This is a genomic window from Streptomyces sp. NPDC088147 (assembly GCF_044741565.1).
Lineage (GTDB): Bacteria > Actinomycetota > Actinomycetes > Streptomycetales > Streptomycetaceae > Streptomyces.
The window spans coordinates 1-460,277 of the sequence record NZ_JBIUSY010000006.1 but is presented as its reverse complement, the minus strand read 5'-3'; the positions used below and the strand labels follow the sequence as shown (position 1 = coordinate 460,277).

Here is a 460,277-nt window from a genome sequence, read left to right as displayed (position 1 = left end):
GACCGCCGCCGCGCCCGCGACCGCCGCCGCGCCCGCGACCGCCGCCGCGCCCGCGACCGCCGCCGCGCCCGCGACCGCCGCCGCGCCCGCGACCGCCGCCGCGCCCGCGACCGCGACGGACCGCACGCTCTCCAACGGACTGGTCGAGGTCACGATCGCCGCCGACGGCACCCTCGACATGACCGGGACCGACGGCACCGTGCTGCGCGGCGTCGGCCGCCTCGTCGACGGCGGCGATCGCGGCGACAGTTACAACTACGCCCCGCCGGCCCAGGACGTGCTCGTGTCCGAGCCCACCGAGGTCACCGTCGAACTCCTCGAGGACGGCCCGCTGCGGGCGAGGACCCGTGTCACGCGCGTGTACGAGTGGCCCGTCGCGCTCTCCTCCGACGAGCGCGACCTGCGCGACAGCCGGACCGTGCCGACCCCGGTGGAGACACTCGTGGAGGTGCGGGTGGGCGAGCCGTTCGTACGGGTCTCCACATCGTTCCTGAACCAGTCGGCCGACCACCGGCTGCGCTTCCACGTGCCCCTGCCCGAGCCGGTGACCGTGTCCGCGTCCGCCGGGCAGTTCGCCGTCACCGAGCGGGGACTCACCGCCGAGGGCGGCTGGGGCGAATACCCGATCCCGACCTTCCCCGCGAGTTCGTTCGTGTCGGCAGGCGCCGCCACCGTACTCGTCGACCACGCGACCGAGTACGAACTCGTCGGCGACGGCTCCGCCATCGCCCTGACACTGCTGCGTGCCATCGGCTCCATCAGCGTCAACATCCATCCACTGCGCGACGAGCCCGCGGCGAGCGAGATCCCCGCACCCGGCGCGCAGGATCTCGGCATGCGCGTCGAGAACCGCTTCGCCGTCGTCCCCTCGTCGACCGGCTGGCAGGGCGCGAACGCGGTCGCTCTCGCCGAGGACTTCCGCAACGACGTGCTGGTCGCCCGCGGGACCGCGCCCGCAGGCGGCCAGTTGCCGCCCGACGCGGCCGGGCTGCGCGTGGACGGTGCGGACATCCTCGTATCGAGCATCCGCCGCGTCGAGGGCGACGAGCGCGGTCCCGGCACCGAGGTGCGGCTGGCCGCGATGAGCGATACGGGCTCGACCGCCCGGGTGACCGGCGCGTTCACCGAAGCCACCACGGTCGACCTGCTCGGCAGACCGCTCTCCGCGACACCGGTCACGGACGGACTGGAACTCGCCCTCGGCCCCTGGGAGATCCGGACGGTCGTGGTGCGGTAGACAACCGCTCGCGGCCGGACGCGCAGATCCTTTTCGTCATCAAGAGAGAGTTGTGACCTCGTGCACTCCCAGCTTTCCGCGTATGTGTCGGACACCGCACCAGGGCGTGGCGCACTCCGCGCGGCGCGCTCGTGGCTGCACTCCGACGCCCCTTCCCGTTCGCTGAACGGGCACTGGCGTTTCCGTCTGTCGCGAACGGCGGCGGTGGCGGAGGATTTCGCGTCCGAAGGCTTCGACGACAGCCGCTGGGGCGACATCCCGGTTCCCTCCCACTGGGTGCTCCAGGGCGACGGGGCCCACGGCCGGCCGATCTACACGAACGTGCAGTTCCCGTTCCCGATCGACCCGCCGCATGTCCCCGACGAGAACCCCACCGGCGACTACCGCCGCCACTTCGAGATGCCCGCCGACTGGTCGGAGGCCGAGCGCGTCGTGCTGCGGTTCGACGGTGTCGAGTCCCTCTTCAAGGTCTGGGTGAACGGCGACGAGATCGGCAGCGCCGCCGGCAGCCGGCTCGCCCACGAATTCGATGTGACCTCGTCGGTGCGTCCGGGCGGCAACGTCGTCGCCGTACGCGTGCACCAGTGGTCGGCGGGCAGCTATCTCGAAGACCAGGACCAGTGGTGGCTGCCGGGGATCTTCCGTGAGGTCACCCTGATCGCACGGCCTGCCGGAGGCATCGAGGACGTCTGGCTGCGCACCGGGTTCGAGACGGGGCGCGGACGGATCGAGACGGAGGTCACCGCCGACGCGGCGGCGTACCCGGTCACCCTGCGCCTCCCCGAACTCGGCGTCGAACAGGTCTGGTCGACGCCGGACGACGTGGCCCCGCTCGACATCGAGGGCGTGGAGCCCTGGACGGCCGAGCGGCCACGCCTGTACGACGCCACCGTGTCGACGGCCGCGGAGAGCATCGCCCTGCGGGTGGGTTTCCGCACCGTCGAGATCGTCGGAGACCAGTTCCTGGTCAACGGCCGCCGTGTCGTGTTCCACGGCATGAACCGCCACGAGACCCACCCCGAGCGCGGACGCGTCTTCGACGAGGACCACGCCCGCGAGGACCTGGCCCGTATGAAGCGGTTCAACGTGAACGCGATCCGCACCAGCCATTACCCGCCGCATCCACGGCTGCTCGACCTCGCCGACGAACTCGGGTTCTGGGTCGTCCTCGAATGCGATCTGGAGACACACGGCTTCGACCGCCTCGACTGGGCCGGCAACCCGAGCGACGACCCGGCGTGGCGTGACGCCTGTCTCGACCGCGTCGAGCGCACCGTCGAACGGGACAAGAACCATCCCAGCGTCGTGATCTGGTCGCTCGGCAACGAAGCGGGGACCGGCGGCAACCTCGCCGCGATGTCGGCGTGGGTCCATGCCCGTGACGCCGGACGGCCCGTGCACTACGAAGGCGACCACGCCGGCGAGTACACCGACATCTACTCCCGTATGTACGCGTCGGTGTCCGAGACCGAGCAGATCGGCACCGACGGCTCACGCGCGCCGCTGCTGAACTGCACGCCCGCGCAGGGCGCCCGGCAGCGCTCCAAGCCGTTCCTGCTCTGCGAGTACGCCCACGCGATGGGCAACGGGCCGGGAGCGCTCGACCAGTACGAGGCGCTCGTGCACGAACACCCGCGGCTGCACGGCGGGTTCGTCTGGGAATGGCGCGATCACGGCATCCTGACGACGACCCCGGACGGCACGCCCTATTACGCGTACGGCGGCGACTTCGGAGAGGCCGTGCACGACGGCAACTTCGTGATGGACGGCATGCTGCTGAGCGACGACGTCCCGACCCCGAGCCTCCACGAGTACAAGGCGGTCGTACAGCCGGTCCGCTTCACCTTCGACGGCGACGCGCTCGCGCTGACCAGTCTGCGGCACTCGGCCGACACGTCCGACCTGCGCTTCCGCTGGCGCGTCGAGCACGACGGAACGCCCGTGGACGAGGGGGACCTGGAGGTCCCCGTCATCGCGGCGGGCGAGTCGGCGCGTGTGCCGCTGCCCCGGATCCCGGTGTCGCGGGACGCGGAGACGTGGCTCACCATCGACGCCGTCCTGGCGGAGGGGACCGCCTGGGCGCCCGCCGGGCATGTGATCGCGACCGCGCAGCTGGACCGTTCGACGCGCCGTCCCGCGCCGGTTGTCCGGCCCGAGACCGACTGGCGCCGGAGCGAGGGCACGTTGACGCTCGGCATCGCCGAGTTCACCGAGGGGTCCCTCGTACGTCTCGCCGGCCGCGCCGTGACCGGCCCGCGGCTGGAGCTGTTCCGGGCCCCCACCGACAACGACGAAGGCGCGTCGGACGACGTCGGGGAGAGCGACGGCAGCGTCGCCGGGGTGTCCAACGCCGAACTGTGGCGGCGCGACGGTCTCGACCGGCTGATCACGCGGCGCGTGTCCGTGGAGCGCACCGCGACGGCCCTGCGCACCATCACCAGGGTCTCGGCGGCGAACTCCGCCTCGTCCGTGACCGTGGAATCGGTCTGGTCGCTCGTGGGCGGTGCACTCGAACTGCGTGTGGAGATCGAGCCGTCGAGCGGTTGGCGGACGGTGTGGCCGCGGATCGGGATACGGTTCGATCTGCCCGACGGCACGGCTCCCGTGGACGGCGCCGAGTGGTTCGGCCTCGGCCCGTTCGAGTCCTATCCCGACAGTCTCCGCGCGGCGCGCACCGGTCGGTTCTCCTCGACCGTCCGCGATCTGTCCGTGGACTACGCGCGCCCCCAGGAGACGGGGCACCGCTCGCGGCTGCGAGAGCTGGCGCTGACGAGCGCCGGTACCGAAGTGCTGCGCGTCACGACCCTTCCGGACACGCGCGGGCGGCGCCCCGGCTTCACGCTCAGCCGCCACACCCCCCAGCAGATCGCACGAGCCGCACACCCCTACGAACTTCCGGAGTCGACGACGAGTCACCTGATCATCGACGCGGCCCAGCACGGCCTCGGCTCACGGGCCTGTGGACCGGATGTATGGCCTGAATTCGCGCTTCGCCCCGAATCCCGCACCGTCAGGCTCCGCATCACGGCGGGGTGATTCCGGGAGGGCACCGGCCACATGCTCGATAGGATTCCGTCCGTGTCCCGACCACGCGGGTTACGGGACAACGAGCGCCAGTGCAAGCGGATTTCCGGCCGGTCACGCCGACGCGACAGCGGCCGGAACAGTGGCCGGAACGGTGACCGGAACACCAAGTGAGTGGAGAGCCAGTCATGCGTGGAGGCAGCGTCGCCGTGGTCGGCGGCAGCATAGCGGGGTGTGCCACGGCGTTGGCCGCGTCGCGCGGCGGAGCGGAGAAGATCACCGTCTTCGAGCGAGCCGACGCCCAACTCCGTGACAGGGGAGTGGGGATCGCCCTTCACAACGACCGCTACGACGAGTTGCGGCACGCCGGTTATGTGGCCCCCGAGATGCCGTGGGCGCCACTGACCCGGCGGGTGTGGAGCATGCGCGACGGCGAGGCGGACCACGGCCGGGCCGTCGGCGAGCAGCCGTTCCCCTTCCGCGCCTACAACTGGGGCTCGCTGTGGAGCGAGTTGCGCCGCCGGGTGCCCGAGGAGGTCACCTACCGGTCCGGCGCGATGGTCACCGGCGTCGAGCCGGACGCCGACGGCGTGACACTGCGGCTCGCGGACGGACACCAGGAGCACTTCGATGTCGTGATCGGGGCCGACGGGTACCGGTCCGCCGTCCGCGAGGCCATGTTCCCCGGCGCCGGCGCGACGTACGCCGGTTACATCGGCTGGCGCGGTACGTCGTCGGACGTCGCCGACCTCCCCTCGGACGGCCAGGACGCGCACAACGTCGTCTTCCCCGGCGGTCACTGCATGATCTATCGCATCCCGGACGGCGACGGCGGGCACCGGCTCAACTGGGTGCTCTACACGAGGCCCCCGCGGACCGACGGCCTCCACCCCGACCTGCTGACCCCGACCTCGCTGCCGCCGGGCCGTCTGCACTCGGAGCTCATCGCGCACCTGCGCGCCCTGGTGGCCGACAACTTCCCGCCGTACTGGGCGCTCAGGGTGCTCCGTACGCCCCCCGAGACCACCTTCATCCAGCCCATCTACGACCTGGAGGTGCCGCGCTACACCTCGGGACGGATGGTGCTCGTCGGCGACGCCGCCAGCGTCGCCCGGCCGCACATCGGCGGCGGCAGTGTGAAGGCGCTCCAGGACGCCACCGCCCTGGAGGCCGCCTGGACGGCCGGGAGCAGCTGGCAGGAGGTCCTGGAGAAGTACGACGCCGATCGCCGCGCCGTCGGGGCGGCCATGGTCGCCCTCGCCCGCAGGATGGGCAGCGCGCAGGTCGAGAACACACCGGACTGGTCCGCCATGGGCCAGCCGGAGTTCGACGTGTGGTGGCAGGACCAGAACAGGGGCTCCGACCGGCGCAGCGGCTTCGGCGGCCACAGCATGAAGGCCGAGTAGGCCCGGAGGACCCGGAGGACCCGGGGCGCGACGAGGGCGGTGACCGTGTCCCGGTCACCGCCCTCGCGCCCGTCGGCGCCCGTGTGTCAGACGGCCGTCGGCGCGAGTTCGAGTGCGGCGTACAGCGCGGTGGCATCGGCACGAGCGTCCGCGCCGTCCAGCCGCAATGTCGTCCGTCCCGAGGTGAGGACCGTGAGCGTACGGGCGCACTCGGCCGCCTGGGCCGGGCTGGGGGAGACCAGCACGACGGCGATGCCCTCGTCCGCCAGCGTGGTCACCAACTCGTGGACCTGCTGGACGAGTACGGGCGCGAGGCCCTCGGTCGGCTCGTCGAGCAGCAGCACCTTCGGGGAGCCGAGCAGCGCGCGGGCCAGTGCCAGCATCTGCTGTTCGCCGCCGGACAGATCCGTCCCCCGGTTGCCCCGGCGCTCGCCCAGCCGGGGCAGCAGTTCCAGGACGCGCGCGGGGGTCCACACGCTGGGGCGCGTGGTGTCGCCGCGGCGCGGCGGACGGTACGACAGCCGCAGGTGTTCGGCGACGGTGAGCCCGGCGAACACGCGGCGGCCCTGCGGTACGAGACCGATCCCGGCGCGGGCGATCCGGTGTGCGGGCTGCCCCGTCACGTCCCGGCCGTCGAGCCGTACGACACCGGCACTGGGGCGCATCAGCCCGGCGACGGTGTGGACCAGCGTGGTCTTGCCGGCGCCGTTGTGGCCGACGATGGCGTGGACCGTGCCGGCGGGCACCGACAGGTCGAGTTCGTGCAGGACGGTGCCGCCGTGGTAGCCCGCGGTCAGGCCGGTGAGTTCGAGCATCGGGGGTCGGTCACCCTCTCGCGTCGGCGGACGGGCCGGTGTCGGACGGATCGGTGGCGGCCGGCCCGGCGGTGGACGCGCCGACGGTCGACGGGCTGGTGGACGCGCCGGCGGTGGGCCGTGCGGCGTCGGCCGTGGACCCGTCCGCCGTCGTGCCGGTGGTGTGGTACGCGTCGCGGACCTCGGGGTGCGCGAGCGCCTCCTGGGTCGGGCCGGTGACGATCACCCGTCCGGCGGCCAGGACCGTTACCGTCGTGGCGAGTTGGGCGACGACCTCGACATGGTGCTCGACCAGGATGATCGCGACGCTCTCCGGCAGACCCCCGAGGACGCCGAGCAGCCGGCCGATGTCACCGTCGGTCAGCCCGGCCGCCGGTTCGTCCAGGAGCAGCAGGCGCGGGTCACCCGCCAGCGCGGCGGCGAGGTCGAGCATGCGCCGCTGTCCGTGGGAGAGCGTGGAGGCGGGCCGATGGGCGAGGTCCGCGAGGCCGACGGCCTCCAGATGACGGCCGGCGGACTCGGTGTGCAGCCGGTGGCGGGACGGGCTGCGCCAGGCGCCGCGGCGCTTCGGGTGGTGCGGCCAGCCGGCCAGTACGACATTGTCGAGCACCGTCAACTCGGATATCACCGACGGCTGTTGGAAGCTGCGGGCGATGCCGAGCCGGCTCCGCTTGGCGGTGGCCGTACGGGTGATGTCCGTGCCGCCCAGGACGATGGTGCCCTGGTCCGGCCGGTCGGTACCCGCGATCAGGTTGAGCAGGGTGGTCTTGCCGGCGCCGTTGGGACCGATGACGGCGTGCCGGGCGCCCGCGGGGAGCCGCAGACTGACGTCGTCGACGGCGGTGAGACTGCCGTACCTGCGGGTGAGGCGCGTGAGGTCCAGCACCGGGGATGCCGACGCGGCGGTCGGTGGGGGCGTCATGGGGAGACCTTCCCGGCGGGGGTCGGGGTGTGCGCGGGTGCGGAGGAGGCCGGCGGCCGGCCGTCGGGCCGGGACCCGTCGGGCGACGGCCCGCTCCGGCCGGGTCCGCCGCGCAGGCCGGCCAGACCGCGGGGCAGCAGATACACGGCCGCGACGAACAGCACGCCGAGCAGCAGCGGCCCGTGGCCGGGCCACGAACTGGCGACCCAGTCCCGCGTGATGACGATGAGCCCGGCGCCCATCAGAGCGCCGATCACGGACGTCGTACCGCCGATGACGGCCGCGAGCAGCGCGAACGCGGCGATCTCGAAGCCGACGTCGGCGGGGGAGAGGTACTGCTGGACGGTGACCATCAGCGAGCCGCCGACACCGGCCAGCGCGCCGGCGCAGACGTACGCCACCAGCAGGTAGCGCTCCACCGGGTGTCCCGAGGCGCGCATCCGCGCCTCGGCGCCCCGGGTGCCGGTCAGCAGCTTTCCGGCGGGGGAGCGCAGGACGAGCAGGGTGACGGTGACGGCGATGACGGCGACGACGAGCGCGTAGGTGTAGACCTCGCTCTCCTCGGTCATCCCCTCCCCGCCCCACAGGGCCTGTGTGGACGGGAAGCCGACGAGACCGTCGGCGCCGCCGGTGACGGACTTGAACTGGTTGATGACCGCGCCGGTCAGCTCACCGATGGCGAGCGTGATCATCAGCACGGTGGTGCCACGGGCCCGGATCACGGCGGGCCCCGTCACCGCGGAGAAGACCGCGGCCGCGAGCGCCGAGAGGACGATCTGCACCGGGCCCATGGTCCACCCGGCCTGGGCGAGGTTCGCGGTGGCGTACGCGCCGACGGCGAACGGCGCGGTCTGCCCGAGGGTGGGCAGTCCCGCGTAGCCGGTGAGGATGGTGACACTGACCGCGAGCAGTCCCAGGGCCAGGGCCGAACCGGCCAGCGAGATGCTGTACGAGTCGAGCATCCACGGCAACGCGACCAGCACCACGAGCGTCACGAGCAGCGGGGCGGCCCGCCGCCACGCGGCCCCGCGCGGAAGCCACCCGGTCTCCGGGAACCCGCCCCCGCCCCTGCCGGACGGCGCCGCCGCCGCGCCGCGAGGCCGCCGGCGCAACCGAGCGGCGAGCTGACGCCGCAGCCGGGCCACCGGATCCGAGGACGGACCCTCCGGGCCGTGTGACGCCGCCGGTTCCGCGAAGCGGGAGCGGAGCACCAGCACCGCCGCCATCGCGGCGAAGAGGAGGTACGGCGCCAGGTCCGGCGCCACCGAGACGCCCAGCGTCTGGACCTCGCCCACGGCGATCGCCGCGAAGAACGTCGCCCACAGCGAGCGCAGCCCGCCGAGCACGACCACCACGAGGGACAGCATCAGTACGTTCTCGGACGTGCCGGGCCCGGGACCGATGATCGGCGCCCCGAGCACGCCCGCCGCGCCGGCCAGCGCACCCGCCGCCGCGAGGACGCCGGTGTGCACCGCCCGGGGGTTGTGGCCGGTGGCCGCGAGCATCTGCGGGTCGTCGGCCGCGGCCCGTACCGCCGCGCCCACGCGGGTCCTGGTCAGCACCCATGTGCCGAACGCGGCGAGCAGCACGGCCATCACGATGAAGCAGAGCCGGTACGCGGGGTACCGGTGGCCCAGCAGCGTGACCGAGGAGTCGAGCGCCTCGGGCACGCGTACCGGAAGCTCGTCCGCCCCGAAGAACTGGATGAGCAGATCACCGCCGACCAGGGCGAGCCCGAACGTCAGCAGTGCTTGCGCGAGATGCCCACGCCGGGCGAGCGGGACCGTCGCGGCGGACAGTCCCGCGCCCGCGACGCACGCCGCCGCGGTTCCGGCGGCCAGCCCGAGGACGAGGCCGCCCCAGGTTCCGTCGCTCAACTCCGCGCCCGTGTAGGCGCCGATGGCGTACAGCGTGCCGTGCGACAGGTTCAGCACGCCCGCGGTGCCGAAGGCGAGACTCAGGCCGGCGGCGACGACGAACAGCAGCAGCCCGTAGGCCACGCCGTCCACCGCCGGCATGAGGTGGGCATCGAGGAGTTCCACGTCAGCCGCCGAGCGTCGCCAGGTCCTGGACCATGACGTTGGCCAGCTGGTTGCCGTCCGGCCGCACCTGACGCAGGTACCAGTTCTGCACCGGCGAGTGCGCCTTGTCGCCGAACTCCCAGGCGCCGCGCGGGCTGTCGATCTGCCCCAGGTCCGCGATGGCCTTGTTGATGGTCTGCGGCGTCACGTCACCGTCCTTCGCGGCGTCGGCGATCGCCTGGTCCAGCACGGCGGCCGCGTCGTACGACGCCATCGCGTACGTGGTGGGCTGCGTGTCGTGCTTGGCGGTCCAGTCGGCGGCGAACTTGCGGTTGGCCGCGTTGTCGAGGTCGGGCGCGTAGTTCAGGACCGAGTAGATGTCCTTCGCCGCGTCGCCCTGCGCCTGGAGCACACTGCCCTCGGTGACGAAGGCCGTGTACAGCGGCAGGTCGGCTATGTCGGACTGCGCGTACTGCTTGGCGAAGTCGATCGCGGCCTTGCCGGCGTAGAAGCAGTACACCGCCTTGGCGTCCGTCTTGGCGATCTCGGCGAAGTACGGCATGAAGTTGGTGGTCTTCGGGAACGGCGTCCAGGCGGTCTTGCCGTCGGGGTTGGCGAGCTTGCCCCCCTGGCGCTTGAACTCCTCGGTGAACCCGCGCAGTTCGTCGTAGCCGCCCTGGTAGTCGGGGCCGATCGCGTAGACCGGTCCGTCGACCTTCTCCTTGACGTACGGGGCGATGGCCTTGCCCGGCTCGTCGGACAGGAAGCTCGTCGTCCACACGTATTCGAGGTCCTTGACGGGCGGCCGGCCGTTCGAGCCCAGGAAGGGGATCTTGGCCTGGTCGACCAGCGGCAGGACCGCGTTGACCGAGCCTCCGCCGACGAAGCCGGTCAGCGCGTCGACCTTGTCCTTCTTGACCAGCTTGGTGGCCGCGGGAACGGCGGTCGGCGGACCGTCGCCCTCGTCCGCGACGATGAGCTCGACCTCGCGTCCGCCCAGCTTGTTGCCGTGGGTTTCCAGGTACAGCTCGAAACCGGCCCGCAGGTCGGTGCCGACCGGCTTGTAGGTGCCGGACAGTGAAGCCACCAGGCCGACCTTCACGGTGTCGTCGCCGGCTCCGGTGTCGCCGCTGCACCCGGTGACGGCCGCCAGACCGAGGGCGAGGGCGGCGGCGCCGACCGGCCGCAGTCTGCGGCGGCGCGAAAGGGACAGGTCGAAGAACATAGGAACTCTCATCGGTAGGAACGGGCGGAGCGGGTGGTCCGGTCGTACGGGAACGGCCGGGTGATCAGCGCGCGTGCTCGGTGCTCGGCTCGCGGACCTGGGGAGACAGCGAGTCGCCGACCTGGTTGATCAGTTCGGACATCATGTAGCTGACCTCACCGATGTCCGCGTCCCTGGTGGTGGTCACCAGCAGCGAGGCGCCGCTGGAGACGGCCATCGAGAACATGTAGCCGCCCTCCATCGCCGTCAGGCTGTGCTCGACGGGATCGGTGTTCGTCAACTGGGCCGCTGCGGACAGCAGATTGACGACGCCGGAGGCGATGGCGGCCAGCCGGTCGGCGTCGTCACGATCCACACCGGTGTACGCCAGCGCGAGTCCGTCCACAGACACGGCTATCGCCTGCGTGACTTCCGGAATACGTCCGGCGAAGTCGCTCAGGATCCAGCTCAGGTCGGCGGGTGAGGTCATTTCTCGCTCCGTTCGGTGTCGTCGTCGGTGGTGGAACGCCGGCGCTGGTTGGTGCTCCGGTTGATGCCCTGGGCGTAGGCCGCCAGGACGTCGGAGACTTGCCGGGAGTCCCGGCGGCGGGGCGAGGGCCTGGGTGTGGCGCCGGAGCGCTGTTCGGAGCCGTCCCGTTTGCCCAGGGTGGCCCGCTGAGGGGGCGCGTTGCGCTGTCGCACGGGCAGTCCCGAGGAGCTCACTCCGGCGATGCGTGAAACCGGCTCGTCGCGTACGGGCGGCCGGGCGGGTGCGGCGCCGCGCTCGCGCTCCGGCTCGCGCGTTCCGGCGTCGGGACCGCCACCGTGGAACCCGTTGGTTCCGTTGCTCTCGCCGGGCGGTGCGACCCGGTGGCCCGTGTCCGGGGGCGCACTCCGCGTCCCGGCGGGCCGGCTGGGCTGCGCCGCCGGACGAGGAGCCTTGTGGCGTACAGCGTTGTCACGGCTGCCGTGGTCACGGTTCGCGCCGAGCGTGCCCTGCGGCGGCGGTGCGGCCTTCCGAGGGGCCGGGGCCAGCACGCTCGCGGGCAGGGCGACCTCGGCGATGGTGCCGGGACCGGACGAGTCGCACAGTTCGACCGTGATGCCGTGGCGCGCGGCGAGCCGCGCCACCACGTGCAGACCCATGGAGCGTATGTCCCCGATGCCCGACCGCGGCTCGCGCAGCGCGGCGTTGCAGACGGCGCGGCGTTCCGCGGTGATGCCCACGCCCTCGTCGACGATCTGCACGACGGCCCGGTCCCACAGCCGCCATACGGCGACCCCGACCTGCTTGTCGGGCGGCGAGAACCGGGTCGCGTTGTCGAGGAGTTCCGCCAGGATGTGCGCCACGTCGTGCACGGCGCGGGCGGCGATGCCGATCTCCGACTCGACGACGCCGAGCGACACGCGGTCGAAGCGCTCGATCTGCTGGGCCGCGGCCATGATGACGGTGGAGCAGTCGACGTCCTGCGAGCGCACCCGGGCCTGCCCGAACCCCCCGAGCACCAGCAGGCTGTTGGTGTTGCGCTCCATGCGGATGGCGAGGTGGTCGAGAGCGAAGAGGGTCTTCATTCGCGCCGGATCGGCCTCGTCGCGCTGCACCGCGTCCAGCTCGGACACCATGACGGTGGTCAACTGCGCGCCCCTGCGGGCGACTCCGACCAGGGTGTCCGCGAACTGCTCATGGATGTGGGCCTGTTGGGCGGCCAGCCGTACGGCTTCGTGGTGGACGGCGTTGAACGCCTCACCGACCTCGCCGATCTCGTCCTCGCCCGTGGTCGTGACCGGGTTGCCGGTCGCGCGCGCGACCTGCTCGGGGGTCGCGCCGCTCAGCGCGCCGGGCTGGGACAGTTCGCTCATCACGGCGGGCAGCCCGGTGTGGGCGACCTCGTGCGCGGCGTTGCGCAGATCACGCAGCCGGCGGATCATCACGCGACCCAGGCGGATGGCGACGATGACGGCGCCGACCAGGGTCAGCAGCACCAGGGCGACTTCGGCCCCGGATATCCAGAAGAGCGTGGTGCGCGCGTCGGAGACCGAAGAGAGGACGGACGCGTCGATCCGCGTCTCCACCGAACGCAGCAGCGTCAGACGGTCCTGGGAAGCCTTCTGCCACTCCTTCGGGGTGACGTCGATGTCCTTGCTCGTTCCCGTGCGCCCGATCTCGTCCTCGAGCCGTCGGGCCTCCAGCGCCTTCGCGCCGGAGAGGGTGCGCTCCAGCCAGGTCCGCCACTGGTCGGGGCCGAGGTCGAACAGGACGTTGATCGACTCGGTGTAGCCGAGCCGGCCGGCGTCGAACGTCCGCTGCGAGGCGGTCGTGAAGCCGCCCGCGGCCTGCGCCCTCAACACCGTGACCTGCTGCTGGGCCGTGTGCTCGGCCGCCTCGGAGAGAGCGGCGGCGGCGCGGATCCGGTCCGCGATGTCGGCGTCGACGCCGTCGGCCTGCGCGATGCCCTCGCGGTAGCCGTTGAGGTCGGCGATCACGATCCTGTAGCCGAAGGCGAGCGCGGAGATGGTGATGTCGCCGGAGCGCACCTGGGCGCGCAGCGAGGGCATCTCGTCGATGAAGCGCTCGATACGGTCCAGCGCGGCCTGTGCGCTGCCGGGCACCTCGGACAACTGCGCGATCCGGGCGCGGAATTCGGCGACACGTGTGTCGGTCGCCTGGGAACTCTCCCGGAACGCCTCCGTATCTCCCTGTTTGGAGACCAGTGCGGTGGCTGCCGCCCGCTCGCGCTGCAACTGATGGGTCAACTCTCCTGCGGTGGAGGCAACATCGACCATCTCGGTCAGCCGGTGGGCCTGGAGCGCCTGGTTGGTCGCGGGGGCGAGGGCCAGACCGGAGAAGGCGACGGCCACGGTGAGAGGCGCGGTGACGAGCAGGGCGAGGCGACGATTGATTTTCACTGCGCGGCTCCATCGCCGGAACCGGTACTGAGTATCGGTGACACGCTGATACCTGTTAACGGGTTGTGGCGGGGTGTCGGTGGGGGACGCTGCTAGGTCGGTGGGGCAGTGGCGCTCGTTGCGGATGGGGCGGAGGAGGCCCCAGTTGCGCGGCCCGATCTTAAGCCGTCAAGAACGCCAACGGGCGCGTGCCTCAGGGAAAATCGCGCGCGCTCGGCGGCCTGGGAACGATCCAACCGAATCGCGCGGGCCCGATGAGCGGCCCTTCACGAGGTCAATCGGAATGGCCGGATCGGCTCGGCGAATTCGCGCTTGACCTGCGTACCGGCCCTTCCCGTCCAGGTGGCCGACCGTTGGCGGAATGTCCATGGGGCGGGTTCGGTGAACCTTTCTGACGGCTTGTCATATGCCGGATCTTCGTTGTGGAATGGTTAGATCTGATGATCGATTAGGCCGGTGGCCGCCGCGGAGACGCCGCGCCGCCGCCCTCCTCGCGCAGGGCTGAGGGGGACGGCGGCGCGGGTGCGGGCCCGGTGCGGGGTTCAGCGGGGGCAGTGACCGGCGCGGGCCTCGGCGGCGGTCTTCAGGTCGTTCAGCCATGCTTCGAGGCCATCGGCGAGGATCTTGGTCGCGGTGGGCACGTCCGCCTCCACCTGGTCCCCGGTGTGGGTCTCCTCGGTGCGCACGAGGACGCCGCCCTTGACCTTGGTGAAGTTCCATACGTGGACGCCGTCGATGCGCAGTCCCTCGCCGATCGCGGGACCGGTCCAGCGGATGCAGGAGTCGCGCTTGAGCTGCTCGACGGTCGAGGTGATCTCCAGGCTGGTGGCGGGAGTCGCGGGGTTGGGAGGGATCGGGGTCGTCCAGCGGAACGCCGACCCCTTCCGGAACGGGCCGTGGCCGAGGCGTTCCACGGTCTCGACGTGGGGCTGCCAGGACGGCCAGCTCTCGACGTCGGTCTGGAGCTTCCAGATGGTGCTCAGCGGCGCGTGGATCACCGTCTCGGTCTTGGCGCGGACGAGGGCTGTGGGGTCGACGCCCTGTCCGCGGCAGGTGAGGGACGTGGCGGGTTGAGGGGTGGCGGCGGCGGGCGCGGCGGCGGTGCCGAGGACACCGGCGACGACGACCGGGACGGTGAACAGGGCGGCGCGGACGCCGGTGCTGTGGATGCGGGACATGGTGATCTCCTTGGCGGTTGCCGGGTGGGCGTGGCGTGTCGAGTGGGCGGGAGGGGTGGCGATCCCGGCGGTGATGTCACCGTCCGGGCGAGGTCACCGCCCTTCGTTAGAAGCTCCTGTGTTCGTTAGAAGTTATAACTCATCGCGAACCGGCAGGTCAACAGGTTGCGTGATAGCCTCTAACGAAATCGTGAACTTGTAGCCATAAGGCTGGGGAAGGTGGCGGACCATGGCGGAACCGGACACGGAGACCCCCCGCGAGCGCTATCGCACCCAGGTGCGCGCGGAGGTCAAGGAGCGTGCCTGGGAGCAGATCGCGACGGCGGGAGCGTCCGCGCTCTCCCTCAACGCGATCGCCAAGCGGATGGGCATGAGCGGACCCGCGCTCTACCGCTACTTCGCCGGCCGCGACGAGCTGATCACCGAACTCATCCGGGACGCGTACCGAAGCCTCGCCGACGCCCTCCGTGCGGCCTCCGCCGACGGTGCCGATCCGGCCGGACTGGCGCACGTTCTGCGTGGCTGGGCCCTGGAGGACCCTCAGCGGTACCTCCTCATCTACGGCACCCCCGTCCCCGGTTACCACGCGCCCGAGGACATCACCGGCATCTCCCACGAGATCATGACCACCCTGCTCGACGCGTGCACGGCGCTCGCCCCGGACGTCCCCGCGACACCGTTCAGCACGCACCTCGAAGATCACCGGGCCTGGGCCGGCGATCACCCGGCCCCGCCCGCGGTCCTCCAGCTCGCCCTCACGTTCTGGACCCGGCTGCACGGCGTCCTGTCCCTGGAACTCGCCGGCCATTTCAGCGGAATGGGCTTCGACCCCGCCCTGTTCTTCGCGGCCGAACTGGAGGCCCTGCCGGCACACCGGGCGTGAGCCGTACGACAGGCAGGGCGGGCTTCCCCGGCCGAGGGAAACCCGCCCTGTCCTGCGCCGATCCTTATGCCGATCTCTGTGCCGATCTCGGTGCCGGCGTCCGGTTTCTCAGGCCGGATTGAGGCGGTACGTCTGCCCGGCCGCCGTCTGGACCGTGATCACACCCCCGGCAGTGGTGTACGGCACCGCGTTGCCGGCCGCGTCGGTCACCGTGAACGCCGCCGACCACGGGTTCCTCACCCGCAGCGTGCCGCCCGCCTCGCTCCGGACGTCCACGTACTGGACCGTGCCCGCCGCCTTCGCGCTGGAGACCACGAACGCGCCCTTCTGGCGCAGCTGGTAGAAGCTCGCGTCCTTGGCCGCGGGCCAGACGGGGAAGAGCGAGATGACGGACGCGTCGCTCTGCACCAGCATGCTGTTGATCGCCTCGGTCGCGCCCGACTTCTCGATGCCGTGGTGCGGGTCGGTGATCCGCAGGTTCGGCGCCGTACGCGTCGAGATCACCGACGTGAATGCTCCGATGAGCTGATCCGCCGGATAGCCCACCCGCGCGGCCTGGTTGAAGATCTTCGGGAAGCTGTTCTCCTGACCCCACGAGTTCATCGCGGTCACGGTGTCGCGCGCGACCTGGAGCCGGCCGGCGTCGGAGTTCACGCCCAACTGGTCGGCGGGCTGAATGAATTCGAGGTTGATGGTGTTGTCACCCGGCCGGATCAGCCGGGTATCCGTGCCCTGCATGCCGCTCGCCAGCGAGTAGACCGTCCTGCCGTTCAGCGTGGTCGTCGGCTGGGCGGGCAGGTTGCCGAGGATGTTCTCCCAGACCGCCCGGCGGTCGGCGTCGACGTTCAGCTTCCGGCTGCCGGAAACGGCGGCGGCGAGCACCTGCTTGAGCATGCCGAGGTCGGGCGAGGAGTTCTTGCCCCAGGTGCCCTCGTGCGGACCGCCCCAGAGCGAGTACGCGCCGGCCGCGTCCCGCTCCACCCAGTGCTCGAAGAACCGCGCGACCTGGCTCAGGAACGGATACCCCTTGGTGCGCAGGAAGTCCTCGTCCTGTGTGTACTCGTAGTACGCCACGAACTGCGTCGCGGAGAACAGGGAGTTGGAGACCTGCTGGTGGTACTGGTCGTCCGTGGTCGAGCCGCTCGCCGAACCGAACGGGCTGATCCCCACCGGGAACAGGACACCCGACGGCACACCCCCGCTCGGGAAGCGCGAGGCGACGTACTCCTGATGCACCCGCCGCAGATCCTGCCTGGCCCGGCGCTGCGCCTCCGGCACATAGGAGAGGATCGCCTCGTGGAACGGCAGCGCGAGATCGGGGCGGTTGCTGGAGTAGACCCCGTAGAACGGCGCCTGCGCGTTGTAGTTGAGGTGGAGGTCACCGTCCCACATCGGGTCGTCCGTGGTGGTCCAGATCCCGAAGATGCCGGGAGCGGTCCTGCCCGCGCGGCTGGAGGCGCCGATGAAGTACTGGGCGGGGTAGTAGTACCTCTCCAGCGCGGCGTCGTTCAGGCTGACGGCCGACCGCATCCAGAAGTTCTTCCACCAGGCGACCCGCTGGGAGTCGAGCGTTCCGATGGAACCGGCGTTCTCCGCCCGCACCCGCGCCACCGCGTCGTCGTGCGGAGCCGCCGGGTTCCGGCCGCCACCGGTGACCGCCGTCACCAGCGTCACGGTGCCGCCCGCCGGAACGGTGAAGACCGTCTTCGCCGTCGGGCCGGACGAGGTGGGCGGCTGGACGGCGGTGGCTCCGAGCACCGTGGAGGCCAGGGCCGCGCGGGACACCCAGTTCGGCCCCGACGGTGTGGCGCGCTCGGCCCACATCACCTGGCCGTCGACGCCGGACGCGTTGCCGTACTGGGGGTTCGGGCTGCCCATGGCACCGGCGAACGTCGACGCCTGGAGCCGCACCGGCCGGGAGCCGGTCGAGGTGACCGACGTGACCAGGACGTTCTTCTCGGCCGCCAGCCATGTCCTCATCGACAGCGGGGTGTCGCCCATCGACACGGACGTGGTGACCGACCCGTCGACGATGTGCTGTTCCTCGCGGAACGGCTGGGCGGGCGGGGGCGTACCGCCCGCGCTCGCGTACAGCGAGATCTGCCCGATACGGGCGCGCGGGTTGTTCGTCGAGTCGGGAGTGGTGTTCTGCGTCGGCTCGGTGATGTGCAGCCGGACATAGCGCGTCCGTACGGCGGTGACGGTCCGGTCGATGACATCGGCCGTGTTGTTCGTGACCGTGTCGACGGTGTTCCACGTGGTGCCGTCCGCGCTGGTCTGGAACGTCATGTTCTTCGTGTTGAACGCCTCGTTCCCGGGGCGCGCCGCGTTGTCGTTGCGCACCACGAAGCGCGCGATCGTCTTGACGGAGCCCAGGTCGAGAGCGATCCACTGCGGCTTGCCGATCGCCGAGACCCAGCCTTCGTAGCCGCTGCCCCACTGACCGTTGACCGCGCGGGACGCGGTGAAGGAGTCGGTCGTGCTGCCGGCGGTCGCCGTGGCGCCGAGCGCGAGGTCGGGGTTGTCCTGGGCGGTGGTGCTCTGGAGGGTGACACCGCCGATGGGCGCGCTCCTCGTCGTCGGGTTCCCCGCCCAGAAGTCGCCCTTGGAGACGTAGAACGACTTCACGCCCGTGCTGCCGCCGGAGGTCACCCCCACGTCGCCGTTCCCGAGGAGGGCGGTGTCCGGCATCGTGCGGGATACCGAGCCGGTGTAACTCTGGTTCGTCCAGGTGCCCTTGATGCCCTCCAGCTTCGGCCGCAGGATGTTCCACTGCTCGGCCGGGGACGGTGCGCCCGCCGCCGCCCGGACGGGCGCGGCGCCCGCGGGTCCGGCGACCGCGCTGCCGGGGACGGCGAGGGAGATCGCCAGGGCGAGCGCTGGCAGCCCCGAGTGGAGGCCCGTGCGGCGCCGTATACGGCCCGTACCGCGGAAGCGTGACCGCGTCGTTCTCTCGTGCCCCATCGTTACTCTCCTTTGAGTGGGGGGTGGTGCGAGAGCTGAGGTCGTACAGGTGTGAGTGGCGCCTCTCCCCGGGACGACGACCCTCATAGGTCGACGTCGAACGTGGCCTTCCCGGAGCGGCGTCCGTTGACCTGGATCTCCAGGGCGTGTTCGCCGGGGTAGTGCCGACGTGTCGTGATCGGGCGGAAGGAGTGCCGGCGCTCCAGCGCGAGCCGTTCTCCGGCGGCCAGGGTCCGCGTGGTCAGTTTGAACACGCGAGGCGACGTGGTGCCGTTGGCCTTGACGTAGTGGATGACGTAGTCGACGGCCAGCCGGACCGGCTCCGGCCCCCCGTTGGTGAGGTCGACACCGAAGGCCAGTGCGTCGTCCTGGGTGACCCTCGCGCTCAGCAGTCTGGGCCCGGTGACGATCAAGTCCTCGGGAGGCGGGGCGAATCCGAGCAGATCGAGCGCTGCCGTATCGGCCTGTTTGACGAGGGTACGCATGGCGTGCCGGACCACCGCGGGCGTGGTGGCGGCAGCGGCGCGCTCCGACCAGCCGCGCGCCGTGGAGACCGCGAGGGCCGGGTCGAGCCGTGAGATGTCGTTGAGGTGGTTGGCCACGGATCTGCGGACCACCTCGTCGGCGTCGGTGTGGAGCGCGTCGAGGATCGGCACGGTCACGGAGGGCCGGCGGCGCAGTTCCGGTACCTGCTTCGCCCAGGGCAGCCGCGGTCGGGTGCCCTCGCTCGCCAGCCGCCGTACCGAGGGGTCGGCGGAGGCGGTCCAGGTGCCGACGGTCCGCAACGCCCTTCCGAGGTCCGCGTTGAGGAAGGTCCGCAGGGCGAATTCACTGGTCAGCCGGGGTGTCAGGGCGGCGAGAAGGGCGAGGCCGTCCTCGAAGTCGGCGGAGCGGGCCGAGTCCGTGGCCAGCACCGCCACGGCTTCGGAGACCGGCCAGATCATCCAGCCGGAGAACCCCGGATCGGCCAGGGCGGCACGGAAGACGTCCGCGGCGGCCCGGTACGTACCGGGGAGGTCCTGGACCAGCGCGTCACGTACGGCGCCGACCCGTTGGCTCAGGCCGAGCGGCCCGACGGCCTCGGCGCTCGCGTGTACGGCGGACCAGCTCGTGGACCCGTACGTGCCCGGCGCGGTGGTCGCGCCGAGCACGCGTGCCAGCTGTCTGACGGTGGCCGCGCTGATCAACTCGTCGGCGGTGGGCATGTCGTTACGTCCTTCGTGTGTCGGTCCGGATCGGTCGGGACCGGTTCGTACCGGTCCGGATCCAGGGTCGTCCTCGCACGTCAGACGTTACGACGGCACTAGGACAGTTCCGGTCCTGGTGCTGGTCCTGGTGCTGTCCCCGGTCATGTTCCTGGGCCTGGACCTGGGCCTGGACCCGGGCCTGGTCCTGCTCCTGGGCCCCGGAGGCGGCACACTCACGTCGCGCCGATCGCCGCCGTGAGCATCGGGAGCGCACGGGTGAGGGCGCGTTCCCAGTAGGGCCAGGTGTGGGTGCCGGGCCCGTAACGGTCGGCCGTGACATTCAGGCCGTGGGACCGCGCGCGGGCTATGTAGTCCCCGGCCATCACGTCGAGGGTCGCCTCCAGACTGTCGGGCGTACGGTCCGGGGGGTCGAACGGGCCGGGGAGCCCGTTGCCGCTGCTGACGTAGACGGGAAAGCCGCGGGGCAGCCGGGAGATCAGCTCGTAGGCGTTGTGTGCGCGCCAGAGGCCCGCCTGGGCCGTGGGATCGCCCCAGAGATCGAGCGGATCGAGACCCTGCCCCTTGACGATGTTCTGGATGCCGGTCGTGTACCGCGCCGTGTTGACGAGACCGCTGAAGGACGCGGCCGCGCGGAACAGCGTCGGATGCTGTCCGGCGTAGTACAGCGCGCCGTGGCCGCCCATGGACAGCCCGGCCACGGCGCGTCGGTCACCGGCCCGCACCTGCTGCTCCAGGATCAGGCGCACCTCGCTGAGGTGGAAGGTCTCCCAGGCCGGGGTCCCGTACCGGCCCTGGTTCCACCAGTTCGCGTAGAAGCCCGCGGGTCCGCCCTCCGGGATCACGACCAGGGCGGGGGTCCGGGCCGTGAGGGCGTCGGCGTTGCCCCAGCCGGCCGAGCCGGGGCTTCCGCAGCAGCCGTGCAGCAGATACAGCACGGGCCACCGGCGGGTGGGCGCGCTGTCGAAGCCGGGCGGCAGCAGCACGGTCACATTGCCGGTGCGGCCGAGTGCGGGGGATTCGATCCGCAGGTTCAGCGTGCGCGCGTTGATCCGCTCGGCCGCCAGGAGGCGCGGCCCGCGACGGGAGGAGGGCGCGGCGGAGGGCGGTGTGGCGGAGGACGCGGATGCCACGGAGCCCGACGTGACGGCGCCCACGCCGGCAACGGCCAGCGCGGCGACGGCACGCCGTCGGGTGAGGGGGAGCGAGGGGGGTATGTCGCGTGCGGGGCGGGGTGGTTGGGACATGATGTCTTCTCCGTCTCTCATCTCATTCCGGGACGTGCGGAGCAGTGAGCAGGTGGAGCGGTGGGCATGTTCCGGTGTGGTCAGGGGATCGCGCGCAGCACCACCGTGAAGTCCATGGGGGCCGCCGTCAACCGATGGGCCGGCAGTGTGTCGGGTCCGCAGGAGGCGGATCCCAGTCCGTGCTGGGCGAGGTCGAGATGGACGTGGACACGGTCGCGGGCGACGAGTTCGTGCGGGTGCCGGGCGGCGTCGAGGTCCTCGGTGGTCCAGCGGCGCGCCGTGAACCCGAGATGCGGCCGGCCCTCGAAGCGGATGCCGCCGGCCGATCCGTCCGGCGGCGTCAGCTCGGCCCAACGCACCTCGCTGCGATGGCCGTTCTCCTGCGGAAACGTGTACGGGAACTGGAGCGCGTCGACGGTGTGCTCCCAGCGCCCGACCCGTACCGCCGCACGGGAGTCGGGGTACGACTCGCCGGGCCCCAGCCCGAACCAGCGGACCAGGCTCCAGCCGGCCGGTACCGCCAGACGCACGCCGAAGCGCGGCAGCGGCATGTCCGCGGGCCACGGGCCGTCGGGCGCCGCTGTCAGGCGCAGCCGCAGACCACCGGGCACCGCGCTCCAGTGGTAGGTGGCGGCCAGCCCGAACTGCTCGGAGGCGGGCGCGAGCCGGCCGCGGACGGTGAGAGCCGTATCGTCGGCCTGCACCTGGTCGGTGCGATGGCGCATACGGTCCAGGCCGCGCTGACGCCAGGTACGGGCGGCCTCGGAGCCGCGCAGTTCCGCGCCGGGCTCACGGTCGTTGTCGGTCATGGCCCGCCAGATGTCGAGCACGGGCCCGTCCAGCTCCGTACCGCCCAGCGAGCGGAGCCGTCCGGTGTGGACGTCGAAGGTTCCCTCGCCGAAGGCGACTTGACCGGTCGGGTGCCGGTCCGTGGAGAGCCGCTCCGCCGCCGGTGGCCGTCGCGAGTGCCGGGCCGCGGCCTCCGGCTCCTGGGGCGGCGCGCCCTCGGCCACGCGCGCCTGGCCGAAGGCGACCTCGTGCCCGGCGGGGGCCCAGCGGTTCGCCGCCGCGAGGACGGCCCGTACCGTGAGCCACGTCTCGCGGCCCGTGGGAGCGATGGCGGGCAGGGCACAGGTCGCCTCGCCTCCGGCCGGGATCACCGGGACGTCCAGCGGTCCGGAGTCCACCACGCCGTGGTCGGTGACCACGTCGTACAGGAAGCGCAGTGCGGAGGTGTCCGCGAAGCGCAGCGTGCTGCGTACGGTGACCGTGACCGTGCCGGACCGCGGGACGATCGTCAGGCGCAACGGCTGGATGACCGCCTTGAGTTCCAGCAGGCCGGGCGTCGGGGTGCGGTCGGGGAGCAGCAGTCCGTCGGCGATGTAGTTGCCGTCGTGGATCTCCTCGCCGAAATCGCCGCCGTAGCCGAAGAACTCCTGGCCGCTGAGGGGATCACGGGTCCGCAGGGACTGGTCGTTCCACTCCCACACCAGCCCGCCCATCAGCCGCTCGTGGGTCTCGAACAGCCGCTGGTAGTCGGCGAGTCCACCGGGTCCGTTGCCCATGGCGTGGGCGTATTCGCACATCAGATAGGGCTTCTCGGGGTGCTCACCGCCGGTGCCGATGTGCTCCACACCGGCGTGTTCACGATAGGTCTGGCTGTAGATGTCGCTGCACTCGACATCGCCGGAGTAGTGGACCGGGCGGGACGCGTCCCGCCCGGAGATCCAGGCGCGCATCGCGTGCAGATTACGTCCCTTGCCCGCTTCGTTGCCCAGGGACCAGATCACCACGCTGGGACGGTTCTTGTCGCGCTCCACCATGCGCCGGGCACGGTCCAGACAGGCCGCCTCCCACGCCGGGTCGTCGCTGGGATTGCCGCGCCAGCCGGCCTCCAGGATGAAGCCGTGGGTCTCCAGGTCGCATTCGTCGATGACGTACAGGCCGTACTCGTCGCACAGGTCCAGGAAGTACGGATGCGGCGGATAGTGACTGGTGCGTACCGCGTTGATGTGGTGACGCTTCATCAGGACGACGTCGTCGAGCATGTCCCGCGCGGTCAGCGCGCGGCCCCGGTCGGGGTGGAACTCATGGCGGTTGACGCCGTGGAGCTTCACCGGCCTGCCGTTCACGGTGAACACATGACCGTCGATACGGACCGTGCGAAATCCGATGCGCAGCGGGACCACGGTCCCCGCCGCGGTGAGTGATCCCTCGTACAGGCGCGGCAGTTCGGCGCTCCACGGCTCGACCCGGGGGACGGTGACGCGCTCGCCCGCCGGGACGTCCACACCGAGCTCGGGTACACGCACACGCGCGTCCACGGCGTCGGCGTCGACCTCCACGCACAGGACGCCCTCGCCCGTCGCGGACGTGTAGCCGGCGTGCACCCGGTAGTCGGTGACCGCCCCGGCGGGCCGCGTGTGCAGCGACACCTCGCGGAAGACGCCCGACAGCCACCAGGTGTCCTGGTCCTCCAGATAGGAGCCCGCCGACCACTGGTGGACCTGGACGGCGAGTACGTTCTCCGTGCCCGGCCGCAGCAGATGGCCCACGGCGAACTCGGACGGCAGCCGGCTGCCACCGGCCGAACCCACCTCGGTACCGTTCAGCCACACCGTGAAGAACGAGTCGACCCCTTCGAAGCGCAGCACCGACCGGTCCGGGTCGGGCCAGGGCTCGGGCGGACGGAAGCCGTAGCGGTAGCAGCCGGTCGGATTCTCCTGGGGGACATAGGGGGGATCGACGGGGAACGGGTAGCGGATATTGGTGTAGACGGGCGCGCCGTAGCCGTGCAGCTGCCAGTGGGAGGGGACCGGCAGCAGGTCCCAGGCCGTGTCGTCGAACGTCTCGGACCAGAACGCGTCCGGCACGTGCGCCGGATCCGGGGCCAGGTGGAAGCGCCAGTCGCCGTTCAGGCTCAGGTGCGGGGCGGAGCTGGGGAACGCGGCACGGGCCGGCAGCGGGCCCGGCGGTGGGGCCGGGTCGAGGTGCCGGGGCAGTGCGGGGGACATGACGGGCGCCTCCTCGGACGATCGGGCCGGGATGTGATCGTGTCGGTACAGGCATGAACGGGTGGGTGCGCAGGCGGGGCGGGCGCGCGGTCGCCCCGCCTGCGCACCGCCCCCGCGTCAGCTCTTCAGCCGTACCGTCAGGATCTGGAACGGACGCAGCGAAAGGCTGACGTCATGACCGTCCGCCGTGACCGTCAGCTCGGACTCGGCCTGTTCCAACAGGTCCGCGAGATGGGCCGCCCGCAGCCCGCGAGCGCTGGTGAGCGTGGTGGTCGCGGCGCCGCCACGGGATTCGTAGAGCCGTACGACGACATCGCCGGAGCGGTCGTCGGCGAGCTTGACCGCCTCCACGACCACGGCCGGGTCGGAGACCGTGACCAGGGGTGCGGCCGTGGCCGTACCCGGGCGTCGGCGCAGCGGCAGATGCAGCGCGTAGCCCCCTGCGATGGCGGCGCCGATATCGGCGCCCGCCTCCAGCGCGTAGGTGAAGGAGTGCCGGCCGCGGTCGGCCTGCGGGTCCGGGCTGTGCGGCGCGCGCAGCAGACTGAGCCGCAGTGTGGTGGTGGTGCCGCCGTCCTCCCGGGTGTGACGGCGTACGTCATGCCCGTACGTCGAGTCGTTGAGGACGGCCGCGCCGAAACCGTACTCACCGACATGCACCCATCGGTGGTTCCACACCTCGAAGCGGGCCGCGTCCCAGCTGGTGTTCTCGTGCGTGGGCCGCCGCACATGCCCGAACTGGATCTCCGCGCTCTCGTGCTCGGCGTGCACATCCAGCGGCCAGGCCGCCTTCAGCACGGCGTCGCGCTCCTGCCAGTCGATATCGGTGTGCACCACCAACCGTCGGCTTCCGGCGGCCAGTTGGAGGTCCTGGGTGATCCGCGAGCCGCCGAAGGACCGTTCCACGCGGACACTCGCGAGCAGCGGGCCCCGCTCGGTCAGCGTGACCGAGTCGGCCTCGACGAGATCGCGCACCGTGTTGCGGTAGTGGTGGTCGATGTTCCAGGCGCTCCAGACGTTGGGGTCGTCGTGGTGCAGCTGGAGCAGGTTGCCCGGCTGGTCCGGGGCGAGCGTCTCGCGCGCGGCGGCCAGGTCCCGTACGGACCGGACGAGCCCGGCGCCGTCGATCCGTACGCGAAGCAGGCCGTTGTCGAGGACGAATCCCGCACCGTCAGCCGCGCCCGCGCCGTCACTCCCATCGTCTGTCGTGCCCGCGTCGTCTCCCGTACCCGCGCCGTCTCCCGTACCCGCGTCGTCGCTCCCGTCGACCGCCTCGGCCGTCACGGGCGCGAGTGCCTCGTCGGCCAGGGTGCCCGCGCCCAGGGCGGGCGCGGTGACGGCGACGGCGTACCGCCCGTCGCTCAACGGCTGCGCGTCGCGCGGTGCGCGCACGCCGGCCGGCAGGACGAGCACCTCGTGCCGCGCGTGCGGGCCCGCGTTGAACACACTGTGCGGCTCGTCGGCGTTCCCGTCGTCCCCGGCCGCTGTCAGCGCCGACAACGCGCCGTCGATGATCCGCTCAAGTCCCTCGTGGATCAGGCCGTATGTCTCCTCCGCCTGCCGGTGCACCCACGCGATGGACGACCCGGGCAGGATGTCGTGGAACTGGTGCAGCAGCACCTGCTGCCACAACTCCTCCAACTCCTCGTAGGGATAGGGTGCCCCCGCGTGCACGGCGGCCGTCGCGGCCCACAGTTCGGCCTCGCGCAGCAGCTGTTCGGAGCGCCGGTTGCCCCGCTTGGTGCGGGCCTGGCTGGTGTACGTACCGCGGTGTGTCTCCAGATACAGCTCGCCGCGCCAGACCGGCCGTCGCGGATACTCCGTGCGGGCCGTCTCGAAGAAGTCCGTCGGGCGGGTGATCTCCACCTTCGGCGAGCCCTCCAGATCCCGCAGCCGGCGGGCCTTCTCCAGCATGCCGCGGGTCGGACCGCCGCCGCCGTCGCCGAAACCGAACGGCGCGAGCGACCGGCTGGCCGCCCCCTTCTCGGCGAAATTTCGCTCGGCATGGGAGAGTTCACGCCCCGTCAGCTCCGCGTTGTACGTGTCGACGGGCGGGAAGTGGGTGAGGATACGGGTCCCGTCGATGCCTTCCCAGTCGAAGGTGTGATGCGGCAGCCGGTTGGTCGCGTTCCACGACAGCTTCTGCGTCAGGAACCAGCGCGCCCCGGCGAGGCGGGCCAGCTGCGGATACGCGGCGGTGTAGCCGAAGGAGTCCGGCAGCCACACCCCGTCCTGCTCGATTCCGAACTCCGCCGCGAAGAACCTGCGCCCGTACACGAGTTGACGTGCCAGCGCCTCCCCGCCGGGGAGATTGCCGTCGGCCTCCACCCACATGCCGCCGACCGGTACGAAGGTGCCGTCGCCCACCGCCTTCCTGATCCGCTCGAAGATCTCGGGGCGCTGTTCCCTCATCCACGCGTACTGCTGCGCGGAGGAGCAGGCGAAGACCAGCTCCGGGTACTCCTCGGCCAGGGTGGTGATGTTGGTGAAGGTACGGGCGCACTTGCGGACGGTCTCGCGCAGCGGCCACAGCCAGGCGGAGTCGATATGGGCGTGGCCGACGGCGCTGATGGTGTGCGCGGAGGCGTGCGCGGGCCGGGCCAGCACCTCGGAGAGCGCGGCGCGTCCGGCGGCGGCCGTGGCGGCGACGTCCCAGGGGTCGACGGCGTCGACGGCGCGGTCCAGGGCGCGCAGGATCTCGTGACGGCGCGACGAGTCGGCCGGCAGCTCGCGCATCAGCTCGTCCAGCACCTCGATGTCGTGCAGGAGATGCCACACGTCCTCCTCGCGGACGGCGATCCCGGCGGCGAGCAGCCGGTAGAGCGTGTCGGTGCCCGCGGTCTCCTTCGAGCCGTAGTGGGTGCCGATGCCGCGGCTGCCGCTGATCGGCGGGTTGGCGGCCAGCTCGATCAGCAGATCCACCGGCTCCTCGCCGTTCGCCGAACCGGTGAGCAGCACCGACCTGTTGTAGGGGTGCAGACCCTGGACCGGAGTGCCGGACGCGTCGTGCACGAAGCCCTCCGCCTGTCCGCCCGGTCCCTTCGTCAGATCGAAATCCAGGTCGAAGACGGCCTCCACCCGGCGGCCCGCCCAGGCGGCGGGGATACGGGCACGGGCGCGCAGCCAGGTGGTCGCCCACGGGCCGCCCCACCCCTCGCCCACGCTGAAGGGCTCGTACTCGGCGGTCAGGGCCTCGGCGACGGGAACGGGCTCGCCCGGCACCCGCCAGGCGGACAGCTCCAGGGGGAGCGACGGGCCGTAGAGGGCGGGCGCCAGACGCTCCGCCGCGAACTTGGCGATCCGGTCCTCGGTGGATACGCGGTCGTCATGCATGGGACGAGGGTTCCTTCTCGGTGGACGGCGGTGCGGGAACGGGTGCGGAGGCGGGAGGAGCGGGGAGGCGAACGGTGTCGAGCTGTCCATCGGGCCACAGGACGTCCACCACGATGGCGTGCGCGTCCGTCGTGTCGGTGGCGTCGGTGGCGTCGGTGGCGTCGGTGGCGTCGGTGGCTTCAGCGGCGTGGGCGGCGTCCGTGCTCCGGGGGCGGAGGCGGACCCGCGGTATCCGCTCCTCGGACAGAGCCGAGCCCCCGAGGTGGACGGCCGCGGCGTACGGCCGTGCGAAGACCACATCGCCTGAGGTGGAGAGTGTGGGTGTCGCGGATGTGGTCGTGAGGGCGTTGGTATCGGTTCCGTGGTGCACGTCGGTCTCGTCGAAGCCGGACGGGGATTCGAGGACCGACCCGGTCCCGGACTTGGACCCGGACCCGGAGCCGGACTCGGCGTTCTCGTCGAGGACGGGCAGCGGGACCAGACCGCTGCGCGGGTACACATCGCCCGTGCCCACGGCCCATCCCCCCAGCCGCAGCCGCCATGGACCGGGGTCGCCCCCGGGCGCCGGGTCCACCCGCACCAGCCGGACTTCCACCGTGCCGCGCAGGACGGACGCCACGGTGATCCACGGCCCCGGGCGGTACGCCGTGTCCGGGCCGCCGAAGCAGTCCCAGCGCTCGTCCTCCGGCCAGTGCGCGCGGCTCCGTGACACCGCGACGCGGCCCTCGACCGTGACGCGCTCCAGGGGCCGCCGGTGGCTGGCCCGTCCGTCCGCGCCGAGCAGCACGACCGACGAATCCACCGGCCCGCCGCGCGGATCCGACGGCGTCTCGGGCGCGGCATGCGTCGAGAAGGCGATCCGCGCGTACAGCGGGTCGTCGGAGTGCGGCCGGGCCGGATCGGCGTGGTCGCTGCCGTGGTTGACGACACGCACGACACCGTCGGCGCGGGTTCCGGACACCAGCCAGCCGGGTGCGCGCAGGGCGAGGGCGAAGTCGCCGGACTCGACGGGCAGCGGACTCTCGTCGGCGCTCCACACCGGATGGCCGTCCGGCAGCAGCAGGCCCGCGAACCCCTTGCTGGCCCAGTACGGAGACGCGGGTCCCGAGTACACCTGAAGGACGGGCCGGAACGGCCGGTGCCAGCCCAGTGTGAGCAGCCCCCGCTCGTCGACGGCGCCGTGACGGGTGAAGTGGTCCAGCATCCGGCCCGCCAGCCGGCGTGTCTGGCCGGGCGGCAGCGGCGTCGCGTCGAAGAGCGCGCCGGTCCACACCGGCGCCAGCGCCGCGAAGCGGTACGTCAGCGAGCGGCCCTGGATCAGCGGCGAGCCGTTGCCGCCCACCAGGTGCCGGGCATCGTCCAGGAAGCGGCGCAGCCGGGTCCGGTAGCGGTCGAGGAGTCCGTCCGGCGCCCCGTCCCCGAGGATGCGGCAGAACCAGAGCGGATAGAAGTGCATGGCCCAGCCGTTGTAATGGTCGTAGTTGCGGTGTGCGCCGCCGGAGAGCCCGTCGGAGTACCAGCCGTCGCCCGTGTACCAGTCCTCGGTGAGTTCGATGGTCCGCGTCAGATCGCCGGCCCGCCAGGCGCCGCCCGTGGTGCGGGCGAAGGCCTCGGTGATGGCCTGGAACCAGATCCAGTTGTTCCCCGGCATCGTGTTCCCGACCATGTGGCCCAGCCAGTCGTGCAGTTGATGCCGCGTACGGTCCGGCAGGCGGTCCCAGATCCATGGCCTGGTCTCGTGCAGGGCGATGGCGATCGAGGCCGCCTCCACCTTGGCCTGGTTGGACTCGGCGAAGGTGGGCCAGCGCTCCTCGCTCGCCGGGTCGACGCCCGCCACGATCCCGGCCGCGTACCACTCGGCGAGCCCGTCCGGATCGTGGCCGCGCGCGCCGGCCAGCCGGAACGCGGCCAGCAGGAAGGTACGGGCGAAGCCCTCCAGACCGTCGCTCCAGGGGCCGTTGACACTGGCCGTACCGGGCAGTCCGATCAGCGCGTGGCGTTCCGAGGCGTACGGGCGGACCGCCAGCAGGAGCCGGTCGGCGAGTCGCTCCCAGTCCGCCCTGGTGAGCGGGGTCGCAGGGGGTGTGGAGTGCGGCATCAGTGGAGACTCTCCCAGTACTTCTCGTATTCGGCCCGCATCCGGTCGCCGCCCTCGCGGCGCCAGGTCCGCAGTGTGTCGTCCCACGACGACAGCGGATCCCGGCCCTGCATGATGCCCTTGAGGGCGTCGTCGATCCGCTTCTGGAGGCCGCCGCTCGAGGTCACGTCCGTCTCGGAGTACAGACCCTCGGCCGCGTTCTTCACCAGGACGTCCACGGCACGCTTCTGGAACGCGTGCTGCTGCGGGACGACCTCCGGACGCTCGGGGAAGTACAGCGACTGCGGGGCGTCCGTGACGAAGATCGTCGGTACGGATGTCTCGACGGTCCCGGTCGGGGTGAGCAGCGGGTCGGAGCCCTTGAGCGTGTGGTTGACGCCCTCGACTCCGTACTTGCGCAGCTTGTACGCGTCGGTTCCGAAGGGCGCGGCCAACGCGTTGCAGAGGCGCAGCAGTTGGCGTATGCGTGCGCGTGGCGCCTTCTTGAAGACGAGCGTGGCGAAGCTGGAGTCGCCGGCCCAGTGGGTGCCGGGCCCGCCGTCGAAGCCGGGCGCGAGCATCCCGTCGATCGCGAAGCCCTCCGTGTTCTGCGCGTACTGCCGGTAGAAGTCGTTCCAGCCGGCGTTGCCGTCGTAGTGCAGCGCGATCTGGCCGCTGCCGAACCAGTCCTTGAACTTGCCGAGGACGGTGTAGGCGTCGGGGTGCAGCAACTGGTCACGGGTCAGCCGGCGTACGGCGTCCAGGGCCTGCTTGATCTCCTCGGTCTCCAGCCAGGAGGTGAAGCGCCCCCGCTCCTCGCGCCATTTGTTGGGGCCGCCCAGCATCTCCATCATGAAGTAGAGCGTGGTCATCGGGTCGCCCAGCGCGTAGCGGCTGTGACGTGGCTCGGACAGATCCGCGCACAGCCGCCTGAACTCGTCGAAGCTGCCCGGGTTCGGATCGAGTGACTTCTCCTTGACCCGGTCGGCCCGGTAGTACATGACGGAGCCGGTGTTGGCGCGTGGCATGGGCAGCCCGTAGATGCCGCCGTTGTAGACCGTCCAGCGCCACGACTGGGAGGGGATGTTGGCGAGGTACGGATACTCACGGATCGCCGGGCCGGACAGATGCTCGGTCAGGTCCTGGAAGAGGGCGTTGAACATGGCGGGACGCTGGGTCGCGGAGGGCAGCACCGCCATCGCGTCGGGCAGGTCACCGCCCGCGATGACCACGGAGAACTTGTTGGGATAGTCCACGACCGGGACGATCTCCATCGAGAGCTCGGTGCCCAGACTGTCGTTGAGGGCCCGCCAGTAGGTGTTGCGGTCGGGCGGAGGCGGCACGGGATTGAAGATCAGTGTCATGACCGAGACGTCCGGGCCCTTGGCCGGCGGGCCGTCCGGGAAGGCGCGGGCGGGACGCTCCGGGTAGTGCAAGTAGCCGTTGAGCGCGCCCTCGGTGGTACCGGCCAGGGGCGCGGCGACGCCCCGGTACGGGAGGTACTCGGGCAGCCGGACCCGCGCGTTGTCGGCGAGCGGGAGCGGTGGCCCGCCGTCGCCGCATCCGGCGAGGGCCAGCCCGGCGGCGGCGCCGAGCGAGCCGCGCAGCAGATGTCTGCGCGTGAGATACGAGCCCATGTCAGGCCTCTCCTCTGTTGACATCAAGGGCCGAGTACGACAGCGGCCCGCCGGGTCAGCCCTTGACGGCGCCGATCATCACGCCCTTCGTCAGATGGCGCTGAAGGAAGGGATAGACGATCACGATGGGGACGATGGACAGCACGAGGATCGCCGCCTGGAGCGCCTGCGAGGGCGGCAGCGCCGAGCCCGCGGCCGATGCCTGGCCGGCGCCGATCGCCGAGTTGTTGACGACATAGGTTCTGAGGACCAGTTGCATGGGCCATTTCGCCGACTCGTTCATATAGAGCATCGCGTTGAAGAACGCGTTCCAGTACGACACCGCGTAGAACAGCCCCACCACGGCGATCGCGGCACGCGACAGGGGCACCACGACGCGGCGCAGGATCTGGGCCGCGTTGGCGCCGTCGATCCGGGCGGCATCGGTGAGTTCGCCGGGGATGCTCATGAAGAACGACCGCAGCACGATCACATTGAACGCGCTGACCATGGTGGGCAGGATCAGTGACCAGTAGCTGTTGATCAGATGCAACTGCTTGATCAGCAGATAGCTGGGGATCACACCCGGCGCGAACAGCATCGAGAACAGGAGGGTCATCAGCACCGGCTTGTGGCCGAAGGAGCCCGGCCGGCTCAGCCCGTAGGCGAGGGTGACGCTGGACAGCAGGCTCAGCGCCGTACCGACCGCCGTGACACCGACGCTCACCAGCAGGGCCCGTGACACCAGGCCGCCCTGGAGGATGGCGCGGTAGGCGTCGACGGTGGGATGGTCGGGCCACAGCACGAACCCGCCCGCCTCATTGACCTGCTGGGTGCCGGCGAGCGAGGTCGCGACGATGGAGAAGAACGGGACGGCGACCAGCAGACAACAGATCAGCAGCAGCAGCGATTTGACGGCACGCCAGGGTGGCGAGGCGGGGGTCTGACCGGGGATCGCGCTGTCGGTACGTCCGCGGCGCGGGGCCTTCGGAGCGGTGGTGGCGGCGGCCCGGCCGGTGGCCGTGGTCCGGTCGGTGGTGGCGGTCTGTGCGGCGTTCATTTGCGGTAGATCCCTTCCTCGCCGAAGAAGTGGGCGAGCCGGTTCGCGCCGAGTACGAGGACCACCCCGACCATGCCCTTGACCAGGCCCACAGCGGCCGACACGCCCCACTGGCCCGCCAGCAGACCGTTGTTGTAGACGTAGGTGTCGAGGACCTCGCTGGATTCGAGCCCCACCCCTGTCTGCTGGAGGATGATCTGCTCGAAGCCGACGCTGAGCGCGTCACCGAGCCGGAGGATGAGCAGCAGGACCACGAGCCCGCGCAGCGCGGGCAGGGTGACGTGCCAGGTCTGGCGCCAGCGGCCCGCGCCGTCGACCGCCGCCGCCTCGTAGAGGTTGTTGTCGACGCGGGAGAGCGCCGCGAGGAACAGGATCGTGCCCCAGCCGGTGTCCTTCCAGATCACCTGGGACGTGAGCAGCGTCTTGAACAGCTCGGGGTCGCCGATGATGTTCCAGGTGCCCATTTCCTGGGCGCGCAGGAAGACATTGAGCAGCCCGCCGTTGCCGAGCATCTGCTGGAACACGGCGACGACGACCACCCACGACAGGAAGTGCGGCAGATACAGGATGTTCTGCACGGCCTTCTTGACCCGCTCGCTCACCAGGCTGTTCAGCGCCAGCGCGAGCAGGATGGGCGCGGGGAAGACGAACACCACCTGGATCAGCAGCAGTTGCACGGTGTTGTTCAGTGCGTGGAGGAACGCGGCGTCGCCGTTGACCAGGACGCGGAAGTTGTCCAGCCCCGTCCAGGTGCTGTGCCAGATCCCGATGAACGGCTGGTAGTCCTGGAACGCGATCACATTGCCGAGCAGCGGCACATAGTGGAACAGCAGGACCACGAGGATGCCGGGCACCGTGAACCAGAACAGCGACCGGTCGCGACGTGCGGACCGTGTGGACATGGACTGCCCTTCGCAGGGGTGGGTTGAGCGACGTGCCGACCATGACAATCCATTGGTTTGTCTTACGTCAATGCTTCGTGCGCGTAAAAATCTGCCGCGCCGGGCCACGGTGATCGTTCTTACGGTGCAGCTCAACCAGCAGGAAGCGGTTTCTTTTTGGCCCTCTGGCTGCGGCTTCTCGGCGCACGGGGTGCCCCGGGACGCTCTCCATGGGCTCCAGAAATTGGCAACTTAGTACTTTTGCAGTTGTGGCGGCGGGTGTTTGGATGTCTGCCATGCGTGACATGGACGAGACCAGCAAGCCGGTGCTCAGCGACCGGGACCGCGAGGCCCTGCGGGTCTGGGCGCGCGGCGGTCCCGAGCGGTCCGTCCGCGCCCGTATCGTGCTGGACGCCGAGGCGGGTCTCAGCGTCTCCGGCAGCGCGCGGTCCCTCGGCATCTCCCGCCCCACGGTGACCACATGGCGCAAGCGGTACGCCGCCCAGGGGCTGGCGGGTCTGGAGCACCGCCCGCGCAGCGGCCGTCCGCCCCAGGTCGACGAGGCCGATGTCGTCGCCGCGACACTCGCGGGACCCCCCGCCCCGGCCCGTACCTGGTCGGCCCGCGCACTCGCGGACCGCCTCGGCGTCTCGCACACCACACTGACCGGGGTATGGCGCCGGTGGCAGGTGGGTCCTGGCGAAGGCAGCCTGCCGACCGTGCCCGCCGATCCCGCCCTGCCCTGCGCACGGGCCGAACTGCTCGGTGTGTGGGCGAGAGCCGACAGGGCGGTCCTGGTCATCGGCGAGGCCCCCGCGTCCGAGGGACAGCGCGGCCGGGCCACCGACGCCGACGAGCGACGCGCGCGCCACGCCGCCCTCGCCGCGCAACTCGACCGCGTACGGGACACCGAACCGCCCCGGGCCGGGCCGCCGTCCACGACCGGTGCCCACGCCCACACGGTTTCCCCGGGCGGCGTCCCCCTGCCCCGTGACCCGGGCCCCGGCGCCCTGATCGCCACCGCCGCCGCCCGTCACCCCCGCCGCACGCTGCACATCATCGCCTGGGGCGACGAAGCGGCGGACCGCGCGACCCCGGACGGGCACCCGGACCACGACGCTCCGCCCGAGGCCATCTGGCACCGGGCCGACTCCACCATGAGCTGGTCCGCCACCGCCTGTACGGTCGCGCTCGCCGAACTCGCCCAGTTCCCCGGCCGGTTCAGACCGGTCCTGCACGCGCTGACCGAGGCCGCGCGGGCGTACGCGGACGCGCCGGGCGACGCCGCCTTCAGCTGGCAGCGGTCGGAGACCCGCGCGGGGCGGACCCCGCCACGCCCCGTCCCCCGCGCCTTCAACCAGCTCGCGCTCGGCTCGTACAACGAGAAGCTGGTGATCGAGAGCATCCGCGAGGCCGGGGCGCTCAGCCGGGTCGAGATCGCCGAGCAGACCGGACTCACGCCCCAGGCGGTGTCCCGTATCACCCGCAATCTGCTGACCGCCGGGCTGCTCGCCGAGGACGGACGGCAGTCCGCGGGCGCCGGCAAACCGAGGGTGCCGCTCCGGCTGCGCCCCGACGCCGCGTCCGCCATCGGGGTCCATCTCGACCCCGAGATGATCAGCGTGGTGGCCGTCGACCTGTGCGGCGGCATCCTCGACCGCCGGCAGATGCACCTGTTCGAACGGCGCGACCCCGGCTGGTGCCTGGAGCACATGACGCGGCTGGCCCTGGAGTCCGCGGCGGTGGCCCGTCAGGCGTCGGAGGCCCTGCTCGGGGTCGGGGTCGCCGTGCCGGGCCCGGTCGACGCGCGCGCCGGGATCGTCCTCGACCCGCCGCTCTTCGACGGCTGGGAACAGGTGGAGCTCAAGGCGGAGCTGATCGAGCGGCTGGGCACGGCGGTGATCGTGGAGAAGGACGCCACCGCCGCGGCGATCGGCGAACGCTGGCTGGGCGCGGCCGACCGCGCCGGGGACTTCGTCTACCTCTACCTCGGCGCCGGCGCGGGCAGCGGTGCCTTCCTCAACGGCGACGTGTACCGCGGCACGACGGGCAACGCGGGCGAGATGGGCGAACTCTGCGCCATCAGAACCGGGTTGCTCACCGACGAGGGCGGCCCCCGCATGGTCGCGGAATGCGCCCCGATCTCGGCGGTCGTCGACCAGGCCAGGGAAGCGGGCCTGGTGGTGCCGCAGGGCGACGGCGCGTACGACTGGGTCTGCGAAGCGGCGGCGCGCGGTGACGACCGGGCCGTCACGGTGCTGGAGAACGTGGCCAGGACGGTCGCCCTGGGAGCGGTCGGCATCATCGACCTCCTCGACGTGGAGCTGCTCGTCGTGGGCGGACCGGCCGTCCTGCCGTCCGTCGCCGACCTCTATCTCGGCCAGATCTCCGCCGCCGTGAACCGCTTCCCGGTCGCGCGGCGCGTACGCGATGTGCATGTCGCCCAGTCACGCCCGAACCAGGCAGCGGAGGTCGGCGCCGCGTCCAGTGTGTTCCACTCCGCCTTCACCCCCCGTCTGAGCCCGCGCGGCCGTTCGGCGCGCGGAGCGTCACCTCACGCCTGAGCCGGGGGAGCGCGTCACCTCGCGCCGGGGTCGGAGTCATTGACGTATGGCAATCCAATGGATTTACATGGACGACTCCCCCCAACCCAAGGGTGCCTCATGCACAGACGCCGAAATCTCGTCCTGAGACTGACCCTCGTCCTCTCCCTCCTGACAGCGGGCCTGTGGTGGTCGGCGACCGCCCTGACCCCCACGGCGCACGCCGCCGCGAACCCGACCGTGAAGAACCGGGTGTACGCCGGCTACCAGGGCTGGTTCAACGCGCCCGGTGACGGCTCGCCGCTCAACGCGTGGCGGCACTGGGCCGGTTCACAGCCCTCGCCGGGCAATCAGTCCTTCGAGCTCTATCCCGACATGAGCGCGTACCCGGCCTCGGCCCGCCACACCACGGGGTACGCGCCGCTCGGCAATGGACAGAGCCCCACACTCTTCTCGTCCTATCCGACCGCCGTCGTCGACCAGCACTTCAGCTGGATGCGGCAGTACGGCATCGACGGCGCCGCTCTCCAGCGTTTCGGCAGCGACATCGCCGCTCCCGCCGCGCCGGGAGCGGTGAACCGCAACTCCATCGCCGCCAAGGCCCGTGACGCCGCGGAGAAGTACGGCCGGGGCTTCTACGTCGAGTACGACGTCAGCGGACTGACCGACGCCAACGTCGAGCAGGTCCTCACGCGCGACTGGACCGACGTCATCACCGGTTCGCTCCGCCTCACCGACTCCCCGGCCTACGCCAAGGAGGGCGGCAGGCCCGTCGTCGAGCTGTGGGGCTTCGGCTTCCTCAACCGGCCGGGCACCGCCGCACAGGCCGAGCGCATCGTGAACTGGTTCAAGGACCAGGGCCTGTACGTCATCGGCGGCGTGCCGCGCGGCTGGCGCACCGACGCGGACGCCAAGCCCGGATTCGGCCCGGTCTACCGGGCGTTCGACATGCTCTCGCCCTGGATGGTCGGCAGCACGGCCGACACCACTCCCCAGCTGACGGCCGACCGCGACGCGCTCAACGCGACCGGCCAGGACTACCAGCCCGTCATCTATCCCGGCTTCGCCTGGTCCAACTGGAAGGACGGCCCCCGCAACCAGATCCCGCGCAGGAACGGCGACTACCTCTGGCAGCAGGCCGCCAACGTCCGCAAGGCCGGGGTCCCGCAGGCGTTCATCGCCATGTTCGACGAGTACGACGAGGGCACCGCGATCGCGCCCGCCGCCGAGGACTCCTCGATGATCCCGGCCAACCAGTACTTCCAGACGACCAGTTCCGACGGGATGTACGTGTCGTCGGACTTCTACCTGCGGCTCGCCGGGAAGGCGACCCGCATGATCACGGGCCAGGACCCGCTGGTCACGCAGGTACCGATCCCGCTGACGACCGGCCCCACCTTCTTCCGTACCAGTGTGGAGAAGGACACGGACGCCACACCGACCTGGACCAACACCCCGGTGCCCGGCGGTACGTCGAACGTGACCGGCCCCGGCGGCAGCGGCTCACCCGTCCTCGGCGTGGTGACCGGTGAGGACCACCGGCTCGGGCAGTCGGCGCTCCGGATCCAGGGCAGCACCGCCACGACCGCGCACGCCTACGCGTACTTCCAGGCGTTCGACGTCGACATCCCGGTGACCGCGGCGACGAAGCTGTCGTACGAGTTCCTGCCGAAGGACGCGGGCGGACGGAACGTCGCGGTGGACTTCCTGATGACCGACGGCTCCACACTGCGCGACAGCGCCGCGAACACGACGGGCGGCACCGATATGCATCCGGCGGCGCCGAAGGGTAGCGTCGGCGCCTGGACGAAGATCCAGAGCAATGTCGGTCCCGCGCTGGCGGGCAGGACGATCGACAAGATCCTGGTGGGCTTCGACCGCCAGGGGACGTCCGGCGGCTTCCACGCGTACATCGACGACCTCACGGTCTTCAACGGCTGAGCGGCCTGAGCGGCTGAGCGGTTGAGTGGCCTGAACGGCTGAACGCATACGGGTGCCCCGCGCGCGGATCGCACGCGGGGCACCCGGACCGTTCGGATCAGCCGGCGTCGGCCGACGTCAGACGACGTCAGACGACGACGTTGCCGTCGTGCAGCTTGCGGATGTCGTTCGCGTCGTAACCGAGGTCCGCGAGAACCTCGTCCGTGTGCTCGCCGAGCAGCGGCGCACCCTTGATGTCGGGCTTGAAGCCGGAGAACTTGACCGGGCTGCCGACGGTCAGGTACGTGCCGCGCTCCTTCTGCTCGACCTCGACGATCGTGCCGCTCTTGCGCATGTCGGGGTCCTCGGCCAGCTCCTTCATGCTGAGCACGGGGGCGCAGGGCACCTCCCACTCGCGCAGGATGTCGACCGCCTCGTACTTGGTCTTGTCGGCCAGCCACTTCTCGATCTCGCCGAAGATCTCCATGATGCGCGGCTGGCGGGCACGGGCGCTCGTATAGTCCGGGTCCTCGACCCACTCGGGGTGGCCGATGGCCTCGGCGGTGCGCTTCCAGTTCTGCTCCTGGATCGTGAAGTAGATGTAGGCGTTGGGGTCGGTCTCCCAGCCCTTGCACTTCAGGATCCAGCCCGGCTGACCGCCGCCGCCGGCGTTGCCGCCACGCGGCACCGCGTCGCCGAACTCGCTGTGCGGGTACTGGGGGTACTCCTCCAGGTAGCCGACCTTCTCCAGGCGCTGCTGGTCACGGAGCTTGACCCGGGTCAGGTTGAGTACGGCGTCCTGCATGGACACCGAGACCTTCTGCCCCAGACCGGTCGCATTGCGCTGGATGATCGCGGTCAGCAGGCCGATCATCAGGTGCATACCGGTGTTGCTGTCACCGAGGGCCGAACCGCTGATGGTCGGCGGGCCGTCCCAGAACCCCGTGGTGGACGCGGCGCCACCGGCCGCCTGCGCGACGTTCTCGTAGACCTTCAGGTCGTTCCACGACGAGTCGTCGTTGAAGCCCTTGACCGAGCCGAAGATCAGACGCGGGTTCAGCTCGTGGATGTGCTCCCAGCTGAGACCCATACGGTCCATCGCGCCCGGCGCGAAGTTCTCGACCAGGATGTCCGACTCGCGGATCAGCTTCTCCATGACCTCCTTGCCCTCGGGGGTCTTGGTGTTGATGGCCAGCGAGCGCTTGTTGCTGTTCAGCATGGTGAAGTACAGGGCGTCGAGGTCGGGGATGTCCCGCAGCTGATTGCGGGTCACGTCGCCGCCCTGGGGGCGCTCGACCTTGATGACGTCGGCGCCGAACCAGGCGAGCATCTGGGTACACGCGGGACCGGCCTGGACCCCGGTGAAGTCGATCACCTTGATTCCGGCGAGCGGCTTGTCACTCATGGTGGCTTCCTTCTCGTGAATGATCTCGGTACGGAGGGTGTGGTGTGCGGGGGAGTGCGGTGAGCCGGTCGCTCACTTCTTCGCCGGCGTGATGTTGCCGACGGTGATGCCCTTCGGGTTGAGATGCGCGATGTGACCGCTCTCGGTGCCGGCCGACGGGTCGATCGCGCAGTCGATGAGCGCCGGGCCGCCCGAGGCCAGCGCCTCGGTGAGGGCCGCGGTGACCTCGGCGGGCGTGGTCGCGCGGTAGCCCTTGCCGCCGAACGCCTCGATCATCTTGTCGTGGCGCGCCTGGAGCATCAGGGTCGTCGGCGACGGGTCGTTCTCCAGCGGGTTGACGTCGTCGCCGCGGTAGACGCCGCCGTTGTTCATGATGACGGTGACGACCGGCAGCTTGTAGCGGCAGATCGTCTCCAGCTCCATGCCGCTGAACCCGAAGGCGCTGTCGCCCTCCACGGCCACCACCGGCTGACCGCTCTCGACGGCGGCGGCGATCGCGTACCCCATGCCGATGCCCATGACGCCCCACGTCCCGCTGTCGAGACGGTGGCGCGGCACATGCATGTCGATCACATTGCGGGCGATGTCCAGCGCGTTGGCGCCCTCGTTGACGAGGTAGGCCTCCGGGTTCTGGTGCAGGACGTCACGTACGGCCTTCAGCGCGCCCATGAACTGCATCGGGTGCGGGTCGGCCTTGAGCCGCTCCGCCATCTTGGCGACGTTCGTCGCCGACCGCGCCCCCAGCTCCTCGCGCCAGGCGGCGGGGGCCGTGATCTGGCCGGGCTTCGTCCGCTCGGCGAGCGCGTCGAGCACCGACTCGATGTCTCCGACGAGCGGGGCGGAGATGGGCTGGTTGCTGTCCAGCTCCTTGGGCTCGATGTCCACCTGGATGAACTTCGCGTCGGGGTTCCACTGCGGAGCCTCGCCGTGGTTGAGCAGCCAGTTCAGCCGCGCGCCGAGAAGCACGACGACATCGGCCTTCTTCAGCGCCAGCGAACGGGCGGTGGCGGCGGACTGCGGGTGGTTGTCGGGCAGCAGGCCCTTCGCCATCGACATCGGTACGTACGGAATGCCGGTGGACTCGATGAAGTCCCGGATCTTCTCGTCCGCCTGCGCGTACGCGGCGCCCTTGCCCAGCACCACCAGGGGCCGCTGCGCACCCGCCAGGATCTCGACCGCGCGGTCCACCGCCTCGGGCGCGGGCAGCTGGCGCGGCGCCGGGTCGACGAGACGGCTCAGCGTCTTCGCGCCCTTCTCCTTGTCCATGATGGAGCCGAGCACCGCGGCCGGGATGTCGAGGTACACGCCGCCGGGGCGGCCGGAGATGGCGGTGCGCAGCGCGCGGGCGATACCGCGGCCGATGTCCTCCACCCGGCTCACGCGGTACGCGGCCTTGACGAACGGCTGCGCGGCGGCGAGCTGGTCCATCTCCTCGTAGTCGCCCTGCTTCAGGTCCACGAGGTGGCGCTCGCTCGAACCCGAGATCTGCACCATCGGGAAACAGTTCGTGGTGGCGTTCGCGAGGGCGACCAGCCCGTTGAGGAAGCCCGGCGCGGACACGGTCAGCGCCACGCCCGGCCGCTTCGTGAGGTACCCGGCCGCCGCCGCCGCGTGGCCGGCGTTGCTCTCGTGACGGAAGCCGATGTAGCGGATGCCCTGCGCTTGCGCGAGGCGGGCCAGATCGGTGATCGGGATGCCGACCAAACCGTAGATGGTGTCCACGTCGTTCAGCTTGAGCGCGTCGACGACCAGGTGATACCCGTCGGTGAGCTCGGCCTGAGCGTCGGCGGTCGCCGCGTTCTCCTGTGCGGAAGGGGCGGTCATGGTCCGAGGTCCTCCTTGGGCAGTCATGCCTGATCGGCTTCTCGTCCCACCTTCGGCAGCACGCATCCACACGTCCAAGACCTATCGGCGACCAGCCGATAAACAGCATTTATCGATCAAGGATCGTCGCAGGTCAGACCCGTGCCGACAGCCCCCTCGAACGCCTTGATAGATCCTCGCTATCGGCTGTTCACCAGCGGGTATTGGACGCCCGCCGCCCGCCCGCGCAAGCTCGCAGACGACAGCTTCATCGGACCTGGTGCGAGGAGGTGTGCACATGGCCGTTCCGACCGAGGCATCGGTGCGCGACGCGGGCCCGTACCGGCCGCCGGCGCTCACCGGCCTCACCGATCTCCTCGACCGGCACGCGCGCGACCGCCCCCGCTCCCGGGCGCTCGTCGTCAGCGGGGACCGCGTACCGCTGTCCTACGGCGGTCTCGCCGCCCTGGCCGGCGACATCGCCGTCCGGCTCGGCCGCGCGGGGCTGCGCCGCGGTGACGTGGTCGGCCTCGTCTCCGCCAACACCGCCGAGTTCGTCGTCGCGCTGCTCGGCGCCGCACGGGCCGGACTGGTGGTCGCCCCGGTCGACCCCGCACTGCCCCCGGCACAACTGACCGACGGTTTCGACGCGCTGGGGGCGCGGGCGGTCCTCCTCGGACCGGTCGCCGCGGACACCGGGCCCGCCGCCGTGACCGGGGTCCCCGTCTGGCCCCTGCGCGTGGACATCTCCCACGCCGGGACGGCGACCGCCACACTCGACACCGGCGCGGGCGCGATGCCGCCCGCGCGGGGCGCGGCACCCGAACTCTCCGACCGCGACGCCCTCGTGCTGTTCACCGCGGGCACCACCGGGCAGCCCAAGATGGTCCCGCTGACCCACGCCAACGTGACCGCGTCCGTACGGGACATCTGTGCCACCTACGGGCTGGGCCCCGGCGACGCGACGGTCGCCGTGATGCCCTTCTTCCACGGCCACGGGCTCTTCGCCGCGCTCCTCGCCACCCTCGCCAGCGGCGGCTGCGTCCTGCTGCCCGAACGGGGACGCTTCACGGCGCACACGTTCTGGGACGACGTACGGGCCGTGTCCGCCAGCTGGTTCACCGCGGTGCCGGCCATCCACGAGATCCTCCTCGACCGGTCGGCGGCCGAGTACCCGGGCCCGCGGGCCGCGCCCCTGAAGTTCGTACGCAGTTGCAGCGCGCCCCTGAACACGGCCACGCAGCGGGCGCTGGAGCGTACGTTCGGCGCGCCGCTGCTGTCCGCGTACGGCATGACCGAGTCCACCCACCAGGCGACCAGCGAGCCGCTGCCGGAACAGGGATACCTGAAGCAGGGCTCCGTCGGCCCGTCGACCGGAGTGCGGCTCCGCGTCGTCGACCCGCAGGGACGGACGTGTCCGTCCGGCACCCAGGGCGAGGTGTGGGTGCACGGCCCCACCGTCGCCCGCGGCTATCTCGGCGACCCGGCCGAGACGGCGCGCGGCTTCACCGACGGGTGGTTCCGCACCGGTGACCTGGGCAGCCTGGACGAGGACGGCTATCTGTTCCTCACCGGGCACCTCAAGAACCTCATCAACCGCGGCGGCGAGAAGATCTCCTCCGAGCACGTCGAGGACGTCCTCGCCGGCTGCCCCGGTGTCGCCGAGGCGGCCGTCTTCCCGATCCCCGACGCGCACTACGGGCAGCGGGTCGGCGCCGCCGTGGTCGTACGCGAGGGCGAGAACCTCGGGTCCGAGCAGATCCTGAGGTACTGCCGCAACCGGCTGTCCGCCGTGGAGGTACCGGACCGGCTCGATGTCGTGGCCGCGCTCCCGCACACCGCCAAGGGCGGGCTCGACCGGCGGGCGGTGGCGGGCCGGTACGCGCACTGACGGCGCGGGGCCCGGCTCCCGGATCTGCCGGACACGGCCCGGCCCGCGTCCCGTCGGACGTGATGCCCGTCCCGTCGGAGGTGATGCCCGTCCTGTCGGAGGTGGTGCTCGGGCTATCGGACGTGGTGCTCGGGCTCGGTCGGCAGCGGCTGGTCGAAGAACGCGTCCAGCGACAGGCCCGTCGCCGCGTTCACGAACGCCCGCGCGGCGATCGAACCGGGCGTCGCCGCGTGGATCGCGACCGAGACCTGCGCCCTGGCGTCCGGCGCGACCAGACGCACGGCCCGTGTCCTGCCGATCACCGGCATCGCGCGCAGCCAGGTGTGCGGCACGATGCTCGCCCACTCACCGACGCCCACATGCGCGTACAGCGAGGCGACCGAGTCCGTCTCCACCTGCGGGGTCACCACGACCCCGCTCTCCGCGAACACACTGTCGATGAGCTGACGGATCCTCATGTCGGGTGTCAGCAGCGCGAGCGGCAGCTGCGCCGCCTCCGCCCAGGTCATGGTGTGGGTCTGGGGCATCAGCTGATCCCCCGACGCGAGCAGTACGTACCGCTCCTGGTACAGCGGCACGACCTGAAGGCTCTCCCCGTCCTCCGGGGCGAAGTGCGAGATCGCGGCGTCCAGTTCGAATTCGCGCAGCTGGCGGAGCAGTGTCTTCGCCGACAGCCGGGAGCGTACCTGCACCTTCGCCAGCGGGTGCGCCCCGCAGAAGGCGGCCACGGGCAGTGACAGGGTCGTCGACGCCGTGGGTTCCGTACCCAGCCGCAGCGTGCCGGTGATACCCGACTGTACGGCGGCCACCTCGGCCTTGAACGCGTCCTGCTCGGCGAGGATCCGCTTGGCCCACACGACGAGCCGTTCGCCTTCCGGGGTGAGGCCCTCGTAGTTGTGCCCCCGGTTGATCAGCGTGACGTTCAGTTCCCGCTCCAGCTTGGCGATCGCCGCCGAGAGCGCCGGCTGTGACACGTAGCAGGACTCCGCGGCCCGCGCGAAGTGCCTCTCCCTGGCCACGGCGACGAAATACTCCAGCTGCCGGAACAGCATCGGCGACTCCTCCCTGACCGTGGATCCCTGCCCGCGGATCATGACGGCACCGGGCCGCGACTTCTCCGGCTCCGGCGACGCCTTCACTCATCCTACTTATCAACGGTTCAATGACCGGCCCGGAATCCCTCTCCGCATGCCGGGAGAACCGCCCGTGGCGGCGTACGAGGATCGTCGGCGGGCCCAGGCCCAGGCCCAGGCCCAGGCCCAGGCCCCGGCACCGGCACTGACCCCGGCCCCGGCATCACATCCGTACATGGCGCTCGATGTCCTCCCGGAACGCGGTGAGCGCCTGATCGGTGAGTGTGGGCCGGGTCTCGGCGACGGCCGCCAGGTAGTCGTCCGTACTGGCCGGCTCGCCCCGGCGGTCGACGACCTCCCGTTCGAACGCGGCGTGGGCGCCCTTGCGGGCGGCGAACTCGATGTCGGCGGGGGTGAACATCTCGCTGGCCGTGACCAGCCGGCCGAGATCCACCTTCTCGGTGGCGGGGCCGAGATAGCGCCGCCAGATCGCCTCGCGGGCGACCGGATCGGGCGGACCGACGGGGATGACGTAGTCGAACCGGCCGGGGCGCAGAAACGCCGGATCGAGGGACCGGACGGAGTTGGTGGCGCAGATCAGCAACCGGTCGTCGTGGTCACGGAAGCCGGGGATCAGCTTCAGCAGCTCGTTGGTGACCCCGTGCCCGGGATCGACGGCCAGACCGGAGCGGGCGGCGGCGATCTCCTCGACCTCGTCGATGAACAGCAGTACGGTCTCCAGCTCGGCCAGATCGGCGAAGGCGTCCCGCAGCGAGGTGGCCAGGCCCCCCACACCGGCCGCCGCGAGCCGGGAGGGGAACAGCTCCACGAACGGCCAGTCCAGCCGGGAGGCGACGGCCTTGGCGAAGGTGGTCTTGCCGGTGCCCGGCGGTCCGAAGAGGATCACCGCCTTCGGTGGCGTCACCCCGTACCGGTCGGCCAGCGCGGGTTCGGTCAGGGGCAGCACGATCCGCCGCTCGATGGTCTCCTTCTCCCGCTCCATTCCCGCGAGGGCGTCCCAGAGGCCCTGCGGCAGTACCCTCCCGCCGAGTTCGGTGAGCAGACCCGCGTCACCGGCGCCGAGATGCTCGACCTTCTCGTAGAGGACGAGTCCCTCGCGCGTCCGGTAGCCGGAGTTCCGCAGCGCGGTGTCTCCGGTGGCGCCCGGGGCGAGGAGCGCGCCGATCCGGCGTACCCCGTGGACGCGCAGGCGCCGCTCCAGCTCGGCGATGAGGGCGCTGCCGATCCCGCGCTGACGCCACGCCGCGGCGAGAGCCACCAGTGTGATCCAGGCCCGCTCGCCCTGGGTCCGGGCCACCGCCATCCCCACCAGATCGTCGCCGACCACGGCGACCACGGCGGGCTCGCCGGTCCGGGCCGCGGCCATGACCTCGGAGACGGGGAAGACGGGCGGCGCATCGTCATGCCGGTCCTGGTCCCAGATCTGGATCGCGGCGTCCAGATCATCGTCGTGGAAGTCCCGCAGTCGCCACGTCGGCATCGTCCGCCACCTCGCCGGCGGGTCGCCGCACACCTCGGCGGCTCCCCAGGTCACGTGCTGCCGGGCGGCAGCCACGGTCCCGCCCCTCCACATTCTCCGCGCCGGCCGGACGCCCGTCGAACGGGAGGCCGCGGCCCGGAGCCTGTCCGCCGGCCCGTCCCGGTGCGGCGGCAAGGATCACCAGGGTGACCGCGCACGCGAACCAGTGGGCCCCGTGGAATCCACCGATTCCGGCGCCAGCGCCGGCCGCGGCGCCACTGCCGACGGCCGCCAGGATCAGGGCGACGCGGGCGACGCCCAGGACCAGCGGGATGCGTACGGAGGGCGCGACGAACCGGGCGGTTCCACATAACGACCCGTCAAGGTCTCCGGCAACCGAATCGATCAGAAAAATGTACCGTTTGGTTCATGTATTGGGGTGACGCGGTACGCTGCCGAGGTGAACGGAGCCGAGACCTCGAACGCGAGCAGACGTGAGGCGCCGCGCGGGCGCATCGACAAGCGGCAGGCGATCCTCGAAGCCGCGTTCAGGACGTTCGCCCGTGAGGGGTACGGACAGTCCTGCGTACGGGAGATCGCGGCCGAGGCGGGCGTGGCCAAGCCCACCATCTACAACCACCTCGGGGACAAGGAGACGCTGTTCCGCGAGGCGATGCTGGCGGCCGTCGGCCGTACGAGCGGCGCGGGGCCGGCGGCGCTCGAACAGCTCCGGGAGCCCGACGGCGATGTGCGCGCCATGCTGGAGGAAGCCGGCCACCGCATCCTGAAGAACCACTGCGACCCGGAGTCCCAGGCGCTGCGCCGGCTCCTCAACGCCGAAGCGGCCAGGTTTCCCGACCTGTTGGAGACCATCCAGCGCGAGGGCCCGCAGCGCCTCCACGACGCGCTCGCCGACCGCCTGGCACGCTTCGCGCTCTCCGGGCGCCTGCGCACCAGCGATCCCGACCTGGCCGCCGAGCAGTTCCTCGCGCTGCTCACGGGCCCGATGGAGCTGCGCACCCGGCTGGGCACGCGCGAGGTGTCCGACGCCGAACTGCGCACCGTGGGACGGGCCGCGGTCGACACGTTCCTGCGCGCCCACGCTCCCCGGGCCGATGACGGCTTCGATCCGCTCACCCGGCAACTCGACGGCCCGGCGGCCCGGTTCGGCGGCTCCGCGGGCCAGGACTGACGGCCTTTCCGGCCCGGGGCCCGTGTCGGCTCCACCGCCTGCTTGGGCCCACCGCCCGCACGGGCTCTACCGCGCGTGCGGACGGACGCGGGCCGCCCTCAGTGCCGAGCGGGCGATGGCGTCCGCCTCACGGAACATCGCCGCGTCGGCGCGCGCCCGTGCGCCGATCGCCGTGTTCCAGTGGACCCCCTCGACCGGGATGCCGAACGCGAACAGCCGAGGATGCGGTCGCCCCGCCGCGTCGCGCACGCGGAGATCGGACGGCGAGGCGACATCGAGGGCCCCCGTCGCGACGCCCTCGTTGCCGGAGCCGGAGCCGGAGCCGGAGCCGGAGCCGGAGCCGGAGCCCGAGCCGGAGGCCGAGCCCGCCCTGTGCGGGCGGGCCAGTCCCGAGGCGACGAGTCCGCGCAGCAGCGGGTCGGCGCTCAGGGCCAGATCGGCGCCCGGGAGCCAGGCGTCCAGCAGCGCCCGCGCCGTCGCCGGGGGGCCGTCCGTGGTCGGGGACGTGGCGACGAAGGCGCCCGCCGCCGCGTCCACGGCGACGGCCGGGCGCGCGCCCACGAACTCGACCACCCCCGCCTCGTACAGCGCCGCCAGCTCCGCGATCCTGCTCGCGGGCGGACCACTGGCGATATGCGCGCCGAAGGACCGGAACCACGACAGCTCGCGGTGCGACGGCCCGTTCAGCACGCCCGCGGCGACCACCCGCCGTACCTGCCCCTTCACCGCCGCGATCGCCGCGGCGGCGGCCTTGAGCGGGGTGTGCTCCGGTGCGCGGGCCGCGTCCAGGTCCTCGTACAGCCGCTCCGCCAGCCACGCTCCGAACACCGCGCGGTCACGGAACCGCCGCCCGTCCAACGGCCTGTCCAGGGCGAACGGATCGAAGCGGTCGGCGGGGTCGTACAACTGCTCCGCGACCGGGTCGGCCTCCGCGCCGTATCCGTCGCCTGCCGCCGCGTACCGGTCGAGGAGGACGGCGGCGGGCAACCGCGCGGCCCCGGGACGTACATCGAGAAGCGTCCGGTACCAGGCCGCTCCCGCCTCCTTCACGATCAGCGGCCACACCTCCGCCAGGAAGCCGACCGTGCCCGGCTCCCGCGCGGTCAGCCGCCCGGTCGCCGCCGCGTCGAAGAACCGGAGGCGGTGGCCCGTGGGCATCCGGCCCGGCACCTGACGGCGCGCCAGATACGGCACGCCGCGCCCCGAACCGGCGAGCAGGCGCGGCTCACGGCCGGACGGCAGATAGCGGAGCCGGCCGGCCGGGCCGGCCTGTTCGAAGCGCCCGCCCCGCCCGGAGGTCAGCACCGTCAGCTGGTCGAAGAAGTTGAGCGCCAGGCCCCGTACGAGCACGGGCTCCCCGGGCGGCAGCAGGTCGAGCCGGGCTTCGGCGGGGTGGCCCGGGGGCAGATGCGCCAGCCCGTGCCGGCGCGCGGCGGCGGCGAGTTCGAGCGCGCCGGGGGCCGGCCGCTGATCGGTGTGGCCGGTGGCGAGCAGCACCGTGTCGACGACCAGCTCGGTCCCGTCGCCGAGCCGCAGCCGCAGCCGGCCCTCCGGTGCCTCGTCGAGACCGACGGCCCGCGTGGGATGGACGACGATCCGCATGTTCGGCGAGGCGGTCCGGACGATCCGCTCGTGGGACCAGGCCAGATAACGGCCCATCAGCGCGCGCCGCGGATGCTCCCAGGGCCGGAGGCCGGACGCGGCGCCGGGCGCGTGGTCGCGCGCCCACTCCACCAGGGTCGGACCGGTCGTGGCCGGTCCCTCCATCCGTACGGTGTCGTCCGGGAACGCGGTCGCGTGCCCGGCGACGGTATTCATCAGCAGCTCTTCCGGCTGCCCTGGATCCCAGACCCGCCCGGCGCCCGGGGTGTGCGGCTCCACGACATGCACCTCGGCCGGGGTGTCCGCCCAGGGCCCCGACGGGCCGAGATTCGCCGTGAGACGTTCCAGTACGGCGGTACCGCGCGGCCCCGCCCCGACGACCGCGACACGGACCGGGCCGACGAGCGAGCCCATGAGCGGGTCGGTGACCGGGCGCGCTGTCACGCGCCCGTGCCCCAGATCTCCGTCAGGACGCGGTGCATATTGCCGCCGAGGACCTTCCCGATGTCCTCGGCGGTGTAGCCGCGGCCGACGAGCAGCTCGGTGATCCGGGGCAGATCGGCGGGGGTGCCGAGGCCCTCGGGATGGATTCGGTCGAGATCGAGGTCCTCGCCGACGATCGGGATCTCCGGGTAGAGCCGGCGGACCCGCGCCATGCCCTCGCGCGAGTACTTGCGCTCGTCGCCGACGTCCGTGCCGACGATGACATGGTCGATGCCCGCCAGCTCGACCAGACAGTCGATGTTGTCGGCGAACACCTCGGCGCCGGGACGCCGGGTCAGACCGTCGGGGCTGAGGAACCCGGACTTGGCCGCCAGCCCGAACACCCCGCCGCGCGCGGCCAGTTCACGGACCACGACATCGCTCTTGTTGCGCGGACTGGCCACGAAGCGGGTCAGTCCCGCGTGGGTCACGAGGACGGGCCGCTCGGAGATCTCGATGGTCTCCAGCGTGGAGCGCTCGCCGGTGTGCGACAGATCGAGCGCCACGCCCAGCCGGTTGGACTCCCTGACCAGGGAGCGGCCGAAGCGGCTCAGTCCGCCGTTGGCGCTCTCGCCGGAGCCGTCGCCCGCGTAGTTGCGGTTCTGGTAGGTCAAGCCCATGAAGCGCAGGCCCAGTTGGTACAGCGCCTCCAGCCGCCACAGGTCCTCGCCCACCGGCTTGCTGTCCTCGAATCCGGCGAACCACGCGACGGCGCCCGCCGCCTTGGCGCGGGCCACATCGTCCAGGCCGAAGCCCTGGAACACCCGCCCGCCGGTCTCCGCCAGCCGCCGCTGCCAGCCGATGATCCCCGCCGCCGCGTCGTCGTACCCCTGGGAGATGGAGACCGCGTGGTTGATCGCGGTGACCCCGGAGGCGGCGAGCTTGCCGAGGTAGGTCTCGTCCGCCCAGGAGAGCGGGGTGCAGTCGAGCGCGTTGAAGACGACGCTGTCCCGGTGCAGTGCGGTGGGATCGAGGGGCTGCGCCTGGGTCACGGACACGGTGGACCTCCTTGGAAGGGGCCGGAGTCGGGGGACGGAGGGGGATCGGGCTATGAGGGAGTGGAGTCGCGGGAGAGGTGCCGGGGGAGGCGGGGTCGGGGGACGCGGCCGTCAGCCGGAGCGCAGCGTGCGCCGCAGACCGAGGCCGCGCTCCACGACCACGACCACGACGACGGAGAGCAGCACGAGCAGGACGGAGAGCGAGGCCACGGACGGATCGCTGCGGTACTCGACGTACTGGAGGACGGCCACCGGCAGCGGCACCGTCCGCTGCCCCGAGACGAACAACGAGATGACCGTCTCGTCGAAGGACAGCAGGAAGGCGATGATGCCGCCCGAGAGAAGACCGGGCCTGATGGCCGGCAGGGTGATCCGCCAGAACGTCATCGGCCCGCTCGCGCCGAGCGTACGGGCCGCCTCCTCGGCCCGCGGATCCGCGGACACCAGGGACGCGGAGACCGTCCGTACGACATACGGCACGGTCACCCCGAGATGGGCCAGGATCAGACCCGTGTACGTGTCGGTGAGCGGGATCGGCGCCAGGATCAGCAGCAGGGCGAGCCCGAGCACGATGTGCGGGACCAGCAGCGGCGAGAGGAAGGCCGCCTCGATGGCGGCGCGGCCCCGGAACCGCAGCCGGGTGAGCGCGAGCGCGGCCGGTACGCCCGTGACCATCGCCAGCAGCGCGGTCGCCGCGGCCGTGAGCCCGCTGACCCGGAACCCCTCGCGGAACGCCTCGTTGGCGAAGACCTGCCGGTAGGCGTCGAGCCCGAACCCCTCGGGCGGGAACCGCAGATAGGACGAGGTGTCGAAGGATTCCACGAGCACGATGAGGATCGGCGCGAGGAGGAACAGATAGAGGACGGTGAGGACCACGGCCCACACGGTCGAGGTCAGCCGGCGCGCGTTCATGAACCTGCCTCCCGCGGCCCGGTGAAGCGGGCTTCGAGGGCCCGCTGGGCCCGGAGATAGAGCGTGATGACCACACCGAACACGGCGAGCAGCAGGACCGAGAGGACCGCCGCCACCGGCCAGTCCAGGGCCGTGATGGCCTCGTCGTAGATCTCGGTGGCCAGGACGAAGACCCGGCCGCCGCCGATGAGCCGGGGCGTCACATAGCCGCTCAGGCTGAGGACGAACACCAGCAGCGCGGCGGTGAGCACGCCCGGCAGGGTGAGCGGCAGCACGATCCGGCGGAACACCGTACGGCGGGGCGCGCCCAGCGACGCGGCGGCGTGTTCGAGCGCCGGGTCGAGCCGGCCGAATCCGCTGATCATCGCGAGGATGGCGAACGGCATGTAGATCTCGGTCGAGGCGATGACCACGCCGGTGAGGTTGTTGGCCAGGGGCAGCGGGCCGTCGATCAGCCCGGCGCCCGTCAGCGTCTTGTTGATGACGCCCTGGCTGCCGAGGATCGCCATCCAGCCGAAGGTGCGCGCGACGGAGGAGATCAGCAGCGGGGTGACGGCGAGCGCGATGAGCAGGCCGCGCCACCGGCTGGTGGTGCGCGCCAGGAAGAGCGCCACCGGGTAGGAGACGAGGAGGGTGAAGACCGTGACGAGGACGCCGAGTTCGACCGTCCGGCCGATGACGTTCCAGTAGTGGCCGCTGCCGAGCACATGCCCGAAAGTGGCGAGGGAGAAGGTCTGCCGGATCGCGCCGCCTTCCCCCGACTCGTTCAGCGACATGCGCAGGACCCACACGAGCGGCAGCGCGTATGTCAGCAGCAGAGCCAGCAGGCCCGGCGCGAGCAGGGCGAGCGCCAGCCGGCCGGGGCCGCGTCCGCGCGGTGGCACGTTGACGGCGGGCGGGGCGTTCGCGGGCCGTGCGGTCCGAGTGCCGTCCGGGGCTTCCACGGCCTGCGCGGCTTCCGGGGCTTCCGCGGGGTCCACCGTCATGACCGGCTCTCCCGGGCGATCCCGGCGGCTCCGGCGGCTCCGGTGATGCCGGCGGGCTCGGCGGCCCCCGTGGGTTCGCCTTCCCCGACGGCGGCCACCAGCCGCGGGGCCTCCGGGTCCCAGGACAGCTCCACCTCGGCACCGGGGCCGAACGACCGCTGTGCGCCGGTGGGCCGTTCGACGTCCAGTACGGGCCCGGTGTCGCCGACGCGCACCCGGTAGGCGACGGTCTCGCCCGCGTACCCCGCCGACAGGACGGTGCCCCGGGCCCCGCCGGTGCCGGGCGCGACGGCGGTGAGGGCGATGCGGTGCGGGCGCAGCATGACCGTGGCCGTACGGCCCTTCGCCACACGGGCGCCCGCCGCGGAGACCGTTCCGAGGCCCGGCAGTTCGACGGAGGTCCGCTCGCCGTCCGGATCGCCCGCCGTACCGTCGAGCAGATTGGCCCGGCCCACGAACTCCGCGACGAACGGACGCGCGGGCCGCTCGTAGATGTCCTCAGGGGTGCCCACCTGCTCGATGCGGCCGTGGTTCATGACGGCGACGCGATCGGCCATGGAGAGGGCCTCCTGCTGGTCATGGGTGACGAAGACCGTGGTGACACCGGTCTCGCGCTGGATCCGGCAGATCTCGTCACGCATCGCGGAGCGCAGCCGCGCGTCCAGATTCGACAGCGGCTCGTCGAGGAGGAGCACGGCCGGTTCCACCACCAGCGCGCGGGCCAGCGCGACGCGCTGCTGCTGACCACCGGAGAGCTGGCCGATCCGGCGTCCGGCGAGATGACCGAGCCGTACGAGGCCCAGCGCGTCGTCCACCCGGCGCTTCAGCTCCGCCTTGGGGATCTTGCGCATCTCCAGCCCGAAGGCGATGTTGCGGGCCACGTCCAGATGCGGGAAGAGTGCGTACGACTGGAAGACCACGCCCATGTCACGGCGGTGCACCGGCGCGTCCGTGATGTCCCGGCCGTCGACCCGTACGGTCCCCGAGGTGGGCGGGACCAGACCGGCGATCATGCGCAGCGTGGTCGACTTCCCGCAGCCCGAGGGGCCGAGGACGGCGAGCATCGAGCCGCGCTCGACGGCGAGATCGATGCCGCGCACGGCGGCGCCGTCCTTGCCCGGATAGGTCTTGGCCAGCCCGTCGAGCACGAGATGCCCGGCGGCGCCCACGACGGGCGCGGGAGGCGGTGTGTCACCCACCGATGACCTCCCGCTTGATGCGGTCGACCCAGTCGGTGTAGCGCGGGGTGAGCCAGTTCCAGTCGACGGGGATCTGGTTCCTCTGCTGCTCGGCGGAGGCCTGGGTGCGTTCCTTGGTCGCGGCGGCGAGCCGGACGTCCTTGTTGACGGGAGCGTAGAACGCCTCGTCGTCGAACGCCTTCTGTGCCTCCGCGCCGATCGCGTAGTCGATGAACTTCTGCGCGGCGGCGGTGTGCGCGGAGTTGTTGACCAGGTTGATGGTGTTGACCTGGGTGACCGTGCCCTCCTTGGGGAGGACCGGCTGCACGACCCCGTCCGACGAGTCCTTGTAGTACTGGCCGCGGGCGTTCCAGCCGACCGCGACATCCGCGTCACCGGACTGGATCGCGGTGTAGACGTCGGGCGACGGCTGCCAGGTCTGGACGGCCGGGGACAGCGTCCTGAGCTTGTCGATCGCCGGGCCGATGTCCTGCTTGTAGTCGGCGCGGAGGATCTTCTCCAGGGCGATGATCAGGGCGACGCCCCGGGTGTCCGCGACGGGCATCGCCAGCTTGCCCTTGTACGCGGCGTTCCAGAGGTCGTTCCAGCTGGTGGGCGCCTTCTCGACGTTCTTGGAGTTGTAGAGGATCGAGAGGCTGTCGAAGGTGACGGCGGGGCCGTGGCCGTCCTTGCTCTTCGCGCTGTCGACGAGACGGCCGAGGTTCGGCACCTTCGACGCGTCGAGCGGTGCGAACAGCTTCTCCTTGTTGGCCGTCGGTGCCACGGAGCTGTCCATCAGCGCGACGTCGGCGACCGGTCGCGAGGTGCTCGCGCGCAGCTTGGCCAGTACCTCGGAGGAGTTCTGAACGGGCACGTACGTGACGGTGATGTCCGGGTTGGCCTTCTCGAACGGCTGGATGACCGTCTTGGTGAAGGCGTCCTGGAAGGTGCCGTAGAACCCCATGAACGTGACGGTCTGCTTGCCCCCGGAGCCGCCGGAGGAACCGGACGGCGAGGTGGCGGAGGAGGTGCAGGCCGTCGTCAGCAGCGCGGTGCCGGTCAGTACGGCGGCGGTCACGAGGGCGGGGCGCAGGGACAGACGCGGGGAGGGGCGCGAGGACGGGCGCGGGGACGGGCGCTGGGAAGGCATGGCGGTCTCCGGTCGGAGGACGAGGGCGAGGAGGGGATCGGGTGGGAGTTCAGCGCGGGGCGACGTCGGATCGGGGACCACGGGGACGGTTACGCGTCGCCTGTCCGTGGGTTCCGGTCCGGCGTCCTGCTACAGGACTCCCGTGCGTCGTCGCGCGGGACATCGGCGTCCGGGCGTCGCAGGGGCTCGGCGTCGCCGAGGACCAGCATCAGACGGTTGGCCCAGCCGAAGAGGGCCACGGCGTGTACCAGATCGGTGAGTTCGGCCTCGGTCAGACCGGCCGCCCGCAGCGCCGCCACCTCGGCGGGGCCGCCGCGGGGCGGCGTGCTGGTCTGGGCCTCGGCGAAGCGGGCGAGGGCCCGGCCGCGCGCGTCGTCGGCGAGCGCGTCGCCCCCCTCGCGCAGCACCCGCAGGGCGGTCGCTTCGTCGCGCGACAACAGCGCGTACTTCCGGCCGTGCACGGAGGCGCAGTAGACGCAGCCGTTGGCCCGGGAGACCAGCAGGGTCGCCAACTCGCGCTCGGCGCGCGGCAGACCGCCGCGGCCGTACATCACGGCGTTGTAGACATGCGTCCGGTGGTCCAGCGCGGCCGGGTCGTGCAGCAGGGTGCGGTAGTACGGCGACGCGGCCGACAGGGTGGCGTGCGCGTCCAGGACGGCCCGCTGTCCGGCGGTGAGCGCGTCGGCGTCCACGGCGGGGATCCGCGGGCGCCAGCTCAGCTCGTCCAGCGTGAAGCGCGCCGCCGAGGGCGGCCGGGGCCCGGCGGGGGACGGGGCCGGGGAGTGCTCGACGGACTCGGCCGCCGGTTCGCCGTCCAGCAGGGCGAGTCCGGAGGCGACGCGCGCCTCGTACGCGACGAAGGCGCAGATCTGGGCGAGGGCGACGACGGCGGGCGCGTCCAGCCCCCGCGCGGTCAGCGCACGCAGGAGGCCGGGTCCGGCCGCGCCGGGCGCGAGGGTGACACGGTCGGTGAAATCGCGCACCGCCCCGGTCAGCGCCGGGTCGGGGGCGACGGCGCCGCGCGGCGTCATGGCCAGGTACCGGGCGGCGAGACCTGGCTGCCCCGTCAGCTCGGCGGCGCGGACCGCGGCGGTGATCCGCGGTCCGTGGGCGAGGGTTCCGGGAACGGGCGGCGTGAGCAGGACGCGGCGGGCGGCGGCCGTGTGCTCGCCCACCCCGGCGCGTCGGCGCGTGTCGTCGCTCATGGTGTCCGTCCTCCTCCCTCGGCGGTGTATCGGCCCTGGGTGTCCACGTGCATGTCCACCATGTGGTCCGGCCGGCTGGATGTGGCCGCCGGGCCGGAGCTGAAAGTTAGCTCCGGTACGGCCCCCGCGCAAAGCCCTTCAAGGCCCACAACGGAGCTGTTCAGAGGGGGCGCGGGGGTTCCTGGGACCCCTGGTGGGGCGGGCACCTGATGCAACAGGCGGCGAGCCCGCGTGGCAGACTGCGCGGGAAAGTGGATTGTTGGCCTCACCTGATGCAACAAGTGTGCGGTGAGTCATCCGGAAGATCCGTTTCGTGATCCCCCGGATCGTCCGGTCCCGGAAAAAACTTCTCACGGATTGAGACTCTGTCCAGAAAGTGAGACGCGGATGGCGGTCGCTGCCTACCGGGCGATGGCGGATGACCTACGGCGCCGGATCGAGGCGGGTGAGTTCGCGCCGGGCGATCCGCTCCCCTCGCGCGCCGAGCTGGCACGCGACTACGGCGTCGGCTCGAACGTCGCGGCCTCGGCGGTCCGCGTCCTGGTCGCGGACGGACTGGCCAAGGGGCGCGCGGGGCGCGGTGTGTTCGTACGGGAGCGCCCCTCGTCCCGGACGATGGCCCGGTCATGGACGCAGGAGCGGCTCCAGGGCAGGCTCGCGGTCACGGGCGGCGGACGCGGCCTCACGGACGACGACGGCCGCTCGGTCCGCGGAACGCCGCGTTCCACCACGGGCGAGGCGCCGGAGGAGATCGCCCGCCGGCTCGGCGTTCCCGCCGCGGAACCGGTGATCCGCAGCGAGTACCTGATCACCCGAGACGGCAGACCGGCGATGTTCTGTGTCAGCTGGGAGCCGCTCGGCATCACCGGCGGCACCCCCGTCTCGCTCCCCGGGGCCGGCCCCATGGCGGGCAGCAGCGTGGTGGCCCGGATGTCGTACATCGGCCTGCGGATCACCCGTTCGACCGAGACCGTCACCGCGCGCACCGCCACCCGCGCGGAGGCGGACGTACTCGATCTGGCCCCCGGCGCGCCCGTCGCCGCCATCGAGCGCACGTACTACGCGGCGGAACGCCCCTTGGAGACCGCGGATCTCGTCGTGCCGGGCGAACGGTTCCGGCTCGCCTACGAGATCCCCGCCGAGCCCGCCGAAGGCTGAGGAGACCGGCCCGGGGCCCCGGCCGCTGGCCGGTGACGATGTGCGCTGCCCGGCCCCGTACCCCGTATCCCGCCCGGCGCCCCGCTCTGAGCCGGGCCCTCCGGGGACAGCGCTCGGTGTCCTGAGGGGCCACATGGGGTAAATATCAGCCAAAGGGGCTTATCCGGGCGAAGTCGTAATCTTGTTTCACGGTCCGCGGAGGACTCCGGTCGTCCGAGTACCTGACGGGCAGCGCCCGGCGGGGAGAGAGGACATATGGATGACACGCGTGGCGTGGTCTCCGGGGAGGCGGGGGACGCGTCCCCCGGGGGCGGGGGATGGGCCACGGCTGCCGTCGACGCGGAAGGTGTGATCGCGCGGTGGAGCCGCGCCGCCGAGGCGCTGCTCGGTTTCCGGGCCGCCGACACCGTGGGACACGCGGCCGGGGCGCTGCTCTCGGCCGATCCGCCCGACTCCGCGCGCCGGGCGCTGGCCGACGGGGAGCCGTGGAGCGGCACGGTGACGGCGCGCCACCGGGACGGCGGCCGACGCGACGTGCAGCTGCTCGCGTTCCCGCTGCGAACCGGCGAGGGGGACACCCGCTGGCTGCTGGCCGCGGCCGCGGCATCACCGGGCCCCGGTCACGAAGAGGCCCTGATGCGGCAGGCGTTCACCGACTCCGGGGTGCCGATCGCGATCTACGGCACGGACCTGCGGCTGCTGCACGCCAACGAGGCACTGTGCCGGGTCATCGGCCGCACGGAGGACGACATGCGGGCCCGGGGGACCGGATTCCTGCCCGAGAGCCATACCAACGCCGAAGTCCTGCGGGCGCTGCGGACGGTACTGAGCACGGGCGAGGCGGTGGACGCGCGGACGTTCCACCGGGCGTCGATCGAGAAACGTGACCGCGCCTGGGCGCTCTCCCTCGCCCCGCTCAAGGACGAGGCCGGGCGGGTGACCGCCATCGTGCTCACCGGATTCGAGATCAGCGAGGAGTACTGGGCCCGTGAGGGCCTCGCCCTGCTGAACGAGGCCGGCATGCGGATCGGCACCACACTGGATGTGACGCGTACCGCCGAGGAGCTGGCCGGTACGCCCGTGCCCCGCTTCGCGGACTTCATCAGCGTCGATCTGCTCGACTCGGTGCTGCGCGGAGACGAGCCCACCGCCGGCCCCGTCTCCGGCGTGGTCCCGATGCGCAGGGTCGCGCACGAGTCCGCCCACGCGCGGGAGGCCCCGGAGGCCGCCCTCGGCGTCGGAGAGGCGGCGAGCTATCCGGAGACCTCGCCGCCCGCCCGCTGCCTGGCCACGGGCCGGGCGGTGCTCACCGGCCCGTGGGACCCCGACTACCGCGCCTGGATGGCCGATCGCGCGCGGGTCGGGCTCCCCGACCTCGGTGTCCACTCGCTCGTCGCGGCGCCGCTGGTCGCCCGTGGGAGCACCCTGGGCGTGGCCCTCTTCTCCCGCCGGCTGCACGCGACGACCTTCGCCGAGGACGATCTGACCCTCGCCGAGCAGCTGGTGAGCCGCGCCGCCGTCTGTATCGACAACGCCCGTCGCTACACCCGCGAACGCGGCACCGCCGAGACCCTTCAGCGCAGCCTGCTGCCGCGCGGGCTGTCCCCGCAGTCGGCCGTCGAGGTCGCCACCCGCTATCTGCCCGCCGACTCCCAGTACGGCGTGGGCGGCGACTGGTTCGACGTCATCCCGCTCTCCGGCTCCCGGGTGGCACTGGTCGTCGGCGATGTCGTCGGACACGGCATCCACGCCTCCGCCACCATGGGACGGCTGCGTACGGCGGTCCGTACCCTCGCGGACATCGACCTGCCCCCGGACGAACTGCTCACCCATCTCGACGACGTGGTGGGACGGCTCGCCTCGGAGAGCACCGACCCGGTCAGTGACGCGGACATCGGCGCCAGCTGTCTGTACGCGGTGTACGACCCGGTCTCCCGCCGCCTCTGCGCCGCCAGGGCCGGCCATCCGCCGCCCGCCCTCGCCACCCCCGACGGCATGGTCAGCCTGCTCGAACTGCCCGGCGGGCCGCCCCTGGGCCTGGGCGATCTGCCCTTCGAATCGGCCGAGTTCGAGGTCCCGGAGGGCAGCACGCTCGTCCTGTACACCGACGGTCTGATCGAGGACCGCGCACATGACATCACCTCCAGCGTCAACGGGCTGTGCGAGATCCTGACCCATCCGTCGCCCTCGCTGGAGACCACCTGCGACACCGTGCTCCGTACGCTGCTCTCGCCGAGCCCGGTGGACGATGTGGCCCTGCTCGTCGCCCGCACCCACGCCCTCGACGCCAGCCAGGTGGTCACCTGGAACCTGCCCGCCGAACCCGCGCTGGTCGCCGACGCCCGCGACCACGCGATCGGCCAACTGGCCGCCTGGGGGCTGGAAGAGCTGACCTTCACCACCGAACTGGTGGTCAGCGAGCTGTTCACCAACGCCATCCTGCACGGCGCGGGCCCGGTCCAGCTGCGGCTGATCCGTGACCGCGCGCTCACCTGCGAGGTCTCCGACACCAGCACCACGGCGCCGCATCTGCGCCGGGCCCGCGTCTACGACGAGGGCGGGCGCGGCCTGCTGCTGGTCGCCCAGCTCACCGACCGCTGGGGCACCCGCCAGATTCCGAGCGGCAAGGCCATCTGGGCGGAGCTGGCCCTTCCCGCGGCGTGACCGGGGGCGGAGCCGGGGCGCGCCCGGCCGGGACCCGGCACGGTCCGTCCCGCTCCCGGACGTAACGGACGCGTACGCGTACGGCGTGTACCGGTCCGCCTCTCGGGGACGTAGCGATCCGCCCGTCGGGGACGTACCGCCCGTCCGCGTACGAGGGACGTCGTCTCGCTCGTGCCGGGTCCCGGCCCGCCGCTCTCAGCCTTCCAGGGCCGCAGAGACGACGCTCCTGGCCTCCTCCTGCACCCGGGCGAGATGGCCGGGCCCCTGGAAGGACTCGGCGTAGATCTTGTAGACGTCCTCGGTGCCCGAAGGGCGCGCGGCGAACCAGGCGTTCTCCGTGGTCACCTTGATGCCCCCGATGGGCGCGCCATTGCCGGGCGCCTCCGTGAGCACCGACGTGACCCGCTCCCCGGCGAGGGTGTCGGCCGTGACCTGCTCGGGCGAGAGCCGGGCCAGGACCGCCTTCTCCGCCGGGGTGGCCGGTGCGTCGATACGGGCGTAGGCGGGCTCGCCGAAGCGGCCCGTGAGTGTCGCGTAGTGCTCGGAGGGCGTTTTGCCGGTGACCGCGAGGATCTCGGAGGCCAGGAGGGCCAGGATGATGCCGTCCTTGTCGGTGGTCCACACCGCGCCGTCGCGGCGCAGGAAGGACGCCCCGGCCGACTCCTCGCCGCCGAAGCCCAGCGAGCCGCCGATCAGCCCGTCCACGAACCACTTGAAACCGACGGGCACTTCGACCAGCTGACGGCCGAGGTCGGCGGCGACCCGGTCGATCATCCCGGACGAGACCAGCGTCTTGCCGATGCCCGCCCCCGCGGGCCACCGCTCACGGTGCGCGTACAGATAGGCGATGGCGGCGGCGAGATAGTGATTGGGGTTCATCAGCCCGGCGTCCGGGGTGACGATGCCGTGCCGGTCGGAGTCGGCGTCATTGCCGGTGGCGATCTGGTACTCGTCGCGCCGGTCGATCAGCGAGGCCATGGCGTACGGCGACGAGCAGTCCATCCGGATCTTGCCGTCCCAGTCCAGCGTCATGAACCGCCAGGTGGGGTCGGTCAGCGGATTGACCACCGTCAGATCGAGCCGGTGCTCCTCGGCGATCCGGCCCCAGTACGCCACCGACGCGCCGCCCAGCGGGTCCGCGCCGATGCGTACGCCCGCGGCGCGCACCGCGTCCAGATCGAGCACGGCCGGCAGATCCGCCACGTACGTGCCGAGGAAGTCGTAGCGCCCGGTGGCCGGCGCGGCCAGCGCGCGGACGTAGGGCACTCGCCGTACGTCCTTCATACCGCCCGCGATGATCTCGTTGGCCCGGTCCTGGATCCAGTTGGTCGCGTCGGAGCCGGCCGGGCCGCCGTTGGGCGGGTTGTACTTGAACCCGCCGTCGGCGGGCGGGTTGTGGGACGGCGTGACGACCACACCGTCCGCCAGGCCGGAGGAACGGCCGCGGTTGTGGGCGAGGATGGCGTGCGACACGGCGGGCGTGGGGGTGTAGCCGTCGGCGCTGTCGATCAGCACGGTCACGTCGTTCGCGGCGAACACCTCGACGGCGGTCACCCGGGCGGGCTCGGAGAGCGCGTGGGTGTCGGCGCCGAGGAAGAGCGGCCCGTCGGTGCCCTGCCGGGTCCGGTACTCACAGATCGCCTGGCTGGTCGCCGCGATGTGGTCCTCGTTGAACGCGGTCGCCAGCGACGACCCGCGGTGCCCCGAGGTCCCGAACGCCACGCGCTGGCCCGGTTCCCGGGGGTCGGGACGCAGCGCGTAGTACGCGGTGACCAGCCGGGCGACATCGATCAGATCCTCCGGCCGCGCCTGCTGTCCCGCTCGTTCGTGTGCCATCTGCGCACTCCTCCATCTGGGTGGTGACGGTCGCTTGTAGGTTCATCTTCCCGGGTCGCCGCCACGCCAGACGGACGCCCCGCCGCACGCCCGCCCGGTGCGGCCGGGACGACCCGTGTTCCCGGGCGCCACAGGGCTGTTCGATACGATGGCGAACGGCGGCCGCCGCACGTTCCCCGGATCCTCTCCGGCGTCGTACCCACACCGTCGAAGGGGTCGAGGATGGCTACCATCAGGGACGTCGCCCGGCGGGCCGGGGTCGCCCCGAGCACCGTCTCGTATGTCTTCAACGGCTCCCGCAGCATTTCCGAGGAGACGCGCCGGCGGGTGCGGGAGGCCGTGGACGCCCTCGGCTACCACCCCCGGGCCAGCGCGCGGACGCTGCGCAGCAGCCGTACGCAGGTGCTGGCCCTGGCGCTGCCCCGCGCGGCCGGGCTCCAGGACTCCGTGGACGGCCGGTTCGCGATCGACGTCAGCGACGCCGCCAACGCACTCGGCTATGACCTCCTGTTGAGCACGTCCCAGGACAAGGCCGGAGGGCTGCGCAGGGTGGCGCTCAGCGGTCTCGCCGATGCCGCGGTGCTGATGGCCGTCGACATGGAGGACGCGCGGATCGACGTCGTACGGGAACTGGCCTTCCCGGCGGCGCTCATCGGGCGGCCCGCCGACGAGGACGCCCTCCCGTGGACCGATCTGGACTGGGAGGAGGCGGCGGCCCTCGCGGTGGGTGAGCTGGCCGCGGCGGGGCACCGCGAGATGGTGTATCTGGCGCCGGGTGAATCAGAGGTCAGGGCCCGGCGCAGTTACGCGTTGCGCGGGATCGCGGGCGCCCGCCGGGGCGCGCGTACCACCGGCGCCGCCGTCACGGTCGTCCACTCGCTCGACGACCCGGGCAGACTGGCCCATCGGCTCGGCGCGCTGCTCGGGGACCGCGCGGACCGGGGAGCGGGAAAGCGGCCGACCGCGCTGATCGTGCAGCATCCCTCCGCGCACCACCACATCCTGACGTCCATGAACGCGGCCGGTCTCCGGGTGCCCGAGGACCTCACCGTCGTGGTGATCGGCACCCTGCCCGGTGATCCGTCGAGCCACCGGCTGCCCCGGATCGAGCTGCCCGTCGAGACGCTCGCCACCGAGGTCACCCGGCTCGCCGTGGCCGCCGCGGCGGCGCTGCGCGAGGCCACCGGGCGGGGCGCGGAGGCCAGTACGCGACTGCTCGCCGAGTCCGTGGGCCATCTGCTGATACGCCCGGTCCTGCTGCCGGGCCCGGATCCCCTCGGCTCGCCCACGCGCTAGGGGACGCGCGTGGGCGGCGCGGCTACCAGTCCAATGCGACCGGCACGAAGGGAGCGTCCTCCGGTGCCGCCTTGCGGGCCTCCAGGGCGGTCCTGGCGGGCGCGCCCACCGGGACGCGCAGCGGAGGATCGGGCCGCTCGATCGTGTCGGCGACCGCGGCGGCCACTTCCTCGGGGGTGATGGTCTCGAAGACGGACGTGCCGCGCAGAGGGCCGAACTGTTCGAACAGCGGGGTGTAGGGGTCGTTCTCCGCGAAGAAGGACCTGGCGCGCTCGGCTCCGCCGGACGAGACCGAGCCCGGCTGGAGGATGCTCACCTTGACGCCGAAGTGGCCCGCCTCGACGGCCAGCGTCTCGGCGAACGCCTCCAGCGCCCATTTACTGGCGGCGTAGGGGCCGATGATCGGCACGACGAGCCGGCCCTGGACGCTGGAGACGAAAACCAGTCGGCCCGCGCCTCGTTCGCGCATGGCGGGCAGCACGCCCTGCACCATCCGCAGGGGTCCGAAGGTGTTGAGCTGGAAGAGGGCTTCCACCTCGGAGACGGGCACGTTCTCCAGGGGCGCGCGGATCGTCGCGCCGGCGTTGCTGACGAGCACGTCGATCTCTCCGGAGTCACGGAGGGCCTCGTCGACACTCTTCTGATCGGTGACGTCGAGGCGCAGACGCCGGTCGACGGGGAGATCGTCGAGGTCTTCCGGACGGCGGGCGGTGGCGACGACCCTGTGGCCGCGGGCGGCGAGTTCGATCGCGATGGCCCGGCCGATTCCCCTGGAGGCGCCGGTGATGAGAACGGACGTCATGTCGGTCTCCTGTTCTGGGCGGTGCGGCGGAAGCGGCGGCACACAACGCTGGCCGATCGCCCGGCTCCCGCGGAGTACGGGGTGGTGAGAGCCGCTGTCGCGGACACGCTCGCCACGTCAGTTCGATTTTCGAATCCACCGACGAGCGTTACAGTACCAGAGTGAGTCAGAAATTCGAATCGACGAAGCCGGTGGCGCCGCGGGAGTGTCCCATCGCCGACGCGCTCGAGGTCGTGGGGGAGCGCTGGAGTCTCCTCGTCGTCCGGGAGCTGGCCTTCGGCGTCCACAGGTTCAAGGAGATCCAGGCCAATACCGGCGCCCCCCGGGAGACCCTCGCGCTGCGGCTGCGCAAACTCGAGGAGGTGGGGATCATCGAACGCCGCAGGTACTGCGACCGCCCGCCGCGGGACGAGTACCTGCTCACCGGCGTCGGCCGGGACCTCTTCCCCGTCCTCACCGAGCTGCGCGTGTGGGGAGAGCGCCACGCCGCCCCCGCCCGCGCGTCCGCCCGCAAGGGACCGGTCGGCTGAACGGCGCCGGAGCCGCGCCCGGACCCCGGTGAATCACGGCAGGCAGGGCCACCGGCAGCGCTGCTGACGGGTCGTCACCTCACCGGCGCCGCGCCCGGCGGCGCCCTTGTCGCCTTTTCGGCGAGCGCCTAGCATCGCGACATCGCACCATCGAATCGATTCGACCGTACGACGCGACGCACCGCCGCCACGCACCTCGCCCTCGCCGTACCTCCCGCCGCCCGGACCCAAGAGCGCCCGGCCCCAAGAGCAAGAGCAGGAGCAGGATCACTGATGAAGTTCACCGACGGTCACTGGCAGCTGCGCGCCGGTGTCACCGCCCACTACGCGGTCTCCGTGGCCGACGCCGTGGTCGCCGACGACCGGTTCACGCTCTACGCGCCCGTCACCCGGGTCACGCACCGCGGCGATACGCTCAACGGCCCCCTGCTGACCGTCGAGTGCTGGTCCCCCGCGGAGGGCGTGATCGGTGTCCGCTGCACCCACCACGGCGGAGGGGGCCGAAGGCACCCGGAGTTCGCGCTCGCGTCCGGGCAGGACGGCCCGCCGGCCAAGGTGGTCAGAAAAGGCCCGGCGATCGAACTCGTCTCCGGTGAACTCTCCCTGCGGACCGACACCGCCGCGCCCTGGCAGCTGGACTTCACCGCCGGCGGGGAGATCCTGACCTCCGTCGGCCGACGCGGTACCGGCTTCGCGACCGACGCCGAGGACCGGCACTTCATGCTCGCGCAGCTGTCGCTCGGCGTCGGCGAGGGCGTGTACGGGCTCGGTGAGCGGTTCACCCCGTTCACCAGGAACGGCCAGACCGTCGACATGTGGCAGGCGGACGGCGGCACCAGCAGCGAGCAGGCGTACAAGAACGTTCCGTTCCATCTCAGCGACCGCGGCTACGGCGTCTTCGTCAACCACCCCGGCCGGGTGTCGTACGAGCTGGGCTCGGAGGCCGTCGGACAGGTCCAGTTCAGCGTCGAGGACCATACCCTTGAGTTCTTCGTCGTCCACGGCCAAGGCCCCCGGGACGTCCTCGACCGCTACACCGCGCTCACCGGCCGTCCCGCGCTGCCCCCGGCCTGGTCGTTCGGCCTGTGGCTGTCCACCTCCTTCACCACCTCGTACGACGAGGCGACGGTGCACCGCTTCGTCCGGGGGATGGCCGACTCAGGGATCCCGCTCGGCGTCTTCCACTTCGACTGCTTCTGGATGCGCGCGTACCAGTGGAGCGACTTCGTCTGGGACCCGGAGGTCTTCCCCGACCCCGAGGGGATGCTCGCCCGCCTCAAGGAGCGCGGACTGCGCGTCTGCGTCTGGATCAATCCCTATATCGCCCAGAAGTCCCCGCTGTTCGCGGAGGGGATGGCCGGGGACCATCTGCTGAAGAGGCCCGACGGCTCCGTCTGGCAGTGGGACAACTGGCAGCCCGGCATGGCACTGGTCGATTTCACGAGTCCGGCCGCCCGCGACTGGTACGCGGGGAAGCTGCGGCTCCTGCTCGACCAGGGAGTGGACTGCTTCAAGACCGACTTCGGCGAACGCGTCCCCACCGACGTGGTGTGGTCCGATGGCGCGGACCCGGAGCGTATGCACAACTACTACACGCAGCTGTACAACGAGACCGTGTTCGGGCTGCTGCGCGAAGAGCGCGGCGAGGGCGAGGCCGTCGTCTTCGCGCGCTCCGCGACCACGGGCGGACAGCGGCTGCCGGTGCACTGGGGCGGTGACTGCGAGTCGACCTTCGAGGCGATGGCCGAGTCGCTGCGCGGCGGACTGTCGCTGGGCCTGTCCGGCTTCGGCTTCTGGAGCCATGACATCGGCGGGTTCGAGGGCACGCCGACGCCCGCGCTCTTCACGCGCTGGGTGCAGTTCGGACTGCTGTCCTCGCACAGCCGGCTGCACGGCAGCAAGTCGTACCGGGTGCCGTGGGACTACGGCGAGGAGGCCGTCGCCGTCACCCGCGCCTTCACCCGGCTCAAGCACCGGCTGATGCCCTACCTGTACCGCGCCGCGGTCCAGGCCAGGGACACCGGTACGCCGGTGATGCGCGCCATGCTGCTGGAGTTCCCCGACGACCCCGCCTGCCGCGCGCTGGACCGGCAGTACATGCTCGGCGACGATCTGCTCGTGGCGCCGGTCTTCACGGAGGACGGCACGGTCGAGTACTACGTACCGGCGGGCACGTGGACCCATGTCCTCACCGGCGCGCGGGTGACGGGTCCCGGCTGGCGGCGCGAGACGCATGGCTTCGACACCCTGCCGCTGCTGGCGAGGCCCGGCGCGGTGATCCCGTTCGGCGCGGTGGACGAGGGGCCGGAGTACGCGTGGGCGGACGGCGTGACGCTCTGCGTATACGCCCCGGACCGTGCGGAGGGCACGGGGCCGGGGCCGGCCCGCGGACCGGATCGTGCGGAGGGACCGGATCCGGTGGGCGGTACGCCGGAGACCGTCACCGCCATCCCCACCCAGGACGGCTCCGGCGACGCGGCGGTCTTCACCGTCCGGTGGTCCGGCGGGGAGGTCGTCGTCGAGACGGGGAGCGAGCTGCCGTGGAACATACTGCTCGTGGGAGCCGCCGTCACCGGCGACGCGGTCCCCGACCCGCTCGGCGCGCGCCATCACTGCCCGGCGGGTACGCGTCGGCTGGCGGTCCCGTACCGGCACGGATGAGCGTCCGGGCGGACCGCACCCCTGGAAGCGGGCGCGGCCGACATGACGCGGGGCGGTGCCACCGGCCCTGAGCCGGCGACACCGCCCCCGACACGCCCCGCCCGGTACGTTCAGCGGGGCCTGTCCGTGTCTGCGTCAGCAACTGAGATTGCCGCCCGTTTCCACTCCGAGGATCTGAGTGAAGCTCGTGTAATTGTTGATCCGGCTCTGCACCTGGCCGGGGTTTCCGCCATTGCATTCGATGCTGCCGTTGATGCTGCGAATGGTCTCGCCGAATCCGGCGCCATTCACCATCGCGTTGTGCGGCGTCATGGTTCCGGGACCGCTCTGGGTGTTCCAGTACCAGAGACCGGTCTTCCACGCCACGGCCGAGTCGTTCTGCACGAGATCCGGGTTGTTCAGCAGATCGATGCCGAGCGCGTCACCCGCGCTCTTGTAATTGAAGTTCCAGCTGAGCTGAATCGGTCCGCGCCCGTAGTACTTGTCGTTTCCGGCCGGACAGCCATAGGGCTGCGACGCGTCACAATAGTGCGGATAATTCGCGGTGTTCTGCTCCACGATATGGACCAGGCCACCGGTTTCGTGGCTGACATTCGCCAGGAACGCCGCGGCTTCCTGCTTCCGTACGGTGTCGCTTCCCGTACCGGCGAAGCCCGGATAGGCGCTCAGCGCGGCGGTCAGACCGCTGTACGTGTAGAACGGATTCCGGTTCGGGAACATCTGGTTGAACTGGCCCTCGCTGACGACGAAATCGGCCGCCGCCCGCTGGTTCTGGGCCGGCTGCGCCACGGAGGAGGGCGCGAGGGAGAGCAGGGAGAACGCGGCGGCCGCGGCCGTCGCGGTGAGCAGCCCGATGAGGCGCTGACGCATGAGTGACTCACTCTCTGATGCGGCCGCCGAACGCGTGGCGGCCCCTGCGTATGTGGTGGGGGGTGGTGGGGGCGGCGGTCATGGGCGAGCCCCGAGGGCGGTCACGGGCGAGCCCCGAGTGGGGTGTCAAGGGCTCGCCCGGGGCAGGGGGAGCTTCGCTCAGCCGCCGACGTTCACATCGATGCAGGCGTAGAAGGCGTTCGTCGTGTCGGCGACGTTCCACACCGCCAGTACCTTCTGCTTCCCGGACAGGCCGCCGAAGTTCACCTGATGGGTCACGGTCGCGCCGGGCTGCGCGCCGTTGTCGTTGAACTCGGCTATCTTCTGGCCGCTCGCGAAGTACTGCCAGGTGCTGGTGGAATGACGAGCGGTCAGCTTCCACTGGAACGACGTGCTGCTGCCGACGGGAGTGACGGTCCAGCCCTTGGAGTCGTCGTCGAGATCGGAGAAACGCGAGTTTCCACCGCTGCAACTGGTGAGCCCCTTGGGCCCTTCCACGCTCTGCGGCTCATATGTGATGTCGCCGCAGCTGACGGTTCCCGCGGCGCACTGCGCCTGCCGGCTCGGCGGAGTGGAGATATATCCGTGGGCGCTCGCGGAACTCGCGGGAAGGCTCACGGCGAGAACGGGGGCGACGACGGCTCCGAGTACGGCGGCCAGCTTCCTTTTCGTGTGCATGGGGTCTCCTTCACTTCAGGTCTTCCCGCGCGATCACCGGTTCCGTGGGGGGATCCGGGAACAGCGGGTCGGCCTCTCGAGTGTGGGGCCAAGAGGCGCGAAGGGCGGCGGTGGATTCCGTTCGCGGACACGGTGCGATGGGCGTTGCATCCGGAAAGGTCTCGACCACTTGGACTAGACCATACAGGTCGACGTGCCCCCGTCAAGAGGGTTGCGAGAAAGCCCAGTTGAGGCGGCCGGGAGGCAGGGCGCGCCGGGCAAAAGCCAAGAACGGCGATATTTCTGACGAAACGTATAAAATGCCTGCATTTGCCAGGTTTCGCCGATGTTCACGCCCGCTGGGGGGACGCATGACTTCGCAGAGCGGTACGGAAGTGAAAGACCCCGGGAGTCGGATCAGGGCGGGTCGGCTACGGCGGCTGGGGGAGTGGTGCGCCCGGCACTTCATCACCGTCATCGTGGTCTGGCTCATCGCGCTCGGCGGACTGCAAGGACTCAACGGCGCGTTCGGCGGCACCTACTCGGACAACTTCTCGCTGCCCGGTACGCAGTCGGACGACGGCGCGCGGGTGCTCGGCCGGCATGTGCCGGGGGCGGGCGGCATCGGCGCCCAGGTGGTGCTGTACGACGCGCGCCGCCCGCTGACCGGCGTACGGAGCCGGATCGACCAGGCGGTCGGCTCGCTCAGGACGCTGCCGCACGTGCTGTCCGTCACGAGCCCGCTGCCCTCGGCGCCCAACGCGCCGCCCACCGGGGCACTGACCCCCGACGGCAGGACCGGCTACATCGGCGTCCAGTTCGACGCCAACCCCACCTCGTTCGGGGGCTCCTATCTCCGTGGGGTCGACGCGGCGGTCGAGCCGCTCCGCGCCGCCGGTGTGCAGGTCGAGTACGGAGGGCTGCTCGGTGAACTGGCCCGGCCCGTCCCCGCCGATCTGACCAGCGAGGCCATCGGGTTCGCCGTGGCGGTGATCGTCCTGCTGATCGGTTTCGGCAGCGTCATCGGCGCCGGGATTCCGCTGGTCACCGCGCTGGTCGGGGTCATCGTCGGGGTGAGCTGCCTGGGTCTGATCGCCACGGCCACCACCTTCGCGAGCGTCTCGCCGACCCTGGCCACCATGATCGGTCTGGGCGTCGGGATCGACTACGCGCTGTTTCTGATCACCCGTCACCGGCAGCGGCTCATGGACGGGGCCGACCCGGTGGCGGCCGCCGGCCTGGCGGTCTCCACCAGCGGCCGTGCCGTCATCGTCTCGGGCTGCACCGTCATCGTCGCCCTCGCCGGGCTGTATGTGTCGCAGGTCAGCTTCATCGGGAAGCTCGGCGTCGCCGCGGCCGTCACCGTCGTCACGGCCGTCGCCGGTGCCATCACGCTGGTGCCCGCCCTCCTCGGGCTCGCCGGGCGCCGGATCGACCGCTACTGGGTCCGACGGCCGGTCGCGGAAGGCGAACCGGCGCCGGCCCCGAACGGTGTGAAGCGCGGGGAGCGGACGAAGCGCGAAGGGCGGACGACGCGCGCAGGACGGACGACACGCGCGGATCGCACGGAGCCGGCCGACGGGGAGGCGCACGACGGCTGGCACCGGTACGCGCGGCGGGTGGAGCGCCGCCCCTGGTGGTTTCTGTTCGCCGGACTCGTGGCGGTGGGCGTGCTCGCGATCCCGCTGTTCTCCATCCGCCTCGGACACATCGACGACGGCGCCGACCCCACCAGCTTCACCGACCGCCGCGCCTACGACCTGATCGCGGCCGGCTTCGGACCGGGCGCCAACGGGCCGTTCATCCTCGTCGTCGACCAGAGCGCGGTGCCGGCGGCGGAGCGCCCCGCGCTGGCGTCCCGGCTCGGGAGGGCGCTCACCGATGTCCCGGACGCGGCCAGTATCTCCCCTCTGCGGCCCACCGCCGACGGTCAGTTGCTGACCGGTACGGTCATCCCCAGCGGCTCGCCGCAGTCGGCCGGGACCACCACGCTCTTCCATCACCTCAAGGGCGACGTCCTGCCGGGAGCCGTGTCGGGCACCGGCGCCACGACGTATGTGACGGGCACGACCGCGGCCATGGAGGACTTCCTCGATCTCATCACCGCCCGGCTCCCGCTCATCATCGGCGTCGTCGTCGCGCTGGCGTTCCTCATCATCCTGATCGTGTTCCGCGGCCTGCTGGTGGCTCTCAAGGCCGCCGTGCTCAATCTCCTGTCGATCGCCGCGTCGTACGGAGTGGTCGTCGCCGTCTTCCAATGGGGCTGGGGCGGGCCCTCGTTGGGCGTCTCGGGGACGGTGCCGATCGAGAGCTATGTGCCGATGATGATGTTCGCCATCGTCTTCGGGCTGAGCATGGACTACGAGGTGTTCCTGCTCGCGCGGGTCCAGGAGTCATGGCTGCGTACCCACGAGAGCAGGGGGAGCGTGGCGCTCGGTCTGGAGATCACGGCGCGGGTGATCAGCTGCGCCGCGCTCATCATGGTCAGCGTCTTCGCCGCGTTCATCCTGAGCGACAACATCGTGGTGAAGATGCTGGGGCTCGGCCTGGCGGTGAGCGTCCTCATCGACGCCACGATCGTCCGTCTGCTGCTCGTGCCCGCGGTGATGACACTGCTCGGCAGGAGTGCCTGGTGGCTGCCCCGGTGGCTGGACCGGATCCTGCCCCGGCTGGACAGGGAGGGCGAGGAGGCCACGCCGTACCGCCGGAGCGTGTCCGGCGGACGTCCGGGCGCCGGGGTCCAGGGCCCGCCGCAATGACCCGGCCGGACTCATTGACGTGAGCGCGTCACGGTCGTACGTTCCGGGAACGCTCTCTTCCGTCCGTCCTCACCCGCGTCGCCCGACCACGGAGTGGCCCATGTGGACAACGTTGTCAGCCCGGATGTGCCACCGGCTGCGCCGACTGATGGCACCGACCGTCACCGCGCTGGTGATGAGCACGCTCGCGGCGGTGACACCCCACGCCGCCGCGGCCACGCCTGCGGCCGTCGCGGTCCCGCGCGCCGCCCCCGCGGTCCCGCCGGCCGCTCCCGCCGCCGTCATCTGCAACGCGTTCTGCGACGCCCGCGACCCCGCGCTCGCGCCGCAGGTCCGTTCCCCCGTCACCACCACGCTCTTCTCGCGGGCCATCGCCCTGCACTTCGACGACCAGGACGCGATGGGCTGGGCCTCGATCGACAACGGCGGCCAGGGCGACGAGGTCTGGCTCGACCGGTCCTTCGACGGCGGGCGCACCTGGAGCTCCGGCAGCCGCCTCGGTGCCACCGCCGTGCCCGCCGGACAGCGTGGCCGGCGCACCCTGATGTACAACGTCGACGACTGGAACAACCGTGGCGTCGGCGCCCTGCGCGCCTGCGGCAAGGCCGGCGACCGCACGGAGATCGCGTGCACGCCGTGGGCGCGTACGACCTGGAACGCCTACGACCGGCGTACGGCAGCGGCCACCGCGCAGATGCAGTTCTACAACAACGGAACCGGTCTGTTCGACACCACCGGCTGGTGGAACTCCGCCAACGCGCTCACCGCGGTCGTCGACAACATCCAGGTCACCGGCATGCCCAGCTACCGGTACGCCATCGCCAACACCTACGAACGTCAGCTGGGCGCGGCGGACGGTCAGTTCCGCAACGACTACATCGACGACACCGGATGGTGGGGACTGGCCTGGGTCGCCGCGTACGACCTGACCGGCGACAGCCGCTATCTGAACACCGCACGCGCGGACGCCGACCATATGGCCGCGTACTGGGACGGCACCTGCGGAGGCGGTGTGTGGTGGAGTACGGCCAGGACCTACAAGAACGCCATCGCCAACTCCCTCTACATCCAGCTCAACGCGGCGCTCCACAACCGGATCCCGGGCGATACGGCCTATCTGGGCCGGGCCCGCGCGGGCTGGTCCTGGTTCCAGGGGACCGGGATGATCAACGGCTCGCGGCTGGTGAACGACGGGATCGATCTGGGCACCTGCCGCAACAACAACGGCACCGCCTGGTCGTACAACCAGGGTGTGCTGCTGGGCGCGCTCACCGAGCTGCACCGCGCCACCCAGGACGGCCAACTCCTCACCACCGCACGGCAGCTGGCCGACGCGGCGACGACCGCCCCGTCCCTGCACACCGCGGACGGCATCCTGCGCGATCCCTGTGAGGGCGGGGACTGCGGGGCGGACGGTCCCTCCTTCAAGGGCGCTCATGTACGCGGGCTCGGCAAGCTCAACGCCGCGCTCGCCGACCATCCCTACACGGGGTATCTGCGGAAGCAGGCCGACACCGCGTACGCCCGGGACCGCACTCCGCTCGACCAGTACGGGCTGCGGTGGAGCGGTCCGCTCGACAAGGTGGACGGCGCCCGCCAGCACAGCGCGCTCGACCTGCTCAACGCCGCTCCCTGAAGCGCGGCGGACGCGGACCCGCGGCGGCCGGTGGCCGGCCGCTGCGGATGCGGGATCGCCCGGCAGCGGTGATGGTGGACGTGACCACCGTTCCGAGCGAGGAGCCGAACATGTCGATGCTCGACAAGCTGAAGAGCCTCTTGAAGGGCCATGAGGACCAGGCGCACCAAGGGGTGGAGAAGGCGGGCGACGCGTTCGACCGGAAGACGGGCGACAAGTACAGGGACCAGGTCGACATCGCCCAGAAGAAGATCGACGAGCAGCTGGGCACGCAGCCCCCGAGGGACGACAGGCCGCCGCACGGCTGACGGGCAGGCCGCCGACGGGCCGCCGACCTGGGCCGACGGGCGCGCATGACCGAGACATGGGCCGCCGGGCGCGTACCACCTCACCGACCGACGGTCCCGTGCACCGTCGGTCGGCTCAGTGGTGTGATGCCCCGGCCCCGCTCCCGGAGGTCTTCTTCCCCGGGCCCTCCGGCTCAGCCGCGCTGGTTCTTCCGCTCCAGCGCGGCCCGTACCATCGCCGCCGCGAAGAGGGCCGGATCGGTGTCACCGGTCAGCCGCGCCAGTGCCTTGGGTTCGTCCGGCAGTCCGCGCCTGTGCGCTCCCTGGAGCGCCTTGGCGTCCAGGTACGGGGCGATCTCGGGCCAGACCCCCTGGACCTCGCGCAGGAAGATGTCCACCCCGACGGGGCCGAGGCCGGGAACCTGCCGGAGCAGCGAGCGCAGGGTGGCGATGTCGCCGCCCGCGGCCTCGCGGAGCCGGCGCAGATCCCCTCCGTATTCGTCGAGCAGCATCCCGGCGCCCACGCCGAGCTGTGTCGCGGTGCGTTCGTCGTAGCGGCGGTAGCCCCCCTCGCCCAGCGCGTCCACACGCCGCTGCCAGGTGGCGTCCGCCATCCGGCGCGCGTCGCGCAGCCCGGCGTGCGAGAGCGCGCGGGAGGCCGCGACGGCGGTTCCACTGCGGATCCGCGCGCTCAGCAGACAGGAGAGCACCAGCAATTGGTAGAGCGGCTGCGGGGTGTTCCGCAGATGGATACCCGCCTCATCGGCGTAGGTCCGGCCATGGGTGTCGAGCAGGTCCCGCACGGCCTCACGGGTGCTGGCTGTCGGCACGACGCACCTCCTCCGTCCGGCGGACGCCGGGGCGGGGGAGATCCGTGCCCGCGGCGTCATTCAGTGGCCGTTTCCATTGTGGCGCGGTCAGGTATCGGACGCATGCGTGCGCGCGTCGAACCGGAAGCGCTTTCCGTCCGTGCCATGAATGACATGGGCACGACTTCCGCTACGAGAGGGATCACCCGCAATGAACAGACCGCAGTTACCCCGACGCGTCCGGCGCTCGGTCGCCGTTGCCGTTCTCGCTCTCTGTTCGGTCCTCGCGGTCCCGACCGCGTCCTCCGCCCTTCCCGCCGCCACCGTCTCCGCCGCCGCACCGGCGGCCGTCTCCGCCGCCACCACCCCCGTCGTCACCTGGGCGGCGAGCGCGGACCGGCTCGACGCCGCCGTGCCCGCGCGCACCCACCGGGTCGTCGTCCACACCAGCGCGGGCGGCAGCGCGCTGCGGATCCGGCTGTCGAACGCCTTCGGCGAGCAGCCGGTGACCTTCGGGCGCGCCTATGCGGGCGTACGGGCCTCCGGCGCGGCCGTGGTGCCCGGCAGCAACCGCGCGCTGTCCTTCCGCGGCGCCGCCTCGGTCACGGTCCCGCCCGGCGGGTCCGTATACAGCGATCCGCTGCCCGGCACGGTGCGGCCGCAGTCCGATCTGGCCATCAGCGTGTACGTGCGGAACGCGGCCGGAACCGCCACCGGCCACCGGATGGGGCTCCAGACCTCCTACATCGCCCCCAGCGGTGATCACGCGGCCGAGGACGCCGCCACGGCCTTCACCCAGCAGACCGGCTTCCGCTACTACCTCGACGCGGTCGTGGTCGACGCCCCGAGCGGTACCGGGGCCGTCGTCGCGCTCGGCGACTCGATCACGGACGGCGCCATCTCCACCTCCGACGCCAACCGCCGCTGGCCCGACTTCCTCGCGGGCCGGCTCCAGAGCGATCGCCGCACCTCCCTCAAGGGCGTGGCCAACGAGGGGATCTCGGGCAACAAGGTCCTCTCCGACGGCGCGGGCGAGAGCGCGCTGAAGCGACTCGACCGGGACGTACTGTCGCAGAGCGGTCTGCGCACGGTCATCCTGCTCGAAGGCGTCAATGACATCAAGGCGACCCCGGCGCCCACGGCCGCCCAAGTCATCGCCGGATACCGGGAGATCGTCGCCCGGACCCATGCCGCCGGTGCCTGTGTGGTGGGCGCGACCGTCATGCCGTACCAGGGCTGGGGCGAGTGGAGCGCGGGCGGCGAAGCGGTCCGCCAGGAGGTCAACACCTTCATCCGGCAGAGCGGTGTGTTCGACGGGGTCGCGGACTTCGACGCCGCGGTCAAGGACCCGGCGGCCCCGTCGAAGATCCTGCCCGCGTACGACAGCGGGGACCATCTGCACCCGAACGACGCGGGGATGAAGGTCATGAGCGACGCCGTCGACGTGCGCGCGCTGCGCTGCGGCCGATAGGTCCCGGCGGTCGCGGTACGAGGGGCGGAGGCATATGCGGAGGCAGGTAACGGCCTCTGCCCCCGGGCCGGTACGGGCACGGAGGTGTGGCGGCGTGGGGGTGTGACGGCACGGCACGGAGGTATGACGGCATGGCGGTGTGACGGCATGGCGGTGTGACGGCCGGTCGGGGCGGTTCAGCCGAGCAGCCGCAGCGCGGTGGCCGATCTGCCGAGCCGGACCGTCTGCCCCCACGTCAGCTCCAGGGAGTCACTCTCCATACCGTCGCCGAAGGCCACCAGCCGGTCGGACTCGACGGTGAGCCTGAGCCGTTCCGCGCGGTCGAGCACCCCTTCCACCAGCGCGGTACCGGTGGTGGGAGAGGGCCACGCCTCCCTGACGTACCAGAGCAGTCGGGGATCGGCGGGGCCCGGAACCGGCAGCGCGCTGCCGCGTTCCCGGCGCACGGACCGCAGCCAGCCGGTGGCGCCCGTGCCGGTGCCCACCAGCACCCCGGACGACGCCTGGGCCTCGCCCGGGGCGCTCTCGTCGTCCGGTCCCAGACGGTAGCGCGCGGTCTGGTGGTCGGGCCGGCCGAGATAGATCTCGTTGAGCGCGAGCAGCCGTTGGGTGTCGTCGGCGACCGCCTCCACCATCGTCAGCTCGTCGACGGTGCCCCCGCCGGCCTCCGCCGCGCGCAGCAGCCCCGGGGCATCGGCCGCGCGGTGGCGCACCAGCACCCCGAGGCCCCGGCCGGGGTCGGGGTCGATCCCCACCACCGGCTGGCCCGACAGATACTTGGCCGCGTTGGCGACCAGCCCGTCCTGGCCCACCACGACCACCACGTCCTCGGGAGCGAAGAGGAACCGGTCCAGGTCCGCGCGCTCCACCCGCGCCTGCCGCCATCGCAGCGGCACCGCGCCCGCCACCTCGGCCAGCGCCCGCCGCGCCCGGTGGTGCCGGTCCGCCACCTCGCCGACGGACCGGCCGCGCGAGGAGAGGACGAAGGCTGCCTGGCCATGGGTGCCGTGCCGGGTGAGCAACTCCTCGTACTCGCTGGTGCGGTACACGAGCACGGCGCGCGGCGCCAGACTCATTCCCGCTCCTCGCCCGGCCGGCCCAGCCTGGCCAGCAGTCCGGTGAGCACGTCGGGGGAGAGGGTGACGCTCTCGATGTGCGGCAGATTCTCGGCGAGCCGGGTGGCGGCCAGTGCGTGCAGCGTGGCGGCGTCCGTCTCCGCGTGCACCCTGAGCCAGGCGGACTGGGCCCGCGCCCGCGCCTCACCGGTCTCCCGTGCCGCCTCCGCCTCGGCCTTCGCGAGCCGTACGGTACGCAGCGCCTCGGCCTCCGCGCGTACGGCGTCGGCCGCCGCGCTCTCCTCGGCCTCGCGGCGGGCGTTGGTGCCGTGCTGCTCGACCAACCGCTCTTCCCTGCGGGCCAGTTCGATCCGGCTGGCGAGTTCGTTCTCGGCGATGGTCCGCTCACGCTCCACGGCCACGGCCCGGCGCTCGTAGGTGGCCCGGTCCGCCTCCTGCTGGATCTGCTCGCGCGCCGGGGTGCGCAGCGCGCGTTCCACCTCGGGCTCGGGCCGGATCGCGACGACCCGTACCGCCACTACCTCGATACCGGTCGCGGGCAGCCGGGGCTCCGCCGCGAGCCCCTCGGAGATCCGCTCCCGTACGGCCGTGACGCCGTCCGCCAGCGCCGCCGACAGCGGTGTGCGGGCCAGCACATCGAGGGCGTGCTGCTGCGCGGTCTCGGTCAGCAGGGTGGCGAGCTGCTCCAGCGGAGCGCCGCGCCAGGCACCGGTGTCCGGGTCGATGGAGAAGTCCAGCCGGGCGGCGGCGGTGGCCGGTTCACTGATCCGGTACGTCACGGTGGACTGCACGGTGACGTCCTGGAAGTCGGCGGTCCGCGCGTGAAAGGCCATGGCCAACTCGCGGTCGTCCACCGGCACTTCGGAGAGCGCGGCGGTCAACGCCCGGAACCAGAAGCTCAGTCCGGGACCGTCGTGGACGAGCCGGCCGCGCCGGTGGTGGCGTACATGGGCGGTCGGGGCGGAGCGCAGATGATGCCGGCCGAGGCGCCGGGTGATGTCGGCCATGGAAGGGCCCCCCTTTTTCGTCAGCAAGACGATATCGAGACACCTTCTTATCGTCAAGATGACGAGAGAAAGGGGACAGGCCCCGTCCCCCCATACGGCCCATCAACGCCGCCCCCTGGCTCGCCGCGCCGCAGAGAGTGGAGTCGTACCGTCGCGAACCGCCCGCACCCACCCCCATGGAGCCCGCCATGACCTGCCACAGCCGAAGCGATCTCGGTCTGCTCGCCCTGCGACTGGGCACCGGCGCGGTGCTCGTCGCGCACGGCACCCAGAAACTGTTCGGCTGGTTCGGCGGAGACGGGATCGGCGGGACGGCCCAGGCGTTCGAGGCGATGGGCTTCCGGCCGGGCAGACCCTGCGCGATCGCCTCCGGGCTCGCCGAGGCCGGAGGCGGCGCGCTGCTGGCACTCGGCCTGGCCGCCCCGGCGGCCGGGGCCGCGGTGGCGGGCGGCATGGCGGGAGCCACCTCGGTACACGCCCCCAACGGATTCTTCGCCCAGTCGGGCGGCTTCGAATACCCGGCCGTCCTCGGCTGGACCGCGGCCTCCATCGGTCTCATGGGCGCGGGCCGCTACTCCCTCGACCGCGTCACCTGCCACGCTCTCGACCGGCCCTGGATGATCCCGGTCGCCTTCGCGACCAGCGCGGCGGCGGCGATCGTGGTCATCAAAAGGCGCGCCGAGGCCCTGGCGGCCGACCAGCGGGGCAACGCCGCGGACGCCGCTTCGGCAGAGGGCTGACGCGGAAGAGGCGGAGCGCGCCGGGCGCCTGGCCGTGGAACACCACGCCGTGCCTCCGGGTCGTCCTTCATCAGCTTCTTCGCACCGCGGGACATCGTGGCACCGGCCCGCGGCGCGAGATTCACCGGCGCCCGGCACGTATCGGCGGCCACGCTCGACCAGCGGTACTTCGCGGGCGGGACGGACGGCCTGCCGACGACGAACGGGGAGGAGCTGCTGGTGGCGACCGTCTGAGCGTAGGCTGGTGGGGCTTCATGAGGTGGGGCGGACGAGGGGTGCGCGCGGCGCCTCGACACTCGGTTGATGGAGCCCAGTTGGGGGACGTGGGCGCGCGCCCGCACCGAGGACCGCGCATCGGTACGGACCACCGCGCCGACGCCCGTCCCGTCGTCCTCCCCCTCGGTCCGACCAGGGAGGCTGAATCACGCCATGGCAGATCTCAACATCCGCGACAACCGGCCGCAGGGCCGCTTCGAGGCGTACGAGGACGGCGAGGCGGTCGGTGTCATCGCCTACTTCCCGCTGGCCGCCACGCCCGCCGCGCTGGTCGCGGTGCACACCGTCGTGGAGGAGGGGCACGAGGGCAAGGGCATCGCGGGGACGCTGGTGCGGGAGTTCTACGCGATGGCGGCCCGCGAGGGCGTACCCGTCGTACCCCTGTGCTCGTACGCGGCCAGATGGGCGCAGCGCCATCCCGACGAGGCGCCCGAAGCCCCGGCCGGGACGGTCAGTGCCGCGCGGGAGCAGCTGGCGGCCTCGCCGCGGCGCTGGTGAGCGCGCGCGGCACGGGGCCGGGCCGTCTAGCATCGCGATCATGCTGGCGCTGCTGCACACTTCACCGGTTCACATTCCGGTCTTCGACGCCCTGCGGGACGCCGACCACCCAGGACTCGTCCTGCGTCATCTCGTGGACGAGTCCCTGCTGAGCCGGGCCAGGGCCGAGGGTCCGGACGCCGTCGCCGCCGATGTCGCGTCGGCGCTCGCCGTCGCCGTCGCCGCGGGCGCGACCGCCGCGCTGTGCACCTGCTCGACCATCGGCGAGGTCGCCGAGCGGGCCGCCCCGGCCGTCGGCGTCCCCGTCCTGCGGGTCGACCGGCCGATGGCCGTGGCCGCCGCGGCGGCCGACCGGGTCGTGGTGGTCGCCGCGCTCGACAGCACCCTGGGAGCGACGGCGGCGCTGATCCGGGAGGAGGCGGGGGAGCGGCGCATCGAGGTGCGTACGGTCCTGGTCGAGGGGGCGTGGGAGCGCTTCGAGGCCGGTGACCGCGACGGCTATCTGAACGCGGTGGCCGCCGCCGTCGACGCCGTCACCGAAGCGGATGTGATCGTGCTCGCCCAGGCGTCGATGGCCGACGCGGCCGAGCGCGCCGCGAGTGACATCCCGGTGTTCTCCAGCCCGCGTCCTGGGCTCAACGCCGCCGCTGCCGCCGCCGTTGCCATCTGACCCCGGCTCGGGCAACGGGGATCGGACGGGCCGGGGTACGCGTGGATCCGGCGAGCGTGGGCACGCGCTCCGGGAGACATTGGGAACGCACGACTCCCGCACTTGGAGGTCCGGCATGACCAGCCCCTTCCCCGATCCCGTACCGCCGGCGCCCACCCCGCCGCCGGGCCCGCCGGGGCCGGTACCGGGGCCCGGCCCGGCACCGGAGCCCGTCCCCTCGCCGCCGAGCCCCACGCCCATCCCCGAACCCGACCCCGTACCGCACCCGCCGGGCCCCGACCCCGTACCGGAGCCGGAGCCCTCACCCGGGCCGCCACTGGGTTCCCGGGACCGTCACGCCTGGGACAAGGCCTAGGCCGAGACCTCGGAGCGGTCGCCGCCCCAGAGCGTGTGGAACGAGCCCTCGCGGTCCGTGCGCCGGTAGGTGTGCGCGCCGAAGAAGTCGCGCTGCCCCTGCGTGAGCGCGGCGGGCAGCCGCTCGGCGCGCAGCGCGTCGTAGTACGCGAGCGCCGCCGCGAACCCCGGCGTCGGCACACCCTGGTGCACGGCCGCGGCGACCACCGCGCGCCAGTCGTCCTGCGCCGCGCCGATCTCCGCCGCGAACTGCTTGTCCGACAGCAGGCTCGGCAGGTCCGGCTGCGTGTCGAACGCCGCGCGGATCCGGTCGAGGAACGCGGCGCGGATGATGCAGCCCGCCCGCCAGATCGCCGCGACCGAACCGAGATCGATGTCCCAGCCGTACTCCTCGCTGCCCGCCTGGATCTGGTGGAAGCCCTGGGTGTACGACACGATCTTCGACGCGTACAGCGCCTGCTCGACCTGGTCGGCGAAGCGCGCCGCCTCGGCCTCGCCGAGCGGAGCGGCCGTCGGGCCGGACAGCGTGCGGGACGCCTCGCGCAGCGCGGCGTGTCCGGACAGTGAGCGGGCGAAGACCGCCTCGGCGATGCCGGAGACCGGAACGCCCAGGTCGAGGGCGATCTGCACCGTCCAGCGGCCGGTGCCCTTCTGCTCCGCCTGGTCGGTCACGATGTCCACGAACGGCTTGCCGGTCGCCTCGTCCGTGTGGGCGAGCACCTCCGCCGTGATCTCGATCAGATACGAGTCGAGGCGGCCGGTGTTCCACGACCGGAAGGTCTCCGCGATCTTCGCGGGGGAGTAGCCCGCCACGGACCGCAGCAGGTGGTACGCCTCGGCGATCAGCTGCATATCGGCGTACTCGATGCCGTTGTGCACCATCTTCACGAAGTGGCCCGCGCCGTCGGGGCCGATATGGGCCACGCACGGCGCGCCGTCGGGGGCCTTCGCCGCGATCCGCTCCAGCAGCGGGCCGAGCGACTGGTACGACTCGGCGGATCCGCCCGGCATGATGCTCGGCCCGTGCAGCGCACCCTCCTCGCCGCCCGAGATGCCCACCCCCACGAAGTGGATGCCGCGCTCGCGCAGTTCCCGCTCCCGGCGCCGGGTGTCCGCGAAGTGGGCGTTGCCGCCGTCGATGATGACGTCGCCCTCCTCCAGCAGCGGGGCGAACTCCTCGATCACGGCGTCCGTCGGTTCGCCGGCCTTCACCATGATGACCAGGCGCCTCGGCCGCTCCAGCGCCGCGACGAAGTCCGCCGCGGACTCGGCGGCGACGAAGGTGCCCTCGTCACCGAACTCGTCCACCAGGGCCCGTGTCTTCGACGCGGTGCGGTTGTGCACGGCGACGGTGAAGCCGTTGCGGGCGAAGTTACGGGCGAGGTTGCGGCCCATCACCGCGAGCCCCGTGACGCCGATCTGGGCAGTACCACTCATGCGTGCGCTCCTGGATATCCGTCGGATGTGCCGTGCCGCGCCAGTACGTCCCGCCGGGGAGGGATACGCACCGCCGCAGACGGTCGTTCACCAATCGTCAAGCCGCCCGGGTGCTTCCGCATTCCGGGCTTGTCGCATCGTGCCGTGTCCGGTGCGTGAGCGGCAACAAGGCCCGCTCCCGGGATCGTTCGCGGAGTATTGACACCCTCTCAGCGGCGGCGTAACACTGACACGGCCTTGGAGAGCGCTCTCCCGCAGTGATTCCAAGCGGCATGGAGGTCCGCATGGCCGACAGACTCCGCACCACCGCCCTGATGTCCGCGTTACTCGTCGCCACCGCACTGGCTCTGGTGGCCTTCGGGTTGTCCGCGATTCCGGACACCGCCAACGCCACCACCCCGCGCGCGGCCGACCGGCCGGCCGCGGCGGCACAGGCGGCGCCGGCCGCCCACGCCGGGCACAAGATGGCTCCCGCCGCCCCCGTACCGTCGGGCGATGACCCCGACGGGGACGGGTACATACCGGCGAACCCGCCCGTGACCGGCGTGGAGCCGTCCACCGAGATCCCCCCGCACCGCTACTTCCACGAGTTCCAGGCGAACTGCTCGGTCACGCACACCAGGCCGGATGACCCGATCGTGTACCCCGGTCAGCCCGGCAAGTCGCACGACCACACGTTCATGGGCAACACCACGACCGACGCGAACAGCACCACGGCCTCGCTGAGCGGCGGCGGCACGGCGTGCAAGGCGCCGGGCGACAAGTCCGCGTACTGGATGCCGACCCTGTTCAAGGGGGACACGGCGGTCCGGCCGGTCGGTCCGCAGACCATCTACTACAAGTCGGGCGTCACCGACTACCGCACGGTGCGGCCGTTCCCCAAGGGGCTGCGCTTCGTCGTCGGCAGCCCCATGCAGTCGGCCGACGAGTTCCGCAACCACCCGGGCTGGGTGGAGGGCTGGGAGTGCGGTGAGCAGTACAACAACACCGAGATCCCGGCGTCCTGCCCGACCGCCCAGGACGTTCAGCTCAACCTCCGCTTCCAGGCGCCGAGTTGCTGGGACGGAAAGTATCTGGACACCCCGAACCACCAGAGCCATATGGCCTATCCGGTCGCGCAGGGCGCCAACCAGGACGTCTGCCCGGCCTCGCATCCGGTGGCTCTGCCGATGGTCGAGTTCAAGATGGCCTGGCCCGTCAACGGCGATATGTCGCAGGTCAGACTGGCCAGTGGTACGGGGCACTCGTTCCACTACGACTTCTTCAACGCGTGGGACGACGCGACGCTGAACGCGCTGGTCCAGCACTGCGTCGTGGGCGGACTCCAGTGTGACGCCCGCGGCTACGACCAGACCCATCCCGAGGCGGGCGCCGCGCTCGACGCGGACTACGAACTGCCCTGACCGGTCGCGCTCTCCCCGGTGGGTGCCGCACGCCCATCGGGGAGAGCGCTCTCCCGTGCCCGTTCCCACGGCCCGCATCCGCACCCGCCCCCCCACATCCGAGGAGACACCACCCCATGCACCCACCCGCCGTACACGCTGTACACCGGCCGGCCGGCCGGGCCCGCCGGTTCGCCCCGCTCGCCGTCGCCGCGCTCTTCGCCGCCTGCGCGGTGGCCCTCCCGGCCCCCGCCGCACACGCCGCCGGCAGCGTCGTCAAGGTCACCGGATCGCAGGGCTCCTGGCAGCTGACCGTCGACGGAGCGCCCTACCAGGTCAAGGGCCTGACCTGGGGTCCCGCGGTGGCCGACGCCGCGCGGTACATGCCCGACGTGAAGTCGATGGGCGTCAACACCGTACGCACCTGGGGCACCGACGCCACCAGCAAACCGCTGCTCGACGCGGCGGCGGCCAACGGGGTCAAGGTCATCGCCGGCTTCTGGCTCCAGCCCGGCGGCGGCCCCGGCAGCGGTGGCTGTGTCGACTACCTGACGGACACCACCTACAAGAACAACATGCTCGCGGAGTTCCCCAGGTGGGTGGAGACCTACAAGGACCACCCCGGCGTCCTGATGTGGAACGTGGGCAACGAGTCCGTCCTCGGCCTCCAGAACTGCTACAGCGGCACCGCGCTGGAGCAGCAGCGCGACGCGTACACCACCTTCGTCAACGAGATCGCGAAGAAGATCCACGCGGTCGACCCCAACCACCCCGTGACCTCGACGGACGCCTGGACCGGGGCCTGGCCGTACTACCAGCGCAACGCGCCCGACCTCGATCTGTACGCGGTGAACTCCTACGGCGACGTCTGCAATATCCGCAAGACCTGGGAGGACGGCGGTTACACCAAGCCCTATATCGTCACCGAGGGCGGCCCCGCCGGTGAGTGGGAGGTGCCCGACGACGCCAACGGCGTGCCCGACGAGCCCGCCGACACCGCCAAGGCGAGCGGCTACACCAAGGCGTGGGGCTGTATCACCGGTCATCAGGGCGTGGCGCTCGGTGCGACACTCTTCCACTACGGCACCGAGTACGACTTCGGCGGCGTCTGGTTCAACCTGCTCCCCGCGGGCCAGAAGCGGCTCTCGTACTACGCGGTGAAGCGGGCCTACGGGGGCAACACCTCCGCCGACAACACGCCGCCGGTGATCTCCTCGATGGCGGTCGACGGCGCCGCCTCGGTCCCGGCCGGGCGGGAGTTCACCGTACGGACGTCGGTCGCGGACCCGGACGGCGATCCGCTCACCTACCAGGTGCTGCTGGGCAGCAAGTACCTCGACAACTCGGGCCAGTTGACGGACGCCCGGTTCACCGACGCGGGCAACGGCACCTTCAAGGTCACCGCGCCCGGCCGGCTCGGGGTCTGGAAGGTCTATGTCAAGGCGTCCGACGGCAAGGGCAATGTCGGTATCGAGACGAAGTCCTTCAAGGTGGTGCCGCCGCCGGTCGGCGGGACCAATCTCGCCCAGGGCAGGCCGGCCACGGCGTCCTCGTCCCAGCCGAGCGGCACCGGCTGCCCCTGCCCCGCGGGCAACGCCGTCGACGGCTCGTTCGACACCCGCTGGGCCAGCGACTGGAGCGACCCGCAGTGGGTCCAGGTCGACCTGGGGCGCAAGACGGAGTTCCGGCACGTCCAGCTGGCCTGGGAAGCCGCGTACGCCAAGGGCTACACCCTCCAGACCTCCGACAACGGCCAGGACTGGGCCACGCTGAGGACCGTCGCCGACGGCGACGGCGGGATCGATGATCACGAGGTCGCCGGGAACGCCCGCTATGTGCGGGTCAACTCGACCGTACGGGGCACTCCTTGGGGCTACTCGCTCTACGAGTTCGGGGTGTTCGGCTGACGGCGCCGACTCGCGGAAGATCGCGGCGGGCCACGGGACTCCCGTGGCCCGCCGCGAAATGTTTAGCGGGCGATTTTGCGTATACGGGCGCCGCTCGCACGTGAATCATCGACCGCGTCGGGCAGCGAACGGGCACAAGCGGAGCCTCATTCGGGCAGTGATCCGCGCAACACCGACCCCGCAACCCGTGATGACCAGCGCAAAGCTTCTTGACGAAACGGGCATGAACGGACACAGTCGGTGCAGCGAAGAAGCTGGTCGCAGCGGGTCCCTTGCTTGTACAAACGACCCATGAGCCCGAACGGGTGCTGAGCCGCAGCAAAGCAGGGAAGTGTGTCACCGTGGACACCGACGAACGACGAAGAGAAATTCTTGAGATCGCCCGGCGTGACGGGTCAGTGGAAGTCAGCGCACTGGCCACGAAGCTCCGGGTCGCGAAGGAGACCGTCCGGCGTGATCTGCACGCCCTGGAGGGTCATGGACTGGTACGGCGTACCCACGGCGGGGCCTACCCGGTGGAGAGCGCCGGCTTCGAAACGACTCTCGCGGTACGGACCACCCGGCTCGTACCCCAGAAGTCACGGATCGCGGCGGCCGCCGCGGATCTCCTGGGAGACGCGGAAACGGTCTTCGTCGACGAGGGTTTCACCCCTCAGCTCGTCGCCGAGGCGCTGCCGCGGGACCGGCAGCTGACCGTCGTCACCGCCTCCCTCGCCGTGGCGACCGCGCTCGCCGAGGCCGAGAAGATCGCCGTACTGCTGCTCGGCGGGCGGGTGCGCGGCTCCACCATGGCCACGGTCGATCACTGGACCACCAGAATGCTCTCCGACTTCGTCATCGACCTGGCGTACGTCGGAGCGAACGGCATCTCCCGCGAGTACGGCCTCACCACCCCCGATCCGGCCGTCAGCGAGGTGAAGGCCCAGGCGATGCGCAGCGCCCGCCGCCGGGTCTTCGCGGGGATCCACACCAAATTCGGCGCCGTCAGCTTCTGCCGCTTCGCGGAGGTCGGCGACTTCGAGTCGATCGTGACGGACGCGGGTCTGCCGTCGGCCGAGGCACAGCGTTACTCGCTGCTGGGCCCGCAGGTCATCCGCGTCTGAATCAGCAGGCATCACCCCTTCTTCATCTTGCCCTCTTCCATCGGTCCGTTCCCCGGTCCGGAGGCGGGGCAGAGCCGTCCCGAAACCCCTCTCGTAACGATGATCAGGAGAAATCTCATGCCCCTCCAGCAACGACGACGCGACTTCCGCGTGCGTGTGGGTGCGAGCGCGGCCCTGGTGGCCCTTCTCGCGGGGTGCAGCGGCGCGGGCGGCGCCTCTTCGTCCGGCGGGGGTGACACCCTCAACGTGCTCATGGTGAACAACCCGCAGATGGTCGAGTTGCAGAAGCTGACCGCGGACAACTTCACCAAGGACACCGGGATCAAGGTCAACTTCACGGTGCTCCCGGAGAACGACGTCCGCGACAAGATCACCCAGGACTTCTCCAACCAGGCCGGCCAGTACGACGTCGCCACCATCAGCAACTTCGAGGTGCCCTTCTTCGCGAAGAACGGCTGGCTGCACTCGCTCGACGAGTACACCGCCAAGGACAAGGCATTCGACCAGGGCGACATCCTCAAGCCCCTCCAGGAGTCCCTCACCGCGGAGGACGGCAAGCTCTACGGCCAGCCCTTCTACGGCGAGTCGTCCTTCCTGATGTACCGCAAGGACGTCTTCGAGGCGAAGAAACTGACGATGCCGGCGAAGCCCACCTGGCAGCAGGTCGCCGACCTCGCCGCCAAGGCGGACGGCGCGGAGCCGGGCATGAAGGGCATCTGTCTGCGCGGGCTGCCCGGCTGGGGCGAGGTCATCGCCCCGCTCACCACCGTCGTCAACACCATGGGCGGCACCTGGTTCACCAAGGACTGGGAGGCGCAGCTCACCTCCCCGGAGTTCACCAAGGCCACCCAGTTCTATGTCGACCTGGTACGCAAGCACGGTGAGGCGGGCGCGCCCCAGGCCGGCTACGCCGAGTGCCTGAACAACATGACGCAGGGCAAGTCGGCCATGTGGTACGACGCCACCGCCGGCGCCGGCTCGCTGGAGGCCAAGGGATCCCCGGTCAAGGGCAAGATCGGCTACGTACCCGCGCCGGTCGACAAGACGGACAGCTCCGGCTGGCTGTACACCTGGGCCTGGGGCATGCAGAAGGCGTCCGCCAAGACCGAGAACGCGTGGAAGTTCATCTCCTGGGCGTCCAGCAAGGAGTACGAGAACCTCGTCGGCGAGAAGATCGGCTGGTCCAACGTGCCCGCCGGCAAGCGCGCCTCCACGTATGCCAACCCGGACTACCTGAAGGACGCGGCGGCCTTCGCCGATGTCACCAAGCAGGCCATCGCCAACGCCAACCCGCGTGACCCGGGCACCCAGCCGCGGCCGACGGTCGGCATCCAGTTCGTCGACATCCCCGAGTTCACGGACCTCGGCACCAAGGTCTCGCAGGAGATCAGCGCGGCCATCGCCGGCAAGAAGTCGGTCGCCGAGGCGCTCAAGAACTCGCAGGCGCTCGCCGAGAAGGTAGGCAAGGACCAGAAGTGAGTACCTCCGTCAGCACCCCCCCACTCTCCCCGGCCGGTGCCAAGCGCCCCTCGGCGCCCGGGCGCGCCGGCCGGGGGGCCTCGGGCCGGGCCCGCGCCTGGGCCACCCGTGCCCCGTTGCTGCCCGCCCTGATCTTCCTGATCGCGGTCACCCAGCTGCCGTTCGTGGCGACGCTGGTGATCTCACTCTTCGACTGGAACTCGCTCGCCCCCGACGACCGCAGTTTCGCCGGGCTCTCCAACTACGGCTCCGTCTTCACGGACGCGAGCCTGCGCGAGTCGGTCTTCACCACCGTGCTGCTCACCGCGACCGTGGTGATCGTCAGCGTGGTCCTCGGACTGCTGCTGGCCCTGCTGCTCGACCGTAAGTTCATCGGGCGCGGCTTCGTCCGTACGCTGCTCATCACGCCGTTCCTGCTGGTGCCCGTATCGGCCGCGCTGCTGTGGAAGCACGTGCTCTACAACCCCGAGTACGGCCTGCTGAACGGCGGTTGGGCGTGGTTCACCGGACTCTTCGGAGTCTCCGGCCCCGCCCAGCCCGACTGGATCTCCGACATGCCGCTGCTGGCGGTCGAGGCATCCCTGATCTGGCAGTGGACGCCGTTCATGATGCTCATCCTGCTCGCCGGGCTGCAGAGCAGGCCCGCCGAGATCATGGAGGCCGCGAAGCTGGACGGCGCGACGGGCTGGCAGATGTTCCGCTTCCTGACGGTGCCGCATCTGCGCCGCTATCTGGAACTGGGCGTCCTGCTCGGGTCGATCTACATCGTGCAGAACTTCGACGCGGTGTTCACGCTCACCTCGGGCGGGCTCGGCACCGCGAACCTCCCGTACACCATCTACCAGACCTTCTACCAGGCTCACGAGTACGGACTGGCCTCGGCCGCCGGAGTCGTCGTCGTGATCGGCACCATCGTGATCGCGACCTTCGCCCTGCGCGTCGTCTCGTCCCTCTTCAGTGAGGAGGCGAACCGGGCATGAGCACACTCTCCGTACCGAACGCCGGCGCGGCATCACGCCCCCACGTCGACAAGTACGCCCCCGCCGCCCGGCGGGCCAGGCGGCGCTCCGCCGGACTCGGGCTGCTGGCCTGGATCGTCGGCATCGCCTTCTGTCTGCCGGCGCTGTGGATGCTGCTGACCTCCTTCCACTCGGAGGCGGACGCGGCGACCAACCCGCCGTCCATCGGCGCGCCGCTCACACTCGACAGCTACCGGGTGTTCTTCGGCGAGGGAGGCGGCGCCAGCCCCTGGCCGCCGCTGATCAACTCCCTGACGGCGTCGCTGTTCTCCACGCTGTTCGTGCTGGTGCTCGCGCTTCCGGCGGCGTACGCGCTCTCCATCAAGCGGGTGGAGAAGTGGACGGACGTGATGTTCTTCTTCCTCTCCACGAAGATGCTGCCCGTCGTGGCCGGACTGCTGCCGGTCTATCTCTTCGCCAAGAACGTCGGGATGCTGGACAACATCTGGCTGCTCGTCATCCTCTACACCTCGATGAATCTGCCGATCGCGGTGTGGATGATGCAGTCCTTCCTCGCGGATGTGCCGGTCTCCATCATCGAGGCCGCGCAGGTGGACGGCGCCCGGCTGCCCACGGTGCTGATGCGGGTGGTGGCACCGGTGGCCGCGCCCGGTATCGCGGCGACCTCGCTGATCTGCTTCATCTTCAGCTGGAACGAGCTGCTCTTCGCCAGAGTGCTCACCGGTGTGACGGCTCAGACCGCACCCGTATTCCTGACGGGCTTCGTCACCAGCCAGGGGCTCTTCCTCGCCCAGCTGTGCGCCGCGTCCGTCGTTGTGTCCCTGCCGGTTCTCGCCGCAGGTTTCGCCGCCCAGGACAAGTTGGTCCAGGGCCTTTCTCTTGGAGCTGTTAAGTAATGAGGGCAGCGATCGTCGAAGCCGTCGGCAAGGTCTCCGTCACGACGGTTCCCGACCCCACCCCCGGCCCCCGGGATGTGGTTGTCGCCGTCGCCGCGTGCGGGATCTGCGGTACCGATCTGCACATTCTCCAGGGTGAGTTCGCGCCCACCCTGCCCATCGTGCCCGGCCATGAGTTCGCCGGGGAGATCGTGGAGATCGGTGCCGAGGTCACCGAACTGTCCGTGGGTGACAAGGTCGCTGTCGACCCGTCGCTGTACTGCAACGAATGCCGGTACTGCCGCTCCGGCCGGGGCAATCTGTGCGACCGGTGGAACGCGATCGGCGTCAGCAAGCCCGGTGGCGCGGCCGAGTTCGCCGTCGCGCCGGTGGCCAACTGCGTCAAGCTGCCCGACCACATCGATGTGAAGGACGCGGCGCTGATCGAGCCGCTGTCCTGCGCGGTCCGCGGTTACGACGTGCTCCGCTCCACCCTCGGCGCGGATGTGCTGATCTACGGTTCGGGCACCATGGGCCTGATGATGCTGGAGCTGGCCAAGCGCACCGGCGCCGCCGGGGTCGATGTCCTGGACATCAACCCGGAGCGGCTGGCGACCGCCGGCAAGCTCGGCTGCTCGCGCACCGCTGCCTCGGCGGACGAGTTCGACCGGCCGGGCGGCTGGGATGTCGTGATCGACGCCACCGGCAGCGCGGGCGCCATCCAGGACGGCCTCGGCCGGGTCGCCAAGGGCGGTACGTTCCTCCAGTTCGGCGTCGCCGACTACGCGACGACCGCGGTCATCGAGCCGTACCGCATCTACAACAAGGAGATCACGATCACCGGCTCCATGGCGGTGCTGCACAGCTACGAGCGGGCCGCCGCGCTCTTCGCCACCGGTGTTCTCGACCCCGCGGTCTTCATCAGCGACCGGCTGCCGCTGGAGCAGTACCCGCAGGCGATCGACCGGTTCAAGGCGGGCCAGGGCCGCAAGATCGTGGTCCAGCCGTGAGCGAGGGGCTCGAGGTCGGCTCCGGCGCCGTTCTGGTCATGGGCGAGGCGCTGATCGACCTCGTACCGGTGCCGGACGAGCCGGAGCTCAACCGGGCCCAGCCCGGCGGCGCGCCCGCCAATGTCGCCGCGGGGCTGGCCAGGCTCGCCACGCCCAGCTGGTTCGCCGGCGCGCTCGGCGGCGACGGCTTCGCCCGGATGATCGAGCGGCGGCTGGTCTCGGCCGGTACGGAACTGGGCCTGTGCGCGCGCTCGGAGCTGCCCACGACGCTCGCGGTCGCCGACCCGGGCCCGGACGGCACGAGCTACCACTTCCATCTCCAGGACACCGCGACCTTCCGGCTGCCGGACCACTCCGCGGTGGTGGACCGGTTCGCCGCGGTGTACGTGGGCGGGGTCGCGGCGGTCGTCGAACCGGCGGCCGGGGCGGTCGCGGCCACCGCGCGCGCGGGCGCCGCACGGTCCCTGCTGGTGGTCGACCCCAATGTGCGCGAGGACCGGACCATCGACCCGGAGCTGAGCGTGCGCAGGCTGCGTGAGCTGTGCGCGCTGGCACATGTCGTCAAGGCGAGCGACGAGGATCTCGCGCGCCTGTGGCCGGACACCGCCCCCGACGAGACCTGCCGGCGGCTGGCGGGGGAGGGCCGGCTCGTGATCCTCACCCGCGGCGCCAAGGGCAGCACGGCCTACGCGGGCTCCGCGGAACCGGTCTCCGTGCCCGCGGTGCCCGTCGAGGTGGTCAACACCATCGGCGCGGGCGACGCCTTCATGGCGGGCGTCCTCACCTGGCTGACCGCCAACGGCGTGCGCCGCGGCGACGGAGTGGCCGGGCTGCCGCGCGAACGCGTGGAGGAGATGCTCGTCCTCGCCTCCCGAGTGGCGGCCTCGGTGGTCGCCCAGACCGGTACGGAACCGTCGCTGCCCGACGGTCCCGGCTGACCTCTCCGGGTACGTCCGTGACGGCCGGAGCCGCCACCCCGTGGGTAAGGGGTGGCGGCTCCGGCCGTTGCCGTGGAACGTTCCGCGTCAGGCGGCCTTACGGCCCCGGGCGTTCGCCGCGCGGATGATGTCCGCGTAGCGGTGGCCGCTGCCCTTGATGGTGCGCCGCTGCGTCTCGTAGTCCACATGGACCAGACCGAACCGCTTGTCGTAGCCGTACGCCCACTCGAAGTTGTCCATCAGCGACCAGGCGAAGTACCCGGCGAGCGGGGCGCCCTTCGCCACCGCCCGCGCACAGGCGGCCAGATGCTCGTCCAGATACCGGGCCCGCTCGGGGTCGTCGACCGTGCCGTCCGCCGCGACGGTGTCGGGGAACGCCGCGCCGTTCTCGGTGACATAGAGACGCCGCGCGCCGTACTCCTCGGTGAGCCGCAGCAGGAGTTGCTCCAGACCGTCGGCGTGCACCTCCCAGCCCATGTGGGTGTGGCGCGCGTCCGGTACGTCGACCTGCCGGGCGAAGGGGGCGGCCCCGGTCGGGTCGTCCCGCACGATCTGGCGGAAGTAGTAGTTCAGCCCCAGCCAGTCCAGCGGCGCCGCGATGGTCTCCAGATCGCCGGCGCGCGCGGGCAGCTCCACGCCGTACAGATCCAGCATGTCCTGCGGATAGCCGCGGCCGTGGATCGGGTCGAGCCACCAGCGGTTGGTGTGGCCGTCGGCCCGTACCGCCGCCGCGCGGTCGGCCTCGCTGTCGCTGGCCGGCTCGATCGGGCTGAGGTTGTTGACGATGCCGACCCGGGCGTCCGAGGAGGCCGCGCGGAGCGCCTGCACCGCCAGACCGTGTCCGAGGTGGAGATGGAACGAGGTGCGCACGGCCGCGGTGAGATCGGTGATCCCCGGCGCCATCGTGCCTTCGAGATGCCCGATCCACGACGAGCACAGCGGCTCGTTGAGGGTCGCCCAGTCCTTGACCCGGTCGCCCAGGCGCTCGGCGACGACGGACGCGTACCGCGCGAAGTGCTCGGCGGTGTCCCGTACCGGCCAGCCGCCCCTGTCCTGGAGCGCCTGCGGCAGATCCCAGTGGTAGAGCGTGGCGAACGGCGTGATCCCGGCGTCCAGCAGGCCGTCCACCAGCCGGTCGTAGAAGTCCAGGCCGGCCTTGTTCACCGGTCCGTCGCCGCCGGGGACGATCCGCGGCCAGGCGAGCGAGAAGCGGTACGCGTCCACGCCGAGCCGCTTCATCAGCCCGATGTCCTCGGGGACCCGGTGGTAGTGGTCACAGGCCACATCGCCGTTGTCGTTGTTGTCGATCGTGCCAGGGGTGTGCGAGAACGTGTCCCAGATGGAGGGGGCACGGCCGTCCTCGGCCACGGCTCCCTCGATCTGGTACGCGGCGGTGGCGACGCCCCAGGTGAAATCGTGGGGAAGGGCGTTGAGGTCGTTCACGGACTGCCTTTCTGGAGGGGTCACTTCACGGCGCCCGCGGTCAGGCCGGCGACGAGGTAGCGCTGGAGGAGAAGGAACCCGACGACCACCGGCACGCTGACGACCAGTGAGGCGGCCATGATCTGGTTCCAGTAGACGTCGTTCTGGGTGGCGTAGCCCTGGAGACCGACGGCGAGGGTCCTGGTCGTGTCGTTGGTCATGACGGAGGCGAAGAGGACTTCGCCCCACGCCGTCATGAACGCGTAGACGGCGACGGCGACGATCCCGGGGACCGCGGCGGGCACCACCACACGGAACAGGGCGCGGATCGGTCCGCAGCCGTCCACCATGGCGGCCTCGTCCAGTTCCCTCGGGATGGAGTCGAAGTAGCCGATCAGCATCCAGATGGAGAACGGCAGCGAGAACGTCAGATAGGTGAGGATCAGACCGCCGCGCGAGCCGTAGAGCTCGACACCCGTGCTGTTCCCGATGTTCACGAAGATCAGGAACAGCGGGAGCAGGAAGAGGATGCCGGGGAACATCTGGGTGGAGAGCACCGTGACGGTGAAGACACGCTTGCCGCGGAAGCGGTAGCGGCTCACCGCGTACGCGGCGAACACCGCGATCACCACGGACAGCACGGTCGCCGAACCCGCCACGATCAGCGAGTTCACGAAGTACTTGGCGAGCGGGACGGTCTTCCAGATGTCGAAGTACGGGCGGATCGTGAGATTCGTCGGGAACCACTGGAACTTGCCGGCGACGTCCTGGAGCGGCTTGAGCGAGCTGCTGACCATCACATAGACGGGCAGCAGCGCGAAGGCCGCCAGCACCGTCAGCACGACGCGGCGCGTCCAGATGAACGACCGCGGCGGTGCGATGGGAGACCTGGGCTGAGACCTAGGCATCCGAGCCCCTCCTTCCCCGGGAGGTGACGAACAGATAGACCGCCGTGACCAGCAGCAGGAAGAGCAGCAGCAGGACGGACATCGCGGATCCGGAACCGAAGTTCCAGGTGACGAACGACGACTGGTAGATGTGGATCGAGATCAGATCCGCCGCTTCCGGCGCCGACTTGCCGAAGAGCACATACGGCGTGTTGAAGTCGTTGAACGTCCACAGGAACAGCACGAGCACCAGCACCTGGTTGACCGGGCGCAGCGACGGCAGCGTGATCTTGCGGATCTGCTGCCAGATGCCCGCTCCGTCGATGGAGGCGGCCTCGTAGAGATCACGCGGGATGTTCTGGAGGGCGGCCATCAGCATCAGGAACGCGAAGGGCCAGGACTTCCAGAGCGAGACGACGACCAGCGCGATGAAGCTGTTGTTGCCGATCAGCCAGAACGACGGTTTGTCGGTGAGGCCGAGCTGGTCGTACAGGATGTGATTGATGACGCCGTTGTCGTGCTGGAACATGAACGCCCAGGTGATCACCGCCGCGTACACGGGCAGGGCGTACGGGACGAGGAAGATCGTCCGCAGAATGCTCCGGCCCCGGAAGTTCTCCTGGAGCATGATCGCCGCCGTCACACCGAACAGCCAGGACAGCCCGACCGAGAGCACGGTGAAGGCGCAGGTCACCAGGAAGGAGTGGAGCAGCGCCTGACCGATCGGGGCGTCGAAGTCGATCGCGATCTTGTAGTTGTCGAGACCGGCGAAGGGGGAGTTGCCCCAGTTCCGGATGAAGAACTGGGTGAGCTGCCGGAAGCTCACCCAGATCCCGATCACCATCGGGATGATGTGGACGAGCAGTTCGAGCACGACGGCGGGCAGCAGCAGGAGGTAGGGCAGACCACCCTGACGGATCCGGTCGGGGATGCGCGGAAAACGTCGTCCGCGCGCACCCCCGCTGTCCGTCTTCTCCGTATTGCCCGCCTTGTGCCCACTGCTGGGTGTCACGGTGGCGGTCATGGGGAGAGCCTCACTGCGTCATCTGCTGCTGGGCCTTGGTCAGGGCCGCCTTGACGGATTCGGTGGTCACCGGCTTGCCCGCCGCGGCATCGGCGAAGAGCCCCTTGACGGCCGTACCGACGGTCGTCTCGAACTGCGACTCGTTCGCGACCTGCGGGAGCGGCGCGGCGCTGGTGGCCAGCGTGTCGCGCAGGACCTTCACGTCCGAGGCGGAGAACGCCGGGTCCTGCTGCGCGGCCTTGACGGGCGGGACCGAGCCGTAGGTCTTGTTCAGCAGCGTCTGCTCGGCGTCGCTCGTCATGAACTTCACGAACTTCTTGGCGCCGTCGATGTTCTTGGTGTTGTTGAACACCGCGATGTTGATGCCGGCGACCATGGAGTTGAGGTTCTGGCCGGTGCCGGGGGTGCCGGACGCGACCGGTACCGGTGCCACGCCCCAGTCCTCGGGCTTCATGCCCTGGGAGGCGAAGGTCGACGCCGCCGCCTGCCACAGGACCATGGCCGTCTTGCCCTTGGCGAAGTCCTGGAGGGACTGGTTCTGGGCGTACTCCGCGTTGCCCGGAGCGATGATCTTGTCCTTGGCCATGAAGTCGACGTACTGCTTCACGGCGGCGACGGCGCCATCGGAGGTGAAGGTGGCTTTGCCCGACTTGTCGAAGAAGTCCGCCCCGTGCTGCTTACCGAGGGCGAAGACCTGGTGGATGTTGTTCGAGAGGTTGGAGCCCTCGGCGCCGAGCGCCCACTTGCCGTCCTTGGAGATCTTCTTGCCGTCGGCGACCAACTGGTCCCAGGTGGCCGGCGGCTGTGAGATCCCGGCGTCGGCGAACATCTTCTTGTTGTAGTAGAGCGCGTACGCCAGCGAGTACAGCGGCACGGCGGAGGGGTCCTGGCCCTCCGCGCCGGCCGAGGCGACCGCCGAGTCGACGAACCGGTCCCGGCCGCCGATCGCGTCGAAGTTCTTCTGGTCCCACGGCAGCAGCGCGCCGGTGGCCTGGAGCGAGGCCGACCAGGTGTTGCCGATGTTCAGCACGTCGGGGCCCTGTCCCGAGGTGGTGGCGGCGAGGATCCGGTTGAGCAGGTCGGCCCAGGGGACCACTTCCAGCTTGACCTTGATCCCGGTTTCCTTCTCGAACTTCTTCAGTTCGGGGGTGAGTATCTTCTTGTCCGCCTCGATGCTGGGCCCCTGGTTGGACGCCCAGTAGGTGAGGGTCTTCGGTGATTCGTTGCTGCCGCCGTCGGACGAGGAGCCTCCGCCGCAACCGGCGACGGCGGTGAGGGTACTGGCGAGGGCGATGGCTGCTGCGGCTCTGACTTTGCGCATGAGAGGTGGCCCCTTTCCGGGGATGGCTGCGTTCGAGAGTCGAACGGCCTCCATGACTTAATTTATGACGTGATTTAAGAGGTGAGCGAAGGTCGCGTCAAGGTCTGTGACCGGGGTATGTTGCGTCAAGGGAAGGAGCACCATGGCAGAACGCAACAGACGGACGGTGCGTGACCTGCGCCGGGGGAACCGTGCCCGGGTTGTGCAACGGTTGTATTTCGACGGTCCGCTGAGCCGCCAGGAGCTCGGACCCGCCACCGGTCTGAGTTCAGGTTCCATCAGCAACGTCGTTGCGGAACTGGCCGCCGAGGGCCTCCTGGAAGAAGCCGGCGTGGTCGATTCCGACGGCGGCCGTCCCCGTACCCTGCTGCGGGTCGCCCCCGGCGGCGGCCTGCTCATCGGCATCGACCTGGGGGAGACCAGGGTCCGCGTCGAGCTGTTCGATCTGTCGCTCACCGAACTGGCCCGCACCGACCGGCTGCTGGGCCCCGCCCGGCACGGCTACGACGTCGAACGCATCGTGAACCACGTCCGTATCGGCGTCGCCGACGTGCTGCGCGACGCCGGGGCCGACCCCGAGCGGCTCCTCGGCATCGGCATCGGGGTCCCCGGCATCATCGAGCGCGGCGGCCCGGCCGGAGCCACGGTCCACGGCCCCACCATCGGCTGGCACGCGGTGCCCTTCGAGAAGCTGCTCCGTGCCGTCCTCGAAGTCCCGTCCGAAGTGCCGCTGTTCATCGACAACGGCGCCAAGACCCTCGGCCAGGCCGAGATGTGGTTCGGCGGCGGCCGGGGAGCGGGCACCGCCGCCATCGCGCTCATCGGCTCCGGCATCGGCGCGAGCGTCATCCACGGCGGCGCCCTCATCGAGGAGAGCGGCCGGGGCAGCGCCCTCGAATGGGGCCACACCACCGTACGGATGCGCGGCCGTCGCTGCCGCTGCGGCTCCATCGGCTGTCTGGAGGCGTACGCCGGGGCGGAGGCGCTGCGCGAACGCTGGGACGAGGCGGGCGGTTCGCTCCCCGAGGACGCGGACGACGAGACCGCGCTCGCCGCCCTGCTGGTCGCGGCCTTCCCCGGGCCCGGAGGCCCCCCGCCCGACCCGCTGGCCGTCTCGCTCCTGGACGACACCGCCGAATGCCTGGGCGCGGCCGTCGGCGATCTGATCAATCTGTTCCTGCCCGAGCGGATCCTGCTCGGCGGCTGGGCCGGGCTGCTCATCGGGCCGCGGCTGCTGCCCGCGATCCGGCGCCACGCGGAGCAGTACGCACTCGGCCACGCGGCGGCGCGTACCACGATCGAACTGGGCGAACTGGGTCCGGACGCGGTCACGGTCGGCGCGGCCACGCTGCCGCTGGCCGCGTTCCTCGCACGGGGCGGGAGCCGCCCGAGCGTTCCCGGTCAGGCGGGGCCGGCGGAGCCGGGCGGCGTGGTGACCCCACAGCGCTGGCGACGCGCCTCGGCGCCCGCTTCCTCGGCGCCCGCTTCCTCCGGGCCTGCTACCTCCGGGCCTGCTACCTCAGGGCCCGCTTCCTCCGCGTCCGCTTCCCCTCCGCCCGCTTCCTCCGCGTCCACATCGTCCGCCACCTCGGGTGAGCGCTCCTGACGGGTGCGGCCTGAGCCGAACCGGATCCTGAGGGGGGCGCGTACGCGGAACGTCAGGCCGATCCGCGTACCACCAGCGACGGTTCGAAGATCACCGACGTCACCGCACGGTCCGGCCCGGCGAGCCGGTCGAGCAGCAGCCGGGCCATCTCCGCCGTCATCTCCTCCACCGGCTGCCGGACCGTGGTCAGCGGCGGCCGGCACGCGACGGCCGCGCTGCTGTCGTCGAACCCGATCACCGCCACGTCCTCGGGCACCCGTCTGCCGTGCTCCCGCAGTACATGGCAGGCACCCACCGCCATCAGGTCGTTCGCCGCGAACACACCGTCCAGATCAGGGTGTTCGGCCAGCAGCCGGGTCATGGCCGCCTCCCCGCTCTCCTGGGTGAACCGGCCCTCGGCCAGGGGGACGTACGGCCGTCCCGCGCGCGCCATCGTGTCGCGGAAACCCGCCAGCCTGTCCTGTCCGGCGGGCACGTCCAGCGGACCGGTGATCGTGGCGATCCGGCGGCAGCCGCGCGCCAGCAGATGTTCGGCGGCCAGCCGCGCGCCGTCCTGGTGGGCGAGATCGACATAGCTGATGCGGGTCGGCCGGGAGGGGCGCGCGTACAGAACGGCGGGCAGCCCGGCGTCCGTGATCAGGCCGGGCAGCGGATCGTCGGCATGGGTCGACACGACGAGGGCGCCGTCGGCGCTGCCCTGACGGAGATACGAGACGACCTCGTCGCGGGCGCGCGAGGTCTCGGCGAACATCAGGACCGGATACATCCCGCGCGGCCGGAGGTAGTTGACGATCCCCGTCACCACCCGGCCGAAGAACGGGTCGGCGAAGACCTCGGCGGTGAAGGAGGATCCGGCCCCGCCACCGGGCTCGTCGGCGTGCCGCGTGCCGCCTCCGGCGCCCGCCGGTCCGGCGCGGTAGGGGCCGGTGGCCTCGGCCTCCGGAGACGGATCGTCCCCCGCGCCCGAGACCACCAGGGCGATCGCGTCCGTACGACGGGTGACCAGGGAGCGGGCCGCGCGGTTGGGGGTGTAGCCGGTCGCGGCCACCGCCTGCCGTACCGACTCCTGTATCACCGGGTCGACATTGCGGACCCCGTTGACGACCCGTGAGACCGTGGCGCGGGAGACGCCGGCCGCTCGCGCCACATCCTCCAGCGTGGGTGAACCGGCCGGTCTCGGGTCTTCCGTCATGCCCCCCTTTATAGCATCAGCGGAGAGCGCTCTCCGTGGCCGTCCCCGTCGATCGTCCCGGTGGCGCGGACGCCGTGATCACCGCGCTGAGCGGCAGGTCTCCGGCCGACCGGCCACCGTGCAGCAGCAGTTCGCCCGGTACGGTCTCCCAGCGGTGACGCTCCGCCGACCAGCGCTCCGTCGCCCTGCCCTCCACCCGTACCGCCGCGACGACGTCCTCCCCCGGGTCCGCGACGACCGTCGCGTATCCGGCGAGCCGCCGCACCGCCGGGTCCCCGGCGGACGAGGGCCCCGTCAGATAGAGCTGGACCACCTCGCGGCCCCGCCTGCGGCCCGTGTTGCGCAGCCGTACCCGTACGTCGAAGGGCCGGCCCGCGATCACCTCGTCCGGTGCCTCCATCGCCCCGTACGTCCACTCGGTGTAGCCCAGGCCGTGGCCGAACCAGTGGGCGGGGGAGGCGCCGGAGCGCAGCCAGGCGCGGTACCCGATGTACGGGCCCTCGGTGTAGGGGAGCCGGCCCCGTTCCGGACGGGTGCGCAGTACGGGCACGTCCTCCTCGGCCGCCGCCCAGGTGGTGGGCAGCCGGCCGCCCGGCTCGGCGCGGCCGAACAGTACGTCGGCCAGTCCGTCCCCGGCCTCCTGCCCGGGGAACCAGGCCAGCAGCAGCGCGGGTACCTCCGCGCGCCAGGGGAGGGCGACGGGGCCGCCCGCGTTGAGGATCACGACCGTACGGGGATTGGCGCGGACGACGGCCCGTACCAACGCGTCCTGGCCGTCGGGCAGTACGAGCGTGTCGCGGTCGCGGCCCTCCGACTCGCTCTCCTCGGTGGTGCCCACGACGACCACGGCGGCGTCCACGTCCCGGGCCGCGGCGACGGCCGCGGCGAGCGCCCTCGCGGTGTCGCCCGGCGGCGGGGCGGCTGCCAGGATCGTCGCCACACCGGTGCCGGGGGCGAGCCCGCGTCTGGCGACCACCTCCACCTCCTCCCCGGCGGCCAGCGCGGTACGTACGGACCGGTACGGCGGGGCGACATGGACCCGGGTCGGATCGTCCGAGTCGAGCGGGAAGGTGCCGGACAGCACGGTCCGGCCCGCGACGGAGAGGGACAGCGGTCCCCAGCCACCGACCGCGAGCGTCCACTCGCCTTCCTGGCCGGGCCGGATCAGGGCCCGGATCTCCACGGTCTCCGTGCCCGCGACCCTGGCCGGTTCCACGATCCGTCCCGACAGCCGGTGCTCCGCGTGGAGTTCGACGCCGTCCGCGTCCAACAGCCGTACCAGCACGCCCGGTTCACCACTGACCGGATCGCGGGTGGACGGACCGTCGGCCCGCAGCGGGTCCAGTGGCCGGGGCAGCGCGCCCGGGGGAAGGCCGGGGGCGTACGTCACCCCGGCGGTCGGGCCCAGGGCCGCCCGGATGCCGTCGAGCGGCGAGACCAGCGAGGCGGGGAACACCTCCGCGCTGCCGCCGCCCTGGATCCGCACCGCCGCGGCATGTGCCCCGATGACCGCGACGGAGCGCAGCCGCGCGGGGTCCAGGGGCAGCAACTCCCCTTCGTTGCGCAGCAGGACGGCGCCGGCGGCGACCGCCCGGCGCAGCAGCGCGCGCGACGGGGCCTCCGGCGCGGCGGACGGCAGTGCCGGAGGCCGCCGTACCCGGGGCGGATCGCCCAGGGCGCCCACCCGGTCGGCCAGCCGCAGCAGTCGCCGTACCTTGTCGTCGATCCGTTCCACGGGGACGAGCCCCCGCTCCACGGCGGCGCGCAGCCCGTCGGCCCAGGGGCCGTCGGGGCCCGGCATCGCCAGGTCCTGGGCGGCGCGGGCCGTGTCGAGCAGGGAGCGCACCGCGCCCCAGTCGGAGACGACGGGACCGTCGAAGCCCCACTCGCTCTTGAGTGGCCGCTCCAGCAGCGGGGCCGCCGCCATCGTGACGCCATTGACCTGGTTGTACGCGGACATCACCGCCCAGACGCCGGCCCGCACCGCGGCCTCGAAGGGGGCGAGATAGACCTCGCGCAGCGTCTGTTCGTCCACACGCACATCCACGGTGAGCCGGTCGGTCTCCGCGTCGTTGGCGACGAAGTGCTTGGCGGTGGTCGCGACTCCACCGGACTGGACGCCGCCGATCAGCGCGGCGCCGGTGCGCCCCGTCAGCAGCGGGTCCTCGGAGAAGCACTCGAAGTGCCGCCCGCCCAGCGGTGACCGGTGCAGATTGAGGGTGGGCGCGAGCAGGACGTCCACGCCCTTGCGCCGGGCCTCGGCGGCGAGCAGCCCGCCCAGCTCCGCGACCAGTTCGTCGTCCCAGGCGGCGGCGAGCGCGGTGGGCGAGGGCAGGACGAGTGAGGTGTCCCGTTCGTCCCAGGCTTCGCCCCGCACCCCCGCCGGCCCGTCGGAGAAGGTGAGCGCCCGCAGCCCGATGGCCGGTTCCGCGTGCGTACGCCAGGTGCTCGCGCCCGTCAGCAGACGCACCTTCTGGCCGAGATCCAGCTTCTCCAGCAGATGGCCGATCTCCTCGTCGGTCACGCCCGCCCTGTCCATGCCGGTCCTGTCCGTCCCGGCCTTGTCGCCGTCGGCCCCGCCCGTGCCCGCCCCGCCCATGCCTGCCCCCTCCGTACGTCGGGAGAGCGCTCTCCTGCTCCCCTTGCACAGATTCCCCGGACTCCGGCGGCCCTGTCAACGGCCGCCAATATGCGGCTCCTTGAGACGCGGCCGGGTCCCGGGTGGCACGCTGGGTGCTCAGGGGTGGCCGGGGAGTAATTGAGGTCTTGTCATGGTCCGTGCCCAGCCTCTAAGTTGACCGCTTGTGACGTGTCCTACAGCCAGTGGGGGAGCCCAGCCATGGCCGCAACCGGTCGGCACCGCCGATACCAGCCGAGCCGTATCAACCGCGCGTCCCTGACTGTCACGGCCGGTGGCGCGGGGATGGCGCTGCCGTTCATCGCCGTGGGCACGGCACACGCGGCCTCGGTCGATGTCTGGGAGAAGGTCGCGGCCTGCGAGTCGACCGGAAACTGGCAGGTCAACACCGATAACGGCTACTACGGCGGGCTCCAGTTCACCCAGTCGACCTGGGAGGCGTACGGCGGCGGGAGCTACGCCCCGCGCGCCGACCTCGCGACCAAGGACCAGCAGATCGCCGTCGCGGAGAAGGTGCTCAAGGGGCAGGGCCCCGGGGCCTGGCCCGCCTGCTCCGTCCGCGCCGGACTGACCCGGGGCGGCGACGCGCCGGACATCACCGCCGACCAGGCCCGTGACACCTCGAACGCGCCCCGCACGGCGACCGAGAAGACCAGCCCGATCCGCGCGAAGAGCGCGCCCGTCGCGCGCGAGAAGGCGTCGCCCACCTCCGTGCCGACGCAGCGCGAGGGCTACACCGTCGCCCGTGGCGACTCGCTCTCCGAGATCGCCGTCGACGAGTCGGTCAAGGGCGGCTGGCAGCGGCTGTACGAGGAGAACCGCCGGCTCATCGGCAGCGACCCCGATCTGATCTTCCCGGGCCAGAAGCTCGTCCTGCACGTCCAGGCGCCGCCGAAGGGCAGCGCCCCCGCACAGCCCCAGGCGAAGCCCGCCCCGGCCGAGAAGCCGAAGCAGTCGGCGAAGCCCGTCGACCGGCCCGAGCCCGCCGCCCCGGCGAAGCGGGAGGCGCGGAAGTCCGAGCAGGCCGAGAAGCCCGAGCGGGTCGAGAAGCGGAAGCAGGCGGAGAAGCCGAAGGAGACGGAGAAGCGCGAGGAGGCCAAGACGCCCGTCCGCGCCGAGAAGCCCAGGACGAGCGACGGCAGCGCCCCGGTCTCCGCCTCCACCGGCACCCAGTACCGCCAGTCCGGCTCCTGGGCCAGCGGCTATCACACGGGAGTGGACTTCCCGGTCCCCACCGGCACCTCGGTGAAGGCCGTCGCCGCCGGCCGTGTGGTCTCGGCGGGCTGGGAGGGGTCGTACGGCTATCAGGTCGTCATCCGGCACGGAGACGGCAAGTACAGCCAGTACGCGCATCTTTCCGCGCTCAATGTGCGCGAGGGCCAGCAGGTCGGCAGCGGTCAGCGGATCGCGCGGTCAGGATCCACCGGCAACAGCACCGGACCGCATCTCCACTTCGAGATGCGTACGGGGCCGGGGTACGGATCCGACATCGACCCCCTCGCCTACCTGCGGGCGCTCGGCGTCAGGATCTGACGGGGCGTCGGAGTCGTCCGGCGGCCGGTCCCATGACGCCGGCCGGGCCGCCGACGCGCCCTCGCCGTACCGCCCCGCGTGCTGCCGTGCCTCCCCGTGCCGCTGTGCCTCCCGCGTCTGAACGGCGAGACGCTCCGTGGTGAGCAGGATCAGCCCGCCCGCCGCGACCACACCGGAGCCCAGCGCCAGGACCGTACCGAGCACGCCGTACCTGAACTGCTCCCCGAACAGGGTGAGTCCCACGGCCGCGGCCACCACCGGATTGACGACGGTCACCGTGGCCAGCGGCGCGGCCAGTCCGGCACCCCGGTAGGCGGCCTGCGAGAGCAGCAGTCCGCAGGCCGCGAGGACCGCGATCACCACCAGGCTCGGCGCCTGCACGGTCGGCGCCTCCGAGGTCCAGTCCACGGCGACGGTCTTGGTGAAGACCGACGCGATACCGAACGCGCCACCGGCCGCGCCCGCCAGCAGCATGCTCCGTACGACCGGGCGCCCCACCGACTGCGCGACCAGGAAGAGCAGGCCCATGGCGCCGAAGGCCGCCGCCGCCAGCACCAGCCGTTCCCCGCCGTCCAGCGACCGGGAGTCGGCGCCGTCCGTCAGCGCCAGCAGTCCGGCCAGCCCCACGGACGCCATGATCGCGCCCCGCCAGGCGGTGTGCCCGGCCCTGCGGCCGGCGAAGAGCGCCGCCATGGGCAGCGCGAAGACGATGGTGAGCGCGCCGAGCGGCTGGACCAGACTGAGCGGTCCGTACGCCAGCGCGACCACGTGCAGCACCGCGCCCAGGCCGTTCAGCGCCACGGCGGCCCACCAGACCCCGTGGTGCAGGGGGGCGTACGGCCGGTCGGGGGTGTCCGTCGCGACGCGTTCCTGGAGAATCGCCCCGGCGGCGTAGGCGACCGCCGAGACCAGCGACAACAGCACGGACAGCGCGAGTGCACTCATGCGCCCACGATCTCTTGCCGGCGTGATTTCGGCGTCGTCCTGGAGAGGTCATTTCGGCGTACTGCTCTCGTAGTACACAGTGGGGCGGGATGTAGTCCTACGGAGGGGATGGCGGGATATGGACCGGGCGGACGGTACGGACCTGATAGGGCCGGCGGCCCTGGCGCGGGTCGCCGCCGTGGGCGGATTCTTCGCCCTGCGCACGGGAACACCCGCCGCCGGCCAGGTGCCGCTGGCCCGGGTGTACGCGGGCGACACCGCCCCGCTCACCGCCCGCGTCGACAAGGTGGCCGCCCGGCTGCGCGCCCCCGAGCGCAGGATCGGCGCCTCCGTGGCGCAGCTCGGCCTCGCCGCCCGGCTCTGGTCGATCGCGCTCGGCTGCGCCGTACTCGCGGACGCGGTCCCCGATCTGGACCCGCGCCGGCTTCACTGGGACCCGGAGGCGACCTCACCCGACGACCTCCTGCTGACCGGTCCGCGCACGCTGCCCGGCACCGCCGGGACCGTGCGCGAGGTGGTGCAGTACGGCCATCTCGTCCCGCTCGCCGAGGCGCTGCGGCGCGATGGCCGGATCTCGCCCCGGCTGCTGTGGGGAAACGCGGGCTCCGCGCTGGCCGGAGCCGTACGGGAGCTGACCGTCTGGGGCGAGGGAAACGGCAGACCGGAGGTGGCGGAACGGGCCGGGGCACTGGCCGCGGAGCTGTTCGCGCACCCGGACCTGCGCGCCACGGGCGGTCCGGTGGCCGGATCGTTCCGCCGCCGCAGCTGCTGTCTCTATTACCGGTGCCCGTCGGGCGGGCTGTGCGGGGACTGCGTCTTCGACCGGCCACCGCGGCGGTCTTCCGCGCCGACGGTTTCCGGGTGACCATGACAGGGCTGCGATCGCCGGGCGAGGACGGGGGGATGGCGTGAGACTGGGGCTGCTCACCCGTGAGTATCCGCCGGATGTCTACGGCGGTGCCGGTGTCCATGTGGAGTTCCTGGCACGGGAGTTGCGCTCCCTGACCGATCTGGAGGTGCACTGCTGGGGCGGCGACGGCACGGAACCCGCGGCCGGGGTGGTGCGCCACCGGGCCGCCGCGGGGCTCGACGGAGCCAATGACGCGCTGCGCACCTTCTCGGTGGACCTGGCGATGGCCGCCGCCCTGGAGGGCCGCGAACTGGTCCACTCCCACACCTGGTACGCCAATCTCGCCGGCCATGTGGCCAAGCTGCTGTACGGCATCCCGCATGTGATGACCGCGCACTCCCTGGAGCCGCTGCGCCCCTGGAAGGCTGAGCAGCTCGGCGGCGGTTACGCCCTCTCCAGCTGGGCCGAGCGCACGGCCGTCGAGGGCGCGGACGCCGTGATCGCCGTGTCCCGGGGCATGCGCGACGACATCCTCGCCTGCTATCCCTCGCTCGACCCGGACAGGGTGCGGGTCGTCCACAACGGCATCGACACCCGTCTCTACCGCCCGGACCGGGGGACCGGCGTACTGGACCGGATCGGCATCGACCCCGACCGCCCGTACGTGCTCTTCGTCGGCCGTATCACCCGCCAGAAGGGCGTGCCGCATCTGCTGCGCGCCGCCCGCGCCCTGGACCCCGGCGCCCAGCTGGTGCTGTGCGCGGGCGCGCCGGACACCCCCGAGATCGGCGCGGAGTTCCGTGAGCTGGTCGAGGAGCTGGGGCGGACGCGCGACGGTGTGCACTGGATCCCGGAGATGCTGCCGCGCCCCGAGGTGATCCAACTCCTCACCCACGCGGCGGTGTTCGCCTGCCCCTCGGTGTACGAGCCGCTCGGCATCGTCAATCTGGAGGCGATGGCGTGCGGGACGGCCGTGGTCGCCTCGGCGGTCGGCGGAATCCCCGAGGTCGTGGACGACGGGGGCACGGGCCTGCTCGTGCCGTACGACGAACGCCACCCGGAGGCCTTCGAGTCGGGGCTCACCGAAGCGCTCAACCGCGTGCTCGACGATCCGGAGTCGGCGGCCCGGATGGGAGCCGCGGGGCGGCGGCGCGCGGTGCGGGAGTTCGGCTGGGACCAGGTGGCCCGCCGTACGTACGCGGTGTACGAGGAACTGCTCACGTCGCGATAACCACGACCATGTGGGGAACAGGCACAGATACGGATACCCAGCAGGTCCGGACAAAGGGAGCGGCCATGCGCGGTGGACCTTCGGTGCTCGGGATCGTACTGGCGGGCGGGGAGGGCAAGCGCCTGCTGCCGCTCACCGCCGACCGGGCCAAGCCCGCGGTGACCTTCGGCGGTACGTACCGCCTTGTCGACTTCGTCCTCTCGAATCTCGTGAACGCCGACATCCTGCGCATCTGTGTGCTCACGCAGTACAAGTCGCACTCGCTGGACCGCCATGTCAGCACCACCTGGCGGATGTCCAGCCTCCTCGGCAACTATGTGACCCCGGTCCCCGCCCAGCAGCGGCTCGGACCGCGCTGGTATCTGGGCAGCGCCGACGCGATCCTCCAGTCCCTCAACCTCGTCCACGACGAACAGCCGGACTACATAGCGGTGTTCGGCGCCGATCACGTGTACCGGATGGACCCGCGGCAGATGCTCGGGCAGCACATCGAGAACGGTGCCGGTGTCACCGTCGCGGGCATCAGGGTGCCGCGCGCCGAGGCCGCGTCCTTCGGTGTCATCACGCCCGCGGCGGACGGCACGCAGGTGCGGGGCTTCCTGGAGAAGCCGGCCGACCCGCCCGGCCTGCCGGGCGACCCGGAGCGCGTGTTCGCCTCGATGGGCAACTACCTCTTCACCACGAAGGTCCTGGTCGACGCCCTGCACCGGGACGCCGAGGACGAGAACTCCGTACACGACATGGGTGGTTCGATCCTGCCGATGCTCACCGAGCGGGGCATGGCCCAGGTCTATGACTTCCAGGACAACCACGTACCGGGCGAGTCACCGCGCGAGCACGGCTACTGGCGGGACGTGGGCACGCTCGACTCGTACTACGACGCCCACATGGACCTGATCTCGCACCATCCCGCCTTCGACCTCGACAACCGCCGCTGGCCCATCTACACCCACTCCGGCCAGCTCCCGCCCGCGCGCTTCCTGTCGGGCGGTATCGCGAGCGAGTCGATCGTCGGCCCCGGCTGCGTCATCCGGGGCCAGGTCACCCGTTCCGTGCTCTCCCCGGGCGTGGTGGTGGCGGAGGGCGCGGTGGTGCAGGGCTCCGTGCTGCACCACAACGTACGGGTGGGGCGTGGGGCGGTGGTGCGCGGCGCGATCCTCGACAAGAACGTGGACGTACCACCGGGCGCGACGATCGGCGTCAACCCGGACCGCGACCGGGAGCTGTACACGGTCTCCGGGAACGGGATCATCGCGCTGGGCAAGGGACAGGTGGTGGCCTGACGCGCACCGGCCACCGCACCGGCCACCGGCCACCGCACCGGCCACCGCCCCGGCGGGCGGTGGCCGGACGCGCGCCCGCTCACACCGGTGGCGTCACAGCATCCGGCGCCTGCGGCCCAGCCAGGTCTGCGCGATCACCACCACCGCCAGGAACGCCCCGCTGACCACCTGCTGGTACGCGGAGTCGAGCGAGCCGATCTGGTTGATCACGTTCTGGATGACCTTCAGCAGCAGTACGCCGACGAGCGAACCGCTGATGAAGCCGAAGCCGCCGGTCAGCAGCGTGCCGCCGATGACGACGGCGGAGATGGCCTCCAGCTCCATCCCCGCACCGAGAATGGTCACGCCCGACACCAGCCAGGCCGCGTTGAGCGCGCCGGCCAGGCCCGCGCAGAGACCGGAGAGGGTGTAGACGGCGATCTTCGTACGGGCCACCGGCGCGCCCATCAGCGCCGCCGCGTCCTCGTTGCCGCCCACCGCGTACACATACTGTCCGAAGCGGCTGCGGCGCAGCGCGATCGCGCCCAGGACGAAGAGCGCCGCGGTGATCCATACCGGCAGGCCGATCCCGAGCAGTGTGTCCTGGCCGAGGCGGGCGAAGAAGGAGCGCTCGTCCACCAGATAGGTCTTCGAGCCCTCGTCGGTGACCGACAGCAGGACGCCGCGCGCCAGCAGCATCGCCGCCAGCGTCACGATGAACGGCGCCAGCCGGGCCCGTGCGATCAGCAACCCGTTGACCAGGCCGATCAGTCCGCACACCGCGAGCGGCAGGAGCAGCGCGACCGCCGTGCCGTACTGCGAGCCCCACGCGGCGAGCACCCCGCCCAGCGCGAACAGCGAGCCCACCGAGAGATCGATCCCGCCGGTGATGATGACGAAGGTCATGCCGAGGGCGACCACGGCGAGGAAGGCCGAGGAGACCGCCATGTTCTCCAGGTTGTCGCCCGTCAGGAAGGTGTCGAAGCCGATCGAGGCGGCGACGGCCACCAGGACGAGGGTGACGAGCGCGCCGTGCTGCTGGGCGAGCGCGCTGAGCCGTTCGGCCCGGCTCGCGCCGAGCGGTTCCTCCTCCAGGGGCGGGAGGCCCCGCTCCCTGGGTCCGGTCCCGGTCCGCACAGTGGTCACCGCTTCCCCCGTTCCCGTGCCGCGTAGACCGCGAGCACGATCACCACGGCCTGGGCGATCTGCGTCCAGGACGGCGGCAGATCGTGCTTGATGAGCGTGGCGGTCAGCAACTGGATGAGCACGGCGCCCGCCACCGTGCCGCCGATCCTGATCCGGCCGCCGCTCAACGGCGTACCACCCACCACCACCGCGGTGATCGCGGACAGCTCCATCAGGGTCCCCAGCGACGTCGGGTCACTCGCCTGGAGGCGGGCCGTGGCCAGCACCCCCGCGATCGCGGCGAGCACACCCGAGCAGATGTAGACGACGATCAGCACCCTGCGCACCGGGAGCCCGGCGAGCTTCGCCGCGGGCCGGCTGTCGCCGATCGCGAGCAGCTGCCGGCCGAAGGTCGTGCGCCGTACGGTGAAGGCGACGGCGAGCGCCAGTACGGCCGCGATCAGCACCACGTAAGGGATGCCGAGCAGATCCCCGGAGCCCAGCGAGGCCATCGTCGGATCCCGTACGTCCTTGAGCTGCGGGAGCAGCACCAGCGCGACGCCGCGCCCCGCGACCATCAGCGCCAGGGTCGCCACGATCGGCTGCACCCCGATGAACGCGATCAGTGAGCCGTTGGCGAGTCCGACGGCGGCCCCGCCGATGACCGCCACGATCAGCGCGATCCACGGCCCGTACCCCAGATAGAGGGAGAGCAGGGACGTCGACAGCGCCATCACCGAGCCGACGGAGAGATCCACCCCCTCGCTGCCGATGGCCAGTGCCATGCCGAGCGCCACGATGAGGACGGGCGCGACCTGCACGGCCTGGGTACGGAAGTTCTCCGCGGACAGGAAGTGCGGGGTGAAGAACGCGTTGGCCAGCAGCAGGACAGCCACGCCCGCGTAGACGCCGTACTCCTGAAGGAGCGTCAGCAGCCGTGCGCGGTCGAGCGGTACGCGTCCGGGCGCCGCCAGGTCAGTCATCGCGGGCTCCCCCCTGCGAGGCGATGGCGTGCAGCAGCCGGTCCTCCGTGACGTCGGTCCCGGTCAGCTCCGCGACCACGGCGCCGTCCTTGAGGACCACGACCCGGTCGGACCCCTCGATCAGCTCCTCCATGTCGGACGAGATCAGCAGCACCCCGAGCCCCTCGTCCGCGAGTTCGTCGATCAGCCGCTGCACCTCGGCCTTGGCCCCGACGTCGATGCCCCGGGTCGGCTCGTCCAGCAGCAGCACCTTGGGCCGCATCGCGAGCCAGCGGGCGAGGAGCACCTTCTGCTGATTGCCCCCGGACAGCTCACCGACCTTCTGGTGCGGCCCCGACGCCTTGATCCGCAGCCGCTTCATGAAGGTGTCCACCACTCGGTCGATCCGTGCGTCGTCGACCAGGCCGAAGCGGGAGAGTCCCGGCAGCGCGGCCAGGGCGATGTTCTCCCGTACGGAGAGTCCGGGGACGATCCCCTCGGCCTTGCGGTCCTCGGGCAGCAGGCTGATGCCCGCCCTGATCGCGGCGGGCGTGGAGCCGGTACGCACCGGCTGCCCCGCCACCAGCACCCGGCCCGAGTCGGGCGGCAGCGCCCCGGCGATGGCCTTCGCGGTCTCGCTGCGGCCCGAACCGAGCAGCCCGCCGAGCCCCACCACCTCGCCGGGGCGCACCCGCACCGACACCCCGTCCAGCTGATGACGTACCGTCAGGTCCATTGCTTCGAGCACGGGTTCGGCGCCGGTGTCATGCCCGCCGGTGAATTGGGTGAGCCCCTCGTCGCGCACCTCGCCGATCTCGCGTCCCAGCATCAGCGACACCAGCCTCAGCCGGTCGAGATCCGCGAGCGGACCCGTGTGGACCCGCTTGCCGTCCCGCAGGACGGTGACCGTGTCGCAGACCTCGTACAGCTCGTCCAGCCGGTGGCTCACGTACACCACCGCGATGCCGCGCTCCTTGAGCATCCTGATCACATCGAACAGGGTGCGGACCTCGCGCGGTTCGAGCGAGGAGGTGGGCTCGTCCATGATGACCACCCGCGCGTCGACCGAGACGGCCCGCGCCAGCGCCACCATCTGCTGGGCGCCGACGCCGAGCGTGCGCAGGGGCCGCCGTACGTCGACGCGCAGCCCGAGCGCCCGCAGCGCCGCGTCCGCCTCCCGGTGCATCCGGCCGAAGTCGATCAGCCCGAGCCCGCCGCGGGGCTCGCGCCCCAGGAAGAGATTGCGGGCCACACTCATCAGCGGGACGAGATTGACCTCCTGGTAGATGGTGGAGATCCTGGCGTGCTGTGCCTCCAGCGGGGTGGCGAACCGGACCGGCTCGCCCCGGAAGAGGATCTCGCCCTCGTCCGGCCGGTACACCCCGGTGAGCAGCTTGATGAGGGTGGACTTGCCGGCGCCGTTCTCACCGATCAGCGCGTGGACCTCGCCGGGGCCGACGGCGAAGTCCACGCCGTCCAGGGCCCGCGCGCCGGGGAAGGTCTTCGACAGTCCGGTCACCGACAGCACGTCAGTAGGCCTTGCCCAGATCGGAGGTGGCGTTCTCCTCGGTGTACGCGCTGTCCTGGATGACGATGTCCTGGGCGACCTCCTCGCCCTTGGTGAACGCGTCGAGGGTCTGGAAGGCCAGCGGCCCGAAGCGCGGGTTGGACTCGATGACGCCGGAGATCCAGCCGTCCACGATGCCCTGCACGGCATTACGGGTGCCGTCGACCGTCACGATCTTGACGGCGCCCGCCTTCTTGCCCGCGCTCTTCAGGGCGTTGACGGCGCCGAGGCCCATCTCGTCGTTCTCGGCGTAGATCCCGGTGATGTCGGGGTTCGACTGGATGAGCTGCTCGGTGACCTGCTGGCCCTTCTCCCGCGCGAACTCGCCCGTCTGCTCGAACACCACCTCCAGGCCGGGGGCCTTGGCCGCGATCTGGTCCTTGAACCCGCTCGTGCGCTCGGTGGTGACATTGTTTCCGGCCGCCCCGAGCAGGATCGCGACCTTGCCCTTGCCGCCGGTCGCCTCGATCATCCGGTCCGCGGCGCGCTTGCCCTGCTCGACGAAGTCCGAGCCGATGAAACTCACATAGTCCTTGCAGGGGGTCGCGTTGATCTTCCGGTCGATGGTGACGATCGGGATCTTCTTGGCGGCCGCAGAACGCAGCACGGGGCCCCAGCCGTCGGAGTTCAGCGGGGCGATCACCAGCAGGTCCGCGCCCTTGGCGATGAGGTCCTGGACATCGCTGATCTGCTTGGAGAACTGCGTCTGCGCGTTGGCGGTCAGCAGCTTGATGCCCCGCTTCTCCGCCTCGGCCTTGATGGAGGCGGTCTCCGCGATCCGGAAGGGGTTGGCCTCCTTCTCGGACTGGGAGAAGCCGACGGTCGCGCCGGCGAGATCCGTCTTCTCGCCGCCGAACCGCTCGATGGTGCAGGTCGGGGAGTCTCCGGCGCCGGGCGAGGCGACCAGCTGGCCCGAGTCCGCCCCGGCGGAGGCGCCCTTGTCGCCGGAGGCGTCGTCCTCGGACTTCGCGCAGCCGGTGAGCGCGAGCGTGGCGGCCAGGCTCGCGGCCAGAACGGTCGTGGTGGTGGTACGGCGGACGACGGACGGCTTCATGGCGGAACCCCATCTCGGCGCGGCCCCGGCGCGCAGGGCGCTCACGGGAGGTCAACTCGTACAGAGGTGCTGGGCGTTGAGATCGTTCGGAAGGGTTTTTACATCGTTGTACGGAGCCTGTAAACCCTTCGCGCGATAACGGCGGAGAACACCCGGAGCGCCGCGGTCACCCTCCGCCGACCGTGCTCTCCCGCTCCACCAGCCGGAAATCGGCCCGGAGTTCACGCGCGCGCGTGCTCCCGGGGGGCCTGGTCCCGGCCGCCGCCCCCGGGTCGTCCGCGGCGCCGGCCGTCTCCCGCAGCCGCTCCACCAGCGACTGCACGGCGAGCCGGGCGATGGTCTGCTTGTCCGGCGAGATCGTGGTCAGCGTCACCGTGCCGTAGCGGCCCTCGGTGATGTCGTCGAAGCCCACCACCGCGACATCCCCGGGAACCCGCAGCCCGCGTTCCGACAGCACCCGCATCGCGCCGATGGCGATCAGGTCGTTGTACGCGAAGACCGCGTCCGGCAGCACCCCGGAGTCCAGCAGCCGGGCCATCGCCGCCGCGCCGTCCGCGTGGTCCCAGCCCCCGGTCGGGGCGATCATCGAGTCCGGCGCGGGCAGCCCCGCCTCGGTCAACTCCGCCCGCCAGCCGCGCAGTCGGAGGTGCGAGGGCTCGTTGACCCGGTCGGTCCGCGCGCCCAGGAAGGCGATCCTCGACCGGCCCACGGCGAGCAGATGCCGTATCGCCGTCCTGGCCGCCGCGACATTGTCGATCGCGATGTGGTCGTACGGCAGGCCGTACTCCCGCTCGCCGAGCAGCACGAGCGGCGCGTCGTGGTCACGGGCGAGCAGATCCTCCCGTTCCAGCTCGATGGGGCTCAGGATCAGCCCGTCGATCACCTGCGCCCGGAACCCCTGGCTGACCAGGATCTCCTGTTCCCGGCGGCCTCCGGTGTGGTCGAGCAGCACGGTGTACTCGTGCTCGGCGGCCACGTCGATGACCGCGCCCGCCAGTTCGGCGAAGTACGGGTTGCCCAGTTCGGGCACCGCCAGCGCGAGGATTCCCGTACGGCCCTTCCGCAGATGACGAGCCGTCAGATTCGGCCGGTAGCCCAGCTCGTCTATCGCCCGCTGCACCCTGGCCCGCATCGCCGGGGTGACATGACGGTAGTTGTTGACCACATTCGAGACGGTCTTGATGGAGACGCCCGCTCGTTCCGCGACGTCCTTGAGGCTGACGGACACCCGCACTTCCCCTCCGGGGCGGCGCCCGCGGGCCCGCCCCCTGCCCTGTTCGTACATCGATGGATATGGCGTCGGCCCGCGCTCTGTCCTGACCCTGGACAGCGGGCGGAACGGCATGCTGTCATGCCAACTGCCGTTCCTTCCAACGTTGTACAGACTGTCGCAACGAGCCGCCACCCCAGTGTCCCTCCCGGCGGTGTCCGCCCCGTCACGACGTCCGGCACACGCCCGACGCCGCTTCCCGACGGACGGACACCACCGGTCGCGGCGCTGGCCACAAGGAGGACATGTGCGCATCCGAAGAAAACTGGCTCTCCTGCTCGCCTCCGTCCTGGGCTTCGCGGGACTCACCGCGGTCCCCGCCGCCTCGGCCGCCGACGACCCGGCCGAGGCCCATGGGCTCAAGGGCGAGTACTACACCCAGTCCGCCCCCGGAGCCTTCGACTTCCACGAGCTCAAGGCCACCGGGTTCGATCCGTCCATCGACTTCGGCAATCTGGAACCGCGGCTGACGGCCGCCACCGGTCAGGCCGATGACGTCACCGTGCGCTGGACCGGGAAGATCGTTCCGGCCACCACCGGCGCGCACACCTTCTCGATGATCGGCGACAACGGATTCCGGCTCTGGGTCGACGGCCGGCTCGCCATCGACCACTGGGTCGACGACTGGGAGAAGGAGCAGACCTCCCCGTCCGTCGAGCTCACCGCGGACCGGGCCTACGACATCAAGGTGGAGTACTTCGAGCACTACGGAGGTTCCAACCTCCACCTGAAGTGGACCGAGCCCGGTGGCAGCAAGCGGCCGGTGCCCCAGTCCGCGTTCCGGCTGCCCGACGGCTTCGCCTACGACGGCGCCACCGCCGCCACCGTCCTGCCGGACGGCCGTACCCTGCGGCTCGACTTCGTCCAGAAGCTCGCCGCCCCGCCCGCCGGACTCGCCTCCCATCTCAGCGCGGTCATCGGCGGCGCGGCCTGGCCGCTGGGGAGCGTGAAGAGCGACCCCGAGGACGCCAGGCGGCTGCTGGTCACCCTGAAGGAACCGGTCGTCGGCAAGGGCGGCTCCGCCGATCTGCGCTACGACGGCGCGGGCGGTCTCGCCGCCCAGCAGGGCAAGCCGGTCGCGGCCTTCTGGAGCAGCGGGCCCAACACCTCGGAGTACCAGCTCTCCACCCCCTGGGCCAAGGACGTACGCCCCGGGAACGCGCTTCCCGAGTACCCCCGGCCGCAGCTGACCCGCGACGCCTGGCAGAACCTCAACGGACAGTGGCAGTTCGCCGCGGCCGAGAAGGGCGAGCGCCCGCCGGTCGGCACCACACTGCGCGAGCGGATCCTCGTCCCGTACCCCGTGGAGTCTCAGCTCTCCGGGATCGAACGGCATGAGGACCGGATGTGGTACCGCCGCACCTTCACCGTGCCGCCGAACTGGCGGATAGGCCAGGACAAGCGGCTGAACCTCAACTTCGACGCCGTCGACTGGCAGGCCGAGGTGTACGTCAACGGCACCAAGGTGACCGAGCACAAGGGCGGTTACGACCGGTTCAGCGCCGATGTCACCGACGCGCTCAAGCCCGGCCGCACCCAGGAGCTGATCGTCGGCGTCTACGACCCGACCGACGCCGCCGACGGCGAGAACCCGCCCATGGGCAAGCAGCGCCTGGACCCGAGCGGTATCTGGTACACCCCCTCCTCCGGTATCTGGCAGACCGTCTGGATGGAGCCGGTCGCCGCCGACCATGTCGGCTCGCTCGGGCTCACGCCCGACGTCGCGGGGGAGAAGCTCGCCGTCGAGGTGCGCGGGATCCGGGACGGTGTGCCGGTCACGGCCACCGCGTACGACGGAAAGCGCAAGGTCGGCACGGTCACCGGCCGCACCGGAAGCACACTGAGCGTGCCGGTCCGCGACCCGCGTCTGTGGTCGCCGGACGATCCCCATCTCTACCGGCTGGAGGTGACGGCCGGAAAGGACAAGGTCGGCAGCTACTTCGGGATGCGCTCCCTCACGGTCGAGAAGGTCGACGGAGTGCCGCGCACGGTGCTCAACGGCACGCCGACCTTCCTGATGGCCACGCTCGACCAGGGCTTCTGGCCCGACGGGCTGCACACCGCGCCGACCGACGAGGCGCTCGCGTACGACCTCAGGATGCACAAGAAGCTCGGCTTCAACTCCGTGCGCAAACACATCAAGGTCGAGCCGGACCGGTGGTTCTACTGGGCGGACCGGCTCGGACTGCTGGTCTGGCAGGACATGCCGGCGATGAACACGATCACGCCGGACGCCGCGTCCCGCACCCAGTACGAGCACGAGATGAAGAAGATGATCGACCAGCACAGCAGCAGCCCCTCGGTGGTCATGTGGGTCACCTTCAACGAGGGCTGGGGCCAGTACGACCAGGCGCGGATCGCCGACCAGGCCAAGGCGTGGGACCCGAGCCGGCTGGTCAACAACATGAGCGGGCTCAACTGCTGCGGCGCGGTCGACGGCGGCAACGGCGACATCGCCGACGCCCACGGCTATCCGAGCCCGCAACTGCCCGCGCCCGACGGGAAACGGGCGCTGGTCAGCGGGGAGTACGGCGGACTGGGGCTCGCGGTGCCCGGCCACGCCTGGCCGGTGCAGCACACCTATGTGGGCGTCGACCAGGCCGCGTACACCGACGAGTACCTGGCCCAGCTCGGCAATGTCCGCAAGCTCGCCTGCCAGGGGAGCAACGGCGCGGTCTACACCCAGATCAGCGATGTGGAGGGAGAGCTGAACGGACTGCTCACCTACGACCGCAAGGTGATGAAGCCCGATGTCGAACGGCTCAAGGCGGCGCACGAAGCGCTGATCCGTGACGCCTCCGACCCGGCGTCGATGGAGTGCGCCACCCCGTGATCCATGGAGTGCGCACTTCCTGATCCACGGAGTGCGCCACTCCTGATCCGCGGAGTGCGGACGTCCTGATCCGCCCCTGACCCCGGTCCGCCCGCGTGCCGGGCGGGCCGGGGTTCGCCGACGCCGGGCGGCGTGCACGTCCGGCTCCCATGAACACCGTGTGACCTCGGGAATAGGCTGGCCGGTGATCCACCTTGAATCTGCTGTCGCCGCGTCCGATGTGGGCGGAGGCGGCGACGGAAGCCACCGGCCAGAGCGAGGAGCCCTCATGCCCAAGGCCACGTCCACGGCGTACGTCTTCACCAGGCACGGCGGTCCGGAGGTGGAGACCTTCGTCGACCGGCCGACACCGAGCCCCGGCCCCGGCCAGCTGCTGGTGGCCGTACGCGCGGCGGGCGTGAACCCCGTCGACTGGAAGCTGCGCTCCGGCTACCGCAGGCCCGGCTCGCCGCCCGCCTCGCTCCCCGAGACGCTGGGCAGTGAGGTCTCCGGTGTGGTCGAGGAGGTCGGCGAGGGCGTCGAGGGCTTCGCCGTCGGTGACGCGGTCTTCGGCTCCACCCTCACCGGCGGATACGCGGAGTACACCCTGCTGCCGGTCGGGATCACCGCGCACAAGCCGGACGCGCTGTCGTTCGCGGACGCCGCCGCGCTGCCGGTCGCGGCGGCGACCGCGTACGACGCCGTACGCCAGGCCGATCTGCCGTCCGGCGCCACTCTGCTGATCACCGGCGCCGGCGGGGGTGTGGGCGTGGCCGCCGTCCAGCTCGCACGCGGCTCCGGGCTGCGTGTCATCGGCACCGCGAGCGCGGGCAAGAAGGAGTTCGTCGAGTCCCTGGGCGCCGTGCACGTGCCACCGGGACCTGACCTCGCCGCGCGCGTACGGGCCGTCGCGCCCGAGGGCGTGGACGCCGTTCTCGACCTCGTCGGCGGCGACGACCTCAAGGCCGTGGCCGAGCTGCTCGTGGACCGTACGAAACTGTTCAGCGTGGCGGACAAGGCCACGGTTCCCCGGCTGGGCGGCGCGGTGGTCGTACGGCAGCGGACCGCCGCGGTCCTCGACGAGGTCGCGAAGCTCGTGGTGAGCGGCGCCCTGCGGCCGTTCGTGACCCGGACCTTCCCGCTGGAGCGGGCGGACGAGGCGCTGCGCGCGGTCGAGGCCGGGCACGTCCAGGGAAAGATCGTGATCGAGGTCGGCGCATGACCGGAACGCCCGGGGCCATATCCCACCCGCCCGCGCCCCGTCCGCCGGAGCCGTCCCCGGCCGTGCCGGGCCATCCGCTGGACCATCCCGCGCTGGCCTCGCTGACCGGGCCGCACGCGCACTTCGCCGAGCGGCGCGGCCGGCTGCTGCGCTATCCGCCCGATGTCTCGCCCTGGCTGGCGCTGCCCGACGCTCCCGACGCCGCGGACTGGGCCGACGCCGCCGCGCTCGCGGGCCCCGGCGGATCGCTGGCACTCGTGGGCTACCGGGTCCCGCCGCCCGACGACTGGGAGATCACCTTCAGCGCCGACGGAGTACAGCTCGCCGGTACGGACATGAGGACCGCCCCGGACGAGGAAGCCGTACGTCTCGGCCCCGCCGATGTGCCGGAGATCCTCGACCTGGTCGAGCGCACCCAGCCGGGCCCGTTCCTGGCGCGCACCATCGAGATGGGCACGTATCTCGGCATCCGCCGCGAAGGGGTGCTGGTGGCGATGGCCGGGGAGCGGCTGCACCCGCCGGGCTGGACGGAGATCAGCGCCGTCTGCACCGACCCCGCGTTCCGGGGCCAGGGTCTGGCGGCCCGCCTCGTCCTCGCGGTCGCCCACTCCGTCCGCGCCCGCGGGGAGCAGCCGTTCCTGCACGCGGCGTCGTCCAACACGAACGCCATCCGGCTGTACGAGACGCTCGGCTTCCGGCTGCGCCGGACGACGAGGTTCCTCGGGGTCCGGGTCCCGGCCGGTGAGTCCCGGAGTGCCGAGGCCGGGGGCGGGACCGGCTAAGATAGTGGGATTTTGTTGGCCCCCGGCGCGTCGGTATGCTCCTGACCTGCGGGGATGGCCGCAAACAGCCAGGAAAGCCCCATCAGGGACTCCGGCGCGCGAGTGACCCCGTGCCCGGCGTACGAGTGATCGAGGAACGGCAACAGCGATGACGGTGACAGAGGACAGCCCGGCGTACGGCGACAGCCGGCCGTATGCCGAGAGCCCGGTGTACGCCGAGAGCCAGGAGTACGGCCCCGGCATCGACCCCGAGCGCATGGCCGTCTGCCTGGCCGTGCTCGACGAACTCGACAAGCTGGATGTCGACCACCCCGACGCGATCGCGGTCCGGCGGGCCACCGCCGGCATCTACCGGACCGTCAAGCAGCGCCGCCGCCAGGAGCGCAGGGCGGCCAAGACCGCCCACGACAAGGCCGTCACCGAAGCCACCGCCACCGGCTCCGCCGAGCGGATCGACGACGAGACCCAGGGTCTGCTGCCCTCCTCCTCGGTCAGCGGCGAGATCGCGGGCGTACTCCAGCGCCCCCGCTCCTGCTACATCTGCAAGACCCGCTACACCGAGGTCGACGCCTTCTACCACCAGCTCTGCCAGCCGTGCGCCGCCGAGAACCGGGCCCGCCGCGACGCCCGTACGGACCTCACGGGACGGCGCGCGCTGCTCACCGGCGGCCGGGCGAAGATCGGTATGTACATCGCGCTGCGGCTGCTGCGCGACGGCGCCCACACCACCATCACCACCCGCTTCCCCGGCGACGCGGTCCGCCGCTTCAAGGCGATGCCGGACAGCGACGAGTGGATCCACCGCCTCAAGATCGTCGGCATCGATCTGCGGGACCCCGCGCAGGTCGTCGCCCTCGCCGACTCCGTCGCCGCCGAAGGCCCGCTGGACATCCTGATCAACAACGCCGCGCAGACGGTACGCCGCTCCCCGCAGGCGTACAGCGAGCTGCTGGCCGCCGAGTCCGCGCCGCTGCCCGCGGGCGAACTCCCCGCCTCCCAGGTCATCGGGGCGTTCGGCAGCGGTGCCCAGGCCGTACTGCCCGCCGCCGGCGCCGAGGCGCTGAGCGCCTCCGATGTCACCGGACTCGCGCTCGTCGGCGGCTCCGCCACGCTCGCCAGGATCGAGGCGGGCACGGCGATCGACGCCGGGGGCCTGGTGCCCGATCTGCACGACACCAACAGCTGGGTCCAGACGGTCTCCGAGGTCGACGCGGTCGAGCTGCTCGAAGTCCAGTTGTGCAATTCCACCGCGCCCTTCATCCTGATCAGCAGGCTGCGTCCGGCGATGGCCGCGGCCGAGGCGGCCCGTGCCTACGTGGTGAACGTCTCCGCGATGGAGGGAGTCTTCAGCCGTGGTTACAAGGGCGCGGGGCATCCGCACACCAACATGGCCAAGGCCGCGCTGAACATGCTGACCCGTACCAGCGCCCAGGAGATGTTCGAGAGCGACGGCATCCTGATGACCGCCGTCGACACGGGATGGATCACCGACGAGCGCCCGCATCCGGACAAGATGCGGCTGGCCGACGAGGGCTTCCACGCCCCGCTCGACCTGATCGACGGCGCGGCCCGGGTGTACGACCCGATCGTGCGGGGCGAGAGCGGCGAGGATCTGTACGGCTGCTTCCTCAAGGACTACGCCCCCGCCAACTGGTGACGGGGTACCGGTGACCGGCGGACTCATGGTCCGTCAGGCCGCCACTCGGCCGGTCGGCCGGGTCACCACTCGGCCCAGCGGCCGTGGGCCGAGTGGCCGGAATTTCACTCGAATGCGAGCCCTATCGAGCGGGTTGACGCTCAGATGGTTACGCTGGAGCGAACGGACGGCCAATCAGGGGATACACCATCCCCCAGGCTGTGCTGGGACAGGCCCACTACCAAGGCCGCGGTCCCGTCCGACAACGGCGCCACCGCGACGGAAACGTGTCCTGTCCCAGAGTTACGCGACACAGAGGAGTGCGCGGTGACACCAGATCTCACGACGAAGCACGAGCAGCGTCCGGCGGAATATGTCGAGCGGATCCGCCGGCCCGACAAGCTCGGAAACCTCGAAGTATGGGCCAGGTCGGCTCCGATCAGGCTGGCCGGCTACGAGGACGACCTCGCGGAGCCGCACATCCTCCCCGGGATCGACTGACGCGCCGGACCGACCGACGGATCGCTCCATGTCCCGTACCCCCGCATCGGCCGGGGTGCGGGACCACGCATATGCGGTGCCGTCCACCGGCGGCGTAGTGCGCGAGGACCGGGCACGGCGGCGCCGCGCCCAGACCGCGGTGATCGCTCTCCTGTCCGGACGACCGCCCGCGCGCCGGCCATCACGACCCGGCTGACCAGCATGAACGTCCCCCATCCCGCTCGGGACCCGCACACCTTCACGCGTCGCCACGCGCGTATGCCGCCGCCTGAACGTGTCCGGCCCCCGGGCGTGCCGTCGCCGTTCCCGCTTGCGGGGTACGGAGGGATCCGGCAGACATAGGGGGACATCCATGGAGGAAGAGTCGGGAGATTCTGGTGCGCTCACCCCACCGTCGTCGGTATGTCACGCTCGCCGTGCTGTCCGCGGGGATTCTGATCACGGCCGGCTGTGGCGGGGACGAGGGTGGCGGGGATGTGGCGAGCGCCGAGGAGTTGCTGCTCCAGCCGGCCGCCGCTCCGGGCCCCGATCCCTTCACCCGGTCCACCGTGAGCCCCGATGCCGTGGCCGGCCCGGCGGTCCGCCCCCCGTCGCCTGACGCCCGGGGCGGGGCGGGCGGCACCGTACGGACGCCGCGCGCCCTGCCGGGCTCCACGCCGGGGCTCTACGGCGGCACCTCCACCGCGAGCTGCGAGGTGGATCGGCAGATCCGACTCCTCACCGAGAACCGGAAGAAGGCCCGCGCCTTCGCCGAGGGAGTGGGCGTCACCCAGGACTCCGTCCCCCACTTCGTGCACGGACTGACGCCCGTCGTGCTGCGGCCCGACATCCGGGTGACGAGCCACGGCTACCGCGAGGGCTCCGCCACCGCCTTCCAGTCCGTCCTCCAGGCGGGCACCGCCGTCATGGTGGACAACCGGGGCGTGCCCAGGGTGCGCTGCGCCGACGGCAGCCCACTGAGCCCGCCGGTCGCGGCCAGCGGCTCCGTCCGGTACCGGGGCGAGAAGTGGAAGGGCTATCAGCCCGAGCGGGTCGTCGTCATCAACCGCACCCCCGAGGCCATCACCAGCCTGATCATCGTCGACCTGGCCGCCAACTCCTGGATGGAACGGCAGATCGGTACCGAGGGCCGGCGGGACAAGCCGCCCCAGGTGCCGCCGCAGTACGGTCCGGAGGCGGACATCACGGACCCGGACGCGGTGAAGCCGCCCCGGCCGGGCATGCCCGAGGCGCCCGCCGGTGTGGGATCGGGGTCCGGTGACGTCCCGCGGGGCAATGCCACGGACCGGGGCCGTGCCGTGCCGGACCAGCCGCGGGACGCACCGCTCGTACCGGACGACGGCGTGGTCCCGCCCGACGGCCCGGTGGAGCCGGAGCAGGGCGGCGGAGATCACGCGTTGTCCGACGAGGAGATCCTGACCGGCCCGGACGACCCCGTACAGGTCCCCGGGGACGAGTTGTCCGGCTCGTCGCAGGACGGCCCGCTGTCGGGCGACGAGCTGGCCGGCCCGGTGACGTTCGCCGGCTGACCGAGGGTCCGAGGCTGACGGGACCGCTCGAAGAATCCGACAAATGATGACAGAGTGTCTCCATGGTTGAACGGGAAGCGGGCCCCCTGTCGCTCTCCGACGACTGGCCCGCCCGTCCGCACATCAGTCTGTCCCTGAACCGGATGGGGACCTTCGACTGGCACCTCGACAGCGGGCTCCTGCATCTCGACGACCCCGCCCTCGCGGTCCTCGATCTGCGGCCCGGCGAGTACGACGGCCGGCCGAGCGGCCTGGAGACACGGTTGTCGCAGAGCGAGAGCAGCCGGCTGACGGACGTGGTGGAGCGGGCGCTGCGGGACGGCAGCGCCACCTACGGCGCGTACCTCCGTATCCGGCGACGGGACGGAACCCCGCGCTGGACGCACACCCAGGGCGCCATCCGCCGTGACCCGGCGGGCCGGCCCTACCGCGTCATCGGCATCGTCCGCGACGCCTCCCAGGAACTGGCGGACTCCGCCGCACGGCTCGAACTGAGCGCGGTGCGCCGGGTGCGCACCAGCGTCGTCGAGGGCACGGCCGCCGCGCTCGCCCACGCCAGGACCGTCCAGGACGTCATCGACGTACTGAAGGACTCCCACGGCCTGGCACACCTCGGAGCCAGCAGCCTGGTCATGGGGCTGATGGAGGCGGGACGCATCCATCTGGTCGCCGAGGGCCCCGAGGGCTCCTACGTACCGGGGACACGGATCACCCGCGCCGACGAGCAGTACCCGATGAGCGAGGTCGTACGCACGCTCGTCCCGCGCTTCATCGAGTCCGCCGAGGAGTTCGCGGAGCGCTACCCCGTGCTGTGGCCGGAGATCCGCGGGCTGGGCATCAACGCCGCCGCCTATCTGCCGCTGATCGCCCAGGCGCGGCCCATCGGCGCCCTCGGACTGCTCTACCGGGAGAAGAGCGGCTTCACCGCCGAGGACCGCAATCTGCTGGTCGCGCTCGGCAGCAGCATCGCCCAGAGCCTCCAGCGCGCCGTCCTCTTCGAGCAGGAACACGATCTCGCCGAGGGGCTCCAGCAGGCGATGCTGCCCCGCCGGATCCCCGCGGTGCCGGGCGCCGAGATCGCGGTCCGCTACCGCTCGGCCCGGCTCGGCCGGGACATCGGCGGCGACTGGTACGACGTGATCCCGCTGCCCGGCGGCCGGGTCGGGGCGGTCATCGGCGACGTACAGGGCCATGACACCCACGCGGCCGCCGTGATGGGGCAGCTGCGCATCGTGCTGCGCGCGTACGCGGCCGAGGGGCACGCGCCGGCCACCGTGATGGCGCGGGCCTCCGTCTTCCTCCACGAGCTGGACACGGACCGCTTCGCCACCTGCACCTACGCGGAGGCCGACCTCGCCACCGGAGTGATCCAGCTGGTCCGGGCCGGCCATGTCGATCCGCTGATCAGGGAAACCGACGGCAGCTGCCGCAGACTGCCGGTGCCCGGCGGGATGCCGCTCGGCCTCTCCGCGGCCTTCGGCCGGCTCGACTACCCGGTGGAGACGATCGAACTGGACCCCGGCCAGGCCCTGTTGCTCTACACCGACGGGCTGGTGGAGCAGCCGGGCGCCGATCTGGACGACGGGCTTCAGCTGCTGGCCGCGCTGGTACGGGACGGTCCGCGCGATCTCCAGCTGCTGGCCGACCGGCTCTGTGAGGTGGTGGACGCGCGGGGCGGCGAGGACGATGTCGCCGTGCTGCTGCTGCGCCGCCTGGGCACGCGCGCCCCGCGCTCGGGCGGCCGGCTCCAGCAGCAGGTCGCGCAGCGGGACCCGGAGGGGCTGAGCACCGCACGGCACATGATCCGCGCGGCGGTGGCCGCCTGGGGGGCCAGGGAGCGCTCCGACGAGATCGAACTGGCCGCCGACGAGCTGATCACCAACGCGCTGCTGCACACCGACGGCGGGGCCGTGGTGACCGTACGGGTGGTGTCCGGGGCGGAGCGACGGATGAGGGTCGAGGTCGAGGACGGTTCCAGCGCCCTCCCGCACCGCCGGGACGCCGGGGCCTCGGGGGTCTCGGGACGCGGGCTCCAGCTCGTGGAAGGGCTGGCGGACGAGTGGGGCGTGGAGTCGCGCGGCAGTGGCAAGTGCGTGTGGTGCGACTTCATCGTCCCGGACCGACCGTCACATTGAGCGGTTTTCGTCGTTAATTGTAGGTGACTTGATCGTACTTGACCGTAACTGGACAAAGGCGATGGACTGAGTCCGTCGCCGTACCTCGCCTTCTAGGACCTGGGGTTCCCTTGACCACCGAGCTGCTGGCACCTCTCGATCTGGCCTTCTGGCATCTCGAATCCGCGGACCATCCCATGCATCTCGGCGCGCTCGCGGTCTTCACCGCGGCACCCGGCACGGCCGGCGGAGCGGGCGTGCGGGAACTGCTCGCCGCGCGCGCCGCTGCCATTCCCCGGCTCAGGATGCGGGTACGGGACGTCTGGCTGCCGGTCGGCGGCGCGGCCTGGGCGGTGCACAAGGAATTCGACGTACGCCGGCATGTGCGCCGACTGCCGCTGCCGGAGGGGGAGTTCGCGACGGAGGCGGCGCGGCTGGCCGGGGAGCTGATGGAACGTCCGCTGGAACGCGGCATTCCGCCGTGGGAGATGTACGTCCTGACGCCGGAAGACGGCAGTGGTGGTGGCGGGGCGCTGGTGGCGGCGGACGGTGGCCGTCCCTTCGCCGTCCTGGTGAAGCTGCACCACGCGCTGGCCGACGGCATGCGCGCCGTCGCCATCGGCGCCGGCATCTTCGACCAGATCGCCGACGCGCGGGCGGCCGGGGACCGCCGGACGCGCCCGGTGCCGCCCCGGTCCTGGCTTCCCGGCCCCTGGCAGGTCGCCGGGCTGGCCAGAGGCCGGATCGAGGAGCTGGGCCGGGCGGTCGGCATCGGCGCCTCGGTCGTACGGGCCAGCCGGCTCGACCCGCGCGGTATGCCCGCGCTCACCGCCGGATCCAGCGGGACACGGCGGCTGGCCACCGCCCTGCTCGATCTGGAGGACGTCCAGCGGATCCGCAGGGCCGCGGGCGGCACGGCCAACGACGTCCTCCTCGCGACCGTGACCGGCGCGCTGCGGCGCTGGATGCTCGAACGGGGCGAACCGCTGCCCGCCACCGCGCCGCGCGCGCTCGTACCGGTCACCCGGCGCAGGCCGGGCGGTCCCTCCGGGTCGGGCAACCGGCTCTCCGCCTATCTCCTCGGCCTGCCGGTGGCGGAGGCCGACCCGCGGGCCAGGCTGGCCGCCGTACGCCTGGGCATGGACCGCAACAAGACCGGCGGCCCCTCGCGCGGGGCCGGCGCGGTAGCCGTCCTCGCGGACCAACTGCCGCCCCTCGCCCACCGGCTGGGGGCGCCCCTCGCCGGCAGCGCGGCCAGAATGCTCTTCGACATCCTGGTGACGAGCGTCCCGCTGCCGCGCTCCACACTCTCGCTGGGCGGCTGCCCGCTGCGCGAGGTGTATCCGATGGCGCCGCTCGCCCGCGGACAGTCCCTGGCGGTGGCGCTCTCCACCTACGGCGGGAAGGTGCATGTGGGGCTGGTCGCCGACGGCAAGGCCGTGCCGGACCTCGACCGGCTGGCGCGCGGGATGACCGAGGAACTGCGGGAACTGCTGCGGGTCACCGGGCCGGGCGGCCGGATCCGCTCCGCCGGCCCCGCCCGAGCGGCCCGCACGTAGCTCCGCACAGCTCCCCGCAGCCCGGCAGCGGTCCCGCGAAGCCCCGAGAGATCGGACAGCTGGGTACGAACTCCTCGGAGATTGCTGCCTCATGGGTGTTGACGCGTCCAGTCATCCGATGAATATTTCATCGTGATCGGCATCCCGGTCGCTCTCGGCATCGGCCGGTGCGGCCGGCAGGCGCTACATCGGGAGGCGGCAGCGGTATGCGGCACACCACGCTCGGACACGGAACGGTCGGGGTGACCGGACTGTCCTTCGGCGCGGCCGGGATCGGCAATCTCTACACCCCCGTCGAACCCGAGCAGGCCGCCGCGGCGGTGGACGCCGCCTGGGACGCGGGCATCCGCTACTTCGACACCGCGCCGCACTACGGCCTGGGGCTCTCCGAGCGGCGGCTCGGCGAGGCGCTGCGCGACCGGCCGCGCGCCGCGTACACCCTCTCCACCAAAGTGGGCCGGCTGCTCGACCCCGTGTCCGGCGCCGGACCCCTCGGCGACGATCTCGCCCACGGCTTCGCCGTACCCGCCACGCACCGCCGCGTCTGGGACTTCAGCGGGGACGGCGTACGCCGCTCCATCGAGGACAGCCTCCGGCGGCTCGGCGTGGACCGGATCGACATCGTCTATCTGCACGATCCCGACGACCACGCGGAGGAAGCCTTCCGGCAGGCGTATCCGGCGCTGGAGCGGCTGCGCGACGAAGGGGTCGTCGGGGCGATCGGCGCCGGGATGAACCAGACGGCGATGCTCACCCGCTTCCTCCGCGACACCGACGCCGATGTCGTGCTGTGCGCCGGCCGCTTCACCCTGCTCGACCAGTCGGCGCTCACGGCGCTGCTGCCCGAGGCCCTCGCGCGCGGCAGGAGCGTGGTCGCCGGCGGGGTCTTCAACTCCGGCCTGCTCGCCGACCCGCGCCCCGGCGCGACATACGACTACACCGCGGCCCCGCCCGAACTGCTCGACCGGGCCCTGCGGATGGACGCCGTCGCCCGGCGGTACGGAGTGCCCCTGCGGGCCGCGGCCCTGCACTACCCGTCGCGCCATCCGGCCGTCGCCAGCGTGCTCGTCGGCGCCCGTTCCGCGGCGGAGGTACGCGACGCGGCCGGCCTGGCCGCCCGTACCGTCCCCGACGACCTGTGGGCCGAACTGCGCGCGGAAGGGCTGCTGACCGAAGGGCCACGGCCCGGGGGACCACTGACCGAGGACGGAGTGCTGTCATGAGGGTCGCCCTGCACACCAAGGTCCGCGCCGACCGGGTCGGGGAGTACGAGGCGGCGCACCGCGAGGTGCCCGCCGAGCTCACCGCCGCGATCCGCGCCGCGGGCGCCACCTCCTGGACGATCTGGCGCAGCGGTACCGATCTCTTCCATCTGCTGGAGTGCGAGGACTACCCCCGTCTGCTCGCCGAGCTGGACCAGCTTCCGGTCAATGTCGCCTGGCAGGCCAGGATGGCCGAGCTGCTGGACGTCGTGCACGACTACTCCGCGGCCGGCGCCGGAGCCGGTCTGCCCGTCGTCTGGGAGCTGCCATGACACCGCCGGGCGTCATCGACGCGCACCACCACCTCTGGGATCTGTCCGTACGCGACCAGGACTGGATCACCGGCCCCGCCATGGCCCCCATCCGCCGGAACTTCACCCTCGCGGACCTGGCCGCCGAGACCCGGGCCGCCGGGGTGTCCGCGACCGTGCTCGTCCAGACCATCGGGGTCCCCGAGGAGACCCCCGAGTTCCTCGCCGCCGCCGACGGCAGCGATCTCGTCGCGGGCGTCGTCGGCTGGACCGATCTCACCGCGCCCGGGGTCGCCGACACGCTCGCCGCACTGCGCGAGCTGCCCGGCGGCGACCGGCTCGTGGGGATACGCCATCAGGTGCAGGGGGAGCCCGACCCGGAGTGGCTGCTGCGCCCGGACGTACGACGCGGTCTGGCCGCCGTCGCCGCCGCGGGACTCGTGTACGACCTGGTCATCCTGGAGCACCAGCTGCCCGCCGCCGCGAAGGCCGCCGATCTGCTGCCCGGTCTCACGTTCGTCCTCGACCACCTCGGCAAGCCGCCGATCGCCGCGGGCGCGACAGAGCCGTGGGCGGGCCTGGTCAGGGAGCTGGCCGCGCGGCCGAACACCGTCTGCAAGCTCTCCGGGATGGTAACCGAGGCCGCCTGGGACTCCTGGACGGCCGAGGGACTGCGCCCGTACGCCGACACCGTCCTCGACGCCTTCGGGCCCGAACGGCTGATGTTCGGCTCCGACTGGCCGGTGTGCCGGCTGGCCGCCACGTACGGAGAGGTTCTCGACGCGGCGCGCACCCTGACCGACGGGCTCGGCGAGGACGAGCGCGACGCGGTCTTCCGGGACACCGCGCGGCGCGTCTACGCCCTCTGAACCGGATCGATGCCGTCCTCGGCCGGCTCGGGGAAGGCATGGCGCACCGGGCCGGGGAAGGGCTCCATGCCCAGCAGCGCGGTGACCGAGTGGGTGGCCAGGGTGTGCCAGACACGCGCGCGGCGCAGCATCGCGTGATCACCGCCCGGCAGCAGTACGGCACACGCCTCGGCGCCCGCCGCACGCGCGCGGGCGGCCAGGTCGAGGCTGCCGCGCGGATCCGTGACCCGGTCACGGTCGCCGTGCAGCAGCACCGTCCTGGTGCCCGCCAGCTGCGCCACCGGCTCGTCGGGCGGACACCAGGGCGCGAGCCCCACCACCCCGCTGACCAGGTCGTGCCCGGCGGCGGCCAGGGCGGCACGGCCGCCCATCGAGTGCCCCACGAGCACGACGGGCACGGGGCCGACCAGAGGCTCCAGCTCATCGAGCGCCCGGCGGGTGTCGCGCGCCGCGTCGGCCCGGCTGCCGTTCCAGCCCCGGCAGCGGTAGCGCACCCGGCCCACCACGACGTCGTACCCGTCGGTGGCCCGGAGCACCGCGCGGGTGAACGGCCACATCCGGGCGCCGGGCAGACTCAGCCGGGCGGGCGGCGCCACGCCCTCCTCGCGCCCGCCGTGCAGCACCAGGACGACGGCGCGGGGCCGCGCGGCGGTTCTGTCGAGAACGAGGGCGGGCTGGACGCCGGCTCGGCGATCGCGTACGGACACGGGGGCCTTCCTTCCGACGGCGGGAGCCCGGGGGCTGCCCGGGGCACCTCTGGCGGGGCTCTTCCATGAACGATCCGGCGGACGGATTAGGTCCTGTCCGGTCGTGGAACCCACAACCGGCCCACCGGGCGTTCACCCAGCCCCTGCGGCACCCTGGACGCATGCCGGAAGTACCCGAAGTCGAAGCGCTGCGAGAGTTTCTCGACGGCCGGCTGGTGGGCAGGGAGATCGTCCGTGTCCTGCCACTGGCCATCAGCGTGCTCAAAACATACGATCCGCCTCTCTCCGCACTGGAGGGCGCCACGGTCACCGCGATCGCCCGCCACGGCAAGTATCTCGACATCGTCGCGCGTGATGCCGGGGACGGCGAACTGCATCTCGCCATCCATCTCGCCCGCGCGGGCTGGCTCCGTTGGAAGGACTCCTTCCCGGCCGCGCCCCCTCGGCCGGGCAAGGGACCGCTCGCGCTGCGCGCCGTTCTCGGCGGGGGAGACGGGTTCGATCTCACCGAGGCCGGCACCACCAAGCGCCTCGCCGTGCATCTCGTACGCGATCCCGCGGATGTCCCCGGGATCGCGCGCCTCGGCCCCGATCCGCTCGACGACTCCTTCGACCGGGCCGCCTTCGCCCGGCTCCTCGCCGGTGAGAACCGGCAGATCAAGGGCGCGCTGCGCGACCAGCGCCTGATCGCGGGCATCGGCAACGCCTACAGCGACGAGATCCTGCACGTGGCGAGGATGTCGCCGTTCAAGCCGGTGAAGAACCTCTCCGAGGCCGAGATCACGACCCTCTACGAGGCGCTGCGCGACACGCTGCGCGAGGCCGTCGCACGCTCGCGCGGGGTGGCGGCAGGGCGGCTCAAGGCGGAGAAGAAGAGCGGGCTGCGGGTACACGGCCGTACCGGTGAATCCTGTCCCGTCTGCGGCGACACGATCCGCCAGGTCTCCTTCAGCGACTCCTCGCTCCAGTACTGCCCGACCTGCCAGACGGGCGGAAAACCGCTCGCCGACCGCAGGATGTCCCGCCTGCTCAAGTGAGAGAGCGGCCCGCCGCCCGCCGCGCGCTCACCGGCCGGCCCGTCACCGCCCGCCGATGGTCATCACACGGCGGCCGTCCGACGCACGGACCTCGAAGTGGTCGATCTCGCCGGGCCGCAGCGCCGCACCGCCCCGCGTCACCAGCGGCATGGAGCCGCCGGCCCGCGCCGCCCACGACGTCACGGTCTCCCTCGACCCGTCCCGGCCCACCGCGATCAGGGCGCAGGAGCCGGAGTCACCGGACCGGACCAGCTCAAGGCCGATATCCGCCCCCCACGCCTTCTCCGCCGCCGTCACCACCGCCGCCGTGCCCGTCGACCGGTCCGACGCGGTCCACCGGGCGGTCACCGGTGTGCCAGGGTCCGCCCGGGGGACCACGGCGAGGACGGCGAGCGGACCGCCCACCGCGAGCACCACCGCCGCGGCCACCAGCGCGAGCCGCCGTCCGCGGTCCCGGCGCCGCCGCGCGGCGGTACGGCCGAGCAGCCCGGCCAGCAGCTCCGGCCCCGCGGCGGTGTACGGCGCCGTCCCGGCGGGGGTGCGCCGCGCGTACGCGTCCAACTGCTCCTTCACGGAGCCGAATTCGGCCAGCAGCTCCGAACAGCGCGGACAGTCCGTCAGATGGTCCTCGAACCGGAAGGCGTCCGCGGCGTCGAGCACGCCCAGTGAGTAAGCGCCGGCATCACGATGGAGGTCCAAGGTCCGCATGCTGTCTGTTACGCAGCGGAACGCGGAATGACTCAAGCCGGGGGAGTCCTTGTGCGCGGGGCACCGCCTACACTCCGGCGTCATGCTGCGTGTACTGGCTGTGGACGACGAAGAACCGGCGCTCGAGGAGCTGCTGTACCTGCTCAGGGCCGACCCGCGGATCCGTGGCGCGGAGGGCGCCACCAGCGCGACGGAGGCGCTGCGGCGGATCGGCGCGGCGCTCGACGCGGGCCCCGACGACCCCGCCGCCATCGATGTGGTCTTCCTCGACATCCATATGGCCGGGCTGACCGGGCTCGATGTCGCCCGGCTGCTGGCCGGCTTCGCCGAGCCGCCGCTGATCGTCTTCGTCACCGCCCATGAGGGCTTCGCCGTCCAGGCCTTCGATCTGAAGGCCGTCGACTACGTCCTGAAGCCGGTCCGCAGGGAGCGGCTCGCCGAGGCGGTACGCCGGGTCGCCGAACTGGTGGGGGAGCGCGGGCCGGTCTCCGCCCCCGCCGCCGATCAGATAGCCGTCGAACTGGGCGGAGTGATGCGCTTCGTCGCCGTCGACGACATCGCCTACGCGGAGGCGCAGGGCGACTACGCGCGGCTGCACACCGACACCGGCAGCCATCTGGTCCGTATCCCCCTCACCACGCTGGAGGAGCGCTGGCGGGCCCGCGGCTTCGTACGGATCCACCGCCGCCATCTCGTGGCCCTGGCCCGGATCGACGAGCTACGGCTCGACGCGGGCGCGATGAGTGTCCGCGTCGGCGACGCCGAGCTCGCCGTCAGCAGGCGTCACGCCCGCGCCCTGCGCGATCTACTGATGCGACAGGGTGGCCGCTGACCAGGGGCTTCCCCCGGGATCGCCGCGCTGCGTACACTCCGGGCCCGAGCACCGCTCCGGGCCTGGTCCGGACATACATATGGACATGGCCGGGCGGGCGGAGAGCCGGAGAGAACGAGAGCGAAAGGGGGACGGACATGACGGCGGAGCCCGCGTCCCGGCATCCGGCGCCCCGGCGCGAGGTGGTCACGGGTGAGCCGCGTCGTGTACGCCCCCTGCCGCGCTACCGCGCCCAGGCCGAGATCGAGGAGCAGACCGCGCTCGGCGACGCCTATGTCCGCTCCCTGATGCGCAGTCAACTACGGGCGGGGATCACCGCGTTCGCGCTGCTCGCGCTGGTCGCGGGCACGCTGCCGCTCGCCTTCGCCACCCTGCGCGACGCGACGGCGGTCTGGGTGGTGCTCGGCTTCGCCGCGTATCCGCTGCTCACCCTGCTCGCCTGGTGGTATGTACGGCGCGCGGAGCGCAACGAACGCGACTTCGCCCGGCTCGTGAAGGGCCGGCCCGTTCCGTGAGCCAGAGTTATACGGTGACCGCGGTCACCGTGGTCGTGCTCGCGACCGTCCTCGTCGGCGGCTTCGGGCTGCGGATATCCCGTACGACCTCCGATTTCTACGTGGCCTCCCGGACGGTACGGCCCGCGCTGAACGCCGCCGCGATCAGCGGCGAGTACCTCTCCGCCGCCTCCTTCCTCGGCGTCGCGGGCCTGGTGCTGCTGCACGGCCCCGACATGCTCTGGTACCCGGTCGGCTATACCGCCGGCTATCTCGTCCTGCTGCTCTTCGTCGCCGCCCCGCTGCGGCGCTCCGGCGCGTACACCCTCCCCGACTTCGCCGAGGGCCGGCTCGAATCGCGTGCGGTGCGCCGACTGGTGAGTGTGTTCGTGGTCGGTGCGGGCTGGCTCTATCTCGTACCCCAACTCCAAGGCGCGGGGCTGACGCTGAAGATCCTCACCGGCGCGCCCGACTGGTTCGGCGGGGTGCTGGTCGCCCTCGTCGTGGTGGTGGCGGTCGCGGCGGGCGGGATGCGCAGCATCACCTTCGTCCAGGCGTTCCAGTACTGGCTCAAGCTCACCGCGCTGCTCGTGCCCGCGCTCTTCCTGCTGCTGGCCTGGCAGGGCGACGGACGCCCGCGCGTCGACCTCGATCTCACGGCGGCCGTCACCGGCCGCGCGGACCATCCGCTGTACGCGACCTACGGCCTGATCGTGGCGACCTTCCTCGGCACGATGGGGCTGCCCCATGTCGTCGTCCGCTTCTACACCAGCCCCAACGGCCGGGCCGCCCGCCGCACCACCGTGATCGTCCTGGCGCTGGTCGGCGCGTTCTATCTGCTGCCGCCCGTCTACGGCGCGCTGGGCCGGCTCTATGTCCCCGAACTCCCCTACGGTACGGACGCCGACGCCGCCGTACTGCTGCTGCCGGAGCGGGCGATCGGCGGGCTCGGCGGTGATCTGCTCGGCGCGCTGGTGGCGGGCGGCGCCTTCGCCGCGTTCCTCTCCACCGCCTCGGGGCTGACCATGGCCGTCGCGGGGGTCCTCACCCAGGATGTCCTTCCCTCGCGGGGCGTACGTCACTTCCGGCTGGCCACCCCGCTCGCCATGGCCGTACCGCTGGGCGGGTCGCTGCTGGTCAGCGGGATGCCGGTGGCCGACTCGGTGGGCATGGCCTTCGCGGTCTCCGCGTCGTCGTTCTGTCCGCTGCTGGTGCTGGGCATCTGGTGGCGGCGGCTCACTCCGCCCGGCGCGATCGCGGGACTGCTGCTCGGCGGCGGTCTGGCGTTCGCCGCCACGGTGATCACGGTGAGCGGCGCCGTACGGTCGGGCTGGCCGCACGCGCTGCTCGCCTGGCCCGCCGTCTGGTCGGTGCCCGTCGGCTTCCTCGCGATGATCCTGGTGTCGCTGGCCACGCGCGGCCGGATACCGCCCGGCACCAACGCGGCGATGACGCGGTTCCATCTGCCGGAGGCTCTGATGTCCCGCGGCCACACGGCGAGCGCGAGCGCGAGTGCGAGCCCCGGCGCGACGAGTGGCGGAACGGTCACGGGAGATGTCACCGGAACCGGCGGCGCCCGATGAGCGGATACGCACTCGCCGTACTGATCGTGCTCGGTCCGCTGCTCCTCGCGGGCGGCTTTGTCCTCGGCCGGCGTACCGCGCGCCCCGAGCGGACCAGTGATGTCGGCACCCCCGTGGAGCGCGCCACCTTCGAGACGCTGCACACCGCCTCGCTCGCCGCGCCCCCGCTACGGGCCGGTCTCACCGAGGAGAGCGCCCGCAAGGCCGCCCGCCGGCTGCGCTCCCTGCTCGGCACCGACGCGCTCTGCCTCACCGACCGGGAGCGGGTGCTCGCCTGGGACGGGTCGGGCGAGCACCACGACCAGCAGGTCATGGCGCAGGTCGAGGGGCTCCTCGCCAGTGGCCGCGGTACCGCCTTCGCCAGTGGCTGCGGCGATCTCGACTGCCCGCTGCGCTGGGGCGTGGCCGTACCGCTGACCGTCGACCACCGGGTCCTCGGCACCCTGGTCGCCTATGCGCCGCGCGAGTCCGCGGTCCTGGCCAGGGCGGCCGGTGAGGTGGCCCGCTGGGTCTCCGTACAGCTGGAACTGGCCGAGCTGGACCGCTCCCGCACCCGGCTGATCGAGGCCGAGATCAAGGCGCTGCGGGCCCAGATCTCCCCGCACTTCATCTTCAACTCCCTCGCCGCCATCGCCTCGTTCGTCCGTACGGACCCCGAGCGGGCCAGGGAACTCCTGCTGGAATTCGCCGACTTCACCCGCTACTCGTTCCGCAGGCACGGCGACTTCACCACGCTCGCCGACGAGCTGCACTCCATCGACCAGTATCTGGCGCTCGTCCGGGCCCGGTTCGGTGACCGGCTCTCGGTCACGCTCCAGGTCGCCCCGGAGGTCCTGCCGGTGGCGATGCCGTTCCTCTGCCTTCAGCCGCTCGTCGAGAACGCCGTCAAACACGGCCTCGAAGGGGCCGTCACCACGAGCCGGATCACCATCAGCGCGCTGGACGCGGGCGCCGAGGCCGAGGTGGTGATCGAGGACGACGGGGTCGGTATGGAACCGGACCGGCTGCGCCGGATCCTGCGCGGCGAGGGCGGCGCGTCCACCGGGATCGGACTGCTCAATGTGGACGAGCGGCTGCGCCAGGTCTACGGGGACGAGTACGGCCTGGTCATCGAGACGGGCGTGGGTGCGGGTACGAAGATCACGGTACGGATCCCCAAGTACCGCGCGGGCGTGCACGGCACCTGAGCGCCGCGCCCCCGTGCGCGGCCGGAACAGCCGCTGGTCGGACAGCCGCCGGTCGAAGCAGCCGCCGATCGGAACAGCGGCCGGTCAGAACAGATGGATCGCCAGATGGCCGAGCGGCAGTCCGAGCTGCCAGGCCGGGGTCCAGACCTGGGGACCCTCCGCCTCGCCGATCGGGAACGGATCGTCGTACGACGGGCCCACGGCATCGAGATCAGGCGCCAGCAGCTCCGTCTCCTCCAGCCACCGCCAGGCCGCGCCCGCCAGCTCCAGATCCGGATCCCGGGTCTCCCGGCCGGTCTCGAACGCGGCCGCCTCCAGCCGGTCGATCCGCCCGCAGACCCATTCGCGCCAGCACGTCCCGTACGCCGTGAGGGAGCGCCACTCCTCCATTCTGGCGACCACGCGCGGGCCGCCCACCGAGCTGTCGGAGAGGAAGATGGTCAGGGCCAGCGCGTCCCGCCCCGCCCGGTATTCGAGCGTCGTCGGCGGCATCAGATCACCGGTGCGCAACAGTTCGTCGGCGATGTACTCCGCGTACATCCACGCCATGGGCACCAGGAGGCCCCCACCACCCGCCCCTTCGGTACATTCCGGACGCATCGCTTTTCCGCCTTCCTTTCTTCCCCCGAAGCCAGCTTCACGGAGCATTGAACCGGCGGTGGCCGCCCCGCGTGGCCAGAAAGGCAGGATCGGTCGGCGGACGGGAGAGGATTGTGACGGGTGTGGCCGAGGGGGACGCGTCCGACGGTGGAGCGGACGATTCCGGCCCGCATGTGCGGTCGCTCCTGGGTGCCTACGTGCTCGAAGCGCTCGCACCCGAGGAGGACCGGCGGGTCGCGGACCATCTGGCGGAGTGCGGCCCGTGCGGCGCGGCCTATCTGGAAGTGGCCGACGCGCCGTCGTCACTGGCGCTGCTGGACGAGGACGATCTGCGGTAGCCGGGCGCGCTGTGACCGGGCGTGCGGAACCCTGGCGCGCTGTAGCCGGGCAGTGAACGGGCCAGCGCGCGCAGCGCGTAGTACGAACGGGACTTGACCGTGCCGGGCGGAATCCCGAGCACCCCCGCCGCCTCGTTCACGCTCAGCCCGCGGAAGTAGATCTGGGTCAGCACCTCGCGGTGCTCGCGGCTCAGCGTGCGTACCGCTTTGCGTACGTCGAGCACCGCGACCGTGGATTCGGTGCGGTCCTCGGGATCGGGCGTGGCGGCGAGGATCACGTCGCTGACCTCCGTGGGCCGCGCCAGCCGGGATCTGCGGGCGTCGATGGCCAGCCTGCGGCCGACGGTGAACAGCCAGGGCCGCATGGACTCGAAGGGCCCGTCGAACGCCTCGGGATGCTGCCAGGCGCGGACCAGTGTCTCCTGGAGCAGATCCTCGGCGCGCTGCCGGTCGCCGTAGGTCAGGCCCAGCAGAAAGTTCAGCAGGGCCGGTCCGTGTTCGCGCTGAAGCTCCGTCAGTGCCCGCTCGTCGGTCCTCTCCTCGGCCATGGCTGTGGTCATCGTGAACGCCCTTCCCGCCGGGGTCGCCGTCGTACGCGGCTCCGTTGCCGCCTGGCGTATCCGAACGCATGGCGACGCCGAGGGACAGACAGCGCACCAAGGTCTGCGACGAGCGGTCGCTCACTGCGGCGAGTGGTGCGGTGAACGGTCGGGCGGTGGCGTTTGGCCCCTTTCGCGTGCTCTATCGGCTTGGTCACTTGACATCCATTTATATGAATATATGGATTCGTTGGGACGGTATCCCCCGGAAAATGGAGCCTGCCCGATGACGAAGCGCATGCGACAGGGAGCGGTGGCCGCTGCGGCGCTGCTCATCGGAACCGCGGCGGCCTGTACCGGTCCCGAGCGGCCCGACGCCCCGGTCCCGCACGGCCCGCCGCGGCCCGGCTCCGCGGCATCCGCCGCGGCGGGCGGTTCCGCGGCACCTTCCGCCGCGGGCGGCTCCGCGTCGCAGCGGCGCGGCTTCACGCTCGTCGCCTCCGGGGACGTGCTGCCGCACGACTCCGTCATCGACCGGGCGAGCGCCGACGCGGACGGCGAGGGCTATGACTTCGGGCCGATGCTCGACAGCGTGAAGCCGGTGGTCTCCGGCGCCGATGTGGCGATCTGCCACATGGAGACCGTGTTCGGCGAGAAGGACGGCTCGTACAGCGGCTATCCGGCCTTCGTCTCCCCGCCGGAGATCCCCGCCGGTCTGCGGGCCACCGGCTACGACTCCTGCTCCACCGCCTCGAACCACAGCCTGGACGACGGGGCCGACGGGGTGCAGCGGACCCTCGACGCCTTCGACAAGGCGGGCGTACGGCACGCCGGTACGGCCCGCTCGGCGGCGGAGGCCGCGCGCCCCGCCCTGCTGACGGCGGGCGGCGCCAAGGTGGCGCAGCTGGCGTACACCTTCGGCACCAACGACTACGACCTTCCCGACGGGCGGCCCTGGGCCGTCGGCCTCATCGACGAGCGGAAGATCATCGCGGATGCCCGCGCCGCGCGTAAGGCGGGCGCCGATGTCGTTGTGATCAGCCTGCACTGGGGCACCGAGTGGCAGACGGACCCCGACGAGCAGCAGCTGAGCCTGGGCAGGAAACTCACCGCGTCGCGCACCGGCGGGCGCCCCGACATCGATCTGATCCTCGGCACCCACGCGCATGTCCCGCAGCCGTACGAGAAGGTGAACGGCACCTGGGTCATCTACGGAATGGGCGACCAGATCGCCGGGACGATGACCAACGACGACGGCGAGCTGGACGCACGGGGCAACCACGGCTCGATCGGCAGGTTCACCTTCGCGCCGCCCGCGACGCCGGGGGAGCGCTGGCCGGTGCGGAAGGCCGAGTTCATCCCGCAGATGTGGGACCTCGACACCGGCCGCGTGGTCAATCTGCCGGCGGCGGTACGGGGCGATTCCGAGCGGGACGACTACCGCGAGATCCAGTCGGAGATCAGCGAGGCGGTCCTGAGCCGGGGCGCGGCGAAGGACGGCCTCACCGTGGGCCGCTGAGAGGGACGGCGGAAGGGCGGCGCCGGGAGGGAGGACGGGCGGACAGAACCCGTACGGCGCGGACAGAGCCCGTACGGCGCGGACCGGACGGGACCTTCGTGACCTGCCCTACGGGACGACCGTCACCGGCCAGCGGCCCGCCTTGACCAGCCGTACCGCCACCGAGCCGATGATCCGGTGCCCCGCCGACTCCGAGGCCCCCACCACCACGGCATCCGCCTTCAGCTCGTCGGCCGCCGTGACGAGTCCGCTGTACGGGTCCCCGTGGAAGGTGTGGAACTCCCACCGGACGTCCCAGACGTCCTTGACCCGTTCCACGGCCACCCGGATCTCCTCCACCAGACCCTCGGCGATCTCCCCGGTCGTCTCCGCGACCGGGGCGCCGAGGACGGCGCCGGCCGGCATGACGGGCTGTACGTAGACGATGGCGAGCAGGGCGTTCTGGCGCCGTGCGAGGCCGCCGGCGTACGCGGCGGCGCGGAACGAGGACTGCGAACCGTCCACGCCGACGACGATCACCTTCGGGCCGTCGGTACCACGTTCGAATTGAGTGGGCTGCTGAGTCACGGCACGCAGAGTATCCGCTTCCGGCGAACGGACCGGCGGCGGTCTCCCCGGAGCGCTGACCACGGTCCGGCCAGGAGCAGGTCGGCACGTGCCGTGAGCCCGCGTCGGAGAGCCGGGCGCCCGGCCGGGGAGCGGACCGGCCCCGGGCCGCCCGCTCCCCGGTGTGTCCGGGCCCTCCGGCCATTCGTGAGACACTGCCCCTGGCGTCGGCCCACCGGTGCCGTGTTCCCTTCATGGCTCACCCCATCGGGTACTTTCCCCCGGATAACCGGTGTTGGTGAGCGGCACGGAGCATCCACCGTGCGAGCCATTGGTCATGAAAAAGGATCAGATGATTCCGGGGCGCCGTGCGGTCCTGCGGATCGCCGCCTGCCTCGGCGCCGCGCTCACCACCCGGCTGCTGACAGCGGGACAGGCCCAGACACCCGGCAGCCCCACCCCGCCGCCCCCGGCGGGTGGAGCACAGGCGGCGAACAGGGCGAGTGCCCCGCTCAAACCCTCCGCGTACCGGCTCCAGCCCATGACGGAGGGCGCACAGCCCGGCTACCGCAGACCCCTGCCGCCGGTACGCAAGGCGCCCATCCTGGAGATGCCGGAACTGGGCCACTCGATGGTCCTCACCTTTGACGACGGGCCCCACCCCGACTACACCCCCGGCATCCTGCGCACCCTGCGCGACTACGACGTACGCGCGATGTTCTTCGTCTGCGGCGAGATGGCCGACGCCAACCCCGACCTGCTGCGGGAGGCCGACGACGACGGCCACATCATCTGCAACCACACCTGGTCGCATCCGCTGATGACCGGGCTCAGACCGTCGCAGATCCGCGACGAGATGGGGCGCACGAGCCAGGTGGTCGAGGACATCCTGGGCACCCCGCCCCTCTGGTACCGCGCGCCCTACGGTGCCTGGAACCGGTACGCCTTCGAGATCGGGTCCGAGATGGGTATGGAGCCGCTCGCCTGGACCGTTGACTCCCTCGACTGGGAGACCCCCGGCACCGACAGCATCGTCCGCAGAGTGCTGAACGGCGCCGGGCCGGGGGTCGTCGTCCTCAACCATGACGCGGGCGGCGACCGTTCGCAGAGCGTGGCGGCGCTGCGCCGCTATCTGCCCCAGTTGCTGGACGCCGGGTACCGCATCGCCGTGCCCCACAGATGAGACTTCCCGGCCGCCCCCGGCTGGTCAGCGGGTTCTGACCAGCCGGGCGAAGACGACGACATTGCCGTCGTATCCGTTCGCCTTCGAGAAGCCGCCCCCGCAGGTGATCACCCGCAGTTCGGCATGGCCGGAGTCGCCGTAGACCCGGGCCGCGGGGAAGTCGTTCTTCGAGTACACCTCCACCCCGTAGATCTCGAACACCGCCGTCCTGCCGTCGAAGCGCTCCACCTCGACGTGCTCGCCCTTCTCCAGTGAGCCGAGACCGAAGAAGACCGCGGGCCCCGATCGGTTGTCGACATGGCCGACGACCACGGCGGTGCCCCGCTGGCCGGGCGCGATGCCGTTCTGGTACCAGCCCGCCAGATTCGGATCGCGGGGCGGCGGGGCGGCGATCCAGCCGTCCGGGTCGAGGCCCACGTCCACGACCGGCGCGTCGACCCGGAGAGCCGGGATCCGTACCCGGGACATCGGCGCGTACGGCAGCGGCCTCACGTCCGGTTCCGAGTCGCTGGTGGAGGCGGCCGCCGCCGGGTCGGGCACGCTGTCCAGCGCGGCGGCCGCCGCGGGCTGCGGCGGTCCCAGCGGTACGTCCACCCCGTTGCGCATCATCGCGATGCCGGTGAGCATGACGAGAGCCAGAACACCCCAGGGCGAGCGCTTCCTCGACTCCGGGGCGTTGTGGTTCATGCGCATAGTTCTCCCTTCGTGGACGCCTGCAGGCACGGTAAGTGCGTCGCAACCCGGAGGCGATCACTGGAGGGCGAACGGGTGGCGCGAGCCGTGACGGCTGACCCATCCGAGCAACCGGAACGTAAAATCTCTGACGGTCTGTGACCTGCGGATCCATCGGACGGGCGTCCTCCTGACGGCGTGTCGGCTCACCGAGGTGGACCAGCGCCGAAATGCGGTACCGCGGGAGCCCGGTGAGGGTTCGTCATGGAGGGCGTACTCGTCGAATCTCCCGGAGCACCGCTTTGGGGCGCCTTCCGCTGGAGGTTCAACGATGCGTGCATCACGCGCTCTGGCGGTGACCGCCACCGCCTGCGCGGCCGTGGCGCTCTCCGCTCCGCTGGCCGTCGCCACCAACGGTCCGACCAATGTCACGATCAATCCGTTCGAGGTCCACCAGGGCAGCACGATCGAGATCAGCGCCCGGGGCTGCGGCCACGGAGGCACCGTCACGTCCAACGCCTTCCGGCGGGCCGAGCTGTCCGTGAACGCGTCGGGGCACTCCACGGCGAGGGCCCGGATCCATGACGACGCCACCCCCGGCAACTACAACCTGGCCGTCAGGTGCAGTGACAACGACCGGGTCGCGACCCACCAGTTCCGGGTGCTGGAGGGGCGGGGCGCGCTGGGCGGGCTCGGCGGATCCATCGGCCCCAGTTCCACCGAGATGGCCCTCGGCGGCGGGCTCGTCGCCACGGCGGCCGTCGGCGGTTCGCTGTTCCTCGCGCGCCGTCGCGGGCCGGCCGGTGTGGGGATCTGACCGGGCGCCCTTCTCCCGGCAGCCTCCACCGGGGGTCCGCGGGGCCCCGAACGCCCGTCGCCCCGAGTCCTGACCGAGGACTCGGGGCGGGGGCCTTTTCATGTGACTTCACCGGGATGTCGTGTGACGCCGTGTGACGTCGCGCGACGGGGACGCCCGGTGGCGCCCGGGTGTCCGGGCGCCGCCGGTGATCAGTGCTTACGGCCCTCCGCGCGTCGGCGTACGGCGTAGATCGTGCCGGTGGCCGCCGCGACCACCAGCGCCGTACCGGCGACGAGTTCTGTGGTGTTGATCCCGCCGACACTGCCGCCGAGACCTCCTCGGACGCCTCCCGGTACGACGGTGGCAGCCGCTGTACGGGTGACCGTCGGAGCCGGTGTCGGGTTCCGCGTGGCGCCCGAGATCCGGAGGCTGGTCGTCCCCGACTGGCCGTTGCAGGTGAAGGTCACCTGATACGTGGCACCGGCTTTGGCGTCCCAGTCGACCGTGGCGGTGGCCGACCGGCCCGAGGCGATGTTCACCGTGTCGAAGACCCCGGAGGAGGCGGTGGCGGTCGTACCGCAGTTGGTGACGGAGAGGGTCACCCTGCCCCCCGCCGCGACCGTGGAGGGCGTGACGGTGAATCCGAACGGCGCGTTTCCGCCGTCGACGGCGGCCGTCGCGGTGGGGGCGGTCAGTACGAGTGCGGACACTGCCAGCAGAGCGGCGGACGCGGCACGTATCGCGCGCATGGTGAATCCTCCGGGTCCCCGAGGAGCAGCTGCGGAACCGTTTCCACATAAGGCAGGGAATGCACCTCGATGCCGGAAACGCTAGGAGCGCGTTATCACAGCCGCGATCGCTGACGGGCGAATGGGGCACGGGTGTCCCCCGGGCGGCGGACACCCGTACCCCCTCGGGACCGGTCTTCCCTCAGGACCCGATCTGCGGAAACAGATCGAGGAAGGGCGCCGCGGTCGCGCTGATCCCGCGGCCGTAGGGGGCGTCGAAGTCCCAGATGAGGAAGAGCAGGAACGAGATCAGTACGCTGAACAGCCCTGCCAGCAGCAACTCGCGGAACGTACGGCGGATCTGGAGGACGAAGATCAGCCCCACCGTGACCACGGCGCCGATGATGAGGCCGAACCAGACGACCCCCGGCATGGTGGCGCCCGCGTTCTGCCCCCGCGCGCCCCTGGCGTCGTCGGCGGCGGCCACCTGGTCGACCAGCGGCTGGTAGGCCTGTCCCTCCAGATCGGTCCTGGGCGCGTACTGCGTGACGTCCGTGCGGATCCGGTCGAAGAGCCGGGTGCCCTTCGCGCTCAGAGCCTCGTGCTCGGACATGTGCGGCCACTCGTCGCGGACGACGTAGGTGACATAGGCGTCGACATCGGCGCGGATCCGGTCCCGTACCTCGGCGGGGTAGACCTGGACCCGCTGCCGGACCTCGTGCAGCGCCTGGGCCTCCTGGCGTACGGACTCCTGTGCCGCGCTGCGGCCCTCCCAGACACCGGCGATCGCGAGACCCAGCACGATCGCGTAGATCACGCCGATCATCATCGTCATGTAGTCCATGACATCGGGGGTCTCGGAGGGGTCGTCGTCCTCACGGACGCGGCGGTTGTTGATGACGACGATGGTCAGGACGACCGCGCAGGCGGCGGCCATCGCGATGCTCAGAACGAGCCATTCCGACATGAGATCTCCGTGGTTCAGCGGGAGCGGGGACGCAGGACGGCTACGGCGAGCACGGCCGGGGCCGTGATCAGGAGCATCAGCAGAACGGGGGAGGGGCCCCTCCTCGGCTGGTCACGGGTCGCCTTCCGGTAGGCGGGCACTGCCACCGAGGACGGCGTGGGTGCCGCCGACGGGGTGGGCGAGGGCCGCGGGGGGCGCGGGGCCGGTGGCTCCGGCGCGGGCGGCGGCGGTGCGGGCGGCGGCGGTGCGGGCCGGGGCTGCCGGACGGCAGGCGCGGGCGCCGGTACGACGCTGGGGACCGGTGGGGGCGGGGGCGGTGACGGCCGGGGCGGCGGCGCCGGGGGTGTGGGCGGCGCCGGAGGGGTGGGCTTCGGCGGTTTCGGTGGTTTCGACGGCTTGGGCGGCTTGGGTGGCTTGGAGGGTTTCGGTGGCTTGGTGGGCTTGGGCGGCTTGGTGGGCCAGGGTGGTGGCTCGGGCGGCGGGGGAGGCGTCGGGGTGGGAGTCGGCCGGCAGTGGCCGCCACCGGCCACGGCGACGGCTCCTGACGGGCTGCCGGGACCACCCGTCCCGAGGGACGCGTAGGCGCAGCTGCCGGCCACAGCGGGCAGCGGGACCGCCGACAGGGATATGAGTACGGCGGCCGCGAGCAGCCGTCCGACGAGTGATCCATACACGGGCAGGAGTTTGTTCCGCCTCCGGCCGCGGCACGCGGAAAGCCGCTCGAATTCCCTCGAATAGGGGGATGTGGCGGCTTTGGTCTTGCGCCGCGGAAGTTTTTTCCTGCCGCGTTGAACGCGAGGCCGCCCCCGCTCCGTACTTAGGACCATGAGCAGCGCAACCAGGCGCCTCAACTGGCCTACAGATAACGGGAGTTGACATGAACACCTGGCGGAACGCCTCGCTCGCGGTGACCGCGGTGGCCGTACTGGCCCTGACGACGGCGTGCGGTCAGGAGCAGGGGACCACCACCAACGGCCAGTCCGTCGGCGCCGCCAAGCCGGCCGACGCCGGATACGGGGCGGACACCGGATACGGATCCGATACGGGTGCGGCGGGCGCGGCGGCGGCCAAGCCGGCCGGCCAACTCGCCGTGTGGGACAGCAAGAAGCTCGGCAAGGTCCTCACCGACAGTGAGGGGTTCACGCTCTACCGCTTCGACAAGGACACGGCGAGCCCGCCCAAGTCGAACTGCGAGGGCGACTGCGTCAAGGCCTGGCCGGTGGTGGCCGCGGGTGACGCCAAGGCCGCGGCGGGCACCGACGCCACGCTGCTCGGCGAGATCACCCGCGCCGACGGCACCAAGCAACTCACCGTCGACGGCTGGCCGATGTACCGGTACGCCAAGGACACCAGCCCCGGCGACGCCAACGGCCAGGGTGTGGGCGGCACCTGGTTCGCCTCGGCCCCCGACGGCAAGAAGGCCGCGGTGGCCGGCGCGGGCTCCGGCTCCGGCGCGGACGTCACCCCCGCCGAGCTTCCCGGGCTTTCGGTCCGCAAGGACCCCAAACTCGGTGACATTGTGGTGGATTCGAAGGGAATGACGGTCTATCGGTTCACGAAGGACTCCGCCTGGCCGATGAAGTCGGCCTGCACCGGGGCCTGTCTGGAGAAGTGGCCGGTCGTCGCCCCCGTCGACAAGAATGACACCGAGGGGATCATCAAGAAGGGCTTCGTGACCTTCGACAGGCCCGACGGAATCAAGCAGCAGAGCATCGACTGCTGGCCGATCTACACCTTCGCCGGTGACACAAAGCCGGGCGATACCAATGGTCAGGGCGTTGGCGGCACCTGGTTCGCGGTTTCCCCGGATTCCAAGCTGGTCGGAGCGCCCAAGTAGTCCCCACGCCGCGCGTCTCCGGCCGGTCGGTCCGCCGTCGCACCGCTCCGTGCGACGGCGGACCGAACGCACGTGCCAGCGGCGTGTGACCAAGAACGGATCGCTAATTTCCGTTTGGGCTCGCTCTCTTGGCGGGCGATCAGTAGCCTCGGCTCGAACAACCGGCCGTGTACCTTGGCCGCATCCCGTGGCGACTTGTTGGAGACATCGATGGAGCGTCCCGCCTGGGCACCGCAGGGCATCGACATATCGATGCCGAGCGTTTCCCGCATTTACGACTACTATTTGGGCGGTTCGCACAATTTCGAGGTGGACAGGGAAGCGGCCCGCAAGGCAATGGGGTTCATGCCGGGACTTCCCACGATCATGAAGACGAACCGCGCGTTCATGCGTCGCGCGGTCAAATTCGCACGGGATGAGGGCGTTACACAGTTCCTCGACATCGGATCCGGCATTCCGACCTACGGAAATGTTCATGAGGTCGCCCAGGCCGGCAACCCCGACGCCAGAGTGCTCTATGTCGATCACGACCCGGTCGCCGTCGCCCACAGCCAGGCCGTTCTCGACGGCAACGACAACGCTGCCATCGTGAGCGCCGATCTCCGCGAACCCGGGAAGATCCTCGACAGCCCGGAGGCACGCGGGCTGCTGGACCTGGACCGGCCCGTGGCGCTGCTGCTCGTCTTCGTCCTGCACTTCCTGGAGGACGAGGACGACCCGTACGGCGCGGTGGCCGAGCTGCGCGACGCGCTCGCGCCCGGCAGCCTGCTCGTCCTCACGCACGCCTCGTACGACGGCGTACCGCTCCCGCAGGAGCAGACGGGCGCCGCGGTCGCCGTCTACAAGGACATCCGCAACCCGCTGATCATGCGTACGCGCGAGCAGACCGCCCGGTTCTTCGACGGCTTCGAGATGGTCGCGCCCGGTCTGGTGTCCATGCCGCACTGGCGGCCCGACAGCCCCGCCGACCAGGAGGACCCGTACGCCTTCTCGGGCTTCGGCGGAGTGGGACGCAAGGCGTGATGGTGCCCTCGCAGTCATCGGCCGCCGAGAGTGAACCGGACGGCCTGGAAGACAGACTCCGGCGCTTCGCGACGATCTGGAGCCGGGCGATCTTCCCGGCGACGGCCACGTCCCTGACGCGCCCCGAGTTCGAAACGCATCTGCTGCCGCTGGCCCGGGAGTTGCAGGAGGCGCTGCACGCGCACCCCTTCGACACCGCGCCCGCCACCCGCGTCGGCACCGCCCTCGTGGCGGCGCACTGCACGGACCCCGAGGCCCTCGGCCGTACGCTCGGCGTCATCGACTCCTACCTGGTGCTGTACTGCGGTACGGAGGAGCTGACCGCGGAGGACAACCGCGCCCGCTGCGCCCGCCTCCAGCACTCCCTCGCCGCCGGCTTCGCCCAGGCACTGCGCGAGCGCACCCTGAGCGAGCAGGAGGCCATCGCCCGCTCGGCGCTCGCCGCCCGCAACGACGCCCAGGACGCGCTGCACGCCACGCAGGCCCGGTTCCACGCGGTGTTCGAGGGCGCGGCCATCGGTATCGGCATCGCCGATCTCGAAGGCAATGTGCTGGAGGTCAATGACACCCTCACCCAGATGTTCGGCGGACTCGAACACCATGTCCGCAGCCGCAATGTGAGCGAGTGGGTCCATCCCGAGGACTCGGCCCATGTCTGGCGCCTCTACGACGAGTTGGTGCGCGGCGAGCGCGAGCACTTCCGGACCGAGAAGCCGTTCTACCGCAACGACGGCACGGTGCTCTGGACCAATCTGACCCTCTCGCTGCTCCGGGACGCCGAGGGCGCCCCGCAGTATCAGCTGGCGCTGATGGAGGACACCACCGAGCGGCGGCTGCTCAACCTGCGGCTGCGGTACGAGGCCACGCACGACGCGCTGACCGGACTGCCCAACCGGACGCTGTTCTTCGAGCGTCTGGAGAAGACGCTCTCGGCGGGCGGCGGCGGTCGCTTCGGCCTCTGCTATCTCGACCTCGACGGCTTCAAGGCGATCAACGACAGCCTGGGCCACTCGTCGGGGGACCGGCTGCTGGTCGAGGTCGCGGACCGGCTCCAGAGCTGCGCCACCGCGCCGGGCGAGATGGTGGCCAGGCTGGGCGGCGACGAGTTCGTGGCGCTGACCACCGGCCCCGACACCCAGCGGGGCGTGGCCGACCTCGCCTCCCGGATCCTTCACGTACTGGCCGCTCCGATCCGGCTCGAAGGACGGGAGTTCACGGTCCGGGGCAGCATCGGCATCGTGGAGGGGCCCTCCGCCGGGCGGAGCCCCGCGGAGGTGCTGCGCAGCGCGGACATCACCATGTACCGGGCCAAGGCCGCGGGCGGCAACCGGTACGAGGTGGCCGATCCGGAGGCCGACGCCCGCGCCATCACCCGGCACGGACTGACCACGGCGCTGCCGGCGGCCCTGGAGCGCGGCGAGTTCTTCATCGAGTACCAGCCGCTCGTGCACCTGGACGACGGATCGGTGCACGGCGCGGAGGCGCTGGTGCGCTGGTCCCATCCGCAGCACGGCGTCCTGGGCCCCGACCGGTTCATCCCGCTCGCCGAGCACACCGGACTGATCGTGCCGCTCGGCCGCTGGGTGCTGGAACAGTCCGTACGGCAGGCCATGTTCTGGCAGAGCCAGCTGCCCGAGGGCGCGGTCGGCGGACCGCTGCGGATCAATGTGAACCTGTCGCCGACCCAGCTGCACCACCCCGGGCTCGTCGCCGACACGGTGGAGGTGCTCGAGCGGATCGGTCTCCCGCCGGGCGCGCTCTGCCTGGAGGTCACCGAGTCGGCGCTGATCGGCGCGGACGAGGATCTGCTCAAGCCGCTGCGCCAGCTCGCCGAGATGGGTGTGGACATCGCGCTCGACGACTTCGGCACCGGGTACTCGAACCTGGCGAATCTGCGCAGGCTGCCGGTGAGCGTCCTCAAACTGGACCGTTCCTTCACCCAGGGCATGCAACAGCATCCGGCGGACCCGGTCGATCTGAAGATCGTCGAGGGCATCGTCGCGCTCGCGCACAGCCTGGAACTGGCCGTGACGGTGGAAGGGGTGGAGACCGGAGCGCAGGCGGAGCATCTGCGGCGGCTCGGCTGCGACACCGCCCAGGGCTGGTACTACGCCAGACCGGGGCCGCCCGAGCAACTGCACGCGCTGGCGCTCGCGGACGCGGTCTAGCCTCCGTCCGACGCGCGCCGGCCCGTCGCCCCGCGCCTGCCCCTGCCCGTGGTCCTGGATCCTTCCGGGGCCGCGGGCTGGGTGGCCAGCAGTACCTTCTGCAGTTCCCTGGCGGCGCGCGGCGGGGCGACGTCGCTGCGGTGGGCGAGCGCGATCGTACGGCGCAGCCCCGGCCTGGCCAGGGCGGTGACCCTCAGATCGCGTGCCCGTGCCGCGACCATGCTCGGGACGACCGCCACGCCCAGACCGGCCCGTACGAAACCGAGGACGGCGTCCATCTCACCGCCCTCCACGGTGAACGACGGCTCGAACCCCTCGGCCCGGCACGCGGCCACCGTCAGGTCGCGCAGGTCGTAGCCGTGCCGGAACATCACCAGCGGCTGGCCCTCCAGATCGGCGATCCTGGCCGGCTGCCGCGGGGCCGGGGCGGCGGCCGAGGAGACCACGACCAGGTCCTCGTGGAGCAGCTCGACCGTGGTCAGCGCGGGCGACGCGGCCGGCAGCGGCATCACCACGAGGGCCAGATCCAGCGCCCCGCGTGCCAGCTCCCGTACGAGATCGTGTGAGCCGCTCTCCTCGATCAGCAGCTCGATACCCGGGTGCAGATCGTGGAAGGCGCGCAGGACGTCGGGCAGCAGTCCGGTGCACAGGCTCGGCGGCGCCCCCAGCCTGACCCGTCCGCGCCGCAGCTGGACCAGCTCCTGTACCTCGACGCGCGCGGTCTCGGTGTCGGCGAGGATGCGCCGGGCGAGCGGCAGGAGCGCCTCGCCCGCGTCCGTGAGGGTGACATTCCCGCGGGCGCGGCTGAACAGCTCGGCCCCCAGCTCCTTCTCCAGCGCCCTGATCTGCTGGGAGAGGGAAGGCTGCGAGACATGGACCCGTTCCGCGGCGCGGGTGAAGTGCCGGGTCTCCGCGACGGCCACGAAGTAGAGAAGCTGCTGGAACTGCATGGAGCCAGGGTAGACCCGCGATAGGAACAGCCTATGGAGATCAGCCGCACCATGTCTTGGACCTCTCGGCATCGCGCGGCCTAGCGTGATGTCCATGGCGCTGGCAACGCGGGGGACGGACCAACGGCCGTCCATGACCCGCACCCTCTGGGGATCGACGATCGGAAAAAAGACGGTCATGGCCGTGAGCGGCCTGATCATGCTCGGCTATCTGGTCGCGCACATGCTGGGCAATCTCAAGATCTTCTTCGGACCGCCGGAGTTCAACGGCTACGCGCACTGGCTGCGGACCATTGGCGAACCGATTCTGCACTACGAGTGGGCGCTCTGGATCGTCCGAGTCGTGCTCGTCGTCGCCGTCGTCCTGCACGCCGTCTGCGCCTACCAGCTCAGCCGCCGCGATCTGGCCGCCCGCCCCAATAAGTACGTCCACAAGCGGGCCCGCGCCGGGTACGCCACCCGCACCATGCGCTGGGGCGGGATCATCCTCGCCCTGTTCATCGTCTGGCACATCCTCGATCTGACCACCGGCACGGTGCACTCCGGCGGCTTCCAGGCCGGCCATCCGTACCAGAACGTCGTGGACACCTTCTCCACCTGGTACGGGAACGTCATCTACCTCGTCGCGATGCTCGCCCTCGGGCTCCATATCCAGCACGGCTTCTGGAGCGCCGCGCAGACCCTCGGAGCGGGCAACGCCACCCGCGAACGCGTCCTCAAGGGCACGGCCAATCTGCTGGCGGTGGCGCTGACCGCGGGATTCATCGCCGTACCCGTCGCCGTCATGACCGGAGTGGTGAGCTGACATGAACGAACCCACCGACTACGCCGAATACACCGTGGGCGAGCCGATCGCCGACACCAAGGCGCCGGACGGGCCCGTCGCCGAGCGCTGGAACCGGCGCCGCTTCGAAGCCAAGCTGGTCAACCCCGCCAACCGGCGCAAGCACACCGTGATCGTCGTCGGTACGGGCCTCGCCGGCGGCGCCGCGGGCGCCACGCTCGCCGAACAGGGCTACCACGTCGTCCAGTTCTGCTACCAGGACTCGCCGCGCCGCGCCCACTCCATCGCCGCGCAGGGCGGCATCAACGCCGCCAAGAACTACCGCAACGATGGCGACTCCGTCCAACGGCTCTTCTACGACACCGTCAAGGGCGGCGACTTCCGGGCCCGCGAGTCCAATGTCCACCGGCTCGCCGAGGTCTCGGTCGAGATCATCGACCAGTGTGTCGCCCAGGGCGTGCCGTTCGCCCGCGAGTACGGCGGACTCCTCGACACCCGCTCCTTCGGCGGCGTCCAGGTCTCCCGTACCTTCTACGCCCGCGGCCAGACGGGCCAGCAACTGCTGCTCGGCGCCTACCAGGCGCTGTCCCGGCAGATCGCGGCGGGCGCGGTCGAGATGCATCCGCGCACCGAGATGCTCGATCTGCTCGTCGTCGACGGACGGGCCCGGGGCATCGTCGCCCGCGATCTGATCACCGGCGCGGTCTCCACCCACTTCGCGGACGCCGTCGTCCTCGCCTCCGGCGGCTACGGCAATGTCTTCTATCTCTCCACCAACGCCAAGAACAGCAACGCCACCGCCATCTGGCGGGCGCACCGGCGCGGCGCCTACTTCGCCAACCCGTGCTTCACCCAGATCCACCCCACCTGCATCCCGCGCTCCGGCGACCACCAGTCCAAGCTCACGCTGATGAGCGAGTCGCTGCGCAACGACGGCCGCATCTGGGTGCCCAAGGCGCGCGGCGACCAGCGGCCCCCGGCCGAGATCCCCGAGGACGAGCGCGACTACTACCTGGAGCGGATCTACCCCTCCTTCGGCAATCTCGTCCCGCGCGACATCGCCTCACGGGCCGCGAAGAACGTCTGCGACCAGGGCCGCGGGGTCGGACCCGGCGGACAGGGCGTCTATCTCGACTTCGCCGACGCCATCGCCCGGCTCGGCCGCAAGGCCGTCGAGGAGAAGTACGGCAACCTCTTCGAGATGTACGAGCGGATCACCGCCGAGAATCCGTACGAGGTGCCCATGCGGATCTACCCGGCGATCCACTACACGATGGGCGGTCTCTGGGTCGACTACGACCTCCAGACCACCGTGCCGGGGCTGTTCGCGATCGGCGAGGCCAACTTCTCCGACCATGGCGCCAACCGGCTCGGCGCGTCCGCGCTGATGCAGGGTCTGGCCGACGGCTACTTCGTCCTGCCGTCCACCATCAACGACTATCTCGCCCGCAATCCGCACCACGACGAGATCGACGAGTCCCACCCCGAGGTCGCCGAGGCGGTCGCCGACACCGAGGACCGGCTGCGGCTGCTGCTCGCCGTCGACGGTGACCGTACGCCCGACTCGTTCCACAAGGAGATCGGCGAACTCCTCTGGGAGCACTGCGGAATGGCCCGCACCGACGACGGCCTGCGCAAGGTGCTCGACCGGATCCCGCAGATCCGTGAGGAGTTCTGGCGCCGGATCAAGGTGCCGGGCACCGGCGAGCAGCTCAACCAGTCGCTGGAGAAGGCCAATCGCATCGTCGACTATCTGGAACTGGCCGAGCTGATGTGCCTCGACGCGCTGCACCGCGCCGAGTCCTGCGGCGGCCACTTCCGCGAGGAGTCGCAGACCGAGGGCGGTGAGGCCGCCCGCCGCGACGAGGAGTTCTCGTACGCCGCGGCCTGGGAGTTCGGCGGCACCGGCACCGCGCCCGTCCTGCACAAGGAAGACCTCGTCTTCGAGTACGTCCACCCCACCCAGCGGAGCTACGCATGAGGCTCACCCTGCGCGTCTGGCGACAGCCGGACGCCGACGCCCCCGGCGCCATGGTCACCTATGGCATCGACGGCATCTCCGAGGACATGTCGTTCCTGGAGATGCTCGACACCCTCAACGAGGAGCTGATCCTCAAGGGCGACGAGCCGGTCGCCTTCGACCACGACTGCCGCGAGGGCATCTGCGGCGCGTGCGGTGTGGTCATCAACGGCGACGCCCACGGTCCCGAGCGCACCACCACCTGCCAGCTCCATATGCGGCACTTCGACGACGGCGACACCATCGATGTCGAGCCCTGGCGGGCCGGGGCCTTCCCCGTGGTCAAGGACCTGGTGGTGGACCGGTCCGCGTTCGACCGGATCATCGGCGCGGGCGGCTACATCACCGCCCCCACCGGCGCCGCGCCCGAGGCACACGCCACACCGGTGCCCAAGCCCGACGCCGACTTCGCCTTCGAACACGCCGAGTGCATCGGCTGCGGCGCCTGCGTCGCGGCCTGCCCCAACGGTTCGGCGATGCTCTTCACCTCCGCCAAGATCAACCACCTCAATGTGCTGCCGCAGGGCGCACCGGAGCGTGAGACCCGGGTCCTCGACATGGTCGCGACCATGGACGAGGAGGGCTTCGGTGGCTGCACCCTCGCCGGTGAGTGCGCCACCGCCTGCCCGAAGGGGATCCCGCTGCCGTCCATCGCGGCGATGAACAAGGAGTGGCTGCGGGCGACCCGTAAGGTCTCACGCTCCTGAGCCGCCGCTACCGGGTGGCCGTCGGCACCCCCTCGTCCTCGTCGGCCGTCCGGCGCCGCATCCCCCGGGCGACCCCGGCGGTGGCGAGGGCGAGGGCCACCAGCAGTGCGCTGACCCACAGCGGTGCGCGGAAGCCGAGCCCGGCGCCGATCGCGACGCCGCCGGCCCACGGCCCGACCGCACCGCCCACGTTGAACGCGGCCGTGGCGAGCCCGCCGGCCAGGGTCGGCGCCCCGGCCGCCGCGTAGAGCACCCGCGAGATCAGCGTGGCGCCGACGGCGAACGAGAGGGTCCCCTGGACGAACACGAACGCGCCCGCCGCCACCGGGTTCCCGGCCGTCAGCGCGAACACGGCCCAGCCGACGAGCAGCGCCACGCCCCCGGCCACCAGCAGCGGGACGGGCCGTACGTCGGCGAACCGGCCGCTGATGGTGACCCCGGCGAACGAGCCCAGACCGAAGAGCGCCAGCAGGGCGGGCACCCACCCCGAACCGAGCCCGGCCACCTCGGTGAGGAGCGGCGCGAGATAGGTGAACGTACAGAACGTCGCCCCGTTCACCAGCGCGCCCAGCAGCAGCGTCACCAGCAACCGGGGCTCGCGCAGTGCGCGCAGCTCCTGGCGCGCGCTCGTTCCCGCGGCGCCGGCGCCACCGCTCGGCACCGCTCGCAGGATCGCCACGACGGCCGGTACCGAGACGATCGCGACCGCCCAGAACGCCGCGCGCCAGCCCCACAGTTGACCGAGCAGCGCGCCGCCGGGTACGCCCGCGACGCAGGCGATGGTGACACCGCCGAGCAGCGCGGAGGTGGCACGTCCCTTGGCGTTCGGCTCGACCATGCCGGTCGCGGTCACCAGCGCCACCGCGAGGAACCCGGCGTTGGCCAGGGCCCCGACGATCCGGGTGACCAGCAGTACCCCGTAACTGGTGGTGACCGCGCCGACCACGTGGACGGCGAGGAACGTGAGCAGGAAGACCAGCAGCGCGTGGCGGCGCGACCAGCGCAGAGCGAGCATCGCCATCAGCGGCGCGCCGATGACCATGCCGACGGCGAACGCGGAGGTGAGCGATCCCGCCGCCGGGATGGACACCCCCAGATCGTGTGCGATGTCCGGCCCGAGGCCGGACAGCATGAACTCGGACGTCCCCATGGCGAAGACCGCCAGTCCGAGCAGATAGAGAGCGAATGGCATAACAGAACTCCGCAACCACACCGTGGATCGTGTGACCGAATGAACCGGCAAGGAGTCGGCGCGGGCGCCGACAGGGCAGCGGTGGGCCGCGGGGGTATCCGTACGGACGCCGTTCACCGACGGTCCGGGCAGGAGATACGCGGCGACCACCGCGCGAAGGGCCCCGGCGTCAGGGAAGTGACACCCGGCCGAGGCCGAACACAGTCCGTACTACGGCGATCCGATGGCGACGGGCCGCGGCCGACGGCACCAACGGCCCCATGGGCCGCGGAGCTTGTCGACGCGACAACGCGAGCAGGCCACCGGACGACCGGTGGCTAGAGTCTTGACGCCTCGGGACTGGACATGGCGGCAGGCTAGCGGGACCGGGCCCGCGATGTCGAACGCGCGGTAGCCCCTAGGCTGGTGGACGTGACGCGCGCGACGGGGAGCGGGATGACGGGGAACGGCAGGCCGCTGGCCGTATTCGACCTGGACGGAACGCTGGCGGAGACCGGCCACCGTCAGCACTTCCTGGAGCGGCGGCCCCGCGACTGGACGGGATTCTTCGGCGCGGCCGGACAGGACACGCCACTGGCCGAGGGCGTACGGCTGGTCGCGGAGGCCACCGAGGAGTGCGAGGTCATGTACCTCACCGGCCGTCCGGAGCGCTGCCGCGCGGACACCCTGGCCTGGCTGCGCGAGCACGGCCTGCCCGAGGGGCGGATCTGGATGCGCCGGAACGACGACCGGCGGCCCGCGCGTACGACCAAACTGGAGATCCTGCGCGGGCTGGCCGGCGGCCGGGAGGTGCGGATGCTGGTGGACGACGACGAACTGGTCTGTGACGCGGCCGAACGGGCCGGCTTCCGGGTCGTACGGGCCCGCTGGGCGAGCACGTCACCGGCGATGAAGGACGCGCAGGAGCGCGGCCGTACCTGACCTCGGCCGGTCAGTGGGTGTCGTCGAGGCGGAAGCCGACCTTCAGTCCGACCTGGTAGTGCTCGATGTCGCCGTCGACGATATGGCCCCGCACCTCCGTCATCTCGAACCAGTCCAGACCGCGCAGCGTCTGGGAGGCACGGGCGACGCCATTGCGGATGGCGTCGTCGATGCCCTCGTGCGAGGTGCCGACGATCTCGGTGACCCGGTAGGTGTGGTGGGACATGGCGTCGCTCTCCTGTTCACGTGTCACGGGTATCGCGGTGTCACTCCACCGTGCCCCACCGTGCGGCGCTCCGCGAGACATCCGGAGCCGGATGGCGCTGAAGGAGCACGTCCGAAGGCGCGTCGTCCGTCCGGAGGGCGGGCCCGGGAGACGGGCGTCAGGGGCGCGCGTCCCCTTCCGTCCGCGTTCCGTTCGCTTCCGGGACTTGACCGGCCGTTTGGTCCATACCAAAATCCCACACACCCGTGCGAACCCGGTTCGCTCCCCCCACGTCGGGCCCTCTCTTCCTGCTCCGTGCACTCACGCCAGAAGGTTGACCTACGTGAAGAACCGCCCTCTCGCCTGTTCCGTGGCCCTTGTGTCCTCCGTCGCCCTTGGCGGCTGCGGAATGCTGCCCGGCGGGGACGACTCCGTGACGGTCACCGTCTGGCTGATGAAGGACAGCGTCTCGGACGATTTCCTCGAGCGGTTCGTGAACGACTACGAGAAGGAACATCCGTCCGTCCGCCTCGACATCAAGATCCAGGAGTGGACCGGGATCGGCGAGAAGGTGCTGACCGCGCTGGACGGCGAGGACACGCCGGATGTGATCGAGGTCGGCAACACCCAGGTCGCCCAGTACGCGGAGAGCGGCAATCTGCGCGATCTCACCCTGGAGTCGGTACGTGATCTGGGCAGCGAGGACTGGCTGCCCGGTCTCGCGCAGCCGGGCAGCATCAACGGCGCGCAGTTCGGCATCCCCTGGTACGCGGCCAACCGCGTCGTGATCTACAACAAGGATCTGTTCGCGCTCGCCGGCATAGAGAACCCGCCCAAGACCAGGGAACAGTGGCTGGACGACACCGCCGAGCTGAACCGCGGCGGGAACCAGGGCATCTACCTCGCCGGGCAGGACTGGTACACCCTGGCCGGGTTCATCTGGGACGAGGGCGGCGAGCTGGCCGTCGAGTCCGGCGGCGAGTGGCAGGGGACGATCCATACGCCTGCCGCGCTGAGAGGCATGGACTTCTACAAGGACCTCCAGTCGCTGGGCAACGGACCGAAGAACTCCGACGAGGCCAAGCCCCCGCAGGCGGAGGTCTTCGCCGAGGGCGATGTCGCGCAGATCATCTCCACCCCCAGCTCGGCGCGGATCATCGAGGAGAAGAACCCCGAACTGAAGGGCAGACTCGGCTTCTTCCCCATTCCGGGCAAGAGCGCCGACAAGCCGGGGGCCGTCTTCACCGGCGGCTCCGATCTGATCGTGCCGAAGAACTCCAGCCACCACTCCGCCGCCGTCGAGGTGGTCAAGGCCCTGGCGGGCGAGACCTGGCAGACCGAGCTCGCCCGGACGATGAGCTACGTGCCGAACAAGACGACCCTCGCCGAGGTCATCCGCGGTGACGCGAGCACGGCCGCGATGGCCGAGGGCGCCGCGCGGGGGCGGGCCACCCCGAACTCCCCGCAGTGGGCGAGCGTCGAGGCCGACAACCCGATCAAGCCGTATATGACGGCCGTCCTCGAGGGCAAGGACCCGGAGGAGTCGGCGAAGGCGGCCTCCGACCAGATCAGCGCGGAACTGCTCTCCGGCTGAGGGCACGGGCCGAGGCCGCGGGGGAGGGAGGTCCTGGTCGGGGCCGCGGGCCGAGGTCCCGGGGTGGACGGCGCGGGCCGAGGGCCCCCGCCGGGGTCACGGGCGCGGCCGCGGGCCCGGGGCGAATCGCGCGGTTCCCGGACTCCCGGCCATTCAGCCGTCTCACATCCGCGCTCCGCCGTGTGGTCATGTCAAATCCAGTCGGCCACGGAAGAAACAAGGTGCCGGGCCCGTCGCGCGAGCGGCGGACCCCGGCGGCCTGCCTTCCCTACCGGCACAGGAGTCCGCATGTCCGCCATCGCCCCCGCTCCCTTCGTCCCCGCCGCCCCCGCCGCCCCCGCCGCCGTCCCCGTCCCCGTCCCCGCCACGGTGACCGGGCCCGGACCCGCCGAGCCGCGCTACGTCGTGTCCCTCGCCCGCGACGAGGAGGACGTCCGGGCCGCCCAGCGGCTGCGGCACCTGGTCTTCGCCGGCGAGATGGGCGCCCGGCTCGACGGCCCGGAACCGGGACTGGACGTCGACGCCTTCGACGCGTACTGCGACCATCTGCTGGTGCGCGAGGAGAGCACCGGCGAGGTCGTCGGCACGTACCGGCTGCTGCCGCCCGAGCGGGCCAGGGCAGCCGGACGGATCTACTCCGACAGCGAGTTCGACCTCACCCGGCTCGCCCCGATCCGGCACGATCTGGTCGAGGTCGGCCGCTCGTGCGTCCACCCCCTGCACCGCACCGGCGGTGTCATCGCCCTGATCTGGGCCGGGCTCGCCCGCTACATGACCGACAGCGGCTACAACTGGCTGGCGGGCTGCTGCTCGGTCCCGCTCGCGGACGGCGGCGCGCTCGCCGCCTCGACGTGGAGCACCGTGAAGGAGAAGCACTTGGCGCCCGAGGAGTACTGGGTCACCCCGCACCGCCTCTGGACCCCGGACGCGTCCGCCGCCGCTGCCCGGCCCTCCGAGCTGCCGCCGCTGCTCCGCGGCTATCTGCGGCTCGGCGCCTGGGTGTGCGGCGCGCCCGCGCACGACCCGGAGTTCGGCGTCGCCGACCTGTACGTGCTGCTGTCGATGCGCCGCACCAACCCGCGCTACCTGCGGCACTTCCTCTCGCTCGCCCCCGGCGCATGAGCGCCTGGCTGCCCACCGCGCCCTGCACCCCCCGCGACTGCTCCACCCACCAGGGCCCGGCCGCCGGGGCACTGACCGGGGCCGTACGGCTGCTCGCGGGGATCGGTCTCGTCCTGGCCGGCGCGCTGACGGCTCCCTTCCTCAGGGTCCTGGGCGGGGACGTACGGGACCTGCTCACCCGGCACTGGGCGCGCACGGTGCTGCGGCTCTTCGGCCTGCGCGTCCGTGTCGTGGGGGAGCCCGCGCCCCGGCGCGGGGCCGGGGTGCTGGTCGTCGCCAACCATGTGTCCTGGCTGGACATACCGCTCCTCGCCACGGTCTTCCCGGGGCGGATGCTCGCCAAGAGCGAGATACGGCGCTGGCCGCTGCTGGGCGCGATGGCCGCGCTGGGCGGCACCCTGTTCGTCGAGCGGGAGCGGCTGCGGGCGCTGCCCGGGACCGTACGGACCCTGTCCACCGCGCTCGCCGCCGGCTCGCGGGTGATCGTCTTCCCCGAGGCCTGCACCTGGTGCGGGCGCGACCAGGGGCGGTTCACCACCGCCGTCTTCCAGGCGGCGCTGGACGCGGACGCCGCTGTCCGTCCGGTACGTATCACCTACCGCGCGCCGGACGGGAAGCCGTCCGGCGCCCCGGCGTTCGTCGGGGACGACACCATCACCGCCTCGCTGTGGCGGGTCGTGACGGCCGGCGGGCTCACGGCGGAGATCACGGTCCTGCCGCTGATCCCCGCCGGGCGCCACACCGACCGCCGCGAGCTGGCCGCGGACGCCCGGTCAGGGATCGCCCACACGGTCACGGACGCCGCCGCCCGGACCACCGTCACGCACGGCGTCATTCACACAGCGGTCGCCAGCGACAGCGCGAACCGGCCCTCCTCGTCCGTCCACCAGTGCGCCAGCTCCAGTCCCGCCTCGGCCAGTTCGGCGCGTACCCGTTCCTGACGGAACTTCGCCGACACCTCCGTACGCACCTCCTCGCCGGCCGCGAAGTGCACCACCAGATCAAGCTCCGGGACCTTCGCCGTGAGGTCCCGGCGCGCCCGCAGCCGCATCTCGATCCACTCGTGCTCGGCGTCCCAGAGCGCCACATGGCCGAAGTCACGCGGATCGAAGTCCGCGCCCAGCTCCCGGTTGATGACCAGGAGGACGTTCTTGTTGAAGGCGGCCGTCACCCCGGCCGCGTCGTCGTAGGCCCTGACCAGTACGGACTCGTCCTTCACCAGGTCCGTACCGAGCAGCAGCGCGTCACCGGGCGCGAGCAGCCCCCGGACCGATGCCAGGAACGACGCGCGCTCCGCCGGCAGCAGATTGCCGATCGTGCCGCCGAGGAACGCGACCAGCCGGGGCCCCGGGGTGCCGGGCAGCGCCAGCCCCCGGGTGAAGTCGGCGATGAGCGCGTGCACATGGAGTCCGGGGTGCTCGGCGAGCAGGGACTCGGCGGCCCCGGTCAGCGCGCTCTCGCTGACATCCACCGGCACATAGCTGTGCAGACCGGTGAGCGCGTCCAGCAGATGACGGGTCTTCTCGGAGGATCCGGACCCCAGCTCCACGAGGGTCCGCGCCCCGGTCGCCGCCGCGATCTCCGGCGCCCGCGCGAGCAGGATCTCCCGCTCGGCGCGGGTCGGATAGTACTCGGGCAGCCTGGTGATCTCCTCGAACAGTTCACTGCCCCGGGAGTCGTAGAACCACTTGGGAGGCAGCACTTTGGGGGTACGGGTCAGCCCCTGGAGCACATCGGCGCGCAGGGCGGCGTCCGTGGCGTCCTCGGGCAGGGTGCGGGTCAGCAGGAACGGGCTCACTCGGGTGGCTCCTTGAGAGGGGACAACTGCACGTCGTCGCGGGTCGCCACGAGCAGGGTGCGGTCGGGGACCTCGCGCCAGCGCGCGTCGTCGTCGTACGGCTCGGAGGCCACCACGGTCCAGTGGCCCCCGGGATCGGTCAGATACCAGAGGGTGTCCCCCCACGCGGTCGCGGCGATCCGCTCGCCGTCGGTGACCAGCAGATTGAGCCGGGAGGCCGGCGCGGCGGCGGCGATGTCGAGGACGGTGTCGCCCAGCGCCTGACCCAGCTCGTCACCGGCCCGCAGCCGGTGCAGGAGCAGCGCCCACACCAGCGCGGAATCGTTGCGGGCCGCCAGGGTGAGCAGCTCCTCGGCGGGGAGGGACGCGGCCGGGCCCGCGAGACTGCCCGGCCAGCCGCCGACCGAGCCGTTGTGGCTGAACAGCCACGGCCCGTCGGAGAACGGCGCGGCGGCGGCCTCCCCGTCGGCGCCCGGCTCGGTCGCGTCACGTACCGCGGCGAGCAGGGCGCCGGTACGGATCACCCGCGCCAGATCGGTGAATCCCAGGTCCCCCCAGATGGGCCGCGCACGGCGGTAGCGGGCGGGCAGCGGATCGCCGTCCGCGTACCAGCCCACCCCGAAACCATCGGCGTTGACCGTGCCGTTGCGCTGCCGACGCGGCGCCCAGGACTGCCGGAACAGCGCGTGCGGCGGCGCGATCAGCACCTCGCCGAGCGCCACCGGCGGCCCCAGCCGGGCGAGATGGCGGCACATCAGACATCCCTGGCGGTGCGGAAACCGGAGAAGATCTGGCGGCGGACCGGCAGATCCCAGTTGCGGAACGTACCGCGGCACGCCACCGCGTCCACCGCGAACGACCCGCCCCGCAGCACCTTGTGGGCGCTGCCGAAGAAGACCTCCGAGTACTCGCGGTACGGGAACGCGGCGAACCCCGGATAGGGAAGGAAGTCGCTCGACGTCCACTCCCACACGTCCCCGATCAACTGCCGTACACCGAGCGGCGAGGCGCCCCGCGGATAGCTGCCCGCCGGGGCGGGCCGCAGATGGCGCTGGCCGAGATTGGCACGCTCCGGGGTGGCCTCGTCGTCACCCCACGGATACCGCAGCGACCGGCCGGAGACGGGATCGTGGCGGGCGGCCTTCTCCCACTCCTCCTCGCTCGGCAGCCGCCGCCCCGCCCAGCGGGCGTACGCGTCGGCCTCGTACCAGCTCACATGGAGCACCGGCTCGTCCGCGGGGACCGGCTCCTCCACACCGAACGCGCGGCGCAGCCACTGCCCGCCCTCGCGCCGCCAGAACAGCGGAGCCCCGATGTCGTGCGTACGGATCTGCTCCCAGCCGGCCGGCGCCCACCAGCGCTCGTCCGTGTAGCCGCCGTCGTCGATGAAGTGCCGGTAGTCACCGTTGGTCACCGGCACCGTGTCGATGAAGAACGCCGGGACGAGCCGCTGATGGGCCGGGCGCTCATTGTCGAGCGCCCAGGGCTCGGTGGACGTGCCCATCGTGAAGGGCCCGGCCGGTACGAGCACTTCGGCGGGCAGTCCGGTGGTGTCCCCGGCGGGCGGCGGGGGCGCGGTCAGCGCGGCGGGGCCCCGGCGCAGCTGGTGGGTGATGAGCATCGTCTCGTCGTGCTGCTGCTCGTGCTGGGCGATCATCCCGAAGGCGAACCCCGCGTCCAGCAGCGGACCGCCGTGCAGCGGGGTGCGCTCGATGATGTCCAGCACCCTGCCGCGTACGTCCGAGGCGTAGGCGCGCGCCTCGGCGGGAGGCAGCAGCGGCAGCGTCGGCCGTGCGGACCGGGGATGCTCGAAGGCGTCGTAGACGGAGTCGATCTCCGGGCGGATGGCGTCGCGCCCCGCGACCGTCCGCAGCAGCCACTGCTCCTCCTGGTTGCCGATGTGCGCCAGATCCCAGACCAGCGGGGACATCAGCGGCGAGTGCTGCGCCGTCAGCTCGTGGTCGTCGACACAGGAGGTCAGCAGAGAGGTACGGTCCCTGGCGGTGGTCAGGGCCTCGACGGCGCGCCGCCGCAGCCGTTCCGCCGTCGTCCCGACGGCTTCCGCGCTGTCCGCGCCTTCCATGGTTTCCGCGGAGTCGGTCATGTCCTGAGGTCCTTCCCGTTCACAGAGGCGCGCAGATCATCGGCGGGACATCGGCCGCGCATGACATAGCGGTCGTTGAAGGCCGCGACCGCGTCCTGTACGGCCCTCGTCGCGCCGATGCGCGGGAGTGCTTCCCGGGCGATGGCGAAGCAGGCGATCGCCGCGGCGTGCAGCTCCGGATCGCTCAGCGCGTGGCGCGCCGCGTTGGCCCACAGGAGATTGCGCGGTGCGGGCAGCGAACCGGCGGTCTCCGCCAGTGGTTTGACGGTGCGGTAGACGGTCTCCGACGCCTCGGGATCGTCGAACAGCGCGGTGGTGACGGCGAGCGGCACCATCCAGCCGTCCTCGCCCGGCTGGGCGTCGATCATCCGCAACTCCAGATGACCACGCGGCCGGACGGGCGGAAACAGTGTCGTGAGGTGGTAGTCGAGATCCGCGCGGACCGGCGGACGCGGCAGCCCGGACCTTATCCACTCCCGGAAGGTCAGCCCGTCGGGCACCGGCCAGGGCCCCTTCTCCGCCCGGATGCACATCACCGGTGTGTCCAGGGCGTGTGCCGCCCAGGCGGCACGGGGTTCGTACCGCGCCGAGGGCGCGGCGGTACGGGCCGGGTCCAGCTGTGCCCACATCGCCTGCCGGGTGGAGCGCCAGCCGGTCGGTCTGCGTTCGCTCATGGGCGAGTTCGCGAAGGCGGCGACCAGCACCGCGCCCAGCAGATGGGCGAGTTGCCAGCGCCGGCCGTATCCGAGCGGGCCGGGTTCCTCGTGGCCCGCGTCCAGACACACCTGGATGGAGGCCGTGGTCCGCATCATGGCGCGCCCGGCCGGACCGATCCGGTCGAGGTAGGTCTCCATCGCGTCATAGCGCGGCTCCCGCAGCATGCGGTGCGGGGAGTGCCAGGGGTCCTGTCCGAGACCCGCGAGCGCGAGTCCCGCCGTACGCAGGGCCGGACGTACGGTGTCCAGGTCCGCGGCGGTGGTGGTGATGCACTCCATCAGCGACGCGGCGGGCGGGGAGCTGAGCTCCAGCTGACCGCCGGGTTCGAAGGTGAGTGCCGAGGCGAGGCGCAGATCCCTCAGCCCCTCGTACGCCTCTCCGAGGCGGTGGGCCGGGACCGCTCTCTCGGGGGAGCGCAGGTCGTGCACGAGCCATTCCAGTTCCACACCCACGGTGCGGGGCGGGCCCGTCTTGAAGCAGATACCGCGTAGTAGATCCTCGGCGTCGTCTTCGCCGAGTGGTGTTCCCTCATCGGGGAAATCGTCGGATGGCATGGCCGGATCCTCCTGTCGAAGACCGTGACCGGACTCCGCTCCCGGGTTGGGGGCGAAGTGCTTCGTCCAACCTAAAGCCACTCTCGCCGCTTCGCACAAGAGTGCCCCTACAGTCATCGTTTCGTCAGAAATCCGGGTGCCCCGAACATGGTCGTCCACGCAGGATTTCCGCGTGAGCGCACGGCTGCGGGGGATCGCGAAAGAAACAGCCGAGATCGTCCGAACGGGCGGCCACCGTACGGAGAACGGCTGTCCGGGCCGCTCGGCCGGGCGGGCCGCGCGCCGGTCGTCGCGCGTCGCGGTACTCGGCCGGACGGCGGACGGGGCCACGCCGGGGCGTTCCGGTGGGTGCTCGCGTACAGCCTCCGAGGCGTTCGGGGGCGTCCGCGGGCGCGGTGGCGCGGTGGTGGCGCGGTGGTGGCGCGCCTCAGCGCCAGCCGTACAGCTCCCTGAGGCGGTTGACGACCAGGTTGAACCGTCCCCGGTCCAGCGCGCAGGCCTCGCGCCGCATGCCCTTCTCGTGGACGCGCAGTACCCGGTCCACGTTCACCCAGGACTCGCGGCCCGCGCGGTCCCATGGCCCGACCCCGATCGGCACCCACTCGCGGTCCTCGTTGTGACGCTTGCTGGAGAGCTGGACGGCGAGCAGCGTGCCGGCCGCCTCGCGGGCGACCACCAGCACCGGGCGGTCCTTGCCGCGCCCGTCGTTCTCCTCGAAGGGCACCCAGGTCCAGACGATCTCGCCGGGGTCGGGATCACCGTCGTGCTCCGGGGCGTACGAGGTGTGGACCCGCCCCACGTCCCGGGGCTCGGCCTCCGTCGTGGCGGCCGGGCCGCCACGGCCGGGGGAATCGAGGTCGCTGCTGTCACTGGTGCGGTCGCCGCTGCCGGCGCCGGGGAAGGGCGTCATCCGGACGACGTTAGATCGTCCGCGGGCCGCACCGTGGGGCGGGTCCCCTTCGGCCGGGGGCGTGGGGGGCGGGACCTCGCCCGGATCGGCGGATCAGGTTCGTATCGCGCCCAGTCGTATCGCGCCCGGTCGTGTCGAGCCCGGACGTGTCGCACCGGTCGTATCGCGCCTGGTCATATCCAGCCGTCCAGGGACGCCATGAACCCGTCGAAGTCGTCGCGGTGGATGGTGTGCCCGGCGCCCGCCACCGTACGGACATGGAAGCCGCGACGCTCCAACTCCGCCGCGTGCGCAGGGGAGATCATGACGCTCGGATCCGCGAGCTGAACGAGCGAGGGGACGACGGGCGCGGCCGGCAGCAGATCGGCGCCGAACGCCGGGGCGAGACCGAACGCGGTGTTCTCGTCCCAGACCGCGAGGGTCTCCAGCTCCACCTCGACGTCCTCGGTCTCCCACCGGGGGTTCAGCGCCGTGATCTCCTCCCGGGACAGGGTCCTGGCGCGGGCGAGCGCCCTCGGGCCGTCCAACTCCCCCTCGGTGCGCGGCAGACACCAGGCCGGGTCGGAGTAGACGGCACGCCCCGGCGCCAGCCGCTCCACGGCGAGGGAGAGGGCGAGTCCGCCGAGGGAGTGTCCGATCGCCACCTCGGCCCCGGCCGGCAGCGTCTCCACGAGGTCGTCGGCGAACCGCTCCATGCCGTAGTCGTCGCCGTGGCCGGCGCGGCCGGTGGCGCCGTGGCCGCGCAGATCGACGGCGATCACGCGCAGACCCCGGGCCGCGAGGGCGGGGCCCACACGGCGCCAGGTGCGGTGGTCGGCCATGATGCCGTGGATCAGGAGCGCGACACGGTCGCCCTCGCCCCAGGTATGGGTGTGGAGTCGCACAGTGCATGCCTTCCGGGATCTCGGTCGGACGGTTCCGCTCTCGGGCGAGGTGGCGAGGTGGCGTGGTGGCGAGGTGGCGTGGTGGTGTGTTGCCGTGGTGGCGCGGCGAAGACGGCGTGCCGTCCTGCTGGTTCGGCCGTCCGCCGGACCTCCGCGGACCGGTCTGGAAAGATACCGGCTGCCATGACCCAGTCAACCGAGCAGCCCGCTGACCGTCCCGTTCCGACCAGCGCCGATGTCGCCCGGCTGGCCGGAGTCTCCCGGGCCACCGTCTCGTACGTACTGAACAACACCTCGGCCGTGCGGATCAGCGATCCCACCCGGCGCAAGGTGCGCGAGGCCGCCGAGCGGCTGGGCTACGTGCCGCACGCCGCCGCCCGCTCCCTGCGCGCCGGGCACACCAGGATGGTTCTGCTGCCCACCGCGCACATCCCCGTCGGACCGCTCTACAGCCATTTCTTCAACGAACTCCAGTGGGCGCTGCGCCGGCTCGACTACACCGTGGTGCAGTACGGCAGTGTCGGCCTGGACGGCGACGGGGCGGCCCGCGCCTGGGCGGAGCTGCGGCCCGTCGCGGTCGTGTCGCTCGGCGAGATCGTCCTCACCCCGCACGGGGTGGAGGTGCTCAAACGGTCCGGCGCGAAGGCCGTCATCACCGTGGGACCCGGGCAGGTCGAGGGCGCGCACGCGCTGGTCATGGACCAGAGCGGGATCGGTGGCCGGGCGGTGGCGCATCTGATCGCACGGGGCTGTCGCCGGATCGGGGTGGTGATGCCCGAGGAACCCGGTCTGGGGATGTTCTCAGGACCCCGGCTCGCGGGCGCCCGCGCCGCTGCCGAGGCCGGAGCCCACGCCGACGCCGACGCGGGCGTAGGCGCAGGCGTACGGATCGTCCCGCTGCCGCTCGCGTACGCGGAGGACTCGGCCGCCGCCCTCGCCGCTCGCTGGCGGACGCTGGGCCTCGACGCGGTCTTCGCGTTCAGCGACGAGTACGCGATGCTCCTGATGCGCGCGCTCCAGGACGAAGGAATCTCCGTCCCGGCGGAGACGGCCGTGATCGGCTCCGATGATCTGCTGCTCGGCAGGCTGCTGCGGCCCCGGCTCTCGACGGTGCGGATCGACATGGTGACGGGGCAGTGGCTGGCCGACCTCGTCGACCGGGCGGTCCGCGATCCGGGCGGCGATCCGGAGCGGTACGACCTGATGGACTCGCGGGTCGTCCACCGCGAGTCCAGCTGACCCCTGCGGCGGCGCCGGGGGCGGGCAGGGCCCGGTATGGCGGCGCCCGGTACGGCGGGGCGTGCGCGGCACAGGTCCGCGACATGCGTGGCCGTGGCGGGGTGGCTAGCGTCGGAGGTATGACTACCGTTCCGGCGCGCTTCGAGATCCTGCTGGTCGCCGAGCACACCGAGGGCGACGGGCCGCCCAGCTCGGCGAACGCCCTGCGCTCGGCCCTCGTCGAGGCGACCGGCGAAACGGGGGCCTCCGGCTATCCGCGCTACGCGGGCAACGGCATGGAGGCCGATATCGACCCCGAGACCCGCACGGTGGAGGCGCTGCTGATCGACGGCTACGAAGTGGACTACGGGCTGTCGGTCCGCGTGGTCGACGCTCCGGACGGCTGAGGCCCCGGGCCCATCGCGCGACATCTGAGGGCCGGGCCCGGAACGGTGTGGCCGTTGACAGCGGTCGTCTCCGGACAGAGACTCTGTCGGTGCCGGTGTGAACGATGGTTCACCAGGCAGGCGAACACCCTGAGGGGAGAGGGGAGACGTGGGGAGCAGCCGCCCACGCGTCCTCACCGCCGGCACCGCGTCACGCCGTGGGAGAGAAGCCGGAGATCCGATGACCATTCGCGACGTCTATGTCGTCGACGCCGTCCGTACCCCGATCGGCAAGTTCGGGGGTGCCCTGGCCTCCGTACGCCCCGACGATCTCGCCGCCCATGTGCTGAAGGCGCTGGTGGACCGCTCTCCGGAGCTCGACCCGGCCAGGATCGACGACGTCGTGTTCGGGGACGCCAACGGCGCGGGCGAGGACAACCGTGACGTGGCGCGCATGGCCGTGCTGCTCGCCGGACTGCCGGTGTCCGTCCCGGGGGTGACGGTCAACCGGCTCTGTGGCTCCGGCCTCGAGGCGGTCATCCAGGCCGCCCGCGCGATCGCCCTCGGTGACGCGTCCGTCGCCGTGGCCGGCGGGGTCGAGTCGATGTCCCGCGCGCCCTGGGTCCTCCAGAAGCCGGAGCGGGCCTTTCCCGCCGGTCATCAGCAGCTCTACTCGACCACCCTGGGCTGGCGCATGACCAACCCGGCGATGCCTCCGGAGTGGACGGTTCCGCTGGGCGAGGGCGCCGAACTGATCGCGGACAAGCACGCGATCACCCGGGAGCGGCAGGACGCGTTCGCCCTCGCCAGCCACCGCAAGGCGGCCGACGCGTGGGCCGCGGGCCTGTACGACGGAGAGGTCGTCCCGTACGGCGGGGTGGACCTGGTCCGCGACGAATGCGTCCGCGACAGCACCTCCATGGAGGCGCTCGCCAAGCTGAAGCCGTCCTTCCGTACGGACGGGACCGGGACCGTGACGGCCGGCAACGCCTCACCCCTCAACGACGGCGCCGCCGCGCTGCTCCTCGTCGACGAGACGGGGCTGCGCGAGACGGGCCGCGAACCGCTCGCCCGTATCCGGGCCTCCGCGGTCACCGGAGTCGAACCACAGCTCTTCGGCCTCGGTCCGGTCGAGGCGGTCCAGCGGGCCCTGGCCAAGGCCGGCCGTACGTTCGCCGATCTCACCACGTTCGAACTCAACGAGGCCTTCGCCGCCCAGTCGCTGGGCTGCCTCGCCGAATGGCCCGGACTCGACCCGGCCGTCGTCAACCCGCGGGGCGGCGCCCTCGCGATCGGTCATCCGCTCGGTGCCTCCGGCGCCCGGCTGGCCGGATCCGTCGCCCACCAGCTCGCCGCGGCGGGCTCGGGCACGGGTCTCGCCGCGCTGTGCATCGGCGTGGGACAGGGCCTGGCGCTGGTTCTGGAACGCTGACAGCGGGCAACGGGCAACGGGCAACGGGCAACGGGACGACCGCGGCGACGGGGGCCGGTCACCGCGCGGCGGCCTCGGCCACCGCGCGGCCCCGGTCACTGCGCCGCTTCGCCATTCTTGGCCTGCGCCTCGGCCTCGGCCACCGACTTCCGGACCTCGTCCATGTCCAGCGCGCGTGCCTGTCCGATCACGTCCTCCAGGGCGGTCTCGGGCAGCGCGCCCGGCTGGGCGAAGACCGCGACATTGTCCCGGACGATCATCAGCGTCGGAATCGAACGAATCTCGAACGCGGCGGCCAGCTCCTGCTGCGCCTCCGTGTCGACCTTGGCGAAGACCAGGTCTTCGTGACGCTCCGAGGCCTTCTCGTAGACCGGGGCGAACTGGCGGCAGGGACCGCACCAGGAAGCCCAGAAGTCGATCAGGATGAAGTCGTTCTCCGACACCGTCCGGTCGAAGTTCTCCTTGGTGAGTTCCACAGTGGCCATTGCCTGATACCTCTTCCTGACTCTCCGGGTTACGGCGCCTGCGACAACGGTGTGCGTCGTCGCCGTATTCCTCGCCCCTGCCCGAAGATCGTGTGGCCATGCGACCGGACGCGCACCAGACTGACCCCTATGACGCATGCCACGGAAACCCTTGAATACGACGTTGTGGTGCTGGGCGCCGGACCGGTTGGTGAGAACGTCGCCGACCGGACCAGGGCGGCCGGGCTGAGCACGGCGGTCGTCGAGAGCGAACTCGTCGGAGGCGAGTGCTCGTACTGGGCCTGTATGCCCAGCAAGGCCCTGCTCCGGCCGGCGATCACGCGCGCCGAGGCCCGGCGCGTCCCAGGGGTGAGCCAGGCCGTCCAGGGGCCGCTGGACGCCAAGGCCGTGCTCGCCCACCGCGACGAGTTCACCGCGCACTGGAAGGACGACGGCCAGGTCGCGTGGCTCGACGGGACCGGTGCCGATCTTTACCGCGGGCACGGCCGGCTGGACGGCAGGAAGAGGGTCGCCGTCACGGGTCCCGACGGCGACATCAAGGTGCTGGTCGCGCGGCACGCCGTCGCCGTGTGCACGGGCAGCCGGGCCGTACTGCCCGGCCTCCCGGGACTCGCCGACGTCAAGCCGTGGACCAGCCGCGAGGCGACCAGCTCCTCGCGGGTCCCGGGACGGCTCGTGATCGTCGGCGGGGGAGTGGTGGGCGTGGAGATGGCCACCGCCTGGCGGGCGCTGGGCTCCGACGTCACACTGCTGGTCCGGGGTGACCGCCTGCTGCCCAGGATGGAGTCCTTCGCCGGTGAGCTGGTCGCCGAGTCGCTGACGGAGGCGGGCGCCACGGTCCGTACGGGCGTCTCGGTGAGCGCGGTCGAGCGCGACGGCGGGACGGGAACCGTGACCGTGACGCTGGGCGGCGGTGAGCGGATCGAGTGCGACGAGGTGCTCTTCGCCACCGGCCGCGCGCCGCGCACGGACGACGCCGGTCTCGCGTCGGTCGGTCTGGAACCGGGCTCCTGGCTGACCGTCGACGACACCTGCCGGGTCGAGGGAAGCGACTGGCTCTACGCGGTCGGAGACGTCAACCACCGTGCCCTGCTCACCCATCAGGGCAAGTACCAGGCCCGGATCGCGGGAGCCGTCATCGTGGCGAGGGCCCAGGGCGTACCGACCCTGGACGCGGGCCCCTGGGGCAGCCACGCCGCCACCGCCGACCACGCCGCCGTCCCCCAGGTCGTCTTCACGGAGCCGGAGATCGGCGCCGTGGGCCTCACCCTCGCCGAGGCCGAAGCGGCGGGCCACCGCGTTCGCGCGGTCGACTACGACATGGCCGGGGTCGCGGGCGCGTCCCTCTACGCCGACGGCTACCGCGGCCGGGCCCGGATGATCGTCGACCTGGACAGCGAGATTCTCCGGGGCGTCACCCTCGCCGGCCCGGCCGTCGGCGAACTGCTCCACTCCGCCACGATCGCGGTCGTCGGCGAGGTCCCGATCGACCGCCTGTGGCACGCGGTTCCGTCCTACCCGACGATCAGCGAGGTGTGGCTGCGCCTGCTGGAGACGTACCGCGGGTAGGGCCGCGGGTAGGCCCCTCTTCGACGGCCCGAGGCCGGCGCCGAGCACACACGCCGCCGTCGGGGGCACGCCATCGCCCCCGACGGCGGCGGCGTGCCCCGACGGCGTACCGCTCTTGACGGCCCCCGACGGTGCGCTTCCAGCCCGGCGGAGAACACAGGTTAGGGAGATCACTAATGAAGTTGATCTAACGTGCGGCTGAAACCCCCACGAACGAAGTGAGCTGAACAGCCGTGCGCAAGGAAGCAGTCCAGGACACGCCGCCACCCCCGCCGGAACACCCGGTCGCCGCCTCCTCGCCGGACGCGGGAGACGCCGGGTACAGCAAGGACCTCACGTCCCGGCACATCAACATGATCGCCATCGGCGGCGCGATCGGCACCGGGCTGTTCCTCGGCGCCGGCGGCCGGCTCGCCTCCGCGGGGCCCGCCCTCGCGCTGGCCTACGCCGTCTGCGGCCTCTTCGCCTTCTTCGTCGTACGCGCCCTCGGCGAACTGGTCCTGCACCGGCCGTCGTCGGGCTCCTTCGTCTCCTACGCCCGTGAGTTCCTGGGCGAGAAGGGCGCCTACACCGCCGGCTGGATGTATGTCGTGAACTGGTCGACCACCGGTATCGCCGACATCACGGCCGTCGCGCTCTACGCCCACTACTGGAGCCTCTTCACCGAGGTGCCGCAGTGGACGCTGGCCCTGGTCGCGCTCGCCGTGGTGCTCAGTGTGAATCTGATCTCGGTGAAGATCTTCGGCGAGATGGAGTTCTGGTTCGCCATCATCAAGGTCGCCGCGCTCGTCGTCTTCATGGCGATCGGTATCTTCCTGCTGGTCACCCAGCAGCCGGTGGACGGGCAGACGCCCGGCCTCCATGTCATCGCCGACAACGGCGGCTTCTTCCCGTCCGGTCTGCTGCCGGTGGTCGTGGTCCTTCAGGGCGTTGTCTTCGCCTACGCGGCCGTCGAGCTGATCGGTGTCACCGCGGGCGAGACGGCCGAGCCGCACAAGGTCGTGCCGCGCGCGGTGAACTCCATCATGTGGCGGGTCCTGGTCTTCTACGTCGGCTCGGTCGTGCTGCTGGCCCTGCTGATCCCGTACGACGGCTACTCGGCCTCGGAGAGCCCCTTCGTCACCGTGCTGTCCAAGATCGGTGTGCCGGCGGCGGGCGATGTGATGAACCTGGTGGTCCTCACCGCCGCGATGTCCAGCCTCAACTCCGGTCTCTACTCGACCGGTCGCATCCTGCGGTCCATGGCGATGGCGGGCTCGGCGCCGAGGTGGACCGGGCTCATGAACCGGCATCAGGTGCCGTACGGCGGGATCATGCTCACCGCCGCCGTCTGTGTGCTCGGCGTCGGTCTGAACTATGTCGTGCCGGGCGAGGCGTTCGAGATCGTCCTCAACATCGCCGCGCTCGGTGTGCTCACCACCTGGGCCATCATCATGCTCTGTCACCTGGTCTTCGTCCGGCGGGCCAGGGAAGGGCTGCTGGCGCGCCCGTCCTACCAGTTGCCGGGGTCGCCGTTCGTCGAGCTGGTCACCCTCGCCTTCCTGGCCGGGGTCGTCGTGCTGATGTGGGCCGACGGCGGAGTCGGCCGCCGTACGGTGCTGCTCATTCCGGTGATCGCGGCGGCGCTGGTCGTGGGCTGGTTCGCGGTGCGGGGGCGGGTACGTGACACGGCGGCGGCGTCCGCGGCGAACGGGGACACGGCGCCCGCCGGGAACGCCGGGGACTCCCGCTAGAGGCATGCCCCTCGCGGTCCGGGCGCGTTCCGTCCTCCCACCCGTCATGGGCTTCGATCAGTCCATCATGGCCCTCGATTCATCCGATGGATACCGTCGGGGCAAGAAAATCCGGTCCTGAAAGGAGCGTTGACAGGTTCTTGTCATGCTCCAATCATCGGATCTCATGACGGAACTTCCCAGACGCCATGTACTCGGAATGACGGCAGGGGCGGCAATCGGCGCCGCTCTGGTCCAGCCGGCCACGGCCGACGCGAGTCCGCGCACCACACTGCCGGGGACGGAAACGGGGACCGGGACGGGGACGGAAACGGAAGGGGGAGACGGCGACTGGGGCACGGTCCCGGCCGCACTCCCCGTACCCCTGGAGCCGTGGTTCGACAACGACGGCATCGACACCGCCGACGCCCGCGGCGGGAACTTCGACGGCTCCGGCTACACCTTCCCCGGCGAGGAACTGCCCACGGGGGAGGTGGAGATCGACGGACTGACCTATCTCTTCCCGGCCGCCACGGCGGGGGCGAAGAACAACATCGTCGCGCTCGGGCAGCGCGTCGAACTGCCCCCGGGCCGGTACCTGTCGGCCCACTTCCTGACAGCGAGCAGCTACGGCGAGACCTCCGGGGAGGCCACCGTCCACTACGCGGACGGCACCACCTCGACCGCCGCCCTCGGCGGCCCCGACTGGTACGCGGGCAAGGGCGCCCTCGTCGCCCCGTACCGCTACGGCCCCACCGGCGCCGAGGATCCGCACCAGGTCGTGATCGCCGCCTCCGCGGTCGCCCTCGACCCGGGCAGGGAGGCGGTGGCCCTCACCCTGCCGGTCACCCGCCCCGCCGAGGCGAACTCCTCCTCGCTGCACGTCTTCGCGCTCTCCCTCCAACCGGCCGCGGAGGGGCGGGCGTTGGCGCTCCGCGGCGCGCGCTCGACGACCTCCGCACTGCACCACGGCGCCCAGAGCGTCGAGGCCACGGTCGTCAACGCGGGCACGGTAGGCATCCTCGCCGCCGACGGGCTCACCCTCTCCGTGGAGGTCCCGGGGGCCCGTACGGTCGCACCCGCCCGTGTCACCCGGCTCGCTCCCGGCGAGGAGACCCGCGTACGGATCGGCATCCGGCCCGGCCCCGGCACTCCGCCGGGCACCGGCGGGGACGGCCGTATCGTCGCCCGCGGCCGGGGCCAGCAGGCCGCCGAGGCGCGCCGCTCCCTCACCCTCGGAGTGCCCGACTTCCGGCCCACCGACGACTCCCTGAACACCCATCAGGCGCCGTACTGGTTCCAGGACGCGAAGTTCGGCATCTTCATCCACTGGGGGGTCTACTCCGTGCCCGCGTGGGCGCCGGTCGGGGTGCAGTACGCCGAGTGGTACTGGTCCCAGATGCAGGACCCGGACAACCCGGCATACGCGTACCACCGCCGGACCTACGGCGAGTCGTTCGCCTACGACGACTTCATCCCGCTCTTCCGCGCCGAGCGGTTCGATCCGCGCTCCTGGGTGGAGCTGTTCCGGGACGCGGGCGCCCAGTACCACGTCCTGACCTCCAAGCACCATGAGGGATTCGCCCTCTGGGACACCAAGGTCTCCGACCGCAACTCCGTGAAGATGGGCCCGAAGCGCGATCTGATCAGGGAACTCTTCGACGCGTCCCGCCGCTACACACCGGAGCTGCACCGCGGTCTGTACTTCTCGATGCCGGAGTGGTTCAACCCCGACCACCCCTGGGAGGGGCACGCGCCGCGCAATCCGTACACCCTGGAACCCGTCCCGTACACCGGTCACTTCGCGGGCCAGGACTACATCAAGGACCTCCAGGCCCCGCAGATGCTGGAGCTGATCGAGGAGTACGACCCCGAGATCCTCTGGTGCGACATCGGCGGCGAGAACGACAGCCATCGCGTCCTGGCGGAGTACTTCAACCACGCCAAGAACCGGGCACGCCCCATCGAGGTGACCGTCAACAACCGCTCGGGCATCGGCCCGCACGACTTCACCACGCCCGAGTACACCACGTACGACTCGGTCGTCACCGCGAAGTGGGAGGCCAGCCGGGGGCTGGACCCGCGCTCCTACGGCTACAACCGGGCCACCCCCGACGACAAGTACATGACGACCGAGGAAGTCATCCACTCCCTGGTCGACATCGTCTCCAAGAACGGCAACTTCCTGCTCGACATCGGCCCGCGCGCCGACGGCACCATCCCGGAGATCATGGAGCGCAGGCTCCGGGAGACCGGGGAGTGGCTGAAGGTCAACGGCGAGGCGATCTACGGCAGTACGTACTGGGCGAGGATGCCGCAGCTCGGTGAGGACCTGCGCTTCACGGTCCGGCCGGAGAAGGCGTTCTACATCCACTCGCTCACCCGGCCGGGCAGCACCCTCACGGTCGGGGCTCCGGTGCCCGTCAGGCCCGGGGACCGGGTGACCCTGCTCGGCCACGACCGGGCGCTCAGCTGGCGTACGACCGGCGGCTCGCTGGTCATCGACGTACCGTCGGCGGCACGCGGGTCCGGGCAGCACGTATGGGTGTTCAAGGTCGACTGGCGTTCCTGAGGTCCCGAGGGGGCTGGGGGCGGGAGCCGGCTCCCGCCCCCTCAGGCCGCGCTCAGCAGATCCCGTCCCCCGGCTTGGGGTTGCTCAGCGCGAACAGCGGACGCAGCTTCAGGCCGGCCCAGGTGCCCAGGATCGCGACGGCCCCCCAGATCCAGCCGTGCAGACTGCCCGACGCGATGCCCGCCAGATAGGCGCCGATATTGCAGCCGCCCGCCAGCCGGGCGCCGATCCCCATCAGCACACCGCCCAGCACCGCGGCGACGGCGGTCCGCCACGGCACGCCGCGATGGAGCGTCCAGGTGCCGCCGAGCGCCGCCGCCACCGCCGCGCCGATCATGATGCCGATGTCGGTCAGGCTGTTCTTGTCGGCGAGCACCGGGCCCGCCAGCATCCCGGCGTTGTTGGGCTGCTGCCAGAACGTCCAGGTCTCCGGGTGCCCGCCGAGGGCGCGTACCAGCTCCGCACCCCACAGGCTGAACGCGCTGGTGACGCCCCAGGCGCCGCCGGAGACCAGCAGGACGCCGGCGCCGAGCACGGACAGCACCAGGGCGCCCGCGGCCAGCGGCCAGGAGCCGCGCAGCACACGCGCGGCGGCGCCGCGCGCGGACGGTACGGGGCCGGTCGGCGGCGGGTTGCGGCGGGCCTGGACACGCCGCGAGACGAGCACGATGAGCGCGAGCGCGGCCATGGTCACGGCCCAGGAGCCGAACCAGCCGACGTGGTCGGCCAGGACGACGGGCTCGAACGCGGGCAGATCCTTCCAGAGGCCGAACTGCCAGGCGGCGAGGGTCGAACCGGCGATGAAACCGCCGAGGGTGAGCACGATCGACGACTGCCCGGACCCGACCGCGAACAGGGTCCCGGAGGCGCAGGCGCCGCCGAGCTGCATGCCCACGGCGAACAGGAACGAACCGGCCAGCAGCCCCACGCCCAGGGTTCCGGCCGACGGCGCGGGCACCGAACCGAAGAGGCCGGTGCCGGTGCCGATCAGCAGCGCGAACAGGGTCGCCGTGGTCCCGAGCAGCAGGGTGTGGGCGCGCAGGCCGGTGCCGTTGCCGACGGCGACGAGCTGCCGCCACGCGGAGGTGAAGCCGAAGCGCGAGTGGAAGAGCGCCACGCCGAGACCGAGGCCGAGCAGCAGGAGCACACCGGGCCGGGCCCCGTGGGCGGACCACACATAGCCGGTCAGCGCCACGGCGATCAGCACGGACACGACGAGCGGCACCCGGCGCACGGGCGGGGCCGGGGGAGCGTCGGGACGGGGTACGGAGGTGGGGGAGGGGGCGAGCAGGGCGGCGGACTTCGTCGCCTCCACGGGCGGTGCGGTCATTGCGGGATCTCCGGGGACGGGCTGGGATACGGGAGGGGCCGACGTGACACGGGTGGCTGCCGGGACCGTGGCGGAAAACGTCCGCGAGGAGGGCTCAGCGGCTACGGGCGCGTCGGCCGGGGGCTCGGCGCCGACGGGACTCGGCGGCGACAGGTTCAGCGGCGACGACGACGGGTTCAGCGACGACAGCGGGGGCGAGGACAGGCCGGGCGGCGACAGAGGCCGTCGTCGACACACCACGCCGAGTTCGCGAAGAGCGCGAGACAGAGGAGGCGAGCGGGTGCGGACATGGGTACGAGCATAAGGGCCGGTTTCCGCCTTGTGGACCGGCGTCTCGCCATGCGGTCGGCGCGGGCTCGTCGGGATGCCGCGGGCCGGTGAGGCCCGTCGGGCCGCCCTCAGACCTCGGCGGAGGTCCGCGCCGGAGTGGGCCAGCGCGTGTGGAAGGCGTCGATACGGTAGTCGTGGCCGTGCCACCACCCGGCGTGGGTGGCCACCGCGTCCCGTACGTGCGGATGTCCGGCGGGGAGTTCGCGGTGCACATGACCGAGGTGGCCGGGGTCCCGGCGCGGCCAGAGGGCCACCGCCGCGACGGCGGCGGCCAGCGAGACCCCGGCCAGCACCCCGGCCGCCGTGGGCAGGCCCGCCCCCACGGCCAGCGATCCCGCCAGGGGATACGTGAGCAGCCAGCAGCAGTGGGACAGCGAGAAGCGCGCGGCGAAGGCGGCCGGGAGATCGGCGGGAGCGGCGGAGCGGCGCAGCAGGCGCCCGCTCGGGGTGAGCACCGCGGATGAGGCGATCCCCAGCAGCGTCCACGCGGCGAGCAGCGCCGGCCACGCCCACCGGCCGGGCGTGACGGCCGTGCCCAGCGAGACGGCGGCCAGCACGCCCGGCAGCACGAACGCCGCGGGCAGCATCACCGTACGGTCGCCGGTCCTGTCGAGCAGCCGGGGCAGCAGAAGAGCGGCGGCCATGGACCCGCCGCCGAAGGCGCCCAGCGCCAGCGAGACATCCCCGGCGGTGCGGCCGAGACCGCCGCGTACCAGCACCACCGTATGGACGGTGACCATGGCGCCGCCCGCCGCGACCGCCAGATCGAGGCACAGCAGCGCCCGCAGCCTCGGGGTGGCGAAGAACAGCCGGGCGCCGAAGGACACCTTCGCGCGACCGCCCCCGGTACGTTCCACCGGTGCCGGCCGGGGCAGCAGTACGGAGACCACCAGCGCGGCCGAGGCGAGAAAACCCAGCGCGGTGCCCGCGAACAGCCAGTTGTAGGAGATCACGGTCAGCAGCGCGGCGGCCAGCGCGGGACTGAACAGACTCTCCAGGTCATACGCCAGCCGCGAGAGCGACAGGGCCCGGGTGTAGTCGCGCTCCCCGGGCAGCAGCCGTGGAATGGTCGCCTGGAACGCCGGGGTGAAGGCCGCCGAGGCGCACTGCAACAGAAAGATCAGGACATAGATCTGCCACACGTGGGAGACGAAGGGCAGCGAGAGCGCGACACCGGCGCGGACCAGATCCGTCGACACCAGCAGCGCACGGCGCGGAATCCGGTCGGTGAAGGCGCCGATGACCGGTGCGACGCCCACGTACGCGACCATCTTGATGGCCAGGGCCGTCCCCAGGACGGCCGACGCGTCCGCCCCCGCCAGGTCGTAGGCCAGCAGGCTCAGCGCGACCGTCGCGAGCCCGGTTCCCACGAGCGCGACGACCTGGGCCGCGAAGAGATGCCGATAGGTGCGGTTGTGCAGCACACTGAGCATACGACTGTCCTTGACCGGCGGTCGGGTGCGTCCTCCCAATCTAATGCACGTGTGCGCATCCATGCACGTGTTGGGGTGGGCGGAACGCCGCGAGGGGCAGGCCGCAGCACGCCGTGGGGGACAGGCCGGGCAGTCTCAGTCGTGCCAAGGTTCGCCGGTGACCTGGTGGTTGGCGTGGCTGATCGCCTCCACCACCAGCCGGCGGAGATGGCCGTCCGTGAGCGCGTAGACGACATGACGGCCGTCCTTGCGCGACCGCACCAGTTCCGCCAGCCGCAGCTTGGCCAGATGCTGACTCACCGCGGGCCGCGCCGCTCCGCACGCGGCGGCCAGCGCCGTCACATCGGACTCACCGCGGGTCAGCAGCCACACCAGATGCAGCCGGGTGGGGTCGGCGAGCAGCGAGAAGACGGACGCCGCCGCGGCCAGTTCGGAGGCGCCGGGCGTTTGCTGATGCGCATCGCTCGCTGTTGAGGATCCATGGCGTCCGGGCATGGGCCCATCGTAGGCGCGGCTCGTGGAACACCCCCGCCCGCGTCGCGACGGCGCCCGGCCCGGAAACCTCTCCGTCATCCGGTGAACGCCGGTGGGAAACACCGACTGCCTACTGTCCCCGCGTGGGCAGGTCCCCCGCGGGGGAAGCCGCTCCCGCCCCACCCCGGCCCCCAGGAGGCGTGGCATGAGCACCGAACCACGGCTGATAGCCCCCGACAGCCATCCGGAGCCCCATCGGGCCGGGACGGCCGCGGCGACCGCGACGGACACCACGGGAACCGACGACCGGGCGGTCAGCGAGACCCTGGAGGACTACACCCTCCGGTTCGCGCCGCGCAGTTACCGCCGCTGGACGCCCATGGTCGTGGCGACCACCGCGCTCGGCGGCATCGCCTACCTCGCCGACTTCTCCATCGGCGCCGGTATCGGGCTCACCCACGGCACCGGGAACGCGCTGGCCGCGATCGGCCTCGCGGCGGCCGTCATCTTCATCACCGGATTCCCGCTCGCGTACTACGGAGCGCGGTACAACATCGATCTGGACCTCATCACCCGGGGCTCCGGCTTCGGTTACTACGGGTCCGTGCTGACCAGTGTCATCTTCGCCAGCTTCACCTTCATCTTCTTCGCCCTCGAAGGCTCGATCATGGCGCAGGGGCTGAAACTGGGCTTCGGACTGCCGCTGTGGCTGGGCTATCTCGTCTCCACCCTCATGGTGATCCCGCTGGTCATCTACGGGATGAAGGCGCTCAGCAAACTCCAGGTCTGGACGACTCCCGTCTGGCTGCTGCTGATGGTCGGTCCGCTGGTCTATCTGGTCGCCAACGACCCGGACACGGTGAACCGTTTCCTCGCGTACGCGGGAACCGACGGCGACGGCGGCGTCAACACCGCTTCCGTACTGCTGGGCGCGGGCGTGTGCCTGTCGCTCATCGCCCAGATCGGCGAGCAGATCGACTACTTGCGCTTCATGCCGCCCAAGACCGAGGCGAACAAGCGCGGTTGGTGGACGGCCGTGGTGATGGCCGGCCCCGGCTGGGTGGTGCTCGGCGCGCTCAAGCAGGCCATGGGGGTCTTCCTGGCCGTCTACATCCTCTCCGAGGTGGGGCCGGCGGCGGCCACCGAACCCATTCAGCAGTTCCGCGGCGCCTTCGACGCGATGATGCCGTCCTGGCTGGTCGTACCGCTGGCCGTGGTGCTGGTCGTGATCAGCCAGATCAAGATCAATGTCACCAACGCCTACTCCGGCTCGCTGGCATGGACGAACTCCGTCACCCGCGTCACCAAGCACTACCCGGGCCGCATGATCTTCGTCCTGGTCAATCTGGCGTTCGCGCTGATCCTGATGGAGGCCGACATGTTCAGCTTCCTCAACAGCATCCTGGGGTTCTACTCCAACTGCGCGATCGCCTGGGTCGTGACCGTCGCCACGGACATCATGATCAACAAATATCTGCTCAAACTCTCCCCGCACGCGCCCGAGTTCCGCCGTGGCATGCTCTACGCGGTCAACCCGGTGGGCGTGGTGGCCTTCATGGCCGCGTCCGGACTCTCGATCGCCATGTACTTCCACGCGCTGGGCGACACGCTCCAGCCGTACTCACCCGTCGCCGCCGCCGTGATCGCGTTCGTCGTCACCCCGCTCATGGCCGTCGCCACCAAGGGCCGTTACTACCTCCGGCGCACCGACGACGGGATCGGCGAGCCGCTGCTCGACGCCGAGGGAAACCCCAGCGCGACGACGTACGCCTGCCATGTGTGCCGGCAGGAGTTCGAACGGCCCGACCTGGCCGCCTGCCTCACCCACGACGCGGTGGTCTGCTCGCTCTGCCTGAGCACGGACAGGACGGGCGACCATCTGCTGCCCGCGACGCCCACGGTGCCCGCCGCTCCGTGATACCAGGTGGGCCGCCGCCCCGCCGGACCACCAGGCGTCTCACGCCCGGCACAGCAACTCCTCGATCAGAGCGCCCACCTGCGCGGTCTCGATCAGGAAGCCGTCGTGTCCGTACGGCGACTCGATGGTTCTGAGCCGGTCGGCCCCGGGGATCGCGGCGGCCAGCTCCGCCTGCTGGGCCGGCGGATAGAGCCGGTCGGAGTCGACCCCGGCGACCAGGGCCGGCATCCGGACGCGGCGCAGGGCCGCCGCGACGCCACCGCGGCCCCGGCCCACGTCATGGCCGTTCATCGCCTCGGTGAGCGTCACATAACTTCCGGCGTCGAACCGGCGCACCAGCTTCGCGGCGTGATGGTCGAGATACGACTCGACCTGGTACCGGCCGCCCCGCCAGGGATGGCCGCCCGGCTGCGGTCCCCGGCCGAACCGGGCGCCGAGCTCCGGCTCGCTGCGATAGGTCACATGCGCGATACGGCGGGCTATCCCCAGCCCCCGGTACGGACCGCCACCGGCCGGCGCGTCGTGGTAACGGCCCTCCTGCCACGCCGGGTCCGAGCGGATCGCCGCGATCTGGACGGAGCCCCAGGCGATCTGCTCCGCGGAGGCGGCGGCGGGACACGCGAGCACCAGCAGCGAGCCCGTGCGCTCCGGGCGGCCCACGGCCCATTCGAGCGCCCGCATACCGCCCATGGACCCGCCGATGACGGCGGCCCAGCGCGCGATCCCCAACGCGTCGGCGAGGGCCGCCTCGGCGGCCACCTGGTCACGCTGCGTCAGATACGGGAACTCCGGCCCCCAGCGGCCCCCGCCCGGCCGCGCCGACGAGGGGCCCGTACTGCCCTGGCAGCCGCCGAGCACGTTCGGGGCGACCACGAACCACCGGCCCGTGTCGAGCGCCAGGCCGGGGCCGACCAGGGCATCCCACCACCCCCCAGTGGGATGCCCCGGCCCGGCCGGTCCCGCGACATGGCTGTCCCCCGTCAGCGCGTGCAGGACCAGCACCGCGTTCGAGCCGTCGGCGGCGAGCCGCCCCCAGGTCTCGTACGCGAGCCGGACCCCGGGCAGCGCTCCGCCCGCCTCCAGCGGGAGCGGACCGTCGAGCGTCACCCAGGAGCGGCGGCCGGCCGGATCCCCTTCCTGCCAGCCACCGGTGGCCGGCGGGAGGGGGAGCGTGGCCGGTTCGGCGGAGGTGTTCAGGACGCCGCCTTCGCGGCGCGGAACCCCGCCTCCAGATCGGCCTTGAGATCGGCCACGTTCTCCAGCCCCACCGAGAGCCGCACCAGCCCCGGAGCGGTGCCCGTCGCCGCGAGCTCCTTCTCGCCGAGCTGGCTGTGGGTGGTCGACGCCGGATGGATGATGAGGCTGCGTACATCACCGATATTGGCGAGATGGCTGAAGAGTTCGACCCCGTCCACGAACCTCTTGCCCGCCTCGACCCCGTCGCGCAGTTCGAACGCGAGGACCGCGCCCGCGCCGTGCGGGAGGTAGCGCCGCCCGGCCTCGTACCAGCGGTTGGACGCCAGCCCCGGGTAGTGGACGGCGGCGACCTCGTCGCGCTGTTCCAGCCACTCGGCGAGGGCCAGCGCGTTGGACGTGTGCCGCTCGACGCGCAGGCTGAGCGTCTCCACGCCCTGGAGCAGCAGGAACGCGGAGTGAGGGGAGAGCGCGGGGCCGATGTCACGCAGCAGCTGGACCCGCAGCTTCACCGCGAAGGCGCCGGCGCCCAGATCCGGCCAGTAGCGCAGCCCGTGGTAACTGTCGTCCGGGGTGTGGAAATCCGCGAACCGCTCGGCGTGCGCGCCGAAGTCGAAGGTGCCCCCGTCGACCACCACCCCGCCGATGGTGGTGCCGTGCCCGCCGAGGAACTTCGTCGCCGAGTGCACCACGATGTCCGCGCCGTGCTCGATCGGACGGAGCAGATACGGCGTCGGGACGGTGTTGTCGACGATCAGCGGCAGTCCGGCGTCGTGCGCCGCGTCCGCCACCGCCCGTACGTCCAGGACATTGCCGCGCGGATTGCCCAGCGTCTCCGCGAACAGCGCCTTGGTGTTGGGGCGTACGGCGGCCCGCCAGGCGTCGATGTCGTCCGGGTCGTCGACGAAGGACACCTCGATGCCGAACCGGGGGAGCGTGTGCCGGAAGAGGTTGTACGTCCCGCCGTACAGCGAGGTGCTGGAGACGATGTGGTCCCCGGCGCGGGCCAGCGTCAGGATCGCCAGCGTCTCGGCGGCCTGCCCCGACGCGAGCGCGACGGCGGCCACCCCGCCCTCCAGAGCGGCGATCCGCTGCTCCAGGACGTCCTGCGTGGGGTTGTGGATCCGGGTGTAGATATTGCCGGGTTCGGCGAGGGAGAACAGATCGGCCGCGTGCTGGGTGTCCTTGAAGACGAACGACGTCGTCTGGTAGATCGGCACCGCACGGGCGCCGGTCGTCGGATCGGGCTCGGCCCCCGCGTGGATCTGCTTGGTCTCGAAGGACCACGAGGGCCCGGCGTCCTGCCGGGAGGTGTCCTCGGGAGTGTGTCCCCCGGTGATGGAGTCGACGGGCTGGCTCATATCTGGCCTCGCACGGGTTCTTGTGACAGCGGGATCGCTTGACTGGCGGGATCGCTTGATTACGGACCGTAGAGCCGCCGCGTCATGGCAGGAAGCGCGCCGCGCGCATGGCCATGAACCCGCAATGTCGCGGCAACACACGGCACACGCGATCTGATGATCCGTCGGCGGGGCGCGGTACGGCGGCGCGGCGCGGCGCGGTGTGCCGGGCGGCGGACGGCGGACGGTGGATCCCTCAGGTCCGGCGGGCACGACGGCCCGCGCGGCGACGGCCGCGGTGCGCCCACGGGTGGGTGATCAGCAGAAAGGCGGTCGCGACCACGGCGATCGCCTCGGCGACGACCGTGAGTTTCTTGTCGCCGTACCAGATGGGCTCGTACATGTTCGGGATCGGGCCCAGCTGGCCGACATCGACATAGCGGTAGACCAGCAGCAGCGCCAGGCCGCCGACCGCCACACACCACGCGAAGAGATCCCCGGGCAGCCGCTGCCAGACCAGCACGAACAGCGCCGCGAGCGACGCCAGTGCGGCCTCGACGCGGAAGAGGTCGCCCTGGCTGATGGTCGCGGTGACCACGTCGTACTGGTCGGCCAGATAGGCGTGGAGATAGGCGTCCCACGCGAGACCGGCGGCGGCCAGCAATCGGGCCGCTCCGCGCAGCGGACGGAGTCTCCGGCCGGAACCCGAGCGGACGCCGGTGGGCGCTGAGGACATCACTTCTCCCGGGGTTTAGTAGCCGCCGCCGGTGTTCTGCTGCGGAGTGGTGTTCTTCTTGCCTGATGTGCCGAGGACGTACCAGGTGCCGTGGGACCAGTAATCGCCCTGGCCGTTGGTGTCACCGGGCTTGTGGTCGCCCGTGAACCGGTACAGGGGGTGGCCGTTGTAGGTGACCTGCTTCGCCCCGTTGTCGCGCGTGGTGGTGGAGAGCAGGTTCCCCTTCACCCCGCCGGTCCCCGCCTCGGGCTTTCCGGTGACGATCAGGGGCGGCCAGATCTTCACACAGTCACCCGTACAGGTGGACTTGTTCCGCTTGTCCGCCTCGAAGAGATAGAGGGTCCGCCCCTCACCGTCGACCAGGATCTTTCCGAGGGACGTGGACCTCGCGGACACCCTGCCGGCCGCCGTGGCCGAGGGGGACGGGCTCGCGATGGCGGACGCGGAGGCCGCGAGATCCTCGGGCGCCCCTGTCGTCCTCGCCGCTGTACCGGCACCACCGGCGCCGCCCGAACATCCGGCGACCACCGTCGCGCACAGCAGGGCCAAGGCCATCGCGGTGGCACGCCCGGTGTTGGTCCCCATGAGGCTCCTCGGATCCGGCCGCTCCTCGGGCGGCGGACCGCCCGCCCGATCACGGCGGTACCACCCACTACACGCCACGCCCCGCTACGGGGCCACCGGACAGAGCCGTCCGCATGTACGGGGCGGGGCACGGTGGAGAGGCGCGCGGCGTGCCGCGTGTGAGGCGTGGCGTGAGGTACGTCGGGAGGTGCGTGGCGACGACCGCGCCGCCGGCCGGACGAACACCTCCGGCACGAAGATGCCCCGGATGGCCGTGCCCAGCGGGCCGGGTCCGCTGTTCACCACACGGGAGTCCGACGGCGCGCCGCTCTGATCCGGACCCCGGGGACCGATCCCCATCCGCGTCCGAAAGGGGCTTGACGCCGTGAACGCAGCAACCATGAGCCCGAGGGGCCGTCCCGCCCCCTCACCACGTGGCCGGCCGAGCAGGCGGGACCAGTACCGCCGGGCCGGCCGCTGGCTCGCCCTGACCGCCGCCGCCCTGGTGCTGGGCACGGCAGCGGCGGGTGGCTGGTTCTACACCGCGCTGAGCGGAAACATCCGCGGCGCGGGCGTGGACGACGCCCTCGGCGACAACCGCCCCCGGGCCAGCCGGGGCGAGAACGTCCTGATCATCGGCTCCGACAGCCGCGAGGGACAGGGCGGCGCCTTCGGCAAGAACCTGACCACCATGCAGTCGGACACCCTGCTGCTGCTGCATATCGGCGGCAGCGGCGAGTGGGCCACCGTGGTGTCGTTCCCCCGTGACTCGTGGGTACGGATCCCCGCGTGCGGCCAGGGCGACGGCGCCGTCTCCACGCCCCATCATTTCAAGATCAACCAGGCGTTCGCCATCGGCGGTTCCACGGGCGACACCGCCAAGGCCGCCGCCTGCGCGATCAAGACCGTCGAACAGAACACCCGTGTCCGTGTCGACCACTTCATGATCGTGGACTTCCGCGGGTTCACCGGCATGGTCGACGCCCTGGGCGGCGTCGAGATCTGCCCACCGGTGCCCATCCACGACACGAAGGCCCATCTCGACCTCCGCGCGGGCTGCCAGACGGTGAAGAACGGCGAGGCCCTCGGCTACGTACGCGCCCGCTACAGCCTCGGCGACGGAACGGACATCGGACGGATCGGCCGCCAGCAGGAGTTCATGCGCGCCCTCGCCACCAAGGCCAGGGCCCAGCTGTACCAGCCGCGGGCGCTCTACGGATTCCTCGACTCGGCCACCGAATCGCTGACCACCGACCCCGAACTGGCCGGTCTCAAACCCCTGTACGACCTGGCGTCCGGCATCAAGCGCATGCCCACGGAACGGATCACGTTCCTGACCGTCCCCCACTATCCCCGGGCCAGAGACGTCCCCGGCGACACCGCCAACGTCGTCTGGAACCCGCCCGCCGCCCAGCAGTTGTTCAACGCCCTCATCCACGACCGGGAGATGACCAGGGACCGCCTGCTGAAAGCGGCGGAGCAACTGCCCCCGGCGGCCGGCACCGTTCAGGTCACCGTCCTCAACGGCACCGACGTCCCCGGCAAGGCCCGCGAGACCGCCGAACAGCTGCGCGCCCTCGGCTTCCGGATCAGCGCGACCGGCAACGCCCCCGCCCCGGCCGGGCGGAGCACGCTCATCTACCCCGAGGGCTTCGCCGAACAGGCCCGGTCCCTGGCCGCGAGACTCCCCGGCCTCGACCCCGTCCCCTCGGCGGGGGCCGGGCACGGCACGCTGACCCTCACCATCGGCCCCGATCTGCCCGATGTCAGGGGGTGACCCGCGGCTCCGCCGCGCTCGTCAGACGGGCCGCGCCAGTGACAGCAGCGCGTGGTACGCGCCCTGGATGAACGCCTGGTCGGCGGCCGGACTCACGTTCGTCAGCGCGACCAGTGCGGTCCGGTGGCGCGGGCTGAACCCGGCGAAGGAGCTGAATCCGCGGGTGCCGCCGGAGTGGTGGTAGACCTCGCCGTCCGGACGGACGCGGATGTTCCAGACCAGCGCCAGCCGCTTACCGCCGTCGCGCAGGGCGAGCCGGGGGCGGACCACGTCCACCAGCGCGGTACGCAACGTGTCCGGCACCGGCACCGACGGCGCGGCACTCGACGGGACGTCCGGCGCGGCGTCCAGGACGACATCGAGGAGCCTCAGCAGATCACGCGCGCTGGACCGGAGCGCGCCGGCGCCCGCGAGCCCGGGGATCAGCCACGGCGGCCTGGCGCGTCCGTGCCAGTAGCCGGTGGCCTGCGGAAGGTCCGGCCCGCAACTGGTGCGAGTCAGCCCGAGCGGGCCGAGCACCCGGGCCGCGAGGAGGTCCCCGTACCCCGGTCCGCCACCGGGCGCGGCGCGGGTGAGGAGATGACCGAGCAGCCCCACACCGAAGTTGGAGTACCGCACGCGCTCGCCGGGGCGGGCGTGCGGACGTGTCCTCGCCAGGGCGCGCAACAGATCGGCGGTGAAGAGATGGGCGTACGGATTGGAGAACCAGTCCGCCGCCGCGCCGCCGAGGAACCCCGGGGGCAGCCGGGGCAGCCCCGAGGTGTGGGTGGCCAGATGAAGCAGCGTGATGGGTCCGCCGCGCGGCCGGGGGAGGGCTTCCGGCGGCAGGAACCGGGCCAGCGGATCGCCGTACGCCACCTCGCCCCGGGCCACTTGCTCGGCGAGCAGCAGCGCCGTGAAGCACTTCGTGAGGGAACCGATCTCGAACCGGGTGTCCGCCGTGACGGGGATCCCGCCGTGGTGCGAGGTGCTGCCGTACGTCACGATGGCCCGCCGGTCGCCGTGGCGCAGCGCGACCGCGACCGCGCCGGTGCGCGGCGCCGCCGCCCTGATGGCGTCGGCGGGACGACGCGCCCAGTCGGGCGGGAGCGGCCCGCCATCGGCGTTCGCCATGTACATCGCGGTCCCGCCCGCCCCGGCGCCCTCGCCGGTCCCCGTCGTCCCCGCGTCCTCTTTCGTCCCCGTCGGTCGCGTCGTTCCGGTCGCCTCCTCGGCCCCCGCCGCGCCCGGCGTCACGACCGGGCGCCGAGGGCACGGGAGACGGTGAGGGTTCCGGCGACCACCGCGACGACGGTGGTGTGGTGGTGCGCGGCGAAGCGTTCGGCGGGATCCTCGCTGACGGAATGGCCGTCACGGGGCATCAGCCCGTCCGCGTGCTGGATCACGGCCAGCCGTTCCCACGCGGCCGGATCGCGGTACGGCTCGGGGAGACAGTCGCCGACGATCAGCAGCTCGGCGACCAGGTCCCATTCTCCGATCTCGGCCCAGATGTCGATCCAGGCGGGCAGCCAGCGAGTGAGGTACTGGGCGACCTCGCCCGGCAGCCCCGAGGGCAGCCGGCCCCAGTCGGTGAGATGGAAGACGGTGTGCGTCATGCAGTAGGCGGTCATCCAGTCGATGAACCAGGGCTCCGGGCACGCGCCCAGCCAGGTGGCGCGGGACAGCGTGGCCCAGTCGGTGGCGAGGCCGCCCCGGTCGAATCCGCCGATCCGCGCCGCGTTGGCGACGGCGAGGCGGCGGTTCGGCAGCATCTCCGCCGCCCGCGCCGAACGCAGCGAGGTGGTGTGCGTCAGCAGCCGGTCCAGTGCTTCGTGGCGGTAGCCGCAGCGGGCGAAGTGGGCGTATGTCTCCAACGGGTCGGTCATCATCGGATAGCGCAGCAGCCGCTCATGGAGCATGACACCGCCCCCGAGCTGCTTCCAGCTGAAGTCCAGCAGTTCGCGGGCGAGCCGTAGTTCGGCGGAGCCGGCCACGCCCTCGCGCAGGACGAGCGAGGCGGCGAGCGCGGTCTCGCCCAGCGGCTTGTACACGCTGTCGGGCTCGGCGAGTTCGGCGGTGGTGTCGGGCGGCAGGGCGCCGTGCTCCCGCTGGGTATGGAGCCAGGTCAGCGCCTGGGAGGCGATCCGGTGGGCGGCTTCTGTGACGGGCATGGCCATCGGGTCTCGGTCCGATCGGTGTGAGTGCGGGATCCGGGTGGCTTGTGCGGAGGATCAGAGGGGCCGGAAGGTGAGGAGGGGCCGGAAGGTGAGGAGGGGCCGGAAGATGAGGAGGGGCACGGGGCCGGGTCCTGGTCACATGGCGATCAGCCGACGGGAGATCGCCGTGTCCAGCGCCAGTCGCTCCCCGCAGGCCAGCGAGCCGATGTGCTCCACCAGCGGAGCCGCGTCGAGCGGCAGTCTCAGACCGTCCGAGCGCAGCCAGGCGAGCCAGCGCGCGATCCGGGCGGCGGTGGGGTAGTCCCGGCGCAGTACGGCACGGGTCGCCCCGCGCGCGAGAGCCAGCGGTGATCTGCGGGCGGCGTCATGCACCGGACCGTCCAGCCCCGGCAGCGCCAGTGTGGACAACTGCCCCATTCTGACGGACCATTCGGCCCAGCCCGCCGCGTCGTCGGCCGGTGCGGAGTCCGCCGGGTGCGCCGGCCGCGGCGCCGTCAGCCGCACGCCGTCACCGCCCGTGAGCACGGTCAGCAGAGTGACGGTGCCCCAGTCGCGCCAGGCCATCAGCCAGGGGCCCTCCGGCCCGGCGGGCGGCGGGAGCGGCGCGTCCCGCGCGGGCGGCAGCGCGGCGAACGCCAGGGCGATGGCCTGCGCGTCCTCGTGGTGGAGGGGTGCACCCGCCAGCACGACCGGCGCGAAGGTATCGGCGCCGAGGATCCGGATGGCGGCCAGCGCGGCCCCGGGGTCCTGGGCGCTCTCGACATGGGCGGCGACCATGGCCGTGCCCTCGGTGCCCCGCAGGGCACCGAGGGCACGTCGTGCCAGGCCGGCCGCTGATTCCTGATAGGCGGTCCGCGACCGGTCGGGGTTCACAGGCCCTTCGGCTCCTTCGGCTCCTTCGGCGAAAGGAGAGCCAGCAGGAGCAGCACGCCCCCCGCTTCCGGCGCATAGACAGGCGCGTCGCTGAAGGGTGCCTCGGGTTCTGCCATCGCCAGGGTCAACGCGTGGTGGTCCAGAGTGATTTCTCTCGGCCGGACGGTCTGAGAAAGCATCGATGGGCTCCTCATGTAGATGCCTAATGCCCTGTCTGGGCAATGCACCGCCCACGCTAAGTGACAGGTTACAAACCGGCCAATTGGGATGATGAGTGGTCATTCCGCACCCATGGCTCAGACATGGAACGGAACGGTGGTCACCACGATCTTCGGGAGCGACCGGAGCGCGCGCCGCAGCCGTCCCGCCAGCGGGCTGTGGAGCAGACGGTGCCACCAGTGCCGTTCGACGATCTCCGGCAGGATCACCGTGATGGTCAGATCGGGGCGTTGGTGGTGCAGGGATTCGAGATAGCTGATGAGCGGCGCCACCGTAGCCCGATAGGGGGAGAGGACGATCCGCAGCGGAAGATGGTCGCCCCACAGCTGCCAGGCCTCGCGGAACCGCTCGGCGTCCTCGTCGCTGGGGCTGACATGCAGCACCAGCAGGGGCTGCTGGAGGGAGGCGGCGTACGCCAGCGCGCGCATGCTCGCCTGATGCAGCGCGTCGACCGGGACGACCGAGAGATGACGGATCTCCTCCGGTGTCTCCTCGGTCTCCGGGTACTTCGTCCTGGCCGACGGGGCCCCGGCACCGGGCGGCGGCTCCGCGCACGGCTGCGGTGTGATCGTACGGCTGGGGACCTCGATCGTCTGGGGATGCAGCCGCAGCGCCTCCGCGACCTGGTCGTAGTGACGCCGGATCCGCGTCGTCACCAGCAGGAACAGGGCGACGGTGAGAATCGCGAGCCAGGCTCCCTCGGTGAACTTGGTGATCCCGGCGGTGATGAAGACCACCGCCGAGAGCAGCGCGCCGGTGGCGTTGAAACAGAGGCTCTTGCGCCAGTGCCGGTCGCGCCCGCGCCACCAGTGCATCACCATCCCGCTCTGCGACAGCGTGAAGGCGAGGAACACCCCGACGGCGTACAGCGGAATCAGCGAGGCCGTCTTCCCCTCGAACGCGACGTAGACGCAGACCGCGGCCACGGAGAGCAGAATGATCCCGTTGCTGAAGGCCAGCCGGTCGCCGAGACGCAGAAAGATCCGTGGTGCGTGGTTGTCGCGCGCCAGCAGGTACAGCACCCGGGGGAAGTCGTTGTACGCCGTGTTCGCCGCCAGCAGGAGCACCAGCGCGGTCGCCGCCTGTGTGACGACGTACATGGGGCCGGAACCGAAGCTGCGATGGGCCAGTTGGGACAGCACCGTCTCCTGCGACTCGGGGATCACACCCTCCAGATAGACCATCGCCATCGTGCCGGCGAACAGCGCGATGAGCAGCCCGATCATCCAGGACAGCGTCGTGCGCGCGTTGCGCCAGGAGACCGGTTTGAAGGCGGGCACCGCGTTCGAGATCGCCTCGATACCGGTCATCGCCGTCGACCCCGAGGCGAAGGCGCGCATCACCAGCAGCAGACCGACGCCCTCGACCGCGTGCAGCGGCGGGGTCGGTACGGGTTCGAAGTCCCGGCCGGCCGCGTCGTACACACCGACGGCGACCAGCGCGGCGATGGCGATGATGAAGGCGTAGGTGGGCGCGGCGAACAGCGCCCCGGCCTGCCGGACACCTCGTAGATTCCCCGCCAGCAGCACGGCGATGACCAGCACACCGATCAGCACGGCGTCATCCGCCAGCCCGGGGACCGCGGAGGTGACCGCCGCCATCCCCGAGGAGACCGAGACGGCGACGGTCAGCACGTAGTCCGTCATCAGACCGGCCGCCGCCACCAGCCCCGGCACCCGCCCCAGGTTGTCCGTGGCGACGATGTACGACCCGCCTCCCTGCGGATACGCCCGGATCGTCTGACGGTACGACAGCCCGACGGCCAGCATCAGGAAGATGATCGCGAGGGCCACCGGCACCGAGTACGCGAGCCCCGCGGTACCCCCGAGCACCAGGACGGCCAGCAGCGCCTCGGGGCCGTACGCCACCGACGACAGCGCGTCGGCGGAGAGCACCGGCAGCGCGATCAGCTTGCGCATACGCTCCCGCGCGATGGCCGTGCTCTTCAGCGGCGCCCCCAGCGTCACCCGCCGGACGAAGGCGCCGAACCGGCCGAGAGGCGTGACGATCTCGCTGTCCGTGGCCTCGGACGGCGGCGCGCTGAGCACCGGCACCTGCACGAAACGGCCGAAGCGGGCCGGGACGATCTGCGCGGGCTCCGGGTAGCTGCCGGTATCGGGGTCCACGGGCAGCGCACGACGCCAGGCGTCGGGGGTGGCGGACACCCGCTCCCACTCCCGCCCGACCAGCCGCAGCATCGTGGACTGCTCGGCGTCCAGCTCCGGCACGGAGAGCGGCGCGGGGGAGGTGCCGCCCGGGTCCTTGCCCCGGCCGTCCGGGCCTTCGTGTCCCTGGGTATCCGTCACACCCGCGAGTCTCTTCGGCGGACCGTGCCACCGGCCCCACCCGCGCCGGACGACACACGGCCGGGGACGGCGACAACCCGTTCGGACGTACGGCCCGGCGCGGCCACGGCGTGCTTCGGACGTGCTTGGGACGTGCTTCGGGCCTGCCGAGCGGGCCGGGGCATCCCCGCCGGCCGCCCCGGTGGGGATGCCCCGGCCCCGGTGGGTCCCGCACCGTGCTGTCTCCCGTCAGCGGATCCGGGACCGGTATGAGGGGGCCGTCCGGCTACGGAGCGGTCTTCGGCAGTCCCACGGGGTTGAGTTCGGAGGAGGACACGGCCTCGTTCGCCAGCCCCCACCGCTCCAGCACCTTCTGGTACGTACCGTTCTCGATGACGGTGTCGATCGCCTGCTGGAACGCCTTCACCAGACCGTTGTCCTTCTTGGTGGTGGCCGCGATCTTGCCCTGGACCTCGTCCCCGGCGCCCGAGAACGTTCCGATGATCTCGGTCTCGCCGGTGGAGGCGGAGTGGTACGCGGCCACCGGGTTGGGGCCGAGGTACGCGTCGAGACGGCCGGAGCCGAGCGCCAGATAGTAGTCGCTGGAGTTCTGGTAGATCTTGATCTCGGTGGGCTTCAGGCCCTTCTCCACATTGGCCTTGCTCCAGTCGACCAGCAGCTTCTCCTGGTTGGTGCCCGAGGCGACCCCGATCGTCCTGCCCGCCACGTCCGCCGGGCCCTTCACCCGCCAGTCGCTGCCCTTCTTGGACTCGAAGGCGATGTTGTCCAGACGGTAGGTCGCGAAGTCGTACTTCTCCTTGCGCTCCTCGGTGACCGTGATGTTGCTGAGGCCGAGGTCGTACTTGCCGCTGTCGAGACCGACGAAGATGTTCGCCCAGTCGACGGTGTTGTAGTGCGGCTTCAGGCCGAGGACGTTCGCGATCAGCGAGGCGAGGTCCGGCTCCACCCCGATCACGGTCTTGTCGTCGGTGGCGTAGAAGTCGAGCGGAGGCACGGAACCGGCCGAGTTGACGACCTCAAGGGTGCCGCGCTCACGGATCTCCGCCGGGACGAGCGCCGCTATGGAATCCACCGTGGGCGTGGTGATCCGCTTCTGGTCGGGGCCCAGATTGATCTGGACCCCCTTCTGGTCGCCGGCCTCGGGCACCGCCTTGTCGGTGCTGCCGTCGGCGGAGTTGCCACAGGCGGCGAGCGAGAACGTGGTGGCGAGGCCGAGCAGGGCGGCGGTGATACGGAGGGGACGGCGACGGGGCGGCACGGAGGACTCCTCGGCAGGGTGGCGGAACGCAACGACGGACGGATGACGGTGTGGACGCACGGATGACGGTGTGGACGGACGGAGAGAGGGACGAGCGGACGGACGTCACAGGACCTTGGACAGGAACGCCTTCGTACGCGCGTGCCGCGGGCGGTCGAGCACATCCGCCGGCGGACCCTGCTCGACGATCACTCCGTCGTCCATGAAGACGACGGTGTCGGCGACTTCGCGGGCGAAGCCGATCTCATGGGTGACGACGATCATGGTGGTGCCGGTACGGGCCAGGTCCTTGATGACATCGAGGACCTCACCCACCAGCTCGGGGTCGAGCGCGGAGGTCGGCTCGTCGAAGAGCAGCACCTTCGGTTCCAGCGCCAGGGCGCGGGCGATGGCCACGCGCTGCTGCTGGCCGCCGGAGAGCTGACGCGGATAGGCGTCGGCCTTGTCCGCGAGGCCCACCCGCTCCAGCAGCCGTCCGGCCTGCTCCACGGCGGCTTTGCGGGGCCTGCGCAGCGCCGAGATCGGCGCCTCGACGATGTTCTCGACCACCGTGAGATGCGGGAACAGATTGAAGTTCTGGAAGACGAACCCGATGTGCAGCCGCTGCTTCAGCACCTCCCGTTCCTTGAGTTCGTGCAGCTTGGAGCCCGCACGGCGGTAGCCGATCAGCTCGCCGTCGATACTGATGTATCCCCGGTTGAGCTTTTCGAGATGGTTGATGCTGCGCAGCAGCGTCGACTTTCCCGAGCCCGACGGGCCCAGTACGACGGTGACCTCGCCGGCGCGGACCTGGAGGTCGACCCCGCGCAGCACTTCGAGCGCGCCGAAGCTCTTGTGGACGCCGCGCACCTCGACCATCAGACCGCCGTCGGCGGACGGACCGGCGGGTGTGGCCGTGACGGCGGTGCCGGTGACCGATTCCGAGTCGGTGCTCATTTCTGGATACCTCCGGTGGCGGCAGCGGCCCGGATCCTGCGGGTGAAGGACCGGGCCCGCTGGAGCGGTGTGGGCGGGGGCGTACGCTCGGCGCCGCGCGCGAAGTGCCGCTCCACGTAGTACTGGGCGATGGTCAGCAGGGTGGTCAGCAGGATGTACCAGGCGGTCGCGACCATCAGCAGCGGTACGACCCGCCCGTTGCGGCCGTAGATCACCTGCACCTGGTAGAACAGCTCCCCGATCGCCATCACCGAGACGATCGAGGTCCCCTTGAAGAGGGAGATCACCTCGTTGGCGGCGTTGGGCAGGATGCCGCGCATCGCCTGGGGCAGCAGGACGCGGCGCAGCTGCCGCAGCCGGGGGATGCCCAGGGCCGCCGCCGCCTCCAGCTGCCCGGCGTCGACCGAGATGATGCCGCCGCGGACGATCTCCGCGGCGTAGGCGGCCTGGTGCAGGGCGAGCCCGATGACAGCGGCGGACAGCGCGCTCACCAGGTTGAGCGTGTCGAAACTCCACAGGACGGGACCGAAGGGGATACCGATCCCCAACTCCTTGTAGAGATAGGCGAGATTGAACCAGAACAGCAGCTGCACGATGAGCGGGATCGAACGGAAGGCCCAGATGTACGTCCACGCCACCGTCTGGAGGATGACGCTCCGGCTCAGCCGCATGAAGGCGAGGACGACGCCCAGCGCGAAGCCGAGCGCCGTGCCGTACACGGTGAGCTGGAGCGTCACCCAGACGGCGTTCAGCACGGTGTCGGCGGACAGGTACAGGAAGAAGGTGTCCCAGTCCCAGCCCGGGTTGGTGATCAGACCGTGGGTGAACTGGGCGACCACGACAAGCGCGGCCGCGCCCGCCACCCAGCGCCAGTAGTGGCGCGCGGGCACGACCTTCAGCCCGGCGAGATCATCCCGCTCCGGGACCGCTCTCCGCGGTGGTACGGCGTGTCCGGGCGGTGGCGCGGCCTGCGCGGCGCCGGTTGCGGTGTCCATCAGTGGCTCCTGCCGGCTACTTCTTCTCGGGCGGACTGATCTGCGACTCCTCGATCGCGGAGTCCTCCGTTCCCCACTTGTCGAGGATCCGGCGGTAGGTGCCGTCGTCGATCAGCTGGTCGACGGCCCCCTGGAACGCCTTGAGCAGCGGGGAGCCCTTGGCGAAGGCGAAGCCGACATCGAGCCGGTGGAACTCGCCGAGGAACCTCACCCCGGCCGCCGGCTGGGCCGCCTGGTAGCGCAGGCCGTTGATCGTCGACATGACCACATCGACCCGGCTCTGCTGGAGGCTGGTGAGCAACGCCCCGTTCTCGGAGTACACACTGACCTTGTACGGCTTCCTGCCCGCGTCCGCGCAGACGCCCTTCCGGGAGTTGAGGGTGGCCTCGAAGGTGGTGCCCGCCCCCACCCCGACGGTCTTGCCGCACAGTTGGTCGAGCCGGGTCACCTCGTCGAGGCTCTTGTCGTCCGCGCGGACGGCGAATCCCTGACCGTCGTTGATGTAGGTGACGAAGTCGATCGTCTTGCGGCGTACGTCGGTGACCCCGAAGTTGCCGGTGCCGACGTCGTACTTGCCACTGCCGAGCGCGGGCAGGATCGCCTCGAAACTCGCCTCCTCGCGGGTCAGCCGCAACCCGAGGACCGTGCCGACCGCGTCGGCGATGTCGATGTCCAGTCCGGCCGGGCGGCTGGTCGAGGCGTCGGGGTAGTAGGCGCTGGGCGGCGCTCCCACGGACGAGGCGATCCGTACGGTCCCCCGCTTCCTGACGTCCTCGGGGAGCAGGGCCGCCAGTGACGCGTTCTTCTTCAGCGAGGCGGTGACATCGTCGGCGGGCGCCGGTGAGGCGGCGCCGGCCGCCCCCTTGCCGGAGGCCACGTCCGATCCGCAGCCCGCGAGCACCGGCAGCAGCAGGGCGGCCACCAGCGCGGCGGCCATCTGGTGACGCACGGGCCGCGCACGGCCCGGAATCAGGATGCGCACGGGGTCACACCTCTCTTTCGGAGGAATCGGGGGAGCCGGCGGGCTCGCCGGTGAGGTACTTCTCGAAGGGGAGCGGACCGATGGTCTCCGGATCCGCCCCGGTGTCGAACAGCGGTGTGTAACCGGCCGCCAGATACAGCTCCCTGGCCTCCGGCTGGCGCGGCCCCGTGGTGAGGTGGACGCGGCGGTAGCCCCGTGTGCGGGCGACACGCTCCAGCTCCGCGACGACCCGCTTCGCCAGCCCGCGCCGCCGGTGCGCGGAGTGTGTCCAGATCCGCTTCAGCTCGGCCGTGGTGGCGTCGTAGCGGCGGAACGCCCCGCCGGAGATGGGCTCGCCGTGCTCCAGCAACAGCAGCAGGACGCCGTGCGGCGGGGCGAACTCCTCGGCGGGATAACGGGCCAGCTCGCTGTGCGCGTCCTTGCCGTAGCGGGTGGAGTACTCGTGTCCCAGCTCGCGCAGCATCGGCTGTGTGAGCGGATCGGATACGGAGGTCGACACCCACGTCAGACCGCCGGGTTCGGCGACGGAGGTCATCAGCCGGCCTCGACCAGGGTCTCCGGGCCACGGGCCGCGCCTGCCGCGTCGCGCCTGGCGACCTCTTCGCGGACGAGCGGGATGACATGGCGGCCGAAGTCGATGGCATCGCCGAGCAGGTCGTAACCGCGTGCGGAGAGGATGTCGACACCGAGGTCGTAGTAGTCGAGCAGCGCCCGCGCGACCGTCTCCGGCGTACCGACCAGGGCGTTGGAGTTGCCCGCGCCCCCGGTGGCCGCGGCCGTGGGCGTCCACAGCGCCCGGTCGTGGCGCTCACCGGACCGCGCGATCGAGATCAGCCGCTGCGAGCCGGTGTTCTCCGGATCGCCCCGCCGGTGATGGCGCACCACGGCAGGCTCGCCCTTCTCCCTGCGGGCCTTGATCGCGTCCACCGTACGGTGCGCCTTCTCCCAGGCGAGCGCCTCCGTCGGGGCGATGATCGGCCGGAACGCCACCTGGAAACGGGGCGGGGTGGTACGGCCCGCCGCGCGCGCGGCGGCCTTCACCGCCTCGATCTGCTCGGCGGTCTTCGCCAGCGGCTCGCCCCAGAGCGCGTAGATGTCCGCCTCGGCGCCACCGGCCGCGTACGCGGCGGGCGAGGAGCCGCCGAACGAGACATCGGGCCGGGGCCGCTGGACGGGGAAGACATCGCTGACGAAGTCGTGGAACCGGTAGTGCTCGCCCTCGTGGTCGAAGGGCTCGTGCGAGGTCCAGATCCGCTTGACGATCTCGATGTACTCACGGGTGCGGGAGTAGCGCTCGTCCTTGGTGAGTGTGTCCCCCTCGCGCCCCTGCTCGTGATCGTTGCCACCGGTGATGAAATGCACCGTCAGCCGGCCGTCGCTGATCCGGTCGAGCGTGGCGAATGTCTTGGCGGCGAAGGTGGGATACGAGACATTCGGCCGGTGCGCGAGCAGGATCTGCAACGTGTCCAGCCGGGAGGCGATGTACGCGGCGGCCGGAGCGGGATCGGGCGAGCCGGAACCGTACGCGAACAGCACCCGGTCCCAGCCGTGGTCCTCATGGGCGCGGGCCAGCTTGAGTGTGTATTCCTTGTCAAATGCTGCGCCGGACCGGGGACTTGTCTCCGATCCGCTGTTGGTGGCGGCTATGCCGAGGAACTCCACAGGCATGACGGACCTTTCGTGCGGGAGATGGGCGTGCGCCGGCGGGACGGCATGCCGAGGAAGACCCCGGGGACCGTGGACGCGGCGGACGCGGGGGACCACCGGCCGTACGGGCAGCCGGGCGGGACGGTGCGAGGGCGCGATGACGGGAGGGAAACGAAGGCGCGATGACGGGAGAGACATGGAGCGCTTCAGGGAGAGCACGGCAGCGAACGCCCGGTGAAATACGGGAAATCGGCCCACGACGGGGTCACCGAAGGGACGGGGTCACCGAGGGAGGGAGGGGCCGGTCAGGCGGCCCGCTGCCGGGTCAGGCGCAACAAGAAGCGGACCACACTCGACCGAAGTCTATGTGGCCGCGGATGACCAACGGCAGCTGCTTCTGCATGGAGCCAATTGAGCACGGGACGTTCACCGAAGTCAACAGCCTCTCGCACTGTGGGCGGCGTCCGCGGTCCTGCCCCCTTGACAGCCGTCCGGCGTGCGCCCGTACGATCGAGGGGTGTGCGGCTCCGGCTTCCTGCGTGAACACCGGTCCGCACCGGCCGTGTTGAGGGACGCGGTACGCGTGATGACACCTGCCGCCCGGTCCACGCCGCCGACCGTCTCTCCCGCCGGAGCACCCTCATGTCCGTATCGCCCTCGCTCGACGGGCCGCGCGCCTCCGCCGCGGCCTCCCGGAAGACCCGCCCCACCGACCCCGCGGACACCGTCCCGCCGGGGACCCCGGGCGCCTCCCCGCTCTCCCCGCCAGGACCCGACGAGATCTCCCGCATCGTTCCCCGCCGCCATCCCGGCCGGTGGCTGTCGGCGGCGGTGGCGCTGCTCGGCCTCGCGATGGTCGTCAACTCGGTCGTCCGCAACGAGAGATTCCAGTGGAGTGTGGTGAGCCAGTACTTCACCACCCCCGCGGTACTCGACGGCCTGCTGCTCACCCTCTGGCTGACCGCCGCCGTGATGGTGCTGGGCTTCCTCATCGGTACGGTCCTCGCCGTCATGCGGCTCTCCGTCAACCCCGTACTGCGAACCATCAGTTGGGGGTACGTGTGGATCTTCCGTTCGACTCCGATGCTGGTGCAGCTGCTGTTCTGGTTCAACATCGGAGCGCTCTATCCGACCCTGGGGATCGGGATCCCCTTCGGCCCCGAATTCCTCACCTTCAAGACGGTGAACCTCTTCGGCGCGGGTCTCACGGCGCTGATCGGCCTCACCCTGCACGAGGCGGCCTACGCGGCGGAAGTGGTACGCGGCGGCATCCTCTCCGTCGACGCCGGCCAGACGGAGGCGGCCGCGGCGCTCGGTCTGAGCCGCCGGCGGGTGCTGCGCCGGGTCGTCGTGCCGCAGGCGATGCGCTCGATCGTCCCCACGGCGGGCAACATGCTCATCGGCACGCTCAAGGGGACCAGCATCGTCAGCGTCCTCGCCGTGCAGGACCTGTTGTTCTCGGTGCAGCTGATCTACAACCGTACGTACCAGATCATCCCGCTGCTGATGGTGGCGACCATCTGGTACATCGCCGTCACGACCGTGCTGTCCGTGGGCCAGTTCTATGTCGAGCGCCACTACGCCCGTGGCGCGGCCCGCGAGCTGCCCCCCACGCCTCTCCAGCGCCTGCGCCGGCAGACGGCGGCCCTGGGGGCACGGCTCCGTACCGCGAGCGCCTCCGACGCGAAACCGCTATGAGACCGGGGGAACGACGGGCCGCCGGGCCGCCGGGTCCTGGATCGTCCTCGCCGTGCCTCCGTGCTCCCGATGGACGAGAATCTATGGGACACGGTATGAGGAAGGGCGTGAGCCGTATGCGAGTGGCATTTCTGGTAGCCCCCGAAGGCGTGGAACAGGTCGAGCTGACCGAGCCCTGGAAAGCAGTGAAGGACGCGGGCGGCGAACCCGCGCTGATCTCCACGGAACCGGGACAGGTTCAAGGGTTCAACCATCTCGACCGGGCCGACACCTTCCCCGTCGACCGTACGGTGTCCGCGAGCACCGCCGGTGACTATGACGCGCTGGTACTGCCCGGCGGCGTCGCCAACCCCGACGCGCTGCGGCTGGACGCCGGAGCCGTGGCGTTCGTGAAGGACTTCTTCGAGGCGGGCAAACCCGTCGCGGCGATCTGCCACGCCCCGTGGACGCTGATCGAGGCCGATGTGGTGCGCGGCAGGACACTGACCTCCTGGCCCAGTCTGCGCACCGACCTGCGCAACGCGGGCGCCACCTGGGTCGACGAGCAGGTCAACGTCTGTACCGCGGCACCCGGCACACTGATCACCAGCCGGAAGCCCGAGGATCTCAACGCCTTCTGCTCGGCGTTCCTCAAGGAATTCGACAGCTGAGCGGACAGCCGGGGTCCGGACGGCGGCTCCGGCCGGTCAGGCGCGGACGGCGAGTGTGAAGGAGTGCCCGGCCGGATCCGAGTAGACGCGCACATCGCGCGGGCCACCGTTGTGTTTGGTGTCCAGGGGCCTCGCCCCGAGGCTGATCGCCTCGCGCTCCGCCTCGTCCATCTCGTCCTGCGACACCAGGATCCGCAGATGCGCCTGCTGCGAGCTCTCCGGCCGCGGCCAGCTCGCGGGCGCGTGGCCGTGATCCCTCCGGATCGCCAGCCGCACACCGTGGTGGCCGACGATCTCCACGAAGTCCGGATCGGCGCCGAGACGGGTCTCCGCGCCGAGGAACTCCGAGTAGAACAGGGCCAGCTCCGCGGGTTCGGCACAGTCGAGGACGAGAACGCTGCTCTTGGTGACGGTCATGTGTGTGCGTCTACCCGCTCTTCCCGGCGGCACGCGGCGTACCGGCGGCGGTGCGGGCGCGTCCTGTTGACCGCTTCGGCTCGCACACTCCGGGTACCAGGGGGAGTCTGGAGACGGATCGGTTCGGAGCGGCGACGGAGAGGAAAGATCCACGTGAACAGTGCGGACCAGCCCGCGGCGGACGTTGTGGTGGCGCTCACCGGTGACGAGAAGGAAGACGCGCGCGTGGTGTTCGGCGCGCTCCGTACAGCCTTCGCCTGCGACCGCGCGGCGGACGATGTCCCGCAGGCGGCGGCCAGTGGCCGCCCCACCGTATGGATCGCGACGTTCAATGTGTCCGAGGTACGCGCGGAACCCCGCCCGGCGAGGCTGAGGGCGCCGGTGGCGGTCACCCTCCAGGGCGGCTACACGGCGGTGGACAGTCTCCGGAAGAGCCTGGCCTCCGCCTTCACCGTCCGTATGGTCGGTACGGCCTCCGGCGATCAGGAGGAGGAAGTCCAGCTACGCCTGGAGAACCGCGAGAACCGCTGAGCGCTGTCGGGCCCCACAGAGCCCTGACCGGGGCCCGCCGAGCGTGCTGTCCGGGTCCTGCTCCGCTGTCTCCGCGCTGTCCGGGCTGTCCGGGTCCCGTTCCGGGGCGGGCGTCCCGTGTCGTCCCGGCGGGGCTCACCGCCATCGTCCCGCGAGGCTCACTCCCACTCGTCCGGCTCGGCGACGAGATGTACCGCCGCCTCCTCCGCCGAAGCCGCGGCACCGTCGATCCCGACATCGCGGGCGATCATGTCCTTCTCGGCATCCTCGTGAGCGCCCTCGTCCGGAGCCACCAGCCGGCCGGAGCGCCCGTCGCCCACCTCGTCGTCCAGCCGCTCACCCTCGCCGTACGGCAGGTCCCCGATACCGTCGCCGACGATGGCGCCCTGGTCGGGAATCTCCTCCGCGAGCCGCTGGTCGAGCGTTTCCCCCGCCCGCTGCTCGGCGGCCGTCGTACCGACGTGTTCGACACCGAGCGGGCGTTCCGGAGGCGACCAGCCCTCGTCGAAGGGGTCCGAGCCCCGGTCGAGGAGGGTGTCCTCGTCGTCGAGGATGCCCTCGTCCTCGCCGATGTCGGCGCCGTCGGGCTGGTAGACCTCGTCGCCCATCGCCTCGCCGTAGTCGCCGCTCACGTGACTCTCCTCGCCTCCGTGCGCCCTGCCGTCGTGGACGAGAGCTTTCATGACGCCTCTGCCGTCCCTCGCCTTCCGATGCCTTTCGTCGTGACGTCCTGCAGGCGCTCGGCTCATCCGCTCCGTCCACCTTCCCACCAATCACTGCCGTGTCAAACGGCAGGTGAGGCCCCCTGCGACAGGGTGCGCCGGGGGGCCTGCGCGCGATCCCCGTGTTTGTCACCGCTGTCGTCGGGCACGTGACCAAACGACCCGTACGACCCGAAATGCAACCCTCCGGAGTCGAACGTGAGCCGAGAACGCATAGTCATCGTCGGTGCCGGATTCGCCGGCTACCAGGCGGCCCGTACCCTCTCCCACCGGGTCAGGGGGGCTGCCGAGATCGTGCTGCTGAACCCCACCGACTACTTCCTCTACCTCCCGCTGCTGCCCCAGGTGGCCGCGGGCATTCTGGAGCCACGACGGGTGACGGTCTCCATTCCGGGCACCCTGCCACGGGTACGGCTCGTGCTCGGCGAGGCCGACCACATCGACCTGGAGGCGCGGCGTATCGGTTACACGGGACCTGAGGGCGACCGGGGCGAACTGGGCTACGACCGGCTCGTCCTCGCCGTGGGCAGCGTCAACAAGCTGCTGCCGGTCCCGGGGGTGGCGGAGTACGCGCACGGCTTCCGTGGGCTGCCCGAGGCGCTCTATCTGCGCGACCACGTCACCCGCCAGATAGAACTGGCCGCCGTCACCGGCGACCGGGCGGAGAGCACCGCGCGCGCCACCTTCGTCGTGGTCGGCGCCGGCTACACCGGCACCGAAGTGGCCGCCCAGGGCAAGCTGTTCACCGACGCGCTGGTCCGTAAACAGCCCGCGTGGCGCGGAACGGGCAAGCCCCGCTGGCTGCTCCTCGACATCGCCCCGCGCGTCCTGCCGGAGCTGGACCACAGGCTGTCGGACACCGCGGAGAGGGTGCTGCGCGAACGCGGTGTGGACGTACGGGCCGGTACCTCCGTCAAGGAGGCGCGACCGACCGGGATCACGCTGGACAACGGCGAGTTCATCGAGACCCACACGCTGGTCTGGTGTGTGGGGGTACGGCCCGACCCGCTGGTCACCGATCTCGGACTGCCCGTCGAGCACGGCCGGGTACTGGTGGACCCGGAGCTCAGTGTGCCCGGCCATCCCGAGGTGTTCGCCTGCGGTGACGCCGCCGCCGTACCGGATCTCACCAGGCCGGGCCGGTTCACCCCGATGACGGCTCAGCACGCGGGCAGGCAGGGCAAGGTGGCGGGCCGCAATGTGGCCGCCTCCCTGGGGTACGGGGAGCGGCAGACCTACAAACACAACGACTTGGGATTCGTCGTGGACCTCGGCGGAGTCAAAGCCGCGGCCAACCCGCTCGGAGTGCCGCTGTCGGGACCGCTCGCGGGGGCCGTCACACGCGGCTACCACCTGGCGGCCATGCCGGGGAACCGGGTGCGGGTCGCCGCCGACTGGATGCTCGACGCGGTGCTGCCGCGCCAGTCCGTCCAGCTCGGACTGGTCCGCTCGTGGACGGTGCCGCTCGAATCGTCCTCGCCCGAACTGGCGCGGGTTCCCGGCGCACCCGGTAAGGAGTGACATGAACAGCCAACGCACGAACAGCCGACACCCGGAGGGCGGGCACGCGAAGGGCACGCGCTCGAAGGGCCGGCATCACCAGCTGAACAGCGAACAACTCACCGAGCTGGGACAGCAGTTGCGGGTGGACTCGGTACGGGTCGCCGACGCGGCCGGATCGGGCCATCCCACCTCCTCGATGTCCGCCGCCGATCTCATGGCGGATCTGCTCGCCAACCACCTGCACTACGACTTCGACCGGCCGGACCATCCGGGCAACGACCGGCTGATCTTCTCCAAGGGACATGCCTCGCCGCTGCTGTACTCCATGTACCTGGCGGCAGGCGCGGTGGACGAGAAGGAGTTCCTCACCTATCGCACTCTCGGCAGCAGGCTCGAAGGCCATCCCACCCCGCGACTGCCCTGGGTCGATGTCGCCACCGGATCGCTGGGGCAGGGACTGCCCGTCGGCGTCGGCATGGCGCTCGCCGGCCAGCGGCTCGGCCACACTCCGTACCACGTCTGGGTGTTGTCCGGCGACAGCGAGATGGCCGAGGGCTCCGTATGGGAGGCGATCGAGCACGCCGGGGACCAGCATCTCGACTCGCTGACCCTCATCATCGACGTCAACCGCCTCGGCCAGCGCGGACCCACCCGCCACCAGCGGGATCTGGACGCGTACGGCCGCAGGCTGCGCGCCTTCGACTGGCACACCATCGAGATCGACGGCCATGACCTCGATGCCGTAGACGCCGCCTTCGACGAGGCCCGGTCGACCTTCCGCAAGCCGACCGCGATCATCGCGGGCACCCGGAAGGGCCGTGGCGTCGCCTCCGTCGAGGACCGCGAGGGCATGCACGGCAAGCCGCTGCCCGACGCGGAGAGCGCCATCGAGGAGCTGGGCGGCCGGCGCTCCATCCGGGTGTCGGTGGCGAAGCCCGCCGAGCCCGAGAGCCACCCCCGCGGCGCCGGACGGCGCGCCGCCATCGCGCTGCCGCGATACGACGTCGGCGACTCGGTCGCCACCCGTGACGCCTACGGCAGGGCGCTCGCGGCCCTCGGCACGGCCCGGGAGGACGTCGTCGTCGTGGACGGCGAGGTCAGCGACTCCACCCGCTCGGAATTCTTCGCCAAGGAGCACCCCGAGCGGTTCTTCGAGTGCTACATCGCCGAACAACAGATGATCGCCGCCGCCGTCGGCATGCAGGCACTGGGCCATGTCCCGTACGCGTCGACCTTCGCGGCCTTCCTGACCCGCGCGCACGACTTCCTGCGGATGGCGGCCGTCAGCCGGGCCTCGATCAATGTCGTGGGCTCGCACGCGGGTGTCTCGATCGGCCAGGACGGCCCGTCCCAGATGGGCCTGGAGGACCTGGCGATGTTCCGTGCCATACACGGCAGTACGGTGCTCCACCCCTGCGACGCCAACCAGGCGGCGCGGCTCGTGGCGGCGATGCATGAACTGCCCGGCGTCTGCTACCTGCGTACGCTCCGGGGCGCGACACCGGTCATCTACGGCCCCGACGAGCGGTTCCCTGTCGGCGGCAGCAAGGTGCTGCGCCGCTCCGACGCGGACCGCGTGACACTGATCGGCACCGGAATCACGGTCCATGAGTGTCTCAAGGCGGCGGATCTGCTGGCCGGGGAGGGCTTCCCCGTACGGGTCGTCGACCTGTACTCGGTCAAGCCCGTCGACGAGCACACGCTCCAGACGGCGGCCGACGAGACCGACTGCCTGATCACGGTCGAGGACCACCACCCGGAGGGCGGTATCGGAGACGCGGTGGCCGCGGTGTTCTCGGACGGGCGTCCCGCGCCGAAGCGGCTCGTACGGCTCGCGGTGGGGAACATGCCGGGCTCGGCGACCCCGGCGGAGCAGCTCGGGGCGGCCGGCATCGACGCGGACTCGATCGCGGCGGGGCTGCGGCTGCTGGCGGAACAGACCCTCCGCTGACAGCGGGAGGTCACACACGGCGAAGACCCACGAAGGAACCGGACCACGAAGGAACCGGACCACGGAAGAACCGGACCACGGAAGAACCGGACGTACAGCGAAGAAAGGGAAGACGGCATGAACACCCATCCCGGCCCGCGGCCCGTCCCGGCCGCGACACACCGGCCGACCGAGCGCGAAGGACGGATACGCACCTGCGTTCCGGCGCGGGTCACCCCGCGCGAGCGCCGGGCCAGAGCCGGCCACGAGCGACAGGAGACGGCCGATCAGGAGTGGAACGTAGTGCGTGGAGAGGACTGAATGACTGTGCGGCTGACGACAGCCCGACTGAACAACGGCCCGGACGTGGAAGCGGGCCAGAACGCGGACACCTGGGAGTGGCTGCGGCACGCGGCCTGCACCGGCGTCGACCCGGAACTGTTCTTCCCGGTGGGGGAGACGGGACCGGCCGCCGAGCAGGCTGAGCGCGCCAAGCAGGTGTGCCACAGCTGCCCGGTGGAGAGCCAGTGCCTCGAATGGGCGCTGGCCACCGGCCGCACCTCAGGTGTCTGGGGCGGAACGGACGAGGAGGAGCGCCGGCGGCTGCGGCGCCGCGTCGAGCGGCGCAGGGCCCCGGACGGCCCCCCGGCGCGCCCGCGCGGGTCCGCGGCGCCCGGCCGGCCCCGGCGCCCCTGAGGCGTGCCCACGTGAGCACGTCCATGTGAGCGTGCCCGCGTGATCCCGGCCCACGGCACGAGCGTCCCGTGTTGCGGGGCCGGGCGGACCACGGGAGGGTCGGACTGCCGAATCGAGGCGAACCGAGGAGGAATCGCCCCATGCCCATCGCGACGGTGAATCCCGCCAGCGGAGAGACGCTCAAGACCTTCGACGCGTTGGGAGCCGAGGAGATCGAGAGCAGGATCGCTTCCGCCTCCCATGCCTTCCGGCGGTACCGGCTCACCGGATTCGACGAACGCGCGCGGCTGCTGAACCGGGCCGCCGATCTGCTGGAGCAGGACGCGCCGGAGATCGCCCGGACGATGACCACCGAGATGGGCAAGCCGGTCGTGGCGGCCCGCGCGGAGGCGCTGAAGTGCGCGAAGGCGATGCGCTGGTACGCGGAGCGCGCCGAGGGACTGCTCGCGGACGAGCACCCCTCGGCCGCCGACGTACGGGACGCGGGCGCGGCACGGGCGAGTGTCCACTACCGGCCGCTGGGCGTGGTCCTCGCGGTGATGCCGTGGAACTTCCCCCTCTGGCAGGTCGTACGGTTCGCCGCGCCCGCCCTGATGGCCGGCAACGTGGGGCTGCTCAAGCACGCCTCGAACGTCCCGCAGACCGCCCTGTACCTGGAAGACCTGTTCGCCAGGGCCGGATTCCCGGCCGGCTGCTTCCAGACGCTGCTGGTGGGCTCCAGCGCGATCGAGAACATCCTGCGCGACCCCCGGGTGGCCGCCGTGACGCTCACCGGCAGCGAGCCGGCCGGCCGGTCCGTCGCGGCGATCGCGTCCGACGAGGTCAAGAAGTCGGTCCTGGAGCTGGGCGGCAGCGATCCGTACGTCGTCATGCCCTCGGCGGACATCGAACGGGCGGCGCGTACGGCGGTCACGGCCCGCGTGCAGAACAACGGCCAGTCGTGTATCGCCGCCAAACGCTTCATCGTGCACGAGGACGTCTACGACGGCTTCGCCGAGCGGTTCACGGCCGGCATGCGCGATCTGACGGTCGGCGACCCGATGGACGAGACCACCGACGTGGGGCCGCTCTCCAGCGAGCGGGGCCGCGCCGATCTGGAGCGGCTGGTCGACGACGCGCTGAGCCGGGGCGCGATCGCGCTGTGCGGCGGACAGCGCCCCAAGGAGCACGAACGGGGCTGGTATTACGCGCCCACGGTGCTCGCCGGCATCACCGCCGCCATGCGGATCCACCGCGAGGAGACCTTCGGTCCGGTCGCCACGCTCTACCGGGTCTCCGGGCTGGACGAGGCGGTGGCGCTCGCCAACGACACGCCCTTCGGGCTGAGTTCCAACGTCTGGACGCGTGACGAGGAGGACGTGCGCCGCTTCGTCCGGGACCTGGAGGCGGGCGGGGTCTTCTTCAACGGGATGACGGCCTCGCATCCCGCCCTCCCGTTCGGCGGTGTGAAGCGGTCCGGTTACGGGCGTGAGCTGTCGGCGCACGGCATCAGGGAGTTCTGCGACATCACCACGGTGTGGCACGGCGCGGAGCCCGACGACGGCTCCTGACGCGGGCCGCGCGACCAGCAGGGAGACGAGGCGGGTATGCGCAAGGCGACCACGACCACCGCGGGGGCGTCGGCCGGGCTCACCGAGGCAGAGCTCGCCGCTCTCGACGCCCACTGGCGTGCCGCCAACTATCTGGCCGTCGGCCAGATCTATCTGATGGCCAACCCACTGCTCCAGGAGCCGCTGGCGCCGGAGCACATCAAACCCCGCCTGCTCGGCCACTGGGGGACCTCACCCGGCCTGAACCTGGTGTACACCCATCTGAACCGGGTGATCAAGGCCCGGGATCTCGACGCGCTGTGCGTCTGGGGGCCGGGACACGGCGGCCCCGCCGTACTCGCCAACTCCTGGCTCGACGGCACGTACTCCGAGACCTATCCGGATGTCGGCCGGGACCGGGAGGGGATGGAGCGGCTCTTCCGCCAGTTCTCCTTCCCCGGCGGGGTCCCCAGCCATGTCGCCCCCGAGACACCGGGCTCGATCCACGAGGGCGGTGAGCTGGGCTACTCCCTCGCGCACGCCTACGGAGCCGCGCTGGACAACCCCGAGCTGCTGGTCGCCTGTGTGATCGGTGACGGAGAGGCGGAGACGGGGCCGCTGGCCGCGTCCTGGCACGCGAACAAGTTCCTCGACCCGGTGCACGACGGCGCGGTGCTGCCGATCCTGCATCTCAACGGGTACAAGATCGCCAACCCGACCGTGCTCGCCCGGGTGCCGGAGAGCGAACTCGACTCCCTGCTGCGCGGCTACGGCCATGAGCCCCTCCATGTCACGGGCGACGATCCCCTGACCGTCCACCGCGCCATGGCCGCGACGATGGACCGCGCCCTGGACCGCATCGCCCAGATCCAGCGGGACGCCCGCGAGGGCCGGACCACCGACCGGCCGGACTGGCCGGTGATCGTGCTGCGTACGCCCAAGGGCTGGACCGGCCCCCGAGAGGTCGACGGACTGCCCGTCGAGGGGACCTGGCGCGCGCATCAGGTCCCGCTGAGCGGCGTACGGGACAACCCCGACCATCTGCGCATGCTCCAGGCGTGGCTCCGCTCCTACCGTCCCGAGGAACTGTTCGACGCGACGGGCACGCCCCAGCCCCCCGTACTCGACTGCGTACCGGCGGGAACGCGCAGGCTGGGCGCCAATCCGCACGCCAACGGCGGCCTGCTGCTGCGGGATCTGCCGGTCCCGCGGCTGGAGCGGCACGCGGTCCACGTGGACAGGCCCGGCACGACCCTGCACGAACCCACCCGGGTGCTCGGCTCGTTGCTGGAATCCGTCATGGAAGCCACCTCGGGACGGCGCGACTTCCGCGTCTTCGGCGCCGACGAGACGGCGTCCAACCGGCTGGACGCGCTCTACGAGGCCACGGCCAAGGCCTGGCAGGCCGCGACGCTCGACACGGACGAACATCTCGCGCCCGACGGCCGGGTGATGGAAGTGCTCTCCGAGCATCTGTGCCAGGGATGGCTGGAGGGCTATCTCCTCACCGGCCGGCACGGTCTCTTCTCCAGCTACGAGGCGTTCGCCCATATCGTCGACTCCATGGTCAACCAGCACATCAAGTGGCTGAGAACCTCGCGGCGGCTGCACTGGCGCCGCCCCATCGCCTCCCTCAACTACCTGCTGACATCACACGTCTGGCGCCAGGACCACAACGGCTTCTCCCACCAGGACCCCGGCTTCGTCGACCACATCCTGAACAAGAGCCCCGAGGTCGTCCGGGTCTATCTGCCGCCGGACGCCAACACCCTGCTCTCCGTGGCCGACCATGTGCTGCGCAGCCGTGACTACGTCAATGTGATCGTCGCCGGGAAGCAGCCGAGCTTCGACTGGCTGACGCTCGACGAGGCCCGCGCCCACTGCGCCCGGGGCGCGGGGGTCTGGCAGTGGGCCGGTACGGAGAGCGCCTCCAAGACCAGCCACCGCGAGCCGGACGCCGTCCTGGCCTGCGCGGGGGACGTCCCCACCCAGGAGACGCTGGCCGCCGCCGACCTGCTGCGACGGTATCTGCCCGAACTGGTCGTGCGTGTGATCAACGTCGTCGACATGGCGCGGCTGCTGACCCATGACGAACACCCGCACGGGATGACCGACTCCGAGTACGACGCCCTGTTCACCGTCGACAAGCCGGTGATCTTCGCGTACCACGGCTATCCCTGGCTGATCCACCGGCTCACCTACCGCCGCCGGGGGCACGAGAACCTCCATGTCCGCGGCTACAAGGAGGAGGGGACGACCACGACCCCGTTCGACATGGTCGTCCGCAACGACCTCGACCGGTACCGGCTGGTCATGGACGTGATCGACCGGGTGCCGGGTCTGGGGGTACGGGCGGTCGCCGTACGTCAGGCGATGGCGGACGTACGCACCCGCCACCACACCTGGATCCGCGAGCACGGCACGGACCTGCCCGAGGTCGCGGACTGGACCTGGACGGGCTAGAACACGCCCGTCCAGGTCCCGCGGCTCACGGCCTCGCCGCGCGTACGGGGCTCACGGCGTGAACTCGCCGTTCAGCGCCGCGGCCATGCGCAGCTGCGGCGCGGCCTCCTCGGCCCTGCCCTGCCGCTCCAGCGTGCGGCCCAGCATCAGCCGGGCGTAGTGCTCCACCGGGTCGCGCTCCAGGACGGCGCGCAGCTCGGCCTCGGCCTTCGCCAGCCGCGCCGAGTGGTAGTAGGCGCGGGCCAGCAGCAGCCGCGGGGCGACCTGCTCCGGGACCTCGTCCACCAGCCCGGTGAGAATGCGGGCGGCCGTGCCGTACTCCTTGGCGTCGAAGAACAGCTGCGCGCGGTCCCAGCGCTCTGCGGCCGTTCCGTACTCGTAGTACGTGGTCTCCACGTGCCCCTCCTTCATCGTCTTCGTACCCCCTGAACACCGTAAGATGGTTGAACATTCCACTATCGATTTCGTGTGGGTACTGCCCGTCCGGGCACCACGGGAATAGGTTGTCCGCCATGAGCAATCTTGATCGTCAGGCATCCGTCGCCGTCTGCGGCGGTCGCGGCTTCGTCGTCGCCGAACCGGTTCGTGAGTTGCTGAGCCCGCGCCGGGTCCAGCTGGGGGAGTCCACCGAGGTCCGCAGGCTGCTGCCCAACCTGGGCCGCCGCATGGTGGGCGCCTGGGCCTTCGTCGATCATTACGGGCCCGACGACATCGCCGACGAGCCTGGCATGCAGGTACCGCCCCACCCGCACATGGGCCTCCAGACCGTCAGCTGGCTGCACGACGGCGAGGTGCTGCACCGCGACAGTCTGGGCAGCCTTGAGACGGTACGCCCGCGCGAACTGGGCCTGATGACCTCCGGCCGGGCGATCTCCCACTCCGAGGAGAGCCCGCGCTCGCACGCGCGCTTCCTGCACGGTGCCCAGCTCTGGGTGGCGCTCCCGGACGCCCACCGGGAGGTCAGCCCGCACTTCCAGCACCACACCGACCTGCCGGTCGTCACCGCCCCCGGCCTGAGCGCCACCGTCATCCTCGGCGCCCTGGACGGCGCCGTCTCGCCCGGCACCACCTACAGCCCGCTCGTCGGCGCCGACCTGTCCCTCGCCCACGGCGCGGAGACCCGGCTACCGCTCGACCCGGACTTCGAATACGCCGTACTGGCCATGTCGGGCGAGGCCGAGGTCGACGGCGTACCCGTACTGCCCGGCTCCATGCTCTACCTCGGCTGCGGCCGCACGGAACTCCCCCTGCGCGCCGAATCCGACGCAGGTCTGATGCTCCTCGGCGGCGAGCCCTTCGAGGAGGAGATCGTCATGTGGTGGAACTTCATCGGGCGTTCGCACGAGGAGATCGAGGAGGCGCGGCGAGCCTGGATGGAGAGCACCCGCTTCGGTGAGGTGACGGGCTACGCCGGCGACCGGCTGCCCGCCCCCGAACTCCCCCCGGTGGCCCTGAAACCGCGCGGCCGGGTGCGCTGATCAGGGGTCATCGAGCTCGCTGCCGCCCCGTGGTGTGACGTCGCGGATCATGCAGGCGTACCGGACGGGGCGGGAAGCCGTGGGCGGGTACGCGACCGCTCCCAGTAGTCACTTGAGGCTCATCGGTTTCCTCGTTGGCGCAACCAACATCGATGCCCCACCGTCTGAGTCCATGACGGACGGCTGTCGATCACCCGGGAGGGCACGTGGCGAAGAAGGACGGGACCGTGGGCGCGGCGAAGGAAGAGGACCGCGAGAAGTGGATGGCGCGATTCCAGGTGCGACTGGCCATGCAGCCGGGCGTGGACCGGGCCGTGGTGCTCCAGGCGGTGAAGGATGTCACGGCGCACTGCGCGGAGACGGGAGAGCACCCGCGGGCTGCTTTCGGCTCCCCGGACGCCTATGCCGTGCAGGCCGCCGAGCGGCTGGTGCCGGCCGACCGGGCGGCGCGCGAGAAGCGGCGCGACGGAGCGGTGGACGCCGTCGGCTCCGTGCTGAAGAGGGTCAGGGACGTCACGGGTATGTGACCGGTTGAAGCGACCTCCGTCATGGCCCGGCGCATGGGTTCTGACGCGGCTTTCCGCTGTCTTCCATCCGTCGGGGCCATGGGCGGGCTCAGGCGAAACGACTCCTTGACTGCTCAAGCATGATGATATGCTTGAGCAGTCAAGGAGGTGGCAATGAGTGATGCGCTGGATGTGTCGCTGCGTCTCGTACGGGCCCAGGTGTCCCTGGTGAAGCGGTTCGACGCGAGCCTGTCGGGGCTGCACGGCGTGAGCCTGGCCGACTTCACGATGCTGCTGCGCCTGGGGGAGGCGCCCGGCGGCCGGATGCGCCGGGTGGACCTGGCCGAGAAGCTGGGGCTGACCGCCTCCGGGGTGACCCGGGGACTGGCTCCGCTGGAGCGGATCGGGCTGGTCATGCGCGAGACGGATGCGCGCGACGGACGTGTGGCCTATGCCGCACTGACCGACACCGGACGCGAACGCCTGACGGACATGCTCGTCACCGCCGAGCAGATCGCCGCCGAGATCTTCGCCGCCCCGCTGTGGAGCAAGGAGGACGTCGGCCATTTGTCCGTCCTGCTGACCCGCCTCGGTGGCACCGGGCTCCCCGGCCACGGAACCCCGCTCCCGTAACTCCGTTGGAGCTCACCCATGAAAACCGCCCCCGCCATCCCCCAACGACCCGTCACCCCGGCCGGCACCGCGACAGCCATCCGCACGGAGGGCCTGCGCAAGGTCTATCCGCGAGGGCGGGACGGCCTCGTCGCCCTCGAAAGCCTTGATCTCACGGTCGGCCAGGGCGAGTTCTTCGGCCTGCTCGGCCCCAACGGTGCGGGCAAGTCCACCACGATCGGCATGCTCACCACCCTGGTCACGCCCACCGCCGGAAGCGCGTGGGTCGCGGGTCACGAGGTCGGCGCCGACCCGGTGGGCGTGAAATCCCGCATCGGCGTCGTCTCCCAGGCCAACACCCTGGACCGCGCGCTCACCGTGCTGGACAACCTCACCTTCCGCGGACGCTACTTCGGGATGTCCGCACCGGCTGCCCGTCGTAGGGCGCTGGAACTCCTGGATCAGTTCGCTCTCGCCGACAAGGCCGGTGCGAAGACGCATCAGCTCTCCGGGGGCCAGGCCCGCCGGGTCATGATCGGCCGGGCCCTGATGCACCTGCCCGAGGTGCTCTTCCTGGACGAGCCGACCGCCGGCGTCGACCCCCAGGCGCGCGAGGACCTCTGGCGGATCATCGGGAGTCTCCACGAGGGCGGCCAGACCGTGGTGCTGACCACGCACCACCTCGACGAGGCCGAGGCCCTGTGCCGGCGCCTCGCCGTCATCGACCACGGGCGTCTCCTCGTCTGCGACACCCCCGAGGCGATCAAGGCGACCAGCGGCGCGCGGACCGTCATCACGGTCCGCTTCGACGCCGATGCCGGCCCTGTCGCAGACGCGGTACGCCGGATACCCGGCCGCCCGCACGACATCGACGTCGACGGGCCGAGCCTACGGGTGCGCACCACGCGCCCCGACGGCCTACTGGGGCACCTGTTGCGCGAAGGAGGCGCCGCGGGTCTGACGGTCCGCGATGCCGCCACCACACCCCCCAGCCTCCAGACGGCCTTCCTCACCCTGACCGGACGTGACTACCAGCCATGACCACCTCGGCCCTCACCGCGACCGTCCCCCGCCCGCGGTCGTCCCGCCGGACGGCCTGGCGCGCCTACCGGGCGCTGACCGCTCGCGACCTGCACGTCCTCGGCCGTAACCTTCCGGTCCTGCTCCTCCAGGTGGGTCTTCAGCCGCTGCTCTTCGCCTTCGCCTTCGCGTATGTGATGCCCAGCATCGGCAGTGGACTCGGCGGAGCGACGTCGTTCTCCACGATCCTGCTGCCCGGTCTGATAGCCAGCACCCTGACGTTGCAGAGCATCATGTCCGTCACCGGGCCGCTGGCCGCCGAACTCGGTCCCGGCCGCGAGATCACCGACCGCGCTCTGGCCCCGCTGCCCGTCTGGGCTCTGGGCCTCCAGAAGATCACCTCATCGGCGATCTTCGGTCTGGTCTCGTCCCTCGTGGTCGTCCCGATCGTGTGGCTCGTGCACGCCCCGGGCGCGGCCCCCCAGGCCCAGGTCGGCAACTGGCCTCTGCTCGTCGTCACCCTGGTCCTCAGCGCGCTGCTCGCGTCCACGCTCGGGCTGCTGCTCGGTACGGCGATCGACGCATCCGCCTTCGGGGCGTTGCTGGGCCTGCTCCTGGCCGCGGCCACGATGCTGGGCTGCGTCTACTACCCGTGGACCGCGCTGGACTCGATCGGCTGGGTCCAGGTCCTCACACTCGTCAACCCGCTCGTCTACATGAGCGAGGGCCTGCGTGCGAACCTGACGCCCACCACCGGTCACATGCCGACCTGGGCCTATCTCACCGCCCTCATCCTCGGTACGGCTGCCCTCGGCTACCTCGCCCTGCGCCGCTTCACCCGGCGGGTCCGGACCTGAGGGCACTCTGCCGCAGTGCGTACCAGTTCGGTCGCCGGTTCGATCGCCATGCCCGCCCCGCCGTCCAGGCCGCTTGCCTGCTTACCGATGGGCGAGGGTGCGCTGCCGTCGCCGCGCGCCGTGGGTCAGTGGATCACCGGGCGGATCAGACCGGGTCCGGCTCGTGAAGGGCGATCGCCGCGGAGGGACAGACGCCTGCGGCCATCCGTGCGGCCGCACGGTGGGCGGCATGCGGCTCGGCACGCAGCAGGAGCACAAGGCCGTCGTCCGGATCCTGGCCGAAGACGTCGGGGGCGGTCATGGCGCACATGCCGGCGCCGATGCAGCGCTCACGGTCGACGCTCAGGTACGGCGCGCTCATTTCTTGTCCCACGTGACCGGGAGGCGCTTCACTCCGAAGATGTCCGCGGTCTCCGGGCGCAGACCGACCTCCGCGGCCGGCACGGCCAGGCGCAGGGTGGGGAAGCGGTCGACCAGCGCACGGAACGCGACCCGCATCTCGACGCGGGCCAGCTGCTGCCCCAGGCACTGGTGGATGCCGTGGCTGAAGGCCAGGTGTCCGGCGGCCTGCCTGCGGAGGTCGAGCGTCTGGGGGTCGGTGAAGCGATGGGGGTCGCGGTTGGCGGCGTTGTACGAGAGGACGACCGTCGTGCCGGCCTTGACGATCTGGCCGCCCAGCTCGACGTCCTCCAGCGCCGTCCTGTGGAACGTCTTGGCGACGCTCAGATACCGCAGCAGTTCCTCCACGGCCCCGTCGGTGAGTGCGGGATCGCCGCGCAGTGCCGCGAGTTGCTCCGGGTTCTGGAGCAGCGCGAAGGTACCGAGGGACAGCATGTTCGCGGTGGTGTCGAATCCGGCCGCCAGGAGGATGAGGCTGATGCCTTTCAGCTCCTCGTCGGTCAGATCGCTGTCGGTGAGTTCACTGAGAATGTCGTCGGTGGGCTTGGCCCGCTTCGCGGCCACCAGTTGTGCGAGGTACTCCTGGGTCGCGGTGTAGGCCGCGATCAGCTCCTCGTCGCTGACCTCCCCGCCCATGAACGCGTCGATCTGCTCCTGGAAGGAAGCCCGGTCCTCGTACGGCACACCCAGGATCTCGCAGATCACGATGGTGGGGATGGGCTTGGCGAACGCGGTCACCAGGTCCGTCGGCGGCCCGGCCTCCTCCATGGCGTCCAGGCAGCCCGCGGTGATCTGCTCGATCCGCTCGGTGAGCATCCGCATCCGCCGCACGGTGAACTTGCCCACCAGCGGCTTCCGGTAGCGGCCGTGCTCCGGCTCGTCCATGAGGAGGAACTCGCCGGGCGGCGCCGGAGGAAGCTCGAAGTCGACGACGTTCATGAGCTCCTTGCGCGAGCTGAACCGGGGGTCGGCCAGGACGGACCGCACCATCTCGTATCCGGTGATCACCCAGCCCGGTTTTCCGCCGGGGTGGGTGTAGCTGCTGATGGGCCCGTGCCGAAGGGCATCGAGCAGCTCGGCCGGCGGGTCGAAGGGGCAGCCGCTCCCACGCTCCCCCGGAAGAGCCGTGACGGTGTGTACGGACTCGCTCATGACGACTCTTCCCCGTTTCGCGATATGACGTGTTTAGCAGGGCTCGAACGCTACGTCGCCTTCACGGTGCCGTCAATTATGTGAATCCATAACACCAGCTGAGAAGCGGTAAATTGGCGCAATGATTGCAGCCGAATGCAACGGCGCGTTGCAATGATTGGAAGCGAAGGCAATACTGGCGGCATGCCAGGAGGACGGTTGACCCAGCAGGAACGCCAGCGCATCGCGGCCGGACTCGCCGACGGCCTCTCCTACGCCGAGATCGCCCGCCGGCTGGAACGTCCGACCTCGACGATCAGCCGGGAGGTGGCGCGCAACGGCGGCCCCGGCGGCTACCGGCCCCAGCTGGCGCACAAGGCGACGGCTCAGCGGGCGCGGCGTGGCACACCGGCACACTCCCACGCGGACCGACTGCCGGGCGGCACCGCGGAGGACGAGATCATCGAACTGGCGGTCAGGTCGGGGATGCCGAGGATGATGGCACGTGTGCACGTCGACCTGTTGCTGTCCGAGGACGGAAGGCGCACCGCGGCCGAGCTCGTCCGCAGGCTGAAGGTCAGCCCCGCCTCCGTCTCCGTGGCCGTGAACTCCCTGGTCCAGTACGGATATGTGCGGCGTGAGCGCGATCCGCGGCGGCGGCGCGACATCTATGTCGTCGACGACGAAGCCTGGTACCACTCGGTCGCGATCAGCGCGCGGCAGACACTTGAGTCGGCGCGGGCGGCGATGGCGGCAGCCGAGACGCTCGGACCCGACTCGTCGGTGGGTCAGCGGCTTCTCAGGGCGGGTACGTTCCTGGAACGGGTCGTCGAGGATATGAAGGAATCGGCCGACCGCTGGCGCACCCTCCTGAGGTGAAGGGTCCCTGACCCCCTCGCCACCCCACCTGCCCCCTCGCCACCCCACCTGCCGCCTGTCCGCGCGCCTGGCGGCGGCACTCGGTCCGCTCGGGGGAGACGCTGAACGCCGGGCAGGTCTATGTCACGTTCACCGTTCCGGGGCGGCCGGGTGCGTCATGGCGTGTGCGATGGCGGCCAGGGCTGCCTCGGCCGGTGACGCCGGCTCGACGGTGTAGGCGATGAGTGTCTGATCAGGGGCCTCGGGCAGGCGCAGCGCCCGGAAGGCGAGGGTGAACTCTCCGGCGGCGGGGTGGTGCAGCCGGTAGGTACCGGTGTCCTTGTCGCGGACCGGGTGGACTTCCTGCCAGAGTCTGCGGAAGTCGGGATGCTTGGAAAGGTCCGCGATCAGTGTGGCGAGCAGTGGGTCGTCAGGGTGGCGTGCCGCGTCCAGGCGGAGGAACGCGACGATGTCGTACGCCTTGGCAGCCCAGTCCCGGTAGGTCGTGAGGCTGTGCGGATGCTGGAACACCAGCCGGGGCATGTTGCGCCGGTGGGGCGGCGAGTGCCGGAAGAAGACCTCTTCCGCGATCGCATTGCAGGCGAGTACGTCGCCCCGGCGCCCGACGACGTACGCGGGAGAATCGGCGAGGGAGTCGAGCAACTGTCGCAGGCCGGGCCGCAGTTCCATGGAGCCGGTCGGGTCGGCGAAGTACGCGTCCGGCGTGTGACGGCGGCCGGGCCGGGCCAGCAGGTGAAGATAGCGGCGTTCGACGTCTGTCAGGCACAACGTGCGGGCCACCGAGTCCAGTACGGCATCGGAGACTCCGTTTTTGCGCCCCTGCTCGAACCGCAGGTAGTAGTCCACGCTGACACCCGCGAGGTGGGCGACCTCTTCGCGTCTCAGCCCGGGAACGCGGCGCCGGCCCGTGCCGTATGAGCGCAGTCCTACCTGTTCGGGGCTGATCCTGGCCCGTCGAGAGCGTAGAAACGCGGTCAGTTCCGTACGTCGGTCCATGGGCGTCAGTCTGCATGAGGCCAGGTGTGCCGCACAGAGTTCCGTCAGCCACTCTGTGGCGCTAACGCTTCTCGGCTGGTGTGTCAAGGGTCTTGTCCGAACCCTGCACGGGGTGGCAGCCGACGGGCGACAGTGGTGACCGTTCCGCCACCGCCCGCTTCTCCTGTCGCTCCGTCCCGTCCCCTCACGTCCGTATGCCAACAGGGCTCCAGGCCAATCAGGTTGTCCAGGCGGCGGAACACGCCTGCCAGTCGCCATGATGGCCGTCGCCCTGATCGCCGCCTCTGTCCCGGCCACCGCCGGGTCGGCCGCGGCGGCGCCCGCCCGTGTCCGCTGCCGGCACGGAAGCGGCCCCCGTATCGGGGCAAGGCGTCGTCCGGCGGGGAATCGCTTGACCTCGTGTCAGTCCATGCAAGATCACCGCAATGAGGAGAAACACGTGAAACGAATCATTCCTCTCGCTGCCGTGGCTGGTGTCACCATCATGCTGGTGAGCGCGATACCCGCGAGCGCGAGGAACGATGTCATCGGACCCGCCAGCGTACGCAAGAGCACGTGGGTCCACTACACAACACAACGAACGGTGAGCGAGTCCGGAACGAACATCTATGTGCGGAAATCGAATGGCCCCGAGCTGGACGTCACGTGGCGCAGGTGCGCGGGAGGACAGACAGGCACGCCGGTAAGACTGCCGAACACCGACCCGACCAGCGCCATACGCATCGGACGTGACTTCTTGGCGGGAACCGTGTTCTGTCTCTCCGCCTACAGCCGTGGGAACAACGAAACGGACACGTGGGAGGGCATCATCTACTGGGATGTCCGTCAGGCCCCGTGAAACACGGGCGGGTCATGGCCGCGGTGGGCCTCGGTCTCATGACCGTCGCGGCGTGCGGCCGGAGCCCGGCCTCCTCACCGGTCTCGCCGATCACACTGAACCAGGCAGGCTACGCCACGGAACTGAGGCAGTCCTTCGGCCAGTACCACTGGCCCCCCGACTACCGACCGGATACCGACCGCCTGATCGAGGCGACCCAGCCGCTCGCGGACGAGCGTCTGTCCGCCGGCGTCACCAAGACCGTGCTCGACATCGTGAACAGCTGTGCCTGGTACCTGTCGTGGGACGCCGCGACAGCGCGCGGAGACCGCGAGGCAAGCGAAGGTGCTCTGAGGGTCATGGCCGGGAAACTGACGAGGTATCCACCGGCCGAGGACCTGAGAGGCAAGGAATTCGTCACGCGCGCCGCTGAACGCGCCAAGGCGGGCGACCCCGAAATGGCTCGACAGTATGTCCGAGCCAACTGCCAAACGGTCAGGTGGAGGGGGGAATGATGGGAGAGCGCCTGCCGAGTCGGGCCCGCAGGGGGGACGGGCCCGCCTCGGCAGGCGCTCCGATCACTGTCGCATGCCCGCCGGATCCCCTGGTTCTTCTCTACGAGGGGCGAGTCGTGGGTGGGTTGAGGACATACTCGTCCGGTGCGCTGCGGGCCAGCGCGGTCACGATGTCGACGTTGGACCGTACGTCGTCCCAGCGGCGTTGGAAGGCGCAGTAGGCGATGGCGTCGAGGCCGATATGGATGAGGCAGGCGTGGAGGCGCTCGCGCATGCCGGGTTCGCATGCCCGCGCTCTCCACAACACGGCCTCGCCGCCTGGGGCACAACACGGCCATGCCGCCTGGGACAACTTTCGGTCACGCACGGCATTGGCGACGCCGCGGCGTGGTTCGCGTGATGACCTGGGCACGTCATCGAGGTGCGGAGGACCCCGAAGCACCCCTCGATCGTCAACACACCACAACAGGACGAATGGGTGCGCCCGCACGCGGTGTGACCGGTCGTGAGTCTGGCCAGAAACGACTTGCCCGGCTGGGTGTTACGTATAACCTGGCTTCGCTGGCCATGTCGTCGGCTGACGCATGGCTCAGCCGGAACGTCCAACTCTTCCGACTACCCCAAGGGGAAATCGTGAACGACATCACCGCCTTCATCAACGAAGACGCGCGCCTCGACGAGGTCCCGATCGAGCGGGCCGAGGGCACCGTACTGGTGGACCAAGGTGTCACCGTGCTGGCGACTCCGTCGGCGAACTGGTGCGTTACGTTCGCCATCGGGGAATGAACCGCGGGGCCAACGCTCTCGACTCCGCGCAGGCGGACGAGGTGGCCGAGCTCATCACTCACGTGATGAGTCCATCGCCCTGACGGAGACCGAGATCCCCACCGACACGAGCCGGGGTTCACACCGGCCGTGCTCGCGACGCCGGCCGCATCGCTCAGCGGTGTGGCGGTGTCCTGTGCCGTGGTCGGCGGCCCCGACGACGGCCAGGGACTGATTCACGGGGCATGGCGCCGTGTCCCCGCCTGACGCACGGAACTCTGCCGGGCCGGAGACCGCCTTCCGGCCCGGCGGAGCGGGCAGCCCGGTCATGGAACGAAGACCCGTTCATCGGTAGAAAGTCAGGAGGCCCGCGTGAAAGTGCTCACCAGAATCGTGTCCACGCTGACCGGACCGATCCCTGTGACCCGATCACAGGCCATCGGAGTCTCGGAGCGCCTGTCCGCCGTCACCTCGCTGACCTCCTCTCTGGAATACCTGACCCAGCGAAAGCAGACCAGGCGGGGCGGACTCCAGCACTGGCCCACGATGGCCCGTGACGGGCGTGGAACCCCCTTGACCCGCAAGTTCCTCGACGCCATCAGCGGGGAGAAGGCCACCGCTGCGGTGCATATGGCCCGGGTCGCGGTCAGCGCGGGGTTGCTGCTGCCAGGTCAGGCGCGTTGGCGGGGAGCGGGCAACATCTTCCTCGGTGTCACCACCGCCGCGCTCCACGCGCGGCACCGGTACGGCTCCGACGGCTCCGACCAGGTAGCGGTACTGGTGCAGACGGCCACCGGTATGGCACGTCTCTCCACGCGTCCGCAGACCCAGGACGCCTTACTCTGGTACGTGGCACTACAGGCCAACACCTCGTACGTCATATCCGGTTGGATGAAACTGCTGAGCAGCTCATGGAGGGACGCCACCGCGCTCAGCGGCATCATGCGAACGGCGACGTACGGCCATGAGCCCGCCTTCAAACTGGCGAAGAAATACCCGAAGGCCGCGGCACGCCTCACACACGGTGTGCTCGCGCTTGAGTGCCTCTTCCCGGTGGCCTACCTGGCCGGCGGGAAACTCGCGCGGCCCCTGATCGCCGGCGCGGGCGCGTTCCATGTCGCGAACGGCCTGGTCATGGGGCTGGGCCGGTTCGTCACCGCGTTCATCTCCATGCACCCGATGGTCGCCTATACCTCAACCCCGAGGACGCATCCGTCGGTGGCGGGCCGCGACGACCGCGCCCTGTACGCCGGCGCGACGCTGCTGGCCGGAGCCGTGTCCCTCGCCGGTGTGATCGCGGTCCAGCGACGCATGCGCACGCTGGAAGGCAGTTCACACTCCGCGTACCTGACGACACGCCATCACAACGAACTCCAGTACGAGCGAAGCGAGGGCGACGACCCCGCCCTCCCGGTCCTCGTCTTTGTCAACGGCATGGTCTCCACATCAGAGCACTTCACCTGGATCACGGAGAAGATCGCCCGGGAGAGCGGGTACGGCGTGGTCACCTACGCCCGTGCCGGATACGCGGGCAGCACGTACCGGAGCACCTCTCCCTACGATCTGGCGGAATCGGTCGACGACCTGGTGGACCTCACCCGCGGTGTTGTCCCGGAAGATCGCACGATCGTGCTCGTCGGTCACTCGCTCGGCGGTGAACTGGCCCGCCGGGCCGCCGCGGACCTGGGAGACCGGCTGCGGGGCATCGTCTATCTCGACTCCTCCCACCCCGACGAGTTGAACCGGTCGAACCAGCAGAGCACGTCCGCCGAGGGCCTCGTCCTCGTGATGAACACGATGGTGCGGTCCCTCAACGCCGGACTCGGCATTCTCCTGTCACGGCCGGCCTGGGTGCAGGCGCTGCCCGCCAACTGCCGTACCCGTGTGTTCGCCCAGTACACCGACGCACGGATGTGGGAGGCCGGCCGCCGTGAGTGGGAAGCCGTCGAGCGGGAGTTCCGGGACTTCGACGGCACACTGCCCCTCATCGATGCCCATGCCCTGGTGGTCTCCGCACAGCAGACCGTCGACCGGGACCCGGAGCAGTTGTTGATGCACAACGAACTGGCCGAGACGCACCGGGGAGAGGGACGTCACGTGACGAGCTTCGTGCTGGAGGGCGCCGACCATGACTCGCTGCTGACCGGCGCCCGGTTCGCCACCGAGGTGGGCCGCCGGATCATCGCCTTCCTCGACGAGATCCGGGCAGCTGACGCACCACAGGTGCGCGTCGTGGAAGAGGCAGCGCAGTGAACCAGATGATGAAGAGCGCCTTCACCGGCCACGGCGCGGGCGCGCGGATCGCGGGCGCGGCCATGCTGATCGGCACGCTCGCCGCGCAGCACCCGAACCCGATGTTCAACCGGCTTCAGCGCAAGGACACCTTCGCGCTGCTGCCGAACTGGCGATTCTTCGCCCCGGAACCGGCGGTGCACGACTACCACTTCTTCTACCGCACACTGAACACCGCCGGCGAGACATCGCCCTGGAAGGCGGTCGATCTGATAGCCGGGCGGCGGCTCCACCAGATCTTCTGGTTCCCCAGCCGACGAACAGAGAAAGCGGTGTTCGACATCAGCAGTGAGATGCTGCAGATGCTCGACAAGGGCTTCTCCGAGGTGATCCGCACACCTGCCTACCGGGTGATCACCGCGTACATGCGGGAGCGGGTACACACTGAATCCGCGGGTGGTGTCCGAGGGTTTCAGTTCGCTCTGGCACGTGCCACCGGTCACGACACCTCCACCACCCCTGAGATGCTCTTCGTCTCGCCGTACACACTGATGGACCCGGCGCCCACCCCGGCCCCCGCCCGCCCCCGCCTCCGGGGTGGATCACTCCGGGTCCGATGACCTGGGGGTGCGGGCCGGCGTGGCCGAAGCCGTGGGAAGTCGATGGGAGAAGGGCGACCACACCCACGGTGGATCGGTCATCGTAAGGGTGTCCGGGGGAGCGCCGACGTGGTCATTCCGCCGTCGGTCTGGGTGACATCGAGTGCGCCTGCCTCCAGCAGGCGGTCGATGGTGTCGGGCAGCCCGGCGCGCTGTGCCAGCCCTTGGACGACCACCAGGTCGGTGCCGTGCAGGCCGGCCCCGATCCGCCAGGAACGCTCGGGCATGGAGCGGGCTACCCGTTCCAGACAGTGCGCGGGCACGCGTACGGTCAGCAGCGCGTTGGTGGACCTCGTGTGAGCGGCGTCCAGCAGCCGGGCCATCCCCTGGATCCTTCGTTGCCGGCCGGCGTCACACCACGCCTGCGGACTGGCGATGAACCACGGGGTGCAGGTGCGGATCGTCTCGATGATCCGCAGGCCGTTGTGGTCGAGTGTGGAACCCGTCTCGACGACATCCACGATGGCATCGGCCAGTTCGGGGATCTTCGCCTCGGTGGCGCCGTACGAATGGACCACATCCGCGTGGATTCCCGCGTCCTGGAGGAACCGGCGGGCGATCGTGGGGTATTCGGTGGCAACGCGTGTGCCCTGGCCGAGATCCCGCACGGTCCGCGCCGCGTGCTGGGCCGGAACCGCCAGCACCACCCGCCAGGGCGAGTCCGTGGTCTTGGAGTAGCTGAAGGACACCACGCTCTCGACCTTGGCCTCGGTTTCCTCGACCCAGTCGGCACCGGTCAGTCCGGCATCGAACGACCCGTCCGCGACGACCAGGGGGATTTCCCGTGGCTTGAAGAAGGCGACCCGTATCGGGCCGTTGTAGGCGATGGTGCCCCGGTAGGTACGTTCGGAGGGCCTGGTCACTTCCAGGCCGGCCGCGGCGAACAGGCCCAGGGTCCGCCGCTCGAGCGAAGACCCCTTGGGCAGTGCGAGGGAGAGCATGCGGTCCTCCTAGACGTGCAGCAGCCGGTCGATTCCGGTGACAGGGGGTTTGGGCAGCGATGCCGGCCTGATCTCGATCTCACCCACCAGCAGGTCCTTGGGAAAATCGTCGATGATCGAGGCGATGCCCTTGGCGACTGCCTGAGTTGTCATCTTGTGGGGATCCGTGTCGCCCTCCAGGTTGGCGATCGCGCCCGGCGAGATCAGGCATGCCCGCACACCGTTGTTCCGTTCCTCCAACAGCAGCGTCTCCACGAAGGCCGCCAGAGCGGCCTTCGTGGCACTGTAGGTGGCACCGCCTTCGAAATACCGTGTGCCGGCGTGGCTTCCCATGAAGACGATCAGCCCGTTGCCGGATCGCAGGGCCGGTAGCACCGCCTGGGTCAGATGGAGGTTCGCGCTGAGATTCACCGCCAGAGACCTGTCCCAGTCCACCTGGCGGATGTCGGCGATCGGTTCCAGGAGGCGGTCTACCGCGTTGGAGACGCACACGTCGAGCCGGTCCGTCGCCGCGAGTACCCGGGCGACGCGGTCCCTGATCTGCTCGGGGTCCGCGAGGTCGCACCGCTGTTCATGGAGCCAGTCCTCGCCGGTCGGCGTACGGTTGAGGGAGAAGAGGCGGTAGCCCCGTTCATGCAGCTCCCGGGCGAGGCTTCGGCCGGTGCCGCGGTTCGTCCCGGTGAGCAATGCGACCGGGCGGTCAGTCGAGCCCATCGAACAGCCTCCGCCATTGCGACGTGATCGTTGCCTGGGACGCCCCGCTGCGGAAGAGGTCCTTGTCCAACGGGGATCCGTCGGGGTGGCGCAGCCGCATGCAGTCCTGCGACACCTCGGATATCAGCACGGGCTCACGGTCGTCCGTGAATCCGAAGATCAGGCAGAAGTCCCACAGCTCGACGGGGTGCAGCCAGTCGCCGAGGACGGTGTTCACCGCCAGCGCCTGGCGGCGCAGTTCCTCGACCGGCAGGTCCAGCGCGCGCAGGTAGTCCTCACCGATCGGCTGGTCCTCGGGGTCGACCCGGTAGTCGAATTTCACCACCGGCCTGGGCAGCGGCTGGTTCTCCTGGAACAGCCCCGGATACTTCACCAGCGTGGAGCCGACCGCGCGGTTCTTGACGATGACCTCGAACGGCGGCGCGGGGTGGTACTCGGCCACGTAACAGGTGGCGGAGACGCGGCGGGAGAACGCGGTACGGATCCCCGCACCCGCCAGTTTCGCGGCGGCCCGCTCGTAGAAGTCGAGCCGTAACGGGCCCGTGTCCACGACCAGTTCGTCCCGGGCGTACGTGAAGCTTCGCAGCGAGGGGATGATCTCGACGAGGCACAGACCGTTCGGCAGCAGCCACAGTTTCTTGCTGCGCCCCTCGGTGTCCGCGGGCCTTCCCTCCTTCCAGGAGAGAAGGTCCCCCTCGGGGGAGTCGCTCACACCGTTGTCTGTCTCCACAGGTTGTTTCACTACAACTCCTCTGTGCAGTACGTACGTTGATGACGGGCTGGGACAACGACCACGGTCGCGGGGAATCATGTGCCGCGTGTGCCGGTCACGGTGTGTTCACGGGACGCTCCCCGCCGGCCAGGGCCACATACGCCTGCGCGACCTGGGCGTCGATCTCGGGCGGGACCGGTACGACACACTGGTCGGCGGAGACACGGCCGGCCGCGATGGCTTCCAGGCAGCGGGCCTGCAGGGTGAATCCGAGGTCCATGGACTCCACCGAATTCCCCAGGGGACGCGGCCCGTTCAGATTCACCATGTGGCCCTCGGTGAGGATGTTGACGCGGGCGCCGCCGCTCAGAGTCAGGGTCTGCAATCCTTCGGTCGGCTCGGTGCAGCTCAGGACGGTGGGGTGGGCAAGGAGTCCCGGTACGTCGATCTCCCACGGGAGGTGACCCGCGTTGACGAGGATCACACCGTCGGACAGCAGGGGGAGGTCCTCCGCGGTGAGAATGCCGGGGTTTCCCGTGGACGTCACGATGATGTCCGCCGATGCGAGTGCCTCCTGCCGGCCGGGGACCGCGTAGCCGTCGAACATGGCCTCCAGGCGACGGACGGGGTCGCTCTCCCACACAGCGACACGGGCATGCGCGTGGGCGAAGTTCTTGGCGATACCGCGCCCGCAGGCGCCATAGCCGACGACGGTGACACGCCGTCCGTTGGTGGCCCGGTTGGTGATGCGCAGAAACGACTCCAGCACGCTCTGGCCGACCGCATGGGTGTTCTCCGCGAACTGCTTGATCGGACTGTCGTTGATCACCAGCACCGGGCGCTTGATCCGGGCACGTACCGGCATCAGCCGCGCCCGCCCCGATGTGGTCTCCTCCGTCCCTCCCAGCAATCCCTCGTAGGGCGCGTCGAGGTAGCGCAGGAACAGGCCGCCGCCGTTGTCCAGAAGCAGATGCGGCCGGGTCGCGAGGACCTGGCGCAGACACGCGTCCTCGGTGTGCGGGTCGCGAGTGCGGTCACCGATGACCGTGACCCCCTGCTCCCTCAGGAAGGTCAGCGTGGCGCCCTGTGTGGTCCTGAGGTTTCCCGTCGCGACGACGTCCGCGCCGCCCCGTGCCAGCACCAGGAGCAGGGTCGCCGTCTTGGGTTCGAGATGGATCGCGGCGCCGATCCGCAAACCCGCGAAGGGCCGCTCCCGCTCGAAATCGACCGCTGTTGAGGCCAACAGGCGACAGCTGCTGGTTACCCATTCCATGGTTGGCATCCGGACCATCCCCCTGTCATCGTCAACCTGCTTCCAAGAACATCGCCGGCGTGGCCGTGGCATCGGGCATCGGGGCAGGTCATGCCGTGGACACCGCCGACGCCGTGGCGCTCGCACGCTGTTCCGCATCCAGCCGTGACTGCCCGGCCAGGAGGATGAGGACGCTGACCGCGAGCCCCAGCACGCCACACGCCGCCGCCCATCTCGGACCGCCGTGCTCCAGGACCAGCCCGACGACGGCGGACCCCAGCGCCGAGCCCGAGGTCATCAGCGTGACGAGCCAGGCGAACGCCTCGGTGACGGTGCCCGCCGGGGCGAGCTCTCCGACCAGGACGAAGGAGACGGTCAGTACGGGTGCGAGGAACAGCCCGGTCAGCAGCATCAGGCAGGACATCAACGGAGGAGTGGGCAGCAGGCACAACAGCGCGTAGCCCAGCCCCAGGCCGATGACCAGCAGCAGGGTCCGCCGTGCGGGCGGGACCCGCCAGTGGCGTACGGCGCCGTACGCCAGTCCCCCGACCAGGGCACCGAGGGCGTTCAGGGCCAGGAGCGTCGGGGCGCCCCCGGGCAGCCGGTGTTCCTCGGCGTAGGCCACGACGATGACATTGAGCGTGCCGATGGCAACGCCCACACCGGTGAGGCTGACCAGCAGGACGACAAGACCGCGGCTGCGCAGCGGACCGAGCCAGTCGGCCTGGCGGGCAGGGGCCTGCCAGGCCCGGGTGGGCGCCGCCGTGGCGACGACGAGGACCCCCGCGAGCCCCAGCAGCGCGGCGGCCCACAGGGCTTCCACGGGTGAGGCGGCGGCGACGCAGCCGGCCACGATCAACGGCCCGCCCACGAAGATCAGTTGCTGGGAGGCGGAGTCCAGAGCGTAGGCCGACTCCAGTCTCTTCGCGTCGACGACCGCCGGCCACAGCGACCGCAGGCAGGGCTCCAGCGGCGGGGTCGCCGCTCCCGCCAAGGCCGCTCCGGCCACGACGGCGGCCTGCCGGTCGGGGGCCGCCGCGATCACCAGGAACCCGCAGCCCGCCAGCACGGCCGTCGACAGCAGCACCAAGGGCTGGCCGACATGGTCCACCAGACGGCCGAGCAGGGGCCCTCCCACGGCCGCGGCGATGGCGAACGCCCCGATGGCAACCCCGATGAACGCGTAGGGTGCGCCCGCGTTGCGCAGCGCCAGGGGGATGGCGACGGCGGCCATCGCGCTCGGCAGCCGCCCGACGAGCGTGCCCACCAGCAGCCGGGTCGCGTACGGACTCCGCAGGAGGCTCACATAACTCATGAGGCGCCCTCGCCGCTGACGGAGACCGGGGCCTCCTCGGTCAGGTGCAATTGCAGCGCGGCGGGTCCGCCCTCGCACAGCTGCACCTCGATGTCGCCGACGGCGGTGAGACGACGGTGGACGGGGGCATCGACGATGCTGATCCACACGACGTCGGCCTCCGCGTCCAGCAGCCACTCCCGTCCCACCACGGTGGTCCAGGGCCGTGAGCGCTGTGCGTGAGGCACGTAGTGGGTGAGCGCCTCCGGAGCGTCCAGCAGGTCCACCTCCACAGGCTGTCCCTGTTCGTCGAAGGCCAGCCCGACGCGCCCCCGGAAGCCGATGCGCGTCACAGCGCCGTCGGGCGACGGCTGTGGTGCCACGGCCAGGAAGCGGGTGAGCGGATCCCAGTGGACGCGGGTACCACCGGGGCGGGACACGGTGTCCTCGTTTCCCCACTGCGAACGGAACTCGGCGGCGAACCGGTGCAGTTGGAAGGCACGCTCGGCGGCCAGGCGCCGGGCCGGCTCCGTCAGCATGTCCTTCTCGAGGTGGACCAGCTTCTCGTACAGATGGGCCAGGACCGACGACGTCTCGCCTTCCGCGTACAGCTCTTTCAGCCGGGCGCCGGGATCCCACATCGACTCCCCGAGCAGCCCGCCGAACGCGAAGGCGCGTCCGATGCCGACGGCGCCCATCGCGTCGAGATTGTCCGCGTCGTGCACCGCGGCGGCGATCACGTCCTCGCCGTCGAGGTCGTCACCGCCGAAGCGGTAACGCCCGGTCAGCTCGACGGCGCGCAGGATCGTCCCGTGCAGCTCCTGCGGGACCTCGCACCGTTCCAGCACGTCCAGTACGGCGGTACGGGCCTCCTCGGGGCGGATGGGCCGCCGCCCCTGCCTGGCCTCCTCCACCCGGTGGTAGTCGTGGACGTACGCGGCGACCTGGGCGGACAGCGGATCGGCGGACAGACGCGCCGCGATGTCCCCGGCCAGGGCCGCGACCCGGTCGAGGTGATTGATGTCGTGCGCCGGGTCGGCGGCGGCGAAGTCGGCACGGACATGTGCGCGGACCCGGTCGAGAAGTGTCACCACTGTCGCCCGTACTCCTCGCGCCACTGCTGGGCCAGTTCCTGCTGCGTCCGGGGGTCGAGGCGATGCAGTCCCGGGCTCCACGCGCGGCGGGCCAGCTCGCGCGTGCACAGGTACAGCTCGGTGTAGACCAGGTCCAGTACGGAGCCGAGGATGCTCTGTTCCAGGAAGTTCACCGGCTTGCCCTGATTGAGCAGATACACCGTGCGGTCGGCGACCTGCAACTCCATCACCTCGTCGGTTTCGACGAGCGTGTCGGCTCTGCGGCACAGCCCCTCGACGTCGAACTCGACCTGCTTGGAGCTGCCGCTGGCCAGCACTACGCCGTCACGCAGCAGGGGCAGATCCTCGGTGGTGAGTGCGCGGTGCCCCGAGACACCGACGATCACCTCAGCCCAGCCCAGCAGGTCCTCCCGTGCCCCCACCCGGAAGCCGTGCACCACCGCGGCCGACATCCGCACCTCGTCCGGGTCGTAGACCGCGACGTGCGCCCCGGTCCGCCGCAGGTGTTCGGCCAGGGCCGTACCGATGCCGCCATAGCCGAGCACCAGCACCCGCCGCTCGCTGAGCAGCCGGTAGAAGCGCAGTCGTAACAGACGCTCGACGCTGTAGGCCACCGAGCGGCCCACCTGGACGTCCTCCAGCGCTTTGAGCGGGCTGTCCGCGATGGTGAACACGGGCAGTGGTAACGGCATGTTCCGCTCGTACCGCCATTGTCCCTGTTTGGTGTCCTCCACCACGCCCCGCACGCTCGGGTGCTGGGCGAGCTCGCCGACCGCGTCGGCGCAGTATCCGCCCACCTCCTGTACGACCACGGGGAGTTCGCTCTCGCGGGCCGCGCGCACGGCGTCGCGCACAGCCAACGTTCCGACGTCCCCGATCGATTCGGGCACGGTGACCGGAAGGTCATCGAGCCGGGAGAGTGCTTCGGGCTGCACGCTGTAGGGGACGGGCACCACCCCGACCAGGTCCATACACCGGTCGAACAGCCGCACGAAGGGGACAGCGGTGTCGAGGAGGTGTGTGACGAGTACGAGGCGAGCGGGCGGCATGGGCCAGCGGGCCTGGGCACTCTGCAGCACCGGCAGGTCTCCGGCGCGAGCAGCATGGCCGGCGCCCGAATGGGCGACGGGGGCTGCCGGACTGAGGGTGTTCGTCACTGAATGCTCCTGTCGGTGGAAGGCGGCGGGTGGGGCGATGGCCGTGATGTACGCGGTTCGCGGTCCTGGCTCCGCGGGGCAGCCAAGGCGGGGAAGGGAACGGCGGTGATGGCGTCGAGAGGGTCAACTCCTCACAGCGGAGAGGTGCGTCGGATTCAGCTGTCGCGCGCGACCACCGGCCCTCGGTGCGGCTTCTGGTCGCCCACGACCCGCTGGTGGGCGAGTGAGTCGAAATGACGTGTTACGAGGAGTCAGGTTATACGTAACACGCCGCTGGGCAAGCCGTTTCGAGCCAACCTTGCCATCGTTCACACTGTGCCGGAGGTTCATCCGTTCGCCTCCCGTGGGACATGTGGCGGGATCGCCGGTGCTCCGTGGTCCTCCCTGGTTGGACGGCCCTCCATGGGCGCGCCGACATCAGCCGATCGCCCGCACCACACCGGTATGAAGAGCCCCTTGAGGGCGCTCCGCACCCGTTGCCTGAAGGTACGCAGACGGCCTGGGGGCTTCGGATCGGGCGGTAGCATCTACTCGCGGCGTGGCCGCACGTCACCGACTGCGGCCCGCCCTGCGGCACATGAGCAGTGACCTCCCCCTGGAAAGGTGTCCATGGCCTCCGGTTCCCGTCGCGAGGGCGTGCCCGACCGAGACCGCCCGGATTCCGAGGCGGTCACACCGTCCGAGCGAGGGAGCGCATCGACGCCCCGACGGCCCACCTCTCGCGACGTGGCGCGGCTCGCGGGGGTCTCCCAGGCCAGCGTGTCCCTGGTGTTCTCGGGGAAGGGCAGTAAGCGTGTGTCCAAGGCCACGGAGAAACGGGTGCGGGACGCCGGCGAGCGGCTCGGCTACCGGCCTCAGGCGGCGGCCCGTCAACTCCGCCTGGGGCGTACGGGGTTGGTGCTCCTGGCCGTGCCCAACATCCGGGGCCCCCTGTTCGCGCAGGTGCTGGCCAGCGCCCATGACGCGGCCGAGGCCCATGGCCTGACGGTTGTGGCGAGTTCCAGTTGGAACAGCAAGACCATGGCGCGGGTCCTCTCCGCGAACCAGTTCGACGGTTTGATGATCTGTTCGCCGAACGACCGGCAGATCGGCGAACTGCCGCCCCTGGTGCCCACCGTCCTCATCGACTCCGACCCGGCGCTGTCCGCGCGGAACCGACTGGTCGTCGATCTCGATGTGGCGGGCGGCATGCGCAGGGCCGTCGGGCACCTGGTGGACCTGGGGCACCGCTCGATCGGCCACCTGCGCTACCGGCGGACCTCGTACAGCTTCCGGTCCCGGCAGGCCGCGTTCGAGGCCGCCGCCCGGGACCTGCGGGTCACCGAGTTCTCCATACCTCTCACGGAGGCGCTCGACCCCACACTGGACACGGCACGCAAGCTGCTGAGCGATGGCACACCGCCCCGTGCGGTGGTGTGTGACGACGATGTCGCCGCGGCCGGTGTCTATCATGCCGCCGCCACGCTCGGTATGCGGGTGCCCGATGACATCTCCGTCGTGGGCATCGACAACACGGACGTCGCGGGGATGCTGCTCCCCGGCTTGACGACGGTCGATCTGCACGGCGAGGAGCTGGGCAGGCTGGGGGTCGACGCGATGGCGGCGATGCTGCGCGGGGAAACGGTGGAGCCCTTGAAGCAGGTGCCGACGGACCTGGTGATACGGCAGTCCACCCGCCCCGCCGGATGACGACCGCGTGACGCCATCTCGTCGGAGGTGAAGCGGGGAATCCGCCAGGCGGAGTCCTCCGGGCGGGGCCACGGCTCTTCACAAGCGCGCAAGCGTGCAACGTGTGCACGCCTCCGCTCCGCCCGCGGGGTGTTCTCGGCGATGTGCTGCGAGTAGTACTGGAGTGTGCAAGCGCCCGGCCGCTTCGTGCGCGGTCCCTCTGAACGGCCAGGGCGTGTGAGTGCTTCCGCTGTGCCGGCTGCCCTGGTGAGGGCTCCCGGCCCGGCGCCGGGGTTCGCGGCCCCGTCGCGGCTGTCGGCGGCACGAGACGGATGAACGGACACCCACCCACGTGGAGGACGTAGTTGACGGTTCCCGTATGAGCCCGGTGCCGTCGCCCTAGCGGTTTCAGGCCAACATCATCCCCGGCATGCCGTACCCGCGCTGGGTGAGCGGCATGCCCCCGGGACATGGGCGAGCCCACGGCCGGCCGCCGCTCCCATTCCGGCGGAGAATCGGGGAATTCACGTCCGGGGCATTATGTGCCGGGGCCGGACAATGTGCTCCGCTCTTGCCATGGGTCGATGTCGATATCGACCCCATTGAGCAGACCGGCGATCATCGAGTAATAGCCGACCAGTACGATCAATTCTGTGATCTGGCGTTCCGGATAGCGGCTGAGCGCTGCCCTGAAAACGTCCGGTGCGATAGTCCGGGAGAGGAGAAGATTGTGGGCGACGTCGAGAGCTGCGGTCTCCGTGTCGTCGAAATGTTCACTGCCGCGGTGGCTCCGGACGGAGATCGCGTCGAGTTGTTCCGGGGTGACTCCGGAATCCCGTGCGATCGGCGTGTGCTGGATGGCTATGTAGGAGCACTCCGCATCGGCGGCGACAGCCATGATGACTATTTCGCGAGTGCTCGGCGGCAGGTCCGATGTGGTGAGGAGCGCCATCCCGAGATCTGCGGCCGGTGCGACCAGGTCGGGGGCGTGAGAAAGCATCTTGAAGACGTTCAGCGGAATCGGGAGCCGGCTGATGATGTCCGGCAGTTCTTCCGGGTAGGGGATACGTGGCATGTTCTCGTCCGCCCATTCTGTACGGTCGAAGGAATCGCGTTGCCGCTCGCCCCGTCGGGCTTCGTCGCACGACCGCGGGGCGGCGCTCGGGGCGGCCGTGGCCGCTCCCGCCCGTGCCTTCCGGCGGGGCCGCCGTCAGGTCACGATGAACCCCCGGTAGCCGTCGGCGGCGACGGCATCACACGTCTCGCGGTAGCTCTTGACGCCGCCCAGGTAGGGCATGAAGGTCCTGGGCTTCCCCGCGATGTTGGCTCCCGTCCACCACGACGCGGCCCGGGGCAGCAGCGTCGCCGCGCTGAGCGCGTCCACATGGGCCGTCCAGGCGTCCTCCGCCTCGTGAGCCGCCTCGAACGACGTGGCCCCGCGCAGGGACAGCCACTGGAGGGTGTCGGCGATCCAGTCGACGTGCTGTTCGATGGAGACGATCATGTTGCTGAGCACCGAGGGGCTGCCGGGGCCGGTGATCAGGAACAGGTTCGGGAACCCCGCGGTGGCCAGCCCCAGGTAGGTGCGGGGGCCGTCGGCCCAGGCGGCTTTGAGCGTCCGGCCCTCCCGTCCGCGGATGTCGACGGCCAGCAGGGCCCCGGTCATGGCGTCGAAGCCGGTCGCGAAGACGATGCTGTCCACCGGGTGTTCGTCCGCGCCGGTGACGACGGCCTGCGGCGTGACGCGGGTCAGCGGGCTGGAGCGCAGATCCACCAGCGTGACGTGGGAGCGGTTGAAGGTCTCGTAGTAACCGCTGTCCAGGCACAGGCGTTTGGCGCCGAAGGGGTAGTGCCGTGGAACGAGTCGTTCCGCGACAGCCGGGTCGTTGACCGTCTCGCGGATGCGGGCTCGGACGAAATCGCCGGCCGTCTCGTTCGCCTCGCTGTCGGTGATGAGGTCGCTGTACGTGTCGGCGAAGCTGAAGAGGCTGCCCGCCTCCCACGCGTGACGGTAGCGCGCCTCGCGCTCCGCGGGGCGGGCCGCCAGGGCGGAGCCCAGGGCGGCGTGCGGGGCCTGGGGGACGCCGGACACGGACTGCCGGGCCAGTTCGCGCACGTGCGGGTAGTTCCTCTTGGTCCTGGTCCACTCGGCCGGGTCCAGCGGCCGGTTGCGGGCGGGCAGGGAGAAGTTCGGGGTGCGCTGGAACACCGTGAGCTGTGCGGCCTGCCCGGCGATCAGCGGAATCGCCTGGACGGCGGAGGATCCCGTGCCGATGACGGCGACCCGGCGGCCGCTGAGGTCGACGTCCTCGTGCGGCCAGCGCGCCGTCCGGTAGACGGAGCCGCCGAAGTCGTCGAGTCCCTCGATGGCGGGCAGTCGGCTGTGGGAGAGGCATCCGGTGGCCATGACGCAGTAGGAGGCCGTCAGCGCGGCTCCTTCCCGCGTGCGGATCCGCCAGCGACCCCCGGCCTCGTCGAAGTGAGCCGCCGACACCCGGGTGCCGAGGCGGATGTCCCGGCGCAGGTCGAAGCGGTCGGCCACATGATCCAGGTAGCGCAGGATCTCCGGCTGGCCCGCGTAGCGCTCGGTCCACTCCCACTCCTGCTCCAGCTCAGGGCTGAAGGAGTAGGAGTAGAACATGCTTTCCACGTCGCAGCGGGCGCCTGGATAGCGGTTCCAGTACCAGGTGCCCCCGACTCCGTCGGCCGCTTCCAGTACGAGGGTGCGCAGTCCCAGTCCGCGCAGCCGGTGCAGCGCGTAGAGGCCGGCCGGGCCCGCGCCCACCACGATGACGTCGTACGGACCGGCGTCGTCCGCGGATCCCGGGCGGTGGAGCGGATCGTCACCGGACATCGCTGTGCCCTCCTTCGGTGGTGGCGGTTGCGGTGGGGCTGTGAAGGCGGGAGCGGGGCGGCGTCCCCGCCGTGCGGATGGTCCGCTGCGAGAGGCGGACGTGGATGCGCTCGACGATGTGGTCCAGGGCGCGGTCACTGCCGGGCAGCAGGCCGGTCATGGTGAAGAAGCCGTGCATCTGGCCTTCGAAGCGGCGCAGCCCCACCGGGACCCCGGCCTCGCGCAGCCGCTCGGCGTACGCCTCGCCCTCGTCGCGCAGGACGTCGTACTCGGCGGTGATGATCTCGGCCGGTGCCAGGCAGGAGAGGTCCGCGGCGCGCAGGGGAGAGGCCGTCGGCGCCGTCCGTGACGCGGTGTCGGGCAGGTACGAGTCCCAGAAGCGGATCATGAGGTCCCGGCTGAGCAGGAGCTGGTTCTCCGGGGCGCGGTAGCTCCGGGTCTCCAGATCGCAGTCGGTGGCCGGGTAGACCAGGATCTGGAGCGCGAGAGGCGGGGCGCCGTCGTCGCGGGCCCGTTGCGCGGCCACCGCGGCGAGGTTCCCGCCGGCGCTGTCCCCGGCGACGATGACGGGCACGTCGCGTCCCGCGATCTCCGCGCGGTGGGCGGCGGCCCACCGCAGAGCCGCGCAGGCGTCGTCGACCGCGGCGGGATGAGGGTGCTCGGGCGCGAGGCGGTAGTCGACCAGCACGACGGCGCAGCCGCTTCGCCGGGCCAGAGCGCGCCCCAGCGGTTCGACATCCGCCGGCTCGCCCAGGACCCAGCCGCCACCGTGGTAATAGACGATGACGGCCGGTGGATTTCCGTGCGGAATCAGGATCCGCAGCCGGAAACGGGACCCTGTCGGGCCTGTTTCCACGTCTTCCGTTCGCGCCATCTCGGGACCGGCGGGCTGCCCTGTTCGGGCACGCATGAGGGCGATCTCACGACGGGCCTCATCAGGGGTGCATTCGGATAAGGGGATTCCTCCGGTCCGGGCCATCTTCGCCAGGAGATCCGATGTCGCTCGGTCGAGTGCCATGAGCCACCTCGTTGCGGTTCGGTATGCGCTCACTTCGGTATGGAACTTAGGGATGGTTTCCGTGATCTGTCAATGCGATGCCGTTCCGTTCCGGGCGTATAAATACCGAAGAGGATTCCCGGCGATGTACCCGTTAAATGCGCCCCTATGTTATTTCCGTCCGCCTCTTTTCAAGAACTCCGGGCCTCGGATAGGAAGAGGACAAGGGCGTTGGCCCGGTGTGCTGGATCCAGTGTGACACCCACTGGTCGTTTTTATCTGCGCTTTTATGATTCGATACGCCGTTCGACGAGGAGAGAGAATGTCTGATTCAGTTGCTTTTCATGGCTCCGTTGGTTCGGATCACCCGGCGGCGGCTCCCGTGGCCGTGGTCGGTGCGAGCTGCCGACTTCCCGGTGGCGTGGATTCGCTCGATTCCCTGTGGGGGCTGCTGCTCGAAGGCAAGGACACGGTCGGTGAGGTTCCGCCGGACCGGTGGGGGCCCGAAGCTGTGGCGGGAGTGAGCCCAGAGGTTGCTGAACGGATGCGGTGGGGCTGTTTCCTCGAACGCGGGTTGGCTGATTTCGCACCATCATTTTTCGGGATCAGCCCGGACGAAGCACCCTGGGTCGCCCCGGAGTACCGGCTCTTCCTCGAAGTGGTGTGGGAGGCCTGTGAGAACGCCGGGCTCCCCGTGGACAAGCTGCGTGGAACGAGGACGGGTCTGTTCACCGGCGTGTACGGCGTCGACTATGTGCTGCGCGCCCTGCGCCCGGTCGACGAGATCAACACGTACTACGGCCTGACGGGTGCGCACGGCACCATGACCGGCCGGACCGCCTTCCTGCTGGACCTGCGCGGTCCCGCCATGGCGGTGGACACGGCGTGCTCCTCCGGCCTGGTGGCCCTGCACCTGGCCTGTCAGAGCCTGCGCGCCCAAGAGTGTGATCTGGCGCTGGCCGGCGGGGCACAGGTGCTCAGCGCCCCCGAGACCATGATGACCCAGGTGGGCTGGGGCATGCTCTCGCCGACCGGGCACTGCCACTCCTTCGACGCGGACGCGGACGGCTTCGTCCGCGGTGAGGGAAGCGGGGTCGTCGTCCTGAAACGGCTGGCCGACGCCCAGGCCGACGGGGACCGGATCCTCGCGGTGCTGCCCGGGTCGGCGGTCAACCAGAACGGCCGCGGGACCCGCCTGACGACGCCCTCGCAACGGGCTCAGGAAGAGGTGTTCCACCAGGCCCTGCGCCAGGCCGGCGTGGACGCGGCCGATGTGGGGATGGTGGAGGGGCACGGACCGGGGACACCGGCGGGCGATCCGGTGGAGTTCGCCTCCACGGCCGCCGTCTACGGCCAGGGCCGGGGACGCTGCGCGCTGGGCTCGGTCAAGACGAACATCGGCCACCTGGAGCCGATGTCCGGAATCGCGGCCCTGCTCAAGACGATCGTGAGCCTCCGGCACGGGACGGTGCCCGCCTCGCTGCACTTCAACGAGTGGAACCCGCAGATCGAGGCCGAGGGAACGCGGCTGTTCGTACCTACACGGGCGACGGAGTGGCCGGTCGAGGGGACCCCTCGGCTGGCCGCTGTCTCGTCGTACGGGCTGGGCGGCACCAATGCCCATGTCATCGTCGAGCAGCCGCCAGTCGCCATCCGGCCGGTCCCGGAGCCCGCCGGCGTGGTGTCCGGACAACAGCCGGACACCACGCCGGACTCCTCGACGAACACCGCCGCGCACAGCGATTCCTGGCCCTATGTGATGCCGCTGTCCGCCGGAACCTCCGGGGCGCTGCGGACCGCCGCCGCACGTCTCGCGTCCTGGCTGGAGGAGGACGACGGCCGGACCCCCCTGTCCGACGTGGCCCACACGCTCGCGGTGCGCCGCTCCCACGCCCCGGCCCGGCTGGCGGCGGTGGCCGCCTCCCGCACCGAGCTGGCCGCGGCCCTGACCGCCTACTCCGCCGACGGAACGGCGCCCGGTGCGCGGACAGGGCTGGCCGGACGGGAAGCAGGGCCGGGAGCGGTATGGGTGTTTTCCGGCCAGGGCTCGCAATGGGCCCGCATGGGCCGCGGGCTGTGGGGACACGACGAGGCGTTCACCCGGACGATCAAGGACCTGGAACCGCTGATCCTGAAGGAGTCCGGGTTCTTGGTCTCCGAGGTGCTGGCCGCGCCGGAGGTCGTCACCGGCATCGCGCGGGTGCAACCGGCCCTCTACGCGATGCAGGTCGGGCTCGCCGCGATGTGGCGCGGCCGCGGACTGGAACCCGCCGCGGTCATCGGCCACTCCCTGGGCGAGGTCGCGGCCGCCGTGGTCGCCGGGGTGCTCACCGCCGAGGACGGCGCGCGCGTGGTGTGCCGCCGCTCCCGGCTCATGGCCCGCATCGCCGGACGGGGCGCGATGGCCTCGGTGCAACTGGGCCCCGACGCGGCGGAGGCGGAGCTGGAGGAGGTCGCCCCGGGAGTGAACGTGGCGGTCAGCGCCTCACCGTCCACCACCGTCGTCGCCGGCGACCCCGAGCAGATCGAGGAACTGCTGAAACGCTGGGACGCGGCGGACATCGGTGCCGCCCGGGTGGCCGTGGACGTGGCCGCGCACTCCCCGCAGATCGACGAGATCCTCGGCGACGTCCGTACCGCCCTGTCCTGCCTGACGCCCGGGTCCGCCGCGATCCCCTTCTACAGCACGGTCCACCCGTCTCCCCGCACCGAGGTGACCGGGGACGCCGCGTACTGGGCGGCCAATCTGCGGCAGCCGGTGCGGTTCGCCGACGCGGTGGCGGCAGCGGCGGCCGACGGATTCCGGATCTTCGTCGAAGTCGCGCCGCATCCGCTGCTCACCACCGCCCTGCAACAGAACCTGGACGCGGCGGGGGTGGACAGCGCCCTCGTCCTGCCCACCCTGCTGCGCGAGCAGGACGAACGGCACACCGTCGCACGGCACTTGGCCGAGGCGTACTGCGCGGGCTGCCCGGTCGACTGGAGCCGCTCCTACGGGAACGGGACCCTGGCCGACGTACCGGCCACCGTGTGGGAGCACGACCACTACCTGCTGGAGCGGCCCGTCGTGCACAGCCCCGGCGTCGGAGAACGAGGCGGGCACCCGCTGCTGGGGCTCCGTGTGCACGGACTCGATCCCGGAGACGACAGGCACTGGTGGCAGCCGCGCCCCACCGAGGCGGCACTGCCCTGGCTCGCCGATCACCGCGTCGAGGACGTGCCGGTCCTGCCCGGTGCGGGGTTCTGCGAGATGGCGTACGCCGCCGCCCGCGACGTATGGGAAGCCGGACCCGCCGATGTGCGCGTCGACGACGTGCAACTGCTGCGACTGCTGCCGGTGGCGGAGGAGAGCGAACTCATCGCCACGGCCACCCCGACCGAGACCGGCGCGATCCGCTGGGAGCTGGTCGGCCTGGACCCGGAGGGCAATCGCACGCCGTACGCCACCGCGCTCCTCCACCACGAGCCCGACAGGGCGGCCCCGGGCCCCCAGGATCTGACCGCGCTGACCGCCGCGCATCCTCGGGCCGCCGACGTCGCCGCGTTCTACGCCGGCCTGCGCGAGCGGCACCGTATCGAGCACGGCGACGCCTTCGCCGGACTCACGGAGCTGAACCTTGCGCCCGAGGGCGACGAGCCGAGCGCCCTGGCCCGTATCGGACTGAACGACTCGGCGTTCACCAGGGCGGGCGGACTGAACTGGCACCCCGCTCTGCTGGACACCTGTCTCCAGACGCTCGCCGCGCTCTGGGCGGACACCGCGGACCTGGGCGACGCACTCTCACTGCCGACCCGCGTCGGTTCGGTGCGCGTGCACGAGGACACCTCCGGGGGCAGCCACTGCCTGGCCCGCATCGACACGGCGGACGCCGAACGGTGCGTGGGGCGCCTGTGGCTGCTGGACGAGGACGGCCGGGTCCTGGCCGAGGCGACCGGCGTCGTCTTCAGCAGGGTCGGCGACATGAGCGCCGACCAGCAGTTCAACGACCGTCTGCTGCGCGTGCACTGGCAGCCGCACCCCCTGCCCGCCCAGCCGTCCGAGAACACCGCGCGAGGCCGGTGGCTGCTGCTCGCCGAGGACGGGACGGACCCCTTCACGGAACAAGTGGCCGATCTCCTGCGGATCGCCGGAAACGACTGCGCCGTCGCCGCCGTCCCGGCCGGCGCCGAGAGCGTCGACGCCACGACCACCGGGCACATGGCCGCTCCGGACCTCGCGGGAGTGGTCGTCCTGCCCGGCCACGAGAACGGCGCCGTACCGGAGGCGGCCGACCTCGGCCGCGCCCATGACCGCGTACGGCGACTGGCCCTGCTGGTCATGGAACTCGCCCGGCACACCGGATCCACTCGCCCCCGGCTGTGGGCCGTCACCCGGAGCGCCCAGGAGGTCCTGCCCGGCGACCGGACGCACTTGGCGCAGAGCGGTGTTCAGGGCCTGATGCGGGTGCTGTCGTATGAGCACAGCGAACTCTGCCCCACCGTCATCGACCTCGACGACGACACCGGTGCCGTCGATCTCACGGCCGATCTGCTGACCGGCGACCGGGGCGACGACGAGATCTCCTGGCGCGCCGGAACCCGCTACCGGGCCCGTCTCGGCCTCGCCCCGATGCGGGATCACGAGCGCCGCACCCTCACATGCAGCGCCCCCACCGACGGATACGCACTCCGCCTGCGCCACCCCGGCGACCTCGACTCCTTTGAACTGGTGCACCAGCCGCGCCGCACACCCGGCCCAGGGGAAGTGGAGGTCCGGATCGCCGCCAGCGGCCTGAACTTCCTCGACGTGCTGGTCGCCATGGGCCTCTACCCCACCGAGTACGGCATCGGCATCGACTGCGCGGGCACCGTCACCGCCCTCGGCGAGGGCGTGGACGAGGCGTGGCTGGGCCGCCGGGTGGCGAGCATGGTCGGGGGCGGTGGCGGCCTCTCCTCCTATGCCACGACCAGGGCCGACTGGCTGCTGCCGGTCCCCGACGCGATGAGTCCGGAAGCGGCGGCCGGGCTGCCCGCCGCCTATGTCACCGTCTGGTACTCGCTGTGCCACCTGGCGGACCTCCGCCCCGGCCAGACCGTGCTGATCCACTCCGCGACCGGCGGAGTGGGCCTCGCCGCCGTCCGCATCGCCCAGGCGCGCGGTGCCACGATCCTGGCGACCGCGGGCACCGGGACCAAGCGGAAGTACCTGCGTGAACTCGGCATCACCACGGTCATGGACTCCCGTTCGCTCGACTTCGCCCAGCAGGTCCGCGAGGCCACCGGGGGGCGCGGGGTCGATGTGGTCCTCAACTCCCTGACGGGCCAGGCCCTGAAAACCGGTCTGGATCTGGTCGCACCCGAAGGCCACTTCATCGAGATCGGCAAGCGGGACATCTACGCGGACACCCGCGTCGGCCTGTATCCGTTCCGGCGCAACATCTCCTTCCACAGCGTGGACTTCGCGCTGCTCGCCGACACCCACCCCACCCTGATCGCCCGTCTGCTGGAGGAGATCTCCCTGGCACTCGCCGCGGGCGAGATCGGCGCCGCGCCGCACACCGACTACCCCGTGGAGCGGGCCACCGAGGCCTTCCGCGTCATGGCCAACGCCGAGCACATCGGCCGCCTCACGCTCACCTGGCCGGACCACGGCACGGTCTCCACCGTGCAACTGCCCGAGGACGTGCCCGTCGTACGCGACGACGGCAGCTATGTGATCACCGGCGGTCTCGGCGGACTCGGTCTGCTCATCGCCCGCTGGCTCGCCGACCTCGGCGCCGCCTCCATCGTCCTGTGCAGCCGCTCGGCGCCCTCCGAGCACGCCGAGCGGATCCTGGCGGAGCTGCGCGAGAGCGGCACCCGGATCGCCACGGTGAGCGGCGACATCGCCGACCCCGGCGTCGCGGAGCGCCTGGTGGCCGAGGCCACCGCAGAGGGACACCCCCTGCGGGGCGTGATGCACGCGGCGGCCGTCGTCGAGGACGTCACCGTCGCGGAGTTCGACCCCCGGATCCTCGACCGGGTCTGGCGCCCGAAGGTGACCGGGGCCTGGCGGCTGCACGAGGCCACCCGCGACCACGACGTGGACTGGTGGACGGGATTCTCGTCCATCGCGTCCCTGTACGGATCACCCGGCCAGGGCTCGTACGCCGCCGCCAACGCCGCACTCGACGAATTCTGCGCCTGGCGGCGCGCCCAGGGACTCAAGGCCACCAGTGTCAACTGGGGGCTGTGGGCCCAGTTCGGCAGGGGCGCCGCCCTCGAACAGCGCGGCTACTCCATGATCGATCCGGCCGAAGGAATCCGTGCCCTGGAGTCGATCCTGCGGCACGCCAGGCCCCGCACCGGCTACGCACCCCGGGACATCTCCCGCTGGCTCCAGAACTACCTCAGCTCGATGGAGACCACGTTCTTCGCCGACATGGCGGACCGTCACCAGGCCGCGAGCACCCCGGATGAACGGGAGACCCTGGACGGGCTGCACCGAGCCGACGACCGGCCCGGCCGGCTGCGGCTGCTGGAGCGGCACATCGCCGACAACGTCGCCGTCATCCTGCGCATCCAGGCCGAGAACATCAGCTCCGGCGACAACCTCGCCGCCCTCGGCCTCGACTCCCTGATGGCCCTGGAACTGCGGACGCGGCTGGAACACAGCCTCACCATCGACATTCCCCGCACGGTCATCTGGACCTCGCCCACCATGGCGGCCCTGGCCGCTCAGATCGAGGCGTACCCCGAAGCGCCCTGGGCCGGCCCGACCCAGCCCGCGGAGTCGTCATGACCGACCACCACGACTACCGGCTTGTCGGCGGTCCGCCGGAACTCGTCCGCGACCCCGTCCCCCCGGTCCGTCAGGACCCGACACGGATGACCCTCCCGTGGCGCAACGGCTACGAACACTACGAACTCGACGAAACGACCGCCCGTGCCTCGGCCCGGCCCGTCTACCGGTGGATCTACCGCACCACGATCGCCGAGTAGGACGCACACCCGACCGTTCACCGGAAGACGGAAGAGAGAGGGGAGAGACCATGCCCGACACGTCCCACGGATTCATCAGGCTCCCCGGCGGGCGTTTCCACTACCAGCACTGGACCGGCCCGCACGGCGACCGGCCCCCGGCACTCCTGCTCCACGGGGGCACCGCCAGCACCGAGACCTGGCGGCACATCGCGCCCGTGCTCGCCGGGACCCGGCCGGTCTACGCCGTCGACCTGCGCGGACACGGTCTGAGCGCCCAATCGCCGGACGACAGCTACCACCTGTGGCTGGTGGCGGACGACATCACCGACTTCATCACCGTCATGGGCCTTGAACGGCCCCTGCTCATCGGCCACTCCTGGGGCGCCGCCGTCGCTCTCGTCCAGGCCGCCGCCTGCCGTACTCGGCGGCCCGCACCGGATCTGTCCGCGCTCGTCCTCGAAGAAATCCCGCCGACGATGGCCTCACCCGTCCTGACCGAGTTCGCCGAGGCCGCGGCGGAGCTGGCCGGCAGCCCGGCGGACCTGATCCAGGCCGTCATCCGCGCCGCCGGTACACAGCACACCGACGCGTACGTCCACACCGTGGCCCACGGACTGCACCACACCACCCCCGCCGCCGTCCGCGGTGTCTTCGCCGACGGCGCGCGCCAGGGCGATCTGCTCCCTCTCCTCGCGGCCGTCTCCGTCCCCGTGCTCCTGCTGCGCTCCGACCCGGCCGTCCGCAGCGGGATCGACACCGCCGCCTGGCGACAGGCCCGCCACCACCTCCCGCCGGACGGACGGATGACACAGATCGCCGGCGCCGACCACGACATCCACCGCACCCACCCCGGGGAATTCCTCGCCGCCGTGGAGGAGTTCACCCGCGCCCGAGACCGTACGTGAGATCGAGAGGGATCTCTTCGTAGACGCAACACAACAATGAATGGAGGATGCACATGGATTCGACCGAGACAGTAGAAGGCCGGACGGACTTCATCGACCGGGGGGTGGAAACCACCAAGACCCGTGACGTGGAATCCTACGGAAAGCTCCTCATGGACGACCTTCACTACGAGGACGTCACATGCGGCGCGGAGTATCAGGGAAAGGACGCCTTCCTCGACTACTACAGGACCTGGCTGCGCGCGTTCCCGGACTTCGAAATGAAGACCCTTCCCTCCGCCATCACCACCGAGATGGCGGCAGTGCCCTGGGTCATCACCGCGACGTACGGGGATCCTCTGCCCGGACTTCCCCGGGAGATACCGAGGGGAAGCCACGTCACCCTCAAGGGAATCTCCACGGTGGTGTTCGGAAAGGGTGACTCCATCAGCGCGATCAAGGAGTACTACGCCGTCGCCGAGGTAGTACCCCCGGCGGTGTAGGGGGGATCGGGAGCGGTCGGCCCCGGCGACGGGGCTGGAGCTCCGGAGGATCACGATCCGTCGGCTGCCGCCCATGGCAGAGGTCTGCCATGGGCGGCGGCGCGCCCGCTCCTCTGAACACGGCCGCGAAGAGGAGCGATTCCGAGAAACCTTCCCAGGTGCGATACCGGAGAAATCGAATGAATCATCCTCCGCACCCGGTGCATACGGGCAACCGTCATGTGCCGGACAGCGAGAACGTACTGTCACCGGATTTCTGGAGGCGTCTCCCTGACGATCGCGACGACGTCTTCGCCGAGTTGCGGGCCGAATCCGATCCGGCTTTCTTCTCCTACTCCTCCGTGCCCGGCTGGCCCGCGCAGAGCGGGTTCTGGGCGATTACCCGATACGCGGACATAGAGGAAGTCTGCCGCAACCCCCGCGCTTTCAGTTCCGAACCGACCGTCTACCGCCTGGAGGAAGCGGCGCCGCCCGGGGACGAGGGGTCCATGCTCAACCTCGACGACCCTCGCCACACCCGCTTGCGGCGGATCGTCGCCCGCGCCTTCACCCCACGCATGCTGCGAACGGTCGAACAGGACATCCGGGCCATCGCCCGAAGGGTCACGGCCGAGCTGGCCGAGCGGGGAGCATGCGACTTCGCCGCCCACGTCGCCGCCACGATGCCGCCGGAGGTCATCTGCTCCATGATGGGCATTCCGGCGTCGGGCCGGGCGAACGCCGTCGAGGTCGCCGAACTGGGCATGGCGCTGACGGACCCCAACTGCCCCGTCTCGCTCGAAGAGTTCATGCCCAAGCTGGTGGAATGCCTTCAGCTTGTCGAAGAGCTGGTCCGCCACCGGCGCGAGCACCCCGCCGACGACCTCATCACCGCCCTCGGACTGGCCAACAGCGACGGGGAGTACCTGACGCACGAAGAGATCGGATCCTTCTTCATGACGCTGGTGTCCGCCGGCGTAGAAACGGTTCGCGAATCCCTCTCCAACGCCCTGGTACTGCTGACCGAGCACCCGGACCAGAGGGAGTTGTTGCTCGGCGACTTCGCGCAGTGGCTCGCGCCCGCCGCCGAAGAGGTCGTCCGCCATTGCAGCCCGGTGGCCTGGATCCGCCGCAACGTCCAACAGGAGTACACCCTCGGCTCCCACACCTTCCGCCCCGGGGACCGGCTCATCCTCTACTACGCCTCAGGGAACAAGGACGAGACGGTGTTCGAGAACCCCCGCCGGTTCGACATCACCCGTGCCTCCCATCCGCACCTCGGGTACGGCGGTCCTGGCCCCCACTACTGTCTCGGCGCGCAACTGGCGCGCCGCGAGATCACCACCATGCTCCACGAGCTGTACAGCAGGCTCCCCGGGCTTCACGCGACGGCACCACCGCTGCGCCGTCAGGTCGGGATCATCAGCAGCGTCAGCAGCCTGCGGTGCGCACTCGACTGAGCACGACGACCCCCGGCTACCGCATCGCCGACGGCCCACCTGTCTGACGGGGCTCTGATGGTCGAGGGTCACGCCGGCCCATATCACTCGGGCCCCCGTCACCGGCCTGGGTGCTCGCCCGGTCCGTGTCCCGCCCAGGGCCCTTCTTCTCCGACGGTGGCTCGGCGGATGGCCCGGCCGTGGTGTCGGGTCGGGGCGTGACGGGGGCGGGCGGCGTCGCCGGGGTCCGTGAGGGCGGTGGGAGCGAGGGGCCGCGCATCGGCGGTGGGGCGAGGGGGACCGTCGGGGACGCGGGTGACTCCGATGCGGCCAGGCGGAGCGGAAGGACGACGAGGACGGCGACCACGCACACCATGCCGGCCCTGGCCGCGGTGCGCACCAGCCGACGGCGGACCGCGGCGCGCCGGATCGCCTCGTACTGGCCGACGGGCGGGCCGAGGGTGTCGGAGTAGGAGGACCGGAGGATCACCGCGAGGGGGTCGTCGGGCTCGAACTCCGGGCCGTCGTCACAGCGTGTGGTCATGGCTTCTCCTCAGATGGGCGCGGAGCAGTTCTCGGGCCGCGTGCAGGTCGGCCTTGACGGTTCCTTCCTTGCGCCCGGTCAGTACGGCCACCTCCCGTATCGGCATGTCGGCGTAATAGTGCAGCAGGATCGCGACACGCAGTCGTTCCGGCAGTGACCGCACGAGCAGGCGTACCGATGGGTCCTCCTGTTCGGGGTGGGGACGGACGGCGGCTTCGGTGGTGGCGCGGTGCATCGCTTTCCGCTCGCGCTCCAGTTTGCGCCAGTGGTCCCGGACGAGGTTGGCCGCGGTGACGTAGAGGAAGCCGCGGGGCTCCTCCACGGACGTCCAGCGGGCCCAGAGCCTGGTGAACGCCTCGGAGGCGATCTCGTGGGCCGTCTCGTCGTCGTCGACGAGACGGCGGACCCAGCCCGCGAGGCGCGGGTAGAGGGTGCCGAACAGCTCGGCCGCTGCTTTCTCGCGGGACCGTTTCAACGCTCTCCATGGTCGTGGACACATTCGTGAGGAAGGATCCCGGGCCGTTGGCATACGGTTCCAACGGCCCAGGATCCGGGTGGCGAGTCAGGGACTCGCCGGGCTCGGTTCGGCGAAGACGATCACGTTGTCGAGGTACTCGCCACCGTCACGGGGGCCGCCGCATGTGATGAGCCGCAGCTCCGGACGGTCCACGTCCCCGTAGACGTCGTCCGTCGGGAAGTCCGCCTTGGCGACCGTCCGTACGGCGCTGACGGCGAACCACGCCTCCGTGCCGTTCTTCAGACGCGCCACGATCCGGTCACCCCGGCGCAGCCGCGCCAGGTGACGGAAGACCCCGTCCCCATAGGCGCCGACCGTGACATGACCGAGGATCACCGACGGGCCGACCTGCCCCGGCGTGGGCGAATGCCGGTACCAGCCCGCCCGGTCGTGTGCCGTGATGGGGGGCACCTGCACACTGCCGTCCGGCGCCAGCCCCAGCCCCATGACCGGGGTGTCGACCCCGATGGCCGGGATCCGCAACGCGACCGGGACCGAACGCCCGAGGGCCCGCCCCGCCGTTGCGGGGGAGCCGGAGGAACGTGAAGGCGGTGGCGCGCCGCTGGGGCGGGCCGTTGTGCCCTGGCTCGCCCCGGGGCCGCCGCAGCTCACGAGCAGCGAGGCCGTCGCCGCGGTGACGAACGCGCGCCTGGAGGGCGAGATCATGCCCCGGTCGTCCTCCGGCGGCGCAGGACGAAGACCGCCGCGCCGCCCGCGACGAGCACCGCGGCGGCGGACCCGCCGATCAGCCCGGTGTCGGATCCGGACGGCGTCGATACGACCGCCACACCCGTGTCGGGCGCTCCGCTCGGTACGACGGACACCTGGTCCCGGGCCGGAGTCTTGGCCGGTCCGGCGTCCTGGGCCGGAGCCTCGGACGGCTCCGCGGTCGGGGCCGCGGTGGCCGGGCGGGGCGTCTGAGGGGACGGCGTCCCGTCGGCGAACGCGGGCACGGTGCCCGCCAGTACGGCGGTGCACGCCAGTGCCGTGGCGCTCAGGATGGTGCGGCGCATAACTCGCTCTCCTTCATTGGTCCGCCCGCCCGGTGGCTCGGCGGACTGAGTAACGGATCGAGCGGAGAGACGAGGCAGCGGCGCGACGGGTTGTAAAGAAACGGCAAAGTCATCGCGGGTGGTGGTGCGGGCACGGCGCAGCGACCGCGGTTGGCCACTGTCCGCTCCGTGGACGTTCCTCACTTCCGTCGACCGCGCAGTGCGCGAGTGATCTCGGCGACGGAGCGGAGAATGGCGGCCCGGTGCCGGGGCGGGACGCCACGCAGGGCCTGACGGATGATCACCGCCACCGTCGTCGCGGTCACGGTGCCGGTCAGGATCACCGTGACCGCCCGCATGGCCAGCAGGTCGAGCAGGAGGCGGGAAGTGGTCATCATTGACTCCCATGGATCTGTCGCGGGGACGGGGCTGTCCCATGACGCCTGTCCAGGGGGCTGTCCATCGACTTCTCCACCGCAGATTGGACGGGCGATGTCCCGGGCGGCAGGCGGGACTTTCGTAACACGCCCTAGGCTGGCAGCCTCTCGACGCGTTCGTGGTGGACGTGTTGGACGGCTGGCAAAGGGAACAGGCCGGTAGCGCCATGACACAGGACGGCAGCGCGGCGGCGCTGGAGGACGCGTTCTTCGACGACCTCAAGCGTGTGGAACAGCTTCGCCGACGGTTACCGACGGGGGTGCGCCCCACCCTGCGCGACCTTGCCTCGCGGGTGCTCCGTTCGCACAACACCATCGACAACTGGCTGAGCGGCAAGGCGTTCCCGGCGGACGTGGGCGTCCTGGCCGACGTGATCGCCGTCATCGGGCAGGCAGCCGCACGCGGTGGCCTCGTTGTGGACGGTGACGCGGTGCTGCTCGATCCGGACCGGTGGCGGGAGCGGCATGGCGCGATCAACCGGGCCCGCGTACGGGAAGCCGAGCAGGCGCGGCGAGGCCAGCAGGCGATCGCCGACCTCGCCGACGCCGAGACCCGCGCGCGCCGCGATGCTCTGACCGACCGGCCCCAGCGCCTGGGCTGTTGGACGCCGGCCCGGTTGCGCGTCCATCCGTCCATCTCCGGCATCGGCTCGCATGACTCCGGATTCGTTCTGCCCACCTACGTCGAACGGCCCCACGACCAGCGACTGCGCGACGTACTGCGCACCGCGGTCGCGGGCGAGGAGGCGGTGCTGGTGGTGGTGCGCGGGGGCTCGTGCACGGGCAAGACCCGCGCCGCGTACGAAGCCGTCCGGCATGTCGGCGGCCTGGCCGACTGGGATCTTGTGTTTCCCCGTACCGCGGAAAGCGCGCTGGAGGTGATGGCCGCCCGCGCGCTCAAGCCGTGCACGGTCCTGTGGCTCGACGACGCCCACCAACTTCTGGCCGGACGCGAGGGCGACGCCGTCGCCGCCGGGCTGCTCTCACGGCTGGCCAGGCCCGGCCCCGCGATCGTCGTGGCCACCCTATGGGACGTCGCCTTCACCAGCCTGACCGCGCCCCCGCCCGAACGCGCCTTCGGCGGCGCGGACCCGCACCGGCATGTCCGTGCGCTCCTGACGGGTGCCACCGCCGTCGTACGCGTCCCACCTGCCTTCGGAGCGGAGGACCTGCGGGCGCTGGACACCGTCGGCGGCGACCCCGCGCTGACGGCCGCCAGTCACGCGTCACGCGACGGGAAGATCACCCAGACCCTCGCCGCCGGCCTGCACCTCGTGGACCGCTACGAATCCGCCCACGAACCCCCCGCCTGCTACACACGTGCCCTGGTCACCGCCGCCATGGACGCGTACCGACTGGGCTGGGACGCAGCCCTGCCCGACGGCTTTCTGCACGACGCGGCACCCGGCTACCTCACCGACGAGCAGCGCACCGCGGCCGGCCCCCACTGGTTCACCTCCGCTCTCGCCGACGCCCGCGCCCGGGTCCAGCGGGTCGCCGCGGCCCTGGAACCCGTCCCCCGACACGGCGGTATGGGCGCGCAGCGGGACGTTTCGCGTCTGTCCGACTATCTCGACGCCTACGGCCGCACCACCCGCGAACATGCCACCCCACCAGAGTCGTTCTGGGCCGCCGCGGCCGACCACGCCACGGACGCGGGCCATCGTGCCCATCTGAGCAGGGCAGCCGAAGCGACGGGTCTCACCCGGAACGCCGAGCACTTGGCCCGGCTGGCCGCGGACGCCGGCGACTCCGGCGCCTACGCCACGCTGGCCGAGATGCGGGAGCGTGCGGGGGATCTCCAGGGTGCCGAGCGCATGGCCCGGCTGGCCGCCGACGCCGGGGATCCGCGCTGCTGCGCCGCGCTGGCCTGGATGCGGGAGCGGGCCGGTGACCGGCAGGGTGCCGAGCGCCTGGCCCGGCTGGCCGCCGGCGCGGGACATCCGGACGCCCTCCGTAGCTTGACCGAGACGCGGCAGCGTGCGGGAGACCTCCAGGGTGCCGAGCGTCTGGCCCGGCTGGCCAATGCCTCCGGCGACCGGGGGGCCCTGCGCAGACTGGGCAAGGAACGGGAGCGGGCAGAGGACCACGAGGGCGCCGAGCGCCTTTACGGACTGGCCGCCGACGCGGGCGACTGGCGCGCCTACAACGCCCTGGCCAGGATGCGAGAGCGGGCAGGGGACCGTGAGGGCGCGGAGGAGACGGCCCGGATGGCCGCCGAAGCGGGGAGCGCCCGCTGCTACGCCGCGCTGGCCTGGATGCGGGAACGGGCCGGTGCCCAGGAGGATGCCGAGCGCCTGGCCCGGCTGGCCGCCGACGCCGGGGACCGCCGAGCACTCCGCGAGCTGGCCGAGCTGCGCGAACGGACCGGGAATCGCCGGCGTGCCGGGGGCCCGGGTTTGAGTGCGAGCCGCGAACCAGGGCCCCACGATGAGGTCGGCTCGGGCTGATGCGGTCGGCTCGGGCTGACAAGCCCGATGGCTACCGTCTCGGCTCGTACCGCATCGCCACCACCCCCGAGCCGAGCTCCACCCGGCTCGCGAGCTTCAAGTCGACATGCTTCGACAGCCCCGCGAACAACGTCGGCCCGTGGCCCGCGAGCCTGGGGTGCACCACGAACTCGTACTCATCGATCAATCCCCGTTCCGCCAACGCCAACGGGAGCTTCACACCTCCCACGAACAGTCCCTTGCCGGGCTCCCGCTTGAGCCGCTGAACGGCCGTGGCCAGATCCCCGCGCACGAGTTCCGCGTTCCAGTCGACCCGCTCCAGGGTGCTCGACACCACATATTTCCGTGCCGCGTTGATCGTCTGGGCGAAGGGTTCCATCCAATCGGGTCTCGCTCCCGGCGGCGCCGGTGGCCGCCACGCTTCCTCCATCATTTCGTAGGTCGTCCGGCCGAAGAGAAGTGCGTCGGCCTGGTCGAGGTTCCTGGCGTGGTGACGATGCATGGCTTCGTCCGGGGCGATGACACGGTGATCGCAGCATCCGTCCACAGTGACGTTGATGGAGTACCGGAGGGGTCGCATTGCGAGAGAGTACCGCCGACGGGACGGACCGGTGCTGTGTCGCCGAAGCGGTGATCGGGGGCCTGCTCGCGGGGGACGAACGTGATCGGGGGGCCTACTCGCGGGGGACGAAGCGGTCGGCCAGGAGCGTGAGACGGTCGGGGGCTCGGTCGGCCGACAGGCGTCCGGCGCGGGTGAGGGTGACCAGTCCGTGCAGCGCGGACCAGAACGTCTCGACGAACAACCCCGGTTCGTCGGGATGCGCGTGGTCGACGAGAGGGTCCAGCAGGGCCTGGAACGCTTCACGCAGTGGAGCGGGAGTGGCCTCGTCGGCGAAGGGGAGGCCGTTGTCGAGGCTGAACATCGCGTCGTAGAGGGCGTGGTTGCGCTCGGCGAAGTCGGTGTAGGCGCGGGCCAGCGCGACCACTGCCGCCCGGCCGGCAGGCTCCTCCGGCACCGCGGCACGCAGCGCGGTCGTCAGCTCGGCGAACCCCTCCAGCGCGACCGCTCCCACGATCTCGTTCTTGCCCCGGAAGTGGCTGTAGAGCACGGGTTGGCTGTACTCGATCCGCTCGGCGATCCGGCGCGTGGTGACAGCGTCCCAGCCGTGGGTCTCGGCCAGTTCGCGGGCCGTGGAGACGATCAGCCTGTGGCGGTTGGCCCGCTCGCGTTCCTTGCGTTCATGTACCGACATGACTCGATCCTAGCACCGCTAGACAATCGAGCGATGACATGGCTAGCATCGCATCAGAATCTAGCGGCGCTAGAAAAAAACCCTGGGAGGGGACATGCAGGAGGTACTGGCCGTCGTCACGGTCGTCGTGGTCGGGGTGATGGTGGGCGTGGAGTTCGCGGTGGCGGTATTCGTCAACCCGATCCTCGACCGCCTTCCGGACGACGGCGGACTGGGAGCCCGGAGCGACGGGGCGCGCGTCCTCGGCCGGGTCATGCCGTTCTGGTACATCGGCTCGGTCGTCCTGGGCGCGCTGTGGTCCACGCTGGCGTGGGGCGCCGCGGGCGTGTCGTTCGTCGCCGCGGGCACGGTGCTGCTCGTGGTGAGCGTGGTGATGTCGATCCTGCTGCTCGTGCCGATCAACTCGCGTGTCGCGACTTGGTCGCACGAGGGCGTGCCCGCGGACTGGAAGCAGCAGATGGGGCGGTGGGACCGGTTCCACTATGTCCGCGTGGGCGTCATCGTGCTCGCCTTCGCGCTGTTCGCCGTCGCCCTCGTCCACTGACGAACGGGCGGCCACCGCCGCCTCGTTCACCCGCCCGCCATGAGGTGACCGGCGACCGGACCGCGGTTGGGGTCGCCTGGCTGGAGGTGGGCGGTGAACGGGAGCGGTTCCGCGAGCGCATCGGGGCGGAGGCCTTGGACCGGCCGCCGCGGTGTTTCGTGCCCGGCGAACCCGGACCGCGGTCGCGGTGAGCGTCAGGCGTTCTTCGCGGCTCGGTCGGACTCGCTGCGAAGAACGCAGAACTCGTTGCCTTCCGGGTCGGCGAGGACCGCCCAGCCGGAGCCATCAGGATTCCGGAGATCGTTGACAACCGTGGCACCGAGGCCCATCAGCCGTTCCACCTCCTGGTCGCGCGAGGTCTCGGGGCGCAGACACAGATGGATCCGATTCTTGATCGTCTTGGGTTCGGGCACCTGGTTGAAGTGCAGCACCGGACCCCCCGTCAGCGGTACCTGAGTCTCCCGTTCGCCCGGTTTGTTCTCCGGGTGCGGCGGACGGCCGGTCACTCCGCTCCAGAACCGGGCCAGCTCATAGGCATCCACACAGTCAATCGCCACGTTCTGCAATATCGAAACCATGTGCGCGAGCCTCCCGCACTTCCACTCCGGCCGCCACCGAGTTGTGCTCGGCCTCCGCGTGGTCGCCGCCGTTCCCCGAGGCCACATCCCGGGTTGACTTTTGGTCGTTGACCAATTTCACTGGGATGCGGAACTTGGTCAACGACCAAAAAGGCGGTGATGAAAGATGACCGGAGTCAAGGCGCTGATCTCCGGCGCCGGGATCGCGGTCCCGGTGCTCGCGTACCGGCTGGCGCGGTGCGGGGCACAGGTCACGGTCGTCGAGTCGGCGTCGGCCCGCCGCACCGGCCGCGGTCGGCTGCGGCCCACATGACCTGTTGAAGAACACCATCCACGTCGTGGGGCACCGCCCGAACTGGTCGGGCCGATCTTCGCGGCCCGCCTGCGGGCCTTCGGCGGCGACCCCGTACGGCGAGCACGCTCATCGGCGTCCAGGCGCTCGGTCGGCCCGAATGGCTCATCGAGGTCGACGGCCTGGCCGTCATCCCCGTGCACTCCCCGCTCACCCGGCGCGGCCGGGGAGCATCAACCGGCACCGAGGAACACAGGAGCACGACATGACCACGAAGACATGGTTCATCACCGGCGCGTCCACGGGGTTCGGCAGGCAGTGGACCCAGGCGGCGCTGGAACGGGGCGACCGCGTCGCCGCGACGAGCCGGACCCCCGACGCGTTCGACGACCTGCTCAAGACCCATGGCGACAACCTGCTGCCGATCCAGCTGGACGTCACCGACCGCGCGGCCGTCGTTGCCGCGGTGCGTCGGGCCGCCGACCGCTTCGGCCGACTCGACGTCGTGGTCAACAACGCCGGCTACGGCCTGTTCGGCATGGTCGAGGAGATCGGCGAGGAACAGGCACGCGCGCAGATCGAGGTGAATCTGCTCGGCCCGCTGTGGGTCACGCAGGCCGCGCTGCCGCACCTGCGCGCCCAGGGCGGCGGGCACATCATCCAGGTCTCCTCGATCGCGGGCGTCTTCTCGCTGCCGGGCCTCGGCGTGTACCACGCCTCGAAGTTCGGCCTGGAGGGCTTCACCGCGAGCCTCGCCAAGGAGGTCGAGGACTTCGGCATCAAGGTCACCCTGGTCGAGCCCGCCGGATACGCCACCGACTGGGCGGGACCGTCCGCCATCCACGCCGAACGCCTGGCCGCCTACGACGGCTTCCGCGCCGGCATGCGGCGGCCGGCCGGAGTGCGCGGCGAGCCGACCGCCACCCGCGCGGCGATCCTCGCGGTCGTCGACGCCGAGGAGCCGCCCCTGCGGATCTTCTTCGGCAAGGGACCGCTCGATGTGATCCGGGCGGAATACGCGTCCCGCATCGAGGAGTGGGAGCGCTGGGACGCCGTGTCCCAGGCGGCGTTCGGCGCCTGAACAGGGTGATGAACGGGGCCCTGAGCAGCCCACTTGTACCATGACCCGGAAATCGCCGGTGGGTGACGGAGAACGGACGGAACGGGACACGAGGATGCGCTGGACGCTGGACGACGTGATCGAGGCGGCGTTCACCACGCTCGAGGCGGAAGGTCTCGAGAAACTGACGCTGCGTGGGGTCGCCCGGACCCTCGGCTCCCACCTCAACTCGGTGAGCTCGTACGTGAAGACGAAGCAGACACTCATCGATACGATGGCCGACCATATCGTCGGCTCCGTCGACGTCACCCACCTGCCGGACGAACCGGCCGAACGGGTCCGCACGGTCGCCACCCGCTACCGGGACGCCCTGCTCGCCCACCGCGACGGCGGCCGCCTGGTCGCGGGCACATTCACCGGCACGGGCAAGACCCTGCGCGTCGCCGAAACCATCGTCGGCGCCCTGCTGGACGCCGGATACCACGAGGCGGACGCGGCCCGTCTGTGCTGGTCGATCGTCTACTTCACGCTCGGTCTGACCCAGGAGCAGCAGACCCCGTCCGGCACTCCGCGCGGCTCGTTCCACGAACTCGTGGCCACCGGCAGCTACCCCGCCCTCGCCCGGATCGGCGAGCACCTCATGGCCTCGGACTCCTTCGACGACCGTTTCCGCTACGGACTTTCGCGGCTGCTGCCTCCAAGTACCTGAACGCGCGAGCATCGAACGTGACGGCGGATCGCCGCGCCGCCCGTTCCGAACGACCCTAGAGCGTGTCGCGAAAGGAGCGCGTCCCGCCCGCCCGCAGACCAGGCGGTACTTTACGGACACGCCCTAGGCTCCCGCCATGAGCACGAACCCGCGTATCGCCTGGCGGCAGTCCACCCTCCAGATCACCCGCATCCACCCGCCCTGCCCCGCCCCCTACGACCAGCACACCATCCGCCACGCCCCGGCCCATGACCCGGTCCGCGCCCGCGCCGTCGTCGCCGAACTCCCCACCGTCTCCACCATCGTGGAAGAACTCGAGCCCATGCTCCGCCGCGACATGGACCACCCCCGGCACATGGCCGACCTCGACTACGTCGCCGTCGGATGCTGGGGCACCGTCGTCCAGATCAGCGACCCGGCCTTCGGCGAGGACGGCATCCTCTCCACTCATCTCGACGCCGCGTTCGACGCCCAGGCCCAAGCCCATCCCGAGGCCAGGATCACCGCCGTGTGCGAGATGTACTCGGCTGAGACCTACGCCAAGTACCTCGCCCGAATCCCCGGACAGTCCCGCCTCTCCGCTGATGGCTGGGACGACCAGGACGTCACCGGCAACCCCGCACAACTCCTGCGCGCTGTCGGCGTCAACTCCGGCGATTCCGGAGCCGGGTACCTCGGCACCGACGAGGGGGAGCCCTGGATCGGCGTCGAGTATCTCGACCTCCTCGCGTGTGGGCTGCATTCCCTCTACGCCGAGGAGAACCTCATGGTGTCCGTCTTCAAGGTCACCCGCACCGAGGACGTCCAAGCCGCCATCGACGACGTCTGGCTCCAGAACTGAGGCCGGCGGACGGCCCATCCCGAGCGGTGGCGAAGAGAGACGCGCGCCCCTCGCGCAGATCCTTGCGTGCGTCGGGCCTCCGCCACCCCGCCGCTTCTTCCGCCGCCGGGTCCCCAAGGGCCCGCGGGGTACCGCTTCGGTCGTATCCTCTGTGCGATGGGACGGGGGATACGGCGCTTCGCCGTGTGGGGGCCTGTGACGGCGGTCGCGCCGGCGGGCGGTGGTGTGTGGGGACACTGGCTGGTGGGCCACCGGAGCTTCCGGTCCGGCCCGCATGATCATCCTGTCTACGACGCGGAGCACAACGCGGTCTACCGTCCCGATCTCGGCGCCTGGTTCGATCTCGACACGGCCACCTTGCACTCCTACGCGCCCGACTCACCGCTGTCGGCCTACTTGCTGCCGTTCGTCGGCGCGGTCTCCTGCGCGTTCTTCGTTCTGTCGACGCTCTGGGCCATCACGCATCGGCGGATGCTGGGACAGGTCTGGCTCGGCTACGTCCGGCGGCCGGCCACGATGCTGCCCCGGTACCTCCTGCTCAGTGGTATCTGGATTTCCGCCCTGGCGGTTGTGGCGGTCATGCGGTGGGGCCGGCTGAAGGCGATTCTGACGGAGGACACGCCGACCGGGGTGTTCTTCGGGGCGGTCGTTGCCCAGCTGTTGCTCCCGTTCTTCCTGGTCTACCTCCCGTGGCAGGGGGACAGGCTGCTGGGGCTGGTCGGAATCTATTTCCCCGACGGGCCCGTCCGCTCCCGCCGCGGCCGTGGCGCCGCCACCAAGCAGGACGCGCTGCGCGGGAGGGCCGACCGGGCCGAGCGGTTCCGCCTGTCCACGTCCCGTGATTTCTCCGCCCTGGCCTGGTCGCTGAAGGCCGATGCGCTGATCGGCCTGATGGCCGAGCGCGGCAACGACACGGACATCCTGGAGGAGGTGCTGCGGGACGGTCCGGCGGCGCTGGGCGCTCCACGCCACTTCGCCGAACGGTTCTTCGCCGTGATGGACCGGCCGGGGCTCAAGAACGTGGTGGCGCGGGCGTTCATGCTCCGCTACGAGTGGACCGGAACGGTGATCAGCCTCGAACGGGCCATCGACATCCTCACGCCCATGGCGGCTCGGCCCCGTCCCTGGTTCTGGCTCACCAGCGCCCGGTGGCGGGACATCTGCCTGAATCTGGCCCGTGCGCTGACGTACCGCTACGAGCTGCGCGGGGACGCCGCGGACCTGGAGGAGGCGCTGACTCTCGTACACAGAGTGGGCCGCCGCTTTCCGTCCAGGGTGCCCGGTCGCCTCCTGGAGCTGCGGTTCCTGCGCTACCTGGAGACGAAGGACCCGGCGGCGCTGACCGCCGCCGTCGAGGCGGGCCTGCGCGCCGCCCCCGACCCGCGACTGGTCCGGGCGCTGGTGGAGAGGTTCCGGCTCGGCGGCGACCGGGACGACCTCGACCGGGCGCGAACGCTGGCCGAGCGGCTCATGGCGGAGAACGGTCCCGGCGCCCCCGCGCACGCCCTCTGCCTGACCGCCCACGCCCAGGTCCTCGCCGCGTCGGGCGAGACGGACGCGGCGGCGGAACGCCTGCGAGCGGCGGCCTCCGGGTCGTCCTCTCCCTTGCAGGTGCGGCTGGCCGCGGCCACCGACCTCGGTGACCTCGGCGCCGGGGGCCCGTTGTCCGCCGAGGGCTACGGGCTCGCCGTCGAACTCCTGCCCCAGCTGGCCTGGATCGGACTGCGCCGTGACGACCAGCGGTGGCTGCTCAGCCGCTGGCAGGGGGTGCCCACGTCCGCCGCGGCGGCGGCGATCGCCGCGGGACAGGTGAAGACGGCGATCGAGATCCTCGACCACGGGCGCGCCGTGATGTGGGGTCAGCTCGCCCGCCTCCGGGACGGTGCCGAGATCGCGCGCGCCGCCGATCCCGTGTCGGCACGCCGCCTCGACGAGATCCGCGCCGAACTCGACATGCCCGAGACAGCCGAGTGGCGGTTCGACGAGGCGGGCGCCGATGTGGAACGCCGCGTCCGGCTGGGGAAGGAGTGGGACGAGCTGTCGGCGCGCCTTGCCCTGACCCGGCGGCACACCTACGAGGAGCTTTCCCGGGCGGCCGTCGACGGGCCCGTGGTGGTCGTCAACACGAGTCCGCTGCGGTGCGACGCGGTGGTCCTGCTCCCGGACGACGAGCCGGTCCTGGTGCCCCTCGACGGACTGGACCACGCCGAACTCGTCGCCTGGGCACGGCAGTCGGCGGACCCCGACGGCCGGCATCAGGCGATGCTCCACGTCATCGCCCCACGGCTGTGGGACGACCTCGCCGTTCCCGTACTGCGCGCCGTGGCACCGCACCTCGGCGAGACGCGACGGATCTGGTGGTGTCCGACCGGGCCGCTGGCCGCCCTGCCCCTCCACGCGGCGGGGCACCACTCCCGGCCCGGCGGCCCCGCCCTGCTGGACGAGGTGGTCTCCTCCTACACCCCCACCGTCAGCGCCCTGCTGCGGTCGGCCGCACGGGTGGTGACTCCGCGCGGGGGCCTCGCCGTCGCGGCGCGCCGGACCCCCGGCAGGTCGGATCTGCCCGCCGTCGACGAGGAGACCGAGGAGTTCCTCCGGTGCTTCCCGGGCGCGGCGGTGCTGCGCGCGGCGCGCGTCGACGACGTTCTCGCACGGCTGCGCGACGCCCACTGGGTGCATGTCGCCTGCCATGCCGACGCCTCCGGACTCGCCGTCACCGACGGCGTCGTCTCCCTGGAACAACTCGCCGATCTGCGCCTGGCCGGCGCCGAGTTCTGCTACCTGTCGGCCTGTAGCACCGCCGCGCCCGACCCGCGTGCCTACGACGAAGCGGTCCACATGGCCGCTCTTCTCCATCTGCAGTCGTTCGTCCATGTGGTCGGCACCCTGTGGGAGATCGACAGCGACAGGGCCCTCCACGCGGCCCAGGAGGTGTACCGGACGCTGACCGAAGGGGGCGCCCCCGACGGCGCGCGGTCCGCCTGGGCCGTCCACGCCGCGGCGCGGTCGCTGCGCCGCCTGGCCCCGGACGACGTGGACGTCTGGTCGTCGCTGCTGCACATCGGACCGTAGAACCGCACACCGGACGGTACAACCGCACACCGGACGGTAGAACCGCACATCGGACCCCAAGGAGTGGATCAGTGCCCCTTCCCCCATGGCGCCTGCCCTGGCGGCGTCAGCCGCGACGCGCGGCCCCCGGATCCGGCGACCCGCGAGCGACCGCCGGGGCCGAGGCCGTCCCCGGTGCTGTCCCTGGCGTCGTCCCCGGGGCCGTCACCGACGAGCAAGCCGGTCTGGAGTGGCTGTGCGCCAACCTGCCCGAGCTCAGGAGCAAGGCCGACAGATTCGGGTGGCGGACCGAGCTCGAACGGGAGCTGACCGAGGTCCGTGCGGGCAAGGCGGCCACCGAGGCGTTGCGCGAGCTACGGCTCCGCCGCGACGGAACCCGTGGTTCCGGGCTTCCTGCCGACGGCACCTGGCAGGAACGGCCGTTCGTCGAACGGTTCCTGTGCCCGCACGGCCGCTGCCCCGCCCGGGGGCGGAACGCCGACGCCACCGAACCCCGCTGCCACCTCGAGAACGCCCCGATGGCGGCCGAGGACGGCGGCTGATGGACGGCATCCTCTCCGACCTCGCCAAACGCGTCGCCGATCGATGGTTCGCGTTCCTCGTCCTGCCCGGCGTGCCCTTCACCGCGATCCTGATCGTCGCCTGGGCGATGGGCCCGGCCGGCGCGGGCCACGCGCTCGATCTCGACTCCCTGGTACGGCGCCTGGACACGCTCGGCACCACCGCCCGGACCGCCAGAGGCGCCGTCATCGGCTGCCTGCTGGTCGCCGGAGTCACTGTCGTGGCCTTGCTGGTGAGAGAACTGAGCCTGGTCGTGAACCGGCTCTGGCTCGGCACGTCGGCCGTCCTGTGCCGGATCATGCGCCCCGGCGTGCGGCGCCGCCGCCGGCTCGCCCTTGACGAGGCCCGGCGCGGCGCTTACGCGATCCCCGAACGCTATCTGCCCCACCGCGCCACCTGGATCGGCGACCGCTTCGCCCTCGTCGACGAACGAATCGCCGCACAGTACGGCGTCTCCCTCTCCCGGGCGTGGCCGCGCCTCTGGCAGCTGCGCGACGACCGGATCACCAAGGTCGTCTCCGCCGCCTGGGACGACTACGCCGCCGCCACCGTGCGCGTCGCCTGGGCCGTGCCCTACCTGGCCGTCTCGTTCTACTGGTGGCCGGCCTGTCCGGTGGCCCTCGCCCTGGCGCTCCTGGGCTGGGCCCAGGGACGCCGCGCCGCGGACGACTTCTGCCTCAGCTGTGAAGCGGCGGTCGACGTGCAGATCCGCCGCCTGGCGCACGTTGTGGGCGTGCCCCTGCCTCGTCGGCGCGTGACCGCGACCGAGGGCCGGCGGATCGACGGCATCCTCGCCAAGGGCGCCTTCCTGCCCCGGCCGGACGAGAACCCGCCGCCGGGCGTGTGACGACGCCGCTCGCGTTCACTTGTGCCGGGCCGTGACCGCCAGGGCGGCTACGGTCAACAGAGACAGCAGCGCCCAGGCCTGTGAGGAGCCCGAGCGCATGAACGGACTCCGCGCGCAACTCCGCGCGGAAGAACGAACTCCGCGCGGAAGTCGGCATCGAGCCGTACGACGAGTACGTTGCCAAGTTCGCGATGGCCTGACGCCCCGTCTGGAACGGGCCTCACGCTCGCGCACCGGGGGTCGGGGACAGGGCTCTGGTGCCGGTCACGTGCGTAGTTGTTGCCACCACCAGGCGATCGAGGGACAGGGCAGCGGTTCGGTGCTGGAGTCGCTGGGGTGGTCGGTGAGTGTCAGGGGGATGGGGGCGGGATTCGACGGGGGGAGCTGGGTGCGGGGTGTCACAGCGGTGTAGCGGGCAGAGTGCGAGCCCCAGTCGAGGTTGGAGCGGATCGCGTAGGCCAGGTCCGCCACGTAGGCCCTTCCGGGGGCGCTCAGCTTGGGCTGTTCCTGCTCGCGCAGCCTCAGGAAAAGCGTCATCAGGCGGTCTCGCAGGGCCACCGCCTGGTGGACGGCCTGCTCGGGCGGGCAGTCGTTCAGCCGGGCGAGCAGCATCACGATGTTGAGTTTGGTTTTGTCGATGAACAGTTCGCGGTTGTAGGAGAGCAGATCATTGTCGAGGGCCATCAACAGGAAGGACGATTCCTGCAGTGCGCGCATGGCGGGGGAGTGGAACTCGGCGCCGGGGATCTCCTCCCCGATGGTGATCTCCGACCAGGACAGGCTGGCGGCGCCGCCGGCGTTCAGCATCCGCAGGTGCAGGAACTCGTCCAGGCCGGCGAGTGCGGGACTGGACATCCCCCACAGGATGGCGTGGAACCACTTGCGGTGGGCCTCGCCGAACCGGTACAGCTGCGTCGGGGTGGCGACGGCCTGTACCGAGGACATGAGTGACTGCAGCGCGGCGATGGGGCCGGTCTGATCCGCGGCCGGTTCGATGGCCGGGGACTCCATGACGCGGAGCAGGTGGCTGGTGAGGCCGATCGCCGAAGCGAGCTTGGTGGGAGTGACGGCGGTTTCCATGCGCACGTCGTCGACGTAGAAGATCCAGTGCAGCCATCGAGCGGTGAGCGCGACGCGGTCGGTGATGCCTTCGGGATAGATCCGGCACATTGCCTCCGCGTAGTGTCGCGCGATGACCCAGGTCCGGTCGATGTCGCTGGTGTAGAGGCGGAAGCGGTCGAGCCAGACCTGGGAATCACGGTCGATGCTGTCGAGATCGGGGTGAACGGCCGCGTCGATGGGGCAGTACAGCGGCGGCAGTTGAAGCAGTTGTGCGGTTGTCGTGTCCGGGGTCGCGTGCATGGCATGCTCCGTCGTGGTGTGGAGTGATGGGGGCGGCGTTCCCGCGCGGGCCCGTGTGACGCGGCCGAGTTGTCAGGACGTACGGGTGGCCACGGAGGCGGCGAGACGGCCCGGTGCTGCGGTGGCGGCGGGCCGCAGGGCGCTGCCGTCCCGTGCTCGTCGGGTGGCGTGGAGCCGGTCGGTGAGTATCTGTTCGACGGCGGCTGCCGCCCCGGCGGGAGGGGACACGACAGTGGTCACATGACACCAGCCTCACCTGCGGCACTGATTCCTCGGTCTGCCGGACGAGCCCCGGCATATTCGGTACGTCCCTTGGCAGGATCGCCTCAGCCCCGCCTCCCCGGGTAGAGAGCACGACGCCGCACTTGACGTGTGCATGTGCCAGATGTGTACGCCCCGGGCGTGCGGCTCCCGCCGTGCACGCCCGCCGTGATTCCTCCGTCCGCCCGGAACTGGTCGGGTTGTCACACACGGCCCCGAGTGGACGCCGGGCGTGGGCGGTTGGGCGGTGCGCGGCCGAGAACATATCGACGGGCGCGTGTACGGAGCGTTTTCCGGCGGGCGGTCGTGTGGGGCGTTGCGTGTGCTTCCGCACGCCCTGTGGGCGGGGTTGTCGCCGGGCTCGGAATGGGCACTCAGAAAGCTGACGAACACCTGTCACCTGCGCCGTCGTTCACGGCGGACCCGAGCAGAAGGAGCAGCCTGTCATGAGCGAGACCTGGCCGCGTCGCGGCATCGTCAAATTCGTCGGCGCCGTCATGGATGGTGCCAGGGAAAGCGCCTACGGGCTTCTCGACTGCGCGGCGCGCGTGGACGGCAAGGCCCGGGAGGCGGTCCTCGTCCTCCTGGACGAGGGCGAGGGCACCGCCGACACCCGCGAAGACGTCCGGAGCGCGGAGGCCCGGGAGGAGGAACTCAAGCGGTTGTGGGCGGAGTTGGCCGCGCTACAGGAGAAGCTCGGCCGCCTGGTCGAGGCCACTCCGTCCGGGCAGGAGCCGGTGGGAGGCCGGTCCCCGGTGACGGCACGTGGGTGACCGTGCGGGCCGGTACGGGTACGGGTACGGGTACGGACGGTGCGTCCCCCAACCTCCCGACAGGCATGGGCGCGGAGCGCCACCTCGTCCGAACGGAAGGCGGGCAGCTGTTCGACACGTTCATGTGTCGCCCGGTCACTGTGGAGGAGCTGGCCGACGATGTGCGGCACGGTCGTCGTTTCCGGGTCAGGGAAGGCGAGAGCGGCGGTGAATGCACCTACCAGGTTCTCGCTCAGGTGCTTCTCACCGCGCTTGCCCCGGCCGCGCCCGTGGCGGCTCGGGCGGTCGGCCGGTCGTCGGGCATGGCGGGGCCGCTGTCCGAGGCGGCCGGCGACGGCTCGCCTCCCGGCCGGAACGGGTAGGCGGAGACCAGGTACGGGCGTCCCGGGCACTGCCGGGGGCCGGCGACGACGGCCCGCTTATGACGAGCGGAAGCACCCCGGTGCCGATCGTGCCTGACTGCCTTTGGAGGACGTGTGTCCGCTCGCGCCCGGTACGTGGCCGGTGTGCTGGGCCGTCTGCTCGTGGAAGAGACGCGCCGGTCCAGGCGCGGCGGCGGTGCGGATACCGGGGAGGAGGGGCAGGAGCGGGCGCGGACGGTGTGTGAGGCTCTGCAATCGCTCGGGCCGTTCTACATCAAGGTCGGGCAGATGCTCTCCACCCGCCCCGACTTCGTGCCCCCGGCGATGATCGAAGAGTTCGAGAAGCTCCACGACCAGGTCACCCCGGTGCCGTTCCACGTGTTCGAGCCCGTCCTGGTGGAAGCGTTCGGGGCCCGCTGGCCACGCCTTTTCCGCGAGATCGACACCAGTACGCCGCTCGGGGCGGCGTCACTGGCCCAGGTCTACCGCGCCGTTCTGGCCGACGGCACACCGGCCGCGGTCAAGATCCAGCGCCCCGGCGTGGAGACGGTCATGACCCAGGACATGGCCGTCCTGCGGCGGGCGGCCCGCGTGTTCGCCCGAGCCGCACCCCGGTTCACCACGGTGATCGACCTGCCGGCCATGCTCGGGGTGCTCTTCGACGCCATGGAGGGCGAGAGCGACTTCCGCAAGGAGGCCGCCAACATGGGCATGGCCCGCCGCCTGACCGCGGAGCACAAGCACCTGACCGTTCCCCTCGTCCTGCTCGAGCCGACAAGGCGGGTCCTGGTGCAGTCCCTCGCACCCGGCACATCGATCCGCGACGCCGACCCCGAGACGTTCACGGCCGACGAGCGCGCCGGTATCGGGCGGGACCTGATGGCGTTCATGTTCCGGGGGTTCTTCCTCGACCGCTACTTCCACGCCGACCCCCACCCGGGAAACGTCTTCGTCGCCCCCGGCCACCCGGCCCATCTGATCGACTGGGGCATGGCCGGCCGTGTCGAGGCCAACGTCAGCAGAAGCCTCGTCCTGGCCCTGCTCAACGTGGCCGCCAACGACGGCACCGGGCTGGCGAAGACCTGGACCGAGATGGGACACCCCACCCCCTGGGCCGACCTGCCGGGCTTCCGCACCGACATGGCCGCCCTCGTCCCGAAGGTCACCTCCGCGTCACTGGAGGAACTCAACTTCGGCGTCACCCTCACCGCCGTCCTCACCCACGCCACCCGCCGGGGCATCCAGTCCAGCCCCGTGATCGCCCTCCTCGGAAAATCCTTCGCCAACCTCGAAGGATCCATCCGCCACCTGTGCCCCGAACTGTCCATCACGGACGTATTCGGAGAGAACCTGCGCAGCATCATGTTCGGCCTCGCCCAGGAAACCCTCTCCGAACAGCAAGCCGCCCGTACGGCACTCGAACTCATGATCGCCGCCCCCGGAAGCCTCCAGCAGGCACGCGAAATCCTGCGCAACCTCGCGAACCACGACTCCGCCCCGACCTCCACGGCAAACGGATCCGCGTTCGGCCGCGGCCGGCCCTCCACTCACGCGCACCACACCCGCGCAGCACTCATCTTGGCCGCCGCCATCATCTGGAGCAGCCGAAGAAGGTAATCCCGAACAGTCCCGGACACCCCGCAACACGCCCTGAACACGGCTTCTCGGTACTTCGCGCCGACGCTTGTGCCTTCAGAGTGTCGGGCGGGTGCACTGCTCACCCTGCGCGCCGGCCGTCACGGATTCACGGGGAAATCGGTAAATGCTTTGTGGATCCGATTCATCACTGATCGCCTTTCTTCCACGTCAAGGTGTTCAATCCCGTTTCCTGCGCAGTTCTTCACGCATTACTCGGGCGGCGATTCCTCACCCAGCCCTTCCATGGCTTTCGTACCCGGCCAGGGCGTCCCCTGTCGTCGCACGCCATTTCGCCCACAACCGTCTGAAGCGGAAGCAGAAGCAGAAGCAGTGGCGTGGCCTTCGACGACAGAACCTAGGCGTCCCGCACCCACGGCCCCAGCTTCTCCGGGTTGCGGACCGCCCAGATCCGGGTGACGCGGCCATCGGCGACATCGAACGCGGCCACGGTCATGACGGCGCCGGCGTGCTGGGCCACCAGACCCGGCACACCGTTGACCGACCGTTCCAGGAGTTCGAGCCCCGGAGCCCTGTCGGCGATGGCGACCATGTACTGGGCGATGCGCGTACCGCCCTCGATCGGGTGCAGGACCGTACCGACCAGGCCCCCGCCGTCGGCGGTCATCACGGCGGCCGGGTCGAGGAGCTCGACGAGGGCCGCGATGTCCCTGGTCTCCCACGCCTCTTTGACCTGTCGCACCACGTCGGCCTGCCCGATCGCTGTCACCGGAGCCCGCGCGACGCGCACCCGCCGCCGGGCGGAGGCCGCGAGCTGCTTGCAGGCCGCGGGGGTCCGGCCGAGGATGCCGGCGATCTCGGCGAAGGGGTAGCGGAAGACGTCGTGCAGGACGAACGCGACCCGCTCGGCGGGTGTCATCGACTCCAGGACGACGAGGAAGGCCATGGTCACCGATTCGTCCAGGATCAGCTGGTCGGCGGGGTCGGTGCCAGGTCCGTGGTTCCACTCGGTGTGGTCGGGCAGCGGATCGGGCAACCACGCGCCGACATAGCGTTCACGCCGGGCCCGCGCCGAGCCGAGCACGTCCAGACAGACGCGGCCGGTCACCGTCGTCAGCCAGGCGCCGGGGGACACGATCTCGTCCCGCCGGCTTCGTGGCAGCGCGTACCAGCGCGCGTAGGCCTCCTGTACGGCGTCCTCGGACTCGGCCAGCGAACCGAGCAACCGGTAGGCGACATTGATCAGTTGACGCCGCTCACCGGCCGGCGCATCGGTGCTCGTCCCAGCCGTCCCCATGCTCCCGACCGCCTCCTCGCCTTACCTTTCGCGGGCCCGCGTCGTCGGGCTGTTGAAACCCTACCGATCTACTGCCTCCGGGCGGAAAGGGGACCGTGACATGGCAACCCAGGCAACGGCACAGCGCCGCTTGTCGTTTCTGCAGATCGCGATCACCCTGCAGACCCTGACCATCTTCCTTCAGGCGGTCTCCGCCGGACTGCTGCTGACCTCGTCCTACGGAGAGACGCTGCACAGCGTCGGAGCCCGTGTGATGTACGGGGCGTCCATGCTGTACGTGCTCGCGGCGGTGCTGGCGTGGAAGCCGGGTGGCGGCTCGCCCCGGCCCGTCTGGCACGCCTCCGGCTTCCTTGTCCTCGCCTCGGTCCAGGTCGTGCTCGGCATCGCGCACGTACCGTCGGTTCATCTTCCCCTGGGCGTCCTGATGTTCGGACTGAGCGTGCTGGCGCTGGCACGGCGCTGAAGTCCGTGTGTGCCGGGGCCCGCGATCGCCCGCGCCGGGGCGACCAGGAGAGCGGTCAGGCCGACACTCCCTTCGGTACCTTCCGCCCCGATGCCCCGATGCCCCGATGCCCCGATGCCCCGATGCCCCGATGACGCGATGAGCTGTGCCGGCCATGTGTCCCGGGTCCGGCCAGGTCGGGCCGGGGGGCGGGGCATACCCACACGTAGTGGCCGCCACGAGTCCGGACCCCGGCGTCCACGACCGAGGCCAAATGCCCAGGATTCTTGAGCGGTTGCGGGGGTCTCCGGGGCTTCCCCACCGGCGGAAGCGATGCGGCGCTTTCACTTCCGGTCATTCACACTTGGACAAACGGCCAGTGCGTGGTTTCCCTCTATTGACGTGACCTCACAGGGATGGTTTTACTCCCTGGCACGCCGTCAAGGACGGGTGGCCTACGCGTCACAGAGCTCCACGATGAGACGCGATCGTGTTCCTCCTCGCATCGCCCGGGGCCTGCGCCCTGCCTTTTTCGCATCCTGACGGGGTGACCTGTCGCTCCACCATCATTCCGGTCGAACCACTGTCCCGCTGGAACGCTCCCATGGAAAGGAGGGGGCATTTCGGATCGGCCGGGGACACGCCTCATGAATTCCCTCTTGAAGGAGTTTCCGTTGAGACGACTGTTTCGCTACGCGCTCGGCGCGGCCCTGCTCGCACTGCTCGTCCCTCTCGGTGCGATGGCCAGCCCGGTCAGCGCCAGCTCGCCGGTCACCCAGTCCACCTCCATCGTCTTCGATCCCGGCCCCAAGAACCGGTGCTTCGGAGTCGTGGGGGAATTCCCGGACCTGCCCGCCGGGCCACCGAGCACGTACTACGACACCTCCGGCTGTCGCGCCGTGGACAATGAACTGCGAGCCGACGATGGCTGTTCCGATCGCTTTCCCTACACAGACGCGAACAACAGGAAAGCCTGCCCCGCCTGGGACTTCGTGACGCTGAACTGGAAGAGTGACCAGCGCACGAAGTACCCCGGCTACGACGCTCAGGTTTCGGGGAATTCCGGATCCCCGCTGAAGCTGGGGATGGAGAACAACGCGCGGCAGGTCGGCGATTGCCTCCTCCGTGAGGTGGCATTCTCCTACCACTATCCGTCGAGTTCGCTGCGCCGCCCGGCCCCGGGCCAGCACTACAACTTCGCGGACGGACGGCTGAAGGTCACCTACGACGCCTACGCCAAGCAGAGCGGCACCTTCGCCTGCGGGGAGAAGCGCGCCATCCTCACGACCGACCTCATCTACAAGGACGGCGACAGGAAGAACGTCATTTCCGTTGTCCACTTCAACCCCGGAAAATTCATCGAGCCGAACGCGGACGGCGTCTTCTGGAACAACGGCTGCCAGGACAACTCATGCCGCGTCACGGTGCAGGGGCAGGAGATCGCGGCCGGAACCACCAGCCAGGTCTCGGTCGACTTCACCGCACTCGCCCAGAAGTACCGTTCGTACCTGGGCGGCACTGCCGTTCCGGCGGAATCCGAGGTGATAGCTGTCCAGATAGTCAACAGCACCATGGGAGCCGATCTGCGGACCGAGGTGTCCAACGCCTCGGTCACGCTCGAACCTGCTGCGTGACGATCCCGCGACGGATCTGACAGGTCCGCCGCGGCCAGGCCCTCACCCCGGCCCGACACGGGGTGGGGGCCTCCGGAGGCTCTTCCTTTCCGTCCAGCCTGATGTCCAGGAGCCGCGCTCGCGGCCCGTCGCCCTACGGGGCGTGCGAGGGCCTCGTGGTCCCCGGAGGAACACTGGTGTCCCTGATGACCAACTCCATCGGGATGAGGAGTGGTTCGCTGTCGGGCTCCGAGGTCATGAACAGCTCCAGCCGCTCGGCGGCCTGCCTGCCGAGCTGGTCCCGGGGGCCCGACACCGTGGTGAGGAGGCGGCCCGAGGACGGCATGCGGTCGAGCGACAGGTTGTCGCATCCGATGACGGACATGTCGTCGGGCACCCTGACGCCCCGCTCCTCGAATCCGGCCATGGCGCCGAGAGCCACGAGGTCGTTGTACGCGACGATCGCCGTGATGCCTGTGTCCGGCAGCGGGGCGATCGCCTCGTACCCATGGCGGGTGGTGGAGCCGCAGGGGACGACGGTGATGTCGAGGCCGAAGGCGGCGGCCGCGGCGAAGGCCCGTACGCGCTCCGCGTTGGCCCAGGAGGCCTCGGGGCCGCTGAGGTACGCCACGCGGCGGTGCCCGAGCTGGGCGAGGTGCCCGCAGACCAGTGTCATGCCGCCGTAGAAGTCGACCGAGACCGAGGGCGTGCTGAGGCCGGGCACCATCCGGTTGACCATGACCATCGGAGTGCCCTGGAGGGTCAGGTCCACCAGCGAGGCACGGTCCATCCGGGTCGAACACAGCAGCACCCCGTCGCAGCACCGCATCAAGTCCTGCGCGTACTCGTATTCGCTCGCCGCGTTCTCGTCGGACTCCATGATCATGACGCGGCGTCCGTGGGTACGGGCCACACTGGAGACCGCCTTGAGGATGTCGGGGAAGTACGGGTTCGCCAGATCCGGGACCAGGACCCCGATCGCGCCCGCCTCGCCGCGGGCCAGTCCCTGGGCGGCCGCGTTGGGCCGGTAGCCGAGGTCCGCGACGGCGTCGTGCACCCTCTGCACCAGCGAAGGGTCCACCTTGGCAGTGCCGTTGAGCACCCGGGACACCGTGGAGGTCGAGACGCCGGCCGCCGCGCCCACTTCACGGATGGTCACCCGGGACCGCCCTGTCTCGCTGCCTGATCTGCCGATCCGCGACCTGCTCAACGAGCGCCTCCGAAAGTCCGGGAGAAAACAACAACCTCAGGCGGAAATCATCTGGGTAGGCCACCGGCCGGTTGCCGCGGAGGCCGTGGGCGTACCTCTGACAGGGTAAAACGATTCACTGCGCCTCGTTTTCCCTCCGCGCGTCCGCGATGAGGTCCCGCAGGTGGTTCACGTCACGCTGAAGCACGCGCTCCAGCGATCCGAACGGGTAGTGGACGTGGAGCGAGAGCGGGCCCCGGTAGCCGCGCCGGAGCAGGAGCGGGAGGATCTCCGGCCAGTTGACGACGCCGCCGTCGGCGAGTGGCTGCCAGTCACACTCCCAGCCCCGCGTACCCCGCTGCCACACCGCGTTCTTGACGCCGACGCAGCCGATACGTTCGACGCCCAGCATGTCGAGGCCGAGCCGCATGTCCTCGCTTCCCTCCTTGGCCTGGTTGCCGGGATCGGCGTAGACGAGGACGTCGCCGTGTCCTTCAAGGAGCCGCAGAGCGTGTGCCGCTGAGATGTGCAGGGTGCCGTGGTGCAGTTGGAGCGCGGGCCGCACACCATGAGCGGCGGCGAGGTCCACGAGGCCGGCCAGCCGCCGGCGGGCGTCGTCCAGGTGCGTCGTGTAGTCCCCGTGCCCGGGGTAGCGGTAGAAACCGATACGCACCAGAGGGACCCCCGCTTCGGCGCAGCTCGCGATGATCCGCTCCGCCTCCGGCCCGGCGGCCGTGAGATCGGTGGTGACGATGTCGAGCCCGAGCCCCGCGCGCTCCAGGGTGCGTGCCGCGGCGACGATGTCCTCCGGGGTGCTGGGCGTTACCGCCTGCCCCGCACGGACGAGAAGGTCGGTGCCGTCCACGCCCAGGGAGGCGAGCCGGTCGGCGACCCGGTCGACACTGGTGGATCCGAACGGTTTTGTCAGGACGATCAAGCGCACAACGGCGGCCCTCCGGTCTCGGTTCTGGTGTGTGAAAGCGTTTCCTCAGAACCTACCAGCCATGTCCTTCGCGTACGCGACCTGGCACAAAGAGCAGGTCAGAGGTGATGTGGAGGAGCCTCTTCCAGGGTGGATAAAATTGATCTTGTGAAAACGCTTGCTCGGATCTTCTGCCGCCCCTAGCCTCATCCGCACCTCGGGCCCTGGGTTTCAGTGGGGGCCGATCGGTCGGCAGAGGTCAGTGGTGCCCTCGCCGTAACGCCAGCAGGAGGACTCTGATGCTCAAGAGACGACGTTCGAGGACAGTCGCCGCGCTGATGACGGTGATGGCGGTGGGCCTGTCCGGCTGCGGGACAAGTGGGGACGGCGCCGCGGAGGACACCCTCACCATCTGGGACTTCTCCGTGGAGCAGACCGGCTTCCACGACAAGGTCGTCGCCCAGTACGCCAAGGAGCATCCCGGAACCAAGGTCGAGTGGCGGTCGATCTCGCAGGACGAATACCAGCAGACGCTCCCCCTGGCCTTCCAGAGTCACCAGGGGCCGGACATCTTCTACTGGAGTTCCGGCGGCCCGTCGAACATGGCCCAGTTGCTCGACCAGAAATGGATCCGGCCGCTGACTTCGGACGGCAAGGTCTCCAAGGACTTCACCAGCCGCTGGCCGGAGGGCTCGTTCGTCGAGGGGATCAACACCTACCAGGGCAAGACCTACGGTTTCCCCTTCTCCGAGAACCTCTACTGGGGTCCCGGATACATGTTCCTGAACAACAAGGTCTTCGAGGACGCCGGGCTCGACACGGCGAATCCGCCCAGGACCTGGTCGGAACTGAAGGACTCCTGCGCCCGGATCGAGGCCAAGACCGACGCCTACTGCATCGCGTCCCCCAGCAAGGAACAGGAACTCCAACGCATCTGGTTCGCGCTCGCGTCGGGAGCGTCGACCGACCTGTTCTTCAATTTCCACGAGGGCAAGTTCTCGCTGGACGACCCGCAGGCCCTGAAGACGTTCTCGTACATCCAGGAGCTTCAGAAGGCCGGTTACCTGGCCCCCGGGCTGAACGACAAGAACTTCTCCCGGCAGCAGTTCGCCGTCGGGCAGGCCGGGATCTACCTGGACGGCACCTGGGTACCCAGTGTCTGGAACAGCCAGGGGTTCACGGGCGACAAGTACACCGTCGCGGCCCATCCCGTACCCGACGGCGGGGCGACCGGTGCCCTGGCCCGCCAGCACGACGGCAACAAGTACTGGGTGAGCTCACAGACGAAGAAGGCGGAAGCCGCCTCGGAATTCCTGCAGTGGATGACCGAGCCCGACGGCTACTTCGCGAAGGAGTACCTCAAGACCGGCTTCGGAACGCTCGCGTTCGCCGATTCGGCCAAGCAGGTCACCGACCCCGCCGTGAAGCAGATCATGAAGATCGCGGATCAGCCGGGCTACCGCGTGAACGTGCCCGTTCCTGTCCAGAAGTGCCCCGACCTCGTCAAGTCGACGGCCTATCTGGACGCCATCTCCAAGCGGCCCAACTGGGAGTACGAGGCGATGGTCGAGGCACTCACAAGCGGAAAGCCGCTGGCCCCGGAGGCGAAGAAACTGGTCGCGGAGCGTCAGAAGACCCTGGAGGACGGGCTCAAGAAGGAAGCGGCGTCGGGCCTGAAGGTTTCGATCGACTGCTACACCTTCCCCGACTGGAAGTACACCGAGGACTACTCGCCGAAGCAGTAGTGGCCGCGAGTTCAACCCCGACCGGTCCACCCCGCACCGCCCGTACTTCCCCGCAAGACGAGGACCTTTCATGACAGCCGTTCAGATTCCCCCGCCGGCCGCACCCCCTTCAGCAGAGCCCGCTCCGCGGAAGGACGCGTCGAGGGAACCGCCGCCCAGCCACGAGGCACCACGCGAGCGGGCCAAAGGATGGGACCGCCTGTGGGTGGCCCTCTTCATGGCCCCCTTTCTTCTCCTGTACATCGGGTTCACGATGTGGCCGCTCGTCGCGACGGTCTACTACTCGTTCTTCGACTGGTCGGGCAGCGGGCCGATAGACAACTTCGTCGGCACCGACAACTACGGGTCCATCCTCGGCGACAGCCTCTTCTGGCTCGCCGTGGCCAACACCCTGATCTTCGCCGTGCTGACCACGGCGATCAAACTTCCGCTCTCTCTCGTCGTCGCCGTTCTCTTCACACGGAAATGGCTACGGGGCAAGAGGGTCTTCCGTACCGTGTTCTTCGCGCCGCTGATCATCCCGGTGGCCATGGCGGGTCTCGTCTTCACGTACCTGCTCAATCCGTCGAACGGCGCACTCAACGCGATTCTGCATGACCTGGGGATCACGGACGAGTCGGTCGACTTCTTCGCCTCGCGGTGGAGTTCCCTGCTGGCGCTGGTACTCATCTCGGTGTGGCAGGTGTTCGGCCAGTACGTCATCTACTGGATGGCCGCCATCCAGAACGTCCCCGATGAGCTGTACGAGGCGGCCGAAATCGACGGCGCGAGTGAATGGAAGAAACTCACCCGCATCACGCTGCCGATCATCAAGCCGGTGGCGGTCATCATCCTGCTGCTCGGCCTGGTCAACGCCATGCATGTGTTCGGGCTGGTCGTCACCCTCACCGGCGGCGGTCCCGGCACCAGCAGCTATGTCGTCTCGTACTTCATCTACGAAGAGGCGTTCGGAAGTCTGCCCTTCTCCTACGGATACGCTTCGGCCGCGGCGCTGCTCTTCTCGGTCATCGCCTTCATCATTGTCATGAGCCAGGGCTTTTTCGTGCGCCGGGCGCAGAAGCTCCGGAAGGAGTACGGCGTCTGATGAGCACAACACGAGAGCGTTTCCGAATGCGCCGGGCCACCCGGGCCAATCTCATCACGCTGCCCCTGCTCGTGGTGGTCTCCCTCATCTGGATCTACCCCTTCCTCTGGACCGTCTCGGGGGCGTTCAAGACCCAGACGGGACTATTCACCGGGGGTGCGGGACTCATCCCCGACCAGTTGAACTTCGAGAACTTCCGACGTGCCTGGGTGAACGCCGGATTCTCGCGATTCTTCTTCAACACCGTGCTGTACACGGTGATATCCACCGCCATCGAACTGGTGAAATCGGCGCTGTGCGGTTACATCCTCGCGCGCTACGATTTCCCCGGCCGTAAACTGCTCCACCGGACCATCGTCGCGACCCTGTTCATCCCGGTCGCCTCGATCATCATTCCCCAGTTCGTACTGGTCGACCAGCTGGGTCTGCTCAATACGCGGGCCGGTGTCATTCTCGCGATGTCGGGAGCCGCGGGCGCACTGTACGTACTCCTCTTCATCGGGTTCTTCTCCAGCGTGCCGCCCGCCCTCTTCGACGCGGCCAAGCTCGACGGCGCGGGCTTCCTGCGCACCTTCCGCCTCGTCCTCCCGCTCGCGAAACCGGTGATAGCGGTGGTGGTCATCTTCCAGTTCGTCAGCAACTGGAACGAGTTCAACATCCCCCTGGTCTTCACCCTGGGCCAGCCGGAGTTGCAGAACCTCGCCGTCGGAATGCTCTCGTTCAAGGGCGAACACGCCGTGGACTGGACCGGGTTCGCCGCCGGGATGACGATCTCGTTCGTCCCCATGCTCCTCGTCTTCCTCTTCTTCCAGAGCTACTTCGTGCGTGGCCTGGCCGGCGCGACCAAGGAGTGACACGCGTGATTGAAGCGACTCTTCCCGCCGACCGGTCCACGGGTCCGGCCCGGGGCCGCGACGGGACGTTCGCCTACACCTGGGACATCGTCGGCGATCCGGCGGCGGCGGACCGGATCGCCGGCCTGGGGCTGGGCACGGTGACCCTCCAGGCCGGCTACCACGCGGTACGGGCGATATCACCCCGGCACCCGCGCCACAGAATCGTGCACGCGGCACACGCCGCCGCGTACTTCCCGCTCACCCCCGAGATCTGGAAGGGGCAGACACTCACACCGCTGCCCCCCACCTGGGGAGTGGACGTGCCGGACCGTTTCGGCGCCGCCGCGGCTGCCCTGAACGCCGCCGGTCTCCGTATCGAGGCATGGCTGGTCCTCACACACTCGTCGGTCCTCGGCGCCCGCGCCCCCCACCTCACGGTCCGCAACGCCTTCGGCGAGCACTACTCGTACGCTCTCTGTCCGGCCCACCCGGAAGTGCGTGCCTACGCCCTCAACCTCGTCCGGGAGGTCTGCGGCCGCTACGACGTGCCCAGCCTGATGCTGGAGGCCTGCGGCTGGCTCGGATTCGAGCATGGCAGCCATCACGAGAAGACCCACGGCGTGGACCTCTCGCCCGGCTGCCGCGATCTGCTCTCCATCTGCCTGTGCACGGCCTGCTCCGCGGCGCTCGCCGGCGACGGCGTGGATCCGGACGCCCTGGCGCACGACATCCGCACCGCCGTCGACGACGAACTGGCACACGGCCGCCCGGCCCCCGCCACACTCACCGAGACCCTCGGCGAGGACCACGCACAGGGGTTGTTCCGTCACAGACACGCCGTCATAGCCGAACTGACCAGCGCCGTCGCCTCCGTGGCACCGGACCGTGAACTGCTGCTGATGGCGGACGACAACCCTCAGGCGACCGGCCCCGACAGCGGAGTGGACGTCACCGCGTTCGGCGGCCCCGCCGATGCCTTCGTACTGAAGTGCTGGGGCGACGAGGACAGCGCGGTCGCCGCAGTCGCACAGGCCGTACGGCGCACGGCCGTTCCGGTAATCGCCAACGTCTCCGTACTCGAAGACCCGCCGGACACGATCGCGCGGCGCGTCGCCCGGCTCGGCGCAGCGGGCGCCCAGCAGATCCGCTATTACCACGCGGGACTGGCCTCGGCCTCCCGGCTCGCCGCACTGCGCACCTCCGTACAAGGGGAACAGCGATGACACTCACCGGCATCTACGCCATGAACCCGGCCCTCTTCGAGGATGTCTACGGTCCCGAGGAACGCGCCGCCATCGAACAGCATGTCCATATCCGGCATCCGCTGTGCCCCGGCGACGCCCTCACCCCGGAGCACCTCGCCGAGGTGGATGTCCTGATCACCGGCTGGGGCGCCCCCCGGCTGAACGCCGCACTGCTCGCGGCCGCGCCCACACTCGGCCTCGTGCTGTACGGCGCCGGTTCCACACGCGGCCTGGTCACCCCCGACTCCTGGGCCCACGGTGTCAGGGTCACCTCCGCGGGACCGGTCATCGCCGAGACCGTGGCCGAGTTCACGCTCGCGCAGATCCTGTACGCGCTCAAACATGGATGGCGCTACGCGCTCGGCTCCCTGCGCAACCGGGCACCGGTACCCAGGCAGCCCGAACTCGGCACCGGCGGCTCGGCCGTCGGCCTGGTCTCGCTCGGCGCCGCGGGCCGCGCGACGGCGCGTCTGCTCTCCCGCCACGACGTACACGTCCAGGCGTACGACCCCTACGCGAGCCCGGACATGGCCGCTGAACTCGGGGTCCGGCTGGTCCCACTGGACGAACTCTTCGCCACCAGCGACGTGGTGAGCCTGCACACCCCCTTGCTCCCGGACACCGAGGGCATGATCGGCACCCGGTTCCTCGCATCCATGAAATCCGACGCCACCCTGATCAACACCGCCCGGGGCGGACTGATCGACGAGCCCGCACTCATCGAGGTGGCCCGCCGGCGGCCGGACCTGTTCTTCGCACTCGACGTCACCGATCCGGAACCCCCTCCGGCCGGTTCCCCCCTCTTCTCCTTGGACAACCTCGTGATCACACCCCATCTCGCCGGAAACCTCGGACCGGAGCGGCGCCGACTCGGCCGCGCCATGGCCGATGAACTGGAGCGTTATGTGACCGGACGCCCGCTTCGCCACGAAGTGACGGCCGACGGAACGCGGTACGCGGCATGACCGGGGACCGTCACCTGCTGGTGATGCTGCCGCCCCACGACCAGCGCACGGCCTCATGGCCGGCCCGGCTGGAGAGTGCCGTCCCCGCGATCAGGGTCGTACGGCCCGAGACGCGGGAGGAGACGATCGAGGCGCTGGGCCGGGCCGACGCGGCGTACGGCACGCTCCCGGCGGAACTCCTGCCGCACGCGGGCCGGCTGCGCTGGCTGCAATCCCCCCAGGCAGGACCGCCGCCCGGCTTCTACTATCCGGAACTCGTCCGGCACCCCGTCCGCGTCACCAACATGCGTGACACCTATACCGACCATGTCGCGGCGCACACCATGGCGCTCGTCCTCGCCCTGGCCAGGGGCCTGCCGCGCTATATGCGAGACCAACTCGCGCCGCTGTGGGCCCCCGACTGGTCGCCGGACTCGGTGATCCCCCTCTCGGAGATCCGCGCCCTGATCGTCGGAACGGGAGCGGTGGGCGCCGAGGTCGGACGGCTGCTCGCCGCGTTCGGTACCGAGGTCGACGGCATCGACGCCCGGCAGACCGTGGCCCCGCCCGGGTTCACCCGTCTCCACCGGCCGGAGCGGCTGGAGGCCTGCCTTCCCGAAGCCGACCTCGTCATCGTCACCCTTCCGCACACACCGCACACGGAAGGGCTGGTCAACGCCGAGCGGCTGGCGATGATGAAGCCGACCGCCTGTCTGGTCAACGTCGGCCGCGGCCAGACGGTCCGGCTCGACGCACTGACCGAGGCGCTCGACAAGGGGCGGCTCCGGGCCGCCGCCCTGGACGTCTTCGAAACCGAACCGCTCCCGGCGGACCATCCTCTCTGGCGCCGCCCCGACGTCCTGATCACCCCTCATGTCGCCGGTGCCGGCCCGCACGCCGACGAGCGCCGCCTCGCCGTCCTCGTCGACAACGCGAAGCGATTCACCGAGGGAAAACCGCTGGTCAATGAGGTCGAAAAGGCGAATTGGTACTGAGGAGACCCGGACCATGACGCACCACACCCATGGATCGCCCACCATCGAACGCGTCGAGACCTTCACCGTCGCCCTGCCCACCCTGCGCGACTTCGCCGTCGCCGGCGGTCCCGTCACCCGCGGCGGCCGGCCCGCCATCCGCGTCCTGGTCAAGGTGACGGCCTCGGACGGCAGTGCGGGCTGGGGCGAGGCCACACCGATCCCCTCGTGGACGTACGAGACCACCGAGTCGATCGTCTCCACCATCGACCACTATCTGGCGCCCGCGGCGACCGGACGGGCACTCTGGGATCTCGACGGACTCGTCAGGACCTTCGACCGGACCATCAGCCGGGGCTTCTCGATCGGGATGCCCCTGGCCCGTTCCGCCGTCGACGTCGCCTGCCACGACGCCCTCGCCCGGTCACGGGGCCTGTCCCTGGGCGAACTGTGGGGCCGCCGCCGCAGCGACACCGTCGAACTCGCCTGGATAGTGACGGGCACCGACGCGGCGGCGGCACGGGACTCCGTCGCCGAAGGCCGGGCGAACGGCTACCGCCACTTCAAGGTCAAGACAGGTGTCGCCGCCGGGGCCGATGACCTCGCCGTCGTCACCGCCGTCCGCGAGGCCGCCCCGGACGGCATCCTCTGGGTGGACGCGAACCAGTCCTGCACCGCGGACTCCGCGCTGCGCATGGCACGGGCACTGGAACCCCTCGGCGTCACCGCGTTCGAACAGCCGCTCCCCGCCAACGACATCGACGGTCTGCGCAGACTGCGCGACCTGAGCCCGGTGCCGGTGGCGGTCGACGAAAGCCTGCGGCACCCCAGCGATCTGGCCACCTTCGTACGCCTCGGTGCCGTCGGAACCGCCGTCGCCAAGGTCCAGCGCTGCGGCGGCCTCACCCTGGCCCTGCGCCAGTGCCAGCTCGCGGAGGACTGCGGAGTGGAGATCATGGGATCGGGCCTGACCGAGTCCGACATCGGACTCGCGGCCTCACTCCACCTCTTCGCCGCGTTCGGCGTCACCACCCCCGTCGACCTCAACGGCCGGCAGTTCCTCACGAGCCCCTATGCCACCGACCCGGTCATCCGCATCACCGCGGGAACCGCCGAGGTACCCGCGGGACCGGGCCTCGGTATCGGCGTCAACGAGGAGGTGATACGCGAACTTTCCGCCTGAAGCACGTAATCCCCAACATGAGGAGCCGTTCATGTACCAGTTCACGTCCCCCACATCGCGTCGCAGGCTGTACTTCGGTCTCGCGTCCCTCGCCGCCTGCGCCACGCTGGTCGCCGGCAGTCCCGCGGCCTTCGGCCTGCCGGCCCAGTCGCCGACGGCGACCCCGGCCGCCTGCCCCGCGCCGTCCTCGGTGCTCGGGCTCACCAGCAACTGGAAGATCCAGCTGCCGGTGGACGACCCCAACGCCTCGGGTACCCAGCCCCTGGAGATCAAGCAGCCCGCGCTCGCCTCGTACGCCATCAACCCGTGGTTCACCCCGACCTCGGACTGCAAGGGCGTCACGTTCCGCGCGGCGGTCAACGGGGCGACCACGACCAACACGTCCTACCCCCGCTCGGAACTGCGGGAGATGACGAACAACGGTGCGTCCCTGGCCAGTTGGTCCTCGTCCTCCGGCACGCACACGCTCATCATCGACCAGGCCATCAACCGTCTGCCGGCGACGAAGAGCCATGTCGTCGCGGGACAGATACACGACGGCAACGACCGCTCGGTCTTCCGGCTGGAAGGAACCAGCCTGTACGTCACCAAGGACAACGACACCCACTACAAGCTGGTGACGAGCAACTACAAGCTCGGCACGAAGTTCGAGGCGAAGTTCGTCGTGAGCGGCGGCAAGATCAAGGCGTACTACAACGGGGTCCTCCAGACCACCATCACCTCGGCCTTCACCACCGGGTACTTCAAGGCAGGGGTCTACACCCAGGCGAACTGCGGCAACTCCTCGCCGTGCAGCAGTGACAACTACGGCGAGACCACGATCTACAACGTCAGCGTCAAGCACAGCTAGGGCGTGTCGCTGACATAGCGCGGTCCGCCCACAGGGCGGGGCCCGCGCCCGCGGTGGCGACAGGCCGCCGCGGGCGCGGGCGATCGTACGGAGCGAAGGCGCCGGTCAGGAGCCGACGTAGGCCGCGAGGTGCTCGCCGGTGAGGGTGGAGCGGGCGGCGACGAGATCGGTGGGTGTGCCCTCGAAGACGATCCGGCCCCCGTTGTGCCCCGCACCGGGGCCGAGATCGATGATCCAGTCGGCGTGGGCCATGACCGCCTGGTGGTGTTCCACGACGATGACCGACTTGCCGGAGTCGACGAGCCGGTCGAGCAGACCGAGCAGCTGCTCGACGTCCGCGAGATGGAGACCGGCGGTCGGCTCGTCGAGGACGTAGACACCGCCCTTCTCGGCCATGTGGGTGGCCAGCTTGAGCCGCTGCCGCTCCCCGCCGGACAGCGTGGTGAGCGGCTGGCCGAGGCTGAGATAGCCGAGCCCGACGGCGGCCAGCCGGCCGAGTATGGCGTGCGCGGCCGGTATACGCGCCTCGCCGGCGCCGAAGAACTCCTCGGCCTCGGACACCGACATCGCGAGCACCTCGCTGATGTCACGGCCGCCGAGGTGGTACTCCAGCACCGAGGCCTGGAACCGCTTCCCCTCGCACTCCTCGCAGGGGGTGGCGACTCCGGCCATCATCGCCAGGTCGGTGTAGATGACACCCGCGCCGTTGCACTGGGGGCAGGCGCCCTCGGAGTTGGCGCTGAACAGCGCGGGCTTCACCCCGTTGGTCTTCGCGAACGCCTTACGGATCGGGTCGAGCAGTCCGGTGTACGTCGCCGGGTTGCTCCGCCGCGAGCCGCGGATCGGACCCTGGCCGACTGACACCACACCCGCGTCGGCCGCCCCCGACCGTCGCGGCAGCGATCCGTGCACGAGCGAACTCTTGCCGGAGCCGGCGACGCCGGTGACGACGACGAGCACCCCGAGCGGGATGTCGACATCGACGTCGCGCAGGTTGTGCGTCGTCGCGCCGCGGATCTCCAGCGTGCCGGTGGGCTTGCGCACCGACTCCTTGAGGGAGGCCCGGTCGTCGAAATGGCGGCCGGTGATGGTGCCGCCGGTCCGCAGCCCCTCGACGGTGCCCTCGAAGCAGACCGTGCCGCCCGCGGCGCCGGCGCCGGGGCCGAGATCGATGACATGGTCGGCGATCGCGATCGTCTCCGGCTTGTGCTCCACCACGAGCACGGTGTTGCCCTTGTCCCGCAGTCGCAGCAGCAGGTCGTTCATCCGCTGGATGTCATGGGGGTGCAGGCCGGTGGTGGGCTCGTCGAAGACATAGGTGGTGTCGGTGAGCGAGGAGCCGAGGTGGCGGATCATCTTGACGCGCTGCGCCTCGCCGCCCGACAGCGTGCCCGAGGGACGGTCGAGCGACAGATAGCCGAGCCCGATCTCCACGAACGAGTCGAGGGTCTGCCGCAGCGTGCCGAGCAGCGGTGCCACCGAGGGCTCGTCGAGACCGCGCACCCATGCGGCCAGGTCGCTGATCTGCATCGCGCACGCGTCGGCGATGCTGATCCCGCCGACCCGCGACGACCGGGCCGCCTCGCTGAGCCGGGTGCCGTCGCACTCGGGGCAGGCGGTGAAGGTGACCGCGCGGTCCACGAACGCCCGGATGTGCGGTTGCAGCGCGTCCTTGTCCTTGGAGAGGAACGACTTCTGGATCTTGGGGATGAGCCCCTCGAAGGTGAGGTTCACCCCCTCGACCTTCACCTTGGTCGGCTCCCGGTAGAGGAAGTCCCGCATCTCCTTCTTCGTGAACTCGCGGATCGGCTTGTGCGGGTCGAGGAGGCCCGACTCGGCATAGACCCGCACCGTGAAGAAGCTGTCGGACTTCCAGCCCGGGATGGTGAACGCGCCCTCGGCGAGCGACTTCGAGTCGTCGTAGAGCTGGGTGAGATCGATGTCGGAGACCGCGCCGCGGCCCTCGCAGCGCGTGCACATGCCGCCGGTACGGCTGAAGGTCTGTGTCACGGTCTTGCGGGCGCCGCGTTCGACCGTGATCGCACCGCTCGCCCGTACCGAGGCGACGTTGAAGGAGAACGCGTTGGGCGAGCCGATGTGCGGCTGCCCGAGTCGGCTGAAGAGGATGCGCAGCATCGCGTTCGCGTCGGTGGCGGTGCCGACCGTGGAGCGGGCGTCGGCGGCCATCCGCTGCTGGTCGACGATGATCGCGGTCGTCAGCCCGTCCAGGACGTCGACCTCGGGCCGCGCCAGCGTCGGCATGAAGCCCTGCACGAACGCGCTGTACGTCTCGTTGATCAGCCGCTGCGACTCCGCGGCGATCGTGCCGAACACCAGGGAGCTCTTGCCCGAGCCGGAGACGCCGGTGAGCACCGTCAGCCGGCGCTTCGGGATCTCGACGCTGACGTCCTTGAGGTTGTTGACGCGCGCGCCGTGCACGCGGATCACATCGTGGCTGTCGGCGACATGCGGCGCGGGCGACCCCGTGTCCGTCCTCGTGGCCATGCTCATCGTCTCTCCATCTGTCGGGCGGGGTCGCCTTCGCGGTCTCCGTCGGCGTCGCCGCTTCGGCTCCTGGCACAGCTCGGCCCCGGGAACGTGGGCGATACGGAACCGTTGGTACGTGGCCGACGCGGCCGGGGCGATGCCGGGTGTGCGCGTCGAGCGGTCACCCCGCTCCCGCGGCAGCGCGTCGATCTTCAGGGACGTCGGCTTCGCCCGCGGCTTTCGGAAGCGCCTCGCCGTCCCGGTCGAGCGGCCACGGTACCAGGGGCGGTGGACCGTCCTCCGTGGCTCCGGCCACCCGGACGACCTGTCGTGCGCGGGCTCCTTGTGTTCATGACGGTCACACTAGGTGTGGCTCGGTGCCGGTGCTTCTCGATTCCTGACCGGTCTGGTCACCTGCTTCGCCACGCAGGACGGCATCCCCGCCGTCGCGCTCGCCGCCCGGTGCCGGTAGACGCTGGGCGGCATGCCGACGAGTTCGGTGAAGCGTGTGCTGAAGGTGCCCAGCGACGCGCAGCCGACCGCGAAGCACACCTCGGTGACACTGAGGTCGCCACGACGCAGCAGCGCCATCGCCCGCTCGATGCGACGTGTCATGAGGTAGCCGTACGGCGACTCGCCGTAGGCGGCCTTGAACTCGCGGCTGAGGTGCCCGGCCGACATGTGCTCGCCGCGCGCGAGCGCCTCGACGTCCAGTGGCTGCGCGTACTCCCGGTCGATCCGGTCGCGGACGCGACGCAGCCGCGCGAGGTCGCGCAGGCGCTGCTCCGGGGTGGGTCTGCTGGTCACATGCGCGATGGTACGTCGTGGGTGTGACAGTCTCCCGAAGTGTTCCACTGACGTCACCGGCCCCCCGGCCGGCCACGCCGACCGGTTCGTCTGGTCGTCGGACCCCGCAGGCGGCGGGACATGATGGGGTGCATGCGCGAGCTGACCTATTCCGATGTGGGCATGACGGCGAAGAACGGACCGGCACCCCCGGGCTTCCACCTGCTGCGGCTCCGTATGTCACTGGGGTTCGGCACGTACGACCGTGCCGCCGAAGCGCTCTTCGGGTGGGGGATGCACCGGGCCACTCCCTTCATCCGTGTTCCGGACGACACTCCGCACGCCGCGCCCGGCGTACGGGTGCTGGTGCGGGCAGGACCGCTCAGGGCGCCGTGCCAGGTCGTATGGACCGTCGACGAGAGGCATCGGACCGGGTTTGCCTACGGGACGCTCGCCGGACACCCCGAGTGCGGTGAAGAAGCGTTCGTCCTGGAACGCCTGCCGGACAACTCCACCGACTTCGTCATCGTCGCGCTCAGCCGGCCCTCGGCCTGGTATACGAAGGCGCTGGGCCCCGGCGGACGCTTGCTTCAGCATGCCGTGGCGCGCCAGTACGCCCAAAGCCTGCGGCGGCTGGCCCGGACGACGTGAGACAGGCTCTGGGGCACGGGGTGCGCCGAGAGCCCGAGGCGTCGCGTCACCAGGCGCGGCCGTCATGCCGGGAGTGGCTGCTCGGTCCAGATGATCTTGCCGGAGGCGGTGTAGCGCGTCCCCTGGTGCTGGGTGAGCCGGCTGACGATCGACAGTCCGCGGCCGCCCTCGTCGGTCGTTTTCGGCTGACGCCTGTGCGGGCCCGAGCCGCTGGTGTCGGAGACCTCGCAGATCAGTGTGCGGTCGTCCCTGATCAGGCGGAGACCTATCGGGCCGTCGGAGTAGCGGATGGCGTTCGTGACGAGTTCGCTGATCACCAGGGTCGTGCTGTCCGTGAGGTCGTCGAGTGCCCAGGCCGCCAGCTGCCGGCCGGCCCAGTCGCGGGCGGTCGCGACGGCGGCGGGATCCGGTGGCAGGGTCCGGGTGGCGACGTCCTTGGCCTCCAGCGCCCGTGTGCGGGTCAGCAGGAGGGTCGGTTCACGGTCCGGTGGCAGGTCACGCAGCATGTGGTCGCGGAGTCGTGAGACGTCGGGTCCGGATGCGGCCAGCGCCTCGTGGAACCGTTCCATGGTCGGGTCGGCGCTGGTGTGGGGTGTGGGGGAGAAGCCGCCGTTCAGGAGCAGGGTGCTTCCCGGGGGTGCCTCGAACTCGGTGTTCTCGAACGGCAGATCGCCGACGCCCAAGGGGGAATGGGGGGCGAGGCGGGGGGCGCTGACGTCGCCGTTCGGATGGGCGATCATCAGCGTCGGGCCGCCCGCACGGGCCGAGACACAGCGCTCCGTGGCGGGGTCGTAGATCACGTAGAGGCAACTGGTCCCGGTCTGTTCCGCCTCGCGGGGCCCCCGGCACGGGACCGGGCGCTGACGTTCCAGGCGGATCACCGTGTCGTCCAGACGCGTGAGCAGTTCGTCGGGCCGCAGGTCGAGCGCCGAGAGCGTGGTGATCACCGCGCGCAGCCGGGTCATGCCGATCGCGGCGTCAACCCCCTTCCCCTCCGCTGTCCCCACCACCAGGGCCACCCGAGCGCTCGACAGCGGGAGGACGTCGAACCACTGCCCGGTGGCGGCCTCCGCCGGGACATGGCCGTGCGCCGCTTCGAGCGCGCTGAGGGGCGGCAGCCGCTCGGGCAGCTGCGAACGCCGCAGAAGCCGTGCGAGAGCCTCCTCCTCGATCTGGCGGCGGACGGTGTCCAGGCACCGGGCCGCGCGGTCCGCGAGCGCGGCGGCTTCCCTGAAGTCGTTCTCGTCGAACGGGCTCGATTCGTCGCGCCGGTACAGAACGAACAGACCGAGGACCACGTCCCGGATGGTCAGCGGCAGCACGATGAGGGAGTGTGCCCGTGCCTCACGGAGGACACGGGCGCGCCGGGGGTCGCGGACGAGCCACCGGCTGTCGTGGTTCAGATGGCGGATCAGGCGGGGGCGCAGATCGGAAAGGCTCTGTCCGTACGGCGTCGCGGGCCTGACCAGGCTCACTTCACCGACCTCGTACGCGCCGCGGGCCGCTTCTCCCCGCGTGCTCACGAAAGCCGCGCGGCGCAGCCTCTTGCTTCCGTCCACCGGTCCGGGCGGTGGCACGTCGCCGCGCAGCAGGACTTCGAGGACGTCGACGGAGGAGGCGTCGGCCAGCTTCGGAACCGCGGCGCCGGCGAGTTCCCCGGCGACCTGGAAGAGCCTTCGGCTGTGCGGTGGGTCGGTGTGAGACGTCATGGTGTTCATCCTGTGCGGGAGACGCTGGTCTGCTCTCCTTCCGAGCCTGCTGCCCAGGGGCCTCCGCGGCGTCGGCACTGATCCGCAGGCGGCCCTTCGCGTTGCACACCGCCGGATGCGGGCTGTCCCGCCCGGCCCGCGGGATCGCCGCGACACTGTTGCGGGTTCCCCGCCGCCCTGGCCGTCGCGCTCTCGTGGACGAGGTTCGGGACTTACGGTGGTGCTATGGACGGTAGTGCTACGGAGGCCGACCGCCTCATCAGAGGGGAACCCGCGTCACATCTGACCGTGGTGCTCGCCGATGACCATCTGGTCGTACGCGCGGGCATGCGGCTGCTGCTGTCCCAGGACCCCGCCTTCGACATCGTCGCGGAGAGCTCCACTCTTCCCGACACCTTTCTGGCCGTGGAGCGCCACCACCCGTCGGTGCTGGTCCTGGACCTGACGCTGGCGGGACAGTCCAGCCTGCGCGCGATCCCGGAGCTGCTGGCGGCGTCGCCCCGTACCCGGATCCTCGTCCTCACGATGCAGGAAGACCCCGCGTTCGCCCGCGAGGCGTTGCGGATCGGCGCGGTCGGCTACCTGCTGAAGGAGGCGGCAGCGGAGGAACTCCTCGGAGCCGCTCGCCAGGTCGCCGCGGGGGCCACCTACGTTCAGCCCTCGCTGGGCGCCCGCCTTGCCGTCACCGCCCCCGGCACGACGGGGCCGGGGGCGGGGCCGGACGACTCTCTGACGGCGCGCGAGGTGGAGGTGCTGTCCCTGCTCGCCCTGGGCCACACCAATCAGGAGATCGCGGAACAGACGCATGTATCCGTTCGGACGGTGGAAACCCACCGGGCCAGGATCCGGGAGAAGCTCGGGGCCGAGACCAAGGCGGACCTGGTCACGGCGGCACGAGAGCGCGGGCTGCTGGCATGACCCACCTGTCGCGAGCACGTGCCGGCGCCGCCGCGGAGACGGCGGGCACGCTCCTGCTCGTGGCCACACTGGCTCTGGAGATCGTGCACCACTCCCTGCACGCCGAAGCCGTGCTCTGCTTCGCCGCCGGCGCCCTCTTTCTGGCAGCCGCCGCGCTGAGTCCCGAAGCCCGGCGGTCGTGGCTGGCGATCATCAGCGGGATCTCGCTCGTGATCGCCGTGGCGCTGCTCGTCCGTATCGTCGAGGCGCCGCTGCTCAACGGTCTGCACCTCGTGCCCCTCACACTGATCGCCTGTGCCGTCGCGATCGGACACCGTTCCGCTCTGCGCAGCGGCACCCTCCAACGGGAGTGGACCCGGGCCCGTCGTGACGGAGAGGAACGCGAACGACGGCACTGGGCCCGCGAGCTGCACGACGACACGCTCCAGGAACTGGGCGCCGTCCAGATCGTGCTGGCCGGGGCGACCGCCAGCAGCCGCCCGGACGTCATGAAGGACGCCATCGATCAGGCGCGGCGCCTGATCGGCAACCAGATCACCTCGCTCCGGCGTCTGATCGCGGAGCTGCGCCCGGCGGCGCTCGATCAGCTCGGACTGCGCCCGGCCCTGGAGGCCCTGTGCCGGAGCACCTCGGAGAACTTCGGTATCGACGCCGAACTGCGCGTGGGCGCGGACGGGGACCGGTTCGGCGCGGAGCTGCCGCCCGAGGCACAGGTCCATGTCTACCGGATCGTGCAGCAGGCGGTGAACAACGCGGTGAAGCATGCCCGGCCGACCCGGATCCTCGTCGAACTCGACAGCGACGACCACGGCCTCTTCACGAAGGTCACGGACGACGGCCGCGGGATGACGCCCGAGCCCGCCCCGGCGGCCCTGCGCACCCCGCCTCACGCGACCGCTTCCGGAGGCATGGGCATCGCGGCCATGCGGGAGCGCGCCCACCTGCTCGACGCGCACCTCACGGTGGACTCGGCGCCCCGGGAAGGCACGCGCGTCACCCTGCGGATGCCGCGCCGTGTCGGAGACGGCAGACGGCGCCGTCCGTTCAGGGACGGCAGACGGCACCGGCCGTAGACGACGGTCGTGGACGACGCGGCCCCGTGCGGCGCGCCGGGCGTGCTCCCCGGCGAACGGGAAGCGCCGGGCCGCCCCGGAGGCCCGCGACCGGTCCGGCGCACCGCGCCCGACGGGCGGCCACCGCGCTGAGGCAAGATGGGACCATGAGCATCGTCAAGATCAATGTCCTGCAGGTTCCGGTGGAACAGCGTGAGGTGCTGGAGAAGCGCTTCGCGTCCCGCGCGGGGTCGGTGGAGAACTCCGACGGATTCGAGTGGTTCGAGTTGCTGCGCCCGGTCGAGGGCACCGACCAGTACCTCGTCTACACGCGCTGGCGCAGCGAGGCCGACTTCCAGGCTTGGATGGAGGGCCCGATGAAGGCGGCCCACCAGCGTGGCGGCGCGGACGGCGCCCCTCAGCAGAAGCCGGCCGCTTCCGGCTCCACCCTGTGGTCCTTCGAGGTGGTCCAGCAAGCCGCCCCCAAGGCGGCCGACGGTCAGTGACCCGCCCGCGTCACCCGTCAGCGGGCACGTGGGACGTAGTAGGGGCGGTTGTGCGCCGCGACCGGGGGTGACTGGCAGGTCCACGCCCCGGCGGCCGGGGCGTCCCCGATGAGCGTGGCCAGGTCGGCGCCGACGGGTGAGGACGCGTCGTGGACGGTGAGCCTCACCCGGTCGGCCTCGCCGGTCAAGTCCCGGTATTCGTAGGGCTGGTAGACGTTCATGGGACCGGCGAGCGGCCGGCCGTCCGGGTCGGTGCCGTAGCCCGTGATCGGGGTGTTGTTGACGGGGGTACGCGGGAGCCCGGTCAGGTCGGCCGAGAAGGAGAACAGGGTCGGCTCCAGCCGGTCGATGCCCGCGCCGGAGGGTGCGTGCGTCGCCTGCTTGCACGCCACGGTCCAGATGTCACCCGCGGGGCCGTTCAGGGAGGGCATGGTCGCCTCGAACCACGCCGGATACTTCGGTTCCCCGAAGAGTGTCGTTCCGGCCTCGATGGCCAGCGGGTTGTCGCACAGCACATGCAGCCGGGCGATACCGAGCAGCTTGGTCTGGTCGAAGCCGTGCGCGAACTGCTCGTACGACAGCCGGGCCAGGCGCCCGGCGCTCGCGGTGGGGTGGGCGATGACGCTGTACTCGATCTCCTGGATGATGGCTCCGCCGTTCGGGTACTGGGCGAAGTACAGCTGGTAGTTGAGCGTCACGCAGGCCCGGCCGTCGAACTCGGCGGCGCTCAGATCGGGATGGTGCCCGGCCAGCGCCTTGCGCACCGGCTCGGGATCGACCAGGTAGTCGAGGCCGACGTTGTGCAGGGCTCCGTAATGGAACGGCAGTTGGTACGGGGCGGCGACGGGCGGCAGGGTGAGGTCGTCGGTCACGGGGCGTGGGTCTCCTCGGGGGTGGCCGGGCCCGGGACGTGTCCGGGGGCCGGCGGGCGGATCGTGGCGCGCTGTTCCGACAGGTCGCGGTCGATCTGTTCGGCGCTGCGCAGAGTGATCGCGGCCATGGTGAGCGTCGGGTTGGAGGTGCCGAGGGAGGGCATCGAGCCGCAGCCCACCGCGTACAGGTTGGGGTGGTCCCAGCAGCGCTGCCACGAGTCGACGACGGAGTCGGCGGGGTGGTCACCCATGATGTGCGTGCCCGCGCCGTGGCCCGCGCCGCGGTAGGCGTAGGGCCGGCCGTCGTACTCGAACCACCCGGGCTGGGATGGCCCCGGCTCGTACCGGCTGTGGTCCCGTGCCCCCAGCAACGCGAAGATCTGGTCGGACACGGACTTGGCCGCGACGATGCCCCGCTTCACATGGTCGGACAGGTCATAGGTCAGGACCGGGCGAGGGTTGCCCAGCAGGTCGCGATGGACGGCGTCGAGCGAGACGCGGTTGGCGGGATCGGCGCTCTGCTCCATCTCGAACTGCAGGACGAACTGCCGCCCGATCCGGTCCCCGGCCGCCTGCCGCAGCGCCGGGCCGAACAGCCCCCCGCCCTCGCCGGGCTCCTTCTGGTCCGTGGGGCGCAGCAGCGCGGCGACCTCGTGGCCGGGCGGGCCGACCGCCCAGTTCCAGCCCCAGTTGCCGATCTCGATACGGAAAGGGGCGCGCGCCGCGCGCGCCGGGCCGAAACGGAATCCCTCCAGTCCGGAGGTCGATCCGGGCCCCCGGTAGGGGCCGACCGGCCGGGGCATGAGGCCCCAGGTGAGCAGGACGGGGTGGTCCATCAGATTCCGGCCCACCTGGTCGCTGGAGTTGGCCAGGCCGGAGGCGAGCAGGAGCCGGGCGTTCTCGATCGCGTGGGCGGCCAGGACGACCGTGTGCGCGTGGACCGTCCGCCGGCTCACGGAAGCGGGGCGGGCGGGATCGTCGTAGCGCTGGTACTCGACGCCCGTGATCCGGCCGGAGGCGTCGGCCAGCAGTCGTCCGACGACCGCGCGGGTGCGCAGGGTGACGCTCGGGCCCCAGCGTTCCTGGGTGCGCCGCGGGGTGTATTTCGCCCCGGTGGGGCAGATGGGGATGCAACTGGCGCTGCCCTCGCACACGGGACCGTGCTCCTCGGTGGCCGCGCTGTTGCGCGCCTGGGGCGTCCCGACGACCCGCAGTGCGGTGGGACGCGGATGCGAGGGATCCACGATCTCGTGCCCGTCGAGCCTTTCGGCCAGCAGCCGGTCCAGATAGCTCGCGGGAAGCGGCCGGTGCGGGAAGGTGTAGCCGTCCGCGAGCGGCAGACCGACGTGGTCCCGCTGCTCCGCCGGATCGGCGGCGACCCCCAGCTCGCGTTCCGCGGCGCGGTAGTACGGCTCCAGCTCCGCATACCCGATCGGCCAGTTACGGCCGTATCCGAAGTCGGCGGTACGGAAGTCCTCGGGATGCATGCGCGGGGCCAGCCCCGTCCAGGCCGTGCCCGTACCGCCGTTGACCCGCAGATAGCCGCTCGCGTAGGGCAACGGGCCGTTCTGGACGAGGTGTCCGCCGGCCCGGTAGCCACCGCCGGGGCGGCCCGCGAGGTCCAGTACGTCGGGTGACGGCACCAGGGCGTTGTCCGCGATCGCCGCGCTGGGGACCTTCACCGGCGCGGCCCGGAACCGTTCCACATCCGCCGCCCGTCCGCCATCGGGTGCGGTGTCACCATCGCCCACACCCGATTCCAGGACCAGGACACGCCGGCCGCGGTCCCCCAGCCGCCGCGCCACCAGCGACCCCGCGATACCGGCTCCGACCACGATCACATCGAAACGCTCCCCGGCGGTCAACGCTCCCCGCCTTCCGCCACACCGGCGGGACGCTCGGCCCAGGTGCCGTAGCCCGGTCGCCCGGTGCCGGGGGCGTGGCCACCGAAGCTGCTCCACACCAGCCCGCGGGCATAGGCGTGCGCCGGGAGCGGGGAGGGTGCGGTCCGGCCGGCGTCGTCCCGCTCTCCCGGCCACGCCCCCAGATACCAGAGGTGACACACGGCTCGGGCCAGCTCGCCCAGCTCCTCGTCCTTGTCCGCCACCGTCCCCGGGTCCGTCCCGGATCGCGTGTCGGCCTCCGTGTCGACCAGCGCGTCCACCAGCCGTGCGTAGAGCGCCGGTTCGACCCGCTGGGCCACGAACGTCCGGTAGATCTCGGTCATTCCGGTCGCCGCCAGCTCGGCGGCGTCGAACCCCGTCAGCACGGCCGAGAGCGTGACGAACCGCTCGGTCTGCGTCATGGACACAAGTCCCCCCTCGTCGAGCCGCTCTCACCGGAGACCGGGCACATCAGCCGGGATCCCTACCTCGATGGGAACCCGTTCATGCCTCGGAAACTCGCCGAGTGTGAGCACGGCCGAACGTAAAGTGACCGAAAGGGGGTGTGTGGCGCCGGGGACCAAGGGGTCTGTGGCGCCCTGGAGTTACGACCGACGGCCGGGTTTGCCGCGCCTACCACCCTTGGAGCCGCCCTGGGCACCGCCCTTGGGGCCGCCGGAACCGCTCCGCGGATTCTTGCCGGCCGGCTTGCGGGGGGAGTTCCCGGCCGACGTGCCGGACGACTGACCGGCCACCTGCTTCCGCCGCGCCGCGCCCCCCGTGTCGGCGCGTTCGCGCTTCGGCTGCGGCGGGGTCGGCCGGCCCCGTGAGCTGTTGACGGTCCGCCCGCGGACGATACCGATGAAGTCCTCCACCAGATCGGTGGTTTCGTCCTCCGGCCAGGACAGGGCGACACGCGACTCGGGGGCGTCCAGGACCGGCCGGTACGTGAGGTCCCTGCGGTGATGCAGACGGGCGAGCGACTGCGGGACGACGAGCAGTCCGACCCCTGCCGCCACCAGTTCGACGGCGTCCGCCGTCGTGTCGGGGCGCGCGTTCGCGGGCCGTCCCGGCAGGGTCTCCCAGTCGAGGGTGTCGTCCAGCGGACGCAGCACGATCTCGTCGGCCAGATCCTCGGCGGACACCTCGTCGACCGCCGCCACCAGGTGGTCCTTCGGGACCACGACCACCGTCGTCTCGGTGTAGAGGGGAATCGCGCTGAGATCCGTCCGGTCCACCGGCAGCCGTACGAAACCGGCGTCGGCCCCGCCGGCCCGCAAGAGACCGGGCGCCTCGGCGGCGGACACCGCGACGAGGGCCAGCGGGATGCCGGGCAGCCGCTCGTTCCAGATCCGCACCCACTTGGTGGGCGTCACGCCCGGGACGTACGCGAGCCGGAACGAAGGGGGTACTTCCGAGCCTGTCACGCCACCAGGCTACCGGCCGTGGTCGGAGGGATCGCACACGCTCGCTACTCTTGACACCATGACGTCGCACCAGACCACCCAGACAATGAAGCCCGCGACCGCGGCGAAGAAGCTGGGTGTGTATCTCGAAGCCACCCCCGCCGAGTTCCAGGAGGGTGTCGTCTCGCGCACCGAGCTGAACGCGCTCCAGGCCGACCCGCCCGAGTGGCTGCTGGAGCTGCGACGCAACGGCCCGCACCCCCGGCCGGTGGTGGCGGCGAAGCTGGGCGTCTCCATCTCGGGTCTCGCGCGCGGCGGCATCACGGAAGCCCTCACCACGGAACAGATCGAGGCGTTGAAGGGCGACAGCCCGGGGTGGCTGCGGCAGGAGCGCGCCACCCAGGCCGAGGTGCGCAAGGAAGCCGTGCGCATCAAGGAGAAGAACGCGGAGCGACGCGAGGAGCCCCGCCGTCCCCGTTCCTGACCCCCGCCGCCGACGCCACGTCGTCGCGGTCGTCGAGTTCGACCACCGTGCCGGTCACCCGGGCCCGTTCCGCCGCCCACACCACGCGGTGGCTGGCGAGGCTCTCGGCGGCGTCGGAGAGCAGCAGTGACGCGTCGCCGGCGGCGACGGCGGTGAGGAACGCGTCGGTCAGCGCCTCGTCCCCGCCACCGTGGCCGTCCTCCGGCGTAGGCCCCGGGCTCCCCGCCGTCGCACGTGTGGAGGTGTCGATCGTCTCCTCGGAGCCATCACGGAAATCGACCAGCCGCAGTGTGTTTCCGTCGCCGTCGATGAAGCCGTGGGTGCCCAGCAGCCGGGTGCGGCGCTGTTCCATGGGGGTGAAGGCACTCATGGTGAACGAACAGGTGGCGCCGGAGTCGAACTCCATGCCGACCACCTGGTGGTCGACCACGTCGTTGTCGCACGCGTACACACAGCGGCCGTACGGCCCGGTGCGCAGCGCGTCCAGTACGCCCGTCTCGGTGTGGTCGTCGGTGACCGCCGACAGCGGCCAGAACTCCTGGTCCGGATCGCCCAGACAGCCCAGGTAGAGCCGCTTGGCCGAGTACGGGCAGTCCTTCTCCAGCGGGCAGTCCAGGCAGCGGCCGGCCGCGCCGGCCGGGGCGCCCTCGGGCCGGAAGTGTGTCAGGCCGCCGAAGGAGCTGACCTTCCGGGGCGTACGTCCGAAGAGGTGGACCAGCCAGTCGATGTCGTGGCAGGACTTGGTGAGCAGCATCGGGGCGGAGGTGTCCTGACGGCGCCAGTTGCCCCGTACGAACGAGTGGGCGTGGTGCCACCAGCCGACGGGCTCCAGGTGCTGGACGCTGACCAGGCCGCCGATGCGGCCACTGTCCAGCAGTCGCTTGAGGAGCCGGGTGTACGGCGTGTAGCGCAGCACATGGCAGACGGCCAGCAGGATGTCGTTGCGCCGTGCCGCGTCCGCGATCGCCGCGGCCTCGTCCTCACCGGTCGCCATCGGCTTCTCCAGGAGAATGTGGTAGCCGAGATCGGCCAGGGCCACCGCCGGTTCGGTGTGCAGCCGGTCCTGGGTCGCGATGACACAGGCGTCGGCGAGCTTGCCCGCCGCCACGACATCGCTCCAGTCCGCGTACACCCGCTCCGGCGGGACCCCGAACTCCTCCGCCGCCCGCGCACGGCGCCGCGGGTCCGGCTCGGCCACCGCGACCACCCGTCCCGCTCCCGTGGCCAGGGCGCGCCGGGCATAGGTCATTCCGCGGAGTCCCGCTCCGACGAGGACCACCGTCACCTGGGACATGGGGCCTCCTTCCTGGAATCGCCGAGTCCGTCCCGTTCCTGTCCGATCAGCCGCAGCAGGCGGGCGACCTCGTCCGCCACAGCCTCCCGCGCGGGACGCAGATAGGCACGGGGATCGACGGTCGTCGGCCGCGCGGACAGCCGGTCGCGCACCGACGCGGTGAAGAGGGTGTTGAGATGCGTGGCGATATTGATCTTGCGCATGCCCGCCCGTACCGCGGCGGCGAGGTGGCTGTCGTCCACCCCCGACGAACCGTGCAGCACCAGCGGGACGGGCACCGCCGTGCGCAGGTCGCGGATGAGGTCCAGATCGAGCCGCGCGGTACGCCGGGTCATCTGGTGGGACGACCCGACCGCGACGGCGAGCGCGTCGACACCGGTGTCGAGGACGAACCGGGCCGCCTCGCCGGGGTCGGTGCGCACCCCGGGGGTGTGGGCACCGTCCTTGCCCCCGATCGCGCCGAGTTCCGCCTCGACCCACACCCCGGACGTATGGCACCGGTCGCTCATCTCGCGGGTGCGGGCGACGTTCTCCTCCCAGGGCAGATGAGCGCCGTCGTACATCACGGAGGTGAAGCCGCGCCGTACCGCCTCCTCGATCAGCTCGGGCCGGGTGGCGTGGTCCAGGTGCAGCGCGACGGGTACGGATACGGCGGCGATGGCCTCGTGCGCGGCGGCGGTGAGTGGCCCGAGGGCGCCCCGGTACGCGACGGCGTTCTCACTGATCTGGACGATGACGGCCTGGTTCGCCTGCTCGGCGCCCGCGAGGACGGCTTCGAGCTGTTCGAGGAGGACGACATTGAACGCGCCGACGCCGTGCGTCGCTGCGCCGAGGATGTCGCCGGTGGGGACGAGTGGCATGTTCCGCTTCCTGTGAGGACAGGTGGGTGAGGGACAGACAGGTGGGTGAGGGACAGAGGTGAGGGACAGGCGGGAGGGCGAGAGGCGCATGGGAGTGCTGCCCGCCCGCCTCGCCGGTGTCAGCCGGCCGGCTCCAGGACGACCGAGCGCGTCAGATGCGCCGGCTGGTCGGGGTCACGGCCGGCCGCCGTGGCCAGCTCGACCGCCAGACGCTGTACGACGACGAGTTCGGCCAGTGGGTCGAGCCGGGGGTGACGCAGATGGGCGCCCGTGGCACGGATCTGCTCGGCGAGCGGCCCGGGGAGTGATGAGAGCCCCCAGACCGCGCGGCCCGGCGCGGCCACGGCGATGGGGCCGTGGCGGTACTCCATGACGGAGTACGACTCGGTCCACCAGGCCGCGGCTTCGCGCACCTTGAGCGCCGCCTCCGCGGCGATCCCGACGCTCCAGCCCGCGCCGAGGAAGGAGATCTGCCCGGCCCCGAGCAGCTCGGCATCGATCTCGGTGGTGAGGGCCGTTTCTCCATCGGCGAGCGCCCGGACGGTGCTGTGGCCCAGGTGGGCACGGAGCAGCATGAGCTGTGTGGTGGGAAAGCGGGTCTGGACGACGGACCGCTCGTCCGCGTAGTCGAGGCAGATCACGTGATGGGCGGCGGCCGCCGCGGGGGAGTCGCCGACGGCGGTGACGACGGTCGTGCGGACGCTGGGCGCGAACCGGTCGAGCGCGGCGAGGACCTCGGTGGTCGTACCGGAACGGGTCAGGGCGAGCACCCGGTCGTAGGCGCGGTGCGGCTTCACCTCCGAGGCCGGGTACGCGTCCGTGAGCCCGAGTCCGGCCTCCTCCCGGAGATGCGCGTACGCCTGCGCCATGAACAGCGAGGTGCCGCAGCCGATGACCGCCACGCGCTCGCCCGGTGCGGGCAGGGCCGCGGCGTGGTCGGGAAGTTCCTTGAGGACGCGCTCCCAGCAGGCCGGCTGGGAAGCGATCTCTTGGCGGGTGTGGTGCTGGGACATGGTTCTCCGACGAGGTGTGAGAGTGCGGTGCGCGGGTGGGCGCGGGGGAGGGGGGAGCGAGGTGCGCTCAGTGGCCGAGCGTGCTGCGCAGCGACGGCTGGAGCAGATCCGCGTGCGCGCGCACCATGTCGTCGCACAGGTCCCAGATGCGTTCGACGGGCAGGGCGGCCGCGGTGGCCGGGTCGGCCATGGCCGCCTGCCGGATGGAGCGGGGGTCGTCCTCCAGGGCGGCCCGGACGACCAGTTCGTTCATGCTCAGATAGCCCCGGTTGAGCGCGGCGCACTGGGCGGGCAGCGAGCCGACACGGGTGGGCTGCACGCCCAGGGCGTCCACCAGGCACGGGACTTCGACGGTACCGGTCGACGGAAGATTGTCGATCAGCCCATGGTTCGGGACGTTGCCGTAGACCGTGCGGGGCGTGCCGGTGGTGATGCTGTGGATGATCTGCGGGGCGTACTCCATGGTGCCCTCGACGGTCAGCGGGGCCCCACTGGCCAGCGCGTCACGGGTCCGCTCGTACTCGGCGATGTTCTCGTCGACGATGCCGAGGTAGGCGCCCACGGGCAGGCGCAGCCGCTCGATCTCGCTGTCGTGGTGCAGATACCAGGGGACGTATTCGGAGGAGTGCTCGCTGGTCTCGGTCGGGTAGTAGCCGAGGCGCCGGTACATGTCGACGCGCACCCGGCGCCGTAGCTCGGGGTTCTCCGCGACGAGGGCGTCGAGCCGCGGGTAGAGGTCGTTCCCCTGGTGTTCGAGACGCAGCACCCACGCCTGGTGGTTGACTCCGGCGGCCCGGTAGGTGACCTCCTCGTGCGGGACGCCCAGGAGGTCCGAGAGGTCGCGGATGGTCCAGTAGACCGAGTGGCACAGACCGACGACGCGGGTCAGCCCGGTGGCGCGGGTGAGGTACTGGACGTTCATCGCCATGGGGTTGGTGTAGTTGAGCAGCCAGGCGTCGGGGCAGACCTCGGCGATGTCCTCGCCGAGCGACTTGAGCAGCGGGAAGGTGCGCAGCGCGCGGAAGATCCCGCCCACGCCGAGGGTGTCCGCGATGGTCTGGCGCACCCCGTACGCGGCGGGAATCCCGAAGTCGGTACGGGTCGACTCGCGCATACCGACCTGGACGATGTTGATGACGAAGTCGGCGCCTTCCAGGGCCGCGCGCCGCTCGGCGTGGGCGGTGATCCGTGGCGAGGCGCCGCTCGGCCCCGTCAGCCGGTCCGCGATGTGGCGGGCGGCTCCGTGGGCCGTGGCGAGCCGTTCGGCGTCGATGTCGTGCAGGGCGATATGGGCGCCCTTGAGCTCGGGGAACGCGAAGAGGTCCGCCAGGAGGCCCTGGGTGAAAACGACGCTTCCCGCGCCGATGAACGCGATCTTCGGGGTGGTGAGGGTCATCAGAGGTTCTTTCCGTCGCGGGCGAGGGCCGTTCCGGCCTCGTCCCAGGTGGGCTGGGCGGCGGTACCGCCGTGTGCCCGGGTGGACAGAGCGCCGCAGGCGGCGGCGAACGCGAGTGCCTCGGCGATGGGCAGGCCGCGCAGGAACGCGGCGATGAAGCCGGCGTCGAAGCTGTCCCCCGCGCCCACGGTGTCCAGCGGGCGGGCGGGGATTCCGGAGGTGCGTAGCAGGGTGCGGCCGTCGTGTACGAGGGCGCCGTCGGCCCCGTTCTTGACCACCACGCGTGGCCCGCGCGCCGCGAGTGCGCCGGCCGCGGCCTCCAGGGAGCCGGCAGCGGCGGGCGAGCCGGTCGCGTCCGGAGCGCCGCCGGCAGCGAGCGCCAGCGCCTCCTGCGCGTTGGGCAGCAGGAAGTCGGTGACCGCGAGCGTCGCGTCGATACGGCCGGGCGCCCACGTGCCGGAGGGGTCGTCATTGGTGTCGAGCGATGTGGTGACGCCGTGCGCCCGTGCCGTGGCCAGCAGTCCGGGCAGCGCTTCGGCGAGTTTCGGCAGCAGGAAGTAGGAGGCGGCGTGCACATGCCGGCTGCTGGTGAGCAGCGCCTCGGGGATGTCGTCGGGCCCGGTGGCGGAGAGGGTGCCGGGGGAGGTGAGGATCGTACGGTCGCCGTCCTCGCGTGTCACGACCACCGTGAGCGGCGTCGGCAGGACGGGATCGACGCGCAGCGCGTCGGTGTTCACGCCCCGGGCGTCCAGCGCCGTACGGATGAAACGCCCCGCGTCGTCGTTCCCGACGCGCCCGGCGAAGGCGACCTCCAGCCCGAGCCGGGCGGCTCCGCACGCCATGATCGCGGCGGAGCCGCCGAGCGTGAGCAGGCCGGTGTCGACGAGCTGTTCGCGCTGTCCGAAGGCGAGCGGCGCGTCGAGCGGTCCCAGAACGATGTCGGGGTTGGCGTCCCCGATGACTAGCAGGTCGAAGGTGTGCGGCATGCGGCTTCCCGTGATCGCGGTCCTGGCTACGCAGGTGTGGTGTGGTGTGGTGTGAGTGGTGGTGTGCGGTTTGTTGTGGTCTGTGGAGTGTTCGTGGGGCGGCACTCAGCCCTTGAGACCGCTGGACGTGATGGACTGGATGAAGGATCTCTGCGCGAAGAGGAAGGCGAGCAGCACCGGCAGCACGGTGATCACATTGCCGGCCATGACCGCGGACCACTGGGTGTGATGCTGCCCCTGGAAGGTCGTCAGGCCGAGCTGGAGCGTGTACTGGGTGTCGTGGTTGATGGCGATCAACGGCCAGGTCAGGTCGTTCCAGGTGGTCAGGAAGGTCAGGACCGCCACGGTGCTCAGGGCCGGTCGTGACAGGGGCAGCACGATACGGAACAGCACCCGTAGCCGTGAACAGCCGTCGATCCAGGCCGCCTCCTCCAGTTCCCTGGGCAGGGAAAGGAAGAACTGGCGCAGGAGGAACACGGCGAACGGTGTGACCAGCGACGGGACGATCAACGCGCCCAGGGTGTCGATGAGTCCGAGACGCTTCATGACCAGGAACGTGGGGATCATCGTCAGCTGGAACGGGATCGCCATCGTGGCCAGCATCAGGCCCAGCAGGACACGGGAGCCGGCGAACCGCATCCGGGCGAACGCGTAGCCGCCGAGGGATCCGAGCAGCAGGTTGGACGCCACCGCGACCACCGACACGATCAGCGAGTTGGCGAACCAGCGCGGGAACATCGCGTTGCCCAGCACATACCGGTAGCCGCCCAGGTCGATCCCCGAAGGCCACAGGGCCGGCGGGAAACGATTGATCTCCGCGTTGCTCATCACGGAGCTGAGCAGCAGCCAGATCAACGGGATCGCGAAGATCAGCGTGAGAGGAGCGAGCAGCAGATGCCAGGGGCTGAACGGCAGCCACCGACGGCCTCGCGGAGGTCCGGCGGCCGGCCGGCCGGAAACGGGAGACGAGGCGGAAAGGGAAGGAGAGGGGGCGGAGGGGGAGGCGGAAGCGGATGTGGCCGTCATCGTGCGGCTCCTTCGAGGCGGTGGTTCTCGCGTCGGCTCCGTACGGCCCGGATCACCCGCGGGACGGCGGCGACCAGGAGCAGCGCGAGCGCCAGCGCGTAGGCGGCCGCCGCGCCATAACCGGCGGTGAAGTTCTTGAACGCCTGCTCCCAGATGAAGTAGACGATCACGGTGGTGGAGCCGAGCGGTCCGCCCTTGGTCGTCACGTACACCAGGTCGAAGACCTGAAGCGCGTTGATGGTCTGCCACAGCAGGAGGAACACGATGACCGGTGTGAGCGCGGGAAGGATGACATGCCGCAGCAGGTGCCCTCGTCCGGCGCCGTCCAGCCGCGCCGCCTCGATGAGGGACGGCGACACGTCCTGCAACGCGGCGAGAGTGACCACCACGCAGAAGCCGGTGCCGCTCCACAGCGAGATCGCCACCAGAATGAGCAGGGACTGTCCGGGGTCGGAGAGGAAGCCCTGGGAGGAGATGCCGAGCTTGTGCAGCACGGAGTTGGCCGCGCCGAACTCCGGATCGAGGATGAAGGAGAACAACACCCCCTGCGCCGTCGCCGAGATGACGAACGGCACGAACATCAGGGTGCGGTACACACCCACCAGCCGGATCCGCTGATTCAGTACGAGGGCGAGCAGCAGCCCCAGACCGATGCTCAGCGGCACATACAGCACCGTGTACAGCAGTGTGTTGCGCACCGCCTGGCTGAAGTGCGGGTCCTGCACCAGCGCGTGGTAGTTGCCGAGGCCGACCCAGCGGCTGGGGGTGACCAGGTCGTCGGCCTGGAAGGACAGCAGCAGCGACCAGGCCACGGGGATGACGCTCAGACCGAGAATGATCAGGACCGAGGGAGAGACGAACGCCCAGGCGGTCGCGGTCTCGCCGCGCAGCCACCGCCGTGCAGCGCCGGGGCGTGGCCGCTTCCCCGAGGCGCCCGGCGCCGCGTCGCGGGCGCCGTTGCCGTTGCCGTTGGCCGCATGGTCGCCGGCTGTGTTGTCCTGGTGTTCGTTGTGCTCGTGGCCGTGGTCCGGAAGCGTGAGCGGAGTGGGCAGGCGCGGCATCGTATTCCTCTCAACGCGGGATGAGCAGAGCGGCGTTGGCCTCGTCCGCGCACGCGCGCAGGGCCTTGACGGGGGTACTCCTGCCGAGGAGTACGGCGGCGATGGCCTGTCCGAGCGCCTGTGAGATCTGCGGATAGGCCGGGTGTACGGGACGTACGCGCGCCGTGTCCAGCGCGCGGGTGAACACCGGCAGCCCGTCGGTCCTGGCCTCCTGCGCCTGCCAGGCGGGCAGGGCCTCGGTACTCCGGCTCAGCGGCAGGCTGCCGGCCATGACGTCCCAGCGCACATCCTGCGCGGGCTGTGCCAGCCAGGTGACGAAGGTACGCGCCGCCCGTACGCGCGCCGGACCGTTGTCGAACACGGTCCAGGTGTCGGGGCCCGATATGGTCATCGGCTTGCCGCTGTAGCTGGGCAGTGGCACCACGTGATAGTCGATCTTCGCCTGTTCGATGTCGGGCAGCTGCCACGGTCCCGTGACGGCCATGCCCATCCGGCCGGAGAGAAAGACCTGGTACATCTGCTCGCTGCCCGGCTTGGGGTCGACGTAGACGCTCTTGTCCTTCGCGAGCGCCGCCACCGTCTCCAGGGCCTGTACGCCGACGTCCGCGAACCCGATCCGCTGCCCGTCCTCGCTGACGACCTCGCCTCCCAGGTCCCACACCATCGGCCACAGCCGCCAGACCGTGTCCTCGTCGCCCACGCCGGGCCAGCCGGTGCCGAACGTGCCACGCCCCGCGTCGGTCAGCTTCTTGGCCGTCGCGACGAACTCCGCCCAGGTCCAGCCCGGTTCGGGAAGGGGCAGGCCGGCGTCGCGGAAGAGCTTCTTGTTGCAGACCACGGCGAGCGAGTCGATCAGCGCGGGGGCCGCCCGTACCCGTCCGTTGAGGGTGACGGCCTCGCGGGCGGGGGCCCAGAAGTCTTTCCAGGGGAGCGGGCCGGAACGGACCGTGTCGGTCAGATCCACCACGGACGGGCTGCGCGCGACACTGGCCAGGTCGGAGCCGAAGACATAGGCGACGTCGGGGAAGGAGCCCGACGCGAGCGCCGCCGTGATCTTCTGCAGCATCGCGTCGGCCAGCACACCCCCACCGGAATCGACGCGGATACCGGGGTGGGTGCGGTTGAACTCCGCGACCAGTTTCTCGATCGCCTCACGGCCGGTGTCCGTCTGCCCGTGCCACAGTTCGACCGTGACCCGTCCGTCGGCTCCTACGCCGTCGCTCGTGTCCGTACCGCATCCGGGCAGGGCCGCGGTGGCGGCGGCGCCGAGCGCCAGACCGGTGCCCCGCCGCAGGACCGTGCGGCGCGAGAGCCCGGCGGGAGCGCCGGGAAGGCGGTGTGCTGCGGCCATATGAGCCCCCAGGGGAAACGCGGCACGGGACGTCACGCGGAGAGCGTCCCGGCACGGTGGGTGGTGTGCGGTGAGGTGGTGTGTGGTGTGTGACGAGGGTGGTGTGTGACGAGGGTGGTGTGTGGTGCGAACAGTGTGCGCCGCGTGGGGGGCGGGGAGCGGCGGCTTGGTGCACCCCACCTGAGACCGGGATGCACCAAGCCGGTCAGGACCGCTCGGCGGGCTGATCGGAGGGGCGGGTTCAGCAGGTCTTTCGGACGTACGCGCTGTTGCCGGGGGTGGTGACGTCGACGTCGCGCAGAACGACGCTCAGCCGGTCACCGAAGCCCGCGCACGTTTCCTTGAAGTATTTCTCCTTGTACTCGATCACGATGACGTTGTCGCCGAATCCCTCGGTGTAGTCACCGCACTCGTCCCACTCACCGCACTCCTCCGCGATGGCGAAGTCAAGGCCCGTCTCCGTGTGCTCGGTGGAGAAGTTCGCGGTGTTCTTCTGGGCGATGGCCAGGCCCTTGTCGTGCGCATGCTGGGAGAGCAGCTTGACGAACGCCTTGGCGTTGGCCTCGCTGATCAGGTCGAACCGGTCGAAGGTGTCGAGATTGTCGGGTTCGACGGCGTTGAAGCCCTTGCTCGCGCAGGTGTCGATCCAGGAGTTCACCTTCGCGGCGATCCGCTGGCGCTTCGCGTCGGTACGGATGTCCAGGACGGCCTCACCCCAGCCGTCGTCGTACACGATGTCGCCGTTCGCGTCCCGCAGCAGCAGGTCGCCCCACTCGTTCTCGGCTCCCGGCTGGGCCTGGAAGGCGTTGACGTAACAGATGTTGTACAGGCCCGCCGCCGGTGCGGCGGTGTGGTCACGGCTGACGACCTGCACACCGGCCGGTGGTGTGTAGGGCCCGCCGATCTGGTAGTCGAAGTCGGCGTGTACCGGAGGGAGTGTCACGGCCCGGGGCGCCGCGCTCGCGGTGGAGGAGGCGAGCAGCGGGGTGATCACCGCCGTCGCCACGGCCGCCGCGGCGACGGCGCGACGACACGACCGGACACGGTTGATTAAAGGCATCTTGAGCTCCAGAAGATGGGGGGTACGTCCCCGCCTCGGACTCCGCGATCTCCGCGGGTGTCCTGGCGACTCAGTCCGGGCTGGCGGTGCGTGGACCGCGTTACCGGCTGGGCGTACCTCTGGCGCCGGGTGCTCAACTCTGGCGTTGCATGGAGTAAAGCGAGCAACTTTCTGCATGTCAACAGATCGAACCTGCGCACTTTGCGCACATGGGCAGTGGGCTCGACGGTCAGCGGGCCCCGGCTCATCTCCGAGCTGGGCATTCCCGTGCGGGGCTATGCTCACCTCATGCTGAAAACTGAGCGTCATGCGCGGATACTTGAGCATGTCTCCGCGCGAGGCGGCTCCGATGTCAATGAACTCTCCCGCCTGCTGAACGTGTCGGCGGCCACGGTCCGGCGCGATCTACAGCATCTGAGCCGGCTGAATCTGCTGCGCCGGACGCACGGCGGAGCGGTGGTCGGCGGCGTCGCCGCCGAGCTTCCGGTCCAGCACCGCACGGAGCGCCGCCGAGCCGAGAAGCAGGCCATCGCCCGAGCCGCGGCCGAGCTGGTACCGGCGGGGGCGGTCGTCGGTCTGACCGGTGGAACGACCGTCATCGAGATCGCGCGGGTGCTCGCCGCGCGCGGACCCGTCACCATCGTGACCAACGCGGTCAACATCGCCGCGGAACTGGTCCCGCACAGGGATGTCACACTGGTCGTCGTCGGCGGTTACGCCCGTACCGCGAGCTATGAACTCGTCGGCCCCATCGCCGAGAAGACACTGGCCGACCATCACACCGACATGACGTTCCTGGGGGTGGACGGGATCAGCGCGGACCACGGCTGTACGACCCACGACCAGCTCGAAGCGGCGACGGACCGCGCCTTCGCCGACAACAGCGGCAGGACCGTCGTCGTGGCGGACCATTCGAAGATCGGCAAGGTCACCTTCGCGAAGATCTGCCCGCTGACGGACATCGACCACCTCGTCACCGACAAGGCGGCTCCGGCCGACCCGCTGGCACGCATCGCCGACGCGGGCGTCGCGGTGACGGCGGTCTGACGCCCCGCTCCGCCACCCGACCGCACCGGCACCGGCACCCCGGTGTTCCGCCCGGTCGGTGACCCGGTGCGGCCGGAGCGATACCCGGCGTGTGCGCGGCACGGCGTGCCCGCGGCCCGGCGAGCCCGCCCGATCCGAAGATCGCGCGTCCCTGCGCATTGTGTGACGCGGTGCGATTATGGGGTGCGTAGGGGATGGTGAGGTGGATGTCATCGGCGCGCAGGCAGTCGAGCCCGAGGCCCGGCGCTCCCCCGCCCGCGCGTTCGGAGGTTCCTTTGGACGCATCCAATGACGCGACCGCGGTGGTGGACGCGGCGGGCAACGTCGTGGCCTGGACCAGGGGGGCGGAGGAGATCCTCGGCTACCCGTCGGCGGAGGTGGTGGGCCGGACCGCCGCCCTGCTGCTGACCGATCCGGGCGATCGGGTACGTGCGGTGGCGGTCGCCGAACACTGCCGCGCGGGCGCCGGGTGGAGCGGCGTCGTTCCGGTGCGGCACCGCGACGGCCGGCGCGTCGAACTGAACCTGCGCGTCTCCACCTCGTTCCGGATCGGTGGCGATGAGTGCTTTCTGATCTCGGCATGGGAGCAGAGGACCCAATGGGCGATGGGCCAGTCCGTGCTGGACGGGTTCCTGACCCGGTCGCCCGTCGGCATGGCCGTCATGGACATGGACCTGCGCTACAGCTGGATCAACGACACCCTGGAACGTTTCGGCGGTGTGCCGCGTGAACAGCGCCTGGGCCGCCGGCTGAGCGAGCTGCTCCCCGGCCTCCAGGCCGACATCCTCGAAGACCTGATGCGCAAGGTGCTGGAGACCGGCGTGCCGGTCACCGACTACGAGTACCTGGGCTGGAGCTGGGCGGATCCGCACCGGCAGCACGCCTACTCCACCTCGTTCTTTCCCCTGGTCGACGTCGACGGAGCCGTCACCGGCGTCTGCTACATCGTTCTCGATGTGACCGACCGGTGGAACGCCCGCGAGCTGCTGGCCATGGTCAATGACGCCGGAGCCGTCGTCGGCAGCACCCTGGACGTGACCCGGACGGCGCAGGAGCTGGCCGATTTCGCCGTACCCCGCTTCGCCGACTTCGTCACCGTCGACCTGCTGGAACCGATTCTCAGCGACGAGGGGCACGGGACCTGGCTGACCGACGCGGGACCGGCGGTCACACGGGTGACGATGCGCAGGGCGGGCATGAGTTCCGTACGGGAAGGATGCCCGGAGGCCGTCGCCCGGATCGGCGACCGGGTGGACTCCCTCCCCCCACCGCACGGCCCCGACCTCCTGGTCAGCGGCGAGCCCGTCCTCATTCAGGTCCTCGACGCCAGCACTCCCCAGTGGGTGACACGGCAGCCCGCCAGGGCGGCGAACATCCGCGAGTACGGGATGCACTCGCTCATCTCCGTGCCGATGCGGGCGCGGGACACCGTGCTGGGCGTCACCACGTTCTTCCGCTCGCTGAACCCGGTGTCCTTCAAGGCGGACGATGTCCTGCTGGCCCGGGAAGTCGTCGCCCGCGCGGCGGTGTGTGTGGACAACGCGCGCCGCTACACCCGCGAACACAACGCGACCGTGACACTCCAGCGCAGTCTGCTGCCGCACACACTGGCCGGCGGGGCCGCCGTGGACGTGGCCTCCGTCTATCTGCCGGCCGGCGCGGGGGACGGTGTGGGCGGGGACTGGTTCGATGTGATTCCGCTGTCCGGCGCCCGTGTGGGTCTGGTCGTCGGCGATGTGGTCGGGCACGGCATCAGCGCCGCCGCCACCATGGGACGCCTGCGCACCGCGGTGCAGACACTCGCCGACATGGACGTGCCCCCGGACGAACTGCTGGCCCACCTCGACGATCTGGTGCTGCGCCTCAGCGACGAGGAGCCGCTCAACGAGTCGGCCGACCCGTTCCGTACGACCGTGGTCGGCGCCACCTGTCTCTACGCCGTCTACGACCCGGTCACCCGGCGCTGCACCCTGGCCAGGGCCGGCCATCCGCCGCCCGTCGTCGTCTCTCCGGAAGGCTATGTCAGATTCCTGGAGCTGCCGGCCGGACCGCCGCTGGGGCTGGGCGGACTGCCCTTCGAGTCCACCGAGATCGAGCTGGCCGAGGGCAGTCTGCTCGGTCTCTACACCGACGGTCTCATCGAGGCCGCCGACCAGGACATCGACCTCGGCATGTCCCGCCTCGCACACGCCCTGGCACAGCCCGGCCTCTCCCTCACGGCGCTGTGCAGCGCCGCGGTGGAGCGGCTGACCGCCGCGGCGCAGCCCGACGACGTGGCGCTGCTGCTCGCGCGTACCCGTGCCATGAGCGCCGACCATGTCGTCTCCTGGAACGTGGCGTCCGACCCCGCCGCCGTCGCCGGCATCCGCAATCTGGCCACCCGCCAGCTGGAGGAATGGGGCCTGGACGAGCTGGTCATGACGACCGAACTCATCGTCAGCGAGCTGGTCACCAACGCGGTCCGGTACGGCACAGGACCGATCCGGCTCCGGCTGATGCGCCAGTCCCGTCTGATCATCGAGGTCGCCGACGCCAACAGCACCTCCCCCCGGCTGCGGCACGCCCGCACCACCGACGAAGGCGGTCGCGGGCTCTTCCTCGTCGCCCAGCTCGCCCACCGCTGGGGCACCCGGCACACACCGGAAGGCAAGATCATCTGGGCGGAACAAGAACTGATGTGACTCCGCCGGGGCGGCGGCGCGTCTCACTTCCAGTGCCGGACGCTCCAGGTGTACTGGTCGCCGCCCACCCACCGGACCACCTCGGGATCGTCCAGATCGGTGCCTTTCAGGCCCAGCGCGAAGGCGTACTCGAAGACATCCTCGATCGAGAACGCCTTGCCGGCCAGCTCGCCGTGGATCTCCACCAGCCGGAAGGGCGGATCCCCTTCATGGACCGGCAGGACCACGACCGGAGCGTATTGGAACCGCGGGCTTTCACTCTCTGTCATGAAAACGACCCCTGCCTCGAAGATGCGCGCCGTGCCCGCTCTGACAGGCTCCGGTCCCCGGGCGCGCACGGCAACCCGGGGAGGTCCCGGCGCGGGGGTGTCAGACGAACGATTCGTGCATGTAGCACCAGCGCCAGTCCTCCCCGGGCTCCAGGGACGCCACGAGCGGGTGGCCGAGTGAGGCGGCGTGGGCGCGGGCGTGCCGGAGCGGGGAGGAGTCGCAGCATCCGACATGGCCGCAGGTCAGGCAGATCCTGAGGTGCTCCCAGGGCGCGCCGAGCCGCAGGCACTCCTCGCAGCCGTCGGGGGTACGGGGGGTGACCGGGCGCGCCATGGACAGGTGCCAGTCGGCGTCCGTGCTCACGGCCCTCGCCTCTCCCGTCACGGCACGCACGTTCCCCCGCACGGCCCTCGTCTTCCCGGCCATGCCCGTCAGCCTCCCGGTGCGGACTCGGGCTCGGGCGGGTCCTGGTACGTCACGACCAGCTCGCCGTTCTGGGCGTCCACCTTGATGTGCGACCCGTCCTCCGCCTCACCGCGCAGCAGCGCGCGTCCGACCAGCGTCTCGACCTCGTGCGAGATATAGCGACGCAGCGGACGGGCCCCGTACACCGGATCGAAGCCCTGGTGGGCGATGAGTTCGCGGGCCGGCTCGGTGAGTTCCACCGTGATCCTGCGCTCCGCGAGACGCCGGCGCAGTTCGTCGAACTGGAGGTCGACGATCCGCTCGATCTGGGTCAGACCGAGCGGCTTGAAGAGCACGATGTCGTCCACGCGGTTGAGGAACTCCGGCCGGAAGTGCGCGCGGAGTTCGGACATCACCTGCGCGCGGGCATCGGGCTTGATCTCGCCGTCCGCGCTCGCGTCCAGCAGGTAGGGGGAGCCGATGTTGGAGGTCATGATGACGACGGTGTTGCGGAAGTCGACGGTCCGCCCCTGGGCGTCGGTGATCCGGCCGTCGTCCAGCACCTGGAGCAGGGTGTTGAAGACATCGGCGTGGGCCTTCTCGATCTCGTCGAACAGGACGACCGAGTACGGCTTGCGGCGGACGGCCTCGGTGAGCTGGCCGCCCTCCTCGTACCCCACGTATCCCGGCGGGGCGCCGACGAGGCGGCTCACGGTGTGCCGCTCCTGGTATTCGCTCATGTCGAGGCGCACCATGCTCTCCTCGGAGTCGAAGAGCGCGGCGGCGAGGGTCTTCGCCAGCTCCGTCTTGCCCACACCGGTCGGGCCGAGGAAGATGAACGACCCGATCGGGCGGCGCGGGTCACGGATGCCGGACCGGGCCCGGATGATCGCGTCGGCCACCAGCTGTACGGCCTCGTCCTGCCCGATCACCCGCTCCTGAAGGATCTCGTCCAGCCGCAGCAGCTTCTCGCGCTCGGCCTCCTGGAGCCGGCTCACCGGAATGCCGGTCCACGCGGCGACGATCTCGGCGATCTCGTCCTCGGTGACCACCTCGCGCAGCAGCCGGGTCTCGCCCTGTTTGGCGCGCAGTTGCTCCTCCTCCGCGGCGAGCCGGCGCTCCAGCTCGGTGAGCCTTCCGTAGCGCAGCTCGGCGGCGCGGTTGAGGTCGTAGGCCCGTTCGGCCTCGTCGGCCTCCTGGCGGACCCGTTCCAGCTCCTGCCGCAGCTCCTGGACCTTGCGGATGGCCTGGCGTTCGGATTCCCACTGGGCGCGCCGGGCGTCGGCGTCGGCCCGCAGATCGGTGAGCTCCCGGCGCAGCTCCGCCAGTCTGGTGACGCTGGCCGGGTCGGTCTCCTTGGCGAGGGCCGCCTCCTCGATCTCCAGCCGGGTCACCCGCCGGGTCAGTTCGTCCAGTTCGGCGGGCATCGAGTCGATCTCGGTACGCATCCGCGCGCAGGCCTCGTCCACCAGGTCGATGGCCTTGTCGGGCAGGAACCGGTCCGAGATGTAGCGGTGGCTGAGCGTCGCCGCGGCGACCAGCGCCGTGTCCTGGATCCGTACACCGTGGAAGACCTCCAGCCGCTCGCGCAGGCCGCGCAGGATGGAGACGGTGTCCTCCACGCTCGGCTCGTCCACCAGCACCTGCTGGAAGCGCCGCTCCAGCGCGGCGTCGGACTCGATGTGCTTGCGGTACTCGTCCAGGGTGGTGGCGCCGATCATGTGCAGCTCACCGCGGGCGAGCATCGGCTTCAGCATGTTCCCGGCGTCCACCGCTCCTTCGGCGCCGCCCGCGCCGACCACGGTGTGGAGTTCGTCGAGGAAGAGCAGGATCCGTCCGCCGGCCGCCTTGACCTCGCCGAGCACCGCCTTCAGCCGTTCCTCGAACTCACCGCGGTACTTGGCACCGGCCACCAGCGCGGCCATGTCGAGCGCGAAGACGGTACGGTCCCGCAGCCCCTCGGGCACATCGCCGCGGACGATCCGCTGGGCGAGGCCCTCCACGATCGCCGTCTTCCCGACCCCCGGATCGCCGATCAGCACCGGGTTGTTCTTGGTCTTGCGGCTGAGGATCTGGGTCACCCGCCGTATCTCGGCGTCCCGGCCGATCACCGGGTCCAGACTGCCGCTACGGGCCTCGGCGACCAGGTCGCGGCCGTACTTCTCCAGGGCCTCGTACGCGGCCTCCGGGGTCGCGGAGGTGACCCGCTGGTTGCCGCGGACCCGCGTGAGCGCGGACAGGAACGCCTCCTTGGTGAGGCCGTGGTCCTTCAGCAGACGCCCCGCGGCGGTCGCGGAGCCCTCGTCGGCCAGCGCCATCATCAGATGCTCGACGGAGACGTACTCGTCCTTGAGCCGCACGGCCTCCTGCTCGGCGGTCTCCAGCAGCCGTGACAGCCGCTGGGTGACGAACACCTGGCCCGGCGCGGCTCCCGGGCCGGTCGACCCGGGCCTGCGCGACAGCTCGCTCTCGACGGCGGTGCGCAGCGCGGACGGATCGACGCCCGCCTGGTCGAGCAGCCGGGGGACGAGCCCGTCCCGCTGGTCGAGCAGCGCGAGCAGCAGATGTTCTCCGTCGACCTCGGTCTGCCCGAGGCGTACGGCCGTGCTCTGGGCCTCTTGCAGGGCTTCCTGGGACTTCTGGGTGAGGCGGTTCATGTCCATGGCACGTCGTCACTCCTCGCGCCGGTACGGCGCAGCGCGGCCTCCAGCCGGCCGATCCGGTCCAGCAGGTCCAGTACCAGGCCGATGGAGGCGTAGTTGAGGGGGAGTCCGGCCCGCAGCCGCTGGATACGGGCCAGCGTGCGCGGGGCGGACCGGTCGAACCTGAGCCGGCCGGCGGGGTCACGGGTGGCGTCCACCAGCCCCAGCGTCACCAGGCGCCGGACCATCTCCGGGTGCATCCCCGAGCGGCGGGCCACGCTCTCCAGGCTGAGCCCGCGGACGGGCACCAGCTCGTAGACCCGGACGGCCGTCGCGTCCGGCCGTCGCCCGGCTGTCCCGTCCTGCCGTCGCCCGGTCGTCGTGTCCTGCCGTCGTCGCCGTCGCTCGGGCGTCATCCCGTCCTCCTCGGGTCGAAGTCGGACGCGGCCGCCAGTTCCTCGAACAGCTCGCGTTCACGGTCGGTGGGGCGCGGCGGGACCATCACCCGGACCTCGGCGTAGAGATCGCCGTCGGTGCCGCGCGGGTGGGGCATTCCCTCGCCGCGCAGCCGTAGCCGGCGCCCGCTGGAGGAGCCGGGCGGGACCGTGACCTTGGCGGTGCCGCCCGGGGTGGCCAGGGGCACGGTCGCGCCGAGAGCCGCCTCCCAGGGCGTCACGGGCAGCCGGACATGGATGTCGCGGCCGTCCAGCCGGTACCGCTCGTGGGGGGTGACGTGCACCCGCAGATAGAGGTCACCGGCGGGCGCGTCACGGCTGCCCCGGCCGCCCTCGCCGGCCAGCCGGATCCGCTGCCCGTCCCGCACCCCCCGGGGAATGGTGACCTGGTAGTCGCGGCGGCCGTCCGGACCGGCGAGGCTGACCGCGCGCCGCCCGCCCCGGTACGCCTCCTCCACGGACAGCTCCACCTCGGCCTCCTGGTCGGCGCCGGGGACGGTACGGCGGGGTCCGCCGCGTCCGCCCGCCCCGAACAGGCCGCCGAAGAGATCCTCGAAGTCCACGTCCTGGAAGGATCCGCCCGGCCCCTGGGCGAAGCGCACCCCGCCACCGGTGGAGGCCCGGCCCGCGCCGCCGCGGCCCGCCCCGGCGGCCACCCGCTCGTCGTAGTCCTCGGGGATCTGCCGGAAGTCCGGGCCGAAGCGGTCGTACCGCGCCCGGGTGTCCGGGTCGGCCAGAACGCTGTACGCCTCGTTGACGTCCTTGAAGCGCTCCTCCGCCTCCGGATCCTTGTTGACATCCGGATGGTGGCGACGGGCCAGCTTCCGGTAGGCCTGCTGGATGTCCTCCTGGCTCGCCGTGCGGGGGACACCGAGCACCTCGTAGTAGTCCTGTGCCATGCGCCGTCACTCCCGCCGGCTGACCGCGACGGCCATCGGACGCAACTGGCGGCCGTCCTGTCCGTATCCGGGACGCAGGACCTCCACGACGGTGCCGGGCTCGGTGTCCGGGTCGTCGACGACCCGGACCACCTCGTGCCGGTTCGGGTCGAACGGCACACCGCTCTCTTCCTGGCGCGGATAGCCGAGCCGCGCCAGGACGCCCACGGCCTGGTCCCGTACGGCCTCGACACCCTTCAGGACCGAGGAGGGATCGGAGCGGGCGTGCGCGAGGGCCAGTTCGAGATGGTCGAGTACGGGAAGCCACTCGGAGGCGGTACGTGCGCGCTCGGTCTGCCGCGACTCCTCCAGCTCCCTGGCATGGCGCTTGCGCAGATTGTCGAGATCGGCGAGCGCGCGCCGCCAGGCGTCCTGCGCCTCGGCCAGGTCCTTCCGCACGTCGTCGTTCTGCGCGTCGTTCTGTATGTCGTCCGGTCGCCCGTCCGTCCGTTCCTCGGGCGGAGGCGTGGCGTCCGTTTCGTCGGGCGCTGGTACCGGTTCCGGCTCGGTGGCCATGGCGTGACCTCAGCTCCGGTCGAAGTCGGCGTCCACGACATCGTCGTCGCCTCCGGTGCCGCTCGCCGGGGGCGGGCCTCCGGGGCCGGACCCGGACGAGCCGGCGGGACCGGCCGGCCGGGCGGACAGCGCCTGGTGGACCTGCTGGAGCTCGGAGGTCAGCGACCTGACCCGGTCCAGCGTTTCCTCGCCCTTCACCGCCTGGCGCGCGTCGGAGACCAGCAGTTGGGCCCGCGCCCGTTCGTGCTCGGGCGCGTTCTCGCCCAGCTCGCCCAGCCTGCGTTCCACCTGGTAGGCGATGGCGTCCAGCTCGTTGCGGGCGTCCACGGCCTGCCGCAGCGCCTGATCCTCGCCGCGGTTGCGCTCCGCCTCGGAGATCATGCGCTCCACCTCGGACCGATCGAGGTTGGAGCCCTCGCTGAGGGTGATGCCCTGTTCCTTGCCGGTGTCCTTGTCGCGCGCGGTGACATGGAGGATGCCGTTGGCGTCGATGTCGAAGGTGACCTCGACCTGCGGTTCCCCGCGTGGCGCCGGGCGGATGTCGGTGAGCTGGAAGCGGCCCAGGACCCGGTTGTCGGCCGCGCGCTCGCGCTCGCCCTGGAGGACGACGACATCGACGGCGGGCTGACCGTCCTCGGCCGTGGAGAAGGTCTCCGTACGGCGGGCCGGGATCGTGGTGTTCCGCTCGATGATCTTCGTCATCACCCCGCCGCGCGTCTCCACACCGAGCGAGAGCGGGGTGACGTCCAGCAGCAGGACGTCCTTGACCTCGCCCTTGAGCACCCCGGCCTGGACGGCGGCGCCCAGCGCCACCACCTCGTCCGGGTTGACGCTCATATTCGGGTCCTTGCCACCCGTCAGCCGCCGGACCAGCGCCTGCACGGCGGGGATCCGGGTCGAGCCGCCGACCAGGATGACCTCGTCGATATCGCTGTCCGTCACCTTCGCGTCGGACAGCGCCTGCTGCACGGGGCCCAGGCAGCGGTCCACGAGGTCGGCGGTGATCTGCTCGAAGGTGGAGCGCATGACGGATTCCGTCAGATGCTTGGGGCCGGTGGCGTCGGCCGTGATGAACGGCAGGCTGACCTGGGTCTGGGTCACCGAGCTCAGCTCGGTCTTGGCCTTCTCCGCCGCCTCGAACAGCCGCTGCAGCGCCTGGGTGTCCTCGCGCAGATCGATCCCGTTCTCGCGCTGGAACGTGTCCGCGAGATGGTCCACCAGCCGGCGGTCGAAGTCGTCGCCGCCGAGGTGCGTGTCGCCCGCGGTGGAACGTACCTCCACCACGCCGTCCCCGACGTCCAGGATGGACACGTCGAAGGTGCCGCCGCCGAGGTCGAAGACGAGGACCGTCTCGTGCTCCTTCTTGTCCATGCCGTACGCCAGGGCCGCCGCGGTCGGCTCGTTGATGATGCGCAGCACTTCGAGGCCCGCGATCCGGCCCGCGTCCTTGGTGGCGGTGCGCTGGGCGTCGTTGAAGTACGCCGGCACGGTGATGACGGCCTCCGTCACCCGCTCTCCCAGCGACTTCGAGGCGTCCTCGGCGAGCTTGCGCAGCACCAGCGCGCTGATCTCCTCCGGCGCGTACTGCTTGCCCCGGATGTCGAACCGCGCGACGCCGTTCTCGCCCGCCACGACGTCGTATGTCACCGCCTTGACCTCGTCCGAGACCTCGTCGAAGTGCCGGCCGATGAACCGCTTGGCGGAGTAGATGGTGCCCTTGGGGTTGAGGATCGCCTGCCGGCGGGCCAGCTGGCCCACGAGCCGTTCGCCGGAGTCGGTGAAGGCGACGACGGAGGGGGTGGTGCGGGAGCCCTCGGCGTTGGGGAGGACCGTCGCCTCACCTCCCTCCCACGCGGCGATCACCGAATTGGTGGTGCCCAGGTCGATGCCGACTGCCTTGGCCATGAGGTGCTCCCTTGCGTCCACTGCCTTCGCTGGCTGCCCTCGGGGCAGGGTCCCGTCCCCTCCAGCCTGACGACGGCGCCGTGTCGATTCCTGCTCCTGAGAGGTCGAAATCCGGGCGGTGACTGAACCTGCCGGTACAGGGCCGGCCCACCGGGCGGACCGGATGCGCGGCCCCGCCCGCTCGGTAAAGTTGTGGTGGGGGCGACTCTCTTCGGGAAGGTGTCGGGCCAGGAAGATGAGCACGGCCGCCGGAAGAACCGGAGCACCGGACCCCCCGGGCAGCCGGTCCTCCCGCCTCCACCGTCTGATGGCGCTGTCGGGCGCCCTGTCCGACGGGCGGGACGAGCACGAGGTGCTGCGGCTGGCGGGTTCCTGCGTCGCCCGGCTCGGTCCCTGGCGTACCGAGGCCGGATATCTGCCGGCCGACGGGCGGCTGGTCCGCTGCCCGCCGGTCGCCTCTCTCGCCGCGGACCCGTGCGCTCCGCCGGACTCCGAGGGCCCCTTCCTTCCGCCGGGCTCCTCCGCCACCGGCCGGGCGCTGGACAGTCAGGTCAACCGGCTGGACGGCCTGGACGGCGCCATCCAACTCCCCGGCCGGGAGTGGTCATGGGCGTTCGCCCTCCGGGGGCCCGCGGGCCGGGCCGGAAGCCCCCCGGCCGGATATCTGGTCGTGAGCGCCCGGAGACCGCCCGGCGACGACGACATCGCGCTGCTCGGGCTCCTGGCGCGGCAGACGGGCGCGGCCCTGGCGGGCGCCGCCGCCCACCGCCGGGAGCGGGAGTACGCCGCCGAGCTCAGCCGGGCCCGGCGGGACGGGAACGCCGCGCGTGAGCGCCTCGCCGACGTGGAGTCCGAGCTGATGTACCGGCGCTCGGTGCACGACGCGCTGAGCGGTGCCACGGCCACCGGCGACACCGAGGCGGGGATCGCGTGGACGGTCCACCGGCTGACCGGCTTCTCCGCTGTGGTGGAGGACCAGTTCGGCAATCTACGGGCCTGGGCCGGCCCCGGCCGCCCCGATCCGTACCCGAAGCCCGACCCGGGGCGTCAGGAACAGCTGATCCTCGACGCGATCCGGGACGCGCGCCCGGTGTACGTCGGGCACCGGCTCACCGCCGTCGCCCGCCATCGAGGAGAGATCCTCGGCACCGTCTCCCTGGTCGACCCCCGCGGGGCCGCGGGGGAGCGGGAGGAGTTCACGCTCGGTCACGCCTGCGACGCACTCGCCCTGGAGATGGCGCACCTGCGCAGCCTGGCCGAGATGGAGCTACGGCTGCGCCGCGAGCTGGTCGACGATCTGATCACCGGTACGGACGACGAGAGCGCTTTCGCGCGCGCCGCGGCCGTCGGCCACGATCTGCACGGCGCGCAGCATCTGGTGGCGGTGGGGTGGACGGGGCTGACCGCCGACGACGCGTTCGTCCAGGCGGTCGCCGGCGCGGCGGCCGGCCTGGGGCTCCGGGCCCTGGTGGCCAGGCGCTCCGGCCGGGCGGTCCTGGTCGTCCAGGGACGCCCGAAGGGGGAGGAGCTGTATCTGGCGGTCTCCCAGGAACTGGGCTCGCGCGCGGGAGCCATCGGGCTCGGCAGCCGCTGCGACTCCCCGGCCGAGATCCCGCGCTCCTACCAGGAGGCGCTGCGCGCGCTGGAGGTACGGCAGCGCTCGCGCGTACCCCACGGCGCGACCTCGTTCGACGATCTCGGGCTGTACCGGATCATCGGTACGGGTGACGACTACCGGGAGATCGAGGGGTACGTCCGCGAATGGCTCGGCCCGCTCCTCGACTACGACGCGGCCCACCGGGGCGATCTGGTCCGTACCCTCTCGCAGTACTTCGAGGCGGGCGGGAACTATGACGGCGCGGCCTCCGCCCTCGGCATCCACCGCAGCACGCTGCGCTACCGGCTCCAGCGCATGCGCGAGATCGGGGGGCACGACCTGAGCGACGTCGAGACCCGCCTCAATCTGCATGTGGCGACCCGGGTCTGGAAGGTCCTGGGCGGCGAGGCCTGACCCCGCCGGCGAGGTGACCGCACCGCGCGGGGCCGGGGCAGTGGCCCCCGGGGTCGGTGCACGGCGGCGTGCCGCCGCCCGCGCGGGGGCCACTGGAAGGTAGTCCGTACGGAGGAGTCCTCCCGTCAGGACTGGGGGCGTCGGCCGTGGTTGGCCCCGTTCTTACGACGTGCCTTCTTCTTGCGACGCCGCTTCGATGACATGACGTCTCCTCTCGTGAGAGCTGATCCTCGCCGGACAGGGACCGTTAACGCATAGGCACCGTTAGCGGTTACGCACCGTTCTACCGCGTTTCCTTCCGGTGATCGGGGACCGCTTACCCCACGTGCGCGATCCTCATGCGCCATGCCGTTTGTACGGCATCCTCTGCTGGACGGTAGAACGTGCCCGGGGACTGAGGTCTTCCTCTCCCCGTGCCCGTGACGGTAAAGGACCGAGAGCTGATGAGTGACGACAATGCGGACCTGCTGGCGTTCGTGCGGGCGCGTCTCGACGAGGAGGCGCGGCACGCGCAGGAGGCCGGCGGGGAGCGCTGGCGGTGTCCGCCCGAGATGCCGGGCGAGATCCACGACCGTACCGGCGGGATCGCGTTCACGGTGCGGACGCGCGGCTACGACGAGCACATCGCCCACCAGAACCCGGAGTACACCCTGCGGCGCATCGAGACGAGCAGGGTCCTCCTCGACGAGTACGCGGAGGTGTCCCACCTGGACACCGACCGTCCCGCGGACGACTTCCCGTCAGGCCGCGCCGTCGGGCTGGGCTTCGTCGTCCGGCAGATGGCGGCGGAGCACGCGGGACACCCCGGGTACCGGGCGAAGTGGCTGCCCCGGTTCGTCCGTTAGGGCCTGTCGTGTGAGGGGCAGCACGCTTGCCCCGACATGTGCTCGCGCGGCGTCCTGGGTGCCTATGGTGTGGATCATGAGCACACACTTTGATGTCGTGGTCCTCGGAGCGGGACCCGGTGGATACACCGCGGCGGTCCGCGCGACGCAACTCGGGCTGCGGACGGCGGTCGTCGAGGCGAAGTACTGGGGCGGTGTCTGTCTGAACGTGGGGTGCATCCCCTCGAAGGCGCTGTTGCGCAACGCCGAACTGGCGCACATTTTCACGCAGGAGGCGAAGACCTTCGGAATCCGGGTGGAGGGCCGGGTCAGCTTCGACTACACGGAGGCGTTCAGGCGCAGCCGCAAGGTCGCCGACGGCCGGGTGGCCGGCGTGCACTATCTGATGAAGAAGAACGACATCGCCGAGTACGACGGCCGTGGCACCTTCGTCGACGACCGCACCCTCCAGGTGGCGCTGTCGGACGGCGGCAGCGAGACCCTGACGTTCGACCACTGCATCGTGGCGACGGGCACCACGACCCGGCTGCTGCCGGGGACCTCGCTGAGCGAGCGGGTCGTCACCTACGAGGAGCAGATCCTCTCCGACACGCTGCCGGAGAGCATCGTCATCGCCGGTGCGGGCGCCATCGGCGTCGAGTTCGCGTACGTGCTGCACAACTACGGCGTGAAGGTCACGATCGTCGAATTCCTCGACCGGCTGGTGCCGTTGGAGGACGCCGAGATCTCCAAGGAACTCGCCAAGCGCTACCGGCGGCTGGGCATCGAGGTGCTGACCTCCACCCGGGTCGAGGAGATCGACGACAGTGATCCGTCGGCGAAGGTGCGGGTCACCGTCTCGCGCGACGGGCAGCGGCAGGTGCTGGAGACCGACAAGGTCCTCCAGGCGATCGGCTTCGCGCCGCGCATCGCCGGCTACGGCCTGGAGAACACCGGCGTCCGGCTGACCGAGCGCGGCGCGATCGACGTGGACGGACGCGGCCGTACCAGCGTGCCGCACATCTTCGCGATCGGGGATGTCACGGCGAGGCTGATGCTGGCCCATGCCGCGGAGTCGATGGGCGTGATCGCGGCGGAGACGATCGCCGGCGCGGAGACCATGGAGCTGGACTTCGTGATGATCCCGCGCGCCACCTACTGCCAGCCGCAGATCGCCAGTTTCGGCTGGACCGAGGAGCAGGCGCGCGAGCGGGGCCATGACGTCAAGGTGGTGAAGTTCCCCTTCACCGCGAACGGCAAGGCCCATGGTCTGGGCGATCCGGCCGGTTTCGTGAAGCTGATCAGCGACGGCCGGTACGGCGAACTGCTGGGCGCGCATCTGATCGGCCCCGAGGTCACCGAACTGCTGCCGGAGTTGACGCTGGCCCAGCAGTGGGACCTGACGGTGCACGAGGTGGCACGCAATGTGCACGCCCACCCGACGCTGGGCGAGGCGGTCAAGGAGGCCGTCCACGGTCTGGCCGGTCACATGATCAATTTCTGAGGCCCGCCGGCGGGGGCCGGGGACCGGCGGCGGCGATCGGGCGGAGACGTTCCGCATCGCCAACGGTTCGCTCTCGGAGGACTCTTGACGGGTGGTTGGTCCAGTCCTATCTTCCCACTCAACCATTCAAAATCAGAGTCGGCGTTCATGTATGTGGAATACGGGCTCTGATCGCGTCCTCCCCCCAGAGAGGGAAGTGAGACATGTTCACACGCCTTCGGACGTTCACGGTTCTCGCCGCGGTGGCCGCTTCCTCGTTCCTCGCGGCCCCGCACGCCTCCGCGGAGGTCGAGCCCGGCGGCTGGACCTCCGTCTCGCCCACCTTCACGGTCCAGGAGCGGGGGTGCGGCCAGGTCGACGGCCTGACGTTCACGCTCACCTGCTCCACCGCGAGCGGCGACCAGCGCGCCGAACGCCGGTACGCCACCTACACCGGGGGCACCCGGCAGTTCGAGGGCTACTTCCGCATCAGCAGCCTGAGCGGTACACGCATCAGCCTCAAGCAGACATTCAACGAGTCCGCTTCGGGCCCCTACTTCATGCTGGCCGCCGAACGCGGCGGGCGGCTGTACGCGGTCCACGGCGGCACCACGCTGTCGAACGCCGGCACCGTGGGCGCGACGGTCCGCGTCAACACCGTTCACCAGGTCGGCACCTCGCACCGTACCTACATCAACGGGTCGCTCAAGCACACCTACGACAGTCCGGGCGGCAGCTTCTACGACAAGTTCGGCGCCTACCGCACCGACAGCGGCAACGGGCCGGCCACGGTGGTCTGGAGCGACGTCCGCTTCTGGCGCAAGTAGCGGACCCGTCCGTGCGCCCAGCGATCCGGGCCGCCGTGCCGGCCGTCGCGCTCGCGCTGGCGGTGGCGGCGTGCTCCACGCAGCCGCCGGCCGAGCGCCCCGCCCGGGGATCCGCCACCTCCCCGGGCGGTGCCGCCGCCACCCCGGGAACGCCCGGGACCGGCGACGCAGCGGCCCCCACACTCCGCGCGGTCCTCACCACCCCCACCGACATCGATCTCAGCTGGCGGCGCGGTGCGTCCGGCGCCCTGGGCCATGTCCTCGAATTCGCGACGGAGGAGGCGGGGCCGTACACCGTCCTCCAGTACCTGCCGCCCGACGTGACGGCCTACCGGCACCCCGATCTGATGCCGCGTACGACCTTCTTCTACCGCCTCCGGACCTTCGACGGCCCGGCGTCGGCGCCGGTCGACGTCTCCCTGCCACCGGGCGAACCGACCACGGAGGACCAGGAGTCCGGCCACGACTGGCTGCCTCCGCGCAGGGATCCCGGACGGTCCGCGCCGGGTCGCCCCGTCCGGAGCGGGGGAGCGGCGGCGCCCAGCGGGCTCAAGGCCGTGGTCAAGCATGCGAACGGCATTCACTTCAGCTGGACCGATCACGCGTCGGACGAGGAGGGTTTCCTGCTGGAGGCGCGCCCCCGGGGCGGTTCCGCTTACGCGCCGGTCGCCGTCCTCGACCCCGACATCAACTCCTGCGGGCTGATCACACTCCCCACCGAGAAGCGGGCCTCCTACCGGGTCCGCGCCTTCACGTACGGCGCGCGGTCGAACGTCCCCCGGCTGACGACCGGGGAACCGGCGGCGGACGAACGTTAGGTCCGTTCTCTCACGCGGACTCCCGGACCACCAGAACGGGGGCGAACAGCTCCGACCGTACGGCCTGGTCCGGCCGGGCGATCCGGCGCAGCAGGAGCTGGGCCGTCGCGGAGGCCATCTCCTCGACCGGCTGCCGTACGGTGGTCAGCGGCGGGTCGCAGGACTGGGCGGCATGGCTGTCGTCGAAGCCCACCACCGCCACGTCCCGCGGCACCTCTCTGCCCGCGCGCTGGAGGACCGGCAGCGCGCCGAGGGCCATGAGGTCGGAGGCCACGAACAGTCCGTCCAGATCCGGCCGCCGCGCGAACAGCTCCCGTACGGCCGACGCGCCCCCCGTGTGGGTGAAGTCGCCCTCCGCCCAGGGGACATCGTGGATGCCGTGCTCCGCCAGGGCCGCGCGGAAACCCTCCAGGCGCTCCCGCGCCGCGGGCATGTCCTGCGGCCCGGCCACCGAGCCGATCCGGGTCCGGCCCAGGGCCACCAGATGCCCGGCGGCCAGCCGGGCTCCCTCCCGCTGGTCGGCCTCCACGAACGCGAGCGAGGAGTCGCGCCGCGGACGCCCCGACAGGACCGCGGGCAGCCGGGTGTCGGCCAGCAGCCGCGGCAGCGGGTCGTCCACATGCGACGAGATCAGCACCACGCCGTCCACATGTCCCTGGCGCAGATACGAGAGGGTCTGGAGGCGGGACGCCTCGTCGTCCACCAGCATCAGAACGAGATGGACGCCCGCGGGCCGCAGCACATCGACGAGCCCGCTGACGACCCGTCCGAAGTGCGGATCCGTGAACACCCGGCCGAGGAAGGGGGCGGCGGCGTGGCGCTTCTCCTGCTCGGAGACCACGAGCGCCACCGAACCCGTCCGCCGGGTCACGAGTGAGCGGGCCGCGCGGTTGGGGACGTACCCCGTGGCGGCCACGGCGTTCTCCACGGCGTGCCGGAGCGCCAGGTCCACCGTGGGTGTCTCGTTGATGACCCGGGACACCGTGGCCCGGGACACACCGGCGACGCGGGCCACGTCCTCCAGGGTCACCGGGCGGGAGGGGGGCGAGGAGTCGGCATCCATGAGGTCTTTTATATCCACGCCCTCCCTGTCGGCACACCGGCGGCCTCGCCGTAGCCGTACGGCGGTCCCTCGCCGTACCGCACGGTCACCGGTCCAGCGAGGACAGCGTCCTCAGCTGTCCGGCGCGCGAGTCGGCGATGCGCGCGGCGAGCCGCTTCGCCTCCTGGCTGCCGCCCGCCCGGGTCTCCGAGAGGGAGACGCGCCGCGACTGTTCGAGGTGCGCGCGGATCTCCTGGCGTACGAAGCCGTCGAAGCGCGCGCCCGTGAGCCCGCGGGCGCGGTCGAGATCCGCTTCCGTGACCATGCCCGGCATGTCATGGCCCTCGTGCACATTGGTGTCGGGCAGGCCCATGCGGCCGAGCAACTGCCTGAGCTGGGCCAGCTCCGTACGGTGTTCCTTCGCGAGGGCGGCGGCCCACGAGGCCAGCGGCGGCGCGGCGTCCTGGGCGGAGGCCATCGCGAGAAGCTGCCCGGCCTGCTCGCTCATCGGCGTCATCAGCTGGATCCAGCCGGTGTCGGTGGCGGTGAACGGCGCGCTGGACGAGGGGGCGGGAGCGGCGGACCTGCCGGGGGTTGCCGGGCGGTCGGCCGACGCCGAGCAGCCGCCCAGGAACAGGAGCGGCACCAGAAGGAGGGGGAGCACGAGCAGGGCCGGCAGGGGCGTGACGAGGCGTCGCTTCATGGTGGGGTTTCCCGTGAAGGGCCCGCCCGGGAGACCCGGGCGGGCGTGTGGGGGTGCGGTGACGATCACTCAGGGACGATCGGTCAGCGGCGGTCGATCAGGGGCGATCGATCAGGGACGGCCGTCCGCACCGCACTTGATGATGGGGTTGATGCAGTCGCGGACCCGGCGTTCCATCTCGCCGGCGGGCCAGACGTTGAAGAAGTCGCCGTGCATGGTGTACCCGGGCCCCGACGCCAGCCGGAACCGCGCGGGATCCCCGTTGACGGGATACCGGAGCACCTGCCGGAGCTTGGGCACGGGGACCGGGTGCGTGGAGGGGCAGGCGCCCGCCACCGGATAGGACATATGGCTCTTGTGGTCCGCGGAGTCGAGGTCCTTGCCGTTCCAGCACTGCGGGAAGTCGAGATAGGACTCCAGCATCGAACCGGCCGGGCAGTTCACGAAGTTGGGGGAGGACCCGACCTCGCCGTGGTGCAGACACGACCAGCGGGAGATGGTGTTGTCATGGGGGCCGGTGGCCTTGGCGTTGCCGGCCACGATGCGCAGGCCCCGGGGCATCGGCTGGATCTTCGCGATGATGTCGTCGCGTACGCCTTCACCGAGGTAGTAGAAGGTCGTTCCGGTCGGCTCCACCGCGGTGTCGCCGTTGTACAGGGTCGGCACCCAGTAGGACGACAGGTCGGTGGCGGGGCTGCAATTGCTGGACGCGCGCTCCAGACTGGTCAGGTCCGAGTGGGCGTTCGTGGAGGTGTTCCCGAAGAAGCTGTGCATGTGGGACGCGCCGGGAAGGCCGGGGAACACGATGGGGTCGTCGGTGGCCCGGTGGCTGTAGGGGCACTCCGCGAGGAACTCGGCGACGCGCACCACCTCTTCGGCCTGAGCGGGAGCGGCCTGGGCCTGCGCGGCCCGGGTCTGCGCGGCCTGGGTCTGCGCGGCCTGCGCGCGCTCTCCCGGGTAGCTGAAGCCGGCGATGAGCAGAGCCGCCACGGACGCCGCGGCGAGTCCTAACAGCCGGCGCCAGCGGGGCGGGGAGGGTGCGGTGGGGGGAGCGAGGATCTTTCTCACGAGGGTCCAATCCTTTGGTTGCGGTGATGTGCTGGGCGGGACGGATACGACGTGCTGACGCGCGGGTGGGGAATGGGGGGACGGGAGAACGCCAGAACGGGGCGTGCGGGGAACGGACGGCGCGGCCGTCCGTATCAGCCCTTCTGCTCGACCCTCACCCAGTCGACCTCGGTCTGGATGCCGCCCTGGGCGATGCGGTCGACGCTGGACTGCGGCAGCCCCCAGTAGGGCGTGGTGACCTTGTTCCAGCCGGCCGGATAGGCGCCGCCGAGAGCGAAGTTGAGAATCACGTACTGGTTGTGGTCGAAGACCCACTTGCCGCGTGTGGACTCCAGCTTGGTGCGGGACGTCTCCTGGACGATCCGGTCGTCCACGAAGAACCGCATGGCGGTCGGCGTCCACTCGACCGCGTACGTGTGCCACTGGTCCGCGCTTCCCCCGCCGGGGTAGTACTGCTGCGCGCCGATGTTGCCGTCGGCGGAGTACCCCGGCCCGTGCAGGGCGCTGCTGGTCCAGTTGCCGTAGCCGATGTTCTCCATGATGTCCGTCTCGCCCGAGGCGGGCCAGGACACGGCCGGGTTGTCGACATCGCTGCCGAGCAGCCAGAACGCCGGCCAGTAGCCGTCGCCCACGGGAAGCTTCAGCCGGGCGCTGACCTTGCCGTAGGTGAAGTCGAACTTGGTGTTGGTGTCGATACGCCCCGAGGTGAAGTCGTACGTTCCGCCGCCCGCCTGGGTGCACCCCTTGCAGTACTTCGGGGCCAGGATCAGACTGCCGTTGGCGGTACGGATGTTGTCGGTGGAGTCCACATACGCCTGGGCCTCGCCGTTCACCGACCCCATCTCCTGGCCCGTCCGCACGACCCGCCACTTGGAGCGGTCGAGCGACGCTCCCGTGAAGTCGTCGAAGAACGTCGTGCGGTACGCGCCCCCCTGCTCGCCGGGGAGCGCGGGATAGGCGGCCGCCGCGCTGCCCCCGGTGCCCCACACCTGGAACTCGTAGAGTGAGTAACCGAATTGGGCCGTGGCGGGCGCCGGGTTGTAGAAGGAGCGCCGCTCCTTGCCGAGCATGCGCACATAGCGGCCGGTGGCGGGTGCGGAGAGCGTGATGGTGTCATGCCGCCCCGCCGCCTCGGCCGGGGACTTGATGTCGGCGCGGCGCGCGGCGACCTCGGCGGCGGACGGGCGGTGGACGGTGCGCCAGGTCCTGTTGTCGTCGGAGACCTGGATCTCGTAGTCGACGGCGTACGCGGCTTCCCAGTACAGGTCCACACTGTTGATGGTGGAGGTGGCGCCGAGGTCGACGGAGACCCAGCGGTCGGCGTTCCAGTCGCTCGCCCACCGCGTCTGGTCGCCCTTGAGGGCGGCGGGCCAGCCGCCGTCGGTGATGAACGCCGGCGAGTTCCCCGCGTGCTGGTAGAGGTTGCTGTAGGCGGGGTGGTGGAGCGCGAGATTGGCGCGGGTGGTGGAGGCCGGGGCCGGGGTGCCGCCGTAGATCTTGAAGGAGTACAGCGAGTAGCCGTAGGGCGTGCCCCGTTCGACGCCGCGCAGGCGTACGTACCGGCCTCTGACCTCCTGCGGATAGGTGTGCGCGGTGACGGTCCCGCCGGTACCCGCGTCCTCGGTGTAGAAGGGCCGCCAGTTGGTGCCGTCGCCCGACACCTCCAGCACGTACTTCTTGCCGTAGGCGGCCTCCCAGTCGAGGGTGACCCGGTCGATACGGAGGGTCTGGCCCAGATCGACCCGGATCCAGGCGTTGTCGGCGACGTCGCTCGACCAGCGGGTCGCGCCGTTGCCGTCGAAGGCGGCGCCGGGTCCCATCTCCGCGCTCTGGCTGCCGGACGCGGTGGCGGCGGCCGGGTTCGCGCTCAGGGCCGCGGCCGCGAGGTCACTGTCCCAGGCCGCGGCCGCGGCTCTGGGGGCACCGGTCGCGCTCGGGGCCGTCGCCGCCGTCAGCGCGGCGACGACAGCGGCGGCGGAGGCGAAAAGCAGACGTGGGCGCATGGCTCTCCTTCGAGAGGGGTGGGGGAGCTCGGACACAGCCCGCGGGGAAGGCCGGGGCTGAGGAGACCACAGCGAGAGAGCGCTCTCGTGGAACGTAGAAGCAGCCCCAGAAGGTGTCAAGACACCTGCGGCACACAGATGGCTGTTCGGCCTGATCGACACTTCGTGAATACAACCCCGCACGCCGGGAAGCGCGCTCGATCCACCGGGATAGCTCCTCATATCCCTTTATCACAGGGCCAGTTGAGCCTTGATGCATTGCGAAACCGGTCATCTCCCTTGACGGGCTGTTCACATGCCGTGAACATGCCTGAGTGAGAGAGCGCTCCCTGTCACCCCCACCGTTCACATTCTGAACAAGGAGAGTCGCCATGCCCACTCCCCCCACGCGCCGTACCGTTCTCGGCGTCATGGCAGCCGCCGCGTCGGCTCCGAGCATGCTCGCACTGTCCTCGCCCGCGTCCGCGTCGGCGTCCGCGCGTAACGGCCGTAACGGCGCCGCGGCCCTGCCCGGCGGTGGTGATCTGGGGCCGAACGTGGTGGTCTTCGATCCGTCGACGCCCAATATCCAGGGCAGGCTGGACGAGATCTTCCGCCAGCAGGAATCGGCGCAGTTCGGCTCGGGCCGCTACCAGTTGCTGTTCAAGCCCGGCACGTACAACAACATCAACGCCCAGCTCGGCTTCTACACCTCGATCTCCGGCCTCGGGCTCTCGCCCGACGACACCACCTTCAACGGTGATGTGACCGTGGACGCCGGCTGGTTCAACGGCAACGCCACCCAGAACTTCTGGCGCTCCGCCGAGAACCTCGCCCTCAACCCCGTCAACGGCACCAACCGCTGGGCCGTCTCGCAGGCCGCGCCCTTCCGCCGTATGCACGTCAGGGGCGGCCTCAACCTCGCCCCCGACGGCTACGGCTGGGCCAGCGGCGGCTACATCGCCGACAGCCGCGTCGACGGCACCGTCGGCCCCTACTCCCAGCAGCAGTGGTACACCCGCGACAGCTCCGTCGGCGGCTGGACCAACGCGGTCTGGAACATGACGTTCTCCGGTGTCGAGGGCGCCCCCGCCCAGGGCTTCCCGAACCCGCCCTACACCACGCTCAACAACACCCCTGTCTCCCGCGAGAAGCCCTTCCTCTATCTCGACGGTGCCGATTACCGGGTCTTCCTGCCGGAGCTGCGCACCAACGCGCGCGGCACCACGTGGGGAAGCGGCACACCCAGGGGCACGTCCCTGCCGCTCACCCAGTTCTACGTCGCCAAGCCCGGTGTCTCCGCGGCCACCCTCAACGAGGCGCTCACGCAGGGACTCAACCTGCTGTTCACGCCCGGCATCTACCACCTCGACCAGACCGTACGCGTCGAGCGCGCGAACGCGGTGGTCCTCGGCCTCGGCTACGCCACGCTCATACCCGACAACGGCGTGACGGCGATGAGGGTCGCCGATGTCGACGGGGTACGGCTCGCGGGCTTCCTGATCGACGCGGGTCCGGTGAACTCCCCGACGCTTCTGGAGGTCGGCCCGCAGGGCGCCTCCGCGAACCACGCCGCCAACCCCATCACCGTCCAGGACGTCTTCATCAGGATCGGCGGCGCCGGCCCCGGCAAGGCCACCACCAGCATGGTCGTGAACAGCCGGCACACCATCATCGACCACACCTGGGTCTGGCGCGCCGACCACGGCGACGGCGTGGGCTGGGAGACCAACCGGGCCGACTACGGCGTCATCGTCAACGGTGACGACGTGCTGGCCACCGGGCTGTTCGTCGAGCACTTCAACAAGTACGACGTCCAGTGGAACGGCGAGCGGGGCCGCACCATCTTCTTCCAGAACGAGAAGGCGTACGACGCCCCCAACCAGGCCGCCATCCAGAACGGATCCATCAGGGGCTACGCCGCCTACAAGGTCGCCGACAACGTCACCACGCACGAGGGCTGGGGCCTGGGCAGCTACTGCTACTACAACGTCGACCCGTCCATCCGCCAGGCCCACGGCTTCGCCGCGCCCGCGGTCCCGGGCGTGAGGTTCCACGGCCTGCTCGTCGTCTCGCTCAGCGGCAACGGACAGTACGACCACGTCATCAACGCCATCGGCGCCGCCACCTCGGGCACGACGACGGTGCCCTCGACGGTGGTCTCCTTCCCCTGACGGTGATCTCCTTCCCCTGACGGTCGGCGCGCGCCGCGAGCGGTGTGGACCGCACCGCGCGGACCGCACGCGGCGCGCGCTGTCATGACGGACCCGCACGGCCCCGGGCGGGTGCCGGGCACGGGGACTCCCCCCGGCCCCGGCCCTGCCCGGCGGCCGGGCCGGGCGGGTCCGCCATCCGTACGGTCCATCACCGCGCGCGGACGGCCGGGCACGGGCGTCCAATGGACGGGTGACCGCGCCTCCGGACGACTGCCTCGCGCGCAACGAGTGGATCTGCGGCGACTACCTCTCCAGCCGCCGCACCATCCTGTGGGACGCGGTGCTCCAGCATCTCCATCTGACCTTCCTCGCCATCCTGCTCGCACTGGTCATCGCCGTCCCCCTGGCCCTGGCGGCCCGCCGCTGGAACTGGGCGGTCGGGCCCGTGCTCGGGATCACCACGATCCTCTACACCATCCCCTCGCTCGCGATGTTCTCCCTGCTGCTGCCCGTGTACGGACTGGCGGCCTCGCTCGTCGTGGCCGGTCTGGTCCTCTACTCGCTGACCCTGCTCGTACGGAACATCCTGGCCGGACTGCACGCCGTACCCGAGGAGACCCGGGAGGCCGCCCGCGGGATGGGGTACGGACCGGTCCGGCTGCTGCTCACCGTCGAACTGCCGCTCGCCCTCCCCGCGGCCATGGCCGGGCTGCGGATCGCGACCGTCTCCGCCGTCTCCCTCGTCACCATCGGCGCGATCGTCGGCTACGGAGGGCTCGGCAATCTCATCTACGCCGGGATGAACACCTTCTTCAAGGCGCAGGTGCTCACCGCCTCCGTCCTCTGCGTGGTCATCGCCGTCGCCGCCGATCTCCTGCTGCTCGGACTCCAGCGGCTGCTCACCCCCTGGGCGCGGGAGCGCCGCGCGTGAACACCCTCGCGGCGGCCTGGTCCTGGCTCACCAGCGCCTCGAACTGGTCGGGGTCCGGCGGGGTCTGGAACCGGCTCGGCGAGCACCTCTTCCTCACCGTCGTCTGTCTGGTCATCAGCTGTGCGATCGCGCTGCCCGTCGCACTGGTCCTCGGCCATCTGGGGAGGGGAGGCGCGCTGGCCGTGAACATCTCCAATGTCGGCCGGGCCGTCCCGACCTTCGCCGTTCTCGTCCTGCTGCTGCTCACCCCGATCGGCACGCACGGCCAGTGGCCGACGATCATCGCGCTGGTGCTGTTCGCGATCCCACCGCTGCTCACCAACGCCTATGTCGGGATGCGCGGGGTGGACCGCGATGTCGTCGAGGCCGCCCGGGGCATGGGGATGACCGGCGGTCAGCTGCTCTGGCGGGCCGAGGTGCCGCTCGCCCTGCCGCTGATCCTCACCGGTGTACGGATCGCCGCCGTCCAGCTGGTGGCGACCGCGACCATCGCCGCCCTGGTCGGCGGCGGCGGTCTCGGCCGGATCATCACCGCGGGCTTCAATCTCGCCGACACACCCCAGGTGGTCGCGGGCGCGGTCCTCGTCGCCGTGTTCGCGCTGCTGGTGGAGGGGGTGTTCGAGCTGGTGCGACGGCTGGGGCCGCGGTGGGTGAGGGGCGGGGGATGAGAGCGGCGCGTACCGCCGCGGCCCTGGTCGCCTCATTCCTCCTGGCCGCCGCCTGCGCCACCGGACCGTCCCTGGAGAACCGGGGCGATGTCACCGCGCCGCCCGGCGACAGCAAGCATCTGACCATCGGCTCGGCCGGATTCACCGAGAGCGATCTGCTCGCCCAGATGTACGCGCTCCTGCTGAACCGTGCGGGATACCACACCCGGATCCTCTCCGTCACCAACCGGGAGATCTACGAACCGGCCCTGGAGAGCGGCCAGATCGATGTCGTACCGGAGTACGCGGCGACCTTCGCCGACTGGCTGAACGCCAAGGCCCACGGCCCCGACGCGAAACCCGTCGGCTCACCCGACCTGGGCGCGACGATGAGGGCACTGCGCTCCCTCGCCGCGCCGCGCGGACTGACCGTCCTCGATCCCGGCCGCGCCGTCGACCAGAACGCCTTCGCCGTCACCGCCGCCTACGCCCGGAAACACCGGCTCAGGACACTGAGCGACCTGGGGCGATCCCGGCTGCCCGTCAGGCTCGCGGCGGGCGACGAGTGCGTACGGCGCCCGTACTGCGAACCCGGGCTGAAGAAGACGTACGGCATCGACATCACCGGCATCGACCCCAAAGGCGTGGGGACGACACCGGCGAAGCGGGCCGTGCAGAACGGTCAGGACCAGATGGTCCTGACCACGAGCACCGACGCCACACTCGGCCAGTTCGGACTGGTGCTCCTCGCCGACGACCGGCATCTCCAGAACGCCGACTACATCGTGCCCGTCGTCAACCGGGCGCGGGCCGGGAGCAAGGGCGTCACCACGGCGCTGGACAAGCTGAACACCGTGCTCACCACCAAGGATCTGGCCTCGATGAACCAGCGGGTGGACAGCTGGCGCCGGCTCCCCGAGGACGTCGCCCGCAGCTACCTGGAAGCGAAGAGGCTGATTCCGGCGTCGCACTGAATCACCGGCGCGGGGACCGGCCCCGGCCGGACCCGCGCAGCTCGACCGAGACGGCGGCCAGCGCCAGCGGCCCGGCCGCGAGAAGGACGAGCGGCGGCAGCGCCCAGACGATCGCGGCGCAGAGCGCCAGAGCCACCGCGATCAGTACGGACCCGGCCGGATCGGCGGCCGAGCGGCGGGCGGCGCCCCGTACGGCGGCGGGCCAGCTGCGCCGCGCCACCGGATGCGCGGCGGCCCGTACCGCCACGACCAGCGCCCCCGTCCCGACGACCGCCAGCGCGACCGAGACGGCGGCGGCCCCCGGCAGTCCGGCCCCGGCCAGCGCCAGATCCAGCAGGAACAGCGCGCCGAGCGCGAGCGGCACCGCGCCGGCGGCCAGCGTACGGGCGACACCGTGCGCCCGGAGCGCGTCCCGGTACCGGCCGGCGGTCGCCGTCCGTTCCGTACGGGCGGACTCCCGCAGGACGGAGCAGCCGGCGGCCAGCGCGGCCGGCGCGGTGAGGAGCGGCAGACTCGCCACCGTCGTGAACAGACCGACGGCGAGCATGTCGGCGAAGAGCGCGAAGCGCGGGCCGAACAGCTCCCCGGGCTCGCGGCGGTCGTACGGCGAGGACGCGGCCGGCCGGGTACCCATGGCGCTCACCCCTTCAGTCCCGAGGTCGCCATGCCCTGCACCAGATAGCGCTGGAACGCGGCGAAGAAGAGCACGATCGGCAGCAGCGAGATCACCGACATGGCGAACATCGGACCGAACGCCGACTGGCTCGACTGGTCCACGAAGTTCCGCAGGGCCAGGGTGATGGTGAACTTCTCCGGGTCGAAGAGATAGATCAGCTGGGTGAAGAAGTCGTTCCAGCTCCAGATGAAGGTGAAGATCGCCGTGGTGATCAGCGCCGGACGGGTCAGCGGCAGCACCACGGACCGGAAGGAGCGGAACGGCCCGCAGCCGTCGATCCTGGCCGCCTCCTCCAGCTCGCGGGGCAGCCCCCGCATGAACTGCACGATGAGGAAGACGAAGAACGCCTCCGTGGCCAGGAACTTCGGCAGGACCAGCGGCCAGTAGGTGTCCACCATGCCGAGCTGGTTGAAGAGGATGTACTGCGGGATCAGCACCGCGTGGTGCGGCAGCATCATCGTGGCGACCATGAAGCCGAACATGACGCCCCGCATCCGGAACCGCAGCCGGGCGAAGGCATACGCGGCCAGCGAGCAGGAAAGGACGTTGCCGAGCACCGAACCCGCCGAGATCAGCAGCGAGTTGGTGAGCAGCGTCGAGACCTTCACCCCGCTCACCCCGTCCAGGGCGGTGCTGTAGTTGCTCCACTCCAGCCGGCTCGGCAGCAGTCTCAGACTGGTCAGGACCTCGTCGGCCGGTTTGAGCGAGGTGGCGAGCAGCCACACCAGCGGATAGAGCAGGACCAGCAGGATCAGCCCCGCGGCCAGATGCAGGGCGATACGGCGGCCTCGGCTGCCGGTACGGGTACGGGCGTTGCGCTTGCCGATGGCGGCGGTGGACATCAGGCCCCCTCGTTGGCGTAGAAGACCCAGGAACGCGACGTCCTGAAGAGCACGATCGTCACCGCTCCGATCCCGAGCAGCAGCGCCCACGCCATGGCCGAGGCATAGCCCATGTGCGAGGCGGAGAAGCCGCGTTCGTACAGATAGAGCGTGTAGAACATGGTCGAGTCGGCGGGGCCGCCCCTGCCCCCGCTGATCGCGAAGGCGGGGGTGAAGACCTGGAACGACTGGATGGTCTCCAGCACCAGATTGAAGAAGAGGACCGGGGAGAGCATGGGCAGGGTGACGGAGACGAACTGCCGCCACCGCCCGGCCCCGTCGAGCGCCGCCGCCTCGTAGAGATCGCCGGGTATCTGCTGGAGACCGGCCAGGAAGATCACCATGGGCGCGCCGAACTGCCAGACGGCCAGCAGGGCGACCACGAGGACCGACAGATCGGGGTCGGCGACCCAGCCTCCGGTGTGGACGCCGATCCGGCCGAGCAGGTCGTCGACCGTACCGCCGTCGTTGTACAGCGCCCGCCACACCAGCGCGATCGACATACTGGCCCCGAGCAGGGACGGGGCGTAGAAGGCGGAGCGGTAGAAGCCCCGGCCGGAGCGCATGTTCTTCAGCAGCAGCGCGACGCCCAGGGCGAGGGCCAGTTTCAGCGGGACCGCCACCACCACGAAGATCAGTGTGGTGCCGACCGAACGCCAGTAGCGGGGGTCCTCGAAGAGCATGTCCGTGTAGTTGCGCAGCCCGACCCAGGTGGGGGCGTCGAAGAGGTTGTAGTCGGTGAAGGAGAGATAGAGCGAGACGGCCATCGGCGCGAGCGTCAGCAGCACGACGCCGAGGATCCAGGGGGAGAGGAAGACATAGGCGGGGCCCTGGCGTTCACGGCGCGGCGCGCGCCGGGACGCCCGCCCGGCGGCCGGGGGCGCGGGGGAGGGCGGAGGCGGGGATACGGTCCGACGCGGATCTCCGGTGAGGTTCATCGCAGCTCCCTCTCCGCCTCGGCGACGAATTCCCCGGCCGCCTCGGCGGGACTCTGCATGCCGTGGATCACCCGCTGGTAGATACGGGTGAAGGAGACCTGGAGCACCACATCGCCCCGGGGCGGTGCCTTCGGCGGCGGATCGACACCGTACGCGGCGATCTTCCTGCCGTATTCGAAGACCTCCTTCTCGGGTCCGCGCAGGTCCTTGCCGATCGCCCGCGCGATGTCGCGGTTGGGCGGGGTGGAGCGGGTGACCCCGAGGATCTTCCCGGCCTCGGGGTCGTTGAGCAGGAAGTCCGTCAGCGCCGCCGCCTCCTCGGGGTGTTCGGTGTTGGCGCCCGCCCCGATCAGGACGCTGGGCTTGAAGTACTGTCCCGCCGTGCCGTTCACCGTGGGGACGGGCGCGAGATGCACCTTGTCGCCCATCAGCGGCGCGTAGCCGAGGAACGGCCCGTCCCAGTTGAAGTCGGTGGCGGCCAGACCGCGCCCCATCGGTCCGTCCTCGATCGCACCGCCGATCTGCGAGGTGTCCTTGGCGTGCGAGGCCGTGCCCTCCTCGCGCAGGCCGTTGGTGAACGTCCAGAACGCGGCGAGGTCCTCGGTGGTGAAGCCCAGCCGGTGCTGGGAGGCGTAGAGCTGCTTGCCGTGGCCGCGCAGCCAGTTCTCGAACGCGTCCTCGTTCACGCCGATGTCGGTGAGTCCGGTGTACGGGCGTCCGTCCGGGCCCTTCAGCCCGAGCGCGCTGATCGCGCGGCCCGCGTCGGCCCACTCCTCCCAGGTCCAGCCGGGCTCCGGTGCCTTGAGCCCGGCCTTCGCGAACACCGTCGCGTCATAGGCGAATCCGGTGGAGCCCTGCCCCATCGGCAGCGCGTACTGGCCGGGCCCGTAGCGGCCGGTGGCGACCAGCCCCGGGTCCATCGCGCCGGTACGGAGCGTGCCGTCCTCGATGTACGGGGTGAGGTCGAGCAGGGTGCCGCTTCCCGCGTACTGGGATATCTGGCGGTAGTCGAGCTGGGCGACATCGGGCAGATCGCCGCCCGCGGCCTGGGTGGCGAGTTTCTGGACGTACGCCTCGTAGCCGGCGAAGGACGTCCGTACCGTCACGCCCGGATGTCTCTTCTCGAAGAGGCGTACGGCCTCGTTGGTGCGCTCGGCGCGGTTCTCATTGCCCCACCAGCTGAAGGTGAGGGTAACTCCGCCGCCGGCCGGCCCGCCGCCGGAGCAGCCGGTCAGCAGCAGGACGAGGGCGGTGAACGCGGAGAGCGCCGCCAGGACGTGTCCGTGAAGTATCGCCGTCCGCCCGCAGGGCGGGGTTCGCGGCGTCCGGTGTGTGCGATCGCACGGCGGAGGATCGTCCTCGTACCGGACGTACTCGGACGACTCCGACAACGCGGCGAGCGTGCGTGCCGGGCGTCGCGGACCAGGCGGGACTTCACGGGCACGGCCTGGGACGGCGGTGCGGGGCGGGGCGGGCAGTCTCATGACCGTGCCTCCTGGTGAACCGATTTCTGACATCGTTGTCGGAAAGCGCTTTCTCCGGGAAACCTAGGGTTAACCCCGGGTGCCGGTCAAGAGGCGTTCCCTGTCGGCTCGTTGCCGGACGGCCCCGGGAGGCCGGGCGGGCGGCGGCCGGTCAGGGCGTCACAACCGGCCCGCCAGCCAGGCCAGTTGGACGGCCTCCTGGTACGGGCCGCCGCCCTCGTGGTCGTTGAAGTCGTATATCTCGATCGACTTGTCCTCGTGCGCATAGGCGTTGAAGGCCCCGAAGACCGTGGACGGCGGGCAGGTCTCGTCCTCCAGGGCCACCGAGAACAGCGCCGGAGCCCGCCCGCGCGCCGCGAAGTGCACCCCGTCGAAGTAGCTGAGCGTCCGCCAGGCGTCCGCCGTCCTGCCCCGGTAGGTCTTCAGGTAGTTGCCCACCTCGCGGTACGGATTGCGATCGGTGATCGTCGTCGCGCGCGGGAAGTCGCAGAGGAACGGCACATCGGGCGCGATCGCCGCGAGATCCGGCACCAGCCCGCCCACCGCGAGCGTGATCCCGCCGCCCTGGCTCGTGCCCAGGGCCACCGTGCGCGAGGCGTCGGTGAGGGGGTGGGAGCGTGCGGCCTCCACGGCACGTACGGCGTCGGCGAAGAGCCGCCGGTAGTAGAACGCGTACGGGTCCTCGATGCCCCGGGTCAGAAAGCCCGGGTACGAGGAGGCGCTGCCGACCGGGTCGGGGGTGTCGCCACCGCTCCAGGCGCCGCCCTGCCCCCGGGTGTCCATCACGAAGTGTGCGAAGCCGGCCGAGCCCCAGAGCAGATGGGTGTGCGGCAGGCCGCGCCCGCCGCCGTAACCGAGGTACTGCACCACCACGGGCAGGGGCTCGGACGTCCCCGCCGGCAGGACGAACCAGCCCTTGACCGGATGGCCGCCGAACCCGGCGAAGGTCACATCGAACACGTCCAGCGTGGCGAGTGCCGTCGGGACGGGAACGAAGCGGGCGTCGAGCGCGTGGCCGCGCGTCTCGGCGAGGGTGGCGGCCCAGAAGCGGTCGAAGTCCTCCGGCTCCGCGGACCGGCTCCGGTAGCCGCGGAGTTCGTCGAGGGGCAGGTCGAACAGGGGCATGGAGGACCACCTTTGCCGAGGGGAGGGCCGCACGAGACGGAGGACCACACCGTACGGCCGCGGGCCGCCGGGCAGAAGGCCGGGGCGGAACCCCGGAAAGAAGTCCGGTCCGCCCTCTTGACCCCGATCGCCCGGAGGTCCACAGTGCTCGTTAATGCGCATTACTAATGCGCATTAACGGTTCCGGAGAAGCATGAGGAGCAACCGGTGGACGAACCAAGGAAGCGTTCCCGGCCAGGCCGGGCCCCCGCACCGGCCGGGCGCACCGCGCGCCCGCGTCAGTCGGAGGTCGCCCGGCTGGCCGGGGTCTCGCAGGCCACGGTCTCGCTGGTGCTCGCGGGAAAGAAACAGGGCGCCACGATCTCGGAGGAGACACGGCGCAAGGTGCTGGACGCGGCCCGCAGCCTCGGTTACGTACCCGATCCGGCGGCCCGCAGGCTCGCGGCGGCGCGCAACGACCTGCTCGGTGTCTTCAGCTTCACCGCCACCTTCCCGACGGATGTGCAGCACTCGTACTACCCGTTCCTGGTCGGTGTCGAGCAGGAGGCCGCCGCGCGCGGCTACGACCTGGTGCTCTTCACCGGTTCGAGCACCGGCGGCGCGGGGGCCGCCGGGCCCGACGCCCTCAGCAGGGTGCGGCTGGCCGACGGCTGTCTCTTCCTCGGCCGCCATGCGCCGGCCGGGGAGCTGCGGCGGCTGGTCGCCGACGGCTTCCCCGTGGTCCATATCGGCCGCAGGGACGAACTGGAGGGCCTGGCCTGGGTCGGCGCCGACTATGTCAGCGCGAGCCGTGAGGTGGTCGGCCGGCTCGCCGCGCTCGGCCACCGCGGGATCGTGCTCATCCGCGAGGACGACGACGCGCCCGCCTCCACCGACCGTGAACACGGCTTCCTCAAGGGGCTGGAGGCGGCCGGTCTGCCCGGCGGCCCCGCCGCCGTCTTCCGCTCGGCCGCCCCGGAGCGCGAACTGACCGCGGAGCGGCTGCGCGGATGGCTCGACGACGGTGTGACCGCCTTCGTCGCCGAGGAGACCGACACGGGCGGCGCCTGGCGCGCGCTGCGCACGGCCGTCCGTGACGCGGGGATCGACTGCCCGCGCGAGGTCTCGCTCGCGCTGCTCGGCTCGCCGCCCCCGGACCTGGCGGACGGTCCGCGGCCCACCGGATTCGACATCCCCAGAACCCGGCTGGGCGCGGCGGCGGTCCGTCTGCTCGCCGCGCTGGTGGCGGGGGAGGAGGCCACGGAACCGCTGGTGTCCTGCGTCTTCAGGGCCGGTGCCACCGCCGGTCCGCCGCCCGCCCCGTAGCGGGCGCGGCACCCCACAGCACCCCACCCCGGCCCCACGGCACACCACGCACCACGTCACACGCACCACACGGCACAACACAGCATCACAAGGAGATCCGTGATACCCGAACCGGACATTCTCATCGTCGGCGGCGGACTCGGCGGCGTGGCCGCGGCACTCGCCGCCTGCCGCGCCGGGCGCAGTGTCGTCCTCACCGAGGAGACCGACTGGATCGGCGGCCAGCTCACCTCACAGGCCGTGCCGCCGGACGAGCACCCCTGGGTCGAGCAGTTCGGCACCACCGCCTCGTACCGTCACCTGCGCGAATCCATCAGGGACTTCTACCGCCAGTGGTACCCGATGCGGTCCGAGGCGCTCGCCCTCACCTCGCTCAACCCCGGCGCCGGGCGCGTCAGCAAGCTCTGTCACGAGCCACGCGTCGCCCTCACCGTCATGGAATCCATGCTCGCCCCCCACCGGGCCGCCGGGCGGCTCACCCTCCTCACCGAGCACCGGCCGGTCGCCGCCGAGGCGGCCGAGGACGACACCGTACGGAGCGTCACCGTCGAGAGCCTGCGCGACGGCGGCCGGCGCACGATCGCCGCGCGCTATGTCATCGACGCCACCGAGACGGGCGAACTGCTCGAACTCGCGGGCGTGGAGCACGCGGTGGGCGCCGAGTCCCGCGCCGAGTTCGACGAGCCGCACGCGCCCGAGACCGCCCAGCCGCTCAACCAGCAGGGCATCACCGTCTGTTTCGCGCTCTCGCACCACGAGGGCGAGGACCACACGATCGAGAAGCCCGCCGACTACGACTTCTGGCGCTCCTACCGCCCCGATTTCTGGCCGGGGCCGCTGCTCGGCTTCCTCGCCCCCGACCCCCGCACCCTGGAGGCCGTGCCGCGCACCTTCGTACCCAACCCCGATCTCGACCCGCTCGATGTCACCGCCGACCAGAGCGCCGACGCGGGGGACAAGGAGCTGTGGGGCTTCCGCCGGATCCTCGCCCGCAAGCTGCACAGGGACGGTGCCTTCCACTCCGACATCACCCTGGTCAACTGGCCGCTCAACGACTACTGGCTGAAGCCGCTGATCGGCGGCGGCGCCGGGACCGCCGCCCAAGCGGTCGCCGAGGCACGGCAGTTGTCGCTCTCCCTGCTGTACTGGCTCCAGACCGAGGCGCCACGTGCCGACGGCGGCACCGGCTTTCCCGGGCTGCGTCCGCGCCCCGATGTCACCGGCACCCCTGACGGCCTCGCCAAGGCGCCGTACGTACGCGAGTCGCGCCGGATCAAGGCCGTCACCACCATCACCGAGCACGATGTCGCGATCGATCTGGTCGGTCCGTACGGCGGCACCCGCTACCGGGACTCGGTCGGCGTCGGCAACTACCGCATCGATCTGCACCCCTCCACCGGCGGCGACAGCTATGTCGACATCGGGTCCGTGCCCTTCGAGATCCCGCTCGGCGCGCTCGTACCGCGCCGTGTCCGCAATCTGCTGCCCGCCGGAAAGAACATCGGCACCACCCACATCACCAACGGCTGCTACCGGCTCCACCCGGTGGAGTGGAACATCGGCGAGGTCGCCGGTGCCCTGGCCGCCCACTGTCTCGCCGAAGGCGTGGAACCGCACCAGGTCCAGTCCGAGGACAAGCGGTTCGACGCGTTCGCCGGAGTGCTCGACCGCGCCGGAATCCAGCGCAACTGGCCCGACGTGCGCGGCTACTGACGCGCGCCTCGTCGCCCGACCCGACGGGCGGGGACGGCCGGACGGAAGCAGCTCCACCTGTCTCCGCCCGGCCCACCGCCCGCGTACCGGTCCCGGCCGGCCGGCCACACCGGCCGGCCAGGACCTGCCCACCGTGCACAAGGAGGTGCCCATACCATGACCACCCACCGCATCCGCGTCGGCATCGACGTGGGCGGAACCTTCACCGACGCCGTGGCCGTCGACGCCACGACCCTCGAACTGCTGGGGCAGGTGAAGGTTCCCACCAGCCACCACCACGAGGACGGCGTCGCCCACGGCATCGTGGAAGCGCTCGGCCGACTGCTGGACCGTACCGGCCACGCCCCTGAGGACGTCGCCTTCCTGGCCCACGGCACGACCCAGGCTACCAACGCCCTGCTGGAGGGCGACGTGGCCACCGTCGGACTGATCGGCATCGGCTCGGGGCCCGGCGCCGCGCTCACCCGCAGGCTCGCCGCCCTCGGCAAGCTCGAACTCACGCCCGGCAAGCGGCTCCCGCTCCACTACGCGCATGTGCCCGACCCCGACGACAGCGCCGCCGTACGGAGCGCGGTCGACGACGTCATACGGGAGGGAGCCGAAGTCCTGGTCGCCACGCAGCCGTTCAGCGTGGACCGGCCGGAGGGCGAGGACGCCGTGCTCGACGCGGCCCGCGGCCGGGACCTGCCGCTGACCGCCGCGCACGAGATCACCTCGCTGTACGGGCTCCACAAGCGGACCCGTACCGCCGTGGTCAACGCGGCGATCCTGCCCCGGATGCTCGCCACGGCCGATCTGGTCGACGCCTCCATCACCAAGGCGGGCGTCGTCGCACCGCTGATGGTGATGCGCTGCGACGGCGGTGTGATGTCCCTGGACGAGATGCGCCGCAGACCCCTGCTGACCGTGCTGTCGGGACCCGCGGCGGGGGTGGCGGGCGCCCTGATGCGGGAGCGGATCAGCGAGGGCCTCTTCCTGGAGACCGGCGGCACGTCCACCGACATCAGTGTCGTACGGCGCGGCAAGGTCGCCGTACGGCACGCCACCATCCTCGGCAAGACGTCGTATCTCTCCGCGCTGGACGTCAGGACGGTCGGGGTCGGCGGCGGCTCGATGGTGCGGATCGGCGGCGGGAAGGTCACCACGGTGGGTCCGCGCAGCGCGCATATCGCCGGGCTGCCGTACGCCTGCTTCGCCACCCTCGACGAGCTGAGCGACGCGACCCTCGCCACCGTCAGCCCGATGGACGACGATCCGGCCGACTACGCGGTGCTCGACGCGGCGGGCGGCCGGTTCGCGCTCACCATGACCTGCGCCGCGAACGCCCTGGGACGCGTCCCGGAAGGGGACTTCGCCCGCTGCGACCAGGTGGTGGCGCGCGCGGCGCTCGCCCCGCTCGCGGCGGCGCTGGGCACCGATGTGGCGACAGCCGCCGCGCGCGTCCTGGACGCGGGAACCGGCCAGGTGAAGTCCGTGGTGGACGCGATGATCCGCGACTACCGGCTCGACAAGGACACCGCCGTCCTGGTCGGCGGGGGCGGCGGCGCCGCGTCCGTCACCCCGCATCTGGCCGCGGTCTCCGGCCAGGAGGGCAGGATCGCCCGGCACAGCGAGGTGATCAGCCCCATCGGGGTCGCCCTCGCCCTGGTCCGCGAACAGATCGAACGGATCATCCCGGGCGCGGGCCAGGAACAGATCCTCGCCGTACGCGCCGAGGCCGAGCGCGCCGTCATCGCCCAGGGCGCGGCGGCCGACGGCGTCGAGGTCGAGGTCACCGTCGATCCGCAGACCCACACCGTCCGCGCGGTCGCCACCGGCGCCACCGAACTGCGCACCCAGGACCGCGCGCACCGCGCCGGCGCCGACGAACGGCTGCGTGCCGCCGCCGCCAGCCTCAAGACCGGGCCGGCGGAGGTACGGATCCTGGCGGACACCCCGTCCCACACCGTCTACGGCACCGAAGTGCGCCGCCGCTTCCGCGCCACCCGCCATCCGGTGCGGGTCGTCGACGCCGACGGCGTCGTACGGCTCCACGCGCCGGACGCCCGCGTCGAGACCACCACCGCCGGCCGCGCCCCCGAGGTACTGGCCGGGCTGGTGGGCGAGGCCACCTCGTACGGCGACGGCGGCGTCCGGGCCCCCGCGCTGCGCCTCCTCATCGGCGCCAGGATCGCCGACCTCTCGGGGGTCCTGGACCCGCAGCCGCTGCTCGCCCTCGCCCGCGGCGAACTCCGGTCCCGTGCCGCCGACGAACCGGTCATCGCCGTGCTGGAGGTCCGGACATGACCCGTACGGTCACCACCGAGCGGGCCGTCCGCGAACTGGCGGAACTCGACGACATCGAGTTCGCCGTACGCCTTCTCGCCGCCACCCCCACCCACGAGGGCCGCGATCCCGGGCTGCTGCGCCAATGGGCCCACGCCGCCGAGGAGTTCGGCGCGGGGCTCGAACCCGCGCGGTGCACGGCCCGGATCGTCGAGCGCGACGGCGGTCTGGAGCGCGGGCTCATCGCGCGCTACACCTCCCGGCCCCCGGCCGTCGAGCTGTACACCGATACCCTCGCCGCCGCCGAGGAACTGGTCGACCGGCTCGGCTGGCGCGACTGGTACCCCGTCGGATCCGTACGCGCCGCCGCCCTCGCCCATGAGGCCGTCCACCAGCGGCTGCACCAGGGACCGGCCAAGGCCGCTCTGCGCCGCTCCCTCGGCCATGCCGTGCTGCGCCTCGGCCGCCACACGGTGTACGGCCATGTCGCGGGCGCCGACGAGATCGCCGCCCATGCCCACGCCCGCGCGGTCTGCGGTCTGGGCCGCGGTCCGCTGCTGCTGACCGCCGCGCTCGCCGCCACGGCCTCCCCGCACGGAGCCGCCGCGGCCCACCCGCACGGAAGAGAGAAGTAACGCCATGGGCGTCGTCATTCTGCTGATCATGGCGGCCGGGGTGGCCGCGATGCTGACCCGCAAACTCCCCACGGCCTTCGCGCTCGTCCTGCTGGCCGTCGCCATCGCACTGGTCGCGGGCGCCCCGGCGACCGGCGAGAACAGCGTGCTGGACACGGTGCTCCAGGAGGGTGCCCCCGCGCTCGCCGCCACCATGATCGCCATCCTGCTGGGCTCCTGGCTCGGCAGACTGCTCGACGAGACCGGCATCGCGGGCACGCTCGTCCGTAAGATCGTCGAATTCGGCGGTGACCGGCCCGTGGTGGTCGCCCTCGGCGTACTGGCCGTCTCCACCCTGGTCGGTACCGTCACGGGCTCCGCCCCGGCCGCGATGCTCGCCGGGATCATCGGTATCCCCGCGATGATCGCCGTCGGCATCCCGAAGGTCACGGCCGCCGGCACGATCCTGATGGGCATCGCCGCCGGTATGCCCTTCGAACTGCCCGTCTGGCAGTTCTTCTCCAGCGCACTGGAACTGCCCATCCCGACCGTGCGCGGTTTCATGATCAAACTGTTTCCGTTCGCACTGGCCGCGGCGGTCCTGTTCGTCCTCATCGAGACCCGCCGCAAGGGCGTCGAGCACGCCTGGTCCCTCAAGTCCGTCCCGGAGAAGCCGCTCTCACGCCGTCAGCGGCTCGGTGACGCGCCCTGGTACGCGCTGCTCACCCCGGCCGTTCCCCTGATCCTCGCGCTCGGCCTCGACGTGGCCATCGTGCCCTCGCTGCTGGCGGGCGTGATGTACGCACTGGTCACCACGACCCGGCCGGGGGAGATGAACAAGCGGCTGCTGCGTACGCTCTACAGCGGTTTCGAGATCGCCGCCGCGCCGATCGCGCTGTTCATCGCCATCGGGATCCTGCTGGCCGCGGTGAAGCTGCCGGGCGCGGTGGAGGCACTGGAACCGCTGGTGAAGGCGGTCAGCCCGCAGAACCCCGTGCTGTTCGTCCTCGTCTTCACCCTGCTGGTACCGCTCTGTCTCTACCGGGGCCCGCTCAATGTGTTCGGCCTCGGCGCGGGCATCGCCGGGGTGCTCATCGCCACCGGGATCTACCCGGCCGTGGCGGTGCTCGGCCTGGCCACCTCGTACAACCAGGTCTTCGGTGTGGCCGACCCGACCAGCACCCAGACGGTGTGGAGCGCGCAGTACGCGGGCGTCACCCCGCAGCAGGTGATGGCGCGCACGCTGCCGTACGTCTGGCTCGTCGCGCTCGGCGGATTCACTGTCACCGCCGCGACGTACCTCTGACGACCCTCATACCCCTGACACTCCTGGGACGGAGAACCTCATGACCGAGCCGCAGAACCCGAGCCGCCGTATCTTCCTGCGCGGCGCCGTCGCCACCTCGGCCGTACTGGCGGCGGGCGTCGGGACCGCGCCGGGCGCCGCCGCGGCCCCCGGCGGTTTCCCCGACTACCGTTATGTCAAAACCCTGCTGACGCCCTCTCAGCTGAAGTACAACCCCACCGGCGAGATCATCTTCCCGTGCATCCGGGGCACCGCGGGCCGGGTCGCGGGCGCGCTGGGCCGCTACTACCTCTACTACGCGCCGCACGACGCGCCCGGCGGTATCTGCCTGGCGTACGGCGACTCCCTGGAAGGCCCGTTCACGGAGTACCCGGCCAATCCGCTGGTCTCCCGCAGCTGGCAGCCCCACTACTCCGTCAGCCATGTCTCGTCCCCGCACGTCCTGTGGAACGAGGACGCCAAGGAGATGTGGCTCTACTTCCACGGCGAGAACACCACCACGCGGCTCGCCCGCTCCAAGGACGGCATCACCTTCACCTACGACAAGGTGGTCCTGTCGACCTCGATGATGCCCGCCGGGTCCACGGAGACCTCGTACGCACGGGTCTTCGCACATGACCTGCCGTCGAAGAACGCCCGCTACGTCATGCTCTTCATGCTCAACAACACCAGCAACCACCGTGATATCGCCTGGGGCTGGTCGCCGGACGGCCGGAACTGGACCTTCGACCAGACACCGCTCGTACGCCACTCGGACGTCGGCGCGGTCAATGTCGGCGGCCCGCATCTGCTGACCCGGAACGGCAGCACCTATGTCGTCTACAACAAGGACAAGGAGAGCGGCGGCGACCTCATGATCACGGAGGTCGGCAACGACTTCACGCGCCGACAGCACCTCGGCGTCTTCTACAACTCCGCCGCCGGCGCCCCGGACAACGGCCGCAGCGCCTCTCCGAGCTTCGGTACGCAGGGCGGAGTGCCGTACATGGTCTACGAGGCGGGGGAGCGGCTCGGCGGATCGATCGCCGTCGCCCGCGGATAGCGCGCGGCGGTACGGGACCCGGCCGCCGCGCCGGGTCCCGTACCGCCGGACCCCCGCTCACGCGTCCGACACCGAGTCGAAGTCGACCTCGTCGCGCCCGATGCCCTGGGCGTCCGCGTCCACCGAGCGGCGCAGCGCCTCGTGCAGCTTCGCCGGGGTCAGCACCCCGGCGAAGCGGGCCCCTTCCAGTACCGCCACCCACCCCGCGTCATGCTGGAGCATCTCGCTGAACGCCTGCTTCAGCGGGGACCCGAGCGGTACCCACGCCTCCATCCGGCGGGCGAGATCACCGACCGAGCCCCGCTCCCGGGCCTGCGCCAGCGCGTCGGCGGAGACCCAGCCGTGCAGTTCGCCGTCCCCGTTCAGCACCACCGCCCAGCGGGCCCGCTGGGCGCGCATCCGCGCCGCCGCGTCCCGGGCGGGCTCGTCGGTCCTCGCGACCGGCGGCTGCTCCAGATCGGCCGGCTCGACGGCGGTCACCGAGAGCCGTTTCAACCCCCGGTCCGCGCCGACGAACCGGGCCACATAGGGCGTGGCGGGGGTGCCGAGAACCGCCCCCGGCCTGTCGTACTGCTCGATACGGCCCTCGCCGTACACCGCGATACGGTCCCCCATCCGTACCGCCTCCTCGATGTCGTGCGTCACCAGCAGTACCGTCTTGCGCACCGTCGCCTGGAGCTTCAGGAACTCGTTCTGCAGTCGTTCGCGCACCACCGGGTCCACCGCGCCGAACGGCTCGTCCATCAGCAGCACCGGGGGATCGGCGGCCAGAGCGCGTGCCACGCCCACCCGCTGGCGCTGCCCGCCCGACAGCTGCGCCGGGTAGCGCGGACCGTACGTCGCCGGGTCGAGCCCGACCAGTTCGAGCAGTTCCGCCGCCCGTTCGCGCGCCCTGGCCTTCTTCCAGCCGATCAGGGCGGGCACGGTCGCGGTGTTGTCGAGGACCGTCCGGTGCGGAAAGAGCCCCACCTGCTGGATGACATAACCGATCCGTCGGCGCAACTGGACCGGGTCGACCCCCGAGATGTCCCGGCCCTCCACGAAGATACGGCCCGAGGTGGGCTCGATCAGCCGGTTCACCATCATCATCGTGGTCGTCTTGCCACAGCCGGAAGGGCCCACCAGCGTGACCAGTTCGCCCTCGTCGACGTCGAAGGAGAGCGCGTCAACGGCGGCCGTTCCGTCCGGGTAGACCTTGCTGACCTGCTCGAACCGGATCATGACCTCACGCTAGGAGCGGGCGGGCCGCCGCGCGCGCGGACCGGGACTGTCCGGGGACGTGGGCCGGGACTCTCCGGGGGCGCGGACGGGACCGTCCGGGGAACCGCGTACCCGCCGCACCGCGCTGAACGGAGACGCTCCCGTGGCCGTACAGGTCGTCACACGCCATCACGGGCCGGGGGCGAGCCCGAGCGGGGCGGTCCTGAGCGGGGCGGTCTCCGCCCGGCCGTGGCCCGTGTGCTGAACTGTCCGGCGTGACTGCCCCGGAAGGGGCGAGCGAGAACAGGAGCACCCTTGACCAGCTACCGTCAGCCCGGCGTCGTCCTCACCGACCACCGCTTCACGGTCCCGCTGGACCACGGCGATCCGTCGGGGGAGCGGATCGAGCTGTTCGCCCGCGAAGTCGTGGCGAGCGCACGGGCGGAGGCCGATCTGCCCTGGCTGGTGTACCTGGAAGGCGGTCCCGGTTTCGGCGCGCGCCGGTTCATCGGCCGGCAGGCATGGCTCGGCCGCGCCCTGAAGGAGTTCCGGGTGCTCCTCCTCGACCAGCGCGGCACCGGCCTCTCCACCCCCGTCAACCGGCAGACCCTGCCCCTGCACGGCCACCCGCGGGGGCAGGCGGACTATCTCGCGCACTTCCGCGCCGACTCGATCGTGCGGGACTGCGAGACGATACGCCCGCTGCTGACCGGCGGCGCCCCGTGGACCGTGCTCGGCCAGAGCTTCGGCGGCTTCTGCGCCACCCACTACCTCTCCACCGCCCCCGAGGGCCTGGAGACCGTACTGATCACCGGCGGGCTGCCCTCGCTGGACGCCACGGCCGACGAGGTCTACCGCGCCGCGTACCCGCGGATCGCGCGCAAGGTGGAGGCGTTCTACGCCCGCTATCCGCAGGACATCGGCACGGCCCGCCGGATCGCGAAGTATCTGGCCGAGCACCGGCCCGTACTTCCCACCGGCTACGTCCTCACGCCCGAGGCGTTCCAGTCCCTGGGGATCATGCTCGGCGGCGGGGACGGCGGCCATCAGCTGCACTATCTGCTGGAGAACGCCTTCGTCCGTACGCCGAAGGGCCCGGTGCTCTCCGACGCGTTCCAGGAGAGCGTGGCCACCGCCCTCTCGTTCGCCGGGCATCCGCTGTACGCCGTGCTCCACGAGGCGATCTACGGCCAGGACGGCCGGCCGACCCAGTGGGCCGCCGAGCGGGTGCGGGGTGAGTTCGCGCGGTTCGACGCGGCCAAGACCCTCGCCGGGGAAGGGCCGTTGTACTTCACGGGAGAGACCATCCACCCCTGGCACTTCGACTCCGACCCCGCGCTGCGCCCGCTGCGCGAGGTCGCCGAGCTGATCGCGGCCCGTACCGACTGGAGCCCGCTCTACGACCCCGCCCGGCTGGCCGCCAACGAGGTACCGGTCGCCGCGGCCGTCTACCACGACGACATGTACGTCGACACGGAACACTCCCTGCGCACCGCGCGCGCGATCCGCGGGCTGCGGACATGGGTCACGGACGAGTACGAGCACGACGGAGTGCGGGCGGGCGGTCCCCATGTGCTGGACCGGCTGCTCGCGCTCGTACGGGACGAGAACTAGGGCGAGCACATCCGAACGTGGGGATCCGCCTCCGGGACCGTCGTACCTGGTCAGGGCCCGGCCCGCCGGACTCACCGAGCGGATGCCGGGCGCCGGGTGGACAATGACCCCCAGGGGACCGGCGCCCTGCCGCGTGCGAAGCCGTAGGGAGCGGGTGGATCCCGAACGCGGGAGGTGGTTGGCATGTTGCTGCCGGACAGACATCTGGTGGCCGATCTGCTGGCCCGGTACCGGGCCTGGGAACGGCTGGTGCTCGCCGATCCGCTCGACGAGGAGACACGCGGACGGTTCGAGGATGTGGCGTACACCCTCTGTGTACTGATGGGACAGCGCACTGCACGTGAGGCGATCTGGCAGGCGGAGGCGTATCTGCGCAGGATCAGGCCCGTTCCGCTGTTCCCGGACGGAACGGCGTCCGTCGCGCCGGGAGCCAAGCCGTAGAAACCCTGAAGACAGGCCCTAGGAGCGATCCGTAGCACCTGATCAGCCGGGTCGCCCCCGTCGCGGCCCGGCAAATTCTGTTGCCGACCTGGCAATCGATGATGCAATGGGGCCATGGATGACGACGACGCCCGGCTCGAAGAAGTACTGAACGAAGTGGGACCCCGGCTGCGCAAGATCCGGCAGGAGCGCGGCGCCACACTGAGCGCGCTCTCGGAGGCCACCGGTATCTCCGTGAGCACCCTCTCGCGGCTGGAGGCGGGCCGTCGCCGCCCCAGCCTCGAACTGCTGCTGCCCATCGCCCGCGCCCATCAGGTCCCGCTCGACGAGCTGGTCGGCGCGCCGCATGTCGGTGACCCCCGGGTGCGCGCCAAGCCGATCGTGCAGGGCAACCGCACGATGCTGCCGCTCACCCGCCAGCCGGGCGGGCTCCAGGCGTACAAGGTCATCATCCAGCCCTCGCCGGACGACGACCGCGAACAGCGGACGCATGAGGGGTACGAGTGGCTCTATGTGCTGGCGGGCCGGCTGCGGCTGCGGCTCGGCGAGCACGACGTGGTGCTCGGCGCGGGGGAGGCGGCCGAGTTCGACACGCACGTACCGCACTGGTTCGGGCCGGCCACGGACGCGCCGGTCGAGTTCCTGAGCCTGTTCGGTCCGCAGGGCGAGCGCATGCATGTCAGGGCACGGCCGAAGACATCCTGAGGGGCGGAATCCAGGCCGATTCCGGGCGGATTCCGAGAGGATCGCCCCAGGGCAGGATGTTCCCAGCGGGGCAAGCGACTGCTTAGTATGCGCACGAGTGAGGTACTGCCCATCGTGTGTGGAGGCTCCGAAATGCAGGCATGGCGAGTGCACCGGAACGGCGAGCCCGGCGAGGTGATGCGGCTCGAAGAGGTGGAGCGTCCCGTGCCCGGCGAGGGACAGGTCCCGCTGCTGGTCCGGGCGGCGAACATCAACTTCCCGGACGCACTGCTCTGCCGCGGGCAGTACCAGGTCACGCCCCCGCTGCCCTTCACCCCGGGCGTGGAGATCTGCGGCGAGACGGAGGACGGACGCCGGGTCATCGCCACGCCGGCGCTGCCGCACGGCGGACTGGCGGAGTACGTGGTCGCCGACGCCGCCGCGCTGCTGCCCGCGCCCGAGGCGCTCGACGACGCCGAGGTGGCGGCCCTGCACGTCGGCTATCAGACGGGCTGGTTCGGACTGCACCGGCGGGCGCGGCTCCAGCCGGGGGAGACCCTCCTCGTACACGCGGCGGCCGGCGGTGTCGGCAGCGCGGCCGTACAGCTCGGGAAGGCGGCCGGGGCCACCGTCATCGGTGTCGTCGGAGGCCGGGAGAAGGCCCGGGTGGCCCGGGAGCTGGGCTGCGACCTGGTGATCGACCGCCGTACGGACGACCTCGTCGGCGCCGTCAAGGAGGCCACCGGCGGCAGGGGCGCGGATGTCGTCTACGACCCGGTGGGCGGCGACGCCTTCACCAAGTCCACCAAGTGCGTGGCCTTCGAGGGGCGCATCGTGGTCGTGGGCTTCGCGAGCGGCGCGATCTCCACCGCCGCCCTCAACCACGCGCTGGTGAAGAACTACTCGATCCTGGGCCTGCACTGGGGCCTCTACAACACCAAGGACCCGGCGGCGGTGGCCGGTTGCCACCAGGAGCTGACCGCGCTCGCCGCCCGGGGCGCGATCAAGCCGCTCATCAGCGAGCGGGTCCCCATGAAGGACGCGGCCGACGCGGTCCAGCGGGTCGCCGACGGGATCACCACCGGACGCGTGGTCGTCCTCCCGGAGGACGTCCGATGACGGACGCCGCCGAACTGCGCTCGCTCACCAGGGAGTTGCTGGCCCGCCGGCCACCGGCCACCACCGGGCGCACCGAGTTCCTCACGGCGCGCTTCGACGCCGGACTCGCCTGGGTGCACTACCCGGTCGGGCTCGGCGGGCTCGGCGCGCCGCGCTCCCTCCAGGCCGTCGTGGACGCCGAGTTGGCCGCGGCGGGCGCCCCCGACAACGACCCGCGCCGGATCGGCATCGGCCTCGGCATGGCCGCGCCGACCATCCTCCGCTACGGCACCCAGGAGCAGAAGGAACGCTTCCTGCGGCCCCTGTGGATCGGCGAGGAGGTGTGGTGCCAGCTGTTCAGCGAGCCGGGCGCCGGCTCCGACCTGGCCGCGCTCGGGACCCGCGCGGTGCGTGACGGCGACTCCGTCTCCGGCGACTGGATCGTCAACGGGCAGAAGGTGTGGACCTCCAGCGCCCATGCCGCCCGCTGGGCCATCCTCATCGCCCGTACCGATCCCGACCTGCCCAAGCACCTGGGCATCAGCTACTTCCTCTGCGATATGACCGACCCCGGTGTCGAGGTACGGCCGCTGCGCCAGATCACCGGCGAGGCCGAGTTCAACGAGGTCTTCCTGACCGACGTACGCATCCCCGACGCGCTCCGTCTCGGCGGGATCGGCGAGGGCTGGAAAGTCGCCCGGACCACCCTGATGAACGAGCGCGTGTCCATCGGCGGCGCCCGGCTGCCCCGCGAGGGCGGCATGATCGGCACGGTCGCCCGCACCTGGCGCGAGCGGCCCGAGCTGCGCACCCATGAACTGCGTCAGCGGCTGCTCACCCTCTGGGTGGAGGCGGAGGTCGCGCGGCTGACCGCGGAGCGGCTGCGCCAGCAGCTCGTCGCCGGGCAACCGGGCCCCGAGGGCAGCGGGATGAAGCTCGCCTTCGCCCGGCTCAACCAGGAGATCAGCGGTCTGGAGGTCGAACTCCTCGGGGAGGAGGGCCTGTTGTACTCCGACTGGACCATGCGCAGGCCGGAGCTGGTCGACTTCACCGGACGGGACGCCGGCTACCGCTATCTGCGGTCCAAGGGCAACTCCATCGAGGGCGGTACCAGCGAGGTGCTGCTGAACATCGTCGCGGAGCGCGTGCTCGGCCTGCCCTCGGAGCCGCGCAACGACAAGGACATCGCCTGGAAGGACCTAGCCCGATGACCGACGCCTCCCCCGATCTGCTCTACTCGGACACCGAGGACGATCTGCGCGCGGCCGTACGGTCGTTGCTCACCGACCGCGCCGACGTACCGGCGGCGCTCATCCGCGCCGAAGCGGGCGATCCGTACGATTCCGAGCTGTGGACCTCGCTCTCCGCCGGGATCGGCGCGTCGGGGCTCCTCGTCCCGGAGAAGCTCGGCGGTCAGGGCGCGAGCCCTCGCGAGGCCGCGGTCGTACTGGAAGAGCTGGGCCGCGCCGTCACGGCCGCCCCGTATCTCACCAGCTCCGTGGTGGCGACCGAGACGCTGCTCGCCTGCGACGGGGAGAGCACCGAGAACACGGACGTCGCGGGCCTGCTCACCGCGCTCGCCCACGGCCACCGGGTGGCGGTCCTCGCGGTGCCGCTGTCCACCGCCCCGGACGGACCGCTCCCCTCCGGCGCGGGCACGGTGAGCGGGGTCGCCGACGCCGTACGCGCCGATGTCCTGCTCGTGGTGCGGCACGACGGGCTGTACGCGGTCGAGACGGCCTCGCCGGGAGTGACCGTCGAACCGCTCACCCCGCTCGATCTGACCCGGCCGCTCGCCGTGGTCACCGTCGACCCCGCCGCCGGGATCCGGATCGCCGCGGCGCCCGCGGCGCAGGCCGCCGTACGCCGCGGACTGCTGGCCGGGGCGGGGCTGCTCGCCTCCGAACAGCTCGGTATCGCCGAGTGGTGTCTGGAGGAGACCGTCCGGCACACCCGCGAGCGCACGCAGTTCAACCGGCCGATCGGGTCCTTCCAGGCGCTCAAGCACCGTATGGCGCAGCTGTGGCTGGAGGTCGTCTCGGCCCGCGCGGCGGCCCGCAACGCCGCCGACGCGCTGGCCACCGGCAGCCCGGAGGCCCCGCTCGCGGTGGCTCTCGCGCAGGCGTACTGCGGGCGGGTCGCGGTGCACGCGGCCGAGGAGTGCGTCCAGTTGCACGGCGGGATCGGGATGACCTGGGAGCACCCCGCGCATCTGTATCTCAAGCGCGCCAAGTCCGATGAGATCGCCTTCGGTTCGCGGGGTCCGCACCTGGAGACGCTGGCCGCGCTCGTCGATCTGCCCGGACCCCGGTAGCCCGCGTCTGGACAAGCACCCCTTTACGTGCTGTTTAATTGCGACTCGATCGCAATAACAGATGATCTTCAATAGGGGTGGACGCATGACGGCCCGATCGATACGCGGCACGGCCGCCGCGGTGCTGGCCGGAGCGCTGGCCCTCACCGCGGCGGCCTGCTCGAACCCGGGCGGCTCGGGCACGGGCGGCGGGGCGAAGGACTCGGTGGTCGTCGGCATCGCCTACGAACCCGACAGCCTGAGCCCGCTCCTCGGCTACGGCAAGGACGGCAACTCCAAGATCTTCGACGGGCTGCTCGCCTACGACGGCGAGATGCGGCTCAGGCCCGCGCTCGCCACCGCCCTGCCGACGGTGAGCGACGACGGTCTGACCTACACCTACCAGCTCCGCGAGGGCGTGAAGTTCAGCGACGGCGAGCCCTTCGGCGCCAAGGACGTCGTCTTCACCTACCGCACCATCCTGGACGAGAAGACCAACAACGCGTCGAGGACCGAGCTGGACGCCGTCAAGGACATCACCGCCCGGGGCGAGCACACCGTCGTCTTCACCCTGAAGTACCCCTACGCGCCGTTCGACCGGCGGACCGTCCTGCCCATCGTGCCCGCGCACATCGCGGGCGGACAGGACGTCAACACCGGCCCGTTCACCACGAAGCCCGTCGGCACCGGCCCCTATCTCCTCACCGGCTGGTCCAAGGGCGAGAAGATCAGCTTCAAGGCCAACCCGGACTACTGGGGCGGCGCGCCCCAGGTGAAGCGGTTCACCATGGCGATCATCAAGGACGACGACGTCCGCGCCACCCGGCTGCGGGCCGGTGAACTCGACGGCGCGATCCTGCCGCCCAACCTCGCCAAGGGGTTCGCCGAGGACAGCGGCCGCGAGACCTACGACGCCACGACCTACGACTACCGCACCGTCACCCTGCCGACCCACCACAAGGTCACCGGCGACACCGCGGTCCGCAGGGCCCTCGACATCGCCGTCGACCGCCAGACCATGGTCGACCGGATCCTCGAAGGCGCGGGCAAGCCGGCCTACGGCCCGGTCCCCACCGGCAGCGAATGGTTCGCCCGGGGCACCGAACGCCGCTACGACCTCGAAGGGGCCCGGCGCATCCTGGACGAGGCGGGCTGGAAGCCGGGCAAGGACGGCGTCCGCGTCAAGGACGGGGTACGCGCCGCCTTCCCGCTCTGGTACCTCACCGGCGACAAGCTCCGCCAGGAACACGCCCTCGCCTACGCCTCCGACGCCAAGAAGGCGGGCATCGACATCACGACCCAGGCGGGCACCTGGGAGGTCATCGAACCGCGGATGAGGCAGGACGCGGTCCTGGCCGGCGGCGGCTCGCCCGGTGACCCGGACTTCGACCAGTACACCCTGCTCAAGTCCTCCCTCGCGGGCGACGGCTTCAACAACATGGCGTGGTACGACAACCCGGCCGTCGACCGGGCCCTCGACGCGGGCCGCGAGAGCGGTGAACCGGCCGCGCGCAAGACCGCGTACGACACCGTCCAGCGCGAACTGGTGAAGAACCCCGGGTACACCTTCCTCACCCATATCGACCACCTCTATGTGGTGAACGACCGCTGGGACGGGCTCTCCACGCAGACCGAGCCGCACGACCACGGTCTCGCGTCCGGCCCCTGGTGGAACATCGAGGACTGGACGCCGAAGAAATGAGCCGCCGCCTCCCCTGGGGGGCGATGGGGCGGATGGCGGGGCGGCGGCTGCTGTTCGCCGCCCCGGTCCTCCTCGTGGTGACCTTCGGCGTGTTCGCCGTCGCCGCGGCCTCGCCCTTCGACCCCGTGAAGGCCTACGCGGGCACCGCGGGCCTCACCGCCTCGCAGGAGAACCTCGACCAGCTCCGGGTCAACCTCGGAGTGGATCAGCCACTCGTCCACCGCTGGTGGAACTGGCTGACCCACGCGCTCACCGGCGACCTCGGGGACTCCTCCGTACTGCGCGCGCCCGTCTCCGCCGTGATCGGCGAGCGGATCGGCTGGTCCACGCTGCTCGCCCTCACCGCCTTCGCCGTCGCCGTCCTGCTCGGCACCTCCCTCGGCGTGCTCGCCGCGCGCAGGCCCGGCGGCCCGCTCGACCGCTGCGCCGGCTCGGCCGCGTACATCCTGGAGGCCGCGCCCGCCTTCTGGCTCGGGCTCCTCGCGATCTGGTTCTTCGCGGTCACGCTCGGCGTGCTCCCGGCGGGCGGGCTCACCGACGCGGCCAGCGACACCGTCACCTTCGGGCAGGTCGCGTCGCATCTGGTGCTGCCCGCCGCCGTGCTGGGCATCTCCCAACTGCCCTGGTTCTTCCTCTACGTACGCCAGGGGGTCACGGACGCGCTCGCCGAGGACCCCGTACGCGGCGCCCGCGCCCGCGGGCTGAGCGAACGCACCGTCCTGCTCGGCCACGCCCTGCGCTCCGGCATGCTGCCGATGCTCACCCTCATCGGCTCCCGGGTGCCCGAACTCATCACCGGCGCGCTGCTCGTCGAGACGGTCTTCAGCTGGCCCGGAATCGCCGCCGCCACCGTGCAGGCGGCCACCTCCGTGGACTTCGCGCTGCTCGCCGCCCTCACGGTGCTCGCCACCGCCGCCGTGCTGATCGGGAACCTGCTCTCCGATCTGCTCTACGGACTCGCCGACCCGAGAGTGGGCTTCGATGGCTGACACCACCACCGGCCTGAACACCACCGGCCTGAACACCACCGGCCCGAACGCCACTGGCCCGGTCACCACTGCCCCGGACACCGGCCCGCCGGTCTGGCGCTCGCACGGGCGCACCCGCCGCTCGACCCGCACGGTCCGCGTCCGCGTCTCCGCCGGCATCGTGGCGGCCGTGGCGCTCGCCGTACTCGTCGTCCCGCTGCTCGTCCCCCTCGACCAGCAGGCCGTCGATCTGGCCAGAAAGCTCCAGGCACCGTCCTTGGCGCACCCGTTCGGCACGGACGACGTCGGCCGCGATCTGCTGCTGCGCTGTGTCTACGGACTGCGCGTCTCGCTGCTCGTCGGACTCGTCGCGGCGCTCGTCGCCACCGTGATCGGTACGGCGGTCGGCGCGGCGGCAGCGGCCTTCGGCGGCTGGACGGACCGGATCGTCATGCGGCTCGTGGACACCTTCTCGTCCGTGCCGCATCTGCTGCTCGGCATCTTCATCGTCGCCATGTTCCGGCCAGGTGTCTGGCCGGTGATCGTGTCCGTGGCACTCACCCACTGGCTCTCCACCGCCCGGATCGTCCGCTCGGAAGTGCTCTCGCTGCGCGCGCGTCCGTATATCGACGCCGCCATCTCGGGCGGCGCGTCACGCCGGCGCGTCATCGGCCGCCATCTCCTGCCGGGCGTCATGCCGCAAGCGGGACTCGCCGCCGTACTGATGGTGCCGCACGCGATGTGGCACGAATCCGCGCTCTCGTTCCTCGGGCTCGGCCTGCCCAGCCATCAGGCGAGCCTCGGCAATCTGGTGCAGACGGCGCGCGGTTCGCTGCTGGCGGGTGACTGGTGGCCGACGCTCTTCCCCGGGCTGTTCCTGATCGTCCCCACCCTCGCCCTCGCGGGTCTCGCGGGTGCCTGGCGGGAACGGATCAATCCGCGCCGCCGATCGGAGCTGATGCTGTGAACACGTCGTCCCCGGCGGTCCCGCCGACCGGTCCCGTCAACGCTGTTGAGCCCTTGGAGCCCACGGAGCCCACGGAGCCCGCGGGCGCCGTCGGGTCGGCCGCTCCCGTGGGGCCCGATGAGCCGGCCCCGCCCGTGCTCTCCGTACGCGGGCTCGGCGTCCGCTTCCGAATGCGCGGAGGCCGGCACATCGCCGCCGTCACCGACGCCGGCTTCGATCTCGCGGCGGGGGAGTGTCTCGCCCTCGTCGGTGAGAGCGGCTGCGGGAAGTCCGTCCTCGCCTCCGCCCTGCTCGGACTCCTGCCCGGCAACGCGCAGACCACCGGCTCCGCCGTCCTCGACGGCATCGACCTGCTCGCCGCCGACGAGCGCACGCTCGCGCGGACGGTACGAGGACGGCGTGTCGGCCTCGTACCGCAGAGCCCGGCGGCGCATCTCACGCCCGTGCGCACGGTACGGGCCCAACTGGAGGAGACCGTCGGGGAACTGACCGGCACGCGCGGGCGGGAACTCCACCGGGCCGCCGAGGCCGCCGCCGACCGCGCGGCCTTCCCCGCCGGCCACCTCGACCGCTACCCGCACGAACTGTCCGGCGGCCTCGCCCAGCGCGCCGCGACCGCGCTCGCCCTGATCGGTGACGCCCCGCTGCTGCTGGCCGACGAGCCGACCACCGGACTCGACCGGGATCTCGTGGACCGCACGGCCGACGAACTGCGGCGGCACGCCGACGAGGGCCGCGCCCTGCTGCTGATCACCCATGATCTGGCCGCGGCCGAGCGGATCGCCGACCGCGTCGCCGTGATGTACGCCGGACGGATCGTCGAACTCGCCGACGCGCGACGGTTCTTCGGGAAACCGGGACCGCGTCACCCCTATGCGCGCGGACTGCTGAACGCCCTGCCGGAGCGCGCGTTCGTCCCCATTCCCGGGCTGCCCCCGGAGCTGGGCGAGCTGCCCGCGGGCTGCGCCTTCGCGCCCCGCTGCGAGCGCGCCACCGATCTCTGTGCCACACCACCCCGCTTCACGGACGGACTCGCCTGCCACCACGCCGGGGAGAGCGCCGACGAGCGGCCTGACGACATACCCGACGAGCGGCCCGAAGAGAGACCTCGCGAGAGACCCGACGAGAGCGCCGAGGAGACCGTCCGTGCTTGAACTCCGCTCCATCACCGCCGGATACGAGCGGCGCGCCCCCGTCGTCCGGAACGCCTCACTCACCCTCGCGCCCGGTGCGTCGCTCGGACTGCTCGGCCCCAGCGGCTGCGGCAAGTCCACCCTCGCCAGGGTCGCGGCGCTGCTGCACCGGCCCGACGCGGGCACGGTCACGGTCGACGGCCAACGTGTGGCCGGCTGGCGCCACCGGGCCCCGCGGGCGCAGCGGACCGCGATCGGCGTGGTCTTCCAGCAGCCACGGCTCTCGGCGGATCCCCGGCTGCGGCTCAGCGACTTGATCGCCGAGCCGTTGCGCGCCACCGGCCGCCGGACGGATCTCGCCGCGCGCGTCGGCGAGTTGGCCCGCACGGTCGGGCTCACCGCTGAACTGCTGGGCCGCCGCCCGCACGAGGTCAGCGACGGCCAGCTGCAACGCGCCTGTCTGGCCCGTGCGCTGGTGCTGCGCCCACGCTGGCTGGTCTGCGACGAGATGACCGCGATGCTCGACGCCTCCACCACGGCCGCGCTGGTCGCCGTCGTCGAGGAGTACCGCCACGAGCACGGCGCCGGCCTGCTCGCCGTCGGCCACGACCGCGTGCTGCTGGAGCGCTGGTGCGACCGTACGGTCCGCTGGACGGAGATCACCGGTACCGGCTGAAGCGCGGATGGCGGGTCGGCGAACTCTGCGTAGGACGATATCGGCCGGGCCATGACAGGGCGGATACTCGCCAGGACCGAGCCCACAGCCGAGCCGACACCCGAGCACATCCGAGCCCACCGAGCCCGACCGAGCGCCCTCGCGCCCCACCGCGCCCTCGCGCCCCAACGCGTCCCCCCGGAGGCATCATGGCCCTCACCACCCGCCGCAGAGCTGTCAGTACGCTCGCCGCCGCGCTCGCGGGAGCCGTCGCGGCACCCGCGTACGCACAGGCGGCCTCACGGACCGAGCGCGGCGACGACGGCCCCCGGCCGCTGCGCCAGGCTCACGCCCACAACGACTATCTGCACCCCCGCCCGCTGCTCGATGCTTTGTCGCACGGCTTCACCAGCGTGGAAGCCGATGTCTTCCTGGTCGACGGCGAGTTGCTGGTCGCCCACGAGGCCACCGAACTCGACCCGGCGCGCACCCTCCGCGGGCTCTACCTCGATCCCCTCCTGGCACGGGTGCGGGCCAACCACGGCTCCGTATACCGGGGTTATCACCGGCCGGTGCAACTGCTCATCGACATCAAGGCGGACGGCGTCGCCGCCTACGCGGAGCTGCACCGCCAACTGACCCGCTACCGCTCGATACTGAGCCGCTACGCCAACGGGTCGGTGCGCGCGGGCGCGGTCACCCCCGTCATCTCCGGCGACCGCGCGGCCCGTGCCCCGATGGAGGCACAGCGCGTACGGTACGCCTTCTACGACGGGCGGCTCGAAGACCTCGGGACGGCGGCCCCGGCCTCGTTCGTCCCGCTCATCAGTGGGAATTGGACCCAGAGCTTCAGCTGGCAGGGCGTGGGCGCGTTCCCCGCCGCCGAGCGCGCGGAGTTGCGACGCGTCGTCGACGCCGCGCACGCGCACGGCCAGCGGGTGCGTTTCTGGAGCACGCCCGATCTGCCGGGGCCCGCGCGGGACGCCGTCTGGACCGAGTTGCTGGCAGCCGGGGTCGACCACCTCAATTCGGATGACCTTGCGGGCCTCGAACGCTTCCTGCGTCGGCACCGTTCGTAGCTCACCGCGGGCGGCCCCGAGGGCAACCACCCGTACGGCGGACACGCCAGTCGGCCTACCCGGCCTCCTCCTCCGCCACACTGGCGGCCGAAAGCCGCGATCCGGTGCGGCGGAGGAGGTTCTCGATGGCTATTTCGATCTCAGTGATTCTGCTTCTGGTGATCCTCGCGGTGGTCTTCCTGCGCAATGGAGGACTGAAGTTCTCACACGCGACGGTCTGCGTCCTGCTCGGGTTCTTCCTCGCGGGCACGAGCATGGCGCCGACCATCGCGAACGGGATCTCGACCACGGCAGGCGTGGTCAGCGGCCTCCGCCCCTGACCGGTCCGTTCGCGTTCCCGGGGGCTATGTCCCCACCAGCCGCGACCTGATGAGGAAGCGCACCCCCTCGGGCGCCTCCAGGGAGAAGCCGCTGCCGCGTCCCTTCACCACGTCGACGATGAGCCGGGTGTGCCGCCACACCTCGTACTGGCTCACCGACATCCAGAAGGGCACCGGTTCGGCGACCCCCTCGATCTCCAGGGACTGGAGCAGGACGTCGGAGTTCCCGGTACGGAACTCACCGTCCGGATAACACATCGGCGCGCTGCCGTCGCAGCAGCCGCCGGACTGGTGGAACATCAACGGCCCGTGGTCCGCCCGCAGCCGCCGGATCAGTTCGGCGGCCGCGGGGGTCACCTCGACGCGCGGCTCCGGCGGCCCGGGGGGTTCCAAAGGCGTGGGGGACTCCCGTGGTTCCACGGGAGTCCCCGGTTCCCGGGGGGAAGTCTGCTCGTCCATCGTCTCTCCGCCGCCCTCGCGTCGTCGGTCCGCGCTTCCGGGGACTCAGTCAACTCCCCGCGACGTTGCGAGACGGTTGCACGCGGACCGGAACCCGGTCCCGATTATCGGACAGGTGCCCGTCCGTCGCCACTCGTCCGCGTCAGCCCCGTGGTTGAGAGGGCCACGGCGCTCGCGGCCCTCCCTCACCTCCGGCGTGTGCCCGGCCGGCGCTGCCGGCGGACCGGGGCCGGCAGCGCTCCCCGGTCCAGCTTGCCGTTGGGGGTCAGGGGAAGCGCGTCCAGACGGACGAACGCCGTGGGGATCATGAAGTCGGGCAGAAAGGCGGCGAGTTCCTTCCGGGCGAGAGGGCCGTCGAACTCGTCACCGTCCGTGGGCACGACATACGCGACCAGACGCTGATCCCCGGGAACGTCCTCGCGCAGGACGACCACCCCGTCCCTCACCCGCGCCAGCGAGCGGAGCGCGACGTCGATCTCGCCCAGTTCGACACGCAGACCACGCAGCTTGACCTGGTGGTCGAGCCGCCCGAGGAACTCCACGACGCCGTCGGCGTCCTGACGGGCCAGATCACCCGTGCGGTACATGCGGCTTCCCGGCGGGCCGGACGGATCGGGTACGAACCGCTCCGCGGTCAGCCCCGGGCGGCCGAGATACCCACGGGCCACTCCCACTCCGCCGATGTGCAGTTCGCCCGGCTCCCCCGGGGCCACGGGGGCACCGGTCCCGTCGAGGACGTACAGGCGCATGTTCTGGATGGCCGTGCCGATCGGTACCGATGTCCGGCCCGCCAGATCCTCGGGGCGGCAGTGCCAGGCGCTCACGTCGATGGCCGCCTCGGTCGGGCCGTACAGGTTGTGCAGCTCCGACCACGGCAGGCGCCGGAGGAACTCCCGGGCGCAGTCCGGGGGAAGGGCCTCTCCCGAGCAGATCACCCGGCGCAGACTCGTCATCGTCTCGACCGCCGGTTCCTGGAGGAAGGCCGCCAGCATGGACGGGACAAAGTGCGCCGTCGTCACCGACCGCCGGACGATCAGATCGCGCAGATACGCCGGATCCTTGTGGCCACCCGGTGCGGCCAGCACCAGCCGCGCGCCGGTCATCAGCGGCCAGAAGAACTCCCAGACCGACACGTCGAAGCTCGCCGGCGTCTTCTGGAGCACCGCGTCGTGCCCGCCCAGGCCGTATGCCCGTTGCATCCAGTCCAGACGGTTGATCACTCCGCGGTGTTCGTTGGGCACTCCCTTGGGCCGTCCGGTGGAGCCGGAGGTGTAGATGACATAGGCGAGGTGGGCCGGGCCCGACAGATTCGCGGGTGGTCCGGTCGGTTCCGCGGCCCAGACGGACGTATCGTCCAGGAGCAGCGTCCCCGCCTCGGACCCTGCCTCGGTCCCCGCTTCCGTCCTCGTCCCGGGAACCGGCGCGCGGCCGGCGAGAGCCCGTTGGGTGAGCACGAGGGGAACACCGGCGTCCCGGGCCATGAACGACAGCCGGTCCGCCGGATAGCCGGGATCCAGGGGTACGTAGGCGCCCCCGGCCTTGAGGATGCCGAGCAGACCCACGACCAGCGCGAGTGAACGCTCGGCGCAGATCCCCACCAGCGTCTCCGGTCCCACCCCGCGCCGTCGCAGGCCGTGCGCGACCTGGTTGGCGCGCGTCTCCAGCTCCTCGTAGGTCAGGGTGGTGCCCTCGAACTCCACCGCCACCGCGTGCGGCGACAGCCCGGCCTGTGCGCCGACCGCGCCGTGCAGTGTGGCCCCCGGCCCGGGACCGGACACCGCCCGAGGGCGCGTCGCGTTCACGGCCTGCTCCGCCGGTTTCCCGGTCCGTTCTTCCCGTTTCACGCCCCGCCCTTTCCGTCCACCGCGACCATCCGCAGTTCGCAGGTGTAGTGCTCGCCCGCGCCGTCGGTCAGCCAGGTCTCATGGAGGTCCGGCAGCATCTCGCTGAGCCGCACGGTCCCGTTCACCGCGGCGGCGCCCCTCACCCCACGGGCGAGGAGATCGACCAGGACCAGACTGGTGAAGTCCACGAACTGCGGCTTCGGTTCTGTCGGGAGCGAGTAGAAGCACCGCTCGGGGATCCCGTTCCGCTGCCGCCAGCGTCGCGCCTCCCGGAAGCGCGCGGCCCCGTCACCCCGTTTCGCCCACGCCAGTTCCCCGGCCGCGAACCGCCAGGACTCCCGTGCGATCACCAGCCGGTCCACGGTGACCCTGGGGCTGTGCCGCGCGGGGCCGAGGACGGAGAACCCGTTCATCGCCGCCCAGCCGAGGGTTTCGCCCAGTACCTCGAAGAGATCGAACTCCCTGCCGTCCGCGTGCGACAGCACCGTCAGCCTCCCGTCGTGGCTGACGACCTCCATGCCGCCCGCCGGGAGGAGTCCGCTCGGGCGGTCCACGACATCGGAGAACATCGTCCAGTAGGTGAAGTGGGGTGTGTACAGCGCCGAGGGATGGGTGCGCGAGTTGACTCCGCTCGACTCCCTGGAGGGCAGGGACACGACGCGGCGGCCGGCGTGGTCGGCCGACTCCGCGTCGAGCAGCGGGCCGGGATCCGCCGCCTGAGCCACGAACGCCCGTGCCTCCAGGGTGTTCGCGCTCACGTGCAACTCGCCCAGTACCGCGAGGAAGTCCCCCCGGGCCATGGCCTCCGGGCTCCTGGCCGCGATCATGAGGTCGGGGGAGTGCCGCAGCGCGCCCGACCAGCGCGGCGGCGGTGAGGCGAACTCCCGCAGCACGCGCTCCCGTATCCCCGCGGCCGTCAGTTCATGTCTGCGGCGGTCGGAGGGGACATCGAGAATGCCCGCCCAGGCGCGCCGCAAGGCGTCGGTGCACCGCGCGACCGGCGGGGGCGTTCTGTGGAACGCGTAGACGAGGTCGGGGGTGAGCGCCGCGAGCAGACGTGCCAGCGGGACACGCGGCTTCCCCGTACGCGCGCTGATCCTGGCGAAGACCTCGTGGAACCGTTCGTCATACGCGCGCGCGACCTCCCAGGTGAACCATCGGGCGCTCTCCAGCAGCAGTTCCAGCGGCGCCGAGACCGCGTCCAGCAGAGGAGCGCCGAGGGAGACCTCGACATCGCGCACCGTGTCCTCGTACACCGGGGTACGCCCCGCGTACATCTCGCCGGGCCGCCGGTCCGCGGCCTCGCCCGAGACGGCGCTGAACACCGCGCGCAGCTCGGTCATGGCCGTACGCAGTGCCCCGGGATCGCCCGCCGACCGCGCGATCCTCTCCTTGGCGGCGGTCAGTTCCGCCAGTGCGGCGAGCGCTCCGGTCCGCGGCGCGGAGTCGGGCAGGGCGGCCAGCCGCTCCCGGAGCGCCTCCTCGGGACGCTCGCCGGGCGGTACCCACAGATCCGCGACCAGGACGCCCCTGTCCCGCAGGTCCTGGAGCGTCGCGGAGAACTCCGCGGCGGAGGCGCGATCCCGATGCCGTTCACCGAGCCGGCCGGCGATCTCCGCGACGCCGCTGACGCCGTCGCACTCCGCCACCACCAGCGACTCCCGCTCCGACAAGGCCACCCGCCTGCCCGAGGGCGTGACGACCGTCCGGCCGGTGACGAGGTTCTCCGGGGACGGGACCGGGCGCAGGAACGGCGCCAGCCCGGGATCGCGGGAGAACGCAGCGGCGACCGCCGCGACCGCCCAGTGTTCGAAGTACACGGTCCTGCGGGCCAGAAGGTCCCGGCCGGGCGACACCCGTACCGGAACGTCGCCCCCGGTCCACCGCGCCCAGCCCACCGGTCCGAAGAACCCGATGGAGTCGTTCTTGAGCGTGTACCTCTGGAGGTAACTCGCCACTGTCAGCAGGCGTTTGCGGTGCTTGGAGGCCGGTACGCCGCCGTCGAACCGGGGCGCGAGAGCCACGTTCTCCAGAGAGTTGGCGACGGCGGCCGGATTCTGCCAGGTGACGGCCTCCAGGAAACGCGGATCCCGGCAGACGTCCCCCAGCCGGTCCGAGACCCGCTGCCAGGCCGGCCCGTAACCCTCCAGGTACGCCGCGGAGGGCCGCTCGTCATCGGCGTCCTTGTCGGCCAGGGCCGCGAACTCCGCGTCCGCCAGCGCCAGCACCCGGCCGGCGGCGAACCCCGCGCTCCGCACCGCCGCGAGCGTCCAGAACGACCAGGACGTGCCGTCGAGACGGATCAGATGGCGCGTACGATCGTCACCGCTCACCGCGGGCCCGCCGCCCTTCGATCCTGACCGGCAGTTCCTCCAGACCGTGGTTGATCGAGGTGTCCACCATCCACTTGAGCTCTTCCGGGGCCACCGCCAGTTCCATGGAGGGCACACGGCGCAGCAGCGTCTCGAACGCGATCTCTCCCTCGATCCTGGCCAGCGGCGCGCCCAGGCAGAAATGGGCGCCATGGCCGAAGCCCATATGGCGGTTGGGCGACCTGGTGATGTCCAGCCGGTCGGGATCCTCGAACTCGGCCGGGTCACGGTCGGCGGCGCCCACCGACAGCAGCAGGAAGCTGCCCTTGGGGATCTCCGTTCCGGCGACCGTCATGTCCTCGGTGGCGAACCTCGGCGTGCCGCGCTCGACCGGGCCCTCGTAGCGCAGGAACTCCTCGATCGCGGACCTCATCAGGGTGGGATCCGACCGCAGCAGCGCCAGCTGGTCCGGGTTGCGCAGCAGCCCCAGGATGCCGTTCCCGATGAGGTTGGAGGTGGTCTCGTGCCCGGCGATCAGCAGGAAGATCAGGGTGGAGACCAATTCCTCGTTCGTGAACGTGCCGTTCGCGTCGGCGGCCTGGACGATTCCGGTGATCAGGTCGTCGCGCGGGTCGGCGCGGCGCAGCGCCATCATCCGGTCGAAGTACTCCTGCACGGCCGCGCTCGCCGCCTTGCGCCGCCGGGCTATCTCCCCGTCGACGAAGGCCGACTGATTGAGCACGAAGGCCCATTCACGGAACTGCGGACGGTCCTCCAGCGGGACGCCGATGAGTTCGCAGATCACCGTGAGGGGGAGCGGCACCGCGAAGTCGCCGCGCATGTCGACCTCCCCCGACTCGGGGAAGGCGTCGATGAGATCGTCGGTGAGCTTCTGGATCTGCGGACGCAGCGCCTCCATCCGCTGGTTGGTGAGCGTCTTGCTGACCAGCCTGCGCAGCCGGGTCTGCTCGGGCGGGTCGCACGTCACCATGGAGTAGGCGAGGACCGGGCTGTTCTCCAGCATGCGCTGGTGGAACCAGGCGGGCCCGTTGTCGAGCCGCTTGGACAGCCGGGGATCGGTGAACCCGGCCCTGACCTGCTCGTAGTCCACGACCAGGAACGACTCGGCGCCCGGCGGGAAGTCGATACGGTGCACGGGGCACTTGGCCCGCAGCTCCGCGTTGGGCGTGTACGGGTCGGCGGCGTACTCCGGCGACGTCATGTAGTCCGAGGGCAGGATCTCGTTCATCGTGACTCCTTCGCGTGATCGAGGGGTTCTTGGGACGGGCGGGCGAGCAGTCCGGCGGCGAGCCCCCGGTAGTCGGGGGCGTCGGCGTCCGCGAGTTCACGGCGCAGCCCCGCGATGCGATGGCGCGCGCCGGCGCAGTGGACATCGGCCAGGTCCTGGGCGTCGGTGCGTCCGGCGGCGGTATGCGCCGCGGCGCGGGCGAGCGCGAGAGACGCGGTCAGCACTTCGTTGGCCAGTCTGTTGAGAAGGATGAGCGGGCGCGCGTCGGCGTACAGCGCGGTCTCGTCGGGATGGCGCGCCACCAGCGCCCGGCAGATCCGGGAGAAGTCGGTCACCTGCCCGGTGAGGAAGCGCAGATGGCGCTGGTTGCGCGCCGACAGCGGGCCGGGCGCGCGGGCGTACAGCCGCTCGCCGTCGTCGCCCTGCGGCTGCCGGGCGGGGGCCGGCGGGGCGGCCGTGGCGAGGTAGTGCGGCAGGATGTGCTGCCGGGACATGACCTGGTCGAAGTGGAAATCGACGCCGCCCGCGATACGGAAGGCCCAGAGGTCCCGCAGGGCGCGCTCGACGGGAAACGGCCGCCGTGCTCCGCGCCGTCGCTTGCTGGCGACGGTCTCGTACCCCTCACCGGCCAGGAGGGCCACCGTACGGTCCACGACCCGGGCGGCGATACCGGTGCCGATGTTCTTGATCGCGCTCTGTTCGAGCCGGGTGTCCGCGCGGACCGGTTCGCTCTCGGCGAGCAGCACCCACTCGGCGACGGCTTCGAGGGCGAAGACCTCGGCCGCCGACCGCGCCAACCGCCGCTGGATCTCCGGGTAGTCGCCGAGCGGACGGCCGTCGATCGTCCGGGACCCGACGAACTCACGCGACCAGGTCAGACACTGCCCGGCGAGGGCCAGCGAGGGCGCCGCGGTGAGCAGGACACGGCCACGCCGGGCCATGGTCGCCGCCACCGGGGTCAGCCGTACGGAGTCGTCGCCGCCCTCGGTCACCACGCGGTCCGCGGGTACGGGGACGCGCTCGCAGACCACCCGGCCGATGGGGAACCCCCGGACCCCCGCGAAGTCCTGCGCGACGATCCGCACCCCGGGGGCGCGGGTGTCGACGATCAGCAGCCGACGGTGCTCCGCCCCGTGCTCCCGCACGGTCGCGGAGACGATCAGATGGTCGGCGACCGGGGCGTTGCCGACGAAGAGCTTCTCCCCGTCGAGGAGGAAGCCCTGTTCGTCCCCGGCCGGTGCGGCTGTGGTGAGACGCCGCAGATTGGAGGCTCCGGCGGCTTCGGTGTCGGCCAGCCCCGAGAGGGTTCCCGACCGGACACGCTCTTCGACGAAGTCCCTGAGAGGGCCCGGCCGCAGATGGCCGAGCAGCGCCCCGAGCCCGAAGCCGTTCTCCACCGCCAGGACCATGGCGGCCGGCAGGGAGTGCGCGGCGGCGGCCGACACCATCCGGAAGACATTGAGAGGGGAGAGCTCCAGCCCGCCCATGCCCGTGGCGAGTCCGGCGTGCAGGAACCCCCGCTCGCGCAGGTCGTCCAGCACACCGTCCGGAAGCAGCCCCGTACGCTCGACGGCCTCGGCGTCGACGCGCCGGTCCAGCAGCGAGCACAGCGCGCCGATGACCGTGTCGCCGGTGGTCCGGTCCACGGCGGCCTGACGGGGGAACGGGGTGACGAGATCCCACCGGAGCCGGCCGCGGTGCAGCTCCCCGAGGAACGAGGGCCGGTCGTGGTGGGCGGCCCTTCCGCTCACCACGCGACCGCCCCCGTACGCCCGTCGTCGGATGTACGGCCGTCCCGCGCTCCGGGCTCCCCGTCCTCCGGTCGGGACGTCGCCTTCGGGGCGGCCAGCGCCTGGCGGATCGTTTCGGCGAGCTGCCCGACGTGCGGCTCGGTGAGCATGCTCCAGTGGTCGCCACCGACCGGCCGCACGCGTACACCCCCCGGATAGACGGAGTGGAGGCCGTCGCGCGCCGACGACAGCCGCGCCGCGCCGGACCCCGTCCTGAGGATCACCGCGTGGCATCCGACGGCCCGCGGACGGTATCTCCACAGCGCGCGGATGTGGGCGTTGAAGAGGCGCCGCAGCTCGGGCGCGCCACGGACCAGCTCACCCACCGCCCCGCGCCCGAGCGCCGTGTGCAGTTGGAGGCGTACGCCACTGCGGAGATAGCCCCGGTCGAAGACGAGGGGCCGGCCGCCGGTGTCCGGTACATGGCCGTCCAGGAGCAGCAGCGATTCGACCTCCGCGCCCGACGCCAGCAGCCGGCGTGCCATCTCGTGGGCCACGACGGCACCGAAGGACCACCCGCCCAGCAGGTAAGGCCCTTGGGGCTGGACCCGTCGGAGGGTCTCGACATGGCGGGCGGCGATGTCCTCGACCGAGACCCGGCCCCGGCCGCGTACGTGGTCGTGGGAAGGGGCGGTGGGCTCAAGACCGTAGACGGGGCGGCCGTCGTCCAGCCGCTGTGCGAGGGACCGGTAGCCGGCGGTCGTGCCGAGCGCGTCGGCGGCCAGGAACAACGGGGTTCCGGCCCCTTCCGCGTGCAGCACCACCAGACCTGGCGTCCGGTGCGGCGCCTGCGCGGCGGGGTGATCGGGCGGGTGATCCGGCGGCTCAGGGGCCTGTCGGCCGGCCAGTTCGACGAGTCGGCCGAAGGTCGCCCTCTCGAGGAACTCGGCGACCGGCAGGTGCAGGCCGGTCCGCTGCTTGAGCCTGCTCATAAAGTGCACGGCCAGCAGTGATTCGCCGCCGAGGACGAAGAAGTCGTCCTGGTCGTCCGCGTGCGGAACCCCGAGCACCTGGCACCAGTGCTGTTCGAGTGTGCGACGCACCGCGTCCGGCCGGTCCGTGGCATACGGGGCCTGCGCCGCCGCGCCGTTCGCGGGTACGGGTGTCCCCGTGCCCGCCGTACCCGCGCCGTCGACAGGACCGCTCTCGACGACCGGTTCACGGGAGTCCAGCGGGTGGGCCGGCAGCGAGCAGCGGGAGGGCGGTTCGGTGTCCCGCAGCTGATCGAGGGGGATGGGGAGACCTCGCTCCCACAGCGCGCCGAGCGCGCGCAGCAGAGCGGTCTCACCGCGCGCTTCCGCTCCGCCCAGGGGCGCGACGCCCAGCCGGGCGCTATCCCAGCCGGCACTGCGGCGGACTCCGCCGAGCAGCGAGGCGCCGGGCCCCAGTTCGATGAGGACGTCGCAGCCGTCGGCCAGGACGGCGTCCATCCCGTCGGCCAGCCGGACCGTACGCCGCAGATGCTCGGCCCAGTACTCCGGGTCCGCCGCCGACTCCGGATCCGTCCAGGTGCCGGTCAGATTGGAGACGAGCCGGTACCGGGCCGGCCGGCCGGGCGCGGCGGCGACCGCGGCCCGCACCCGGTCGACAGCCGGTGCCATCAGCGGGGAGTGGAAGGCGCGTTCGGTCTCCAGGGTCCGTGGCATCAGGTCCTCGGTCGCCGCCGCGTCCGCCAGGAGACGCGTGACGTCGGCCTCCGTTCCGGACAGCACGGCGCTGTCCGGCCCCGCCACGGCGAGCGAGATACCGGAATGGCGCGCGAGCAAGGACGCGAGCCGGTCCGCGCCGGCGTTCACCGCCACCATGCGCCCCGGCGCGGTGTCCCGCATCGCCTCGGCGCGGCTGTGGACCAGCCGTACGGCGTCGGGCAGGGGCCAGACGTCCGCGAGAACGGCGGCGACGTACTCGCCGATGCTGTTGCCGAGCATCGCCGCGGGCTCGATGCCCCACCGGCCGAGCTGGCGGCCGAAGGCGTGGCCCAGCGCCAGGAGGCCCAGTTGCTGGTGCACGGTGTCGGTGAACCAGCGGGGATCGGGGTCCTCGGCGACGGCCGGGGAGAGATCGACGCCGTGTTGTCGCCGCACCTCGTCGGCGAGTTCGTCGAAATGCTCACGGAACCCCGTGAGCAGGCGGTACGCGGACGCTCCCGCACCGTCGCGCAGTACGCCCTGGCCCGGGAAGAGGAAGGCGACCCTCGGCGTGTCGGACCCGGTGGACGCGCCGTCCGCCGTCGGCGCCGTTGCCGCTCCGGTCGCTTCCTCTTCCGCTTCCGCTGCTGCTGTCGGCGCTCCGCGCAGCCGCTCCGCGGCCTCCACCAGGCTCTCGGCCACCACCGTGCGGCGGTGGCCGTACACGCGGCGCCCGGCGGCGAGCGTCCACGAGACGTCCGCCAGATCGAGATCCGTACCCGGCTCCCTACCCGGCTCCGTACCCGAATCCCCACCCGGCTCCGGGTGCGCCGCGGATTCCAGCCGGGCCGCCAGTTCGCTCCGCGTCCGGTCGAGCGCGCTCGGCGAAGCCGCCGAGACGGCGAGCAGGCGCGGCCGGGGACGCGCGGCGCGGCGCGTCCGCTCCGGCGCCTCCTGGAGGACGACATGGGCGTTGGTGCCGCCGACACCGAAGGAGCTGACCCCGGCGAGGCGCGGGCCGGGGCCCCGCCAGGGCGCGCTCTCCGCGCAGATCAGGAACGGCGTCTTCTCGATCTCCAGCAGTGGATTGGGCTCGCGGTAGTGGAGGGTCGGGACGAACACGCCGTCGCGCAGCATCAGGGCCGTCTTGATGAGCCCCGCGACACCGGCCGCCGCGCCCACGTGTCCGAGATTGCTCTTCACCGACCCCAGCCGGCAGTAGCCGGTGGCGTCGGTCGACGACCGGAACGCCTCCGTCAGCGCCCGCACCTCCACCGGATCGCCGATACGGGTGCCGGTGCCGTGCGCCTCGACGTACCCCAGGTCGGCCGGATCGATCCCCGCCAGGCGGTGGGCGAGATGGATGACCTCGCGCTGCCCGGTCACCGAGGGCGCGGTGTAACCGATCTTCTCCGCACCGTCGTTGTTGATGGCGGAGCCGAGGATCACCGCGGAGATCCGGTCGTGATCGCGTACGGCGTCTTCGAGCCGCTTGAGCACCACGACCCCGACGCCCTCACTCGGCACGGTGCCGTCGGCCGCCGCGTCGAACGGACGGCAGCGGCCGTCGCGGGAGAGGATTCCTCCCTCCTTGTGGACGTAGCCGAGCTGCCCGGGAGAGGTGACGGTCACCCCGCCGGCGAGCGCCGCGTCGGACTCGTGGCACAGCAGGCTCTGCACGGCGGTGTGCACGGCCGTCAGCGACGTCGAGCAGGCCGTCTGCACGGTCACGGCCGGCCCGCGGAACCCCAGCTTGTACGCGACACGGGTGGCGAGGAAGTCCTTCTCCCGCCCGATCACCCGGATCAGCGGGTCCAGGTCCTCGTCCGCGGACAGCCGCACCGCGTCCGCACCGGCGTACACACCGATCCAGCCGGGGAAGCGCCGCGGATCGATGCCCGCGTCGTCGACGGCCTGGGAGGCGCATTCGAGGAACACGCGCTGCTGGGGGTCGATGACCGCCGCCTCGGCCCTGCTGTAGCCGAAGAAGGACCAGTCGAAGCGGTGGGCACCGGGCAGTGCGCCCTTCGCTGGTACGAAGTCCGGGCGCCGGATCAGTTCCGCGTCGACGCCCGCGTCTCGCAGTTCTCCGGGCGAGAGCCGGCGGATCCCTTCCTCGGCCGCGCGCAGGTTCGCCCAGTACGCGCCGACATCGCGGGCGCCGGGGAACCGGCAGGCCATTCCGATGATCGCGACGGCGTTCTGCCCGGTCACCGCTCGCTCCTTCGGGCACGGCGGGCGGCGCCGGCGCGCCGTGCCTCGACAGCGCGGTCGGCTCGGTCCGTACGGTCGGCTCGGTCTGTCCCGTCTATTCGGCTCGTTCCGTCCGTACGGTCCGTTCCGTCCGTACGGTCCGGCCCGCCCCGGCCGGGGCGCGGGATTTCCGGTGCCTCGGCCAGGGACCGGGCCAGGCTGCGGACGGTGGGGCTGGAGAACAGCCGGTGGACCGGGATGTCCTGGCCGAGCTCCGCGCACAGCTTCGCGTGCAACGTCACGAGCAGCAGCGAATTGCCTCCCGCGTCGAAGAAGTTGGTGTCCATCCCGATCCGGTCGGCCTGGAGCACCGAGCACCAGACCCGTGCGATCCGCGCCTCCAGTTCGCCGCCGGGCGCGGCTTCCCGTGCCGCCGCGCCGGGGGCGGGGCGAGAGACAGGCCCCGCGACGGGGCCCGGCCGCCGGCCGGTCGCGCGCTCCGCCGGCCTCCGGTCCTGGGCATCCGGGCCGCCCGCGTCGAGTTCCCCGATCCGCAGGCCGGGGTGCCCGCCCGCCGCACCGAGGAGCCGTACGAGCGAGTCGGCGAGCGCCTGCGCGGTCTCCGGGGCGAACAGCTCGCTGTTGTACTCCAGCGCGCCGTCGATGCCCGCCGGCTCGCCCTCGGAGCCGTGCCGCTCATGGCACACGAACGTGAGATCGAACCGAGCGGCGCCGGTGCCGACAGGCTCCCGCGCGCTTCTCAGCCCGTCGAGTTCGATCACCCGCTCCGGCGTACCGAAGACCGAGAGCGCCACCTGGAAGAGCGGGTGGCGACCGCTCACCCGGCCGGGGTTGACCCGCTCGACGACATATTCGAAGGGGACGTCCTGATGGTCGTAGGCCGCGAGATCGACCGCGCGCACGCGGTCGAGCAGCTCGGTGAACGAAGGGTTCCCGGAGGTGTCGACACGCAGGACCAGCGTGTTGAGGAAACAGCCGACGAGATCGTCGAGCCCGCGGTCGGGCCGACCGATGGCCGGGGTGCCTATCGGCAGGTCCGTGCCCGCGCCCCACCCGGTCAGCAGCGCGGCGAGACCGCTCTGCACGACCATGAAGAGGGTGGTTCCGGTGGTCCGCGCCAGCCCCGACAGCCGCTCGTGGACCCCGGCGTCCAGCCGGAACGGGACGGTGCCGCCCCGCATCACGGCCCGCTCAGGACGCGGCCGGTCGACGGGCAGGGGCACCTCCTCCGGCAGCCCGGCGAGCGCGCCGGCCCAGTAGGCGGTCTGCCGGTTCAGCGTGCTGTCGGCGGCGCCGGGCGCACCCAGCACGCCGCGCTGCCACTCGGCGAAGTCGGCGTACTGGACGGGCAGTGGCGCCCACCCGGGGTGACGCCCCGCACGGCGCGCCCGGTAGGCGGTGCGCAGATCCTCGCCGAGCGGCCGCAGTGACCAGGCGTCGCCCGCGATGTGGTGCAGCACCAGCAGCAGCGTGTGTTCCCGCTCGCCGACGCTGAACAGGGCTGCCCTGAGCGGCGGTTCCGCGGCCAGGTCGAAGCCGTACGCGGCGGCCTCCGCTAGCGCACCCGGCAACTCCGCGCGGTCGACGCCCCTGGTCGACAGCACGGGCGCCGCGTCGCGCGGATCGAGGATCAGCTGATAGGGCGTGCCCTCGTCGTCGCGGAAGACCGTCCTGAGGCTCTCGTGCCGGGCGATCACATCGGACAGCGCGGCACGCAGCGCGGTGAGGTCCGGCGCGCCGGTCAGCCGTACGGCCATCGGGATGTTGTACGTCGCGCTCGGGCCCTCCAGCCGGTGCAGGTACCAGAACCTGCGCTGTGCGTACGAGAGCGGTACGCGCGCCGGGCGCGGCACGGGACGCAGCGTCGGCCGGGTCTCGGCGTGCGCGCCCCGGAGCCTGTGGACCAGCTCGGCCGGGGTCGGCGCCTCGAACAGGTCGGTGACCGTGGCCGCGAGACCCAGGCTCTCCCTGACCCTGGCGGCCACCTTCGCGGCCAGCAGGGAGTGTCCACCGAGCTCGAAGAAGTCCTCGTCGGGCCCCACCGCGGACTCCCCGAGCACCTCGGCGAAGAGGTTGCCGACGATCTCCTCGCGCGGGTCCTGCGGCTCGGGCGCGGATTCTGCGGAGGGCGGCCCGGGGAGCGGCAGCGCGCAGCGGTCGAGCTTGCCGTTGGCGGTGAGCGGCAGCCGGTCGAGCACGACACAGTGCGCGGGCACCATGAACGCGGGCAGCAGGTCGCGGAGATGACGCAGCAGCGATTCCGCGGTGAGCGCGTCCGCCGGGCCGGCGGCCACGGCGTACGCGACCAGCTCCGGACCGGGGCCCGTGTCATGACGCACCGTCACGTACGCCCGGGAGACCCGGGGATGCTGTTCGAGTACGGACCTGACCTCGTCCGGTTCGATCCGGAACCCGTGCAGCTTCACCTGGTCGTCGACCCGCCCGAGGTACTCCAGAACGGAGTCGAACTGCCGGCGGACGAGATCGCCGGTGGCGTACATCCGGTCCCCGGGAGCGCCGAAGGGGTCGGGGAGGAAGCGTTCCTCGGTCAGTTCGGGCCGTCCCGCGTAACCACGGGCGACACCCGCCCCCGCGATGTGGAGCCGGCCCACGGCGCCCGGCGGGACCGGGCGGAGCAGCCCGTCCAGGACGTACGCCCGTGTGTTGTCCATCGGTCCGCCGATGGGCACGCCGTCGCCCGGTTCGCGGCCGGGCGGCAGCCGGTACGCCGTGGCGAACGTCGTCGTCTCGGTCGGGCCGTACCCATTGACCACGGTCACCTCCGGGCAGGCGGCCCTCACCCGCCGTACCGCGTGGGCCGACACCGCCTCCCCGCCGGTCCACACCTCCTGGGCGCCGCGCAGACACCCGGGGTCGCCTTCGGCGAGCGCGGCGAACAGCCCCGCGGTCAGCCACAGTGACGTGACCCGGCCCGTGCTCAGGAGCCGGCGCAGCAGGGGCGCCGCGATCTCGTCCGGCGCGACCACGACCGTGCCGCCGGACAGCAGGGGAACCCACAACTCGTAGGTGGACGCGTCGAACGCGTGGGGCGAGTGGAACAGCACGCGCCGGTGGGCCGGTCCCCGGAACCGGCGGTCGAGGGCGAGGGCCACGATGTTGCGGTGCGTCACCTCCACGCCCTTCGGCGTGCCGGTCGACCCGGAGGTGTGCATGATGTACGCCAAGGAGTCCGGTGCGCACCGGGGTTCCGGCCGCCCCTCCGGCGCGACCCCGCAGGCGCCCACCCGCAGGACGGTACGCCCCGGGCTGATCTCCCGTGCCGCTCCCGGATCGTCGGTGACGATCACCGACGATCCGACATCGTCCAGGACGGCGCGCATACGGGAGGGCGGAAACCGGGGATCGAGCGGTACGAACGCACCGCCGGCCTTGAGCACGGCCAGCAGCGCCACCACGAGCTCCGCCGACCGATCCATCAGGACCCCCACGGGCGCTTCCTTGCCCACGCCCGCGGAGACGAGCCGGGCGGCGAGCCCGTCGGCGCGCGCGTCCAGCTCCGCGTAGGTCAGCGCGCCCTGTTCCGCGTCGACGGCGATGGCCGAGGGGTTCCTGACCGCCTGCGCGTGGACCAGTTCGGGAACGGTCGCGTCGGGAAGCGCCACCGAGGTGTCGTTCCACTCCTCGACGACGGTGTGCCGTTCCGCGTCCGTGAGCAGCCCCGCCTCGGCGACGGGCCGGTCGGGCCCGTCCGCCATGGCGTCGCCGAGGAGGGAGAGCAACCGCGTCCGGTGGGCGTCGAGTTCACGGTCCGGGTAGCGTCCGGGGTGCGCGTCCAGATCGATCCGCAGTGCCCCGTCCCGGGACAGATAGCAGCAGATGGACAGATCTTCCGTCGGGGTGGTCTCCAGGTGCCGCAGCCGTGCCGTCCCTCCGTCGAACTCCGACGGAGCGCCCTCCGGTACGTAGTTGACCATCGGACCGAAGAACATCCCGTCGCCCGCCACGAACTGCCGGCGTACGTCCTCACCGCGATAGCGCTGGTGGCGGCGGGTCTGTTCGATCTCGGCGGTGATCCGGGCGCCCAGTTCCGCCCAGGTCGTCCCCGCGTCCACGGTCAGCCGCAGCGGCAGCACGTTCGTGATGCGTGTGGGAACCGCCCTGGCCGTCGGGGTCTCCCGGCCGCTCAGTACGAGACTCAGCAGGACGTCCTCGGCCTCCCGCATCCGCGAGAGATACACGGCGACCGCGGCGGTGACGAGACCGAGCCAGCGGGTGCCCGCCCGGCCGGCCGCGGCGCGCAGCCGGTCCGTCTCGTCGGGGGTCAGCGCGATCGAGCGCCGCGCGACCCGGCGCGCCACGCCGTTCAGGGGGCCGGCGGACACACTGACGGGAGCGGGACGGTCCGCGAGGCGTCCGGCGAAGTACTCCTGGTCGGCGAGGAACCGGGCCGAGCCGGGATAGGCGGACTCCTCCTGGACGTACTGACGGAGCGGGGCGAAGGGGGAGGCGCCGGGCGGTCTCCCCTCCCGGAGGGCGGCGTACACCTCGGAGACCCGGCGGACCAGGAGATTGATCCCGGCGCCGTCGAGGATCAGCTGGTGGTACCCGAGATACCAGAGGAAGCGGTCACGGGGCAGACCGAGCAGGACGAAGTCGAACAGGGGGCCGCGCGCCGGATCGTAGGGGCGTGTCCTGCGCGCTTCCATCCAGGCGTCGACGTGGGCCGCTTCCGCGGCGTCGGCTTCTGTCCCCGCGTCGGCTTCTATGTCTGTGTCGGCTTCTGTCCCCGCCACGGTCCCGGCCCCGGTCCCCGGCTCGCTCTCGGCCGTGGTTCGTTGCCCGGGGGAGGAGCCGCCGAGGTCCACGAAGGGCAGGTCCCAGGCGTCCGGGCCGACCGCGACCGCCTGCCGTGGCTCGCCGCCGTTCTCGGTGAAGCACACCCGCAGACCCTCGGCCTCCCGCACCGCCTGCCGTACCGCCGCCGCGAAGAGCGCCCGGTCGAGAGGGGCCGGCAGTTCGAGTCGGCAGGCCATATTGAAGGCCCGGTTGTCGGTGTCGAGCAGTTGCGCGAACCATATTCCGCGCTGGGCTGCTGTCAGCGCCAGGGCCGTGTTCCGCTGATTCTCCACTGCCGTCTGCATGTTCTCGATCCCCGTTTCCCGCATTACTTGCTTGTCACCTGGTCTGGATTGGGCAGATTCCGCATATGGCGGGACAGTGTCGGCAGAGCGGCGAGGGCCGCCACGACCGCAACGGTGCCGAACACCCATGTCGGACCGGCGAGGTCGAAAATCACCCCCACGCCGAGAATTCCGATCGGCTGCGCCAGGAGCCCCAGGAACAGTACGGCGCCGATCACCCTGCCCTGGAGGTCGTCCGGCACCAGTGCGGCGACATAGCCGAAGAGCAGCGCGTTGGTCGCGGGTACCAGGGCGAAATGGAATCCGAGAATGATGCCGAGCGGCAGCACACCGGGTGTGATCGCCAGCAGAATTCCGGCCGTCGGTGCCCACCAGGCAGCCGCCAGAACAATGGTGGACGGACGGAGACGCTTCAGCAGGGGTGCCGCCACGAACGCGCTGAGGAGCCCCATGAACCCGGCGAGCGAGAGGGTGAATCCGGTCAGCGAGGCGGAGGCGCCGCGGCTCTGGGCCGTCGCGATGATGGCGAGGAAGGCGCCGGTGTGGACGAAGGCCATGTTGCAGCCCGTGATCCAGATCATCATGGAGCGGAGGATCGGCTGCCGGGCGATGATCCGGAACCCGTCCGTCATCCCGCGCCACCTGCGGCCGGAGTTGAGCGTGGCCTGCATCGGCTTCTTGATCAGCAGCAGCAGGGCGAGCGAGACGACATGGACCACGGCGTCGGCGACGAAGGGCAGCGCGCGGGTGACGGCGAAGAGCGAGCCGCCGACGGGTGGCCCGATCACCGTGGTCGCGAAGAATCTGACCTGGTTGTGCGCGGTGGCGGTGGACAGCTGCGACGGATGGACCAGCTGTTTGATCCCGGCGAGTGCCACCGGCTGTCCGATTCCGAGACATACCGAGGACGCGATCACCAGAGCCAGGATCACGAGGATATGGGTATGACCGGTGATCACCAGGGTCGCGAAAACACCCGCGAGTACCGCTCTGCTGATATCGCAGTAGATCAGGATCTTGCGTCGGTCGAATCTGTCGGCGAGCATTCCACCGGGCACGGACATCAGCATGGCGGCGACGAACTGGACCGCTCCGGCGGCCCCGGCATAGGTCGCCGAATGCGTGATCGCCAGAATCAGCAGCGGATAGGCGACCTCGGTCGATTCCTTTCCGGTGCCGGCCAGGAAACGGCTGATCCACAGTGCCTGAAAGTCCCGGTTCCGGGACAGAGGAGTGATCCCGGACTTCTTGTTGTGCGGAGCTGTATGAGATGCCACGACTTCCTCCGACGTCATGATCCGCAGCCTCGCACGCGTCGCTACCGCCCGGCTTCCCGCCGTCTACCGCCGGGAATCCGCTCTTCGCCCGGAGAAGCGCGCCTCTCCGGCACACGCGCGAGCGCCGCGCGAAGTGCGGGGCCCGATTCCGCGCGGTACGCGGTCTCCAGAGCGTGGAGACGCACCACTTCATGGAAGCGGAACCGTCTGCGCCCCGTCGCGTCCGCCCCGGCGACCAGGAGCAACCGCGCCTCCACCAGAGCCTCCACCAGGTCCTCCGCCTCGCTCGTCGCGACGTCGAGCAGTCGCGCGGCCTCCGGGCAGGTGAAGCCCTCGGGGTCCAGGAGCGCCAGCAGCCCGAACGCCCCGTGTTCCGCCGCGGACAGCCGCCGGCAGCCGAGCGCCAGACTCGCGCGTACGTCCAGAGCGCCGGCCGTCAACTCGTCCAGGCGGCCCCGCTCGTCGGTGAGCCGGGCGGCGAGGCGGGCCAGGCTCCAGTGCGGCCTGCGCAGCAGCCGGGTCGCCGCGATCCGGACGGCCAGCGGCAGACAGCCGCATAATCGGACGATCTCCGCCGCCGCCTCGGGCTCCGCCGCCGCGCGCTCCGTCCCGATGATGCCGTCGAGCAGTGCCACCGCTTGTTCCGGTGTGAACACGTCGAGTTCGACACGGCGCGCGCCCTCCAGTCCGGCGAGCCGGTGTCTGCTCGTGATCAGTACCGCGCTGCCCGCCGACCCCGGCAGCAGCGGCCGTATCCCCTCCTCGCTCTCCGGGTCCTCCAGCACGATCAGGACGCGGCGGGCGGCGATCCGGGTGCGGTACAGCTCCGTCTGCTCGTCGACCGTGCCGGGTATGTCCTTGTCGTCGCAGCCGAGCGCACGGAGGAAACGCCTCAGGACCACGGTGACGTCGAGGGGTTCGGCCCCCTCGCCCCGCAGACTCATATAAAGCTGCCCGTCGGGGAATCCGGCCTTCACCAGATGGGCGACGTGCACGGCCAGCGCCGTCTTGCCCACCCCGCTCTGCCCGGACACCGTGACCACGGCCGCGGGCCCGGCGGGAGCGGCGTCCGACGGGGCCAGCAGCGCCCGCAGCGCCGAGACGTGTTCCTCCCGGCCGCTGAAGTCGCCTATCGACGGCGGGAGTTGAGCGGGCTCCGGGGCACCGGTCACGGCGGTGCGGGCGTTCGCGACGGGCAGGGTGTTCATCGAGGCGTCCTCGGTCAGTATGGCCTGATGGAGCTGGCGCATTTCGGAGCCGGGGTCCAGGCCCAGCTCCTCGGCGAGGATCTCGCGAACGTTGTCATAGACCGCGAGAGCGTCGCTGATCCGGCCCGAACGGTAGAGGGCGCGCATCAACTGCGCCCGTAGCCGCTCGTGGTACGGGTGCTGGTCGATCAGCGACCGCAGATCCCCGATGACTTCGTCGTGCCGCCCGAGCGCCATCTCGGCCTCGATGCGTTCGATCCGTGCGGTCAGCCGCCGTTCCTCCAGCCGTGAGCCCTCGGTGTCGATCAGCTCGCTGGTGCCGTCGGCGAGCGCCGGGCCGCGCCACAGGCCGAGCGCCTCGTCGAACTCCTTCGCCGCCTCGGCCGCGTGCCCCGCCTTGAAGTACCCGCGAGCGGCGTCCAGCCGCCGGTTGAACACCGCCAGATCGAGCTGCTCCTCCTCCGCCCGGAGGACATAGCCGGTGCCGCGCCGCACGATCAACTCGGGGCCGAGCAGGGCCCGCAGACCCGACACGTACTTGTAGAGCTGAGTGGCCGACGTCGGAGGCGGATCCTCGCCCCACAGCGACGCGGTGAGGTGCTCGGTCGACACGAGCTGATTCGAACGGAGCAGCAGGGTGGCGAACACCGCCCGCTGCTTGGGACCGCCCAGTCTGATCCTGGAGCCGTCCCGCCACGCCTCGATCGGGCCCAAGACACGGAAATCCATACGCGCACCCCCAGCGCTGTCGGAACGTCGAGTCGGAATCACGAGTCGGTGGAGGCGTGGAGCCCGCCTCGCCGAGCAGGTGTAACAGCCAGAAGGTTGTTCGGTTTCAGCGATCTGGTGGTGAACAAACGGATACTGAACAATCGTGATGATCGACAGGGGGGTGGGCACGTGCCACGGGGAGAGATGCCGCTCGCGGCGGGGGACGGGCCACTTCTGCGGTTCGCGGCGGATCTCCGCCGGCTGCGTGACGAGGCCGGGAAGCCGGCCTACCGGATTCTGTCGACCCGCGCGCACTACTCCATCGCCACGCTCTCCGGGGCCGCGGCGGGCCGGCGGCTGCCGACTCTCGCGGTGACCCTGGCCTACGTCCGCGCCTGCGGTGGGGACGAGACGCGGTGGGCGCGGCGCTGGCACGACGTCGCCGCCGAACTCGCCGCGGAGAGCGCCGCGGACGAGGACGCATCCGCGGTCGCGGAGCGCGCGGAGGCGCCCTACGTGGGCCTGGCGGCCTTCCGGCCCGACGACTCCAAGTGGTTCTTCGGCCGCGAGGCCCTCGTCGGCGAGGTGATGACGCGACTGGCCACCCAGCGGTTCCTGGCGGTATTCGGCGCCTCGGGGTCGGGCAAGTCCTCCCTGCTGGGCGCGGGCCTGCTGGCACGATTACGAGCCGGGAACGACCGCTGCCAGGTGATCACGCTCACTCCGGGACCGCACCCCCTGGAGGAGACCGCCATCCAGCTCGCCTATCCCGCGCGATCCACCGCCGCACGGCTCTACACGGAATTCACCGCGGACCCGGGCAATCTGCACCGGACGGTACGTCAGATCGCCCTCCAGAGCGGGGATGACGGTGAAGTCGTGCTGGTGGTGGACCAGTTCGAAGAGGTCTTCACCGTCTGCCGCGGCCAGGAGGAGCGGAGCGGGTTCATCGCGGCGCTCATCGCCGCGGCACAGGCGCCCAGCAGCCGCTGCCGGGTGGTGATCGCCGTACGCACCGATTTCTATCCGCACTGCGCGGAGTACGCGGAGCTGGCGGCGGCGCTGCGCGACGCGCAGATCACCGTAGGACCCATGAGCGCCGACGAGTTGCACCGTGCCATCGTGCGCCCCGCCGGCCAGGCGGGATGCCGGGTGGAGGGTCCGCTGCTCACCGCCCTGACGGGGCAGGCCCAGGGCCAGGTGGCGGTCCTGCCCTTGCTGTCGCACGCCCTGCTGGAGACCTGGCGCCGCCGGCGCGGCAATGTGCTGACACTGACCGGGTTCCAGGCGGCCGGCGGCATCGAGGGCTCGCTCGCACAGACGGCGGAGGCGTTCTACGCCGCACTCGACCCCGGACGGCAGGCGGTCGCCCGTCACCTCTTCCTGCGCCTGACCGCCCTCGGCGAAGGCACGGAAGACACCAAACGCCGCATCACTCGCGGGGAACTGGACGCCGACGAGGACACCGCGGCGGTACTGGACCGGGCCGTGGCCGTACGTCTGATCACCCTCGACGGCGGGCGTCTGGAAGTCACGCACGAGGCGCTGATCCGCGGCTGGCCCCGGCTGCGCCGCTGGCTGACCCAGGACCGGGAACGCCTGCGCGCCCACCGCCAGCTCACCGAGGCCGCCGGGACGTGGGAGTCCCTCAACCGCGATCCCGGCGCGCTCTATCGCGGCACACGTCTCGCCATGGCGGGGAAACTGGCCCGCGACGGCGACAGCGGGCTCACCGTACGGGAGCGCGCGTTCCTGGACGCCAGCCTGGCCGCGGAGGCTGCCGAGACCACCACCGCCCTGCGCCGGGCCCGGCGGCTGCGGCTCCTGGTCACCCTGCTCGCCGTACTGCTGACCCTGACGACGGCGACGTCCGTCTACGCCGTCCGCGCCAACGAGGAGGTCACCCGGCAGCGCAACAGCGCGATCGCCGCGAACGCGGCGGAGGGAGCCACCGAACTCCTGCACGGGAATCCCGCCCTGGCCATGCAGATCGCCCTGGCCGCGCACCGGCTGGCCCCCACGCGACACACACGCGACAGCCTGGTCAGCACGCTGATGCCGTCCTGGGTGGGCCACTCCGGCGAGCTGGTCTCGCTGGCGATCGGCCCGGACGGGAGGTTCCTGGCCACGGCCGGCGGTGACCGTACCGTACGGCTCTGGGACATCGGCGACACGCGGAGCCCTGTCCAACTGGCCACCCTCGGCCCCTCCGGGACCTTCGTCCGCTCCGTCGCGATGCGGCGGGACGGCAGGATCCTGGCGACCGCCGGGGACGACCGGAAGGTCCGGCTGTGGGACGTGTCCGCCCGGAGACGGCCGGTGCTGCTGGCCACGCTCGCCGGCCACACCGGCGCGGTACGCTCCCTGGCCTTCAGCCCCGACGGCCGTACCCTCGCCAGCTCCGGCGGTGACCGGACGGTACGCCTGTGGGACACCGGCGACCCGGAACACCCCACGACCCGGGCCACGCTGGGCGGACACCAGGACACGATCCGCTCCGCGGCCTTCAGTCCCGACGGGCGCACGCTGGCCACGGCCGACGACGACGAGACCGTGCAACTGTGGGACACGGGCGGTCCGGGGCGGCCCACGCGACTGTCGCGATGGCGCGCGCACCGCATCGCCGCGCTCTCGGTGGCCTTCAGCCCGCGCGGCGAGATCCTGGCCACCGCCGGGGGCGGCGACTCCGCGGTCCGGCTGTGGGACATCGCGGACCGCGGGCATCCCCGGGAACTGTCCGCCCTCACCGGCCACAGTGATGTCGTGGGCGAGGTCGCGTTCAGTCCGGACGGCCGCGCCCTCGCCACCGGGAGCGACGACCGGACCCTCCGGCTGTGGGACGTCACCGATCCACGACGGCCCGCCGCCCGCGCCACGCTCACGGGATACACCACGGCCCTCGGCGCGCTGCGCTTCGACCCGTACGGCCGGGCCGTGGTGTCCGGAGCGTACGACGGGGTGATCCGCGTCCTGCCGGTCGACTTCCGTCCTCTCCTCGCCCGCGCCTGCGCCGCCGCTCACCCCACCATCACCCGGGCGGTCTGGCACCGCTACCTGCCGGGCGTCCCCTACCGGCCGCCCTGCACATGAGGCCGCAGGACGGCCACCGGCGGCGCCGACGGACGCCGGGAACCGCGGGCCCGCGGCTCCCGGGCGTGAACCGGGCGCGGATCAGCCCAGCGCCTCCTCGATGAGATCGGCGGCCCGTGAGGTGCCGCCCTCGGCTCGTGCTTCGGCACGGAGCAGCGCCGAACGGTGGCCGACCTCCGGGTCGGTGACGAGTTCGCGCAGAGTGGTCAGCAGGGTCTCGGCGGTGGCGTCCGCCGTGTCGACGCGGCGGGCCACGCCCAGTTCGACGAGCCGGTCGGCGTTGGCGAACTGTTCGGCGCCCTGGGGGACGGCGATCATCGGAACGCCGGTGAGCAGCCCCTCCCCGCTGCCGCCCATCCCCGCGTGGGTGACGAACGCGTCGGCCTGTTCCAGAATCGCCAACTGAGGCACCCAGGAGTGCACTTCGACGTTGGGCGGGATGTCGCCGAGGTCCCGTGGATCGGTGTGCTTCCCGATCTGGAGGACGACATGCCAGCCGGGCAGGTCGCCGTAGGCCGCCAGGCACTGGCGGTAGAACTCCGGCCGGCGGGTGTACGCCGAGCCCAGCGAGATCAGCAGTACGTTCTCCGCGTCCGCCGGACGCCTCCAGCCGCCCTCGTCCGCCCGCGCGCCGTGACAGGGACCGACGAACGTCACCGTGTCCGTGTCGACCTGGTCCGCGTGCGGTTGCATCGCCCGGGGGATCAGAGCCAGAGTCCGCGCGGGACGGCCGCAGAAGACGTCCATGTCGGTGGTGGACGCCCCGCACTCGTCGAGCCACCGCGTGAACCTCGTCCGGTACGCGTCGGCGCCCGGCAGCCGCCACAGGTGTGCCGCGACCTCCTGGTCGTAGCCCTGCCACGCCACGAAGGTCGGCGACAGCTGCATGAGGGGCCGGTTCCGCGCCTCGGCGAGGGCGCGCGCGGCGTAGGCGCCGATGTCGTACAGGTAGAGGTCCGCGGGGTCGTCCTCGTAGGCGGCGCGCAGCCGCGGCAGCGCCTGAACCGCGTCATCGAGGAACAGACTCATCGCGGCGATGGGGTCGTCGGGCCAGTTGTTGTCGGCCACCGGCAGTACGGAGCCGCAGGGGACGAACTCGGCGCCGGTGGCGGCGATCAGGCCGGCCACCGCGGGGTCGTTGGCGTACGTCACCCGGTGGCCACGGGCCACCAGCTCGCGGATGATCTCAAGGCTCGGCAGCACATGACTGACGACAGGGATGCCGATCATCGCGATATGGGCACGGCGACGGGACATGGACGATCACTCTCACCTTCAGGTCTACGGCGGAAGGACACGGCGAACCGGTGCGCCACGTTCCCCGCACGATGGCGGTTGTGGTGGCGCACACAGGTGTGCGCGACGGGAGCGGGGGCTCAGCCCCGTCCGGTGTCAGCCGTAGATCTGGTGGAAGTACATGCCAGGAACCCTAACCCGCCCCCGAATTCACGGCCACGGGATTTTCGACCCCGGTTCTCGCACCCAGGACGGGCAGGACACCGTCCGTACCGATTTCCCGTCGGTGGTGTCGATCCGCAGCGCGGGCGCCGGTCGGCATGGTGTGATCATGGCACCGGATCGAACACGCGATCCCCGCCGACACCGATACGAACCCCACAAGGAAATGTTCGCCATGCCGCTGCCCGCCGACGCGACCGTCCTCCATCCGATGCCCGATCAGCCACGAGTGGTGCTGCTCCGACCGCTGGTGAAGTCGCCGCTGATCGAGGTCGGGGAGTACTCCTACTACGACGACCCGGACGACCCGACGGCGTTCGAGACGAACAACGTGCTGTACCACTACGGCCCGGAGAAGCTGGTCATCGGCAAGTTCTGTGCGCTGGGCACGGGCGTCCGGTTCATCATGAACGGCGCCAACCACCGTATGGACGGCCCGTCCACCTTCCCCTTCCCCACCATGGGCGGCTCGTGGGCCGAGCACTTCGACCTGCTCACCGGCCTGCCGGGCCGCGGTGACACCGTCGTCGGGAACGACGTCTGGTTCGGTTACCGCACGACGGTGATGCCCGGCGTACGGATCGGCCACGGCGCCATCATCGGCTCCGGCGCCGTGGTCACCACGGACGTGCCCGACTACGGGATCGTCGGCGGAAACCCGGCCCGGCTCATCCGTACCCGCTACAGCGACGAGGACGTGGCCCGGCTGCTGTCGGTGGCCTGGTGGGACTGGCCGGCGGAACACATCACCGAGCATGTGCGCACGATCATGTCGGGCAGCATCGACGACCTCGAAGCCGCCGCCCCGGAAACCCCGGGCGGGTGACACGGCGACCGTCCGACCGGCCACCGGATTCGTTAGGATCTCCCACTCCCGTCTGTTGGAGGATGCCATGAGCGAACGCGCCGTTCACACCGTCGAAGTGCCCCTGGGCGACGGCAGCGACGAGACGATCCGGGTGCAGATCCGTGAAGTGGACGAGGCCCTCGTCCGCGTCGGGCGCGGCAGCCGCTCCGTGGCGCGGGCCGAGCGGTCGTTCGGCCAGATGCTGGACACCGTACGGCCCGTGGCGGAGAGCTTCGTGGGGCGATTGCGGGGGATGGCGAACGCGCCGGACGAGATCACGCTGGAGTTCGGTGTGTCGCTGTCCGCCGAGGCCGATGTCGTCATCGCCAGTACGGCGACGGCCGCGAACTTCTCCGTGAGTCTGACCTGGAACAGAAGTGACGAGGCGGCCCCAACGCCGGCTGATCCGCAGGGGAGTTGACCGGCGTGGGGTAGTGCCGCGTCATGGGGCCCGGTGCGCGAGGGCCTCCAGCGCGGCGACCGCCTCGGCGGCACGTTCGTACGGTACGAAGAGGTGGTCGTGATGGAAACCGGCGACCACGTTGCAGCTCACGCCGATATCGGCGAGCTCCCGGGCGACGGCGGCGGTGAGGCCGACCGCCTCCAGGGCGGAGTGGACGCGCAAGGTGATCCAGCCGGCCACGTAGTCGTACGGCAGCCCGACCGTATCGGCGTCCTCCAGCCGTACCACCAGCGTGAGGCCCTCCTGCTCGGCGACCGTGACCACGGGGGTGACACCGGCGGGAACACCACCCCCGTCGACGGTACTGAACACATAGCGGCCCGGGTTGAGTTGCGGGCGCATGCCGCTCAGCAGTTTCCGCAGATCACTTTCACCAGTCATGCCCGGCAGACTACGCGCGGTTCCGGTACGGCGAGCCACGCGGGTACCGCGTGGCGGCCCGCCCCGGCGGGCGCGGCCGGCACTCTCCGGCCGGCCGCACCCCCCTCCGGAGTCCTGACTACGTCACGCGCGGCGCCGCCGCTCCCGGAGTGGTGGCCGGCGCGCAGGTCACCACGGTGCGGAAGACGTCCCGGCCGTTCTGCGTCCCCGTCACACGGAGCCGGTCCCTGCCCAGCACGTCCGGGGTCTCCGGTGCGACATCGATCCAGACCGGGGCGTCGAACTCGACATACCGCGAGAAGACGGTGTCGAAGTCGAACGGCACCACCGGGCCCCGCTCGCCGAACTCGGCCTGGGCGGCCTGGGACACGGCCTCCAGGAGAACCATCCCGGGGATGTGGTCATGCGGGTGGTCGTAGAGAGTCGAGTGTGAGGTGTCCGTACGCAACTGCCAGTGGCGCGCGGTGCCGGTCGGTGCGATGACGACATCCCCGGGGTCGTCACGGCCCACCAGACCGGGAGCGGCGGGCGCCGCCGGGGGCAGGGCATTGGCGAAGGCTCGCCCGGCGTCCGCGTACTCCCTGCGCAGCCGATGGTAGATGGCCGGCGGGTGGGTGGTGTAGCGGATCTCGGCGGTGCCCAAGTGCTCACCGCCGACGGTGGAGTTGATGAGCGCGGTCAGCTGGACCGAGCCGCCGCGGCGGCGGGTGACCGAGGTGTGCGTGATCCTCAGCTCCGCGGTCATGGGTCCTGACCGCGGACGTAACGCGGCCCGCGCGACCGTGGTCCTGGCGTATTCCCAGCCCAGTCGGTGGTCGAGCGGGATGTCATGGACCGTATGGGAAAGCAGGGCGAGTCCCTGCCGGACGCATTCGGTGAGGAGCAGAGGGCTGGTGGCACCTCCGGGAAGTGTGTAGAAAGAGTGCGTGTGAGGCCACTGCAGGGTAACGATCTGGGTCTCGGGGGAGACGTTGCGCCAGTCGCGAACCAGGATCTCATCGGTCTCGGACTTGCGAACGTACCCCTTGAGCGCGGGTCCGGGTGCGGGTGTGGACGGTGCTGAGCGGATGGTGTTGCAGGCCATGCGACTTCTCCCCCTTGGATGTCGCTGGAACTGGAACGTCAACACGTGTCAGCGGGCTGGCTTGCGGTGTCACGTGTTGGCTTGAATCAGCTGCCGCATCATAAAATAGAGAGCATTCTTTTCTTTGTCGAGGCTGTACTGAGTATGGTGGGGAACAATCAGTTGACGGGACGGAGCCTGAAGCAGGAACGGGCGTTGCGCACCAGGGCCGCTCTGGTGCGCGCGGGGGCGGAGGTCTTCGCCGAGTCCGGGTTCGCCGGTGCGAGCGTTGCCAAGATCGCCCACCGCGCCGGCCTCACGCTGGGCGCGATGTACTTCCACTTCCCGAGCAAGGAAGAGCTGGCTCGCGAGATAGTCCGCAGCCAGCCCGACCTGGTGGTGCCGCCGGTCGAGTCCAGGGGAATCCAGCACGCCATCGACGTCACGCTCACCTGGGGCCGTCAACTGGTCGATGATCCCGTGCTGTTGGCGGGAGCCCGGCTGGTGATGGACCAGGAGCACTTCATCGACCCGGACGAGAACTCGCACCAGCAGTGGGTGCGGGTGATGACCGAGGATCTCGTCGACGCCGGGCGCAGACGTGAGCTGAGGGTGGGTGTCCAGATCGACGCGGTGGCCCGCCTCATCGTCTACGCGTGTACCGGCGCGCAGATGCACGCGAGCCTGGAGAGCGGGCGCCGTGATCTGCGACAGCGTATCGAGGAGATCTGGCACTGTGTCCTGCCGGCGATCGCGGTGCCCAGTGTCATGAAGCGTCTGGAGTTCGGCGAGGCGCGGGCCGGCGCCACACCGACGCGAACCGCCTCCCCTTAGAGGTCGTCTTCTCCCGGCGTTTTCGGAATCGACCCGGGCTACGAGCCGAAGGCGGGACGCCGCGAGGACCGCGGTCCATGGAGGTCCTGTCCCGGGTTATCGCTGTGGGTCGGGGATCCAGCTGCCGTGGACGCCGGCGGGGACGCGGTGCGGCATGTGCACGGTGGCTGTCCGGGTCATGTCCTGGGCGTTCAGGACCAGTAGCTCCGATCCGTGGGTCGTGCCGTGGGAGACCATGGAGAGCAGGTATCCGGCGTCTTCGTCGTTGCCGTTGTCGTGTGCGGGGACGAAGACGGCTTCGCCGGGTGAGGTGCCGTGCCCGGTGCCGTATGGTGTCGCGGTGCCTGTGACGGTGTCGTGCTTGAGGATGGCGTGTTCGGTGACGGTGTAGAGGTAGCGGCTGTAGCGGCCGGTGAGGTTGTCGTTGACGGTCGGCATCTCCACTCCGCGGTCGTCGAGTGCCTGCTCGCTCACGGTGCCGGTGGCCGGGTCGAGCAGCCAGCGGTGCACCTGTCCGCCCTGTGTCTCGCCCAGTACCCATCCGGTGTCGGTGACCGGGTTGGCGACGTGGCCGCCCATGGCCTGCCACATGGTGTCGAACGCGGTCCGGGAGTAGCGCACGGCCTCCAGGACGATCCGTCCCGTGGTGTCCTCGTGGGCGTTGGCGACGTGGAAGATGTAGCAGGGGTCGATGTCGAACCAGCGTACGTCGCCGGTGCCGTCGCGGCGCATCAGTCCCAGCCGGGCGCCGTAGGTGTCGTCCCAGCGCATCGGCATGCCCCCGCCGGCCAGCCGGAGGTCGAAGACGACCGGGAGGTCGAGCCAGATCACGTGGTTCTCGGTGATGGCGAAGTCATGCATCATCGTGCCCGCCGGAACCGCTATCCGCCGGCTCTCCACCAGCTCCCCCGCCGCCGACAGCCGGTGGTAGGTGAGGTGCGGGGCCACGGCACTGTAGCCGAAGAAGAGAAGTTCACCGGTGACCGGATCCTCCTTGGGATGAGCCGTCATCGCGGTCGTCAACCGACCGCCGAAAGTACAAGGACCAACCGTCCCCAACTCACCAGTCACCTCGTACGGGAAACCACTCTCGGTCAGGGCGAGGAGTTTGTCGGCGTGCGCGATGACATGGGTGTTCGCGCCCACCGCGGTGAGATCGACGGACCCGTCCTCATTCCGGAGCCGCTTGCCGGCGAACTTGCTGGTGCGTACCCAGCGGTTGCGGTACCACTCGGCGCGGCCGTCGCGCAGCCGGACGCCGTGCAGCATGCCGTTGGCGGTGAACAAGTGGCCGGGGTCCTCGCCGGGCCGCGGGTTGGTGCCGGTGCGCAGATAGCGGCCGGTCAGCTCGGGCGGCAGGGTGCCGGTGACCGTCAGGTCGAAACCGTCGATCTCATCGGTCACCGGCGTGTAATGCCCCACGTGGTACGGCGAGTTGCTTACCTCAGCGGTGTTTTCCGGAGTGGTCGTCATGATTCCTTCTCGTTGAGTGGGCCGAGTGGAAGTCGGTCGGACGGGCAAGGTGCGGGCTCGGTGGCGGACGTCGACGATTGCCGCAAACGCGAAGCACGCCATGGTGGCGATGCCCGCGTGGGGTCCGGTCCGGTCGGCGAGGCAGGCCGGGAGGAGCAGGGGCCCGGAGTGCAGGAGTGAGCATCAGTGCGATGCAACGTTCATTGCATCCAGTGTTCTCATGCAATGCCTAGCGTGTCAAGGTGGAGCTTCGCAGGGGAAGCGTCGCGGCGCGGCAGTCGATGTCCCGTACGCGCGGCGCGGCAGATTTCCGCGCCGGTTTCAGTCCTCGTCGTCCAGCAGGTCCAGCCGCAGCCAGACCTGCTCGACGCGTCCCACCGCCTTGACGGCGTCCGGTGTCGCGGCCAGAGCCGCGATCACGGCCTGGACGACGGCGACCATCGCGGTGAGTGAGGGGGCCGACCGTACGCCCTCGATGGGTGCCACCACCACGTGGTCGGCGACGGCGCTCAGAGTGGACGCATGCAGGTCCGTCAAGACACAGACCTTCGCTCCGCGTTCCTTCGCCAGTTCGGCCAGGGCACGCAGCGTCCGGGGCAGTCGCCACACGTTGATCGCCACCAGGCAGTCGTCCTCGCCGAGTTGTGCGACCTGGGCCGCCTGGACGGTCGCGGCGCCGGACGAGAGCCGGATGTCCTGGCCCATGATCGCCCCGAGGTGGCTCAGCAGACCGGCCGGTGCTGCGGCGATGCCCGTGCCGAGAACCAGGATGCGGCGAGAGGAGCCGATGGCGGCGGCGACCGCGCGGATCGCTTCGGTGGTGTCCGGTGTGGCGAGTGTCCGGAGATTGACGGCGTCCTGGCGCAGCATGCGGGTGACCGCGCTCTCGGTCTCGGGCGCCGAGAAGCGGTTCGCGGCATCGCCGCTGGCCATCGATGCCACGTAGTGGCTGCGCAAATCGTGGCGCAGGGCGGGCCAGCCGTCGTAGCCGAACTGCTGGGCGGTGCGCACGACGGTGGAGGTGTTGACGGCGGCGCGCTCGGCGATCTCGCGAGCCGACGCGTAGGCGGCCAGCTGCGGTTCCCGGGCCAGGAAACGGACCACCCTGGTGGCCTGCGGTCCGAGCGTTTGGTACCCGTTCAGTGCGCTCAGCCAGGTCTCCACTGACATGTGCCGTTCCTCCTGGCGTTCGGTGATGCGACGTGCCACCGGCGCATCGGGGCCCACGCGCAGCGTGCCATGCCGGCACCGTCGCCGTCGCCCGGGGGCGCGGGTCCGGTTGCGCACCCGGATTGGGCTCCGCGGGATGGGCCGGCCCGAGGAGCCGACCTTGACGCACCAATGATTGCTCATCGAGAGTGGATGCATCAATCGTTGCAGCGAGAGGTATGAGCATGAGCGGCTCCCTCCTCATCAAGAACACGCACCTCCTCCATCCCGAAGCCGGCGCACTCACCGGTCCCGGCTGGCTGGAGGCGGTGGACGGACGCATCGCCGCGACCGGCACCGGCAGACCGCCTGCGTCGTCCGACCGCGATCGCCGCGTCATCGACGCGAAGGGTGCTACGGCGCTTCCCGGCCTGATCGACGCCCACGTCCACCTGTTGCTCACCACGCTGAGGTTTCACGAGATCGCCGACTGGGCGCCCAGCTACATGACGGCCAGGGCCTTTGGCGAGGCCGGCCGGATGCTGCGTCGCGGCTTCACCACGGTCCGGGATGTCGGCGGCGCCGACTGGGGAATGGCGCGGGCTATTCAGGAGGGCCTGGTCCAGGGGCCACGGCTCGTCTTCGGCGGCAAGGCGCTCACACAGACGGGTGGCCACGGTGACATGCGCGGACGGAGCGACAACTCCCGTCCCTGCTGCGAGATCGGCCCCGGCTTCGCCCGTATCGCCGACGGCGTCGACGCCGTGCGGGCCGCCGCCCGCGACGAGTTCCGCAAGGGTGCGCGGCACCTGAAGGTGCTGCTCTCCGGAGGCGTCGCCTCACCTCATGACGAAGTCTCCTCCGTGCAGTACACGGAGGAGGAGATCGGTGCCGCCGTTGCCGAGGCCGCCAACCACAACCGTTACGTCACCGTGCACGCCTACCACCCCCGGGGCATCGATCTGGCCCTGCGCGCGGGAGCGCGCTGCGTGGAGCACGGCAACCTCATCAATGACGAGACCGTCCAACTGCTCCTGGACAAGGACGCGTTCCTCGTCCCGACCCTCATCACGTACGACATGATGGCCCGCTTCGGCAAGCAGCACGGGATGAGCGAGGTGACGTACGGCAAGATCGCGGATGTGCGCGAGGCGGGCCTCGGCGCCCTCGAAAGAGCACACCGGGCCGGGGTGCAGGTCGTCTACGGTTCCGACCTCCTCGGCCCCCTGTGCGACCATCAGCTGGAGGAGTTCACTCTGCGCGCGCAGATCGTTCCCGCCGCCGACCTCATCCGCTCGGCGACCACCACGGCCGCCCGGCTGCTGGGGATGGACGGGCTGATCGGCACGCTCGCGGTCGGCGCCCACGCCGATCTGCTCATCGTGGACGGCGACCCTCTCGACGACATCGGCGTCCTCACCCGGCCGCGGGAGAAGCTGCGGCATGTCGTCAAGGGCGGATCGGTCGTGGTCTGACGGGTGACCCGGTGGTGGCCCGACGCACGCATGACCGCTCCCTCCGGATCCGTCCCCGCGCCGGCCGGCCGGGCCGGGGCGGACGACCGGCGCCGTCACGCTCCGTGCCGCCGGGGGCCACCGGTCCGCCGGGCGGAGCCGCCGTCGAGGAGCCGGTCGACCAGTTCTTGAGGGTAGGCGGGGCCGGGAGGCATGTGGCCGAAGAGGGCACGCAGGTAGAGCGGCGCGAGGAGATGGTCGAGCACCTCGTCGAGGGGCGGAGGGAACTCCCCTCGCTCGGCGGCGCGGCTGAGGATGTCCTGGAGGGCATCGGCGCGGCGTCGGAGGTGCTCCCTGCGATCGGCCTGGGCCTGCGGGGTGCCGGGCAGCGACAACGCCAGGGCTCGCAGGATGAGTTGGCCGTCCGCGCGCACCAGAGAGGCCGCGCCGTTGGTGGCCCACTGGACCAGGTCTCCCCGCAGGGTCCCGGTGTCCGCCAGTGGCCAGGCGCCCTCCATCCGGGTGACCGCCACGTCGGCCAGCAGCGCCTCACGGCTGCCCCAACGGCGGTAGATGCTGGTGGGATTGACGCCGGCGCGCTGGGCGACGGCCGGGATGGTCAGGTCGTTGACGTCGGGCTGGGACAGCAGCTCGATCACGGCCTGATGGACCGCAGCCCGGACCCGGGCGGATCTGCCACCGGGGCGCTGGGTCGGCTCGTTCGTACGCATCTCCCCAGATTAAAGCATTAGCCATTGCTTTTTCGGGTCGCGACCACCTACGGTCGGCTCCTAAAGTACAAAATCCTTGCGTTAGGGGCGTTCATGGAGCGGCTGCTGTTTCAGGGAAACTCCCAGTTCTGGTTCGAGACGCTGCGCTCGTTCAGCAACATCGCTTACGGCGGCGCGGACTTCGCCGAGGTCCTGACGACGGCGCAGCGCATCACGGAGGGCGACTACGGCAGTTGGCACGACGAGTGGCGTGTGACGGCCGACCGCGTCAGCGCCGAGGCGCGGCAGTCACTGGAGGGCGGGCACCGCGTCAGCGCGCGGGATGCCTTCCTGCGGGCGTCGAACTACTACCGCTCGGCGGAGTTCTTCCTGCACGGCAACCCCTGCGATCCCCGGCACGAGCAGGCCTACGAGCGCAGCGTCGAGTGTTTCCGGGCCGCGGCGGAGCTGTTCACCCCCCGGATCGAGCCGGTCGCCATTCCCTATGAGGGCACCACCCTGCCGGGCTACCTCTACCGGGTGGACGACGGCGGGGCTCCGCGGCCCACGGTGATCATGCACACGGGATTCGACGGCACCGCTGAGGAACTGCACTTCACCGGCGCACTGGCCGGGGTGGAGCGCGGCTACACCGTGCTGACCTTCGACGGGCCGGGCCAGCCCGGTCCACTGCACCGCGAGGGCCTGGTCTTCCGCCCGGACTGGGAGAACGTCATCGGCCCGGTGCTGGACTTCGCCGGGACTCTGCCGGAGGTCGACAGCCGCCGCACCGCGCTTGTCGGCATCAGCCTGGGCGGCGTGCTCGCGCCCCGGGCAGCCGCGTTCGAGCACCGGCCGGCGGCGCTGGTGGCCCTGGACGGCGTCTACGACTTCGGAACCCGGGCCGTCGGCCGGCTTCCCGGCGAAGGCGCCGAGGTGGAACGACGACTGCGCGCCGACGCCGACCCCGAGTTCGACGCGATGCTCGACCGGAGCATGGCCGACAACCCCGTCAGCCGCTGGGCGTACAACCATGGCATGTACGCGATGGGCGCTGCGACGCCCCGCGCAGTGTGCGCCGCCTACCTCGACTACCACGTCCGCCAGGGCATCGCCGAGAGGATCACCTGTCCCACGCTCGTCTGCGAGGCCGCCGAGGACGAGTTCTTCGCCGGTCAGCCCCAACAGCTCTACGACCACCTGACCTGCCCCAAGACCCTGCTGCGGTTCACGGCCGACGAGGGTGCGGGCGCACACTGCCACGCCGGCGCGCAGCGCCTGGCGATGGCCCGCGTCTACGACTGGCTGGACGACACCCTGCGCGAACGTCCGGCAGCCGCATGATCGCCGGGCCGGGCCGTACGGGCCCCCTGCATCCCGTCGGTCCGCGGCGCAATCGACCCTCTCCCAGGTGACCTCATGCTCCACACACCCCCGGGCCGCACGCAGGTGCGCGGGCGTCCCGGATTCCGCACCGCCGCCGCGGTCCTCGCCGTCGGCATGGCCGGCGCGACGCTGCCCACCCCGCTCTACGGCCTGTACGGCGAGGCGTTCGGCTTCTCCGAGCTGACAGCGACACTGATCTTCGCCACGTACGCCATCGGGGTCGTCGTCACGCTGCTGCTGGCGGGCAACCTCTCCGACCGCCTTGGCAGACGTCCGGTGCTGCTGGGCGCGCTCCTCCTCGCGGCGGCCAGCGCCGGATGCTTCCTCCTCGCGGACGGGTTGCCGCTGCTGTACGCGGGACGGCTGTTGTCCGGGTGCTCGATCGGACTGCTGAGCGGTACCGGCACGGTCACTGTGCTGGAGCTGGCCGCCCCGGCCGGACGGTCCCGCGCGGCCTTCGCCGCGACGGCGGCCAACATGGGCGGCCTGGGCTGCGGCACACTGCTGTCGGGTGTCCTCGCCCAGTACGTACCGGGGCCGTTGATCTCGCCGTTCCTCCTGCATCTCGTACTGCTGGCCGGTACCGCCGTGACCGTCCTGCTGCTGCCGGAGACGGCTGTCACGACGCCGGCCCCCACGCGCCCGCGGCCACCGGGGCTGTATCTGGCTTCCCAGGTGCGGAGTGTGTTCCTGCCGGCGGCGCTGGCGGCCTTCTCCGGATTCGCACTGCAAGGGCTGTTCACGGCCACCGCCCCCGCCTTCCTCGCAGGGCTCGGGGTGCGGAACCTGGCGGTCGGCGGCCTGACCGTGTTCGTCGTCTTCCTGGGCTCCACCGTCGGGCAGGCACTGGCGGGGGACCGGGTGTCCCGCCGCGTCCTTGCCGTCGGCTGCCTGGTACTGGTCGCCGGTCTGGCCATGGTCGGTGCCTCGTTGACCGCCGGGTCCCTGATCCTCCTGGTCATGGGCGGTGCCTGCGGCGGCATCGGTCAGGGCATCGCGTTCCGGGCGGGCATGGCAGCGGTCAGCGGCGCCGCAGGCGCGGAGCACCGGGCCGCGACCGTGTCGTCCCTCTTCGTCGTGGCCTACGCGGGCATGTCCCTGCCGGTCGTCGGGGTGGGGGCGCTGAGCACCGCCGTGGGCCTGGAGACCGCGGGACTGGTGTTCACCGGCTGCGTCGTCCTGATCGCCGCCGTGACCGGGGCCCGCCTGACGCGCACACGGCCCTGCGGACCCCACGGCCACGGTGACCCGATGCGCTGACACCCCGCCCCCCCGCGACCCGTCGCACGGCACCCTGGTCCGCCCACGGAACACGCCTCCGGGCCCGCCCCCCTGTCTCCGATGACAGAAACAGGCCCGCAGAAACAGAAGGAGAGCCTCGTGACCACTCACCCCACCACGGCATTCACCGGCACCGACGCGGCAGCTGTCGTCACGCGGCTGCGCGAGACGTTCCGCACCGGACGCACCAGGCCGCTCGACTGGCGCAGGACACAGCTCAAGCGGCTGCGGACCCTGCTCACCGAGAACGCGGACGCCATCGCCGACGCCCTGTACGCGGACCTGCGCAAGAGCCGCGCCGAGGTCGACACCATGGAGATCGGCGGCACCCTCCGGGAGATCGACGGCTGCCTGGAGCACCTGAACACCTGGCTGGCACCGCAGTCCGTGGCCGTACCCGCGCACCTTCCCCAGGGCACCACAGCCCGCACCGAGTGGGAGCCGCTGGGCGTGGCGCTGGTCATCTCCGCCTGGAACTACCCGGTCAACCTGCTGCTCGTACCGGTCGCGGGCGCGCTCGCGGCCGGCAACGCCGTCGTCATCAAACCGGCCGAGTACGCGGCCGCGACCTCGGCGCTGCTCGCCGTGCTGCTGGCGCGATACCTCGACCCCGACGCCACCGCGGTGGTGGAGGGCGGCGTCGAGGAGACGACCCTGCTGTTGGCCCAGCGCTTCGACCACATCTTCTACACCGGCAACGGCACCGTCGGCCGCGTCGTGATGGCCGCGGCCGCCGCGCACCTGACCCCGGTGACCCTCGAACTGGGTGGGAAGTCACCGGTGTTCGTCGACCACGACGCCGATCTGCACGTCACCTCCGAGCGCCTGGTGGCGGCCAAGTTCACCAACGCGGGTCAGACGTGCGTCGCGCCCGACTACGTCCTCACCGATCCGCACACCGCCCAAGCCCTCGAAGCCACCCTGACCAGCGCCGTGAACAAGCGGTTCGGGCACGATCCGCGAGCGTGCGAGGACTACGGCCGGATCGTCGACGAACGCCACTTCGACCGGCTCACCGCCCTGTTGGCCGCCGGCCGTACGGTCATCGGCGGGCAGACCGAGCGCGCCGACAACTACATCGCCCCGACCGTACTGGCCGACGTGTCACCGAGCGCCCCGGTCATGCAGGAGGAGATCTTCGGTCCCGTGCTCCCGATCCTGACCGTTTCGGGCCTGGACGAGGCGATCGCCTTCGTCAACGACCGCGACAGGCCGCTTGCCCTGTACGCCTTCACCAACAACGACACCACGCGGCGCCGGCTCGCCGAGGAGACCTCGTCGGGAGCGCTCGTCTTCGGGTGGCCCATGCAGCAACTCGGCGTCCCCGAACTGCCCTTCGGCGGGGTCGGCGGCAGCGGTATGGGCGCCTACCACGGCCGCTTCTCCGTCGAGACGTTCAGTCACCGCAAGCCGGTCCTCGACGTGACCGTGGCCTGACCGTGCGACCAGGTGACGCACCGCCGCCCCGGCAGCCCGGCACATCTCCACCCGGGCACCTCGCCGCAGCCGGCCATGACGAAGACGAAGGAGGCGGACCGGCGATGCCCGGGACCGAAGAGCCCGTCCTCGCCCGCCGCGAGGGCCCCGTGCTCACGGTCACCCTCAATCGCCCGCACCGCAAGAACGCGATGACGGAGGACGCCTGGGCGCTGCTCCAGGACACACTGCGCGCCGCCCGCGTGGACGAGGCCGTGCGCGTGATCGTGCTCACCGGCGCCGGAGGCGACTTCTGCGCCGGTGCCGATCTGGGCGCACCCCGAGCGCGGCGGCACCCCCTGGACCGGATGCACCGCCTCGGCGACGTCGCCCTGGCCCTGTACGAACTGCCGAAACCGGTCATCGCCAAGGTCGAGGGCGTCGCCGTCGGCGCGGGCTGGAATCTGGCTCTGGGCTGTGATCTCGTCGTGGCGTCCGCGACCGCCCGCTTCTCTCAGATCTTTGCCCGCCGCGGCCTCTCCCTGGACTTCGGCGGATCGTGGCTGCTTCCCCGTCTCGTCGGCCTCCAGCAGGCCAAGCGCCTTGCTCTGCTGGCCGACTTCGTGGACGCCGCCGAGGCCCTGCGGCTCGGCCTGGTGACCTGGGTGACGTCCGGCGAGGAGATCGACGCGTTCGTCGACGCCCTCGCCGCCCGGCTCGCGGACGGGCCGCCCGTCGCGACGGCTCAGTCGAAGCTGATGCTCAACGAGGCGTCCGGCCGGAGCTTCCACGAAGCGCTGGAGAGCGAGGCCCGAGCCCAAGTGATCAACTTCGCCACCGACGGCCCGGCCGCCCGGCAGGCCTTCCTGGACGGGACCGAGCCTCGGTTCGACGGCAGATGGCAACTACCACCACACCACCCGGAAGTGAGGACATGATGCTGACCACGAGGTTCACCGAGGCACTGGGGATCGAGCATCCCATCGTGCAGGGCGGTATGCAGTGGGTGGGCCGGGCCGAACTCGTCGCGGCAGTCGCGCGGTCAGGGGCGCTGGGGCTGCTCACCGCGCTGACTCAGCCGACTCCGGAAGCTCTGGTCCGGGAGATCGAACGGTGTCGTGACATGACGGACCGGCCGTTCGGCGTCAACCTCACCATCCTGCCGGCGATCAGTCCGCCGCCGTACGCAGAGTACCGGCAGGCGATCATCGAGTCCGGGATCACGATCGTGGAGACGGCGGGCCACAGCCCCGAGGCGCACATAGCGGACTTCAAGGCCGCCGGGGTGAAGATCCTGCACAAGTGCACCAGCGTCCGGCACGCGGTCAAGGCCCAGAGCCTCGGCGTCGATGCCCTCAGCATCGACGGATTCGAATGCGCCGGGCACCCGGGAGAGGATGACATCCCCGGCCTGGTCCTCATCCGTAAGGCCGCCGAGCACATCACCATCCCGATGATCGCCTCCGGCGGCTTCGCCGATGCCCGGGGCCTGGTCGCCGCTCTCGCGCTCGGCGCGGAGGGCATCACCATGGGCACCCGCTTCATGTGCACCGTCGAGGCACCCGTCCACCAGCGGATCAAGGAACGGATCGTCGAGTCGAGCGAGCTGGACACCGAACTGATCTTCCGCAGCCTGCGCAACACCACACGCGTGGCCGGCAACGGTGTGAGCCGCCAGGTGGTGTCCACGCTCGAAGCGGGCGGCGTGTTCGAGGACGTCCGCGAACTCGTCGCCGGTGCGCGCGGCAGGCGCGTGTTCGAGCTGGGCGATCACGAGTTCGGCATCTGGACCACCGGCCTCGTGCAAGGGTTGATCCACGACATCCCCACGGTCGGCGATCTCGTGCACCGGATCATCACGGGGGCCACCGAGCTGATCCGGACCAGGCTCGCGGAGGCCACGGGCCTCGGGTCCGCGGACCAGCCCGCCCTCGAACCCTCGCCGGCTTGAGGCCGGTCCTCCACACCCACGACGGGCCCGCCCGACGACGCCCCCCAAGGACACGCCCCACCAGAGGAGATCCCACATGCACACGTACTGGCCGGAGGGGATGCCGACCTCGCTCCACTATCCCGACCTGCCCGTATGCGGACTGCTCACCGCGGCGGCCCGTCTGTACGGTGACCGCGTGGCCGTCGTCGACGGCGACCTGCGGCTCAGCTTCGCCGAGGTGCGGGAGCTCGCCGTCGCCTTCGCCCATGGCCTGCGCGGCACCGGCGTCCGCGACGGGGACGTCGTCCTGCTGCACCTGTCCAACAGCGCCTGGTTCCTGATCGGCTACTACGGCACACTGCTGGCCGGGGCGACCGTGTCACCGGCGAACCCGTTGCAGCCCGCACCGGGCCTGCACGCCCAACTACTCGACACCGGTGCCGTCGCCGCCGTCAGCCACCCCGCTCACCTCACCCCGCTGACCGAGGCCCGCACCGGGTCTCGCCTGCGGACCGTCGTCGTGGTCCCGCCGAGCGCCTGCGCGCCCTCCGCGGTGCCGCCTTCGGCCGCTCCCGGTGTGATCGCCCTCGCCGACCTTCTCACCGGCCACACCGATGTGCCCCCGCACACCGCGGTGACCGGCGACGACGTCGCCCAGATCCTGTACACCGGGGGAACCACCGGTGTATCCAAGGGCGTTCGAGTGCTGCACCGCAACGTGGTCGCGAACGTCACCCAGATGACCGCCTGGCGCGCCGCTCACCTGATCACCGAGGAGGGCGGCGGAGATCTCCGGCTGCGCCCACTGCCCGGCCCGCGCGACCCGGGAATGCGACCGGGCGCCGGGGTGACGGTGCTCCAGTCACCCTTGTTCCACGTGCACGCGCTGATCAACACGATCTTCCTGCTGCTGTGCGGGACCACCGTCGTCCTCTCCGGACGGTTCTCCCCCGAACGCATGCTGGCGTCTATCGAAGAGCACCGCGCCACCTACCTCCTCGGCAGTCCGACCATGTGGCAGGCGCTCCTGGCCGGCCCCGGCGTCGGCGAGCGCGATCTGTCCTCGGTACGAGTGATCTCCTCGGGAGGCGCCCCGATCGACAAGGCCACGCTGACCTCGCTGGAGGCCGCCTTCCCCGCGGCGGCGGTCGGCGAGGGCTACGGCCTCACCGAGGGGACGTGCCTGGTGACCTCCACCCCGCTTCTGCACGGCGCCCGCCGCAAGCTCGGCAGTGTCGGACTGCCGCTGTTCGACACCACGGTGGAGATCCGGCCGCTCACCGGCGGATCGGCCGCCCTCGGTCCGAACGAGGTGGGTGAACTCTGGGTGCGGGGCCCCCAGGTCACAGCGGGCTACCTGAACCGGCCGGAGGCCGGCGCCGAACAGTTCGTCGCGGGCTGGCTGCGCACGGGGGACCTCGGCTACGTGGACGAGGACGGCTTCGTCTTCCTGTCCGGCCGCGCAAAGGAGATGCTCATCTACAAGGGCTACAACGTCTACCCCCGCGAACTGGAGGACATCCTGCACGGCCACCCCGGCCTGCGGGCGGCCGCGGTCATCGGCAGAGCGCACGCGCCGGTCGGGCAGGAACCGGTCGCCTTCGTGGTACCGCGGCCGGGTGCGGACGTCGACCCGGAGGAGGTCATGGCGTACGTCGCCGCCCGCGTCCTTCCCTACAAGAAGATCCGCGCCGTGCACATCGTCGACTCGCTGCCTCTCTCCGCCGCCGGAAAGATCCTCAAGTCCCGTCTGAGCGCGCTCCCCGCCGCCGACGACCGAGGCTGACGGACGCCAGGGCGCGTCACGCAGACAGACGCGTTCGCGGCTTCGACGCGAGCCGCCCGCGCGGAACCCGAACAGGACCCGAACAGGAAAGGACCACCTTGCCAAGGGACAAACGTCTGCCGCTCACCGAGGCCGTGGCCCGGTATGTGCGCGACGGGCAGACGGTGACGCTGGAAGGCTTCGGCCACCTGGTACCGACTGCCGCCGCACACGAGATCATCCGGCAGGGCATCACCGGTCTGACCCTGGTCCGGATGGGCGGCGACCCCCTCGTCGACCAGTTGCTGGCGGCCGGCTGCGTCACCAAGCTGGTCTCGGCATTCGTCGGCAACAGTTCGGCGGGATCACTGCACGAACTGCGCCGCCGCATCGAGCACCGGGACCCCGAACCGGTGGAGTTCGAGGAGTACAGCATCGGCGGCATGGTCGCCCGCTACACCGCGGGCGCCGCCGGGCTGCCGTTCGCCCCGATCCGTTCCTGCACCGGCAGTGACCTGATCGCGCACAACCCGATGATCAGAAGCGTCACCGACCCGTACGGCGGCGGTGAGATCCACGTGGTGCCCGCGCTCAACCCGGATGTCTCGATCATCCACGCCCAGCGGGCCGACCACGCCGGGAACATCCAGGCGTGGGGCATGCTCGGCGTCCAGCAGGAGGCCGCGTTCGCCGGTGGTTCGGTGATCGTGACGGTCGAGGAAATCGTCGCCGACGACATCGTCCGCTCCGACCCCAACCGCACGATCGTTCCGTCGCACGTAGTGGACGCGGTGGTGGTGTGCCCGCGCGGCGCGCACCCGGCGCCGGTCCAGGGCTATTACGACCGTGACGACCGCTTCCAGCGCGCTTGGTCCGAACTGGCCCGCGACCCCGCGGTGCTGCGCGAGTGGATCGACCGGCACATCCTCGGCACGACGGACCACGAGGGCTTCCTTGCCGGTCTCGGCCCGGAGTACTGGGACCGACTGGAGATCGACGAGCAGCTGTCCGTGCCGGTGAACTACGGGAGACCACGATGACCTGCACCGACAGCGAACTCCTCACGGTGACCGCGGCACGTGAACTGGCCCGGCGCCGCCTGGTCTTCGCCGGACACGGACTGCCGACCCTGGCGGTCGCGCTCGCCCGGCACTCGGTAGCCCCCGAGATCGAGACCGTCTACGAGTCCGGCGTGATCGGAGCCCATCCGATGGCCCCGCCGCGCAGCATCACCGATCCCATCCTCGTCACCGGCGCGGAGTGCGTGCTGAGCATGGCGCAGATGTTCGGCTTCGTCCTCCAGGGCGGTCGGGTCGATGTGGCCTTCCTCGGCGCCGCGCAGATCGACAGGTATGGCAGCCTGAACTCCTCGATCATCGGCGACTGGGCGAGCCCCCGGGTGCGGCTGCCCGGTTCGGGCGGGGCGATCGAGGTGATGGCGAACGCCGGCGAGGTCTTCGTGGTGATGCGCCGGCACACCCCGCGCTCGCTCGTCGGCGAGTTGGACTTCTGCACCTCTCCCAGCCCGCGACGGGCTCGTGAGACCGGCGGCGGTGCCCGGCCCCGGGGCAAGGGAGTCACGCGGGTGATCACCGAACACGGCATCCTGGCACGGGACGGCATCGACGACGAGCTACGGCTGATCGCCGTACACCCCGGCGTCCCGGTGCAGCGCGTGCGCGCCGCCACCGGCTGGGACCTGCGGATCGCCGATGACCTGGCGGAGATCCCGCCACCGAACCCCGAGGAACTGCGGCTGCTGCGTGAGGAACTCGACCCGGACCGGATCTTCCTGCGCTGAGCCCCGGTCCGTGCCGCCGGCCGGGAACGGGTCAGCTCGCGTCCCTGACGAGGTCCGGACCTGCCGCGACCGGAGCGTGCCCTTCGACGAGCGGGCAGGTGGGGGCGATGGGTTGTACGCAACCGATTGCGCCAGGTTGAGGTAGCCTGTGCTCGGCTGTCGATGCTTCCGTCTGATAGCGAGGTGACCGACAGGAACGGGGAGGTCCGGATGGAACAGCAGCCGGTGACGATGGCGGACGTGGCTCGCGCCGCAGGGGTCTCGGTGACCACCGTCTCCTACGTACTGAGCGGCAAACGTCCGGTGGCTCCCGCCAAGAGGGACGCGGTGCAGGCGGCCATCACAAAGCTGGGATTCCGGCTGAACACCGTGGCCCAGAGTCTGCGCACGGGGCGCTCTTCCACCGTGGCCCTGATCATCCCGGACATCGCCAACCCCTTCTACGCCCAACTGGCCCGAGGGCTCCAAGACGCGTTGCGCCCCGACAAGTACCACGTCGTCGTGTGCAATACGAACGCGGAACGCGCCGAAGAACTGCTCTATCTCGACGATGCGGTCAAGCGCTGGCTCGACGGCGTGGTGATCACACCGTCATGGCTGGTACCGGACGACTTCGATGCCCTCCAGGCGGCAGGAATCCCGGTCGTGGTCAGCGCCGACACCGAAATGGACGGCCTGGATCTTGTGCGCGCCGATTCCCAGGGCGCCATCGACCAGGCGGTCGGTCACCTCGCGCAAGAGGGGCACCGGCGACTGGGCATGCTGGTCGGGCCCGCGGGCACGCCGGCCGGCGATCCTCGTCTGGAGCTGTACCGTGCCGCCGCCGGCCGACACGGCCTGGACCTGCCGGCCAGTCTGGTCGTCCGCGGGAAGCACACCCGCGAAGCGGGCGTCGCGGGACTGCGTCGGCTGATGAACCGCAAGAACCCGCCGACCGCGATCGCCTGCGTCAACGACCTCACCGCGATCGGCGCTTTGGAGGCAGCGGAGCAGATGGGCCTCGCGGTTCCGTCCGACGTGGCGCTGATCGGCCATGATGACATCGAGGTCGCCTCTCTGGTACGCCCCAGGCTCTCCACCATCCGCTATCCCGCCCACGAGGTGGGATCGGCCTGCGGACGCCTGCTCCTCGAACGTATCGGTGGCCGGGCGGGCCAGGCCGAGGTTGCCCTGCGCACGCAGCTCGTCCTGCGCGAGACCACCTGACTGTCCTGGCGGACGCCTCTGGGTGATCGGCCCTTGGCGCAGTCGGCCATCCGCCGTCGATGCGGGCGCCGGACCCCGGGGCGTGAACGCGGAAGAGGCTCGGGCGAGTTCCTTGAGCGGGTCGCAGGCACACCGCGACCCGCGACGATCGAGAGCTTGACAATCTGCGGCACCATCGCCGTATCGTAGCGCAATCGATTGCGAGCCAGAGGGGACCGGTACTCGACGCTTCCTGGCGAGCTCCGGCACCGCCTCTCGCCCCTTCGGCATCCCTCCGTCAGACCCCGCGGCTGCCGGAACCTCGCATGACGAGCGGGGGGCGCGGGGGTGCGCCGCCGGCTTCGAGGCACCGTCACGGTGCCCCGCACACCACCGTTTTCACATCTGAACCGATAGGAACGCTCATGGCGCAGTCCCCGCAGGTCAACGCAGACGCATCTGAGGCGGCGCACCTCGCGCTGCCCGCACCGCGGACACCTTCCCCCCGCGATGCGCCGGCCCTGAACTGGGGGGTGATGGCCCCGGGTTGGATCGCCGGCTCCTTCGTCGAGGCGTTGCGGACATACACCGAGCAGAAGGTCGTGGCGGTCGGCTCCCGTGACGCGGGGCGGGCCCGTGCGTTTGCGGACCGGTTCGCCATTCCGGCGGCCTATGGAAGCTATGCCGAGTTGCTCAATGACCAGAATGTGGACATTGTCTATATCGCGTCACCGCATTCGGGTCATTTCGAACAGGCTCTCCAGGCGATCGAGGCCGGCCGACATGTGCTGGTAGAGAAGGCGTTCACTCGTAACGCCCATGAGGCCGAGCGTTTGATCGAAGCCGCCCGAGAGCGAGGGGTGTTCCTCATGGAGGCGATGTGGACGCGCTTTCTGCCGCACATCGATGTGGTCCGCCAGGTCCTCGACTCCGGGCTGCTCGGAGAGGTTCAGACGGTCATCGCCGACCACGGTCTGCCCGCGAAACCCGACCCGGCGCACCGCCTCTTCGCCCCCGAACTGGCAGGTGGAGCACTGCTCGACCTCGGCATCTACCCGGTCGCCTTCGCGTCGATGGTCCTGGGGCCGTTCGCCTCCGTCACCGCTGTGGGCACGAAGGCGTTCACCGGTGTCGACGGCCAGACGTCGATCGTCGTCACTTCCGGGGCGGGGGCGCACGGTGTGCTGAACACCACGCTCTTCGCCCGCACACCGACCACGGCGTCGATCTCGGGAACACTCGCCCGCCTCGAGATCGACGGCCATTTCTACGGACCCGCCGCGGTCCGCCTGATCGGCCGGGACCATGAGCTGATCGACAGCTTCGTGCCCGCACAGCTCGACGGCGGCCTCTGTTACGAAGCCGCCGAAGCGGCCCGGTGCATCGCCGCCGGGCGGTTGGAGTCCGACCTCATGCCGCTCGACGAGACGCTTCGGATCATGCGTGTCCTGGACGGCATCCGCGGTGACCTGGGTGTCGCCTTTCCCGGAGAGTGACCTGCCCGCGGGGGCCGCACTCATCCCCGGGCATCCCATCCGTCAGACCCTCTCAGGAGTACCAACCTCTCATGACCGTGAGCCGTCTCCAGGGCCGGAAGGTCCTCTTCATCGGTGGCACGGGCCGGATCAGCTCGGCCTGCTCCCGGCGGGCCGTCGAACTCGGCGCCGACCTCCACCTGTTGAACCGCAACATGTCCTCATCCCGGCCGGTGCCCGACGGCGCCACCGTCATCACCGCCGACGTCCGCGACACCCATCAGGTGCGCGCCGCGCTGAAGGGCCAGGATTTCGACGTCGTCGTCAACTTCCTGGGCTTCACAGCCGAACACGTCGCCTTCGACGCCGATTTCTTCAGCGGGCGCACCGGCCAGTACGTCTTCATCAGTTCGGCTTCCACCTATCAGAAGCCACCGGCGCGCCTGCCGCTCCTGGAGTCCGCGCCGGTGCACAACCCGCATTCCGCCTACGCCCGTGACAAGATCGCCTGCGAGGAACTGCTCGGCCGGGCCCACGAAGAGCAGCGGTTGCCCGTCACCGTCGTACGCCCCTCGCACACCTACGACCACACCGCCTTTCCCTTTCCCATCAGCGGGAGTTACACGGTGGTGGAGCGCATGCGCCAGGGAAAGGAGGTGATGGTCCACGGTGACGGGACCTCGCTTTGGACGCTCACCCACCACACGGACTTCGCTCTCGGGTTCACCGGGCTCCTCGGCAACCCCGCGGCTCTCGGCGAGACCTTCCACATCACCGGTGACGAGGTGCTGAGCTGGGACCAGATCTACCGGACGGTCGCCGAGGCCGCGGGGGTGGAGCCGCGCCTTGTCCACGTCCCGTCCGATGCCGTCGCCGCGTGCGAACCCCAGTGGGGCGAGGAATTCCTCGGTGACAAGGCGCATTCGCTGGTGTTCGACAATGGCAAGATCCGCCGGGTGGTGCCGGAGTTCACGGCGGCTGTGCCGTTCGCGCAGGGCGCCCGGGAGATCGTCGCGTGGTACGACGAGGACCCCGCCCGGCGCGTCGTCCACGCCCAGCTCGACGCCCTCATGGACCGTCTCGTCGAGGTACACCGGCCGCGCCGGCCGTAGGGGAGGCCACCGACAACCAGACACACCGCTCACCACCGGCCGGGGGCGCGCCCTTGGGCTGTGATGCGGGGTGATTCCGAGGATGGTGGAGGAGCCTGGGCGTGGACAGCTCCGGCGGCGACGGGGCCGTCCCCGCTCCGGTCTCCGAGCCGGCCGCTACTGCGCGGCCTCGCCGGCCGCGGCGCGCCGTTCGAGGTCCTCGGCGGTGTCGGCCGCCCACTGCTGAAGCATCCGCGTGGTGCGCAGCCCCAAGTCCAGCGCGTACTCCCCGAAGGGCGGGCTGTCGGGTGCCGTGCGGGCGTCCACCTCCTTCTCGAGGATCAGCAGTCCGGCCAGCGCCACGCTGTGGCGTGCCTCTTCGGCGCGCATTGCCGCCGCCGCCTCATCCGGTGGGAGGAGGGTCACCAGGAATCCGCGCAGCGCGGATCCGTTGCGGATGCTGCGGTAGGGGTCCTCGGCGCCGGCCCAGTGGGCGATTTCGTCACGGCCGGAGTCGGTGACGGTATAGACCTTGCGGCCCCGGCCGCCGCCCGCGTCCTCGACGGTGACGGCACCGGTCTGCACCATCTTGGCGAGCTCCGGATAGATCTGGCTGTGCTTGGCCTGCCAGACGTAGTTGACCGAGGCGTCGAAGCGTTTGGCCAGCTCGTAGCCGGACGCGGGGCCGTGGAAGGCGAGTGTGCCGAGAAGAGCGATCCGCAGAGACATGACAGCAGAATACCCCGGGTTTGACGTGTAGAGATCTACATGTAGTGTCTGACTCATGAATGAACCGCCCCGTTCCCACAGCGGGCTCCTGCTGATCGCCGTCCTCGGCGGCATGTTCCTCGCGATGCTCGACCAGACGATCGTCGGCACCGCCCTGCCCCGGATCACCGAGGATCTCGGCGGACAGAACCTCTACACCTGGACGGTGACGGCCTACCTGCTCACCTCGACCGTCACCGTCCCGCTCTACGGCCGCCTCTCGGATCTCTACGGCCGCAAGCTCCTGCTGATCACGGGCATCGTGATCTTCCTGACCGGCAGCGCCCTGTGCGCCCTCGCGCAGAACATGGGCGAGCTGATCGCCTTCCGCGCCGTACAGGGCCTGGGTGCCGGAGCCCTGCTTCCGCTGTCCCTGGCCCTGGTGGCCGACACCGTCCCACCCGGGCAGCGCGGCCGGGCACAGGGCGCGGTCGGCGGCGTCATGGCCCTGAGCTACGTACTCGGCCCCTACCTGGGCGGCCTGTTCACCGACTACGCCAGCTGGCACTGGGTCTTCCTGGTCAACCTGCCCATCGGCGCCCTCGTCCTCGCCATCATCTGGCGGTACCTGCCCGGTGGCGGCGGGATCCCGAACGCCGGACGCCCCGACTACGCGGGCATCACCGTGCTGACCGCCGTGATCAGCTCCCTGCTGATCGGACTGACCATGAAGGGCATCGACAACCACACCTGGACGGACACCGTGGTCATCGGTCCCATCCTGCTCGCGCTGCTTCTCCTGGTGCCGTTCGTCATGATCGAGAAACGAGCCGCCCAGCCGATCATGCCGATGGCCCTGTTCCGCGACCGGGCCTACACCCTGACCAACACCGCCTCGTTCTTCTCCGCGTTCTGCCTCTTCGCCTCCGTGGTGTTCCTGCCGCGCTACTTCCAGGAAGCGCTCGGTCACAGCGCCAGCACGAGCGGGCTGCTCCTGTACCCGCTGATGATCGCCATGGTCGCCGGCAGCCTGCTGACCGGCATCCTGATCAGCGGCTCCGGCCGCTACAAGCCCTGGCTGCTCGGCGCGGCCGTCCTGGCCGCCGCGGGTTCCCTGATGTTCACCGAGCTCACTCTGAACACCTCGCTGTGGACGATGTCGATCTGGATGATCCTCATCGGTCTCGGTATCGGCCCCACGCTCTCCGGCCTCACCCTCGCCATCCAGGCGACGGTCGATCCCAAGGACATGGGCACCGCCAGCTCCAACATCACCTTCTTCCGTCAGATCGGCGGCTCCGTCGCCTTGGCCATCGCCGGCGCGCTCTACGCCGACAGCCTCACAAGCCACATGGACCGTGGACTGCACCATGCCCAGGCAGCTGCCACGGCCAGCGCCCTGCCCTGGCTTTCCGTCGTCGGCGCGATCGCGGCCTTCCTGGCCGTGATATTCCTGCCGGCCCCCCGCCGCAGCCTCAAGACCTCGTCGGCCGGCGCCTCACTCAGCTCACTGGCCTGATCCACCACATCTCACCCCGACAAGCCCCACCCGGACGAGAAGGAATCATGACGACCACACCAGAGCACCCCGCCGAAGCGAGCAAGCCCTACCTCCTCGGGCACTACACTCCGCTGACCGATGAGACCGACGGTTTCGACCTGACGGTCACCGGCACCCTGCCGCCCGAGCTGAACGGCCGCTACCTGCGCAACGGCCCCAACTCCCGCCCCGGCGAGGACCCCGGCCATCTGTTCACCGGCAACGGCATGCTGCACGGCGTCCGGCTGCGCGACGGCCGCGCCGAGTGGTACCGCAACCGCTGGGTACGCACCGGCAAACTCGCGGGCGCACCCTACATACGCGCGGACGGAACCGTCGACCTCACCGCGGTGAACGCGAACACCCACGTCATCGCACACGCCGACAAGCTCCTCGCCCTGGTCGAGAACGGCTTGCCGTACGAGGTCACCGGGGAACTGGAGACGGTTGGTCCCTGTACTTTCGGTGGTCGGTTGACGACCGCGATGACGGCTCATCCCAAGGAGGATCCGGTTACCGGTGAACTTCTCTTCTTCGGCTACAGTGCCGTGGCCCCGCACCTCACCTACCACCGGCTGTCGGCGGCGGGGGAGCTGGTGGAGAGCCGGCGGATAGCGGTTCCGGCGGGCACGATGATGCATGACTTCGCCATCACCGAGAACCACGTGATCTGGCTCGACCTCCCGGTCGTCTTCGACCTCCGGCTGGCCGGCGGGGGCATGCCGATGCGCTGGGACGACACCTACGGCGCCCGGCTGGGACTGATGCGCCGCGACGGCACCGGCGACGTACGCTGGTTCGACATCGACCCCTGCTACATCTTCCACGTCGCCAACGCCCACGAGGACACCACGGGACGGATCGTCCTGGAGGCCGTGCGCTACTCCCGGACCGCGTTCGACACCATGTGGCAGGCCATGGGCGGCCACGTCGCCAACCCGCTCGCCGACACCGGATGGGTACTGGGCGAGACACAGGGCGGACAGGTGCACCGCTGGCTGCTCGACCCGGCCACCGGCACCGTGAGCGAGCAGGCACTCGACGACCGCGGAGTGGAGATGCCGACCGTCAACGACAACCTGACCGGCCGCTACAGCCGCTACCTCTACACCGTCACCGAACACGCCATCCTCAAGTACGACACCGTCACAGGCACCGCGACACCATACGGCACCGGGCACGGCACCTCACCCGGCGAAGCCGTCTTCGTCCCCGCACACGACAACGGCAACGACGAAGACGCCGGATACCTGCTCTCCATGGTCTCCCACGGCACGACCCACGGATCGGAGCTACTGGTCCTGAACGCCCAGGACATGACCCGGACAGCCACCGTGCACATGCCGCACCGCGTCCCCGCCGGCGTCCACGGCAGCTGGATCCCCGACCCACAGCGATAACCCGGGGCAGGGTCCGGTAGCGGTAACACAGGTCAGGACCCATGGCGTTGGGGCGGACGACGCGTACGGTCGCCCGCCCCAACGCCACCGCGGCCTGATCAAGCGGCCCAGCGGTGCACGTCAGATCCTCGTATCGCGGGCGATGCGGTACAGCACGTTCGAACGCAGGGGCCCTTCGGGCACGGTGGGGTCGTCGAAGTCGTCTGCCGGATCCCGGGTCATGCCGATCCGGCGCATCACCGCCTGCGAACGAACGTTTGCGGATGTCGTCACAGCAAGAATCTCGGAAAGCCCAAGAGTGTCGAAGCCGTAGGCCAGGACCGTCAGCGCGGCCTCGGTGGCGTAGCCCTGGCCCCAGGCCGAGCGGGCGAGCCGCCAGCCGATCTCCACTCCTGTGAACGGCATGTCATCATCCACCCGGTCCAAGCCCGCGAAGCCGATGAACTCGCCCGTGGCCCGCACCTCAACCGCCCACCACCCGTAGCCTCGCTGGTCGAACTTGGCCTGGTAGAGCGCCACGGAGGCCTCGCTCTGTTCGCGGGTGAGCACGTCGCCCAAGTGCTCCCGGACTTCGGGATCGGCATTCATCACCGCCCATGGTTCAAGGTCGGAGTCCCGCCAACGGCGGAGGGTGAGGCGATCGGTACGCAGTTCAGCCATGGTGCCCAGCCAACGTGAACTCTGGCCTCAAGGCAATTCCTTTCCTCCGGGCGACACCGCACAGCAGAAAGAACTCGCACGGCTCACTCCCCGGCGGAACGAAGCGATCATCGACCCCGCGAGTCAATCCACCTAGGCTCCTTCCGGAGTTCATTCCGGCTTGATTCATTCCTGAATACGGGGGGACGAGTGTCACTCACAGGCAAGACAGTCATGGTCACCGGGGCGTCCAGCGGCATCGGCGAGGCGGCGGCGCGGCTGCTCGCGGCGGAGGGCGCGGCGGTCGTGCTCATGGCACGGCGCGAGGAGCGGCTCCGTGAGATCACCGGAGAGATCAACGGCGCGGGCGGGCGCGCCGTCGCGGCGCCGGGTGACGTACGGTCCGCGGCCGACGTCGAGCGCGCCGTGGCGCTCGCCGTGGACCGATTCGACTCGCTCGACGGGGCGTTCAACAACGCGGGCTGGGGCTCGCTCGGCACTCCGCTGCACGAGATGGACGACGCCGATTACGACCGGATCATGGACACCAACGTGCGCGGGGTCTGGAACTGCCTCCGGCATCAGATCCCCGTGATGCTGCGCCAGGAGTCCGGCGGCTCGATCGTCAACACCTCCAGTACGGCAGGGCTGTTCGCCACCGGGGCGGCGGCCCCCTACGTCGCCGCCAAGCACGCGGTCGCCGGGCTGACCAAGGCCGCCGCGGCCGAGTACGGCGGCCGGGGCATCAGGGTCAACTCGCTGATGGTGGGCGCCACCAGGACCGAGCTGATGGACGAGGCCATCAGTGTGATGCCGCAGCTGGAGGAACTCAGCGTCGGCCGGGCCATCCAGCGCCGGCTCGCCGACCCCCGGGAGATCGCGCAGGCCGTGGTGTGGCTGTGCGGCGACCGGTCCTCGTTCGTGACGGGCGCTTCCGTGCCCGTGGACGGTGGTTGCAGCGCCGTGTGAGATCCGGGCCCGCGTTCTCCCCTCCCCGATGTGCGCACGGGGAGGGGAGAGCCGATCGCATCGGTCCGGCAGCGCCTTCAGGCCAGGCAAGTCCCGTGAGTGCTGGGGCTATTGACGAGTTGTGAGTTGGGCAGTTCAATCTCGCCCATATGGTCAAGCTGCCGGCACAGAAGGCGGAACGTTCCGACCGCCTTGGCGTCCGAGCATTCTCGGGCACGTAGCCGCTCGCGGTTTGGCGGTTCCCGCACCATCGCCCATCCCATCAAGGGGTAAAACATGTACCGCAGAATCATGCCCGGCCTATGCGGCCTCGCGTTGCTCGCTGCCGGCGTGGTGTCCGTCCAGAGCGGCGACGCGCGCCCTGACAACGTTGCCATGGCCGCCGCCGCCCAGCCGGCCGCCCTGTCCGAAGCCCAGATCGCCGCCGCGGCCGGGGCCACCACTCCCTTCGTGACGGTCGAAGCCGAATCCGGGACGCTCGGCGTCGGCGCCCGTGTCCGCTCCCTCACTCCGGGGGCGGCGCCCCCGACCCGGGCCACCCTGGAGGGCGAGGCCTCGGGTTATGCGCTGGTCGAGTTGAAGGCCAACGGCGATTCCGTGACGCTGACGAACAACACGGGGAAGAACGCCAACAGCCTCGTGGTCCGCGCCTCGATTCCGGATGCGGCCGGGGGCGGCGGGATCAACGCGACGCTGAACCTGTACGTGAACGGCGTCTTCCGCCAGGCGATCGCCCTCAGCTCCCAGCAGGCGTGGAACTACCGTGGTGCGACCACCAATCCGGACGACCCCCGCGCCGGAGGCGTGGCCTACCGCTTCTACAACGAATTCCCCCTGCGCGTGACGGGCGCCGCGATCGCCCCGGGCAGCACCATCCAGCTCAAGAAGGACGCGGGCAACACGGCCGCCGTCTACGACATCGACTCCGTCGACCTGGAGAACGTCGGTGCCGCACTGGCGCAGCCGGCGAACTCGATCTCCGTGGTCAGCAACGGCGCGGACCCGAACTTCCAGCGGGATTCGACGGTGGCCATCCAGGACACGGTGAACGCCGCTCGCTCGCAGGGGAAGTCGGTGTGGATCCCGCAGGGCAAGTACCTGACGAACAGCCTGGTTTCCAGGCCGTTGGACTTCACCGGGGTGAAGGTGCAGGGTGCCGGTATGTGGTACACGACCCTGTACCGCAAGGTGCCGCTGCCGGCCAACTCCTGGCGCTCGCAGATCGTCGTGGGCACGAAAACCACGCTGACGGACCTTCAGATCGACACCAACGCCGTCTGGCGGGGAATCGGTGGCACCGGCGGTTCGGACTACGGAGTCAACACCGGCGGTACGGGCTGGCTGATCGACCGGCTCTGGACGCGGCACATCGACGCCAATTGGCTGTCGGGCACCGACGGCATCCTGCAGAACAGCCGGACCGCGGACAGCTACGGCGACGGCTACAACATCAACAACGGCAACACGCCGAACGCGGACAAGCTCGGCCTCAACATCACCGTCCGGAACAGCTTCGCCCGGAACACCGGTGACGATTCCTTCGCGACGTACTCCGACGCGGGCCCCACCGGCAAGAACGGCCAGGTGTCCGGGGCGAAGATCCTGAACAACACCGCGGTCGCACCCTGGTGGGCCAACGGGATCCGGGTCGCCGGCGGAAAGAACGTCGAGGTGCGGAACAACGTGGTGAACAGCGTGTCGTCGAACAACGCGCTGGAACTCAGCGTGTTCGGTGATTCGGGGCACCCCTTGGAGTCCGTCGCGGTCACCGGAAACGTCCTCCAGGGCGGCGGTGGCTGGAACGGCGTCCGGCATGGCGTGCACATCGGTTCGACGGGGAGCACCTCGCAGTTCCCGAACGCGTTCACGAACGTCACCATGAGCGACAACATTCTGCGGGGATCCCTCACCGCGGGTCTCAGCATCGATCGAACGCGCGTCAATGTCACGCTGACGAACAATACGATCGACCGTCCGGCGAAGCAGGGAATCTGGATCAACTCGGGAGTCACCGGCACGGGGAAGTTCACCGGGAACAAGATCCAGAACCTGTTCCCGGGGCAGGTGGCGCAGCGGAACGATTCTCCGGACACCTTCAAGATCACCGGCTGAACACCGAACCGGACCGAACCGGACCGAACCGAACCGGACCGACCGGCCCGGCCCCGCTCACCCGGGGCCGGGCCGGGCCGGACAGGCGGGACTCTGAGGACAGGGCCCGGGAGCGGGCCGGTACGAGGGTGCCGGCACCGCGATGACGGGCGAGTGCCGCCGTCAGCGGGCCGAGGGCCACGGCGCTCGGCCGGAAGGCGCCGGCGGGCGGGCCTGTACGCTGCCCCTATGCAGCCGCCCGCCCCCTCATCACCGTCGGGCTCCTCGCAGTCCGGACCTGTCATGGACCCCGCACAGCGGGGGCTATTGACGGAACGCATCGCGCGCCAACTGGAGCACGACATCAGGTCCGGGGAGATCGCCGTCGGGACGAAACTCCCGTCGGAGCGCGAGCTCGCCGCCCACTTCGGTTCCAGCAGGAACGTCGTGCGCGAGGTGCTGCGACGGCTGGAGGCCCAGCATCTGATCGAGGTCGCGCCGGGGCGCGGCTCGTTCGTGCGGGAGCAGACCTCGGGGCAGGCCCGGGGGTACGACGCGCTCTACCGGGCGGGCCGGCCCACGGTCCGTCATCTGATCGAGGCACGGATTCCGCTCGAGGTCGAGATCGTCCGGCTGGCGACCGAGCGGGCCACGGACCACGACATCGCCGTCATGCGGTCCGCGCGGGACGCCATGGAATCGGCGACCGACGTCGTGATCAAGGCGCAGGCCGATATGAGCTTCCACGACGCCATCGCGGTGGCGAGCAAGAACCCGGTGCTGCGGATCATGCTGTCCTCGATCAGCGGGATGATGTTCGAGATGATGTTGCGCTCGAACTCCGACCCGTCGATCGGCGAGCCCGGCGTTCCACACCATCCGGAGATCTTCGAGGCGATCGAGGCGCGGGACGTGGAGGCGGCCTGTGCGCGGATGCGGGAGCACCTGATGCTCGGCCTGCGCACCTACGGGGCGGATCTCGACCTTCAGGTCGACATCATGGCCCGCAATCACATCGAGGCGCTCCTCGGACAGGCGGAGACCGGGCGGGGCGGCGCCACGGGGCGCGCGTAGCCCACCACGCGGATACGAGAAACCGCGGTCAGAGGCTGGTCGGCAGGGCTCTTCCACTGTTACGGTCTTGGCCGTCACAACTGGTCCTACCAGTTGGACCAGTGATCTCGGAGCCGTTCGTACACCGCAGAGAGACGAGGACCAAGGATGTCCACGAGCAGCCAGCTCCTGAGCCGGCGCTCCTTCGGCAGGCTCGCCGCCGGGGCCGTCGGCGCGGGGGTGCTCAGCGCCTGTTCGGCGCGGGGTGGTTCCCCCTCGGCCGACACACCGTTGCGGATCATGGCGATCAACCATGTGTGGTCCCAGGCGATCCGGCGCCGGACGAAGGAGTTCGAGGAGCTGACCGGGCGGCGGGTGTCGATGACGCTCCTCACCGCCGACCAGCTCGCGAGCAGCTACAACGTCAAGCTCAACGCCTCCGGCACCGACGTGGACGTGATGATGGTCCGCGCGTTGCAGGAGCAGTTGGTCTTCGCGCACAACGGCTGGCTCGCGGACCTTACCGACCGTGTCGAGGGCGACGAGGAGTTCGCCTGGGCGGACTTCCAGAAGGCCCCGCGCCAGGCGTCCGTGACAGCGGGAAAGGTGCTGAGCGTCCCGGTGGTGACCGAACGCCCGGTGCTGTACTACCGGAAGGACATGGTCGACGATCTCGGCGGGCCGCCCCGTACGCTGGACGCGCTGATGGCCGCCGCGCAGGAACTCACGCGGCGGAACGAGGGCTTCTACGGCTTCGTCGGCCGGGGACAGCGCAGCGGCGCCGTGTCCCAGTGGTCGAGCTTCCTGTACTCGCACGGCGGTGACTTCGTCGTCGCGGGCAAGTCCGGCATCGGAACTCCGGAGGCTCTCGCCGCGTACGAGTACTACGGCAGGCTGCTGGCGAAGACGGGCCCGCCCGGGGCGACCAACATGAGCCTCGAAGGCGCGATGCCGATCTTCGCGCAGGGCAAGGCGGCCTTCTACATCGATGCCGACGCGATCTACAGCAGCTTTCTCGACCCGAAGGTGTCCACCGTGCGGGAGAGCGTCGGCTTCGCCCCGTTCCCCGCCGGACCGGCCGGGGCCCGGCCGCACAACATCCCGTCCTGGAGCCTCGGCATCAACACGTTCTCCCGGTTGCGTGACGACGCCTGGCAGTTCATCAAGTGGGCCGCCGGACCGCAGATGTCCCTCGCGCTCCAGTCGGACGGTATCCCCGGTGCCCGCGCCTCCGTGTGGTCCGATCCGAAGGCGCTCGCCGTTTTCCCGCCGGATCTGGCCGACGCCATGCGGCTCAACGCGGAGCGCGGTCTGGGCTACGACCGGCCCCGGGTCCTCCAGGTCGGCCGGGCCAGGGACATCGTCGGACGGCCGCTGGTCGCCGGCATCCTCGGCGAGGCCGTACCGCCCGTCGCCCGCGACGCGGACGCGGAGTTCGCCGACTTCCTGGTCCGCGACAACCGCCACAAGGAGTCCTGATGTCCATCACGAAGGCCTCCACGGTCCCTGTCGCCTCCCGTCCGCCGGGCGACGGCCCGGCCCGTGCACGTCGGCCGCGCACCTTCGAACAGGCCAATCGGCGCCTGAAGTGGACGATGCTCGCCCCGGCGCTGCTCTTCGTGGGCCTGATGATCGTCTTCCCCCTGGCCTTCACGCTCGACCTCAGCCTGACCGACGCCTTCGGCGCCGTGAACGCCGGCAAGGAACACATCGGCCTGCGGAACTTCACCGATGCCCTCGGCGACACCCGCCGGTTCTGGCCGGCCGCCCGCCGCACACTCGTGTTCACGGTCGGTGCGGTGCTACTGGAGACGGTGCTGGGCCTCGCGTTGGCGATGCTGATGCGCAAGCCGTTCCGCGGCATGCGCTGGGTGCGTACCGTCCTGATCATTCCGCTGCTCACCACGCCGGTGGCGATCGGCATCCTGTGGCTGCTGATCCTCGATCCCACCAACGGCATCGCCAACCACCTCCTCGAAGGCGTCGGACTGCCCAGGCAGGAGTTCCTCGGCTCGGTGGGCCAGTCGCTGCCGACGCTGATGCTCATCGACGTGTGGCAGTGGACACCGATGATGACACTGCTGCTGCTCGCCGGCCTGACCACCCTCCCCGAGGAGCCCGAGGAGGCCGCGCTCGTCGACGGCGCGAACGCGTGGCAGCGCTTCCGCCACATCGTGCTGCCGATGCTCGGCCCTGCCCTCGCCACCGCGCTCGTCCTGCGCGCCGTCGACGCCCTCAAGACCTTCGACATCCTCTACGCCACCAAGGGCGCGGGAGGCGGCTCGGACTTCGAGGCGGAAACCCTCAACGTCTACGCCTACGGGCTCACTTTCGACTACCAGGAGTACGGCCTGGCCGCCGCCGTTCTGGTCCTGTTCACGCTCTTCATCATCGGTGTCGTGGTGCTGCTGCGCCGCCGGGGCGGAAGGAAGAACACATGAGTGCCACCGTCACCCACGCCACCCGCCCGACCGGCAGGCGTCCGGCCGGCCCGCCGCGTCGCAGGAACTGGTCCTGGTTGCGCGGCACCGCCATCACGATCGTGACGCTCGTCTTCGCGTTGCCGGTGGTGTGGATGTTCGCCGCCGCGTTCAAGACCAATGTGCAGGTGACCGACCCGTCCGTGGGCCTGTGGTTCAGCCCCACCCTCGACAACTTCCGCAGCATCGTCGAGGCCGGGCAGATCCTGCGGTCGATGGGCAACTCCCTGCTCGTCGGCGTGATATCCACCGTGTTGTCCGCCGTCATCGCCGTGCCGGCCGCCTGGGCCGTGGGCCGGTTCGACATGCACCGCACCGGCTCCCTCATCCTGGTCGCGCGCATCGTCCCGGCGATCTCGCTGCTGGTGCCCTGGTACTACCTGTTCGCGCAGCTGGGCCTCGTCGGCTCCTACACCGTGCTGATCCTCAGCCACATGTTCGTCTCCGTCCCGCTCATCATGTGGATCATGATCAGCTTCTTCGCGGGGCTGCCGGTCGAACTGGAGGAAGCCGCGCGCACCGACGGGCTGAGCGCCTTCGGTGCCTTCTGGCGCATCTCGCTGCCGCTCGCGGCACCGGGCACCGCGACCGCCTCGCTGCTGGCCTTCGTCTTCAGCTGGAACAACTTCATGTTCGCGCTGGTCTTCGCCGACGACATCACCCAGACCGTGCCGGTGACCCTCTTCAACTTCATTTCCTACGCGAGCACCGACTGGGGTGGCCTCATGGCCGCCTCCACCCTGATCACCGTCCCGGTCGTCCTGGCCGCCGTCCTCGGCCAGAAATACCTGGTGTCCGGGCTGACCTCGGGCGCCACCAAGGGCTGAACAACCCCCCACCCACCGCACCCGGAAGAGAAACAACATCCATGAAGATCGTCGACGCGACCGTCGTCGTCACCAGCCCCGGCCGTAACTTCGTCACCCTCAAGCTGACGACGGACGAGGGACTCACCGGCCTCGGCGACGCCACCCTCAACGGCCGCGAGCTCGCCGTCGTCAGCTACCTCACCGACCACGTGGCCCCACTGCTCATAGGTCTCGACCCGCACAGGATCGAGGACACCTGGCAGTCCCTGTACCGGGGCGCCTACTGGCGGCGCGGGCCGGTGACGATGGCCGCGATCGCCGCCGTCGACGTCGCGCTGTGGGACATCAAGGCCAAGGCCGCCGGGCTTCCGCTCTACCAACTCCTCGGCGGGGCCAGCCGGGACCGCGTCGGCACCTACGGCCATGCGAACGGCCGTGACATCCCCGAACTCCTCGACTCGGTCAGGGCCCGCCTGTCCGAGGGCTACCCCGCGGTCCGGATCCAGTCGGGCATCCCCGGTCTGCGGGCCGTGTACGGCGTGTCCAGTACGGACGACGCCGGATCGCCCGTCCTGCATCAGCAGGCCCGCCCCCTGGTGGAGGACTGGGACACCGACGCCTACCTGCGTCACATGCCCGCCGTATTCGAGGCGGTACGCGCGGAGTTCGGCGGCGAACTGCCCCTGCTCCACGACGCCCATCACCGGCTCACACCGATCCAGGCGGCACGGCTCGGCAAGGACCTGGAGCCCTACCGGCCGTTCTGGCTGGAGGACTGCACCCCCGCCGAGAACCAGGAGGCCCTGCGACTGGTGCGCCGGCACACCACCACGCCGCTCGCCATCGGCGAGGTCTTCAACACCGTGTACGACTACCAGGCCCTGATCACCGAGCAGCTGATCGACTACGTGCGCTCAGCGGTCACGCACTTCGGCGGTGTCACCCCGCTGCGCAAGCTCTTCGACTTCGCCGCGCAGTACCAGATCAAGAGCGCCGTGCACGGGCCGGAGGACATCTCCCCGGTGGGGATGGCCGCCGCGGTCCATCTCGACCTCGCCGTCCACAACTTCGGCATACAGGAGTACTCGGGTCACACCCCGCTCACCGAGGAGGTGTTCCGGCACGCGTACACCTTCACGGATGGGCACCTGCACCCCGGCGAGGCGCCCGGCATCGGAGTGGAGCTGGACGAGGACCTGGCCGCCGCCCACCCATACAAGGCGGCCTATCTGCCCGTCAACAGGCTCGGGGACGGGACTGTCCACGACTGGTGACCCCGGGTTCTTCCACGGGCCGGGGCCGTCCGGTCGGGCCGACCGGACGGCCCCGGCCCCGGTCATCCCGAAGGCCCTCGGCCACCACGACCCGTCCGCTACCACGACCCGTCCGCTACCACGACCCGTCCGCCACCACGGCTGGTCACCGAGGCAGGCGGAACACGGTCATCGCGTTCTCAGGCCGCGGCTCGCTCGTGGAGCGGGCGTCGGCGCAGGTCTGCGCGGGTGAGGGAGAGAGGTGTGGAGGAGACGTCCAGCGGGCCGATGTCGGTGCCGGGCGGGACGATCGCGTCGATCTTGTCGAGGATGTCGTCGCCGAGGGTGAGGGTGGTGCCGGCGAGCAGGTCGTCCAGCTGGTCCATGGTGCGCGGGCCGATGATGGCGGAGGTGACATCGGGGTGGCCGGTGGCGAAGGCCATGGCCAGGTGCGTGAGGGAGTGGCCGGTTTCTTCGGCGAGGGTGAGCAGCTGCTCGACCGCGTCGAGCTTGCGCTCGTCGGTGAGGTGCCGGGGGACCCAGCGCATACGGGCGTTATCGGGCCGCGCGGTGTTCTTGCGGTAGCGGCCGGTGAGCAGGCCCATGGCCAGGGGGCTCCACACCAGAACGCCCAGGCCGTGGCGGCGGCAGGTGGGCAGGACCTCCCGCTCGATGCCGCGGTTGAGGATGGAATAGGTGGGCTGCTCGGTGCGCAGGCGGTGCAGTCCGCGCCGCTGGGACACCCACTGCGCTTCGACGATCTCCGAGGCCGGCAGATTGGAGGAGCCGATCGCGCGGACCTTCCCCGCGCGCACGAGGTCGGTGAGCGCGGAGAGGGTCTCCTCGATGTCCGTGTGCGGGTCGGGGTGGTGGATCTGGTAGAGGTCGATGTAGTCGGTCCCCAGCCGCTTCAGCGAGCCCTCGACCGCCTGGACGACCCAGCGCCGTGAACTGCCGCCGCGGTTGGGGCCTTTGCCCATCGGTCCGTTGAACTTGGTCGCCAGTACGACCTCGTCGCGACGTCCTTTGAGGGCCTTTCCGACGATCTCCTCGGTCTCGCTGTAGCCGTACACGTCGGCGGTGTCGACGAAATTGATGCCCTCGTCCAGCGCCCGGTGGATCATGCGCACGCAGTCGTCGTGATCCGGATTGCCCATCCTGCCGAACACCATGGTGCCCAGGCAGTAGGCACTGACGTCGATGCCGGTCCGTCCCAGCTTCCGCATCCTCACGGTGATCCGCTTCCTGTCTGTCCCTGGCCTCGATGGACGAATACGCCGCCGCCCGAGCTCCGGCGGCGGCTGCCGTGACCAGGGGCGATGCCTCCTGAACGGCTCGAACGCCACCATGACAGAGGTAGAGGACAGGAAATGTCCTGTACTGCGCATGTCCTGTACTGCTGGGGCGCGTTTGTCTGCGGCGAGGTGGCGAGGTGGCGAGGTGGCGAGGTGGCGAGGTGCGCGAACGTCTTCATATGCCGGCGATCACTTGGCGAGTGCGGGACGACGCGTGGACCGGCCGGAGCCACTGCGCAAGGGCCGACCCCGCCCGACCAGCACCGCCGCCATTCCGGCACGCCACGGGACGCGGTGGGGCGGTCAGGACCGGCACCGATGTTGAAGTCGAGACCCCCGCCCGGCTTTTGTTCACTCTCTTGACGTATGTCGCGGCAGCTGTAAGCATCCGAGCTACGACAACGTTGTCAACCGGAAGGCGCTCAACATGTCCAGATTCGTCACCCGGTGGCGAACGGCGGTGGGGGCGACCGCCGCGGCGGTCATGGCGGGCCTGCTGGGAGTTCCCGCCGCCAGTGCAGCGCCGCACTCGGTCTCGGATCCGACTGGCTACGTCAATCCGCAAGTCGGCAACACCACTTCGGGAATGACGTTCCCCGGAGCGGCCGTGCCGTTCGGCATGGTGCAGAACAGTCCGGACACGAATGTGGGAAATGCCGCCTACAACTATGACGCCACCACTCTGACCGGCTTCAGCCAGGTGCATCTCTCCGGGATCGGCTGCCCCGCGGGCAGTTGGGTCCGGATCATGCCGACCGTGGGCGCGGTGACCGACACATCCCTCTCGGCGAACATGTCCGAGTTCAGTCATGACACCGAGGTGTCGAGGCCCGGTTACTACGGTGTGACGCTGGAAAAGCACAACATACGCGCGGAGCTGACGTCGACCACGCGCACGGGCGTCGACCGGTTCACGTACGCGGACGGCGAGGCGGATCGCAAGCTGATCGTCAATGTCACGGACGTCTGGGGGCAGACGTTCGCGAGCGATGTGAAGGTCGTCGGCGACAAGATCCAGGGTTCGGTGACGAGCGGCTCCTTCTGCGGGGCCGGTCGGCCGAGCCGTTACACCCTGCACTTCAGCATGACGCTCTCCGAGCCGATCGCCGGGGTCGCCACCTGGAACCGCGGCGAGAAGGTACCCGTCGCCGGGCGAACCGCTGCCACGGGCGGCGCTGTGCTCTCCTTCGCACCCGGCGGGAAGGCCCCGGTCGTCACCCACACCGGCGTCTCCTACACCTCGGTCGAAGGCGCGGAGAAGAACCGCGTCGCGGAGCTGTCCAAGGGCCCGGGGTCCAGAGGGAAGCTGAAGTCCTTCGACACGGTGCGGGACGACGCGCACGCGGTGTGGAAGAAGCAGCTCCGGAGTGTGCGGGTGTCCAGCGACTCGACCGACGACCTGAAGACCTTCTACACCGAGCTGTACCACGGGTTGCTGCACCCGTCGGTCGCACAGGACGTGGACGGCACATACCAGGGCTTCGACGGCAAGCCGCACAAAGTCGCGCCGGGCGACGACTACTACCAGATGCTGTCGATGTGGGACACCTACCGATCACAGAATCAGCTGATCGCGCTTCTCGAACCGAAACGCGCGACCGATATCGCCCGGTCGATCCTGGCCATCTACGAACAGGGCGGATGGGTGCCCCGGTGGTCGCTGGGCCAGGCCGAGACGAATGCCACCAGTGGTGATCCCGTGACGCCCTTCATCGTCACCCTGTATTCGCGCGGTCTGCTCGATGACGAACTCTCGGCCAAGCTCTTCGCCGCGCTGTGGAAGAACGTCAATGAGGTCCCGCCCCCGGCGACCAACATCAAGGCCCGCGAGTTCAATCCGGACTACCTGTCCAGGGGATTCATTCCGTCCGAGCGTATTCCGGGTGAGGCCGCTTCCATCGGTCTCGAGTACTCGCTGGCGGACTGCGCGCTCGGCACGATGGCCGTCGGCCTCGGAAAGTTCGCGGAGGCGGACGCCCTCCAGCCTCGCTGTGACGAATTCGCGCACATCTGGAATCCGGACATCGAGTCCAAGGGCTATGTCGGGTTCCCCCAGGTCCGCGCCGCTGACGGACGTTTTGTACCGACCGATGCGGTGGTGAACGGCAAGGGCTTCAAGGAAGGCACCGCCTGGCAGTACCAGTGGCTCGGCCAGCAGGACCCCGAGGCGCTGTTCCGGCTGATGGGCGGAGCCGACGAGGCCGAGAAGCGGCTCGATACGTTCTTCACCTTCCCGGCGGTCCTCGACGATGTCTCCACGGCGGCGGCGAAGCACTGGGTGACAGGGCCGATCGACTACAACGGCCACTTCGAGTTCAACCCGAACAACGAGCCCGACTTCCACGCCCCGTGGATGTACGCGTGGACGGACAGCCCCTGGAAGACGTCCGCGGTGACACGCGCGCAGCGCGCGCTCTACACGGACACGTACAACGGTATTCCCGGCAACGACGACCTCGGCGCCAGTTCGGCCATGGGCGCGTTCGCGATGCTGGGCCTCTTCGAGGCGCAGCCCGGCACGGGCAACTACATCTTCTCCGCGCCGATGTTCCCGAAGGCCGTGATCACGCAGTCCGACGGCACCCGGCTCACGCTGAACGCCCCGGGGGCGAAGTCATCGGTCAACCAGTACATCGACAAGCTGACCGTCGGGGGTGAGAAGACCGGTCGTAGCTGGATCTCGCACCACGACCTGCTCGCCGCCGGCACGGTCGACTTCAAGCTCACCACGGACGGAGCGTCGTCCCGCTGGGGACGCGGCAGCGGGAACCAGCCGCCCGCCATGCTGGGGGCGGAAGAGGACCCCGCCGCCAAGTCACCGATGGACTGAGGGAAACGGCCCTGGCCCGATCGGCGGATCGGGCCAGGGCCGTTTGTCCGGTGGTGCCCGGAGGCGTCGTCGTTGCCCGCGTCCGCATCGAGGTCGGAGGTACTGTTCCGGCATGATGCCGACGCTGCCTCGATTCCCGCCGTATCCCATCCGTGGCGTGCGCGTGCTGCATCAGAAGCAGAACTGCGCGCCGCACTTCGCGGAGATCACGGTGGATTTCGAGCCCGCGGCCGAGGGCTTCGCCTTCGAGGTGGCCGAGGGGCCGGCGGTGGCGTACGAACCCTCCGGGGATCTGCCGCGCTTCTTCGCGGCGGTCGCCGCGGGGATCAACGAGCAGTTGAACCTGCCCGAGCACGGCGTCGTGACCGCCACCCGGGTGGTGCTGCGGCGGGCCCGCGCCGAGACGTTCGGCTCCCACGAGTTGGCGTTCTGAATCGCGGGATATCTCGCCGCCCGCAAGGCTCTGGAGCATGCGAACGCGCCGCGCCTCTGAGCGGAGCCCCCGCCCCGCACCGGCCGGCCGCCGCGTTCCGCCCCGCCGACTACCGCGAGCGCCACGCGGTCGAGTGCGGGATGAACCGTCTCACGAGACACCGAGCCGCCGCCATTATGGTGCTGTCCCTCGCGTCATCACATACGTGTTCCCGACGTCGGGATCGCCGAAGAAGAAGAACAACGTCAGCTCGTCCTGCTGTGCGCGGTCCACGTAGAAGTACCACGTATACGTTGATGGTGGCTCAGGAGGCGGTTCCTCGCCGGTCGGCAGGGAAAGACGAGTTCCGGCCTGAGTCCGGGCCGTCAACGCCAGCCTGACCTTCTGTCCGCCGTCGTCGTCGGTCAGTTGCCAAGTCCCCGTACCTGAAAGGCGCCAGCCGTCGTCGAAGTCGAAGTCCTGACCGTCGAGATTCTCAAGAATGGCCGTTCCGTCTTCGTCAAATGCGAGGCGAGTGCCTTCGACGTTCTCCCAGACACCGGCGACGTCGGCAGGCGTGACGTCATGAAGCCCCGTTCCCCCGTAGTACGTATAGGGGCCGCACCCCGTCAGAACAGTCAACGCCAACACCAAGGCGAGCATGGCACCCCACACACGCAACCTGCTCCCACCCGCCACCAGACCGCCCGCCCCTCGTCCGCACCGACCCACCCGGTAGAAGTGGGCCGTGGCCGGATACTTTGCCAGCCGGGCTGAACGTGTTCAACTTTGTGGCTCCGGCTCGGGTCCGGGATGGGCAGCTGTCCGACTCGGACGTGTACTACCCGGAAAACCGCTTGCCCGCGTCAACCGCCGTGATGATCCTGGCTCGCCGGCCTCGAAAGCAGGAGCCGCTTCCACGATGGCAGCGGCAGCCCGCATCTGTACGAAGCGGAGGTGTCCGCGGCCGGTCCTGCCGGGACAGTCGTCGCCTTCGAGATCGGCACCGTTCATCGCGGCACGGCGATGACCGCGCCGCGCGGCGCCCGTTACACCATGCACCTGAACTTCCGTCCCCGCGGTGTCCCATGGGGGCAGCGCCGGGGCTGGGCCTATTCCGCCGGTCAGCGGGACTGGTCCAGGTTTGTCGAGCGGGCCACACCGCGCCAGCTCCAGGTATTCGGGTTCCCGCCGCCCGGACATCCGTACTGGACACCGGAGACGCTGGCCGGGACGGCGCTGCGGTATCCGGGGCTCGACCTCACGCCTTGGCGCCGGCCCGGCTGACCCCCTGCCGCGTTGCGTGGTCATCCGGAGCTTCAAAGTCACGCCCGCCTGGCGTTTCCGGGCAGAAGGGACTTCGGACCTACTCGCCCAGGCCCGTGCTTGAGGTAGCGGGTGAGTCGTGGGCGGCCAGTTCTTCGGCCAGTTCCATACAGCGCAGGCGGGCCGGGGAGAAGTCGTAGGGCATCTTGCCGACGGCTTCGAACGCGCTCATGGAGCCGGCCTCCCGCCTGCCGGAGCCGAGGTGGGCCTCGTCCTCGCCGTCATCGGCGGTAGCAGGGTGCAGAGTGTCCCAGGCATCGAAGAGGGCATCGTCGTCCTCATCCAGGCCGGACTCCTCGATGACGGCATGGAGGGCGCTTTCGAAGGCATGCCGCTCGACGGCCACTTGAGCCACCCGTGGATCATCGACGGCGACGCTGTCATCGAGTGCCTCCTCGGCGTCATCGACGCGGTCGGAATCCTCCCGCAGAGCGGGATGCGTGGCCAGGACGATGAAGCGGGTGGCCTGGACGGCCGCGCCGAGCGGGCCGAAGATCCGCTCAGTGACCAGCAGAGTGTCCAGGTCCGCCTGACGCAGGGAGCCCTCGGGCAGGCTCTTGAGGCGTTCGGTGACGAAGTCGGAGAGCAGGCCCATCCGGCTGCCTTCGGTGCGCATCCGCTGCACGGCGGTCCGTTGCCGCCGCAATTCCGCCTCCTGCTCGGTGAGGCTTTCCTCCAGCCGTTCCAGGGTGCCCGCGATACCGTCTCCGCTGTCCGCGCCGGGGGAAGCCGTGCCGGTGGTAAGGGCGTCACGGATGTCGTCCAGGGCGATCCCGGCGTCGGCCATCTTGCGAATCCACAGCAGACGGATCATGTCCTCGTACCCGTAGCGGCGGCGGTCGTCGCCGCCCCGCTCGGGCTCGGGGAGCAGGCCGATCTCGTGGTAGTGGCGAATCGCCCGTGGCGTGCTGCCGACGAAGGCCGCCGCGTCACCGATCTTGACCTGGCGGGGTGGCACGAAAGACGAACGCATGAGCAGGGACCTTTCCTCAACGGACCGGGACGTGAGTCCACCGGACCACATGCCGTTACGGAAGGTGCAACTCCCCGCCCGCCACATGCCAGGAAATGCGCCCTTCCTCCGCAATGATCGTAGGGCCGTCGTCACCTGCTACCGTCTGCCACGTTCGCCCCATATCTTGATGATCATCGTGCGGGGCGCGCACAGGAATCCGAACCTGGAACACGCTCTAGGCGGCCCCCCGCCGGGCGTTGTCGTTCTCGTGCATGCGCCGGTAGACGTACGCGGCCGTGGACAGCGTCATGTGGTGGTGCCAGCCCGGGAACGATCGTCCCTCGAAATCGAGCACGCCGTAGTCGTCCTCAAGGCTCTGCACCGCGGTACGGGTGAGCGTCAGACGGCGGATGAGGGTGAGTAACTCGCTGGTCCGCTGATGCGCCAGTGAGGTGAGCCAGTACCGCACGGGCCGTCGGCTGACGGACGAGACCTCGGCGAGGAGACGCCAGCCGCCGGGGCCGCCGGGTAACCGGGCCGGCGTGGAGAGCACATCCGCGTGACGGCCCGGACCGAGTCGCTCCGTGCTCACCACATGGGGTCGGTGAGCGGCCAGGTGTGCCATCAACTGGTGCGCGCCGAGCGGGCGTCCGCGTGTCGGCTCTCCGGGGGACTGCGGGGCGTCCGGCACGACCGGCTGGTCCTGCCGGACCTCGAGGACGAAGTCCTGCTGCCGCTGGCCGAGTTGCAGGGCCAGTTGCGCGGTGTCCATGCCGGGCTGCAGATCGGCGACGAACGGGGTCCGGCCGGAGAGCCGCAGTGCGGCGAGCCGGTCGACGAGTTCGAGCACGAGCGCCCAGTCGGGCGCCGCGCCGACGGACTCCGGCAGGCGGGCCCGCCGGCGGCGTACCGCGTCCCCCGACCACGTCTCGTCCACGAGCAGCCGCCAGTCGACGGGGATGCTCTCGTCCTCGGAAGTGAGGAACAGCCCTATACCCACCTGGCAGTTGAGCGTGCGCCCGGCCCCGGGCACGAAGCGCCGGTGCACTCCGACCGAATGCTCGCCGCGCTTCTCTATGAAGGTGACGCCCGTGGTCCATATGTGGTGGGGGAGATGCGCGGCGGCGGCGCGGGCCAGCGTCTCGCGGGCGGTCGTCCAGTCCCAGGGGCTGGCGCTGATGAACTGCTGCAGTGCGTGCGGGGCCCCGGGACAGGGGGAGACGCCGCGTGCGATACGCCGGATCGTCTTCTTGCCCGGCACGGTGAGCATGCCGCACAGATAGGCCTCGGCCCAGCGGCGCTGGTCGCTGCGGGGCAGATGACCGAATACGTCCGAGGCGAAGGCGGACAGGGCGCTGGGCGTGGTGACCGATCTCAACGGCACGGTGGAGACATCTGCTGTCGACATGAGACCCCCGGTGAACAGCCGACGTGGACAGTGACAAAAAATAGCACTTTTTTTCTTTCTTGGTCTGGGTAGGCAACCGGAACGCACGTCGGCTCGTCGGCGTTGCCCTGCTCCGTCGGGCCGCTGAACGTGCGCTGTCCACAGACCGCCAACGGGCGGGGGCATGGGAAGTTGACGCGCCTTCACGACGACGAGGGAGCGGCGTGATGGTCCAGGAGCGAGCCGAGCGAACCCGTCGCGCCATGGTGCACGCGGCGGCGGAGGAGATCGACCGCGGCGGCTACCACGGCGCCTCTCTGGCGAGCATCAGCCGGTCGGCCGGCATGTCGATGGGTGCCCTGACCTTTCACTTCCCCACCAAGGACAGGCTGGTCGAGGCGGTCCAGGCGCTGTCCGTGTCGATGGTCCGGGAGACCGTGGAAGCCGTGGAAGCCGTGGAAGCCGTGGCGGGCGCGGACGCCGTGGACGCCCCGGCGGGTACGGACTTCCCGGCGGGTACGGACTCCGTGGCGGGTGCGGCCTCCGTCCGGGCACCTTCCCTGGGCCGGGCCAGAGAGCTGATTCTCGCGATCAGCCGGCTGCTCGCGGGGGAGCCCGTCGTCCGGGCGGCGGTCAGGCTCGGCTGGGAACGGCCGTCCCGGGAGGACTGGACGGCCTCCTGGCTGCCGCGGGTGGGCGAACTGCTCGTACAGGCCCATGCCGACGGCGATCTGAGGCAGGACGCCGACCCGGAGACCGTCACCGCGCTCGCCGCCGGTCTCGTCCAGGGGCTGCATTGCCGCATGGGTGCCGGCGCCGACGCGCACGAGTCCCTGGGACAGCTCACCAGGATCCTCGACGTGATCCTGCGCTCCCTCTCGGCGCCCGGTCCCGGCGGCCCGGACACCCCGCGGCGCTCGCCCGGCAACTGACGCACTCCTCCTGCGACTTATTGAGGTTCCCGTGGCCCAGTCCGTGGCCGGTGCCGCAGGATCGGGGCGTGAGAAGTCCGGGACCGGCCGATGAGCGACACACGTGACGGGCCCGGACCGCTCCTGATCCGCCTGGGTCCCTTCATGCTCCCAGGCGCTTCGGATCGCTGCCGCTCCGGCGACGGGAATCCCCCGTCGCGTCGCCGGAGCGGCAGCTCGCCGGAGTCCCCTGCCGGACTCGCGCGGAGCACTGCGGCGGGTCGACTCGATGTACGGCCGCCGGCCAGTACGGAACCGCACCGATGCCCCCCATCCGGCAGCCCCCTTCGTCACCCGACCTGAGCGTCCAGGAGGACCACCCCATGACCAGCCAAATCAGTGACACGCCACCCCGCCGGGCGGGGGCGAGGCAGTGGATCGGTCTGGCCTTCCTGCTGCTGCCCACCATGCTGCTCACCGCCGACCTGGGCGTCCTGTGGCTGGCCACTCCGCCGCTCTCCGCCGACCTGGAGCCCACCAGCACCGAACTGCTGTGGATCAATGACATCTACGGCTTCGTCATCGCGGGTCTCCTGGTGCTCACGGGCAACCTCGGTGACCGCTTCGGCCGGCGCAGGGTCCTGCTCATCGGCGCCGCCGCGTTCACCGTCGCCTCGGTCGTGGCCGCGTACGCGCCGAACCCGCTGGTGCTGATCGGGGGCCGGGCTCTCCTCGGAGTCGCCGGCGCCGCCATCATGCCCGCCACCCTGGCGCTGATCTCCCACATGTTCACCAGTGAGCGGCAGCGGGCCAGGGCGATCGCCATGTGGGTCACCGCGCTGTCGGCCGGTATCGCCGTCGGCCCGGTGATCAGCGGGGTCATGCTGGAGCACTTCTGGTGGGGCTCGGTGTTCCTGCTCGGCGTACCGGTGATGGCTGCCGCGCTGATCGTCACGCCGCTCACGGTGCCCGAGCACGCCAATCGCGACGCGAAGAAGCTCGACTTCATCAGTATGCCGCTGCTGCTGCTGACCCTGCTGCCGCTCGTCCTCGCCATCAAGAACTTCGGTGAGCACGGCCTCGCGCTCTGGACCGTGCTGCCGTTGGTGGCCGGTGCGGTCTTCGGCGCCGTGTTCGTGGCCCGTCAGCGCCGTATCGACAACCCGCTCCTGGAGCTGAGCCTGTTCGGCCAGCGGACCTTCACCGCGGCGCTGCTGCTGCTGTTCGTCGGTCTCGCCGCCATGAACGGTGTGGAGTACGTGGTTCCGCAGTACCTCCAGCTGGTCAGCGGTGTCCCCTCGGCCGAGACCGGATGGCTGATGGTGCTGCCCGCCGTCGGTCTGGTCATCGGCTCGCAGGCCACGCCCCTGCTGACCCGCCGGGTCCGCCCCGCCTATGTGATCGCGGGCGGCGCGCTGATCGCCGTCATCGGTTTCGTGGTGCTCACCACCCTGCCCTCCGACGGTTCCGGGGTCGCCATCGCCGCCGTCGGCACCACGGTGATGATGGCGGGCCTCGCGCCGATCACCGTGCTCGGCACGGGCATCGCCGTCGGCGCCGCTCCGCCGGCGAAGGCCGGCCAGGCCGCCGCGGTCGGCCAGACCAGCTACGAACTCGGCCTCGCCTTCGGTATCGCCGCCACCGGCAGCGTGATGGCGGCGGTCTACCGGGGCCACGTCAGCGACTCGGCACCCGCCGGTGTCTCGAAGGACGTGGTCGCCGAGGCGGCCAACAACTACAGCGGCGGCGTCGCCGTCGCCGAACGCGTCCCCGGCGAACTCGGCTCCGCACTGGCCGATGTGGTCCGTTCCGGTCTCACCTCCGGACTTCACACCGCGGCCGTGGTGAGTGCGTGTCTCAGCGTGCTGCTGTGCGGCCTGTCCGTGTGGCTGCTGCGGAATGTTCCGGTGACCGGTGCCGAGGAGTCGGCGGACGACGAGCATCACGGCGACAAGGGCCACGACGACAAGCGCCACGACGGCGAACGCCACGACGACGACGTCCTGGCCGAGCAGCACGTGCGCACCACGTCGTCCAGCACCGGGGTATGACATCAAGGTGCCCGTACAGCGTGGGTGCGGTGCGGGCACCGTTCCACTCGTATGCCGAAACGACCGGCAATGGCGGCGGTCCGGGGGAGCCGTGTGTGTCCCCCCATATGTCTGCACCTACAGGGGGAGAAGTGCACATGCAGTTCCGTGTCCTCGGGCCGCTGGAACTCTCGGACAATGACAGAACCGTACCCATTCAGGGGACCAAGCAGCGGGCGATGCTGGGCTTTCTGCTGTTCAACGCCAACCGGGTCGTCTCCACCAGCGCGCTGATGGAGGCTCTGTGGCCGGTCGACGAACCACCCAACTCCGCTCGCAAGATCATGCACAACGCCATCTGGGGTCTGCGGGGAACCCTCAACCCGCGGGAGGACATGGCGGGCCGGGCCTCGCTGATCACCCGGCCGCCGGGCTACACCCTGCAACTGGACCCGGAGAACGTCGACTTGTACCGGTTCCACCGGCTGGCCGAGGAAGGCCGGTCCCAGCTGGCCGGCGGCTCGACGGACGGCGCCGCCGCGACCCTGCGCCAGGCCCTCGGCCTGTGGCGCGGCGACGCCCTCGCCGACCTCGTCGAGGCCGGCTTCGACTGGCCGGAGCTGACGGGCGTGGAGAGCGCCCGGATCGACGCCCTCGAGGACTACTTCGAGGCCGAACTCGCCCTGGGACGCCACCATGCCGTACTGCGCGAGATCGAGGCCGCCGTGGAGGCGGGCACGCTGCGCGAACGGCTCTGCGGCCAGCTCATGCTCGCCCTGTACCGGTGCGGCCGGCACACCGACGCGCTCGGTTCGTACAACAGATTGCGCGAACGCCTTGTGGAGGAGCTAGGCCTCGAACCCGGCCACCGGCTCCAGTCGCTCCAGCAGGCGATCCTGCGCCACGACGACGCGCTGCTCGTCACCGGCACCGAACGCCCGCCCGCCGCGAGTGTCCGGTCCGGGGCCACCGAGAGCGCCCGGCCCCGGACCGTGATCAACTCCGCGCGGCCCGAGCTGGTACGGCGGTCCGCGTCCGAGCCGCCGGCCGTCGAACGGACCGTCGTGGGCGAGTGGCCGGCCGCACCCGGACCGGTCCGGCCGGATGCCCGGGAGTACAGCGTGGTCATGGTGCAGACGGCCGTCGACGACGGCGGGGCGGCGCCGGACGACCCGCACGTCGAGTCCAGTCTCGCCTCGGTCGCCGACTCGCTGCGGGACACCGTCGAGTATCTCGGCGGCGCCGTCGCGGCACCGGCGGGCCCGGCGCTGCTCGCCGTGTTCACCGGCGACCAGGCACCCGAGCGCGCGGTCTCCGCGGCCCTCGCCATGCTCACCTGCCTCCCCTGCACCACCAGATTCACGGAACGGCAGCCGGTGAGCATCCGGGCGACCGTGGCCACGGGCGAGGCCCAGATGTACCGCCTCGTCGAGGGCGCGGACGCCCCACCGATGATCATCGGACCGGTCGTCGACACCTGCCGGACGCTTCTCGCCCGTACCTCCGCCGGCACCGTGCGGGCCGACGAGACCACCAGGGCCCGCACCAACACCACCATCAGCTACAGCGGCTCGGGCGGAACCGCCACCGGCTGGCGGGTGCGCTCCGCCCATTGGCGCTCCCTCGCGCACCCCTCGATTCCGATCATCGACCGGGATCCCGAACTCGACGTCCTGGGAAGCCTGTTGGCCCGCTCACGGCACCGGTCGGTGCCTCAGCTGGTCACCCTTCTCGGTGGGGTCGGATCCGGCAAGACCCGGCTGGTGCTCGAATTCGAGGGCCGCGCCAAGGCCCGTTGGGACGATACGCGGTTCCTGATGAGCGGCCCCGAGTGCGTCGACCGCCCGCTCGGTCTTCTCAGGGACTTCCTGCTCGCCCTGTGCGACGCGCCATGCGCCACCGAGACCGCCACCGTCGCCGGACTCGTACGACAGCGGGTGTACGCGAGCATCGCGGACCCCAACGAGGCCGCCGAGGTCGACGCGGGCGTCACCGAACTCATCACCACCGGCGGGCACGGGCCGGCCCCGCACCGCGTCGAACCGCTGGCCGAGGCCGGCATCAGGCTGCTGCGCGCGGTCGCACTCGCGCAGCCCCTGGTGCTCTTCGTGGACGACGGACATGAACTCGATGACGCGAGCCTGGATTTCCTCGAACAGCTGGTCGACTCGCCCCAGTTGCCGTCGCTCATGGTCCTCCTCGCCGCCCGGCCCCAGCTGCTCGACCGCAGGCCGTCCTGGGGCAGCGGGCAGGTCCAGGGCACCACACTGAGTCTCTCGCCCCTCTCCGACGCCACCGTCGACCGGCTCTCCGACATCCTGCTCGCCAAGATGCGCCAGGGAGTGGTCACCTTCCCCACCAGCCGCATCGGGGAGGGGTTCGGAGAGCAGATGGTCCCGTCCGGCAGACGGAAGGTACTGCGGACCCTCATGCGGATGGACGCCTCCGTGCCGCCGCAGCGCAACCTCGGCGGCGTCGGCGTCGGCCGGCGTGTGCCCCAGCCGCTCACGTAGCGCGGGAACCGGCATCGCCCCACCGGGTCACACGTCCGGTGGGGCGAAAGGTCCCCGCGACGGCGGCTCGCGGGCCCGGAGGAGCGCGGCACGCGGGGGACCGCGCAGACGACAACGCCGGTCTCCAGGACCTCGTCCAGGTCCTGGAGACCGGCGTCTCACCAGGGGGCCGGCCGGCACCTCACCCGCGGCTGCCCCCGGTACGGCTGTCCCCGGTGGCGACGCGCGTGAGGATCTCGGCCGCGACCAGGTCCGGCACCTGCTGCGGCTGCCAGTGCGACACCTTCTCCAAGGTCACGAGACGGTACGGAGCCGCTACGTACTCGGAGGTCTTCCGGGCGGCCAGCGTGCTGACCGACTCGTCCTCCACGCTCCAGATGAAGGTCGTGGGCACCGTCACCTCACCCAGCGCGCTGCGACCGTCGAGGAGCGCGCCGGTGCGGTACCAGTTCAGGGCCGCGTGGAAGGTGCCCGGCCGCGTGTGGAAGTCGACGTAGCGGGCCTGCTGTTCGGGGGTCAGCGCGTTGTCCGCACCGGCGAGCAGTGCGCGCAGCGAGGCGGCGTCGTCGCCCAGCCAGTACTCCGTGGAGCCCTCCGCCGTCAGCAGTCCGACGTACTTCGAGGACTCCTGCTGCTCAGGATCGACGCGGTAGGCGTGCTGGTAGGCGTCCAGATGCGGAAAGGCGACAGCGGTCAGTGTCCGTATCCGGTCCGCGTGCCGGGCCGCCAGGTACCAGGCGACGATGGCACCCCAGTCGTGCCCCACCACGTGGGCCCGCTCCACACCGAGCGCGTCCAGGATCCCCAGGACGTCCCGGGCGAGCAAGGGGAGCCGGTAGTCCTCGACCGCCGTGGGGCGGGCACCCGGAGAGTAGCCGCGCTGGTTGGGCGCGATGGTGCGCAGGCCGGCCCTGCCGAGGACCGGCACGACATCCGTCCAGGACTCGAAGTGGTGCGGCCAGCCGTGCAGCAGGACCACCGCCTCGCCGTCGTCCGGCCCGGCGGTCTCCACGTCAAAGGTCAGTCCACCGGTGGTGACCTCCACGACCTCACGTCCGGGCTTCGCCTTCGGCCGCGCGAGAGCGGACTCCACACGGGCGGTGAACCCGGGAGCGGCGAACGCCTCAGGGCCGTCGACCAGGCTGACGACCCGCGCATAGGCGACGGCGACCTCGTCGTCGCGTGCCGCGGCGGCCGTGACGCGGGCCGCCTGCCGCTGCTCGGCGGAGGACGGATCGGCCAGGCCGAGGCGGGCCCGGTCGTTTCCGACCGCCATGCCCCACGGGGTGTCGATGGCTTCCCGGGCCAGATCGGCGAAGTACGCGCCGGCGACCGGCTCCCCGCCCCGGCCCAGATGGTCCCTGAGCACCGTCGCCCCGATCGCGGCGACGGTCATGCCCTGGGCGTAGGTGGGGTTGAAGCTGCACACGGCGTCGCCGATCACCAGGAACCCCTGGGGGAACGAGCCGAGGTCCTCGTAGCGGCGGCGCAGGTTCGCCGGGAAGCGATAGGCCACGAGTTCGTCGAGCGGGCGGCCCCGCTGCACCGCGTCGTAGACGTCCGACGTCGCGAGGGACTTGAGGAAGCCGAGGAAACCCTCCTCGTCGGTCGGCGGATGGTCTCCGTTGACGCCGTACGCCGTCACCACGGTCCGGCCGTCCTCGACCCGCGCGCACACCGCGCCGCGCGGCACCGCCGGGGAGGCCACGACATGCAGGGACACCTGGTCGCCCAGTACCTCGTCCGGCAGCGCGTAGTGCCGCGTGGTGTAACCGAGGCCCACCTTCGCGGTCTCCTCCGGCACCTCGGGCAGGCCCCAGGAACCGAGCCAGACCGGGGCGCGCGAGCCGCGCCCGGTGGCGTCCACGAGAAGGTCGCAGGCGAGTGTCTCGGTGGCGCCGGAAGGGCCGGTCAGCACCACACCGGTCACTCGCCGGCCGCCGTCCTCGACCACCGGTTCCACCACGTCATAGCGTTCGAGGAACCGTACGGGAGCGAGCGCGGCCACCCGGTCGCGGACGCGGTTCTCGAGGAGCGGCCGGCTCGCCGAGACCACCCGCAGACCGGACCGCGGCTGCCGCATCGGCCGGCCGTCCAGGACCCAGCGCACCTGAGCCGTCACATCGCCGTACGCCGCACCGTCCGCCACGAATTCATCCGTGACGCCGGGAAACAATTCCTCGATGATCTGCTGACCGCGAGCGAGCAGTCCGTGCACATGCTTTCCCTGGGGCACCCTGCGCCGCGGCTCATTTCCGGTCGTCAGCACATCCCGGTCCACCACCACGACCTCGGCATACGAATCGGCCAGCACACGCGCGGCGAACAGCCCCGCCATGCCCGCACCCAGGACGATCGCGCTCTTTCGTACTGAATCCACCACGGTTTGCTCCTCCGTCAGGTCGGCCGGGGCGACCATGAATGCGCCGCGTTTCCGCAGGTCAATCGTGCCTTCTCGACTGCCGGCGCGTGACGGCCCGTACGCTACCCCGCATCCTTCCGGCGCCCGTCAACTCACCGATAACCCGCGGTTCTTGAATCCCGCCGGGCATCGATTACCGAGTCGAGAACCGGCAATGACCTGCTCTTCGGCGGTGCCAAATAGATTGCCCAGGCGACCATAATCCACCCAGCAATGCGCGGAAGGTGCCGGCGCGAAGAACGAAAAGCGTTTTCCCGCAGGCGACAGGAGGAACGAGCATGACCGCGACCGCCCCGGCCACCGAGCCGTCCGCCACTCCACAGGAACTCATCTCCCGCGCACGCGCCTTGATCCCGCTGCTGCGCTCCAACGTGGCGGCGACCGAGGAGCTGGGCAATCCCGTCCCGGAGAACCTCGAAGCGCTGCGCGCGGCCGGACTGTTCCGGCTCACCACCCCGCCCGACCACGGCGGCCTCCATCCGAGCATGCGCACCCAGGTACAGATCATCGCGGAGGTGGGGCGCGGCTGCGCCTCGACCGGATGGATCGTGGCCAACCACGCGGCGTCCACCGAGTTCACCCTCATCCTGGAGGCGGTGGCGACCCAGGAGATCTTCGGCGACAACCCCGACGCGGTGTTCCTCTCGGCCGGCTGCTCGCCCGACTCCCACGCCGAGCGGGTGCCCGGCGGACTCAAGGTCACCGCCCGCGCGCCCTACGCCTCGGGCTGCGAGATCTCCGATTGGGCACTGCTCATCGGCATTCCGTTGCACGACGACGGGAAGACGACCGGAGCGGTCAACGTCCTGGTCCCCCTGGCGGAAGCCGAGATCCAGCAGACCTGGAACGTCGCGGGCATGCGGGGCACCGGTACCAACGGGATGACGGTGACCGAGGTGTTCGTGCCCGACCGGCGCACCCTGGTCGTCGAGAAGGACAACCTCGACCGGCTCGAGGAACTCCTCTCCCCGACCGAGCTGGTCAAGGGCAATCTGCACTCCCTGTCGGCGCTCGTCGGCGCGGCCCAGGGCGGCCTCGACATCGTCGGCCAGTCCCTGGAGAAGGGCAGGCCGATCGCGTACTCCACCTACCGGCGCTCCGCCGACTCACCGGTCATCCAGCACCTGTTCACCGAGGCGACCCACCTCGTCGACACCGCCTCGCTGCACATGCTGCATGTCGCCGATGTCTTCGACGGCCTGCTGCCCGGGGAAGAACTCGCCCGCGTGGAGCGCGCTCGTGCGCGCATGCACTCCGCGACCGCGCTCTCCCGCGCCAGGGAGGGCATGCAGAAGCTTCTCGACGTCGCCGGTACCAGCGGCTTCGCCCACGCCAATGTGTTGCAGAGCTACTGGCGGGACCTGGAGGTGGGCAGCCGGCACGCCATGCTCGGCCTGCCGATGATCGTCGAGGACTACGGCCGGGCACTCCTCGGGGCCGGGCCGACGATCACCCAGTACCACTGATCCGGCGTGTCCACCGACGACCCGGACGCCGAAGGCGCTTCCCACGACCCTCGATCCGAAGGATCCGATCCGACCATGGACGACATCGATCTGGCCGAGCCCTTCCTGCTCGGCTGGCTGGCCTCCGTCGGCCTGGACGCCCATTACGTACGGGCCGAAGGCGACTACCTGTACCGGCGGGACGAGCACGGACAAGAGATTCCCGTGGTCGACTTCGCCGGTGGCTACGGCTCCCTGATGCTGGGGCACAACCATCCGGCGATCGTGGCCCTCGCCACGGAGATGCTGGAGGGCGGAGCCCCGGTCCACGCCCAGTTCTCGCGCCATCCGTACGCCAAGGACCTCGCGGCCGCGCTGAACGACATCGTGCGCCGCGAGACCGGGAACGACGAGACGTACTCGGCCGTGTTCGCCAGCACCGGCGCCGAGGCCGTCGAGGTCGCGGTCAAGCACGCCGAACTCGACCGGGTCATGAAGCTCACCGCACTCCGCGCGGAGATATCCGCCAACGTCGAGGCCGTACGTGCCGAGGTGGCGGCGGGCCGTGCCACCGTATCCCCCGAGCCGTCCCTCGTGATCGGTGTGGACACCGCCGACATCGAAGCCGTCGTGCGCCGGATCGACGAGGTGAACGCGGAGCGGGCGGGCGCCGCGCCGCTGATCTTCGCTCTGGAGGGCGGGTTCCACGGCAAGCTGATGGGCAGCGGCAAGCTCACCCACAACGCCGCCTACCGTGAGCCCTTCGCCGCGCTCGCCACGACGGCGAAGTTCATCGCCCCCGCCGATATCCCCGCGCTCCCGAAGATCTTCGACGAGGAGCGCGTGGATCTGCTCGATCTGGTCGTGATGGGCGGCGAGGTCGGCGTCATCACCCGGCCCCTTCCGGTGTTCTGCGCCTTCGTCCTGGAGCCCGTCCAGGGTGAGGGAGGCATCCGGTCGCTCGATGTGCGGTCCGCGGCGCAGATCCAGGCCGCCTGCGCCCAGGTCGACTGCCCGATCGTGGTCGACGAGGTACAGAGCGGCATGGGCCGCACCGGAACCTTCCTGGCCAGCTCGGCCATCGGACTTCGCGGTGACTACTACGCCCTGGCCAAGAGCCTCGGCGGCGGGATCGCCAAGGCCTCCGTGATGCTGGCCCGTTCCTCCCGCTACCGCCGCGAGTTCGAGCTGGTGCACAGCTCCACGTTCGCCAAGGACGTCTTCTCCACCACGATCGCCCTCAAGGTGCTCGAACTCCTGGAAGCCGATGACGGCGCCCTCTACCGGCGCGCGGCCGAGCGTGGCGCCCGCCTTCTCGAACGGCTCCGCGCGGTACGGGAGGACTTCCCCGACGTGGTGGCGGACGTACGCGGCAGGGGACTGATGGCGGGGCTCGAGTTCCACGACGCATCCGATTCGCCCTCCCCCCAACTGCGCGACCATGCCCGGGGATCCACCCTCGGGTACGCGATCGCGGGCCGGCTTCTGGCGAAGCACCGTGTGCGCACCTTCCCGACGGCCAGCTCGCCCAACACACTGCGCTTCGAGCCGTCGGTCACCATCGGTGACCCGGAGATCGCCCAGCTCGAAGCGGGCCTGCGCGCGGTGTGCGAGCTGCTGCGCGCCCAGGACGGCGCGGGACTGCTGGACCACGTCGCGCCGGTCTGAACCCCACCGGCCGGGCGCTCCGAACCCACCGGTCGGCCGGGCGGGCGGCATCTCCCGGTGCCGCCCGCCCATCCGCCGGTCATCGCCGCCTCTGGCCAACTGACCACGCGATGACGAGAGTCACGGATTACCCGCCATGGTGAGCCACCCTCATAGGGTGGCTTTCTCATTCTCGTCAGGAGAATCCAGGAAGGAAATTCCGTATGAGCGCGGCGTTGCCCACAGAGAGCGGTCCGCGGGCCCGGCTGACTTCACTGACCGGAGTGCGCTTCATCGCCGCATTCATGGTTTTCATGTTTCACGCCGGGCTTGTGCAGCTCTTCGACAACCGGTCGATCGGGGATACATTTCTGCGAATATTCAGCAAGACGGGCTGGATAGGGGTCTCGTTCTTCTTCGTCCTCAGCGGATTCGTGCTGACCTGGTCGGCGAGGAGCAACGACACCGCTCCCGCGTTCTGGCGGCGCCGGTTCGCCAAGATCCTGCCCAACCATCTGGTGACGTTCGTGGTGGCGTTGGTCCTCTTCGCCTCCGTCGCGACGCCTGTCACCACGCAACTGCTCAACTTCGCGCTGCTACACGCATGGGTGCCCGATATCAATGTGTATTTCAGCCTGAACAAGGCGAACTGGTCGCTGGCCTGCGAGAGCGTCTTCTATCTGCTGTTTCCTTTCCTGCACGCCCGGTTGCTCAAGATCCGCACCGAGCGTCTGTGGTGGTGGGCCGGCGGCCTGATGGCCGTCATCATGGCGCTGCCCGCGCTGGCGCTCGCCGTACTGCCCGCGGAGCCGACCCTGCCTGCCCCCGACGACCCGGCGCCCGCGGCCGTCTACTGGTTCCTCTACGTCCTGCCCCCGGTGAGGGTTCTCGACTTCCTGCTCGGCATGGTGCTCGCCCGAATCGTCCTCACCGGACGGTGGGCCGGCTTCCGGGTGCTGCCGCTGACCCTGCTCTTCGTCGCCTGTTACGTCGTCTCGCTCCAACTGCCGGCGAGCTTCGGCCTGGGCGCCGCCACCATCGTGCCGGTGGCGTTGCTCATCCCGGCCGTCGCGCAGCTCGACGTCAGCGGCCGGCCCTCGCTCCTGCGCCACCCGGTGGCCGTGTGGCTCGGTGAGATCTCGTTCGCCTTCTATCTGACGCAGTGGCTGGTTCTGCCCGGTGCCATGAGCGTCCTCGGCACCGAAGGAGACACCTATCCGACCTGGGCGGCCGTGGGCCTCCTCGTGCTGTGGCTCGCCGTCTCCCTGCTGTTGTCCTGGGCGCTGTACGTGGGCGTGGAACGGCCCGCGATGCGCCGCTTCTCGCGCGGCCGGCGAAGCCGGGCTGCCGCCGCGCGGAAGACCACCGTCGAATACGCCGACGCGGGGCCCGGGTCGCGCCCGAACGACCCGGCGGGCCGCTGACAGGCGGACGCCTGAGCGACCGGCGGCATGAGCAGAGCAGTAGCAGAGCAGTAGGGGCCGGGAACATCCTCCCCGGCCCCTACCGCCGCCGCGGCCGCCTCAGACCGTCCAGACACCGCTCGGCAGGGTGTCCTTCACATAGGCCGTGAAGTCGCGCGGCTCACGGCCCAGGAGCCGCCGCACACCGTCGGAGAGATAGCCGCCGCCGCCCTTGGCCACATCGCCGAGCAGGTCGGCGGCGAACTCCGCGTACGCACGGTCGTACCCACGTCCGACCAGGTGGTCGGCGTACTCGGCGCCGGAGACCGGCACATAGGAGATATCCCGGCCCGTCGCCCCGGCGATCTCGCGCACACAGTCGCCGAAGGTCATCACCCGCGGCCCCGACAGCGCGTATGTGGTGCCGTCGTGGCCGTCCTCGAGCAGCGCCACGGCCGCCGCCGCGGCGATGTCCTCGGCGTCGATGAAGGGCTCGGGGCCCTCGGCGGTGGGCAGCCTGACCTCGCCGGACACGATCGCGTCCCGCAGGAACGGCTCCTCGCTGAAGTTCTGCGCGAACCACGTGGGCCGCAGCACGGTCCAGCCGGCCCCCGAATCCCGCACCGCGCGCTCCACGGCGAACACCGCGTCGTCGCCCGCCTGTTCCCAGGCGCGCGCGGACAGCAGCACCAGGCGGCGCACACCCGCCTGCACCGCGACATCGACGAATTCGGCCATCAGCTCCGCGGCATTCTCGTCCTGCGAGTCCACGAGATAGGCCGCCCCGGTGCCCGCCACGGCCGTCCCCCAGGTGTTCTTGTCCTGCCAGTCGAACCGGCGCTCTCCGGAGCGGGAAGCGGAGAGAGGGCGCGCGCCGCGTTCGGACAATTGCTCGACTACGCGTCGTCCTGTCTTTCCGGTACCACCGATGACCAGGATGGGTGAATCGTTCATGGGTCTATTAAATACTGCCATTGCCATCCCTCGGAATACGGTGGTGTCGACTCGTCTTGAATTCACGGTACGCGGCGGGTAATTGTGCGTCCGCGTCGGATGTGTCGGCCTTGCTCGGGCGGCTCAATGACCGGAAGCCGCCGGGAAATGGCCCGCCTCGACGAAGAACTCGACGTAACGGGCAAAGAGTTCGGCGGTCAGCGGCGGGCATACGAGGCCGCTGCCCGCGAGTGCCGTCTCCGTCTCCGAGGTGTCGATCGGCGGATAGAACGCGTCCGTGTCCGAGGTCATCATCTCGAAGGCGTGCAGCAGGGGCCGGATCGCATTGTCCCGGTCCGCCCGCACCCGCTCGCGCCAGCTGTTCCAGTCCAGCTCGTCCAACCGGTAGCCGAGCGACCGCAGATACTCCACACACCGCACCAGGCTCAGCGAACTCCGGTTGAACAGATGGAAGGTACCTCCCGCGGACTCCGGCCGCCGGGAGACACCGAGGATCGCCCCGCTCACGTAGTCGACCGGCAGCAGGTGGAACCGGCCGCCCACGCCGGCCGGGGCCGCGCCCGACTGGAGAATGCCCTTGAGGCCGAGCCACACGAAGTCCCGGGTCTGGCAGGCGCCGTGCTCGGTGTCGCCGGAGATCACATCGACCCGGTACACCGAGACCGGCATCCCCCGCTCGCGGGCCAGCTCGATGATCTGCTCCGCCACCCACTTGCTCTGCAAGTAGCCGCTCGGGAGGGCCTCGGCGGGCCCGGTCGGATCCGTCACCGTCAGCGGTACGCCCGGTTCGCGCGCCCCGTCGAACACACCCACGGTCGAGACGTAGTGCACCGGGACCGTGCGGTGCCGGGCCGCGAGCCGCAGCACCTCCTGGGTGCCCGCGACATTCGCCGCGCGCAGCGAGCTGTACGGGTGGAGCCAGTGCACCCGCGCGCCGTTGTGGTAGACCACGTCCACCGTCCGGGCCAGCTCGTCGAACCGCTCCTCGGAGAGCCCGAGCCGCTCCTCGCCCAGGTCGCCCAGGACGATCGAGAGACGGTCCTCGTGCACCGAGTCCCACACCCGGTACCACTCCAGGCCGGCCCGCAGCCGCGCGAGGGCCTCGGCCGGGTCGTCACCGCGCACCAGGCAGTGCACCCGGGCCTCGGTGGTCCGCATCAGATCGCGCAGCAGGAACGCGCCCAGGAAACCGGTGGCGCCGGTCAGCAGGATCTCCCGGGGCTGGAGCGCCACCCGTACCACCTCGGCCGCCGGACGGATGTCGTCCGCGAGCCGGATCTCCGCGGCGAAGTCCACGCCGCCCCCGGTCTGTGCGGCCCCGGCGGCCTCGGCCAGCAGATGCGCGGCCAGCGCGGCCGGCGTCGGATGGTCGAAGACCAGGGTGGCCGGCTGACGGCTGCCGGTCAGGGTGCTGAGCCGGTTGCGCAACTCCACGGCGGTCAGTGAGTCGAAGCCCAGCTCGGTCAGCTGTCGCCCGGTCTGGATGGCGGACGTGCCCGCGTGGCCGAGCACCGCGGCGATCTGACCGAGGACCGCGTCGAGGGCCACCCGCTCCTGCTCCGCCTCGTCGAGCCCGGCGACCAGCTCCGCCAGGGAATCCGCCGATTCGGGGCCGTCGAGCGCGGCCCGCCGAGCCGGCACCCGCACCAGTGCGCCGAGCACCGCGGTCCGGCCGGACTGGGCGCGCAGCGCCGCGATGTCCACCGGCGTCGCCACCACGTCGGGCCGGCCGAGGGCCAGTGACAGGTCGAGCAGCGCGGGACCCTGGTCCTCGGGAACGGGACGGAACCCACTGCGGGCGATCCGCCTGAGGTCGATCTCGCTGAGATGTCCGCTCATGCCGCCGCTCTGCTCCCACAGCCCCCACGCGACGGAGGTGGCCGGAAGCCCGTGTGCGTGCCGGTGCTGTGCCAGGGCGTCCAGGAACTGGTTGGCGGCGGCATAGCTGGCCTGGCCGGGTCCGCCGACCACGGCGGCCACGGAGGAGAACAGGACGAAGGCGGCCAGGTTCCGGTCCCGGGTCAGCTCGTGCAGATTCCACGCCGCGTCCACCTTGGGGCGGAGCACCGGGTGCAGCCGCTCCGGGGTGAGAGAGGACACCAGGCCGTCGTCCAGGACGCCCGCGGTGTGCACCACGCCGGTCAGCGGATGCTCTGCGGGGATCGTCGTGAGGAGCGCGGCGAGTGCGTCGCGGTCGGCCACATCGCAGGCGGCGACCGTGACATGGGCGCCCAGCTCGGTGAGCGACGCCGTCAACTCCTCGGCCCCGGCGGCCTTGGGGCCACGGCGGCTGGTGAGCAGCAGCCGGGTGACCCCGTACTCGGTCACCAGATGGCGGGCGAACAGCGCGCCCAGACTGCCCGTGCCGCCGGTGATCAGCACCGTCCCCTGGGGGTCCCAGACCGGCGAGGCGCTTCCGGGCTTCTGCGCGGCCCTGACCAGCCGGGGTACGTACGCCTGTCCGGCACGCAGAGCGAGCTGCGGCTCGCCGGACGCGACCACCGCGGCCCCGTCGGTGTCGGCCTCGGCTGCGGCGTTGGTGAGGGTGTAAGTGTCGGTGTCGCTGTCGCTGTCGCTGTCGAAGAGGAAGATCCGGCCCGGGTGCTCCGACTGCGCGGACCGCACCAGACCCCACACGGCGGCCCCTGCCAGATCGGTCACGTCCTCGTCGTCCACGACACGGACCGCGCCTGAAGTCACCACGACCAGGGGGGTGTTGACAAGCCGGTCGTCGTCGAGCCACAGCTGTACAAGGCGCAGTACGCGCTCGGTCGCGCGGTGCACCCCGTCGGCCAAGGGCACGTCGGACGAAGGTTCCTGACGAGTCATCACATAACGCAGGGGCAGTCCCGCGGCGACCGCGGCACCCGCTTCGTCGGGGGTCGCGAAGTGCTCAGCGCCCGGCTGCCCGGCACCGAGCACGCCCCACACCGGCTCCCGCGTGGCAGAACCGTCGGGCAGGGCGACAGGTTCCCAGCCGATCCGGAACAGTGAGTCCTGGTGCCGGTGCAGCGCCGCCGACACCCGCTCGGCGGTGACCGACTCGACGGCCACCGCGCCGATCGTCGCGACGGGCTGCCCGCTCCCGTCCGCGATCCACACGGGGGTACCCCCGGCCGCCCCGGCACCGATCCGTACGCGCAGCACCGTGGCCCCGGTGGCGTACAGCCGCACCTCGCGCCACCAGGCGGCGTGCGGGGCCGACCCGTTCGCCACGTCATGGAGGAGCGCGGGACGTACGGCCGCGTCGAGGAGGGCCGGGTGCAGGGTGAATCCGTCGTCAGTGGCCGGCTCGGGCAGGCGTATCTCCGCGAACAGCTCGCCGTCCCTCCGCCAGGCCGCGACGGTCCCCCGGAAGAGCGGTCCGTACCCGAGCCCCGCCGCTTCGAGCGGGGCGTCGAGGTCAGCGGGCGTGATCTCCTCGGCACCCTCAGGAGGCCAGGCGGCCGACTGGACGGGGGCGCCCGCGGCGGCGACGCCCAAGGTGCCGCGCGCATGCTCGGTCCATGGTCCGTCCTCGGTCTGGCTGTGCACGGTGACCGTGCGGTTGCCCGCCGCGTCCAGCGGGCTCACCCCCGTCTGCAACCGCAGCGCGCCCCTCGCCGGGACGACCAGGGGAGTGTGCACCGTGAACTCATTCAGGACCGTGGCCCCGAACTCGTCCCCGGCCCGTACGGCGAGTTCCACCAAGGCGGACGCGGGCATCGACGCGAGGCCGTGGACGAGGTGAGCGGCCAGCCAGGGATGGGTGCGCAGCGAGACGCGGTGCGTGAACAGGGCCTGGTCGGAGCCGGCGACGGTGACGGCCGAGCCCAGCAGCGGATGCCCGCTGGCCCGCAGTCCCGGCCCGGCGTTGGACGTGGCCGTCGCGGTGGCGTCGACCCAGTAACGCCGGTGCTGGAAGGCGTAGGTGGGGAGTGGGATGTGTTGGGTGGTGGTTCGGTTGTAGTAGGCGGTCCAGTTGATGGGGGTGCCGTGGGTGTGGAGTTGGGCGAGTGTGGTGGTGAGGGTGTGGGGTTCGGGTTGGTCGCGGCGGAGGAGTGCGAGTGGTTGTGTGAGGGTGTCGGTGAGGAGTGGGGTGAGGGTGGCGTCGCCGATTTCGAGGGTGGTGGTGACGCCGTGGGTGGTGAGGGTTTGTGTGGCGTGGTGGAAGCGGACGGTGTTGCGGAGTTGGTTGGTCCAGTAGTCGGCGGTTCTGAGGTCGTTGCCGGTGGCGGCCAGTCCGGTGAGGGTGGAGATGATGGGAATCGTTGGTGTGTGGTAGGTGAGTGTGTCCGCGACGGTGCGGAATTCGTCGAGGATGCTGTCCATGTGGGGGGAGTGGAAGGCGTGGCTGACCGTGAGGGTTTTGGTCTTGTGGCCCTGTTCCTGGAAGTGGTGGGCGATGGTGTGGGCTGTCCGCGTGTCGCCCGAGATGACGAGGGTGTCGGGGGTGTTGATGGCGGCGATGGTGACGTTGTGGGTGAGGTGGGGGCGTATCTGTTGTTCGGTGGCTTGGATGGCGATCATGGTGCCGGTGGGGGGAAGGGTTTGCATGAGGCGGGCGCGGGTGGTGATGAGTGTGGTGGCGTCTTCGAGGGTGAGGATTCCGGCGAGGTGGGCGGCGGTGATCTCGCCGATGGAGTGTCCGGTGAGGTGGTCGGGGGTGATGCCGAGGGATTCGATGAGGCGGTAGAGGGCTACTTGGAGGGCGAAGAGGGCGGGTTGTGTGTAGGTGGTCTGATCGAGGTCGTGGCCGGTTTCGATGACCTCTTGGATCGGCCGGTCGAGGTGTTTGTTGAGGGCTGCGGTGACGGTGTCGTAGGCGTCGGCGAAGACAGGGAAGGCGGCGCGCAGTTCCCGGCCCATGCCGACCCGTTGTGAGCCTTGGCCGGGGAAGATGAGGGCGAGGCGGCCGGTGGTGGGTTGTCCGGTGGTGAGGTGGGGGGTGTGGGGGTGGTGGGTGAGGGCTTGGAGTCCGGTGAGGAGTTGGTGGGTGGTGTTGCCGGTGATGAGGGCGCGGTGGTCGAGGGTGGCGCGGGTGGTGGCGAGGGTGTATCCGATGTCGTGGGGGGAGAGGGTGGGGTGGGTGGTGAGGTGTTCGTGGAGGCGTTGTGCCTGGGCGCGCAGCGCGTCGGGAGTCTTGCCCGAGATCGGCCAGACAATGGGCGCGAGAGTCGACAACTCCCTTGTGCCGGGGCCCGTTTCGACGTTCTGTTCCGCGTCCGCTTGCTCAAGGATGACATGGGCGTTCGTCCCGCTCACGCCGAAGGCCGACACGGCGGCTCGCCGCGGTCGGCCGGTGGTGGGCCACGGGCGGGCCTCGGTGAGCAACTCCACGGCGCCCGACGTCCAGTCGACCATGGGGGAGGGCTCGGCGACGTGCAGGGTCCGCGGCAGAAGGCCATGCCGCATCGCCTGCACCATCTTGATGACACCGCCGACACCCGCCGCGGCCACCGTGTGACCGATGTTGGATTTGAGGGAGCCGAGGTGGAGGGGGTGGTCGGTGGGTCGGTTGTGGCCGTAGGTGTTGAGGAGTGCCTGGGCTTCGATGGGGTCGCCGAGGCGGGTGCCCGTGCCGTGTGCCTCGACGGCGTCGATGTCGTGGGGGGTGAGGCGGGCGTCGGTGAGGGCCTGGCGGATGACACGTTCTTGCGAGGGCCCGTTGGGGGCGGTGAGTCCGTTGGAGGCGCCGTCCTGGTTGACGGCGGAGCCGCGCAGTACGGCCAGTACGTGATGCCCGTTGCGGCGGGCGTCGGAGAGCCGCTCGACCAGCAGCAGACCGACCCCCTCCGACCACGCGGTGCCGTCCGCGTCGGCCGAGAACGATTTGATGCGTCCGTCGGGCGCGAGCCCGTTCTGCCGGGAGAAGTCGACGAACCCGCTGGGAGTCGCGGTCACCGTGGCTCCGCCGGCCAGGGCGAGATGCGACTCGCCGGAACGTACCGACTGGGCTGCCAGGTGCAGCGCCACGAGGGAGGACGAGCAGGCGGTGTCGATCGACACCGCCGGACCCTCGAAGCCGAAGGTGTACGCGATACGGCCCGAAGCGACACTGGAGAGCTTGCTGGTCAGCAGATAGCCCTCGAACTCCGTGGGGCCCTCGAGCCCCAGATAGCTCTGCTCGATCACCCCGGCGAACACTCCGGTGCGGCTGCCGCGCAGCGTGCCGGGGTCGATGCCGGCCTGCTCCAAGGTCTCCCAGGCGGTTTCGAGGAGGAGCCGCTGCTGGGGATCCATCGCGGCGGCCTCACGCGGCGAGATCCCGAAGAACGCCGCGTCGAACTGGGCGGCGTCGTGCAGGAAGCCGCCCTCGCGGGTGTACGCGGTGCCGGGGTTCTCCGGGTCGGGATCGTACAGTCCTTCCAGGTCCCAGCCGCGGTCGGTCGGGAAGCCGGAGATGGCGTCCACCTCGCCGGCCACCAGATCCCACAGTGCGTCGGGCGAGGCGGCCCCGCCGGGGAAGCGGCAGCCCATGCCGATGATCGCCACCGGCTCGGACGCGGCGGACTCCAGCTCGGCGACCCGGCGGTTGGCCTTCTGGAGATCGACAGTGACCCGCTTGAGGTACTCGACCAGCTTCTCTTCGTTGCGCATCGCGTTGGACATCGCGTTCGTGACTCTCCTCGGGCGAAGACCAGGCCGTCAGGGGCGGCCGAGTTCGTTGTCGATGAAGCTGAAGATCTCGTCGACCGACGCGTCCGCGAGTACGTCGGCCGCGTCGTCGGCGATGGGTCCGCCGTCCACCGCGCCGCCGTCCTCCAGGCGGGACAGCAAGGCGCGCAGTCGCGCCGTGACATCGGCGTGGTCCGGTGTGTCGTCGCCGAGATTCACCAACAGCCCTTCCAGAAGATCCAGTTGGACCAGGAAGGTCTGCCGCGTGTCCGGAGCTTGGGGAGCGAGTCGTTCGGTGAGCAGCGCTGTGAGGGCCGCCGGGGTCGGATGGTCGAAGACGAGGCTGGGCGGCAGCGCGAGACCGGTGGCGGCACCGAGCCGATTGCGCAGTTCCACAGCGGTCAGCGAGTCGAACCCCAGCTCCTGGAAGGCGCGTTCGGGTGAGATGCCCTCCGGGTCGGTACGGGCGAGCACCGCCGCCACCTCGCTCTGGACCAGGGACAGCAGCAGCTGCCCCCGTTCGGACTCGCCGAGCGTGGCGAGCTGCTCGGCGAGCCCGGCCGTCGGAGAGTCCGCGGTGGCGGTGGTGGACCGGGCACGCCGGCCCGAGGTTCCCGCCAACTCGTCCAGGGCCGCCGGTACCTGGTCCTTGGCGCGGAGGGCGGCGAGGCCGAGTGGTACGGCGACGAGCGCGGCGCGGCCGTCCGCGGTCGCCCGGTCGAAGAGCGCACGCCCCTCTCGCGGCTCGATCGGCCGGAAGCCGTCACGAGCCAGGCGCCCGAGGTCCTTCTCGGTCAGCCCGGCGTTGATACCGCCCGACTGCCATACCCCCCAGGCGACGGACGTCGCCGCGAGCCCCTGGGCGCGGCGATGTGCGGCGAGTCCGTCCAGGAAGGCGTTGGCAGCCGCGTAGTTGGCCTGGCCGGGGCCGCCGAGGACACCGACGGTGGCGGAGAACAGGACGAAAGCCGTCAGCTCCCGCTCGCGGGTCAGCTCGTGCAGATGCCAGGCCGCGTCCGCCTTCGCCCGCAGCACGTCGGTCAGCCGGTCCGGGGTGAGTGTGGGGAGCAGCCCGTTGTCGAGGACGCCCGCGGTGTGCACCACCCCGGTCAGCGGGTGTTCCGCGGGGATCGTCGTGAGGAGCGCGGCGAGTGCGTCGCGGTCGGCCACGTCACAGGCGGCGACCGTGACATGGGCGCCGAGAGAACGCAGCTCATCCGTCAACTCCTCTGCGCCGTCGGCCTTTTCACCCGAACGCGAGACGAGCAGCAGCCGGGTGACCCCATGCTCGGTCACCAGATGGCGCGAGAACTCGGCGCCCAGCGTGCCCGTCCCCCCGGTGACCAGGACTGTGCCCGCGCGGTCCCAGACAGTCGCTCCGCTGTTCCCGGTGGCGCGCCGTAGACGTGGCACCAGCACACCACCGCCGCGGACCGCCGCTTCCGGCTCACCCGAGCGGACCAGCGGTGCCAGCTGACCCTGTAGACCGAGGGGGGCCGTGTCGGTGTCGACGAGGACGATCCGGTCAGGGTGCTCCGACTGCGCGGACCGCAGGAGACCGCGCACGGCGGCGCCCGCCAGGTCCGTGACGTCCTCCCGGTCGTGGACGGCCAGCGCACCCGACGTCGCCACCACCAGCGGGGTGTCGCCGAGCCGCTCGTCGTCCAGCCACGCTTTCACAAGGTCCAGGGCGCGTCCCGCAGCCGAGTGCACGGCCTCGGCCGAGGCGGCCGGAGCGGTGGGCCAGGGCAGCAGCACGGCGTCGACCTCTGTACCGGCGGCGACGGCCCTCGCGACGGAGGAGACATCCGCGAACCGGTCCGTGCCGGGGGCTTCCGGATCGAGGACCGCCCACGCCACCTGGCCTGCCGTGGCCGGCAACTCGGCGGGTTGCCAGGCCAGGTGAAAGAGGGCATCGCGACCGGTGCTGTCCGCGACCGGCGCGAACCTCTCCGCGGGCACCTCGCTGAACTCGACCGACTCCACGGAAGCGACAGGCGTGCCGTCGGTGCCGGTGAGCCGCAATGCCCACGAATCGTCGCCGGTGGGGGTGGTCCAGGCATGGACGGCCGTCGCGCCGGACGCGTGCAACCGGATGCCTCTCCACCGTACGGGCACGGTGACGGAGCCCTCGCCCGCGACCTGGGGGGCGGGCAGCACAGCGTCGAGCAGCTCCGGATGCAGCCCGTACAGGCCCGCCTCCGCGAGGAGTTCGCCGGACAGCCGCGCTTCGGTGGACGCGCCGGCCGCCTCGGACCCGGGCAGCTCCGTACCGTCCTCGGTCAGGAACTCCCCTTCGGCATGCAGCGTCCATGGCACCTCCGGGACGTCCGGCACATCCGGCGCCGCCGGCCGCGCGTACAGCGAGAAGCCGCGCCCGCCGGAATCAGCGGAATCGCCGGAATCGCCGGAAGGCCCGGCCAACCGGAGCTGGAGCTCCACCTCGCCTTGTTCGGGAAGGACGAGCGGGGCCCGGACGTCGAGGTCCGCAACCACCGGCCGGCCGTTGTGACGCCCGGCGTGCAGCGCGAGTTCCACCAGGGCGGCGGCGGGCAGCACCGGGGTCCCGAGTACCAGATGCCTGGCGAGCCACGGGAAGGCGCCCAGCGAGAGCCGGCCACTGAACAGCACGTCGTCGGTCCCCGCCACCGTCATCGGCTCGCCGAGCACCGGATGCCCCCATGCCCTCCGCGTGGGTCCGGAAGGCAGCGCCTTGAGCCAGTAGCTCTGACGTTGGAAGGCGTAGGTGGGGAGTGGGATGTGTTGGGTGGTGGTTCGGTTGTAGTAGGCGGTCCAGTTGATGGGGGTGCCGTGGGTGTGGAGTTGGGCGAGTGTGGTGGTGAGGGTGTGGGGTTCGGGTTGGTCGCGGCGGAGGAGTGCGAGTGGTTGTGTGAGGGTGTCGGTGAGGAGTGGGGTGAGGGTGGCGTCGCCGATTTCGAGGGTGGTGGTGACGCCGTGGGCGGTGAGGGTTTGTGTGGCGTGGTGGAAGCGGACGGTGTTGCGGAGTTGGTTGGTCCAGTAGTCGGCGGTTCTGAGGTCGTTGCCGGTGGCGGCCAGTCCGGTGAGGGTGGAGACGAGGGGAATCGTCGGCGTGTGGTAGGTCAGTCCGTCCGCGATGGTGTGGAACTCGTCGAGGATGCCGTCCATGTGGGGGGAGTGGAAGGCGTGGCTGACCACGAGGGTTTTGGTCTTGTGGCCTTGTTCCTGGAGGTGGGCGGCGATGGTGTGGGCTGTCTGCGTGTCGCCTGAGATGACGAGGGTGTCGGGGGTGTTGATGGCGGCGATGGCGACGTCGGAGGTCAGATGGGGTCGTATCTGCTGCTCGGTAGCCTGGATGGCGATCATGGTGCCGGTGGAGGGAAGGGTTTGCATGAGGCGGGCGCGGGCGGTGACCAGGGTGGTGGCGTCTTCGAGGGTGAGGATTCCGGCGAGGTGGGCGGCGGTGATCTCGCCGATGGAGTGTCCGGCCACGTAGTCGGGGACGACGTCGAGGGATTCGACGAGGCGGTAGAGGGCTACTTGGAGGGCGAAGAGGGCGGGTTGGGTGTAGGCGGTCTGATCGAGGTCTTCGCCGGTTTCGATGACCTTTTCTATAGGGCGGTCGAGGTGTTTGTTGAGGGCCGCTGTCACGGTGTCGAAGGCATCGGCGAACACAGGGAAAGCGGCGCGCAGTTCCCGGCCCATGCCGACCCGTTGTGAGCCTTGGCCGGGGAAGATGAGGGCGAGGCGGCCGGTGGTGGGTTGTCCGGTGGTGAGGTGGGGAGTGTGGGGGTGGTGGGTGAGGGCTTGGAGTCCGGTGAGGAGTTGGTGGGTGGTGTTGCCGGTGATGAGGGCGCGGTGGTCGAGGGTGGCGCGGGTGGTGGCGAGGGTGTATCCGATGTCGTGGGGGGAGAGGGTGGGGTGGGTAGTGAGGTGTTCGTAGAGACGTTGTGCCTGGGCGCGCAGCGCGTCCGGAGTCTTGCCCGAGATCGGCCAGGCGATCACCGCGGACCGCGTATCCGCCTCCGGACCACCCGACCCCGCAACGGGGGAGCCCTCTTCCTCTCCCACGGCCTGCTCGATGATCACATGCGCGTTGGTGCCGCCGAATCCGAAAGACGAGACGGCGGCTCGGCGCGGTCGGCCGGTGGTGGGCCACGGGCGGGCCTCGGTGAGTAATTCCACCGCCCCCGACGTCCAGTCCACATGAGGCGAGGGCTCATCGGCGTGGAGAGTCTTGGGGAGCACGCCATGGTGCATGGCCTGGACCATCTTGATGACGCCGCCGACCCCCGCCGCGGCCTGGGCATGCGCGATGTTGGATTTGAGGGAGCCGAGGTGGAGGGGCTGGTCGGTGGGCCGGTTGTGGCCATAGGTGTTGAGAAGTGCCTGGGCTTCGATGGGGTCGCCGAGGCGGGTGCCGGTGCCGTGTGCCTCGACGGCGTCGATGTCGTGCGGCGTGAGGCGGGCGTCGGTGAGGGCCTGGCGGATGACACGTTCTTGCGAGGGCCCGTTGGGTGCGGTGAGTCCGTTGGAGGCGCCGTCCTGGTTGACGGCGGAGCCCCGTAGTACGGCCAGTACGTGATGCCCGTTGCGGCGGGCGTCGGAAAGTCGCTCCACCAGCAGCAGTCCGACCCCCTCGGCCCAGCCTGTGCCGTCCGCTCCGGCGGAGAACGACTTGCTGCGTCCGTCGGGCGCGAGCCCGCGCAGCCGCGAGAACTCGGTGAACGCCACGGGTGTGGACATCACGGTGGCGCCGCCCGCCAGGGCGAGGTCGCACTCCCCCCGGCGCAGCGCACCGGCCGCCAGGTGCAGCGCCACGAGGGAGGACGAGCAGGCGGTGTCGATCGACACCGCCGGACCTTCGAGGCCGAAGGTGTAGGAAAGCCGGCCGGCCGCGATCGACCCCGCGCTGCCGCTGAACAGATAGCCCTCGAAGCCCTCGGGCGGCAGATGCGCGCGTGAGCCGTAGTCGTTGTACATGACTCCGGTGAACACCCCGGTACGGCTGCCCTTGACGGAGAGCGGGGACAGACCGGCCCGCTCGAAGGCCTCCCAGGCGGTTTCGAGCAGCAGCCGCTGCTGCGGATCGGCGGCGAGCGCCTCTCGGGGCGACATGCCGAACAGCTCGGGGTCGAAGAGGTCCGCGTCGTGCAGGAAGCCGCCCTCGCGGGCGTACGACGTCCCGGCGCGCTCCGGGTCCGGGTCGTACAGGGCGTCCAGGTCCCAGCCGCGATTGCCGGGGAACGCCGATACCGCGTCGGTGCCCTCGGCCACAAGCCGCCACAGGTCCTCGGGGGAGGCGACGCCACCGGGGTAGCGGCAGGCCATGGCGACGATGGCGATGGGTTCGTGTGCCTTCTCCTCCACCTCGTGCAGACGCTTGCGGGCCTCCCGGGCGTCGGCGATGGCCCTCTTGAGGTAGTCGCGGAGTTGCGCCTCGTCAGCCACGTGAATTCAGCTCCTGGGGATCGGTGTGGGCACGTGCCTCGGTGGGGTTTGCCCCGGTGGGGTTTGCTTCGGCCGGATTCACCGCGCGCAGGACGCGCGGAGGGTGATCGTGTGCCTGGCGCTGATCGCGTTCATCAGTCGAGCTCGTCGACGAGGGCGAAGAGTTCCTCATCGCTCGCCGTGTCGAGGTCCCGGCCGCCGTCGGCCGGGCCCGTCGGACTGGCCGGGCCCGTCGGACCCGCCGTCGGACCGGCCGTGGCCTCGGCGGCCTTGAGCAGCTCCCGCAGCCGTCCGGCGATCCGGTCGCGTGCCTCGGCGTCCGGCCCCGCGGCCTCGATCGCGGACTCGACGCCGGCGAGCGAGGCGAGGACAGGCTCGGCGGGTGAGACGTCCTCGACGACCAGCTCACCGTGCAGATGGGTGGCCAGCGCCTGTGGCGAGGGATGGTCGAAGACGAGCGTGGTCGGCAGTCGCAGCCCGGTCGCCCGGCTCAGTTGATTGCGCAGTTCGACCGCCGTCAACGAGTCGAATCCCAGCTCCTGGAAGGCGCGGTCGGGTTCGACTCCGCTGGGGTCGGAGTGCCCGAGCACGGCCGCGACCCGGCCCCGTACGAGGTCGGTCAGGGTGCGCTTCCGCTCGACGGGGCCGAGCGCGGCGAGCCGCTGGGCGAGCGGGATCTCGTCGTCGGCGCGCTCCGCGGTCGCGGCCCGGCGCCGGGCCGGACCGGCCAACGACCGCAGGATCGCGGGGAGTTCGGAACCACGCGCTCGCATGGCGGCGGTGTCGAGCCTGCTGACGGCGAGGACCGCCTCGCCGGTGGCGGGCGCCGAGTCGAACAGGGCCATGCCGTCCTCGGTGGACAGCGGCAGCAGGCCGACCTTGGCGAGACGGCGCAGATCTGTTCCGTCGAGGTCACCGGAGATGGCGCTGGACTCGGCCCACAGGCCCCAGCCCAGGGAGACCGCGGGCAGGCCGTGTGCCCGGCGGTGTGCGGCGAGGGCGTCCAGGAACGTATTGCCCGCCGCGTAGTTGGCCTGGCCCGCGGTGCCGATGAGGCCGGCCACCGAGGAGTACAGGACGAACGAGGTGAGCCCCATGTCCCGGGTGAGTTCATGCAGATGCCAGGCCGCGTCGGTCTTGGGCCGCATGACCTTGTCCAGCTGCTCGTCGGTGAGCCGGCCGGCGACCCCGTCGTCCAGGACGCCCGCCGTGTGCACCACGGCCGTCAGCGGGTGCTCGTCCGGGATGCCGTCGAGTGCCCACACCAGGGACTGACGATCCGTCACATCACAGGCGGCCACGGTCACCTCGGCTCCGAGAGCGCCCAGCTCGGCGTGCAGCTCCGCCGCCCCGGGGGCGTCCATTCCGCGCCTGCTGAGCAGGAGCAGCCTTCGTGCGCCGTGCTCGGTCACCAGATGACGGGCGAGAACGGAGCCCAGGGTGCCGGTCGCGCCGGTGATCAGTACGGTGCCCTGGTCCCAGCGGGGTGCCGGTGCCCCGGTTCCGTTGTCGGCGCGGGCCAGTCGCGGCGCCAGCAGAGTGCCACCACGGACCGCGACCTGCGATTCACCGGCGGCGATCGCGGAGGCCAGCGCCTCGGTACCGTCGTCCGGGCCGAGGTCGACGAGGGTGAACCGGCCGGGGTTCTCGGTCTGCGCGGACCTGATCAGGCCCCAGACCCCCGCCTGCGCCAGATCGGTGACGTCCTCGGCGCCGGCCGCCACCCCGCCCCGGGTGACGACGACCAGATGCGACTCGGCGAGCCGCTCGTCGGCGAGCCAGGCCCGCACGGACCGAAGGGTCCGCCGCACCACGGCACGGGCGCGCTCGGGCAGTGTCGCCGTCTCGTCCCCGCCGCCCTGCCCGGTGGCGGGCAGCAGCACGACCTTCGGCACCACCCCGTCCGTCGGCACGGCCGGTCCGGCGTGGCGCGGGGCATCGGGCGCCAGGTCCCCATCGGCGGGACTGAGTGCCTCACTGAGTGCCTCACCGGGTGTCGAACCGCGTCCCGCATCGAGTACGGCCCAACCGGACGTGTCCGTGGAGGTGTTGGCGGCTCCCACCTCGGTCCAGGAGATCCGGAACAGGCCGTCTCCCGCGGTGTTCGCGGCCCTGCGCAGTGCCTCCTTCGACAGCGGACGCAACAGCAGCGACTCGGCCGTGGCGACCGGGGCGCCGCTTCCGTCCACGACGGTGAGCCCGGCCTCCAGCGAACCGTCACCCGGTTCCGTCAGCGCCAGCCGCACGCGGAGCACGGTCGCCCCGGACGCGTGCAGACTCACTCCCGACCAGGCGAACGGCAGCCACGAGCGGCCTCCCTCCCCGGCGACTCCGGGCAGCAGCGCGTGCAGTGCCGCGTCGAAGAGCGCCGGATGGAGCCCGAACGCACCGGCTTCGCCGCCCTGCCGCGCGTCGAGCGCGACCTCGGCGTACACCGCGCCCGAGTCCTTCCAGACTCGGCGCAGGCACTGGAAGGCGGGCCCGTACGCGTAGCCCAGCTCGGCCAGCCGGTCGTAGACGCCGTCCAGGTCCGCCTCGGTGGCACCGGTCGGCGGCCAGGCCGCGATGGTTTCGGGGACCGCGGCGCCCTGGGTCAGCAGGCCCTCGGCGTGCAGGGTCCACGCGGGGGAGTCGCCCTCCTGATCGGGCCGTGCGTACACGGAGACCGGCCGGGCGTCGTCGCCGTCCGGCTCCCCGACCACTACCTGGAGCTGTACGCCACCGCGCTCGGGGAGCAACAGCGGCGCCGCGAGCGTCAGTTCGGCGACCCGGTCGCAGCCCACCTCCTCGCCCGCCCGGAACGCCAGCTCGAGGAGGGCCGTCGCGGGCAGCAGCGCCGAGCCGTGCACGGCGTGGTCCGCCAGCCACGGATGGCTGCCGAGCGAGACACGCCCGGTGAACAGATACGCGTCGCGGTCCGCCGTCCTGACGGCGGCGCCGAGCAGCGGATGCCCGGCGGCGGACAGACCGAAGTCCGCCGCGTCACCCGCCACCGCCGGTCCCTCCAGCCAGTAACGGCCGTGCTGGAAGGCGTAACCGGGCAGGTCCGTCCGGCGTCCCCCCGGATACAGCGCCGACCAGTCGGCGTCCGCGCCCCGTACGAGCGCGACTCCGAGGGCGGTGGCGACCGTGACGGGCTCCGGCCGGCCGGAGCGCAGCAGTGGTACGAGCGAGCCCGGTTCCTCGGCCAGGCACTCGCCGGCCATCGCGGTCAGCACCCCGTCCGGGCCCAGTTCCACGTACTCGGTGACGCCCTGGGCCTCCAGGCAGCGGATGCCGTCGTGGAAGCGGACGGCCGCCCGGATGTGGGTGGCCCAGTAGTCGGGCGAGGTGAGCTGCTCGGCAGTGGCGAGCTTCCCGGTGACGTTGGAGACCACCGGGATGCTCGGGGCGTGGTAGGTCAGTCCGGCCGCGATGGCGCGGAACTCGTCGAGGACCTCGTCCATGTGCGGCGAGTGGAAGGCGTGGCTCACGGGAAGCCGTCTGGTCTTGCGACCCCGCGCGCGCCAGTGCGCGGCGATCTCGTCGACGAGGTTCGCGTCGCCCGAGATCACGGTCGCCCGGGGCCCGTTGATCCCCGCGACGGCGACGGCCCCGGGATCGTAGCCCGCCAGTACCTCCGTCACCTCGTCCTCGCCTGCCTGGAGCGCGGCCATCGCGCCGCCCTCGCGGGCCGCCTGCATGAGCCGACCGCGCTCGGCGACCAGTACGCAGGCGTCGGCGAGGTCGAACACCCCGGCCAGATGCGCGGCGGTGACCTCGCCGATGGAGTGACCGAGCAGTACGTCCGGGGTGAGGCCGTAATGCCCGGCCAGCCGGAACAGGGCGACCTCGACGGCGAACAGCGCGCCCTGGGTGAAGGCGGTCTGGTCGATGAGGGCCGCGTCCGCCGAGTCGCGGCGGGCGAACAGGACGCTCTTGACCGGGCGGAGCAGCTCGGTGTCCAGCTGCGCGCACACCGTGTCGAGCGCCGACGCGAACACCGGTGACGACGCGTACAGTTCACGGCCCATGCCGAGCCGCTGGCTGCCCTGCCCGGTGAACAGGAACGCCGTCCGGCCGCGTCGGCCCCCGGCGGCCCGGACGACCGAGGGCGACTCCTCGCCCCGCGCCAGCGCTTCGAGTCCGGCCAGCAGCTCGGAGCGGCCGGTGCCGACAACGGCGGCGCGCCGCTCCAGGCGGGCCCGGGTGGTGGCGAGCGAGAAGCCGACGTCGACAGGGCGTGGCGCGGGCCCGGCGGTCAACAGCTCGTGCAGCCCGCGCGCCTGGTCCCGCAGCGCTCCCTCGTCCCGCGCGGTCAGCAGGAGAGGCAGTACGCCGGGGCCGGGTTCGTCGTCCGTCGGCTCGGCGGCTCCATCGGCCCGCTGGTCCGGTGCCTGCTCCAGAATGACGTGCGCGTTCGTGCCACTGATACCGAAGGACGACACCCCCGCGCGGGCCGGCCGCCCCGTGACGGGCCAAGGGGTCGCCTCGGTGAGCAGTTCCACCGCGCCCGCGTCCCAGTCGATGTGCGGCGACGGGTTCTCGGCATGCAGGGTCCTGGGCAGCACCCGGTGCCGCATCGCCTCGATCATCTTGATGACTCCGCCGACCCCCGCCGCGGCCTGGGCATGGCCGATGTTCGACTTCAGCGAGCCGAGATACAGCGGCCGCTCGGCGGGCCGGTCCCGGCCGTAGGCGGCGATCAGTGCCTGTGCCTCGATCGGGTCACCGAGGCTGGTGCCCGTGCCATGTGCCTCGACCGCGTCCACGTCGGCGGGGGAGAGCCCCGCGGCGGCGAGTGCCTGACGGATCACCCGCTCCTGGGACGGGCCGTTGGGCGCGGTCAGGCCGTTGGACGCACCGTCCTGGTTGACGGCGGTGCCGCGCACCACGGCCAGGATCCGGCGGCCGTTGCGGAGTGCGTCGGAGAGCCGCTCCACCATGAGCAGACCGACACCCTCGGCCCAGCCGGTACCCCCCGCGTCGGCGGAGAAGGAGCGGCAGCGGCCGTCCTCGGAGAGTCCGCGCTGCCGGGAGAACTCGACGAAGGTGTTGGGGCCCGACATGACGGTCACACCACCCGCGAGCGCCAGGTCGCACTCCCCCTGCCGCAGCGCGTTCGCCGCCAGGTGAAGCGCCACCAGCGACGACGAGCAGGCGGTGTCGACGGTGACCGCCGGTCCTTCCAGGCCGTACGTGTACGAGAGGCGGCCGGACACCACGCTGGAGAGGTTTCCCGCGAGCAGGAACCCCTCGAACTCCTCGGGGCTCCTGGCCAGCCGGGACGCGTAGTCGTCGTACATCGCGCCGGTGAACACACCGGTGCTGGTGCCGCGCAGCACCGCCGGGTCGAGTCCCGCGCTCTCGAACGTCTCCCAGGCGGTCTCCAGCAGCAGCCGCTGCTGAGGATCGGTGGCGGTCGCCTCGCGCGGCGACATCCCGAAGAACGCCGGGTCGAACTGGTCGGCGTCGTACAGGAATCCACCGTGCCGGGTGTAGGAGGTACGGGGATGGTCCGGATCCGGGTCGTACAGGGCGTCCAGGTCCCAGCCCCGGTTGGCGGGGAACTCGCCGATGGCGTCGGTGCCTTCGGCGACGAGACGCCACAGACCGGCGGGCGAGCGGACCCCGCCGGGGAAGCGGCAGGCCATTCCGACGATCGCGATCGGCTCGTCCGCGGCACCCCGGCGGACCGGCGCGGCGGGCCCGGCCGTCTCGGTGCCGGACACCCGCGACAGCAGATGGGCGGCGAGCGCGGCGGGCGACGGATGGTCGAAGACCGCGGTCGTGGGCAGCCGCAGACCGGTCGTGGCGTTCAGCCGGTTGCGCAGCTCGACACTGGCGAGCGAGTCGAACCCGGCTTCCTTGAAGGCACGTTCGGGCTCCACCCGGTCGGCGCTCGTGTGACCGAGTACTCCGGCGACGACCGTACGCACCAGGTCGAGCACGGCGCCCGCACGGTCCTGCGCCGGCAGGTCCGCGATCTGCCGGGTCCACGAGCCCCCGGCAGCGGCGGAGTCCTCCGCGGCGCGTGCCGTACGACGCCGTCCGACCAGGCCACGCAATGTCGCGGGCAGTTCACCGGTGCCGCTGAGCCGGGACGGGACGAGCCGTGCCGGTACGGCGAGAGCGGTCCCGCCCGCCAGCGCCGCGTCGAACAGCGCGAGACCGGTGGCCGGGTCGAGCGGGGTGACACCGGCCCTGGTCCACCGGGCGAGATCGGCTTGGCCGAGCCGGGCGCCCATGCCGTGCGTGCTGTCCCACAGGCCCCAGGCCAGTGAGATCGCCGTCAGGCCCTGGGCGCGGCGGTGCGCCGCGAGTGCGTCCACGTAGGTGTTGGCGGCGGCGTAGTTGGCCTGCCCCGCGGTGCCGAGGATGCCGGACACCGAGGAGAACAGGACGAAGGCGGCCAGATTCTGATCTCGTGTCAGCTCGTGCAGATGCCAGGCCGCGTCCGCTTTGGGGCGCAGCACCGTGTCCAATTGTTCGACGGTGAGCGACTCCACGGTGGCGTCGTCGAGCACGCCCGCCGTATGGACCACCGCCGTCAGAGGGTGCGCGGCCGGGATGCCTTCCAGTACGTCCGCGAGCGCCCCGCGATCCGCCGCGTCGCAGGCGACGATGGTGACCGCGGCGCCCGACTCCGCCAGCTCCGCGGACAGGTCGGCGGCGCCCGGGGCGTCCGCGCCACGACGGCTGATCACCAGCAGATGCCGTACTCCATGGGCGGAGACCATATGACGGGCGAAGAGCCCGCCGAGCCCGCCGACGCCGCCCGTGATCAGGACGGTGCCGTCGGGGTCGAGCGCGGGTGCCCCGGACGGGGCATCGACACGCTCCCGTACCAGCCGGGGCACCCGCAGTCCGGTGCCTCGAACCGCGATCTGCGGTTCGCCCGAGGCGACGGCGGCGGTCAGCAGGGAGCCGTCGAGATCGAGGTCGACGAGACCGATGCGGCCGGGATGTTCGGACTGCACGGACCGGATCAGACCCCACACCGTCGACGCCGCGAGACCGTGGATCTCCTCGCCGGGCAGCACACCGACGGCCCGCCTGGTGACGAAGACCAGCCGGGAGTCCGCGAACCGCTCATCCGCCAGCCATAGTTGGGAGAGTGTCAGCGCGCGCCGGGCCATCTCGTGGGCCGCCGACGGGAGGTGCGGAGCGGCCTCGTCGAGGCGTACGAGCAGTACATCGGCGTCGTACGCGTCGGGCAGCCGGTCCTCCGACAGCTCGGCGACGCGCGGGGCCGGGCCGTCCACAGGGCCGACGACGGGCCAGTCCACCCGGAACAGGGCATCGGTATGCCGCCCGGCCGGTGCGATCGCGTCCTTGGCGATGGGCCGCAGGGTGAGCGAGTCGACGGTGGCGACCGGTGCGCCGGTGCTGTCGGCGAGGTGGAGGGCGACCGTTCCCAGGCCCGATTCGGTGATACGGACCCGCAGGGTGGTCGCGCCCGCGGCGTGCAGGGTGACGCCGCTCCAGGCGAACGGCAGCTGGATCCGGCCCGGTTCGCCGGGGTCCGCCCTGTGCAGGACGAGCGGGTGCAGGACGGAATCGAGCAGCGCCGGGTGCATGCCGAACCGCGCGGCGGCCTCGCGCTGATCGGCGGGAAGCGCGACCTCGGCGTAGATGACGCCCTCGCCCTGCCACATGGCACGTACGCCCCGGAAGGCCGGGCCGTACTCGTATCCCAGGCCGGCGAGCCGCTCGTAGAGGTCCGTGACCGGCCGGGCCACCGCGTCGGCGGGCGGCCACTGGCGCAGCCCCTCGCCCTCACCCGCCAGGACGGTGCCCAGGGCGCCGGAGACATGCCGGGTCCACGGCTGACGGTCGTCGTCGCCGGTGTCGGGCCGGGAGTGGACGGTGAACGAGCGCAGCCCGGCGGCGTCCGGTGGCGCGACCGCCAGCTGCACGCGGACGGCGCCCCGCTCCGGCAGCGGCAGGGGTGCCTCCAGAGTGAGTTCCGCGAGCTGTCCCGCGCCCGCCAGGTCGCCTGCGGCCAGGGCGAGTTCGAGGAAGCCGGTGGCCGGGACGAGTACCGTTCCGCTGATGCTGTGATCGGCCAGCCACGGGTGACTCCGCAAGGAGAGACGACTGGTGGACACCAGCTCCTCACGGTCGGCGAGTGCGACCGAGGTGGCGAGCAGCGGATGCCGCGCCGGATCGAGACCGAGACTGCGAGCGTCCGTACGGACCTCGGGCGCCAGCCAGTAGTGCTCGCGCTGGAAGGCGTACGTGGGAAGCTCCACACGCCCGGCGCCCGGACCGGGCCCGGCGCCGGGGAAGAGTGATGTCCAGTCGACGCGGGCGCCCACAGTATGGGCGCGGGCCAGCCCCGCCAGCAGGGTGGCGTCCTCGGCGTGGTCCGCGCGCAGCAGAGCGACGGCGGTGGCGTCCGAGGAGGTGGAGGCGCTCGTCATGGCGGTCAGGACGGCGTCCGGACCCACCTCGACGAAGACGGTGGCACCTTCGCTCTCCTCCAGTACCCGCGTGGCGTCGGCGAACCGCACGGCCTCGCGGATCTGGCGCACCCAGTAGTCGGCGGTTCTGAGGTCGTCGCCGGCGGCGGCCAGTCCGGTCAGGGTGGAGACCACGGGAATCGTCGGCGCGTGGTAGGTCAGTCCGTCCGCGACGGCGCGGAACTCGTCGAGGATCCCGTCCATGTGCGGCGAGTGGAAGGCGTGGCTGACCTGGAGCGCACGCGTCTTGTGCCCGCGCCTGCCCCAGAGCGCCGCGACCTCCTCCGCGGACTCCCTGTCACCCGAGATCACCACCGCCGAGGGCCCGTTGACCGCGGCGACGGCGAGCCGGCCCGTATACGGTTCGAGCGTGCGGAGCACGTCCTCCTCCGCGGCCTGGATCGCGATCATCGCGCCACCCGGGCGGGCCGCCTGCATCAGCCGGCCACGGGCGGCGACCAGCGCGGCGGCGTCCGCCAGCGGAAACACACCGGCGACATGCGCCGCCGCCAGCTCGCCGACGGAGTGCCCGGCCACCGCGTCCGGTCTCAGACCGTGGTGCTCCAGAAGCCGGTACAGCGCGACCTCCAGGGCGAACAGGGCGGGCTGGGTGTAACGGGTCTCGTGCAGCACACCGTCCCGCGCCGCGAACATCACCTCACGCAGCGGCCTGTCCAGATGCGGGTCCAGCGCGGCACAGACCTCGTCGAGCGCGGCCGCGAACTCCGGTCTGCTCGCGTACAGTTCGCGGCCCATCCCGGCGCGCTGCGCACCCTGGCCGGTGAACAGGAACGCGGTACGTCCGGCCCGCGCGGCGCTGCCGGTCACCACGCCGGGGGAAGCCACGCCCTGGGCGAGCGCTTCGAGCCCCGCGAGCAGCTCCCCGGCGGAGGCACCGGTCACGACGGCCCGCTCGTCAAAGGTGGCGCGGGTGGTGGCGAGCGAGAGCCCGACATCCGCCGGGCGCAGCTCGGGACGCTCGGTCAGATGGCCGTGCAGCCGCCGGGCCTGCGCCCGGAGCCCCGCCTCGTCACGGGCGGACAGCGGCCACAGCACACGGCCCGGGTGCTCCGTCGCCGTGGCGGGTTCGGCGGGCTCCGCCTGTTCGACGATGACATGGGCGTTGGTGCCGCTGATGCCGAAGGAGGAGACGGCGGCACGGCGCGGCCGTCCCGTGGCGGGCCAGGGGCGGGCCTCGGTGAGCAGCTCCAGCGCGCCCGACTCCCAGTCCACGTGCGGCGTGGGCGCACTCACATGCAGGGTCCTGGGCAGCACACCGTGCCGGATCGCCTGGACCATCTTGATGACACCGCCGACACCGGCCGCGGCCTGGGCGTGCCCGATGTTCGACTTCAACGAGCCGAGGAACGCGGGCTCCCGGTCGTCGCGGCCGGTGCCGTACGTGGCGATCAGCGCCTCCGCCTCGATCGGGTCGCCGAGCCGCGTGCCGGTGCCGTGCGCCTCGACGGCGTCGACGTCGGCGGGCACGAGCCGGGCGTCGGCGAGCGCCTGCCGGATCACCCGTTGCTGCGCGGGCCCGTTCGGGGCGGTCAGCCCGTTGGACGCGCCGTCCTGGTTGACGGCGGAACCACGCAGCACCGCGAGCACCGGGTGCCCGTTGCGGCGCGCGTCGGACAACTTCTCGACCAGGAGCAGGCCGGCACCCTCGGCCCACGACGTACCGTCCGCGTCGGCGGAGAACGACTTGCTGCGGCCGTCCCCGGCGAGCCCCCGCTGCCGCGAGAACTCGACGAACATGCCGGGCGCGGACATCACGGTGACCCCGCCCGCGAGAGCGAGTGTCGTCTCGCCCTGGCGCAGCGAACGGATCGCCATGTGCAGGGCCACCAGCGAGGAGGAGCAGGCCGTGTCCACCGTGAGGGCCGGGCCGACAAGACCCAGCTGGTAGGCGATCCGGCCGGACATGACACTGCTGGTGCTGCCGGTGAGCAGATGCCCCTCGACACTGGGCGGCGCGTCGTGCAGCCGCGGCCCGTAGTCCAGAGCGGTCGCGCCGACGAAGACACCGGTACGGCTGCCGCCCAGGCTGAGCGGGTCGATACCGGCCCGCTCGACCGCCTCCCAGGCCGTCTCCAGGAGCAGCCGCTGCTGCGGGTCCATGGCGAGCGCCTCACGCGGCGAGATGCCGAAGAGGCCCGCGTCGAACAGCGCGGCATCGTGCAGGAAGCCGCCCTCGCGCACGGAGCTCTTCCCGGAGCGCTCGGGATCCTGGTCGTACAGATCCTCGTCCCAGCCGCGGTCCCCGGGGAATCCGGAGATCGCGTCGCGCTCCTCCGCGATCAGCTTCCACAGCTCCTCGGGCGAGGTGACGCCGCCCGGGTAGCGGCAGGCCATCCCGACAATGGCGATGGGCTCGTCGTCATGGACCGCGACCGCGGTCTGTTCGTCGGCGACCGCCGAACCGAGGAGTTCGGCCTCGGTGTACGCGATCAGCGCGGCCGGCGTGGGGTGGTCGAAGAGCAGCCCGCCGGGCAGCCGCAGACCGGTGGCGGCGCTCAGCTGATCGCGCAGCTCGACCGCCATGAGCGAGTCGAAACCGAGTGCCGTGAACGGCTGCCGCGTATCGACCCGCTGCCCGGGGGAGTAGCCGAGGACCGCGGCGATGTGCGCGGTCACCAGGTCGGTGACGGCACGGGTGTGCTCCGCGCCCGGCAGCGCGGCCGACCGCGCCCCGAAGTCACCGCGCGGCACGGCGGCGACGGCCGGCCCGGCCACGTCGGAGAGGGCGGCACGGGGCGCGGGCCGGCCGCCGAGCCAGTGGGTCCGGCGTTGGAAGGCGTAGGTCGGGAGGGCCGTGCGTTCCGCCGCGGGAGGGGTGAGGGCGTGCCAGTCGAGGGGCGTGCCGCGGGTGTGGAGGGTGGCGAGGGCGGTGAGGAGGGAGCGCGGTTCGTCGTGGGTCTTGCGGAGCGCGGGGACGGCGGTGGTGAGGGTGTCGGCGATGAGCGGGGTGAGGGTGGCGCCGGGGCCGATTTCGAGGGTGGTGGTGACGCCATGGACGGCGAGGGTTCGCACGGCGTGGTGGAAGCGGACGGTGTTGCGGAGCTGGTCGGTCCAGTAGTCGGCGGTTCTGAGGTCGTCGCCGGTGGCGGCCAGTCCGGTCACGGTGGAGACGAGCGGAATCGTCGGCGCGTGGTAGGTCAGTCCGTCCGCGACGGTGTGGAACTCGTCGAGGATGCCGTCCATGTGCGGCGAGTGGAAGGCGTGGCTGACCGCGAGGGTCTTGGTCTTGTGGCCCTGTTCCTGGAAGTGGGCGGCGATGGTGTGGGCTGTCCGCGTGTCGCCCGAGATGACGAGGGTGTCGGGGGTGTTGATGGCGGCGATGGCGACGTCGGGGGTCAGGTGGGGCCGTATCTGCTGCTCGGTGGCCTGGATGGCGATCATGGTGCCGGTGGGGGGAAGCGTTTGCATGAGGCGCGCGCGGGCGGTGACCAGCGTGGAGGCGTCTTCGAGGGTGAGGATTCCGGCGAGGTGGGCGGCCGTGATCTCGCCGATGGAGTGTCCGGCCAAGTAGTCGGGGGTGATGCCGAGGGATTCGACGAGGCGGTAGAGGGCCACTTGGAAGGCGAAGAGAGCGGGTTGTGTGTAGGCGGTCTGATCGAGGTCTTCGCCGGTTTCGATGACCTCGTGGATCGGCCGGTCGAGGTGTGCGTTCAGGGCCGCCGCCACGGTGTCGAAAGCAGCGGCGAACACGGGGAAGGCCGCACGCAGTTCACGGCCCATCCCGACCCGCTGCGAGCCCTGGCCCGAGAAGACGAAGGCGAGTGTGCCGTCGTCGACCGCGCCCGAGACCACACCCTGCGCGGGCTGGCCCGAGGCCAGCGCGTCGAGACCCGCGCGCAGCGCCTCCGATCCGTCGCCGAGAACGACGGCCCGGTGCTCGAAGGCGGTACGGGTGGTCAGGAGCGACCAGGCCACGTCGGCGGGATCGGCGCCGGCCACCGCGTCGGAGCCGGCCAGCCTGGCGGCCTGAGCCCGCAGCGCCTCCGGGCTCCGGCCCGAGATCACCCAGGGGACCAGACCGTGAGCGCCGGTGTCCTCCCGGGGAGTCTCTCCAGCGGGCTCCCGGACCGGGGCCTCGGTGACGACGACATGCGCGTTGGTGCCGCCCATGCCGAACGAACTGACACCGGCCACCAGCTGACGGCCGGGGTGCGGCCAGCCCGTGAGTTCGCGCACCACCGACAGCCCGAGCTCGTCCAGCGGGATCGCCGGACCGGGGTTCTCGAAGTGGAGGCTGGCGGGTATCTCCCGGCGGCTGATGCTCAGGAGCGCCTTCAGCAGACCGACCATGCCGGCCGCGCCCTCCAGATGCCCGACATTGGTCTTCGCCGAGCCGACCAGCAGCGGGTCGCCGCCGCGCGCGGCCCCGAGCACCGCGCCCAGCGCGGCGGCCTCGATGGGGTCGCCCACCGGCGTCCCGGTACCGTGCAGTTCGACGTACTGGACCTCACGCGGGTCGACACCCGCCCTCTGGTACGCCTCGTGCAGCAGCAACCGCTGTGCCTCGCCGCTGGGAACGGTCAGACCGGGCGTGGCACCGTCGTTGTTGACCGCGCTGCCGCGGATGACCCCGTAGACCCGGTCGCCGTCCTCCAGGGCCTGTGCGAGCGGCTTGAGCACGACGACACCGCCGCCCTCGCCGCGTACGAAGCCGTTGGCGCGGGCGTCGAAGGTGTAGGAGACGCCGTCCGGCGACAGGCCGCCGAACCGCTCCTCGGTCAGCGCGCTCTCGCCCAGGATATTGAGGTTGACCCCCGCGGCGATCGACATGGACGACTCGCCGGAACGCAACGACTCGCACGCCAGGTGCACGGCCACCAGCGACGACGACTGGGCGGCGTCGACCGTCAGGCTCGGCCCGCGCAGCCCCAGATGGTAGGAGACCCGGTTTGCGATGACGCCGCGGTTGACACCGGTCATGGTGTGCTGCGTGATCACGGGTGCGCCGTGCTGCCCCACCAGACTCTCGTAGTCATCGCGGAGCGTGCCGACGAACACCGAGGTCCGGGTCTCCCGCAGGGCGGCGGGAAGGACACCGGCGTCCTCCAGCGCCTCCCAGGCCAGTTCGAGCACCAGACGCTGCTGTGGATCCATGGCGGACGCCTCGCGCGGCGAGATCCCGAAGAAGGCGGCGTCGAACTCCCCGATACCGTCGAGGAATCCGCCCCTGCGCACCCCGTTCCCCGCGGGCGGCTCCGTGGTCTCCCACCGGTCGGCCGGTACCTCGGTGACGGCATCGGTGCCCTCGCGCAGCAGCTGCCAGAACGAGGCGGGATCCGGGGCCATCGGCAGCCGACAGGACATTCCGATGACAGCGACGGCCTTCTCGTCTCCGTGCGGCGTCCGGTTCCCCGCGGAATTACCGTTACTCGACTTCACGCTCGGCTGCCCTTCCCTTGCCGTCTTCCCGACGGCCCGATGAATCACCGTGGTCTGAATGGAGTTCGGTTGGTTCTCCGGCGGCTGCCGGCGTCAGGCGGTGTGCTCGGTCACGCGCCGCGCGCCAGGGCCCGCTGGAACGCGCCCCGGAAGAACAGCAGCCCGTCCTGGGGACCGCCGTGGCCGGCGTCGAGCACCCGGCTGATGAAGACGGAGTGATCGCCCGAGTCGTACGCGTCGGTCAACTCGCACTCCAGCCAGGCGAGGGCGCCCGACAGCAACGGGGCGCCGGTGCGCGTCCCGGGCGTCCAGTCGATTCCCGCGAACTGCGCGGCGCCCAAAGGGCGTTTCTTGTCCGCGAAGAACCGGGCGAGGTCCTCCTGCTCCGCCCCCAGGACGGAGACGCCGAAGCGTCCCGCCGCGGTGATGGCCTTGTGCATCACCGCGTCGTGGGCGACGCAGCACAGCACGGACGGCGGGTCGAGGGACACGGAGGTGAACGCGTTCGCGGTCATTCCGTGCGGGTGATCACCACCGGTGGACAGCACCGTGACACCGGTGGCGAACCGCGCCATCACGTCCCTCAGCGGAGCCGGCGCGGCGCCGGGCACCCGCTGCGCGGTCACGTCGGTCGGTACAGAGTTCATGCCGCACCCTCCACATAATTCATTGTGTGGGAACCTACGGGAGCGCATGGAACGGCCTGGGCATCGCCGAGTAATCGGGCACTCAATACGCCCGAGTTCGGTCGGTGACCGAGGGTTTTGAAGAATGGCGCCGTTTCGTCCGGTGATCGCGAGAGCGAAGTCATGGCCGGGTAACTGGAAACTCTCTTCCGCGCAGCGTGCCGAATGGCATGCCGGTGATCGGCCGACGGACGACCCTGGTTAGCCTCTTTTCCGATGGCCGGTTCGGCGAATGCGTCAGGAATTCCCCCGACCCGTTCCTTATCGAGGAGCCAACGTGCGCAAGGTGTTGATCGCCGGCCGCGGCGAGAGCGCTGCCCGTGTGACCAGGGCGGCTGAGACCCGCCAGGTCAACCGGGTGGTCATCCGTTTCGCGGGTGATTCGGGTGATGGGATGCAGCTGACGGGTGACCGGTTCACGTCGGAGACGGCGTCGTTCGGGAATGATCTGTCGACGCTGCCGAACTTCCCGGCGGAGATCAGGGCGCCTGCCGGGACGTTGCCGGGGGTGTCGTCGTTCCAGCTGCACTTCGCGGATCATGACATCCTGACGCCTGGGGATGCGCCGAATGTGCTGGTGGCGATGAACCCGGCGGCGTTGAAGGCGAATATCGGGGATGTGCCGCGTGGTGCGGAGATCATCGTGAACACCGATGAGTTCACCAAGCGGCCGATGGCGAAGGTGGGTTATCTGACCTCGCCGCTGGAGGACGGCTCGCTCGACGGGTACCAGGTGCATCCGGTGCCGCTGACGACGCTGACGATCGAGGCGCTCAAGGAGTTCGGTCTTTCCCGTAAGGAGGCCGAGCGTTCGAAGAACATGTTCGCGCTGGGTCTGCTGAGCTGGATGTACAACCGGCCCACCGAGAGCACGGAGCGGTTCCTGCGGGCGAAGTTCGCGAAGAGGCCGCAGATCGCGGAGGCGAATGTCGCCGCGTTCCGGGCGGGGTGGAACTTCGGGGAGACCACCGAGGACTTCGCGGTCTCCTACCAGGTGGCCCCGGCCTCCCGGGCGTTCCCGGCCGGCACGTACCGCAACATCTCCGGGAACCTGGCCCTGTCCTACGGTCTGGTCGCCGCGGGTGAGCGGGCGGAGCTGCCGTTGTATCTGGGTTCGTATCCGATCACTCCGGCCTCCGACATCCTGCACGAGCTGTCGCGGCACAAGAACTTCGGTGTGCGCACCTTCCAGGCCGAGGACGAGATCGCGGCGGTCGGTGCGGCGCTGGGTGCGGCGTTCGGGGGTTCGCTGGCGGTGACGACGACGTCGGGTCCGGGGGTGGCGCTGAAGTCGGAGACGATCGGTCTGGCGGTGTCGCTGGAGCTGCCGCTGCTGGTCGTGGCGATCCAGCGCGGCGGGCCCTCGACGGGGCTGCCGACGAAGACGGAGCAGGCCGATCTCCTCCAGGCGATGTACGGGCGCAACGGTGAGGCGCCGGTGCCGGTGGTGGCGCCGCGGACGCCGGCGGACTGCTTCGACGCCGCCCTGGAGGCCGCGCGGATCGCGCTGACGTACCGCACCCCGGTCTTCCTGCTCTCCGACGGCTACCTCGCCAACGGCTCCGAGCCCTGGCGGATCCC

General features: G+C 71.0%; 361 protein-coding genes and 3 pseudogenes. 190 read left to right on the top strand and 174 right to left on the bottom strand.

Translation table 11 applies throughout. The annotated features are described in order from the left end of the window. The 3 genes and pseudogenes from ACIOGX_RS22825 to ACIOGX_RS22815 form a co-directional block, all read left to right on the top strand. Positions 1-1,237, top strand: a pseudogene (locus ACIOGX_RS22825) (alpha-mannosidase); the annotation flags it as partial. A gap of 60 nt (positions 1,238-1,297) precedes the next feature. Further along, positions 1,298-4,273: a glycoside hydrolase family 2 TIM barrel-domain containing protein gene (locus ACIOGX_RS22820; RefSeq protein ID WP_401915679.1), complete on the top strand. Its 2,976-nt coding sequence runs from the start codon at positions 1,298-1,300 to the stop codon at positions 4,271-4,273. A 176-nt stretch (positions 4,274-4,449) separates the two neighbouring features. Further along, the gene (locus tag ACIOGX_RS22815) at positions 4,450-5,667 is read left to right on the top strand and encodes an FAD-dependent monooxygenase (RefSeq protein ID WP_401761830.1); all 1,218 of its coding nucleotides are present in this window, start codon (positions 4,450-4,452) and stop codon (positions 5,665-5,667) included. Positions 5,668-5,753: 86 nt separating this feature from the next. On the opposite strand, the gene ACIOGX_RS22810 is transcribed toward ACIOGX_RS22815, so the two are convergent. The 7 genes from ACIOGX_RS22810 to ACIOGX_RS22780 all read right to left on the bottom strand — a co-directional run bounded on the left by ACIOGX_RS22810 (position 5,754) and on the right by ACIOGX_RS22780 (position 14,714). Beyond that, entirely contained in the window at positions 5,754-6,482 is a 729-nt protein-coding gene (locus tag ACIOGX_RS22810) for an ABC transporter ATP-binding protein (protein WP_401915676.1), read from the bottom strand. Positions 6,483-6,492: 10 nt separating this feature from the next. Further along, positions 6,493-7,404: an ABC transporter ATP-binding protein gene (locus ACIOGX_RS22805; protein ID WP_401915674.1), complete on the bottom strand. Its 912-nt coding sequence runs from the start codon at positions 7,402-7,404 to the stop codon at positions 6,493-6,495. Continuing rightward, the gene (locus tag ACIOGX_RS22800; protein WP_401915671.1) at positions 7,401-9,446 is read right to left on the bottom strand and encodes an ABC transporter permease; all 2,046 of its coding nucleotides are present in this window, start codon (positions 9,444-9,446) and stop codon (positions 7,401-7,403) included. Before ACIOGX_RS22800 ends, ACIOGX_RS22805 begins: the two co-directional genes overlap by 4 nt. Before the next feature lies 1 nt (position 9,447). Next, entirely contained in the window at positions 9,448-10,650 is a 1,203-nt protein-coding gene (locus ACIOGX_RS22795; protein WP_356508018.1) for an ABC transporter substrate-binding protein, read from the bottom strand. Positions 10,651-10,714: 64 nt separating this feature from the next. After that, complete coding sequence (locus ACIOGX_RS22790) at positions 10,715-11,119, bottom strand: roadblock/LC7 domain-containing protein (protein ID WP_129768427.1); 405 nt, start codon at positions 11,117-11,119, stop codon at positions 10,715-10,717. Next, entirely contained in the window at positions 11,116-13,536 is a 2,421-nt protein-coding gene (locus tag ACIOGX_RS22785) for a nitrate- and nitrite sensing domain-containing protein (protein ID WP_401915667.1), read from the bottom strand. The genes ACIOGX_RS22790 and ACIOGX_RS22785 overlap by 4 nt, the downstream gene beginning before the upstream one ends. 542 nt (positions 13,537-14,078) lie before the next feature. After that, positions 14,079-14,714 (bottom strand): SRPBCC family protein, encoded by a 636-nt coding sequence (locus ACIOGX_RS22780; RefSeq protein ID WP_401915664.1) that lies wholly within the window; start codon positions 14,712-14,714, stop codon positions 14,079-14,081. A 229-nt stretch (positions 14,715-14,943) separates the two neighbouring features. Between ACIOGX_RS22780 and ACIOGX_RS22775 the strand changes: the two genes are divergently transcribed. Then, entirely contained in the window at positions 14,944-15,597 is a 654-nt protein-coding gene (locus tag ACIOGX_RS22775; RefSeq protein ID WP_356508012.1) for a TetR/AcrR family transcriptional regulator, read from the top strand. 108 nt (positions 15,598-15,705) lie between these two features. On the opposite strand, the gene ACIOGX_RS22770 is transcribed toward ACIOGX_RS22775, so the two are convergent. From ACIOGX_RS22770 to ACIOGX_RS22730, 9 genes are all read right to left on the bottom strand, one after another. Further along, complete coding sequence (locus ACIOGX_RS22770) at positions 15,706-18,561, bottom strand: glycosyl hydrolase family 95 catalytic domain-containing protein (protein ID WP_401915661.1); 2,856 nt, start codon at positions 18,559-18,561, stop codon at positions 15,706-15,708. Positions 18,562-18,644: 83 nt separating this feature from the next. Then, on the bottom strand, positions 18,645-19,766 hold the full coding sequence (locus ACIOGX_RS22765; protein ID WP_401915658.1) for a DNA alkylation repair protein: 1,122 nt from the start codon (positions 19,764-19,766) through the stop codon (positions 18,645-18,647). 215 nt (positions 19,767-19,981) lie between these two features. Continuing rightward, entirely contained in the window at positions 19,982-21,013 is a 1,032-nt protein-coding gene (locus ACIOGX_RS22760; protein ID WP_401915656.1) for an alpha/beta hydrolase, read from the bottom strand. 80 nt (positions 21,014-21,093) lie between these two features. Then, complete coding sequence (locus tag ACIOGX_RS22755) at positions 21,094-24,027, bottom strand: glycoside hydrolase family 2 TIM barrel-domain containing protein (RefSeq protein WP_401915654.1); 2,934 nt, start codon at positions 24,025-24,027, stop codon at positions 21,094-21,096. Between the two features lie 117 nt (positions 24,028-24,144). Continuing rightward, a complete protein-coding gene (locus tag ACIOGX_RS22750; protein ID WP_401915651.1) occupies positions 24,145-27,360 on the bottom strand; it encodes an alpha-mannosidase in 3,216 nt (1,071 codons plus the stop codon). Then, positions 27,353-29,458 (bottom strand): DUF2264 domain-containing protein, encoded by a 2,106-nt coding sequence (locus tag ACIOGX_RS22745; RefSeq protein WP_401915649.1) that lies wholly within the window; start codon positions 29,456-29,458, stop codon positions 27,353-27,355. Before ACIOGX_RS22745 ends, ACIOGX_RS22750 begins: the two co-directional genes overlap by 8 nt. Next, positions 29,458-31,074, bottom strand: a complete 1,617-nt coding sequence (locus ACIOGX_RS22740) for an extracellular solute-binding protein (RefSeq protein WP_401915646.1) — start codon at positions 31,072-31,074, stop codon at positions 29,458-29,460. The genes ACIOGX_RS22745 and ACIOGX_RS22740 overlap by 1 nt, the downstream gene beginning before the upstream one ends. Positions 31,075-31,129: 55 nt before the next feature. Then, positions 31,130-32,113, bottom strand: coding sequence for a carbohydrate ABC transporter permease (locus tag ACIOGX_RS22735; RefSeq protein ID WP_401915644.1), 984 nt, complete (start codon positions 32,111-32,113; stop codon positions 31,130-31,132). After that, complete coding sequence (locus ACIOGX_RS22730; protein ID WP_356507992.1) at positions 32,110-33,015, bottom strand: ABC transporter permease subunit; 906 nt, start codon at positions 33,013-33,015, stop codon at positions 32,110-32,112. Before ACIOGX_RS22730 ends, ACIOGX_RS22735 begins: the two co-directional genes overlap by 4 nt. Before the next feature lie 266 nt (positions 33,016-33,281). On the opposite strand from ACIOGX_RS22730, the gene ACIOGX_RS22725 reads away from it, so the two are divergent. Together ACIOGX_RS22725 and ACIOGX_RS22720 are read left to right on the top strand one after the other, a co-directional pair. After that, the gene (locus tag ACIOGX_RS22725; RefSeq protein WP_401915642.1) at positions 33,282-35,558 is read left to right on the top strand and encodes an ROK family protein; all 2,277 of its coding nucleotides are present in this window, start codon (positions 33,282-33,284) and stop codon (positions 35,556-35,558) included. Between the two features lie 99 nt (positions 35,559-35,657). Next, positions 35,658-37,478, top strand: a complete 1,821-nt coding sequence (locus ACIOGX_RS22720; RefSeq protein ID WP_401915640.1) for a glycoside hydrolase family 71/99-like protein — start codon at positions 35,658-35,660, stop codon at positions 37,476-37,478. A gap of 127 nt (positions 37,479-37,605) precedes the next feature. Here ACIOGX_RS22720 and frc read toward each other — a convergent pair whose 3' ends face one another. Beyond that, positions 37,606-38,862 carry a formyl-CoA transferase gene (gene frc / locus ACIOGX_RS22715; RefSeq protein WP_401915637.1) on the bottom strand — a complete coding sequence of 419 codons (1,257 nt, stop codon included), beginning with the start codon at positions 38,860-38,862 and terminating at the stop codon, positions 37,606-37,608. 72 nt (positions 38,863-38,934) lie between these two features. Further along, entirely contained in the window at positions 38,935-40,686 is a 1,752-nt protein-coding gene (oxc, locus tag ACIOGX_RS22710) for an oxalyl-CoA decarboxylase (protein ID WP_356507986.1), read from the bottom strand. Positions 40,687-40,963: 277 nt separating this feature from the next. On the opposite strand from oxc, the gene ACIOGX_RS22705 reads away from it, so the two are divergent. Next, positions 40,964-42,556 carry a FadD7 family fatty acid--CoA ligase gene (locus ACIOGX_RS22705; protein ID WP_401915634.1) on the top strand — a complete coding sequence of 531 codons (1,593 nt, stop codon included), beginning with the start codon at positions 40,964-40,966 and terminating at the stop codon, positions 42,554-42,556. A gap of 113 nt (positions 42,557-42,669) precedes the next feature. Here ACIOGX_RS22705 and ACIOGX_RS22700 read toward each other — a convergent pair whose 3' ends face one another. Together ACIOGX_RS22700 and ACIOGX_RS22695 are read right to left on the bottom strand one after the other, a co-directional pair. Beyond that, positions 42,670-43,608 (bottom strand): LysR family transcriptional regulator, encoded by a 939-nt coding sequence (locus tag ACIOGX_RS22700; protein WP_382515986.1) that lies wholly within the window; start codon positions 43,606-43,608, stop codon positions 42,670-42,672. A 244-nt stretch (positions 43,609-43,852) separates the two neighbouring features. Continuing rightward, complete coding sequence (locus tag ACIOGX_RS22695; protein WP_356507980.1) at positions 43,853-45,130, bottom strand: GNAT family N-acetyltransferase; 1,278 nt, start codon at positions 45,128-45,130, stop codon at positions 43,853-43,855. A 439-nt stretch (positions 45,131-45,569) separates the two neighbouring features. Here ACIOGX_RS22695 and ACIOGX_RS22690 point away from each other — a divergent pair, with 439 nt between their 5' ends. Next, on the top strand, positions 45,570-46,301 hold the full coding sequence (locus tag ACIOGX_RS22690; protein ID WP_356507978.1) for a TetR/AcrR family transcriptional regulator: 732 nt from the start codon (positions 45,570-45,572) through the stop codon (positions 46,299-46,301). A 66-nt stretch (positions 46,302-46,367) separates the two neighbouring features. Here the strand turns inward: ACIOGX_RS22690 and ACIOGX_RS22685 are convergent, their stop codons facing one another. The 7 genes from ACIOGX_RS22685 to ACIOGX_RS22655 all read right to left on the bottom strand — a co-directional run bounded on the left by ACIOGX_RS22685 (position 46,368) and on the right by ACIOGX_RS22655 (position 54,815). After that, on the bottom strand, positions 46,368-48,347 hold the full coding sequence (locus tag ACIOGX_RS22685) for an FAD/NAD(P)-binding protein (protein ID WP_401915631.1): 1,980 nt from the start codon (positions 48,345-48,347) through the stop codon (positions 46,368-46,370). Continuing rightward, positions 48,344-49,384, bottom strand: a complete 1,041-nt coding sequence (locus ACIOGX_RS22680) for a membrane dipeptidase (protein ID WP_356507974.1) — start codon at positions 49,382-49,384, stop codon at positions 48,344-48,346. The genes ACIOGX_RS22685 and ACIOGX_RS22680 overlap by 4 nt, the downstream gene beginning before the upstream one ends. 111 nt (positions 49,385-49,495) lie before the next feature. Continuing rightward, entirely contained in the window at positions 49,496-50,296 is an 801-nt protein-coding gene (locus ACIOGX_RS22675) for an ABC transporter permease (RefSeq protein ID WP_356507972.1), read from the bottom strand. Further along, complete coding sequence (locus tag ACIOGX_RS22670) at positions 50,293-51,282, bottom strand: ABC transporter permease (protein WP_401915627.1); 990 nt, start codon at positions 51,280-51,282, stop codon at positions 50,293-50,295. Before ACIOGX_RS22670 ends, ACIOGX_RS22675 begins: the two co-directional genes overlap by 4 nt. Beyond that, entirely contained in the window at positions 51,279-52,481 is a 1,203-nt protein-coding gene (locus ACIOGX_RS22665) for an ABC transporter ATP-binding protein (RefSeq protein WP_401915624.1), read from the bottom strand. The genes ACIOGX_RS22670 and ACIOGX_RS22665 overlap by 4 nt, the downstream gene beginning before the upstream one ends. Continuing rightward, a complete protein-coding gene (locus tag ACIOGX_RS22660; protein WP_401915622.1) occupies positions 52,474-53,610 on the bottom strand; it encodes an ABC transporter substrate-binding protein in 1,137 nt (378 codons plus the stop codon). The genes ACIOGX_RS22665 and ACIOGX_RS22660 overlap by 8 nt, the downstream gene beginning before the upstream one ends. A gap of 89 nt (positions 53,611-53,699) precedes the next feature. Further along, positions 53,700-54,815 (bottom strand): peroxidase-related enzyme, encoded by a 1,116-nt coding sequence (locus ACIOGX_RS22655; RefSeq protein WP_401915619.1) that lies wholly within the window; start codon positions 54,813-54,815, stop codon positions 53,700-53,702. Positions 54,816-55,202: 387 nt separating this feature from the next. On the opposite strand from ACIOGX_RS22655, the gene ACIOGX_RS22650 reads away from it, so the two are divergent. Both ACIOGX_RS22650 and ACIOGX_RS22645 read left to right on the top strand, forming a co-directional pair. Continuing rightward, a complete protein-coding gene (locus ACIOGX_RS22650) occupies positions 55,203-55,973 on the top strand; it encodes a GntR family transcriptional regulator (protein ID WP_383969214.1) in 771 nt (256 codons plus the stop codon). Positions 55,974-56,228: 255 nt separating this feature from the next. Continuing rightward, entirely contained in the window at positions 56,229-58,637 is a 2,409-nt protein-coding gene (locus ACIOGX_RS22645; protein WP_401915617.1) for a SpoIIE family protein phosphatase, read from the top strand. 195 nt (positions 58,638-58,832) lie between these two features. Here the strand turns inward: ACIOGX_RS22645 and pgm are convergent, their stop codons facing one another. Further along, positions 58,833-60,473: a phosphoglucomutase (alpha-D-glucose-1,6-bisphosphate-dependent) gene (pgm, locus tag ACIOGX_RS22640; RefSeq protein WP_401915614.1), complete on the bottom strand. Its 1,641-nt coding sequence runs from the start codon at positions 60,471-60,473 to the stop codon at positions 58,833-58,835. Between the two features lie 222 nt (positions 60,474-60,695). Between pgm and ACIOGX_RS22635 the strand changes: the two genes are divergently transcribed. Further along, positions 60,696-61,769, top strand: coding sequence for a LacI family DNA-binding transcriptional regulator (locus ACIOGX_RS22635; RefSeq protein ID WP_401915610.1), 1,074 nt, complete (start codon positions 60,696-60,698; stop codon positions 61,767-61,769). Positions 61,770-61,791: 22 nt separating this feature from the next. Here ACIOGX_RS22635 and ACIOGX_RS22630 read toward each other — a convergent pair whose 3' ends face one another. Next, entirely contained in the window at positions 61,792-62,571 is a 780-nt protein-coding gene (locus ACIOGX_RS22630; RefSeq protein WP_401761776.1) for an SDR family oxidoreductase, read from the bottom strand. A gap of 161 nt (positions 62,572-62,732) precedes the next feature. Between ACIOGX_RS22630 and ACIOGX_RS22625 the strand changes: the two genes are divergently transcribed. After that, the gene (locus ACIOGX_RS22625; RefSeq protein WP_356507952.1) at positions 62,733-63,101 is read left to right on the top strand and encodes a helix-turn-helix domain-containing protein; all 369 of its coding nucleotides are present in this window, start codon (positions 62,733-62,735) and stop codon (positions 63,099-63,101) included. A gap of 273 nt (positions 63,102-63,374) precedes the next feature. Next, entirely contained in the window at positions 63,375-65,762 is a 2,388-nt protein-coding gene (yicI, locus tag ACIOGX_RS22620; protein WP_401915608.1) for an alpha-xylosidase, read from the top strand. A gap of 135 nt (positions 65,763-65,897) precedes the next feature. Here yicI and ACIOGX_RS22615 read toward each other — a convergent pair whose 3' ends face one another. After that, the gene (locus ACIOGX_RS22615; RefSeq protein ID WP_356507948.1) at positions 65,898-66,632 is read right to left on the bottom strand and encodes a chitinase; all 735 of its coding nucleotides are present in this window, start codon (positions 66,630-66,632) and stop codon (positions 65,898-65,900) included. Positions 66,633-66,791: 159 nt separating this feature from the next. Beyond that, a complete protein-coding gene (locus ACIOGX_RS22610; RefSeq protein ID WP_356507946.1) occupies positions 66,792-67,310 on the bottom strand; it encodes a lytic polysaccharide monooxygenase auxiliary activity family 9 protein in 519 nt (172 codons plus the stop codon). A 350-nt stretch (positions 67,311-67,660) separates the two neighbouring features. Between ACIOGX_RS22610 and ACIOGX_RS22605 the strand changes: the two genes are divergently transcribed. The 3 genes from ACIOGX_RS22605 to ACIOGX_RS22595 all read left to right on the top strand — a co-directional run bounded on the left by ACIOGX_RS22605 (position 67,661) and on the right by ACIOGX_RS22595 (position 71,992). After that, the gene (locus ACIOGX_RS22605; protein WP_401915604.1) at positions 67,661-70,048 is read left to right on the top strand and encodes an MMPL family transporter; all 2,388 of its coding nucleotides are present in this window, start codon (positions 67,661-67,663) and stop codon (positions 70,046-70,048) included. Positions 70,049-70,223: 175 nt separating this feature from the next. Continuing rightward, complete coding sequence (locus ACIOGX_RS22600; RefSeq protein ID WP_401915905.1) at positions 70,224-71,684, top strand: glycoside hydrolase family 76 protein; 1,461 nt, start codon at positions 70,224-70,226, stop codon at positions 71,682-71,684. A gap of 80 nt (positions 71,685-71,764) precedes the next feature. After that, positions 71,765-71,992: an antitoxin gene (locus ACIOGX_RS22595; RefSeq protein WP_383974670.1), complete on the top strand. Its 228-nt coding sequence runs from the start codon at positions 71,765-71,767 to the stop codon at positions 71,990-71,992. Between the two features lie 173 nt (positions 71,993-72,165). On the opposite strand, the gene ACIOGX_RS22590 is transcribed toward ACIOGX_RS22595, so the two are convergent. After that, positions 72,166-72,801, bottom strand: coding sequence for an endonuclease (locus ACIOGX_RS22590; protein ID WP_401761768.1), 636 nt, complete (start codon positions 72,799-72,801; stop codon positions 72,166-72,168). 190 nt (positions 72,802-72,991) lie between these two features. On the opposite strand from ACIOGX_RS22590, the gene ACIOGX_RS22585 reads away from it, so the two are divergent. Next, the gene (locus tag ACIOGX_RS22585; protein WP_401915601.1) at positions 72,992-74,251 is read left to right on the top strand and encodes an SGNH/GDSL hydrolase family protein; all 1,260 of its coding nucleotides are present in this window, start codon (positions 72,992-72,994) and stop codon (positions 74,249-74,251) included. A gap of 176 nt (positions 74,252-74,427) precedes the next feature. Here ACIOGX_RS22585 and ACIOGX_RS22580 read toward each other — a convergent pair whose 3' ends face one another. Next, complete coding sequence (locus tag ACIOGX_RS22580) at positions 74,428-75,327, bottom strand: hypothetical protein (protein ID WP_401915598.1); 900 nt, start codon at positions 75,325-75,327, stop codon at positions 74,428-74,430. Next, positions 75,324-76,334 carry an SPFH domain-containing protein gene (locus ACIOGX_RS22575; protein WP_356507934.1) on the bottom strand — a complete coding sequence of 337 codons (1,011 nt, stop codon included), beginning with the start codon at positions 76,332-76,334 and terminating at the stop codon, positions 75,324-75,326. The genes ACIOGX_RS22580 and ACIOGX_RS22575 overlap by 4 nt, the downstream gene beginning before the upstream one ends. 188 nt (positions 76,335-76,522) lie before the next feature. Between ACIOGX_RS22575 and ACIOGX_RS22570 the strand changes: the two genes are divergently transcribed. The 4 genes from ACIOGX_RS22570 to ACIOGX_RS22555 all read left to right on the top strand — a co-directional run bounded on the left by ACIOGX_RS22570 (position 76,523) and on the right by ACIOGX_RS22555 (position 78,518). After that, on the top strand, positions 76,523-77,074 hold the full coding sequence (locus ACIOGX_RS22570) for a DoxX family protein (RefSeq protein ID WP_401915594.1): 552 nt from the start codon (positions 76,523-76,525) through the stop codon (positions 77,072-77,074). Between the two features lie 96 nt (positions 77,075-77,170). Next, positions 77,171-77,308, top strand: a complete 138-nt coding sequence (locus ACIOGX_RS22565) for a hypothetical protein (protein ID WP_401915592.1) — start codon at positions 77,171-77,173, stop codon at positions 77,306-77,308. A 195-nt stretch (positions 77,309-77,503) separates the two neighbouring features. Beyond that, on the top strand, positions 77,504-77,848 hold the full coding sequence (locus ACIOGX_RS22560) for a GNAT family N-acetyltransferase (protein ID WP_401915590.1): 345 nt from the start codon (positions 77,504-77,506) through the stop codon (positions 77,846-77,848). A gap of 40 nt (positions 77,849-77,888) precedes the next feature. Continuing rightward, positions 77,889-78,518 (top strand): aspartate/glutamate racemase family protein, encoded by a 630-nt coding sequence (locus tag ACIOGX_RS22555; RefSeq protein WP_401915587.1) that lies wholly within the window; start codon positions 77,889-77,891, stop codon positions 78,516-78,518. A gap of 351 nt (positions 78,519-78,869) precedes the next feature. On the opposite strand, the gene gndA is transcribed toward ACIOGX_RS22555, so the two are convergent. Next, the gene (gndA, locus tag ACIOGX_RS22550) at positions 78,870-80,309 is read right to left on the bottom strand and encodes an NADP-dependent phosphogluconate dehydrogenase (RefSeq protein ID WP_356507924.1); all 1,440 of its coding nucleotides are present in this window, start codon (positions 80,307-80,309) and stop codon (positions 78,870-78,872) included. Positions 80,310-80,593: 284 nt separating this feature from the next. On the opposite strand from gndA, the gene ACIOGX_RS22545 reads away from it, so the two are divergent. The 8 genes from ACIOGX_RS22545 to ACIOGX_RS22510 all read left to right on the top strand — a co-directional run bounded on the left by ACIOGX_RS22545 (position 80,594) and on the right by ACIOGX_RS22510 (position 89,983). Continuing rightward, positions 80,594-81,712, top strand: a complete 1,119-nt coding sequence (locus ACIOGX_RS22545; RefSeq protein WP_356507922.1) for a DUF1996 domain-containing protein — start codon at positions 80,594-80,596, stop codon at positions 81,710-81,712. Between the two features lie 116 nt (positions 81,713-81,828). After that, complete coding sequence (locus ACIOGX_RS22540) at positions 81,829-83,598, top strand: discoidin domain-containing protein (protein ID WP_401915582.1); 1,770 nt, start codon at positions 81,829-81,831, stop codon at positions 83,596-83,598. A 341-nt stretch (positions 83,599-83,939) separates the two neighbouring features. Next, positions 83,940-84,701 carry a DeoR/GlpR family DNA-binding transcription regulator gene (locus ACIOGX_RS22535; protein WP_030349305.1) on the top strand — a complete coding sequence of 254 codons (762 nt, stop codon included), beginning with the start codon at positions 83,940-83,942 and terminating at the stop codon, positions 84,699-84,701. Between the two features lie 117 nt (positions 84,702-84,818). Further along, complete coding sequence (locus ACIOGX_RS22530) at positions 84,819-86,180, top strand: ABC transporter substrate-binding protein (protein ID WP_401915579.1); 1,362 nt, start codon at positions 84,819-84,821, stop codon at positions 86,178-86,180. Next, positions 86,177-87,160: a sugar ABC transporter permease gene (locus ACIOGX_RS22525; protein WP_356507916.1), complete on the top strand. Its 984-nt coding sequence runs from the start codon at positions 86,177-86,179 to the stop codon at positions 87,158-87,160. Before ACIOGX_RS22530 ends, ACIOGX_RS22525 begins: the two co-directional genes overlap by 4 nt. After that, positions 87,157-88,056 carry a carbohydrate ABC transporter permease gene (locus tag ACIOGX_RS22520; RefSeq protein ID WP_356507914.1) on the top strand — a complete coding sequence of 300 codons (900 nt, stop codon included), beginning with the start codon at positions 87,157-87,159 and terminating at the stop codon, positions 88,054-88,056. Before ACIOGX_RS22525 ends, ACIOGX_RS22520 begins: the two co-directional genes overlap by 4 nt. After that, positions 88,056-89,045 carry a zinc-dependent alcohol dehydrogenase family protein gene (locus tag ACIOGX_RS22515; protein ID WP_356507912.1) on the top strand — a complete coding sequence of 330 codons (990 nt, stop codon included), beginning with the start codon at positions 88,056-88,058 and terminating at the stop codon, positions 89,043-89,045. The genes ACIOGX_RS22520 and ACIOGX_RS22515 overlap by 1 nt, the downstream gene beginning before the upstream one ends. Beyond that, positions 89,042-89,983 (top strand): PfkB family carbohydrate kinase, encoded by a 942-nt coding sequence (locus tag ACIOGX_RS22510; protein WP_401761751.1) that lies wholly within the window; start codon positions 89,042-89,044, stop codon positions 89,981-89,983. The genes ACIOGX_RS22515 and ACIOGX_RS22510 overlap by 4 nt, the downstream gene beginning before the upstream one ends. A gap of 87 nt (positions 89,984-90,070) precedes the next feature. Here ACIOGX_RS22510 and ACIOGX_RS22505 read toward each other — a convergent pair whose 3' ends face one another. The 4 genes from ACIOGX_RS22505 to ACIOGX_RS22490 are packed head-to-tail and all read right to left on the bottom strand — an operon-like array spanning position 90,071 to position 94,637. After that, positions 90,071-91,426, bottom strand: coding sequence for a GH1 family beta-glucosidase (locus tag ACIOGX_RS22505; protein WP_401761749.1), 1,356 nt, complete (start codon positions 91,424-91,426; stop codon positions 90,071-90,073). A gap of 20 nt (positions 91,427-91,446) precedes the next feature. Continuing rightward, positions 91,447-92,313 (bottom strand): carbohydrate ABC transporter permease, encoded by an 867-nt coding sequence (locus ACIOGX_RS22500; RefSeq protein WP_356507906.1) that lies wholly within the window; start codon positions 92,311-92,313, stop codon positions 91,447-91,449. Then, positions 92,306-93,316, bottom strand: a complete 1,011-nt coding sequence (locus tag ACIOGX_RS22495; protein ID WP_401915572.1) for a carbohydrate ABC transporter permease — start codon at positions 93,314-93,316, stop codon at positions 92,306-92,308. Before ACIOGX_RS22495 ends, ACIOGX_RS22500 begins: the two co-directional genes overlap by 8 nt. 10 nt (positions 93,317-93,326) lie before the next feature. Continuing rightward, complete coding sequence (locus tag ACIOGX_RS22490; RefSeq protein WP_356507902.1) at positions 93,327-94,637, bottom strand: sugar ABC transporter substrate-binding protein; 1,311 nt, start codon at positions 94,635-94,637, stop codon at positions 93,327-93,329. Between the two features lie 142 nt (positions 94,638-94,779). On the opposite strand from ACIOGX_RS22490, the pseudogene ACIOGX_RS22485 reads away from it, so the two are divergent. Continuing rightward, positions 94,780-96,063: pseudogene (locus ACIOGX_RS22485) on the top strand (ROK family protein); the annotation flags it as partial. Between the two features lie 232 nt (positions 96,064-96,295). Here ACIOGX_RS22485 and ACIOGX_RS22480 read toward each other — a convergent pair. After that, complete coding sequence (locus ACIOGX_RS22480) at positions 96,296-97,435, bottom strand: LacI family DNA-binding transcriptional regulator (protein WP_383970931.1); 1,140 nt, start codon at positions 97,433-97,435, stop codon at positions 96,296-96,298. A gap of 16 nt (positions 97,436-97,451) precedes the next feature. Further along, positions 97,452-99,974 carry a glycoside hydrolase family 3 C-terminal domain-containing protein gene (locus tag ACIOGX_RS22475; RefSeq protein WP_401915902.1) on the bottom strand — a complete coding sequence of 841 codons (2,523 nt, stop codon included), beginning with the start codon at positions 99,972-99,974 and terminating at the stop codon, positions 97,452-97,454. A gap of 300 nt (positions 99,975-100,274) precedes the next feature. On the opposite strand from ACIOGX_RS22475, the gene ACIOGX_RS22470 reads away from it, so the two are divergent. After that, on the top strand, positions 100,275-101,606 hold the full coding sequence (locus ACIOGX_RS22470; protein WP_401915568.1) for a peptidoglycan DD-metalloendopeptidase family protein: 1,332 nt from the start codon (positions 100,275-100,277) through the stop codon (positions 101,604-101,606). On the opposite strand, the gene ACIOGX_RS22465 is transcribed toward ACIOGX_RS22470, so the two are convergent. Next, positions 101,487-102,551 carry a DMT family transporter gene (locus tag ACIOGX_RS22465; RefSeq protein ID WP_401915565.1) on the bottom strand — a complete coding sequence of 355 codons (1,065 nt, stop codon included), beginning with the start codon at positions 102,549-102,551 and terminating at the stop codon, positions 101,487-101,489. The two genes, ACIOGX_RS22470 and ACIOGX_RS22465, sit on opposite strands and share 120 nt — an antisense overlap. 118 nt (positions 102,552-102,669) lie before the next feature. Here ACIOGX_RS22465 and ACIOGX_RS22460 point away from each other — a divergent pair, with 118 nt between their 5' ends. The 3 genes from ACIOGX_RS22460 (at position 102,670) to glgC (ending at position 105,915) form a co-directional block, all read left to right on the top strand. After that, positions 102,670-103,416 carry a (2Fe-2S)-binding protein gene (locus ACIOGX_RS22460; protein WP_401915562.1) on the top strand — a complete coding sequence of 249 codons (747 nt, stop codon included), beginning with the start codon at positions 102,670-102,672 and terminating at the stop codon, positions 103,414-103,416. A 49-nt stretch (positions 103,417-103,465) separates the two neighbouring features. Then, on the top strand, positions 103,466-104,632 hold the full coding sequence (gene glgA, locus ACIOGX_RS22455) for a glycogen synthase (protein WP_401915899.1): 1,167 nt from the start codon (positions 103,466-103,468) through the stop codon (positions 104,630-104,632). 65 nt (positions 104,633-104,697) lie between these two features. After that, complete coding sequence (gene glgC / locus ACIOGX_RS22450) at positions 104,698-105,915, top strand: glucose-1-phosphate adenylyltransferase (RefSeq protein ID WP_356507888.1); 1,218 nt, start codon at positions 104,698-104,700, stop codon at positions 105,913-105,915. A gap of 93 nt (positions 105,916-106,008) precedes the next feature. On the opposite strand, the gene ACIOGX_RS22445 is transcribed toward glgC, so the two are convergent. The 5 genes from ACIOGX_RS22445 to ACIOGX_RS22425 form a co-directional block, all read right to left on the bottom strand. Then, positions 106,009-106,989, bottom strand: a complete 981-nt coding sequence (locus tag ACIOGX_RS22445) for an ABC transporter permease (protein WP_356508224.1) — start codon at positions 106,987-106,989, stop codon at positions 106,009-106,011. A 47-nt stretch (positions 106,990-107,036) separates the two neighbouring features. Further along, positions 107,037-108,002 (bottom strand): ABC transporter permease, encoded by a 966-nt coding sequence (locus ACIOGX_RS22440; RefSeq protein WP_356507886.1) that lies wholly within the window; start codon positions 108,000-108,002, stop codon positions 107,037-107,039. Next, positions 107,995-109,509, bottom strand: a complete 1,515-nt coding sequence (locus ACIOGX_RS22435) for a sugar ABC transporter ATP-binding protein (protein ID WP_401915558.1) — start codon at positions 109,507-109,509, stop codon at positions 107,995-107,997. The genes ACIOGX_RS22440 and ACIOGX_RS22435 overlap by 8 nt, the downstream gene beginning before the upstream one ends. 1 nt (position 109,510) lies before the next feature. Next, positions 109,511-110,602 (bottom strand): ABC transporter substrate-binding protein, encoded by a 1,092-nt coding sequence (locus ACIOGX_RS22430; RefSeq protein WP_401915556.1) that lies wholly within the window; start codon positions 110,600-110,602, stop codon positions 109,511-109,513. Positions 110,603-110,768: 166 nt separating this feature from the next. Next, positions 110,769-111,830: a LacI family DNA-binding transcriptional regulator gene (locus ACIOGX_RS22425; RefSeq protein WP_356507880.1), complete on the bottom strand. Its 1,062-nt coding sequence runs from the start codon at positions 111,828-111,830 to the stop codon at positions 110,769-110,771. A gap of 289 nt (positions 111,831-112,119) precedes the next feature. On the opposite strand from ACIOGX_RS22425, the gene ACIOGX_RS22420 reads away from it, so the two are divergent. The 11 genes from ACIOGX_RS22420 (at position 112,120) to ACIOGX_RS22370 (ending at position 126,409) form a co-directional block, all read left to right on the top strand. Then, complete coding sequence (locus tag ACIOGX_RS22420) at positions 112,120-114,705, top strand: PA14 domain-containing protein (RefSeq protein WP_401915552.1); 2,586 nt, start codon at positions 112,120-112,122, stop codon at positions 114,703-114,705. Between the two features lie 268 nt (positions 114,706-114,973). Next, positions 114,974-115,906 carry an NADP-dependent oxidoreductase gene (locus tag ACIOGX_RS22415; protein WP_383970907.1) on the top strand — a complete coding sequence of 311 codons (933 nt, stop codon included), beginning with the start codon at positions 114,974-114,976 and terminating at the stop codon, positions 115,904-115,906. Next, on the top strand, positions 115,903-116,688 hold the full coding sequence (locus tag ACIOGX_RS22410; protein ID WP_401915549.1) for a GNAT family N-acetyltransferase: 786 nt from the start codon (positions 115,903-115,905) through the stop codon (positions 116,686-116,688). The genes ACIOGX_RS22415 and ACIOGX_RS22410 overlap by 4 nt, the downstream gene beginning before the upstream one ends. Positions 116,689-116,836: 148 nt before the next feature. Next, positions 116,837-118,345: an SDR family NAD(P)-dependent oxidoreductase gene (locus tag ACIOGX_RS22405; protein ID WP_382516115.1), complete on the top strand. Its 1,509-nt coding sequence runs from the start codon at positions 116,837-116,839 to the stop codon at positions 118,343-118,345. 306 nt (positions 118,346-118,651) lie between these two features. Next, positions 118,652-118,825: a hypothetical protein gene (locus tag ACIOGX_RS22400; RefSeq protein ID WP_356507872.1), complete on the top strand. Its 174-nt coding sequence runs from the start codon at positions 118,652-118,654 to the stop codon at positions 118,823-118,825. 377 nt (positions 118,826-119,202) lie between these two features. Further along, positions 119,203-120,354, top strand: coding sequence for a DUF6777 domain-containing protein (locus tag ACIOGX_RS22395; protein WP_356507870.1), 1,152 nt, complete (start codon positions 119,203-119,205; stop codon positions 120,352-120,354). A 62-nt stretch (positions 120,355-120,416) separates the two neighbouring features. Further along, a complete protein-coding gene (locus tag ACIOGX_RS22390; RefSeq protein ID WP_356507868.1) occupies positions 120,417-122,489 on the top strand; it encodes a SpoIIE family protein phosphatase in 2,073 nt (690 codons plus the stop codon). A 110-nt stretch (positions 122,490-122,599) separates the two neighbouring features. Further along, a complete protein-coding gene (locus ACIOGX_RS22385; protein WP_356507866.1) occupies positions 122,600-124,027 on the top strand; it encodes a wax ester/triacylglycerol synthase family O-acyltransferase in 1,428 nt (475 codons plus the stop codon). A gap of 206 nt (positions 124,028-124,233) precedes the next feature. Continuing rightward, on the top strand, positions 124,234-125,250 hold the full coding sequence (locus ACIOGX_RS22380; protein WP_383970893.1) for an aldo/keto reductase: 1,017 nt from the start codon (positions 124,234-124,236) through the stop codon (positions 125,248-125,250). Beyond that, on the top strand, positions 125,247-125,561 hold the full coding sequence (locus ACIOGX_RS22375) for an L-rhamnose mutarotase (protein ID WP_356507862.1): 315 nt from the start codon (positions 125,247-125,249) through the stop codon (positions 125,559-125,561). The genes ACIOGX_RS22380 and ACIOGX_RS22375 overlap by 4 nt, the downstream gene beginning before the upstream one ends. Beyond that, positions 125,558-126,409 (top strand): amidohydrolase family protein, encoded by an 852-nt coding sequence (locus ACIOGX_RS22370; RefSeq protein ID WP_356507860.1) that lies wholly within the window; start codon positions 125,558-125,560, stop codon positions 126,407-126,409. Before ACIOGX_RS22375 ends, ACIOGX_RS22370 begins: the two co-directional genes overlap by 4 nt. Here the strand turns inward: ACIOGX_RS22370 and ACIOGX_RS22365 are convergent. Beyond that, positions 126,397-127,116 carry an alpha/beta fold hydrolase gene (locus ACIOGX_RS22365; protein WP_356507858.1) on the bottom strand — a complete coding sequence of 240 codons (720 nt, stop codon included), beginning with the start codon at positions 127,114-127,116 and terminating at the stop codon, positions 126,397-126,399. The two genes, ACIOGX_RS22370 and ACIOGX_RS22365, sit on opposite strands and share 13 nt — an antisense overlap. Positions 127,117-127,277: 161 nt before the next feature. On the opposite strand from ACIOGX_RS22365, the gene ACIOGX_RS22360 reads away from it, so the two are divergent. Then, complete coding sequence (locus ACIOGX_RS22360) at positions 127,278-128,153, top strand: Fpg/Nei family DNA glycosylase (RefSeq protein WP_387013356.1); 876 nt, start codon at positions 127,278-127,280, stop codon at positions 128,151-128,153. 42 nt (positions 128,154-128,195) lie between these two features. Here the strand turns inward: ACIOGX_RS22360 and ACIOGX_RS22355 are convergent, their stop codons facing one another. Next, positions 128,196-128,861: a hypothetical protein gene (locus tag ACIOGX_RS22355; RefSeq protein WP_401915541.1), complete on the bottom strand. Its 666-nt coding sequence runs from the start codon at positions 128,859-128,861 to the stop codon at positions 128,196-128,198. An 82-nt stretch (positions 128,862-128,943) separates the two neighbouring features. Between ACIOGX_RS22355 and ACIOGX_RS22350 the strand changes: the two genes are divergently transcribed. The 4 genes from ACIOGX_RS22350 to ACIOGX_RS22335 all read left to right on the top strand — a co-directional run bounded on the left by ACIOGX_RS22350 (position 128,944) and on the right by ACIOGX_RS22335 (position 132,957). Next, complete coding sequence (locus tag ACIOGX_RS22350) at positions 128,944-129,693, top strand: LytTR family DNA-binding domain-containing protein (protein ID WP_030349341.1); 750 nt, start codon at positions 128,944-128,946, stop codon at positions 129,691-129,693. A gap of 137 nt (positions 129,694-129,830) precedes the next feature. Next, on the top strand, positions 129,831-130,208 hold the full coding sequence (locus ACIOGX_RS22345) for a hypothetical protein (protein WP_356507851.1): 378 nt from the start codon (positions 129,831-129,833) through the stop codon (positions 130,206-130,208). Continuing rightward, the gene (locus ACIOGX_RS22340; protein WP_401915537.1) at positions 130,205-131,770 is read left to right on the top strand and encodes a cation acetate symporter; all 1,566 of its coding nucleotides are present in this window, start codon (positions 130,205-130,207) and stop codon (positions 131,768-131,770) included. Before ACIOGX_RS22345 ends, ACIOGX_RS22340 begins: the two co-directional genes overlap by 4 nt. Next, entirely contained in the window at positions 131,767-132,957 is a 1,191-nt protein-coding gene (locus ACIOGX_RS22335) for a histidine kinase (RefSeq protein WP_356507847.1), read from the top strand. The genes ACIOGX_RS22340 and ACIOGX_RS22335 overlap by 4 nt, the downstream gene beginning before the upstream one ends. Before the next feature lie 84 nt (positions 132,958-133,041). Here the strand turns inward: ACIOGX_RS22335 and ACIOGX_RS22330 are convergent, their stop codons facing one another. After that, on the bottom strand, positions 133,042-133,557 hold the full coding sequence (locus ACIOGX_RS22330) for a hypothetical protein (RefSeq protein ID WP_401761711.1): 516 nt from the start codon (positions 133,555-133,557) through the stop codon (positions 133,042-133,044). Positions 133,558-133,679: 122 nt separating this feature from the next. Between ACIOGX_RS22330 and ACIOGX_RS22325 the strand changes: the two genes are divergently transcribed. Beyond that, positions 133,680-133,895, top strand: coding sequence for a zf-HC2 domain-containing protein (locus tag ACIOGX_RS22325; RefSeq protein WP_356507844.1), 216 nt, complete (start codon positions 133,680-133,682; stop codon positions 133,893-133,895). On the opposite strand, the gene ACIOGX_RS22320 is transcribed toward ACIOGX_RS22325, so the two are convergent. After that, the gene (locus ACIOGX_RS22320; RefSeq protein ID WP_383970950.1) at positions 133,832-134,443 is read right to left on the bottom strand and encodes a sigma-70 family RNA polymerase sigma factor; all 612 of its coding nucleotides are present in this window, start codon (positions 134,441-134,443) and stop codon (positions 133,832-133,834) included. The genes ACIOGX_RS22325 and ACIOGX_RS22320 overlap by 64 nt on opposite strands. 277 nt (positions 134,444-134,720) lie before the next feature. Between ACIOGX_RS22320 and ACIOGX_RS22315 the strand changes: the two genes are divergently transcribed. After that, positions 134,721-135,953: a CapA family protein gene (locus ACIOGX_RS22315; protein ID WP_383970872.1), complete on the top strand. Its 1,233-nt coding sequence runs from the start codon at positions 134,721-134,723 to the stop codon at positions 135,951-135,953. A 108-nt stretch (positions 135,954-136,061) separates the two neighbouring features. Here ACIOGX_RS22315 and ACIOGX_RS22310 read toward each other — a convergent pair whose 3' ends face one another. After that, complete coding sequence (locus ACIOGX_RS22310) at positions 136,062-136,520, bottom strand: universal stress protein (RefSeq protein ID WP_129768500.1); 459 nt, start codon at positions 136,518-136,520, stop codon at positions 136,062-136,064. Between the two features lie 316 nt (positions 136,521-136,836). Between ACIOGX_RS22310 and ACIOGX_RS22305 the strand changes: the two genes are divergently transcribed. Further along, on the top strand, positions 136,837-137,682 hold the full coding sequence (locus tag ACIOGX_RS22305) for a polysaccharide deacetylase family protein (RefSeq protein WP_356507840.1): 846 nt from the start codon (positions 136,837-136,839) through the stop codon (positions 137,680-137,682). Between the two features lie 24 nt (positions 137,683-137,706). Here the strand turns inward: ACIOGX_RS22305 and ACIOGX_RS22300 are convergent, their stop codons facing one another. After that, positions 137,707-138,375: a class F sortase gene (locus ACIOGX_RS22300; protein WP_356507838.1), complete on the bottom strand. Its 669-nt coding sequence runs from the start codon at positions 138,373-138,375 to the stop codon at positions 137,707-137,709. A 310-nt stretch (positions 138,376-138,685) separates the two neighbouring features. On the opposite strand from ACIOGX_RS22300, the gene ACIOGX_RS22295 reads away from it, so the two are divergent. After that, positions 138,686-139,171 (top strand): hypothetical protein, encoded by a 486-nt coding sequence (locus ACIOGX_RS22295; RefSeq protein ID WP_129768503.1) that lies wholly within the window; start codon positions 138,686-138,688, stop codon positions 139,169-139,171. 191 nt (positions 139,172-139,362) lie between these two features. Here ACIOGX_RS22295 and ACIOGX_RS22290 read toward each other — a convergent pair whose 3' ends face one another. Both ACIOGX_RS22290 and ACIOGX_RS22285 read right to left on the bottom strand, forming a co-directional pair. After that, positions 139,363-139,902 carry a hypothetical protein gene (locus ACIOGX_RS22290; RefSeq protein ID WP_401915530.1) on the bottom strand — a complete coding sequence of 180 codons (540 nt, stop codon included), beginning with the start codon at positions 139,900-139,902 and terminating at the stop codon, positions 139,363-139,365. Positions 139,903-140,083: 181 nt separating this feature from the next. Next, entirely contained in the window at positions 140,084-140,848 is a 765-nt protein-coding gene (locus ACIOGX_RS22285) for a hypothetical protein (protein WP_356507835.1), read from the bottom strand. An 877-nt stretch (positions 140,849-141,725) separates the two neighbouring features. On the opposite strand from ACIOGX_RS22285, the gene ACIOGX_RS22280 reads away from it, so the two are divergent. The 3 genes from ACIOGX_RS22280 to ACIOGX_RS22270 all read left to right on the top strand — a co-directional run bounded on the left by ACIOGX_RS22280 (position 141,726) and on the right by ACIOGX_RS22270 (position 145,876). Then, positions 141,726-142,685, top strand: a complete 960-nt coding sequence (locus ACIOGX_RS22280) for an SCO0930 family lipoprotein (RefSeq protein ID WP_401915528.1) — start codon at positions 141,726-141,728, stop codon at positions 142,683-142,685. 210 nt (positions 142,686-142,895) lie between these two features. After that, on the top strand, positions 142,896-143,708 hold the full coding sequence (locus tag ACIOGX_RS22275; RefSeq protein WP_383970861.1) for an SAM-dependent methyltransferase: 813 nt from the start codon (positions 142,896-142,898) through the stop codon (positions 143,706-143,708). After that, positions 143,708-145,876, top strand: coding sequence for a putative bifunctional diguanylate cyclase/phosphodiesterase (locus ACIOGX_RS22270; protein WP_383970858.1), 2,169 nt, complete (start codon positions 143,708-143,710; stop codon positions 145,874-145,876). Before ACIOGX_RS22275 ends, ACIOGX_RS22270 begins: the two co-directional genes overlap by 1 nt. On the opposite strand, the gene ACIOGX_RS22265 is transcribed toward ACIOGX_RS22270, so the two are convergent. Continuing rightward, entirely contained in the window at positions 145,873-146,826 is a 954-nt protein-coding gene (locus ACIOGX_RS22265) for a LysR family transcriptional regulator (RefSeq protein ID WP_401915526.1), read from the bottom strand. The genes ACIOGX_RS22270 and ACIOGX_RS22265 overlap by 4 nt on opposite strands. 94 nt (positions 146,827-146,920) lie before the next feature. Here ACIOGX_RS22265 and ACIOGX_RS22260 point away from each other — a divergent pair, with 94 nt between their 5' ends. Genes ACIOGX_RS22260 through ACIOGX_RS22250 form a run of 3 tightly spaced genes read left to right on the top strand, consistent with a single transcriptional unit; the run spans position 146,921 to position 150,337 of the window. Next, positions 146,921-147,631 (top strand): succinate dehydrogenase, encoded by a 711-nt coding sequence (locus ACIOGX_RS22260; RefSeq protein ID WP_356507825.1) that lies wholly within the window; start codon positions 146,921-146,923, stop codon positions 147,629-147,631. 1 nt (position 147,632) lies between these two features. Continuing rightward, entirely contained in the window at positions 147,633-149,591 is a 1,959-nt protein-coding gene (locus tag ACIOGX_RS22255; RefSeq protein ID WP_383970850.1) for a fumarate reductase/succinate dehydrogenase flavoprotein subunit, read from the top strand. Then, positions 149,588-150,337: a succinate dehydrogenase/fumarate reductase iron-sulfur subunit gene (locus ACIOGX_RS22250; protein ID WP_129771376.1), complete on the top strand. Its 750-nt coding sequence runs from the start codon at positions 149,588-149,590 to the stop codon at positions 150,335-150,337. Before ACIOGX_RS22255 ends, ACIOGX_RS22250 begins: the two co-directional genes overlap by 4 nt. A 7-nt stretch (positions 150,338-150,344) precedes the next feature. Here ACIOGX_RS22250 and ACIOGX_RS22245 read toward each other — a convergent pair whose 3' ends face one another. Next, a complete protein-coding gene (locus ACIOGX_RS22245) occupies positions 150,345-151,529 on the bottom strand; it encodes a Cmx/CmrA family chloramphenicol efflux MFS transporter (protein WP_401915521.1) in 1,185 nt (394 codons plus the stop codon). Between the two features lie 435 nt (positions 151,530-151,964). Here ACIOGX_RS22245 and ACIOGX_RS22240 point away from each other — a divergent pair, with 435 nt between their 5' ends. Further along, positions 151,965-152,450, top strand: a complete 486-nt coding sequence (locus tag ACIOGX_RS22240; protein ID WP_401915895.1) for a hypothetical protein — start codon at positions 151,965-151,967, stop codon at positions 152,448-152,450. A 10-nt stretch (positions 152,451-152,460) separates the two neighbouring features. Here the strand turns inward: ACIOGX_RS22240 and ACIOGX_RS22235 are convergent, their stop codons facing one another. Further along, positions 152,461-152,676: a dodecin gene (locus tag ACIOGX_RS22235; RefSeq protein WP_129771462.1), complete on the bottom strand. Its 216-nt coding sequence runs from the start codon at positions 152,674-152,676 to the stop codon at positions 152,461-152,463. 322 nt (positions 152,677-152,998) lie between these two features. On the opposite strand from ACIOGX_RS22235, the gene ACIOGX_RS22230 reads away from it, so the two are divergent. The 3 genes from ACIOGX_RS22230 to ACIOGX_RS22220 all read left to right on the top strand — a co-directional run bounded on the left by ACIOGX_RS22230 (position 152,999) and on the right by ACIOGX_RS22220 (position 156,312). Next, positions 152,999-154,249, top strand: coding sequence for an extracellular solute-binding protein (locus tag ACIOGX_RS22230; RefSeq protein WP_383970844.1), 1,251 nt, complete (start codon positions 152,999-153,001; stop codon positions 154,247-154,249). A gap of 288 nt (positions 154,250-154,537) precedes the next feature. Next, on the top strand, positions 154,538-155,371 hold the full coding sequence (locus tag ACIOGX_RS22225; protein WP_401915518.1) for a GNAT family N-acetyltransferase: 834 nt from the start codon (positions 154,538-154,540) through the stop codon (positions 155,369-155,371). Further along, positions 155,368-156,312, top strand: coding sequence for a lysophospholipid acyltransferase family protein (locus ACIOGX_RS22220; RefSeq protein WP_401915515.1), 945 nt, complete (start codon positions 155,368-155,370; stop codon positions 156,310-156,312). The genes ACIOGX_RS22225 and ACIOGX_RS22220 overlap by 4 nt, the downstream gene beginning before the upstream one ends. On the opposite strand, the gene egtD is transcribed toward ACIOGX_RS22220, so the two are convergent. From egtD to ACIOGX_RS22190, 6 genes are all read right to left on the bottom strand, one after another. After that, a complete protein-coding gene (gene egtD / locus ACIOGX_RS22215; protein WP_401915513.1) occupies positions 156,207-157,169 on the bottom strand; it encodes an L-histidine N(alpha)-methyltransferase in 963 nt (320 codons plus the stop codon). The genes ACIOGX_RS22220 and egtD overlap by 106 nt on opposite strands. Beyond that, positions 157,166-157,924, bottom strand: a complete 759-nt coding sequence (gene egtC / locus ACIOGX_RS22210) for an ergothioneine biosynthesis protein EgtC (RefSeq protein ID WP_356507811.1) — start codon at positions 157,922-157,924, stop codon at positions 157,166-157,168. The genes egtD and egtC overlap by 4 nt, the downstream gene beginning before the upstream one ends. After that, positions 157,924-159,252, bottom strand: coding sequence for an ergothioneine biosynthesis protein EgtB (gene egtB, locus ACIOGX_RS22205; protein WP_384773371.1), 1,329 nt, complete (start codon positions 159,250-159,252; stop codon positions 157,924-157,926). Before egtB ends, egtC begins: the two co-directional genes overlap by 1 nt. 17 nt (positions 159,253-159,269) lie before the next feature. Then, entirely contained in the window at positions 159,270-160,544 is a 1,275-nt protein-coding gene (gene egtA, locus ACIOGX_RS22200; RefSeq protein ID WP_356507809.1) for an ergothioneine biosynthesis glutamate--cysteine ligase EgtA, read from the bottom strand. A 427-nt stretch (positions 160,545-160,971) separates the two neighbouring features. Further along, entirely contained in the window at positions 160,972-161,454 is a 483-nt protein-coding gene (locus ACIOGX_RS22195; RefSeq protein WP_401915509.1) for a type II toxin-antitoxin system PemK/MazF family toxin, read from the bottom strand. 173 nt (positions 161,455-161,627) lie between these two features. After that, on the bottom strand, positions 161,628-162,338 hold the full coding sequence (locus tag ACIOGX_RS22190) for an alpha/beta hydrolase (RefSeq protein ID WP_356507805.1): 711 nt from the start codon (positions 162,336-162,338) through the stop codon (positions 161,628-161,630). A 183-nt stretch (positions 162,339-162,521) separates the two neighbouring features. Here ACIOGX_RS22190 and ACIOGX_RS22185 point away from each other — a divergent pair, with 183 nt between their 5' ends. From ACIOGX_RS22185 to ACIOGX_RS22175, 3 genes are all read left to right on the top strand, one after another. Further along, entirely contained in the window at positions 162,522-163,577 is a 1,056-nt protein-coding gene (locus ACIOGX_RS22185; protein WP_401915507.1) for a LacI family DNA-binding transcriptional regulator, read from the top strand. A gap of 119 nt (positions 163,578-163,696) precedes the next feature. Further along, on the top strand, positions 163,697-163,963 hold the full coding sequence (locus ACIOGX_RS22180; protein WP_401761680.1) for a hypothetical protein: 267 nt from the start codon (positions 163,697-163,699) through the stop codon (positions 163,961-163,963). Between the two features lie 220 nt (positions 163,964-164,183). Continuing rightward, positions 164,184-165,374: a thiolase family protein gene (locus ACIOGX_RS22175; RefSeq protein ID WP_383970817.1), complete on the top strand. Its 1,191-nt coding sequence runs from the start codon at positions 164,184-164,186 to the stop codon at positions 165,372-165,374. A 95-nt stretch (positions 165,375-165,469) separates the two neighbouring features. Here the strand turns inward: ACIOGX_RS22175 and trxA are convergent, their stop codons facing one another. Continuing rightward, a complete protein-coding gene (gene trxA, locus ACIOGX_RS22170) occupies positions 165,470-165,859 on the bottom strand; it encodes a thioredoxin (protein ID WP_356507797.1) in 390 nt (129 codons plus the stop codon). Positions 165,860-165,988: 129 nt separating this feature from the next. Between trxA and ACIOGX_RS22165 the strand changes: the two genes are divergently transcribed. From ACIOGX_RS22165 to ACIOGX_RS22155, 3 genes are all read left to right on the top strand, one after another. Beyond that, positions 165,989-167,428: an NAD(P)/FAD-dependent oxidoreductase gene (locus ACIOGX_RS22165; protein WP_356507795.1), complete on the top strand. Its 1,440-nt coding sequence runs from the start codon at positions 165,989-165,991 to the stop codon at positions 167,426-167,428. 233 nt (positions 167,429-167,661) lie between these two features. After that, on the top strand, positions 167,662-169,161 hold the full coding sequence (locus tag ACIOGX_RS22160) for an amino acid permease (protein ID WP_383970814.1): 1,500 nt from the start codon (positions 167,662-167,664) through the stop codon (positions 169,159-169,161). A 166-nt stretch (positions 169,162-169,327) separates the two neighbouring features. Next, a complete protein-coding gene (locus ACIOGX_RS22155; protein WP_401915503.1) occupies positions 169,328-171,712 on the top strand; it encodes an alpha-L-fucosidase in 2,385 nt (794 codons plus the stop codon). Positions 171,713-171,764: 52 nt separating this feature from the next. Here ACIOGX_RS22155 and ACIOGX_RS22150 read toward each other — a convergent pair whose 3' ends face one another. The 3 genes from ACIOGX_RS22150 to ACIOGX_RS22140 all read right to left on the bottom strand — a co-directional run bounded on the left by ACIOGX_RS22150 (position 171,765) and on the right by ACIOGX_RS22140 (position 175,300). After that, positions 171,765-173,042: a YeeE/YedE family protein gene (locus tag ACIOGX_RS22150; protein WP_401915501.1), complete on the bottom strand. Its 1,278-nt coding sequence runs from the start codon at positions 173,040-173,042 to the stop codon at positions 171,765-171,767. Positions 173,043-173,440: 398 nt separating this feature from the next. Next, entirely contained in the window at positions 173,441-174,805 is a 1,365-nt protein-coding gene (locus ACIOGX_RS22145) for an MFS transporter (RefSeq protein ID WP_401915498.1), read from the bottom strand. Positions 174,806-174,940: 135 nt separating this feature from the next. Continuing rightward, positions 174,941-175,300, bottom strand: coding sequence for a metalloregulator ArsR/SmtB family transcription factor (locus ACIOGX_RS22140; protein WP_356507785.1), 360 nt, complete (start codon positions 175,298-175,300; stop codon positions 174,941-174,943). Between the two features lie 184 nt (positions 175,301-175,484). On the opposite strand from ACIOGX_RS22140, the gene ACIOGX_RS22135 reads away from it, so the two are divergent. Further along, positions 175,485-177,197 (top strand): purine-cytosine permease family protein, encoded by a 1,713-nt coding sequence (locus ACIOGX_RS22135; protein WP_401915494.1) that lies wholly within the window; start codon positions 175,485-175,487, stop codon positions 177,195-177,197. A 39-nt stretch (positions 177,198-177,236) separates the two neighbouring features. On the opposite strand, the gene ACIOGX_RS22130 is transcribed toward ACIOGX_RS22135, so the two are convergent. From ACIOGX_RS22130 to ACIOGX_RS22115, 4 genes are all read right to left on the bottom strand, one after another. Next, on the bottom strand, positions 177,237-178,394 hold the full coding sequence (locus tag ACIOGX_RS22130; RefSeq protein WP_401762653.1) for a homoserine O-acetyltransferase: 1,158 nt from the start codon (positions 178,392-178,394) through the stop codon (positions 177,237-177,239). Beyond that, on the bottom strand, positions 178,391-179,752 hold the full coding sequence (locus ACIOGX_RS22125) for a bifunctional o-acetylhomoserine/o-acetylserine sulfhydrylase (protein ID WP_401915491.1): 1,362 nt from the start codon (positions 179,750-179,752) through the stop codon (positions 178,391-178,393). Before ACIOGX_RS22125 ends, ACIOGX_RS22130 begins: the two co-directional genes overlap by 4 nt. Before the next feature lie 235 nt (positions 179,753-179,987). Next, a complete protein-coding gene (locus ACIOGX_RS22120) occupies positions 179,988-180,467 on the bottom strand; it encodes a hypothetical protein (protein ID WP_356507779.1) in 480 nt (159 codons plus the stop codon). A 15-nt stretch (positions 180,468-180,482) separates the two neighbouring features. After that, a complete protein-coding gene (locus ACIOGX_RS22115; RefSeq protein WP_401915488.1) occupies positions 180,483-181,052 on the bottom strand; it encodes a hypothetical protein in 570 nt (189 codons plus the stop codon). A 187-nt stretch (positions 181,053-181,239) separates the two neighbouring features. Between ACIOGX_RS22115 and ACIOGX_RS22110 the strand changes: the two genes are divergently transcribed. Together ACIOGX_RS22110 and ACIOGX_RS22105 are read left to right on the top strand one after the other, a co-directional pair. Then, a complete protein-coding gene (locus tag ACIOGX_RS22110) occupies positions 181,240-181,365 on the top strand; it encodes a hypothetical protein (protein WP_356507775.1) in 126 nt (41 codons plus the stop codon). 51 nt (positions 181,366-181,416) lie between these two features. Then, complete coding sequence (locus ACIOGX_RS22105) at positions 181,417-182,808, top strand: LCP family protein (protein WP_356507773.1); 1,392 nt, start codon at positions 181,417-181,419, stop codon at positions 182,806-182,808. A 21-nt stretch (positions 182,809-182,829) separates the two neighbouring features. Here the strand turns inward: ACIOGX_RS22105 and ACIOGX_RS22100 are convergent, their stop codons facing one another. The 11 genes from ACIOGX_RS22100 to ACIOGX_RS22050 all read right to left on the bottom strand — a co-directional run bounded on the left by ACIOGX_RS22100 (position 182,830) and on the right by ACIOGX_RS22050 (position 194,201). Beyond that, a complete protein-coding gene (locus ACIOGX_RS22100; RefSeq protein ID WP_401915485.1) occupies positions 182,830-183,921 on the bottom strand; it encodes a serine hydrolase domain-containing protein in 1,092 nt (363 codons plus the stop codon). A gap of 119 nt (positions 183,922-184,040) precedes the next feature. Further along, positions 184,041-184,964: a DUF6895 family protein gene (locus ACIOGX_RS22095; protein WP_356507769.1), complete on the bottom strand. Its 924-nt coding sequence runs from the start codon at positions 184,962-184,964 to the stop codon at positions 184,041-184,043. A 135-nt stretch (positions 184,965-185,099) separates the two neighbouring features. Beyond that, complete coding sequence (locus ACIOGX_RS22090) at positions 185,100-185,837, bottom strand: hypothetical protein (RefSeq protein ID WP_356507767.1); 738 nt, start codon at positions 185,835-185,837, stop codon at positions 185,100-185,102. Continuing rightward, entirely contained in the window at positions 185,834-186,016 is a 183-nt protein-coding gene (locus tag ACIOGX_RS22085) for a hypothetical protein (protein ID WP_383967170.1), read from the bottom strand. The genes ACIOGX_RS22090 and ACIOGX_RS22085 overlap by 4 nt, the downstream gene beginning before the upstream one ends. 117 nt (positions 186,017-186,133) lie before the next feature. After that, the gene (locus ACIOGX_RS22080; RefSeq protein ID WP_383967194.1) at positions 186,134-187,975 is read right to left on the bottom strand and encodes an APC family permease; all 1,842 of its coding nucleotides are present in this window, start codon (positions 187,973-187,975) and stop codon (positions 186,134-186,136) included. A gap of 652 nt (positions 187,976-188,627) precedes the next feature. Beyond that, a complete protein-coding gene (locus ACIOGX_RS22075) occupies positions 188,628-189,620 on the bottom strand; it encodes an ABC transporter substrate-binding protein (RefSeq protein ID WP_401761657.1) in 993 nt (330 codons plus the stop codon). Between the two features lie 105 nt (positions 189,621-189,725). After that, positions 189,726-190,478, bottom strand: a complete 753-nt coding sequence (locus ACIOGX_RS22070) for an amino acid ABC transporter ATP-binding protein (RefSeq protein WP_356508198.1) — start codon at positions 190,476-190,478, stop codon at positions 189,726-189,728. 74 nt (positions 190,479-190,552) lie between these two features. After that, entirely contained in the window at positions 190,553-191,551 is a 999-nt protein-coding gene (locus tag ACIOGX_RS22065) for an amino acid ABC transporter permease (RefSeq protein WP_401915480.1), read from the bottom strand. Positions 191,552-191,567: 16 nt separating this feature from the next. Then, a complete protein-coding gene (locus ACIOGX_RS22060; RefSeq protein WP_387018843.1) occupies positions 191,568-192,488 on the bottom strand; it encodes an ABC transporter substrate-binding protein in 921 nt (306 codons plus the stop codon). Between the two features lie 49 nt (positions 192,489-192,537). Continuing rightward, positions 192,538-193,068 (bottom strand): GNAT family N-acetyltransferase, encoded by a 531-nt coding sequence (locus ACIOGX_RS22055; RefSeq protein WP_401915477.1) that lies wholly within the window; start codon positions 193,066-193,068, stop codon positions 192,538-192,540. Next, positions 193,068-194,201 carry an LLM class flavin-dependent oxidoreductase gene (locus ACIOGX_RS22050; protein WP_401915475.1) on the bottom strand — a complete coding sequence of 378 codons (1,134 nt, stop codon included), beginning with the start codon at positions 194,199-194,201 and terminating at the stop codon, positions 193,068-193,070. The genes ACIOGX_RS22055 and ACIOGX_RS22050 overlap by 1 nt, the downstream gene beginning before the upstream one ends. A gap of 621 nt (positions 194,202-194,822) precedes the next feature. Between ACIOGX_RS22050 and ACIOGX_RS22045 the strand changes: the two genes are divergently transcribed. Continuing rightward, positions 194,823-195,878: an ABC transporter permease subunit gene (locus ACIOGX_RS22045; protein WP_356507756.1), complete on the top strand. Its 1,056-nt coding sequence runs from the start codon at positions 194,823-194,825 to the stop codon at positions 195,876-195,878. Between the two features lie 116 nt (positions 195,879-195,994). Next, a complete protein-coding gene (locus ACIOGX_RS22040) occupies positions 195,995-196,528 on the top strand; it encodes a type 1 glutamine amidotransferase domain-containing protein (RefSeq protein WP_356508193.1) in 534 nt (177 codons plus the stop codon). 36 nt (positions 196,529-196,564) lie between these two features. Here ACIOGX_RS22040 and ACIOGX_RS22035 read toward each other — a convergent pair whose 3' ends face one another. After that, entirely contained in the window at positions 196,565-196,945 is a 381-nt protein-coding gene (locus ACIOGX_RS22035) for a VOC family protein (RefSeq protein ID WP_129771408.1), read from the bottom strand. Positions 196,946-197,098: 153 nt separating this feature from the next. On the opposite strand from ACIOGX_RS22035, the gene ACIOGX_RS22030 reads away from it, so the two are divergent. Continuing rightward, positions 197,099-197,476 (top strand): hypothetical protein, encoded by a 378-nt coding sequence (locus ACIOGX_RS22030; RefSeq protein WP_356507753.1) that lies wholly within the window; start codon positions 197,099-197,101, stop codon positions 197,474-197,476. Positions 197,477-197,634: 158 nt separating this feature from the next. On the opposite strand, the gene ACIOGX_RS22025 is transcribed toward ACIOGX_RS22030, so the two are convergent. Continuing rightward, a complete protein-coding gene (locus tag ACIOGX_RS22025; RefSeq protein ID WP_356508191.1) occupies positions 197,635-198,084 on the bottom strand; it encodes a DUF5709 domain-containing protein in 450 nt (149 codons plus the stop codon). Positions 198,085-198,396: 312 nt separating this feature from the next. On the opposite strand from ACIOGX_RS22025, the gene ACIOGX_RS22020 reads away from it, so the two are divergent. The 5 genes from ACIOGX_RS22020 to ACIOGX_RS22000 all read left to right on the top strand — a co-directional run bounded on the left by ACIOGX_RS22020 (position 198,397) and on the right by ACIOGX_RS22000 (position 206,319). Further along, positions 198,397-199,719, top strand: a complete 1,323-nt coding sequence (locus ACIOGX_RS22020) for an NAD(P)/FAD-dependent oxidoreductase (protein ID WP_401915471.1) — start codon at positions 198,397-198,399, stop codon at positions 199,717-199,719. Positions 199,720-199,801: 82 nt separating this feature from the next. Further along, positions 199,802-201,652 (top strand): transketolase, encoded by a 1,851-nt coding sequence (locus ACIOGX_RS22015; protein ID WP_401915889.1) that lies wholly within the window; start codon positions 199,802-199,804, stop codon positions 201,650-201,652. 345 nt (positions 201,653-201,997) lie between these two features. After that, positions 201,998-202,327 carry a WhiB family transcriptional regulator gene (locus tag ACIOGX_RS22010; RefSeq protein WP_387378378.1) on the top strand — a complete coding sequence of 110 codons (330 nt, stop codon included), beginning with the start codon at positions 201,998-202,000 and terminating at the stop codon, positions 202,325-202,327. A 140-nt stretch (positions 202,328-202,467) separates the two neighbouring features. Then, positions 202,468-203,877 (top strand): NADP-dependent succinic semialdehyde dehydrogenase, encoded by a 1,410-nt coding sequence (locus tag ACIOGX_RS22005; RefSeq protein WP_356507747.1) that lies wholly within the window; start codon positions 202,468-202,470, stop codon positions 203,875-203,877. Between the two features lie 36 nt (positions 203,878-203,913). Continuing rightward, entirely contained in the window at positions 203,914-206,319 is a 2,406-nt protein-coding gene (locus tag ACIOGX_RS22000) for a phosphoketolase (protein WP_401915468.1), read from the top strand. Between the two features lie 51 nt (positions 206,320-206,370). Here ACIOGX_RS22000 and ACIOGX_RS21995 read toward each other — a convergent pair whose 3' ends face one another. Continuing rightward, a complete protein-coding gene (locus tag ACIOGX_RS21995) occupies positions 206,371-206,715 on the bottom strand; it encodes a tetratricopeptide repeat protein (RefSeq protein WP_356507743.1) in 345 nt (114 codons plus the stop codon). Between the two features lie 116 nt (positions 206,716-206,831). On the opposite strand from ACIOGX_RS21995, the gene ACIOGX_RS21990 reads away from it, so the two are divergent. The 5 genes from ACIOGX_RS21990 to ACIOGX_RS21970 all read left to right on the top strand — a co-directional run bounded on the left by ACIOGX_RS21990 (position 206,832) and on the right by ACIOGX_RS21970 (position 210,792). Beyond that, entirely contained in the window at positions 206,832-207,797 is a 966-nt protein-coding gene (locus tag ACIOGX_RS21990; RefSeq protein ID WP_356507741.1) for a pirin family protein, read from the top strand. Positions 207,798-208,003: 206 nt separating this feature from the next. Further along, positions 208,004-208,324: a hypothetical protein gene (locus ACIOGX_RS21985; protein ID WP_356507739.1), complete on the top strand. Its 321-nt coding sequence runs from the start codon at positions 208,004-208,006 to the stop codon at positions 208,322-208,324. A 153-nt stretch (positions 208,325-208,477) separates the two neighbouring features. After that, entirely contained in the window at positions 208,478-208,936 is a 459-nt protein-coding gene (locus ACIOGX_RS21980) for a MarR family winged helix-turn-helix transcriptional regulator (protein ID WP_401915464.1), read from the top strand. Between the two features lie 18 nt (positions 208,937-208,954). Next, positions 208,955-209,956, top strand: a complete 1,002-nt coding sequence (locus ACIOGX_RS21975; RefSeq protein WP_401915461.1) for an ABC transporter ATP-binding protein — start codon at positions 208,955-208,957, stop codon at positions 209,954-209,956. Further along, positions 209,953-210,792 (top strand): ABC transporter permease, encoded by an 840-nt coding sequence (locus ACIOGX_RS21970; RefSeq protein ID WP_401915458.1) that lies wholly within the window; start codon positions 209,953-209,955, stop codon positions 210,790-210,792. The genes ACIOGX_RS21975 and ACIOGX_RS21970 overlap by 4 nt, the downstream gene beginning before the upstream one ends. A 145-nt stretch (positions 210,793-210,937) precedes the next feature. Here the strand turns inward: ACIOGX_RS21970 and ACIOGX_RS21965 are convergent, their stop codons facing one another. Both ACIOGX_RS21965 and ACIOGX_RS21960 read right to left on the bottom strand, forming a co-directional pair. Next, positions 210,938-211,153: a ferredoxin gene (locus ACIOGX_RS21965; RefSeq protein WP_401915455.1), complete on the bottom strand. Its 216-nt coding sequence runs from the start codon at positions 211,151-211,153 to the stop codon at positions 210,938-210,940. Beyond that, positions 211,150-212,343 carry a cytochrome P450 gene (locus ACIOGX_RS21960; protein WP_356507729.1) on the bottom strand — a complete coding sequence of 398 codons (1,194 nt, stop codon included), beginning with the start codon at positions 212,341-212,343 and terminating at the stop codon, positions 211,150-211,152. Before ACIOGX_RS21960 ends, ACIOGX_RS21965 begins: the two co-directional genes overlap by 4 nt. A gap of 183 nt (positions 212,344-212,526) precedes the next feature. Here ACIOGX_RS21960 and ACIOGX_RS21955 point away from each other — a divergent pair, with 183 nt between their 5' ends. Further along, positions 212,527-213,201 (top strand): helix-turn-helix domain-containing protein, encoded by a 675-nt coding sequence (locus ACIOGX_RS21955; RefSeq protein ID WP_383967122.1) that lies wholly within the window; start codon positions 212,527-212,529, stop codon positions 213,199-213,201. Positions 213,202-213,330: 129 nt separating this feature from the next. Here ACIOGX_RS21955 and ACIOGX_RS21950 read toward each other — a convergent pair whose 3' ends face one another. Continuing rightward, entirely contained in the window at positions 213,331-214,197 is an 867-nt protein-coding gene (locus tag ACIOGX_RS21950; protein ID WP_401915451.1) for a helix-turn-helix transcriptional regulator, read from the bottom strand. Between the two features lie 439 nt (positions 214,198-214,636). Here ACIOGX_RS21950 and ACIOGX_RS21945 point away from each other — a divergent pair, with 439 nt between their 5' ends. Beyond that, complete coding sequence (locus ACIOGX_RS21945) at positions 214,637-215,035, top strand: hypothetical protein (RefSeq protein WP_401915448.1); 399 nt, start codon at positions 214,637-214,639, stop codon at positions 215,033-215,035. A gap of 14 nt (positions 215,036-215,049) precedes the next feature. Beyond that, positions 215,050-215,529, top strand: a complete 480-nt coding sequence (locus ACIOGX_RS21940) for a hypothetical protein (protein WP_401915445.1) — start codon at positions 215,050-215,052, stop codon at positions 215,527-215,529. 100 nt (positions 215,530-215,629) lie between these two features. On the opposite strand, the gene ACIOGX_RS21935 is transcribed toward ACIOGX_RS21940, so the two are convergent. After that, positions 215,630-215,803: a hypothetical protein gene (locus tag ACIOGX_RS21935; protein WP_401915442.1), complete on the bottom strand. Its 174-nt coding sequence runs from the start codon at positions 215,801-215,803 to the stop codon at positions 215,630-215,632. A gap of 359 nt (positions 215,804-216,162) precedes the next feature. On the opposite strand from ACIOGX_RS21935, the gene ACIOGX_RS21930 reads away from it, so the two are divergent. The 3 genes from ACIOGX_RS21930 (at position 216,163) to ACIOGX_RS21920 (ending at position 219,146) form a co-directional block, all read left to right on the top strand. After that, positions 216,163-216,315 (top strand): hypothetical protein, encoded by a 153-nt coding sequence (locus ACIOGX_RS21930; protein ID WP_356507722.1) that lies wholly within the window; start codon positions 216,163-216,165, stop codon positions 216,313-216,315. Between the two features lie 399 nt (positions 216,316-216,714). Continuing rightward, complete coding sequence (locus ACIOGX_RS21925) at positions 216,715-218,547, top strand: alpha/beta fold hydrolase (protein WP_401915439.1); 1,833 nt, start codon at positions 216,715-216,717, stop codon at positions 218,545-218,547. A gap of 5 nt (positions 218,548-218,552) precedes the next feature. Further along, positions 218,553-219,146: a hypothetical protein gene (locus tag ACIOGX_RS21920; RefSeq protein ID WP_401762637.1), complete on the top strand. Its 594-nt coding sequence runs from the start codon at positions 218,553-218,555 to the stop codon at positions 219,144-219,146. Positions 219,147-219,223: 77 nt separating this feature from the next. Here ACIOGX_RS21920 and hisG read toward each other — a convergent pair whose 3' ends face one another. The 7 genes from hisG to ACIOGX_RS21885 form a co-directional block, all read right to left on the bottom strand. After that, positions 219,224-220,126, bottom strand: coding sequence for an ATP phosphoribosyltransferase (hisG, locus tag ACIOGX_RS21915; RefSeq protein WP_383967104.1), 903 nt, complete (start codon positions 220,124-220,126; stop codon positions 219,224-219,226). 9 nt (positions 220,127-220,135) lie between these two features. Next, positions 220,136-220,840: an SDR family oxidoreductase gene (locus ACIOGX_RS21910; protein WP_401915436.1), complete on the bottom strand. Its 705-nt coding sequence runs from the start codon at positions 220,838-220,840 to the stop codon at positions 220,136-220,138. Then, positions 220,827-221,552, bottom strand: a complete 726-nt coding sequence (locus ACIOGX_RS21905; protein WP_356507714.1) for a phosphoribosylaminoimidazolesuccinocarboxamide synthase — start codon at positions 221,550-221,552, stop codon at positions 220,827-220,829. Before ACIOGX_RS21905 ends, ACIOGX_RS21910 begins: the two co-directional genes overlap by 14 nt. A gap of 115 nt (positions 221,553-221,667) precedes the next feature. After that, positions 221,668-222,825: an adenosylhomocysteinase gene (locus ACIOGX_RS21900; RefSeq protein WP_356507712.1), complete on the bottom strand. Its 1,158-nt coding sequence runs from the start codon at positions 222,823-222,825 to the stop codon at positions 221,668-221,670. Between the two features lie 88 nt (positions 222,826-222,913). Beyond that, positions 222,914-224,119: an MFS transporter gene (locus ACIOGX_RS21895; RefSeq protein ID WP_383967097.1), complete on the bottom strand. Its 1,206-nt coding sequence runs from the start codon at positions 224,117-224,119 to the stop codon at positions 222,914-222,916. Then, positions 224,116-225,192 carry an HD domain-containing protein gene (locus ACIOGX_RS21890; RefSeq protein ID WP_401915433.1) on the bottom strand — a complete coding sequence of 359 codons (1,077 nt, stop codon included), beginning with the start codon at positions 225,190-225,192 and terminating at the stop codon, positions 224,116-224,118. Before ACIOGX_RS21890 ends, ACIOGX_RS21895 begins: the two co-directional genes overlap by 4 nt. Continuing rightward, entirely contained in the window at positions 225,186-226,271 is a 1,086-nt protein-coding gene (locus tag ACIOGX_RS21885; protein WP_401915430.1) for an NAD(P)-dependent oxidoreductase, read from the bottom strand. Before ACIOGX_RS21885 ends, ACIOGX_RS21890 begins: the two co-directional genes overlap by 7 nt. A 687-nt stretch (positions 226,272-226,958) precedes the next feature. Between ACIOGX_RS21885 and ACIOGX_RS21880 the strand changes: the two genes are divergently transcribed. Next, positions 226,959-228,038 carry a LacI family DNA-binding transcriptional regulator gene (locus ACIOGX_RS21880; protein WP_360419610.1) on the top strand — a complete coding sequence of 360 codons (1,080 nt, stop codon included), beginning with the start codon at positions 226,959-226,961 and terminating at the stop codon, positions 228,036-228,038. A gap of 517 nt (positions 228,039-228,555) precedes the next feature. Here the strand turns inward: ACIOGX_RS21880 and ACIOGX_RS21875 are convergent. The 3 genes from ACIOGX_RS21875 to ACIOGX_RS21865 all read right to left on the bottom strand — a co-directional run bounded on the left by ACIOGX_RS21875 (position 228,556) and on the right by ACIOGX_RS21865 (position 231,781). Next, positions 228,556-229,092 carry a carboxymuconolactone decarboxylase family protein gene (locus tag ACIOGX_RS21875; RefSeq protein ID WP_401915427.1) on the bottom strand — a complete coding sequence of 179 codons (537 nt, stop codon included), beginning with the start codon at positions 229,090-229,092 and terminating at the stop codon, positions 228,556-228,558. A 135-nt stretch (positions 229,093-229,227) separates the two neighbouring features. Further along, the gene (locus ACIOGX_RS21870) at positions 229,228-230,871 is read right to left on the bottom strand and encodes a flavin-containing monooxygenase (protein ID WP_401915425.1); all 1,644 of its coding nucleotides are present in this window, start codon (positions 230,869-230,871) and stop codon (positions 229,228-229,230) included. Next, positions 230,861-231,781 carry an alpha/beta hydrolase gene (locus ACIOGX_RS21865; protein WP_401915423.1) on the bottom strand — a complete coding sequence of 307 codons (921 nt, stop codon included), beginning with the start codon at positions 231,779-231,781 and terminating at the stop codon, positions 230,861-230,863. Before ACIOGX_RS21865 ends, ACIOGX_RS21870 begins: the two co-directional genes overlap by 11 nt. Positions 231,782-232,190: 409 nt before the next feature. Here ACIOGX_RS21865 and ACIOGX_RS21860 point away from each other — a divergent pair, with 409 nt between their 5' ends. From ACIOGX_RS21860 to ACIOGX_RS21840, 5 genes are all read left to right on the top strand, one after another. Further along, positions 232,191-238,628 (top strand): SDR family NAD(P)-dependent oxidoreductase, encoded by a 6,438-nt coding sequence (locus tag ACIOGX_RS21860; protein ID WP_401915420.1) that lies wholly within the window; start codon positions 232,191-232,193, stop codon positions 238,626-238,628. Beyond that, a complete protein-coding gene (locus ACIOGX_RS21855; protein WP_356507694.1) occupies positions 238,625-238,828 on the top strand; it encodes a DUF5988 family protein in 204 nt (67 codons plus the stop codon). The genes ACIOGX_RS21860 and ACIOGX_RS21855 overlap by 4 nt, the downstream gene beginning before the upstream one ends. 50 nt (positions 238,829-238,878) lie before the next feature. Then, positions 238,879-239,715 carry an alpha/beta hydrolase gene (locus tag ACIOGX_RS21850; protein ID WP_356507692.1) on the top strand — a complete coding sequence of 279 codons (837 nt, stop codon included), beginning with the start codon at positions 238,879-238,881 and terminating at the stop codon, positions 239,713-239,715. Positions 239,716-239,768: 53 nt separating this feature from the next. After that, on the top strand, positions 239,769-240,197 hold the full coding sequence (locus ACIOGX_RS21845) for a nuclear transport factor 2 family protein (RefSeq protein ID WP_356507690.1): 429 nt from the start codon (positions 239,769-239,771) through the stop codon (positions 240,195-240,197). Positions 240,198-240,376: 179 nt separating this feature from the next. Continuing rightward, a complete protein-coding gene (locus ACIOGX_RS21840) occupies positions 240,377-241,636 on the top strand; it encodes a cytochrome P450 (protein WP_401915417.1) in 1,260 nt (419 codons plus the stop codon). 16 nt (positions 241,637-241,652) lie between these two features. On the opposite strand, the gene ACIOGX_RS21835 is transcribed toward ACIOGX_RS21840, so the two are convergent. From ACIOGX_RS21835 to ACIOGX_RS21815, 5 genes are all read right to left on the bottom strand, one after another. After that, the gene (locus ACIOGX_RS21835; RefSeq protein ID WP_401915414.1) at positions 241,653-242,159 is read right to left on the bottom strand and encodes a hypothetical protein; all 507 of its coding nucleotides are present in this window, start codon (positions 242,157-242,159) and stop codon (positions 241,653-241,655) included. Continuing rightward, a complete protein-coding gene (locus ACIOGX_RS21830) occupies positions 242,143-242,634 on the bottom strand; it encodes an RNA polymerase sigma factor (protein WP_383967076.1) in 492 nt (163 codons plus the stop codon). The genes ACIOGX_RS21835 and ACIOGX_RS21830 overlap by 17 nt, the downstream gene beginning before the upstream one ends. Before the next feature lie 87 nt (positions 242,635-242,721). Next, the gene (locus ACIOGX_RS21825) at positions 242,722-243,342 is read right to left on the bottom strand and encodes a class F sortase (protein ID WP_401915411.1); all 621 of its coding nucleotides are present in this window, start codon (positions 243,340-243,342) and stop codon (positions 242,722-242,724) included. After that, positions 243,339-243,689 carry a sortase-dependent protein gene (locus ACIOGX_RS21820; RefSeq protein ID WP_356507680.1) on the bottom strand — a complete coding sequence of 117 codons (351 nt, stop codon included), beginning with the start codon at positions 243,687-243,689 and terminating at the stop codon, positions 243,339-243,341. Before ACIOGX_RS21820 ends, ACIOGX_RS21825 begins: the two co-directional genes overlap by 4 nt. A gap of 179 nt (positions 243,690-243,868) precedes the next feature. Then, complete coding sequence (locus ACIOGX_RS21815) at positions 243,869-244,063, bottom strand: hypothetical protein (RefSeq protein WP_356507678.1); 195 nt, start codon at positions 244,061-244,063, stop codon at positions 243,869-243,871. Between the two features lie 209 nt (positions 244,064-244,272). Here ACIOGX_RS21815 and ACIOGX_RS21810 point away from each other — a divergent pair, with 209 nt between their 5' ends. Beyond that, positions 244,273-246,555, top strand: a complete 2,283-nt coding sequence (locus ACIOGX_RS21810) for a hypothetical protein (protein ID WP_401915408.1) — start codon at positions 244,273-244,275, stop codon at positions 246,553-246,555. Between the two features lie 31 nt (positions 246,556-246,586). Here ACIOGX_RS21810 and ACIOGX_RS21805 read toward each other — a convergent pair whose 3' ends face one another. Together ACIOGX_RS21805 and ACIOGX_RS21800 are read right to left on the bottom strand one after the other, a co-directional pair. Next, the gene (locus ACIOGX_RS21805; protein WP_401915406.1) at positions 246,587-247,135 is read right to left on the bottom strand and encodes a dihydrofolate reductase family protein; all 549 of its coding nucleotides are present in this window, start codon (positions 247,133-247,135) and stop codon (positions 246,587-246,589) included. Positions 247,136-247,229: 94 nt separating this feature from the next. Further along, on the bottom strand, positions 247,230-247,808 hold the full coding sequence (locus ACIOGX_RS21800; RefSeq protein WP_401915403.1) for a TetR/AcrR family transcriptional regulator: 579 nt from the start codon (positions 247,806-247,808) through the stop codon (positions 247,230-247,232). 94 nt (positions 247,809-247,902) lie between these two features. Between ACIOGX_RS21800 and ACIOGX_RS21795 the strand changes: the two genes are divergently transcribed. Continuing rightward, positions 247,903-248,352 (top strand): DUF1772 domain-containing protein, encoded by a 450-nt coding sequence (locus ACIOGX_RS21795; RefSeq protein WP_356507668.1) that lies wholly within the window; start codon positions 247,903-247,905, stop codon positions 248,350-248,352. Positions 248,353-248,546: 194 nt separating this feature from the next. On the opposite strand, the gene ACIOGX_RS21790 is transcribed toward ACIOGX_RS21795, so the two are convergent. Then, a complete protein-coding gene (locus ACIOGX_RS21790; RefSeq protein WP_401915400.1) occupies positions 248,547-248,930 on the bottom strand; it encodes a VOC family protein in 384 nt (127 codons plus the stop codon). Between the two features lie 166 nt (positions 248,931-249,096). Here ACIOGX_RS21790 and ACIOGX_RS21785 point away from each other — a divergent pair, with 166 nt between their 5' ends. The 7 genes from ACIOGX_RS21785 to ACIOGX_RS21755 all read left to right on the top strand — a co-directional run bounded on the left by ACIOGX_RS21785 (position 249,097) and on the right by ACIOGX_RS21755 (position 256,312). Continuing rightward, positions 249,097-249,243, top strand: coding sequence for a hypothetical protein (locus tag ACIOGX_RS21785; protein WP_401915397.1), 147 nt, complete (start codon positions 249,097-249,099; stop codon positions 249,241-249,243). A 244-nt stretch (positions 249,244-249,487) separates the two neighbouring features. Then, entirely contained in the window at positions 249,488-250,303 is an 816-nt protein-coding gene (locus ACIOGX_RS21780) for an SDR family NAD(P)-dependent oxidoreductase (RefSeq protein WP_401915394.1), read from the top strand. A 40-nt stretch (positions 250,304-250,343) separates the two neighbouring features. Continuing rightward, positions 250,344-250,991 carry a TetR/AcrR family transcriptional regulator C-terminal domain-containing protein gene (locus ACIOGX_RS21775; protein ID WP_356507663.1) on the top strand — a complete coding sequence of 216 codons (648 nt, stop codon included), beginning with the start codon at positions 250,344-250,346 and terminating at the stop codon, positions 250,989-250,991. A gap of 136 nt (positions 250,992-251,127) precedes the next feature. Then, positions 251,128-251,832 carry a DUF6333 family protein gene (locus ACIOGX_RS21770; protein ID WP_356507661.1) on the top strand — a complete coding sequence of 235 codons (705 nt, stop codon included), beginning with the start codon at positions 251,128-251,130 and terminating at the stop codon, positions 251,830-251,832. 156 nt (positions 251,833-251,988) lie between these two features. Further along, positions 251,989-254,904 carry a CHAT domain-containing protein gene (locus tag ACIOGX_RS21765; RefSeq protein ID WP_401915390.1) on the top strand — a complete coding sequence of 972 codons (2,916 nt, stop codon included), beginning with the start codon at positions 251,989-251,991 and terminating at the stop codon, positions 254,902-254,904. 71 nt (positions 254,905-254,975) lie between these two features. Then, a complete protein-coding gene (locus ACIOGX_RS21760; protein WP_383967044.1) occupies positions 254,976-255,446 on the top strand; it encodes a hypothetical protein in 471 nt (156 codons plus the stop codon). Then, entirely contained in the window at positions 255,446-256,312 is an 867-nt protein-coding gene (locus ACIOGX_RS21755; protein ID WP_401915387.1) for a hypothetical protein, read from the top strand. Before ACIOGX_RS21760 ends, ACIOGX_RS21755 begins: the two co-directional genes overlap by 1 nt. A 264-nt stretch (positions 256,313-256,576) precedes the next feature. Here the strand turns inward: ACIOGX_RS21755 and ACIOGX_RS21750 are convergent, their stop codons facing one another. Together ACIOGX_RS21750 and ACIOGX_RS21745 are read right to left on the bottom strand one after the other, a co-directional pair. Continuing rightward, positions 256,577-257,674, bottom strand: a complete 1,098-nt coding sequence (locus tag ACIOGX_RS21750) for a hypothetical protein (RefSeq protein WP_401915385.1) — start codon at positions 257,672-257,674, stop codon at positions 256,577-256,579. Positions 257,675-257,746: 72 nt separating this feature from the next. Continuing rightward, complete coding sequence (locus ACIOGX_RS21745) at positions 257,747-257,914, bottom strand: hypothetical protein (RefSeq protein WP_401915382.1); 168 nt, start codon at positions 257,912-257,914, stop codon at positions 257,747-257,749. A 467-nt stretch (positions 257,915-258,381) separates the two neighbouring features. Here ACIOGX_RS21745 and ACIOGX_RS21740 point away from each other — a divergent pair, with 467 nt between their 5' ends. From ACIOGX_RS21740 to ACIOGX_RS21730, 3 genes are all read left to right on the top strand, one after another. After that, the gene (locus tag ACIOGX_RS21740; RefSeq protein WP_401761559.1) at positions 258,382-258,708 is read left to right on the top strand and encodes a hypothetical protein; all 327 of its coding nucleotides are present in this window, start codon (positions 258,382-258,384) and stop codon (positions 258,706-258,708) included. After that, positions 258,705-259,070 carry a polyhydroxyalkanoate synthesis regulator DNA-binding domain-containing protein gene (locus ACIOGX_RS21735; RefSeq protein WP_401915378.1) on the top strand — a complete coding sequence of 122 codons (366 nt, stop codon included), beginning with the start codon at positions 258,705-258,707 and terminating at the stop codon, positions 259,068-259,070. Before ACIOGX_RS21740 ends, ACIOGX_RS21735 begins: the two co-directional genes overlap by 4 nt. A 114-nt stretch (positions 259,071-259,184) precedes the next feature. Further along, positions 259,185-260,687: an ABC1 kinase family protein gene (locus tag ACIOGX_RS21730; RefSeq protein ID WP_401915375.1), complete on the top strand. Its 1,503-nt coding sequence runs from the start codon at positions 259,185-259,187 to the stop codon at positions 260,685-260,687. A gap of 376 nt (positions 260,688-261,063) precedes the next feature. Here the strand turns inward: ACIOGX_RS21730 and sigJ are convergent, their stop codons facing one another. Further along, entirely contained in the window at positions 261,064-261,963 is a 900-nt protein-coding gene (sigJ, locus tag ACIOGX_RS21725; RefSeq protein ID WP_356507645.1) for an RNA polymerase sigma factor SigJ, read from the bottom strand. A 100-nt stretch (positions 261,964-262,063) separates the two neighbouring features. Here sigJ and ACIOGX_RS21720 point away from each other — a divergent pair, with 100 nt between their 5' ends. Beyond that, complete coding sequence (locus ACIOGX_RS21720) at positions 262,064-262,426, top strand: hypothetical protein (protein ID WP_401915372.1); 363 nt, start codon at positions 262,064-262,066, stop codon at positions 262,424-262,426. A gap of 653 nt (positions 262,427-263,079) precedes the next feature. Beyond that, positions 263,080-264,039: a hypothetical protein gene (locus ACIOGX_RS21715; protein ID WP_401915369.1), complete on the top strand. Its 960-nt coding sequence runs from the start codon at positions 263,080-263,082 to the stop codon at positions 264,037-264,039. Between the two features lie 133 nt (positions 264,040-264,172). On the opposite strand, the gene ACIOGX_RS21710 is transcribed toward ACIOGX_RS21715, so the two are convergent. Both ACIOGX_RS21710 and ACIOGX_RS21705 read right to left on the bottom strand, forming a co-directional pair. Further along, positions 264,173-265,177: a LacI family DNA-binding transcriptional regulator gene (locus ACIOGX_RS21710; RefSeq protein ID WP_401915366.1), complete on the bottom strand. Its 1,005-nt coding sequence runs from the start codon at positions 265,175-265,177 to the stop codon at positions 264,173-264,175. Between the two features lie 166 nt (positions 265,178-265,343). Beyond that, complete coding sequence (locus tag ACIOGX_RS21705) at positions 265,344-266,144, bottom strand: sugar phosphate isomerase/epimerase family protein (RefSeq protein ID WP_401915363.1); 801 nt, start codon at positions 266,142-266,144, stop codon at positions 265,344-265,346. A gap of 284 nt (positions 266,145-266,428) precedes the next feature. On the opposite strand from ACIOGX_RS21705, the gene ACIOGX_RS21700 reads away from it, so the two are divergent. From ACIOGX_RS21700 to ACIOGX_RS21665, 8 genes are all read left to right on the top strand, one after another. Next, on the top strand, positions 266,429-267,874 hold the full coding sequence (locus ACIOGX_RS21700) for an extracellular solute-binding protein (protein ID WP_356507635.1): 1,446 nt from the start codon (positions 266,429-266,431) through the stop codon (positions 267,872-267,874). Positions 267,875-268,091: 217 nt separating this feature from the next. Beyond that, positions 268,092-268,958: a sugar ABC transporter permease gene (locus tag ACIOGX_RS21695; RefSeq protein ID WP_356507633.1), complete on the top strand. Its 867-nt coding sequence runs from the start codon at positions 268,092-268,094 to the stop codon at positions 268,956-268,958. Beyond that, positions 268,958-269,812 carry a carbohydrate ABC transporter permease gene (locus ACIOGX_RS21690; protein WP_129767801.1) on the top strand — a complete coding sequence of 285 codons (855 nt, stop codon included), beginning with the start codon at positions 268,958-268,960 and terminating at the stop codon, positions 269,810-269,812. Before ACIOGX_RS21695 ends, ACIOGX_RS21690 begins: the two co-directional genes overlap by 1 nt. A gap of 5 nt (positions 269,813-269,817) precedes the next feature. Next, positions 269,818-271,017, top strand: a complete 1,200-nt coding sequence (locus ACIOGX_RS21685) for a hypothetical protein (RefSeq protein WP_356507630.1) — start codon at positions 269,818-269,820, stop codon at positions 271,015-271,017. Then, a complete protein-coding gene (locus ACIOGX_RS21680; protein WP_401915358.1) occupies positions 271,014-272,003 on the top strand; it encodes a hydroxyacid dehydrogenase in 990 nt (329 codons plus the stop codon). The genes ACIOGX_RS21685 and ACIOGX_RS21680 overlap by 4 nt, the downstream gene beginning before the upstream one ends. Beyond that, positions 272,000-272,977 carry a D-2-hydroxyacid dehydrogenase gene (locus ACIOGX_RS21675; protein WP_401915355.1) on the top strand — a complete coding sequence of 326 codons (978 nt, stop codon included), beginning with the start codon at positions 272,000-272,002 and terminating at the stop codon, positions 272,975-272,977. Before ACIOGX_RS21680 ends, ACIOGX_RS21675 begins: the two co-directional genes overlap by 4 nt. A 13-nt stretch (positions 272,978-272,990) precedes the next feature. After that, complete coding sequence (locus tag ACIOGX_RS21670; protein WP_401915352.1) at positions 272,991-274,139, top strand: mandelate racemase/muconate lactonizing enzyme family protein; 1,149 nt, start codon at positions 272,991-272,993, stop codon at positions 274,137-274,139. A 31-nt stretch (positions 274,140-274,170) separates the two neighbouring features. Next, positions 274,171-274,989 carry a polysaccharide lyase family 7 protein gene (locus ACIOGX_RS21665; RefSeq protein ID WP_401915349.1) on the top strand — a complete coding sequence of 273 codons (819 nt, stop codon included), beginning with the start codon at positions 274,171-274,173 and terminating at the stop codon, positions 274,987-274,989. 105 nt (positions 274,990-275,094) lie between these two features. On the opposite strand, the gene ACIOGX_RS21660 is transcribed toward ACIOGX_RS21665, so the two are convergent. After that, a complete protein-coding gene (locus ACIOGX_RS21660) occupies positions 275,095-277,500 on the bottom strand; it encodes an ATP-binding cassette domain-containing protein (protein ID WP_401761540.1) in 2,406 nt (801 codons plus the stop codon). 339 nt (positions 277,501-277,839) lie between these two features. Then, positions 277,840-278,283 carry a helix-turn-helix transcriptional regulator gene (locus tag ACIOGX_RS21655; protein ID WP_384767564.1) on the bottom strand — a complete coding sequence of 148 codons (444 nt, stop codon included), beginning with the start codon at positions 278,281-278,283 and terminating at the stop codon, positions 277,840-277,842. Between the two features lie 132 nt (positions 278,284-278,415). Between ACIOGX_RS21655 and ACIOGX_RS21650 the strand changes: the two genes are divergently transcribed. Further along, positions 278,416-278,913, top strand: a complete 498-nt coding sequence (locus ACIOGX_RS21650; protein ID WP_401915346.1) for a DUF1990 family protein — start codon at positions 278,416-278,418, stop codon at positions 278,911-278,913. 62 nt (positions 278,914-278,975) lie between these two features. On the opposite strand, the gene ACIOGX_RS21645 is transcribed toward ACIOGX_RS21650, so the two are convergent. Further along, complete coding sequence (locus ACIOGX_RS21645; protein ID WP_401915343.1) at positions 278,976-280,622, bottom strand: SpoIIE family protein phosphatase; 1,647 nt, start codon at positions 280,620-280,622, stop codon at positions 278,976-278,978. 225 nt (positions 280,623-280,847) lie between these two features. Between ACIOGX_RS21645 and ACIOGX_RS21640 the strand changes: the two genes are divergently transcribed. The 3 genes from ACIOGX_RS21640 (at position 280,848) to ACIOGX_RS21630 (ending at position 283,098) form a co-directional block, all read left to right on the top strand. Continuing rightward, positions 280,848-281,540 (top strand): LuxR C-terminal-related transcriptional regulator, encoded by a 693-nt coding sequence (locus ACIOGX_RS21640; RefSeq protein ID WP_401761534.1) that lies wholly within the window; start codon positions 280,848-280,850, stop codon positions 281,538-281,540. Further along, positions 281,537-282,613, top strand: coding sequence for a sensor histidine kinase (locus ACIOGX_RS21635; RefSeq protein ID WP_401915340.1), 1,077 nt, complete (start codon positions 281,537-281,539; stop codon positions 282,611-282,613). The genes ACIOGX_RS21640 and ACIOGX_RS21635 overlap by 4 nt, the downstream gene beginning before the upstream one ends. Positions 282,614-282,759: 146 nt before the next feature. Further along, positions 282,760-283,098, top strand: coding sequence for an antibiotic biosynthesis monooxygenase (locus tag ACIOGX_RS21630; protein WP_356507603.1), 339 nt, complete (start codon positions 282,760-282,762; stop codon positions 283,096-283,098). Between the two features lie 17 nt (positions 283,099-283,115). On the opposite strand, the gene ACIOGX_RS21625 is transcribed toward ACIOGX_RS21630, so the two are convergent. The 4 genes from ACIOGX_RS21625 to ACIOGX_RS21610 all read right to left on the bottom strand — a co-directional run bounded on the left by ACIOGX_RS21625 (position 283,116) and on the right by ACIOGX_RS21610 (position 287,280). Continuing rightward, positions 283,116-283,970 carry a hypothetical protein gene (locus tag ACIOGX_RS21625; RefSeq protein WP_401915337.1) on the bottom strand — a complete coding sequence of 285 codons (855 nt, stop codon included), beginning with the start codon at positions 283,968-283,970 and terminating at the stop codon, positions 283,116-283,118. Beyond that, a complete protein-coding gene (locus tag ACIOGX_RS21620) occupies positions 283,967-285,835 on the bottom strand; it encodes a GMC family oxidoreductase (protein WP_401915334.1) in 1,869 nt (622 codons plus the stop codon). Before ACIOGX_RS21620 ends, ACIOGX_RS21625 begins: the two co-directional genes overlap by 4 nt. After that, positions 285,832-286,275: a hypothetical protein gene (locus ACIOGX_RS21615; RefSeq protein WP_401915331.1), complete on the bottom strand. Its 444-nt coding sequence runs from the start codon at positions 286,273-286,275 to the stop codon at positions 285,832-285,834. Before ACIOGX_RS21615 ends, ACIOGX_RS21620 begins: the two co-directional genes overlap by 4 nt. A gap of 183 nt (positions 286,276-286,458) precedes the next feature. Further along, a complete protein-coding gene (locus tag ACIOGX_RS21610) occupies positions 286,459-287,280 on the bottom strand; it encodes a LysR family substrate-binding domain-containing protein (protein WP_401915328.1) in 822 nt (273 codons plus the stop codon). Positions 287,281-287,338: 58 nt separating this feature from the next. Between ACIOGX_RS21610 and ACIOGX_RS21605 the strand changes: the two genes are divergently transcribed. Continuing rightward, positions 287,339-287,743, top strand: coding sequence for a DUF5997 family protein (locus ACIOGX_RS21605; protein WP_383966968.1), 405 nt, complete (start codon positions 287,339-287,341; stop codon positions 287,741-287,743). Here the strand turns inward: ACIOGX_RS21605 and ACIOGX_RS21600 are convergent. The 9 genes from ACIOGX_RS21600 to ACIOGX_RS21560 form a co-directional block, all read right to left on the bottom strand. Continuing rightward, entirely contained in the window at positions 287,691-289,037 is a 1,347-nt protein-coding gene (locus tag ACIOGX_RS21600; RefSeq protein ID WP_401915325.1) for a Gfo/Idh/MocA family protein, read from the bottom strand. The two genes, ACIOGX_RS21605 and ACIOGX_RS21600, sit on opposite strands and share 53 nt — an antisense overlap. After that, complete coding sequence (locus tag ACIOGX_RS21595; protein ID WP_383966962.1) at positions 289,025-289,897, bottom strand: ketose-bisphosphate aldolase; 873 nt, start codon at positions 289,895-289,897, stop codon at positions 289,025-289,027. Before ACIOGX_RS21595 ends, ACIOGX_RS21600 begins: the two co-directional genes overlap by 13 nt. Before the next feature lie 119 nt (positions 289,898-290,016). Then, positions 290,017-290,910, bottom strand: a complete 894-nt coding sequence (locus ACIOGX_RS21590; protein ID WP_401915322.1) for an SIS domain-containing protein — start codon at positions 290,908-290,910, stop codon at positions 290,017-290,019. A 67-nt stretch (positions 290,911-290,977) separates the two neighbouring features. Then, positions 290,978-292,306 (bottom strand): alpha-glucosidase/alpha-galactosidase, encoded by a 1,329-nt coding sequence (locus tag ACIOGX_RS21585; RefSeq protein WP_401915319.1) that lies wholly within the window; start codon positions 292,304-292,306, stop codon positions 290,978-290,980. Next, the gene (locus tag ACIOGX_RS21580; RefSeq protein WP_401915317.1) at positions 292,306-293,292 is read right to left on the bottom strand and encodes a carbohydrate kinase family protein; all 987 of its coding nucleotides are present in this window, start codon (positions 293,290-293,292) and stop codon (positions 292,306-292,308) included. Before ACIOGX_RS21580 ends, ACIOGX_RS21585 begins: the two co-directional genes overlap by 1 nt. A 105-nt stretch (positions 293,293-293,397) precedes the next feature. Continuing rightward, positions 293,398-294,318 (bottom strand): carbohydrate ABC transporter permease, encoded by a 921-nt coding sequence (locus ACIOGX_RS21575; RefSeq protein WP_356507581.1) that lies wholly within the window; start codon positions 294,316-294,318, stop codon positions 293,398-293,400. Continuing rightward, positions 294,315-295,379, bottom strand: coding sequence for a carbohydrate ABC transporter permease (locus tag ACIOGX_RS21570; protein ID WP_401915314.1), 1,065 nt, complete (start codon positions 295,377-295,379; stop codon positions 294,315-294,317). Before ACIOGX_RS21570 ends, ACIOGX_RS21575 begins: the two co-directional genes overlap by 4 nt. 10 nt (positions 295,380-295,389) lie before the next feature. Then, entirely contained in the window at positions 295,390-296,730 is a 1,341-nt protein-coding gene (locus ACIOGX_RS21565; RefSeq protein ID WP_356507577.1) for an ABC transporter substrate-binding protein, read from the bottom strand. 241 nt (positions 296,731-296,971) lie between these two features. Then, complete coding sequence (locus tag ACIOGX_RS21560; protein ID WP_356507575.1) at positions 296,972-297,790, bottom strand: endo alpha-1,4 polygalactosaminidase; 819 nt, start codon at positions 297,788-297,790, stop codon at positions 296,972-296,974. Between the two features lie 288 nt (positions 297,791-298,078). On the opposite strand from ACIOGX_RS21560, the gene ACIOGX_RS21555 reads away from it, so the two are divergent. Together ACIOGX_RS21555 and ACIOGX_RS21550 are read left to right on the top strand one after the other, a co-directional pair. Continuing rightward, entirely contained in the window at positions 298,079-298,837 is a 759-nt protein-coding gene (locus ACIOGX_RS21555) for a DeoR/GlpR family DNA-binding transcription regulator (protein WP_356507573.1), read from the top strand. A 206-nt stretch (positions 298,838-299,043) separates the two neighbouring features. After that, complete coding sequence (locus ACIOGX_RS21550) at positions 299,044-301,518, top strand: SpoIIE family protein phosphatase (protein WP_356507571.1); 2,475 nt, start codon at positions 299,044-299,046, stop codon at positions 301,516-301,518. A 23-nt stretch (positions 301,519-301,541) separates the two neighbouring features. On the opposite strand, the gene ACIOGX_RS21545 is transcribed toward ACIOGX_RS21550, so the two are convergent. The 7 genes from ACIOGX_RS21545 to dnaK form a co-directional block, all read right to left on the bottom strand. After that, complete coding sequence (locus tag ACIOGX_RS21545; protein ID WP_356507569.1) at positions 301,542-301,787, bottom strand: hypothetical protein; 246 nt, start codon at positions 301,785-301,787, stop codon at positions 301,542-301,544. 100 nt (positions 301,788-301,887) lie between these two features. Continuing rightward, complete coding sequence (locus tag ACIOGX_RS21540) at positions 301,888-302,121, bottom strand: UBP-type zinc finger domain-containing protein (protein ID WP_401762634.1); 234 nt, start codon at positions 302,119-302,121, stop codon at positions 301,888-301,890. A 98-nt stretch (positions 302,122-302,219) separates the two neighbouring features. Further along, positions 302,220-304,856, bottom strand: coding sequence for an ATP-dependent chaperone ClpB (gene clpB, locus ACIOGX_RS21535; RefSeq protein WP_401761506.1), 2,637 nt, complete (start codon positions 304,854-304,856; stop codon positions 302,220-302,222). Beyond that, entirely contained in the window at positions 304,847-305,251 is a 405-nt protein-coding gene (locus ACIOGX_RS21530; RefSeq protein WP_401915309.1) for a chaperone modulator CbpM, read from the bottom strand. The genes clpB and ACIOGX_RS21530 overlap by 10 nt, the downstream gene beginning before the upstream one ends. Beyond that, positions 305,248-306,189 (bottom strand): DnaJ C-terminal domain-containing protein, encoded by a 942-nt coding sequence (locus ACIOGX_RS21525; RefSeq protein ID WP_401761502.1) that lies wholly within the window; start codon positions 306,187-306,189, stop codon positions 305,248-305,250. The genes ACIOGX_RS21530 and ACIOGX_RS21525 overlap by 4 nt, the downstream gene beginning before the upstream one ends. A 6-nt stretch (positions 306,190-306,195) precedes the next feature. Then, entirely contained in the window at positions 306,196-306,744 is a 549-nt protein-coding gene (locus ACIOGX_RS21520) for a nucleotide exchange factor GrpE (RefSeq protein WP_401915306.1), read from the bottom strand. A 9-nt stretch (positions 306,745-306,753) separates the two neighbouring features. Beyond that, entirely contained in the window at positions 306,754-308,649 is a 1,896-nt protein-coding gene (gene dnaK, locus ACIOGX_RS21515; RefSeq protein WP_384767624.1) for a molecular chaperone DnaK, read from the bottom strand. A gap of 235 nt (positions 308,650-308,884) precedes the next feature. Here dnaK and ACIOGX_RS21510 point away from each other — a divergent pair, with 235 nt between their 5' ends. Beyond that, positions 308,885-310,660: a PucR family transcriptional regulator gene (locus tag ACIOGX_RS21510; protein ID WP_401915304.1), complete on the top strand. Its 1,776-nt coding sequence runs from the start codon at positions 308,885-308,887 to the stop codon at positions 310,658-310,660. Between the two features lie 125 nt (positions 310,661-310,785). On the opposite strand, the gene ACIOGX_RS21505 is transcribed toward ACIOGX_RS21510, so the two are convergent. Then, the gene (locus ACIOGX_RS21505; protein ID WP_372486533.1) at positions 310,786-310,863 is read right to left on the bottom strand and encodes a 50S ribosomal protein bL37; all 78 of its coding nucleotides are present in this window, start codon (positions 310,861-310,863) and stop codon (positions 310,786-310,788) included. Between the two features lie 240 nt (positions 310,864-311,103). Between ACIOGX_RS21505 and ACIOGX_RS21500 the strand changes: the two genes are divergently transcribed. The 4 genes from ACIOGX_RS21500 (at position 311,104) to ACIOGX_RS21485 (ending at position 314,612) form a co-directional block, all read left to right on the top strand. Beyond that, positions 311,104-311,505 (top strand): DUF6221 family protein, encoded by a 402-nt coding sequence (locus ACIOGX_RS21500; RefSeq protein ID WP_129767839.1) that lies wholly within the window; start codon positions 311,104-311,106, stop codon positions 311,503-311,505. A 76-nt stretch (positions 311,506-311,581) separates the two neighbouring features. Then, complete coding sequence (gene lpdA, locus ACIOGX_RS21495; protein ID WP_356507551.1) at positions 311,582-312,988, top strand: dihydrolipoyl dehydrogenase; 1,407 nt, start codon at positions 311,582-311,584, stop codon at positions 312,986-312,988. A 203-nt stretch (positions 312,989-313,191) separates the two neighbouring features. Continuing rightward, on the top strand, positions 313,192-313,794 hold the full coding sequence (locus tag ACIOGX_RS21490) for a hypothetical protein (RefSeq protein WP_356507549.1): 603 nt from the start codon (positions 313,192-313,194) through the stop codon (positions 313,792-313,794). A gap of 11 nt (positions 313,795-313,805) precedes the next feature. Beyond that, positions 313,806-314,612, top strand: coding sequence for a fibronectin type III domain-containing protein (locus ACIOGX_RS21485; RefSeq protein WP_356507547.1), 807 nt, complete (start codon positions 313,806-313,808; stop codon positions 314,610-314,612). A 10-nt stretch (positions 314,613-314,622) separates the two neighbouring features. Here ACIOGX_RS21485 and ACIOGX_RS21480 read toward each other — a convergent pair whose 3' ends face one another. From ACIOGX_RS21480 to ACIOGX_RS21465, 4 genes are all read right to left on the bottom strand, one after another. After that, entirely contained in the window at positions 314,623-315,675 is a 1,053-nt protein-coding gene (locus ACIOGX_RS21480; protein ID WP_356507545.1) for a LacI family DNA-binding transcriptional regulator, read from the bottom strand. 85 nt (positions 315,676-315,760) lie between these two features. Beyond that, positions 315,761-316,357 carry a DUF305 domain-containing protein gene (locus tag ACIOGX_RS21475; protein WP_401915300.1) on the bottom strand — a complete coding sequence of 199 codons (597 nt, stop codon included), beginning with the start codon at positions 316,355-316,357 and terminating at the stop codon, positions 315,761-315,763. A 111-nt stretch (positions 316,358-316,468) separates the two neighbouring features. Further along, positions 316,469-317,332: a DUF1996 domain-containing protein gene (locus tag ACIOGX_RS21470; protein ID WP_401915884.1), complete on the bottom strand. Its 864-nt coding sequence runs from the start codon at positions 317,330-317,332 to the stop codon at positions 316,469-316,471. Between the two features lie 227 nt (positions 317,333-317,559). Continuing rightward, on the bottom strand, positions 317,560-319,428 hold the full coding sequence (locus tag ACIOGX_RS21465; RefSeq protein WP_401915298.1) for a discoidin domain-containing protein: 1,869 nt from the start codon (positions 319,426-319,428) through the stop codon (positions 317,560-317,562). A gap of 371 nt (positions 319,429-319,799) precedes the next feature. Here ACIOGX_RS21465 and ACIOGX_RS21460 point away from each other — a divergent pair, with 371 nt between their 5' ends. From ACIOGX_RS21460 to ACIOGX_RS21445, 4 genes are all read left to right on the top strand, one after another. Then, positions 319,800-321,581, top strand: a complete 1,782-nt coding sequence (locus tag ACIOGX_RS21460; RefSeq protein ID WP_401915295.1) for a coagulation factor 5/8 type domain-containing protein — start codon at positions 319,800-319,802, stop codon at positions 321,579-321,581. Positions 321,582-321,813: 232 nt separating this feature from the next. After that, positions 321,814-322,494: an ABC transporter permease gene (locus tag ACIOGX_RS21455; protein WP_383966896.1), complete on the top strand. Its 681-nt coding sequence runs from the start codon at positions 321,814-321,816 to the stop codon at positions 322,492-322,494. After that, positions 322,491-323,162 (top strand): ABC transporter permease, encoded by a 672-nt coding sequence (locus tag ACIOGX_RS21450; protein ID WP_383966892.1) that lies wholly within the window; start codon positions 322,491-322,493, stop codon positions 323,160-323,162. Before ACIOGX_RS21455 ends, ACIOGX_RS21450 begins: the two co-directional genes overlap by 4 nt. Beyond that, positions 323,159-324,115 (top strand): ABC transporter substrate-binding protein, encoded by a 957-nt coding sequence (locus ACIOGX_RS21445; RefSeq protein ID WP_401915291.1) that lies wholly within the window; start codon positions 323,159-323,161, stop codon positions 324,113-324,115. Before ACIOGX_RS21450 ends, ACIOGX_RS21445 begins: the two co-directional genes overlap by 4 nt. Before the next feature lies 1 nt (position 324,116). Here ACIOGX_RS21445 and ACIOGX_RS21440 read toward each other — a convergent pair whose 3' ends face one another. From ACIOGX_RS21440 to ACIOGX_RS21420, 5 genes are all read right to left on the bottom strand, one after another. Then, positions 324,117-324,749 carry a hypothetical protein gene (locus ACIOGX_RS21440; protein ID WP_401915289.1) on the bottom strand — a complete coding sequence of 211 codons (633 nt, stop codon included), beginning with the start codon at positions 324,747-324,749 and terminating at the stop codon, positions 324,117-324,119. A 5-nt stretch (positions 324,750-324,754) separates the two neighbouring features. After that, entirely contained in the window at positions 324,755-325,633 is an 879-nt protein-coding gene (locus ACIOGX_RS21435; protein ID WP_356518450.1) for a carbohydrate ABC transporter permease, read from the bottom strand. Then, entirely contained in the window at positions 325,633-326,610 is a 978-nt protein-coding gene (locus ACIOGX_RS21430) for a sugar ABC transporter permease (protein ID WP_356518451.1), read from the bottom strand. Before ACIOGX_RS21430 ends, ACIOGX_RS21435 begins: the two co-directional genes overlap by 1 nt. After that, positions 326,607-327,902 carry an ABC transporter substrate-binding protein gene (locus ACIOGX_RS21425; RefSeq protein WP_401915882.1) on the bottom strand — a complete coding sequence of 432 codons (1,296 nt, stop codon included), beginning with the start codon at positions 327,900-327,902 and terminating at the stop codon, positions 326,607-326,609. Before ACIOGX_RS21425 ends, ACIOGX_RS21430 begins: the two co-directional genes overlap by 4 nt. 351 nt (positions 327,903-328,253) lie before the next feature. After that, a complete protein-coding gene (locus ACIOGX_RS21420) occupies positions 328,254-329,219 on the bottom strand; it encodes an acetylxylan esterase (RefSeq protein WP_401915285.1) in 966 nt (321 codons plus the stop codon). A gap of 207 nt (positions 329,220-329,426) precedes the next feature. Here ACIOGX_RS21420 and ACIOGX_RS21415 point away from each other — a divergent pair, with 207 nt between their 5' ends. The 6 genes from ACIOGX_RS21415 to ACIOGX_RS21390 all read left to right on the top strand — a co-directional run bounded on the left by ACIOGX_RS21415 (position 329,427) and on the right by ACIOGX_RS21390 (position 337,464). Continuing rightward, positions 329,427-330,524: a LacI family DNA-binding transcriptional regulator gene (locus tag ACIOGX_RS21415; RefSeq protein WP_356518453.1), complete on the top strand. Its 1,098-nt coding sequence runs from the start codon at positions 329,427-329,429 to the stop codon at positions 330,522-330,524. Positions 330,525-330,623: 99 nt separating this feature from the next. After that, the gene (locus ACIOGX_RS21410; protein WP_401915282.1) at positions 330,624-332,237 is read left to right on the top strand and encodes an FAD-dependent oxidoreductase; all 1,614 of its coding nucleotides are present in this window, start codon (positions 330,624-330,626) and stop codon (positions 332,235-332,237) included. Positions 332,238-332,393: 156 nt separating this feature from the next. Next, a complete protein-coding gene (locus ACIOGX_RS21405) occupies positions 332,394-334,523 on the top strand; it encodes a hydantoinase/oxoprolinase family protein (RefSeq protein WP_401915279.1) in 2,130 nt (709 codons plus the stop codon). After that, complete coding sequence (locus ACIOGX_RS21400; RefSeq protein ID WP_356518456.1) at positions 334,520-335,137, top strand: hypothetical protein; 618 nt, start codon at positions 334,520-334,522, stop codon at positions 335,135-335,137. Before ACIOGX_RS21405 ends, ACIOGX_RS21400 begins: the two co-directional genes overlap by 4 nt. Before the next feature lie 4 nt (positions 335,138-335,141). After that, positions 335,142-336,422: a transporter gene (locus tag ACIOGX_RS21395; RefSeq protein ID WP_401915276.1), complete on the top strand. Its 1,281-nt coding sequence runs from the start codon at positions 335,142-335,144 to the stop codon at positions 336,420-336,422. A gap of 40 nt (positions 336,423-336,462) precedes the next feature. Further along, entirely contained in the window at positions 336,463-337,464 is a 1,002-nt protein-coding gene (locus tag ACIOGX_RS21390; RefSeq protein WP_401915275.1) for a hypothetical protein, read from the top strand. A 57-nt stretch (positions 337,465-337,521) separates the two neighbouring features. On the opposite strand, the gene ACIOGX_RS21385 is transcribed toward ACIOGX_RS21390, so the two are convergent. Beyond that, the gene (locus tag ACIOGX_RS21385) at positions 337,522-338,685 is read right to left on the bottom strand and encodes an ABC transporter ATP-binding protein (protein ID WP_401761478.1); all 1,164 of its coding nucleotides are present in this window, start codon (positions 338,683-338,685) and stop codon (positions 337,522-337,524) included. 294 nt (positions 338,686-338,979) lie between these two features. On the opposite strand from ACIOGX_RS21385, the gene ACIOGX_RS21380 reads away from it, so the two are divergent. The 13 genes from ACIOGX_RS21380 to ACIOGX_RS21320 all read left to right on the top strand — a co-directional run bounded on the left by ACIOGX_RS21380 (position 338,980) and on the right by ACIOGX_RS21320 (position 351,618). After that, positions 338,980-340,278: an alpha/beta fold hydrolase gene (locus tag ACIOGX_RS21380; RefSeq protein ID WP_401915272.1), complete on the top strand. Its 1,299-nt coding sequence runs from the start codon at positions 338,980-338,982 to the stop codon at positions 340,276-340,278. Between the two features lie 183 nt (positions 340,279-340,461). Then, complete coding sequence (locus ACIOGX_RS21375; RefSeq protein WP_356518461.1) at positions 340,462-340,719, top strand: DUF5133 domain-containing protein; 258 nt, start codon at positions 340,462-340,464, stop codon at positions 340,717-340,719. A gap of 114 nt (positions 340,720-340,833) precedes the next feature. Then, positions 340,834-341,424 carry an XRE family transcriptional regulator gene (locus tag ACIOGX_RS21370; RefSeq protein ID WP_356518462.1) on the top strand — a complete coding sequence of 197 codons (591 nt, stop codon included), beginning with the start codon at positions 340,834-340,836 and terminating at the stop codon, positions 341,422-341,424. Between the two features lie 132 nt (positions 341,425-341,556). Further along, positions 341,557-342,522: an NADPH:quinone oxidoreductase family protein gene (locus ACIOGX_RS21365; protein ID WP_401915268.1), complete on the top strand. Its 966-nt coding sequence runs from the start codon at positions 341,557-341,559 to the stop codon at positions 342,520-342,522. Then, positions 342,519-343,712, top strand: coding sequence for an acyl-CoA dehydrogenase family protein (locus tag ACIOGX_RS21360; protein WP_401915265.1), 1,194 nt, complete (start codon positions 342,519-342,521; stop codon positions 343,710-343,712). The genes ACIOGX_RS21365 and ACIOGX_RS21360 overlap by 4 nt, the downstream gene beginning before the upstream one ends. Then, on the top strand, positions 343,709-344,815 hold the full coding sequence (locus ACIOGX_RS21355) for an acyl-CoA dehydrogenase family protein (protein WP_401915263.1): 1,107 nt from the start codon (positions 343,709-343,711) through the stop codon (positions 344,813-344,815). Before ACIOGX_RS21360 ends, ACIOGX_RS21355 begins: the two co-directional genes overlap by 4 nt. A gap of 85 nt (positions 344,816-344,900) precedes the next feature. After that, on the top strand, positions 344,901-346,496 hold the full coding sequence (locus tag ACIOGX_RS21350) for an ABC transporter substrate-binding protein (RefSeq protein WP_401915261.1): 1,596 nt from the start codon (positions 344,901-344,903) through the stop codon (positions 346,494-346,496). Further along, a complete protein-coding gene (locus ACIOGX_RS21345) occupies positions 346,493-347,485 on the top strand; it encodes an ABC transporter permease (RefSeq protein ID WP_356518467.1) in 993 nt (330 codons plus the stop codon). The genes ACIOGX_RS21350 and ACIOGX_RS21345 overlap by 4 nt, the downstream gene beginning before the upstream one ends. Then, positions 347,478-348,431: an ABC transporter permease gene (locus tag ACIOGX_RS21340; protein WP_401915259.1), complete on the top strand. Its 954-nt coding sequence runs from the start codon at positions 347,478-347,480 to the stop codon at positions 348,429-348,431. Before ACIOGX_RS21345 ends, ACIOGX_RS21340 begins: the two co-directional genes overlap by 8 nt. Before the next feature lie 170 nt (positions 348,432-348,601). After that, the gene (locus ACIOGX_RS21335; RefSeq protein ID WP_384768006.1) at positions 348,602-349,585 is read left to right on the top strand and encodes an ABC transporter ATP-binding protein; all 984 of its coding nucleotides are present in this window, start codon (positions 348,602-348,604) and stop codon (positions 349,583-349,585) included. Then, positions 349,578-350,240 carry an ABC transporter ATP-binding protein gene (locus ACIOGX_RS21330; protein WP_401915256.1) on the top strand — a complete coding sequence of 221 codons (663 nt, stop codon included), beginning with the start codon at positions 349,578-349,580 and terminating at the stop codon, positions 350,238-350,240. The genes ACIOGX_RS21335 and ACIOGX_RS21330 overlap by 8 nt, the downstream gene beginning before the upstream one ends. Before the next feature lie 188 nt (positions 350,241-350,428). Then, the gene (locus tag ACIOGX_RS21325; protein WP_356518470.1) at positions 350,429-351,298 is read left to right on the top strand and encodes a phosphatidylinositol-specific phospholipase C/glycerophosphodiester phosphodiesterase family protein; all 870 of its coding nucleotides are present in this window, start codon (positions 350,429-350,431) and stop codon (positions 351,296-351,298) included. Positions 351,299-351,423: 125 nt separating this feature from the next. Further along, positions 351,424-351,618: a hypothetical protein gene (locus tag ACIOGX_RS21320; RefSeq protein ID WP_129767873.1), complete on the top strand. Its 195-nt coding sequence runs from the start codon at positions 351,424-351,426 to the stop codon at positions 351,616-351,618. Positions 351,619-351,642: 24 nt separating this feature from the next. Here the strand turns inward: ACIOGX_RS21320 and ACIOGX_RS21315 are convergent, their stop codons facing one another. The 9 genes from ACIOGX_RS21315 to ACIOGX_RS21275 all read right to left on the bottom strand — a co-directional run bounded on the left by ACIOGX_RS21315 (position 351,643) and on the right by ACIOGX_RS21275 (position 371,430). Next, on the bottom strand, positions 351,643-352,011 hold the full coding sequence (locus tag ACIOGX_RS21315; protein WP_401915879.1) for a DUF779 domain-containing protein: 369 nt from the start codon (positions 352,009-352,011) through the stop codon (positions 351,643-351,645). 251 nt (positions 352,012-352,262) lie between these two features. Next, on the bottom strand, positions 352,263-353,879 hold the full coding sequence (locus ACIOGX_RS21310; RefSeq protein WP_401915253.1) for an amino acid adenylation domain-containing protein: 1,617 nt from the start codon (positions 353,877-353,879) through the stop codon (positions 352,263-352,265). A 38-nt stretch (positions 353,880-353,917) separates the two neighbouring features. Continuing rightward, positions 353,918-356,254, bottom strand: a complete 2,337-nt coding sequence (locus tag ACIOGX_RS21305; protein ID WP_401915250.1) for a lantibiotic dehydratase — start codon at positions 356,252-356,254, stop codon at positions 353,918-353,920. Further along, a complete protein-coding gene (locus ACIOGX_RS21300; RefSeq protein WP_356518473.1) occupies positions 356,244-357,482 on the bottom strand; it encodes a cytochrome P450 in 1,239 nt (412 codons plus the stop codon). The genes ACIOGX_RS21305 and ACIOGX_RS21300 overlap by 11 nt, the downstream gene beginning before the upstream one ends. Continuing rightward, on the bottom strand, positions 357,479-359,236 hold the full coding sequence (locus ACIOGX_RS21295) for an acyl-CoA dehydrogenase family protein (protein WP_401915247.1): 1,758 nt from the start codon (positions 359,234-359,236) through the stop codon (positions 357,479-357,481). The genes ACIOGX_RS21300 and ACIOGX_RS21295 overlap by 4 nt, the downstream gene beginning before the upstream one ends. Then, positions 359,230-363,114, bottom strand: coding sequence for a type I polyketide synthase (locus tag ACIOGX_RS21290; RefSeq protein ID WP_401915245.1), 3,885 nt, complete (start codon positions 363,112-363,114; stop codon positions 359,230-359,232). Before ACIOGX_RS21290 ends, ACIOGX_RS21295 begins: the two co-directional genes overlap by 7 nt. Beyond that, positions 363,111-368,216, bottom strand: a complete 5,106-nt coding sequence (locus tag ACIOGX_RS21285) for an amino acid adenylation domain-containing protein (RefSeq protein WP_401915242.1) — start codon at positions 368,214-368,216, stop codon at positions 363,111-363,113. Before ACIOGX_RS21285 ends, ACIOGX_RS21290 begins: the two co-directional genes overlap by 4 nt. Positions 368,217-368,239: 23 nt before the next feature. Continuing rightward, positions 368,240-369,493, bottom strand: coding sequence for an MFS transporter (locus tag ACIOGX_RS21280; protein WP_401915239.1), 1,254 nt, complete (start codon positions 369,491-369,493; stop codon positions 368,240-368,242). Positions 369,494-369,534: 41 nt separating this feature from the next. Continuing rightward, positions 369,535-371,430 (bottom strand): BTAD domain-containing putative transcriptional regulator, encoded by a 1,896-nt coding sequence (locus ACIOGX_RS21275; RefSeq protein ID WP_401915237.1) that lies wholly within the window; start codon positions 371,428-371,430, stop codon positions 369,535-369,537. 171 nt (positions 371,431-371,601) lie between these two features. Here ACIOGX_RS21275 and ACIOGX_RS21270 point away from each other — a divergent pair, with 171 nt between their 5' ends. Then, the gene (locus ACIOGX_RS21270) at positions 371,602-374,502 is read left to right on the top strand and encodes a WD40 repeat domain-containing protein (RefSeq protein WP_401915235.1); all 2,901 of its coding nucleotides are present in this window, start codon (positions 371,602-371,604) and stop codon (positions 374,500-374,502) included. A gap of 81 nt (positions 374,503-374,583) precedes the next feature. Here ACIOGX_RS21270 and ACIOGX_RS21265 read toward each other — a convergent pair whose 3' ends face one another. Beyond that, on the bottom strand, positions 374,584-375,759 hold the full coding sequence (locus tag ACIOGX_RS21265; protein WP_401915233.1) for a macrolide family glycosyltransferase: 1,176 nt from the start codon (positions 375,757-375,759) through the stop codon (positions 374,584-374,586). A 376-nt stretch (positions 375,760-376,135) separates the two neighbouring features. Between ACIOGX_RS21265 and ACIOGX_RS21260 the strand changes: the two genes are divergently transcribed. Next, positions 376,136-376,786: a CatB-related O-acetyltransferase gene (locus tag ACIOGX_RS21260; protein WP_383973712.1), complete on the top strand. Its 651-nt coding sequence runs from the start codon at positions 376,136-376,138 to the stop codon at positions 376,784-376,786. A 67-nt stretch (positions 376,787-376,853) separates the two neighbouring features. Next, the gene (locus tag ACIOGX_RS21255; RefSeq protein WP_383973710.1) at positions 376,854-377,228 is read left to right on the top strand and encodes a CU044_2847 family protein; all 375 of its coding nucleotides are present in this window, start codon (positions 376,854-376,856) and stop codon (positions 377,226-377,228) included. Between the two features lie 21 nt (positions 377,229-377,249). Here the strand turns inward: ACIOGX_RS21255 and ACIOGX_RS21250 are convergent, their stop codons facing one another. Both ACIOGX_RS21250 and ACIOGX_RS21245 read right to left on the bottom strand, forming a co-directional pair. Beyond that, positions 377,250-377,651: an ACT domain-containing protein gene (locus ACIOGX_RS21250; protein WP_356518484.1), complete on the bottom strand. Its 402-nt coding sequence runs from the start codon at positions 377,649-377,651 to the stop codon at positions 377,250-377,252. Between the two features lie 118 nt (positions 377,652-377,769). Next, positions 377,770-378,735, bottom strand: a complete 966-nt coding sequence (locus ACIOGX_RS21245; protein ID WP_401915228.1) for a ScbA/BarX family gamma-butyrolactone biosynthesis protein — start codon at positions 378,733-378,735, stop codon at positions 377,770-377,772. A 162-nt stretch (positions 378,736-378,897) separates the two neighbouring features. Between ACIOGX_RS21245 and ACIOGX_RS21240 the strand changes: the two genes are divergently transcribed. Next, complete coding sequence (locus tag ACIOGX_RS21240) at positions 378,898-379,548, top strand: ScbR family autoregulator-binding transcription factor (RefSeq protein WP_356518486.1); 651 nt, start codon at positions 378,898-378,900, stop codon at positions 379,546-379,548. 96 nt (positions 379,549-379,644) lie between these two features. On the opposite strand, the gene ACIOGX_RS21235 is transcribed toward ACIOGX_RS21240, so the two are convergent. Beyond that, positions 379,645-380,952 carry a carotenoid oxygenase family protein gene (locus tag ACIOGX_RS21235; protein ID WP_401915225.1) on the bottom strand — a complete coding sequence of 436 codons (1,308 nt, stop codon included), beginning with the start codon at positions 380,950-380,952 and terminating at the stop codon, positions 379,645-379,647. Positions 380,953-381,342: 390 nt separating this feature from the next. After that, entirely contained in the window at positions 381,343-382,191 is an 849-nt protein-coding gene (locus tag ACIOGX_RS21230) for a MurR/RpiR family transcriptional regulator (RefSeq protein ID WP_401915222.1), read from the bottom strand. A 224-nt stretch (positions 382,192-382,415) separates the two neighbouring features. Here ACIOGX_RS21230 and ACIOGX_RS21225 point away from each other — a divergent pair, with 224 nt between their 5' ends. Continuing rightward, positions 382,416-383,645, top strand: coding sequence for an amidohydrolase family protein (locus ACIOGX_RS21225; RefSeq protein WP_401769491.1), 1,230 nt, complete (start codon positions 382,416-382,418; stop codon positions 383,643-383,645). A 95-nt stretch (positions 383,646-383,740) separates the two neighbouring features. On the opposite strand, the gene ACIOGX_RS21220 is transcribed toward ACIOGX_RS21225, so the two are convergent. Beyond that, positions 383,741-384,355, bottom strand: a complete 615-nt coding sequence (locus tag ACIOGX_RS21220; protein ID WP_356518734.1) for a TetR/AcrR family transcriptional regulator — start codon at positions 384,353-384,355, stop codon at positions 383,741-383,743. Between the two features lie 93 nt (positions 384,356-384,448). Here ACIOGX_RS21220 and ACIOGX_RS21215 point away from each other — a divergent pair, with 93 nt between their 5' ends. From ACIOGX_RS21215 to ACIOGX_RS21165, 11 genes are all read left to right on the top strand, one after another. Further along, a complete protein-coding gene (locus ACIOGX_RS21215) occupies positions 384,449-385,678 on the top strand; it encodes an alpha/beta fold hydrolase (protein WP_356518733.1) in 1,230 nt (409 codons plus the stop codon). A 75-nt stretch (positions 385,679-385,753) separates the two neighbouring features. Next, positions 385,754-386,980 (top strand): MFS transporter, encoded by a 1,227-nt coding sequence (locus ACIOGX_RS21210; RefSeq protein WP_401915217.1) that lies wholly within the window; start codon positions 385,754-385,756, stop codon positions 386,978-386,980. Positions 386,981-387,100: 120 nt separating this feature from the next. Beyond that, positions 387,101-388,438 carry an aldehyde dehydrogenase family protein gene (locus ACIOGX_RS21205; RefSeq protein WP_356518731.1) on the top strand — a complete coding sequence of 446 codons (1,338 nt, stop codon included), beginning with the start codon at positions 387,101-387,103 and terminating at the stop codon, positions 388,436-388,438. Between the two features lie 104 nt (positions 388,439-388,542). Next, positions 388,543-389,355: an enoyl-CoA hydratase/isomerase family protein gene (locus ACIOGX_RS21200; protein WP_401915213.1), complete on the top strand. Its 813-nt coding sequence runs from the start codon at positions 388,543-388,545 to the stop codon at positions 389,353-389,355. After that, entirely contained in the window at positions 389,352-390,368 is a 1,017-nt protein-coding gene (locus tag ACIOGX_RS21195) for an NAD(P)H-dependent flavin oxidoreductase (RefSeq protein ID WP_383975069.1), read from the top strand. The genes ACIOGX_RS21200 and ACIOGX_RS21195 overlap by 4 nt, the downstream gene beginning before the upstream one ends. A 76-nt stretch (positions 390,369-390,444) precedes the next feature. Further along, positions 390,445-392,136: a class I adenylate-forming enzyme family protein gene (locus ACIOGX_RS21190; protein WP_401915210.1), complete on the top strand. Its 1,692-nt coding sequence runs from the start codon at positions 390,445-390,447 to the stop codon at positions 392,134-392,136. Between the two features lie 98 nt (positions 392,137-392,234). Further along, entirely contained in the window at positions 392,235-393,155 is a 921-nt protein-coding gene (locus tag ACIOGX_RS21185) for a CoA transferase subunit A (protein ID WP_401915207.1), read from the top strand. After that, entirely contained in the window at positions 393,152-393,916 is a 765-nt protein-coding gene (locus tag ACIOGX_RS21180) for a CoA-transferase (protein WP_356518726.1), read from the top strand. The genes ACIOGX_RS21185 and ACIOGX_RS21180 overlap by 4 nt, the downstream gene beginning before the upstream one ends. 183 nt (positions 393,917-394,099) lie before the next feature. Beyond that, positions 394,100-395,122, top strand: a complete 1,023-nt coding sequence (locus ACIOGX_RS21175; RefSeq protein ID WP_360417587.1) for a LacI family DNA-binding transcriptional regulator — start codon at positions 394,100-394,102, stop codon at positions 395,120-395,122. Between the two features lie 404 nt (positions 395,123-395,526). Next, positions 395,527-396,597 (top strand): Gfo/Idh/MocA family oxidoreductase, encoded by a 1,071-nt coding sequence (locus ACIOGX_RS21170; RefSeq protein ID WP_356518724.1) that lies wholly within the window; start codon positions 395,527-395,529, stop codon positions 396,595-396,597. 71 nt (positions 396,598-396,668) lie between these two features. Then, the gene (locus tag ACIOGX_RS21165) at positions 396,669-397,688 is read left to right on the top strand and encodes an NAD-dependent epimerase/dehydratase family protein (RefSeq protein WP_384775179.1); all 1,020 of its coding nucleotides are present in this window, start codon (positions 396,669-396,671) and stop codon (positions 397,686-397,688) included. A 156-nt stretch (positions 397,689-397,844) separates the two neighbouring features. Here the strand turns inward: ACIOGX_RS21165 and ACIOGX_RS21160 are convergent, their stop codons facing one another. Further along, the gene (locus ACIOGX_RS21160; protein WP_401769472.1) at positions 397,845-398,396 is read right to left on the bottom strand and encodes a PadR family transcriptional regulator; all 552 of its coding nucleotides are present in this window, start codon (positions 398,394-398,396) and stop codon (positions 397,845-397,847) included. Positions 398,397-398,451: 55 nt separating this feature from the next. On the opposite strand from ACIOGX_RS21160, the gene ACIOGX_RS21155 reads away from it, so the two are divergent. Together ACIOGX_RS21155 and ACIOGX_RS21150 are read left to right on the top strand one after the other, a co-directional pair. Continuing rightward, the gene (locus tag ACIOGX_RS21155) at positions 398,452-399,894 is read left to right on the top strand and encodes an MDR family MFS transporter (RefSeq protein ID WP_401915202.1); all 1,443 of its coding nucleotides are present in this window, start codon (positions 398,452-398,454) and stop codon (positions 399,892-399,894) included. A 47-nt stretch (positions 399,895-399,941) separates the two neighbouring features. Continuing rightward, positions 399,942-401,315 carry a carotenoid oxygenase family protein gene (locus ACIOGX_RS21150; protein WP_401915199.1) on the top strand — a complete coding sequence of 458 codons (1,374 nt, stop codon included), beginning with the start codon at positions 399,942-399,944 and terminating at the stop codon, positions 401,313-401,315. 120 nt (positions 401,316-401,435) lie between these two features. Here ACIOGX_RS21150 and ACIOGX_RS21145 read toward each other — a convergent pair whose 3' ends face one another. Next, a complete protein-coding gene (locus tag ACIOGX_RS21145) occupies positions 401,436-401,975 on the bottom strand; it encodes a GNAT family N-acetyltransferase (protein WP_401915196.1) in 540 nt (179 codons plus the stop codon). 189 nt (positions 401,976-402,164) lie between these two features. Between ACIOGX_RS21145 and ACIOGX_RS21140 the strand changes: the two genes are divergently transcribed. The 7 genes from ACIOGX_RS21140 to manD all read left to right on the top strand — a co-directional run bounded on the left by ACIOGX_RS21140 (position 402,165) and on the right by manD (position 410,630). Beyond that, entirely contained in the window at positions 402,165-402,923 is a 759-nt protein-coding gene (locus ACIOGX_RS21140) for an SDR family NAD(P)-dependent oxidoreductase (RefSeq protein WP_401915193.1), read from the top strand. 276 nt (positions 402,924-403,199) lie between these two features. After that, complete coding sequence (locus ACIOGX_RS21135; protein WP_401915190.1) at positions 403,200-405,035, top strand: hypothetical protein; 1,836 nt, start codon at positions 403,200-403,202, stop codon at positions 405,033-405,035. Between the two features lie 228 nt (positions 405,036-405,263). After that, positions 405,264-406,088, top strand: coding sequence for a FadR/GntR family transcriptional regulator (locus tag ACIOGX_RS21130; RefSeq protein WP_383975341.1), 825 nt, complete (start codon positions 405,264-405,266; stop codon positions 406,086-406,088). Positions 406,089-406,235: 147 nt separating this feature from the next. Further along, positions 406,236-407,546, top strand: a complete 1,311-nt coding sequence (locus ACIOGX_RS21125; protein WP_401769425.1) for an ABC transporter substrate-binding protein — start codon at positions 406,236-406,238, stop codon at positions 407,544-407,546. Continuing rightward, complete coding sequence (locus ACIOGX_RS21120; RefSeq protein WP_401915186.1) at positions 407,546-408,508, top strand: carbohydrate ABC transporter permease; 963 nt, start codon at positions 407,546-407,548, stop codon at positions 408,506-408,508. Before ACIOGX_RS21125 ends, ACIOGX_RS21120 begins: the two co-directional genes overlap by 1 nt. Continuing rightward, the gene (locus ACIOGX_RS21115) at positions 408,505-409,374 is read left to right on the top strand and encodes a carbohydrate ABC transporter permease (RefSeq protein ID WP_401769427.1); all 870 of its coding nucleotides are present in this window, start codon (positions 408,505-408,507) and stop codon (positions 409,372-409,374) included. Before ACIOGX_RS21120 ends, ACIOGX_RS21115 begins: the two co-directional genes overlap by 4 nt. A gap of 41 nt (positions 409,375-409,415) precedes the next feature. Next, positions 409,416-410,630, top strand: coding sequence for a D-mannonate dehydratase ManD (gene manD, locus ACIOGX_RS21110; protein ID WP_401915183.1), 1,215 nt, complete (start codon positions 409,416-409,418; stop codon positions 410,628-410,630). Between the two features lie 179 nt (positions 410,631-410,809). On the opposite strand, the gene ACIOGX_RS21105 is transcribed toward manD, so the two are convergent. After that, positions 410,810-411,841 (bottom strand): aldo/keto reductase, encoded by a 1,032-nt coding sequence (locus ACIOGX_RS21105; RefSeq protein ID WP_401915180.1) that lies wholly within the window; start codon positions 411,839-411,841, stop codon positions 410,810-410,812. Positions 411,842-412,331: 490 nt separating this feature from the next. Here ACIOGX_RS21105 and ACIOGX_RS21100 point away from each other — a divergent pair, with 490 nt between their 5' ends. Next, positions 412,332-414,734: a GH92 family glycosyl hydrolase gene (locus tag ACIOGX_RS21100; RefSeq protein WP_401915177.1), complete on the top strand. Its 2,403-nt coding sequence runs from the start codon at positions 412,332-412,334 to the stop codon at positions 414,732-414,734. Positions 414,735-414,891: 157 nt separating this feature from the next. Beyond that, on the top strand, positions 414,892-415,167 hold the full coding sequence (locus ACIOGX_RS21095) for a hypothetical protein (RefSeq protein ID WP_401915174.1): 276 nt from the start codon (positions 414,892-414,894) through the stop codon (positions 415,165-415,167). Between the two features lie 174 nt (positions 415,168-415,341). On the opposite strand, the gene ACIOGX_RS21090 is transcribed toward ACIOGX_RS21095, so the two are convergent. Beyond that, the gene (locus tag ACIOGX_RS21090; RefSeq protein WP_401915171.1) at positions 415,342-415,809 is read right to left on the bottom strand and encodes a hypothetical protein; all 468 of its coding nucleotides are present in this window, start codon (positions 415,807-415,809) and stop codon (positions 415,342-415,344) included. 294 nt (positions 415,810-416,103) lie between these two features. On the opposite strand from ACIOGX_RS21090, the gene ACIOGX_RS21085 reads away from it, so the two are divergent. Continuing rightward, on the top strand, positions 416,104-416,433 hold the full coding sequence (locus ACIOGX_RS21085; protein ID WP_401915168.1) for a hypothetical protein: 330 nt from the start codon (positions 416,104-416,106) through the stop codon (positions 416,431-416,433). A 79-nt stretch (positions 416,434-416,512) separates the two neighbouring features. On the opposite strand, the gene ACIOGX_RS21080 is transcribed toward ACIOGX_RS21085, so the two are convergent. Both ACIOGX_RS21080 and ACIOGX_RS21075 read right to left on the bottom strand, forming a co-directional pair. Next, positions 416,513-417,445 carry a MerR family transcriptional regulator gene (locus tag ACIOGX_RS21080; protein ID WP_401915165.1) on the bottom strand — a complete coding sequence of 311 codons (933 nt, stop codon included), beginning with the start codon at positions 417,443-417,445 and terminating at the stop codon, positions 416,513-416,515. A 217-nt stretch (positions 417,446-417,662) separates the two neighbouring features. After that, positions 417,663-418,835: a transposase gene (locus ACIOGX_RS21075; RefSeq protein WP_356518667.1), complete on the bottom strand. Its 1,173-nt coding sequence runs from the start codon at positions 418,833-418,835 to the stop codon at positions 417,663-417,665. 206 nt (positions 418,836-419,041) lie between these two features. Here ACIOGX_RS21075 and ACIOGX_RS21070 point away from each other — a divergent pair, with 206 nt between their 5' ends. The 3 genes from ACIOGX_RS21070 (at position 419,042) to ACIOGX_RS21060 (ending at position 424,268) form a co-directional block, all read left to right on the top strand. Beyond that, positions 419,042-419,746, top strand: coding sequence for a TetR family transcriptional regulator (locus tag ACIOGX_RS21070; RefSeq protein WP_401915162.1), 705 nt, complete (start codon positions 419,042-419,044; stop codon positions 419,744-419,746). A gap of 362 nt (positions 419,747-420,108) precedes the next feature. Continuing rightward, on the top strand, positions 420,109-421,776 hold the full coding sequence (locus ACIOGX_RS21065; RefSeq protein ID WP_356518665.1) for an MFS transporter: 1,668 nt from the start codon (positions 420,109-420,111) through the stop codon (positions 421,774-421,776). A 137-nt stretch (positions 421,777-421,913) separates the two neighbouring features. Then, positions 421,914-424,268 carry a BTAD domain-containing putative transcriptional regulator gene (locus ACIOGX_RS21060; protein WP_356518664.1) on the top strand — a complete coding sequence of 785 codons (2,355 nt, stop codon included), beginning with the start codon at positions 421,914-421,916 and terminating at the stop codon, positions 424,266-424,268. A 181-nt stretch (positions 424,269-424,449) separates the two neighbouring features. Here the strand turns inward: ACIOGX_RS21060 and ACIOGX_RS21055 are convergent, their stop codons facing one another. Continuing rightward, entirely contained in the window at positions 424,450-426,648 is a 2,199-nt protein-coding gene (locus ACIOGX_RS21055) for an alpha/beta fold hydrolase (RefSeq protein ID WP_401915158.1), read from the bottom strand. Between the two features lie 320 nt (positions 426,649-426,968). Here ACIOGX_RS21055 and ACIOGX_RS21050 point away from each other — a divergent pair, with 320 nt between their 5' ends. From ACIOGX_RS21050 to ACIOGX_RS21040, 3 genes are all read left to right on the top strand, one after another. After that, on the top strand, positions 426,969-428,156 hold the full coding sequence (locus ACIOGX_RS21050; protein ID WP_401915155.1) for an acyl-CoA dehydrogenase family protein: 1,188 nt from the start codon (positions 426,969-426,971) through the stop codon (positions 428,154-428,156). Between the two features lie 75 nt (positions 428,157-428,231). Next, positions 428,232-429,803 carry an aspartate aminotransferase family protein gene (locus tag ACIOGX_RS21045; protein WP_401915152.1) on the top strand — a complete coding sequence of 524 codons (1,572 nt, stop codon included), beginning with the start codon at positions 428,232-428,234 and terminating at the stop codon, positions 429,801-429,803. A gap of 203 nt (positions 429,804-430,006) precedes the next feature. Then, entirely contained in the window at positions 430,007-431,206 is a 1,200-nt protein-coding gene (locus ACIOGX_RS21040) for an acyltransferase family protein (protein WP_401915149.1), read from the top strand. Positions 431,207-431,305: 99 nt separating this feature from the next. Here the strand turns inward: ACIOGX_RS21040 and ACIOGX_RS21035 are convergent, their stop codons facing one another. The 5 genes and pseudogenes from ACIOGX_RS21035 to ACIOGX_RS21015 all read right to left on the bottom strand — a co-directional run bounded on the left by ACIOGX_RS21035 (position 431,306) and on the right by ACIOGX_RS21015 (position 458,657). Continuing rightward, positions 431,306-432,139, bottom strand: a complete 834-nt coding sequence (locus tag ACIOGX_RS21035; RefSeq protein WP_401915147.1) for an NAD(P)H-binding protein — start codon at positions 432,137-432,139, stop codon at positions 431,306-431,308. A gap of 123 nt (positions 432,140-432,262) precedes the next feature. Continuing rightward, entirely contained in the window at positions 432,263-438,730 is a 6,468-nt protein-coding gene (locus tag ACIOGX_RS21030) for a type I polyketide synthase (protein WP_401915144.1), read from the bottom strand. 36 nt (positions 438,731-438,766) lie between these two features. Then, positions 438,767-444,160: pseudogene (locus ACIOGX_RS21025) on the bottom strand (SDR family NAD(P)-dependent oxidoreductase); the annotation flags it as partial. Positions 444,161-444,300: 140 nt separating this feature from the next. Then, positions 444,301-458,010: an SDR family NAD(P)-dependent oxidoreductase gene (locus tag ACIOGX_RS21020; RefSeq protein ID WP_401915141.1), complete on the bottom strand. Its 13,710-nt coding sequence runs from the start codon at positions 458,008-458,010 to the stop codon at positions 444,301-444,303. 110 nt (positions 458,011-458,120) lie between these two features. Continuing rightward, the gene (locus ACIOGX_RS21015; protein ID WP_356518740.1) at positions 458,121-458,657 is read right to left on the bottom strand and encodes a flavin reductase family protein; all 537 of its coding nucleotides are present in this window, start codon (positions 458,655-458,657) and stop codon (positions 458,121-458,123) included. Positions 458,658-458,928: 271 nt separating this feature from the next. On the opposite strand from ACIOGX_RS21015, the gene ACIOGX_RS21010 reads away from it, so the two are divergent. After that, positions 458,929-460,277: 2-oxoacid:acceptor oxidoreductase family protein (locus tag ACIOGX_RS21010; RefSeq protein WP_401915137.1), on the top strand; the 1,349-nt coding region annotated here is incomplete at its 3' end.

What these genes read in the sequence shown, in the direction of transcription:
- ACIOGX_RS22815 (WP_401761830.1), top strand. Translation starts at nt 4,450, where the DNA reads ATGCGTGGAGGCAGCGTCGCCGTGGTCGGCGGCAGCATAGCGGGGTGT.
- ACIOGX_RS22810 (WP_401915676.1), bottom strand. Translation starts at nt 6,482, where the DNA reads ATGCTCGAACTCACCGGCCTGACCGCGGGCTACCACGGCGGCACCGTC.
- ACIOGX_RS22805 (WP_401915674.1), bottom strand. Translation starts at nt 7,404, where the DNA reads ATGACGCCCCCACCGACCGCCGCGTCGGCATCCCCGGTGCTGGACCTC.
- ACIOGX_RS22795 (WP_356508018.1), bottom strand. Translation starts at nt 10,650, where the DNA reads ATGTTCTTCGACCTGTCCCTTTCGCGCCGCCGCAGACTGCGGCCGGTC.
- ACIOGX_RS22790 (WP_129768427.1), bottom strand. Translation starts at nt 11,119, where the DNA reads ATGACCTCACCCGCCGACCTGAGCTGGATCCTGAGCGACTTCGCCGGA.
- ACIOGX_RS22780 (WP_401915664.1), bottom strand. Translation starts at nt 14,714, where the DNA reads ATGTCCCGCATCCACAGCACCGGCGTCCGCGCCGCCCTGTTCACCGTC.
- ACIOGX_RS22775 (WP_356508012.1), top strand. Translation starts at nt 14,944, where the DNA reads ATGGCGGAACCGGACACGGAGACCCCCCGCGAGCGCTATCGCACCCAG.
- ACIOGX_RS22770 (WP_401915661.1), bottom strand. Translation starts at nt 18,561, where the DNA reads ATGGGGCACGAGAGAACGACGCGGTCACGCTTCCGCGGTACGGGCCGT.
- ACIOGX_RS22765 (WP_401915658.1), bottom strand. Translation starts at nt 19,766, where the DNA reads ATGCCCACCGCCGACGAGTTGATCAGCGCGGCCACCGTCAGACAGCTG.
- ACIOGX_RS22760 (WP_401915656.1), bottom strand. Translation starts at nt 21,013, where the DNA reads ATGTCCCAACCACCCCGCCCCGCACGCGACATACCCCCCTCGCTCCCC.
- ACIOGX_RS22755 (WP_401915654.1), bottom strand. Translation starts at nt 24,027, where the DNA reads ATGTCCCCCGCACTGCCCCGGCACCTCGACCCGGCCCCACCGCCGGGC.
- ACIOGX_RS22750 (WP_401915651.1), bottom strand. Translation starts at nt 27,360, where the DNA reads ATGCATGACGACCGCGTATCCACCGAGGACCGGATCGCCAAGTTCGCG.
- ACIOGX_RS22745 (WP_401915649.1), bottom strand. Translation starts at nt 29,458, where the DNA reads ATGCCGCACTCCACACCCCCTGCGACCCCGCTCACCAGGGCGGACTGG.
- ACIOGX_RS22740 (WP_401915646.1), bottom strand. Translation starts at nt 31,074, where the DNA reads ATGGGCTCGTATCTCACGCGCAGACATCTGCTGCGCGGCTCGCTCGGC.
- ACIOGX_RS22735 (WP_401915644.1), bottom strand. Translation starts at nt 32,113, where the DNA reads ATGAACGCCGCACAGACCGCCACCACCGACCGGACCACGGCCACCGGC.
- ACIOGX_RS22730 (WP_356507992.1), bottom strand. Translation starts at nt 33,015, where the DNA reads ATGTCCACACGGTCCGCACGTCGCGACCGGTCGCTGTTCTGGTTCACG.
- ACIOGX_RS22725 (WP_401915642.1), top strand. Translation starts at nt 33,282, where the DNA reads ATGTCTGCCATGCGTGACATGGACGAGACCAGCAAGCCGGTGCTCAGC.
- ACIOGX_RS22720 (WP_401915640.1), top strand. Translation starts at nt 35,658, where the DNA reads ATGCACAGACGCCGAAATCTCGTCCTGAGACTGACCCTCGTCCTCTCC.
- frc (WP_401915637.1), bottom strand. Translation starts at nt 38,862, where the DNA reads ATGAGTGACAAGCCGCTCGCCGGAATCAAGGTGATCGACTTCACCGGG.
- oxc (WP_356507986.1), bottom strand. Translation starts at nt 40,686, where the DNA reads ATGACCGCCCCTTCCGCACAGGAGAACGCGGCGACCGCCGACGCTCAG.
- ACIOGX_RS22705 (WP_401915634.1), top strand. Translation starts at nt 40,964, where the DNA reads ATGGCCGTTCCGACCGAGGCATCGGTGCGCGACGCGGGCCCGTACCGG.
- ACIOGX_RS22700 (WP_382515986.1), bottom strand. Translation starts at nt 43,608, where the DNA reads ATGCTGTTCCGGCAGCTGGAGTATTTCGTCGCCGTGGCCAGGGAGAGG.
- ACIOGX_RS22695 (WP_356507980.1), bottom strand. Translation starts at nt 45,130, where the DNA reads ATGCCGACGTGGCGACTGCGGGACTTCCACGACGATGATCTGGACGCC.
- ACIOGX_RS22675 (WP_356507972.1), bottom strand. Translation starts at nt 50,296, where the DNA reads ATGAACGCGCGCCGGCTGACCTCGACCGTGTGGGCCGTGGTCCTCACC.
- ACIOGX_RS22670 (WP_401915627.1), bottom strand. Translation starts at nt 51,282, where the DNA reads ATGACGGTGGACCCCGCGGAAGCCCCGGAAGCCGCGCAGGCCGTGGAA.
- ACIOGX_RS22660 (WP_401915622.1), bottom strand. Translation starts at nt 53,610, where the DNA reads ATGCCTTCCCAGCGCCCGTCCCCGCGCCCGTCCTCGCGCCCCTCCCCG.
- ACIOGX_RS22655 (WP_401915619.1), bottom strand. Translation starts at nt 54,815, where the DNA reads ATGAGCGACGACACGCGCCGACGCGCCGGGGTGGGCGAGCACACGGCC.
- ACIOGX_RS22650 (WP_383969214.1), top strand. Translation starts at nt 55,203, where the DNA reads ATGGCGGTCGCTGCCTACCGGGCGATGGCGGATGACCTACGGCGCCGG.
- ACIOGX_RS22645 (WP_401915617.1), top strand. Translation starts at nt 56,229, where the DNA reads ATGGATGACACGCGTGGCGTGGTCTCCGGGGAGGCGGGGGACGCGTCC.
- pgm (WP_401915614.1), bottom strand. Translation starts at nt 60,473, where the DNA reads ATGGCACACGAACGAGCGGGACAGCAGGCGCGGCCGGAGGATCTGATC.
- ACIOGX_RS22635 (WP_401915610.1), top strand. Translation starts at nt 60,696, where the DNA reads ATGGCTACCATCAGGGACGTCGCCCGGCGGGCCGGGGTCGCCCCGAGC.
- ACIOGX_RS22630 (WP_401761776.1), bottom strand. Translation starts at nt 62,571, where the DNA reads ATGACGTCCGTTCTCATCACCGGCGCCTCCAGGGGAATCGGCCGGGCC.
- yicI (WP_401915608.1), top strand. Translation starts at nt 63,375, where the DNA reads ATGAAGTTCACCGACGGTCACTGGCAGCTGCGCGCCGGTGTCACCGCC.
- ACIOGX_RS22615 (WP_356507948.1), bottom strand. Translation starts at nt 66,632, where the DNA reads ATGCGTCAGCGCCTCATCGGGCTGCTCACCGCGACGGCCGCGGCCGCC.
- ACIOGX_RS22610 (WP_356507946.1), bottom strand. Translation starts at nt 67,310, where the DNA reads ATGCACACGAAAAGGAAGCTGGCCGCCGTACTCGGAGCCGTCGTCGCC.
- ACIOGX_RS22605 (WP_401915604.1), top strand. Translation starts at nt 67,661, where the DNA reads ATGACTTCGCAGAGCGGTACGGAAGTGAAAGACCCCGGGAGTCGGATC.
- ACIOGX_RS22600 (WP_401915905.1), top strand. Translation starts at nt 70,224, where the DNA reads ATGAGCACGCTCGCGGCGGTGACACCCCACGCCGCCGCGGCCACGCCT.
- ACIOGX_RS22585 (WP_401915601.1), top strand. Translation starts at nt 72,992, where the DNA reads ATGAACAGACCGCAGTTACCCCGACGCGTCCGGCGCTCGGTCGCCGTT.
- ACIOGX_RS22580 (WP_401915598.1), bottom strand. Translation starts at nt 75,327, where the DNA reads ATGAGTCTGGCGCCGCGCGCCGTGCTCGTGTACCGCACCAGCGAGTAC.
- ACIOGX_RS22575 (WP_356507934.1), bottom strand. Translation starts at nt 76,334, where the DNA reads ATGGCCGACATCACCCGGCGCCTCGGCCGGCATCATCTGCGCTCCGCC.
- ACIOGX_RS22570 (WP_401915594.1), top strand. Translation starts at nt 76,523, where the DNA reads ATGACCTGCCACAGCCGAAGCGATCTCGGTCTGCTCGCCCTGCGACTG.
- ACIOGX_RS22560 (WP_401915590.1), top strand. Translation starts at nt 77,504, where the DNA reads ATGGCAGATCTCAACATCCGCGACAACCGGCCGCAGGGCCGCTTCGAG.
- ACIOGX_RS22555 (WP_401915587.1), top strand. Translation starts at nt 77,889, where the DNA reads ATGCTGGCGCTGCTGCACACTTCACCGGTTCACATTCCGGTCTTCGAC.
- gndA (WP_356507924.1), bottom strand. Translation starts at nt 80,309, where the DNA reads ATGAGTGGTACTGCCCAGATCGGCGTCACGGGGCTCGCGGTGATGGGC.
- ACIOGX_RS22545 (WP_356507922.1), top strand. Translation starts at nt 80,594, where the DNA reads ATGGCCGACAGACTCCGCACCACCGCCCTGATGTCCGCGTTACTCGTC.
- ACIOGX_RS22540 (WP_401915582.1), top strand. Translation starts at nt 81,829, where the DNA reads ATGCACCCACCCGCCGTACACGCTGTACACCGGCCGGCCGGCCGGGCC.
- ACIOGX_RS22530 (WP_401915579.1), top strand. Translation starts at nt 84,819, where the DNA reads ATGCCCCTCCAGCAACGACGACGCGACTTCCGCGTGCGTGTGGGTGCG.
- ACIOGX_RS22520 (WP_356507914.1), top strand. Translation starts at nt 87,157, where the DNA reads ATGAGCACACTCTCCGTACCGAACGCCGGCGCGGCATCACGCCCCCAC.
- ACIOGX_RS22515 (WP_356507912.1), top strand. Translation starts at nt 88,056, where the DNA reads ATGAGGGCAGCGATCGTCGAAGCCGTCGGCAAGGTCTCCGTCACGACG.
- ACIOGX_RS22500 (WP_356507906.1), bottom strand. Translation starts at nt 92,313, where the DNA reads ATGCCTAGGTCTCAGCCCAGGTCTCCCATCGCACCGCCGCGGTCGTTC.
- ACIOGX_RS22495 (WP_401915572.1), bottom strand. Translation starts at nt 93,316, where the DNA reads ATGACCGCCACCGTGACACCCAGCAGTGGGCACAAGGCGGGCAATACG.
- ACIOGX_RS22490 (WP_356507902.1), bottom strand. Translation starts at nt 94,637, where the DNA reads ATGCGCAAAGTCAGAGCCGCAGCAGCCATCGCCCTCGCCAGTACCCTC.
- ACIOGX_RS22480 (WP_383970931.1), bottom strand. Translation starts at nt 97,435, where the DNA reads ATGACGGAAGACCCGAGACCGGCCGGTTCACCCACGCTGGAGGATGTG.
- ACIOGX_RS22475 (WP_401915902.1), bottom strand. Translation starts at nt 99,974, where the DNA reads ATGGACAGGGCGGGCGTGACCGACGAGGAGATCGGCCATCTGCTGGAG.
- ACIOGX_RS22470 (WP_401915568.1), top strand. Translation starts at nt 100,275, where the DNA reads ATGGCCGCAACCGGTCGGCACCGCCGATACCAGCCGAGCCGTATCAAC.
- ACIOGX_RS22465 (WP_401915565.1), bottom strand. Translation starts at nt 102,551, where the DNA reads ATGAGTGCACTCGCGCTGTCCGTGCTGTTGTCGCTGGTCTCGGCGGTC.
- ACIOGX_RS22460 (WP_401915562.1), top strand. Translation starts at nt 102,670, where the DNA reads ATGGACCGGGCGGACGGTACGGACCTGATAGGGCCGGCGGCCCTGGCG.
- glgC (WP_356507888.1), top strand. Translation starts at nt 104,698, where the DNA reads ATGCGCGGTGGACCTTCGGTGCTCGGGATCGTACTGGCGGGCGGGGAG.
- ACIOGX_RS22440 (WP_356507886.1), bottom strand. Translation starts at nt 108,002, where the DNA reads ATGACTGACCTGGCGGCGCCCGGACGCGTACCGCTCGACCGCGCACGG.
- ACIOGX_RS22430 (WP_401915556.1), bottom strand. Translation starts at nt 110,602, where the DNA reads ATGAAGCCGTCCGTCGTCCGCCGTACCACCACCACGACCGTTCTGGCC.
- ACIOGX_RS22415 (WP_383970907.1), top strand. Translation starts at nt 114,974, where the DNA reads ATGCCCAAGGCCACGTCCACGGCGTACGTCTTCACCAGGCACGGCGGT.
- ACIOGX_RS22410 (WP_401915549.1), top strand. Translation starts at nt 115,903, where the DNA reads ATGACCGGAACGCCCGGGGCCATATCCCACCCGCCCGCGCCCCGTCCG.
- ACIOGX_RS22405 (WP_382516115.1), top strand. Translation starts at nt 116,837, where the DNA reads ATGACGGTGACAGAGGACAGCCCGGCGTACGGCGACAGCCGGCCGTAT.
- ACIOGX_RS22390 (WP_356507868.1), top strand. Translation starts at nt 120,417, where the DNA reads ATGGTTGAACGGGAAGCGGGCCCCCTGTCGCTCTCCGACGACTGGCCC.
- ACIOGX_RS22380 (WP_383970893.1), top strand. Translation starts at nt 124,234, where the DNA reads ATGCGGCACACCACGCTCGGACACGGAACGGTCGGGGTGACCGGACTG.
- ACIOGX_RS22375 (WP_356507862.1), top strand. Translation starts at nt 125,247, where the DNA reads ATGAGGGTCGCCCTGCACACCAAGGTCCGCGCCGACCGGGTCGGGGAG.
- ACIOGX_RS22370 (WP_356507860.1), top strand. Translation starts at nt 125,558, where the DNA reads ATGACACCGCCGGGCGTCATCGACGCGCACCACCACCTCTGGGATCTG.
- ACIOGX_RS22360 (WP_387013356.1), top strand. Translation starts at nt 127,278, where the DNA reads ATGCCGGAAGTACCCGAAGTCGAAGCGCTGCGAGAGTTTCTCGACGGC.
- ACIOGX_RS22355 (WP_401915541.1), bottom strand. Translation starts at nt 128,861, where the DNA reads ATGCGGACCTTGGACCTCCATCGTGATGCCGGCGCTTACTCACTGGGC.
- ACIOGX_RS22350 (WP_030349341.1), top strand. Translation starts at nt 128,944, where the DNA reads ATGCTGCGTGTACTGGCTGTGGACGACGAAGAACCGGCGCTCGAGGAG.
- ACIOGX_RS22345 (WP_356507851.1), top strand. Translation starts at nt 129,831, where the DNA reads ATGACGGCGGAGCCCGCGTCCCGGCATCCGGCGCCCCGGCGCGAGGTG.
- ACIOGX_RS22335 (WP_356507847.1), top strand. Translation starts at nt 131,767, where the DNA reads ATGAGCGGATACGCACTCGCCGTACTGATCGTGCTCGGTCCGCTGCTC.
- ACIOGX_RS22330 (WP_401761711.1), bottom strand. Translation starts at nt 133,557, where the DNA reads ATGCGTCCGGAATGTACCGAAGGGGCGGGTGGTGGGGGCCTCCTGGTG.
- ACIOGX_RS22320 (WP_383970950.1), bottom strand. Translation starts at nt 134,443, where the DNA reads ATGGCCGAGGAGAGGACCGACGAGCGGGCACTGACGGAGCTTCAGCGC.
- ACIOGX_RS22315 (WP_383970872.1), top strand. Translation starts at nt 134,721, where the DNA reads ATGACGAAGCGCATGCGACAGGGAGCGGTGGCCGCTGCGGCGCTGCTC.
- ACIOGX_RS22305 (WP_356507840.1), top strand. Translation starts at nt 136,837, where the DNA reads ATGAAAAAGGATCAGATGATTCCGGGGCGCCGTGCGGTCCTGCGGATC.
- ACIOGX_RS22300 (WP_356507838.1), bottom strand. Translation starts at nt 138,375, where the DNA reads ATGCGCATGAACCACAACGCCCCGGAGTCGAGGAAGCGCTCGCCCTGG.
- ACIOGX_RS22295 (WP_129768503.1), top strand. Translation starts at nt 138,686, where the DNA reads ATGCGTGCATCACGCGCTCTGGCGGTGACCGCCACCGCCTGCGCGGCC.
- ACIOGX_RS22290 (WP_401915530.1), bottom strand. Translation starts at nt 139,902, where the DNA reads ATGCGCGCGATACGTGCCGCGTCCGCCGCTCTGCTGGCAGTGTCCGCA.
- ACIOGX_RS22285 (WP_356507835.1), bottom strand. Translation starts at nt 140,848, where the DNA reads ATGTCGGAATGGCTCGTTCTGAGCATCGCGATGGCCGCCGCCTGCGCG.
- ACIOGX_RS22280 (WP_401915528.1), top strand. Translation starts at nt 141,726, where the DNA reads ATGAACACCTGGCGGAACGCCTCGCTCGCGGTGACCGCGGTGGCCGTA.
- ACIOGX_RS22275 (WP_383970861.1), top strand. Translation starts at nt 142,896, where the DNA reads ATGGAGCGTCCCGCCTGGGCACCGCAGGGCATCGACATATCGATGCCG.
- ACIOGX_RS22270 (WP_383970858.1), top strand. Translation starts at nt 143,708, where the DNA reads ATGGTGCCCTCGCAGTCATCGGCCGCCGAGAGTGAACCGGACGGCCTG.
- ACIOGX_RS22265 (WP_401915526.1), bottom strand. Translation starts at nt 146,826, where the DNA reads ATGCAGTTCCAGCAGCTTCTCTACTTCGTGGCCGTCGCGGAGACCCGG.
- ACIOGX_RS22260 (WP_356507825.1), top strand. Translation starts at nt 146,921, where the DNA reads ATGGCGCTGGCAACGCGGGGGACGGACCAACGGCCGTCCATGACCCGC.
- ACIOGX_RS22255 (WP_383970850.1), top strand. Translation starts at nt 147,633, where the DNA reads ATGAACGAACCCACCGACTACGCCGAATACACCGTGGGCGAGCCGATC.
- ACIOGX_RS22250 (WP_129771376.1), top strand. Translation starts at nt 149,588, where the DNA reads ATGAGGCTCACCCTGCGCGTCTGGCGACAGCCGGACGCCGACGCCCCC.
- ACIOGX_RS22245 (WP_401915521.1), bottom strand. Translation starts at nt 151,529, where the DNA reads ATGCCATTCGCTCTCTATCTGCTCGGACTGGCGGTCTTCGCCATGGGG.
- ACIOGX_RS22240 (WP_401915895.1), top strand. Translation starts at nt 151,965, where the DNA reads ATGACGGGGAACGGCAGGCCGCTGGCCGTATTCGACCTGGACGGAACG.
- ACIOGX_RS22235 (WP_129771462.1), bottom strand. Translation starts at nt 152,676, where the DNA reads ATGTCCCACCACACCTACCGGGTCACCGAGATCGTCGGCACCTCGCAC.
- ACIOGX_RS22225 (WP_401915518.1), top strand. Translation starts at nt 154,538, where the DNA reads ATGTCCGCCATCGCCCCCGCTCCCTTCGTCCCCGCCGCCCCCGCCGCC.
- ACIOGX_RS22220 (WP_401915515.1), top strand. Translation starts at nt 155,368, where the DNA reads ATGAGCGCCTGGCTGCCCACCGCGCCCTGCACCCCCCGCGACTGCTCC.
- egtC (WP_356507811.1), bottom strand. Translation starts at nt 157,924, where the DNA reads ATGTGCCGCCATCTCGCCCGGCTGGGGCCGCCGGTGGCGCTCGGCGAG.
- egtB (WP_384773371.1), bottom strand. Translation starts at nt 159,252, where the DNA reads ATGGAAGGCGCGGACAGCGCGGAAGCCGTCGGGACGACGGCGGAACGG.
- egtA (WP_356507809.1), bottom strand. Translation starts at nt 160,544, where the DNA reads ATGCCATCCGACGATTTCCCCGATGAGGGAACACCACTCGGCGAAGAC.
- ACIOGX_RS22195 (WP_401915509.1), bottom strand. Translation starts at nt 161,454, where the DNA reads ATGACGCCCTTCCCCGGCGCCGGCAGCGGCGACCGCACCAGTGACAGC.
- ACIOGX_RS22185 (WP_401915507.1), top strand. Translation starts at nt 162,522, where the DNA reads ATGACCCAGTCAACCGAGCAGCCCGCTGACCGTCCCGTTCCGACCAGC.
- ACIOGX_RS22180 (WP_401761680.1), top strand. Translation starts at nt 163,697, where the DNA reads ATGACTACCGTTCCGGCGCGCTTCGAGATCCTGCTGGTCGCCGAGCAC.
- ACIOGX_RS22175 (WP_383970817.1), top strand. Translation starts at nt 164,184, where the DNA reads ATGACCATTCGCGACGTCTATGTCGTCGACGCCGTCCGTACCCCGATC.
- trxA (WP_356507797.1), bottom strand. Translation starts at nt 165,859, where the DNA reads ATGGCCACTGTGGAACTCACCAAGGAGAACTTCGACCGGACGGTGTCG.
- ACIOGX_RS22165 (WP_356507795.1), top strand. Translation starts at nt 165,989, where the DNA reads ATGACGCATGCCACGGAAACCCTTGAATACGACGTTGTGGTGCTGGGC.
- ACIOGX_RS22155 (WP_401915503.1), top strand. Translation starts at nt 169,328, where the DNA reads ATGACGGAACTTCCCAGACGCCATGTACTCGGAATGACGGCAGGGGCG.
- ACIOGX_RS22150 (WP_401915501.1), bottom strand. Translation starts at nt 173,042, where the DNA reads ATGACCGCACCGCCCGTGGAGGCGACGAAGTCCGCCGCCCTGCTCGCC.
- ACIOGX_RS22145 (WP_401915498.1), bottom strand. Translation starts at nt 174,805, where the DNA reads ATGCTCAGTGTGCTGCACAACCGCACCTATCGGCATCTCTTCGCGGCC.
- ACIOGX_RS22140 (WP_356507785.1), bottom strand. Translation starts at nt 175,300, where the DNA reads ATGCCCGGACGCCATGGATCCTCAACAGCGAGCGATGCGCATCAGCAA.
- ACIOGX_RS22135 (WP_401915494.1), top strand. Translation starts at nt 175,485, where the DNA reads ATGAGCACCGAACCACGGCTGATAGCCCCCGACAGCCATCCGGAGCCC.
- ACIOGX_RS22125 (WP_401915491.1), bottom strand. Translation starts at nt 179,752, where the DNA reads ATGAGCCAGCCCGTCGACTCCATCACCGGGGGACACACTCCCGAGGAC.
- ACIOGX_RS22120 (WP_356507779.1), bottom strand. Translation starts at nt 180,467, where the DNA reads ATGTCCTCAGCGCCCACCGGCGTCCGCTCGGGTTCCGGCCGGAGACTC.
- ACIOGX_RS22115 (WP_401915488.1), bottom strand. Translation starts at nt 181,052, where the DNA reads ATGGGGACCAACACCGGGCGTGCCACCGCGATGGCCTTGGCCCTGCTG.
- ACIOGX_RS22100 (WP_401915485.1), bottom strand. Translation starts at nt 183,921, where the DNA reads ATGGCGAACGCCGATGGCGGGCCGCTCCCGCCCGACTGGGCGCGTCGT.
- ACIOGX_RS22095 (WP_356507769.1), bottom strand. Translation starts at nt 184,964, where the DNA reads ATGGCCATGCCCGTCACAGAAGCCGCCCACCGGATCGCCTCCCAGGCG.
- ACIOGX_RS22085 (WP_383967170.1), bottom strand. Translation starts at nt 186,016, where the DNA reads ATGCTTTCTCAGACCGTCCGGCCGAGAGAAATCACTCTGGACCACCAC.
- ACIOGX_RS22080 (WP_383967194.1), bottom strand. Translation starts at nt 187,975, where the DNA reads ATGCGCAAGCTGATCGCGCTGCCGGTGCTCTCCGCCGACGCGCTGTCG.
- ACIOGX_RS22070 (WP_356508198.1), bottom strand. Translation starts at nt 190,478, where the DNA reads ATGGTCGAGGTGCGCGGCGTCCACAAGAGCTTCGGCGCGCTCGAAGTG.
- ACIOGX_RS22065 (WP_401915480.1), bottom strand. Translation starts at nt 191,551, where the DNA reads ATGGACACCGCAACCGGCGCCGCGCAGGCCGCGCCACCGCCCGGACAC.
- ACIOGX_RS22060 (WP_387018843.1), bottom strand. Translation starts at nt 192,488, where the DNA reads ATGGCCGCCGCGCTGGTGGCCGCCCTGCTGCTGCCGGTGCTCGCGGGC.
- ACIOGX_RS22055 (WP_401915477.1), bottom strand. Translation starts at nt 193,068, where the DNA reads ATGACCTCCGTCGCCGAACCCGGCGGTCTGACGTGGGTGTCGACCTCC.
- ACIOGX_RS22050 (WP_401915475.1), bottom strand. Translation starts at nt 194,201, where the DNA reads ATGCCTGTGGAGTTCCTCGGCATAGCCGCCACCAACAGCGGATCGGAG.
- ACIOGX_RS22045 (WP_356507756.1), top strand. Translation starts at nt 194,823, where the DNA reads ATGTCCGTATCGCCCTCGCTCGACGGGCCGCGCGCCTCCGCCGCGGCC.
- ACIOGX_RS22040 (WP_356508193.1), top strand. Translation starts at nt 195,995, where the DNA reads ATGCGAGTGGCATTTCTGGTAGCCCCCGAAGGCGTGGAACAGGTCGAG.
- ACIOGX_RS22035 (WP_129771408.1), bottom strand. Translation starts at nt 196,945, where the DNA reads ATGACCGTCACCAAGAGCAGCGTTCTCGTCCTCGACTGTGCCGAACCC.
- ACIOGX_RS22025 (WP_356508191.1), bottom strand. Translation starts at nt 198,084, where the DNA reads ATGGGCGACGAGGTCTACCAGCCCGACGGCGCCGACATCGGCGAGGAC.
- ACIOGX_RS22005 (WP_356507747.1), top strand. Translation starts at nt 202,468, where the DNA reads ATGCCCATCGCGACGGTGAATCCCGCCAGCGGAGAGACGCTCAAGACC.
- ACIOGX_RS22000 (WP_401915468.1), top strand. Translation starts at nt 203,914, where the DNA reads ATGCGCAAGGCGACCACGACCACCGCGGGGGCGTCGGCCGGGCTCACC.
- ACIOGX_RS21990 (WP_356507741.1), top strand. Translation starts at nt 206,832, where the DNA reads ATGAGCAATCTTGATCGTCAGGCATCCGTCGCCGTCTGCGGCGGTCGC.
- ACIOGX_RS21980 (WP_401915464.1), top strand. Translation starts at nt 208,478, where the DNA reads ATGAGTGATGCGCTGGATGTGTCGCTGCGTCTCGTACGGGCCCAGGTG.
- ACIOGX_RS21975 (WP_401915461.1), top strand. Translation starts at nt 208,955, where the DNA reads ATGAAAACCGCCCCCGCCATCCCCCAACGACCCGTCACCCCGGCCGGC.
- ACIOGX_RS21970 (WP_401915458.1), top strand. Translation starts at nt 209,953, where the DNA reads ATGACCACCTCGGCCCTCACCGCGACCGTCCCCCGCCCGCGGTCGTCC.
- ACIOGX_RS21965 (WP_401915455.1), bottom strand. Translation starts at nt 211,153, where the DNA reads ATGAGCGCGCCGTACCTGAGCGTCGACCGTGAGCGCTGCATCGGCGCC.
- ACIOGX_RS21960 (WP_356507729.1), bottom strand. Translation starts at nt 212,343, where the DNA reads ATGAGCGAGTCCGTACACACCGTCACGGCTCTTCCGGGGGAGCGTGGG.
- ACIOGX_RS21955 (WP_383967122.1), top strand. Translation starts at nt 212,527, where the DNA reads ATGCCAGGAGGACGGTTGACCCAGCAGGAACGCCAGCGCATCGCGGCC.
- ACIOGX_RS21950 (WP_401915451.1), bottom strand. Translation starts at nt 214,197, where the DNA reads ATGGACCGACGTACGGAACTGACCGCGTTTCTACGCTCTCGACGGGCC.
- ACIOGX_RS21940 (WP_401915445.1), top strand. Translation starts at nt 215,050, where the DNA reads ATGGCCGCGGTGGGCCTCGGTCTCATGACCGTCGCGGCGTGCGGCCGG.
- ACIOGX_RS21935 (WP_401915442.1), bottom strand. Translation starts at nt 215,803, where the DNA reads ATGCGCGAGCGCCTCCACGCCTGCCTCATCCATATCGGCCTCGACGCC.
- ACIOGX_RS21920 (WP_401762637.1), top strand. Translation starts at nt 218,553, where the DNA reads ATGATGAAGAGCGCCTTCACCGGCCACGGCGCGGGCGCGCGGATCGCG.
- hisG (WP_383967104.1), bottom strand. Translation starts at nt 220,126, where the DNA reads ATGCTCTCCCTCGCACTGCCCAAGGGGTCTTCGCTCGAGCGGCGGACC.
- ACIOGX_RS21910 (WP_401915436.1), bottom strand. Translation starts at nt 220,840, where the DNA reads ATGGGCTCGACTGACCGCCCGGTCGCATTGCTCACCGGGACGAACCGC.
- ACIOGX_RS21900 (WP_356507712.1), bottom strand. Translation starts at nt 222,825, where the DNA reads ATGGAATGGGTAACCAGCAGCTGTCGCCTGTTGGCCTCAACAGCGGTC.
- ACIOGX_RS21895 (WP_383967097.1), bottom strand. Translation starts at nt 224,119, where the DNA reads ATGAGTTATGTGAGCCTCCTGCGGAGTCCGTACGCGACCCGGCTGCTG.
- ACIOGX_RS21880 (WP_360419610.1), top strand. Translation starts at nt 226,959, where the DNA reads ATGGCCTCCGGTTCCCGTCGCGAGGGCGTGCCCGACCGAGACCGCCCG.
- ACIOGX_RS21875 (WP_401915427.1), bottom strand. Translation starts at nt 229,092, where the DNA reads ATGCCACGTATCCCCTACCCGGAAGAACTGCCGGACATCATCAGCCGG.
- ACIOGX_RS21870 (WP_401915425.1), bottom strand. Translation starts at nt 230,871, where the DNA reads ATGTCCGGTGACGATCCGCTCCACCGCCCGGGATCCGCGGACGACGCC.
- ACIOGX_RS21865 (WP_401915423.1), bottom strand. Translation starts at nt 231,781, where the DNA reads ATGCGTGCCCGAACAGGGCAGCCCGCCGGTCCCGAGATGGCGCGAACG.
- ACIOGX_RS21860 (WP_401915420.1), top strand. Translation starts at nt 232,191, where the DNA reads ATGTCTGATTCAGTTGCTTTTCATGGCTCCGTTGGTTCGGATCACCCG.
- ACIOGX_RS21855 (WP_356507694.1), top strand. Translation starts at nt 238,625, where the DNA reads ATGACCGACCACCACGACTACCGGCTTGTCGGCGGTCCGCCGGAACTC.
- ACIOGX_RS21850 (WP_356507692.1), top strand. Translation starts at nt 238,879, where the DNA reads ATGCCCGACACGTCCCACGGATTCATCAGGCTCCCCGGCGGGCGTTTC.
- ACIOGX_RS21845 (WP_356507690.1), top strand. Translation starts at nt 239,769, where the DNA reads ATGGATTCGACCGAGACAGTAGAAGGCCGGACGGACTTCATCGACCGG.
- ACIOGX_RS21840 (WP_401915417.1), top strand. Translation starts at nt 240,377, where the DNA reads ATGAATCATCCTCCGCACCCGGTGCATACGGGCAACCGTCATGTGCCG.
- ACIOGX_RS21835 (WP_401915414.1), bottom strand. Translation starts at nt 242,159, where the DNA reads ATGACCACACGCTGTGACGACGGCCCGGAGTTCGAGCCCGACGACCCC.
- ACIOGX_RS21825 (WP_401915411.1), bottom strand. Translation starts at nt 243,342, where the DNA reads ATGATCTCGCCCTCCAGGCGCGCGTTCGTCACCGCGGCGACGGCCTCG.
- ACIOGX_RS21820 (WP_356507680.1), bottom strand. Translation starts at nt 243,689, where the DNA reads ATGCGCCGCACCATCCTGAGCGCCACGGCACTGGCGTGCACCGCCGTA.
- ACIOGX_RS21815 (WP_356507678.1), bottom strand. Translation starts at nt 244,063, where the DNA reads ATGACCACTTCCCGCCTCCTGCTCGACCTGCTGGCCATGCGGGCGGTC.
- ACIOGX_RS21810 (WP_401915408.1), top strand. Translation starts at nt 244,273, where the DNA reads ATGACACAGGACGGCAGCGCGGCGGCGCTGGAGGACGCGTTCTTCGAC.
- ACIOGX_RS21805 (WP_401915406.1), bottom strand. Translation starts at nt 247,135, where the DNA reads ATGCGACCCCTCCGGTACTCCATCAACGTCACTGTGGACGGATGCTGC.
- ACIOGX_RS21800 (WP_401915403.1), bottom strand. Translation starts at nt 247,808, where the DNA reads ATGTCGGTACATGAACGCAAGGAACGCGAGCGGGCCAACCGCCACAGG.
- ACIOGX_RS21795 (WP_356507668.1), top strand. Translation starts at nt 247,903, where the DNA reads ATGCAGGAGGTACTGGCCGTCGTCACGGTCGTCGTGGTCGGGGTGATG.
- ACIOGX_RS21790 (WP_401915400.1), bottom strand. Translation starts at nt 248,930, where the DNA reads ATGGTTTCGATATTGCAGAACGTGGCGATTGACTGTGTGGATGCCTAT.
- ACIOGX_RS21785 (WP_401915397.1), top strand. Translation starts at nt 249,097, where the DNA reads ATGACCGGAGTCAAGGCGCTGATCTCCGGCGCCGGGATCGCGGTCCCG.
- ACIOGX_RS21780 (WP_401915394.1), top strand. Translation starts at nt 249,488, where the DNA reads ATGACCACGAAGACATGGTTCATCACCGGCGCGTCCACGGGGTTCGGC.
- ACIOGX_RS21775 (WP_356507663.1), top strand. Translation starts at nt 250,344, where the DNA reads ATGACCCGGAAATCGCCGGTGGGTGACGGAGAACGGACGGAACGGGAC.
- ACIOGX_RS21770 (WP_356507661.1), top strand. Translation starts at nt 251,128, where the DNA reads ATGAGCACGAACCCGCGTATCGCCTGGCGGCAGTCCACCCTCCAGATC.
- ACIOGX_RS21765 (WP_401915390.1), top strand. Translation starts at nt 251,989, where the DNA reads ATGGGACGGGGGATACGGCGCTTCGCCGTGTGGGGGCCTGTGACGGCG.
- ACIOGX_RS21755 (WP_401915387.1), top strand. Translation starts at nt 255,446, where the DNA reads ATGGACGGCATCCTCTCCGACCTCGCCAAACGCGTCGCCGATCGATGG.
- ACIOGX_RS21750 (WP_401915385.1), bottom strand. Translation starts at nt 257,674, where the DNA reads ATGCACGCGACCCCGGACACGACAACCGCACAACTGCTTCAACTGCCG.
- ACIOGX_RS21740 (WP_401761559.1), top strand. Translation starts at nt 258,382, where the DNA reads ATGAGCGAGACCTGGCCGCGTCGCGGCATCGTCAAATTCGTCGGCGCC.
- sigJ (WP_356507645.1), bottom strand. Translation starts at nt 261,963, where the DNA reads ATGGGGACGGCTGGGACGAGCACCGATGCGCCGGCCGGTGAGCGGCGT.
- ACIOGX_RS21720 (WP_401915372.1), top strand. Translation starts at nt 262,064, where the DNA reads ATGGCAACCCAGGCAACGGCACAGCGCCGCTTGTCGTTTCTGCAGATC.
- ACIOGX_RS21700 (WP_356507635.1), top strand. Translation starts at nt 266,429, where the DNA reads ATGCTCAAGAGACGACGTTCGAGGACAGTCGCCGCGCTGATGACGGTG.
- ACIOGX_RS21695 (WP_356507633.1), top strand. Translation starts at nt 268,092, where the DNA reads ATGGCCCCCTTTCTTCTCCTGTACATCGGGTTCACGATGTGGCCGCTC.
- ACIOGX_RS21690 (WP_129767801.1), top strand. Translation starts at nt 268,958, where the DNA reads ATGAGCACAACACGAGAGCGTTTCCGAATGCGCCGGGCCACCCGGGCC.
- ACIOGX_RS21680 (WP_401915358.1), top strand. Translation starts at nt 271,014, where the DNA reads ATGACACTCACCGGCATCTACGCCATGAACCCGGCCCTCTTCGAGGAT.
- ACIOGX_RS21675 (WP_401915355.1), top strand. Translation starts at nt 272,000, where the DNA reads ATGACCGGGGACCGTCACCTGCTGGTGATGCTGCCGCCCCACGACCAG.
- ACIOGX_RS21670 (WP_401915352.1), top strand. Translation starts at nt 272,991, where the DNA reads ATGACGCACCACACCCATGGATCGCCCACCATCGAACGCGTCGAGACC.
- ACIOGX_RS21665 (WP_401915349.1), top strand. Translation starts at nt 274,171, where the DNA reads ATGTACCAGTTCACGTCCCCCACATCGCGTCGCAGGCTGTACTTCGGT.
- ACIOGX_RS21660 (WP_401761540.1), bottom strand. Translation starts at nt 277,500, where the DNA reads ATGAGCATGGCCACGAGGACGGACACGGGGTCGCCCGCGCCGCATGTC.
- ACIOGX_RS21650 (WP_401915346.1), top strand. Translation starts at nt 278,416, where the DNA reads ATGCGCGAGCTGACCTATTCCGATGTGGGCATGACGGCGAAGAACGGA.
- ACIOGX_RS21645 (WP_401915343.1), bottom strand. Translation starts at nt 280,622, where the DNA reads ATGACGTCTCACACCGACCCACCGCACAGCCGAAGGCTCTTCCAGGTC.
- ACIOGX_RS21640 (WP_401761534.1), top strand. Translation starts at nt 280,848, where the DNA reads ATGGACGGTAGTGCTACGGAGGCCGACCGCCTCATCAGAGGGGAACCC.
- ACIOGX_RS21635 (WP_401915340.1), top strand. Translation starts at nt 281,537, where the DNA reads ATGACCCACCTGTCGCGAGCACGTGCCGGCGCCGCCGCGGAGACGGCG.
- ACIOGX_RS21630 (WP_356507603.1), top strand. Translation starts at nt 282,760, where the DNA reads ATGAGCATCGTCAAGATCAATGTCCTGCAGGTTCCGGTGGAACAGCGT.
- ACIOGX_RS21615 (WP_401915331.1), bottom strand. Translation starts at nt 286,275, where the DNA reads ATGACGCAGACCGAGCGGTTCGTCACGCTCTCGGCCGTGCTGACGGGG.
- ACIOGX_RS21605 (WP_383966968.1), top strand. Translation starts at nt 287,339, where the DNA reads ATGACGTCGCACCAGACCACCCAGACAATGAAGCCCGCGACCGCGGCG.
- ACIOGX_RS21600 (WP_401915325.1), bottom strand. Translation starts at nt 289,037, where the DNA reads ATGTCCCAGGTGACGGTGGTCCTCGTCGGAGCGGGACTCCGCGGAATG.
- ACIOGX_RS21595 (WP_383966962.1), bottom strand. Translation starts at nt 289,897, where the DNA reads ATGCCACTCGTCCCCACCGGCGACATCCTCGGCGCAGCGACGCACGGC.
- ACIOGX_RS21590 (WP_401915322.1), bottom strand. Translation starts at nt 290,910, where the DNA reads ATGTCCCAGCACCACACCCGCCAAGAGATCGCTTCCCAGCCGGCCTGC.
- ACIOGX_RS21585 (WP_401915319.1), bottom strand. Translation starts at nt 292,306, where the DNA reads ATGACCCTCACCACCCCGAAGATCGCGTTCATCGGCGCGGGAAGCGTC.
- ACIOGX_RS21580 (WP_401915317.1), bottom strand. Translation starts at nt 293,292, where the DNA reads ATGCCGCACACCTTCGACCTGCTAGTCATCGGGGACGCCAACCCCGAC.
- ACIOGX_RS21575 (WP_356507581.1), bottom strand. Translation starts at nt 294,318, where the DNA reads ATGACGGCCACATCCGCTTCCGCCTCCCCCTCCGCCCCCTCTCCTTCC.
- ACIOGX_RS21570 (WP_401915314.1), bottom strand. Translation starts at nt 295,379, where the DNA reads ATGCCGCGCCTGCCCACTCCGCTCACGCTTCCGGACCACGGCCACGAG.
- ACIOGX_RS21565 (WP_356507577.1), bottom strand. Translation starts at nt 296,730, where the DNA reads ATGGCCGCAGCACACCGCCTTCCCGGCGCTCCCGCCGGGCTCTCGCGC.
- ACIOGX_RS21560 (WP_356507575.1), bottom strand. Translation starts at nt 297,790, where the DNA reads ATGCCTTTAATCAACCGTGTCCGGTCGTGTCGTCGCGCCGTCGCCGCG.
- ACIOGX_RS21555 (WP_356507573.1), top strand. Translation starts at nt 298,079, where the DNA reads ATGCTGAAAACTGAGCGTCATGCGCGGATACTTGAGCATGTCTCCGCG.
- ACIOGX_RS21550 (WP_356507571.1), top strand. Translation starts at nt 299,044, where the DNA reads ATGTCATCGGCGCGCAGGCAGTCGAGCCCGAGGCCCGGCGCTCCCCCG.
- ACIOGX_RS21545 (WP_356507569.1), bottom strand. Translation starts at nt 301,787, where the DNA reads ATGACAGAGAGTGAAAGCCCGCGGTTCCAATACGCTCCGGTCGTGGTC.
- ACIOGX_RS21540 (WP_401762634.1), bottom strand. Translation starts at nt 302,121, where the DNA reads ATGGCGCGCCCGGTCACCCCCCGTACCCCCGACGGCTGCGAGGAGTGC.
- clpB (WP_401761506.1), bottom strand. Translation starts at nt 304,856, where the DNA reads ATGGACATGAACCGCCTCACCCAGAAGTCCCAGGAAGCCCTGCAAGAG.
- ACIOGX_RS21530 (WP_401915309.1), bottom strand. Translation starts at nt 305,251, where the DNA reads ATGACGCCCGAGCGACGGCGACGACGGCAGGACACGACGACCGGGCGA.
- ACIOGX_RS21525 (WP_401761502.1), bottom strand. Translation starts at nt 306,189, where the DNA reads ATGGCACAGGACTACTACGAGGTGCTCGGTGTCCCCCGCACGGCGAGC.
- ACIOGX_RS21520 (WP_401915306.1), bottom strand. Translation starts at nt 306,744, where the DNA reads ATGGCCACCGAGCCGGAACCGGTACCAGCGCCCGACGAAACGGACGCC.
- dnaK (WP_384767624.1), bottom strand. Translation starts at nt 308,649, where the DNA reads ATGGCCAAGGCAGTCGGCATCGACCTGGGCACCACCAATTCGGTGATC.
- ACIOGX_RS21510 (WP_401915304.1), top strand. Translation starts at nt 308,885, where the DNA reads ATGAGCACGGCCGCCGGAAGAACCGGAGCACCGGACCCCCCGGGCAGC.
- ACIOGX_RS21505 (WP_372486533.1), bottom strand. Translation starts at nt 310,863, where the DNA reads ATGTCATCGAAGCGGCGTCGCAAGAAGAAGGCACGTCGTAAGAACGGG.
- ACIOGX_RS21500 (WP_129767839.1), top strand. Translation starts at nt 311,104, where the DNA reads ATGAGTGACGACAATGCGGACCTGCTGGCGTTCGTGCGGGCGCGTCTC.
- lpdA (WP_356507551.1), top strand. Translation starts at nt 311,582, where the DNA reads ATGAGCACACACTTTGATGTCGTGGTCCTCGGAGCGGGACCCGGTGGA.
- ACIOGX_RS21490 (WP_356507549.1), top strand. Translation starts at nt 313,192, where the DNA reads ATGTTCACACGCCTTCGGACGTTCACGGTTCTCGCCGCGGTGGCCGCT.
- ACIOGX_RS21480 (WP_356507545.1), bottom strand. Translation starts at nt 315,675, where the DNA reads ATGGATGCCGACTCCTCGCCCCCCTCCCGCCCGGTGACCCTGGAGGAC.
- ACIOGX_RS21475 (WP_401915300.1), bottom strand. Translation starts at nt 316,357, where the DNA reads ATGAAGCGACGCCTCGTCACGCCCCTGCCGGCCCTGCTCGTGCTCCCC.
- ACIOGX_RS21465 (WP_401915298.1), bottom strand. Translation starts at nt 319,428, where the DNA reads ATGCGCCCACGTCTGCTTTTCGCCTCCGCCGCCGCTGTCGTCGCCGCG.
- ACIOGX_RS21460 (WP_401915295.1), top strand. Translation starts at nt 319,800, where the DNA reads ATGCCCACTCCCCCCACGCGCCGTACCGTTCTCGGCGTCATGGCAGCC.
- ACIOGX_RS21445 (WP_401915291.1), top strand. Translation starts at nt 323,159, where the DNA reads ATGAGAGCGGCGCGTACCGCCGCGGCCCTGGTCGCCTCATTCCTCCTG.
- ACIOGX_RS21440 (WP_401915289.1), bottom strand. Translation starts at nt 324,749, where the DNA reads ATGGGTACCCGGCCGGCCGCGTCCTCGCCGTACGACCGCCGCGAGCCC.
- ACIOGX_RS21435 (WP_356518450.1), bottom strand. Translation starts at nt 325,633, where the DNA reads ATGTCCACCGCCGCCATCGGCAAGCGCAACGCCCGTACCCGTACCGGC.
- ACIOGX_RS21430 (WP_356518451.1), bottom strand. Translation starts at nt 326,610, where the DNA reads ATGAACCTCACCGGAGATCCGCGTCGGACCGTATCCCCGCCTCCGCCC.
- ACIOGX_RS21420 (WP_401915285.1), bottom strand. Translation starts at nt 329,219, where the DNA reads ATGCCCCTGTTCGACCTGCCCCTCGACGAACTCCGCGGCTACCGGAGC.
- ACIOGX_RS21405 (WP_401915279.1), top strand. Translation starts at nt 332,394, where the DNA reads ATGACCACCCACCGCATCCGCGTCGGCATCGACGTGGGCGGAACCTTC.
- ACIOGX_RS21400 (WP_356518456.1), top strand. Translation starts at nt 334,520, where the DNA reads ATGACCCGTACGGTCACCACCGAGCGGGCCGTCCGCGAACTGGCGGAA.
- ACIOGX_RS21395 (WP_401915276.1), top strand. Translation starts at nt 335,142, where the DNA reads ATGGGCGTCGTCATTCTGCTGATCATGGCGGCCGGGGTGGCCGCGATG.
- ACIOGX_RS21390 (WP_401915275.1), top strand. Translation starts at nt 336,463, where the DNA reads ATGACCGAGCCGCAGAACCCGAGCCGCCGTATCTTCCTGCGCGGCGCC.
- ACIOGX_RS21385 (WP_401761478.1), bottom strand. Translation starts at nt 338,685, where the DNA reads ATGATCCGGTTCGAGCAGGTCAGCAAGGTCTACCCGGACGGAACGGCC.
- ACIOGX_RS21375 (WP_356518461.1), top strand. Translation starts at nt 340,462, where the DNA reads ATGTTGCTGCCGGACAGACATCTGGTGGCCGATCTGCTGGCCCGGTAC.
- ACIOGX_RS21370 (WP_356518462.1), top strand. Translation starts at nt 340,834, where the DNA reads ATGGATGACGACGACGCCCGGCTCGAAGAAGTACTGAACGAAGTGGGA.
- ACIOGX_RS21365 (WP_401915268.1), top strand. Translation starts at nt 341,557, where the DNA reads ATGCAGGCATGGCGAGTGCACCGGAACGGCGAGCCCGGCGAGGTGATG.
- ACIOGX_RS21360 (WP_401915265.1), top strand. Translation starts at nt 342,519, where the DNA reads ATGACGGACGCCGCCGAACTGCGCTCGCTCACCAGGGAGTTGCTGGCC.
- ACIOGX_RS21355 (WP_401915263.1), top strand. Translation starts at nt 343,709, where the DNA reads ATGACCGACGCCTCCCCCGATCTGCTCTACTCGGACACCGAGGACGAT.
- ACIOGX_RS21350 (WP_401915261.1), top strand. Translation starts at nt 344,901, where the DNA reads ATGACGGCCCGATCGATACGCGGCACGGCCGCCGCGGTGCTGGCCGGA.
- ACIOGX_RS21345 (WP_356518467.1), top strand. Translation starts at nt 346,493, where the DNA reads ATGAGCCGCCGCCTCCCCTGGGGGGCGATGGGGCGGATGGCGGGGCGG.
- ACIOGX_RS21340 (WP_401915259.1), top strand. Translation starts at nt 347,478, where the DNA reads ATGGCTGACACCACCACCGGCCTGAACACCACCGGCCTGAACACCACC.
- ACIOGX_RS21335 (WP_384768006.1), top strand. Translation starts at nt 348,602, where the DNA reads ATGCGCGGAGGCCGGCACATCGCCGCCGTCACCGACGCCGGCTTCGAT.
- ACIOGX_RS21325 (WP_356518470.1), top strand. Translation starts at nt 350,429, where the DNA reads ATGGCCCTCACCACCCGCCGCAGAGCTGTCAGTACGCTCGCCGCCGCG.
- ACIOGX_RS21320 (WP_129767873.1), top strand. Translation starts at nt 351,424, where the DNA reads ATGGCTATTTCGATCTCAGTGATTCTGCTTCTGGTGATCCTCGCGGTG.
- ACIOGX_RS21300 (WP_356518473.1), bottom strand. Translation starts at nt 357,482, where the DNA reads ATGAACGAGATCCTGCCCTCGGACTACATGACGTCGCCGGAGTACGCC.
- ACIOGX_RS21285 (WP_401915242.1), bottom strand. Translation starts at nt 368,216, where the DNA reads ATGCAGACGGCAGTGGAGAATCAGCGGAACACGGCCCTGGCGCTGACA.
- ACIOGX_RS21275 (WP_401915237.1), bottom strand. Translation starts at nt 371,430, where the DNA reads ATGGATTTCCGTGTCTTGGGCCCGATCGAGGCGTGGCGGGACGGCTCC.
- ACIOGX_RS21265 (WP_401915233.1), bottom strand. Translation starts at nt 375,759, where the DNA reads ATGTCCCGTCGCCGTGCCCATATCGCGATGATCGGCATCCCTGTCGTC.
- ACIOGX_RS21260 (WP_383973712.1), top strand. Translation starts at nt 376,136, where the DNA reads ATGCCGCTGCCCGCCGACGCGACCGTCCTCCATCCGATGCCCGATCAG.
- ACIOGX_RS21255 (WP_383973710.1), top strand. Translation starts at nt 376,854, where the DNA reads ATGAGCGAACGCGCCGTTCACACCGTCGAAGTGCCCCTGGGCGACGGC.
- ACIOGX_RS21250 (WP_356518484.1), bottom strand. Translation starts at nt 377,651, where the DNA reads ATGACTGGTGAAAGTGATCTGCGGAAACTGCTGAGCGGCATGCGCCCG.
- ACIOGX_RS21245 (WP_401915228.1), bottom strand. Translation starts at nt 378,735, where the DNA reads ATGGCCTGCAACACCATCCGCTCAGCACCGTCCACACCCGCACCCGGA.
- ACIOGX_RS21230 (WP_401915222.1), bottom strand. Translation starts at nt 382,191, where the DNA reads ATGTCAGTGGAGACCTGGCTGAGCGCACTGAACGGGTACCAAACGCTC.
- ACIOGX_RS21225 (WP_401769491.1), top strand. Translation starts at nt 382,416, where the DNA reads ATGAGCGGCTCCCTCCTCATCAAGAACACGCACCTCCTCCATCCCGAA.
- ACIOGX_RS21220 (WP_356518734.1), bottom strand. Translation starts at nt 384,355, where the DNA reads ATGCGTACGAACGAGCCGACCCAGCGCCCCGGTGGCAGATCCGCCCGG.
- ACIOGX_RS21215 (WP_356518733.1), top strand. Translation starts at nt 384,449, where the DNA reads ATGGAGCGGCTGCTGTTTCAGGGAAACTCCCAGTTCTGGTTCGAGACG.
- ACIOGX_RS21210 (WP_401915217.1), top strand. Translation starts at nt 385,754, where the DNA reads ATGCTCCACACACCCCCGGGCCGCACGCAGGTGCGCGGGCGTCCCGGA.
- ACIOGX_RS21200 (WP_401915213.1), top strand. Translation starts at nt 388,543, where the DNA reads ATGCCCGGGACCGAAGAGCCCGTCCTCGCCCGCCGCGAGGGCCCCGTG.
- ACIOGX_RS21195 (WP_383975069.1), top strand. Translation starts at nt 389,352, where the DNA reads ATGATGCTGACCACGAGGTTCACCGAGGCACTGGGGATCGAGCATCCC.
- ACIOGX_RS21190 (WP_401915210.1), top strand. Translation starts at nt 390,445, where the DNA reads ATGCACACGTACTGGCCGGAGGGGATGCCGACCTCGCTCCACTATCCC.
- ACIOGX_RS21180 (WP_356518726.1), top strand. Translation starts at nt 393,152, where the DNA reads ATGACCTGCACCGACAGCGAACTCCTCACGGTGACCGCGGCACGTGAA.
- ACIOGX_RS21170 (WP_356518724.1), top strand. Translation starts at nt 395,527, where the DNA reads ATGGCGCAGTCCCCGCAGGTCAACGCAGACGCATCTGAGGCGGCGCAC.
- ACIOGX_RS21165 (WP_384775179.1), top strand. Translation starts at nt 396,669, where the DNA reads ATGACCGTGAGCCGTCTCCAGGGCCGGAAGGTCCTCTTCATCGGTGGC.
- ACIOGX_RS21160 (WP_401769472.1), bottom strand. Translation starts at nt 398,396, where the DNA reads ATGTCTCTGCGGATCGCTCTTCTCGGCACACTCGCCTTCCACGGCCCC.
- ACIOGX_RS21155 (WP_401915202.1), top strand. Translation starts at nt 398,452, where the DNA reads ATGAATGAACCGCCCCGTTCCCACAGCGGGCTCCTGCTGATCGCCGTC.
- ACIOGX_RS21150 (WP_401915199.1), top strand. Translation starts at nt 399,942, where the DNA reads ATGACGACCACACCAGAGCACCCCGCCGAAGCGAGCAAGCCCTACCTC.
- ACIOGX_RS21145 (WP_401915196.1), bottom strand. Translation starts at nt 401,975, where the DNA reads ATGGCTGAACTGCGTACCGATCGCCTCACCCTCCGCCGTTGGCGGGAC.
- ACIOGX_RS21135 (WP_401915190.1), top strand. Translation starts at nt 403,200, where the DNA reads ATGTACCGCAGAATCATGCCCGGCCTATGCGGCCTCGCGTTGCTCGCT.
- ACIOGX_RS21130 (WP_383975341.1), top strand. Translation starts at nt 405,264, where the DNA reads ATGCAGCCGCCCGCCCCCTCATCACCGTCGGGCTCCTCGCAGTCCGGA.
- ACIOGX_RS21125 (WP_401769425.1), top strand. Translation starts at nt 406,236, where the DNA reads ATGTCCACGAGCAGCCAGCTCCTGAGCCGGCGCTCCTTCGGCAGGCTC.
- ACIOGX_RS21120 (WP_401915186.1), top strand. Translation starts at nt 407,546, where the DNA reads ATGTCCATCACGAAGGCCTCCACGGTCCCTGTCGCCTCCCGTCCGCCG.
- ACIOGX_RS21115 (WP_401769427.1), top strand. Translation starts at nt 408,505, where the DNA reads ATGAGTGCCACCGTCACCCACGCCACCCGCCCGACCGGCAGGCGTCCG.
- manD (WP_401915183.1), top strand. Translation starts at nt 409,416, where the DNA reads ATGAAGATCGTCGACGCGACCGTCGTCGTCACCAGCCCCGGCCGTAAC.
- ACIOGX_RS21100 (WP_401915177.1), top strand. Translation starts at nt 412,332, where the DNA reads ATGTCCAGATTCGTCACCCGGTGGCGAACGGCGGTGGGGGCGACCGCC.
- ACIOGX_RS21090 (WP_401915171.1), bottom strand. Translation starts at nt 415,809, where the DNA reads ATGCTCGCCTTGGTGTTGGCGTTGACTGTTCTGACGGGGTGCGGCCCC.
- ACIOGX_RS21080 (WP_401915165.1), bottom strand. Translation starts at nt 417,445, where the DNA reads ATGCGTTCGTCTTTCGTGCCACCCCGCCAGGTCAAGATCGGTGACGCG.
- ACIOGX_RS21075 (WP_356518667.1), bottom strand. Translation starts at nt 418,835, where the DNA reads ATGTCGACAGCAGATGTCTCCACCGTGCCGTTGAGATCGGTCACCACG.
- ACIOGX_RS21070 (WP_401915162.1), top strand. Translation starts at nt 419,042, where the DNA reads ATGGTCCAGGAGCGAGCCGAGCGAACCCGTCGCGCCATGGTGCACGCG.
- ACIOGX_RS21065 (WP_356518665.1), top strand. Translation starts at nt 420,109, where the DNA reads ATGACCAGCCAAATCAGTGACACGCCACCCCGCCGGGCGGGGGCGAGG.
- ACIOGX_RS21060 (WP_356518664.1), top strand. Translation starts at nt 421,914, where the DNA reads ATGCAGTTCCGTGTCCTCGGGCCGCTGGAACTCTCGGACAATGACAGA.
- ACIOGX_RS21050 (WP_401915155.1), top strand. Translation starts at nt 426,969, where the DNA reads ATGACCGCGACCGCCCCGGCCACCGAGCCGTCCGCCACTCCACAGGAA.
- ACIOGX_RS21045 (WP_401915152.1), top strand. Translation starts at nt 428,232, where the DNA reads ATGGACGACATCGATCTGGCCGAGCCCTTCCTGCTCGGCTGGCTGGCC.
- ACIOGX_RS21040 (WP_401915149.1), top strand. Translation starts at nt 430,007, where the DNA reads ATGAGCGCGGCGTTGCCCACAGAGAGCGGTCCGCGGGCCCGGCTGACT.
- ACIOGX_RS21035 (WP_401915147.1), bottom strand. Translation starts at nt 432,139, where the DNA reads ATGAACGATTCACCCATCCTGGTCATCGGTGGTACCGGAAAGACAGGA.
- ACIOGX_RS21030 (WP_401915144.1), bottom strand. Translation starts at nt 438,730, where the DNA reads ATGTCCAACGCGATGCGCAACGAAGAGAAGCTGGTCGAGTACCTCAAG.
- ACIOGX_RS21015 (WP_356518740.1), bottom strand. Translation starts at nt 458,657, where the DNA reads ATGAACTCTGTACCGACCGACGTGACCGCGCAGCGGGTGCCCGGCGCC.